This is a genomic window from Azospirillum brasilense, from assembly GCF_001315015.1.
In the GTDB taxonomy this organism is placed as follows: Bacteria; Pseudomonadota; Alphaproteobacteria; order Azospirillales; family Azospirillaceae; genus Azospirillum; species Azospirillum brasilense.
This window is the reverse complement of the sequence record NZ_CP012914.1, coordinates 2,068,086-2,520,602: the sequence shown is the minus strand read 5'-3', so window position 1 is coordinate 2,520,602 and position 452,517 is coordinate 2,068,086. Positions and strand designations below refer to the sequence as shown.

The window sequence follows — 452,517 nt, the reverse complement described above, 5'->3', positions numbered from 1 at the left end:
ATCGGCGAGCAGGGCGGCGGAGCTGCCGGACCACACCAGACGTCCCTTCTCGATGACGTGATGGCGGTCGGCCAGGGCGGCGAGGGCGTGCACGTTCTTGTCCACCACCAGGATCGCCTGCCCCTCGCCCTTCAGTCGGGCGAGGCAGTCCCAGATCTCCTGGCGGACCAGCGGGGCCAGCCCCTCCGTCGCCTCGTCGAGGATCAGCAGCTTGGGGTTGGTCATCAGGGCGCGCCCGACGGCGAGCATCTGCTGCTCCCCGCCCGACAGGTTGCGGGCGAGGTTGCCGGCGCGCTCGGCCAGCCGGGGGAACAGGGCGTGCACCCGCTCCACCGTCCAGGGATCGCGCCGCCCGAAGCGGTTGGCGGCGGTGGCGATCAGGTTCTCGCGCACGGTCAGGGTGGGGAAGACCTGCCGCCCCTCCGGCACCAGGGCGATGCCGGCCCGCGCGATGCGGTGCGGCGGGCGCCCGGCGATCTCCGCCCCCTCGAACGTGATCGAGCCGCCGGTCGGCGCCACGAGGCCCATGATGGCCTTGATGGTCGTGGTCTTGCCCATGCCGTTGCGGCCCATCAGGGTCACCGCCTCTCCGGCGTCGACGGACAGCTCCATGCCGAACAGCGCCTGGCTGGAGCCGTAGGCGGCGGTCAGGTTGGCGACGCGCAGCATCAGGCGACCTCCAGCTCGTCGCCGAGATAGGCCTCGCGCACCGCCGGGTCGTTGCGGATCTGCTCCGGGGTGCCGCTGGCGAGGTCCTTGCCGCGCACCAGCACGGTGATGCGGTCGGCCAGCGCGAAGACGGCGTCCATGTCGTGCTCCACCAGCAGGATCGTCACGCCGCCCTTCAGCTCTTGCAGCAGTTCGACCATGCGGGCGGAGTCCTCCGGCCCCATGCCGGCCATCGGCTCGTCGAGCAGCAGCAGCCGCGGCCCGGTGGCCAGGGCCATCGCCAGTTCGAGCTGCCGCTTCTCGCCGTGGGCCAGAGCGTCGGCGCGGGTGTCGGCCCGCGCGCCCAGCCCGACCCGCTCCAGCACGGCGCGGGCGGGGTCGGCGAGCCGGCGGTCGCGCCCGGCGTCGCGCCAGAAGCGGAAGCTGTGCCCGGCGTGGGCCTGCACCGCCAGCGCCACGTTGTCGAGCGCCGTGAAGCTGGGGAAGATCGAGGTGATCTGGAAGCTGCGGGCCAGCCCGCGCTGCGCCCGCTTGTGCACGGGCAGGCCGGTCACGTCGCGCCCGTCGAACAGGATGGTCCCGGAATCGGGGGTCAGTTCCCCCGACAGTTGGCCGATCAGGGTGGTCTTGCCCGCCCCGTTCGGGCCGATCAGGGCGTGCAGCTCCCCCTCCGCCACGGACAGTGAGAGTCCGTCGGTGGCGGCCAGCCCGCCGAAGCGCTTGACCAGTCCGTTTGTGCTCAGCAGGGGGTCGCTCACGGGCGCCTCCCGGCGACGACGCCCCACAGGCCCTTGCGGGCGTACAGCACCAGCAGGATCAGCACCGGCCCCAGCACGATCTTCCAATGCTCGCCAAGCCCGGCGTGGGCGAGGTCCATCAGCTCCGGCACGAACTCCTCCAGCAGCAGGAGCGCGGCGGCGCCCAGCACCGGGCCGATCAGCGTGCCGATGCCGCCCAGCACGACCATCACGATCAGGTCGCCCGAGCGGCTCCAATGGAGATACTGCGGCCCGACGAACATGGTGGCGTTGGCGAGCAGCGCCCCGGCCAGCCCGGCCAGCGCCCCGGCGATGACGAAGGCGGCGAGCTTGTAGCGGGTGACCGGGTAGCCGAGCGCGGCCATCCGCCGCTCGTTGTCCTTGGCGCCGCGGATCACCCGCCCGAAGCGGGAATTGACCAGCCGCCAGCCCAGCGCCAGCGCCGCCACCAGAAGCCCGAGCACCACGTAATAGAAGGTGGTGTGGTCGGTGATGTTCAGCGGGCCGGGCAGGGTGGAGCGGCTCCACAGCGCGATGCCGTCGTCCCCGCCATAGGCCTTCAGACCGGTCATCAGGTAGAAGAGCATCTGGGCGAAGGCCAGCGTGATCATGATGAAGGGCACGCCGGTGGTGCGCAGCGAGATCGCCCCCACGGGCAGCGCCGCCAGCGCCCCGGCCAGCATGGCCAGCGGCCAGACGATCAGCCCGTTCACCGTGCCGGGAAAGCCGAACAGCGTCGAACCGTCCGACTGGTGGGCGAACAAGATGCCGACGGCATAGCCGCCGATCCCGACGAAGGCGGCGTGGCCGAAGCTGACCATCCCGCCGAAGCCGAGGATCAGGTCGAGGCTGACCGCCGCCAGGGCGAAGACCAGGATGCGCGTCGCCAACCGCACGTAGAAGGGCTCCCCCATCCAGTCGGCGACGGTGGGCAGCGCCAGCGCGACGGCCAGCAGGATCAGCAGGGCGATGCGGGGGCGGGTGAGCAGGGCGGTTCGGGGCGCGGTCGGGGGCATGGAGGGCCGGAAAAGAGGGGCGGTCAACCAGTCGGCAGGCCAATCGGTAGGCCCGTCTTTTCGCACAGATGGGCGGGCTTGAACACAAAAGGTCGTGACCGTCCGCTCATCCCCGCCTCCTCACCCCCAGGGCGTGTCGGGGTGCCGCCGCCGCCGCGACCGCTGGAGGAGCTGGCGCTCGGTGCAGCGCTTCATATGCTCCGGCACCTCCGAATCCTCGCCGATGATCGGGCCGCTCAGATAGGCGGCGCCCGCGGCCTCCGCCGCCTCCAGCTCCACCGGGGTACGAACGCCGTCCACATAGGCGAACATGCCGAACTTGCGCGGCCCGGGGCAGAAAGTCTGGAGCCGCTCCAGGATGTGTGGCTCGTCCTCCCGCCCGTCCAGCCGCAGCCCGACCCCTTTGATGCCGGCGGTGGCGTAGACCGACAGGTCGCCCGCGTCCTCGTGCAGGATGACCATGGCGGCGCGGGCGAAGGGGCGCAGCATCGCCACGATCTCCGCCAGCCGGCCATAGGGAACGCCGGCCGGCAGCCCGTCCAGCTCGAAGGCCAGGAAGGGCATCAGCACGCGGGGGATCATCCGGCAGGCCTGGATGTATTCCCGCCGCCGCCGGCTGGAGGCGAGGGTGCCGAAATGGACGGGGATGGTCTGGGCGTAGCGGAATTTGTTGGCGTACAGCTCGTTGTAGGTGCTGACCGCGAGGCTCAGCGTCTCCATGTCGAGGTCGAAGACGGCCTCCTCGCGCTCCGGGTCGAAGGAGTCCATCAGGTTCAGATAGCGGGCCGTGTCCGCATCGGTGCGGCAGCAGTAGGTCGACACCACCTTGTGCTTCACGTCGAAGACCGGGCGGAACAGCACCTTGGGCCGAAGCTGCGGCGTGATGGTGTCCGCCGGCATCTCGGTCCAGTGCGGGCGCCGCGCCTCCGCCGCCGGTATGGCGCCGTCAGTCGGTGGGGGGGAGGCCGCCGCGATGTCCTCGGGCTTGTGGATGGCGTCTTTGAGCAGGTCGGCCAGCCGCGCGGTGTCCAGGGCGACCCCGCCGCCGATGTCCACCACCGCGGTCTTGACGGTGATGCGCCGGGTGTCGGCGTGGCCAAGCAGCGCCTGATGCAGGCTTTCCATCACCTTGCTGCAGGTCAACTGCGCCGATTTGCGGTCGGCCTGGGCGAAGACGATGATGTAGTGGTTCTCGCCATAGCGGAACCAGACGTCGCGCGGCGACAGCATCTTCTTGAGCATGCGCTCGGTGTAAACGTGCACCCGTTCGTTCACACTTCCCCAGCGGTTGCCCAACTCTTTCTGGATTTCATCAAGACCGATCAGGTGGACGGACCCCGCGGTGACCGTCTGGCCGTGCGCCAGGATCTGCCGGGCGCGCTCCTTGAAGGAGTCGTCGATCGACTGGTTGGGGGACGGACCCAAAGACGGGATGGGGCCGTCGTTCTGTTCCGGTGGGGCATCGTCCGGACCGGAGGGATGGTGTGTGACCATGGTCGAGCTTCCCTTTCCGGCTGTGGGGAGCGCGAACCCAAAGGCAGGGCAGCCGCCTGAAATGGGTGCGAACGCAAATGGATCGACTGCACGAACAGAATGATCCTTTCGCACTTGCTAATGAGTTAACGGTGGCGTCGAACCGGCCCTTGCTCACGGTCTATGCGGAAAGGAGCGCGCCTCTGCCGAACCTGCCTATGCTGACGCCTGCCGTGCCTTAACTCTGGCCCTCATCAGCATTTGCCTTTCGGTGCAGCGCCGCATGTGTTCGGGAACGTCGGAATCCTTGCCGACCACGGCGCCGCCGATATAGGCCGCCCCGGCCTCGATCGCAGCCTGGAATTGTTCGACATTCCGGACACCGTCCAGATAGGAGAACAGGCCGTGTTTGCGCGGCATGGGGCAGAAGGCGTTGATCTTGTCGATGCAGCGCTGGTCGCCATCCCGGAAATCCATGGACAGCCCCACCCCCTTGACGCCGGCGTTGGCATAGACCGCGATGTCGGCGGTGTCCTCCCGCAGGATGACGATGGCGGCGCGGCCGAAGGGGCGCAGCATGGTGACCATCTCGGCCAGCCTCCCGTTGGGAATGCCCTGCGGGAGGCCTTCAAGCTCGAAGGCCAGGAAAGGGATCAAGTAACTGGGGATCATTCGGCACGACTGAAGATACTCCCGCCGCCGTCGCACCGAGGCGAGGGTTTCGAAATGGACGGGAATGGTCTGGGCGTAACGGAATTTGTTTTTATACAACTCATTGTAGGTGCTGATGGCGTGGCACAGGGTTTCCATGTCGTAATCGAAAATGGCTTCTTCCTGAAGCACGTCGTCCAGCGTGATCTGGTTGATATGGCGGCAGGTGTGGAGATCCGGGCGGCAGGTGTAAGTGGAGATCACCTTGTTCTTCACATCGTAGACCGGGCGGAACAGCACCTTCGGCTGCGGCGGCGGTTCTCCGTTGTCGAGGGCGAAACCGACCAGCGAGGGCCGCCGCCGCTCCTCGGCCTGCGGCTGGGAGGCCGGTTGGGCCGTCGGATGAGGGTGGGGTGGCTGAGCGGTCCGTTGGGTGGCCGGGCCGGCGCGGTCCGCCGGGCGCTCCGGCTGGCTGGCGGCGTGGTGGAGCAGATCGTCCAGGCGGGCGCTGCCGATGGCGATGCTGCCGTCGATTTCCATCAGGGCGGTCTTGACGGTGATCCGGCTGGTGTCGCTGTGGCCGAGCAACGCCTGATGCAGGGTTTCGACGATCTTGCCGCAGATCAGCTGGGCCGCCTGTATATCGGCATGGGCGAACACGATGATGAACTGGGCTTCGCCATGCCGGAACCACACATCCTGCGGGGACAGTATCTTTTCGAGCAGGCGGCCTGTGTAGTCTTGGACCCGCTCTTTCACGCTCCCCCACCGTTTGCCCAGCCGGTCCCGGATGTCCTCCAGACCGATCAGATGAACGGCGCCGGCGGTGACGGTCCGGCCGCTGGAAAGAATGTCCCTGGCCTTGTTCCGGAAAGCCGCGTCGTTCAGGTGGCAGGACGACTGGCAATCCGCCGCCTTCATGGCGCCGGTGCAGTGGGTAGTGGGGCCGGAGCAGGCGGATTCGGCGGGCTCATCCTGGGCGGAGGGGGGCGAATGGATTGCATTCACGGCAATAGCTCCCTTGCAACCGGAGCAGGCCTGTGCGCCGGTGTACTTATGCCTTCTGAATGTTCGTCGTCTTAACAACAATGTTACAGGGAAATTGCCGAAGTGTTAACAGCTGTGGGTTTTTTGGTGCGGTGCGGGGCCCCGGCGGCTGATCGCCGTGGGCGGGGGCTGCAAGCGGCCATGGCCGTTGACCCGCCGGCAGGACGGGATTATGCCGGGCCGCCCGGTGGGCATGGGGAAAGGGCAGGGACATGGACGCAAGGAACGCGGTGGTGCTGGTCAGTGGCGGGCTGGATTCCACGACGGTGCTGGCCATTGCCAGAGAGCAGGGCTACCGGCTGAACGCGCTCAGCTTCCGCTACGGCCAGCGCCACGCGGTGGAACTGGAGGCGGCCAAGCGCGTCGCTGCGGCCATGGCGGTGGACCGCCACGTCATCGCCGACATCGACCTGCGGGCCTTCGGCGGCTCGGCCCTGACCGACGCCATCGACGTGCCCAAGCACGCCAGCGCGGCGGATCTGGGGACGGGTATCCCGGTCACCTACGTGCCGGCGCGCAACACGGTGTTCCTGTCCTTCGCGCTGGCCTGGGCGGAGACGCTGCAGGCGTCGGACATCTTCATCGGCGTGAACGCGCTGGATTACTCCGGCTATCCGGACTGCCGCCCCGAATACATCGCCGCCTTCGAGACCATGGCGAACCTTGCCACCAAGGCGGGGGTGGAGGGCACCAGCCGGTTCAAGATCCACGCCCCGCTGATGACGCTCGACAAGGCGGGCATCATCCGCCGCGGGCTGGAGCTTGGGGTGGATTACGGCCTGACCCACTCCTGCTACGATCCGGCGCCGGACGGCGCGGCCTGCGGGTCCTGCGACAGCTGCCTGCTGCGGCTGAAGGGCTTCTCGGAGGCCGGACTGGCCGATCCGGTGGCCTACGGACCGCGGTGAGGGGGTCGGATTCTCGGGGGCAACAGGATTCACACGGATTTCGCGGATTTGGGCACGGATTTCACGGATTTTCTTTTATCCGTCCCAGGTGCAGGCCGTTCCGATTGGCACGCGCCGAGCACGCTCAAAAAGAAATCCGTGAAATCCGTGCCGGAATCCGCGAAATCCGTGAAGACCCTGTTGTCTCCCAAGAAACCCGAACCTCAGTGCGCCGGGAACAGACCCTTGGGTTTGATCGCCAGAACCACCGCCATCAGCACGTAGATCGCCATGGAGGCGAGCGCAGCCCCCGCGGCGCTGGCGTTGGCGGCGTCCATCACCAGCCGGAAGGCCGCGGGCAGCAGGGCGCGGCCCAGCGTGTCCACCATGCCGACCAGCAGGGCGCCGGCCAGCGCCCCGCGGATCGAGCCGATGCCGCCGATCACGATGACCACGAAGGTCAGGATCAGGATTTGCTCGCCCATGCCGACCTGAACGGCCAGCACCGGCCCGGCCATGGCGCCGGCCAGCCCGGCCAGCCCGCAGCCCAGTGCGAAGACCAAACCGAACAGAAGCCGGACGTCCACCCCCAGCGCCATCACCATCTCGCGGTTGGTAGCCCCGGCGCGGATCAGCATGCCGACCCGCGTGCGGGCGATCAGCAGCCACAGGAACACCGCCACGGCGAGGCCCACGGCGAGGATGGCCAGCCGGAAGGCCGGGTATTTCAGCCCGAACAGGTCCACCGTCCCGGCCAGCGCCGCCGGCGGGTTCAGGAAGATGGGGACCGGGCCGAAGACGATTTTCACCAGTTCGTTGAAGAACAGGATCAGCCCGAAGGTCGCCAGCACCTGATCCAGGTGGTCGCGGCGGTAGAGCGTGCGCAGCGCCACCGCCTCCACGACCAGCCCGAGCAGCGCCGTCAGCAGAACCGCCGCCGCCAGCGCCAGCGGGAAGCTGTCGAGCACCGGGACCAGCGCCGCCGTCAGGTAGGCGCCGACCATGTAGAAGGTGCCGTGGGCGAGGTTGATGAGGTCCATGATGCCGAAGACGAGCGTCAGCCCGGCGGCCATCAGGAACAGCATCACACCGAGCTGAAGCCCGTTCAGTCCCTGTTCGACAAGGAGGAGCGCGTCCATTCTCCGGCGTCCTGCCTGCGCCTCACTTCATCGGGCAGTCTTTGACGTAGGCGTCGGCGTGGTTGGTGAAGACCGTGGCGACGGTCTTGTTGGTCACCGCACCGTCGGCACCCTTCACCACCTCGCGCAGATAGATGTTGTGGATCGGGTAGTGGTTGGTGTTGAAGGCCACCTCGCCGCGCAGGCTCTGCAGCTTGGCGGAGGCCAGGGCGGCGCGCAGCGTGTCCTTGTCCTTCAGGTTGCCGCCGACCGCCTTCACCGCCGTGTCGATCAGCAGCGCCGTGTCGTAGCCCTGGGCGGCGTACATGGACGGGATGCGCCCGTACTTGGCCTTGAAGTCGGCGACGAACTTCTTGTTGGCGGCGTTGTCGAGGTCGGGGCTCCACTGCGCCGAGTTCTTGACGCCGAGCGCGGACTCGCCGACCGCCGCCAGGATGTCCTGGTCGAAGGAGAAGCCGGGGCCGAACAGCGGCACCGCACCCTTCAGCCCGGCCTGCTCATACTGCTTGATGAAGTTGATGCCCATGCCGCCGGGGTAGAAGACGTAGACGGCGTCCGGCGCCGCGGCCTTGAGCTGCGCCAGCTCCGCCGCGTAGTCGAGCTGCCCGACCTGGGTGTAGACCTCGCCCGCGACCTCGCCCTTGTAGTAGCGCTTGAAGCCGGCCAGACCGTCCTTGCCCGCCGGGTAGTTGGGGGCCATCAGATAGACCTTCTTGAAGCCCTCGTCCTGGACATGCTTGCCCACGGCCTCGTGGATCTGGTCGTTCTGGTAGGCGGCGTTGAAGAAGTACGGGTTGCACTGCGCGCCCGCCAGCTGCGACGGGCCGGCGTTCGGGCTGATGAAGAAGGTCTGCCCGCCGGCCAGCGTCGGCAGCATGGCCAGCGCGAGGTTCGACCAGACCACGCCGGTCACCATCTGCACGCGGTCGCGCTCGACCATGCGGTTGGCGAGGCCGACGGCGACGTCGGGCTTCTGCTGGTCGTCCGCCTCGATGACCTGGGTGTCCTGCCCGCCCAGCTTGCCGCCCGCATGCTCCACCGCCAGCGCGAAGCCGTCGCGGATGTCGATGCCCAGGCCCGCGCCGGGGCCGGACAGGGTGGTGATCATGCCGATCTTCAGCGTGTCCGCCGCCGCCGGGGTGGCGAGCAGGGCCAGCGCGGAGGCCAGCGTAAGCAGGTTGCGGGTCATGACGGTCCAGCCTCCAGGGGTTTTATGATTGATTTATGGGCAGTGCAAATTTCAGGCAGCCCGCAGCCGTCCGTCTGCCCAGGCGCGCGCCGTGGACGGGCGGCCTTCGGCGTCGATCAGGCCGCGGGTGAAGAGTTCCTCGACATGGCGGATGAAGAAGGCGGCGGTGCTGTCCCGCTCCCAGCGCTCCATCCAGTTCTGCTCCAGGAAGGCGAGGATCGCCGGCTGGCCCAGTTCGGCCTCCCACAGCACGCCGAGCAGTGAGGTCTGCTGCTCCTCGTGCATGCATTCCTCGAAGGTCAGCTTCTGCTGGCTGCGCGCCTCCTTGCGCAGCGTCGTCTCCGGCCCCGGCCCCAGGCCGAAGTCATAGAGCGGACGGCGCTCGGGCGCTGCGACCAGCCAGTGGGCGACCTCATGCACGATGACCGTCGATTCCACGTCGGTGCGGATGACCTCGCCGTCCCACATGAAGGAGGCGTTCGGCGGCTCGTCCAGCGTGCCGATGCCGTGGGCGTGGGCCAGCCGCACCGCTTCGGCGCGCTGCTCCGGCGTGTCGACGCCGCCGGGCACCGGCCATGTCGCGGCGATGCGCCGGAAGGCGGCGAGGGGCAGGGGCTTGCCGGCCAGCAGGCGCTCGAAGGTCGCCAGGGCCTCCGGCATCGTCTCGGCCGGGATCGGGGTCAGGATCATGATGGGGAACGGCAGTCCGGGGTGCGCGATGGCCCCTATTTGCCCAACAGGGCCGGGGCGGCGCAAGAAAAACCCCTCCTCCACCGCAATCGGATGGAGGAGGGGTGAAGAACAGCGGTGTCAGGCCGCCCGCATGTCGGTCAGGAAGCGGGAGACGAAGCCGCGCAGTCCCTCCGCCTCGCCGGTCAGCCCGTCGGCGGCGTCGAGGACCTGGCGGGAGGCGTCGCCGGTGGCTTCCGCCGCCTGGGTCACCCCGGCGATGTTGCCCGACACCTCCTGCGTGCCGCGGGCGGCCTGCTGGACGTTGCGGCTGATCTCCCGGGTGGCGGCACCCTGCTCCTCGACCGCCGCGGCGATGGTGGTGGAGATGTGGCTGATCTCGCCGATCACGCGGCCGATCTCGGCGATCGCCCCGGCGGCCTCGCGGCTGACCTGCTGGATGCCGGCGATCTGGCCGGAGATGTCCTCCGTCGCCTTGGCGGTCTGGTTGGCGAGGCTCTTGACCTCCGACGCCACGACGGCGAAGCCCTTGCCCGCCTCGCCCGCGCGGGCGGCCTCGATGGTGGCGTTCAGGGCGAGCAGGTTGGTCTGGCTGGCGATGTCGTTGATGAGCTGCACCACCTCGCCGATGCGCTGGGCGGCGTCGACCAGACCGCGCACGGTGGCGTCGGTCCGCTCGGCGGTGCTGACCGCCTGCCCGGCGATGCTGTTGCTCTGGGCGACCTGCCGGCTGATCTCCTGGATCGAGCTGGTCAGCTCCTCCGCGGCGGCGGCAACGGTTTCCACGTTGGCGGTGGCCTGGGTGGAGGCGGCGGCGACGGCGCTGGCCTGCCGGGTGGTCTGCTCGGCGGTGGCCGACATGCCCTGGGCCGTGCTGTTGAGCTGCGTCGCGGCGGAGGAGACGCGGGACAGCACCTCCATCACCATGCGGTCGAATTCGCGGGTCAGGGAGTCGATGCGCTCCGACCGCTCGCGGCGGGTCTCATGCTCGACGGCCTGTTCCGCGGCCATGCGGTCAGCCTCGATCAGGCTGTGCTTGAAGACCTCGACGGCCTTGGCCATGCCGCCGATCTCGTCGCCGCGGCCCAGGCCGGGCACGTCCACCCGGCGGTCGCCGCCGGCCAGCCGGGTCATGGTGTCGGTCATCGAGACGATGGGCCGCGACAGGCCGCGCCCGATCAGCAGGGCGGAGATCAGCCCGAGCAGCACGGCGACCAGGGCGGCGGCGGTGGTCGTCGTGCGGGCACGGTCGATGTTCGCCGTGGCGGCGGTGCCGAGCGCCGCCTGCTGGCGGGCGCTGGCGTCGCGCAACTGCTCGACCCGCGCGTTGACGGTCGGGCCGAGCGTCTCCAGCACCTGCGCGACCAGCTCGTCCCGCTTTGTGGTGGCGACGACGACCTTCTCGAACTGGGTGGCGAAGACGCGCTGATAGGCCAGGAAGGACGAGGCGCCGCGGCGGCGCTCCAGCTCGGTCAGCTTGGCGAGCATCGCGTTGCCGCGCTCGCAGGCGCTCTGCAGCTCCTTGCGGAAGATGTCGGCGCTCTCCGCCGAGCCGTCGGTCAGGAAGCGGTTGGCGGTGTTGCGGGCGGCCAGGAAGTGCCGCGACGCCATGCCCGCCTGATAGGCGGCCTCGGTGTCGCCGTCGGTGTAGGCGCTGTCCATGACGCCGCTCAGCGCCTTTTCCATCTTGACCCCGAGGTCCAGAAGCTCCGCCGACGCCTCGTTGCGGGTCGCCTGGAACTCCATGATGCGGGCGAAGGCCTCGCGGTATTGGCCCAGCTCATTGTCCATCTGGGTCACCGTGCGGTTCAACGTCGGCTCGGTGAACAAGGTCTTGGCCTCGTCGATCCGTCCGTCGAGATCGGCGGCCAGCGAGTCCACCGTGTGGGCGGCCTCCTCGCTGCCGGTCAGCAGGAAGGTTTTGGCCTGGAGCTGGACCTCCAGCATCGTCGCCTGGATGCGCCCGACCTCCGTGGTCTGCCGGGCCAGCGTCTGGTAGGTCGCGAAGCCGTCCTTCGCGTCCGTCAAGGCGTAGACCCCGATGCCGCCGATGGCGACCAGGAAGAGAAGAACCCCGGCGTTCGCCGCCGTGATCTTGGTGCCGACCCGAAGATGGTTGAACAGGCTCATGGTCGGGAAAACTCCGGATGAGGCTGAATGGTTTAGGTACAAAACATGGCAGTACCCGCTTACCAATTCATTAAGTGTGCCAACCGGTTTCCGGTCCCCGAAAACGGGCATGGAGTCCCTCCACGCACGCTTGGGGATGCCCTTATCCTTCCGGGTTCTGGCGGTTTCGCGGGGCCTTGGAATATTTGTCGGGACCGTGGCGTTAGCCCACCAGCGACGGACCGTTCCGGCGCCGGTTCCAGCGGCGTGCTGGTCACGGCTTAGGCCGTGGATGGTCACAATAGAGGCGTTTTGCTCATCCACATGTATCGTGCTATATGCCAAAGGGCGAAGCGCCCCGCCGGGGACGCCTGCCTGGACCCCTCCGACCCGGCTCGTGATCATCTGACCCAACGGCCGGCCATGTCCCTGACCGACGCGCCCACGACCGACGCGCCCACCCTGGCGGCTTCCGCCAGCCCCACCCCCAACCCCGCCCCCATCACCGGTGACGCCGCTTCCGCCCCGAAGCCGTCGCGCTCCGCCCGCACGAAGCGGGGGCGCCTGTCGGTGGTGATCCCCTTCTACAACGAAGGCCCCAACATCGCGGCGCTGTTCGAGCGGCTGGTGCCCGTGCTCGATCGGCTGGACGCAGATTGGGAGGTGGTCTGCGTCAACGACGGCAGCCGCGACGATACGCTCGACCGCCTGCTGGACGTCCATGACGCCGACCCGCGGGTCAAGGTGGTCGACCTGTCGCGCAACTTCGGCAAGGAGCTGGCCCTGTCGGCCGGGCTGCGCCACACCACCGGCGACGCCGTGGTGCCGATGGACGCCGACCTCCAGCACCCGCCGGAGCTGCTGCCCCAGTTCCTCGCCAAATGGCGCGAGGGCTACGACGTGGTCGTCGCCGTGCGCCACGCGCGGGTGGGGCAGAGCCTGAAGCACCGGGCGTTCGCCCGCGCCTTCTACTGGATCTTCGACAACCTGTCGGAGGTCAAGCTGCCGCGCGAGGTCGGCGACTTCCGGCTGATGGACCGGCGGGTGGTCGACGTCATCAACCGCATGCCCGAGCGCACGCGCTTCATGAAGGGCATCTTCGCCTGGGTCGGCTTCCGTCAGGCCAGCATCCCCTACCAGCAGGGGGAGCGCGCCGGCGGCGACACCAAATGGGGCTTCCTGAAGCTGCTCAGCCTGTCCTTCGACGGGCTGACCGCCTTCTCCACCTTCCCGCTGCGGGTGTGGAGCTTGGTGGGCATGGCGATCTCCGGCTTCGCCTTCGTCTACATCCTGCTGCGCCTGCTGCGCACCCTGATCTACGGCATCGACGTGCCCGGCTATGAATCGCTGCTGGCCGCGGTGCTGTTCATGGGCGGCATCCAACTCGTCACGCTGGGGGTCATCGGCGACTATCTCGGCCGCGTGTTCAACGAGGTGAAGGGGCGTCCCCTCTACATCGTCCGGTCCGCGCACGGCTTCGCGGATGACTCCGCGGCTGCGACACCAAATCCGGTGGACAATCCGGGCGCTTGGCGCCGGCCGGGAAGCGAGGACCGCCCTTCATGAGCCTGATGCCGCCGCTCGGCCTGAATCCCCTCGGGGCGACGCCCCCGGCGGGCGCCCTGGCGCAACGCCGCGCCGGCGCCCTGTGGGACGACATGGCGCGCGCGCTTCTGCTGTGCCTGATCATCCTCGCCGCGCTGACCTTCCGGAACTACGGGATCAGCACCGACGAGGAGGTGCAGCACATCTACGGCAAGAAGCTGCTGTCCTTCTACCTGTCCGGCTTCACCGACCGCTCGGCCTTCCATTTCAAGGACCTGTACCTGTATGGCGGGCTGTTCGATCTGGTGACCGCCCTGGTGGTCCCGATCTCACCGTTCGAGGAGTATGAGACGCGCCACCTGCTCTGCGCGCTGGTCGGGGTGGTGGGCATCGCGGGCTGCTGGCGTTACGCCCGGCTGCTGGCCGGGCCGCGGGCGGGCTTCCTGGCGGCGGCGCTGCTGGCGCTGTCCGGCGTCTATTACGGCGCCATGTTCAACAACACCAAGGACGTGCCCTTCGCCGCGGGTATGGTGTGGACGCTCTATTTCGCCACCCGCATCATCGGCCAGATGCCGGCCCCGCGGCGCAGCGCCGTGCTGAAGTTCGGGCTGGCGCTGGGCCTGACCCTGTCGATCCGGGTGGGCGGGGTGCTGGCCGGCTTCTACCTCGCGGTGGCGCTGGCGCTCTATGTCGTGCTGGTGGCGTGGCAGGGCGGGCTGCGGCCGGCGTTCGGCGTCGTCCGGCGCTCCGTGCCGCCCCTGCTGCCGGCCATTCCGCTGGCCTACGCGGTGATGGCGCTGTTCTGGCCCTGGGCGGTGCAGAAGCCGCTGAACCCGCTGGAGGCGCTGCGCGTCGTCTCGCACTTCCCCATCGACATCCAGACGCTGTTCATGGGGCAGATGGTCAGCTCCGCCGCCCCGCCGGCGCTCTACCTGCCGGTCTATCTGGGAGTGAAGCTGCCGGAGGCGGTGCTGCTGGGCACCCTGGCCGCGGTGGTGCTGGCCGCCCTGTGGGTGGTGCGCGGCGGCTGGCGGAGCGTGGACGGCGCCTTCGGCGCGGTGCGCTGGGTGCCGCTGGCGCTGGCGGCCTTCCTGCCGGTGATCCTGTTCATGCTGATGCGTCCGTCCGTCTACAACGGCATCCGCCACTTCCTGTTCGTGGCGCCGCCGATGGCGGTGCTGGCCGGCATTGCCTTCGACCGGCTGTGGAGCGGGGCCGAGGCGCTGGGCCGGCGTACGGGGCAGGCGTACGGGGCGGCGGCCATCGCGGTCGCCGTGCTGTACGCGTGGCAGCTCGGCGCCATGCACCCGAACCAGTACGTCTACTACAACCAGTTCGCCGGCGGGCTGAAGGGCGCCGAGGGCCGGTTCGAGCTGGATTACTGGGGCAACTCCCAGCACGAGGCGCTGGCCGAGTTGATCTCCCTGGTGGAGCGCGAGAACGGCGGCAAGGCGCCGCCGCGCCAGTACACCCTGTCGGTCTGCGGCAACACGCTGGCCGTACGCTTCGAGCTGCCGCCCTGGCTGAAGCTGGTCAACGGCACCGGTCTGGACTGGCGCAAGGCCGACTTCTTCATGGCCTTCACCCAGGTCAAGCAGTGTCCCAGCCTGCTGGGCGGCCAGCCGATCATCGAGATCGCTGCCGACGACGTTCCCCTGACCATCGTGAAGGACCGCCGCCCGCCGCTGGCGGAAATCCCGACCGAGTAGACGGACTCTCACCGGTCTAACCCGCCCGGCGCGACCTGCTCCGTTGGCGTGATGTCCGTCCGCGGGCGTACCGGCGGGCGGGACCGCTTCCCACTCTTCCCTAGCGCGTCCATTCCGCGCGCTGGTGACGGAGGCTGGGGATGCGGGGGCCGGTGCTCGGTGTCGTGTCGTTTCTTGCGCTCACCGTCTGGGCGACCACCCCGGCTCCGGCGGACGCGGTGCCCCCGGACCGTCTTCGGGAGGCGGTGACGGCGTTGGCCGATCGCCGTCTTGAGGAGGCGGGGGCGGGCAGCATCGTCGTCGGGGTGATCCGCGACGGGCGCAGCCTCGTCGTCGGGCGCGGCGACAGCGGACGGCCCGACGGCGGACCGCCGGACGGGCGGACCCTGTTCCAGATCGCCTCCCTGACCAAGCCCTTCACCGGCACCATCCTGGCGGAGCTGATCCGCGCCGGGCGCGTCGCCCCGACCGACCCGCTGGCCCGCCATCTGCCCAAGCCGGTCCACGCCCCGGACTTCGACGGCACGCCGATCCGCCTGCTCGACCTCGCCACCCACACGGCGGGGCTGCCCAACGTGCCGGAGACTCCGCGCTTCTCCTGGAGCCGGCTGGAGGACCCGCGCAACCCCTACAAGCCGCTGACGCGGGAAGAGGTGGGGTCGTGGCTGTCCGGCTTCAGCCTGACGGTGCCGCCGGGCACGCGCTTCCGCTACTCCAACGTCGGCATGGCGGTGCTGGGGGAGGCGCTGTCCACCGCCTCTGGCATTCCCTACGAGACGCTGCTGAAACGGGTGATCACCGACCGCTTCAGCATGACCGACACCACGCTGACGCCCACGGCCGGGCAGCGCGCCCGCAAGGCGGTGGGCCACGCCCGCGGGCAGGTCGTGCCCGATTGGGAGGCGCCGGCCATGCAGCCCTCCTTCGGCCTCTATTCCACCGCCGACGACCTGCTGCGCTGGCTGCGCGCCAACATGGGCGACTGCACCGGCCTGGGAAAGGCCGCCTGCGACGGCGAGACCGCCGCGACGCTGGCGCTCGCCCAGTCGGTGCAGGTGGACGGGCGGGCGCTGCGCGATCCGGGAGCGCTGGGGCAGGGGGCGATGGCGTTGGGCTGGTTCGTCGCCTGGGCGGCGGACGGCACGCCGATCCTCTGGCATTCCGGTTCCACCGGCGGCTTCAACGCCTACATCGCCTTCTCACGCGCCCACCGCTGGGCCGCGGTGGCGCTGACCAACAGCGACCCGGAGCGGATCACCGCCGACCGGGTGGTGGGTGATCTGATCTGGCAGTTGGAGAGGGCGGCGGAGCGCCGCTGAGCGCGCGAGGGGGAAAGAGGGGCCGCTCTCAGTGCAGCAGGCCGCCGGGCGGCAGGCGGTCGGGCGGCGTCAGGATCTGCGAAGCGGGTTCGGCGACCGGTCCGGCCTGGTGGTGGGCCAGCCGCCACTCGCCGTCCTCGCGCGCGAACAGGTTGGTCGCGGCCAGAACGGCGTCTCCCACGATCTCCTCGCAGAGGACGACCGCGGTTTCACCGTACAGGCTGACGCGTTCGTTGCGCGCCTGCACCGCCGGGCCGCGGGGGGAACGGAGCACGTCCTGCCAGCTCGACACCACCGCTTCCCGGCCGAACAGGATGGTCCAGCCGGGATGGATGCAGGACACGGGCAGGCGGGAGGCCCACAGCCGGTCCATGGCGGGAAAGTCACGCCCGGTGAAGGCCTGGTAGAAAGCCCGGTTCGCGGCCAGAACGGCGTTGCGGTCGGTCGTGGGGCGATCGGTCATGGGGAAGCGAATCTCCGAAACAGCGAAAGCCGCTTCTATACAGGGAGCCGGCCCGACGGCAAGCGCCGGCCCCCGTTATCACAGATCGCACCCCTTTTGCGGACGCCCCTTCCGGGAAAACGGCCCGCCCGTCCTCACGCCGTGATGTCGACCTTCTGGGCGGTGTCCGCCGCTGCGGCACCCTTGGCGGCGCTGCCGTCGGTCAGGCCGGGGATAGGCTGCGACAGGTCGAGGTTCAGGTGCATCACGCCATCGGCGCTCTTGGTCGGGGTCAGGGCGCCGAGGCCCTTCATCCCGCCCTTCGCGGCTATGCCGTTCAGCTTCTCCAGGACGCCCTTGATCTCGTCGTCGCTGAAGCCGTTGGCGCGGACGATCATGCCGGTGGCCTTGCCGGACACCTTGGTCGTGGCGGCGGAGAACATGGCGCTGCCCGAGCCGTCCCCGTTCAGCGTGGCCGCCAGCCCGCGGTCCTCGCGGGTGAAGTCCAGGGTGGACTTGGCGAAGGAGATGCGCACCGACTTGTCGCCGTCCTGGATGGTCAGTTCCATGCCGCGGGACTCGATGGACCACTGCGAGCGGGCTTCCTGCATGCTCATGCCCATCTGGCTGAAATCCATGGACTTCAGCTTGTCCTTCATGGCGCTGCCGAAATCGCCGACGGCGCCCTTCACGTCGTCGTCCGACATGCCCAGCCCGCCGAGCAGGCTGCCGAGATCGCCGGCCATGTTGTCGATGGCCTTCTCGAACAGGCCGGAGAGGCCCTTGGACTGCTCCAGCGCCTTCTGCATGATCTGCTCGGCCTGCTTGGCCCGGTCGGCCATCGCCTGGGAGCCGGTCTTGCCGCCGGCGGCCGCGTCGCCTGCCGCTCCGGCGTCGGCACCCGCCGCGGCAGGCTTCTTGCCCGACAGGTTGTCGAGCAGATTCTCCATCGACTGGCTGATCGTGTAGGCCGGGCTGGCGCTTTTCGCGGGAGTCGCGGCATCGGCGGTGGTGGCGGCGGCCTTGGCGCCGTCCGCGGCCTTGCTCTCGGTTGCCTTCTTGGCGTTGTTCGCCTGTTGCAGGACCGTGGTGGTCGTTCCTGTCGGTCCGGACATTTCCGAGTAATACATTGCCGCCTCCCGCGCGTGATCGTTTCGCCGTAAGGGTATGATCGAACCGGAGTCCTTTACCACAGGTTAATTCGTCGCAGAGCTCCTGCAACGCCCGGTCGAATCCCTTCGGTTTCGAAGGATTTTATCAGTTTTTGCTTGCGGAGTCCTCCACGGGCGCCAAGGGGTGGGTGGCCGGGCCGTTCAGAACCGTCCCGTCCACCGCGAAGCGGGAGCCGTGGCAGGGGCAGTCCCAGCTCCGCTCGCCGGGATTCCAGCGCACCACGCATTTCAGATGGGGGCAGATGGCGGAGCGGCGGTGCAGCGCCCCCGACTCGTCGCGGAAGACGGCGACGGGCCAGACGCCCGATTTCAGGACCGCGCCCTGTCCGGGCTCGATGCGGTCCTCGCCCTCCAGCTCCGGCCCCTGGACGTAGGGCAGGAAGTGGCGGGCCACGTCCAGGTTTTCCCGCAGATAGGTGCCGAGCTTGCTGGTCATCTTGCGGCCGGGATCGTACAGCGCGGCCCACGGGCTGCCGCTGCCGTGGATCAGCTCGCACAGGACCAGCCCGGCGATGGTGCCGTGGGTCATGCCCATGCCGCTGTCGCCGGTTGCCACGAAGACCCGCCCGCCATAGGCCGGGTCGGGCCCGATGAAGGCCAGCCCGTCGAAGGGCTCCATCACCTGTCCGGACCAGCGGTGCTCGACCGCCCCGGCCTGGGGAAAATGCGCGCGCGTCCAGGACTCAAGCGCGGCCCAGCGCTCGGCCATGTCGCGGGCTTCGCCGGTCTTGTGGTCCTCGCCGCCGACGATCAGCCGGTCGTGGTCGGCCTCCGGCTGGAGCCGCGCATAGTGATAGGTGTCGAGCGTGTCCCAATAGAGGGCGTCGGGCACGCTGCCCTTCGGCACCCGCAGGGAGATGGCGTAGGTGCGGTAGGGCGCCTGCTTGGAATGGATGGCGAAGCGGTCGCTGATCGGGGAGTTGGTGGCGACGACCACCGCGTCGGCCTCGACCAGCGCGTGGTCCGGACCGGCCTCGACGCGCACACGCTCCCCGTCCTGCCGGATCGTGGAGACATGCGCCCCGGTGGACAGAGCGCCGCCGCGCGCCAGGAAGGCGCGGGTCAGCCCGGCCAGATAATCCAGCGCGTGGAGGCGCGCCTGCCGGGGGAAGCGCAGGCAGGGGCCGGGATGCCGGATCGGCGGCGCGTCCAGCCGCTCCACATCGTCCAGCCCGGCGCGGCGGGCGGCGTCGCGCTCGCGGTCCAGCCCGGCGGGGTCCTGCCCCGGCGCCAGCATCAGATAACCGTCGAGGCGGGCGAAGCCGCAGTCGATGCCCTCCTCCTGGGCGATCCGCTCGATGGTGTCGATGGCGGCGCCGTGGCTGTCCGCCGCCATGCGGGCGCCGGACTCGCTGTGCAGCCGTTCGATCTCGGTGAAGCGGTCGTCGATGACGTTGGAGAGATGCGCCGTGGTGCGCCCGGTCTCGCCGCCGCCCGGCGGTCCGTCGTCCAGCAGCAGCACCGACTTGCCGGAGCGCTGGAGCAGATAGGCCGTGGTGACCCCGGCGATGCCCGCCCCGACGACGATCACGTCGGGTCGCAGGGCAGCCAGTCCCGTGGCGGTGGGAGCGACGGTCCCGGTGGGCATCGCCGGTCCGCCGCGGTCCATCCAGACGGAGGTCGTGGCCCCGGAACCTTGCCCGGACTTTTGCATGACCGGTCATCCTTCTATTGGCGTCCTGTCCTTCCGGCAACACAGCGTGTGGTGGGGCGGTTCCGCTGCGGCCGTGCGCCGCTTCCGCCCCCGGCCTCCGGCTGTTACGGTGTCGCCGATCCGCCGCTTCACCGGACGACGCCGCCATGACCGACCGCCTTTCCATCGCGCTGGCCCAGATCAACCCGACCGTCGGCGCCATTGCCGCCAACATCGACCGCATCCGCGACGCGCGGGCGGAGGCCGCCGCGCGCGGCGCCGACCTGATGGTCTGTCCGGAGCTGTCGGTGACCGGCTACCCGCCGGAGGATCTGGTGCTGAAGCCTTTCTTCCTGGACGTGGTGGAGCGGGCGGTGCGTGAACTCGCCGCCGAGACGGCGGACGGCGGCCCAGCCCTTCTGGTCGGCGCGCCCTGGCGCGACGGCGACAAGCGCCACAACGCCGCCCTGCTGCTCGACGGCGGCGCGGTCGCGGCGATCCGCTTCAAGGTGGACCTGCCGAACTACGGCGTCTTCGACGAGAAGCGCCTTTTCGACCCCGGTCCGCTGCCCGGCCCGATCAACGTCCGCGGCGTGCGGCTGGGCGTTCCGATCTGCGAGGACATGTGGTCCGTCGACGTGATCGAGACGCTGGCGGAAAGCGGGGCGGAGATCCTGGTGGTTCCCAACGGCAGCCCGTTCGAGCTGGGCAAGCACGACCAGCGCGTGCAGCTCGCCGTGCGGCGGGTCACCGAGTCGGGCCTGCCGCTGCTCTACGTGAATCAGGTGGGCGGGCAGGACGAGCTGGTCTTCGACGGCGCCAGCTTCGCGCTGGGCGCCGATTGCCGGCTGGTCGCGCAGGCCCCCGCCTTCACCGAGCATCTGCTGATCACCCGCTGGGAGCGCGGCGATGACGATGTCTGGAGCTGCGCCGACACGGAATGCGTCGCCCCGCCGGAGGGTCTGGAGTCGATCTACGCGGCGCTGGTGCTGGCCTTGCGCGACTACGTGACCAAGAACGGTTTCCCCGGCGTCATCCTGGGCCTGTCGGGCGGCATCGACTCGGCGCTGTCGGCGGCCATCGCGGTGGATGCGCTGGGCGCCGACCGGGTGCACGGTGTGATGATGCCGTCACCCCACACCGCGCAGGACAGCCTGGACGACGCCGCGGAATCGGCGGAGCTGCTGGGCTGCAAGCTGGACACCGTTCCTATCGTCCCGGCGATGGAGGCGTTCGAGCGGATGCTCCTGCCGGCCTTCGCGGGGCGCGACCCGGACGCCACGGAGGAGAACATCCAGGCGCGCTCCCGCGGCGTCACGCTGATGGCGCTGTCCAACAAGTTCGGCCCCATGGTGCTGTCCACCGGCAACAAGTCGGAGATGTCGGTCGGCTACGCCACGCTCTACGGCGACATGTGCGGCGGCTACGCCGTGCTGAAGGACGTCTACAAGACGACGGTCTACGCGCTGGCGCGCTGGCGCAACGCGCATCAGACGGAGGGCGCGCTCGGCCCGGCGGGGCGCGTCGTGCCGGAACGGGTCCTGGTCAAGGCCCCGACCGCGGAGCTGAAGCCCGGCCAGACCGACCAGGACACGCTGCCGCCCTACGACGCGCTGGACGACATCCTGCGCTGTCTGGTGGAGAAGGATCTGGGCGTGGCGGAGATCGTCGCCCGCGGCCACGCGCCGGAGGTGGTGGACAAGGTCTGGCGCATGCTGCATCTGGCCGAATACAAGCGCCGCCAGGCGCCTCCCGGCCCGAAGATCACGCCGCGGCTGTTCAACCGCGAGCGGCGCTATCCGATCACCAACGGGTTCGGGGGCATTGCGTGAGGTGTTGAGAGGGTAAAGCGCATTGCCCCCTCCCTAACCCTCCCCTGCGAAGCGGGGGAGGGAAGGGGCCCGCGGCGTCAGCCGTGGGAAGGGTGGGGCAAGACCCGCAGTTCACCCGCGCGTCAGGCGGATGATCGTCACCATCATGCCGACCGCATACAGCTCGGCCAGCGGAACGATCCAGGACGGGTGGAAAATGATCGACAGGGGCATGATCAGCAGAAGGATCAGCGCCGGAAACACGAAGTAAGGCGAATTGCAAAAAGCCGGCAGGCCATGCACCAGGCCCGAGACATCGCGAGACTCTCCGCCAATCAAACGATCCGCATCACCAACAGTTTGGTCAACCATTCTCTAGCACCCACTGTATTTATGGTCTTTTTGTTCTCCATCTCTTTGGGACGGAGCGGCGTCCCTATAACACAGTTTGCCGCGGTGCGGGCACGACTTCGCGCCGTCTTGCCGGATGGCGAAAACGGCGCGGGAAGTCCTGAATTTTATTGTGGCTTTACGCCGCTTCGGTCAGCGCCAGATGCGGGCGGCGGACCATCGACTGGATGGTGAAGGGGGCGCGCACGCCGCCGCTGAACAGCTCGGCGCATTCCAGCGCCTTCAGCACCCGCTCCTCCGCCGGCAGGCCGACCGTGGAGGCGAGCGAGCCCAGCGCGTAGTCGGACCCGCAGCCGATGGCGTGATAGCCGCGCACCGCCTCGCCCACCTGATAGTCGGACTGGATCGAGAAGAGGCGCCCCTCGTAGCCGACCATGAAGGTGCCGCCGGTCTCCACGTCGTTGGAGCGGTGAGCGTAGCCGCCGTCCTTCAGGCAGCCCCGCACGGCGTCCACGAAATCGACCACCATGTAGCGGAAGACGTCGGCCTCGGGGTCGCGGTGCGGCGGCTCCAGCCGGTAATGCAGAAGCTGGCCCATGCGGAAGCTGCTGGTGAAGCCGATCAGCAGGTCGGCGTTGCGGAACACCTTGGTGTCCGCGCGCACGGTGATGTCGAGGCCGTTCACGCCCGCGCTGTCACCGCCCATCCACACACGATCGCCGTCCACCAAGCCAACAATGCAGGTCATCGCCGTCCTCGTCCCTGAATAAATTCTGCCCGAAAGCAAGGACAGGGTGGGCTTTTATGGTTAACGAATTGTTGCGCGGCAGCGGTGCCGAAGGGGGTATTTCGCTTCGGCACCTTGCTCCAAGCGCAAGCGCGACAACGGCTTAGCGGGCCAGCCCGATCGGTGGGAGGCGGACCGTCCGCCTGCGGATGCGCCTCCCCCGACCTTATTCCCGGGGCGCGGCGTGCAGGCGCTTCTGCCCCTGGACGAAGCGGGCCAGCGTGTCGGACAGCACGCCGCGGGGGATCATCGCCTCGATCAGCTGGAAGCGCCCGCGCGTGGCGAAGGCCTTGTCCAGCGCCGCCTTCAGCTCCGCCCGCGTGCGCACACGCACACCGTCGCCGCCCATGCCCGCCGCCATCTCGGCGAAGCGCCAGTCGTCCAGGTCATTGAAGGCGGATTCGGGCTGGAAGGTGCGCAGCATCTCCCAACTGGCGTTGTTGAACAGGATCACGATGGGGTCGATGCCCAGCCGTCGGCAGTTGCCAAGCTCCCACCCGGTCATCTGGAAGGCGCCGTCGCCGACCACCGTCAGGATGCGCTTGCCGCCCGACACGCACTGCGCCCCGATGCCCGCCGGCACGCCGAAGCCCATGCCCGCGTAATAGCCCGGCGCCATCAGCCCGGCGTCGATCATGTCCATGGCGGTGAACAGGCAGTCGCCCATGTCCGCCGCGATCAGCAGCGGCTCCTGCCCGGCGCGCACGCGGTCGTTGACGGCGCGGGCGATGTCCATCGGTGCGATGGGGCCGTCGTCGGCCTGAAGGCCGGTCGGGTAGGCGTGGGGTTCCTTGCCGCGCGTCGTGCGGTCGGACGGCGGCAGCCGCTCCAGCAGCGCGTCCACCAGCCCGTCCAGCGGGATGTCGGCGTAGGTGTGATAGCCCAGCGTCACCGCCCGGTCGAAGGCGTGGATGGTCTTGCGCAGGTCGATCTTGCGCTGGGACACCGCGAAGTTTGTGTCGCTGAGGATGGCGCCGAGCAGGAACAGCCCGTCCGACTCCTCGACCAGCCGGGTGATCTCCGCGTCGCCGGCAACGCCGATGTAGGTGCCGAGCGGCGGGGTCGGCGCGTCGGCCAGCAGGCCGCGCCCCATGAAGGTGGTGACCACCGGCACGCCCAGCCGCTGCGCCAGCTCCGCCACCTTGGCCTCCAGCCCGTAGCGGCGGACCTCGACGCAGACCATCAGCACCGGGGACGTGGCCGAGCGCATGGCCGCCAGCACCTCGTCCGCGCAGGCGGCCAGCGCGTCGCGGTCCACCGGCCAGGCGGGGTCGTCGCCCACCGGCTCGACCTCGGCGTTGACCATGTTGCGGGGGATTTCCAGATAGACCGGGCGCGACAGGGCGCGGGCGGCCCCCAGCACGCGGGCGATCTCCGCCGGGGCCTTGGCCGGGTCGTCCAGCCGGGCCTGGGCCACGGTGATCTCCTTGAACACCTGGAACTGCGTGTCCAGCGTGCGGCCCTGGTGGTGCAGCAGCAGGCCGGCGTTGCCCTCCGTCGTGCCCGGCGCGCCGGAGATGACGACGACCGGCGACTTCTCGGCGTAGGCGCCGGCCACCGCATTCACCATGTTGAAGGCGCCCGCCCCGTAGGTGACCGCCGCCACCCCTAGAGTGGAGCTGTAGCGCGCCGCCGCGTCCGCCGCGAAGCCCACCGCCGGCTCGTGGCTCAGCGTGTGGAGCGGCAGGATCTGCGTTTCCTCCGCCACCTTGAAGAAGGGCAAGGCGAAATCGCCCGGAATCCCGAACATGGCCTGTGCGCCGCGATCCTTCAGCGCGCGCAGCAAGGCTTCGGCCAGCTTCATGGCCGCTCTCCCGTTCCAATAGGTTTCGCGGGCCGAAAACCCGCACAGGGGGACAGCATCGCCTCCGCCACCGCTCCGCGCAAGAATTGTTTCATTCGAAACAATCCATATGCGCCGGAAATTGTGGAGGGGTGGGAGAGCGATCGGGCGCCGAACGCGATAGACCCCGCGGCGCCTGATGGGCGTCTTTCGGACCGGCGCGCGGCGTGCTACGACTGCCGCCCTGTCCCGACTTTCGAATGATGCCCGCATGTCCGTCGCCGTCCGCTTCGCCCCCAGCCCGACCGGTCTCCTCCATGTCGGCAATGTGCGCCTCGCGCTCGTCAACTGGCTGTTCGCGCGCAAGGCGGGCGGCAATTTCCTGCTGCGCCTCGACGACACCGACGAGGAGCGCTCCAAGCCGGAATACGCGGAAGGGATCGAGCGGGACCTGACCTGGCTCGGCCTGACCTGGGACCGCTTCGCGCGGGAAAGCGACCGCTATGGCCGCTACGACGAGGTGGCGGCGGCGCTGAAGGCCAGCGGGCGGCTCTATCCCTGCTACGAGACGCCGGAGGAGTTGAACCTCAAGCGCGCCAGCCTCGTCTCGCAGGGCCGTCCGCCGATCTACGACCGGGCGGCGCTCCGCCTGGGCGACGCCGACCGTGCCCGCCTGGAAGCGGAGGGGCGCAAGCCGCACTGGCGCTTCAAGCTGGAGCACACGCCGGTCGAATGGACCGACCTCGTGCGCGGGCCGGTGCATTTCGAGGGTTCCGCTCTCAGCGATCCCGTGCTGATCCGCGAGGATGGGCGCCCGCTCTACACGCTCACCAGCGTGGTAGACGACGCCGACCTCGCCATCACCCACGTCATCCGCGGCGAGGACCACGTCGCCAACACGGCGGTGCAGATCCAGATCTTCGAGGCGGTTGGTGGGGCTGTTCCGGTCTTCGCCCATCTGCCGCTGCTGACCGACGCGACGGGACAGGGCCTGTCCAAGCGGCTGGGCAGCCTGTCCGTGGCCAGTTTGCGTGAGGAGGAGGGGATCGAGCCGATGGCGCTGGCCAGCCTGCTCGCCAAGCTCGGCACCTCCGACGCCATCGAGCCGCGGCTGACGCTGGACGAGCTGGTGGCCGAGTTCGACATCGCCAAGGTGTCCCGCGCCACCCCGAAATTCGACCCGGAGGAGTTGCTGCGGCTGAACGCCCGCATCCTCCATCTGCTGCCCTTCGAGCGGGTGGCTGGGGAGCTGGCCGCGCTCGGTCTGGATGATGCCGACGCCGCCTTCTGGGAGGCGGTGCGCCCCAACCTGTCGCGCGTCGCGGAGGCCCGCGACTGGTGGGCGGTGACCCACGCCCCGGTCGCCCCGGCGGCCGACGATCCCGCCTTCCTCGCCGAGGCGGCGGCCCTGCTGCCGGAAGAGCCCTGGGACCTCTCCACCTGGGGCACCTGGACGGGTGCGGTGAAGGCGAAGACGGGTCGGAAGGGCAAGGATTTGTTCCTCCCCCTGCGCCGCGCCCTCACCGGGCGGGACCATGGACCGGAATTGAAGAACCTGCTACCCCTGATCGGCCGAACCCGCGCGCAGAAGCGCCTCGCGGGAGAGACCGCGTAAGCTCTCGAAGACCCCTGACAGGAGACATGGCGCCGTGCCGCTGGACCTCTACAACACGCTGACCCGCCGCAAGGAACGCTTCGAGCCGATGACTCCGGACCGGGTGGGCATGTATGTGTGTGGACCCACGGTCTACGACACCGCGCACATCGGCAACGCCCGCCCGGTGGTGGTGTTCGACCTGCTGTTCCGGCTGCTGCGGCGGCTGTACCCGGCGGTGACCTACGTCCGCAACATCACCGACGTGGACGACAAGATCATCGACCGCTCGCGCGACAGCGGGGAGCCGATCGAGGCGCTGACCAAGCGCACCGCGGACCTCTACCACGCCGACATGGACGCGCTGAACGCGCTGCGCCCGACCATCGAGCCGCGCGCCACGCACCACATCTCGCACATGGTCGCGCTGATCGGCCTGCTGATCGAGCGCGGCCACGCCTACGCCGCGGAAGGGCACGTGCTGTTCTCCGTGCCGTCGATGGCGGAGTACGGGCAGCTCTCCCGCCGCTCGCTGGACGAGATGATCGCCGGCGCCCGCGTCGAGGTCGCCCCCTACAAGCGCGATTCCTCCGACTTCGTGCTGTGGAAGCCGAGCACCGACGGCCAACCCGGATGGGACAGCCCGTGGGGCCGCGGCCGGCCGGGCTGGCACATCGAATGCTCGGCCATGGCCAAGGAGCATCTGGGCGTCACCTTCGACATCCACGGCGGCGGGCTGGACCTGATCTTCCCGCACCATGAGAACGAGATCGCCCAGAGCCGCTGCGCCCACGGCGGGGAGCCGCTGGCCCGCTACTGGGTCCACAACGGCTTCGTGACCGTCGAGGGCGAGAAGATGTCCAAGTCGCTGGGCAACTTCTTCACCGTGCACGAGCTGCTGGACGAGTTCCCCGGCGAGGCCATCCGCCTGACGCTGCTGAGCGCCCACTACCGCCAGCCGCTGGACTTCACCCGCGAGGGGCTGAAGCAGTCCAAGGCGACGCTCGACCGCTGGTATCAGGCGCTGCGCGGCGACCCGGCTCCGGCGCAGGCCGAACTGCCGTTCGACGTATTGGCCGCGCTGGAGGACGACCTCAACAGCCCGCTCGCCATCTCGCATCTGCACGAATTGGCGTCCGCGGTGAACAAGGCGACGGGTGAGGCGGAAAAGGCCGCCGCCAAGGGCGCGCTGCGCGCTGCGGGCGAGGCGCTGGGCCTGCTCCAGCAGGACCCGGAGGCGTGGTTCCGCTGGGCGCCGAAGGGGGCCGCCGCCCTGTCCGACGCCGACATCCAGCAGCGCATCGAGGACCGTCTGGCCGCCCGCAAGGCCAAGAACTATGCCGAGGCCGACCGCATCCGCAAGGAGCTGGCCGATCTCGGCATCGTCCTGGAGGACGGCCCGCAGGGCACGACCTGGAAGCGCGCCTGACGCGCTAACCGGTCCGGCGCGCCATCGCCTCGCGGCCGCGCGCCGGACCGCTTTGCTTCTTCGCTTCTCCCGGCGGGACGCCGTTCATCAGGAAGCGCAGAGTCGGCGAGCGGCGGACCAGCCCGTGATGGACCGCCAGCGGCACGAACAGGCCGACCGCGGTGATCGTGGCGAATTCCAGAAGCGGTGGCGCGGTGACCGCCAGCAGGGCGAAGCCGGCGGCCATGACCACCAGATGGTGCAGCAGGTAGATCGTGTAGGAGGCCTGCGACAGCGCCCGCACCCGGCGGCTCTCCGCCGAGAAGAAGGACTGCGTCAGGCCGAGGACGAAGCGGAAGGCCGACCAGGCGGCGACGGCGCGCAACGCCTCGTCGAGGAAGCGCACCGGCATGGGTTTCTCCACGCCGACCATGCCGATGTGGATGGCGAAGCACACCAGATAGGTCAAGGCCACGCCCCAGCTCGCCTTGGCGTAGCGCGCGGCGCCGCCCGGCCAGTGGGCGATCAGCACGCCGACCGCGAAGAAACCCGCCGAGATGACGATGCTCACCGCCGTGGAGTTGGTCGGCACCAGCGGCGTCACCAGCCGATCGGAGATGTTGTCGAAGCCCAGCACCCCCATCATGACGAGGCTGAGCAGAAGGGGCGGCAGCCAGTCCGGCGGATCGGCCAGCCAGCGGGCCAGCCCCGGCGCTCGCTCCGCCATCCGCCGGTGCAGCGCGACCAGCAGCGGGTAGGCGAGGCAGAGCGCCAGCACGCTGATGAACAGTTCGACCAGGAACCACAGGTGATAGACGAGCCCGCCGCTCCAGAAGGCCGCGGGAATGGTCTGGGTGAGGAACTCCCCCGCGGTCAGGCCGGGGTCGATGGCGCGGCTTTCCATCCATAGCTGGGCGACGTTCAGCGTTGCCGCCATGGCGACGAGCGGCACCAGCAGCCGCGAGGCGCGCGAGGTCAGAACCGCCCGCGGCCCGTGGCGGCGCAGGCTGTGGGTGATCAGCAGGCCGGAGATCAGGAAGAAGGCGGGCATGCGGAAGCTGTGGATGAAGTCCGCGAACAGCCCGATCCAGGCGATGCCGTCGGGAGAGTTCATCACCCAGTCGTAACCCGGCGAGTAGATCAGAGCCGCGTGGTAGGGCACGCCGAGGATCATCAGCAGGCTGCGCGCCGCGTCCAGGGAATGATCCCGTGTGCCGCCCATTCCAATTGATACGCCCGCCGCCGCCATCGCCCTCACCTTTCGGGGTCTCTTTCGTTTCGCCTCTCCGAACGAACGCGCCAGGGCATCGTCCGGACGCACTAGGGCCATCGACGCATTCGGGGGACCGAGATGGGGGTAAGACGTTCTTACCCGTTGCGCTCCGTCCGCACCGGCGCGTGCCGAGAGCTCACGACGCAAGGGTTCACGGCGATGACCTGAACCTGTTACAAGACCGCTGCGGAGCGCTCGCATTCACGCGGGTGGCGCCGTCGTTCGCGCCCGTATTTCCGCGGGTGGCTTTTGGAGGATTCCGTCATGCTTTGGCTCGCCGCCTACATTGGCAGCGTACTCGCCATCAACTACGCCTTCAGCCTGGCGCCGCATCTGGATCTGGTGTGGTCCTGCTGGGCCGGGTTGATCTTCATCCTGCGCGACATGGTCCAGGTCCGTTACGGCCACTGGTCGCTGGCCGCCATGCTGGCCGCCACGCTGTTGTCCTTCCTGCTGGCCGACCCCTTCGTCGCGACGGCCAGCGTCACCGCCTTCGCGGTGTCGGAACTGATCGACTGGGGCGTCTTCACCGTCACGCGCCGCCCCCTGCGCGACCGGCTGTGGATCAGCGCCGCCCTGTCGGTGCCGGTGGACACGGCGCTGTTCTTCGGCATGCTCGGCATCTGGGACCCGACGGTCTGGGCGGCCAGCCTCGCGTCCAAGCTGGCCGGCGTATCGGTGGTGTGGATGCTGATGCGCGCCCGGTCGGCGCGGCCGGCAACGGCCTGACGCTGAAGGGTTTGGCAATCGCCGACTCGGCAACCCACGGGTTCCGCCGCGTCTGTTCCCAGCCTTGCCGGGGATACGTGGCGTCGGCGATTGCCAAAAGGACCGCAGGGCGTCAGGCCACGGAGGTCACGATCTCGGTGGTCTGGCGGGGACTGGGCGCCTCGTCGGGAATCTCGACCAGGAAGATGGCGCCGCGGCCGGGACGCGACAGCACCCGCACCCGATAGCCGAGCAGGCGGCTGAGCCGCGCCACGGTGGCGAGGCCGAGGCCGAGGCCCTTGCGCCGGTCGCGCTCGGGATTGCCGATCTGGTAGAAGTCCTCGAAGATCAGATGCAGCCGGTCCTGCGGGATGCCGGGGCCGGTGTCCTGCACCTTGATGGCGGTGAAGCCGCGCGCCTGCCGGCAGGTCACCCGGATGGTGCCGCTGGGCGTGTATTTCAGCGCGTTGCTCAGCAGGTTGCGCACGATCCGCTCCAGCATCGCCGGGTCGGTCGTCACGCGGGCGCCGCCGCAGGTGACGCGGAAGCCCAACCCCTTGCCGGCGGCCTCCAGCCGGCCTTCCTCGCAGATGCGCTCCAGAAAGACGGGCAGGTCCAGTTCGGACAGCTGCGGGCTGATTACGCCGGTTTCCAGCGTGGCGATGTCCATCAGCGAGTTCAGCAGGCGCTGGGTCGCCTCGAACCCGTCGCGGGCGGCGTCCACCAGCTTGCGCAGCCGGGGGCTGTCCGCCTGTTCGCCGATCATGTGCAGATAGATGCCCAGCGTCTGGAGCGGCTGGCGCAGGTCATGGCTGGCCGCGGCGAGGAAGCGCGACTTGGCGGCGTTGGCCTGCTCCGCCTCGGCCCGCGCCAGCGCCAGCGCGTCGTAGCTGCGGCGCAACTCCGCCATGCGGTCGCGGTCCTGGAGCACGGAGTTGACGGTGGCGACCAGAAGCAGGGTGATGATGAGGCCGGCGAACAGCACCGCCCGCGGCGTGGCGCTGGCCACGCTCCCCTCGAACGCATGGGTGCCGGACAGGACCAGCGTCCAGGGGCGCCCGAACACCTCGACGTGGAGAACCTCCTGAAAAGTGGCGTCCCGGGCGGTCGCGGAATCGAACATCAGCGAGTCCGGTGTGGCCTCCGTCCCGTCATGGACGCGGATGTCCAGCAGTTGGGACGCGCCCTGGCCCATGATGCTGCGCATCAGGTCGTGCGCGCGGAAGGGGCTGTAGACGAATCCCAGCAGCGCTTCCCGCCGGTCGGCCGCGGTGGTCAGCGGCAGGGTCTGGTCGTAGACGGGCACATAGATGAGAAAGCCGGGCTGCACGTCCTCCTCGGTTTCCTGGACCAGGCGCAGCCGGGCGGTCGCCGCGGCGGTGCCGGTGCTCCGGGCGCGCTCCATGGCGGCTTGGCGGGTCGGCTCGGCATGCATGTCGAAACCGAAGGCCCGCAGGTTGCGGCTGGCGAAGGGCTCGATGTAGACGATGGGGAAATATTCGGGCCGCTCCCCCTCCGGCGTCACGCGGTAGCTGTAGAAGCCGGCAGCGTGCAGCGCCGCCTCGTGCTGCTCCCGGTCGGGCGCCTTCACGCGCTTGGCGTAGCCGATGCCCTGGATGCCGGGATAGCGGTCCTCCACATGCAGGCCGGTGACGTAGGCCCGCCATTCCGTGCGGCTGACCTGCCCGCCGCCGGCGTCCACCATCGCCACGGCGCCCTGGAGCATCTGCTCGTAGGTGTCGAGCCGCTCCGTGACATCGCCCGCCAGATCGCGGGCCAGCGCACGGAAGCGCGTCTCGGCCAGCCGGTGGTTCTGCTCGGTCAGCAGCCACCAGGCGAGGCCGGTCAGCAGCAGCCCCAGCCCGAAGACCACCCAGCTTTCCCAGGAACGGAACAGCCGTCCGTCGGGAACGGCGGCGCGCTTGCGCTTCGGCCCGCTGTGCTTTGGCCCGCTGTGCTTTGGCTTGAGTGGCGCGGCGGGCGCCGGTGGTAAGGGAACGTCCATGCCGGTCCGGCCCGTCACGCCGTGCCAGCGGACTGTTCGCGCAATACCTTGGTCAAAACTGCCTGGAGATGGGGCGGCAGCACCGGCTTCTGCAGGACGGTCAACCCGCGGGCTCGGGCGTCGCGCAGCCCTTCGGTGGAGGTGTCGCCGGTGATGATGACGCCCGGCACCTCGGCCCCGGCCTCCGCCCGGATGCGGTCGATGGCTTGGACGCCGGTGCGCCCTTCGCGCAGGCGGTAGTCGGCCAGGATGGCGTGCGGCGTTTCCCCGGCGATGGACAGGCGGTCGATGGCCTCGCCCTCGCTTTCGGCGGTGACGACCCGGTACCCCCACATCTCCAGGAGGAGGTTGAGGGCCTGCAGAACCGTCCGCTCGTCGTCGATCACCATGACGAGCTTGTCCTGGTCGTCGTCACCCGCGGGAGTCACTGTGTCCAATCCATCCGTTCACAAGGGGCGTTGATCATACAGTCCAACCGGCATCCGGCCAGAAAAGAGTACCGCACCCGTGAGATGGGCGCCATGCAGAGGGGCGGCTGTGTAGCACAGACGATGGTTTGTTCGGTCAGTACATTTGTCCTATTACCTCCATTGCGTACCTATGGCCGGCGCGGCAAAGCCCCGCATTCCTGGCGGGTTCGATCAAAAGCATTGAGCTGGCGAAGCGCATCGTCCATTCTTCCGGCCCTCCGGACAGTCCCCTCCAGACAGTCCTATGACCTTCCTTCGGGCGACCAATATCTTCGGGCGGCGGCAATGACGGGCGAACGCATCCATCTGTACGACACGACGCTGCGCGACGGGGCGCAGACCCAGGACGTGGATTTCTCCGTCGCCGACAAGATCGCCATCGCCCGCGACCTCGACCGGCTGGGAATCGACTATGTGGAAGGCGGCTGGCCCGGTGCCAACCCGACCGACGACCAGTTCTTCGCCGAGGCGCCGGATCTCGCCCGCTCGACCTTCACCGCCTTCGGCATGACCCGCCGTCCCGGCCGCAGCACCGCGAACGACCCGCAGCTTGCCGCCCTGATCCAGTCCAAGGCGCGCGCCGTCTGCATTGTCGGCAAGACCTGGGATTTCCACGTGGACGTGGCGCTGGCCATCCCGCGCGAGGAAAACATCGAGCTGATCGCCGACAGCATCGCCGCGCTGAAGGCCGCCAAGGGCGAGGCGCTGTTCGACGCCGAGCATTTCTTCGACGGCTACAAGCGCAACCCGGCCTACACCGCCTCCTGCATCAAGGCCGCTTACGAGGCCGGGGCGCGCTGGGTCGTGCTGTGCGACACCAACGGCGGCACGCTGCCCCACGAGATCGACGCGATCGTCCGGCAAGTGATCGATGAGCACGGCATTCCCGGCGACCGGCTGGGCATCCACTGCCACAACGACACCGAAAACGCCGTCGCCAACTCGCTGGCCGCGGTGCGGGCCGGGGTGCGGATGGTGCAGGGGACGATCAACGGGCTGGGCGAGCGCTGCGGCAACGCCAACCTTGTGTCGCTGATCCCGTCGCTGATGCTGAAGATGGGCTATGACGTCGGCATCAAGCCCGCCGACCTGCCGTTGCTGACCGAGATCAGCCGCAAGTTCGACGAGCGGCTGAACCGCGCGCCGAACCGCCACGCCCCCTACGTCGGCGCCAGCGCCTTCGCCCACAAGGGCGGGCTGCACGTCTCCGCCGTGGAGAAGGACCCGTCCTCCTACGAACATGTCGAGCCGGAGGCGGTCGGCAACCGCCGGCAGATCGTCATGTCGGACCAGGCGGGCCGGGCCAACGTCATTGCGCGGCTGCGCGAGATGGGCATGGCCGTGGACCCGAAGGACGAGCGGCTGAACCGCCTGCTCGATGTCGTGAAGCAGCGCGACACCGAGGGCTACGCCTACGACACCGCCGAGGCCAGCTTCGAACTGCTGGTCCGCCGCGAGCTGGGCGAGGTGCCGGACTATTTCACCCTGAAGCGCTTCCACGTCACCGACGAGCGCCGCTACAACGCCAAGGGCGAGCTGGTGGTGGAGTCCGAGGCGGTCGTCCGCGTGAAGATCGGCGGCAAGGAGTATCACGAGGTGGCGTCGGGCAACGGCCCGGTGAACGCCCTGGACACCGCGATGCGCAAGGCGCTGGAGCCGCTGTACCCGCTGCTCGACGGGGTGAAGCTGTCCGACTACCGCGTGCGCATCCTGGCCGCCAAGGACGGCACCGGCGCCATGCCGCGCGTGCTGATCCGCTCGCGCAACGGCGACGGGCAGGAATGGTCGACGCTGGGCGTCTCCACCAACATCATCGAGGCGTCGATGGAGGCGCTGGTGGACAGTTACACATTCAAGCTGTTTAAAGGCGGCGCAACACCGCGAAGCTGAGACCAAAGTTCAGATCATGACCTCCGGCAAAGACCCCAACCGGCCCTCCGTCCTGGGCGGCCCGACCATCATCCTCGTGCAGCCCCAGCTCGGCGAGAACATCGGCGCCTGCGCGCGGGCAATGCTGAATTGCGGCCTGACCGAGCTGCGTCTGGTGAAGCCGCGCGACGGCTGGCCGAACGAGAAGGCGGTGGCCGCGGCGTCGGGCGCCGATCCGGTGCTGGACGGGGCCAAGCTCTACGAAACGACCGCGGAGGCCGTGGCCGACCTGAACGTGGTCTTCGCCACCACCGTCCGCACCCGCGGGATGATCCAGGAGTTCGTCACCCCGCGCGTCGCCGCGACGGAGCTGCGCGCCCATGTCGACTCCGGGCACAAGACCGGCGTGCTGTTCGGGCCGGAGCGCACCGGTCTGGTCAACGACGACCTGACGCTGGCTTCAACGCTGATCACCGTTCCGCTGAACCCGGCCTTCTCCTCGCTCAATCTGGCGCAGGCGGTCCTGCTGATCGGCTACGAGTGGTTCCAGACCGGCGAGACCCCGCCGGACCGCGTTCTGCACACCGGCCAGACCCGCCCGGCGACCAAGGCGGAGCTTGTGAACTTCTTCGAGCATCTGGAAGGCGATCTCGACCGCACCGGCTTCTTCACCTCGCCGGAGAAGCGCCCCTCCATGGTCCGCACGCTGCGCAACGCCCTGGAGCGGATGCAGATGACCGAGCAGGAGGTCCGCACCTTCCACGGCGTCGTCGCGGCGCTGACCGGACGGCGCAAGGGAGAAGCGTAACCCTCTTCCCTAACCTCTTCCCTTCCGGGGCTAATCGCGGCCTATACTGCCCCATGGAATACACCCTCCAGCATATGGACGTTGGCCTCGTCCTGCTCGACGGCGACCGGCGCGTCGTCTCGGTCAACGCCTCCGTGGCGCGGATGCTGGGGCGCGACCGTCCTCTGCTGGGGGCCAGCCTGCACGACCTGCACCCGCCGGGCAGCCGCGCCAAGGTGGAACTGCTGCTGGCCGCGGCGCACGACCCGGACTCCCCGGCGGCGGCCAGCTCCATGATGGTGGCCCTGCCGGGGCGGACCATCGTGGTGAAGGCCACCGCCCTGCCGCCAGGCGGCGCCGCCGCGCTGGCCCTGATGCTGTTCGAGGTGACCGGGAAGGCGCTTCACGAGCCGGTGCCGCCGCCGCCCGCGGACGTGGCGTCCGAACCGGTCACGCCGCTGGTGAAGCTGCCGATCACGACGCGCCAGGGCGTGGTGCTGATCGACCCCGCCGACGCGGTCTATGTGCAGGCCGACGGCCATTACACGCGGGTCCACACGGCGGACGGCGCCTTCTTCTGCTCTCTCTCGCTGTCGGAGCTGGAGGCGCGGCTTGACGTGCGACAGTTCGTGCGGGCGCACCGCCGCTATCTGGTCAATCTGCGCCACGCCCAGGCCATCGACCGCAGCGACGGGCGGGCCGCCTTCGTCATGGCGGCTCCCGGCTCCCCCCGCGTGCCGGTCAGCCGCGGCCGGATCGAGCAGCTGAAGAAGTTGTTGGCCCTCTAGCCTTTCTCCTCACGCGCATCAGGGTTGTTCCCGCCGGCCTGTGACATCCCATGCCGGTTGATCCGCCTCAATCGTCCGGCGCCGCCGCAGGCGTAGAACAAAGCCATGGCCGGCGCCCGCATCGGGTGGGCGCCACGATGACGAGGAGATACGGCCATGGCTTTCCAGGACGACGACCGCGCCTATGTGGACCAGCTCGTGGTGGAGTATTACGGCGACCGTCTGACTGCGCTCTCGCCGGAGCGTCTCGCCGCTCTGCACGCCCTGTTCGGCGAGGTGATGTGGCACGAGGGGATCGAGGCGCTGACCCCGCAGCGGCTGAACACGCTGCTGGACTTCACCGAGGAAGAGCTGTCGCACGCCGCCTGAAGGATGAGAGCGCGAACCGTTCGCGCAGGACTCCCGCCGTTCACGCCGTCCGCCCGCCGTTCGTGCAGCGGGTCTTGTTCCTGGACCCGCCTTCCGCGATGAGGGATGTCAACACAACCCTCTTCCGCAGGACGCACAACCGTGGACGCAACCGACACTCCCGACCGCTACGTCTCCTTCAAGGGCATCGACTGCGAGGGCAACTCCCGCCGCATCATCGAGCGCCTGTACATGCACATCGACGACCCGGCCAAGACCAACGCCTTCTGGGAACGCTTCCGGGCGAAGCTGGCCGTGGCCGACGACCCGTTGAAGCGTCAGGCGGACGGCCTGTGCCTGCTCTGCGCCAACGTCTACTACATCTCCGACCTGTTCGAGGAGTATGAGGACGAGGAAGGTCTGGCCATGCTGCGGCAGTTGGAGGACGAGTGCTGCTGAGGCTTCGTGGTGCGACCCGACTCATGGTTTGAGCCGACTCATGGTTTGACAAGGCGCGCCGAATCCGTATAGTGCGCGCCTTCACTCCTGGGAAAGCGGGCGTGCCTCTTGTTTGCGCCCCGTCCGCGGCCTGTTCCGCGGAACTACCGGGACAAAACCAACTCGTGTTCCATCGAGGATCAAATGGCCAAGCGTCAACAGTCCAAGTACAAGATCGACCGCCGCCTCGGCGTAAACCTCTGGGGCCGTGGCAAGTCGCCGATCAACAAGCGTGAGTATGGCCCCGGCCAGCACGGCCAGCGCCGCAAGAAGCCGTCCGACTACGGCCTGCAGCTCATGGCGAAGCAGAAGCTGAAGGGCTACTACGGCAACATCGGCGAGAAGCAGTTCCGCCGCATCTACGCCGAGGCCGTGCGCCGCAAGGGCGACACCGGCGAGAACCTGGTGGGCCTGCTGGAGCGCCGCCTGGACGCGGTGGTCTACCGCATGAAGTTCGCGCCGACCCCGTTCGCCGCGCGCCAGATCATCAACCACGGCCACATCCTGGTCAACGGCCGCCGCCTGAACATCCCGTCGGCCCAGATCAAGGAAGGCGACACCATCGAGGTGCGCGCCAAGTCCAAGCAGATGGCCCTCATCCTCGAGGCCACCGCCTCGGGTGAGCGCGACACCCCGGACTACCTGGAAGTCGACACGGGCGCCCTGAAGGGCCGCTTCGTCCGCGTCCCGCTGCTGGCCGACATTCCGTACCCGGTCCAGATGGAACCGAACCTGGTCGTCGAGTTCTACTCGCGCTGACCGTTCGGCCCAGCCGACACGCGAAAGGCCGCGCCTTCGGGCGCGGCCTTTTTCGTTTGGGCCTTTTTCGTTTGGGGATGGGCGGTCGGATTGAGTTCCCTCTCCCCTCTGGGGAGAGGGGAGGGTGAGGGGGTTGCGCGACTCCCGAACTTGTCATCAAGCGCAGCCCCCTCACCGGCCCTCCGGGCCACCCTCTCCCCAGAGGGGAGAGGGCTGGAAGGCGTCATTGAGTACTGTGAAATAGGTTGTAAAGGTTCTGAGCGGTGTTCAAGAACCTTTCTCTGTCGCGTTCAGTGTGGCCCGGCATTCGGCCCGCATGGCCTCGGCATCCCACTCTCCGCCGTCTCCTTCGCTCGGTTCCGGATAACAGCCGACTCCCGGAACGGGCAACGTCGGCGCTGGTGGCCCGGTGGAAAGAAACCCGGTGGAAAGAAAAAAGCCGGAACCCTTGCGGGTCCCGGCCTTGAGGTGCGGGGATCGGGGGCAATCCCCGCGGGGGAGAGGGATCAGGCGTCGGCCGTTTCCAGCGCCAGATAGTCGGTGTAGCCGCGGGCGTCGCCGCCGTAGTAGCTGGCCTTGTCCGGTGTGTTCAGCGTCGCGTTGCGGCGGAAGCGCTCCGGCAGGTCCGGGTTGGCGATGAAGGGCTCGCCGAAGCTCACCGCGTCCGCCGCGCCGGCGGCGATGGCCGCCTCGGCCTGCTCCTTGCTGTAGCCGCCGTTGATGATGAGGGGGCCCTTGAAGATCCGGCGCAGTTCCGCCGCAAGGTGCGGGGCGCCCTCCGGCGGGGCCATGTGGTGGCCCGGCTGGCCTTCGATCACGTGCAGGAAGGCGAGGCCGAAGGGATTCAGCGCCTCGGTGACGTGGGTGTAGAGCGCCCGCGGGTCGCTGTCCGCCATGTCGTTGAAGGTGCCGGTGGGCGACAGCCGGACGCCGACCCGGCCGGGACCGACGGCGGTGGTCACCGCGTCCAGGATCTCCAGAAGGAAGCGCGCCCGGTTCTCCACGCCGCCGCCGTAGCGGTCGGTGCGCTTGTTGGTGCGGTCGCGCAGGAACTGGTCGATCAGATAGCCGTTGGCGCCGTGGATCTCCACCCCATCCAGCCCGGCGTCGAACACCGCGCGCTTGGCGGCGTCGGCGAAGGCCTTGACCAGACCGGGAATCTCATCGGTCTCCAGGGCGCGCGGGGTGGGGAAGGGCACCAGACCCTTGCTGGTGTAGGACTCGCCGGCGGCGGCGATCGCCGAGGGGGCGACCGGCAGGGCGCCGTTCGGCTGGAATTCCGCGTGGGAGATGCGGCCGACGTGCCAGAGCTGCGCGGCGATCAGCCCGCCCTTGGCGTGGACCTCCTCCGCGATGCGGCGCCAGGCGAGCGTCTGCGCGTCGGTGTGGAGGCCCGGCGTGCTGGGATAGCCCTGGGCGGTGGCCGAGACCTGCGTCGCCTCGGTGATGATGAGGCCGGCGGAGGCGCGCTGGCTGTAATACTCGGCCATCAGCGGGGTGGGAACGTTGCCCTCGCCCGCACGGCTGCGGGTCATCGGCGCCATGATGACGCGGTTCGGCAGCTCCATGGAGCCAAGACGCAGCGGCGTGAACAGATCGGCGGTGGTCATGATGCGGTTGCCCTCTCGATTCAAAAATCGGGTCCCACGTTGGGGCGTCCCAAGTTGGGCGATCCAAGGCGGGGTCCGGGGTTCCGCGGGTTGGGCGGCGCCCGGTATGTATGTGGGTACATACTTGCCAGCGCCATCCGGGCTTGTCAAGTATGCACGTGCATACCTATTATCATTTCAGCCGCCATACGGATGGGCGGCCAGTGAGAGGGCCTGCATCGTGGACAAGACCGACACCCCGGCCGTTGATGAGGGCTGTTGCGGAACCGGAGCCGACGCTCCCGCGCGCAAGCGCGACCGCGAAGCCACTAAGGGCGTCCTGCTGGACGCGGCGAAGATGGTGTTCGCCGAGCGCGGCTTCGACGCCGCGACCACGCGCGACATCGCCGGCCGCGCCGGTGTGAACGAGCAGCTCATCCAGCGCTATTTCTCGGGCAAGGCGGGCCTGCTGCTGGCCGTCGTGGAGCGCTACGGGCGCGAGGAGGGGAGCGGCTGCGCCATGCCGCCGCCCGGCGACGATCTGGAGGAGGATCTGGCGGCCTTCCTGCTGCACCAGCTCCGCCACGCCTGGAAGTGCCGCGACTTCACGCGGGTGATGCTGGCCCGTGCGCTGGTCGATCCGGACATCGCCAACGAGATGGCCCGCACCCTGTCGGAAAGCCGCATCCCCTGCCTGCTCAGCCGGCTGGAGGTTTTCCGCGAGCGCGGGGCAATCGCGGCGGACGCCGACCTCGCCCACGTTGCGGCGGGCATCGCCACGCTCAGCTTCGGGCTGGGCTTCCTCGATCAGGTGGTGTTCGGGCGCTGCCCGGACCGCGTCAACGAGGTGGTGAAGACGCTCGCCCACACCATGGCCCACGGCCTCGCGCCGCGGGCCTGAGCCACCTCAATCGGCGCGGCAGGCGGCGGCGGCGCGCGCCTGCTCCGCTCGGCTTCGTTCCGCCCGGGCTTCGGCGCGGGCGGCCCGATGGGTGAACAGGGCGTCCGCCGAATAGAGCGCCAGCGCCACCCAGATGCACACGAAGGCCAGCAGGTGGGAGGAGGTGAAGGCCTCCCCATAGACCGCGACGCCGAGCAGCAGCTGCCCGGTCGGGCTGATGTATTGCAGGATGCCGATGGTCGACAGCTTCAGCCGGGCGGCGCCGACCATGAACAGCACCAGCGGGATGGCCGTCACCGGGCCGGTCAGGATGATCAGCAGGTCGGTGCCCAGCCCGTGGACGCCAAAATTCCCCAGCCCGTGGGCGTTGAGCCACAGCAGATAGGCGATGGCCGGCGGCACCAGCAGCACGGTTTCCACCAGCAGCCCGATCACCGGGTCGATGGCCGCCTTCTTGCGGACCAGCGCATACACGCCGAAGGACAGCGCCAGCGACAGCGCCACCCAGGGAACCTCGCCATAGGACAGGACGAGGCTCAGCACGCCCGCCGCCGCGATCACCACCGCGACGCCCTGCCGCTTCGACAGCCGCTCCTGAAGGAAGGCCATGCCCAGCAGCACGTTGATGATCGGGTTGATATAGTAGCCGAGGCTGGACTGCACCAAATGGCCGTTGTTCACGGCCCAGATGAAAATGGTCCAGTTGCTGCCGATCAGCGCCGTCGTCACCAGGAAGATGCCCAGCCGCCGCCAGCTTCCCACCTCGCGCAGAATGCCGGACAGGCCGCGCGTCGGCACCAGCCACAGCCCGACCAGCACCACGGTCCACAGCACCCGGTGAGCGACGACCTCCACCGCTCCGACGTTGCCGAGCTGCTTGAAGAAGATCGGCGCCAGTCCACCCCAGATCAGGAAGGCGGTCAGGGCGGCGGCGAAGCCCAGGGTGGCGGGGTTGCGCCCGTCGGCCTGCGGCAAGGAGGGGGAGGGGGTCTGGGCCATGGCTTCCCTTTACCATGCCCAAGAAATGGGCGATAGGAACGCCCCCTCATGCCCGCACTGCGCGCCGGGAATGCCGTATTTCCCGCGTGGGTTTTCCCGCTCAGCCGCCTCCGCCGCCTGCGGTGCCGCCTCCGCTTCCACTGCCGGTGGGCGCTGCGTTCCGGGGCATCGATCCGGACGACCCCGACGAGCCCCGGCCGATCGGGACGTTGGTGCCGACGCCCTCGTTGCGGACCAGCGCGCGGGCCTCACGCAGCCGGTCCACGCAGCCGTCCGGATCGCCCTTTCCGGCGGCGGATCGCGCCTCGCCCAGCAGGCCGCGCAGCCGGTCCTTCTGCTCACCGGTCAGGGCGGTGTGGTTGCGCCCGCCGGCCACCACCTTGTCGCCGAGAAACAGGTCGGAGAAGCGGGACACCTCGTCCCGGCACGCGGTCAGCCGTTCCTGTTTCGGGACCGTTCCGTCCTGGCCTTGTGCGTGAACGGGAAAAGTCATCAGTGCCAGCAGCGCCGCCGCTGGGAACACGCGCTTGTCCATGACCAGGCCTCCTTTTCCGTGCCGACACCTCCGCGGGTTCGTCGATGGAAAAACAAAGGCGGGCCGGGGCCTGTTCCACAAAAGGAAAAGGGCTCCGCGGTGGCGGAGCCCTTTGTCACATCCCTTCGACGGGTATGGCCGATCAGGCGTTGGCGCCCGTCGCGACGCCCTTGTCGGCCAGCAGCGACTGCAGCTCGCCCGACTCGTACATCTCGCGCACGATGTCGCAGCCGCCGACCAGCTCGCCCTTGACGTAGAGCTGCGGGAAGGTCGGCCAGTTCGAGTAATCCTTCAGCCCCTGGCGCAGGCCCGGGTCCTCCAGGATGTTGATGCCCTTGAACTTCACGCCGACGGTGCTGAGCACCTGGACGACGGCAGCGGAGAAGCCGCACTGCGGGAAGACGGGCGTGCCCTTCATGTACAGCACGACATCGTTGCCCTTGATGTCCTGCTCGATGCGATCCTTGACGTTCTGGTCAACCATGTCTCTCGGCCTTCTTACGATGTGGTCGTGTCTTGCGGGGGTGTCTTGCGGGGACGCCGTCCTACACGCCTTCCGGCACGGCGGTGGTCAGGGCCAGGGCGTGCAGCTCCCCGCCCATCCGGCCCTGGAGGGCGGCGTAGACCATCTGGTGCTGCTGCACGCGCGACTTGCCCTTGAAGGCGGCGGAGGTGACCAGCGCGGCGTAATGGTCGCCGTCGCCGCGCAGGTCGGCGATCTCCACCGTCGCGTCCGGGATGCCTTCCCTGATGAGCTTCTCGATCACCGCGGCTTCCATCGCCATGGCCGTCATCCTGTTCCGTCAAACCCTGCCCATGCGGGCGCTGCCCGTATAATTAGGCGGACCGGCCGGGTTTGTCACCGGAGAAGCGACGACATTCCGCGGTGCGAAGCACTCGCCCCCTCCCTAACCCTCCCCCGCTTCGCAGGGGAGGGGACTGAAACTCCCTCTCCTGCGATAGCGGGGGAGGGAAGGGGCCCGCGGCGCAGCCGTGGGAAGGGTGGGGGCAAGACTCCGCCCCAAAACGAAAAGGCCGGGCGATGGCCCGGCCTTCCGTTCCTCAACCCTCAACCGCGTCCGATCACTCGGCGGCGGCCATGTAGCCGGGCAGCCAGGCCTCGTTGGCCGCCTTCAGGCGGGCGATGGTGATTGCCTCGCCGCCGCGGCCGGTCAGGGCCGTGCCGTTGGTCTTGCCGAGCACGCTCACCGGCACGCCGGCGGCCTTGGCCTTCTCCTGCACCGTGGCGGCCTTGTCGGCGCGGACGGCCAGGACGTAGCGGCCCTGGTCCTCGCCGAACAGGGTGCCGGCGTCCGCACCGTCGAGGCCAGACAGGGTAGCGCCGATGCCGCCGGCCATGGCCATCTCGGCCACGGTGACCAGCAGGCCGCCGTCCTGGATGTCGTGGCTCGACACCACCAGACCCTCGGCGATCAGGCCGCGGACGAACTCGCCGTTGCGGCGCTCCACCGCCAGATCGACCGGCGGCGGCGGGCCGTCCTCGCGGCCCAGGATCTCCCGCAGGTAGAGCGACTGGCCGAGATGGCCGGTGCCCTCGCCGACGAGCAGGATCGTGTCGCCCTCGTTCTTGAAGGCGATGCCGACGGCGATCATGGCGTCCGGCAGCAGGCCGACGGCGCCGATGGCCGGGGTCGGCAGGATCGCCTCGCCGTTGGTCTCGTTGTAGAGCGACACGTTGCCCGACACGACCGGGAAGTCCAGCGCGCGGCAGGCGTCGGCCATGCCCTGGATGGCACCGACGAACTGGCCCATGATCCGCGGCTTCTCGGGGTTGCCGAAGTTCATGTTGTCGGTGACGGCCAGCGGCAGGGCGCCGACGGCGGACAGGTTGCGGTAGGCCTCGGCCACCGCCTGGGCGCCGCCGCGCACCGGGTCGGCGAGGCAGTAGCGCGGGGTGCAGTCGGTGGTGACGGCGATGCCCTTGCTCTGGCCGGGCAACCGCACCACGCCCGCGTCGGCCTGACCGGACATGAAGCGGGTGTCGCCGTTCACGAGGCTGTCATACTGCTCCCAGATCCAGCGCTTGGACGCCTGATCGGGGCAGGACATGATCGTTTCCAGGATGTCGCCCAGCGTCTTGTCCGCCGGCAGTGCGCGCACGGCGTCCTCCAGCTCCGCGGCGGCCGGGGTCGGCTCCCACGGGCGGTCGTAGAGCGGCGAGGCGTTGGACACCGGCGCGATCGGCATGTCGCACCAGGTCTGGCCGTGCATCTTGATGACCAACTTGCCGGTGTCGGTCAGCGTGCCGATCACGGCAAAGTCCAGCTCCCACTTGTCGAAGATCGCCTTGGCGACGTCCTCGCGGCCGGGCTTCAGGATGATCAGCATGCGCTCCTGGCTTTCGGAGAGCATGATCTCGTAGGGGGTCATTCCCTCCTCGCGCATCGGCACGTCGTCGAGCACCAGCTCGATGCCGAGCCCGCCCTTGCCGGCCATCTCGACCGACGAGGAGGTGAGACCGGCCGCACCCATGTCCTGGATGGCGACGATGGCGTCCGTCTCCATCAGCTCCAGGCAGGCCTCGATCAGCAGCTTCTCGGTGAAGGGGTCGCCGACCTGCACGGTCGGGCGCTTCTCCTCCGAATCCTCGCTGAACTCGGCCGACGCCATGGTGGCGCCGTGGATGCCGTCGCGGCCCGTCTTGGAGCCGACATAGACCACCGGGTTGCCGACGCCGGCAGCCGCCGAATAGAAGATCCGGTCGGCCTTGGCGACGCCCACGGTCATCGCGTTGACCAGGATGTTGCCGTTGTAGGCCGGGTGGAAGTTGGTCTCGCCGCCGATCGTCGGCACGCCGACGCAGTTGCCGTAATGGGCGATGCCGGCCACCACGCCCGACACCAGATGGCGGGTCTTGGGATGCTCGGGCGCGCCGAAGCGCAGCGCGTTCATGTTCGCGATGGGCCGGGCGCCCATGGTGAACACGTCGCGCAGGATGCCGCCCACGCCCGTCGCCGCACCCTGGAAGGGCTCGATGTAGGACGGGTGGTTGTGGCTCTCCATCTTGAAGATGATGGCGTCGCCGTCGCCGGCATCGACCACGCCGGCGTTCTCGCCGGGGCCGCAGATGACCTGCGGGCCGGTGGTCGGCAGCGTCATCAGCCACTTCTTCGACGACTTGTAGGAGCAATGCTCCGACCACATCACCGAGATGATGCCCAGCTCCGTGTAGGTCGGCTGGCGCCCCAGGATCTCCAGGGCGTTGTTGTATTCCCCTTCGGACAGGCCGAACTCGCGGGCCATCTCCAGGGAGACTGCGGGCTGCTGCGCGGTGGTCACGACAGGGCCTCCACCAGACCATCGAACATGGGCTTGCCGTCGGTGTTGCCATGGAAGGCGGACACCGCGTCCTCGGGGTGCGGCATCAGGCCGAGCACGGTGCGCTTGGCGTTGAAAATGCCGGCGATGTTGTCCAGCGAACCGTTCGGGTTCCAGTCGTTCCGGTTCCAGCGCGGGGCGGCGTCGCCCTCGTCGCTGACGTAGCGGAAGGCCACCTGGCCCTCGCCGTCCAGCCGCTTCACCGTCTCGGCGTCGGTCCAGTAGTTGCCGTCGCCGTGCGCCACCGGGTAGCGGACGATCTGGCCCTTGCGGTACTTGGCCGTGAAGGGGCTGTCCGTGTTCTCCACCCGCAGATGCACGGTGCGGCAGATGAACTTCAGCTTGGCGTTGCGCATCAGCGCGCCGGGCAGCAGCCCCGCCTCGGTGATGATCTGGAAGCCGTTGCAGATGCCGAGCACCCGCACGCCCTGATCGGCCCGCGCCTTGACCTCGCGCATGATCGGCGAGTGCGCCGCCATGGCGCCGGAGCGCAGATAGTCGCCATAGGAGAAGCCGCCCGGCACGAGGATGAGATCGACCTTGGGCAGTTCGGTGTCGCGGTGCCAGACCAGATGCGGCTTGGTTCCGCTGGCGGCCTCCAGCGCGGCGACGGCGTCGCGTTCGCGGTTGGAGCCGGGGAAAACGATGACGGCGGCCTTCATGGGGCTTGGAAAATCCGGCGTCGTGGGGGGAACGGTTCGAGGCCGGACACTAAAGGCCCCGCCCCGCCAAAGCAAGGGCAAGGACCCCGCCATTCTCCCTTATCGGCCCTGCGTTGACGCGGCGGCGGCCTGTTCGCGCAGCCAATCGGGGAAGGCCGGCGCCTCGGTGTGGCCGCGCTGGCGGCTTTCCAGCAGGTAGTAATGGCCGGACACCACCCCCTCGGCCCCCAGCGGCGCGGTCAGCCGCCCGGTCTCCAGCGGGCGTTCCACGAACAGCCGCGGCACGATGGCGACGCCCAGCCCGTCCTCCGCCGCCTGGATGGCGAAGTAGGTGTGGTCGACCTCCATCCGGCTGCGGAAGGCGTCCAGCTCCAGCCCGTGCGCCGTGCTCCAGGCCGGCAGCAGGTCGGCGCGGGCACGAATGGTGATGACCGTGCGGCGGGTCAGGTCGGCGGGGCTGCGCAGCGTCTCCAGCCCCGGCAGGGAGGGGCTGCACACCGGCACGCAATGCTCGCGCATCAGCGGCAGCGGCTTCAGCCCGGCGAAATGGGCGGGGTCGCGGCGGATGGCGTAGTCGAAGGGACGGCCGATGTCGATCGGGCCGGGGGCGGTGGACAGCGACACCGCCAGCTCCGGGAAGCGCTGCTGGAACAGGGGCAGGCGCGGCAGCAGCCAGTGCATGGCGAAGGTCGGAATGCAGTCCACCCGCAGTGTCCGCCGCCCGTCGCCGTCGAGCAGCGTGTCGGTCGCCTGCTGGATCTCGGTGAACAGGTCGGCGATGCGGGTGAAGTAGCGCGCCCCGGCCTCGGTCAGCCGGACCTGCCGCTGGCTGCGGTCGAACAGCGCGATGCCGAGGAAGAGTTCCAGGCTGCGGATCTGGCGGCTGACCGCGCCGGGGGTGACGTTCAGCTCCTCCGCGGCGAGGCGGAAGCTGGAATGGCGGGCGGCGGCGACGAAGGCGCGCAGGGCGTTCAGCGGGGGAAGACGGGACGGCATCCGTTGAGTTTTTCTCACCGGTTGGCGGAAGACAAGTCGTTTGTCGGTGTCCGAGCGGCTGGCTAGGGTGCCTGCCGCTTTCCGTCGCCTCCTGGCCCGTCATCCCCTGGTCCGTCATGTCGCACATCACCCGCCGGCTGGTCTGGTTCCTCGGCGTCTCGCAGCTCCTGTGCTGGGGCATCTCCTATTACCTGATCGCCATCTTCGGGAACCCCATGGCCGCCGACCTGGGCCTGAGCCTGCCGGTGGCCTTCGGCGGCTTCACGGCGGCGCTGCTGGTCATGGGCGTGGTGTCGGGCAGCGTCGGGCGGGCCATCGACCGCTGGGGCGGGCGCCCGGTGATGGTCATCGGTTCGCTGTTGACGGCGGCGGGGTGCCTGGGGCTGGCCTCCTCCACCGGGCTGGTGAGCTACTACGCGTCCTGGCTGGTGCTGGGTCTGGCGATGCGGGCGAGCCTGTACGAGGCGGCCTTTGCCGCGCTGGCTCGGCTGGGCGGCCCGCTGGCGCGGGTGCCGATCTCGCAGATCACCCTGCTGGGTGGGCTGGCCTCCACCGTGCTTTGGCCGGTGGGGCAGGCGATGGCCGACGCCTGGGGCTGGCGCGGCGCCCTGGTCGCCTACGCGGTGATCGCGCTTCTGACGATCCCGCTGCACGCCGCCATCCCGTCCGACCGCTACGTGCGCCCGCCGGCGCCGGCCGGGACGGAGCCCGCCGGGACGGCGGACCCGCGACGGCGGGCCTGGGTGGCGCCTGTGTTCTACATGGTGATGACCACGGCGGTCGGCGTGCTGACCTCGGCGATGTCGGCGCACATGATCGGTATCCTGGTCGGGCTGGGGGCGGCGCCTGCGGCGGCGGTGTGGATTTCCACGGTGCGCGGCGTCGGTCAGTCCTCGGCCCGGCTGTGCGAGGTGCTGTCCGGTGGGCGCCTGCATCCCACCGTCCTGGCGCTGCTCGCCTGCGGCCTGCTGCTGCCCGGCTTCATCATCGGCTTGTGGAGCGGCGCGGTGCTGGCCGCCGGCGTCGCCTTCTCGCTGCTGTTCGGGGCGGGGGCCGGGCTGGCGACCATCGTGCGCGGCACGCTGCCGCTGGTGCTGTTCGACCCGCAGAGCTACGGCCGGACGGTCGGGCGGCTGCTGGTGCCGAGCTTCTACGCCGCCGCGCTGGCGCCCATGGGCTACGCGGTGATCATCGAGCGGGCGGGGGAGACGGCGGCGCTTCTGCTCTCCGCCGTCCTGGCGCTGGTGGCGGTGGGCGCGGCGGGGGTGCTGTGGGCGACCGCCCGCCGCTGAGGGATCAGTCTCCGCCGTTCAGGCGCTTGCTCCAATCCTCGACGCCCTGGGTCAGCCGGCGCTCGGCCAGCGTGCGCCAGCTCTGGGCCAGCACCGGCAGGGCGGCCATCTCCGCCAGCGCCTCGCGGTTCTGCGTGTCCACATGGAGGACGTGGAGCAGCCGGGCGAGCGTCCAGTGCGGGTAGGGACGCTCGACCAGGGTCAGCCGGTCGCCGGGACCGATCTGCCCGGGTTCCGGCACGCGATAGTACCAGCCGGTGCGCCCGGTGGTCTGGACGCGCTTGGCCATGTCGGGCACGGCGAAGCGGTGGTTCAGCTTCCAGCAGGGCTGGCGGGCCTGGGCGACCTCCAGCAGGGCGGTGCCGGCGCGGAAGCGGTCGCCGACGCAGACGTCGGCCTCGGTCAGCCCCAGCGTCGCGAGGTTCTCACCGAAGGCGCCGGGCTGGCCGAGCAGCGGCACGTCCCCGCCCAGCTCGTCCCGCCACGCCGGGTGGTGGTCCAGCGGGTAGTGGTGGATGGCCTTGTCCGGCCCGCCATGGACGCGGCGGTCGGCCTGCTCGTCATCCAGGAAGCCCTCGGGGCCAACCGCGCGCGGGCCGTCCACCGGGGACTTGGCGATGGCGCTGGTGCGTCCCGGCGGACCGAAGGGAGCGGCCTTGCCGACGAGAACGGCGGTGATGGTGGTCTCGGTCACGGTGTCGTCTTTCCTTTGGGCGTCTTCTTGTTCTTGGCCGTCTTCAGGGCTCTGGCCTGTTCCTGCAAGGCCACGTAATGGTGCCACACCAGCTTGGCGGCGAGGCTGCGGTGCGGGCGCCAGGGCTCGGCGACGGCGAGGAGCTGCGCCTGGGTCGGCTTCTCCGCCCAGCCTTTCAGCCGCTGCACGCCGAGCTGGATGGCGAGGTCGCCGACCGGCCAGATGTCGGGGCGGTCCATCGCCATCATCAGGTAGATTTCGGCGGTCCAGCGCCCGATGCCCTTCAGCGCGATCAGGGCGGCGATGGCCTCCTCGTCGTCCATTTTGTGAATGGCGTCGAAGTCCAGCCGCCCCTCTGCGACGGTCTGGGCCAGCCCGCGGGCGTAGCCGATCTTCTGGCGCGACAGGCCGCAGGCCCGCAGATCCTCGTCGGGCAGGGCCAGGATGGCGTCGGGCGTCACCACCCCGACCATGGCCTGGAGCTTGGCCCACAGCGCCGCGGCAACCGTGGTGGAGAGCTGCTGCTCGATGATCAGGCAGAGCAGGCCGGAGAAGCCGTCCGGGCGGCGGAAGTCGCGCACCGTCGGGCCGCCGACGCGCAGGGACTCGGCGAAGATGGGATCGAGCGTGGAGAGATGGTCGATGGACATGGTGGGCCCCCATTCCCTCTCCCCTCTGGGGAGAGGGTGGCCCGCAGGGCCGGGTGAGGGGGATGTCGGGGGACCGTAGAGCGCGGCAGATGCCGGGCCCCCCTCACCCTAACCCTCTCCCCAGAGGGGAGAGGGAATTGGAAAACTCAGGCCACCAGCTCGATCGCGTAGTCTTCGATCACGGTGTTGGCCAGAAGCTTGCTGCACATGGCCTCGACCTCCTTGCGGGCGGCGGCCTCGTCGGTGCTCTTGAGCTGAAGCTCGATGACCTTGCCGGCGCGGACGTCCTCGACGCCGTCGAAGCCCAGCGTGTGCAGCGCGTGCGCGATGGCCTTGCCCTGGGGGTCGAGAACGCCGCGCTTGAGGGTGACGTGAACCTTCGCCTTCATCGGATGTCCGCTCGCTTGATGGTGCTGATGGGTAAGGGGAAAACTGATTACTGGACCGTCGTTTACTGAACCGTCTTGGGACCCTTGACGTCCACCGGGCCGCCTTCGGGCAGGATGCCGAGGCGCCGGGCGACCTCCTGGTAGGCCTCCTCGACCTGACCGAGGTCCTGGCGGAAGCGGTCCTTGTCCAGCTTCTCGTTGGTCTTGATGTCCCACAGGCGGCAGTTGTCCGGGCTGATCTCGTCGGCCAGGACGATGCGCATCTCCTCGTTCTCCCACAGCCGGCCGAACTCCAGCTTGAAGTCCACCAGCCGCAGGCCGATGCCGAGGAAGAGGCCCGACAGATAGTCGTTCACGCGGAGCGACAGCGCCACCATGTCGTCGAGGTCCTGCGGAGCCGCCCAGCCGAAGGCCGTGATGTGCTCCTCGGTGACCATGGGATTGTTCAGCTCGTCGGACTTGTAATAATACTCGATGATCGAGCGCGGCAGCGGGGTCCCCTCGGGGATGCCGAAGCGCTTGGACAGCGAGCCGGCGGCGGTGTTGCGCACGACCAGCTCGATGGGGATGATCTCGACCTCGCGAACCAGCTGCTCGCGCATGTTCAGGCGGCGCACGAAGTGCGTCGGCACGCCGATTTCCGACAAACGGCTCATCAGGTATTCGGAGATGCGGTTGTTCAGCACCCCCTTGCCGGTGATGATGCCCTTCTTCTGGTTGTTGAAGGCGGTCGCGTCGTCCTTGAAGTACTGCACCAGCGTGCCCGGCTCGGGACCTTCGAACAGGACCTTCGCCTTGCCTTCGTAGATGCGCCGACGTCGTGTCATGAGAGATCGTCCAAAAACGTGTAGCCCGGGCCGATGGGTGACCGGTCCAGGGGATATGCACGAGTGATATAGCAAGCTGGCCCAGGGAACACAATGCGCGGGGTCCGCGGCCACACCTACCCGAAGGAGACGGACTGCCACGGCGCCTCGTGCGGGCGGCCGGCGGCGAAGTGCCAGACCGGGTCGAGGTCCGGGCGCTCGACGGCGGGCAGGGCGATCAGCGCGCTCGACACCGTGCCGAAGCCAGTGGGCAGCAGGAAGTTCATCGCCCCGCGCTCGCCCCGCCCGCCGTCGTCCCAGATGCGGCTCGCCAGCAATTCCGGCCAGCCGCCCCACCGGTCTCCGGCCTCGCCCCGCTCCGGGTCGGGCGGTGCCGCGCGCTGGAAAAGGGGCAGATACTGGGCCTGCCGCGGGTCCTCCGCCACGTCGTCCAGGTCGCTGGCGGTGACCATGTGGACGCCCTCGGGGATCTCGACCACCTCCGGCCGGTTGCGCGGGGAGGGGCCACGATGGACCAGCAGCCGGGCGTCGCGGTTGTCGGCGATCAGCAGGTTGAAGGGGCGGTAAGCCCGCGTGTCGAGCTGCGCCATGGCCTCCGCCGCCTCCGCCGCGTCGGCGAAATCGAGCGCGTCGAGCACCAGCTCCCCGCGCGAGCGCTTGCCGGCCTCCGGCCCCAGCGTGCCCATGCGGTTCAGCACGGCGGCGATGACGCCCTCGTCGTTCATGCCCAGCCAGGAGCCGGCGGCCAGCTCGTCCAGCCCGGCGACGACGTTGGGGCGGTCGGGCCAGTGGCGCGCCGGCGCCTTCCAGGGCCGCCCGGCCATTTCGTCGCGGTTGGCGCCCAGGATCAGGGGCCATGTTGCGTCCGGTCGTCGCAGGAGGATCACGCTGCACATGGGGAATCTTGCCTTCCGCTTCCCTCTTGGGTATGTCGCCGCACGCCGGATTCGCCGATTGGCCGGTGGGTGGGGGCGATGACGACGCCCGTTCCACCGGCTATATAGTCTTGTATCTGGGAGCGCAAAACCAATCCAAGGAGCCGGGTCCCATGACGACCTTCGACGAGCGCGAGAGGGCCTTCGAGAACAAGTTCCAGCATGACCAGGACCTGCTCTTCAGGATTCGCGCGCGCCGCGACCGGCTGGCGGGTCTTTGGGCGGCGGGGCTGCTGGGTCTGACCGGTGGCGAGGCCGACGCCTATGTCCGCCAGATCATCGACGCCGACATCGCGGCCACCGGTCCGCACGACGTCCGCGACCGCCTGGCCGCCGACCTGCACGCCAGGGGCGTCGACATCTCCGACCACCGCGTGGAGAAGGAACTGGCTCGTCTGCTGGACGTCGCGCGCGTGCAGGTGCACGCGGAGTAAGGGGCTCGCCCCCACCCTGACCCTCCCCCGCTTCGCAGGGGAGGGGATAAAAGCTCCCTCTCCTGCGAAGCGGGGGAGGGAAGGGGCCCGCGGCGAAGCCGTGGGAAGGGTGGGGGCTCCGAGCATCAGCGAAGCCCCCGACCGATCACTCGCCGAACACGCGCTTGAACACCATGTCGACGTTCTTCGTGTGGTAGGTCATGTCGAACATCGGGGCCAGCGTCTCGCGGGAGATGTGCTTCGCCACGTCGGCGTCCGACGACAGCAGGTCGAGGAAGTTGCCGCCCTTCTCCCACACCTGCATGGCGTTGCGCTGCACCGCCTTGTAGCTGTCCTCGCGGCTCATCCCGGCCTGGGTCAGGGCCAGCAGGACGCGCTGCGAAAAGACCAGGCCGCCCAGGTCGTCCAGGTTCTTCTGCATGCGCTCCGGATAGACCACCAGCTTGTCCATCATGCCGGTCAGGCGGGCCAGCGCGAAGTCCAGCGTCACCGTGGCGTCGGGGCCGAACATGCGCTCGACCGAGCTGTGGGAGATGTCGCGCTCGTGCCACAGGGCGACGTTCTCCAGCGCCGGGACGACGGCGGCGCGGACGATGCGCGCCAGACCGGTCAGGTTCTCCGACAGCACCGGGTTGCGCTTGTGCGGCATCGCCGAGGAGCCCTTCTGGCCCGGATGGAAATACTCCTCCGCCTCGCGTACCTCGGTACGCTGCAGGTGGCGGATCTCCACGGCCAGATTCTCGATCGACGAGGCGATGACGCCCAGCACCGAGAAGTAGAAGGCGTGGCGGTCGCGCGGAATGACCTGGGTGGACACCGGCTCCGGCGTCAGCCCCATCTTGGCGGCGACGTGCTGCTCGACCCGCGGGTCGATGTTGGCGAAGGTGCCGACGGCACCCGAGATGGCGCAGGTGGCGATGTCGGCGCGCGCCTGGACCAGACGCTCCCGCCCGCGGGCGAAGGCGGCGTAATGGCCGGCCAGCTTCAGGCCGAAGGTCGTCGGCTCGGCGTGGATGCCGTGGCTGCGCCCGATGGTGACGGTGTCCTTGTGCTCGTAGGCGCGGCGCTTCAGCACGGCCAGCAGCTTGTCCATGTCGTCGAGCAGCAGGTCGGCGGCCTGGGTCATCTGCACGGCGAGGCAGGTGTCCAGCACGTCGGACGAGGTCATGCCCTGGTGGACGAAGCGCGCCTCCGGCCCGACATGCTCGGCGAGGTTGGTCAGGAAGGCGATGACGTCGTGGCGGGTCTCCCGCTCGATCTCGTCGATGCGGTCGATCTCCCACTTGCCGCGCTCCCACACGGCGGCGGCGGCCTCCTTCGGGATGACCCCCAGCTCCGCCTGCGCGTCGCAGGCGTGCGCCTCGATCTCGAACCAGATGCGGAACCGGTTCTCCGGCTCCCAGATGCGGGCCATTTCGGGGCGGGTGTAGCGGGGGATCATCGGACTCTCCGGGGGATGGCGGACCTGAACGCTTCGGCGGCGGGCGGGGGATGCATTGGGCCATTGCCATGGCGGAAACCGCCCCCTGTTGCCCGCGCGCGGGACCATAACCGTGCCGGGCGGCGCTGCAAAGCCCCTTCACAGCCCCGGTGAACACGGGATGCGCGTCATAAGGTTTTCGAGGGCAGGCTTGTCTTCCCGGAAAAATCGCAAAGACTGGCGATTCGTCGCGCCGGCTTCCTCACCTTGAACTTGCCGAGTCCCCGCCACGCGCACTAATGATCTACTCTGTTCGCCGCGGACGGGCTAAGCCGGGCGTGGTTCCAGGAGGGCTTTCCTTGTCCGATCCGATCGCCGAGTTGATGCGCGAGCCGTCCCGGACTTCGGACGAAAGGCGCCTTTACCGTCTCCAGTTCCTGGCGTCCCTGTTTCTGATTGCGGCGGTGGTGGGAGGCTTGGGCGCCTACTTCATCTGGCAGCATCGGCTGGATTTCGAAGCCGACCTGAAGCAGACCGAAGCCCGCTACCTGGAAGTGCAGCGCCAGACCCTGCAGGAGGAGCTGGAGAACGCACGCTCCTACCTCGCCTACATGCGGTCGCGCACCGAACCGCTGCTGCGCGCTGAGCTGCGCGCCAAGGTGGATGAGGCCTACGGCATCGCCTGGACCATCTACGAGCGCGAGAAGGAGTATCTGCCGGAGGAGTCGATCCGGCAGTCGATCAAGGAAACCCTGCGGCCCCTGCGCTTCTTCGGCGGGCGCGGCTACTACTTCATCGACGATATGCAGGGCACCTGCGTGCTGCTGCCCACCGACCCGCAGCGGGAGGGCAGCTCGCTGCTCGACAACCGCGACGACCAGGGGCGCCCGATCATGCGCAACCTGATCCGCGCCGTGGACGATCCGGAGATGCAGGGCTTCACCCGCTACCGCTGGTACGCGCCAAGCAACCCGCACAGCATGTCCGACAAGTTCGCCTATGTCCGCCGGTTCGAGCCGTTCAACTGGTTGATCGGCACCGGCGACTATGTCGGGGCGGTGGAAGAGAAGCTTCAGCGCGAGACGTTGGAGCGACTGCGCGCCCGGCGTTTCGGGGATTCGGGTTTCATCGCCGTGATGCGGGAGGATGGCGAGGTGCTGCTATCCCCGACCTCCCCGGCGGCGGAGGGCAAGAACGCCCGCGACCTGCCCTGGGAGACGGAGCGGGATCTGGTCAGCCGCCTGCTGGAGGCCGGGCTTACGGGCGGGGGGGAACTGCGCTTCGACTGGGTGCATCCGGTCACCGGCCGCCCGGCGCCAAAACTGTCCTACGCTACGGCGCCGGACGTCTGGGGGTGGGTGCTGGTCGCCGGCTTCTACAGCGACGACATCGATTCCGTGCTGGCGCAGCGGCGGGCCGAGATCAGCGCTGGCATGAAGAAGCGCATCCTCACCACGCTGGCGGTGCTGGCGCTGGCGCTGGGCGCCTCGGCCTGGGTGTCCTGGCTGGTCACCGGCTGGGTCCGCCGCATCGTCCGCGGCTACCAGTCCAACATGCGGGAGAGCGACAGCATGCTGCGCGAGCGGGCGCGGCAGCTCTACCTCGCCAACTTTTTCGTGGACCATGTGTCCGAGATCGTCGTGCTGGCGGATGCGGAGCTGCGCATCGCCTACGTCAACCCCTTCGGCTGCGACGCGCTGGGCGCGCCGCTGGCCGGGCTGGTCGGTAGCCACGCCGACCTGCTGGAGCGTTTCCGCGACGAGGCGACGGAGGCGTCGGCCCATTACGAGACGCTCTACCGCACCCGCGACGGGCGCGCGCTGGAGCTGGAGGTGACGGCCAGCCGCGTCACCTACGACGGCGACGCCTACTACTGCGCCATCGCCCGCGACATCTCAGAGCGCAAGCGCGCGGAGTGGGAGCTGCGGCTGTCCGCCAAGGTGTTCGACAACGCCGCCGAAGGCATGGTCGTCACCAACGAGAAGAACCGCATCGTCGCGGTCAACGACGCCTTCTGCCGCATCACCGGCTACAGCCGCGAGGAGGTGATCGGTGGCGATCCGGCCATGCTCGCCTCGGGCCGGCAGGACGGCGCCTTCTACGCCGCGATGTGGGTGAAGCTGAAGGAGGAGGGCCACTGGTCCGGCGAGATCTGGAACAAGCGCAAGTCCGGCGAGGTCTATCCGGAGTGGCTCAGCATCCAGATGGTGCGCAACGAGGCGGGGGAGGCCGTCAACTACATCGCCGCCTTCTCCGACATCACCGAGAAGCGCGCCCAGGAGGAGCGCATCCGGCATCTGGCCCAGTATGATTTCCTGACCGACCTGCCCAACCGCTTCCTGCTGCGCGACCGGCTGGAGCGCGCGATGCTCGCTGCCGACCGGCACGGCACGAAGGTGGGGCTGCTGTTCGTCGATCTCGACCGCTTCAAAACCATCAACGACAGCCTGGGGCACGGCGTCGGCGACCGGCTGCTGCGCGCGGTGGGGGCGCGGCTGCTGGGGACGGTGCGGGCCAGCGATACCGTCAGCCGCCAGGGCGGCGACGAGTTCGTCATCCTCGTCAACGACCTGGACGGCCCCGACGCGGCCTGTTCGGTGGCCCGCAAGGTGTTGCGGGCGATGACGGAATCCTTCCCGGTGGACGGGCACGAGCTGCAGATCTCCCCGTCCATCGGCATCGCGCTCTATCCCGACGACGCGACGACCATCGACACGCTTCTGAAATGCGCGGACATGGCGATGTACGCCGCCAAGGAGGCGGGGCGCGCCAACCACCAGTTCTTCACGCCGGAGCTGAACAAGCGGGCGTCGGAGCGGATGTGGCTGGAGAGCAACCTGCGCCACGCCCTGGCCGACAACGAGCTGGAGCTGCATTTCCAGCCGCAGTTCGCGGTGGACGGCCGCCGTCTGGTGGGGGCGGAGGGGCTGCTGCGCTGGCGCCGCCGCGATGGCACGATGATCCCGCCCGGCCAGTTCATCCCGGTGGCCGAGGACACCGGCCTCATCCAGCCGATCGGCGACTGGGTGCTGGGCGAGGCCTGCCGCCGCGCCGCCGACCTGCTCGCCCGCGGCCATCCGCTTCTCGTCGCCATCAACCTGTCGGCGGTGCAACTGCGCCGCCCCGGTCTGGCCGACCGCGTGGCCTTCTGGCTGGACGCCTACAAGGTGCCGGCCCGCTGCCTGGAGCTGGAGGTGACGGAAAGCGTGCTGATGGACGAGTCCGACATGGTGACCAACACCTTCGCCCGGCTGCGCGAGATGGGGGTGGCGCTGGCCATCGACGATTTCGGCACCGGCTATTCCAGCCTCAGCTACCTGAAGCGCTTCCGCGTCGACAAGCTGAAGATCGACCGCTCCTTCGTGACCAGCCTGACCGACGGGTCCGACGGCGGGGCCATCGCCGAGGCGATCATCGGCATGGCGCGCTCGCTGCGCATGCAGACCCTGGCCGAGGGGGTGGAGACGGAGGAGCAGTTCGGCGGGCTGGCCCGGCTGGGCTGCGACCAGATCCAGGGCTATCTGCTGGGCCGCCCCATGCCCTACGACGATTTCGTGGCCTTCATCGCCCGTCACGCCGCCGCCTCTGAGGCGGTCGGCTGACGGGCGATGCGCCGCGAGAGTGGCCTTACGTCCCGAGGACGCTGCGGTCGTTCTTGGCGACCAGCGCCTGGAAGTAGGGACCTAGCTTGGCATCGTCGAGGCCGAAGGCCTGCTGGAAGCGCGCGATCAGGTCACGCTCGCCCTGTTCGGCCTGGCCGTCGGCCATCGCGCTGTCGATCATGTTCAGCAGGATGCACAGCCGCTGCTGCTCGCTCAGGTTTGGCGTGGCGGCGGCCAGGAAGGCGTCGGGCGGGGTGCTGCGCGCGTATTTGAAGCAGCGGTCCAGCTCCTCCCGCGTGGCGCTGCGGCCCATCACCGACAGCAGATGGCCGACCTCCTCCGGGTCCAGCTCCCCGTCCGCGCCCATGCAGTAGATCAGCGAGACGACCAGCGTGCGGCGGGGGGTGAGATCCAGCGGCGCCGATCCCTTGAACATGTCGAAAAGGCCCATGGTGCTACCTCTGTGGTGACGAACGCCGCACATATGGGGGCGCCGGTCCGGCCAACAAGATGGGACTGCAGAACAGGGTTGCGGCTACAGCAAGCCTTGGGCTTTGAAGCTGACGTGCTTGCCCTTGCCGACGATGACATGGTCATGGACGGCGATGCCCAGGCTGTGGGCGGCGCGCAGGATCTCCTTGGTCATCTCCACGTCGGCGCGGCTGGGGGTGGGATCGCCGGAGGGGTGGTTGTGCACCAGGATGATGGCGCTGGCCGACAGCTCCAGCGCCCGCCGCACCACCTCGCGCGGGTAGACCGGAGTATGGTCGACCGTGCCGGTCTGCTGCACCTCGTCGGCGATCAGCTTGTTCTTGCGGTCGAGGAAGAGCAGGCGGAACTGCTCCATCGGCTGGTGGGCCATGGCGGCGGTGCAGTAATCCAGCAGCGACTGCCAGTTCGCCAGCACCGGCCGGTCCATCACCCGCTGCCGCATCCCGCGCAGCGCCGCCGCCCCGACCGCCCGCAGCATTGCGACGGCCTTGTCGGAGGCCAGCGAGACCTCCCCCACGCAATAGCCGCGCAGGCGGGGCGGCGGGGCGTTGACGACGCTCCAGATGTCGCCGAAATCGCGGATCAGCGCCTTGGCCAGCGGTTTCACGTCGCGGCGCGGGTTGACCGCGAACAGGATCATCTCCAGCAGCTCGTAATCCTGCAGAGCATCCGGCCCGCCGTCGAGGAATCGGGTGTAGAGACGCTGGCGGTGGCCCTTGTGATGAGCCTCTTGATGAGCCTCTTGATGGGCCTCCTCCACGGAGACGTCGGGGGGCGGTTCCAGCCCGGGAAGCCCTTGAGCCTCCGCCGCTTCCCCCGACCGCTTCGTGCTCTTCCGTCCCGCCATCCCGACGCCACCATACGGCTGTGTGCGTTGGGACTATACCTCTTCCGCGCGAAAATCACAGCCGCAGGAATATCATACGGCGGCGGTCGCTTCCTCGGCCGGGACGGCGTAGGGGGGCTTGTGGAAGCCGGCAGGGGACAGGGTGAAGATCTCGCAGCCGTCCTTGGTCACGCCGATGGAATGCTCGAACTGGGCGGACAGCGACTTGTCCTTGGTCACCGCGGTCCAGCCATCGCCGAGGATCTTCACGTCGTAGCGCCCGGCGTTGATCATCGGTTCGATGGTGAAGATCATGCCCTCGCGCAGGACGGCGCCGGTGCCGGGGTTGCCGAAATGCAGGACCGACGGCGGCTCGTGGAAGACGCGGCCCAGCCCGTGGCCGCAGAAGTCGCGGACGACCGAATATCGATGGCCTTCCGCGAAGGTCTGGATGGCGTGGCCGACGTCGCCCAGCGTGGCGCCCGGCTTCACCTGGGCAATGCCGATCATCAGCGCGTCGTAGGTGACGTCCACCAGCTTCTTCGCCTTCACGCCGACGTCGCCGCACAGATACATGCGGCTGCTGTCGCCGTACCAGCCGTCGAGGATGGGGGTGACGTCGATGTTCAGGATGTCGCCGTTCTGCAGCCGCTTGTCGCCGGGGATGCCGTGACAGACCACATGGTTGACGGAGATGCAGTTGGCCTTCGGGAAGCCGCGGTAGCCGAGCGGCGCCGGGACGCCGCCATGGTCGCGGATGTATTGCTCCAGCAGCCGGTCCAGCTCGCCGGTGGTGACGCCCGGCTGGACATAGGGCGTGATGAAATCGAGCGTGGCCGCGGCCAGCCGTCCGGCCTTGCGCATGCCCTCGAAATCCTCCGGCCCATGAATCCGGATGCGATGGGAATCGAGGTCGTCGTGGTCCAAGAGAATCGTCCCCTACAGATCAGGTCCCAGGAAAACGCGCCGGCAGGCCCGGCGGTGAAGACGTATCGCGGTCAATCCATGTGGATCGGCAGCGGCCGTTCCAGTTCGATCGCCTGCGGGGTGATCCTACAGGACCAGCACACGGCTTCCACCCCCGATTCGAGCGCGAGGCGCAATCCGGCGGCGTAGGCGGGGTCGATGTCGGCGGCGACTCGGAAGTAGGCGCAGTCGGCGCGCTGCACAAGATAGACCATCACCGCCCGTGCGCCCTGGCGGACCATCTCGGCCATTTCCACCAGATGCTTGGCGCCGCGGGCGGTCACGCAGTCCGGGAACTCCGCGGCCCGCCCGTCGCCCTGCGCGGGACGGCGCAGATGCACGTTCTTGACCTCGACATAGGCCGGCGGCCGGGCCTCGTCCTCCAGCAGGATGTCGATGCGGGAATTGCGTCCGTACTTTACCTCGCGGCGCAGCCGGGCGTAGCCGGCCAGCTCCGGGATGGTGCCGGCGGCGATGGCGGCGGCGACCAGCCCGTTGGGATGCGACGTGTTGACCCCGACGAGGCAGGGCGCCTCCGGGTCGTCCAGCGCCTCGACCAGCTCCAGCGTGTGGGCGAGTTTGCGCTTGGGGTTGTCCGACCGCGACAGCCAGACGGCGGAGCCGGGGGTGTCCACCCCGATCATGCTGCCCGAATTCGGCACATGGGCGGTGATCAGGGCGCCGTCGAGGTCCACGTCGGCGAGGAACCGCTTGTAGCGGCGGACGAGGCGGCCTTGCAGGAGGGGGGTGGGGAAGCGCATCTTGGGCCCCAGGTTAAAGCGCGCCCCCGCCGTCCGGCAAGCCCGCCGGTCCCGCCATCCCCGCCTCAATCGAGAACGGAGCCGACTCCGCATGTCCACATCCCCTGCTTCGCCCAACCCGACCGCCGCCGTCCTCGTCATTGGCAACGAGATCCTGTCGGGCCGCACCAAGGACGCCAACCTGCCGCACATCGCGGAGAAGCTGGCCGGCATCGGCGTCCGCCTGCGCGAGGCCCGCGTCGTCCCGGACATCGAGGAGGAGATCATCGCGGCGCTGGACGCCCTGCGCGGCCGCTACGGCTACGTCTTCACCACGGGCGGCATCGGGCCGACCCACGACGACATCACCTCGGCCTGCGTCGCCAAGGCCTTCGGCGTGCCGTTGGAGCGCAACGCCGAGGCGGTGGCCCGGCTGGAGCGTCATTACGGCGACCCGTCGAAGCTGAACGAGGCGCGGCTGCGCATGGCCAACATCCCGGCGGGGGCGTCGCTGATCGACAACCCGATCAGCGCCGCGCCGGGCTTCCGCATCGGCAACGTCTTCGTCATGGCCGGCGTGCCCAACATCATGCAGGCGATGCTCGACGGCGTCCTGCCGCAGCTGGAGGGTGGGCCGGACCTGCACGCCCGCACGGTGGCCTGCGAACTGGCCGAGGGCCAGATTGCCGCGGACCTCGGCGCCCTGCAGGATCGCTACGCCGACCTGGAGATCGGCAGCTACCCGTACTTCCGCAACGGCTTCTTCGGCGTCAGCCTCGTGCTGCGCGGCACCGACGAGGCCCGCGTGGTGGCGGCGACGGAGGAACTGGCGGGCCTCGTCCTGCGCTTGGGCGGTACGCCGAACGTCACGGTGGGGACCAAAGGCTAGACACGTCTCTAGGACGCCAAGCCGTCCTTGGTCATATTGTCGCCGCCATGGGTAATTCTATGTTGAGGACTGGGACGTGACGGTCATGAAAAGTCGTGCCATGAAACCCTTCGAAAAAGCGGCAATCCTGTTCTTGCTAAAGCATCTGGCATCCGGCGTGGCCGGGGCTGTTGTTCTAGCCACGGGGCTTTTGGTTCTTGACGTCGCCAATCTGGCGACTCTGATGGGAAACAGCGAGCACGGCATTATTGCCGCGATCATGCTGTATGCCAGCCTCATCCTCACCTTCGGCAGCGTGGCGATGGGCATCGGCATCATGACCCTGAACGAGGACACGCGGCCCTGACCGGCGCCGGGCGGCGGTCCGGATTCGGGGCCGTTCAGAACGGCCCGAAGCTGTCGTACGCCCAGACCAGTGCCAGGATGGCGGCGATCCAGACCGCCGCGTAGGGCAGCCAAGTGTTGCGGTTGCGCCGCAAAGCCGCCGGGACGATCAGAACGGCGACCATCAGCACGCTCACGACACCCAGCCAGTTGATCGATTCCAAACTCACCTCCCTTGAACGCCAAGGTTGCGGGGATTTTTGCGTGTCCGGCGCTTTAAACGCGCTCAATCCTTGACCAAACGCCCGCAGATTGTCTAAGTCAATCCAGCGGAACGGCGGGCTGCATACAATGATATGCAACTCCGGCGGGCGGGGGCAACCCGTTCTCCAAGCCGATCCGCGACGGTGCGCGGGCGTGGCGGAATCGGTAGACGCAAAGGACTTAAAATCCTTCGCCAACGGCATGCGGGTTCGAGTCCCGCCGCCCGCACCATAATCCCGGTGATGGATCGCCCCATCGGCGCATGTGCCGATGGCGTCGTCGATGCAAGAGCTGTGAGGCAAACCGTCTCAGATCGAATTCCCCGCTCGCCCAGCCGCTTCCGGTTCCTATACTCGCATCGGTGGTGTCGGGGCGATGCGTGCGCGCCTCTTCGTGGAAAGGGGGGAATAGTGCGTTGGGGCTTGCTTCGCAACATGATGGTGTCCGGCTTGGCGACGCTTGCGGCGTCGTGCCAGACGACGGGTTACAACACGGGGGAGCGGGTACAGCTCGATTGCGAGCGCTCGCCGATCCAGTCCAGCTGGAGCAACGTCTACACGCCGACCCGGACAAAGTGCTTTCGAGCCACGTCGGAAAGCGCAGACCTCATCAGCGTCGTCCATGCCCGGTCCTTCGAAATTCCAGGCGGCTATGCCAACGTCCTTTATCAGGACACGGGGCACAACACGTACATCGTCCAGCAGAGCGTGCAGGATGTTGTCCGCCAGCATGGAGAGATGTTCAAGGGCGCTTCGGGTTGGGGAGAACCGAGAACCGAAAATTTCGCGGGGAAGGACTATCAGATGCAGGACTTTGCCTTGCGTGGCAAGTCCTGCACGGCGTTCCTGTTGGCTGGCCCTTTGGCAGCTTATTTCGCCGGCCATCGGAGCAGAGCGTTCGGATACGCCTGTGCCAACCGGTTGGATCGGGAACTGGTGGAGCGGCTGCTGACGTCTTTCACCTACGATGTTTCCCGTACGGAGAACGCGCCGGTCAAGCCAATGCGATTGGAGAAGAAGAAAGGAACCTGACGCTTTTTTCCCCGCTCGGGTCGGTGGCCCGCTCACAAACGGCCACGATTCGCGGGTGCGGTGTCGCTGGTTGGGTAAAAAAAGAAAATCACCAAGAATTGGCGGTGTGAACCCTCCTCGGAAAGCATGATGACCATATGAATGACAATCCGATGTGAGATTCACTCTCAATGTCATTGGAGGGTTTGGGAAAAACTGATGTGATTGTTCTAGCTGTTGCTTTCCAATCGGTTGCCAAGGCTCCACAAATGGGGCATGGTCATTCCAGAAACGTCGCGATTCGACAAACAAACCGCATGGAGGCAGGACGTGAAGGGCGATCCGCAAGTCATCACCCATTTGAACAAGATCCTGACCAACGAGCTGACGGCGATCAACCAGTACTTCCTGCATGCCCGCATGTTGAAGAACTGGGGCCTGAAGCGCATTGCGCACAAGATCTACGAAGAATCCATCGACGAGATGAAGCACGCCGACAAGATGATCGAGCGCATCCTGTTCCTGGAAGGTCTTCCCAACCTTCAGGACCTGGGCAAGCTGATGATCGGTGAGGACGTGCCGGAAATGCTCGGCAACGATCTGAAGGTGGAGCACAAGGCCCGCACCGACCTGATCGATGCCATTACCCTGTGCGAGCAGGTCCGCGACTACGAGACGCGCGCGCAGCTCACCGAATTGCTGGACGACACCGAGGAGCACATCGACTGGATCGAGACGCAGCTCGATCTGATCCAGCGCGTGGGCATCGTCGCCTACCAGCAGGAGCAGATCTACGGCGAGAGCTGAGCCGCTCGGAGCCGTTCTGGGCCGATCGGAGGGGCGCAGCGGCAAGCTGCGCCTCCCGGCGCCTCCCCCTTTTGCGTTGGGTGGCGGGATGGGGTCGGCAACGCCTTGTTAACCATGCTCTCGTAGCTTGCCGGTTTCCGCTTCTGTTTGTACGGGAACCGCCATCATGCTCCCAAACACGTCCTTGCAGGTTGACGATCTGACACCGGAGGAGACCGCTGTCGTCGCGCACGCCTATCTGGCGGCGCTGGATGAGAGCGACCTGGATCAGGGCGATCATGAAAGCGCCTTCGACCGGGCGCTGGAGACGCTGCGTGGTTGCCGTCCCGGCCTGCCGCTGAACGTCGCCGCGGCGGAGCTGGAATTGCTGCTGGCCTCCCTGCCGGCCGCCGTTTCCACCGTGCAGGAGCCCGCCCTGGCGTGAGACGCGCCCGGCCGTCTGCTCCCCGGTTTATCAAAAAGGCCCGCTCCGGTTTCCCGGGGCGGGCCTTTTCAGTTTCGGGTGTGGGCCATAGGCCCACCGGTTACAGCCCCGTTTGCGGCTTGCCGGTATCGGCCGTCTTGGTCAGGCCGGGATCGATGAGGGGCTGCAGTGCCGGGGCAATGCTCTTCAGCAGCTGGGCGGGCAGGGCGCTGGTGAAGCGGTAGTTGTCGGCTTCCGGCCCATGGACGAAGGCGGTCATGGTGCCGAAGAAGCGGTCGCCGATGTAGAAGGCGAAGGTCGCCGTCCGGTTCACCGCCCGCGATTCGATCAGGTGCCCGCCGGGGCCGTAGCGGTCCAGCCGGTGGTCACCCGTGCCGGTCTTGCCGCCGATCGGGATGACCGCGCCCGAGGAGTCCTTGAAGGAGCCCCAGACGCGCTTGGCCGTGCCGTTCTGCGCCACGTCCATCAGCGCCTTGCGCAGGGTGGCCGCGACCTCCGCCTTCATCACGCGCTGGCCGCGCAACTCGCCCAGGCCGACGACGGCCTCATAGGGCGTGCCGGCGGCGAAATGCAGCTTGCGCACGCGCACGGTCGGCTGGCGCACCCCGTCGTTCTGGATGATGCCGACCAGCTCGGCCAGCGCCGCCGGGCGGTCGGCCGAGCTGCCGATGGCGGTGGCGAAGGACGGCACGAGCGTTTCGAAGGGGTAGCCCAGCTTGCGCCACTGCTCGGTGATGCGCTGGAAGGCTTCCTCCTCCAGCCCGATGCGGATGCGGGTGTTCTGGGCCGACTGGCCCTTCTTGAACAGCCAGCGGTAGCTTTCCTGGCGCTCCTGCACGCTGGCCTCCAGCACCTCCTGCCGCTTGGCGTCGGGGCGCTTCTGCAGATAGGAGACCAGCCACAGCTCCAGCGGATGGACCCGCGCCAGATAGCCGAGGTCGTTCAGCGGGAACTTGCCCGGCCCGTACTTGCCGTAGAGCGAGGCGATGTCGCCGTCGTCCAGCTTGGCGTCCGGCAGGCGGGCGCGCAGGAAGGCGCCGAACTCCTTCACCCCGGCCTGCGGGCGCACGGTGCGGAAGATCACCGACAGGCGGTGCGGCATCGGCCGCGACCGGGCGGCCAGCATGTTCAGCATCGCGTCCGGCGTGTGCTTCCGGTAGCTGTTGTAGAAGCGGTTCAGGAAGTCGCTGCCTTCCTTGTCGGCGAAGCGGGCGAGATAGGCCTGACGGGCGGGGTGGTCGGGGTTGTGCAGGATGTCGGTGCTGTCGTCGCCGCCTTCGGACAGATAGAACTGCACGACGTCGCGCATCATGCGGATGAAGGGCAGGTTGACCGAATTGCGCAGCGACTCGGTCACGGTCAGGATGCTGCCGTTGTCGCGTGGGTTGAAGTTCACGAAGCTGTGCAGCCCGCCGCCGGTGAAGAAGGCCTCGCCGGGGTTCGCCGAATAGCGGCGCTCCATGGCGGCGTCGAGCATGGCGCCCAGCCCGCGGTTGGAAGAGGTCGCCAGCCAGTTGGCGGCCCAGCGCGTCAGGTTGTCGGACGCCTCCTCCTCCACGTCGGCAAGGAAATCCTTGGGCAGGTGGGCGTAGCGGGTGTGCAGCTCCGCCACGATCTCCAGATAGGTCGCCAGCGTGCGCAGCTTCGCCGTGGAGCCGAGGTCGAGCTTGGCGCCCTCGTTGATGTCCAGCGGCTGGTCGAGGTTGTCGGCCTGGACGCGCAGGTAGTTGGCGTCCGGCCCGCGCTCGTAGAGCGTGACCGAGTAGATGATCTTGGACAGGTCGCTGCCCTTGGTGTCGAGCAGACGTTCGCCGGTCAGCCCCATCTGCGCGGCGAAGGCCGGGTCGCCCAGCTTCGCCAGCACCTCCACCACCCGCTGCTGAGCGGGGGCGTCGAGCGTCGATTCGGCGGTCAGGTCGATGCGGTCGAGCTGGTAGAGGCTGGACACGCCGAGCATGGAGAGCAGCCGGGCGCGGATGGCGTTGGGGGCCTTCTGCTCCACGAAATTGGCGGTCTGGGCCTGCGGCGGGTCCTCGCGGAACTTCAGCGTCAGGCCCAGCGCCGCGTCGCGCAGCGCGGTGTCGATCACGCCCGCGCCGTGCAGCACGCGCAGATGGCTGTCGGCCAGCCGCTCCAGCGCTTGCCGGTCCTGGATCAGGTAATAGGAGGGGCGGCGCTGGGCGAGCAGAAGGCTCAGCACCTGCTTGTAGGCCAGCGCCTTCAACTGAAGCGCGCGGGCGTCGGCGGGCTCCTCCGACAGCACCTTCTCGGCCATGGCGAGGTCGGTGCCGAACCAGGCCCACAGCCCGTCTCCCAGCCCGTTCACCTCGCCGAAGCCGGGGCGCCCGGTCAACGGGGTCGAGTTCAGATAGTCGATCAGGATGCGGCGGCGGTGGGCGCCGGTGTCCTCGCCATCCAGATAGGCGCGGGTGCTGGCCGAGATCATCTGGCGCAGCTTCTCCGTGGCGCCGCTGGTCTGGCCGTCGGGGGAGTGGCGGTACTTTTCGATCTGCGTCGCCAGGGTCGAGCCGCCGGGGGAACGCTGGCCGGGCTTGACCCACTGCACCGGCAGCATCGCCACGGCGCCGGCGAAGCGGTCCCACTCGACGGCGGGGTTGCGGCGCGGCTCGTCGGTGTTCAGCAGCTCGCGGTTCTCGATGAACAGCAGCGTGGCGGCGACCAGCGGCGGCACGTCCTCAAACTTGGCGAAGACCCGCTCCGGGTAGCGGGCGGAGAACAGCGCGGTGCCGTTGCGGTCGAGCAGGGTCAGGCCGGCGCGCGTCTTCTCATGGTAGATCGGGAAGCCGCCGGCGGCCATGAACTGGTCGAGCGTCGGCGACAGATGCGCCTGCATCTCCACCGCGTACATGTCCGAGGTCAGCGAGCGCAGATAGCCGGGCAGCCCGACATAGCCCATCCGCTCGTTGTAGGGGCCTTGGGTGGGGTGACGCGCGGCGGGGTTCGGCCCCTCGCCCAGCGTGTAGGTCATGTCCTTGGCGTAGCCGGCGAGCAGGCGGGCCTGCAACCGAGACGTGCGCATCTCCTCCTGCGCCAGGAGGGCGCCGCCGCCCAGCGTCGCCGCCAGCGTCACACCCCAGATCGCGCGTCGCACCCACAACCGTGTCATGTCCGGCTCCAGCCATGACCGCGGGGCAAGACCCGCGAATTGGTTAAAATGCTCGGTAAAATGGCCGAGCGATAGGACCGAAATGTAGAGGCGCCTTGGTTAACAACCGGTGTAATCCCTTGCCCTTCGGGTGTGCGAGTCCGCCCCGAAATCGGTGTAACTCAAATTCGTAGCGGACCGTTGCGGCGGCGCCACGAATGCGCCCATCGGTTGTGGGGTTAAGAAACGTGACCGCGCGCTTCCACGAAATCCGTTAACGCTGCGCGCAGGCGGACGACGACGCCGGACCAATCGCCGGAGCGGTCCTGGCCGAACACGCGCATGGTCGGATACCAGGGATTCGTCTCCCGGTTGCCCAGCCAGCGCCAGCAGGCATCGGCGCGCGACAGCGTCCAGGTCGGCCGCCCCAGCCCGCCCGCGAGGTGGCAGACGGAGGTGTCCACCGTGATGACGAGGTCCAGCGTCTCGGCCAGCGCCGCCGTGTCGGCGAAGTCGCGGACGCCGCCCATGGGGTCCTCGATGTCCATCCCCGCCGGGGCCTCGGCGAGCTGCGCCGCGCCCGGCCCCATCTGGAGGCTGACGAAGCGCACCCCCGCCACATCGGCCAGCGGGGCCAGCGCGGCCAGCGGCAGGCTGCGCCGCCGGTCGATCGGGCTCGCCATCCCGCGCACCGTGCGCGGCGACCCCGCCCAGACCAGCCCGACCCGCGGCCGCCCGTCCATTGGCAGGCGCTCGCGCCACGCCGCGACGTCGGCGGGATCGGCGCGCAGATAGGGCACCGTGGCCGGGATGCTGTGCAAATCCGTCCCGAAGGCGCGGGGCAGGCTCATCATCGGGATGTGGAGGTCGAAGGCCGGAAGCTCGTCACCCCAGGCGATGGCGGCGGTCACGCCGTCCACTCGTGCCATCAGCCGCACCAGGGCGGGGGAGCAGCCGACGATCACCCGTGCCCCCCGCCCGGCCAGCAGCGGCGCGTAGCGAACGAATTGCAAGGTGTCGCCGAGTCCCTGTTCGGCGTAGAGCAGGATGGTCCGGCCCGCCACATCCTCCGCCCCGGTCCATTGCGGCTGGGGGAAGCTCCGGTGCACGGGGTCGAGCTGCCGGGTCTCCCAGCGCCATTCGAACTCCTCCCACCCCTCGCGGAGCTGTCCGGAGGCGAGCAGGGCGACGGCGAGCGCCAGATGGGCCTCCGCGTCGGTGGGGGCGAGGCGGATGGCCTCCCGCCCGGCGGTGACGGCCTCGTCGCGGCGACCCTCGTGCAGCAGAAGGGACAGGCGGTTGCGGTGGAACGCGGCGCGGTCCGGGGCGATGCGCGCCGCGCGCCCGCACTGGCGCAGCGCCTCCGCGACGCGGACGGTCTGCTCCAGCAGCGGGACCATGTTGCCGTAGGCGTCGGCGTTGCCGGGGTCCAGGACCATGGCCCGCCGCCCGGCCCGTTCCGCCTCGTCGAAACGGCCCAGCGTGACCAGGAGATGGAGAAGGTTGGTCTGCGCGTCGGCCAGCGTGGGGTCGAGCCGCAGCGCCTCGTCCAGCGCCGCCACGGCGCCCTCCGGGTCGCCCGTCTGGGCCAGCGCGGCGCCGAGCATGCGGTGCGCCCCGGCGCGCTGCGGGGCGAGGCTGCGCGCCTTGCGGAAGGCGTCGGTGGCGCCTGCCCAGTCGCCGGCGGCGTAGAGCAGCAGGCCGGCCCGCTCGTACGCCTCGGCCAGCGGCTCGCTGCCGGTGGCGGCGCTGGCCGCCAAGGCGCCGGTCAGGGCGCGGTGGGCGGCGGCGCCGTCGCCGGCCTCGATCAGGGCGCCGCCCAGGGCGAACCAGTCGCCGGCGCCGTCGGGTTGCAGGGCAAGGACGCGGCGGAAGGCGGCGGCGGCCCGCGCCGCCCCGTCCGGCGTGCCCAGCGCCATCAGCGCCTTGCCGAGATTGCCGTGGATGTCGGCGGCGAGCGGCAGGAGGGCCGCCGCCTTGCCGATCATCGTCACCCCGTCCGCCAGCGCGCCGGTCTGGGCCGCCAGCAGCCCGGCGAAATGCAGGGCGTGGGGGTTGTCCGGGTCCACCGCCAGGATGCGGCCGTAGAGCTGCCGCGCCTCCTCCAGCCGCCCGGACAGATGATGGTCGAGCGCGAGGTTCAGGGCTTCGGCGACGGTGGCCATGGGCGGGGCTCACTGCGGTGGACGATCCCTCTCCCCTCCGGGGAGAGGGTGGCCCGGAGGGCCGGGTGAGGGGGTTGCGCATGGCGCTGCGTCCGGCACAAGCGCAACCCCCTCACCCTGACCCTCTCCCCAGAGGGGAGAGGGGACTTCAAATGCAATGACCTCGAAATGCAATGACCTCGCCAGAGGCGAGGGGAGGAGGTGGATCAAGCCCCCAGCAGTTCCTTCGCCTTGGCGGCGAGGTCGGCCAGCGGGACTTCGACCTGCTCGCCCTTCACCAGATGCTTCAGCGTCGCCGTGCCGCGGGCCTTCTCGTCGGAGCCCATCAGGACGACCAGCGGAATGCCCGCCTTGTCGGCGTATTTCATCTGCTTGGCGAGCTTGCCGCCGTCGAGCTGGATCTCCGTGTTGATGCCCGCCGCCCGCAGCGCCGTCGCCAGACCGTAATAGTCGGCGGACAGGGCCGGGTCCATCTGCGTCACCAGGACCTGGGCGGTGGCGCCGCCGCCCTTGATGATGCCGGCTTCCATGAGCTGGTAGAACAGCCGCGTCGCGCCGATGGAGATGCCCACACCCGGCAGCTTCGACTTGGTGTAGTGGCTGGCGAGGTTGTCGTAGCGCCCGCCGGAGCACACGCTGCCGATGCCCGGATGGTCGTTCAGGAAGGTCTCGTAGACCGTGCCGGTGTAGTAGTCGAGGCCGCGCGCGATGGCGAGGTTGATGCGCACCACGCCGTCCGGCACCTGGAGGGCCTTCAGCCCCTCGATGACCGTGGTCAGCTCCGCGACGCCCTGGCGGAAGGTCTCGTTCTCGATGCCCAGCGCGCCCAGCGCGGCGAGCGTCTCCTCGTTCGTGCCCTTGGCGTCGATCAGGGACAGGATCTTTTCCGCGGCGGCGTCGGTCATGCCGAGGCCGGTCAGGCTGGCCTGCACCTTGTCGCGGCCGATCTTGTCCAGCTTGTCGATCTCGCGCAGGACCAGGACGCGCTTCTCCGCGTCGTCCACGCCCAGCCCGTCGAGCAAGCCGAGCAGGACCTTGCGGTTGTTCACGTTGATGGTGAAGCCGCCGAAGTCCAGCTCCTTGAAGACGTGGTAGATGACCGCCGGAATCTCCGCGTCGTAATGGGCGGACAGGCTGTCCTTGCCGATCACGTCGATGTCGCACTGGTAGAATTCGCGGAAGCGCCCGCGCTGCGCCCGCTCGCCGCGGTAGACGCGCTGGATCTGGTAGCGGCGGAAGGGGAATGCGAGGTCGCGCTCATGCTCCGCCACGTAGCGGGCGAGCGGCACGGTCAGGTCGAAGCGCAGCGCGATGTCCGGCTTGTTCCCCTGCTGGAGGGCGCCGGTGGACTGCACGAAATAGACCTGCTTCTCGGTCTCGCCGCCGGACTTGGTCAGCAGGGTGTCCACCGTCTCGAACACCGGGGTTTCCACCGGCACGAAGCCGAACCGCTCGTAGCCGCGGCGGATGGTGTCGAGCAGACGCTGGAAGGCCACCTGCTGGCGCGGCAGCAGCTCCATCGTTCCGGGCGGGGTGCGGGGGGTAATGAGGCTCATCGGCGCGGGTCCGGCTTCGAATGTCCCTAGGGATTCGGCTAGGGTTCTAGCGGCTTTCGCCGGTCCCGTCACCATTGCAGTGGCCGGATACCGTTGAGTGGGGGGCCGTAAGGGGCTAGAACTCCGGCAAACTTCCTTCCGCGCCCGGAGCCGCCATGCCCACCGACCGTCTCGTCCTCCGCCGTCCCGACGACTGGCATGTGCACCTGCGCGACGGCGCCATGCTGAAGGCGGTGCTGCCCTTCACCGCCCACCAGTTCGGCCGCGCCATCATCATGCCGAACCTGAAGCCGCCGGTGACCCGCACGGCCGACGCCGTGGCCTACCGGGAGCGCATCCTGGCCGCCCTGCCGGAGGGCCACGCCTTCACGCCGCTGATGACCGCCTATCTGACCGACGGCACCGACGCCGACGATCTGGCCCAGGGCTTCGAGGACGGCGTGTTCGCCGCCGCCAAGCTCTACCCGGCCAACGCCACCACCAACAGCGCCCATGGCGTGACCGACCTCGGCAAGATCGCCCCGGTGCTGGAGCGCATGGCGGAGATCGGCATGCCGCTGCTGATCCATGGCGAGGTGACCGACGCCCATGTCGACATCTTCGACCGCGAGGCGGTGTTCCTGGAGCGCACCCTCGGCCCGCTGCTGGAGCGCTACGCGGCGCTGCGCGTGGTGCTGGAGCACGCGACCACCGCGGAGGCCGTGGCCTTCGTGCGCGAACACGCCGCCTCGGGCCGGGTCGGGGCGACCATCACGGCGCATCACCTGCTGATCAACCGCAGCCACCTGTTCGCCGGCGGCATCCGCCCGCACCTCTACTGCCTGCCCATCGCCAAGCGCGAGACGCACCGCGTGGCTCTGGTCGAGGCGGCGACCTCGGGCGAGGGGCCGTTCTTCCTGGGCACCGACACCGCCCCGCACACGGTGACCGCGAAGGAGAGCGCCTGCGGCTGCGCCGGCTGCTTCACCGCCGCCAACGCCATGGAGCTCTACGCCGAAGCCTTCGAGGAGGCGGGCGCCCTGGACAAGCTGGAGGCCTTCGCCAGCCTGAACGGCCCGCGCTTCTACGGGCTGCCGGCCAACGAGGACAAGGTGGTGCTGGAGCGCACGCCGTCCACGACGCCGGACATCGTGCTGACCGCCGACGGGGAGGCCGTGCTGCCCTTCCGCAGCGGCGAGACGACCCGCTGGACCTTCGCCGGGGCCGCCGCCTGAGGTTGGCTTCCGAGGCCGACCCCGCCGACTCCGACGATCAGTCGCCGGCGTCGGACAGGGCCGGGAGCGGAATCCGGCCCGCAGCCTGGCGCTGGTCGTCCAGCGCCAGGCGCAGCGCGGCGACCTCCGCGCGCAGGCTCCGCAACTCCTCCACCACATGGTGGGATTCGTCGAGGATGGCGTCGCCGACCTCCTTGCTGTCCTGATCCTGAAGGGATTGCAGCGCGTTCACGATCACCGCGACGAACAGGTTCAGCATCGTGAAGGTGGCGGCCAGGATGAAGGGCAGGAAGAAGGCCCAGGCGTAGGGATAGACCTCCATCACCGGGCGCACGATGCCCATCGACCAGCTTTCCAGCGTCATGATCTGGAACAGCGAATAGAGTGACGCGCCCAGCGTGCCGAACCAGTCCGGGAAGTCCGCGCCGAACAGCTTGGTCGCCATCACCCCGGCCACGTAGAACAGCAGGCACTGCAGCAGGACGATCATCGCCAGCCCGGGCAGCGAGGACACCAGGGCGTGGACGATCATCCGCAGCCGCGGCATGACGGTGACGAGGCGGAAGACGCGCAGCACGCGCAGGGTGCGCAGGACCATGATTTCCGGGCCGACCGGGGCCAGCGTGATCGCGACCACCACGAAGTCGAACAGGTTCCAGCCGTCCCGGAAGAAGGCGCGCCCCTGGTGGCCGATGCGCAGGGCCAGTTCCACCGTGAAGGCGATCAGGATCACGCTGTCGAGCGCACTGAGCAACGGCCCGATGGCGTCCGACACGGTGGATGACGTGTCCAGCCCCAGCACGATCGCGTTCAGCAGGATCAGCCCGAAGACGGTCCTCTGTCCCCGCTCGCTGTCGATCCAGGCTCCGGCCCGCGCCAACGGGCCGGTCGAGGCGGCGCGCTGCTCCATGTCCCTTCCCTCCGGTATCGCCGGGCATCGATCCGGCGGCGCACCACTATAAGGGATGGGCGGAGGAGGCTCGCCGTGGAAGTGCCCAGTCCGTCCGGCAGTCCGCTCCAGTCCGGTGCTCCGGAATGGAGCAAATCCGGGGCGGAGCCGATGGATTAGAACAGGCTCCCCTGGGTCGGCGGGCGGTTCGGCTTCTTCGGCTCCGCCTTTGGCCGGGGGCTCCTGGGCTTAGGCTCCGGGGCGGCAGGGGGTGGACCATCGACCCGCGGCCCGCCGTCCACCGTCGCGGCGGCCCGGCCGTCGGCGAAGACCAGCGACACCGCCAGACCCGGCGTGGCCTGGGCGGCGCTGGTCAGCGGCTTGCCGTCGCCGGACTGCACCAGCGCGAAGCCGCGCTCCAGCACGCCCTTGTAGGAGTAGCTTTCCAGAAGTTTCCCAACCGCCGTCAGCCTCGCCGCGCGCTCCTCCACCGCCTTGCCGTAGCTGCGGCCCAGCCGCGGCGTCAGGTCGGACAATCGCCGGCTGCCGTCGCCGAACTTCACCCGGATCGGGCCGAGCGTCAGCCGCCCGGCCACCCGCTCATACTGGCCGCGCGCGGCGACGACGGCGTGGCGCAGCGCGCCGTCGAGCGCGCGGGATTCCGAGGCCAGCCGCTGCCCGGCCTCGGCCAGCTTCTCGCGCGGATGGCGCAGCGCCGCACCCAGCTCGTTCAGGCGGGTGCGGCGGCGGTCGAGGAGCGAGGCGGCGGCCAGCGCCAGCCGCTCCGCCCGGTCGTCCAGCCGCTGGGCGTGGCTTTCCAGCAAGGCACGCGGGTCGCCGAGGCCGCGGGCCAGCCCCTCCACCCGCGTCCGCCGCTCGGCCAGCAGGCGGGTGGCGGCGCCGACCATGCGCCGTTCGTCGTCCAGCACCTGGGCCAGCAACTCCGCCCGCACTGGAACGGCCATCTCCGCCGCCGCCGTGGGGGTGGGGGCGCGGCGGTCGGACGCGAAGTCGATCAGGGTGGTGTCGGTCTCGTGCCCGACCGCCGAGATCAGCGGGATGCGGCTGGCCGCCGCCGCGCGGACGACGTTCTCCTCGTTGAAGGCCATCAGGTCCTCCAGCGAGCCGCCGCCGCGCGCCACGATCAGCAGGTCCGGGCGCGGCACCGGGCCGCCGGGGGGAATGCGGTTGAAGCCCTCGATCGCCGCGGTGACCTCCGCCGCCGCCCGCTCGCCCTGAACGGCGACCGGCCAGAGCAGGACCCGGCGCGGGAAACGGTCGTGCAGCCGGTGCAGGATGTCGCGGATGACCGCTCCGGTGGGGGAGGTGACGACGCCGATCACGTCGGGCAGGAAGGGGATGGGCTTCTTGCGCCCGGCGTCGAACAGCCCTTCCGCCGCGAGGCGCTTCTTGCGCTCCTCCAGCATCTTCAGCAGGGCGCCCTCGCCGGCCAGCTCCATCGACTCGATGATGAGCTGGTATTGCGAGCGGCCGGGGTAGGTCGTCATGCGCCCGGTGACGATGACCTCCAGCCCCTCCGCCGGCTGGACGGCCAGCTTCGAGGCGGTGCCGCGCCAGCACACCGCCTCGATCACCGCCGTGTCGTCCTTCAGGCGGAGGTAGCAGTGGCCGGAGCTGTGGCGCTTGGGCTGGGAGATCTCGCCGCGCACGCGGACGAAGCCGAACTCCTCCTCGATGCTGCGCTTCAGGCGCCGGGCGAGGTCGCCCACCGAGAATTCCGGAAGGTTCGAGCCGGGGCGCGGCTCGGGGGCGATCAGCGGAGAGGTCATATCAAGGTCTTGAGTCATGGCGGCACCATGATACAAGGCGCGGTGTCGGCAACAAGCGTGGAAGGACGAGGTGCCATGAAAGTCCTGGTGGTCGGGTCGGGTGGGCGCGAGCATGCGCTGTGCTGGGCCATTCGGAACTCGCCGCTGTGCGACACGCTCTACTGCGCGCCGGGCAACGCCGGCATCGCGGACGTGGCCGACTGCGTCGCCATCGGCGCCGAGGATGTGGACGCCCTGGTCCGCTTCGCCCAGGACAAGGCCATCGACTTCGTGGTCGTCGGGCCGGAAGGGCCGCTGGTGCTCGGCCTCGTCGACAAGCTGACCGCCATCGGCATCAAGGCCTTCGGCCCCAGCGCCGCGGCGGCGGAGCTTGAAGGCTCCAAGGGTTTCATGAAGGACATCCTGGCCAAGTACGGCGTGCCGACCGCCGCCTATGGCCGCTTCAAGGACGTCGAGGCCGCCAAGGACTTCGTGCGCAAGAACGGCGCCCCCATCGTGGTCAAGGCCGACGGTCTGGCCGCCGGCAAGGGCGTGACCGTCGCCCGCACCCAGGAAGAAGCCTTCGCCGCCATCGACGAGGCCCTGGTCGAGGGCCGCTTCGGCGCCGCCGGGGCCGAGGTGGTGGTCGAGGAGTTCCTGGACGGCGAGGAGGTCAGCTTCTTCGCGCTGTGCGACGGCGAGTCGGCGCTGCCGCTGGCCTCGGCCCAGGACCACAAGGCGGTGGGCGACGGCGACACCGGCCCGAACACCGGCGGCATGGGCGCCTACTCCCCGGCGCCGGCGCTGACCCCGGACCTCCAGGCCCGCGTGATGCGCGAGATCGTCGAGCCGACGGTCAAGGGCATGGCGGCGGAGGGGCGTCCCTTCAAGGGCGTGCTGTTCGCCGGCCTGATGATCGGCAAGGATGCCGCCGGCAACCCGGTGCCGAAGACGCTGGAGTTCAACGTCCGCTTCGGTGACCCGGAATGCCAGACGCTGATGATGCGCCTGAAGTCCGACGTTCTGGCCGCGCTGATCGCGGCGGCGGACGGCCAGTTGAAGAACATCGACCTGCGCTGGCACGACGAGACGGCGCTCTGCGTCGTCATGGCGGCGAACGGCTACCCTGGCGACTACGTGAAGAACACGGAGATCAAGGGCTTCGACGCCGCCAACGCGGTGGAGGGCGTGACCGTCTTCCACGCCGGCACGAAGCTCTCTGAGGGCCGGGTTCTGTCCACTGGCGGGCGCGTCCTGGGCGTGACCGCCAAGGCGCCGACCGTGGCCGAGGCGCAGAAGCGCGCGTATCAGGGTGTCGACGCGCTGGATTGGCCGGACGGCTTCTGCCGCCGCGACATCGGCTGGCGGGCGGTGGGGCGCTGACGGCGCTCCAACTGCCGGCTGGCGTGTCAGCCGAAGACATCAAGGCTCTGGCTTCCCGCTTTGGGGCCGGCAACCTGCGCGTCTTCGGCTCCCGTGCCACGGGGAGGGCGCGGCCCGGCAGCGACCTGGACCTTCTCGTGGAGTTGGAGCCAGGGCGGGATTTGTTCGACCTGATCGAATTGAAGCACGCTTTGGAGGAACGAACCGGCGCTGCCGTTGATGTGGTGACGGAGCGTGGCCTGTCGCCTTACATGCGCGACGGAATTCTTCAGTCGGCGCGATCCTTGTGACCGCAGACCGTGCTTATCTGGAACACATCCGCGAGGCGATCAGCCGTGTGATAGCGGCCATCGTGAACGAGAGTCTGAAAGAGACTAACGCCGCCCCCTGAAGAACTCCCGCAGCATCTCCCCCGCCCGCGTCTCGTCGATGCCGCCGTAGACGTCCGGGGCGTGGTGGCAGGTCGGCTGGTGGTAGAAACGGGGGCCGTGCACCACCCCGCCGCCCTTGGGGTCGTAGGCGCCGAAATAGACCCGCCGCAACCGGGCGAAGCTGATCGCCGCGGCGCACAGCGCGCAGGGCTCCAGCGTCACATAGAGGTCCAGCCCCGGCAGGCGCGGCTCGCCCAAGGCGGCGCAGGCGGCGCGGATCGCCAGCACCTCGGCGTGGGCGGTGGGGTCGTTCAGCTCCTCCGTCCGGTTGCCGGCGCGGGCCAGAACGGCGCCGGTCGCCGGATCGACCAGCACGGCACCCACCGGCACCTCCCCGCGGGATGCGGCGGCTTCGGCCTCGTCGAAGGCGATGTCCATGGGGGAGGGGGGGCGGCTCATGCGGGGCACCCTGCCCGGCGCTCCCTGTTTTCGTCAAGCCGCGGAACGCCCTCCGGCGTTGTTAAGCATCGGACGAAACAGGGAGGACGGTCATGAGCAACCATGTCTACAAGAAGGTGGAAATCGTCGGCACCGCCGAGACCACCATCGACGACGCCATCCGCAACGGCATCGAACGGGCGTCCAAGACGCTGAAGAACGTGGACTGGTTCGAGGTGGGGGAGATCCGCGGCCATGTCAGCGGTGGGAAGGTCGCCCATTTCCAGGTGGTGATGAAGGTCGGCTTCCGCCTCGAAGAATAACGGCGGGGACCCCGTGCCGTGGGTTGCGGGCGGGGCTTGCAAGCCCTATGGTCCGTGCCCATGGACACCCCCGATTTCGAACATTCCAAAGCCATGCCCGGCGCCGCCGATGCGGACGCGGGCGAGCCCGATGCCGGCGAGCGCATCGCCAAGCGGCTGGCGCGCGCGGGCCTGTGCTCGCGCCGCGACGCCGAGCGCTGGATCACCGACGGCCGCGTGGCCGTCAACGGCACGACCCTGGACAGCCCGGCCTGCGTCGTGCGCTCCGGCGACGTCGTGCAGGTGGACGGCAAGGTCATCCCCGAGCCGGAGCCGGCGCGGCTGTGGCGCTATTACAAGCCGTCCGGGCTGGTCACCACCGCCCGCGACGAGAAGGGCCGCACCACCGTCTTCGAACGGCTGCCGCCGGACATGCCGCGCGTCATCTCGGTCGGTCGGCTCGACCTGACGACCGAAGGGCTGCTGCTGCTGACCAACGACGGCGAGCTGGCCCGCTTCCTGGAACTGCCGGCCACCGGCTGGACCCGCCGCTACCGCGTGCGCGTCTTCGGCGAGGTGAACGAGGTGAAGCTGGCCGAGCTGGCGAAGGGACCGACCATCGAGGGGGTGAAGTACGGTCCCATCGAAGCCGTTCTCGACCGCATCCAGGGCCGCAACGCCTGGCTGACCGTCAGCCTGAAGGAAGGCAAGAACCGCGAGATCCGCAAGGTGATGGAGGCGTTGGACCTTCAGGTGAACCGGCTGATCCGCGTCGCCTACGGTCCCTTCCAGCTCGGCAAGCTGGAGGAGAGCGCCGTCGAGGAGGTGCCGAAGCGCGTCGTGCGCGAGCAGGTGTCCCGATTCTTCACCGGCGCCGATCCGGCGGAGGAGGGCAAGGCCAAGGGCAAGACCTCTGCCGCCAAGACCGCCACCAAGAGCGAGAGCGCCGGCGCCGAAGGCGCCAAGGGCCGTTCCGCCGCTCCGGCGAAGGCGGCCAAGCCGCGCGACGCCAAGGCCGGCTGGGCCAAGGCGGAGCCGAAGGCCGCGTCCGACCGGCGCGGCCCGGCCAAGCCGGCCTCGGGCGGCTACGCTTCCGGCAAGCCCGCTTCCAACAAACCGGCCTCCGCCAGGATGGACGGCAAGCCGGCGGGCAAGCCCGGCACGCTGACGCTGAAGGGCGGCAAGCCCGGCGGCGGCGGGAAGCCGGGGCCGAAGCCGCGCGGTGCCGGTGGCGCTGGCGGCGCCTCGGGCGGTGGTGCGTCGGGCGGCCGGGGGCCGGAGCGGACCCGTGCGGATCGTCGGCGGTAAGCACCGCGGGCGGCGGCTGGCCGCCCCGGGGGGCAGCGACACGCGGCCGACCACCGACCGCACCCGCGAATCCCTGTTCAACATCCTGTCCCACGCCGACTGGGGGCCGGACGGCGCCGACCTGCTGGAGGGCGCCGTCGTCGTGGACGCCTTCTGCGGAACCGGCGCCCTGGGGCTGGAGGCGTTGTCCCGCGGGGCCGCCCACGCCAGCTTCCTCGACCTGGGCCGCGCCGCGCTGGACGCCGTGCGGGCCAACGTCGCGGCGCTGGGGGAGGGGGCGAACGCCGCGATCCTGCGCGCCGACGCCACCCGCCCGCCGCCTCCGCCGGGCCGCCCCTGCACGCTGGCCTTCCTCGACCCGCCCTACGGCCAGGATCTGGCGCCGCGGGCGCTGGCCGGGCTGACAAAGGCCGGCTGGCTGGCCCCCGGCGCCGTGCTGGTGGTCGAGGTCGCCGGGCGCGACCCCCTGCCGCTGCCGCCCGGCTTCGCGGAACTGGATGAGCGCCGCTACGGCGACACCCGGGTCCAGTTCCTGCGTTACGGGATGCCTCAGCCGTAGGTGAAGAAGGCCGAGGTGACCTGGTTCGGAGCGATGCCGGCCAGGGTCAGCCGGTCGCCGCCGCCGAAGTCGAGCAGGGCGCTGCCGCTGCCGTCCGATCCCAGCCGGTAGGTCATGTTGGAGGCGATCTGGATGCGGTCGTTCTGCGCGCGGCTGAAATCGGCGATGCGGTCCTGACCGCCGCCGCGCGTGAAGACGAACAGGTCCGCCCCCGAGCCGCCCCACAGCGTGTCGTTGCCGGCATCGCCCCACAGCGTGTCGTTCCCCTCGTCCCCCATCAGCAGATCGGCGCCCGAGCCGCCATGGAGCGCGTCGTTGCCGGCCTGTCCACGCAGCGTGTCGTTTCCGGCGTCGCCCCACAGCAGGTCGTTTCCGGCGCCGCCGAAGAGCTGGTCGTTGCCGCTCAGCCCGCTCAGCGTGTCGTTGCCCGCCCCGCCATAGAGGCTGTCGGCCCATGTGTTGCCGGTCAGCGTCAGGTTCTTTGGCATTTCCACGATCTGGAAGGTCTTGCCGGTGAACTGCTCGGCGTAATAGTCGATGGAGTTCATGTAGTTGGGGCGCAGTGTCGGGGTCAGGTCCGACATGATGGTGCCGGTCGCGGCGAAGTTGCCGTAGGTGGCGCCGCCCGCATACTCGTCGAAGGCGCCGATCATGTGGCCGAACTCGTGGGCCGCCAGCTCGTCCTGGTAATCGGGCCCCCAGTCGGTCTGGGTGCACCAGTTCAGCATGTCGCAGCGCCCGTAGCTGTTGCTGACGTTCACGTTGTAATGCTGGGTCCCGGCCGCCACGAACTGCACGTCGAAGCGGATGGCGTAGCTGTTGGTGCCGTCCGACAGGCTGTACTTGTCGCCCCAGATCCCCTCGATCCCCTGCTCCCAGACCTGCTTCAGCGAACCGGCGTCGTCGCCGGTCAGATGGATGCGGGTCTGCACGGTGAAGGCCGTGCCGTCGAAGCCGAGGTCGTACTTCACGTCCCAGCCGAACCCGCCGTCGGCCCGCGTTTCCGCGTAGTTGATGGTCACCGGAGCGAAGCTGGTGGGAACCGGCGCCGCGGGAGCCGCCGCCAGGGCGCCGGCGTTGTTCCCGTAGGCGTAGCTGACGGCCTGCGTCGTGGTGGTCTGCGTCCCGGAGTTCTGCGGCGCGTTCTGGCGCATGGCACGCTTCATGGCACGATTCCCCTGGTTCTGTGCGTCTTGGGGGACATCATGCGGGCAGGATTGAAGGCTTTCTTGTGACTTTAACTATACATTAACCTTTTTCCTAAGGGCGTAGGACACCCCCTTACGGTTGGCTCGGCGGAGTGGCGGGACCTCGACCGGTCGGCTCTGTTATGGCCTAGGCGGTTTTGAGCGGGGCGGGCCATGATCAAGGATCTCTGGTATAAGAACGCGGTCATCTACAACCTGTCGCTCGGCACCTTCATGGACGCCAACGGCGACGGGATCGGCGATTTCCAAGGGTTGCAGCGCCGGCTGGACTATCTGCAGGGGCTGGGCGTGACCTGCGTCTGGCTGGGACCGTTCCAGCCGTCGCCGATGCGCGACCACGGCTACGACGTGGCCGACTACTACAACGTCGATCCGCGCTACGGCACGCTGGGCGACTTCGTTGAGTTCAGCCACGCCTGCAAGCAGCGCGGCATCCGTCTCATCATCGACCTCGTGGTCAACCACACGTCGGACCAGCACCCCTGGTTCCAGGCGGCGCGAAAGGACCCAGGCTCCCCCTACCGGGACTGGTACGTGTGGTCGGACAAGAAGCCGTCCGACGCCGACCAGGGCGTCGTCTTTCCCGGCGTGCAGAAGACGACCTGGAGCTGGGACAAGGAGGCCCGCGCCTACTACTTCCACCGCTTCTACGAGTTCCAGCCCGACCTGAACACCGCCAACCCGGAGGTGCAGGCCGAGCTGCTGAAGGTGATGGGCTTCTGGATCGAGCTGGGTGTGTCGGGCTTCCGCATGGACGCCGTGCCCTTCGTCATCGCGACCAAGGGGCCGGACGTGAAGAAGCCCAAGCAGCAGTTCGACATGCTGCGCACCTTCCGAGAGTTCGTGCAGTGGCGGTGCGGCGACGCCGTGCTGCTGGCCGAGGCCAACGTGCTGCCGACCGTCGATCAGGAGTATTTCGGCGACGACGGCGACCGCATGCAGATGGTCTTCAATTTCCAGGTCAATCAGACCCTGTTCTACGCGCTGGCGACGGCGGACACGCGGCCGCTGGCCAAGGCGCTGGACGTCACCCGGGTGCCGCGCCCCAGCACCAACCAGTGGGGCCTGTTCCTGCGCAACCACGACGAGCTGGACCTCGGCCGCCTGACCGAGGCGCAGCGCAAGCGCGTGTTCGACGCGTTCGGGCCGGACAAGGACATGCAGCTCTACGACCGCGGCATCCGGCGGCGGCTGGCCCCGATGCTGCGCGGCGACCGGCGCTGGCTGGAACTGGCCTACAGCCTGCTGTTCACGCTGCCCGGCACGCCGGTCCTGCGCTACGGCGACGAGATCGGCATGGGCGACGACCTGTCCCTGCCGGAGCGCGAGTGCGCCCGCACCCCGATGCAGTGGTCGAACGAACCGCAGGGCGGCTTCACCAAGGCGGACGACCCCGTGCACCCGGTCATCAGCGGCGGCGCCTACGGCTATGAGCGGATCAACGCCGCCCACCAGCGCCGCGAGCCGTCGAGCTTGCTGAACTGGACCGAGCGTATCATCCGCATGCGCAAGGAATGCCCGGAGATCGGCTGGGGCGACTTCCAGGTTCTGCCCACCGGATCGAACGCGGTGCTGGCGATCCGCTACGACTGGCGGAACAACTCGGTGCTCGTCGTCCACAACCTTGACGACCGCCCCCACGAGGTCGTGCTGGCGGTCGATGGCGCGGGGAAATCGCCGCGGCTGGTCAATCTGCTGGCCGAGGACCACAACGACCCCGAGGAGGACGGGCGGCACCGCCTGGTGCTGGAGCCCTACGGCTACCGCTGGTACCGGCTGGGCGGGCTGGACTATCTGCTGCGCCGGACGGAGGGGCCGGTCGGTGGGGCGAAGCGGTCTTGACTTTGCCCGGCCCGCTGGGGGACGCTGGCGGTGCCGTCCCCGTCCGGGGGCGGCGCAACAGACGCTTGTTCTCAGGGCAGGGTGAAAATCCCGACCGGCGGTAGCCCCTCGCACGAGGGGGAGCCCGCGAGCGCTCCCGGCCGTCAGGCGGGGAGGTCAGCAGATCCGGTTCAAGGCCGGAGCCGACGGTGACAGTCCGGATGGAAGAGGACGAGCCGGTCATCGACCGTGGTCCGCGCGTCGCGCCTGGCGTGGCGCGTGGGGCGCGTGCGGTGGCCTGCGACGGCGGTCCGCGCGGGGCATCCCGCGCGCCGCCGGATGTCTCTTTGCGCCCTGATTCAGGCTCGCCCCAACCGGAGTGAGAACCGTGAATCAGACCTTTGCCAGCAACCCGCTTTCCTCCACATCCTCCGCCGGCCTTCTCGACCGCTTCGGCACCGCCGAGGAACGGGTGATCCGCGCCGTGGAGGCCATCCGCCAGGGTGGCGGGGTCGTCGTCGTGGATGACGAGGACCGCGAGAACGAGGGCGACGTGATCTACGCCGCCGAAACCATCACCGCCGAGCAGATGGCTCTGCTGATCCGCGAAGGGTCGGGGATCGTCTGCCTGATCCTGACCGACGCCGACGCGCGCCGCCTCGACCTGCCGCCCATGGTTGGCAGCAACACGGCGCGCTTCGGCACCGCCTTCACCGTCTCCATCGAGGCGCGGGAGGGCGTGTCCACCGGCGTGTCGGCGGCGGACCGGGTGACCACCATCCGCACCGCCATCGCCGACGGCTGCCGGCCGGAGGACCTCGCCCGGCCCGGCCACGTCTTCCCGATCCGCGCGCACGCCGGGGGCTTGGCGGCGCGGCGCGGCCACACCGAGGCGACCATCGAGCTGACCACCCTGGCCGGGCGCCGTCCGGCGGGAGTGCTGTGCGAGGTGATGAACCCCGACGGCACCATGGCCCGTCTGCCCGAGCTGGTGGCCTTCGCCGAGCGTCACGGCATGCCGGTGGTGACCATCGAGGATCTGGTCGGGGCGATGCGTTTGCGCGCCGCCGCCTGACCGGTGTGGTGAGTGGGACCGGCTCCCTCCATGGGGGGCCGGTCCCTTCCGCCGTCTCCGATGCGATATCACACCCGTCGGCTCTTTTCCCATTGAGGGCGACCGGATTGCCCTGTACGCGGTGCCCGGCGACAGGCGATGTCGGGATGTGAGCGGAGAGGGTTGATGAGGACGACGGTGCGCGTGTGTTTGGCGGGGGTGGCGCGGTTGCTGGTCGTCGCCTTGATTCTGGCTTCGGCCCCGGCGCGCGCGGAAAACTGGACGGTCGCGTCCGAGGACTATTTCCCGCCGTACAACTTCACCGAGCGCGGCAAACGCACGGGAATGGACACGGAGATCGTCGATGCCATGCTGAAGGACATCGGCGTCTATCCGGTTCATCGCCCCATGGCTTGGCCGGAAGTGGTCCGCGCGCACGACGAGAACGCGGTGGATGTCGCCTTCCAATTCTTCACGTCGCCGCGCCGGTTGGAGCGTGGCCATCTGATCGGACCCTACCGTGTCGGCGCGACCGTGCTCATGGTCCGCAGCAATTCGGAGATCACCTACACAGGCATCGACGATCTGCGTGGTCTGCGGATCGGCGTCGTCGACGGCTTCGAGTACACCCCCGAGTTCGACAAATCGTCCCTGTTCGAGAAGGTCCGCAGCAGCAGCAACGTCGTGTCCTTCCGCCGCCTGCTTCTCGGCCGCGTCGACGCCATCGCCGGCGACTTGCAGGTGCTTCGATACTTGGCCGACAGCGAGGGCCGGACGGGGTCGGTCAAGATCCTGCCCACGCCGCTGGCCATGGTGCCGCGCTACATATCCGTCCCCAAATTGCGGGCGGAAAAGGCCGAGCGGTTGCAGGCGGCCTACGAAAAGCTCAAGCGGGACGGCACCATCGACGCCATCGTCCGCCGGTGGGAGCGGTAGAGCGTACGCTACGCGCGATGCCGCTTCGGCACCGTCGTCCTGGTCGCGAAGGACGGCAGGATCGTTTACCACCGTGCCGCGGGCCATGCCGATCGAGAGGCGGGCACCGAAATGCGCGAGGATGCGATCTTCCGCCTTGCCTCCGTCACCAAGCCGTTCGTGACCGCGGCCGCCATGCGTCTGGCGGAGAACGGGCGGCTGGATCTCGACGCGCCCGTTGCGCGCTGGCTGCCGGACTTTCGCCCGACGTTGCCGGACGGTTCGATCCCGGACATCACCATCCGCCAGTTGCTGACCCATACATCGGGGCTCGGCTATGCCTTCCGCGAACCGGCGGAGGGTCCCTATCACAGGCTGAACGTCTCGGACGGACTTGACCAACCGGGTCTTTCGCTGGAGGAGAGCCTCGCCCGCCTGTCGGCCGCACCGTTGCATTTCGCCCCCGGCACAGGCTGGCGCTACTCGCTCGGCATCGACGACACTGGCTTCCCGGTGCACGCGCCCTCCCGGCTCGCCAAGGCCTATGCGGACGGCAATCCGGAACCGGTGCCGATGACGGACGGGATGGCGGTTCCGCTGATGGGGCTTGCCGCAACCTTCGCGCCGTCGCGAATTTTCGACGCCAGTTCCTATCCATCGGGCGGTGCGGGCATGGCTGGGACGGCTTCGGATGTTCTCCGGTTTCTCGAAGCCATCCGCACCGGGGGTGGGCCGATCCTGAAGCCCGAGACGGTCGGGCTGATGGTCCATGATCAGGTCGGCGCGACGGCGCAAACGCAGGGGCCGGGTTGGGGCTTCGGCTATGGCTGGGCGGTGCTGGACGATCCGGCATTGACGGGCACACCGCAGGCCGCTGGCACGCTGCAATGGGGCGGTGCCTACGGCCATTCCTGGTTCATCGACCGCAAGAACGGCCTCTCGGTGGTTGCCCTGACAAACACCGCGTTCGAAGGCATGGCTGGGGCGTTTCCGACCGATGTCAGAAACGCCGTTTATGAATAGAACCGGCGCGAGGGCAGGACAATCGATCGGGGCTGCGGGATCGGCCCCATGGTGCTGCTCCGTCAAAACTTCGCCGTCAGGGCCATCTCCCAGTGACGAAGCCGCTTATGTCGGGTCACGCTTGGGCAGTCTTTGTTGATGTTCTGAGAAATCAGGGTCCATCCGAACTAGCGTGACTTGGGTTCTATGATAAAGATGGCCCGATTCAAAGCATTCGAAATAGTAATAATCTGTTTCAATCCAGGCCCTCGCACGGAGGGCGACCCGCCGCGCCCGCTCTGACCAAGCGGACGCGGACGGTTTCAATCCACGCCCTCGCACGGAGGGCGACGAGGACGGCTTCAAACCGGCCATCGAGGTCGTCGAGTTTCAATCCACGCCCTCGCACGGAGGGCGACCGCTACTACTGGCTTGAGGCACTGGACGCCAGCGGGTTTCAATCCACGCCCTCGCACGGAGGGCGACCGCATGTCGGCATCGCCGAGCCGGCGGCCTTCGTGCTGTTTCAATCCACGCCCTCGCACGGAGGGCGACCTCAAGCCCGCCCTGGAGCCCATCTTCATGGGGCAGTTTCAATCCACGCCCTCGCACGGAGGGCGACGATCTCGGCCACCCGATTGTCGGCGAGGTCCTGGCGTTTCAATCCACGCCCTCGCACGGAGGGCGACCGTCCGAGTTTGGACTGCGGAACCAGTTTTCGCTGTTTCAATCCACGCCCTCGCACGGAGGGCGACTCCTCATCTTTATGCACTTGTTCAACAACCCATAATCCCCCAACGGGCGCGAACCTCCATCGGGAGCGAATCGAGAAGCGGCCATCTCGATGTCGGAACCGTACAAGTCATTGATGAGAATGATGTGCGAACCCCTCGGGGGTTTCATGTCCGCTTCCGGTTCGCACCGATTTAAAAACCAACGCGTCGCCGAAATCCAGCACCGGTTTGACACCCTGTGCTCGATACGGCAGGCCGCCTCGACACCGATCAGTGTTCCGCCCACCGTTTGCACATCGGCGGGCGCCATGTGCTCCCAGATGGGGAAAGCGGAACCCGTTCCTCAGCCTTGACGATTACGACGATCCTTATCCTCTTCCGACACTCAACCGCACCCCTCTCCCGAACAAAAGTCCTTAACGGGCCGAGCGAACGACCGCCCGAACCGCTGTCCATTCCGTTGGGAGGAGGCCATGCCTCGACTGCCGCTCCGGCCGAGGCAAGCGGACCTTGGCGCACGACGGATTCAAGCCCGTGTGTGCTCGAAGAAGACCTGTGATCGATCTGTCTTTGATCGGATATGTCCGGGCGTAACCGCCTTTAAGGTGACCCAACCGCCGTGGCGTGGCAGCTGGTCATCCCATCCCGAAGTCACGGGCTCGACCGGCTCCCGGAATGGTTCGCAGTGATGCTCATCTGCCGACGGCCCACAGGCGAAGCCCATATTCCGATGGAAAAACTCCCTGGAAGTTTCCTTTTGGTTGATTTAAAGATTATTAAATAAATTACTAGGCTAGTTGACGGGGAGAACATGGCGAAAAACGTGCATGCTCATTCTGTCTTCGGCCAAAGCGAGGATGCCTGGGAACCTCTGGCTGACCATTTGAAGGCCGTCGCCAGCAAAGCCGCCGAATTGGCAGCACCGTTCGGCGGCGGGGGCGTGGCGGAGGCCATGGGCGCTCTGCACGACGCCGGCAAGGCGAACCCGGCGTTTCAAGCCTACATCCGCGGGCTGGGACCCGGCGTCGATCACTCCACCGCCGGGGCGGTGATCGCAGCCGAACGCTATGGCCCGGTTCTCGGGCGCATGATGGCCTTCGGGATCGCGGGGCATCACGCCGGCCTCGCCAACGGGCGCATTCCCGGTGGAGGCCTGTCCTCCCTGAACGATCGGCTGGCCGGGTGCCGTCCGCACCGCCTGGAGCCGGAGCAGGACGTGGCGCCGGCCGGCGCCGACCTGTCCGCTCCCGTCCTGTCGGAAGGGTTCTCGCACAGCTTTTCTCTCCCCTTCCTGATTCGGATGCTGTTCTCCTGCCTGATCGATGCCGACCGCCTGGAAACGGAGCGCTTCTACGCCGAATTCCGGAAGGAGGAGGTCGATCGCGGTTGCCCGCTGACCATCGGGGATTTGCGCGGGCGGCTCGACCGCCACCTGTCCCGATTCGAAGGGGAGAGCGGGCCGGTCAACGCCCTGCGGGCGGAGGTGCTGGCGGCGGCCAGGGCTGGTTCGGAACAGGCGCCCGGCCTGTTCTCCCTCACGGTGCCGACCGGTGGCGGCAAGACGCTGGCCTCGTTGGCCTTCGCGCTGGATCATGCGGAGCGGCACAATCTGCGCCGGGTCATCTACGTCATTCCCTTCACCTCCATCGTCGAGCAGACCGCCGATGTCTTCCGGACGGCGCTGGGCGACCGCGACGCCGTTCAGGAACACCACAGCGGCTTCGATTTCGGCCCGGGACCGGACAAGGGGAAACGCGCCGCGGACGATTCGGAGGAGGAGGGACGCGATGGCATCGCGAAGCTGCGCCGCGCCGCCGAGAACTGGGACCGGCCCATCGTCGTCACCACGGCGGTGCAGTTCTTTGAGAGCCTGTTCTCCAACCGCACCTCGCCCTGCCGCAAACTGCACGCCATCGCCGGGTCGGTGGTGATCCTGGACGAGGCGCAGACCCTTCCCCTGAAGTACCTTCTGCCCTGCCTGGAGGCCTTGCGGGAACTGGCGCGCGGCTACCGGACCTCGGTGGTTCTCTGCACCGCCACCCAGCCGGCGGTGACCGTCGACTCCGGCTTCAAGGGCGGGCTGGAGAGAGTTCGGGAACTGGCGCCCGACCCTCAGGGGCTGTACCGGCGGCTGAAGCGGGTGACGGTCGAGCGCATCAGGGAACCGCTCGGCGACGAGGAACTGGCGGAGCGCCTGCGGGCGGAGCGTCAGGTCCTGTGCATCGTCAACAACCGGCGGCACGCGCGCGATCTGCTGCGTCAGGTCGCCAACGGGCTGAACGAACCCCGAAGCGCCCGCCATTTGTCCACCTGCCTGTGCGCGGCCCATCGCCGGGCGGAACTGGCGGCGATCCGCAAGGACCTGAAGAGCGGAGCGCCGGTGCGTCTGGTCGCCACCTCCCTGGTCGAGGCCGGGGTGGATTTCTCGTTCCCGACCGTCTACCGGGCCTTGGCCGGGCTCGACTCCATCGCCCAGGCGGCGGGCCGCTGCAACCGCAACGGCGAGTTGCCGGAACCGGGCCGGGTCTTCGTCTTCAGCAGCCCCGAGGGCGAGAACCGCAAACCGCCGCCGGAGCTGAGCCAGTTCGCCGAGGTCGCCGCCAGCATCCTGCGCACCCACGACGACCCGCTCGGTCTCGACACCATCCGAGCCTATTTCCAGCGCCTCTACTGGCAGCGCGGGCGGGAGGAGCTGGACGCCGCCCTGGTCGGCGAGGGGGCGGAGCCGATCAAGGGCATCCTGGAGGCGCTGCGCCTGTATCAGCGGGGCCAGGACTACCCCTTCGCCGACATCGCCAAGGCATTCCGCATCATCGAATCGCCCCTGGTGCCGGTGATCGTTCCCTACGGGCCCGCCGACGATCCGGACGCCGTGCCGCGCTTGCTGCGGAACCTGGATCACGTTTCGGCAGAGAAGACGGGCGGCATCGCGCGGGCCTTGCAGCCTTATCTGGTGCAAATCCCGCGCAGCGCCCGCAACGCGCTGATCGCTGCCGGAGCGGCCGAATACGTCCGGAAGGGCGAGTTTGGCGAGCAGTTCGTCCGCTTGGTCAACGACGATCTCTACCACCCCGACGTCGGGCTGGATTGGGATGATCCGACGTTCCGAAATCTGGATTTGTTTTGAGCCGCGCGAGGAATCATTCGGGAATGAAGGGCGGATCGTGCAGATCCGCCCATTCATCGAACAGCCTTATGGGGAGGGCTGGGACATTATATTTCAATCCACGACGCCTGAAGCGCCAACCACCCGAGACTGCCCAAACTCAGCCAAAGCTTCAAGGTCCAATCTATCCTTCATAATCTCCCAAACCTCCCATAGTCTGATCGATTAAAGAAGTTGTTGACGCGCTCAAGCGTCCGCGTAAAGATATTGGCACGCCAGCGGATGCAACGCTGACGTGCCTAAGCCAGCCTCGTACAGTCCCGTGAGAAGAAAGGGGGCGCACGGTGCGATTAGCCTACGCCAGAAGATAAGCTGTTTGCAGCGTGAAGCCAAGAACCTTGGCAATGCGCTGCCACGGCCTTTGTGCTTGCGGTCCCCTCTCCCCTCTGGGGAGAGGGTCAGGGTGAGGGGGATGCGCATGGTGGTGCGCCCGGCAAAAGCACATCCCCCTCACCGGCCCTGCGGGCCACCCTCTCCCCAGAGGGGAGAGGGCTAAAAAGGCCGAATGCGGTCACCCCACAACACTGACGCTAAGGTGCGTCGAATCTGGCTTGCCAGAACAATTACGCCACTTTTGGCATGACGTGTGACGTTGTTATTTGAATTGTACTTAACAAACTAAGGTGGCGTCATGGCCTACGGCGTCAAACTCCACGTCTGGGGGGAGCGGGCGTGCTTCACGCGCCCGGAGATGAAGGTCGAGCGCATGTCCTACGACATCATGACGCCTTCGGCCGCGCGGGGAATACTGGAGGCGATCCACTGGAAGCCGGCCATCCGCTGGGTGATCGACGCCATCCATGTTCTGAAACCCATCCGCTTCCAGTCGATCCGCCGCAATGAGGTGTCGGGGCTCGTCCCGAAAAGCTTCGTCACCGCGGCGATGAAGGCCGGGGCCGTGCACGACCTGCGCATGGACGCTGCGGAGAACCGGCAACAGCGGGCGGCGACCGTTCTGGTCGACGTTGCCTACGTCATCGAGGCCCATTTCGATCTGACCGACCGCGCCGGGGCGGAGGACACGCCGGCCAAGCATCTCTCGATGTTCAACCGCCGCGCAGCGCAGGGGCAGTGCTTCCACCAGCCCTGCTTCGGCACGCGGGAGTTTCCGGCGCATTTCGCCCTGCTGGACGGCGACCTTCCTCCGTCCGCCCTGCCCGACGACCAGCGAAACCGCGATCTCGGCTGGATGCTGCTGGACATGCGGCACGATCGGGACAGCCGGGTCGGCAACCAGCATTGCTGCACGGCGCACTGCACGCCGCTGTTCTTCCACGCGGCCCTGCGCGACGGCGCGGTCGCCGTGCCGCCGCCGGAGTCGGTCGAGGTGCGGTCATGACCCTGTTCGCCGCTCTGAACGGCTACTACGACCGTCTGGCGGAGCGGGGGGACGTGCCGCCGTTCGGCTTTTCGATGGAGCGCATCTCCTACGCCGTCGTCCTGTCGTCCGGCGGCGAGCCGGTCGAGGTGACGGACCTGCGCATCCTGTCGGGCAAGAAGCCGAAACCCCGTCCGCTGATGGTCCCCCAATTCTTCGGGCGGTCCGGGACCAAGCCGCCGCCCTACTTCCTGTGCGATCACACCCGTTTCCTGTTCGGGGTGGGGGCCGACAAGGCCACGGGCGCCCGCGCGGCGTCCCCCGCCTATTTCGCCGCCTTCAAGGAGCGCCATCTCGCCGCCATCGACGGTTCGAACGACGAGGGGCTGGTCGCGCTGCGGAACTTCCTCACGCACTGGACGCCGGACGCCTTCCGGGCCCCGCTGTTCGACGACGCCATGCTCGACCAGTACATGGTGTTCATGCTGGACGGCGACCGCAACGCCGCGGGCCAGCCGCGTTTCCTGCACGACCGCCCGGCCGCCCGGCGCCTGTGGGAGAAGGAGCTTGCCGCGAAGAAGGGCGACGAGGGCTTCTGCCTCGTCACCGGGGAATGGGGGCCGGTCACCGCCCTCCACCCGCTCATCAAAGGCGTGTGGGGCGCGCAGGTCGGCGGTGCCCGCATCGTGTCGTTCAACAGCAATGCCTTCACCTCCTACGCCAAGAGCGACGGCCTCAACGCCCCGGTGTCCGACGCGGTCACCTTCGGTTACGGAACGGCGCTGAACACCCTGCTGAAGGAGGGAAGCGGCAACCGCCTGCAGGTCGGCGACGCCACGGTCGCCTTCTGGGCCGACACCTCGGGCGGCGAGAAGGCGGCCCAGAAGGCGGAGACGCTGTTCTCCGACCTCCTCGATCCGCCGCGCCCCGAGGACGCTGAGGAGGCGCAGAGGATCAAGGACGTCCTCACCCCCGTCAGCCAGGGACGGCCGGTGCGCGAGATCGACCCGATGCTGGACGAGCGGACGCGCTTCTTCATCCTCGGCCTGTCCCCCAACATCGCCCGCCTGTCGGTGCGCTTCTGGCTGGAGGACAGCTTCGGCGCCATCGCCGAGCACATCGGCCGGCATTGGCGCGATCTTGAGATCAAGCCCGATCCCTGGCGCACCGCGCCGTCGGTCTGGGCGCTGCTGCGCGAAACCGCCCTGATGGGCAAATCCGACAACGTCGCCCCGCTGCTGGGCGGCGAGGTGATGCGCGCGGTCCTCACCGGCGGCCGCTATCCGCGCAGCCTGCTGGCGGCGGTCATCACCCGCATCCGGGCCGGCGACGAGATCACCGGCGCCAAGGCGGCCATCTGCAAAGCCTGTCTGAACCGCGACTCCCGCCTGGGATCGACGAAGGAGGAGGAACTTCCCGTGAGCCTGAACCGCGACGAGGCGAACGCCGGCTACCGGCTGGGCCGGTTGTTCGCCGTGCTGGAGAACACCCAGCGGGCCGCCCTGGGCAAGGTCAACGCCAGCATCCGCGACCGCTATTTCGGCGCCGCCTCGGCCACCCCGGCCAGCGTCTTCCCCATGCTGCTGCGCAACAGCACCCACCATCTGGCGGTGCTGCGCAAGGGCGACAAGGCCCGGCTGGGCGGCTGGTTCGAGGGCGAGATCGGCGAAATCCTCGGCGGCCTCGGCGCCTCCTTCCCGCGGTCGCTGCGCATCGAGGACCAGGGGCGCTTCGCCATCGGCTACTACCACCAGCGCTACGCCGGCAAGACCGACGCCGCCATCCCCGCCGCCGACACGACCGATTCCGAGGACTGAGCCATCATGCCCGCCAATCAGAAGAGCCCCATCCAGAACCGGTACGAATTCGTCTATCTGTTCGACGTGACCAACGGCAACCCGAACGGCGATCCCGATGCCGGCAACCTGCCGCGCCTGGACCCGGAAACCAACAAGGGGCTGGTCACCGACGTCTGCCTGAAGCGCAAGATCCGCAACTACGCCGCGCTCAGCCGCGACGGCGAGCCGCGCTACGGCATCTACGTCCAGGAGGGCGCGATCCTCAACGAGAAGCACCGCGCCGCCTACGCGGCCGTCCGCCCCGACGACAAGGACGTCGCCACCGCCAAGAAGCTGTCGCCGAAGGGCGAGGAGGAGACCGCCGTCCGCCGGTTCATGTGCGACAACTTCTTCGACGTGCGCAGCTTCGGCGCGGTGATGAGCACCAGCATCAACTGCGGACAGGTGCGGGGTCCGGTGCAGATGTCCTTCGCGCATTCGGTCGAGCCGATCCTGCCGCTGGAAATCTCGATCACCCGCATGGCCGCGACCTCCGAGAAGGAGTTGAAGGAGCGCAAGGAGGGCGAGGCCGCGGAGGACGAGCGCCGCGAGAACCGCACCATGGGCCGCAAGCACGTCGTGCCCTATGGGCTGTACCGCAGCCACGGCTACATCTCGGCCAGCCTGGCGGGCAGGACCGGCTTCGACGAGGACGATCTCGAGCTGCTGTGGACCGCGCTGGAGCAGATGTTCGACCACGACCGCTCGGCCGCGCGCGGCGAGATGGCCGGGCGCAGGCTGTTCCTGTTCCGCCATGACAGCGTGCTGGGCAACGCCCCGGCGCACCGCCTGTTCGACCTCGTCACCGTCAAGCGCCGCTTCCAGGGCGCGGATTACGACCTGGACGGCGGTGGGCTGGACAATCTGCCGCCGGCCCGCCGCTTCGCCGACTACACGGTTTCGGCGGACACGGCCGGCGTGCCCGCCGGGGTGACGCTGATCGAGAAGTTCTGACGGCCCCGCCCCGATGGATGCGGCCCCGATGGACACGGATGACCTCCTCCCGCTGTCGGCCCTTCAGCATCACCTGTTCTGCCCGCGCCAATGCGCCCTGATCCATGTCGAGCGCCAGTGGCGGGAGAACCGGCTCACGGCGGAGGGCCGCCTGCTCCACGAGTCCGTGGACGCGGGCGGGCGGGAGGTGCGCGGCGGCGTCCGCACGGTGCGGTCGATGCCGCTGCGGTCGCACCGGCTCGGCCTTGCCGGGGTGGCCGATGTGGTGGAACTGCACGGGCCGGAGCGCCGCCCCTTCCCGGTGGAGTACAAGCGCGGCCGCCCCAAGGCCCACCGGGCCGACGAGGTGCAGCTTTGCGCGCAGGCCATCTGCCTGGAGGAGATGTTCGGCACCGCCATCGCCGAGGGCGCCCTGTTCTACGGCGAGACGCGGCGGCGCGTCGCGGTAGCGCTGGACGCCGCCTTGCGCGACCTGACCGAACGGACGGCCGCGGCGGTGCGGGAGATGGTGCGGACCGGCACGACCCCGCCGCCGGTCTATGAGGCCCGCAAGTGCCAGAGCTGTTCCATGCTCGACCTCTGCCGCCCGCGGCGCTTGAGCCACCCGCCCGCCGTCGCCCTCTGGCTGGCCCGGCAGTTGGGCGAGCCGGACCGGCCAGAGGGCGACGGCGAGACGGCCGACACACGGTCTCCCTGAAAACGGCGAGGTTGCAGGTCCCATGCGGCAGCATCTGAACACCTTGTTCATCACGACCGACGGCGCGTGGCTGCGTAAGGATGGCGCCAACATCGTGGTGGAGGTGGAGCGCGCCGAGATCGGCCGGGTCCCCATCCACATGATGGGCGGCATCGTCTGTTTCGGCCGGGTCGGCATGTCGCCGCCATTGATGGGGCATTGCGCGGAGTCCGGGGTGGCGGTTTCCTTTCTCAGCGAGCATGGAAAGTTCATGGCGCGGGTGGAAGGGCCATGCAGCGGCAATGTGCTTTTGCGGCGGCGCCAGTACCGCATCGCGGACGATCCAGCCGCCGGGCTTGTCATCGTCCGCGCCATCGTCGCGGCGAAAGCAGCGAACCAGCGCGCCGTGCTGCGGCGGGCATTGCGGGATCATGGCACCGGACGATCGCAGGACGCCGGCCATGCGCGGCTGGACGATGCCCAGCGCCGCTTGGGCGATGTGGCCCGCCGCGTGGCGGAAGCGCCCGACATCGACGCGGCGCGCGGCCACGAGGGCGATGCCGCGAACGCCTACTTCGGCGTGTTCGATCACCTTGTCCGTCGCACCGACGGCACGTTCCGGTTTGGCGGACGCAGCCGGCGGCCACCGTTGGACCCCTGCAACGCGCTGCTGTCGTTTCTCTACGCCATCCTCGGCCACGATTGCCGCTCCGCGCTGGAAAGCGTGGGGTTGGACCCTCAAGTGGGGTTTCTGCACCGTGACCGCCCCGGTCGAGCCAGCCTCGCCCTCGATTTGATGGAGGAGTTCCGGTCCACTCTCGCCGATCGGGTGGCCCTGACGCTGATCAATCGCCAGCAGCTGGGTGAAAAGGATTTCATCCGCATGGACGGCGGCGCGGTGCTGTTGCGGGACGATTCCCGCAAGGCGGTCCTGACGGCCTACCAGGAGCGGAAGAAGGATGAAATCACGCATCCATTCCTGAACGAAAAGGTGAGCCTCGGGCTGGTTCCCCACATCCAGGCGCAACTTCTCGCACGCCACCTTCGGGGCGACCTGGATGGCTACCCGCCATTTCTATGGAAGTGAATCCCCATGCTGATGCTCATCACCTACGATGTGAACACCCAGGATGCATCCGGGCGCCGCCGGCTGCGCCGGGTTGCCAGAGCCTGTCAGGATTTTGGGCAAAGGGTTCAGTTCTCGGTTTTCGAATGCGACGTCGACCCGGCACAATGGGCCGTTCTGCGTGCCCGTTTGATCGGAGAAATCAATCAAGAGACGGACAGTCTCCGCTTCTATCATCTCGGAGCCAACGCGGCCCGCCGCATCGAGCATGTGGGCGCCAAACCGGTGCTGGATCTCGGTGGCGCATTGATCTTTTGATCGGTGCGAACCGGAAGCGGACACGAAACCCCCGAGGGGTTCGCACGTCATTCTCATCAATGACTTGTGCGGCTCCGACACCGGAATGACTGCTTCCGCGGCCGCTTCCGAAGTAGGTTCGCATCCGTCGGGGGATTGTGGGTTCTTGAACAAGTGCATAAAGATGAGGAGTCGCCCTCTGTGCGAGGGCGTGGATTGAAACCATCCCCTCTCAGTACAAGATCGTCCAGCTCACGGCCGTCGCCCTCTGTGCGAGGGCGTGGATTGAAACAGGAAGGTGTGCACGCTCGCCCCAACGCACGTCACGTCGCCCTCTGTGCGAGGGCGTGGATTGAAACTGCTGCCAGCGTGGGCATGGCACGTTTCGGCGCGGTCGCCCTCTGTGCGAGGGCGTGGATTGAAACTGCTGCCAGCGTGGGCATGGCACGTTTCGGCGCGGTCGCCCTCTGTGCGAGGGCGTGGATTGAAACTGGCGCTCGGTCGATCCATGGCGGTAGACCCGCATGTCGCCCTCTGTGCGAGGGCGTGGATTGAAACTTGCGGCAAATGTCAGCGAGCTTCGTCATGGGCGCGTCGCCCTCTGTGCGAGGGCGTGGATTGAAACGCTAACCACTATCGAAACTCTAGCTTCACGGCGGTCGTCGCCCTCTGTGCGAGGGCGTGGATTGAAACACAAGTCCGGCCTCATGAAGTCCTGGGGCGGCCTGTCGCCCTCTGTGCGAGGGCGTGGATTGAAACCCTCCTCATCTGGCCCCTCAGGCGAGGATGGCGCGGTCGCCCTCTGTGCGAGGGCGTGGATTGAAACACGATCCTGTGGGGGCGGGAGTGGCCGCGGAGTTTCGTCGCCCTCTGTGCGAGGGCGTGGATTGAAACACGCTCCAGGCCGGGGACAGCCTGGGCACCGGACGTCGCCCTCTGTGCGAGGGCGTGGATTGAAACCGGGCTGGCCGGGGCGGCGTGTTGCTCGGCAGCGGTCGCCCTCTGTGCGAGGGCGTGGATTGAAACAGTGCGGTCGCGATGCTCGACGCCACGCCGTTGAGGGTCGCCCTCTGTGCGAGGGCGTGGATTGAAACACCGTCGTGTGGATGGACTTCGACGCCGCCAAGGCGTCGCCCTCCGTGCGAGGGCGTGGATTGAAACACCTTCCACACAGCGGCCTGCTTCCAGGCGTCGTGTCGCCCTCCGTGCGAGGGCGTGGATTGAAACGCCACCTGCACCGGGTCCGTGCTGGACTTCACAACGTCGCCCTCCGTGCGAGGGCGTGGATTGAAACTTGTAGCGGTGGGCCTCGTCGACGAACAGGCAGTAGTCGCCCTTCGTGCGAGGGCTGCTTCCTCAAGCCGAATCGCTCCTGTTGTGAAAATCGGTTCATGACGGCTCGGGGAAATTCAGCGTTCCCAGGGCATCGGCAGGTTCAGTCTATCTGTAACTTGATACGGGTGTATTGAGTCATGGTTGGGCTAAACCTGTTGATGTTTTAAATAGGTTAAGTTGGACCGACTTTTGACGGTACTGTTTCCATAATAAATCTTAAGACAAATGGGCCGTCACTGCTCAATTATTATCACTGCTTCGGGTGAAGGCTCACGATGTGCTGCGGCGGTTTGGTTCTGCCCGGTTTAGGTGTGGGCGGGGCGCCATCCGTCTGCTAAGGAAGAGGGTGCGGCCGCCAGCCGCGGGTGACGAGAATGCGAAGGGCGGGAAGCGCGTGTTCGTTGATAGCTTTATGAATGACCGATGCCTCTCATGCGCTGATGTCCGGTCCGTCCATGGCCGGGCGGCGCAGGCGGAGGAATGATGACGGAATCGTTCCCTGCCGGGGTACGCGCCGGGCGCCCATCCAAGGAGGGCACCGTCGAAACCTCCAACAGGATCATCGACATAACGGCGCAGCTATTCGCGGCCCAGGGCTTTGCGGCGACCTCGATCAAGCAGGTCGCGTCCGCCTGCGGTACGGGGGAGGATGCGATCTATCGGCACTTTCCGTCGAAGGCCGCGCTCTTCGAGGCGGTGGTCGAGCGCATGCGCGTGCGGACCTTGGACGGTCTCGAAACCGAAATCGACTCCGCGGGCGGCGAAGGCGACGCGCTGTCGCGTTTGAAGCGCGTCGCCCGCTGGTTTCTCACCGTCAACCTGGAACCGGACATGGTCGCGCTGAACCGGATCGCCTTGAGCGAAGCGATCCTTCACGGCGAGGATCGGCGGGACGAGGGGGAAAGCGATCCGATCACCGACCGGCTGGTCGCCCTGGTCGCCGCCGCCCAGTGGGACGGTAAGCTGGGTGGCGACGATCCCCGCGTGATCGCCGCGCACCTGCTGCACTCCATCGTGCTCGGACCGTCGAATGACGCCATGCTGGGCCGCGCAACCTACGCGTCCACAGAGGCCCAGGGCCGGTTTTTCGACCAGGCCTGGGCTTTGTTTCTGCGCGGGGCTGGACGATCGCTGCCGGCCGGTGCCCGCTGAACTTGCTCATGGGCCTGCTCCCCGTTCGTTCCGGATCACCGACCTTCTGGTCCGAGAGCGGAACCCGGCGCTCTTTCAAAGCGGTTGCATAGCCAGCGGCTCTCCTTAAAATAGAGCGCCCTGTGGAAAGCTCTTGCTCTGGGAGGATTCGTGAACCATACCGCCGCATTGACGCTGACTGTCATGATCGTCACTGCTAATTTTCCGGCACTGGCCCGCGATGAGCGTCTTATGTTCCCGGTGGAGGCCGCGCTCAGCACAGCCGCAGCTCAAGGTAAGTTGGACAGGGGCGTAAGGCTCTATTTCGGCGACCAAAAGCATCCCAAGACAGTTGCCAACCTCGGCGAGTGGGCGACCAACAAAAAGACCAACGCATTCAACAAATCCGACCGGGAAGCTTGCGAGTGGGTTTTCCTCAGCGCTGTTCTGGAACTTCAGGAACGCGCCCGCAAACAGGGCGGCGATGCCGTGATCAACATAAAAAGCAATTACAAGAACACGGAAACAGTCAGCAGCACAGAGTACATGTGCGGCGCTGGCAGCATCATGGCTGGCGTGGCGCTCAAGGGAACCGTGGTCAAACTGGGCGCCAAGTAGAGCGGCCGTCATGGGCCTTACGGCCGCAGCGATGCCTGGACGGATACGAAAGACGAGGAGCGAGCGATGCGGCGTCGGCTGTTGCTGGCGGCGGCCTTTGCAGCGGCGGCGCTGACCGGCGCCTGCACCGCCGATCCGCCGCCCCCACCGCCGGCCGTGACCGCCACTCCGGTGCTGACGGGCGGGGCGATGATCGCGAATGATGGCGCGCCGATACCGCTTCACACCTGGCCGGCGGAGAGCGCGTTGCGCGCGGTGATCGTCGCCGTCCACGGCATGAACGATTACGGGCTTGCGTTCGACCGTCCGGCGCGGCTGTGGGCGCGGGCGGGGATCGCGACCTACGCCATCGACCAACGCGGCTTCGGAAAGGCCATGGAGCGCGGTCACTGGTACGGCGGAGAACGCATGGCCGACGACGTCGTCGCGCTGTCCAGGCTGGCGCGCGAACGCCATCCCGGCGTGCCCGTCTATCTGCTGGGTGAAAGCATGGGAGGAGCGGTCGTCGTTCTGGCGGCGGCGCGGGCGGAGCGGGGACTGTTGTCCGGCATCGTGCTGTCCGCTCCGGCGGTCTGGGGCACCGGCTTTCGGGCGACGGTGACGCTGGATGCGGCCATGATCCTCGGATCGCTGGTGCCGGACATGACCGTGCCGCCGCTTCGGGTGGCCACTCCCTCCACCGACGATCCCATGGTTCTGCGGCGCATGCGCGAGGACCCTCTGATCATCCATCGGACGCGCTTCCAAACCCTGGCCGGCATCGTGGACCTGATGCATGACGCCCGTTTCGAGGCGCGCAAGGTGGACGTTCCGGTGCTGCTGATGCTGGGCGACCTGGATGTGCATGTGCCGCGCGACGGGGTGGCGGCATTGGCCAAGTCTCTGCCGCCGGACACGCGCATCGCGCTCTATCCGAAAGGGCGGCACCTGCTGATGCGCACGCTGGACGGCGACCGGGTGACGCAGGACGTGGCCGCATGGGTGTCCGACACACGGCGCGCCCTGCCAAGCGGTGCCGACGCGCGTGCCCAGGCATGCCCGGCCCTGATGACCAGACCGCATCGCGGCTGCCCGCCGCCCCGAGCGGCGGCCCCACGCCCTCCCAAGCCGGCCATCGACGGCAAGACCGGCAACCGCCTGCCCACGCCGGCCACCGCACCGCAAAATTGATGAACGCCTCTATCCACAACGTGACCCTGCCATGATAGGGTCCCCACTCGCCCCACATGGCGTCCGGAAACGGCAGGATATGACTTTGAAGACCGGTATCCGCGCGCTTTTCCTAATTCTCGCAACGCTCGCCGTGCTCGGCGGCTGCAACCGTCGGCAACCCATCTACAGGGTAACCGATCAGCCCATCCCGGCGGCATCGCGCGACCTGCCCGCCGCGGCGCTCCAGCGGACGATCATGGAGGCGGCGATCGACCGCGGCTGGTCCGCGGAGTGGAAGGCGCCCGGTGAGATTTTGGCGACGAAGGCGTGGAAGGACCACGAGGCGGTCGTCGAAATCCGCTATTCGCATGAAAGTTACACCATCGATCATGTGTCCACGACCAACCTGCTGGAGCATGGTGAAACCGTTCATCACGCTTACAACAAGTTGGTGCGCGCGTTGGAAGACGAGATCGAACGGCGCCTGCGCCAAGCCAAACACTGAGTCCGGCCCGCACCATGACTGAAACCCTGCGTGTCGCCATCCGCGGCTGGTGTGCCTGGGCACCGGACCGCAGCACCCGGGCCGCGTGGCGGGACTGGGCGGGCGCGCCCGCCATGCCCGACGATGCCCCGCCGCCGGCGCTTCCCATGATGCTGCGCCGTCGCACCTCGCCCATCGGGCAGAAGCTGATCGCCGCCGCGCTGGCCTGCGGCGACGCGGCGCACACGGCGCGTTACGTCCTCGCGTCCGGTCATGGGGAGTTGGCGCGGACCGTCGGCATCATCGATTCGCTGCGGCAGGGCGAGTTGCCGTCGCCGGCCGAGTTCAGCCTGTCCGTGCATCACGGTCTGGCCGGGTTGCTGTCCATCCACACCGGCAATCGCCGCGGCCACACGGCGCTGGCCGCCGGTCCCGACAGCTTCGGCTTCGGACTCCTGGAGGCCGCCGCCAGCGTGGTCGAAACTCCGTCCGAGCCGGTGCTGTTGCTCTACGCCGACGCGCCGATGCCTGACGAGTACGCGCCGTTCCACACCGCAGCCGACGAAGCCCTGCCGCTGGCGGTTGCCCTGGCGCTCGGCCCCGCGGATGGAGAGGGCGAAGGGCTTGCACTGCGGTGCGCGCCAGCGACCGGCGAGCCGCCTGCGGAGTCCACGGCCCTGGATTTCCTGCGCTTCCTTCTGTCGGGAGCGCCCCAGGCGGCCTCGCACGGGGCGCGGATCGACTGGGTATGGCGCCGTGCTGACTAGGTTTCTGGACCGTCTGTGGCGGCGCGCGGCCACCGGCTTCGCCTTCGCCTTCCTGTTCGGCGGCGGCGCGATCCTGGCGCCCACCGTTTTTCCGCTGGTGGCGTTGACCAGCCCGGCGGGCGCGGTGCGGCGCCAGCGTTGCCAACACCTTGTCCATCTCATTTTCCGCTTCTACATCCGGATGCTGCGCGTGCTGCGCGTCATCGACCTGAAGGTCGAGGGCGCCGAACGCCTGCGCGACGGGCGTGGCAAGCTGGTGGTGGCGAACCACCCCTCGCTGCTCGACGTGGTGCTTCTGATGGCGCTGATGCCGCGCGCCCAGTGCATCGTGAAGAAGGAGTTGTGGGAGAGCCGCTGGCTGGGCGGCATGGTGCGCGGCGCCGGCTACATCCGCAACGACCTCGACCCGGAGGCGCTGCTCGACGCCTGCCGCGCCGCGTTGGAGGCTGGGGACGGGCTCATCATCTTCCCCGAAGGCACGCGCACCGTCCCCGGCGAGCCGGTCCGCTTCCGTCGCGGCTTCGCCAATTTGGCGACCCTGCTGGAAGCCGAGGTGCAACCGGTCACGATAACCTGCGATCCGCCCACGCTCATTAAGGGCGAAAAATGGTGGATGATCCCGCCGCGCCGCCCGATTTTTCGCGTCATGGTAGGGGATCGTCTGGACGTTACGGGGTTGCTCGGCTATCAGTACCGCTCGCTGGCGGCCAGAAAGCTGGTGCGCAGCCTGGAAGATTATTTTGCGGAACGGTTGGCCGATGGAAAAGCTTGAACGTGAGTTGAAGACCTTGATTGTTGACGCGCTCAAGCTGGAAGACATTGCCCCAGAAGAGATTGACAGCGAGGAACCGCTCTTCAACGACGGGCTGGGCCTCGATTCCATCGACGCATTGGAATTGGGCGTCGCGCTGCGCAAGGCTTACGGCATCAAGATCGAATCCGTGACCGACGACGTGAAGCAGCACTTCGCCAACGTGCGCTCCCTTGCCCGCTTCATTCAATCCCAGCGTGCGGAGTAAGGGCCATGCTGACGCCGGATGAAATTTACGCGCGCCTCCAAAGCTATCTCGAAGACATGTTCGAAGTGCCGCCCGAGAAGATTTCCCGCGAGGCGCGGCTGTTCGAGGATCTCGACCTCGACAGCATCGACGCGGTCGATCTCGTGGTGAAGCTGCAGGAACTGACCGGCCGCAAGTTCAAGCCCGAGGAGTTCAAGAGCGTCCGCACGGTCGGCGATGTTCTCGACCGCGTGCATGCCCTCCTCCAGGAATAGGCTGCCCCCGTTCGGCGTCGCGGCTCTGGTCGTTGCCGGGGCTCTCTATCCCGTGCTGGTCTACGGCGGGCGGGCTTTGGTCCCGCCGCTGGCCTTCGTGGCCGTGGCCCTGGCGCTGATCGGCGCGCGCTTCGCCATCTGCTCCTCGCCTGCGGCGCGGGTCTGGCGCCTGCCGCTGGCGGCGGCGGCGGTCCTGGTCGGCGTGCTCGCCGCGCTCGATGGCGCGCTGGCGGCCAAGGCCTATCCGGTCGCGCTCAGCCTCGGCACCGCGGCGGTCTTCGGCGCCTCGCTGCTGCGCCCGCCAAGCCTCGTCGAGCGGTTCGCCCGTCTTCAGGAGCCCGACCTGCCGCCGGCGGGTCAGGCCTACTGCCGCACCGTCACCGTGGTGTGGACCGTCTGGCTGGTGGCGAACGCCGCCGTCGCCGGAGCGCTGGCCCTGTGGGGGAGCGACGAGGCGTGGGCGCTGTGGACCGGGCTCATCGCCTACATCGTCATGGGCCTGTTGTTCGGCGGCGAAGTCCTGATCCGCCGCTCCATGCGCCGGAGGCACGCCGGAGCATGACCGCCATTCCGCTCTCCCGTCTGCTCGCCGTGGGGCGGCCGGACGACGCGCCGGTTGCCGACGACGTCACCTTCGCCCGCTTCCGCGCCGACGTGGCCGGCAACGCGGCACGGCTGAAGGGGTGCCGGCGCGGGCTTCTGGTCGCGCCGGACGGTTATTGGGGCGCGGTGGGGTTGTTGGCGCTGCTGCACGCCGGGGCCGAGGTGACGATACCGCCCAACGCCCAGCCGGGAACGCTGGCCGCCCTGACCGCGGATGGGGCCGTGCCGGTCGGCGGCGATCTCGGCGGTAACCTGGGGCCGGGTGGCGAGGGGATGGCGTTGGCCCCGCTCGACCCCGGGACGCCGTTGACCTTCTTCACCTCCGGCTCGACCGGCGAGCCGAAGCGAGTGGTTCGCACCCTCGGCATGCTGGAGGCCGACGCGCTGGCGACCGAGTCCGTGCTCGGACGGCTCGCCGGGCCAAGCGCTCGCGTGCACGCCACGGTCCCCCACCAGCACGTCTACGGTCTGAACTTCCGCCTGCTGTGGCCGCTGGTCACCGGCCGCCCTTTCGCCAGCGCCATGCACGAGCTGTGGGAGACGGCTCTGGCCGCGCTCGACGCGGGGTCCGTGCTGGTCACCAGCCCGGCGCACCTGACCCGGCTGGCGGGCATCGCGCCGCTGCCGCCGTCGCGGCGTCCGGCGCTGGTGCTGTCGGCCGGAGCCCCGCTCCCGGAACCGGCGGCGCGCGAGGCGGCGGCGATCTTCGGCACGCCGGTCACCGAGATCTTCGGCAGCACCGAAACCGGAGCCATCGCCCACCGCCGCCGCGAAGCCGGTGATCCATCCTGGCGCCCGCTGCCCGGCGTCGTCGCCGGACGCACCCCGGACGGTCGCCTGCGGGTCGGCGCGACGCATGTCGAGGGGGGGGAGCATGTCGGCTCCGACCTCGTGGAAATGACCGAGGACGGCGGATTCCGTGTTCTTGGGCGCGCCGACCGGATCGCGAAGGTGGAGGGCAAGCGCGTCAGCCTGCCCGAGGTGGAGGCGCAGCTGCGCCGGTCCCCCCTGGTGGCCGACGCCGCCGCTCTGATGCTGGAGCAGCTCTGCGCCGTCGTGGTGCCGAGCGCCGAGGGCGCGGCGCGCCTGGCGGACCTCGGCGCCTTCCGCTTCGGCCGCCTGCTGCGGCGGGAATTGTCCGCCGTTCAGGAGCCCGCCGGCCTGCCGCGCCGCTGGCGTTTCGTGAGCCGTTTGCCGGATGGCGCGCTGGGCAAGCGTCGGCATGCCGACATCGCCGCCCTGTTCGAGGAGAGCGCCCTGCCTGAGATCGCCCTATCTGAGATCGCCACACATCGGCCGACCGCCCCCGACGTCCGCGCCGTCCGGCCGCTTGCCGACGGGGTCGAACTGGACCTCTTCATTCCCGGCGACCTTGCGCAGCTCGATGGTCATTTCCCCGGCATGCCGATCGTGCCGGGCGTGGCGCAGATCGATTGGGCGGTGACGTTCGCCAACACGCATCTCGGGCTCGGAATCGAGGTGGCGCAGTCGCTCCAGGTGAAGTTTCGGCGCGTCACCGTCCCGGACACGATGGTGACGCTGGCGTTGCGCCACGCCCCGGCACGGCGCCGCCTGACCTTCGAATACCGCTGCGGGGACGAGACGCTGTCCTCCGGCTCCATCGGCGTGGAGGGGATCGCCCCATGATTTCGGCAGAGGTCAGCACCCGCGCGCAGTTCTACGACCTGGACCCCATGCAGGTGGTCTGGCACGGCAACTACGCCCGGTATCTGGAACAGGCGCGCTGCGCGCTGCTCGACCGCATCGGCTACAACTATCCGGAGATGGCGTCGTCGGGATACGTGTTCCCCATCGTCGACCTCCATGTGAAGTACGTGCGGCCGATCCGCTTCGGCCAATCGATCCGGATCACGGCCACGCTGGTCGAGTACGAGAACCGCATCCGCATCGACTACCGCATCCACGACGAGCCGAGCGGCGACTTGCTGACCAAGGCGCGCACCGTGCAACTCGCGGTGAAGGAGGACGGGGCGGAGCTGTGCTTCGAATGCCCCGCGGTGTTCACGGACAAGGTGAGGGCTCTGCTGTGATGCGCGTCGTCGTTTTTCTCCTGACGCTTCTGGCCGCCTTCCCGGCCCTTGTTGCCGAGACGCGGGCCGCCGAGACGTTGAGCGAGGGGCAGGTGCTGCGCGGCGCCTTCGTGCAGGAGCGTTTCCTCAAGGGCTTCCAGGCACCGCTGAAGAGCGAGGGCCGCTTCGCCCTGGCGCCCGGCCGCGGGCTGATCTGGCGCACCGAAACCCCCTTCGCCGTCACCACCGTCATGAGCCCCGCCGGTCTCGTGCAGGAGGTGAAGGGCAACGAGACCATGCGCCTGCCCGCCGCGCGCCTGCCCTTCATGTCGAAGCTCTACACCATGCTGGGCGGCGCGCTGACCGGAGACTGGAAGGCGCTGGAGGACATGTTCGCGGTGGAGCGTGGAGGTGGCGCCGACGCCTGGACCCTCCACCTGACGCCGCGCCGGGCCGACGACCCGACCATGCCGATCCGCGCCATCGACGTGCGCGGCGGGCGGTTCGTGGACGAGGTGGACATCGTCAAGCCCGACGGCGACCGCGACCGCCTGACCTTCCGCGACCAAGTCCTGAAGGCGGAGCCGCCCACAGCGGACGAGGCGGCGCTGCTGGCTTCGGCGGCGCGCCCGTGAGACGTCTGGGGGCGCTGCTCTGGCTCGCGCTCGTCCTGCTGGCCAGCGGCTATCTCGCGCTGCGCCTTCACGACGGGCTGGGCTTCCGCACCGATCTGCTGGCCCTGCTGCCGCGCGAGGAGCAGGACCCCGTCCTGCAGCGCGCCAACGACGCGGTGACCAAGGCGCTGGGTCGCCGGGTGCTGGCGCTGGTCGGGCACGCCGACCGCGAGACCGCCCGCAAGGCGGCGACGACGCTTGGCGACGCCCTTCTGGCCACGGGGCAGGTGGAACGGATCGGCGAGGGCATCGACGTCGACCGGCTGAAGCGGCTGGGGGCTCTCTACTTCCCCCATCGCCAAAGCCTGCTCAGCGATGGCGACCGGGCGCTCCTGACGGCCGGCAAGGGGGAGGAGGTCGCCACCCGCGCGCTGTCCCAAGCGTTCGGCTTCGCCGGGCTCGTGGACGCCGGACTGCTGCGCACCGACCCGTTCCTTCTGCTGCCCTCCTTCCTCACCAACCTGCCTTTCCCGCTGTCGCGCCTCACCCCCGACGAGGGCATGCTCAGCGTTACCGAGGACGGCACGACCTGGGTGCTGGTCAGCGCCGTGCTCGCCGGCGAACCGTTCGAGCTGGATTTGCAGGACCGGCTGGTCGGCGCCTTCGACGACGCCGTTCGGGACATGCCGGGCGTCGCGGTGAAGCGGCTGGGCGCCGTGTTCTTCGCGCACGCCGGCTCCAGGACCGCGATCACCGAGGCGTCCACGCTCGGCACGCTGTCGCTGGTCGGCACCATGCTGCTGGTGGGGCTGGCGTTCCGCCGGCCGGGGCCGCTGCTGCACAATCTGCTGGCCCTGGGCGTCGGGATGACGGTCGGGCTGAGCGGCAGCCTGCTGCTGTTCGGCGAGCTGCATGTGGCGGCGCTGCTGTTCGGGTCCAGCCTGATCGGGGTGGCCGTGGACTACAGTCTGCATTACAGCGCCAGCCTGTTCGACCCCTTGTCGGGAAGTCCGAGCGACCGGCTGCGCCATGTGCTGCCAGGCATCGCGCTGGGGCTGGTCACCACGTTGATCGGCTACGCGGCGCTGATGCTGGCGCCCTTTCCGGGGCTCCGGCAGATCGCCGCCTTCTCGATCATCGGGCTGGTGGGCGCCTTCCTGACGGTGGTGCTGTGGCTGCCGTCGCTCGACCGGGCGCGGCGGCTGACGCACGGCGCCTTGATGCTGCGCGCCGCGGCGGGCCTGTGGAGCTTCTGGGAGGCGCGGCGCTGGCGTGGCGTGCGCCTCGTTCTTGTGCTGGGCTGCGTGCTGGCCGGAGCGGTCGGGCTGGCGCGGCTGTCGGCGGACGACGACGTCCGGCGGTTGCAGGCGGTCTCGGCAGAGCTGAGGCACGAGCAGGACGAGATCCAACGGCTGATCGGCGCCACCACCGCCGCGCAGTTCCTGCTGGTGCAGGCCGCGGACGACGAGGCGGCGCTGCGGCGGCAGGAGGATCTCGCCGCCACGCTGGCCGGGTTGAAGGCGAAGGGAAGCATCGCCGGCTACCAGATGCCGGCCGCCTTCGTGCCGTCCGCCCGGACGCAGCGCGAAAACCGTGCGCTGGTCGCCACGGCGCTCGACGCTCCGCTGCTGGCGGCGCAGCGCGCCAGCCTCGGCCTGCCGCCGGCCGATCCGAATGATAAGGGGCCGAACAGCAAGGCACCGGAGGGGGTGCTGACTTTGGGAGATGCGCTGGCCTCGGACAGCGTGCCGTTCCTGCGCGAGCTCGTGCTCGGGCCGGGACTGCACGTGGTGGCCTTGCAGGGGCTGAGCGATCCGGACGCCGTGCGCGCCGCGGTGGCCGGCACGGCCGGCGTCCGGCTGGTGAATCCGACGGCGGACTTCTCGGCGTTGCTCGCCAAGTACCGGCACCGGGCGCTGCTGCTGACCGGGCTGGCGGGGTTGCTGATGCTGCCCGTGCTGATGTGGCGCTACGGCTGGCGAGGAGGGCTGTGGGCGCTGCTGCCACCCGCGGCGGCGCTCATCCTGGCGCCGGCGGCGGTCGGGCTGATGGGCCAGGACTTCACTTTCTTCCATGCCATGGCACTGGTGCTGATCCTGTCCATCGGCGTGGACTACGCCGTCTTCTGCGCGGAGAGCGGCGTGGAGCAGCAGCCGGTGACCATGCTGGCGGTGTGGCTGGCGACGCTGACGACCCTGCTGTCCTTCGGGCTTCTGGCCTTCAGCGCCGTTCCGGCGGTGCACAGCTTCGGCGTGACCATGCTGGTCGGAATCTCGATTGCCTTTCTTTTCGCACCGCTGGCCGCGCGCGGCACACGCCACAATGAAGCCACAAACAATGCGCGGCTACTCTGATTGGTGTATGCTTTACGTCAGATTCGCTTCTGGGAAATCGCCACACGTCATGACCATGCATAAGGGGTGGGTCGCGCTCCTGTTCCTGCTCGGAGCGTGCGCCTCCGTGCCCGGCGGCGGCCCGGCGAACCCAAGCACGCCGCTGCTTGCCCCCGGCGAGCCGCTGGCCCTGCCGCGCCCGTCCGATCTCGGGCAGAACGTCGAGGCGGCGCAGCTCATCACCGCCAGCCGCGACGGCCAGACCTTCGTCTTCGAGGGCCGGATCAGCGTCACGCCGGAGCGTTTCCTGCTGGTCGGGGTGGACAGCTTGGGCCGCCGCGCCATGACCGTCACCTGGAGCGATGCCGGGCTGGAGGTGGAGACGGCCCCCTGGCTGCCTCCGGCCCTGCGGCCGGGCAGCATGCTGGCCGACATCGTCGTGCTGTACTGGCCCGAAGCGATCGTGCGGCAAGCGCTTGCCCCCGCGGGCGGCACGCTGAGCGCCGATGCGCACCGGCGCAGTGTGCGCATCGGCGGCAAGGAGGTGCTGCACGCCGAACGCAGCTGGGCCGACGGCGCGCCGTGGACCGGCACGCTGCGCTACGCCAACCTCGCCTGGGGCTACGAGATCGAGGTGCAGTCCATGGCGGCATCCACGGCGGCGGCGCCATGAGCCGTCCGCTCGGACTTGCCGCCCTGGGCCTCACCACCCCCGTCGGAACCGGGGCGGGCGCGGTCGCCGACGCCTTGTTTGCCGGCACCCGCGACGGCCTGCGCCCGCACTCCGGCTTCGTCCCCGGCCGCGCCGTGCATGTGGGTTCGGTGGACGCGCTGCTGCCGCCGGTGCCGGCGGGGCTGGAGACCTACGACTGCCGCAACAACCGCCTGCTGCTGCTGGCCCTGGAGCAGATCCGCGACGCCGTCGAAACGGCGGCCGCGCGCCACGGCCGGCACCGGATCGCCGTGATCATCGGCACCAGCACCTCGGGCATGGCCGAGGCGGAGGCCGGCTTCGCGGCCATGCGCCGCGACGGCGCGTGGACGGGTCCGTTCCATTACGACCAGCTCGCCACCGGCGGGCCAGCGGAATTTGCGGCGCGCGCGCTCGACCTGCCGGGGCCGGCCTACACGGTGGCGACGGCCTGCTCCTCCAGCGGCAAGGTGTTCGCATCCGCCCGGCGGCTGATCCGCGCCGGGCTGTGCGACGCCGCTGTCGTCGGTGGGTCCGACACGCTGTGCGGCACCACGCTCGGCGGCTTCAGCGCATTGGAGGCGGTGTCGGCGGGCCTCTGCAATCCCTTCAGCGCCAATCGCGACGGCATCAACATCGGCGAGGCGGCGGCGGTCTTCCTGCTGACCGCGGAGGACGCCCCGGTGCGGCTGCTGGGCGTGGGCGAAAGCTCCGACGCACACCATGTCAGCGCCCCCGACCCGGAGGGCCATGGCGCCCTCGCCGCCATGCGGGCGGCGCTGGACGACGCCGGGCTGACGCCGTCGGACATCGCCTACGTCAACCTGCACGGCACCGCGACGGCGCTGAACGATTCCATGGAGGGCAAGGCGGTGCACGCGCTGTTCGGCGACGCGACCCCGTGCAGTTCCACCAAGGCGATGACCGGCCACACGCTGGGCGCCGCCGGGGCCTGCGAGGCGGCGTTCCTCTGGCTGGCGCTGAATCCGGCCCACAACCCGGACGGCCGGCTGCCCCCACACCTGTGGGACGGTGCGCCCGACCCGGAGATCCCGCCGCTGAACCTGATCGGCCCCGGCGCCACCTTCTCCGGCGGGCTTCCCGCCGGGCCGGCGGCGATGCTCAGCAACTCCTTCGCGTTCGGCGGCAGCAACGTGGCCCTGGTGCTGGGCCGGGGGGAATGGCGATGAGCGCGTGTCCGTGGCCCATCGAGGATCTGCTGCCGCACGCGCGGCCGATGATCCTGCTGGACGAGGCGGTCGGACGGGTGGACGGCCGCTTCGTGTCGGCGCTGACCGTGCGGGAAGGGGCGCCCTTCGTGGTGACGGGGCGGGGCGCCCCGGCCCATGTTGCCGTGGAGTGGATGGCGCAGACCTGCGGCGCTCAGGTCGGGGCCGAGGCCAGGGAGGCCGGCGGCGACGTCCGTCTCGGGCTGCTGCTGGGCACGCGCGACTTCCGCGCCTCCGTTCCCTGGTTCGCCATCGGCGAGCGGCTGGAGGTGTCGGTGGCGCCGGTCTTCCGGGATGAGAACATCGGGTCTTTCGATTGTGTGGTGACGCGCGCGGGCACCGGGGAGGAGCTGGCGAAGGCGCAGCTCACCGTCTACCAGCCCGAGGACACGGTCGCGCTGCTCGCCAGTCAAGGGGTACAGGTCAAACCATGAAGAAGACGATCCTGGTCACCGGCGCCAGCAAGGGCATCGGCCGCGCGGTCGCGGAACGGCTGGCCGCCGATGGCTTCGCGGTGGTGGTGCATTACGGCCGCGACGCGGCCGGCGGCGAGGCGACGCTGGCCGACGTCCGCAAGGCCGGCGGCGAGGGCCGGCTGCTCGCTTTCGACATCGCCGACCGCGCCGCCACCCGCGCCGCGCTGGAGGCCGACATGGAGGCGCACGGCCCTTACTGGGGCGCCGTCCTGAACGCCGGCATCGCCCGCGACGCCGCCTTCCCGGCCATGGCGGACGACGATTGGGATTCAGTCCTCAACACCAACCTCGACGGCTTCTACAACGTGCTGAAGCCGCTGGTGATGCCGATGGTTTCGGCCCGCAGGGGCGGACGGATCGTGACGCTGTCGTCGGTGTCGGGGCTGATCGGCAACCGCGGGCAGGTCAACTACAGCGCCGCCAAGGCCGGCATCATCGGCGCCACCAAGGCGCTGGCGATCGAACTGGCCAAGCGGAACATCACGGTGAATTGCGTGGCCCCCGGCATCATCGAGACGCAGATGACCGACGGGCTGCCCATGGAGGAAGCCTTGAAGCTGGTCCCCATGCGGCGGGCCGGTCAGCCGGAGGAGGTGGCGTCGGTGGTGTCCTTCCTGTGCTCCGACGGGGCGGCGTATGTGACGCGGCAGGTGATCGCGGTGAACGGGGGTATGGTGTGATGCGCAGGGTTGTCGTCACGGGCATGGGCGGGGTGAGCGCGCTGGGCGAGGACTGGCCGACCATCCGCGCCCGCATGGCGAAGGGCGAGACCGCCGTCCGCACCATGGCGGAGTGGGACCGTTTCCACGGGATCAACACGCGCCTCGCCGCCCCGGTGACCGGCTTCTCAGTGGACGACCGCTACCCGCGCAAGAAGACGCGGACCATGGGGCCGGTTTCCCGGATGGCGGTCTACGCCACCGAGAAGGCGCTGAACGACGCGGCCCTGCTGAACGACCCGTTCGTCCGCGGCGGGCGCGTGGGCATCGCCTACGGATCGTCGTTCGGCAGCCCCGCCCCGGTGATCGCCTTCGCCGAGCTGATGACCCAGGGCGCGTCGAAGACGCTCAACGCCACCAGCTACATCCAGATGATGAGCCACACGGCGGCAGTGAACATCGGGCTGTACTACGGCGTGACCGGCCGCATCATCCCGACCAGCAGCGCCTGCACCTCCGGCAGCCAAGCCATCGGCTACGCCTACGAGGCGATCAAGTGGGGCAAGGCCGACGCCATGATCGCCGGCGGCGCCGAGGAGCTGGACGTGACCGAATCGGCGGTGTTCGACACGCTGTTCGCCACCTCCACCCGCAACGACCGCCCGCACACCAGCCCCCGCCCTTACGACCGCGACCGCGACGGGCTGGTGATCGGCGAAGGCGCCACCACCCTGGTCCTGGAGGAACGCGAGCGCGCCCTTGCCCGCGGCGCCAACATCCACGCGGAGATCGTCGGCTTCGCCTGCAACTCCGACGGCAACCACGTCACCCAGCCGCAGGCCGGGACCATGGAGATCGCCCTGCGCCTAGCCCTGGAGGACGCCGGGGTGTCGGCGGACGCCATCGGATTCGTCAACGGCCACGGCACGGCCACCGAATGGGGCGACATCGCCGAGACCGCCGCGACCCACGCCGTCTTCGGCCCGCGCGCGCCCATCCATTCCCTGAAAAGCTATTTCGGCCATTCATTGGGCGCCTGCGGCGCCCTGGAGGCGTGGCTGAGCATCGAAATGATGCGCGAGGGCTGGTTCGCCCCCACCGCCAACCTGGACAATGTGGACGAACGCTGCGCCGAGCTGGACTACATCATGGGCGAGGGCCGGCGGATCGACACCGAATTCCTGATGTCCAACAACTTCGCCTTCGGCGGCATCAACACGTCGCTGGTGTTCCGGCGCGGGTAGGCGGGCAAGCCTACTCCGCCGCCTCGGCCTCCGCCGGGATCCCCGTCGCCAAGTTCGCCGCGCTCACGCCGGAGATCACCACCGCCTCGACGCCGGGACCGCTTTGGCAGCCGGCGCCGACCAGCATGAGCCCCGGCAGCGGCGTCTTGTTCGGCGGGCACCATTGACCGCGGGCGGCGCCGTAGATGGCGCCATTGTCGGCGAGCGCGTAGCGGGTGAAGGTCGTCGGGCTGGCCGTCTGGCGGTAGAGGATGCGCTCCCGCAGCCCGGGAAGCACGCTCTCCGCCGCGGTGACCAGACGGTCGGCGAAGGCTTCCTTGCGCTGGCGGTTGGCGGCCTTTCCGGCGGCGAACCATTCGGCGGCCTCTGGTTCGGGCCGCAGGCAGAGCATGGTGACGGCGGCGTGGCCCTCGGGGGCCAGGGATGGATCGACCGCGCTCGGGTTGCCGATGCCGAAATGCAGGCCGTCCGCCCCGACGAACACGCGGGCCGGCAGGTCCGGAACGCCCTCCACGGCGAGGCTGACCAGCACCGCTGTGGGGCCGCGCTTCAGACCCTTCACCCGCTGGGCGTAGCGCCTGGGCAGCAGCGCCGGGTCCACCAGCCGCGTCAACGTGCCGACCACGTCGGAGTTGGCCAGCACCAGCGGCGCCCGGTGCACCGTTCCGTCGCCGGTGGCGATGCCGACGGCCCGGCCGTCCTCGATCAGGATGCGTTCGGCGCGGGTGCGCAGATGGACAGCGCCGCCCCGCTCCCGCACCACCGCGCACAGCAGCTCCGCCAGCCGCTGAGAGCCGCCGGCCGGGTACCAGCCGCCTTCCAGATAGTAGCCGAACAGCGGGGCCATCTCACGCACGGGCAGCAGCTCGGGGCGGTCGGTGACGTACTCGCTGATGGTGGTCAGCAGGTCCTTCAGCCTTGGGTCGCGCAGATGGGCGTCCAGCATCTCGGCGTAGGGACGGTGCATCCAACGCCACGCATCGGGCCGGCGGGCGGTCCAGGACCGCATCTCCTCCAGCGTGGCGGGCGGCATCGGCACGCCGCCGGTCTCGTCCACATCGGCGTAGAGATCGGCGTAGACGCGCCCCATCTCCGCGAAGAAGGCGGCAATCCCCGGAGCCTCTTGCGGGAACAGCGCCTGGAGGCGCGTCACCAGATCCGCCGGCTGGTCCGGCACATCCAGGCACAGTCCGTCCTGCACATAGCGGTGGCGGACCCGGCGCCAATCCATGCGCTGCGCCACACCCAGGCCGTCCAGCAGCCGCCGCAGCGGGCCGCGCGGGCCCAGCCCGCTGAAATCCTGCACCCCGGCGTCGAAGACGTAGCGCCCCACCGAACCGTCCCGGCCGCGGACCTTGCGCAGCCAGGACGAGCAGTAGCCTCCCGGCCGGTCGTGCGCTTCCACCACCAGCACCTTCAGTCCGCGCGCCGCCAGGGTCGCCGCCGCGGACAACCCGCCGATCCCGGCGCCGACCACCACCGCATGATGCTCATGGTCCCCGGCCGGCCAACCGCCGAACGTCGGCATCGGCCACGCCGAGGACTGAACGGACGAGGGACGATGCGTCATGGACGGAAAGCCGGCCGGTGCAGGACGAGGGGCGCACGCTCTATACGCGTCGTCCCACGCGATGCGATCCCAGGCTGTATCATTGCGTGGAGAGGCCTCACCGCGGTCCGGCCTTCGGGTCGGCCCAGAAGTCGAAGAAGTTGTACCATTGCAGTGGGTCGCGCAAGCAATGGTGTTCCAGCCGCTGCGCGTAGCGTGCGGCGAGCGCGGCCAGCGCGTCGTCCTTCCCGCGCCGCGGCAATTCGATGCGCTCGGCAAAGGGCTCGAAGGTGACGCGGTGGCCCTGTCCCTCGCGCAGGCAGAACAGGAGGTAGACCGGGCAGCCCATCAACGCCGCCAGCACGTAGGGTCCCTGCGAGAAGGCGGCGTCCCGGCCGAGGAACGGAACCCGGCTGACCCGGCCGTTGAACTCCACCGGCGTGCGGTCCCCGGCGATGGCGATCCACTCGCCGCGCTCCACCCTCTCCTTGAGATCGATGGCGGTCTGCGGGCCGATGTCGGTGACCTGTATGGTGTGGTCCGCGGCGTCGGGACGGACGGAGCGGATCAACCTGTTGTAGCGAACGGCGTGCCGCGTGTGCAGCAGCACGTTGACGTCCTTCTCGAACCGGGTCCCCAGGCGGGCCCGCGACAACTCCGCGTTGCCCAGGTGCGAAACGATCAGCAGCGCCCCCCGCCCCTCCGCGGCGAGACGGCTCAGCGCCTCCGCCCCGTCAACGGCGATGGGGCCGGTGCGCTCCGGGGCGGCCCAGGCGATGAAGGTGTCGAGCGCCTTGACGGCGAAGCTCATGTGATGACGCAGCCCGTCCCTCCAGGAAGGGGCGGGAAGGCTTTTCGCCGCGTTGGCCTGCGCCAGGAAATCCAGCGAATGCCGCCGCCCCGCTGCGTTGGTCGCATAGAAGTAGCTGACCACCGGCCACAGGAGCGCGATGCAGCCCGGCCGGCCGAGCAGCCGGTAGACCAGCGTCACCAGCCTCATGCCCCACCAGGCGCCCCGCTCCCCCACGGTCGACCAGTGCGCGTCGGCTCCTCTTCCTGGCGGGCGGTTGCGCAGCACCGAGGGCAGGCGCCGCAGCATGGTCAGCACGAGGCGCGTGTGCATGCGCGTCAGCAGCACATTGTCCCGCAGGAGATTGAAGTTGGAGGTGTTTCCCTCGGGATAGACGACCCGCACGGGGATGTGGATCAGCGGAACGCCGCGCCAGAACAGGCGGACGACGATCTCCGGGTCGAAGTCCATGCGGGTGCCGATCCGCTCGCTGTCCAGCACCGCCATGGTGGGGGCCAGCGGGTAGACGCGGAAGCCGCACATGCTGTCCTTCACCCGCAGCGACAGCGTCTCCACCCAAATCCACACATGGGTGGCCCAGCGCGCGATCAGCCGCGAGCGGGGGACGGAGTGGTCATAGACCGGCCGGCCGCTGACCAGCGCGTCGGGATGCGCCGCCGCGGTGGACAGGAGGTCGGCAACGGCCGCAAGATCATGCTGCCCGTCGGCGTCCACCTGCACCGCGTGGGTGAAACCGCGCTCGTGAGCGTGCCGAAGTCCGGCCATGACGGCGCCGCCCTTGCCCCGGTTCACCTCCAGCCGCAGGACCTCGACCCCGTCCGCAGGGGCGTGCAGCGCCGCGATGGCGGTGCGGGCCGGCTCGCCGCTGCCGTCATCGATCAGGATGACCTCCAGCCCATGCCCCCGCAGCGCCGCGACGATTCCGCCGAGCGCCGTATGGTGGTTGTGGCTGGGGATGATGGCGCAGGTCCGGATGCTCATGCCGTCTCCATGAGGCTTGCCGGTCAGAGAAGCGACCTCCTACCCCTGTTGCGGGAGCAAGGTCAAGCGACCGAACTCAGCGGCGAGTGGCGATCTGGTCCAGCCTGGCCGCAATGTCGCGTTCGAGATTGCCGACCCAGCGGTTGTAAGCCCGCTCCACCCCGTCGTTGCTGCGCTCCATGTTCTTGGCGCTGACGTACTGGATGCGGTAGCTCCGGTTCGAGAACAGCACATCGGCCTCGGCCACCCACGGCCACTTGGTGTAGGTGGCGCGGACCTGCCCATCCGCAATGTGCTGGAAACGCCAACCGCGCCTGGCACCGGCCTCGACGATGGCGAGTTCGATGGCGTTCAACGGCAGCGCCTGCGCCCCAGGGGGCACAGCGTGTTCCTGGGTTGTCGTGATCGGCCGTGTCTGGCAGGCGGCCAGAAAGAGAATGGCGGCAGCCGCCAGGATGTTGCGCACAAGCCGGTCCTTTTTCGATGTCACGCGAGGACGGCATACTTCCCATTTCAATGGTTGCAGTCAATGGCCTGACTTCCATTTTCAGTTCCCCTTTTCCGCACCCATGGGTATGCTCGCCTCGGTGGTTTTTCTGTTCATGGATGCGCATGAGGAGACCGCCTCGCGAACCGAAGGGGAAATTGGAATGCGAAAGGTTGCGCTGTGTGCGCTAATGGCGGCAAGTTTGCTGGGCGCATGCTCGACGCATCAGGTCCCGATGACCTACGACCCCGCCGCCGTGCAAAGACCACCATTGGCGAAGCCGAACGTCGAAGTGCTCGCCGTCACCGATGCGCGCAAGTACACCGGCAAGCATCTGGGCGCGATCCGCGGCGGCTATGGCAACGCCTTGAAGACCATCGAAGCGTCAGGCCCGGTCAAGGACGTGGTGCACAAGGCTTTTGAGGATGCTCTCAACGCGCGCGGCCTTCTCGCCTCGACCGATGGCGGCGGCTACGGCCTGGACATTACGGTTGAGAAGCTCGATTGTAGTCAGCTTATCCGCAAGGAGGCGCATGCGCGGTTCCGTGTAACGGTGTTGGAGAAGGGCACGGGCCAACCGGTCTACAGCAAAGTCGTGGAAGACAACCGTGAGGGTGCGGGAAACCCGTTCATAACTGGTGTCTTCGGTTCGGTTGAGGAACTGAGCAAACTGGCCAACGACAGCATGCAGGCGGCCATTGACCAAGCCATCGACAACCCCGCCTTCCTCACCGTTGTCAGAGCACGCTGAATGATTTTGGAATATGGCCGCCATTATGAATGGCGTGGCCTCAGGCAGCTGACTGTTCTTCAACAACACAGGCTTTCATCTTTATAAAAGACGGCCCCCTGGAATCGTTTGGTTCCGGGGGATGATCTGGTCTGGGACGCGCATCCACCAAGATTTTTTGTTGCACGCAGTGATTTGAGAGAGTGGGTTTGTCGAAAAACGGGCCAAAGAAATACAGGCGTATGTTTATTTCGGCCGAAGGCGTCCATGTTGGAGGTGCGAGACTGGGAAAACGACGACAACCAACTCCACAACTTCATCGCCAGCCGCAATTGGGGCAGCGCCGCTCTGGAGACGGTTCTGGCCGCCCGGACTAGGTCTTCGCTTTATGCGTCAACGTCCAAGGGGGCCGCTGTTGGATGGTTCAATTCAGAGACCGACTGTCCGCGACTTTCGCTCCCTATCGACCGCTGCAATGGCAATGGATTGCTCTGCAACGGTCGGTATGGGGATGGGGGACCGTTCTTTGGCGAGGCCTATGGTGCAGGCGGTGAGGTGGTGCGCGCGGGGCGACCCTCGATGGGGTAGGCAGGGTCGTTGTAGCCTGGAGACGATGGATGTCCAGTCGTCACCAGCCGGTCGATCAACGCCTCGTCCTCTGCGGTGAAGGCGTAATCCAGCGCCCCGAGGTAGGCGCGCCATTGCTCTTCCGTGCGCGGCCCGGCGATCGGAGCGGTCACGAAGCGATTGTTGAGCACCCAGGCGACGGCGAATTGCCCCGGCGTGATCCCGCGCGATTCGGCATGGCTCTTGATCTCCTGGGCGATCTCCAGGCTTTCCGGGCGCCATTCCGTGTTCATCATCCGCCGGTCCTTGCGGCCGGCGCGGGTGTCCGCGGACGGTTCATCACCTGGGAGATATTTGCCGGTGAGCACACCGCGGGCGAGCGGGCTGTAAGGGACGACGCCCAAGCCGTAGTGGCCGCAGGCGGGCAGGATCTCGACCTCGGGCATGCGGTTGAGGGCGTTGTAGTAGGGCTGGCAGGCCACCGGCCGGTCAATGCCCAGGCGGTCGCACAGGCGGCAGATCTCGGCGATGCGCCAGGACCGGAAGTTCGACACGCCGAACGCGCGGATCTTGCCGCTGCGGATCAGGTCGCCCAGCGCAGCGACCGTCTCCTCCAGCGGCGTGTCGGGGTCCTCGCGGTGCAGGTAGTAAAGGTCAATCCAATCCGTGCCCAGGCGCCGAAGGCTCGCGTCGCACGCCACGTTCAGCCGGCGCCGCGAGAGGCCGCGCTGGTTCGGGCCGGGTCCCGTGGGGTTGCCGAGCTTGGTCGCCACCACCCAGCGCTCGCGGTCGCTCCGCACGGCGCGGCCGACGATTTCCTCCGACCGGCCTTCGTTGTAGACGTCGGCGGTGTCGATGAAGTTGATGCCGGCCTCCGCGGCATGGGCGATGATGCGCACCGCCGTCGGCTCGTCGGTGGGACCGCCGAACATCATGGCGCCAAGGCACAGCGGCGACACCTTCACGCCACTGCGGCCGAGCTTGCGGTAGTTCATCCTTGCCACCTTCCCGTTGTGCTGTGTTGGCCGGCTCAGCCTGTCGTCCCGGCTGCGGGTGATGCAAGTTGCCATGGACATGGCGTGCCGAGACGATGACGGAGTCCGATTCCCGCATTTGGTGAGACGATCGTTCCGCGCAAACCACACGCCATTGAGATGTTTCCGGAAAACCCGGTGCGATCCCGCATCAGCCTCCCAAAAGATTGGTGCGGACCTGCAGCAGATGCTCCTGTAGGGCGGCACGGGCCTGATCCCCGTCACGGTCCTTGAGCGCGCCGACGATGCGCCGGTGCTGGTCCTCATAGACGGCGCGCCGCGCCGGCGTGAGGCTGCGCACCTTGAGCCGCGCCCATTCCGGCTGGTTCCGGATGGCGTTGATCGCGTCGTAAACGTCGGACAGCAAGCCGTTCTTGGCCGCTCCGATGATCGCCACGTGCAGCATGCCGTCCCAGTGCTCGAACTCCGGAATGTCCTGGGCGCGCTCGGCATGGGCCAGGCATTCCTCCATCCGGTGGAGATCCGCCGCGGTGGCCCGCCCAGCGGCCAGTTCAGCCGCCTGCGGCTCGACCATCAGGCGCAGTTCCATGACTTCCGCCGGGCTGGCGCCGATGATGCGGCTGGTCAGGCTTTGGTTTTCGGCCATGCTCTTCACCGTCGCCTCCGACGTGACGAACGAGCCGCGACCCACATGGCGGACGATCTTACCTTGCTCCTCAAGCACGCGAAGGCTCTTGCGCAGCGTGTTGCGGGAAACGTTGAAGCGCTTCTCCAACTCACGCTCGGTCGGCAGCTTGGTGCCCGGACCCCAGGTTCCGTCAGCGATGCCTTGTTCGATCAACGCAACAACCGCGCTCGCTCCGGAAGCAGCCCGATCCCTGAGATTCAGCGCGTCCATACTCGTTCCACCGGCATTTTTGCTCCATTCTTCATCCAATATGGCGCGTCCATTGCCACCGTGCAATCTCAATTTTAGGGTTGTCGGCGCACGGGTTCTGGCAACCGGCTTAGAAAAAATGGGCCAGACGCATTTTCTTCTTGACCAATTATGAGCCGTGATCGTCATATTGGATCACTGATGGCGCTGACGGCGCCGCATTGGACCCGATAATGGCTCATAATTGGATCAGCGGAGGCAGCGCATGAAATTCGTCACCTTCCAACATGATGGACGCCGCAAGGTCGGGGTGATCGATCCGGACACGCAGCGGGTTTGGCCGATCGAATCCGTTCTTGGCGGGCCGGTCCGTGACATGCTCGATCTCATCCGCCGTCACGACGCGGCCAAGGGCGAAATGACGCTCGGCTCTGTGGGGATTCCGCTGGCCGATGTCCGTGTCGACGCGCCGATCCCGCGCCCTGACCGCAACATTTTCTGCGTCGGCAAGAACTACCACGACCACGCCCACGAGTTTACCCGCAGCGGTTTCGACGCCGGGTCGAAGGTGGCGGCCGACGCAATCCCGGAAGCGCCGATCTTCTTCACGAAGCCGCCCGAGACGGTGATCGCCAATGGTGATCCAATCCGTTATCCGCACGGGGTCAGCGACAGCCTCGACTATGAGGCCGAACTGGGCGTGGTCATCGGCAAGGGCGGCCGCGGGATCACCAAGGCCGACGCCTACGACCATGTCTTCGGCTACGTCATCATCAACGACATGACGGCGCGTGACTGGCAGTCGCGTCATAAGCAGTGGTTCCTGGGCAAGAGCTTCGACACCTTCTGCCCGATGGGTCCCTGGCTGGCGACGGCCGACGAGGTCGACGCGGCCAACCTGGGGCTGCGCTGCTGGGTGAACGACGAACTGCGCCAGAACGCCAACACGCGCGATCTGATCTTCGACATTCCGACCATGATCGAGACCCTGTCGGCCGGAATCACGCTCTACCCCGGCGACATCATCGCCACCGGCACGCCGGCCGGGGTCGGCATCGGCTTCAACCCGCCGAAGTTCCTGAAGCCAGGCGACCGTGTGACGGTCGAGATCGACGGGCTCGGCCGGCTCAGCAACCTGCTCGACTGAGCACGGGCGGCCATTCTGCAACGGCAACAAGGGAAACACCTTATGGCACAGCATCTGGCTGTCGAGGTTCACGGCGCGGGTGACCCCGTGATCCTGGTTCATGGCCTGGGCGGCACCTCCAACGTGTTCACCCCGCAGGTCGGCGCGTTGTCGCGGTTCTTCCAATGCGTGCGCTTCGACCTTCCCGGTTCCGGGCGAAGCGCCATCACCGGCGACGTGTCGATTTCCGGCTTCGTCGATGCGGTCGTGGCGGTCCTCGACAGCCGCGGCATCGAACGCGCCCATGTGGTCGGCCATTCGCTCGGCACCGTCGTGTGCCAGCATCTCGCCGTCCGTCAGCCGGAGCGGGTGCGCAGCCTGTCGTTGATCGGGCCGCTTCACGCGCCGCCCGAGGCCGCCCGTCCGGCTCTGCGCGACCGTGCCGCCAAGGCGCGCGCCGAAGGCATGGTGGGCATCGCCGATGCGGTCGTTCAGGGCGGCACCTCGGCCGACACCAAGGCCCACCGGCCGGAAGTGGCGGCGTTCGTGCGCGAGATCCTGATGCGCCAGGACCCGGAAGGCTATGCCCGCACCTGCGAGGCCTTGGCCGCCGCCGAGCCCGCCGACGTGGCGCGGATCGCCTGCCCGACGCTGCTCATCACGGGCGACGAGGACGGCACGGCGCCACCCCCGGCCGTGCGGGCCCTGGCGTCGAAGATCCCGGGATCGAACCTGCGCATTCTCGATCGCTGTGGCCATTGGACGACGTTCGAGCGTCCGGCGGCGGTCAACGAAGCGCTGGTCAACTTCCTGTTCTCCGTCACCTGAGCAGCTTGCGGTAAAGCGCACCGCCGTGACGCGTGCCCATCACGGAAACGGCGGTGTCGTTCGGATGGCGGAGCCACGGTCCCGGCAAAGCCCATCCAAAGCACGAACGAGACAATAAGCCGGCAAACCGGCATTCCCGATCGACCGGAGGAAACGATGCAAACGACTCTCTTTACCGACGTGCGCGTCCTCGACAGCACCGGCGAGCAGCCTTTCGCCGGCGAAGTGCTGGTCCAAGGCAACCGCATCGCCGAGATTTCCAGGCAGGAAGGGACGATCTCCCGCGACGCCCACCGCCATGTGAGCGGTGGCGGCGCCACGCTGATGCCGGGCCTCATCGACTCGCACCTGCACCTGTCGTGGAACAACCAGCCCACGCTCGCGGCCATTCAGCAGATGCCGCCGGAAGAGCATGTCCTCTTCGCCGCCGACATGGCCAAGCTGGTGCTGGATGCGGGATTCACGGCCGGCTTCGGCGCCGCCGCCGCCAAGCCGCGCCTGGACGTGGTGATCCGCAACGCGATCAACGCGGGCCAGATCCCCGGGCCGCGGTACCGCGCGGCGGGCCAGGAGATTGCCACGCCCGGCGGGCTTGGCGACACCTCGCCGCCGCACATCGAGCATGAGGGCCTGAATTTCGGCATGATCGTCTCCGGGCCGGAGGAGGTCCGCCGCGCCGTCCGCAAGTTCATCAAATACGGCGTCGACAACATCAAGCTGAACCTGTCGGGTGAGGAGATCACCGGGGTTGGGGCCGAGGTGACCCCGATGGCGCGCGAAGAGATCGCCGTGGCGGTGAGCGAAGCCAAGATGCATGGGAAGACCCTGTGCGCGCACGCCCGCTCCTCCAAATCGGTCAAGCTGTGCGTCGAATTCGGCATCGAAGGCATCTTTCACGCCTCCTACGCGGACGAGGAAGCCCTCGACATGCTGGAAGCGGTGAAGGACCGGCACTTCGTGGCGCCCGGTCTGGCGTGGCTGCTCACCACGGCCCGGGAAGCGGGCGCGTATGGCATCGCCCCCGGGTCGCCGCTGTCGCAGCAGTACGAACGCGAGCTGGAAATCGCGGTCGACAGCATGAGGAAGATGCACAAGCGCGGCATCCGTGTGCTTCCCGGCGGCGACTACGGGTTCGCGTGGCAGCCGCACGGCACGAACGCCCGTGACCTTGAGATCTTCGTGAATCTGCTCGGCTTCACGCCGATGGAGGCGCTGGTCTCCGCGACCCGGTCCGCCGGCCAGATCATGGGTATGGGCGACGAGCTGGGCATGATCCGGGAGGGCTGTCTGGCCGACCTGCTGCTGGTCGACGGCGATCCTCTCGCGGATGTCGCCATCCTGCAGGACCGGAAGCGCCTCCTCGCGATCATGAAGGACGGCGTCTTCCACAAGGCGCCGGAAGCCCTCGCCCCACGCGAGCGCGTCTGAAACCAAACCCGATCCGGCCGTTCCCAGCGCATCGCTCCCGGCGGAGGCTTCGCCTTTTTTCCAGGAGCATGGACGCTCGCAACGGCCGGGTCGCCGCACAGGCCAAGGAAAGGAGGGGGACGCGCGATGGACGATCTCGGCTGGCGCAGCGTGCTGTTTGTTCCGGCATCGCGGCCCGACCGCTTCGACAAGGCGCTCGCCGCCGGCGCCGATGCCGTCTGCGTGGATCTGGAGGACGCCGTGGCGCCGGCTCACAAGCAGGATGCCCGTGCCGCGGCCATGCGCTTCCTGGCGGGTGGCGGCAACGGTGGCAGTGGCGGTCCCGACCGCGTGATACGCATCAACACGCCGCGCAGCGTGGCGGGGATGCGCGATGCGCTCGCCCTCATCGACGCACGCCCGACGGGGGGCACCGTGGTCATCCCCAAGATCGACTCGCCGGAGGAGGTCTGCTGGGTCGATCAGTTGCTGACCGAAGCGGGACTCGATCTTCGCTTGGTGGCTCAGATCGAGACGTTGCGTGGGGTCGATCAGGCCGCCGCCATCACGGCCGCGTCCCGACGGGTGAGCGCCGTCATGTTCGGAGGCTTGGATCTGGCGGCTGAACTCGGCGTCCCGGCGTCCTGGGATGGGCTTCTGCACGGTCGATCGCGGGTCGTTCATGCCGCCGCGCGGGCCGGCATTCCGGCCATCGACATGCCATTCGTCGAGGTCCGCGACGCCGACGGGTGCCGCGCCGAGGCGCTACGCGCCTTGTCTCTGGGCTTCACGGCGAAGATGGCCATCCATCCGGGCCAAGTTCCGACCATCAACGAAGCCTACACACCGACACCGGACGAGGTCGCCGACGCCGAGCGGATCGTCGCGGCCTGGAAGGACGCTCCGGACGGCGTCATTCAGCTCGACGGGAAAATGGTCGAGCGCCCGATTGTGCTCGCCATGCGACGCACGCTGGCCCGCGCGCGGGCTCCCGAACGCGCATCCACACCGACGCGGCATGGCGATGTCGCCTGACGGCCTTGCGGCTGGCGTGGGCCGGCCGGCGAGGGCGGACTTTGAAATCAGAAAGAGGGGGGAAGAGGCAATGCGCAGATCCGCATCATTCCGGACGAGGCTGGCGCTGGGAGCCATCGTGGCGGTGACCGCCAGCGCCGTTCTGGCCTGCCCATCCATGGCGGCGGACGTCCGGACGGGTGCCGGCCCGTCGGGGGGCGACAAGCGTCCCAACATCCTGCTGATCCTTGCCGACGATCTGGGCTATTCGGACATCGGTGCGTTCGGCGGCGAGATCCAGACGCCCAATCTCGACGCCCTGGCGCGCTCCGGTCTCCAACTGACCAACTTCCATGTGTCACCGGCCTGCTCGCCGACGCGGGCCATGCTGATGGCCGGCACCGACAATCATGTGGCCGGGCTGGGGACGATGGCGGAACTGCCGACGCCCGAGCAGAAAGGAAAGGCCGGCTACGAGGGCACCCTCGGCACCAACGTCGTGCCGTTCCCGGAACTGCTGCGCGACGCGGGCTACCACACCTACATGGCCGGGAAGTGGCACCTGGGCATGACGGAAGAGCTCAGCCCTCCGGCGCGCGGCTTCGATCGGTCCTACGCCATGCTCCAGGGCGGGGCGGGTTTCTTCGACCAGACCGGCAACGCGCCGCCGCCCGACGGCAAGGGCACGACCAAGGCGCGCTACCGCGAGAACGGCAAGCCGGTCGAGCTGCCGAAGATCGACTACACCACGAATTTCTACACGGACAAGGTCATCGAATACATCGGCAGCAACAAGGCCGATGGGAAGCCCTTCTTTGCCTATGCGGCCTACACGGCGCCGCACTTTCCCCTGCAGGCGCCCGACCACCTCATCGAGAAGTACAAGGACACCTACAAGGCGGGATACGAGGTCATCCGGAACGAGCGCTTCAAGCGCATGCAGGCTGCGGGGCTGATCCCGGCCACCATGACGCCGTCCGAGCCGCCCGCGCTCTGGCCGAAATGGGAGCAGCTTTCCCAGCAGCAGAAGGATGTCGAAGCGCGCCGTATGGCGGTTTACGCGGCCATGGTCGATGCCCTGGACCAGAACGTCGGCAGGCTGGTGTCCTACCTGAAGGAGATCGGCGAGTTCGACAACACCATCATCGTCTTCCTGTCCGACAATGGCGCCGAGGGGAACGACATTCTGGACCTTGTCCCCGCCGCGTGGGTCGAGAAAACCTTCGACAACAGCCTGGACAACATAGGGCGTCCGGGCTCCTACGTCGGCTATGGGCCGGGCTGGGGCCATGTGAGCGCCGCCCCCTTCCGCCTGTTCAAGGCGTTCCCGACCGAGGGCGGCGTCCGTTCACCGACCATCATTTCGTACCCCAAGCTGGCGCATCGCGGAAAGATCGACGACCAGATCGCCTCGGTGATGGATCTGGCGCCGACCTTTCTTGAGGCCGCCGGGGTCAAGCACCCTGGAAACAGCCACAAGGGGCGCGCCGTTCATCCCATGCAGGGAACCTCTCTCTGGTCCTATCTGAACGGCCGATCCGATCGCGCCCACCCGAAGGATCATGTGTTTGGGATGGAGTTGTTCGGACGGGCCTCCATCAGGAAGGGCGACTGGAAGCTGGTTTGGGTAAACCAGCCCTGGGGAACCGGCGGGTGGGAGCTCTTCAATCTTGCCGATGATCCCGGCGAGACCCGCAACCTCGTCGATGCCCGACCGGAAAAGGCCAAGGAGATGATGACCTCCTGGGATGAGTACCGGGAGAAGAACGGTGTGATCTTCGATGAGAAGATCGCCGGCCAGCTTCAGTACAGCAATGGCACGCGCTACTACCAGGAGCTTGAATGGTAAGCGATGCGACGCCGGCGGCCGGTCATGGAACGGCCGCCGGCCATGACCGGGATGCGGCCGATCGCAAGGAAAGACAGACATGGCCAACAAAAGCGCAGTCTTCATCACGGCACTTATGACGGCCGGGATTGGTGCTGCCGCGGGACTGGCGATGTTCGCCTGGCCTGCTCCGGCCCCAGCCATGCCGAACGTCGCGCAGGACACGCTGTGCGACGGTTCCGCCGCGACCCCCGGCACGAAGGAGGCGCCTCCCGGCATGGTGTGGATTCCGGGGGGCGATACCCGGATTGGTTCCGACCAGCATTACCGCGAGGAAGGACCGGTGACGCGGGTGAGCGTCGATGGCTTCTGGATGGACCGGACCGAAGTCACGAACGCCCAGTTCCGCCGGTTTGTCGAAGCGACGGGGTATGTCACCGAGGCGGAACGCGTCGTGGACGGAACCGGCGCCGGTGCGCGGCAGCCGTCCGGCTCCGTGGTCTTCGTCGATCCGACCTCCCCGGCCGGGAGGAGCGACACGTGGTGGCGACTGGTTCCCGAAGCGAACTGGCGCCATCCGGAGGGCCCTGGCAGCGACATTGGGGGCCGCGAGAACCATCCCGTGGTGCATGTCACGTACAACGATGCCATCGCATATGCGCGGTGGCTTGGTCGGGAACTCCCCACCGAGGCGCAGTGGGAACACGCGGCCCGGGGCGGGCTGGATGGGGCGCCATACGCCTGGGGCGGCGAGTTCACGCCCCAGGGCGTGGCGATGGCCAACACGTGGCAGGGGTTTTTCCCGATCCAGAACACGCGGGGCGACGGCTATCTGGCGACCGCCCCCGTGGGCTGCTTCACGGCGAACGGTTACGGGCTGCGGGACATGATCGGCAATGTCTGGGAATGGACGTCGGATTGGTATCAGCCGCGGCATGACGGTCTGGGCGGTGTCAACCCGACCGGTCCCCGGCAAGAGGACAGTTACGATCCCCGACAGCCAGGGGTCCCCAGCCGGGTGATCAAAGGAGGCTCCTTCCTCTGCGCGCAGAACTTCTGCCAGCGGTACCGGCCGGCGTCACGCCATGCGCAGGAGGTCGGCCTCGGAGCGAGCCATCTGGGGTTCCGGACGGTGCTGGCTGTCCGATAGCGGCGGTCCATGGAGAAAACCGCGCTGAATTCTCAGGGAAGCCCTTCGTGGACACCAACAACGTGGTGAAGCCGCCGCTGCCGTTTGGTGGGGCTTGGCCATGAAGGCGAAATGATCACGGAGTTTGACAGGACGGCCGCCCTGCCGAAACGAAGCCCGGCCGCCTGTTCCGGCCGGGCTTTTTCCTGCTGTCAGTTGGTCTTGTAGGCGAGCTTGCGGTCGGCCGGCGGGGGCAGGAACTGGCGGGTGAAGATCTGCTCCGGCTTGGGCGTGGCGGTCAGCTGATAACCTTCGACCATGATGCCGATCGAGCGCGCGAGGCGGGCGTCGTCCACATCGCCAAGGCCGAGCCTGTCGACTTCGGGCGAAAGGATGAGCTGCTCGTAGGAGAACTTCATGCGGGCGCGTTCAAGCTCTTCCTTGGCCAGATTGTCGTAGGCGAGGACCGCCTTCACCCCGGCCTCGGCATCCAGGCCGATCTCGACGGCCGCCTTGTTCACCGCGCGGACGAGGCCGGCGACGGCGTCCGGATTCTCCTTGATCAGCTTCTGCGAGACCATCATGCCGTTGGAATAGAGGTCGAGGCCGAACTCGCCGAACAGCAGCCAATTATAGTCCTTGGCGGGGTCCTGGCGGTTGTTGATCAGGTTGAACCAGCTGGTGATGTTGAAGACCAGGGCGCCGTCGATATCACCCTTGATCAGCATCGGCTCCTGCAGGTTCGGCCCCATGTTCTCGATGGCGACCTTGCTCATGTCGACTTTGTTGAGCGTGCCGAGCACGGTGACAAGGCGGGTGGTCGGGGTGCCCTGGGCGCCGCCCAGCTTCTTGCCGACGAGATCGGCGGGCTTGGTGATGTTGGTCGTCTTCTTCGAGACGATGGCGAAGGGAGGCTTGTTCCAGAGCTGATAGACCATGATCGGCACCTCGCCGGGGCGGGTCGCTGCGTTCTGGATGATCGCGTTGACGTCGCCGAAGCCGGCGTCATAGGCGCCCGACATGATGCGGGTCACGGTGGCCGCCGACCCTTCGCCCTGGTCGATGGTGACATTCAGCCCTTCGGCCTTGAAGTAGCCCTTCTGCTGCGCCAGCAGGAAGGGAGCGTCGGAGCCCTGGGTCTTCCAGCCGAGCGTGAACTTGATGTTGGTTTCGGCCAACGCCGGCCCGCTCAGGCCCGGCCCACTCAGGCAAAGACCGAGCGCGAGCGTCGAGAGAAGCTTTTTCAACATGGTAGGCTCCGTTTCGGGATGAAGGTTCAGGCGGAAGCAAAGCCCTGGCGACGGGTGGCCCAGCCGGTGACGCGCGCCTCGACCAGCGAGAAGGCGACGTAGAGCAGGATGCCGAGGGCGGCGAGCAGGAAGAGGCCGGCGAAGACCAGCGGCACGTCGAAGTTCGAGGAGGCCGTCATCATCACGTTGCCGATGCCCTTGTTGGAGGCGACGGTTTCGGACAGCACGCTGCCGACGAAGGCGAAGGTGACGGCGATCTTCAGCGAGGCGAAGAAGAAGGGCATGGTGCGGGGCAGCCCGACGTTCCAAAGGATGTCGAGCTTGCTGGCGCCGAGCGACTTCAGGACGTCCTCCAGCTCCGGCTCGGTGGTGGCGAGGCCGGTCGCGATGTTGACGACGATCGGGAAGAAGCACATCGCGAGCGCGGTGAGGATGGCCGGCGTGGCACCCGATCCGAACCACAGCACGAAGATCGGCACCACCGCGACCTTGGGAATCGAGGAGAAGCCGATCAGCAGGGGATAGACCGTGTCGTAGGCGGTGCGGGAAACGCCGATGGCCGCGCCGATGACCACCCCGACGGTGACGCCCAGGACGAAGCCGATCATCGTGGTCCAGAGGGTTTGCAGCACATGGGGCCACAGGATGCCGAGGCGATCGACCAGCGTCGCGAAGACCTGGGTCGGGCGGGGGAGGACCAGATCGGAGACCTGAAGGGCGAGACAGAGGAATTCCCAAGCCGCGAAGAAGCCGAGGATGAGGATGGCGGCCCACAGGCGGCGGCGCAGTTCGTAGCTCATGGCTCAGGCTCCGCGGATGGCGGTGTCGGTGCGCGCGTCGATGATGAGGTCGCGCAGGCGCTGATTGAGGGCGACGAAATCGGCGTCGAAGGTCATCTGGATCGTGCGCGGGCGGGGAAAGTCGACGGCGCTGTCGTTGATGATGCGGCCGGGGCGGGCGCTCATCACGCAGACGCGCGAGGCGAGGAATCCCGCCTCCTTCAGGTCGTGGGTGATGAGCAGGACGGTCGGTTTGCGCTTCAGCCACAGGGATTGCATCGTCCCCCACAGCTCCTCGCGGGTGAACTGGTCGAGCGCGCCGAACGGCTCGTCGAGCAGCAGCAGGCTCGGCTCATGGATGAGGGCGCGGCAGAGGTTCGCGCGCTGCAGCATCCCGCCCGACAGCTGCCAGGGATAATGGCCGGCGAATTTATCGAGCCCGACATCGGCCAGCAGGGCATGCACCCGGTCACGATACTCCGTCTTGCGCTTGGCGCGGTAGTCGGAGCGGAAGGGCCGCACGATCTTCAACGGCAGCATGACGTTCCGCTCGATGGTGAGCCAGGGCAGCATGGTCGGATTCTGGAAGGCCATGCCGATGCGCAGGGCCTTGGCCGCCACCTCGCGCCCGCCGACGAGAACGGCCCCCCGGGTCGGCTGCAGCAAGCCCGCCGTCAGCCGCAGGATCGTCGACTTCCCGCAGCCCGACGGGCCGACCAGAGCGACGAATTCGCCATCGGCAATCCGAAGATTCGTTTCCTGCAGGGCTGCGACCGCCTTGCCCGGCGTGCCGAACGAGACGGCGGCCTGGGACAGCTCGACGGCGATGGAAGAGCGGCCATGCTGGATGGCTTGGGATGGGAACATGCGGCGCACCTCGTGACGGACTGATGAACTGTATGCAACAGGTGCGCCAACGTCCGGAGCGGGCCGCGCTTCATGCCAAGAGCGACGGGCTTTTGGCCGCAGAAGTGTGTACAATCACTGTATGCGCTTGATTTGTGCAGGCGGGCGAGGCTGTTGCATTCAAATGCGGCATTGGGCGACGTTGAATTCGCGCCTGACCTCCCTTATGCAGAGCGGGGCAGGAGTGAGCGGTGATGGCCGAGGAAAAGCGTTCGAGGAAAACCGGGGGCGACCGTGTCGCGGTGATCTGCACGGCCTTGCGGCGCGCGATCATCGAACGGGCGCTCTCACCGGGGGACCGGCTGCCGGAGGATTCGCTGGGCGAACGCTTCGGCGTCAGCCGGACCATCGCCCGCAGTGCGCTCGGGCAGTTGGCGGCGGAAGGCCTTGTCGATCTGCGCCGGAACCGCATCGCCGTGGTCGCCGTGCCGTCCTTCGAGGATGCACGGGACATCTTCGACATCCGGGTCGATCTTGAGCGTCAGGTCGTCCGGCATCTGGCCGGCAAACTGACCGAGGCCCAGGTGAAGCAGTTGAAGGCCATCGTCGAGGCCGAGCATCAGGCCCGGCATGGCGCCGAAGGGATTTCCATCCGCCTGGCGACGGAATTCCATGTCCGGCTGGCGGAAATGACCGGCAAGCCCGTTCTGATCCGCTATGTGACCGAGATCTGCTACCGCGCGGGATTGTCGCTGGCCGTCTTCAGCCGTCCCCACTCGTCCGAATGCGCGGTGAATGAGCATCTGGAACTGATCGAGGCGATCCGGACCGGCCCCGCCGACAAGGCCTGCGCCCTCATGGACGAGCATCTGGAGGCCGTGGCGTCCCGCGCGCTTCTGCAAAACTCAGGCACCAGGAGCCGGGACCTCATGGATATCCTGGCGCCCTACACCGAATAAGGGCGCCAGGCATTCAGGTCAGCGGGCCAGGTCAGCGCGCGCAGGAGGGGTCGAGAATCCACTCGGCGCTGTCGTTCCAGACATCGGTTTCGACGATCAGCCCGTCCCGCACCACGAAGCGGTCGACATAGCGGTTGTTGTCGAAAGGCGTGCCGTCCGGCCAGGCGCCATACAGGTAGCCAAGGCTGTAGACGATGGTTTCCGTCTCGCCCGGCACCACGTCATAGCGTTCGATCCGCTTCTTCACCCACTTGTAGCGGGCGGCGTTGAAGCCGGTCGGCCCGCTCGGCGTGTCGAACACGCGATGCCCGGTGAAGCGGCAGATGAAACCCGGGGCCACATGTTTCGCCGCGCGCACGGGATCGGGAGCCATGGAGGCATCCAGATAATCCTTCACGGCCTGCAGATCGCGTTCGGTCATCTCACTCATTGGGAACTCCGCAAGTGTGGTTGGGCTGGCATTAAAAGTGCATACTGTTTGTGCATGCAAATGTCACGCCGGATCCGAGATGACGCAGAACCACATTTTCGACCTTCTCTTGCGCAACGCCCGCCTGAGGGGAGGGCATGCCCCGCAGGACATCGCGGTCCGGGGGGGACGGATCGTCGCCATCGGCCCTGCCTTGGCCGGTGCCGCCGTCGTTGAGGCCGTCGTCGAGGAGGATGCCGGCGGGCGCCTCGTCCTGCCGGGGCTGGTCGATACGCACATCCATCTCGACAAGTCCTGCCTGCTCTGCCGGTGCCGCGACGCTGGCGGCGGACTCAAGGGGGCGATCGCCGCGGTGTCCGGCCTGAAAAAGGAGTTCACGGTCGAGGATGTCTATGAGCGCGCTGCCCGCACCCTGGAGCGTGCGATCACGCAGGGCACCATGCACATGCGGACGCATGTGGAACTCGACCCGCTGGTCGGCCTGCGCAGCTTCGAGGCCATGAAGCGGCTCAAGCGGGACTATGCCTTCGCCATCGATCTGTCGATCTGCGTCTTCCCGCAGGAGGGGATGACCCACGACCCGGCGGTCGAGCGGCTGCTGACCCAGGCCCTTGCGGAGGGGGCCGATCTCCTGGGCGGCTGTCCTTACACCGATGCCGATCCTTCCCTGCAGATGGAACGGATCTTCGCCTTGGCGGTGGCGCACGACGTCGATCTCGATTTCCATCTGGATTTCGATCTCGATCCCAGCTGGTCCCATCTCGAGGAGATCTGCCGGCGTACGGTGGCGGCGGGCTGGCGGGGGCGGGTCGCCGTCGGCCATGCCACCAAGCTCGCAGCCATCGATGATGCCGCGCTGGGGCGGATGATCGCGCTCCTGGCCGATGCCGGCGTGGGGGTGACGGCCTTGCCCGCGACGGATCTCTATCTCAACGGGCGGGATGCCAACCACCGGGCTCCGCGCGGGGTGGCGCCGGTTCATAAGCTGGCGGAAGGCGGCGTTGCCGTCTCGGTTGCGACCAACAATGTCCTGAATCCCTTCACGCCCTTTGGCGACGGCTCGCTGATCCGGATGGGCAATCTTTATGCGAACCTCATGCATCTGGGGCCTGAAAGCTTCGGCGACTGCCTCGATATGATCTCCAACGGGGCCGCCCGACTGATGCGGGTCGCGGACTATGGCATCGCGGTCGGCGGATGGGCGGACATGATCGTGCTCGACGCCGATGACGAGGCCGACGCCTTCGGGGGAATAGCTGCGCCCCTCATGGGGTTCAAACGCGGCCGGAAGAGTTTTGTTCGACCGGCCGCAACGTTGGTGAGGTGACGGGCACTCCGGCTATCAGCCGTTGGGAATGCGCGTGTGCCGAGTTTCGTTGCGTGGGTAGAAACCTCGGTGATGGCGCGGGCATCACTTCGGTCAAGACTGGATCGGCCGGCAGGATTGTGGCCGCCTTGATGGTGGTGCCGAAGCGGGCCGTCCCCGGGTCAATTCGTGTGTGGTTCAGGGGCAGTCTGTCTGTGGTCCGACAGGTCATGTCAGGCCACAGACAGACTGACCTGTGAAACAGCGCGCGGCCGGGATCCTTCAGTTTCCATTGTCGTCAACGCGTTCCCGTGCCGATTCACAATTTGCAAACCTCGCCGTACAATGCCTTGGGTTCCTCGTCGGATAGCCAGGCCTCCGGTTTCGGCAGCCCATCCTCGGCAAAGGTCGTGTCGGCGGTGACCGGCGCACGGCGACGCTTGGCGCAGTCGACGATGTGCCGGCTCTTGATCGTTTCCGCGTTCGGCTCCACCAACAGAATGGACACCATCGCCAGATCGGGGTGATCGGGATGACGCATGGTTTCCCGCCCATCCAAGACCATCAGGCCACCGACGCGGGGCCGGACGAGCGTCCAGGGCTCCAGCACGCTGCTGTAGGGAACCGTCGCGACGACGCTCAACCCTTCAGGCAGGGACGAGGTGACGCGGTCGGCCCAACTGTGGCGAAGCCATGCGGTGGCGGCCACGATGCCGATGGCCGCCACAATCGGAATCACCGCCTTGGGCAGTCGGACGCGAAGCAGCCGCGACAGGATCAGCACCACGCCGCTCAGGGCGAAGGCCGCGCAGACGACGATGATGATTTCAAAAAGCATGAACCCACCTGAAACAATCAATGGTCTGTAAGGAAAACCAGCCGCTAGAAACGTCCCAGTTGATAGGTCGATGCTATCGCGGCCTGCATTGTCTTGACCACGAAGAAAGCACTTTTCAAATGGCCTTTTTCGAAACCTGACAACTCTACAGGAGAGAGGAAATTGTCCGTCGGCTTGCCCTCGCGAGCCATCCGCGCTTGATGACGCAGACGCGTGATGCCAATGAACTCCAACGCACCCATCAGGTCCACGGCGGTCTTCTGGTTGAGCGCCTGTGCCGCTGCCGCGGCCTGCAACCGGTCAGCGGTGTTGACGGCCGGGCTTCCGGCGGCCAGGGCGTAGAGCCGGGCGATGTCGACGATCGGTACCACGCCGTTGTGCTTCAGGTCGAGTGTCCGGTCGTGTTCGCCGCCATGGATCAGCACGAGGTTGCGGAAGAATCCGATGGGCGGGTGCCGCGAAACCGCGTTTCCCGCCATGTAAGTCTGGAATATCCGGTTGGACTTGGTCTTTTCCAGGACAAAATCATGCAGTTCGTTCAACAATCCCGGATCGCCGTGGACGTGCCGCAGATCAAAGAAGACGCAGGACAGCATCAGCGCTTTGGGCTCCGGCTCCTCGATCCAACGGCGGAAACAGCTCTTCCAGACAGACAGCGGTTTGCGCCACTGCAGGTTCATCGCCATCATCCCGCCCGGGCAGTAAACGTAGCCGCAGGCGTTCAACCCATGGCAGACGGCGTCGGCGAGCGCCTTGAAATAGGCGCCGTGTTCCTGCTCGTGGTAGCTGTCGTGCAGGAGCAGGCAATTGTCCTGGTCGGACAGCGCCGTCTGCTCCTGGCGGGCCTGCGACCCGGCGGCCAGCCAGGCATAGGGGACCGGGGGCGGGCCGAGGCTCTCCTCAGCAAGGCGGAGCAGGCGGACGGTGACGGCGTCGGTCAGCGCCGACACAATGTGCCCGATGCTGTGCGCCGTGGCGCCGGACTCGGTCAACTGATGGACCAACCCCGGCAAGCGCTGCATCGCCTCCTGCACCCGCTGGGGCGATTCGGCGTTGTGGACGTTCCGGGCCAGGAAGACGGGCGAAGCCGTGTGACTCTCGATCACCGACGTCGCGGTCAGACAGCCTGTCACGGCGCCATCCCGCATCACCGGCACATGGTGGATGTTGTGGCGCGACATCAGCATCAGCGCATCGAGCGCATAGTCCGTCACCGATATGCGCAGCGGATCGCGGGTCATCACCCGTTCCACCGTCGCGTCGATGGACAGCCCTTCGGCGACGACGCGGTTCCGAAGATCGCGGTCGGTGAGGATGCCCACCAGCGCCCCGCCGTCGGTGATCATCACACAGGACACCCGCTCGTTGCGCATGGTCAGCGCCGCATCACGGATCGGGGTGTCCGTCGGGACCGTCACCGGACCGCGGATCAGCAGATTCCCGACGCGCTTGTTGAGCAGATCGGACCCCCGCGTCTCCGCAACCACGTTCCCGGCGTCTTGAAAACGACCGCCCTCGAACGCGGCGAAGTGATAGGCGAAGGGAAGGTGGTTGCGGCGCAGCCGGACAAACATCTCCGACGGCATCAGCAGCAGCCGCGTGTCTTCGATGGTCTCGGTGCGGTTGACGGTGATGCCGCCCCGCAGGATCGCGCGCACGCCGAAGCATTCGCCCTCGCCCAGCCGGGCGAGCAAATCGCCGTCCGGGCTGCGGGTTTCCACGGCGCCGAAACAGACGATGTACAGAGTGTTCGCCGGCTCACCCGGCGTCATGACGACGGTGCCGCGCGGGATGTCGCGGACGGTCAGGTTGCCGCTGACCTCGGCCAGGGCGTCGGGCGGCAGCAGGTCGAACGGGTGGTGCCGCCCCAGGAAGTCGTGGAAGTCGGTCGGTTCGGCGTTCACGGCATGGCTCCGCAGCACTGGCGGGATAAAAAGGGGACAGCGGCCCCCGCGCGTGTCGCGGGGGCCGCTGTCCTCACTCGGTCATCCGATCCAGCCGCGTCAGTGGCTGTGAGCGCTTCCGGCGCCAGCCGGCAACCGGATGGTCTCGATCAACTCCTGCACATCGCGCGGCGGGGCCGCCGTCATCTTGCTGACGGCGAAGGCCACCAGGAAGTTCAGAAGCATGCCCACCGAGCCGATGCCCTCCGGGGAGATGCCGAGCATCCAGTTGGCCGGAACGTCGGCGGCGAGCGGCGCGATGAAGATGCCCTTGAAGTACAGGATGTAGCCCATCGTGAAGATGAGGCCGGTCAGCATGCCGGCGATCGCGCCCTCGCGGGTGATCGTCCGCGAGAAGATGCCCATCAGGATCGCCGGGAACAGCGACGCTGCGGCCAGTCCGAAGGCAAAGGCCACCACCTGCGCCACGAAGGCCGGTGGATTCCAGCCGAGGTAGCCGGCGATCAGGATGGCGACCGCCGCGGCCAATCGGCCCGCCGTCAGTTCCTGTTTCTCCGTGATGTTCGGGGTGAGCGCCCCCTTCATCAGGTCGTGCGAGATCGAGGAGGAGATGACGAGCAGCAGCCCTGCGGCTGTGGACAGCGCCGCGGCGATGCCGCCGGCGGCCACGAGCGCGATCACCCAGTTCGGCAGGTTGGCGATCTCCGGGTTGGCGAGCACCATGATGTCGTTGTTGACGGTCAGCTCGTTGCCCTTCCAGCCCCAGGCGGACGCCTTCTCGACGAACTGCGGATTCTTGTCGTTGTAGTACTGGATGCGGCCGTCGCCGTTCTTGTCCTGGAAGGCCAGCAGGCCGGTCTTCTCCCAGCGCTTGAACCACTCGGGGCGCTGCTCGTACTCGAGGTTCGCGGTGGCGACGCCGACGTCGCCGTTCTGGATCGTGGTGGTCAGGTTGTAGCGGGCCATGGCGCCGACCGCCGGGGCGACGGTGTAGAGCAGCGCGATGAAGACCAGAGCCCAGCCGGTCGACGAGCGGGCGTCGCGCACCTTCGGCACGGTGAAGAAACGCACGATCACGTGCGGCAGGCCGGCGGTGCCCGCCATCAGCACCAGCGTGATGCAGAAGATGTCGATGGTCGTCTTGTTGCCGTCGGTGTAGGCCGCGAAGCCCAGATCGGTCACCAGGGTGTTCAATCGGTCGAGCATGTAACCGCCCGAGGTCAGCTCCGAGCCCATCGCGACCTGCGGCACCGGGTTGCCGGTGAGGTTGAAGGCGATGAAGACCGCCGGCACCGTGTAGGCGGAGATCAGAACGACGTACTGGGCCACCTGGGTGTAGGTGATGCCCTTCATGCCGCCCAGCACCGCATAGACGAACACGATGCCCATGCCGACGATCAGGCCGGTCTCGACGCTCACTTCCATGAAGCGCGAGAACACGATGCCGACGCCGCGCATCTGGCCGGCGACGTAGGTGAAGGAGATGAAGATCAAGCAGACCACCGCCACCAGTCGGGCGGCCTTGGAATAGTACCGGTCGCCGATGAACTCGGGCACCGTGAACTTGCCGTACTTGCGCAGGTACGGAGCCAGCAGCATGGCGAGCAGCACGTAGCCGCCGGTCCAGCCCATCAGGTAGACCGAGCCGCCATAACCCAGGAAGGCGATCAGGCCGGCCATGGAGATGAAGGAGGCAGCGCTCATCCAGTCGGCGGCCGTGGCCATGCCGTTGACGACCGGATGCACGCCCTTGCCGGCCACATAGAAGTCGCCCGTGCTGCGCGCCGTGGTGTAGAGGGCGATCCCGAAGTACAGCGCAAAGCTGGCGCCGACGATGAGGTAGGTAAGCGTCTTAAGGTCCATTCCCATTGCCCCCTTCGCTCAGTCTTCGTGAACGCCGTGTTGACGGTCGATGACGTTCATTCGCATCGCATAGAAGAAAATCAGGACGACGAAGACATAGATCGAGCCCTGCTGCGCGAACCAGAAGCCAAGCTTGAAGCCGCCGAGATTGATGGCGTTCATTTGATCGACAAGGAGAATGCCGAATCCATAAGAAACAACGAACCAGATCACCAAGCAGAGCATGATGAGGCGCAGCGATGCCCGCCAATAGCTGTTGCGTTGTGTCGCCCGTGCTGAATCTGCACTATTCACTGTCATGAGTACGATCCCCCTAGATTTTGGTATTTTATGACGCATGGCCGTTCGCGAGGGGCTGGGAGCAGCTTTCCACAATGGGCACTCGCGTGACCTGCTTCCTTGTCGTCATATCGCCTTTTTGCGAGGCGGTCTAGAAAAACGTAAACAACGCCAAACAAATAAGCGATTTTTTTACGACTCACAAGAATTCTATCGCAGTCAATACATCTGTTATTGCGGCAACGAAAGTCACTGTCACATGTCTATCGGCATGCAGAGCGCCTCTCATGGACACCGTTATGCCTCTATGAAGATAGATAAATTGCTCTCAACAGCCTTCTCTTCCCAGTTTAACCTTAGAATACATGAGATAATATGCTGCATTAAGCTGCATACGATTCGCTACAGTGCGAAAATTTATTAACTAAAAAATTGCGTTGACTTACTGATTTACAATAAATACATTTGCCATTGTCGCGTGGCGCTGCCAGAATACCAATGGGAGCGACGTAAGGCTTCGAACGCGCTGGCCAGGATATTTCTCGCCTATAACGGAATTATACGTGAGAAATACTATAAGAAGGCTTGTTCTGTCGGATTATGCTTCCCGTTATTGCTGGCAGGCGCGATGTGGCATTTTTCTTTCTAGTGCGCCAGACTTGATCGGCACCTTGGCTTCGGCTGAGGTGCCGATTCTTCGTGTGACGATGTTGCGCTGTGCGCCGAATTTCGACGCAGCGGGGTTGATGGTTGGTGGCGGCCCGGAGACGCGACAGGGAAAGGCGCGGAATCGTCCGTCCAAGGGGCGCGCCTGTTGCGTCAGCCTCGTTGGGCCGAGCCTTCTGCTAGGCCGCAGAGACCGCGGTTACGCGGCGAAAGAGAGAAGTGTCGGAGGGCGCCAGCAGGGCGTTGCGTCCCCATGGGGATGGCCGCCGTGCTCGAAGAACAGCACGATGGAATCGGCGAAGATCGGGCGTGGCGATGCCACGAGAGGAGCGATCTCGTCGCCGATCTGTTCGGGATCCCCGTTGCTGGTTTCCAGAACGATGATGATGTTGTCCTGCAGGGTGTCGTCAACCCTGGCGGCCGCCGAATCCTCCGCATGCGCGGATGTGACATCGTACTGCACATTCATTGGGATGGGCAGCATCTCGGCATGTGCGCTCTGCGCCGGCATCAACAACGGCACCAACGACAGAAGCAGGGCTATCGCAATGGCCCTGGCTCCGATCAGCAGGTGAGTTGCCACACACATCATACAGTAATTTGTGCGTTGGTCCTGCAAACAAATCAAGTCCTATCTGCAAGCCAAACGGGTGCGCAGAGCGGGTTTGCGTCAGGTCTCGCGGCACAGCGTGCATGACGCCGCCCCGAACTGGAGGGTTTGATTACGCGACGGCGAGCATGTCGCGCAGGGCGGCGACCCTCCGGACATGGGGCGCCTGTCGCCGGGGGGCGGAACATGCCGGTTGCACCGGGGTGCCGGGCGCAGACAGTTGCGCACCTCGTCATGGGCCCGGCAGAAAAGATGGGCGCTGTCTGGGAGCTGGAATCCGCGCATTGGTCGGCACTGTCACACGAACTGAAGCAACGCGCAGATCGCCAGGAGTCGCCGACTGGTTCACGCCGCGGCTATGGCGGTGTGCCACTCGGCCATCGTCCGCGCCCGGAAGATGCGCAGGGTGCGACGGGAGATCAGATGATGCTGAAGATTTAAGGTGTTGTAGGTTGCGGAATGCATGAGGGCGAAGCGCTGGGCGGAGCCGGTGATGTGAAGCGCTGAACTTTCCTTTCGCGTCGACGGACCGGCTGGTGCGAAACCTCGGCCCGCGTGTTCTTGCGCCGGGCTTGCTCGTGGTGGGCTCTCAGGTTCAATTCCCGGAAAGCGGCCCCGTAGGAGCGCAGCCTGTCCGTGGTGACCTGGATAGGAGGAAAGCCATGCTTCTTGAGCAGCTTGCGCATCAGCTTGCAAGCCGCGGCTTTGTCCCTTCGGCGCTGGACGAGCGCCTCTAGCACCTCGCCCTCATCGTCGACGGCGCGCCACAAGTACATCGGCCGGCCGCCAATTTTCACGATCATTTCGTCCAGATGCCAGCGTGGGCTGGGCCTCGGCCGGAGGCGCCTCAGGTTGCTGGCGATGACCGGCCCGAACTTCAACACCCACCGACGCACCGTCTCGTAGGACACGTCGATGCCGCGTTCAGCCAAGCTCCTCGACATCCCGGTAGCTCAAGGTGAACCGCAGATACAGCCGGATCGCATGCTGGATGACGGCAGGCGGGAACTGGTGGCGGGCATACGAGAGCGGAGTCATCGGATCCGCGTAACCTCACCGTCCGGCCGCCGCCAGGCTTGGCGTGACAATGCTGTTCCGCGGCCATCCAATGAGTGCTGGCGCGATGCCGACGCGGGCCGGACCTATTGTGGTTTCAGGGTCAATTCGTGTGTGGTTCAGGGTCAGTCCATCTGTGGTCCGACAAGGTCACCGTCGCCCGAACAGCCGCTCGATGTCGGACAGTTTCAACTCCACGTAGGTGGGGCGGCCGTGATTGCATTGGCCGCTGTGGGGGGTGGCCTCCATCTGGCGCAGCAGGGCGTTCATCTCCTCGACGCTGAGGGATCGCCCGGCGCGGACCGAGCCATGGCAGGCCATGGTCCCGCACACGTCCTCCAGCCGCTCCTTCAAGGACAGCGCGTCGCCCAGTTCCGCCAGCTCCTCGGCGAGGTCGCGGACGAGGCTCTTCACGTCGCTCTGGCCCAGCAGGGCCGGGACCTCGCGCACCAGAACGCAGCCGGGGCCGAAGCCCTCCACCGCCAGACCCAGCTCCGCCAGCTCGGCGGCGCGGCCCAGCAGGCGGTTGGCCGACGGCTCGTCCAGTTCCACCAACTCCGGGATCAGCAGGGCCTGCCGCTTCACGCCGCCCTCCAGAAGCGCGGTCTTCATCCGCTCGTAGACCAGCCGCTCGTGGGCGGCGTGCTGGTCGACGATGACGATCCCCTCGGTGGTCTGGGCGACGATGTAGGTGTTGTGGACCTGGGCGCGGGCCGCCCCCAACGGGTGGCTATCCAGCGGCGGAGCGGCGGCGGCCTGCGCCGAGTAGTCCGGCGGGCGCGCGGCCGGCGCGGCCTGCCAGCCGGCGAGTCGGCCCTGCAGGGGGGGAAGCGACGCCTGATGGGGCGACTGGAAGGCGGTTGCCCGATCGGCCAGCCCGCGCGGCACGACGGAACCGTAGCTGCCACCCCAGGATTGCGCCGGCTGGTGCGCCGGGTTGCGGTAGGGCAGGGGGGAGGGCGGCAGGATGTTTCCGTCCGCGTCGACACCGCTCTCCGGGCGCAGCGCACCCAGCGTCGCCAGCCCCACGGTGGTCGAGGCGCGGTGCCCGGCTTCGGCCAGCGCGTGCTTCAGTGCGCCGACGATCAGCCCGCGCACCAAGCCCTGGTCGCGGAACCGCACCTCCGCCTTGGCGGGATGGACGTTCACGTCCACCTCCTGCGGGTCGAGGTCGAGGAACAGCGCCAGCATGGGATGGCGGTCGCGCGGCAGGAAATCGGCGTAGGCCGCCCGCACCGCGCCGACCATCAGCTTGTCCCGCACCGGGCGGCCGTTGACGAACAAATTCTGGTGGCGGGCCGTGGGGCGGTGCAGGGTGGGCAGGCCGATCCAGCCGGCGAGCGTCACCCCCTCGCGCGCCGCCTGCACCGGCACGGCGTTGTCCTGGAAGTCGCGTCCCATCAGGGCGCCCAGCCGGGTCAGCCGGGCGTCGAGCAGGTCGCCCTGCGCGGCCGACAGGCGCAGCGGGGAGCGGTTGTCGCCGTCCAGTGTGAAGGCCACGCCGGGGTGGGCCATGGCCAGCCGTTCGATGCTGTCGCCGATGTGGTCGAACTCGGTCCGCGCGGCCTTCAGGAACTTCAGGCGGGCGGGCACGGCGGCGAACAGGTCGCGCACCTCGACGCGGGTGCCCTGGGCGAGCGCGGCGGGCTGCGGCGCGCCCTTCAGCCCGGCGTCCACGGTCAGCGCCCAGGCGCTGTCGGCGCCGCGCGGGCGGCTCGTCAGGGTCAGGCGGCTGACCGCCCCGATGGAGGGCAGCGCCTCCCCGCGGAAACCCAGCGAGCGGATGTCCAGAAGGTCGTCGGACGGCAGCTTGGAGGTGGCATGGCGCTCCACGGCGAGCGCCAGTTCGTCCGGCCCCATGCCGCAGCCGTCGTCGGTGATGGTGATGAGCGATTTGCCGCCGTCGCGCACCACCACGTCGATGCGGGTGGCCCCGGCATCGATGGCGTTCTCCACCAGTTCCTTGACGGCGGCGGCGGGCCGCTCGATCACCTCGCCGGCGGCGATTCGGTTGACGAGCGTGTCGGGCAGCATACGGATCGGCATGCGCCAAATATAGTAGGCTCACGCCGGGAATGCCACCACGAGCGGGGCATGCGCGGCGAACGGATGCGGTGGGCCTCAAGTCCCGTCGAACAGCCCCTTCAGCCCTTTCAGCAGGTTGGTGGCCATGCCGGTGGCCACGTCGTCCATGCCGACTGAGCGGACGGAGGCGAGGACCCGGGCATTCGGTCCCCCGTCCCCGTCGGTCACCGCCCACAGGTTGGCGCCCTGGCCCGGCCGGGTGTCGGTGAGGCCTCCCAGAGTTCCTCCCTTGATGGCGCCGAGCAACGCGCCGCCGCGGCCGTTTCCGTCCGTCAGCGCGATCATGCGCAGTGGGTCGTCCGTCTTGGTGGACCGACCGGCGAGGCCGAGCCGGTCGAAGACGACCTGCAACTCCTTGCCGCTGTTGGGCATCCCGACGCCGATTACGCCGGTTTCGGCGTCGGCGTCCTCCGCGAACGGGTCCTTTGCCCCGGCGGCGCGCAGCGCGTCCGGCAACTCGGGTTTGCTGAGGCCGTTCTTCGCCGCCAACCTGTCCAGCAGGCCATGTGCAGCGCCACCCAGGAAGATGGGCTGGTCCTCGGGCAGGTTGAGGGTCTGGCGCAGCATGCCCATCGCCTCCCGCATGTAGTCGGCCTGCTTGAGGTCATAGTCGCGGCGGGCGAGCATGGTCTCCATGCGCGCCGCCACCGGGTCTTTCGCTGCTGCGGCGTCGGCCTTTGGGACAGTGAAGGAGATGGTCCCAGCCTCCATGGCCCGGACTGCGTCGGTGGACAGGCTGACCGTATCCACCGTGCCGTTGCGGCCGCTGTTGGGCGCGGTGGTGCCTAACGTGGCGGCAACGGGTGCCTTTGCCGGACCCGACTTGACGCCTGAGCCGAAAGCGGTGGGCGTGCCGCTGGTGACGTCGATGATGGACATGCGCGCTCCCCCCGCTTTTTCGATGGCGCGGCCTTCGGGATGCATCCCGAGGTGGTGATTGATAATGCCGAGCGCGGGGGCGGTTGTCCATGCGGCGGAACTGTCCGGCCGGATGACAGGCGTCCGGTTCGGTCCTTCTTTCCTCGGCAAGAACAGCCCAATTTCCCCGTCATCGCCATCGGCGTGCCTCGAACCGCCTTCTGTGCGAGGTCCTGGTGGCCACCGGTTCGACCGGCGTCGTCATCCCCGCCGCGCTGCTGATGGCTGACGGTGGCACGTGGAACGGGCTGGACGCGGGTGTGGCGCGCCGGTCACCTTAGCCATAAGCGGCGGCCGTCCTTGCTTGTGGACCGCCCCGCTTTTCCTCATCGGCATGGCATGGCATGGCATGGCATGGCATGGCGGGAAGGGCGGGGCGGTTCCAGTTCGGGGCGGTCACGCCGGACCGGTCTTGTCGGCGGGGTGGCCGTCCTCCTGCGTTTCCGGTTCGCCGGGGGTGGCGGGGCAGCTGGCGCGGGACGGGCCGGTGACAACGTCGAAATCGAAATCGGACATGATGGGACCTCCGGTGGTATGGGAGGCCGCCGTGACCGTCAGGGGGATTTTGCGTGCACCGCGTGCTGAAAACACAAAAGCCGCCTCGGGTCGGGCGGCTTTGGGTGCATCGTGGGTGTGCGATACCTATGCCGCCGGAATGTACCAGCGGTACCAAAATCGCCCCAGAAGGGCGGGAGAGGTGAGGCGCACGGGGTTCATGGCTGCACCCTACGCCGGATCGCCACGCCGCACAAGGGCTTCCTGCGGGAGGCGCCCCGTTGCGCCGGCTCAGCCGCCGTTCCGCCGCATGATCTCGGCCCTATCCGACGCCTGTTGCTGCACCATGTCCGCCACGTTGTCCTCGGCCATGCCGCGGGCGGCGTCCGTGAGGCTGGACAAGGAAACCCCGGCCTCCTTCAGCTTGTTGCTTGCCGCTTCCTCCTCACCGTTGCGGATGAAAAAAGGATCGCCCAACTTCATGTAATAGGGCGAAAAGAGCCGGGTCTGGCGCAAATGTGCGGTCGCCCGGCTGTTGCCATGGGGTTCCGCGCTGGGTTGATCGGTGCCCGCGCCGGGCTCCACTCCGGAAAGGGCGCGCAGGATCTCGCCGTAGTCGGCGGAGCCACCCTGGCCGTTCTTGTCCAATTCTCCCAGCCGCGCAACCAGTTCCTTGCGCCGGGCCAGCGTGTCGTCCGTCGCCTTCAGCATCTCATCCGCGGTGACGGTGGCGGCGCGGGCGAAGAGGCCGCGATTCTGGGATTCGAACATCCGGCCTCCGTTCATGAAGGCCGTGGACCGAGCCATTTTCAGGCTGCCCATCAGCACGTTGTTCACGTCGTCTCCGGTGACCTTGCCGCTGTCCACGAGGCCGCTGAGCAGGGTGCGCTCGTTCTGCTTCAGCTTGTTGAAAAGGTCCAGCGACGGCCCCTTCAGGCTCGCCGCCAGGGGGCTCAAGGACAGCGTGTCCTTTGTGCTCTCGGCGGTCGAGGTGGCTGCGCCGCCAATCTGATTGTTGTCGGCGGTGCGTGGCTGGGTGGTGCCTGTTGCGGAGGAGGCTGATGATGTCGAATATGCACCGGTTAAGGCCAATTGAACATTCATAGCTACGCCCTCCTGATTCCTTTCTCCTTCTATAGTCCATTCTTTCATTTGAAGCAATGGTCACGGCATAAAATTAAAATTAAGATTTTGATTACTTAGGTATCTAAGTAATATCATGGTATGATTTGAGTTCTTGCATATAAAATACATATTTTCTTTATACGGACTCGCGGTAATTGTTTTGTGTGCATTCATTGTGGGTGCACAAAATATAATGTGTGGAGGATGATTGTGGCTTACTATGGCTATGCCCTGACCAATGGAAATGATTTGGCGCCAAGCGGGTCTTGCCCAGGATCCATCACGAATCAATTCTCGATTTACGGCCTGGGCGGCAACGATACAATCGTCGGCGGCTACTAGGCTGATTATCTGGATGGCGGCGACGGCAACGATAGCCTGTTCGGACATGGCGGGTCCGATACGCTTCTGGGCAGTAACGGCGACGATACTCTGAACGGCGACACCGAGGCGGACCTGTTACACGGTGGCAGCGGGTATGACGTGATCTACGGAGGGACGACTTCGGCATCGGGAAACGATACGCTGATCGGGGGAGGCTCTTACTCGTGGGGCGAGCTTTACGGGGGTGCCGGTGACGGCACCTACTTCCACGATCCGTTGCCGGGCGGAAGTATCTACATCTTTGACACTGCCGACAGCAATCCCGGTTCAGCAGATAGGCTTGCCTTCCTCAATGCGACGTTGAGCGATCTTCAAGCGACCTGGGTCAACAACAACGACCTATGGGTTTACTTGAAATCGGATATCAATGATAACGGCCAAGTCGACAACGGCGTTTTGATCGAGAACTTCCGCACGAATTCCAACACTGTGGGAATTTTGACGATCGAGCAGCTTCAGGTTGGTGGTACGGTTTACAATTTCCCCGCGCTTCTGGGCGTTGTCTGATGATGCTGATCGCGCCATAGCGAATCAAGGAGAGGCGGGAAAGCGGCTGTCTGCCACTCTTCCGCCTCTCCTTCGTTCGCCGTAAAGGTCCGCTCAGCGGTGCTTGCGGTACCAGCCGATCAGCCCGTTGGTCGAACTGTCGTGCCCCAGCGCGGCGGTCGGCCCGTTCTGGAGTTCGGGCAGGATCTTCCCGGCCAGCTGCTTGCCCAACTCCACGCCCCATTGGTCGAAGCTGTTGATGGCCCACACGATGCCCTGGACGAACACCTTGTGCTCGTACAGCGCGATCAGGGCGCCCAGCGTGCGCGGGTCCAGCTTCTTGAACAGGATGCTGTTGGACGGCTTGTTGCCTTCGAACACGCGGTGGGGGACCAGCGGCTCGATGGCCTCGGCCGGCTTGCCGGACTTGGCCATCTCGGCGCGCACCTCGTCGGCGGTCTTGCCGCGCATCAGGGCCTCCGGCTGGGCGAAGAAGTTCGACAGCAGGATGCGGTGGTGGTCGCCGACAGGGTTGTGGGTCTCCGCCGGGGCCAGGAAGTCGGCGGGGACCAGCTCCGTCCCCTGGTGGATGAGCTGGTAGAAGGCGTGCTGGCCGTTGGTGCCCGGTTCGCCGAAGACCACAGGGCCGGTGGCGTAGTCCACCCGCGCGCCCTGCCGGTCCACCGTCTTGCCGTTGCTCTCCATGTCCAACTGCTGGAGATAGGCGGAGAAGCGGTGCATGTACTGGTCGTAGGGCAGCACGGCGTGGGACTTGGCGCCCCAGAAATTGACGTACCAGACGCCCAGCATCGCCATCAGCACCGGCATGTTGCGCTCCGGCGGCGCGGTGCGGAAATGCTCGTCCATGGCGTGGGCGCCGTCCAGCAACTCATAGAAGCGGTCCATGCCGATGCCGAGCGCGATGGACAGCCCGATCGCCGACCACAGGGAATAGCGCCCGCCGACCCAGTCCCAGAAGCCGAACATGTTGGCCGGGTCGATGCCGAACTTGCGCACCTCCGCCTCGTTGGTGGAGACGGCGACGAAATGCTTGGCGACATGGGCGGGGTCGCCGGCGCTCTCCAGGAACCAGCGCCGCGCGGTGTGGGCGTTGGCCAGCGTCTCCTGGGTGGTGAAGGTCTTGGACGCGATGACGAACAGGGTCGTCTCCGGGTCCAGCCATTCCAGCGTCTCGCTGATGTGGGTGCCGTCCACGTTGGAGACGAAATGCACACCGATCTGCGGGTGCAGGTAGGGGGTCAGCGCCTCCGTCACCATCACCGGGCCGAGGTCGGACCCGCCGATGCCGATGTTGACGATGTCGGTGATCGGGTGGCCGGTGTAGCCGGTCCAGGCGCCGTCGCGAACCTGCCGGACGAAGCGCTCCATGCGGTGCAGGACGGCGTTCACCTCCGGCATCACGTCCTGGCCGTCCACCATGACCGGACGGTTGGAGCGGTTGCGCAGCGCGGTGTGCAGGACGGCGCGGTCCTCGGTGATGTTGATCCGCTCCCCGGCGAACATGCGGTCACGCCAGCCCTCCACGTCCTGCTGGCGGGCGAGATCGAGCAGCAGGCTGCGCGTCTCCTCGGTGATGCGATTCTTCGAATAATCGAACAGCAGGCCGCAGGCTTCCAGGGAGAAGCGGTTGAAGCGGTCGGCGTCGGCGTCGAACAGGTCGCGCATGTGGAGGGTCGAAACGTCCTGGCGGTGACGGGCCAGGGCTTCCCAGGCGGGCGAACGGGTGAGCGCTGACATTGGGATTTTGCCTCCTTCTCGCGTGCGCGGAGCCTAGCACCGTTCGTTGCGCGCCGGGTACGCGCCAAAGCGGCGCATCCAACGTGCACAAAGGGCTAGGTGAAGCGGACTATGCGGGTCGGTGGATGAAACCGGCAACCGCTGCCCTGTGTTCTTTCGGGGACAGGAGGTGACCATGAGCGATCCGAACAAACCCGAGCGGAATCCGCCGGTTCCGGCGGCCCCGGTTCCAGAAGACGAGGAACGCCGTGAGGACGAGCGGCCCGATCAGGTGGGGATCATCCCCGGCAAAGTGCCGGGCCGCCCCATCGATCCCGGGGATCCGCGCTTTCCGGGGAGCCAGCCGGACTTGGCATGAGCGGCGTGGTCGCGGTGGGGGAAACCACCGCGACCACCCTCCCTTCAGTTTCTGCCGTCAGCTCCCCCCGTCGATTGTCCGCGTCGCGGTCACGCCTTCCGGACGGCCGACCAGCACGGTCAGCAGCCGGTTGGGGTCGAGCAGCCGCTTCGCCACGCGCTGCACGTCGGCCTGGGTGACGCCGTTGATGAAGGCGTCGCGGCGGTCGAGATAGTCGATGCCCAGCTCGTCGCGCTTGACCTGGAGCAGGATGCGCGCGATGGCCTGCGTGCTGCTGAGCTGCAGCGGGAAGCTGCCGGTGAGGTAGGTCTTGGCGTCGGCCAGCTCCTCCTCCGTCACGCCCTCGTCGGCCATGCGCTTCCATTCCTGGCGCATGATGTCCAGCGCCTGACCGGCCTTGGCGTTCACCGTGTTGCCGCCGGCCATCACCAGGGCGGAATGGTCCATCGGAATCAGGTAGCTGTAGACGCCGTAGCTGAGACCGCGCTTCTCCCGCACCTCCTCCATCAGGCGGGAGCCGAAGCCGCCGCCGCCCAGGACGTAGTTCATCACGGTCGCCGCGTACCAGTCGGGGTCGGCGCGCTTGAGCCCGGTCTGGCCCATCAGCATGACGGTCTGCGCGGTCGGACGGGTGGCGACCAGCGTCTCGCCCAGGCCCTTCGGCTCCACGTCGGGGATGGCGGCGTTCGCGGAGGTGGCGGGCAGGCCGCCGAACACGTGGTCAAGCGCGCGGCCCAGATCCTCCGGGCTGATGTCGCCCGCCGCCGCGACGACCAGCCGGTCGCGCCCGAAGCCGGTCTTCACGAAGCCGCGCAGATCGTCCGGGGTGATCGTCGGCAGCGACTCCAGCGTGCCGCGGATCTCGTCGCCATAGGGGTGGCCGGGATAGGCCGTGGAGTAGAACAGCCGCCGTCCGACGTAGTTGGGGTCGGCCTGATCGCGACGCAGGCTGGACAGCACGGCGGCGCGCATGCGCTCCACCGCCTCCGCGTCGAAGCGCGGCTCGGCCAGCGACAGGCGGGTCAGCTCGAACGCCTCGTCGCGGCGGTCGCTCAGCGTGCGCAGACTGCCGCCGAAGCCGTCGCGCCCGGCGTCGTAGCCCAGCGCAATGGCGTTGTCCTGAAGCCGTGCGGCGAAGGTCTGGCTGTCATAGGGGCCGGCGCCCTCGTCCAGCGTGCGTGCGGCGAGGTTGGCGAGGCCATCCTTGCCCTTGGGGTCGGACGCCCCGGCCCCTTCAAAGGCCCATTCCAGGGCGATGATGGGAACCTTGTGATCCTCGACCAGCCATGCCTCGATCCCGCCGGGGCTGACCACCCGCTTGATCTCGATGGCGGCTGCCGGAGTGGAGACGGCGAAGGCGAAAAGAAAAAGGCAGGCGCCGAAGACGCGCTTGGACATGAGGCGCTTGGATAGGACGATCATCTCAGCTTCCCTTGTCCTGGAGCGGCAGCAGAAGGCCGGTGACGTGGTTGGTCTGGCCCAGAACGGCGCGGGCGGCGGCGTTGACCTGATCGGCGGTCACCGCGTCGATGCGCACCGGCCAGTTCTCCACGTCGTCGATGCTCTGGCCGGTGGCGATGGCGGCGCCCAGCGTCTGGGCCGGGCCGGTCAGGCTGTCGCGGGCGTAGGCGGCCTCGGCCAGCATGCGCTTCTTGGCGGTGGCCACCTCCTCCTCCGTCACGCCCTTCTCGACGAGCGTCCGGATGTCGGCCTCCAGCGCCGCTTCCAGCTTCTCCATGGTCACGCCGGGGGCCGGCGAGGCGCCCGCCGCCAGCGAGGTCATGTCCCAGGACGACGGGCTGTAGCCCAGCCAGGCCGAGGTGGCGATGCGCTGCTCGACGACGAGGCTGCGGTAGAGGCGGGAGGTCGGGCCGCCGCTCATGATCTCCGAGAGCACCTGGAGCGGGTAGGCGTAACCCTCCTTGTCGGTGCGGTAGGAGGGGGCGAGCCAGTTGCGCCGGATCGAGGGCTGGCGCACCTCGTCGTCGCGCAGGATGACCCGGCGGGCGGCGCTGATCGGCGGCTCCTGCACGCGGACGCGCTCCGGCACCGGGCGGGCGGCGATGCTGCCGTAGTATTTCTCGGCGAGCGGCTTCAGCTCCTCGGCCGTCACGTCGCCGGACACCACCAGCACGGCGTTGTTGGGCGCGTACCAGCTCTTGTAGAAGGTCTCCGCCTCCTCCCGCGTCAGGGTGGCCATCTCCTGCGGCCAGCCGATGATCGGCGTGCCGTAGGGGTGGTGGACGTAGAGGGTGGCGTTGACCTGCTCGCCGATGCGGTCGGCGGGCTCGTTCTCGATGCGCTGGCGGCGCTCCTCGATGATGACGTCACGCTCCGGATAGACCACCTGATCGGTGAGGCGGAGGTTCGACATGCGGTCGGCCTCCATCTTCATCACCAGCTCCAGCCGGTCGCGCGCCACGTTCTGGAAATAGGCGGTGTAGTCCCAGGAGGTGAAGGCGTTGTCGCGCCCGCCGTTCTTGGCGACGATGCGGGAGAAGGCGCCGGGCGGAACCTCCTCCGTCCCCTTGAACATCAGATGTTCCAGGAAATGGGCGATGCCCGACACGCCGCGCGGCTCGTCCGCAGCACCCACCTTGTACCAGACCATGTGGGTGACCACCGGTACGCGCTGGTTGGTCACCAGCACGACCTGCATGCCGTTGGACAGGGTGAAGGTCTCCGGGAAGAAGACCCCCTTCTCGGCGGCGAAGGCAGGGGCGGCGGCGGGGATGGCGCCGGCCAGGGCGAGCGCCAGGACGCCCGCGGCGGCGAGCCGGCGCCAGGGCCGTTTCCAGGGTGGGGGAGCGGTGGGGCCGTTGGGGAGCATGGGCCTCTCGTTGGGAGCGAAGGGGACGGGAATGCAAAAGGGGGCGCCCCCGTCTGGGAACGCCCCCTAGATACTGGTGCGGCGAAGCGCCCGGAACAATGCCCCGAGTTGGGGCCCTGAACTCGGGCCTTGGAAGCGGCTTAGAACAGCCCTTCCAGCGGCGCCCGGCGCTTGCGTTCGATGGTCGGGACGGTGCCGTCGTTCAGCGCCTTGCCGGTGGCCTGGGCCTCACGCAGACGCTGGTTTTCCTTCTTCGGATCGACGATCTCGTAGGGCTGTTGCTGCGTCTGCCAGAACAGCAGGGAGTCGATCCAGCTCTTGTCGGCGACGACGAGTTGGGTCGTCTCCTGATCGACCTTGTTGCGGATGCCCTGCTCAATGCCGCTCTTGGCGCCGGCCTGGGCAATCAGCGCCGACTCGCCCGCCGTGTGTCCGGCGGCGGTGGCGGCCGTGGCGCGGGAGGAGCCGCCGAAGACCGAGGCGGCGGCCACCGCGGCCGACGTGGCGTCCTGCGGCCGCGCCGCGCCGGGGCGCGGCTCCGGCAGGCGGGCGAGGCTCGGCGGCATGGTCAGCGGCGCGCGGGACACGACCGTAAACTCGTCCGGGCTCGTGCGGTCGAGACCGATGGAGCGGCGGACGTCGGTGCATCCGGTGAGCGCCAGCGCGACGAGCGCCAAGCCCAGCAGCGGGCCCCGCCCCAGGGAACGGGTGGAGCGCCGTGCGATGGAGGAGGCGAAGGAAAGCATGGTCACGTTCGAGTCCCGTCGTCTAGTCGTCAGGCCGCTTGTCGTCGGGCCGCGTCCCTTATAGCGGCTCCGTCGCGTGAACTATTACGACTTTTCGCGGCCGGCGAACAGCCCATCCAGCACGAGAAGCGCCACGCCGACGCTGATTCCGCTGTCCGCCACGTTGAAGGCCCAGAAATGCCACCCCCCGATGTGGAAATCGAGGAAATCGGCGACGGCGCCGTAGAGGAAGCGGTCGATCACATTGCCGATGGCCCCGCCGATGACCATCCCCAGCGCCAGCGCGAGGTAGCGTCGGTCGGCCTGCCGCAGCCAGAGCAGCAGCGCCACCACGATGGCGAAGGCCACCGCGGCCAGGACGTAGGGCATCCAGGCGTGGGAACTGCCGAAGGTGCCGAAGCTGACTCCGGTGTTCCAGGCCAGTACGAGATTGAAGAAAGGCGTGACCTCGACAACCCGTGGGTAGGGCTGCATGACCACGTCGAGGATCCACCATTTGGTGAGCTGGTCGAGGACCACCACCAGCGCGGCGACGGACAGGCCGAAGACCGTGTAGCCGCGGCTGCCGGACGTGGAGAGGCTGCTCATGGAGTGCTCCTGCTCCCTCTCCCCTCTGGGGAGAGGGTCGGGGTGAGGGGGTTGCGCGTTTGCCGGACGCGTCGAGGAGGCGGAACCCCCTCACCCTAACCCTCTCCCCAGAGGGGAGAGGGGATAAGGCGCAGGCTCCGGCAACGCGTATTAGAACGCCGGTTCCGCGTCCACGGCTTCGGCGCAACGGAGGCACAGCGTCGGGTGTGCGGCGTTCGTGCCGACCTCCGGAAGGATCTTCCAGCAGCGCTCGCACTTGCCCCCTTCGGCGAGGCCGGGCACCACCGAGATGCCAGCCACGTCCGGAAGCACGAACGCCCCCTCGGGCGCCGTGCCCTCCGCCACGGTGATCTGCGAGGTGATGCAGATTTCGGCGAAGTCCACGCCGTCGAGCAGGGCCTTGGTCGCCGCGTCCACGAAGACGGTCGGGTTGGCCTGCAGGGACGAGCCGATCCTCTTGTTGGCCCGCTCCAGTTCCAGCGCGCCGGTGACGGTGCGGCGGACGGTGCGGATGGATTCCCACTTGGCGGCGAGCGCGTCGTCGCGCCACTCCGCCGGGATGGCCGGGAAGACGCGCAGATGGACGCTCTCCTCGTTCCAGCCCTCGGTGCCGGTCAGGCCCTCGGGCCGCGCCAGCCACGCCTCTTCCGCGGTGAAGCAGAGGATCGGGGCCAGCCACGCGGTCAGGGTGGAGAGCAGATGCTCCATCACCGTGCGCACCGAGCGGCGGCGGACCGAACCGGCCGCGTCGCAGTAGAGGCTGTCCTTGCGGACGTCGAAGTAGAAGGCCGACAGCTCCACGGCGCAGAAATTGTGGATCGCCACCGACAGGTCGTGGAAGTCGTAGGCCTCGATCTTGGCGCGGACCAGCGCGTCCAGCTCCGACAGGCGGTGCAGGACCCAGCGCTCCAACTCCGGCATCTCGGCGACGGCGATGCGCTCGGCCGGGGTGTAGTCGGCCAGCGCGCCGAGGATGTAGCGCAGCGTGTTGCGCAGGCGACGGTAATGGTCGGCCTGGTACTTGATGATCTCCGGCCCGATGCGCTGGTCCTCGGTGTAGTCGGTGCTGACCACCCAGAGGCGCAGGATGTCGGCGCCGTACTTGTCGCAGACCTCCTGCGGGGCGACCACGTTGCCCAGCGACTTGGACATCTTGCGGCCCTGCTCGTCGAGCGTGAAGCCGTGCGTCAGCACCGCGTCATAGGGCGCCCGGCCGCGCGTGCCGCAGCTTTCCAGCAGGGAGGAGTGGAACCAGCCGCGGTGCTGGTCGGAGCCTTCAAGGTACAGCGAGGCCGGCCACTTCAGCTCCGGCCGCTGCTCCAGGACGAAGGCGTGGGTCGAGCCGGACTCGAACCACACGTCGACGATGTCCCTGACCTGCTCGTAATCGTCGGCGCGGTAGGCGTTGCCGAGGAAGTCCTGCGCCGGGCGGGCGAACCACGCGTCGGAGCCTTCCTTCTCGAAGATGTCGGCGATGCGGTTGAACACCTCGGCGTCGCGCAGGATCGCGCCGTTGTCCTTGCGGACGAACAGGGCGATCGGCACGCCCCAGGCGCGCTGGCGGCTGATGCACCAGTCCGGGCGCTGCTCGATCATCGCGCGGATGCGGTTCTCGCCCTGGGCCGGGAACCACGTCGTGTCGGAGATCGCCTGCAGCGCCGTCTTGCGCAGGTCGTTCGTCTCCATGGAGATGAACCACTGCGGCGTGGTGCGGAAGATCAGCGGGGCCTTCGACCGCCAGCTGTGCGGGTAGCTGTGCTTGACGCGGCCCTTGGCGAGCAGCGCCCCGACCTCCTGGAAGGCCTTCAGCACGGCGCCGTTGGCCTCGCCCGGCTTGCCTTCGGCGGTGTAGACGCGCAGGCCGGCGAACAGCGGGACGTGGTCGTAGTATCGCCCGTCCTCGCCGACCGTCTGCGGCACCTCGATGCCGTTGGCCTGACCGAGGTGGAAGTCGTCCTCGCCGTGGCCCGGCGCGATGTGCACGAAGCCGGTGCCGGCGTCGGTGGTGACGAAGTCGCCGGCCAGCAGCGGCACCTTGAAGTCGTAACCGCTGCGGGTCAGCGGGTGGTGGCAGTAGCCGCCGGCCAGACGCGAGCCGGGGAAGCGGTGCAGCAGCCGCGCGTCGGCGATCTTGGTTTCCTTGAAGACGCTCTCGGCCAGCGCGGTGGCGACGACGAGCCGCTCACCGACCTCGGCGAGGCTGCCCTCCTCGACCGCCAGCACCTTGTAGGTCGCGTATTCGATCTCGTCGCCGAAGGCGATGGCGCGGTTGCCCGGCAGGGTCCAGGGGGTGGTCGTCCAGATGACGATGTTGGCGTCGTCCACCTCCGGCGCCGGCGAGCCCCAGATGGCGAAGCGCGCGAAGACGGTGGTCGAGGTGTGATCGTGGTATTCGATCTCCGCCTCGGCCAGCGCGGTCTTCTCGACCACCGACCACATGACCGGCTTGGCGCCCTTGTAGAGGCCGCCGTTCATGGCGAACTTGTGGATCTCGCGGACGATCTGCGCCTCGGCGGGCAGAGTCATGGTCAGGTACGGGTCGGCCCAGTTGCCCTCGACGCCCAGGCGGCGGAACTCGCCGGCCTGCACGTCCACCCACTTCTGGGCGAACTGGCGGCACTCGGCGCGGAACTGGTTGAGCGGAACCTCGTCCTTGTCCTTGCCCTCGGCGCGGTACTTCTCCTCGATCTTCCACTCGATGGGCAGGCCGTGGCAGTCCCAGCCGGGGACGTAGTTGGCGTCGAAGCCCTGCATCTGGCGCGAGCGGACGATGACGTCCTTCAGCACCTTGTTGACGGCGTGGCCGATGTGGATGTTGCCGTTGGCGTAGGGCGGGCCGTCGTGCAGGACGAACTTCTCACGGCCCTTGGCCGTTTCGCGCAGCCGCTGGAAGAGGCCCATGTCCTCCCAACGCTTCAGCAGCTCCGGCTCCTTGGTGGGCAGGCCGCCGCGCATGGGGAAGTCGGTGCGGGGTAGGAAGACGGTGGACTTGTAGTCGCGGGTCATGTCGGGGATATCCTGAACCTGAAGCAGAACCGTCGGGCGGCAGCGGTCAGGCCCCCGACGCACGCACAAACGAGGCGGTCCCGGCCCCCCTCAGGAGGCCGGGTTGGTAATTCGCGCCATACGCGCCATGACCCACGCCGGATGCAGCATCGCGCGGGATATTAGCGGTGTGGACGGTGCGGTCAAGGCGCGGCGCCTCCGGGCGGCGTCAGTCGAAGCTGGCCTTGCCGCCATGGGCGGCGGACCAGCCGACCGGGTCGTTCAGGAACTTCTCGACCTCCGACAGGGTGTTCTCGTCGAAGTACTGGTTCTCGCGGGCGACCTTCAGCACGTCCCACCAGGTGCACAGCTCGTGCAGGCGGACGCCGATGCGGTCCATGTTGGTCTTCGACTGCGGGAAGATGCCGTAATGGAAGATCACGAAGCTGTCGGTCACCGTGGCGCCGCCGTTGCGCAGCGCCGTGACGAAATTCTCCTTGCTCTTGCCGTCGGTGGCGAGGTCCTCGACCAGGATGACCCGCTGCCCCTCGGTCAGCACGCCCTCGATCTGGGCGTTGCGCCCGAAGCCCTTCGGCTTCTTGCGGACATACTGCATGGGCAGCTCCAGCCGCTCGGCGATCCAGGCGGCGAAGGGGATGCCCGCCGTCTCGCCGCCGGCCACCGCGTCGATGCTCTCGTAGCCGATCTCGCGCTCGATGGTCTGGACGGCGAAGTCCATCAGAGCCTTGCGGGCGCGCGGGAAGGAAACGATGCGCCGGCAGTCGGTGTAGACCGGGCTCGCCCAGCCGGAGGTGAAGATGAAGGGCGTCTCGGCGTTGAAATGCAGCGCCTTGATTTCCAGCAGGATCTTCGCGGCGGTGGCGGCAATCGTCGCCCGGTCGGGCAGGGCAGCGGCGGTGGTCATGGCCTAACGGCTCCCAGGGAGGCTCAAACTGCCCCGTGTGTAGCCCCCCGGCGTGCGAATCGCAATGGGGCGGGCTTGCCCTTTGCCGTCACTTCCCCGGCAGTGCCAGCGCGATGCAGCGGGTCAGCACCGGGTTGCCGGTCATCTCGCGGTAGGCTTGGACGATGGCGGGCTCGGCGGCCTTGCACTGCTCCATCGTCTGGAACTCGATGGTGGTCGGGCCGCCCTGGTTCAGGATGAACAGCAACAGGATGACGCGGTCCATCGCTCAACCCTCCGTCCGCGGTTCCTTGGCCAGAACGGCGCGGGCCGCCGCGGCGTCCTGGACGATCTGGTCCTTCAGCTCGGTGAAGCTGCCGAACTTGCGCTCCGGCCGCAGGAACTCGATGAGCTGGACGCGCAGATGCTGGCCGTAGAGGTCGCCGTCGAAGTCGAGGATGTGGGTCTCCAGCCGCTCCACCGTTCCGCCCACGGTCGGGCGGCGGCCCAGGTTGGCGACGCCGTTGCGCCAGACCGTGCCCGCCCCCTGGTCGACGCCGGTGCGCACCGCGTAGACGCCGAAGGCGGGGCGCAGATAGTCGGCCAGTTCGACGTTGGCGGTGGGGAAGCCGATGGTGCGGCCCTTGTGGTCGCCATGCTCCACGCGCCCCTCGATCTCCCAGGGGGAGCCGAGCAGCCGGGCGGCCTCGCGCGGGTTGCCGGCGACCAGCGCGTCGCGCACGCGGGTGGAGGAATAGACGCCGTCCGCGTCGTCGGACACCGGCCCGACCTCGGTCACGCCGAAGCCGTGGGCCGCGCCGGCCTGGCGCAGCAGGGCGGGGTCGCCGCCGCGGCCATGGCCGAACAGGAAGTCGTAGCCGCAGACGACGTGCCGCACGCCAAGCCCAGCCACCAGATCCTCCTGGATGAAGGCGTCGGCGGTCTTGTGCAGGAAGCTCTCGTCGAAATGGCAGACGAACAGCAGGTCCACCCCCAGCGCCTCGATGTGGCGGGCCTTGACGCGGAAGGGCGACAGGCGGAAGGGGGCGTCGTCGGGGCGGAAGACCGAGCGGGGGTGCGGCTCGAAGGTCATCACCGCCGAGGGCGCGCCGAGATCGCGGGCGATCCGCTGGGCGGTGGCGATCACCGCCTGATGGCCGCGGTGCACCCCGTCGAAGTTGCCAAGGGCGACGACGGCCCCGCGGGCGTCCTCCGGCAGGTCGGCGGTGTGTCGGAACAATCGCATGCGTCACGCCCTGATGGTCTGCGGGCCGCGCACGGCCCCCGGAAACGATGGCGGCCCGCCGGGGCGGGCCATGCCATGGGCGTCTTATATAGACCGGCGCCGGCGCGTGGTCTACGCACCGGCGACCGGCAAGTCATTTCACCTGTTAAAGGCTTGCCCGCCTCAAGGGCTTGGGCGGGATCAGCCGCGCGACGGGACCATCAGCAGGGCCTCACCCTCGATCACCACCGTCTCGCCGACGGTGCAGACCGTGCGGACAACGGCGCGGCGCTTTTCCGGGATGATCTCGGTGACGGTGGCGCGGGCGGTCACCGTGTCGCCGGCGCGCACCGGCGCCTTGAAGCGCACGGTCTGGCTCATGTAGATGGCGCCCGGGCCCGGCAGCTTGGTGCCGAGAACGGCCGAGATGAAACTGACGCTCAGCATGCCGTGGGCGATGCGCCCCTGGAACATGGTGCCGCTGGCGTATTCCTGGTTCAGGTGGACCGGGTTGGTGTCGCCGGAGATGCCGGCGAACAGCACAATGTCCGCCTCGGTAACCGTCTTCGCGAAGGACGCCGTCATGCCGACGGTCAAATCCTCGATGCAGTGGCCCTCGTTGTCCTTCAGGACTTGGCGAACATCATCCATACCGCGGTTCCTTTTCATCAAGCACCGGCCAGAAGCACCGGCCGTGCGGTGCGACAACACGTATGGTGCAATGCGATATATGCACTGCAACCACGTGATGGCAACACGACTCGCCTGAAAAAGTGAAAAAACCGCTAACCTCTTTCGAAAGAGGAGGCAGTCGAGGCGTCCTGCCTATTTCCTCCGGTCCGGCGATTTCAGTTCCGTGACAGTAAAACTCCGAAGCGGCTCCAGTTGATATGTACACTGACAATTCGCCCTGCTGCACCGCGGAATGCGTGCCGACTCGGGGGCGGACGGCTTGACTTCCCGCCGCCGCGGCCAACCGTCACCTCTCATCCCCCGAACCGCGATGGAATCCGAGCCATGACCCACCGCTTCGCGCTGGTCACCGGCGGCACCTCCGGCATCGGCGCCGGCTTCGCCCGTGCCCTGTCCGCCGACACCGGCCTGCTGCTGGCCGCCCGCAACGCCGAGGCCCTCAACACCGCCAAGACGGAGCTGGAGGCCGCCGGGCGTCGGGTGGAAGTGCTGGCCACCGACCTGACCACCGACGCGGGGCGGGACGCCCTGATCCAGAAGGCGGAGACGCTGGAGATCGACCTGCTCATCAACAACGCCGGGTCCGGCGCCTTCGGGCCGGTGCTCGACAACAGCCCGGAGGCGGAGCGGACGACGGTGGAGCTGAACGTGGTGGCGACCACGGTGCTGACCCGCGCGCTGCTGCCCGGCATGATCGAACGCGCGGCCCGCGACGGGCGGCGGGCCGGGCTGATCCTGCTGTCGAGCACGGCGGCTTTCCAGCCGATCCCGTTCCTCGGCACCTACTGCGCCAGCAAGAGCTTCGTCCTGGCCTATGGCGAGGCGCTGGCGACGGAGCTGAAGCGCAAGCCGGTGGATGTGCTGGTGCTGTGCCCCGGCGCCACCCGCACCGCCTTCGGCAAACGGGCGGGCTTCGCCCTGAACGCGCTGCCGGGGGCCGCCGATCCGCTGGACGTGGCGCGGGAGGGGTTGCAGGCGCTGGGACGTCGCACGGTGCATGTGCACGGCTTCGGCACCCGCAACATGCTGCGCCCCTTCCTGTGGTCGCGCCACGCGGCGTCGGACGGGTTGGGCGCGCTGCTGGCCGCCTTCGACCGGGGGCAGCGCGCCGGCAGGTCCGCCCGTCCGCCGCGGGTCTGAGCTTAGCGGTCGGACCCCGACCCGCTTTGCTGATCGGCGCGCGACGAACCGGACCGGGCTGCGCCGTTCCCCTTCTTCTCGGAGGCGGGCTGCTCAGCCACCTGGGTCTTGTCGGCCTTCTCGGCCTTGGCCTCGACCTTCTCCTTCACGGCTTCGGTCGGCTGTTCGGACGGCTTGGCCTCGACGCGCACGGGGGCCACGCCGTCCTCGATCATGTCGAGCTGCTTGGCGGCCTTCTTCGACAGGTCGATGACCCGCCCGTCCACATAGGGGCCGCGGTCGTTGACGATGACGTCGACGCTCTTGCCGTTGTCCTGGTTGGTCACGGTGACCTTGCTGCCCAGCGGCAGTTCGCGCGAGGCGGCGGTCGGTTTGTTCTGGTCGAAGCGCTCGCCGCTGGCCGTCTTCTTGCCGTGGAACGAGCCGCCATAGAAGGACGCCTCACCCTCATGGACGATCACCGGCTCGCCCTCGTCCGTGCGCTCCACGGCGATCGGCGGCACCGACGCGTCCTTTGAGCTTTGCGATTTGGATGAGGGCTGGGCCTGGGCGGCCATGGGGGACAAGGTCAGGGACAGGGCGCAGAGCGCCATGGACAGTGTACGCGCCATGTGCATTCGAATGTACCTCCCATTGGACCTCGACAACACCCGTGGGAGGGCGGGGGTTCCGCCAAATGGCCGCCGGACGCTGGACCCGCCCGGTGCGTTGATGCTTCAATCGTCCCGTCAGCGAGGGAGCGCGCAGGAATGGCCGTGAGCGTGGCGGATCTGGGTGTGGAGCCACGGCTCGGCTGGGTGACGATGGCGGACGGGACCCGGCTGCGCACCGCCCATTGGACGGCCGCCGCCGCCACCCCGCGCGGCACCGCGCTGCTGCTGACCGGCCGGGCGGAGTTCATCGAGAAATACGCCGAGACGGCGGGGGAGATGCTCGCCCGCGGCTTCGAGGTCTTTGCCTTCGACTGGCGCAACCAGGGCCTGTCCGACCGTCCCCTGCCCAATCCCCAGATCCATCACCTGGACAGCTTCGATACGCTGGCCGGCGACCTGCAGGAGGTGGTGGAGCGGCTGGTGAGGCCGCGGCAGCGCGGGCCGCTGCTGCTGGTCGCCCACAGCATGGGCGGGCTGGTCGCCCTGATGGCCCTGCTGCGCAACCCGGCCCTGTGCGATGCGGCGGTGCTGACGGCGCCGATGTTCGACATCTTCACCGGCCCGGTGCCGCGCCGCATGGCGGTCTGGCTGGCCGAACGCCTGTGCGCCCGCGGGCGGGCCGCCGAATACGCCTTCGGCCAGCACGACTACGACCCGGTGGAGGGGCTGTTCACCCCGGTGAACCCGATCACCTCCGATCCCCGCCGCTACGCCACTTACCATGACGCCTTCCGCGACCGGCCCGAGCTGCGGGTGGGCGGGGTCAGCTTCGGCTGGGTGCGGGCGGCCCTGCGCGCCGCCGACCACATCCGTTTCACCGCCCCGCTGGAGCGGGTGACGACCCCCATCCTGCTGCTGAGCGCCCCCGCCGACGCCGTCGTCCGCTCGGAGTCGCACCGGCTGGCCGCCGCCCGGCTGGGCAACGCCGTGCTGAGGGAGCATCCCGACGCCAAGCACGAGCTGCTGATGGAGCGCGACGACATCCGCGACCGGGTGTGGGCGGATATCGACGCTTTCTTAGCCACCGTGCATCTGTAGGCCGGGCCGTGCTAGGTCCTTGGCGCGGGCGCCCGCGCGCCCACATCAGGGGCGTTTCCCGCCTGTCTTTACGCACGCTTCGACATTCAAGGGTCTGCCTTCCATGTCCGATTTCTGGAAAGAGTCCGGTTTCCATCTGCTGACGCGCGACGCCGACGGCTGGCTGGCGGTCACGCCGGACTTCCTGCGCGCCTATCTGATGCGGCCGGAGATGCGCCCGCCCGAGGACGCCTGCGAGACCGAGCATACGCTGTTTGCCGGCCTGCTGGAGGATCCCGCCCGCCCCGTCCCGCCGGGTATGGTGGAGGCGCTGGCCGACGCGGACGCGCGAGAGAACTGGGCGGTCTGGCTGGGCTTCCGCGACCGGCTGCTCGCCGCCGGTACGGTGGAGGCCTGCTACCTCCGCCTGTTCCGCGCGGGCGCGCGGGGCGTGCCGGGGCTGTTCATCGACCAGATGGCCCATGTGATCCTGCGCAACCTGCTGGACGGCACGCCGTCGGGCCTGCGCGCGCGGGCGGGCGAGCTGTTCTTCCGGCCCCAGACCGTGTCGCTGGACGACGGGCGCGTCCGGCTGGCCGACAGCGAGACCGTGGAGATGCTGGCCGCGACCGGCGGCTTCGGCAGCCTGGGCCGGCTGGTGGTGGAGGCGGGGACCGCCCCGCGCTCCGTCGATCTCGACATCCTCGACGAGACCAACCACCCCCGCTATTGGGAGCGCGACTCGCGGCACGACACCGTGCTCGACGTGACCTTCGCCGCGGCCGGGCTGGACGCGCTGTGCCGCGTCCTGGAAGGCTGGGTGACGCATTTCCTGGGGGTGGCGGTGTCGATCCATCCCGTGCAGCGGATCAGCGACGAGCGCTGGGTCTGGCATGTCGGGCTGGACGGCGAGGCCACGGCGATCCTCAACGACCTCTACAACGGCGCCGAGGTGGGGGAGGAGCGGCTGGCCCGCATCCTGTCGCTGTTCCGGCTGGAGTTCGCCGACCCCACGGCCATGCGCGCCGACATCGCCGGGCGGCCCGTCTATCTGGCCCTGGCGATGACCGCCGACCGCAAGCTGCGCCTGAAGCCGCAGAACCTGTTGGTCAATCTGCCTCTGGCGCAGATGAACTGACCGGCAATCCTATAACCGTATTATATATGTGACTATCTGCCGCCCCGGCAACGGGCGGGCGGCGGCTTATAAGGATGTTTCCTGAAGGGGGAAACGTCATGCAATTAAACACCACGCAGCCGAAGACGATGAAGCCGAACCTTGCCGACCCACGCTGGGAAACGATGGCGTGGCAGGACGGCTTCGGCGTCGGGAACGCCGTGATTGACGCCGACCACAAGCGCCTGTTCGAGCTGTTCAACGAGTTCGTCACCGCGGTGAACGAGTTCCGCGCCGACAGCGAGATCCAGGATGTGCTGAGGGAACTGCTCGACTACACCGACACGCATTTCGACCGGGAAGAGACGCTGATGCGCGAGCACGGCTATCCCGATTACACCGCCCACAAGGCGCTGCACGACAGCTTCGTCCGCCAGCTTCACGACGTGAACAGCGCGCTGGACGCGGGTGGGGAAAAAGGCGCCTTCGTGCTGGGCTTTCTCGCCAAATGGCTGTCGGGCCACATCCTGGGCGTGGACACCAAGCTGGGCGCCTATCTGCGCGAGCGCGGGGTGGAGGCGTAGAGCCTAATAGCCCTCTCCCCTCTGGGGAGAGGGTGGCCCGGAGGGCCGGTGAGGGGGACATGCATTTGCCGGACGTACCGCCACGCGCAACCCCCTCACCCTGACCCTCTCCCCAGAGGGGAGAGGGGAAATATTGATGTTCAGCGCGTCACTGCTTGTTCGACTCGCCGCTGTGCTTGGGGCCGCGGTTCAGCGAGGTCATGCTGTCGCTGTACTGGAACTCCGGCATGTCGCGCACGCTCGCCTGGGTGACGTCGCGCAGCGTGATCGGGCCGTTGCCCGGCAGCACGTCGGCCAGCGCGATGTCCGCGGCGATCTCCTTGCCGCCGATGCCGAGGAAGCCGCCGCTCTGGATCACCAGGAGCTGCGCGTTGCCGTCCGGGCCGAGGATCACGTCGGACACCTTGCCGACCTTCTCACCGTCGGCGCCGATCACCGTGCGGCTCATCAGATGCTCGACGCTGGCGCCACCCGTGGCGTTGCTTGCGGCGCCGCTAGCGGGGCCGGCCGGGCGGGCGCCCTGGCCTTGGTCCATGATGACCGAATTCGGGGCCTGGGAACTCGGGGCCTGGGTGGAGCCGCCGGTGCCGGTCTGGGCCGCCGCGGCGCCGGTCATCAGCGCCAGGGCGGACAGGGTCGCGATCACCGTCTTGTGCATGGAAGCTCTCCTCGTTGCACGAAACCGACCCTTCCAACCGGGGAGGGCGGGAAAGGTCACGCGGGGGCTCTTGTGACATCGCGGGGGCGACTCGGGACGCCGTCTGGGCTCCCCATCGCGGGGCCGGTCCAGTGGGCAAAGGTGGGGCCGCGGAGCGGGGGATCGGGAGAAGGGTGTACCGCCGATTCGCCCCCCGTAATTCCTCGGGTCGGAGAGGTCTGCAACCCCGTGAAAGTGACGGATTCCTTACGGAAACCGGGTGCCGGAGGCTCTCTGGCGGGGACTAGATATGGGGGTGGGCGGATTTTTTCCGGGAACCCCCAGCGGCTTGGCCCGTTGACCTGACGCGCCATATCTAGGAGGTAAGCCCGCGTCAAGCACACAATATCTTGGGCCGGGTCTTGCTTGGCCCAAAGCTTGAGGCTAGGATGCGCACCAACATACAGGGTGTTGCGTTCGTCAGCCAGCGCGAGCTGCGCCGCACGGAGCGCGACACCTTTGTTCGCCAGCCAGAGGGAGCACGAGTCACATGCGGGTCCAGCGTCGTTTCACGAAAGAGGGTCAGGATGCTTACGCCGCTCTCGGCTTCCGCCGCACGACGAGCGAGATCCGCAACCCTGACGGCTCTGTGGTCTTCCAGCAGACGGACATCGAGGTTCCCGAGAATTACAGCCAGGTCGCCAGCGACATCCTGGCCCAGAAGTATTTCCGCAAGGCCGGCGTTCCGGTCGCGCTGAAGGCGGTCGAGGAGAACACCGTCCCGTCCTGGCTGTGGCGCAAGACGGCCGACGAGGCGGCGCTGGCGGCCCTGCCGAAGGAGAAGCGCTATTCCGGCGAGAAGTCGGCCAAGCAGGTCTTCGACCGTCTGGCCGGCACCTGGACCTACTGGGGCTGGAAGGGCGGCTATTTCGACACCGAGGCCGACGCCCGCGCCTTCTTCGACGAGATGCGCTTCATGCTGGCCGCCCAGATGGCGGCCCCGAACAGCCCGCAGTGGTTCAACACCGGCCTGCACTGGGCCTACGGCATCGACGGCCCGAGCCAGGGCCACTTCTACGTCGATTTCAAGACCGGCCTGCTGACCTCGTCCGCCTCGGCCTACGAGCACCCGCAGCCGCACGCCTGCTTCATCCAGTCCGTCGCCGACGATCTGGTGAACGAGGGCGGCATCATGGACCTGTGGGTCCGCGAGGCGCGCCTGTTCAAGTACGGCTCGGGCACCGGCTCCAACTTCTCCCGCCTGCGCGGCGAGGGTGAGAAGCTGGCCGGCGGCGGCAAGTCGTCGGGCCTGATGAGCTTCCTGAAGATCGGCGACCGCGCGGCGGGCGCCATCAAGTCGGGCGGCACCACCCGCCGTGCGGCCAAGATGGTCACGGTGGACATGGACCACCCGGACATCGAGGCCTACATCGACTGGAAGGTGACCGAGGAGCAGAAGGTTGCCGCCCTGGTCACCGGCTCCAAGATCTGCCAGCAGCACCTGACCGCCATCATGGCCGCCGCCCAGGACGGCCAGGACCCGAAGGTCAACAAGGAGCTGAAGAAGGCCGTCGTCGCCGCCCGCAAGGCGCAGGTGCCGGAGAACTACGTCCAGCGCGTGATCCAGTTCGCCGCCCAGGGCTTCACCAGCATCGAGTTCAAGACCTACAACACCGATTGGGACTCGGACGCCTACCTGACGGTGGCCGGCCAGAACTCCAACAACTCGGTGCGCATCTCCGACGACTTCATCCAGGCCGTCCTGAACGACGACGAGTGGAAGCTGATCCGCCGCACCGACGGCACGGTCCATCGCACGCTCCGCGCCCGCGACCTGTGGGACAAGGTCGGCTACGCCGCCTGGGCCTGCGCCGATCCGGGCGTGCAGTTCGACACCACGATCAACGACTGGCACACCTGCCCGGCCTCGGGGCGCATCAACGCCTCGAACCCATGCTCGGAGTACATGTTCCTCGACGACACGGCCTGCAACCTCGCCTCGCTGAACCTGATGTCGTTCCGTTTGAAGGACGGGTCCTTCGACGTCGAGGCGTTCGAGCACGCCTGCCGCCTGTGGACCATGGTGCTGGAAATCTCCGTGCTGATGGCGCAGTTCCCGTCCAAGGAGATCGCCCAGCTGTCCTACGAGTTCCGCACGCTGGGCCTGGGCTTCGCCAACCTCGGCGGCCTGCTGATGTCCTCCGGCCTGCCCTACGACTCGGCGGAAGGCCGCGCCTACTGCGCCGCCATTTCGGCGGTGATGACCGGTGTCGCCTACGCCACCTCCGCCGAAATGGCGCAGGAGCTGGGCGCCTTCCCGGCCTATGAGCAGAACCGCGACCACATGCTGCGGGTCATCCGCAACCACCGCCGCGCCGCCTGCGGCGAGATGGAGGGTTACGAGGGCCTGTCGGTCAAGCCGGTGCCCTTCGTCGCCGATGAGTGCCCGGAGCAGGAACTGGCGATGGCCGCCGTCCGCGCCTGGGACATGGCGCTGGAGCTGGGCGAGCAGCACGGCTTCCGCAACGCCCAGGCCACGGTGGTCGCCCCGACCGGCACCATCGGCCTGGTCATGGATTGCGACACTACGGGCATCGAGCCGGACTTCGCGCTGGTGAAGTTCAAGAAGCTGGCCGGCGGCGGCTACTTCAAGATCGTCAACCGTCTGGTGCCGGAGGCCCTGCGCACGCTGGGCTACACCGCCGACGAGATCGCCGCGATCGAGCGCTACGCGGTCGGCCACGGCACGCTGAAGGGCGCGCCGGGCGTCAACCACGAGACCCTGACCGCTAAGGGCTTCCCGGCCGAGGTGCTGGAGAAGCTGGAGGGCAACCTCGCCACCGCCTTCGACATCAAGTTCGCCTTCAACCGCTGGACGGTCGGCGCCGACGTCATCGTCGACACGCTGGGCATCCCCGCCGAGCAGATGGACGCGCCGGGCTTCGACCTGCTGACCGCTCTCGGCTTCACCAAGGCCGAGCTTGAGGCGGCGAACACCTTCTGCTGCGGCGCCATGACGCTGGAAGGCGCGCCGTTCCTGAAGGACGAGCATCTGCCGGTGTTCGACTGCGCCAACCCCTGCGGCCGCATCGGCAAGCGCTTCCTGTCCTGGGAATCGCACATCACCATGATGGCCGCCGCGCAGCCCTTCATCTCCGGCGCGATCTCCAAGACCATCAACATGCCGAACACGGCGACGGTCGAGGAGTGCAAGGACGCCTACCTGCTGTCCTGGCGCCTGGGCATCAAGGCCAACGCGCTGTACCGCGACGGCTCGAAGCTGAGCCAGCCGCTCTCCGCCGCCCTGCTGGACGACGAGGAGGACGCGGTCGAGGAGATCGTCGAGGCGGCGAACGCCACCCGCACCCAGATGGTGTCCGAGCGCATCGTCGAGAAGGTCGTGGAGCGCATCATCGAGCGCAAGCGCACCGAGCGCGAGCGCCTGCCGCACCGCCGCAAGGGCTACACCCAGAAGGCGACCGTCGGCGGCCACAAGATCTACCTGCGCACCGGCGAGTATGAGGACGGCCGCATCGGCGAGATCTTCATCGACATGCATAAGGAGGGCGCCGCCTTCCGCTCGCTGATGAACAACTTCGCCATCGCGGTGTCGATCGGCCTGCAGTACGGCGTGCCGCTGGAAGAGTTCGTGGAGGCCTTCACCTTCACCCGCTTCGAGCCGTCGGGCATGGTGACCGGCAACGACACCATCAAGATGGCGACCTCGGTCATCGACTACATCTTCCGCGAGATCGCCATCTCCTACCTGGGCCGCACCGATCTGGCGCACGCCACGCCGGAGGATCTGGTGCCCTTCACGGTGGGCAGCGGCGACAAGCAGGGCGACCTGCCGGAGACCGGCGCGGTCCAGCCGTCGGACATCGTCCGCAAGGTCGCGTCCACCGGCTACGTCCGCAACAATCTGCGCGTCCTGAACGGCGGGCAGACCCAGCGGGTCTCGGCTGCGGCGGCCCTGGCCGCCACCGGCACCGCGGCCCAGGCCACGGCGTCCGCCGCCCACGCGGCGGTGGCGTCCAGCCCGGCGGTCGGCGCGGCGGTTGTCCATGCCGGCGGCACGGCCCCGGTCGGCGGCACCACCGGCACCGCCTACGGCGGCAGCAACAGCGACCAGCGCTACGACCGCATCCGCGAGGCCCGCGCCCGCGGCTATGAGGGGGATCAGTGCGGGGAGTGCGGCAACATGACGCTTGTCCGCAACGGCACCTGCCTGAAGTGCGACACCTGCGGCTCCACCACGGGCTGCAGCTGAGGCCAGCCGGCTCCATCCCCGGCATGGCGTGGAAAAGGGGAGGTCCTCGGACCTCCCCTTTTTTCATGCGGCCTTTTATGCGGGCTCCGGTGAGCGTGCGCTCCCGCGGGGTCAGACCGGGATGTTGGGGAAGACGCGGCCGGACAGCTGGGCGTCGGCCAGCTCCGCCGGGACGGCGTCGCGCTCCTTCAGCCAGCGGGCGAACTGGCGGTCGGCGGAGTTGATGTGCAGCATCAGCCATTGCGGCAGGAAGGTCGCCAGATACTCGGCGATGTTCTCCTCCGGCACGTTGCCGGTGGTGAAGGCGTGCAACTGCTCCCACGCCAGGGAATGCTGGACCAGATGGTCGGCCAGGAAAGGATAGCCGGCCTCCTCCATGACCTTCTGCTCGCTCGCGAAGTGAATCTCCGTATAGACCACCGCGTCGGCCAATGTCCGATAGACCTCCTCGCGGGACCGGCCTTCGGCGACGGCGACATGGAACGCCTGAACCAGTTCGATCCAATGCTTGTGCTGCTCGTCGATGTCGTCGACGCCCAACGCAAGATCGTCGCTCCAGACGAGATCCTGGAAATTCTCGGCGGGCATGTCCATGATCGCGATAACTCGGCTTAAAGTGGTGGCAGTTTGGGCATCATAAACACGGTCGTATGTGCATCAATGGTTTGAATTGAGATAAATTGTCGCGGTTTTGGCGTGTGGGCTGTGGTGCACGCCGTAGGCGTGTGTCCTTGCCTGACGCCGGTCGCGGGTCAATATGCGGGCCTGTGACGACACAGCCGACGGGATGCGCCATGCGACGTGCCATGAACCGCCGCCTCCGCCTTTTGCCGCTGCTCGCCCTGCTGGTGCTGCCGCCGCTCCAGGTCCCGACCGCCCAAGACGCGGCCGCCCAAGGCGCGAATGCCCAAGACGCGAATGCCCAAGACGCGAATGCCCAAGACGCGAATGCCCAGGACGCGGCGCCTCAAAATGCACCGGCCCAGAACGAGCCGAATCAGAACGCAGCAAAGCCGGGAGATCGGACCGGCGGCGGCTTTGACGCCCAGCGCAGCGAGACCAAGCACCAGTTGCCGTTGCCCTCCGGGCCGCTCGCCTATACGGCGGTGGCGGAGTTCCTGCCCCTGCGCGACGGTCCGCGCGAGGAGGTGGCGGCCCGTGTCTTCACCGTCACCTACACGTTGGATGGCGCGCCGCGCGGCCAACGGCCGGTCGCCTTCGTGTTCAACGGCGGGCCGGGGGCGTCCTCGGCCTATCTGCATCTGGGGGCCTTGGGACCGAAGGTGGTCGGCTTCAACGACGACGGCTCGCTGGTGCGTCCGCCGGCCCCGCTGTTGGACAACCCGGACAGCTGGCTGGCCTTCGCCGATCTGGTCTTCATCGATCCGGTCGGCACCGGCTACAGCCGCGGCGTGCGGCGTGACGGCGGAAAGGAGGAGGGCGCGCGGCGGGACGAGGACCCCGGCAAGCGTTTCTGGTCGGTCGATGCCGACAGCCGGGCCATGGCCGAGATCGTCCGGCTCTGGCTGACCCGCAACGGGCGCTGGGAGTCGCCGAAATTCCTGGTGGGGGAAAGCTATGGTGGCTTTCGCATCGCCAAGATGGCCAACCGGCTGATCGACGACACCGGCATCGCCGTCAACGGGCTGATCATGGTGTCGCCGGTGGTCGATTTCGCCACCATCCGCGGCGGCGGCGGGCTTCTGGTGCCGGCGCTGCGGCTGCCCTCCTACGCCGCCTCCGCCGCCGCCAACGGTCTGGCGTCCGGCACCCCGGAGCAGGCGGCCGCGGCGGCGGAGCGCTACGCCTTCACCGGCTACCTCACCGGGCTGGCCGGGCTGGACTATCGTCGGCCCGGCGCGGCGCGGGACTTTTTCGCCGAGGTGGCGCGGACCACCGGCCTGCCCGAGGAGCTGGTGACCCGCTTCCGCGGCGAGATCCCCACCGACGTCTTCGCCCGCGAACTGCTGCGCGGGCGCGGGCGGGTTGCCAGCGTCTATGACGGAACCTTCACCGCCGCGGACCCCGACCCGTCGGCGGCGCGCCTTCCCTTCGATCCCTTCCTGAAGGGCACGGTGCCGACCTACACCACCGCCTTCGCCGCCTACGCCCGCGAATGGCTGGGCGTGCGGACGGAGGTGCCGTTCGACCTGCTCAGCGACCGGGTGAACCGGGGTTGGGAATGGCCGCGTTCCGGCCAGCCCAGCGCGGTGGACGATCTCCAGGCCGCCCTGACCCTGCAGCCGGCGCTGCGGGTGCTGATCGCCCATGGGCGCACCGACCTCATCACCCCCTACATGGCGTCGCGCTGGGTGGCGTCGCGCCTGGAACTGCCGGACGGGCAGGCCGACCGGGTGGCCGTGACGGTCCATGAGGGCGGTCACATGATGTACACCCGCGCGCCGGAGCGGGCGAAGCTGGCCGCCGACGCGCGGGCCCTGATCGAGGCTGCCCTGCGGTAGGGCGGCCAAAAGAAAACAGGCGCCCCGGTTGGGGGCGCCTGCTGCGCAATGCCTTGCCTCGGCCTGTGGTCGCCGGCTGGACCTTGCCGGTTAGAACAGACGCAGGATCGACTGCTGCGACTGGTTGGCCAGCGAGAGGGCGATGGTGCCGAGCTGCTGACGGGTCTGCAGCATCAGCAGGCTGGCGCCTTCCTCGTTCTGGTCGGCCAGCGTCAGCTTGTTGGCGCCTTCGACCAGCACGTCGCTGAACTCCTTCGTGAAGGTTTCGCGGGTCGTGATGATGTTCAGGTTGGTCGACAGCGTCTGCGAGGCCGAACGCAGGTTCTGCTTCGCATAGTCGATGCTGGCAACCGCCCTGTCGATATCGGCGCGGTCGGTCCAGTCGTTCTGCGCATAGTCCAGACGCAGGCCCTGGCCGCTGGTGGTCAGGTTCTGCGACTTCACCGTGATCGAGTTGGTGTTGCGCTCGTTGAGCTGCACCGTCAGATCGTTGGAGGTGTTGGCGTCGGTCACCTGCACCGAGACCAGGTTGGCCGCCGAGTTGGCCGCCGCCGCCTGCTTGATGGTCTTCTGATCGACGTTGAAGCGCACCGTGCCGGTGTCGAACGCGTAGGCGTTCTCGCCGTCCGACAGCTTGCCCTCGCCGCGCTTGGACATGCCGTCGCGGGTCACCGTGGCGCCGCTCAGGTTGCTGACCTGGATCTGGATGTCGACCTTCTTCTCGATGGTCGAGATGCCGTTGCCGGCGTTGGCGGCCTGCTCCAGCAGCTTGCGGTCCACCACGAAGGACACCACCGTGCCCGACGCGAAGCTCTCGGAGATGCGCTTGGTCAGGGCGTTCTCGGCCGTGGCCTTGACGGTCATCTCGCGGGCGGCGTTGGTCGTCGTCGCACCGGACAGCGTGATCGTTCCGGTCGTGCTGACCGTGACGGTCTGGACGTCCTTGCCGCTGAGGCGGCCGTTGGCGCCCAGCGCGCTGTTGATCGACGCCTTGAGCTGGTTGGCGATGTTGTTGCGGGCGGTCTGGCCCGTCGCCACGTCGCCGGCGGTCGCGGTGTAGGTGAAGGTCTGGTCTTCGACGGTGATGGTGAAGCTGTCGCCGGCTTCGATCGTGCCGCCCAGCGTCACCTGGGTGATCTGCGCGGTGCCCGTCTTGGCCGCCGTCGTCGTGTTGGCGGCCATGGTCTGGCTGTTGTCGAAGTAGGTGATCGTGCGCGACTCGTTGCCGTCCGTGATGATGAAGGACCGCTCGCGGCCCGACGCGCCGCGGACCTCGATCTGCACGTCGGAGAAGCTGCCGAGCGTGGTCGCCATGGTGCCGGACAGCTTCAGGCCGACCAGGCCGTGGGCCATTTCGGCGCTGTTGATCTCGCCGGCGGCGCCTTCGATGGAGCCGTCGCCCTTGATGCGCACCGTGTAGGTGTCGGCCGACACCACGTTGGTGACGCGGGCGTTCTCGATGCCCTGGATCGTGTTGACGGCGCGGCGCGATTCGCTGGTGGAGTCCATGCGCAGGCCGTTGCCGGCCAGCAGGTTCTTGCCGGCATAGCCGCTGTCGCCGGCCAGCTTGTCGATCTGCTCCTTCAGCGCGTTGAACTGCGAGGCCAGCGTCTTGCGGGTGGCGACGGAGCCGGCGTCGGTGCCCAGAGCGGAATAGGCGGCGGTGGTCAGGCCGCGCGCCTGCTCGATCATGCTTTCGATCGCGGTCACGCCCTTGTCGGCGGCCTTGATGGTGCTGATCGACTGACCCATGGCGTCCTTCAACGACGACAGGTCACCGGCGCGCTGGTTCAGGCTCTTCGCTGCGAAGAACGAAGTCGGGCCGTCGAGCGCCGAATTGATCTTGTTGCCGGTCGAGAGGATGTTCTGCTTGACACCGATCTTGTCGTTCACGCTCTGCAGTTGCAGCAGATTCGTGCGCATTGATGCGGTGAGAGTGACGTCGTTGATGGCCATGGTTCCAAGTCTCCTTCTGAGGCTCGCCCCGCGGCTGGTGCTTGAAACCGAAGCGAGGCAACGTGCATTTGCGCGATCCTCCCCTATCAAGACCCGTGCCAATTTGCGGATAGGGTGCTAAATCAATGATTTTAAAAGGTATTTTCAAAATCTGAACGGTAAGCCAGCTTTGGCCGGCGGGATGGTCCTTCCCAGGACGGTGGAAAGTTTTGCCGGGCAGAAAGGGTGTTGCGCCCCAGACTCCGGGACAAAACTTCCCAGTAGGGTCTCCGATTGGACCATGAGCGCGTGGTGCCGGTATGCCCTTGGTGCCGGCCGAGGAGGGAGGTATCGTCGGCGTGTCGCACCCATTGGGGCGCCACCCATCGCGGCGTTTTCGGCGCCCGCAACGAAGACGGAGGGATGAAGCATGGCCGGACGCATCGAGGCGCGGCTGAAGGAGTTGGGGATCGAGCTGCCGCAGGCGGCGGCCCCGGTGGCGGCCTATGTGCCCTACACCCGGTCTGGCAATACGCTCTACGTGTCGGGGCAGGTCACCGTGTGGAACGGCGAGCGCCGCTTCATCGGCAAGCTGGGCCAGGACTTCACGGTGGAGCAGGGCCAGCAGGCGGCGCGGCTGTGCGCTCTGAACATCATCGCCCAGGCGAAGGCAGCCTGCGGCGGCGATCTCGACCGGGTGGTGCGCGTGCTGCGTCTGGGCGGCTTCGTCAACGGCACCCCGGACTTCCACGACCAGCCGCTGGTCATCAACGGCGCGTCGGAGCTGATGATGCAGGTGTTCGGCGACGCCGGAAAGCACGCCCGCGCCGCGGTCGGCGCCCCGTCGCTGCCCGGCAACGTGGCTGTCGAGGTGGACGCCATCCTCGAACTGGCCTGATCCGGGGCTCCGGCCGGGGGAGACGGCGGGCCTCTTGCCGCGGCGCGGCAAAGCGCCCACCTCCCTCGGCGTACCCGTGAAGGAGAGAGCATGCCCGACGGCAAGGACACCGGCCCCGGCGCCGGGGAGGCCATCACCGTCAAGGTCCTGACCGGCATCGGCATGGCCGACCCCAAGGACTGGGACGCCTGCGCCGGGCCGGACAACCCGTTTCTCAGCCACGCCTTCCTGCTGGCGCTGGAGGAATCGGGGTCGGCCATCGGCCGCACCGGCTGGCAGCCCAGCCACCTTGCCGCTCTCGACGGGGCGGGGCGGATCATGGGGGCGGTGCCGCTCTATCTGAAGAACCATTCCTACGGCGAGTATGTCTTCGATCACGCCTGGGCGCACGCCTACGAACGGGCGGGCGGGCAATATTACCCGAAGCTGCAATGCGCGGTGCCCTTCACCCCGGTGCCGGGGCCGCGCCTTCTCGTCCGGCCCGGCGCCTCGGCCCTGGGGATGGAGGCGGTCGCCGGCGCCCTGATCCAGGGGATGGAGGAGGTGGCGCGGCGCTACGGCGTCTCCTCGGTCCATGTCACCTTCCCGGAGGAGGGCGATTGGCGCCGCCTTGGCGAGGCCGGCTGGCTGCTCCGCGAAGGCGTGCAATATCATTGGGAGAACCGTGGCTACGCCAGCTTCGACGATTTCCTGGGCACCTTGAACAGCCGCAAGCGCAAGACCATCCGCAAGGAGCGGCGCGAGGTGACGGAGAGCAGCGTCCGGCTGCACAGCCTGACCGGCGCCGACCTGAAGCCGGAGCATTGGGACGCCTTCCACCGCTTCTATCTGGAGACCGCGGACCGGAAGTGGGGCGGCGGCTATCTGAACCGCGCCTTCTTCCGCCTTCTTGGCGAGACCATGGCCGACCGGGTCATGCTGGTGATGTGCGAGGACAACGGGGAGTGGGTGGCCGGAGCCCTGAACCTGATCGGGGCCGACGCGCTCTATGGCCGCAACTGGGGCTCCGACGGCCGCTACCGCTTTCTGCATTTCGAGGCGTGCTATTACCGCGCCCTGGACTTCGCCATCGAGCGCGGCCTCGGCCGGGTCGAGGCTGGCGCCCAGGGGGAGCACAAGATCCAGCGCGGCTATCTGCCGGTGCCGACATACAGCGCCCACTGGGTGGCCGACCCCGGCTTCCACCGCGCCATCGCCGATTACCTGCGCCGCGAGCGGCCCGGCGTGGCGGCGGAGCGCGAGGCGCTGATGGAGCTGTCACCCTACCGTCGGGACGATCAGTAGACCGGCTCAGTAGGGAACACGGTCGGGGCGGGCGGCCCATTCGTCGAAGACGGCGTGCGCCTCGTCGGCCAGCAGGCGCTGCATGGGGATCGCCCGCTGCTCCAGCGGCAGGGCGATTTCCGTGTAGAGGAAAGCGTCGTCGAAACCGATGGACGCCGCGTCGTCGCGTGCGTTGGCGTAGACGATGCGTTCGATCCGCGCCCAGTAGATCGCCGACAGACACATCGGGCAGGGCTCGCAACTCGTGTAGACGGTCGCTCCGGCGAGGCTGAAGCTGCCGAGGTCGCGGCAGGCGTTGCGGATGGCGACGACCTCGGCGTGCGCCGTCGGGTCGTTGCTGGAGGTCACGCAGTTCCATCCCTCGCCGATGATCCGGCCATCCCGCGCGATGACCGCGCCGAAGGGGCCGCCGGCGTTGCCCTGCATGTGTGTGCGGCTGAGCGCGATGGCGCGGCGCAGGCACTCCGTGTCGAAACTCGTCATGCTTTCCCTCTCCCAAACCCTAACCGCGTTGATGTTCAATCATTTAGTGACCGTTTCACAGCCTTGGTCCGGCATGCGCCCGCGGCATTGCAGGGGTGGCGGACGATTTGGGATTTCTCCTTTACTGCCCCTGCGCAAAGCGTAGTGTGGGCGGGACCAGCCGACCGACGGACCCGCCCGATGACCGATCGCACCATGGAATTCCTGAAGCAGGTGCGGGATCATCTATTCTATCTCAAACTGAGGCCGGGCGGTGTGCGCCTTCAGGCGAAGGCCGTCGATCTGTCGAGGCTGCGGCTGAAGGGCTTCAACCTGCAGACGGCCATCCTCACCCAGGGCAACTTCTCCGATGCCCAGCTTGAGGAGGTTAGCTTCGCCATGTCCGACCTGTTCGGGGCGAATTTCAGCCGGGCGAAGCTGGTGGGCTCCTCCTTCGCGCGGGCGGACCTGCGCGGGGCGAATTTCCTGAAGGCCGACCTGACCCGCACCGACTTCGAAGGGGCCGATCTGCGCCCCGGCCAGATCATGGTCCACCGCGCCGGGCGCGAGGACGAGGAGGAGCGGCGGCCTGCCAACCTGACGGACGCGCGGATGGACGGCGTCAACTTCAAGGGCGCCGACCTCAGCCACGCCGAGCTGGCCAACGCCTCGACGGCCGGCGGCGACTTCAGCAACGCCAATCTGTTTGCCGCCAATCTGGCCGGGGCCGACCTGACCGAGGCGAATTTCAGCGGGGCCAAGATGAAGCGCGCCGTGCTGAACGGCGCCAACCTGACCCGCGCCATCCTGCGCAACGCCGACCTGCGCGAGGCGACCCTGCGCAACGTCGACCTGACCGTGGCGGACACGCAAGGCGCCAACCTGAGCGGTGCCGTCTACATGAAGAACGCCGACGCCCTGCCGGCGCCGGTGCGCAGCGTGCTGGACGCCCACATCCTGTGGATCAACAGCGGCGGCGGGGCCGGGCTGCGGGCGGATTTCACGGGGATGGACCTGCGCGGGCTGGACCTTACGGCCTGCGACCTGTCGGGCGGGGTGTTCCGCAACGCCAACCTGGACGAGGCCCGGCTGTCCAACGCCTCGCTCTCGCTGGCCGATTTCGGCGGGGCCAGCCTGCGCCGGGCGCGGCTGGACCAGGCGGTGCTGACCGGGGCGAACCTGAGCGGGGCCGATCTGACCGGGGTGGATCTCCACGGCGCCGACCTCGGCATGGTGGATTTGCGCAACCCGGACGGCACCCTGACCGGGCGGAGTTGGCCGGCCAACCTGACCGGCGCCACCCTGACCGCCGCCGACCTGCGCGGCGCCCGGCTGACCGGGGCGAGGCTGGCCGGTGCCAGTTTCGAAATGGCCAACCTCGCCTCGGCCGACCTGCGCGGCTGTGACGACGCGGCGGCGAACCTGTCGAAGGCCAGTCTGATGGGCGCCCGCCGTGGCCCGCTGGATGCACGGCCGCCGCGCGACGGCGGTGGGCCCCTCATCGCCCTGTAGCCGCTATTTCCAGGCGGCAAGCACCGCAGCGGCGGTGGACTCGCGCAAGGGGGCGCGCTCGGGCGGAGTGCCGCCATCGACGCGCAGGCCCATCAGGGTCTCCACCAGCGGTTCCGGTCCCGGCGTGACGCGGATCTGGCCGCGGGCGGCGATGTGCGGATGCTCCGGCATCTCCGCCAGCGTCGGCAGCGCCTCGAAGCAGCAGTCCACGGGGTCGAGCAGCGCCTTCCAGTCGGCGAGGCTGCGGCTGGCGAACAGGGCGTCCACCTCCGCGATCAGGGCGGCTTGGGGCAGCGGGTCGGCTTGCCGGGCGATCCAATCGGGGCGCTCCACCGCCTCGCAGAAGCCTTGCCAGAACTTGGCCTCCAGCGCCGAGAGGGTGGCGAAACGGCCATCGGCGGTGCGGTAGATGCGGTAGCAAGCGGCTCCGCCGGACAGCAGCGCCTCGCCGCGGTCAGGAACCTCCCCGCGGGCGTCGGCGGTCAGGTTGAAGCCCTGCCAGCCCAGCACCGTCTCCATGATCGACAGGTCGAGGAAGCAGCCTTCGCCGCTGCGCTGGCGCCCGAACAGGGCGGCGACCACCGCCAGCGCCGCCTGTTGGGCCGACGCGAAGTCGGCGACCGGCGGATGGCTGATCGAGGGGCGGTCCGGCGTACCCGAAGAATCCAGGCCACCGCCGACCGCCATGTAGTTCAGGTCATGGCCCGCCCGCCGGGCGTAGGGGCCGCTGCTGCCCCAGCCCGACAGGCTGGCATGGACAAGCCGCGGGTTCAGCGCACGCAGCCGGGCGTGGCCAACCCCAAGCTTGTCCAGCACGCCGGGGCGATAGCTTTCCACCAGGGCATCGGCCCCGGCGATCAGCGTCTCGAAGGCGCGGCGGTCGCCGTCGTCCTTTAGGTTCAGGCGGATGACGGTCTTGCCGGCGTTCAGCAGCTTGTAGGCGGCGGTCGTGCCGTCGGCGTCCGTGGGGCCCATCTGGCGCAGCGGGTCGCCGCTTGGAGCCTCGACCTTCACCACTTCAGCGCCAAGGTCGGCCAGCATCTGGGCGGCGTAGGGACCCGGCAGATACTGGCCGAGGTCGATGACGCGCAGTCCGCTCAGAAAGGGCAGGGGCATGGTGCGTTTCCTCATTCTTCGTTTCGGCATGCTTCGTTTTGGGGCCGCCTGGAAGGAGTGTCCGTGATGCGGCATCGGGAATGCAACCGTTCACCCTTCACATTCGTGCCGCCTCCGCCGTCCGTATCAGACCAACGGCGAGGAGGAAAACATGTCCACCGGCAAGGCTCCCAAGTACAAGGTCTACAAGGATCACCGCAACGAATGGCGCTGGACCTTCCACGCCGCCAACGGCGAGACCATCGCCGTCAGCAGCGAGGGCTACACGGCCGAGCGCGACTGCCTGCACGGCATCGCCCTGATGAAGAGTTCCGACGACGCGGTCGTCCTGGTCGAGGAATGAGCCGGGCCGGGCGCGCCCCTTTGGCTCCGGACGAAAAGAAGGAGGGCGTTGCGCAGCCTGTGTGAAAACCCCGGCCCGCCTGGGCGGGGGATTCCTTGCTTACAGGAGTGGCTGCGGTCAGTTTGCCCCGGCGAGGCGGCTCGGGATCTCCGGGCGCTGCTTCGGGTGGGCTGCAAGCAGGGCTTTGGCAAAGCCGAGCGCCGCCAGATCCGGCGTGCCGACGACCGCGTCCACCACCCGGACCATCGCATCCGGTGCGTTCAACCCATCCAGTGTCTCGGGGAAAAGCGTCGCCTTATGGCGCGACGTACCGTCAATGTGGCCTGACATGACAATGCCCGCAGCTTGCGCTGCGGGCATTGTCGCTTAACCTTCAGGTGCCGGGAATCGTGTTTCCACACAGGCTGGCGAGGCCCCTCCGTTCGCCGCCTCTGTGTGCGGCGCTTAGAGCTTCGGTGGTTCGCCACCCTCCTGGCCGGGCTTGCTCATGTTCTGCAGCGAGAAGATGACCTGACCGAGAAGCTGCTCGATGCCGGGGGTGCTCTGCGTGTATTCGACGCGGCCGTCCGGCTTGAGCATGTCCTCCTCACCGCCCGGCTCCAGCGACAGGAACTTGCCACCCAGCAGGCTTTCCGAGGCGATGACCGCCGCGGTGTCCTTGGGCAGCTTGATATCGGGGTGGATCGACATGTGGACGACCGCCTGATAGCTCTTCGGGTCGAGCGTCAGTTCGGTGACCGAGCCCACCTTCACGCCGCTGATCCGCACGTCCGCCCCGCTCTGCAGGCCGGAAATGCTGGTGAAATTGGCGGTGAGGGCGTAGCCGTTCACCTTCCGCAAATCGGCACTGGTGTAGGCAAAAGCCAGAAAAAAGCCGGCCACGGCGAGAACAACCCCGCCGAGCACGGTTTCAATCACATTGCGGCGCATGAGGAATTCCTAAGGGACCGCGCGGGCGTCTCAGCCCGGAGTCCAGGGTTCGTAATCGCCGGTGGCGCGCACGCGCTGCCCGCCCGCATATTGGTGCCCGGGCGGCCGGTAGGCCTGGAGCGAGCCGGACAGGTTCGGAAGATGTTCCTTCTGCCACGGCTTGTGGAAGGCGCTGTTGCCTTCCGGCAGCGGCTCCTTGGTGGTGTGATGCAGCCAGGAATGCCATTCCGGCGGCACCTTGGAGGCATCCGGCTCGCCGGCATAGATCACCCAGCGGCGTTCCTTGACGCCGGCGATCGCGCTCGGGGCGCGGTAATAGGTGTTGCCGAAGCGGTCGGTGCCGACCTTGTTGCCCCGGCGCCAGGTGACAAACCGGATGTGGATGTTCGCCATCCAGGTGATCAGGGAGATCTTCTCGCTCATCGTCGCTCGCGGTCGGTAAGCCATTCGGCCGGACGGGCTGGCCGGTTAAACGCGGGCGGCACTATGACACCCCCGGCCACGCTCGTCCACTGACTCCGCAACGTCTTTTCCCGCCTGACGGATTTGCCGTCAGGCGATGCGCCGGTCGGTCAGCAGAAGGCGCAGCGCGAAACCCAGGAAGAGCACCCCCGCGACGCCGTCCAGAACCGCCCGCACCCGCGCGCTCGACAGGGCGCGCCGCGCGGCACCGGCGCTGAGCGCCGCGACCCCCAGCAGATAGAGGCCGCCGATGACGCCGAGGATCGCGCCAAGCAAGAAGATCTGCAGCGCGACGTGGCCGAGCGCCGGTGCGACGAATTGCGGCACGAAGGCGAGATAGAACAGGATGACCTTCGGATTCAGCAGGTTGGTCAGCAACGCCTGGAGGAAGACGCGGTGTGCCGGGGCCGACTCGGGCTTGGTGGTGACCGCCTCTTCGCCGCGGCGGCGGCCAAAGCCGCTCCGCAGGGCGCTCCACAGCGCCCGTCCGCCGATCCAGCCCAGATAGGCGCCGCCGACGTAGCGCAGCACGTCGAACAGGGCTGGCGAGGCGGCGACCAGCGCCGAGATGCCGGCGGCGGCGAGCAGCGCGTGGATCAGGTTGCCCAGCGTGATGCCGGCGGTGGCGACCACCCCGGCGTTGCGGCCGTCCATCACGCTGCGCGACAGGACGAGCAGCGAATCCGGTCCCGGCGCCAGCGTCAGCACCAGCGCCGCGACGAGGTAGAGCTGAAGCAGATGCGGGTCGAGCGGCAGGGGCATGGAAGTCTCCGTCAGTCGGGCCAGCGCCGGTGCAGCCAGAGCCATTCGGCGGGGCGCTCGCGAATCCATTGCTCCAACAGGGCGTTCAGGCGCTCCATCAAAATCCGCACATCAGCGTTGCGGTCGCCGCTGTTTGGTGGCTCCACCGGCGGCAGGACGGTGATGCGGAAGCGCGCGCCATCCAGACGCTCGGTGCGCGCCGGCACCAGCGGGATGCCCAGCCGCAGGGCGAGCTGCGCCGCCGCCGGGGCGGTCATGGCGTCGCGCCCGAAGAAGGGGACGGGCATGCCGTCGTTCATCTTCTGGTCGATCAGCATGCCGACATGCCCGCCCTTGGTCAGCACCCGGATCAGCGTGCGCGCGCCCTCAGGCCCTTTGGGAATGTGCGTGCCGCCGGCAGCCCCCCGCAGTTCGGTCAGCAGCCGGTCGACATAGGGGTTGTTGGGCGCGCGGTAGACCACCGCCAGTTCCAATCCCATCTTGCGGGAGCAGACGGGCTTCACTTCCCAATTGGCGAAATGGCCGGACACCAGGATGCCGGCCTTGCCGTCGTCGCGTAGTGCATCGATGTGCTCGCCGCCGACCACTTCGGTCCGGCCGCCGGGGCCGTACGCGCCGATGGCGTCCAGATGCGGGTACTCGGCGATGACGCGGCCCAGGTTGTCCCACATGCCGAGGATGATCGCGTCGATCTCCGCGGGGGCTTTCTCGGGGAAGGCGCGCTCCAGGTTGCGGCGGGCGGTGCGGGTGCTGCGAAGGCGCGGGCCGACCGTCCGTCCGATCCAGCCGCCGAGCGCCGAGGCGCGGTCGACCGGAAGGGCGCGGAACAGGCCGCAGAAGCCGTGGACGAGAACGGCCTCCAGCGGGTAACCGACCCGGCGGGTCAGCCAGGACACCAGGGGGCCGCGCGGCTTAGCCATTGGGAACTCCAGTCGGAAGCCCGGTCATAAGAGGGGCGAGCAGGCGGTCGAGGGCGGCGGGATCCCGCCAGACGGCGCGCACCGGCACCGCCCGGACCAGGGCGCGCAGAGGTTCCGGCAGGCGGACGGCGTCCTTCACGGTGGTGACCGGCACGGCGCCCAGCGCGGTGGCGCGGTCGACCAGCGCCATCACCTCTTCGGGGCGGTAGGGGTGATGGTCGGCGAAGGCGGCACGCTCCACCACGCGGGCGCCCAGCGCCTCCAGCGTCGCAAAGAACTTTTCGGGTCGACCGATGCCGGCGAAGGCGAGGACCGCCTGCCCGGCCAGCGCGCGGGCGCTCTCCGCCGGTTCCAGGCGGGCGTGCAGGACGGGCAGGGCGCCGGCCACGCGGCATTCCACCCCGGCGCGGTCCTCGCCCAGCACGACCACGGCGCCGGCGCGGGCCAGGCCGCGCGTCACCGGCTCGCGCAGGGGGCCGGCGGGGATGAGATGGCCATTGCCGAAGCCGACCGCCCCGTCCACCACGATCAGCGACAGGTCCTTGGCGAGGCCGGGATTCTGAAAGCCGTCGTCCATCACCAGGACAGCGGCGCCGGCGGCGACCGCCGCCCGCGCTCCGGCGGCGCGGTTGCGCGCCACCCAGCAGGGGCCGTGGGCGGCCAGCAGCAGCGCCTCGTCGCCCACCGCGGCGGAGTCGTGGCTGGCGAGATCGACGGCCAGCGGACCGCCCTCCCGCCCGCCATGACCACGGGTGAGGAAGGCGGGGGCGATGCCGCGGGCGCGCAGGGCCTCGGCGAGCGCGATGCAGACCGGCGTCTTGCCGGCCCCTCCCGCCACCAGATTGCCGACGCAGACCACCGGGGCGGCGGCGCGCTCCGGCTGTCCCGCCGCCATGCGCAGTCGTCCGGCCAGCCCGTAGAGCGCGCCCAGCGGGGCAAGCGCCCAGCCCAACGCCGCTCCGGCGGCTCCGCCGGACCCATACCAGAAGCCGGGCGTCCTCATGCCGCGGGCCGGACGCGTCCGGCGTCGAGGACGGGGGCGAGCGCCGCCAGAGCGCGGTCGACGGTCCGCCGGTTGCCCTCGGTCACCGTCGTCGCGCCGGCGACGACGCGGGCGCGGTCGGCCTCGTCGCTCAGCAGGCGACCGACCGCGTCGGGCAGCGCCTCCGCCCCCGGCACCGGCAGGGCGCCTCCGGCGGCTTCGAGCTGGCGGGTGATCTCCGCGAAGTTCCACATGTGCGGGCCGTAGAGGACGGCGCAGCCGAGCAGGGCCGGCTCCACCGGGTTCTGGCCGCCGTGCGGCACGAAGGAGCCGCCCATGCAGACCACCGGGGCCAGCCGGTAGAACAACCCCATCTCCCCCATCGTGTCGGCGATGTGGACGGCGTCCGCTGCGGCGGGCAGGGCGCCTTCGCCGCGGCGCGAGACGGTCAGGCCGCGCCCGCGCAGCAGCGCCGCGATGTCGGCGCCGCGGTGGGCGTGGCGTGGGATCAGCAGGGTCAACAGGCCGGGCAGGCGCTCGGCCAGCGCCTCATGCACCGTGGCGGCCAGCTCGTCCTCGCCAGGGTGGGTGCTGGCGAGCAGCCAGATGGGGCGCCCGGCGCAAGCCGTGCGCAAGGTTGCCAAGGCTGTCGGGTCGGCGGGCGGTGGCTCGGCGGAGAATTTCAGGTTGCCGACGCTGACGACCCCCGGCGCGCCCAGCCGGCGCAGCCTGTCGGCGTCCTCCTCCGACTGGGCCAGCGTGACCTGGAAGGTGGAAAGCAGCGGCGTGATCAGGCCCGACGCGCAGCGCCAGCGGTTGAAGGAGCGTTCCGACATGCGCGCGTTGACCAGCGCGGCCGGAATGCCGCGCACCCGCACCGCGGCCAGCAGATTGGGCCAGATCTCCGATTCCGTCCACAGCACCAGATCGGGGCGCCAATGGTCGAGGAAACGGTCCACCGCGGCGGGCAGATCCACCGGCACATACTGGTGAAAGGCGCGTTCCGGCAGGCGGCGGCCCATCAGCTCCGCCGAGGTGACCGTTCCCGTGGTCATCAGGATCGTCAGGTCCGGCGTCTCGTCGAGCAGGCGATCGATGAGGACGAGGACGGAGTTCGCCTCCCCCACGCTGGCCGCGTGAATCCAGGCCAGCCGACCCGGCGGGCGCGGGCGTGCGGCCGTGCCGAACCGTTCCCCCCGGCGCGCGGAGTCTTCCTTGCCGGCGGCCAGCCGCCGGTCGAGATACAGACGAACCGCCGGCCCGGCGAGGGTCGTCAAGCCGCGGTAGAGTGATTGAAGCATGCGGGTCGAAACGCCATCCGACAAAACCAACGCGGCCAAGTTTCCCGGCCGCGATCCCCACCACTTTAGCACGGGGGGCTGTGGCGGAGGTAAGGCTTTGCGCTAGCGCCCGCCGGAAGGCTGATGGCCGGATGGGGCCTGTTCGCATACCAGGGTATGACGATTTTGGGACCCATTATGATAATTTTGAAGCAATCCACCGCTATCCTCGTGGCGTAGAAACGTTGGCAGCTTCGAGGAAGGCGGGCAATGCGCCGGCCTTCAACATTTCAGGATGATAACGATCATGGCGGGCGTACAGGAACGTGACGGCCAGGAAAACCGGCTCCGGGCCTTCAGCATCACCGAAGCGGACATCGCGCGTCTGCGTGCCAACCGGGATTTCGCGCAACACCGCCTGCCTCAACTGCTGGAGCAATGGCACAGCGCCTTCGCGGCGTGGCCGGAAATCCGCGACGCCCTGACCGTGCCCGACGTCCACGCCGCGCGTGTCGCCCATTGGACCCGCGTGGTCTCGGGCGACCTCGGTGCGGGCTTCCTGGAGTCCGCCCACCGGCTGGCCAAGGCCTTCTACGACCATGGCGTGCCGGGCTATGCGGTGGCCATCTGCCATCACACGGTGTCCAGCGGCATCGTCCGCGAGTTGGGCCTCGACGCGGCGGCGGGGCAGCGGTCGCTGTTCGGAGCGAAGAAGGCGGCGGAGGCCGCAGCCCTGCGCGACACGCTGGGGCGCGTCGCCTGGCTCGACCTCGAGGTGCTGCTGGAGACCTACGCGGCGGCCGAGCAGGAGAGCAAGCGCGCCATTCTGAACCAGCTCGCCGACAGTCTGGAAAGCAGCGTCCGCGGCATCGCCGCCAACACGGTGGCCGCGTCGGACGAGATGAAGGGCAACGCCCAGCGGATGGCGCAAATCGCCGCCGCCACCAACCGCCAGTCGCTCGCCGTCGCCGCGGCCGCCGAGCAGGCGTCCGCCAACGTGCAGACGGTCGCCGCCGCGTCCGGACAGCTCACCAGTTCCATTGCCGAGATCAGCCGGCAGGTTGCCCAGTCGTCGCAGGTCGCCCGCGGCGCGGTGGCCGAGGCGGAGCGGACCAACGCCACGGTGAATGGGCTGGTCGACGCGGCGCAAAAGATTGGCGCGGTGCTCCAACTCATCAACAGCATCGCCGGGCAGACCAACCTGCTGGCCCTAAACGCGACGATCGAAGCGGCCCGCGCCGGCGAGGCCGGCAAGGGTTTTGCCGTGGTCGCGCAGGAGGTCAAGAACCTCGCCAACCAGACGGCCAAGGCGACCGAGGATATCTCCATCCAGATCGCCAGCATCCAGGAGGTCGCGCGCGGCTCCGCCGAGGCGCTGAGCGGCATCGGCGCCACCATCGGCAGCATCAACGACATCGTCATCACCGTCTCCGCCGCGGTGGAGCAGCAGACCGCCGCCACCCAGGAGATTGTCCGCAACGTTCAGGAGGCCGCCCGCGGAACCCGCAGCGTGACCGACACCATCGGGGCGGTGACCAGGGGGGCGTCGGAAACCGGGAGTCTCGCCGAGGAGGTGCTGGGGTCCGCCGGCAACCTGCACCGTGAGTCCGACCGCCTGCGCGAGAGCGTGGACCTGTTCATGCAGCGCATCCGTGCCGCGTGATCGGAATGGGCGGGGCCGGTCGTGCGCCGGCCCCGCTCCATGTCGTCCTCAGGTGAATGGGCGCAGGTTCGCCAGGAACTGCTCGGCGGAGCACCGCCAGGAGAAGTTCAAGGCATAGTCCCGGCACTGTTCCGGTGGGATGCTCAGGGCGCGCTCGATCGCCCCCTTGAGATCCTCGTCCAGGCAGCCGGCACCGGAGCCGTCGACCACGTCCAGCGGGCCGGGCACCGGATAGGCCGCCACCGGCACGCCCGAGGCCAGCGCCTCCAGCAGCACCAGACCGAAGGTGTCGGTGCGCGACGGGAAGACGAAGACGTCCGCCGCCGCGTAATGCTGGGCCAGCTCCTCGCCATGGCGGGCGCCGGCCCAATGGACGTCCGGGTATTTCTGCTGAAGCTCCGCGCGGGCCGGGCCGTCGCCGACCACCAGCTTGCTGCCCGGCAGGTCGAGCTTCAGGAACGCCTCCAGGTTCTTCTCCACCGCCACGCGCCCGACATAGAGGGCGATGGGGCGGGGCAGCGCCAGGAACTCCTTGGCGCGGGGGCGGAACAGCTCGGTGTCCACGCCGCGCGTCCAGCGCCGGATGTTGGTGAAGCCGCGGGCGGCGAGGTCGCTCTCGATGGAGGGCGTTGCCACCATCACCGCCGAGGACGGCCTGTGGAAGTGGCGCACCACCGCATAGCTGAGGGCCAGCGGCACCGGCGCCCGATCGCGCACATATTCGGGAAAGCGGGTGTGGTAGGCGGTGGTGAAGGGCTTGCCGCGGCCGAGGCAGTAGCGCCGGGCGGCGAAGCCCAGCGGCCCTTCCGTGGCGATGTGGATGCAGTCGGGGCACAGCGCGTCGATCATCGCGGCCAACCGCCGCCCCGCGCCCAGCGCGAACCGGATTTCCGGATAAGTGGGCATGGGCACGGTGCGGAAGCGGTCGGGGCCGATCACCTCGACCCTGTGGCCCATGGCCTCCAGCTCGGCGCGGACGGTGCCGATGGTGCGCACCACGCCGTTGACCTGGGGGAACCAGGCGTCGGAGACGATCAGGATGTTCACGCCGCAACCGACTCCTTGGCCGCCTTCTCCTTCTCCGTCTTCTCCTTGGCCGGGATGCGGGCGGGCAGCGTCGTTGCGGTGCGCCGGCGGATGTCCGCCGCCCAGTCGATGATCTCCAGCCGGCCGCAGGGATGCTCGACCAAGGCGGTGCAGGACTCGACCCAGTCGCCGTCGTTGCAATAGAGGATTCCTTCCATGTCGCGGATTTCCGCGGTGTGGATGTGACCGCAGACGACCCCGTCGACCTTGCGGCGTCGGGCCTCGTCGCCCAGCGCGGTCTCGTAGTTGCCGATGAACTCGACCGCCGTCTTCGTCTTGTGCTTCAGGAAGGCGGACAGCGACCAGTAAGGGAAGCCCAGCTTGCGGCGGACCCAGTTGAACAACGTGTTGGCCTGGAGCAGGACCACGTAGGCGTTGTCGCCGATGAAGGCCAGCCAGCGGGCGTACTTCACCACCACGTCGAAGCGGTCGCCATGGGTGACCAGGAGCCGCCTCCCGTCGGCGGTGACGTGGATCATCTCCTCGACCACCTGGACGCCGCCGAACTGCAGGCCGGCGTAGTCGCGGGCGGCCTCGTCGTGGTTGCCGGGGATGTAATAGACCTGCACGCCCTTGCGCGCCCGGCGCAGGATCTTCTGCACCACGTCATTGTGCGCTTGCGGCCAGTACCACGTCTTGCGCAGACGCCAGCCGTCCACGATGTCGCCGACGAGATAGAGGTGGTCGGACTCGTTGTGTTTCAGGAAATCGAGAAGATACTCCGCCTTGCATCCCCGCGTTCCCAGATGGACGTCGGAGATCCAGATGCTGCGGTACTGCTTGACGTCGCGTGATGCGCTCATACCCCGCTCCATCGCCGTTCCGGCAAGGTTTCGGTGAAACGCTTTCCCTATATCCGCAGGGCATTGTCTTGACAATGATTTCAAGTGCTCGCATCTATTTGGGAAGATGATTTCGGCAAGACTTCTTGTAGACGCAACAAAGGCGCAAAATGACTTTATCAAAACTGAAACAGGATGGTCATATTGGGGGGCAATGTGGCGGATGGAGGCGAGCCGGTGCCTGAGACGTCCGATCCGGCTGCAGCGCCCCGGCGGCGTCTTCTGGTCATCCACAATCCGGTGGCCGGCGCCCGGCGCGCGCGCCGTCTGGGCGCGGCGCTGGAACTGCTGGAGCAGCGCCACGGGGCGGCGGTGACGCTTTGGGCCACCGGCGGGCGTGGCGACGCGGAGGCGATGGCTCGCGCGGTGGCGCCCGGCGCCTTCGACGCGGTGGTCGCGGCGGGTGGCGACGGCACCATCAACGAGGTGGTCAACGGGCTGGGCGCGCGCGGGGGCGGGGAGACGACGATTCCCTTGGGCATCGTGCCGCTGGGCACCGCCAACGTGCTGGCGCATGAACTGGGCCTGCCCCTGGATGCGGCAGGCGTGGCGCGGGTGCTGGCGGAAGGGCGCGCGCTGCCCGTGCATCTGGGTGTGGCGAATGGCCGCGCCTTCGCCATGATGGCCGGCGCCGGACTGGACGCCCGCGTCGTGGAGGGGGTGGACACGCGGCTGAAGCGGCTGATCGGCAAGGGCGCCTACGCGGTGGAAACGCTGGCCCGGATCGCCGCTGGCGGTGGCGGCCCCTACCGCGTGGCGGTGGATGGCGCGGAGCCGGCGGAGGTCGCCTCCGTGATCGTCGCCAAGGGGCATTTCTACGGGGGGCGCTTTGTCTGCGCGCCCGAAGCCAGGCTGACCGACCCGCGGCTGCACGTTTGCCTGTTTCCGCGGGCAGGGCGGGGGAACGCCCTGCGCTATCTTTGGGGAGTCACCGCCGGTCGGCTGCCACATTTTCCCGATTACCGCATCCTGCCGGCCCGGCGTGTGGTCATCGATGGGCCGGCGGAGGAGCCCGTGCAGGGAGACGGCGACGTGATCGCCCGTCTACCGGTGGAGATCGCGCTGGCCCCCTGGGTCTTGCCGGTGCTGGCGCGCTAACACTGTTTTAAGAGTCCGTTAACAGGTCTCCTGGGAAAATTATTTGGGAACATTCAATAATTACTTCGGTCTCTAAGTATTAAGGCCCCGCGGCCCAGGCGGGACCGCAAGGGGGAAGCCATGTCCACGTCGATCAACGCCCTGTTTTCGGCCACCACGGCCAGCACCACCGCGACCGCCACCAAATGGAAGCCCACAGGGGGCGCCGCCGAGGCGGAGGGGACCTGGAAGGCGGCCTCCGACGCCGGGTCCTCCGCAGGCTCCGCGGCCCTGGCCGCCCTGAAGGGCGAGGACAGCGTGGAACTCAGCGGACTGGCGAAGTCGCTGACCGGCGTGGCGGGCAAGGTCTTCGCGTCCATCGGCTCCAAGGGCCGCGCGATGCTGGAAGACTTCGTCAAGTCCGGCAAGATGACCGAGAAGGACGTGGCGCTGGGGCTGCGCCAGATGGCGACCAACGCCGTGAAGGACCGCTTCATCAAGGAGCGGCCCGAGGACGAGGAGGACAAGGAATGGAAGGAGAAGCTCGGGGCGGCTGAAAAGGCCTTCAAGATCAAGACGGAGCGCATGGACAAGGCCATGTCGGCCCTGAACGAGGCGCGGACCGCCGCTTACGACGCCTTCGGAAAGGACGAGGACACCGAGGCGTTCCAAGCGGCGATGGCTCCGGCCAATGCCCTCTTCCGCGCGGAGTCGGCGGACATCGACCGCGAGATTATGGAGACCGTCGGTGGCGACCCGAACAAGATCAAGGGGAATGCCTTCAGGTATTTCGCGACGAAGGGAGAGGAGGCGTTCGAAAAATTGGATTTCGGCGCGGAAGCGGAAGGCGGCGAGGGTGGGCTGCTGTCGCCGGACAACGAAAAGGGAAAGGCCGCCGCCAAGCTGATGTATGACCTGGGCTTCGAGGGGAAGCTCTACGCGAATGGTCTCGCGCAGTACGCCGCGGACGTGAACATTCCCGGTATCGGGCGTGGTGAGGTCGACAAGAGCTTCCCAGGGGGCAAAGACTACGAGCCCTCCGCCAAGGAGGAGGCCGAGGCCGCCGGCCTGCCGCCGCCGCCCACCACGGTGCTGACCACCAGCCAGACTCCGGGTCTCCAGGGCTTTGCGAAGGTCATCCAGGACGCCCGTGACTCGCTGGACGCCACCTACACGGCCATGGCGAAGGAAGGCAAGGGGGTGAACTACTCCGACCCCAATGGGAAGGACGTGGAGCGGCTGTTCGGCGGCTTCGACCGGCGCAGCCTTCACGCCATCGCCAGCAACAAGGACGGGACCTTCTCCAAGAACGAGCAGGAGGCTGCGCAATCCATCATGGCCCGCCAGCAGAAGGAGGCGATGGCCGCCGCCGACCCTCTCGGCACCGACAAGGCCGCCGCCTACCGCGCCGGGGTGAAGTTCCTCGACGAGGCCAGCCAGGAGGAGAAGGAGTCGGTCAACTGGTCGGTCCAGCGGGCCGCGCTCCAGTACAGCTACGAGAAAACGATTCAGGAAACCGGCGGGAAGATGGAGCGGCTGGGCAACGGCAGCGCGCTGGCCTCGGTGCTGAAGGACGCGTTGGAGGCCCAGGGCGCTCAGACCGCCGATGTGATGAAAAGCATCGGTGGAAAGACGATGGGCGGCGAGGGCACGGGCTACGTGACCGACCTGAAGAGCCTGTCACTGTTCCGGGATTTCCTGCCCAACCTGTCGGTGCGCGGCGCCGGCGGCCCGATGAGCGTGACGGTCTGATATCCCGTCCCGGCTTGCAGGCCGGCGGGTTCGGGTGAGGAGCGAGGCGCCGCAAGACGCCTCGCCCGTTGCGGTCACTGGCCCGCGATGGTCAGCCCGTCGATGCGGATGGTCGGGGCGTCCATGCCGAAGCGCAGTTCCAGGTCGCTGGCCGGCTCCAGGTTCAGGAACATCTCCTTCAGGTTGCCGGCGATGGTCAGTTCGGTGACCGGATAGGCGATCTGGCCGTTCTCGATCCAATAGCCGGCCGCACCCCGGCTGTAGTCGCCGGTCACCCCGTTGACGCCCGTCCCCATCAGCTCCGTCACGTAGAAGCCGTTGGGGATCTCGGCCAGCAGCTCGTCGCGGCTCTTGGCGCCCGGGGCCATGTAGACGTTGGCCGGGGCCGGGCCCGGCGGGCCGGAGGTGCCGCGCGCCGCGTGACCGGTCGTCGACAGGCCGAGCTGGCGGGCCGAGCGCAGATCGAGCAGCCAGGTGGTCAGGTGCCCGTCCTCGATCAGGTTGCGGCGGGTGGTGGCGATGCCCTCCGCGTCGAAGGGGCGGGAACGCAGGCCGCGCTTCACATGCGGGTCGTCGACGATGGTGATGCCGGCGGCGAAGATCCGCTGCCCCATCTTGTCCTTGAGGAAACTGGTGCCGCGCGCGATGCTCGGCCCGCTGATCGAGCCGGTCAGATGGCCCAGCAGCCCGCGGGAGACGCGGGGGTCGAACACCACCGGCACCTTGCAGCTCTTGACCCGGCGCGGGTTCAGGCGGCGGATGGCCCGCTCGCCGGCCTCGCGCCCGATCGACGCCGGGTCGCGCAGATCGGAGCCGTAGACCTTGCTGTCGTAATCGTAGTCGCGCTCCATCCCCGTGCCCGTCCCGGCGAGCACCGAGGCGGAGAGCGACTGCCGCGACACCCCGTAACTGCCGGTGAAGCCGTTGGACGCGGCGATGGCGATGGTGGAGCGGCTCCACCCCGCGTCAGCGCCTTCGGAGTTGGTGACGCCCTCGATCGCCAGCGCGGCCTCCTCGGCGATGCGGGCGCGTTCGATCAACAGCTCGGCCGAGGGCTCCGACGGGTCGCACACGTCGAGGTCGGGCAGCGTGGTGTAGATCTGCTCCGGGTCGGCGAGGCCGCAGAAGGGGTCCTCCGGCACCACGCGGGCCATGGCGACGGCGCGCTCCACCAGTTCGTCCAGCGCCTTGGCGCTGCGGTCGGTGGAGGAGACGATGGCCTGCCGCTTGCCGATGAAGACGCGCAGCCCCAGATCGCCCGACTCGGACCGCTCCAGCTTCTCCGTCTTGCCGAAACGCTGGCTCAGCGACAGGGAGGCGCTGTCGAACAGCACGGCGTCGGCGGAGTCGGCCCCGGCGCCCTTCGCCTTGCGGATCAGATCGTCCAGCAGGGTCAGCACGTCAGGTTGCGAGGTGGTCGAAACGGGCATTACGGTCTCCGCTAGGTCTCCGGCTTGTCTAGCAAATGGGAGCCCGGAGAAGAAGAGGAAGGGGCATATCGCCTCAGGTCCGGTCCGCCTGCCACACAAAAGCGGCGGCGCGCTGGGGGCCGGTGCCCGCCCGCGCGCCGCTCGTCAGTATTTGTGCGTCAGTTCCTGTGTTGGAGTCAGGCCAGCCGGCTCTGAAGGGTGTCGCGGCCGGCGGTCGGCAGCTTCAGGGCGAAGGCGCCGTCGCCCAGCAAGGCCTGCACGCCGAGCAGCACCGTCCAGAACACCGGGAACTCCCAGCCGCCGCCCTGGGCCGAGAAGACCCAGCCGTTGCCGGTGTGCTGAAGCGTCGCGCCGATCAGGATCGGCAGCAGGGCCAGCGAAATCCAGCGGGTGAAGACGCCGGCCACCAGCAGCAGGCCGCCGCCGATCTCACCGAGGATGACCAGATAGGCGAAGAGGCCGGGGTAACCCAGGCTCTCGAAGTAGCCGACCGTGCCGGCGATGCCGAAGGTGAAGACCTTCAGGATCAGGCCGTGGGCGATGAACAGAAGGCCCAGGCTGACGCGCAGCAGGAAGGCGGCGTAGGGGGCGGTGCGGTTGTCAATGGCGGCGGTGTTGGCGTTCATGGCGTGGTCTCCTTGTCTCAGCGTGGCGCCCCGCGTCGGGGCCGTTGTCGTCTGAGGCCAAGAATAGCGATGTCCGCGTTTGGGATAATCCGCTTAATGATGCACTGATTGTTGCTGTGGTGAGAACGATAGCTTATGCCCGGAAGGCGTTGGCCGGATCGTAGCGGGAGGGCAGGGCGAACAGGTCGGCGGTGGTCCCGGCGCCGTGGCGGCGCGCTTTGGACGGGCTGTCATAGACCACCAGAAGGGCGGGCGGGGCGCCATCGCGGCGGACGCAGGCGATGCCCTCCGCGTGGTCGTCGCCCTTGCCGTAGGGCAGGTTCAACAGATGGACCAGCCGGTCGCGCGGGATGACGGTTTCGTGGGTGACCGACAGGGCGTCGGTCCAGCGCCACACGGCGACGGGACCGTCGAGGTCCATGGTCGGCCCGGCCAGGATGACCAGATCCTCCCCGTCGAAGGTCAGTTCGCGGATGCCCAGCCCGTCCAGATCGACGAAATGCTTGCGGTACTTCTCGCCGTTCGGCCCGATGGGGCGCAGCCGCAGGCGCTCCTCGACGTCCGGATGGTCCTCCACCACCAGTTCCAGGATGCAGGCCCAGCCGCGCAACACCGGACCGCGCAGCCCCAGCCAGACCCGGTCGCCGTGGGCGGCCATGCCTTCCACGTCGAAGCCGTTCTCCTTGGCGGGCACGGCGACGAAGCGGGCGAGATGCTCGTCCTCCGCCAGCGCCTTGGTCAGCGCGTCGCCGCCCTTGCGGAACTTCAGGCACCCAGCGGTGCGCTTGCCGTCGCGGCGGACCGGGGTGACGCGCCCGTCCGCCTCGGTGACCAGCGGGATGCGGCCGAGCAGGAAGCGGTTGGGGTCGCAGCGCACCTCGGTCAGCCGCTCCAGCGCCTCCGCGGGGCCATGTTCGTCTCGCTTCGGCTTCTTGCGGGCCAGCGCGTGGGAGCCGGTGATCCACAACCAGCCGCCGGCGATGGCCATGCCCTCGATGTCCGCTTCGTCCTCCCCCGGGGCCGTCGCCGGCAGGGCGAAGAACTCCGCCAAGCGATGGACGGCGTCCTGGCGGTAGACGGTGCCGCCGTCTTCGGCGGCCAAATGGACGATCTGCGCACCCTCGTCCGACGCCACGAACAGGTTGTCTCCCGCCCGCTCCGCCACCGACAGGTCTCCGGCGGTCTCGCCGCCGTCGCGGAAGATCAGGCGGACGGTGGCGATGGGGCTGGCGATGTCACTGGGCATGGCGGGGCTTCCGTGGAGGGTGCGAACCGTCCCTTAACGCCTCACTTCCAGATCGGGGTCCCGCTGCCCGGAAGACCGTAGGACGCCCATTTGCGCGACACCTCGTCGACCACACCCTGGTCCATGCGGATCTTCTGGCCCCATTCGCGCTTGGTCTCCGGCGGCCACTTGTTGGTGGCGTCCAGCCCGACCTTGCCGCCCAGGCCCGACTCGGGGCTGGCGAAGTCCAGATAGTCGATGGGGGTGCCCTCGATCACGGTGATGTCGCGCGCCGGGTCCATGCGGGTGCTCATCGCCCACATCACGTCCTTCCAGTTCCGCGCGTCGATGTCGTCGTCCACGACGATCACCCATTTCGTGTACATGAACTGGCGCAGGAAGGACCAGACGCCCATCATCACCCGCTTGGCGTGGCCGGGATAGGCCTTCTTCATGCTGACCACGGCGATCCGGTAGGAGCAGCCCTCCGGCGGCAGCCAGAAATCCACGATCTCCGGGAACTGCTGGGTCAGCAGAGGGATGAAGACCTCGTTCAGCGCCTCGCCCAGCACCGACGGCTCGTCGGGCGGGCGGCCGGTGAAGGTGGAGAGGTAGATCGGGTTGCGTCGCATGGTCATCGCCGTGACGGTGAAGACCGGGAAGGGCTCGACCGAGTTGTAGTAGCCGGTGTGGTCGCCGTAGGGCCCCTCGTCGGCGTATTCGTCCAGGCTGACATGGCCTTCCAGGATGATCTCGGCCTGGGCGGGCACCTTCAGCGGCACCGTCTTGCAGTCCACCAGCTCGACCTTCTTGCCGCGCAGCAGCCCGGCGAACTGGTATTCCGACAGCGTGTCCGGCACCGGCGTGACGGCGGCCAGGATGGTGCCGGGATCGGCGCCAAGGACCACCGCGCAGGGCAGCGGCTCGCGCTTGCCGCTGGCCTGCCAGCGGTGATGGTGCTGCGCGCCGCCGCGGTGCTTCAGCCAGCGCATGATCGTCTTGTTCTTCCCCAGCACCTGCATCCGGTAGATGCCGAGGTTGAAGTCGTCCTCGCGCTTGGCCGTAGGCCCCTTGGTGACGACCAGAGGCCAGGTGATCAGCGGCGCCGGCTCGCCCGGCCAGCAGCTCTGCACCGGCAGGCGGCCGAGGTCGATCTGGTCGCCGGTCAGCACCACCTCCTGGCAGGGGGCGGAGCCGACGGTCTTCGGCTTCATCGACAGCACGGTCTTGGCGAGGGGGATCAACTCCATCGCCTCGCGGAAGCCGCCCGGCGGCTCCGGCTGCTTCAGGAAGGCCAGCGTCTCGCCGACGCCGCGCAGCTCGTGCGGCTCGCGGTCCATGCCCCAGGCGACGCGCTCCACCGTGCCGAACAGGTTGACCAGCACCGGCATCTCCGAGCGGGTGCCGTCGGCCTTGATGACGTTCTCGAACAGCACCGCCGGGCCGCCTTCGGCGAGCAGGCGGGTCTGGATCTCGGTCATCTCCAGCGCCGTGGACACCGGCTCCCGGACCACCACCAGCCGCCCGGCCTTCTCCAGCCGATCGATGAAGTCGCGCAACGAGGTGTAGGGCATGGTCGAGGGTCCGTTCGGATGCGATGGGATCAGATCGAGAGAGGGCGTCTAGCATCGGCCTGAAGGGCGCCGCGTCAAGGGGGCAGGCGCCTCCTCACGCGGGTTCCTTCACGCTGCGCAGGGCGCGGCGGACGATGCGGCGGGTGGCGTCGGGATCGGGGCTGTCCGTCTCCCAGCGGGCGCACAGCGCCTGCACCCAGCCGGGCTGGCTCTTCGCCGCGTCGTTCAGCCAGTTGGCGACCGAATCCTGGACGTAGCGCGCGCCGTCCGCCCGCAGCGGGTCGAGCACCGGCAACCCGCGCGCCGGGTCGGTCTTCAGCGCGCCGATGTGGGCGCACCAGACGCCGCGGGGTCGGGTGGCCTCGCTGGCGAAGCGGCGCAGCCGCTCCGACGGCTCGGCGGTCCAGGGCGTGAGGAGGTCCAGCGCCTCGTCGATGGCGGCGGCGATGTGGGGGCGCAGGGACAGCCACGCCCATTCGCGCACGCCGAAATGCGGGTCGTCGGCCAGCGGGCGGACGCGCTCCAGCCGCTCCGCCAGAGTCAGGCCGGGGGCCGCCGCCAGAGCGTAGCAGGCCCAGCCGCGCACCGTGTCGGACGGGTGGGCGGCCAGCCGCTCCACGGCCCCCGGACCAAGGCGCTCGACGGCCGCGCTCCCCGCCGCCGCCATGCGCCGGGTCACGCCGTCCTTCGGGTCGAAGGACACGGCGCCCGCGGCTTCCGGAACGGCGGCGGCCAGCAGGGCGGTGAAGTCGATGGCGAGGGATTCGGCCAGCGTGGCGGTCTCGCGCCGGCCCGCGTTCAGGTCGGCGAGCACCTCCGGCGGGATGTCGGCCATCCGGGTGGCGCCCTTGCGCGGGGCGCTGGTCGTCATCGTCATATCTTAGGCCTCCGGCAGCAGGCGCCAGATCACCGTTTCGCGCATCTCGCGGTCCTCCAGCTCCAGGGAGGTCGGGACGCTGTACTGCGCGACCCGCTCGATTCCGCTGAGAGGGACATAGGCGCGGCCCGGATCGCCCAGCAGGACCAGCGTGCCGGTTGCGGCGATTCCGCGCAGCCAGGCGGTCACCCGGTCGGCCATCGGCTTCTCGTAGCAGACGTCGCCGGCCAGAACGACGTCGATGCCGGGCAGGGGGCGGTCCACCAGATCGGCGCTGACCGCCTTCACGTCGACCCCGTTGGACTCGGCGTTCAGGGCGATGGCGGACAGGGCAAAACGGTCGATGTCGCAGGACTGAACGCGCGCCGCCCCGGCCATCATCGCGGCGATGCCGACCAGCCCGGTGCCGGCGGCGAAATCCAGCACAGACTTGCCCGCGACCAGTTCCGGCCGGTCGAGGACGAGCCGCGCCACCGCCTGACCGCCCGGCCAAGCAAAGGCCCAATAGGGCGGCGGTACATTGGACTCTTTCAAAGAATCCTCCGTAGCCTCCCACAACGGCGTGATTTCCGTCGCCAGATGCAGCGCGATTTCGGGCAGCAAAGGAGTCCGCGTTACGACCGTGTTGGAGCGGATGAAGTCGATTTGAGAAAAGTTGTTCATAACGGGACTCTCACCGGAGCTGCGCGGGGATGGATGATCTATCCACAACCGGTTTTGGTTACATAATTCAAACGGAGTAGACACACCTGCTGTCCCGTGTTACCCGTTCGAAAGGAGAAAAACAAAGGTCATGGGGCTGATATGCGGTCGAAAGGGATTGCACTCTGCGCATCGTTCGCGGCGTTCATCGCTCTCAGCCCGTTCACCATATCCCAAGCCCAGGCCCAGGACGGCGATTGCGTCCGCACGCTGCGTTCCATATCGGATTTCGAGATCCGGGGCGATGCCTGGACGTGGTGGAACACCGCCGCCAACCAACAGTATGAGCGTGACCAGCGCCCTGCGCTCGGCTCCGTCCTCGTCTTCAAGCGGTCGCAGCGGCTGGGCCGCGGCCACGTTTCCCTGGTCAGCCACATCGTCGACCGCCGCACCATTGAGGTCGATCACTCCTGGCTCGACGGCCGTGGCCTGCGCCGCAACATGCGCGTGGTCGACGTGTCGCCGCGCAACGACTGGTCGGCCGTCCGAGTCTGGCATGAGCCGTCGGACCAGCTCGGCCTGCGCGTCTACACCACCTACGGCTTCATCCTGCCCGACGGCGAGGAGGCGGAGATCCGTCAGGCCGATTCCCGCGGCGCCGGCATCGGCAGCACCTTCGCCGTCGCTCCGCAGGGCCGCTCCACGCCCAAGCCCGCCGCCGGGCCGCGCCTGATGGAAGCCTCCCTGAAGGGCCACGCCGTTGCCGTCGCCGTTCCGGGCCGCAAGCCGCAGGTGCTGACCGCGTCGCTCTCCCTCTCCGGCAAGGGCACGGCCGCGAAGACGGCTCAGCCGGTGATGACGGTCGCCGTGCTGCCGGCGCGCAAGCCGACCCAGCCGGCCGCGCAGAAGGGCGTCGAGATGGTGGCCTCCATCGACGGCATCCGCGCGGTCCTGCCGCCGCGCAAGCCGGGCTCCGGCGACAGCACCGTCGCCGAGTTGACGCGCTGACGTCTTCCCCGCCTTAGAGTTTTCCGGCCAGGAAGGCCGCCAGCACCAGCCAGCCGAACCAGCGGTTCGACTTGAACTTTTTCAGGCAGTCCGTCTGATCGTCGGGGTTCCAGGTCGCCACCTGCCAGGACAGCTGCAGCGCGGCCAGCGACAGCAGCGGCAGGAACAATCCTCCCAGCCCGGCCAGACGCCCGGCGATGCCGATCCCCACGAAGGTCAGGGTGTAGAAGCCGTAGATCCAGATCTTGCTCTGGTCGCCCAGCCGCAGGGCGGTGGACTTCACGCCGATTCGCGCGTCGTCCTCCTTGTCCTGGTGGGCGTAGATGGTGTCGTAGCCCAGCGTCCAGACGATCCCCGCGGCGTAGAGCGCCAGCGCCGGCCATTCCAACTCGCCGCGCACCGCGGTCCAGCCCATCAGGGCACCCCAGTTGAAGGTCAGCCCCAGGAAGGCCTGCGGCCACCAGGTGATGCGCTTCATCAGCGGGTAGGTGAAGACCAGCGCCAGCGACAGCACACCCAGCCCGATGGTCAGCGGGTTGAACTGCATCAGCACCGCCAGCCCGATCAGGAGCTGGAACACGAGGAAGGCCAGCGCCTGTTTCACCGACACCTGTCCGGAGGGGATCGGGCGGGTCCGCGTGCGCTCGACCATGGCGTCGAAGTCGCGGTCGAGGATGTCGTTGACCGTGCAGCCGGCCCCGCGCATCACCACGGCACCGATTGCGAACAGCGCCATCAGCCAGAAGTCGGGAACCGGCCCCGATCCGGCCAGCGCAATGCTCCACCAGCCGGGGAACAGCAGCAGCCATGTGCCGATGGGCCGGTCCAGCCGCGCCAGCCGCAGATAGGGCCGGACCGCCGCCGGGGCGAAGCGGTCGATCCAGTCGCCGCGCCGGATGTCGGTGAAGTCGCCGGGGGCGGGGGAGGCGGGGCTGGTCATGACGGACTCGGGATGGAGAGTGGAAGAAGCCGTGGGCAAGGTAGCGGCGGGGGTGGGTCCCCGCAAGGCTGGGCCGTTTCCGCCCCGCGGCGTTATCGCTATAGTCGGCGCCGCACACCGGAGACCTCGCGCCATGGCAAACCAACCGAAGACCCGCCTCTATGTGGACAGCCCCCTCGGCGAGGGGCAGGCGGTGGGGCTCGACCCCGAGCGGGCGCATTTCCTGCGCCATGTCCTGCGGCTCGACAAGGGCGACGTCGTGGCCGTCTTCAACGGACGCGACGGCGAATGGCTGGCCGCCATCGACGGCTTCGGCAAGGGCTGGTGCTCGCTCACCGTGACGGCGCAACGGCGTCTTCAGGCGGCGGGCCCGGACCTCTGGCTGCTGTTCGCCCCGATCAAGCGCGGGCGCATCGATTTCGTCGCGGAGAAGGCCAGCGAGCTGGGTGTGTCGCGGCTGTGGCCGGTCTTCACCCGCCGCACCGACCCCAACCGCGTCAACACCGACCGGCTGCGCGCCAACGCCATCGAGGCCGCCGAACAGTCGGAGCGGCTGACCGTGCCGGAGATGGTCGATCCGCTGCCGCTGGACAAGGCGCTGGCCGGCTGGCCGGTCGAACGTACGCTGTACCTGTGCGCCGAAGCAGGGAACGTACGCCCCATCGCGGAGGCCGTCCGCGGCCGTCCGCGCGGCCCCGCTGCCTTCCTGATCGGGCCGGAGGGCGGCTTTGCGCAGTCCGAACTTGACGAAATTTGCAAACTCCCCTTTGTTGTTCCCGTCGGTCTGGGGCCCCGCATTCTCCGGGCCGACACGGCGGTGGTCGCGGCGCTCGCCTGCTGGCAGGCCCTTGCGGGGGACTGGACGGCGGATGGCGGCGACACCCGACCGCCCTTCCGCGCGCCGGCTGACCCCACCGTCGGGGAGTAAGGGCCGCTCGACGCGCCGCTGTTCCGAGGCGGGCCGTTTGACACTTTGGCGAATTCAGACTTTTTGAAAGCGGGAGCTTCCATGTCCGCACCTCCGCAGACGCGTGGTGAACCGATCACCGACCGCCGCCAACTGGCGGCCTATCTGGAATCCGGCAACAAGCCCGCCGACCAGTGGCGCATCGGGACCGAACACGAGAAATTCGCCTACCGCGTCTCCGACCACCGGCCGCTGCCCTACGAAGGGCCGGACGGGATCGGCGAACTGCTGACCCGCCTGCAGCGTTTCGGCTGGGACCCGGTGGAGGAGAAGGGCAACCTGATCGCCCTGACCCAGGGCATGGCGAACATCACGCTGGAGCCGGGCGGGCAGGTCGAGCTGTCCGGCGCCCCGCTGGAGACCCTGCACCAGACCTGCGCCGAGGTGCACCGCCACCTCGAGCAGGTGAAGGAGATCGGGGGTGAGCTGGGCATCGCCATGATGGGCCTCGGCTTCCAGCCGAAATGGCGGCGCGACGAGATCCCCTGGATGCCCAAGGGCCGCTACAAGATCATGGGCGACTACATGCCCAAGCGCGGCAATCTCGGCCTGGACATGATGATGCGCACCTGCACCGTGCAGGTGAACCTGGACTTCGCGTCCGAAGCCGACATGGTGAAGAAGTTCCGGGTCAGTCTGGCCCTTCAGCCCATCGCCACGGCGCTGTTCGCCAACTCGCCCTTCACCGAGGGCAAGCCGAACGGCTTCCAGAGCTTCCGCAGCCACATCTGGACCGACACCGACCCCGACCGCACCGGTGATCTGCCCTTCGTGTTCGAGGACGGTTTCGGATTCGAGCGGTACGTGGACTACCTGCTCGACGTGCCGATGTACTTCGTCTACCGCGACGGCGCGTACATCGACGCCTCCGGCCAGTCCTTCCACGACTTCATGCAGGGCCGCCTGCCGGCGCTGCCGGGCGAAGTCCCGCTGATCACCGACTGGGCCGACCACATGACCACCTCCTTCCCCGAGGTGCGTCTGAAGAAGTATCTGGAGATGCGCGGCGCCGACGGCGGCCCGTGGCGCCGCCTGTGCGCCCTGCCGGCCCTGTGGGTCGGGCTGCTCTACGACAGCCAGGCGCTGGACGCCGCCTGGGACCTCGTGAAGGGCTGGACGACGGAGGAGCGCGCCCACCTGCGCGCCGAGGTGCCGCGCCACGCCCTGCGCACCCCCTTCCGCGGACGCACGGTGCGCGAGGTCGCGCTGGAGGTGCTGGAGATCGCCCGCGGCGGTCTGGCCCGGCGCGCCCGCAACGACAACTGGGGCGACGACGAGGCGCATTTCCTGAACACGCTGCTCGACATTGCCGAATCTGGCCAGACTCCCGCCGACGAACTTCTGGCGAAGTTCAACGGTCCCTGGGGCGGCAGCGTCGACCCGGTGTTCAAGGAATACGCGTACTGAGAATGAAGCCCTCTCCCCCCTGGGGAGAGGGTTGGGTGACGGGGCGTTACGCCCGGTAGGGCGGATGACATTCGTTGAACTTGGCGCGTTGAACTTGGCGCGCCTTCGGCGCCCCCTCATCCTAACCTTCTCCCCAGGGGGGAGAAGGGATAGGGCAACGACTCCTTACCTCTTCCAGGCGATCAGCCGCCGCGCCGCCTCGGCGATGGTCTCCTCCGAACCGGCGAAGCTGAAGCGCACGAAGCGGAGGCCGCGGGCCGGGTCGAAGTCGACGCCGGGGGTGCAGGCGATGCCGGTCTCGGCCAGGATGCGCTTGCAGAAGGCCTCGCTGTCGTCGGTCATCTCCGTCACATCGGCGTAGATGTAGAAGGCGCCGTCGGCCGGAGCCAGCTTGTCGAAGCCGGCCTTCGGCAGCTCCCTCAGCAGAAGCTCGCGGTTGCGGGCGTAGCGGGCGACGTGGCCGTCCAGCTCCTCGGTGCAGCTGAAGGCGGCGACCGCGGCGGCCTGCGACAGGCTGGGGGCGGAGATGAACAGGTTCTGGGCGAGGCATTCAACCGAGCGGATCAGGTCGTCCGGAACGATCATCCAGCCGAGCCGCCAGCCGGTCATCGAGAAGTATTTGGAGAAGCTGTTCACCACCAGCGCGCTTTCGCTGACCTCGGCGGCGGTGACGGCCTCCGGCCCGTAGGTCAGGCCGTGGTAGATCTCGTCGGAGACGAGGCGCACGCCCTTGGCGTCGCACCAGTTGGCGAGCGCGGTCAACTCCTCCCGGCTCAGCATCGTGCCGGTCGGGTTGGCCGGGCTGGCGACGATCAGCCCCTGAATGGGCGGATCGAGCTGCTCCAGAAGCTCGATGGTCGGCTGGAAGCGGTGCTCCGGCCCGGTCGGCAGTTCCACCGGCTCGACCCCGATGGCGGTCAGCGTGTGGCGGTAGGCCGGGTAGCTGGGCGAGGCCATGGCCACCCGGTCGCCCGGATCGAAAGCCGCCAGGAAGCCGAGCTGGAAGGCCCCCGAGGAGCCGGTGGTGACCACCACGCGCCGCTCCGGCACATCGATCCCGTAGCGGTCGCGGTACCAGCCGGCGATGGCCGCACGCAGCGCCGGGATGCCCAGGGCCCCGGTGTAGCCCAGCACGTCGGCGTCGAGCATGCGGTGGGCGGCCTCCAGCACGCCCTTCGGCGCGCCGGTCGAGGGCTGCCCGACTTCCATGTGCAGGACCTCAAGGCCGGCGGCCTCGCGCTCGGCGGCGGCGCGCATCACTTCCATGACGAAGAAGGGCGGAATGGCGCCTCGTTTGGAGACTTTGGGTGCTTTGCTCATGATTCCAGACTTCTGAACTTCAACGCTCGGTTTCGACCAGCATGCCCAGGGCGTGGGCGCGTGGGTCGGCGGCAATCTGGCATTCCTTCCAGCCGCTCTCCATCGAGGTCTGGCAGGTGACGAAGGTGGCCCGGCCCGGCCCGCTCAAGGCGCGGCTGACGCGGATGGCGGCGCCCGGCTCCTTGTCGAGCGCGGCGGGCAGGGCGGCGGTCAGCAGGGCGGCGGGAGCGGCGGCGGGGCCGTCGTTGCCGGCGGCGCTGGCCGCCCCGGCGAACTGGGTGCGGCCGACGATGGCGTTGGTGAGCAGGCCGGGCGCCCCGAAGCCGGCACCGTCCACCCCGCGGGCGGCCAGCAGGCCGGTGCCCGGCACCATGCGGCCGCTGCCAAAGGGCGCCCCCATGGTGAAGGAGCAGGCGACCCCATTCTCCTCATGGTCGATCACCACGAGGCCGGCGCCGGGCGCGGAGGCGCCGCTGCCGGTGGCGCCCAGCGCCTGGGCGACGCGGGCGGCGCGCTGGTCCGACGGCAGGTCGGCGGCGGCGTTCCAGGCGGCGGTCAGGGCGGCGCCGTTGTTGGTTTCGGGAAGCTGGGCGAAATGCATCGACACGATGCCCAGCGGGATTGCCGCGGTGCCGGTCCAGCGCGGCTGGAAGCCGCGGACCGCGGCGGGGTCGATGGCGGCGGCCTGCGCCACCGCACCGCCCAGCGGCCCGCCATACATCGCGGCGATGCCGCTGCGCCGCACCTGCGATAGGGTGCCGGCAAGCTCCGGCTGGCTCAGCGGCGCGCCCTCGGCCAGCGGCGCGCCGGTCGGCAGGAAGACGCGGCGGGCCTCCGGATCGGCGGACAGACGGGACGCGGAGTTGGCGAGGTCGCGGGCCAGCGCCCGGCTGACCGGGGTGGAGCGGGCGAGCTGCTCCGCCGGCACCACAGCCTGCTCCCAGCGCATCGCCCCTGTGGAGGCCTGCAGCGCGTAGACGCCGCGCAGGAAGCCGGGCAGGGCGGCCCCGCCGGCACCGGCGGGCCGGGGGAGGAAGTCGAGCGTGCGGGTTTCCTTCTTCGCGGCGTCGAACACCACGCAGACGCCGCCGCCGGTCATCCCGACGCGCGAGGGCAGGGTGACGGCCATCGCCATCGCCATGGCGGTGGCGGCGTCGCCGGCCTTGCCGCCCTGGGCGATGATGTCGCGCCCGATCTCCGCCGCGCGCGGCTCGTCGGCCGCGACGAAGCTCTGGGACGGGGCGCCGGTGCGGTATTTCGTGTTGACGCAGCCGCCCACCAGCGATGCGGCTATGGCAATCGCGCCCAACCCTTGCCAGATTCGGCGGGTGGAATGGGGCGCCCGGACCGGCATCTTGACCGGCTGCCCGGTGCCCCGGTGTGCGGAGGAAGTAACGGTGCGCAAGCCCAGCAGGCTGGTTTCGGTCATCGCCATGGTTGCCGTGATGGTTCTGTCGTGGTCGCCGCCCGCGGGCGCGCAGCGGCGCCAGGAGATGCAATTCCTGAGCGACGCCGAGACGGAACATATCATCCGCGACATGGCGCGGCCAATCTTCCAGGCCGCCGGCATCGATCCGGACGCCGTGAACATCGTCCTGGTCAACGACAACACGATGAACGCCTTCGTCGCCGGCGGCCAGAACATCTTCCTGCACACCGGCCTGCTGCTGGGGCTGGAGGACGCCGGGCAGCTGATCGGCGTCATCGCCCACGAGACCGGCCACATCGCTGGCGGCCATCTGGTCCGTGGGTCGGAGGCGATGGAAAACGCCTTCCTGTCCTCGCTGATCGGCATGGGCATCGGCATCGTCGGCGGCATCGCCGCGGGCAACGCCGGGGCCGGAGCGGCGGGCGTCATGCTGGGCCAGCATCTGGCGGAGCGCAACTTCCTGTCCTTCTCGCGCAGCCAGGAATCCTCGGCCGATCAGGCCGGCCTGTCCTACATGGAGCAGTCCGGCATCTCGGCGGAGGGGCTGGTCACCTTCCTGGAGAAGCTGGGCGCCGCCGACGATCCGCTGCTGGTGGACCGCGACGCCGGCTACCGCCGCACCCACCCGCTGACCCGCGAGCGCATCGAGACGGTGCGCAATTTCGTGGAGCGCTCGCGCGCCGGCAGGAAGCCGGTTCCGGCGCAATGGAACGAGGAGTTCCACCGCATCCAGGCCAAGCTCTACGCCTATCTCGACCCCAACGGGGCGTTGCGCCGTTACAAGGCGAACGACCCGTCCTTCGTGGCGCGCTACGGCCGGGCCTACGCCTATTTCCGGCGCGGCGAGGTCCGGCAGGCGCTGCCGCTGGTCGACGGGCTGATCGCCCAGGAGCCGAAGAACGCCTTCCTCTACGAGATGAAGGGTGACTTGATGCTGCAGAACGGGCGGGCGGTGGACGCCGCCGCCCCTTACCGCAAGGCGATCGAGCTGGAGCCGGACGCCGGCAGCATCCGCGTCTCGCTGGCCCATTCGCTGATGGAGCAGAACGACAGCCGGCTGGCCGACGAGGCGTTGCGCAACCTTCAGGTGGCGTCCAAGACGCAGGCCCAGTCCGCCTTCCTGTGGCGGCTGATGGCCCAGGCCTGGAGCATGAAGGGCAACGCCGGCATGGTCGCCTACGCCACCGCCGAGGAGGCCTTCGCCCGCGGTGACAAGCCGATGGCCCGCTTCCAGGCGGAGCGGGCGGAGAAGCTGCTGCCCGCCGGTTCTCCCGGCTGGCTGCGCGCCCAGGACATCCGCGGGCAGGCGGGCGGCAAGTGAGCCTGAGCCTCCTCCCTTTGGGCGGCGCACAGCCGTCTTGCCTGACCCCGCCGTCCCGGTCCACAGTATCGCCCCGATTCGCGCCGTTTTGGCTCCCCACGAGAGAGTTCGACATGACCCGCTTCCGCCCCGCCGCCCTGGCGCTCGCCGCCGCGCTGGCCCTTCCGACGGGGCTGCTGGCCCCCGCCCTCCAGGCGCAGAGCCCGATGGACGACGCCCAGCGCAAGGCCGTCGAGGAGGTCGTGCGCGACTACATCCTGAAGAACCCGGAAATCATCCTGGAGGCCGTGGACTCGCTCCAGAAGCGCCAGAAGATGGCCGAGGAGCAGAAGGCCAAGACGGCGCTGGCCGAGAACAAGGCGGCGCTGTTCCAGAACCCCGCCGATCCGGTCGCCGGCAACCCCAAGGGCGACGTGACGGTGGTCGAGTTCTTCGACTACCAGTGCGGCTATTGCAAGGCCGTGCAGGCCGACACCGAGCGGCTGATCAAGGACGACGGCAAGCTGCGCTTCGTCTTCAAGGAGTTCCCGATCCTCAGCCCGGCCTCGCTGACCGCGGCCAAGGCGGCCCTGGCGTCGCGCGGGCAGGGCAAGTATCTGGAATTCCACAATGCCCTGATGGCCCACCGCGGCCAGCTCGACGACGACGTGATCCAGCGGCTGGCCAAGTCGGTCGGGCTGGACACCGACAAGCTGAAGAAGGACATGAACAGCCCCGAGGTGCTGAAGGTCATCGCCGCCAACCAGGCGCTGGCCGAGGAGCTGGGCATCCGCGGCACCCCGGCCTTCATCATCGGCGACGAGCTGGTCCCCGGCGCGATCAAGCTGGACCAGATGAAGGACCTCGTCGCCGCGGCCCGCAAGGGCTGAGGCCGGGACGGGAATTGACGATGACCAAGCCGACCACCGTCGTCTTCGACATCGGGCAGGTGCTCATCGAATGGGACCCGCGGCATCTCTACCGCGAGCTGTTCGACGGGTACGAGGACCTGATGGAGGACTTCCTCGACACCGTCTGCACCCCCGCCTGGAACCTGGAGCAGGACCGCGGCCGCCCGTGGGACGAGGCGGTCGCCACGCTGGCCGCCGAGTTTCCCGACTGCCGCGAGCTGATCCGCGCCTATCACGAGCGGTGGGAGGAGATGGTCCCCGGCCCGATGGCCGGGACGCCGGAGATCCTGATGGAGCTGAAGCAGCGCGGGACGCCGCTCTACTCCATCACCAACTTCTCGTCGGAGAAGCTCGCGTTGACCCGCAGGCGCTTCGATTTCCTGAACGTCTTCGACGGGATCATCGTGTCCGGCGATGAAAGGCTGGTGAAGCCGGACCCGGCGATCTTCCAGCTCCTGCTCGACCGCTACCGCTTGGCGGCGGCGGATTGCGTCTTCATTGACGACAGCCCGGCCAACGTCGAGGCCGCCCGCGTCCTCGGCATGACGGCGCACCGTTTCTCCGGCGCCGCCGGCCTGCGCGCCGAACTGGAGGAGCTGGGGCTTCTGTAGCCCCAGTCTTCTTTATGCTTCGTCGCCCGGATAGCGGATGGCGACGACCTCGATCTGCTCCAGCCCGGCGGGGGTGCGCAGGTCCACCACGTCGCCCTCCTGCGCCTTCAGCAAGGCGCGGGCGATGGGTGAAATCCAGCTCACATGGGCGCGGTCCATGTCCACCTCGTCGGCGCCGACGATGGTGATGGTGTTCTCCGTCCCATCCTCCCGCGCGTAGGTGACGGTGGCGCCGAAGTACACGCGGTCGCGGTTCTTCTGGAGCGTGGGATCGACCACCTCCGCCGATTCCAGGCGCTTGGTCAGGAAGCGGATGCGCCGGTCAATCTCACGCAGGCGCTTCTTGCCGTAGATGTAGTCGCCGTTTTCCGAACGGTCGCCGTTGCCGGCGGCCCAGGACACCACCTCGACCACCTTTGGACGCTCGACGCGCAGCAGCGAGCGCAACTCCTCCTGCATGCGCTGGAAGCCTTCGGGCGTCATGTAGTTCTTCACGCCCTTGGGCAAGGGTTTGGGATCGTCGGCCTCGTCGTCGTCGGGGGCGGAGTCGTTCTCCCGGGTGAAGGCCTTGCTCATGGTCGGGACCCTTCGCGGTTCTCAGGAAAAGGAAAAGGCGCCGCGAGGCGCCTTTTCCAGTCTTTACGGCGATGAAGCGCGCTTAGCGGCTCCACCAACCCCGGCGCGGCTTGGCCTCCGGAGCGGCGCTGGCCGGCTCATTGGACGGGGCCGGGGCCGCCGGCGCCTCGCTGACCGCCGGAGCGGGCGCCGCCTCGGCGGGAGCGTCCGCCGCGGTCTTGCGCTTGCGCGCCGGGCGCTTCTTCGGCTCCTCGGCGACCGGAGCCGCAACCGGGGCCGGAGCAGGCGCCGCCTCGGCGGGAGCGTCCGCCGCGGTCTTGCGCTTGCGCGCCGGGCGCTTCTTCGGCTCCTCGGCGACCGGGGCCGCAACCGGCGCCGGGGCAGGGGCAGGGGCGGCCTCGGCGGCTGCGGTCTTCGCCTTGCGGCTGCGCGACGGCTTGGCCGGCGGCGGAGCGGTTTCCTCCGGAGCGGCGGCCTTCGCAGCGGCCTTGGCATCCTTGGCGGCGCCCTTCGCGGCGCGCTTCGGCTTGGCGGGGGCCGCTTCCGGTTCCGCCGTTACCGCTTGGGCCGTCACCGCTTCGGCGGCCTCGGCGGCGATTGCCTTGGCGCGGCCACGGCGCGGCTTGCGGGCCGGAGCCTCCTCGACCACCGGGGCGGCTTCCTCGGCGGGACCCTCCGCGGCGGTGTCCGCGGCGGTTTCCGGAGCAGCCTCGGCGGCCACGGCGCTGGTCAGGACCCAGTCGAACTCGACCGGTTCCATGTCCGCCGGCAGTTCCGGCGGGTTGACGGCGCGGCCGGCCTCGACGGCGGTCGGGAAGGACTCGGCTTCCGCCTCGCCCTCGGTGCCGTCGGTGGGCAGACCCTCGCCGGACTCCAGGCCCTCGCGCTGGCGGGACCGCCGGCGACCACCGCGCTTGCCGCGGCGGCGCTTCTTGCGCTCGCCGTTGCCGTCGCCGTCGCCGTTCGTCTCGAAGGCGTCGGCGCCGTCTTCCGCCTCGGACGCGGCCAGGTCGGCCTCCTCATCCTCGTCGTCCTCGATGTGGGCGGGGCCGACATCGACGTCGTTGATGACGAACTCCGGAGCGTCGATCTGGGCGCGCTCGATGGCTTCCTCGTCGACCGCCGTCTCGTCGTCGGCGTCGGCAGCCTCCGCTTCGACCTCGTCGCCCTCGGTCGCCTCGTCGGACACTTCGGCGGACTCGCCGAACGGCGCGCGGCCATCCTCGCGGTCACGCCCGCGGCCACGGCGGCGGCGGCGGCGGCGGCGGCGGTCGCCCTCGCTCTCCCCGGCGGCGTCGGCGCGTTCCGCCACCTCGGCCCCGGCGACCTCGGCGGCCTCGACGACGGGCGCCTCTTCCTCGGCCTCCTCGGCCTCGGCGGCCAGGATGCGGTCGGTCTCGGCCAGGACGCGCTCGGCGCTGACCAGCGGCACGTCGTCCTCCGGCGTGCGGGCCTTCACGCGCTCAAGCCGCAGGTCCGGCGCGATCAGCGTGTCGTCGGCCTGGACCATGACGCGGAACCGGTAGCGGTCCTCGATCTTGGTCAGCTCCCCGCGCTTCTGGTTGAGGATGTAGAGGGCGATGCGGGTCGGCACGAAGACGGTGATCTCCGACGACCGCTTGCGGATGCCCTCCTCCTCGATGGCGCGCAGCACGTGCAGCGAGGCGGACTCCACCGAGCGGATGACGCCGGTGCCGGAGCAGTGCGGGCAGCGCTCGAAGTTGGTTTCCAGCAGGGACGGGCGCAGGCGCTGGCGCGACAGTTCCAGCAGGCCGAAGGCGGAGATGCGGCCGAGCTGGATGCGCGCCCGGTCGTTCTTCATCGCCTCCTTCAGGCGGCGCTCCACCGCGGCGTTGTTGCGGGGCTCCTCCATGTCGATGAAATCGATCACGATGAGGCCCGCAAGGTCACGCAGGCGGAGCTGGCGCGCCACCTCGTCGGCGGCTTCGAGGTTGGTCTTGTAGGCCGTTTCCTCGATGTTGCGCTCTCGCGTCGACTTGCCCGAGTTGACGTCGATGGAAACCAGCGCCTCGGTCGGGTTGATGACGATGTAGCCGCCGGAGCGGAGCTGCACGACCGGGCTGTGGATCGCGTCGATCTGCGTTTCCACCTGATAGCGGTGGAACAGCGGGATCGTGTCGTCCTGATACTGCATGACGCGCTTGGTGTGGCTCGGCATCATCATGCGCATGAAGTCGCGCGCGGTGTTGAAGCCGGCGCTGCCCTCCACCCAGATCTCGTCGATGTCATCGGTGTAGAGATCGCGGATCGAGCGCTTGATGAGGTTCGCCTCCTCATAGATGAGGCAGGGCGCGGAGGACTTCAGCGTCTGGACGCGGATGTCGTCCCACAGGCGCAGCAGATATTCGAGGTCGCGCTTGATTTCCTGCTTAGAGCGCTCCAGCCCCGCGGTGCGCAGGATGACCGCCATGCCTTCCGGAATGTCGAGATCGGACAGGATCTCCTTCAGGCGCTTGCGGTCGGCCGGGTTGGTGATCTTGCGGGAAATCCCGCCGCCGCGGCCCGTGTTGGGCATCAGCACGCAGTAGCGGCCGGGCAGCGACAGGTAGGTGGTCAGCGCCGCACCCTTGTTGCCGCGCTCCTCCTTGGTCACCTGGACCAGCATGACCTGCCGGCGCTTGATGACCTCCTGGATCTTGTAGCTGCGCAGCGGGCGGGCGCGGCGGCGGTGGGCCTCCTCGACCTCGTCCCCGCCGATGACGTCCGGGCTCTCGGCCGGAGCGGCGCCTTCCGGAGCCTCGTCCGAGTCCGCGGCCTCGTCCGAACCACCGTCCGAACCGGCGTCGGTGGCGAAGGCCGGGATGTCGCCTTCGAACCCGTCGCCCTCGGTCTCGGCGTAGGAGCCGGGCATCGGGGAATTTTCCTCGACCACCACATCCGGGCGGATCGGCTCGGCCATCACCGCGCCATCGGCGGCGGCCTCGGCGCGGGCCTCGGCCTGCTCCTCGAGCCGGCGCTCCTCGGCCAGCAGGGCCTCACGGTCGGCGATCGGGATGCGGTAGTAGTCGGGGTGGATTTCCGAGAAGGCGAGGAAGCCGTGGCGGTTCCCGCCATATTCCACGAAGGCCGCCTGGAGCGACGGCTCGACCCGGGTCACCTTGGCAAGGTAGATGTTGCCCTTGAGTTGCTTCCGGGTGGCGATTTCGAAGTCGAGGTCTTCGAGTCTGTTCCCATTGACCACGGCAACCCGGGTTTCCTCCGGGTGCGTGGCGTCCACCAGCATGCGCTTGGCCATACAAGATCCCCATGACGCCCCAGGCCGCCCGCGCGACGGTCAAGCCGCCGGGGCGCGTCATCGTTGTGAGCGAAGCCTGCGGAACCGGCCCCTAACCCGTCGAACGGCGCTGACGAAGCAGCCAGGACGGGTCGGGCTTCGGCCTCCGGGTAACGGCCTTGCGGCCGGCACCAGCTTCGAGGTTTCGTCCCAATCCACCGGCAACCCAGAAGCGTCACGCCCCGGACCGCGCCCGATGATGTAAATTTCGGCCGTGGGGGTCCGCGGGCGACGCCCACAGCCACTCCAAAGAGAAACCTCCCGGAAGAGTGGGCTGGTGGGTCGCGGTATGTCGCAGAGCTACCATAGACAAGCACGAAACCATGCACAACGTGGAATTCGGCGAAAGTTGCGGTCCACCGCATCCGGTTCGGCGGCATTCCGCCGGGATGGGGGCGAAGCAGGGCACTGTTGCACGAACGGCACCCTCGCCGACAATTCCGCCACGGCCCCGGAAACCACCGTTGAGCGCCTTGATTTCGCTGCGCTATAGCTGACCGCTGGCTTTGCCGGTTTGTGGTTTCTGATGGAACGGATGCCCCGATTGCTCGCGATTGTCGCTGCGCTGGGCGCCCTTCTGGGGGCGGTCGCCCTGCCGTGCGCTCCGGCGCAGGCCCAGACCACCGCGGCGCTGCCCTTTCCGCCGCCGGTGCAGGAGCGGGTGTCCGTCCTGAACGCGCGGCTCGGCCTGCATCCCGACAAGACGCGGCTGGTTCTGGAACTCACCGACTCGGTGCCCTTCACCGTGTCGGTGCACGGCTCGCCCTACCGCGTCGTGGTCGATCTGCCGGACGTGAGCTGGCCGGGCGGCAACACGGTGATGGCGGGCAAGGGCGTGGTCGCCCGCTACCGCTTCGAAGGACGCGACGGCGGCGCCTCCCGCCTCGTGGTGGAGACCGACGGCCCGGCGCGGGTGGTCGAATCCTACCTCATCCCGCCGCGCGACGGCTTCAAGCCGCGCTTCGTCCTCGACATCGCCCGCACCACCCCGGCGCAATTCGCCGCCTCCGCCCCGGTCGCCGCGACCACCAGCACCGCGTCGGTGAGCCGCGAGGCGGCGCGCCCGCCGGCGAAGAGGGACCCCATCGTGCCGGTCGCCGCGGCCCTGCCGCCGCCGGTCCCGCCACGGGCGGCGCCGGTGCCGGAAAAGCCGATGGTCGTGGTCGATCCCGGCCATGGCGGAGTCGATCCCGGCGCGGTCGGGGTCGGCGGAGTCTATGAGAAGGACATCACGCTGGCGATGGCGCGCGAGCTGAAGCGCCAGCTGGAGGGCAGCGGCCGCTACCGGGTGCGGCTGACCCGCGACAAGGATGTGTTCATCCGCCTGCGCGACCGCGTGGCCATCGCGCGGGAGGCCAACGCCGACCTGTTCCTGTCGCTGCACGCCGACAGCATCGGCTCCGCCAACATGCGCGGCCTGTCCATCTACACCCTGTCCGACCGGGCGTCCGACCGCGAGGCGGAGATGCTGGCCGCCAAGGAGAACCGGGCCGACGCGCTGGCCGGCATGGACCTGTCCTCCGAGAACGATCTGGTGGCCTCGATTCTCATCGACCTCGCCCAGCGCGACACGATGAACCACTCCAAGCGCTTCGCCAACATGGCGCTGGAGCATCTCGGCCGCGAGGTCAAGCTGATCCCCAACAAGCCGCACCGTCAGGCCGGCTTCGCCGTGCTGACCGCGCCGGACATGCCGTCCGCGCTGGTCGAGATGGGCTACCTGTCGAGCCCCCAGGACGTCAGCCTGCTGAGCAAGTCGGCCCACCGCGAGAAGCTGGGCCGCGGCATGGTCCGCACCATCGACGCCTATTTCAAATGGCTGACCGGGGCGCAGAAGAGCTGAGAGGCGCCCCGCCGGGCACCGCCGCCCGGCGCCAGCCATGCGGGCGGGGGCGGGCGGGCATACGCTTTACCCGCTCACCACTTTCTTGCATGCGCCTTGTGGCCGTCACATTTTCCTGACATGGCTGCGAGGGAGTCGGACTGCCGCCCCTCGCGGTGTAGGATGCCGCCCATCGGATGGTTCCGCGTCTTCCCGGTCTCTGTCCCGGATGAAGGCGGCGGTGCCGCCGCCATGCCTGTCTGGGAACCGTCATGCGCTTTATTCTGTCCGCCCTGATGGCCGTCGTGATCCTCGCCCTGGCCGGGGCGGGGGGGCTGGTCTACATGCTGGACCATTACGATCACGAACTGCCGGACTACACCAAGCTCGCCAACTACGAACCGCCGGTGACCACCCGCGTCCATGCGGGCGACGGACGCCTGTTGGCGGAGTTCGCGTCGGAAAAGCGCGTGTTCGTCCCCATCGACGCCATGCCGAAGCGCGTGACCAACGCCTTCCTGTCCGCCGAGGACAAGAACTTCTACGACCACAAGGGCATCGACCCCGTCGGCATCGCCCGTGCCATCCTGACCAACGTGGAGAATCTCGGCCGCGACCGCCGGCCGATGGGCGCCTCGACGATCACGCAGCAGGTCGCCAAGAACATGCTGCTGACCAACGAGGTGTCCTTCTCGCGCAAGATCAAGGAGGCGATCCTGGCGGTCCGCATCGAGCGGGCCTTCAGCAAGGACCGCATCCTTGAGCTGTACCTGAACGAGATCTTCCTGGGGTACCGCTCCTACGGCGTGGCGGCGGCGGCGCTGAACTACTTCAACAAGGCGCTGGACGAGCTGGACATCGAGGAGGCGGCCTATCTGGCGGCCCTGCCCAAGGCGCCCAGCAACTACCACCCGGAACGCCAGCGCGACGCCGCCATCGCGCGGCGCAACTGGGTGATCGGGCGCATGGCCGAGGACGGGCACATCACCCCGGAAGAGGCCAAAATCGCCCAGTCCAAGCCCCTGGTCGTGCGCAAGCGCGACGAGCAGGAGTATGTGACGTCGGAGTATTTCGCCGAGGAGGTCCGGCGCGAGCTGGTGAAGCTCTACGGCGAGCAGGCGCTCTACGAGGGCGGCCTGTCGGTCCGCGCCTCGATGGACCCGGTGCTCCAGCAGGCGGCGACGAAGGCGCTGCGCACCGGGCTGGTGCAGTACGACCGCCGCCACGGCTACCGCGGGCCGGTCGGCAAGATGGAGAATTTCGACAACTGGGCGAAGAAGCTCGCCTCCATGGCGCCGCCTTCCGGCTCCGAGGGCTGGCATCTGGCGGTGGTGCTGAAGGACGACGAGGCGGCGGCGCTCGACATCGGCCTGCCGGACGGCTCGCGCGGCCGCGTGCCGCTGGCCGAACTGCGCTGGGCGCGGGCGCAGCGCGACGACAACCGGCTCGGCCCGGAAATCCGCCGCCCCTCCGACGTCGCCAAGCTGGGCGACCTGATCCTGGTCGAGGCCGCCGGCAAGGACGAAAAGGGCAAGGAGCCGCCGGCGGGCACCTACGCGCTGCGGCAGGTCCCGGCGGTGCAGGGCGGTCTGGTCGCGCTCGACCCGCACACCGGCCGTGTGCTCGCCATGGTCGGCGGCTTCTCGCCGCACATGAGCTCCTTCAACCGCGCCACCCAGGCGATGCGGCAGCCGGGCTCCTCCTTCAAGCCCTTCGTCTATCTGACGGCGCTGAACCAAGGCTTCACCCCGTCCTCGCTGGTGATGGACGCGCCGTTCGAATACGACCCCGGCCACGGCCAGCCGATCTGGCGGCCGGAGAATTACAGCCACGAGTTCTACGGTCCGACGCCGCTGCGCGCCGGCATCGAAAAGTCGCGGAACGTCATGACTGTCCGTCTGGCCCAGGCCGTCGGTATGGACAAGGTGAAGGCGGTGGCCGAGAATTTCGGCATCACCGACAACCTCCAGCCCTACCTGCCGATGTCGCTCGGTGCCGGCGAGACGACGGTGCTGCGCCTTGCCACCGCCTACGCCATGCTGGCCAACGGCGGCAAGCGGGTCAGCCCGACCTTCATCGACCGGGTGCAGGACCGCAACGGCAAGACCGTCTTCCGCCACGACACGCGCCCCTGCGCCTCGTGCAACCAGGTGGCCTGGAACGACGGGCTGACCGTTCCCGCCGTCGCCGACACGCGGGAGCAGGTGAACGACCCGCGCACCGTCTACCAGATGGTCTCCATGCTGGAGGGCGTCGTCCAGCGCGGCACGGCGACGAAGCTGCTGTCGCTGGGCAAGCCGCTGGCCGGCAAGACCGGTACGACCAACGACAGCCACGACGCGTGGTTCATGGGCTTCTCGCCTGACCTCGTCGTCGGCACCTACATCGGCTTCGACCAGCCGCGCTCGCTGGGTGCCCGCGAAACCGGCGGCTCGGCGGCGGTGCCGGTGTTCAAGGACGTGATGGAGGTGGCGCTGAAGGACCAGCCGGCGACGCCGTTCCGCGTGCCGCGCGGCCTGCGCCTCGTCCGCGTCAACCCGGAGAACGGCCGCCTCGCCCAGCCGGGCGAGCGCAAGGCGATTTGGGAGGCCTTCATCCCCGGCACCGAGCCGAACCCCGACCAGCCGCAGATGGTGCTGGATGGCTCGGCTCACGCCGCGGACGGGGGCTGGACCGGCGGGGTGCCGGGCGGCGATCCGGCGGTCCAGCAGCCGCCGGGCGGCTGGGGCGCTCCGGCGGCCCCGCCCTCCGCGGCGACGGTGGGGACCGGCGGTCTCTACTGACCGGGCCGGTTCGACAGGACGGGTTCGACAAAGAAAAGCCCCGCTTCCCGGTTCGGGAGGCGGGGCTTTTCTTTTGGGCGGTGGTTCAGGGCCGCGCGGCGGTATGGGTGTCCGGGCGGAGCTGGGCGATGGCGTCGGCAGGCGCCGTGTCGGTGGGGCAGTCGGCCAGCGGGCGCAGCCGGTCCTCCATCCGCGCCAACATCAGGCGGACCCCCTCCTGGTTGATGTGCAGGGCGTCCACGAAATGGGCCTCGTCCTCGACCTCGCGGCGGGTGTCGATCACCGGCACGTCGGGCGGCAGGCGGGCCTTCAGATCCTCGAAGAAGGCGTCGAAGTTGGTCACCTTCGCGATGTAGCCGGGGAAGAAGGGCGTGATGACCACAGCGACCCGCGTGCCCTTCTCCCGCGCCGTGCCGATGATGCGGTCCAGCGCGTCCCAATTCGGCTGGAAACCCTCCATCCGCTCCGTCGGCGCCTTTTCGAGCTGGGCCTTGAGGAAGGGCGACATGGTGCCGCTCAGCGTCCGGTCGCCGGTCGGGTGCAGCCCGTCGAAGGCCAGCCGGATCGTCTGGTTGTTGTTGAAGATCAGCGTGTTGAACAGCTTGTTGGAGGCCCACATGGTGGCGTCGACCTGCCGGATGAAGCCGTCCACCCGCTCCGAATAGTAGGCCAGCAGCGGCAGGTCGGCGAGCGCCCTGGGATCGTCGACCACGCTCGTCGGTTCGACCAGCAGCAGGCGGGGGGCGCCGTGCCGGTCGAGATAATCCTCCCACAGCAGGTCGCCGACCGTGGTGGGGGCGCCGCCCATGCCCAGGTTCAGCACCCGGCCGCAGGTCAGCGCCTGCACCTCCTCCACCGGGAAGTGGTTGTCGGCGCGGGAGTTGCCCAGGATCACCACGTCGGCGGGCGGCCCGTCGCGGTAGACGGTCATGAAGCGGTCCGACGACTGGAGGAGCGTGTCGCCCATCCAGGACGCCACCGCGCGGTCCATGGCGACCACCATGCCCAGGATCAGTCCGACGACGGCCAAAAGGCGGATCATGGTACAGGCTCCCTCAGAACTGGAAATAGATGAAGGATCGGTTGGCGAAATTGCCGAAGAGCAGGAGCATCAGGATCAGCGTGGCGCAGCCGGCGGAGCGGACCACGACGTTGACCCCGGCGTAGCGGCGGCCGGCGCCGAACTCGATCATCGCGTCGATCATCAGCACGACGAGGCCGAACAGGGCGACGCGGACCAGATAGCTCATCTGCTGCATGCCGCGCGGCAGGCTGAAATCGCCCTCGGCGATGATGCCCAGGATGGTCCGCACCGTGTGCATGTCGTCGGCGCGGAAGGGCAGCCAGGTCAGCGTGATCAGCAGGAAGACCAGACCGACCGTCAGCAGCTTGCCGGCCATCAGCGGCGCGCCGCTCAGCCGCAGCGGCCTGCGCTTGGCCAGCCAGCGCAGGCCGTCCTCCGCCGCCATCAGGGTGGCGTGCATGGCGCCCCACAGGACGAAGGTCCAGGCGGCGCCGTGCCACAGGCCGGACACCAGCATCACGATGGTCAGGTTGCGGATGCGCAGCCAATGGGTGCGCCCGCCGCCCATCGGGATGTAGACGTAGTCGCGGAACCATGTGGACAGCGAGATGTGCCAGCGCCGCCAGAAATCCTTCACGCCCAAGGCGAAGTAGGGGCGGGCGAAGTTCTGGCAGAGCGTGTAGCCGAAGATCTGCGCCAGGCCGATGGCGATCAGCGAGTAGCCGGCGAAGTCGCCGTAGATCTGCAGCGAGAAGCAGATCAGGCCGATGACGTGGTTCAGCGCGTTGAAGAACTCCGGCTGGGCGAAGCGCGCGTCGACCACGGCGGCGGCGTTGTCGGCCAGACCGAGCTTGAGGAAATAGCCCCAGATGATCTTCTCCAGCCCGGCGAAGCGGAAGGCGAAGCTGACGTCGTGGCGCGGGCCGTTCTGGATCTGGGGCAGCAGGTCGCGCGCCCGGACGATCGGCCCGGCGACGAGCTGCGGGAAGAAGGCGACGAAGGTCGCGTAACGCAGCAGCGACCGCTCCGGCTTCTCCAGATGGCCGAGATAGAGGTCCAGCGTGTAGCTGAGATTCTGGAAGGTGTAGAAGGAAATGCCGACGGGCAGGATGATGGACAGCGTGCGGTGCCCGACATCGAGGCCGAGCGAGGCCAGCGCCACCTGCGCGCTGTCGATGAAGAAGTTGAAGTATTTGAAAAAGAACAGGATCGCCAGATTGGTGGCGAGGCTGAGCTGCATGAAGATGCGGGCGGTGGCCCGGTTCGGCGCGTCGGCGATGCGCAGGCCGCAATAGAAGTCGAGCAGCGTCGTGCCGGCGAGCAGCAGACAGAATCGGTAATCCCAGAAGCCGTAGAAGATGTAGCTGGACACCAGCAGCAGCGGCGTGAAGAGCCGCGTCCTGGCGAGCATCATGAAGCCCGCCGTGAAGGCCGTGATGAACAGCAGGAACCCCAGGCTGGTGAAGTTCATCGGGGGGCCGCTCTTGTTGTTGGGAAAATGGGGGCGCCGACAGCCCGCGCCCGCCGGATGACGGGCACGAACGTTGGTGACGCTATCACGGGGGGCTGCCCCTTAATCGCGCCGCGAAAGTGGTTTTGCGGTGCGAAAACGGTTTCATCCGAGTGGGTTGGCCGGGCGCTCCGGTGACGGAGTGGTGCTCCGGCGGGTTACCGTTCCGGTCTGGTCCAGCGTCGCGGAAGCCGGCGAGGCTGTGGAATAAGAGGGTGCAACGCCGCGTCCAACCCGCTACATAAGGGCCAAGACACTGGTTCAACTCTGGCTGACGAGGAGGCACTGCGATGCGGGCCGAGATCGAAGCGGCCGCCGGCGAGATTAGAGAATCGCTGGCGCTGCTGAGGAGGCATCTTTGACTGGGATAACGCGCTGCGTCGTCTCGACGAACTGAACGCCCACGCCGAAGACCCCAAGCTGTGGGACGACCCGTCCCGCGCGCAGACCATCATGCGCGAGCGCACCCAGCTCGAAACCTCGGTGAACGGCTATCGTGCGCTTGAGCGGGACCTGTCCGACAGCCTGGAGCTGATCGAGATGGGCGAGGCCGAGGGCGACGCGACCGTGGTCGCCGACGCCGAGGCCCAGCTCTACGCGCTGCGCGACCGCGCCGCCAAGCTCCAGATCGAGAGCCTGCTCTCGGGCGAGGCGGACGCCAACGACTGCTTCATCGAGGTGAACGCCGGCGCCGGCGGCACGGAGGCCCAGGATTGGGCGCTGATGCTGATGCGCATGTATCTCCGCTGGGCGGAACAGCACGGCTACAAGACGCAGTGGCTGGAAGAGAGCCCCGGCGAAGAGGCCGGCATCAAGTCCGCCACCGCGCAGATCAGCGGCCACAACGCCTATGGCTGGCTGAAGACCGAGGCCGGCGTGCACCGTCTGGTGCGCATCAGCCCGTTCGACAGCCAGGCGCGCCGCCAGACCAGCTTCGCCGCCGTCTCGGTGTCTCCGGTGATCGATGACAAGATCAACATCGAGATCAACGAGAAGGACTGCCGCATCGACACCTTCCGGGCGTCAGGCGCCGGCGGCCAGCACGTCAACAAGACGGACTCGGCGATCCGCATCACCCACCTGCCCACCGGCATCGTGGTGGCCTGCCAGCAGGAGCGCTCGCAGCACAAGAACCGCGCCAAGGCGTGGGACATGCTGCGCGCCCGCCTGTACGAGCGGGAGCTGAAGATCCGCGAGGACGCCGCCGCCGCGCTCGAGGCGACCAAGAGCGACATCGGCTGGGGTCACCAGATCCGCTCCTACGTCCTGCACCCCTACCAGATGGTGAAGGACCTGCGGACCGAGGTGGAGACCTCGCAGAGCCAGGCGGTGCTGGACGGCGACCTGGACATGTTCCTGGAAGCGGCGCTGGCCGCGCGCCTGAAGGGGCAGAGCGACGACGCCGCGGCGTGAGGTTGCGTTTGCCCCCTCCCTAACCCTCCCCCGCCGTCGGCGAGGGAGGGAATCAATCGCCCTCTCCCGCGCCCGCGGGGGAGGGCCGGGGAGGGGGCAAACGCCTCCCCCTAATTTTATCCCTTGGGAAGAAACGCGGGCTCTGCGTTGTTGATCTCCGCAACAAGAAACGGAGAGAGACCATGAACCGCAGCCTGTTCGCCGCCTTCCTGGCCGCCACGGCCTTCGCGTCCCCGGCCTACGCCGCCTGTCCGACGGACAGCATGACGCCGGACATGTACTTCGCCTATGTCGAAGGCATCCAGAAGACCCTGACCGAGCAGGGCTTCCGTCCCGGCGTGATCGACGGAAAGATCGGCCCGAACACCCGCTCCGCCATCCGCGCCTACCAGAAGGCCGCGAAGCTCCCGGTGGACGGCTGTCCGACCCAGGAGCTTCTCGACCACATCAACTTCTCCCAGCCGAAGGTCTACGGGCCGGGCAAGCGGTAAAGCGCAGGATCACTTCACGGCAGAATCACTTCACGAAGGTCAGGTCCATGACCGACTTGGCGTCCAGCGCCTTGTCCACCTGACCTTCGGACTGCCAGAACTTCACCTGATTGACGACGTCGTCCACCAGCAGCTTGCCCTTCGGCTCGACATAGGGCAGGCCGGCGGCGACGACCTCGGGCTTTTGCTTCGTCGCCTCGGCGATGATCGCCAGAAGCTCGTCGTAGCCGGGACCTTTCACCACGGCGCCCGACGCGTCCTTGGCGTTGAAGGCAGCGTGGTATTCGGCCAGCGCGGTCAGGTAGGCGCTGACGAACTTTTCGGCCAGCGGGCGGCGCTGGGCGACGGTCTTCGGGCTGGTGAAGAGGGCGCCGAGCTGCCACGGCGTCTCGTCGCCGACCCAGCCCAGGATGGTGCCGGAGCCTTCGGCGGCGAGCTGGCGGGCCACCGTCACCGGGGCGATCACCGCGTCCACCTGACCGCCCTTGAAGGCGGCGACCATCTTCGGCACGTCCTGCATCGCCACCATGGTCACGTCCTTGACCGTGAAGCCGTGCTTCTGGCCGAGCAGGCCGACCATGTAATGGAAGGTCGAGCCCACCGTGGTGATGGCGATGCGCTTGCCCTTGAGGTCGGCCGGCTTGGTCAGCCCGGCGTCGTGCGCCGCCTTGGTCGCCACATAGGCGCTGAGCTGGAAGCCCGGCTCGTCGCGGCTCTGCGCCGCGATCATCGTGACGGCACCCTTGGATGCCAGGTTGTAGAAGCCCGCCGTCAGGCCGGTGACGCCGAAATCGACGTCGCCCGAGGCCACCGCCACCGGCACCTGCTGGGCCGAGGTGAACATCTTCAGATCGACGTCCAGCCCTTCCTTCTCGAAGTAGCCCTTGGACTTGGCGATGAAGATCGGGCCGGAGGAGGCCAGCGCCAGCACGCCGATGGAGGTCTTTTCCAACCCCTGCGCCTCGGCGGCGGGCGTTCCGGCCAGCGCCAGGGCCGCGGCACCCATTGCACCCAGAACCAAACGGCGGCTCCAACGCACGACGGTCATTCTCAGTCTCCCTTTCTCAATCATCGTTTTTCTCACCGCCATTTCAGCAGGCGGCGTTCCAGGATGGACAGCACGGTCCCGATGCTCAGGCCGAGCAGCGAGAGAACCAGCACGCCGGCCAGAAGCTGGTCGGTCAGCATCAGGTTGCCGGCGGTCAGGACGAAGGCGCCGATGCCGTATTCCGCCCCGATCATCTCCGCCGCGACCACCAGGATCAGCGCGATGGAGGCGGTGATGCGGAAGCCGGCGAGGATGCCGGGCAGGGCGCCGGGAAGCACGATCTTGCGCAGGATCGACGCCCAGGGCAGGCCGAAGCTCTGCGCCATGCGGATCAGGTTGCGCGGCACCGAATCGATGGCGCTGTAGGTGGCGATCACGGTCGGGAAGAAGACGCCGAAGCCGATTGTGGCGAACTTCGACGGCTCGCCGATGCCGAACCACAGGATGAACAGCGGCAGCAGCGCGATCTTCGGGATCGGGAAGAAGGCGGAGACCAGGGGCACGCCGACCGCCCGCGCCACCGACCCGATGCCCATGGCGAAGCCCACGGCCATGCCGGCCACCGTGCCCATGACCCAGCCGACGCCGATGCGCATCAGCGACGCCTTCAGGTGCTGCCACAGCGACCCGTCCTGTGCCATGGCGGCCAGCGCCGAGGCGACCGCGCTCGGCGGCGGCAGGAACAGGTCGCTGACGAGGCCGAAGCGGTTGGTGGACTCCCACACCGCGATCAGCACCACGAAGGCGAGCAGCGCCGCCCAGCGGTGCCCTTTGACCGTGAAGCCGCCGCCGCGGAAGCGGACGGGCTGGGAGGGGGAGCGGTCCTGAAGCGGGAGAGTGGTGTCAGGCATCGGCGATCTCCCGGTCGGCCAGTTGGGCCTCGGCCCGGATCAAGTGCCACAGCCGGTCGCGCACCTCCGCCAGATGGGCCTGGGCGGAGGGCTCCAGCCGCTGGTCGCGCGGCTCCTCGATGGTCACGATCTCGCGCAGGCGGCCCGGACGGCGGCTGAGCACGACGACCCGGTCGGCCAGCCGCAGCGCCTCGTCCAGATTGTGGGTGACGTAGAGGGCGGTCGTCCGCTCGCGCTGCCAAAGCGACAGGAAATCCTCCATCAGCAGCTCGCGCGTCTGGGCGTCGAGCGCCGACAGCGGCTCGTCCAGCAGCAGCATGGCCGGGCGCACGGCCAGCGCGCGGGCAATGCCGACGCGCTGGCGCATGCCGCCGGACAACTGCTTGGGCAGCGCCTTGCGGAAGTCCCACAGACCCATGCGGCGCAGGCCGGACTCGATGCGCTCCCGCCGCTCGGCCGCCGACAGCGGGTGGTGTTCGAGGACGAGCGACAGGTTGTCCTCGACGCTGCGCCAGGGCAGCAGGGCGAAGTCCTGGAAGATGAAGGTGATCGGGTTCAGGCAGCCGTCCGGCACCGCGCCCGCCACCGCGATGGTGCCGGAGCTGGGCGCCACGATGCCGCCGGCGATACCGAGCAGGGTGGACTTGCCGCAGCCCGACGGGCCGATGACGGCCAGAACCTCCCCCTCCTGCACCGTCAGGTCGATGCCGTCCAGCACTACGAGGTCGTCGTAGCGGTGGCACAGATCCTTGATGATAAGCCTCATTGTCCCTTTCCTGTTGCCGACCCCGCCCAGGCGATCAGCAGTTCGTCGCGCGAGGTCAGGCCCGCTTCCGGCAGCGCGTGGTTCACGACGGCCTTGGCGGCGCCGCCGGTCGCTTCCGGCAGGCGGTTCTCCCACATGGCCTGATGGAGCGTGGGCAGCTCGTCCCAGTTCCCGAGGTATGTCGTTGGCACACGGACCGCCCCCGACGCAATGACGCGGTTCAGCCCTGCGATTTCCGCAGCGTTCGAAAGATGCGTGCCGACGATGGTTGCCGATGGCATCAGGATGCGGCGCTGGCGCATCCACACCTGGGGCGCGTAGAAGCTGTAGCGCCGACCACTTCCGTCGGGGGCCATGTCGCCGCAATAGACGACGCGCCCCGTGTGCGGCTTCACGAGCATGGTCGAGACGGCCAGCGTGTCGCGCCGCGCCCGCTCCACCACCACGTCCGGCATGCCGCGCGGGTTGTCGGCGGCGCGCAGGATGCGGCCCACCGCCTGGCCCAGCGGCTTGAAGGTGTCCTCGGTGAACAGGCGCACGGCCTCCTTGAAGGCGGCGGTCTCCCGCTGCGGGTCGGGCAGGTCCGGCATGGTGTCGGGCCAGTCGAAATGCGGGACGCGGCGCGTGATCTCGGCCAGCGACACGGCGCCGGCCAGCGCCTCGCCATAGCCCAGCGACAGCACGAAGTCGCGTTCGGAATCCCGGTCGGTGACGACGCAGACGCGGGCGCCGGACTCGCGGGCCGCCTCGATGGCCGACAGCGCCATGTCGTCGCGCAGCCCCACCGCCCCGGCGCCGTAGAAGACCAGCACGGCCTCGCCGGGGCGCAGGCGGGCGCGGCGCAGCATCTCGGCGGGCTCGGCGGCGCCGGGCTTGCCGAGGAAGGTCATGTGGTAGCCGCTGGAGGCGCCGAAGAAGGTCAGCGCGCCGCCCTCGGCCAGAGACTGGAAGGTGCGCGGGAAGGTCGTCTCGCCGGCGTGGCTGACCGCGTAGTCCACGAGGTTGCCGCCGTTGGCCGCGCGGAGCGCGTCGAGGTAGGGGCGCCCGGCCTCCTCCCACGCCGCCCAGTGCGCCGGGTCGGCGGGGATGCGGGTGAAGGCGGCCTCGGCGACGGAGCGGTCCACCGCCCCCGCCCCGCGGGCGCGGATCGCGGCGGCGCGGCGTTCCGACGACACCATGCCGGTCACCTTCATGCGCCGGGCCAGCGCCAGTTCCACCGTCCAGGCGCCGGTGCCGCCCGCCGCCCCCTCGACCAGCAGGCGCTTGCCGGGCTGCACGTCGAGCGCGGTGAACAGTGCGCGGTAGCCGGTGCCGGCGGCGAGCATGTAGCTTCCCGCCTCCTCCAGCGCGAGGCCGGGCGGCAGGGGGAAGAGCTGCGGTCCGTCGGCCAGCATGAACTGCTGGTGGCTGCCGTCCGGCGACTGGTAGCCCTGGATGTGGAAGTCGGTGAACATCGGGTCGGCGCCGGCCTCCGGGTCCAGCAGGTCGGAGACTCCGGAATAGACGGCGACCAGATCGCCGACCGCCAGCCGCCCCTGCGCCTGCAACGCCTCGCCCATGCGCACGACCATGCCGACGCCGCCGGAGCCGGTGACGTGCACGTCCTCGTCATGCTCGTCGAACAGCGAGATGGGGATGCCGGTCAGCGCCCAGACGTCGTTGTAGTTGACCTCGGAGGCGAGGACATAGACCAGCGCCTGGTTGGGGCCGGGCTCGGGGACGGGGATGACGACCTCCGTTTCGGCCTGCGCCGGGTCGCCGTGGGCGGCGGCTCCCGTCTCCAGATCGCGGACGACGGCCTGGGCGAGCTGCCAGCGGGGCAGGGGTGTGGCGCCGGGGACGAAGGGGCTGCCGATCGGCAGCACGCCGTCGCGGCTGTCGCGCCGCGGGCGGGCGGGCAGGGGAGGGGACTTCTTCTCCAGGAACAGGGCGATGCCCTTCTTGGCGCCGTTGGCGGGGTCGAGGAGGAAGCGGGCGAAGGCGGCGATTTCGGAGGCTGACCCGGCGTCGAAGCCGTCGCTGAGGCCGGTGTCGACCAGTTGGACAATGGTGTCGGCGACGGGGCCGCGGCCGACGCTGTGGGCTTGGCGGAGGAGGCGCTTTACACCCTCTCCCCCCTGGGGAGAGGGTTGGGGTGAGGGGGTTGCGCTTGGCGGCACGTTCGGCACACGCGCAACCCCCTCACCCTCCCCTCTCCCCAGGGGGGAGAGGGTCTTGGAGTGCAGCGCGGCCTCCCGCGCCAACGCCTTCGCCAGCGTCAGCGCATCGTCCGCCCCGCGCGCCACCACATCCACCAGCCCAAACTCCAGCGCCGTCTCCGCGTCGATCTGGCGACCGGACAGCAGGATCTCCAGCGCCCGCCCGTACCCCCGCTCCGGGTCCTTGCGCAGGAGCAGGCGCGGCAGGCGCTGCGTCCCGCCATAGCCGGGCGACAGGAACAGGTTGATCTCCGGCTGGCCCAACCGGGCGCGGGGATCGGCCACCCGGACATGGCAGGCCATCGCCAGCTCGCAGCCGCCGCCGAGCGCCACGCCGCGGATGGCGGCATAGACCGGCTTGTCCAGCGCCGCGATGGCGCGGAAGACGGCGTGGGCCTTGGCGGGCAGGGCGCGGGCCTCGCTCTCGTCCTGCACCTCGTCGAGAAGCTGGCGGATGTCGGCGCCGGCCACGAAGTTGCGCCCCGTGCCAGTGATTACCACGGCGCGCACGTCCGTCCGGCGGGCGAGATGGGCGACCAGAGTGTCCAACTCGTCGAGCAGACGGTCGGACAGGGCATTGACCGGGGGATTGTCGATGGTGACGGTCGCCATCCGCACCCCGTCGGCCAGACGGTCGTACTGCACGGAGAGGAAGCGCTGCCGTTCGATGAGGGTCTGTTCCTCCGCCCGCTGTTGACCGCGCGTCCAGGCGGCGATGCGCGCCTCCAGGTCGGTCAGGCATTCCGGGTTGCGCAGGGTGGAGGTGTCGCCCAGCGGCTCCCCGTTCATCATCGCCGTCAGGAAGCGGCGCATGTATTTGCCGGAGCGCGTCTCGGGAAAGGCCGGAACAGACAAAATGTCGGAGGGGACGGCGACGGCGCCCTTCTCCTGCCGCACCAGATCCTTCAGCCGGCGCTCGTCGTCCGCCGTCAGGTCGTGGCCCTTGGCGGGCAGGACGAAGGCGACGGGGGTCAGGCCCTTCTCGCGGTGGGGGGCGCCGACCACGATGACGTTGCCGACCGGGCTGTCGGGGTTGATCTGCTTGTCGCGCAGGATCGCGCCCTCGATCTCCTCCGTTCCCATGCGGTGGCCGGACACGTTGATGACGTCGTCGGACCGGCCGTGCAGGCTGAAGCTGCCGTCGTCGTAGCGCCGGGCGAAGTCGCCTTGCAGATAGGCCCAGACCGGATTGCCGTCGGCGTCCCGGAAGCGCCCGAAATAGGTCGCCACAAAGCGCTCGAAGTCACCCTTCCAGCCGGGTTGGCCGACATTCTCCGCGTCGCCCCAGATGGTCCGGGTCAGGTAGGGATAGGGGGCGGTGACGACGATCTCGCCCTTCTCCTCCGCTTCGGCGGGGCGGAAGGCTACGCGGCCCGCGGTGTCCGGCTCGCTCTCGGGAACCCAGACGTCGCCCAGCACCCAGGGCAGCGGGTAGGTGTGGGCGTCGGCGCGCAGCGGCTGGTCGGGGTTGCCGTAGGGGTGGGTCCAGACGATGCCGCCATGCTCCGTCGCCCAATAGCTGTTGATGTATTGCGGCGTCATCACCGCCATGCCGAAGGCCTGGACGGCGGGGCTGGTCGGCTCCGCGCAGAAGGTGGCGACCCGCAGGGAGGAGCGGTCGTAGCGCTCGACGTCGGCGCGGTTTTCCGGGTGGGTCATGACCGTCTTCAGGAAGGTCACGCCCGCCTTGAAGATGGTCACCTTGTGCCGCTCGATGATCGAGGCGAATCGCCCGGCGTTGGGGAAGACCGGCGCCCCCTCGGTCACGATGCCGGGGATGCGGGCGGCGAGGCTGGCGGTGATGAGGTAGCTCTGGCCGGTGATCCAGCCGGGATCGGCGACGACGTAGATCGCGTCGCGGCCCGGCAGGGCGTCGAAGCTGACCTTCATGGTGTGGGCGAGGCCGGCGACGTAACCGCCATGGACATGCACCACGCCCTTCGGCTTCCCGGTGGAGCCGGAGGTGTAGATGATGAACAGCGGATAGTCGGCGTCCACCGGCACACAGGGCACGGCCTTCGCCACGGCGGCGTAGAGCGCCCGGTCGTCCAGCGCGCGCAGCGCCTCCATGCCGGCCAAGCCGGCGGCGGCGCACAGCTCCGCCTCGGCCTTCGCCAGCAGTTCGTGCGCCCAGACGTCGCGGCCCTCGGTCCAGGGAATGTCGGGAAGCCCGGCATGGCGGACGACGATCACCGCCTCGACCCGCGGCGGGGCGGCGGCCAGCGCCTCGGCGACGCTGGCGCGCAGGTCGGCCACGGTGGCGGCGTCGAGCGTCCCGGCGCGGTCCAGCGCCCGGCCCAGTTCCCGCATCACGTCGGCGGGGGCGACGGTGATCTCGCCCGCCAGCCCGCGGCGCACCGGCTCCATCAGGGCGTCGTCTCCCAGCTTGGCGCGCAAAACCTCCTCGGTGATGCGCAGCGCCGTGGGCAGGGCGACGAAGCGGTCGAGCGCCGGATCGCTGTAGGCTTCCTTGAAGGGGGCCATCTCGGCGTTGCGGCTGGCGCCGTCGGCGGTGATGACGACGCGGGCGCCGGCATTCTCGATGCGGTCGGACAGCGTCTTGTCGGAGAAGCCGCCGAACACCGCGGTGTAGATGACGCCGAGGCGCTTCGCCCCCTCCGTCCAGACGATCTGGTCGAGGATGTTGGGCATGTTCAGCGCGATGCGGTCGCCCTGCCTCAACCCCAGCCCGCGCAGCGCCAGCGCGGCCAGCGCGGAGCGGATCAGCAACTCGCGCCGGCTCAGCGTGACGTGATGGACCGGGCCGCCGCGCCCGCCGTTGGCGGCGGCGTCCCAGCGGTCGCCCTCGTACCAGTAGGCGGTCTCCGCTCCGTGACCGGACAGGACGTGGCGGTCCACCTCGTTGAAGGCGGCGTTGGTCAGCCCGCCGGCGAACCAGCGGTAGAAGGGCGCCTCCGACCCGTCGAAGGCCTGCGTCCAGGGGGACCAGTCCACCCGCTCCGCAGCCTCGCCCGCCGGTTCGCCCGTGGCGGCGTCCCAGCCGCGCCAGACGCCGTCGGCCTCGCGCATCAGCCAGTGCGCGCCGTCGAACCAATGGATCGTCTCCGCGGCGATGGCGCCGTGGAAGGCGCCGGGATCGGCCGCGCAGGCGTCGCGCTGGCTGTGCCAGTCCGTGGCGGAGCGGATGGGGTTGACGGCGACGTCCTGCGGCAGCGGCGGTTGTCCGGCGGACTCCGCGACGGCGTGATCCATGCTTTCCTCCCGATCGGGCATTTCTTCCTTGGCGGCCACGTCTTGTGCGCGGCGGGCATCACTATAGCGCGGCGCCCTGCATGGGCCGCAATGGCGCCGTGCGCGGCGGGGGTATGCCGTATACGCGGCTTTCGGTCATACTCGGTGCAATCAATGACGATGGGAGGAAACGGTATGTCCGAAAACGACGCGCCTGCGAACGATTCGGTGACCTTTGCGGTCAGTCATCCCGATCCGGCGGACTTCAAGCGCGACGGGCTGCGACCCTTCTTCGAATACCGCGACCTGGGCATCCGCGCCGCCACGGCGGGCAAGGCGAACGCCCACGTCATCCGCGCCCGTCCCGGCGAGCCGTCGCACGGCGGCTGGCACCGGCACGCGCTGGATTTCCAGATGGTCTACGTGCTGAAGGGCTGGGTGAAGTTCGCTTACGAAGGCGTGGGGGAGGTGCTGTTGCAGGCCGGCTCCTGCGTGCACCAGCCGCCGGGCATCCGGCATGTGGAGATCGCGCATTCCGACGATCTGGAGATGCTGGAGATCACCCTTCCCGCCGACTTCCCGACCGAAGGGGCCGAGCCGCCCACCGGGAACTGACTTCCTCCAAAAAAGTGCCGGTCGCACCCGTCGTGGAAACGACGGTGCGGCCGGCCAGATGCTTTGGAGGAATCGCCGCCATGGCCACAGGGAACGACGCGGCCACGGGACGCTTCGTTGCAAAGGAAAGCAATGCCCATGCCAGCGCTTGGGCGGGCTCCCGGAGCCGGTTTTCCGTGCTTTCGGGAGGGGCCTCCGGACCGCACCTGTCTGGAAGACTGGACAGGTGACCGGATCGCTGGACAGGCGGGCGGGCGCCGCTGTTCTGGCATGTTGGGCGCGTCGAGGGTATTAGGACGGCGTGTGGCGGCGTGATGAGGATGCGGACGGGATGCCCGAGGTCGAGATCTCCCGCGAGGACAAGGGGCAGGCGACGGTGTTCGAGGCGTCGCCGTCCAGCGTACCGCCCCAGCGTTACGCCCATCTCCTCTACGCTGCCCTGCTGCTGGCCGGTTTCGTCGTGGTGGCCGAACTGACCCTGGAGCCGACGGCCTCGATGCTGCGCTGGCTGGGCGTCCTGTGCGCGGTGCCGCTTCTGCTGATGTGGGTGATTACGCTGCTGCGGGCGGCGCGGCGCAGCGCCGTGCGTCTGGTCGTGGCGCCGGAAGGACTGACCGCACATGGACAGCTTGTCCCCCACAACACGATCCGCGGGGTGGCGCTCTATCCGCCGCAGGGCAAACGCCCACTCTTCGTGGCCCGCATCCAGACGATGACCCTGCAGCAGCACGAACGGGAACTGGAGTTGGCCGGCGGGGAGGTGGATGTGGAGGAGGATGGAAAACCGGGGAAGGGGCGTCGGCGGCGCGCCGGCTACCGGCTGCTTCTGCTGCGCCGGAACCATCTGCCGGCGCTCGTCCTGGTGCGTGGCCTCACCCTGTCGGGCGGCGAGACGCTGATGGCCGGGCTGGCCGCGGAACTGCGCCGCCACAGCCGGCCGGGCTGACAATCATTCCGAATTCTGTCGGCGGGTTCCAACGGCGTGCGGGCAAGCGCCCCTCCCGCCGCGGGGGCGGGAGAGGACCGCGCTGGAAGGACGCCCGAAGGACGTGACTCAGCGACGGGCCGTAGGGGCTGCCGGCAGGTCTTCTTCCAGGATGACGACGTGCAGGGCGTAGGAGACCTCACCCTCGTCCACGTCGCGGTGCAGGGTGCCGACGAACTCGTCGCCCAGCATGACTTCTGCGGACTGGCCGGCCTTCTCGGGCGGCTGGATGATGATCTTGTCGTTGCCGAGCGTCTTGCGCAGATAGCTCTGCACACGGGCGATTTCGGTTTCGGTCATCTTGGCGACCGTCGGCTTGGCGGGCGGCATGGCATGATCCCTGTGTTGTCGAAGGGGTCATATAGAAACCTTTCGGGCAAAGGGAAAGCACAACATCGCCCTGGATCGCCCCGGATCGCGCATTCGCCGCGCCGCCCGCGGCCAACCCCGTCTTTCTTGCGGGGGACCATGCCCCCGCCTGTGGAGAGCTGTTAGCCGGTTTTGTCCTCTTGTTCCGGGGGGCGCGGCCAAATACTGGACGTGTTGGACTGTGGGGGCGTCCGCGCCCCGCCGTCCGGTGACCATGGCATGGGGTGACCATGGCTGCACGCTTTCGCCGTTTCGTCTCGTGCCGCATCCTTCTGGCGCTGACCGCTGGCCTGCTGCTGGCCATGGCGGCGTGGGCCGTGCCCGGTCTGGCCGCCACCGCGCCGGAGCAGCGCATCGCGCTGGTCATCGGCGTCGGCGCCTACCGCCACGCCACCGAACTGCCCAACCCGCGCAACGACGCCCACGCCATGTCGGCGGCCCTGCGCAAGCTGGGCTTTACGGTCGACGAGCGCTACGACCTCGACAACCGCGGCATGGCCGAGGCGCTGCGCGGCTTCGGCATCCAGGCGGCGCAGGCCGACGTGGCGCTGCTTTATTTCGCCGGCCACGGCATGCAGGTCGGCGGCACCAACTTCCTGATCCCCGCGGACGCCCGGCTGGAGCGCGAGCGCGATCTGGTCTACGAGGCGCTGCCGCTGAACCTGCCGATGGGCGAACTGGCCCAGGCGCGCAAGCTGGGCATCCTGATCCTGGACGCCTGCCGCAACAACCCCTTCGCCGACCGTCTGGTCCGGTCCGGCACCAAGAAGACGGAGGTCCATTCCGGCTTCGCCCGCGTCGACGACACGCCGACCGACACGCTGGTCGCCATGGCCACCCGCGCCGACGCGGTGGCCGAGGACGGGCAGGGCGACCACAGCCCCTACACCGCCTCGCTGCTGAAGAACTTCGACGTGCCGGGGCTGGAGCTGAGCCTGTTCTTCCGCCGTGTGCGCGACGACGTCATGCAGGTCACCCAGGGCCGGCAGGAGCCGTTCCTCTACGGTTCGCTGGGGGCCGCGCCCTTCTATTTCAACCCGTTGCCGGAGAACCGGCCGCCGCAACTCGCCGCCTTCAAGACGCTGGAGGTGTTCGACCGCGGCGGGACGGAGGGGCTGGACATCGCGCGGCCCAGCGATCCCGACAACGACCAGCTCTTCGCCCAGGTGACCGGCCTGCCGCGCGGCGGCGGGGTGCGCATCGGCGACCGGGTGGTGCTGATCGGCGACTATCTGACGCTCGACCAGCTCACCGCCGCGACCTTCCGGGCCGACGCCACCCACCTCGGCGACGCCGGCAGCTTCGAGTTCGCGGTGATGGACGGGCGCGGCGGGGTGGCGCGGGGCGCGGTGCCGATCCTCATCAAGCCGAGCAACCGCCCGCCGGTCGCCGTCGCCGAGCGCAGCGTGCGCGCCGTGGTCAACAGCCTGCGGCTGGAGGTGCCGACCGACCCGGACGGCGACCCGCTGACCTTCACCGTCAGCACCGTGCCGGAGCGGGGCAAGGTGCGCGACGGCACCACGCCGCTGAAGCCCGGCGACAAGCTGGCGCCGGAGCGGCTGACCGCGCTGACCTTCGACCCGGAACGCGCGCCCGCGGGACGCGCCGGGGTGTTCAGCGTGCTGGTCGAGGACGGGCGCGGCGGGCGCACGACGATGAGCGCGCTTCTGGAGGTCGAAGAGGCCGGTGCCGCCCCGCCTCAGGCCGATCTGGAGGAGTCGCTGTGGCGCCGCGTGCGCGACAGCCGCGACGCCGACGCGCTGGACGCTTTCCTGCGGCTGTTCGGCACCGGCCCCTTCGCCGCCCCGGCGCGCGACCGGCTGAACCGGCTGCGCGCCGAATCAGCAAAGGTCGCCGCGGTCACCTCAGGGGGAGGGGCGGGGAGCAGCGGATCGTCGGCCAATGGGGCGGGCAACGGGGCCTCCAGCGGCAAGGCGTCTCCGCCGCCGGAACTCCAGCTCGACACCGCCGGGGAAGGAATGTACGTGGCCGTCTCCGACGCCGATCTGCGCGCCGGGCCGGACGCACGGTCGGAGCGGGTCGGCGCCCTCGCCAAGGACGGCCCGGTGCGGGTGCTGGGCCGGGTGGCCGACGCCGACTGGTACCGGGTGGCCTTGGACGATGGCACCCAGGGCGGCGTGCAGGGCTTCGTCCGCGGTCCCGCGCTGCGCCCCGCCGGGCCGGAGGACCGCCAGCGGCTGGCGCTCGCCGCGCCGGCCCAGCCGGGGGGCTCGCAGGGGCGGGCGCAGGGCAACGGCAGCAGCTTCCAGGATTGCCCGGCCTGCCCGCCGATGATGCGCATTCCCGCCGGCAGCTTCGTCATGGGCAGCGAGCGCGGCGACGCCAGCCAGCGCCCGCCCCACCGCATCACCTTCGCCAAGCCCTTCGCCATCGGGGTCTACGAGGTGACGGTCGCCAACTGGCGCGCCTGCGTGGAGGGCGGCGGCTGCGCGGCCATGCCGCGGATGCGCAACCCCTCCGACGACACGCCGGTCCACAACATCCATGTCGAGGACGCGCTGGCCTACACCGAGTGGCTCAGCCGCAAGACCGGCCAGCGCTACCGCCTCCCCAGCGAGGCCGAGTGGGAGTACGCGGCGCGTGGCGGCAGTGCGGCGCGCTTCGCTTGGGGAGACAGCCTGACGCCGGGGGCGCGGCTGGCCAACTGCCGCGACTGCGGCGGGGCCGCCGACCGCTCCCTGCCGGCGCCCGTCGGCAGCTTCCAGCCAAATGCCTTCGGCCTCTACGACACCAGCGGCGGGGTGGCGGAGTGGGTCGCCGACTGCTGGAATCCCGGCTACAAGGGCGCCCCGACGGACGGCAGCGCCTGGACGGAGGGCGACTGCCGCAAGCGGGTGCTGCGCGGCGGCTCCTGGCGGGATGGGCAGGACGCCATCGCCGTTACCGCCCGCATCGGCTACGACGCCGACGTGCGCTATTTCGCCGACGGGTTGCGGGTGGCCCGCGATCTGAACTGACTCCGCCCGCGTTCGTTGGTGGGACGCACCGTCTGCGGATGGGACCACGCCGCCCCCGAAATTGCAGAAATTGGTGTTGGGGCAATGAGCTAGACTTGGCCGTTCATGGCTTGGCGATCCGCAAACCGGTTGCGAACCGGAAGACCCGACAACGGGAGGCCGACGGCGGCTTCGACCAAAATCGTTACAGCCGGCGTGGCCCGCGACTCCCTAAAGGGGTGGTCAAAGAAAGATCAGGTGGAGGGTATCGACGTGTTGCGCTGGCCCCGGAGCGCCGTTTGGACTGTTGCGCTGGTCCTGGTGACGGCGAACACCGCCTTTGCTCCCCAGGCGCTTGCCGACGACAAGCGCGTTGCGCTGGTGATCGGCAACGCGCAGTACCAGGAGGGCGGTCCGGCCGCCGGGGTGGGCGCCAACGCGGCCGTTGTCGCCGACGCGCTGCGCCGCGCCGGCTTCACCGTCACCGCCGCCGAGAACCTCGACCACCGCGGCATGGTCGCGGCGCTGACCCGCTTCCAGGACGCGCTGGGACAGGCCGACCTGGGCTTCCTCTATTACTCCGGCGTGGCGCTGAGCCTGTCGGCCAAGGGCTTCCTGGTGCCGGTGGACGCCAAGCCCGGCTCCGAATACGACGTGATCTTCGACACCATCGAACTGGACTACGCGCTGAAGGAGATCCAGCGCAGCGGGCGCAAGGCCGTCGCCGTGTTCGACCCGGTGCCCGCCCACCCGTTGGCCGACCGGCTGGCGTCGGCGATGGGCGAGGAGGGGCGGTCCGTCAAGCCGGCGCTGGCGGCCCCGGCGGCGCTCGACAACCTGTTCGTCGTCTATTCGCACCGGCCCGGCACGCCGCCCGCCTCGCCGCCGGGCAAGGGAGCGGATGTTTTCTCCACCGCCCTGGCGCAGGAGATGGTCAAGCCGGGCGTGCCGCTGCGCGACGCGCTGGCCGAGGTCGCCCGCACCGTCGTCGGACGCACCCGCGGGACGCAGCACCCCTGGCTCCAGGACCGGCTGGGCGCCGATCTCGTGCTGGTGCCCGGCCCGCGCGCGCCGTCCGCCCCCGTCGTTGCCCGGACGGAGGAGGCGCCACCCGCCGTGGAGGCGACGGTCCCCGAACCGAAGCCGGCCGAATCCAAGCCAATCGAACCCAAGCCGTTGCCGCAGAGGACGGAGGAGAAGCCGACGGCCCCGGCGGTCGCCGAGGTCGAGGTGGACCCGCTGAACGAGAAGCGGGTGGTGACGCGCGACACCAACCTGCGCGCCGGTCCCGACACCAAGGCGGCGGTCGTCGGCACGCTGCGCCACGACAGCGAGGTCACGGTCACCGGGCGGACCCGGCGCAACGGCGGCTGGCTGCGCGTCGAGCAGGACGGCAAGACCGGTTTCGCCTTCTCCAGCAACCTCGCCAAGCCGGAGGAGGTGCCGGTCGCCTCCGCCCAGCAACCTTCCCAGGCCCAGCAACCGCCGCAGTCCCAGCCAGCGGCCCTGACGCCCGGCGTCTACACGGTGGCGCGCGACGCCAACCTGTTCGCCCGCCCGGTGCTGGGCGCCCGCAGCCTGCGCGATCTGGAGCAGGGGCAGCGGGTGACGCTGCTCCAGGCGGCGCCCGACTCCGGCTGGGTGCTGGTGCGGGATTCGTCGGGGCAGGAGGGCTATGTCACCACCGGGACACTGGCCGGCCGGGCGGGTGAGGCTGTGTCCATGGGTGGTGCGGCGCCCAGCGCCTTCCCGCCGCCCACGGTGGTTCGCAACGACGTCGATCCGGTGGCCGGCGCGCTGTCCGGCACGACCGGCCCGACGCGGCTGGCCGCCCTTCCCGACAGTGGCGGGGAAAGCGCCGCGGGGCGCTCGACCTCCGGCGCGGACCCGGTCATCGCCGGGCTGGCCGAACCCTACCGCGACGCCGTGCAGGCGGGCCGCAACGCCGCCGCCCGCGCAGCCCGTTCCGCCACCGCCGGGCGCGGGGCGGAGTCGAAGGCGCGCGAGGCCCAGGCCGCCGCCCGCCGCGCTGCCGGTCAGGCCCGCGGCGGGGAGTCGGGCTACGGGGTGCACCGCTTCCCCAACGGCGACGTCTATGAGGGGGCATGGAACCGCGGGCTGGGCAACTTCTCCCTTCAGGGCACGATCAGCCGCAACGGCGTCGGCGTCTACCGCTTCGCCAACGGTCAGGTCTATGAGGGGGAGTGGAAGGACGACCAGATGTCCGGCTACGGCGTCCTGGGCTTCCCATCCGGCGACCGCTTCGAGGGGACCTTCGTGAACGCCGTGCCGAACGGGCCGGGCGTCTACCGCTTCGCCAACGGCGATTCCTACGCCGGCGAGGTCCGCCAGGGCCGTGTGGACGGCCATGGCGAGCTGGCCTTCACCAACGGCGAGCGGTTCAACGGCGTGGTGGTGGACCGTCTCCCGGCGGGGCCGGGCGAGTTGTCGATGCGCGGCGGCACCCGCCATGTCGGGCAGTTCCGCGGCGGCATCCAGGACGGCCCGGGCGCGGCCATCGACTCCACCGGCGCGATGCAGCCCGGCATCTGGCGCGGCGCGACGCTCTTGAGTCGGTAACGCCGCTTCGTCTTTCCGTTTCGGCTGATATGCTCCACATTGGAACGCATTGCGGCTCGCCCTCCAGCCGCGTCATGCGAGGACCGGCCTGGATGGACACGCTGACCGACCCGAAAATGACCGCTTCCACAGCCAAGCCGGCCAAACCCGCGAAGGTCACCCGGGACCCGGAGGGCACCCGCGCGCGCATCCTCGCCGCCGCAACGGAGGAGTTTGCGCGCTACGGTCTGGGTGGCGCCCGCGTGGAGCGGATCGCCGAGGTCGCCGGCACCAACAAGCGCATGCTCTACTACCATGTCGGCAACAAGGAGAGCCTGTATCTGGCCGTGCTGGAGGGTGCCTACGCGCACATCCGCGCCACCGAACGCACGCTGAGCCTGGAGACCCTGGACCCGCCCGCCGCCATCGCCCGGCTGATCCACTTCACCTGGCAGTATTTCCTCGACCATCCCGAATTCATGGCGCTGCTGAACATCGAGAACCTGCACCGGGCGGAGCTGCTGAAGACCTCCGACAAGGTGCACGCCATGCATTCGCCCTTCGTGCAGATGATCGCCGACGTGCTGGAGCGCGGCGTCGCCACCGGGATCTTCCGGACGGGGGTGGACCCGGTGCAGCTCTACATCTCCATCGCCGGGCAGTCCTACTTCTACCTGTCCAACGTCCACACCCTGTCGGTCATCTTCGGTCGCGACCTGCTGGCCGAGGAGGCCAAGGCGGAGCGGCTGGACCATATGGTGGAGCTGATCCTGTCATCTCTGCGGGCCTGAGCCGCCGGTGGTTTCATCATGAATAATCCGCATACCTGACCATCCGTCCTACCTCTTTGGCAGGGTTGACCGCTTTGCCGCGCCGGGCTTACTTTTAACCAGCCGGTTAAAAGAGCGCCTCACGTCGGCGCCGCAACGACCGGGGGAGGAGGAGCGATGGCTGTCGATGCGGCGGCTCACGGGAATACATCCCGTGGCGGTCCCGCTTCGGGAACGGCGGCGCGACGGGGCGGGGCGGGTGCCACGCTGCTGCGTCTGCTCAATTCCGGCTGGTTCCGGCCGGTGCTGTTCCTGGTGGTCCTGACCGTCCTGTGGGACCTGTCGGTGCGGATCTTCGCGATCCCGCCCTATCTGATACCGAAACCCGGCGACGTGGCCTTAGCCCTCGCCGCGGACTGGGACCAGCTCCTGGCGGCGTCGGTGCCGACCACGCTGGCGACCTTGGGCGGCTTCGCCCTGTCGGTGCTGTTCGGCATTCCCATCGCCATGCTGATCGCCGGGTCGAAGACGGTGGAATCCTACGTCTACCCGCTGCTGGTCTTCTCGCAGTCGATCCCGAAGGTCGCCATCGCGCCGCTGTTCGTGGTGTGGTTCGGCTTCGGGCTGCTGCCCAAGGTGATCTCCGCCTTCCTGCTGGCTTTCTTCCCCATCGTCGTGTCGGCGGTGCAGGGCTTCAAGTCGGTGGACGGCGACATGATGGACCTCGCCAAGTCCATGAAGGCGACGCGCCTTCAGACCTTCCGCATGGTCAGCCTGCCGCACGCCCTGCCGGCCATCTTCGCCGGTCTGAAGGTGTCGATCACGCTGGCCGTGGTGGGCGCCGTGGTGGGCGAGTTCGTGGGAGCGAATTCCGGCATCGGCTTCGTCCTGCAACGCTCCATCGGGAATTTCGAACTTCCCCTGATGTTCGCGGCCCTGGTGGTGCTGGCGCTGATCGGGGTGGTGCTTTTCTGGGTCATCGACGTGATCGAGCGGCTCGCCATCCCCTGGCACGCGAGCCAACGCCACAACTACATCCCGACGTCGTAACGCCGACAAGAAAACCAACAGCGACGCCGGACACCCTTCGGGAGGAGACGAGATGAAACGGACGCTCTTCGCGGCGCTCTGCGCCCTCACGGCCACGACGCTTCCGGCCCAAGCCGCGGACAAGGTCGTGCTGATGCTGAACTGGTACGTGTATGGCGAGCACGCCCCCTTCTACTACGGCAAGGACAAGGGCCTGTACGAGGCCGAGGGCATCGACCTGGAGATCCAGGAGGGCCGCGGGTCGGCGGTGACGACCCAGGCGGTGGCCGCGAAGACCGTCGATTTCGGCTACGTCGACGTGCCGACCATGATGAAGGCGGCGGTGAAGGGCGCCCCGGTGACCTCGCCCGGCGTGTTGCTCCAGACCAGCCCGATGTCGGCCATGGGCTTCACCGACAAGAACATCCGCAAGCCCGAGGACATCAAGGGCAAGACCGTCGCCATGACGCCGGGCGACAGCATGTCCCAGATCTGGCCGCTGTTCCTGAAGAAGACCGGCCTGAAGGACAGCGATTTCCGCGTCGTGTCGGGCGACGCCCAGACCAAGCTGAACGCCGTCATCAACGGGCAGGCGGACCTGCTGCTGGGCTACGTCATGGACCAGAGCATGAAGATCAAGGACGCCACCGGCAAGTCGGTGACGCCGATCCGCTTCGCCGACTACGGCGTCAATATGGTCTCCTCCGGCATCATCGCCCACACCGAGACGCTGAAGGACAAGCCCGACCTCGTGAAGCGCTTCATGGCCGCCACGACCAAGGCGGTCGAAGGGGCGGAGAAGAACCCCAAGGAGGCGGTGGCCGCCATCCTCAAGGCCAACCCGAAGGGCGGCCAGGAAGCCACCCTGCTGGAGGGCTTCGAGCTGACCACGCCGCTCTACCGCACGGCGGAGACCAAGGGGCAGCGGCCCTTCCGCGTCACCGACGCCAACATGGCCGAGACCGTGGACCTGCTGGTCGAATACGGCGGCCTGGACGCCGCGGCGAAGAAGAACCCGAAGGCCTTCTACACCCGCGACTTCCTCCCCGATCCCGCCGCGGCGGGCCAGTGAGGCCGGACGGACAGGAGAGCAGGGACATGGCTCAGCCCCAGTTGAAAGTCGTCGGATCGGCCGAAACGGCCCGCCTGTCGCAAAAGACCCTGATCCAGATCGACGGCGTGACCAAGACCTACCGCAGCCGCGACGGGGAGGTGCCGTCCCTGCGCCCGATCACCTTCGACGTGCGGGACGGCGAGTTCCTGGTGGTGGTCGGCCCGTCCGGCTGCGGCAAGTCCACGCTGCTGAAGCTGGTCGCCGGGCTGCTGCCCGTCAGCGAGGGCGCCATCACCATCGAAGGCACCACGGTGACCGAGCCGCACGACGACGTGGGCATCGTGTTCCAGAGCCCGGTGCTGCTCGCCTGGCGGACGGTGCTGCGCAACATCATGATGCCGGTGGAGGTCCGCGGCCTGCCGCGGGACAAATACCTGGAGCGCGCCCGCGCGCTGATCCGCATGACCGGGCTGGAGGGGTTCGAGAACAAGTACCCCTGGCAGCTCTCCGGCGGCATGCAGCAGCGCGCCTCGCTCTGCCGGGCGCTGGTCCACGACCCGAAGATCCTGCTGATGGATGAGCCGTTCGGCGCGCTCGACGCCATGACGCGGGAGAAGATGAACGTCGAGCTGCAGCGCATCCAGCACGAGACGGGCAAGACGGTGCTGCTGATCACCCACTCGATCCCCGAGGCGGTGTTCCTGGCCGACCGGGTGATGGTGATGTCGGAGCGTCCCGGCGCCATCGCCGCGACCTACGAGGTGCCGCTGCCCCGCCCGCGCTCGCTGGATGTCATGGGGCACCCCGTCTTCATCGAGCTGACCCAGCGCATCCGGGCGCATTTCAACGCCCAAGGGCATCTGGACTGAGGGGGCGTGTGGTGATGGACGAGTCTTGCCCCCTCCCTGACCCTCCCCCGCTCCGCAGGGGAGGGGAATCACCTCCCTCCCCTGCGTCAGCGGGGGAGGGAAGGGGCCCACGGCAGAGCCGTGGGAAGGGTGGGGGCACCGCACCCGCACCCCTCCTCACCATCCGCGCCATCGACCTCTATGAACGCCCCGTCCGCTTCGTGAAGCCCTTCCGCTTCGGCAGCGTGACGGTGGAGGCGGCCCCTCAGGCCTTCGTCCGCGCTTTGGTCCATGTGGACGGCGTCGGGGAGGCGTGGGGCGGCACCGCCGAGATGATGATGCCGAAGTGGTTCGACAAACGCCCGGACCGCAGCCCGGACGAGACGGTGGACGGCCTGCGCCGCTCCCTGCGCCTCGCCCGCGACGCCTACGGGACGGACCGTGCCGACACCGCCTTCGGGCACCACGCGGCGGCTTATGAAATCCAGCGGGCGGCCTGCCGCGCCGCCGGGCTACCCGACCTGACCGCCGCCTACGGGCCGGCGCTGATCGACAAGGCGATGCTGGACGGGCTGCTGCGGGCTCTGGACACCGACTTCTTCACCGGCATGCGGACGAACCGCGCCGGGATCGACGCGCGGCTGACGCCGGATCTGGCGGGCTTCGACCTGGACGGCTTCCTCGTCGGGCTGGAGCCGCGGGCCTCCGTGGCGCTCCGCCACACGGTCGGGCTGCTCGACCAGCCGGAGGCCCTGCGCGCCCTGCTGGCGCGGGAGCGGCTGGGCCGCTTCAAGATCAAGCTGGGCGGCGATCCGTCCGCCGATCTCGCGCGCCTGGCGGTGATCGCCGGCGTGCTCGACGCGGCGGCGGGCGACTACCGCGCCACGCTGGACGGCAACGAGCAATACGCGGACATGGCGGCCCTTGACGCCTTCGTGGACGGGCTGGAGCGCGATCCGGCGCTGACGGGCTTCCGCGGGCGCCTGCTCTACATCGAGCAGCCGGTGGCGCGGGAGCGCGCGCTGGAGGCGCCGTTGGGCGCGGTGGCGGAGCGCATCCCCTTCATCATCGACGAGTCCGACGACGGCTACGACGCCTTCCCGCGCGCCCGCGCCGCCGGTTACCGCGGCGTGTCGTCCAAGTCCTGCAAGGGTCTCTACAAGGCCGTCCTCAACCGGGCGCGCTGCGAAGCCTGGGGCGCGCCGCACTTCGTGGCGGCTGAGGACCTGACCTGTCAGGCCGGGCTGGCGGTGCAGCAGGACACGGCCCTGGTCGCGCTGCTCGGCATCGCCGACGCGGAGCGCAACGGGCACCAGTACGGAAACGGCTTCGACGGAGCGCCGGAGGCCGACGCCTTCCTCGACGCGCATCCCAGCTTCTACACCCAGCGGGACGGCACCGTCCGTCTCGCCACGGCGGGCGGCAGCCTGCCGACCGAAACCCTGGCCGTCCCCGGCTTCGCCAGCGCGGCGCAGCCCCGGTGGGACCGCCTGTCCCCTCTGAAAAACGAATAATCCCCTAGGGAGTCCTCGACATGAGCACGAAGCGCCTTGGTATCATCATGCATGGCGTGACCGGCCGCATGGGCATGAACCAGCACCTGATCCGGTCGATCCTCGCCATCCGGGCGCAAGGCGGCGTCACGCTGTCCGACGGGTCCCGCGTCATGCCGGACCCCATCCTGGTCGGGCGCAACGCCGAGAAGATCCGCGAGCTGGCCCAGCGCCACGGCGTGGAGCGCTGGACCGACAATCTGGACGCGGCCCTGGCGAACCCGGACGACACGATCTTCTTCGACGCCGGCACCACCCAGATGCGCCCGACGCTGCTGGAGGCGGCGATCCGCGCCGGCAAGCACGTCTATTGCGAGAAGCCCATCGCCACCAACCTGGAGGAGGCGCTGCGCGTCGTCCGGCTGGCCGAGGAGGCCGGGGTGAAGAACGGCACCGTGCAGGACAAGTTGTTTCTGCCCGGCCTGCAGAAGCTGAAGATGCTGCGCGACAGCGGCTTCTTCGGGAAGATCCTCTCGGTGCGCGGCGAGTTCGGCTATTGGGTGTTCGAGGGCGACTGGCAGCCGGCCCAACGCCCCTCCTGGAACTACCGGGAGGAGGATGGCGGCGGCATCATCCTCGACATGGTCTGCCACTGGCGCTACGTGCTCGACAACCTTTTCGGGCAGGTCAAGAGCGTCTCCTGCCTGGGCGCCATCCACATCCCGGAGCGCTGGGACGAGCAGGGCAAGCGCTATCAGGCCACCGCCGACGACGCGGCCTACGCCACCTTCGAGCTGGAGGGCGGAGTCATCGCCCACATCAACTCCTCCTGGGCGACGCGGGTGTACCGCGACGATCTGGTGACCTTCCAGGTGGACGGCACCCACGGCTCGGCGGTCGCGGGCCTGAGCGACTGCGTGATCCAGCCGCGCCAGGGCACGCCGCGCCCGGTGTGGAACCCGGACCAGAAGCAGACCATGGACTTCTACGCGACGTGGCAGCCGGTGCCCGACAACCAGCCGACCGACAACGGCTTCAAGACGCAGTGGGAGTCCTTCATCCGCCACGTCGTCGAGGACGCCCCCTTCAATCACGGGCTGATCGAGGGCGCCAAGGGCGTGCAACTCGTCGAAGCCGCGCTGAAGAGCTGGAAGGAGCGCCGCTGGGTCGACGTTCCCTCGCTGACCGCCTGACCGGAGGGCCTTGTCCATGGCACTGACCATCAAGCTGCCGCGCGCCGACCGGTCGCTGGAAAGCTACGAGGTCGCCCCCGCGCGCGGCTTCCCCGCCCGCACTGACCGGCCGCTGAACCGCGTGGCCTACGCCGCCGCCCACATGGTGGCCGACCCGCTGGCCGACAACGACCCCTGGCTGACCCCGGCCATCGACTGGGACCGCACCATCGCCTTCCGCGAGCATCTGTGGGACCTCGGATTCGGCGTGGCCGAGGCGATGGACACCGCGCAGCGCGGCATGGGGCTGGACTGGAACGCCTCGCTGGAGCTGATCCGGCGCTCCCTGACCGCGGCGAAGGCGCGCGGCAACGCGCTGATCGCCTGCGGGGCGGGCACCGACCATCTGGCGCCGGAGGACGCCCGCTCCCTCGACGACGTGATCCGCGCCTACGAGACGCAGGTCGCCGCGGTCGAGGATCTCGGCGGGCGGGTGATCCTGATGGCGTCGCGCGCGCTCGCCCGCGTGGCCAAGGGGCCGGACGACTACGTCCGCGTCTACAGCCGCATCCTCTCCCAGGTGCGCAGCCCGGTGATCATCCACTGGCTGGGCGACATGTTCGACCCGGCGCTGGCCGGTTACTGGGGAACCAACGACTTCCCGGTGGCGCTCGACACCGCGGTCGGCATCATCAACGACTTCGCGGCCAAGGTCGACGGGGTGAAGATCTCCCTGCTCGACAAGGACAAGGAGATCGTCATGCGCCGCCGTCTGGCCCCCGGCGTGCGCATGTACACCGGCGACGACTTCAACTACGCGGAGCTGATCGCCGGCGACGCGGAGGGGCATTCCGACGCTCTGCTGGGCATCTTCGACGCCATCGCCCCGGCGGCCGCGGCGGCCTTGGCCGAGCTGGCGGCGGGCGAGGAGGGACGCTTCCACGAGATTCTGGAGCCGACCGTTCCGCTGTCCCGCCACATCTTCAAGGCGCCGACCCGTTTCTACAAGACCGGGGTGGTCTTCATGGCCTATCTGAACGGCCACCAGGACCATTTCACGATGATCGGCGGGCAGGAGGGCACGCGCTCCACCCTGCATCTGGCGGAGATTTTCCGGCTGGCCGACAAGGCCGGGCTGCTGCGCGACCCGGAGGAAGCGGTGTGGCGCATGGCCGACGTCCTGGCCGTCCGCGGCATCGAGGCGGTGTGAGGGGATAAGCCCCTCTCCCCTCTGGGGAGAGGGGGGCGCCGAAGGCGCCGGGTGAGGGGGTTCTCGGGGGACCGTACGCTCAGGCATCGCGGGACCCCCTCACCCCAGCCCTCTCCCCAGAGGGGAGAGGGGGCGAGAACGAAAAGGACCACGATCATGCGCGACTTCTCTGGCGATCATCGCTGGCTGTCCATCAACACGGCCACGGTGCGCAAGCAGGGCGACCTGCTGCAGATCTTCGACGCCTGTGCCCGCCACGGAATCCGCGCCGTCTCGCCCTGGCGGGATCAGGTGGCCGCGGTGGGGCTGGACCGTGCCGTCCGGTCCGTGAAGGAACTGGGGCTGGAGCTGTCCGGCTACTGCCGCGGCGGCATGTTCCCCGCCGATCCCGACCGCCGGGCCGAGGTGCGCGACGACAACCGCCGCGCCGTGGACGAGGCGGTGGCCCTGGGCGCCCCCTGCCTCGTGCTGGTGGTCGGCGGGCTGCCGCAATTCTCCCGCCCCGGCTCCCCGCCGTCCAAGGACATCGCGCTGGCCCGCGCCCAGGTGGAGGACGGCATCGCCGAGCTGCTTGAGCACGCCCGCGGCGCCGGAATGCCGCTCGCCATCGAGCCGCTGCACCCGATGTACGCCGCCGATCGCGCCTGCGTGAACACGATGGGCCACGCGCTCGATCTCTGCGACCGGCTGGACCCGGAGGGAACTGGAGCGCTGGGCGTGGCGTTGGACGTCTATCATGTCTGGTGGGACCCGGAACTGGAGGCGCAGATCCGCCGGGCGGGCCGGAATCGCCTGTGTGCCTTCCATGTGTGCGATTGGCTGGTGCCGACCGCCGATCTGCTGGAGGACCGGGGCATGATGGGCGATGGAATGATCGATATTCCAATGATCCGTGGCTGGGTGGAAGCCGTTGGATTCAAAGGCTATTCCGAGGTTGAAATATTCTCGCGCCAGTGGTGGGCACGACCTTTGGATGAGGTGCTGTCGGTCTGTGTCGAACGGCATCGGTCTTCGGTGTGAAGCAACGCCTAAAAAGAAGTCATTTCAGCGGAAATGAGCAAAATTTGAGCATAAAACGGAAGCGTGCATAATTCGTAAGCGAATGTTGGGCTGTGGATCGCTGCGGATTCCCTGAACCGCCTTCCTGAAAACCGGCTGTGGCATCACATTTGCGAAGGATACCCCTGGGCGCCTGAGGCGGGCGCCAGACCAAAGAACGGGGGGTATTCACAATGTTCAAGACGGGGTTCCAGTCGGGCTTCAAGACCGGTCGCACCCTTGCGGCGGCCGCCGGCCTTGCCGTCACGTTCGCCGCGGGCTTCGCCGCCCCGGCGTCGGCCCAGGACACCATCAAGGTCGGCATCCTCCATTCCCTGTCGGGCACCATGGCGATCAGCGAGACCACGCTGAAGGACGTCATGCTGATGCTCATCGAAGAGCAGAACAAGAAGGGCGGCGTTCTCGGCAAGAAGCTGGAGCCGGTCGTCGTCGATCCCGCCTCCAACTGGCCCCTGTTCGCCGAAAAAGCGCGCGAGCTGGTCAGCAAGGACAAGGTGGCCGCGGTGTTCGGCTGCTGGACCTCGGTCAGCCGCAAGTCCGTCCTGCCGGTGTTCGAGGAGCTGAACAGCATCCTGTTCTACCCGGTGCAGTATGAAGGCGAGGAGTCCTCGCGCAACGTCTTCTACACCGGCGCCGCCCCGAACCAGCAGGCGATCCCCGCCGTCGACTATCTGGCGGAAAAGGAAGGCGTGCAGCGCTGGGTGCTGGCCGGCACCGACTACGTCTATCCGCGCACGACCAACAAGATCCTGGAAACCTACCTGAAGTCCAAGGGCGTGAAGTCCGAGGACATCATGATCAACTACACCCCGTTCGGCCATTCCGACTGGCAGAACATCGTCGCCGACATCAAGAAATTCGGCTCCGCCGGCAAGAAGACCGCGGTCGTCTCGACCATCAACGGCGACGCCAACGTCCCCTTCTACAAGGAGCTGGGCAACCAGGGCGTCAAGGCGCAGGACATCCCCGTCGTCGCCTTCTCCGTGGGTGAGGAGGAGCTGGCCGGCATCGACACCAAGCCGCTGGTCGGGCATCTCGCCGCCTGGAACTACTTCATGTCGGTGGACACGCCGGAGAACAGCGACTTCATCAAGAAGTGGCAGGCCTTCACCAAGAACGACAAGCGCGTCACCAACGACCCGATGGAAGCCCACTACATCGGCTTCAACATGTGGGTGAAGGCGGTCGAGAAGGCCGGCACCACCGACAGCAACGCGGTGATCGACAGCCTCGTCGGCGTCGCTGTGCCGAACCTGACCGGCGGCTACTCGGCCATGCTGCCGAACCACCACATCACCAAGCCGGTGCTGATCGGCGAAGTGCAGGAGAACGGCCAGTTCGAGACCGTCTCCAAGACGCCGGGCCTCGTGGCCGGCGACGAGTGGTCGGACTTCCTGCCGGACAGCAAGGATCTGATCTCCGATTGGCGCGCCCCGATGTCCTGCGGCAACTTCAACGTGAAGACCGGCAAGTGCGGCGGCAAGGGGTCGTGAGGACCGTCTGAACGCCTTTCGGTAACTGTCCTGCGTGATGCCCCCTCCCTAACCCTCCCCCGCTGTCGCAGGGGAGGGGACCATGCTCCCTCCCTTGCGAAGCGGGGGAGGGCCGGGGTGGGGGCAACGCCCTCTTTTAGAAAAACGACTTCCGACACATCACAGGAACCGCGATGCACCGCGCATTCTGCTGGCTGCTGGCCGCGTTTCTGGCGCTGGCCGCACCGTCCGCCTTCGCCGCCGATCTGGCACCGCTGGTCCGCGGCCTGGGTGCCGGCAGCTACGCCGAGACCGAAAAGGCCCTCGCCGGGCTGGCCGAGACGGGCGATCCCGCCGTCGTGCCGGTGATCGAGGCCCTTCAGGCCGGCGACCTGCACGTCCGCAAGGTGGACGGCGCCGTGGTCGTCGCCAAGCGCGCCGGCAATGGCTACGCCCTGACCGACCCGGTGACCGGCGCCGCCATCGGCGAAGCGGACCGCAACGCGGTCGAGAAAATCCGCATCAACAACGCTTTGCGCCGCACGATCAGCGCGACGCTCGGCGCTCTCACCCTGATGAGCCCCGACGCCAACACGCGCCGGCAGGCGGCCGAGGCGGTGTTCAAGAGCCGCGACGCCAACGCGCTGGACGCGCTCAACACGGCGCTGGCCAAGGAATCCGACGAGCGCGTCCGCCGCGCGATGACCCAGGCGCGGGCCTCCGTCCTGCTGACCGGGGACGCGCCCGACGCCGACAAGATCGCCGCCGTCGCGGTGCTTCAGGAGCGCGGCGACCAGGACGCGCTGGCCCTGCTGAACGGCGCTGCCAACACCGGCAGCGACGCGGTGAAGGACGCCGCGACGAAGGCCATCGCGTCCGTCGAGCAGCGGCTCGCCCTGTGGGGTGCCGCGCAAAATCTGTGGTACGGCCTGTCGCTCGGCTCGGTGCTGCTGCTGGCGGCGATCGGGCTGGCCGTCACCTTCGGCGTCATGGGCGTCATCAACATGGCGCATGGCGAGATGGTGATGATCGGCGCCTACGCCACCTTCCTGGTGCAGGAGGCCTTCCGCCAGTGGGCGCCGGGCCTGTTCGATTTCTCCATCCTGGTGGCTCTGCCCGTCGCCTTCCTGGTTTCCGGCGCGGTCGGCGTCGCCATCGAGCGCAGCGTGATCCGCTGGCTCTATGGGCGTCCGCTGGAAACGCTGCTGGCGACCTGGGGCCTGTCGCTGGCGCTGCAGCAGGCGGTGCGCTCCATCTTCGGGCCGACGAACCGCGAGGTCGGCGCCCCGTCCTGGATGTCCGGCGCCTTTGAACTCGGCGGGCTGACCATCACCTACGGGCGGCTGTGGATCGTCGTCTTCGCCTTTCTCGTCTTCGGCGCGCTGCTGGTGGCGCTGCGCAAGACGTGGTTCGGGCTGAGCATCCGCGCCGTCACCCAGAACCGCAGCATGGCCAACGCCATGGGCATCCGCACGGCGCGGGTGGACGCGCTGACCTTCGGGCTCGGCTCCGGCATCGCTGGTCTGGCCGGGGTGGCGCTGAGCCAGATCGACAACGTCAGCCCCAACCTGGGCCAGGGCTACATCATCGACAGCTTCATGGTCGTGGTGTTCGGTGGCGTCGGCAACCTGTGGGGCACGCTGGTCGGCGCGCTGGCGCTCGGCGGCGTCAACAAGTTCCTGGAGCCCTACGCGGGCGCGGTGCTGGGCAAGATCCTGGTGCTGATCTTCATCATCCTGTTCATCCAACGGCGTCCGCGCGGCCTGTTCGCGCTGAAGGGCCGGGCGGTGGAGGCCTGATCCGATGCTGACCCATTTCTTCCTGATGGGCCTCGACAAGAAGGCCGGCGTGCTGCTGACCGTCCTGGCGGTGCTGGCCGTGGCGGTGCCGGTCATGGCGCTGGGCACCGCCCCGGACTCGCCGTGGCACCTGTCCACCCACACGGTGGCGCTGCTCGGCAAATATCTGTGCTTCGCCCTGCTGGCGCTGTCGCTCGACCTCGTCTGGGGCTTCGTCGGCATCCTGTCGCTGGGCCACGCTGCTTTCTTCACGCTCGGCGGCTACGCCATGGGCATGTACCTGATGCGGCAGATCGGCTCGCGCGGCGTCTACGGCAACGCCGATCTGCCGGACTTCATGGTCTTCCTGAACTGGACGGAGCTGCCCTGGTACTGGCACGGCTTCGACCAGTTCTGGTTCGCCGCGATCATGGTGATGCTGGTGCCGGGCCTGCTCGCCTTCGCCTTCGGCTGGTTCGCCTTCCGCTCGCGCGTCACCGGCGTCTACCTGTCGATCATCACGCAGGCGATGACCTTCGCCCTGATGCTGGCCTTCTTCCGCAACGACATGGGGCTGGGCGGCAACAACGGCCTGACCGACTTCAAGGAGATCCTGGGCTTCGATGTCCAGGCCGCCTCGACCCGCGTCGGGCTGTTCGTGGCGACGGTGGTGGCGCTGGCGGCCGGCTACATTCTGGCCTCGGCCGTGGTGGCGTCCAAGCTGGGCAAGGTGCTGATCGCCGTGCGCGACGCGGAGAGCCGGGTGCGTTTCCTGGGCTACGAGACCGACCGCTACAAGCTGTTCGCCTGGACGCTGTCGGCCTGCATGGCCGGCGTGGCGGGCGCGCTCTACGTGCCGCAGGTGGGCATCATCAACCCGTCGGAATTCTCCCCCGCCAGCAGCATCGAGGCGGTGATCTGGGTCGCCGTCGGCGGGCGCGGCACGCTGGCCGGGCCGGTGCTGGGTGCGGTGCTGGTGAATTTCGGCAAAAGCTACTTCACAGCGGCGCTGCCGGAGCTGTGGCTGTTCGCGCTCGGCGGCCTGTTCGTGCTGGTCACGCTGTTCCTGCCCAAGGGCATCCTCGGTCTGGCGGCGCAGCTCCGCGACCGGCTGCCGGCGCGCGCCACGGTCACCGCCAAGCCGGCGGACCAGAAGGGAGTCTGAGAGAGATGAGCACCGAGGACACCCTGCTGTATCTGGACGGCGTGTCGGTCAGCTTCGACGGGTTCCGGGCGCTGAACAGCCTGTCTCTGGTCATCGAGCCGGGCGAGATGCGGGCGATCATCGGGCCGAACGGCGCCGGCAAGACGACCATGATGGACGTCATCACCGGCAAGACCCGCCCCGACACCGGCACCATCCTGTTCGAGGGCCGCACCGACCTGACCAGCCTGCGCGAGCCGGCCATCGCCAACCTGGGCATCGGCCGCAAGTTCCAGCGCCCCACCGTGTTCGAGATGCACACGGTCTGGGACAATCTGGAACTGTCGCTGAAGGCGCCGCGCCGCCCGCTGAAGACGCTGACCTACTCGGCCACGCGGGAGGACCGGGCGCGGATCGAGGAGATCCTCGACATCACCCGCCTGTCGCCGCGGCGCGACCGCCCGGCGGGCAGCCTGTCGCACGGCGAGAAGCAGTGGCTGGAGATCGGCATGCTGCTGGCCCAGGACCCGAAGCTGCTGCTGGTCGACGAACCGGTGGCCGGCATGACCGACGCTGAGACGGAACAGACCGCCCATCTGCTGAAGGACATCGCCGGCAAGCATTCGGTGATCGTCGTGGAGCATGACATGGTCTTCGTCCGCGAACTGGGCGTGAAGGTCACGGTGCTGCACGAGGGCTCGGTACTGGCCGAAGGTTCGCTCGATACGGTGAGCGCCAACAAGCAGGTCATCGACGTCTATCTGGGCCGGTGACGCAAATGTATTTCCCTCTCCCCTCTGGGGAGAGGGTCAGGGTGAGGGGGCGCCCGAAGGGCGGAAACGCAGCCTCATTGCAGAGCTTTTCCGGCCTGCGGCCGCCCCCTCATCCTAACCTTCTCCCCAGAGGGGAGAAGGGATTCAGGAGAAAGCAAGCATGCTCGACGTACGGTCTGTCGATCTCCATTACGGCGCGGCTCAGGCGCTGCGCGGCGTGTCGCTGACGGCGGAGGTGGGAAAGGTTACCTGCCTGCTGGGGCGCAACGGCGTCGGCAAGTCCTCGCTGCTGCGCGCCATCGTCGGGCTGAAGCCGGTGACCGGCGGGACCATCGCCTGGGACGGCGGCGACATCACCAGGCTCGCCCCGTCGGAGCGGGCGCGGCGCGGCATCGCCTATGTCCCGCAGGGGCGCGAGATCTTCCCGCTGCTGACGGTGCGGGAAAACCTGCTGACCGGTTACGCGCCGCTGAAGCGCGCCGACCGCTCCATCCCCGACGAGGTGTTCGAGCTGTTCCCGGTGCTGAAGTCCATGCTGGACCGCCGCGGCGGCGACCTGTCGGGCGGGCAGCAGCAGCAGCTCGCCATCGGGCGGGCGCTGGTGACGCGGCCTCGGCTGCTGGTGCTGGACGAGCCGACCGAGGGCATCCAGCCCAGCATCATCAAGGACATCGGACGGGCCATTTCATACCTGCGCGACAAGGGCACCATGGCGATCCTGCTGGTCGAGCAGTATTTCGAGTTCGCCCGCGATCTGGCCGACGACTGGGCGGTGATGGAGCGCGGCGAGGTCATGCTGGCAGGCAGCCGCGACGGGCTGGAGGAGAGCGAGGTCCGGCGGTACCTGACCGTCTGACGCGCCTGCGTCCAGGGCATCCTCGCGAAGGCGGAGCCGCGGTCCCGCCATCCTGTGCTTCCCGTGGCGGGAACCGGGAACGCCGCCGTCGCGAGGATGGCACCCCTGCGCTTTGTGGAGCTTGGCGCGGAACCGCGATGCGCTACCATCGCTGCCATCATCCACACCGAAGGCAGTTCCGAATGTCGAGCGTCCTGTCAGCCGACCCCGTTCTCCAGCAGGTTGACCGCGGTTTCGAAGACTCCCTGGGCCGTCTCTGCGACCTGCTGCGCATCCCCAGCGTCAGCACCGACCCGGCTTACAAGGGCGACGTGCGCCGTGCCGCGGACTGGCTGGTGCGCGAGCTGAGCGGGCTGGGCTTCGACGCCTCCGTGCGCGAGACGGCCGGCCATCCCGCGGTCGTCGCCCATCATCCGGGGCCGGGCGGTCAGGATGTGCCGCACATCCTCTATTACGGCCATTACGACGTGCAGCCGGCGGAGCCGCTGGAGCTGTGGAACAGCCCGCCCTTCGAGCCGGCCATCGTCGAGGCCGAGCATGGCCGCCGCATCGTCGCCCGCGGCGCCGTGGACGACAAGGGTCAGGTGATGACCTTCATCGAGGCGTTCCGCGCCTGGCACGCCGTGCACGGCACCCTGCCCATCCGCGTGACCGTCCTGCTGGAGGGCGAGGAGGAGACCGGCAGCCCGAACCTGCTGCCCTTTTTGAAGGCCAACGCGGAGGAGCTGAAGGCTGACGTCTGCGTCATCACCGACACCAACGCCTGGAACATCGACACCCCGGCGATCACCACGCGGCTGCGCGGCCTGCTCTACGTCGAGGCGACGCTGCATGGGCCGAGCCACGACCTGCATTCCGGTATGTTCGGCGGCGCGGTGCTGAACCCGATCAACGCGCTGACCCGCATCCTCGGCCAGATCCATGACGAGGACGGGCGCGTCCGCTTCCCCGGCTTCTACGACGATGTGGCCGAGCCCACGGACGAGGAAAAGGCGATGTGGCGCGACCTCGGCTTCGACGAGAGCGCCTTCCTGGCCGGCGTCGGGCTGAAGACCCCGGTGGGCGAGGCCGGGCGCAGCGCGCTGGAGCGGCTGTGGTCGCGCCCGACCTGCGACATCAACGGCATCTGGGGCGGCTACACCGGCGAAGGCTCCAAGACCGTCATCGCCTCCAAGGCGTCGGCAAAGCTGTCCTGCCGCCTCGTGCCGGCGCAGGACCCGGAGAAGATCCTGGCCGGGATCAAGAGCTTCCTGGAGGAGCGCACGCCGGCGGACGGGCGGTGGGAGTTCACGGTGTTCGGCCGCTCGCCGGGCGTCCAGGTGCCGACCGACAGCCCCTATCTGCGCGCCGCCATGGCGGGGCTGGGCGACGTCTTCGCCAACAAGCCGGCACTGGTCGGCAGCGGTGGCTCGATCCCGGTCGGCGGCTACATCCGGCAGGCGCTGGGCTTCGATTCGATCTTCGTCGGCTTCGGGCTTGAGGATGACCGCATCCATTCGCCCAACGAGAAGTTCGAGGTGAAGTGCCTGCACAACGGCATCCGCTCGCACGCGGCCATGCTGGCGCGCTTCGCCGCTCTCTGATCCGTACCGGTCCGCAAGTTTTTGTGGTTCAGCCCGCGGCTGCGCATCACGCGCCCGCGGGCTTTTTTTGCGCCTTTGGCATCCACTGGCGATCCGTGACGCCTCCGGCGAAACAAACGTTTCTCAAGTGAGTAACTTTACAAAATCATCAATGTAATAAATAAAAAGAAAAAAGTTTTCAGCATTTCATAATGCTTTAATAGTTAGTTTACTTATGATGTGAGATAAACAGTGCGTCGAGTGCAGTGCTGGTTGGCATCGGTACGCAGAGCGGAATGTCAAAAGGCTCTGCGGCATAGATTAAAAGAAATCACGAACCCATCGTCGACGCCAATCGTGTGAGAATTGCGCTCCCGCGTTGGGGAAACTCTCGCGTAATCTGTAAGTCTGTCGGCATAGAGCCTGTCGTGGTCGGTGAATCCCTTGGAAACACGTTGCAGACAATAAAAAATTGAAGCTCTGCACAAGGTAGCGCGCTGGTTTTCTCGGGAATTCGTGGAGGGAATGTCGCATGTCTGTTCTATCGAACATCACGATAAAAGCGAAGATCGTGTCTTCGTTTTCCATACTCGTCATGTTCATCATCGCATTGGGTCTTTTCAGCATAGACCGCATTTCGACGGTGAATGACGCGGGGAAGGACATCCGCGACAACTGGCTGCCGAGCGTCGGCGAGATTGCCCGGATGACCGATTATTTCGAGTTCTACCGGATTCTGGAGTCCGCACACATTCTATCCACCGAGCCTGCCCAGCAGGCCGAGGAGGAGAAGACCATGGCGGCGACTCTGGAGAACTTCCAGGACGCGGTTCGCAAATATGAATCCATGCTGACCCCCGGCTACGAGACCGAAACGTTCCAGAAGCTCATGGGCCATTGGGAGCGTTACCAGGAACTGAGCCACCGAAAATTGCTTCCGTTGTCCCGGGACGATCGCAACAACGAGGCGACCGCACTCTACAAAGGCGAATCGCGCGTCGAGTTCCGCAAGGCCCAGGGGCTCATGCGCGACCTCATCCAATTCAACATCCGCAACGGTCGCATTGCCGCCGACCAGGGCGAGGCGACCTATGGGTCGAGCAAAACCCTGCTCATCGTCGCGATCTCCGTCGTGACCCTCCTCGGCGCGATGATGGGGCTGGCGATCATCGCCGGCGTGTCCAAGCCGATCCAGCAGCTCACTGGGGTGATGAACCGGCTGGCGGGGCGCGAGCTGACGGTCACCGTGGACGGTGCGCAGCGCAAGGACGAGCTGGGCGCCATGGCCCGCGCGGTGCAAGTCTTCAAGGACGGCCTGATCGAGGCGGACCGGCTGGCCGCCGTCCAGGCGGAGGAACAGGCGACCAAGCAGCGCCGGTCGGAAGCCGTGGAGCGTCTGGTGAACCGCTTCGGGGACTCCTCCGCGGCCTCCCTGCGCACGGTGGCCGCCGCAGCCTCGGAGCTGGACGCCACCGCCCACAGCATGACCTCCATGGCCGAGCGGACCAACATCCAGGCGACCACCGTCCAGGCGGCGGCGGAGCAGACCAGCGCCAACGTCCAGACCGTCGCGTCGGCTACGGAGGAGATGGCGAGCTCCATCCGCGAGATCGCGACGCAGGTGTCGCGCTCCTCGCAGATCGCCGGGCAGGCGGTCGAGCAGGCGACCCGCACCAACGAGACGGTGCGCGGTCTGGTCGAGGCCGCGCAGAAGATCGGCGAGGTGGTCAGCCTCATCACCAACATCGCCAGCCAGACGAACCTGCTGGCGCTGAACGCGACCATCGAGGCCGCCCGGGCGGGCGAGGCCGGCAAGGGCTTCGCCGTCGTCGCCGGCGAGGTGAAGCATCTCGCCTCCCAGACCGCCAAGGCGACCGACGAGATCGCCGCCCAGATCGCCGCCATCCAGGGCGCGACCGACGGCGCGGTGCGCGACATCTCCGCCATCGGCGGCATCATCGGCCAGATCAACGACATCTCGACCGCCATCGCCGCCGCCATCGAGGAGCAGGGCGCCGCGACCAACGAGATCTCCCGCAATGTCCAGGAGGCCGCGACGGGCACCCACCAAGTCTCCGGCAGCATCACCGAGGTCACGCTGGCCGCGGGTGAGACGGGTGCGGCGGCCGGTCAGGTGATGAGCGCGTCGGGCGAACTGGCCCGCCAGTCGGAAACGCTGCGCAAGGAGATCGAGAGCTTCCTGGCGGAGATCAAAGCCGCCTGATTGGGCAACGGCTCGGAGATGGGTTCGGCAGGATCGACATGCGAAAACGGCGGGCATCCCTGGGGCGCCCGCCGTTTTTTGCTTGGCTTGCCGGTCAGTGCGGCTTCAGCGCCTCGACCACCTGCATGTGGCCCTGCAGCGCGCCGAGGGTGAGGGCGGAGTTGCCGGCGGTGTCCATGCGGAACGGGTTGGCGCCGCGCTCCACCAGCATCCGGGCCACGCGGTCGTGGCCGTTGTTGGCGGCGTACATCAAGGCCGACCAGCCGTGGCTGGCCACCCGGTCCACCGACACGCCACGGTCGACCAGGATCTTTACGACTCCGTCATGGCCGCGGGCCGCGGCGGCCATCAGCGCGGTCTTGCCGTCGTCGTTGGTGGCGTCAAGTTCGGCCCCGGCGGCGGCCAGGGCGTGGATCACCGCCTCGTGCCCGCCCCAGGCGGCGTACATCACCGCGGTGGCGCCATCAGCGGTGCGCAGCTCCGTCTTGGCCCGGCGGTCGATCAGCAGCCGCACCGCGTCGGTCAGCCCCTGTTCGGAGGCCAGCATCAGCAGGGTCTTGCCGTTGTCCACCCGCTTGTTCGGATCGGCGCCGCCGTCCAGCGCGCGCTTCAACTCGTCAGTCCGGCGCATCAGGGCAATGGCGCCGTCACGGCTGTCCAGGCCGGGCCGCACCTCGGCGGTGGCCGCCGGCGCCGACGGGGTGCCGGGTGCCGCCGAGGCCGTGGGCATGGCGGGAAGCACGCGCCCTTCGCCGGCCGCCTTGATGCGGTCGCGCAGGTCGCCGGTGTTGGGGGCGACGATCAGAGCGCGCTCGTAGAAGCGCCGCGCCTCGTCCCAATTGCCGTCGCGCTCCGCCAGCGAGGCCCAGCGGCGGTAGGTCTCCTCCATGGTCGTCAGAAGTTCCTGGATCTCCGGCGTCGCCGGGGCGATCTCGCGCAGGCGCGACACCGTCTCGTAGGCGTTGTTGTTCGGCGGCGTGGTCAGCAGCTTGGCGGCGATCTGCCGGCGGGCCTGATCGACCAGGGTGCGGACGCGTGGGTTCAGGCCGTTGTCGCTGGCCGAGAAGGGCGTGGACGCCGTGGGGGTCGCGGGCTGGGGCATCGCCGGGGCGGCCATCTGGGGCGCCGGCTCATCGACCAGCGGCGGCAGGGTGGCGGAACCGGTCGGGCCTTCGCTCTGCTCCGTGCGGTACTCGGTCGCCCGCGGCTTGGGCGGTTGGGTGTGCTCCGCGGCCAGCGGATCGGCCGCCGGCACCGGCGGTTTCGGCATCTGGGCCGACGGAGCGACGGACGGCTGCTCCGGCCTCGCCGGCGGCGCCGGGTCGAGCTTCGCGACGGTCGTTGGCGAGGGCACCGCCGGGGTGGCCGTCGTCTGGGGAGTCGTCTGGGCGGCTGGCGGGCTCGCGGTGCGGACGGCGGGCGGCGGGGCGTCGGCCCTGATGGGCGCAGGACCGGCGACCGGCACCCCGGCCTCCGCGGGGAGGGAAGCGAGATAGGGGTTCTGCGGCCGGGCGAGCGCCAGCGTGTCAGGGCCGCGGCTGCCCAGGCTGGGCTCATCGGCGAAAGGATTGTGCACCCGCTCCGTGACGAAACCGCGGAGGTCCTGCCAGCTTTGCCGGGCGTAATCGAGCGCCCGTTCGGGCGTGGCGCCCGGGACCGCCAGAGTTACGCCGGCCCCGGCGGCACCCAGCAGGATCAGGGTGGTGATCGCCGCTCCGGCCAGCGCGGCGCGGCGGCGCGGGCGCTTGACGGGCAGATCGGCGACCGGGGCACCGGCTTCCGGGATCGTCCAGCCGTCCGGAGCGTCCCAGTCGTTGGCCGGCCAGTCGTTGGCGTCGCGTTCCGCCCCCCGTCGCGGCGGCGGCGGCGGCGGCGCGGCGCGCGGCGGGGCGAGCGCCGGCCCGACGGAGAGGCCGGCAGAAGGAATGGCGGCGGCGGGCGCGACGGACGGGCCGGCGCCGGGCGTCATGCGGTAGATCACGCCAAGCTCGCGCACCGCCTCGGCCAGCCCGGGACGGGCCAGGGTCCGCTCCATCTCCGGCGTGCCGCAGAGAAGGACCTGGAGGAAACGCCCGCTCGGCGTTTCGGACCGGGTGAGGTCGATCAGGTCGGCCAGCGCCGGAGCGGCCAGGACACCGGCGTTCTCCACCGCCAGCAGCCCGGTGCCGGCGAGGTCGAGCCGCTCCTCCAACTCCTCGATCAGCGTGTCGAAATCGCGGTCGTCGCTGTCCGACGGCAGGGCGGCGTCACCAGCGGCGGACACCAGATCCTCCACCTGCGCTCCGGCGCTGGCGGCGACCGGAAGCACCAGCGCCCCGTCGGAGCCGACCTGCTCGACGAGCTGGTGGAAGACCGCGGCCCGTCCGGACCCGGCCTCGCCGACCAGCACCAGCAGCCGTTTGCGCGCCAGCAGAGCCAGGAGAAGGCCGTCGAAGACCTCCGTCTGGTCGGGGCGCAGGCCGGCGGCCTGGGGTTGGGGCTTCGCCTTCGCCGCAGAGCGATTCGAGGATGGCGTGGCTTTCGGAGCGGAACGGTCCATGGGGGCGCGCGCAATCCAATTGATGGGACGTGACACTCCTGACTCTAGTGGTCCGCCGTCGTCCTGCGACGGTGCAAAGGGACGGGACCGCCACCTCTTATGGAGGAGGCGCGCGTCGGGATGGCTGATTCGGGCGGAGCGCTGCGCTATAGGGGGAGCTGCTTTTTTCACCTCCTTCACTGTCCACCCGCGCTGGGAGTCCGTCATGGGCATGGGTCCGATGCGAATCGGCGTCGATCTGGGCGGCACCAAGATCGCCGCCACCCTCCTGGCTCCGGACGGGACGGAGCGGGCGCGGTACCGCGCCGACACGCCGCGCGGCTATGCGGAGACACTGGAGGCGCTGGCCGGCGCCGTGGCGGCGCTGGAGGAGCGGGCGGGCTGCCGGGACGCCACGGTCGGCCTGTGCCTGCCCGGCATTGTCGACGCTGCCGCGGGAACCGTGCGCGCGGTCAATCTGCCCTGGCTGGACGGCCGGCCCTTTGCGGCCGATCTGGCGCGGGCGCTGGACCGCCCGGTGCGCATCGCCAACGACGCCAACGCCTTCGTCCTGTCGGAGGCGGTGGACGGTGCCGCCGCCGGGGCGCCGCTGGTCTTCGGGATCATCCTGGGCACCGGGGTCGGAGGCGGGATCGTCGCCGACCGGCGCATCCTGGCCGGCGCCAACGCGCTCGCCGGAGAGTGGGGGCATAACCCGCTGCCTTGGCGGACGGCGGAGGACGGCCCGCCGTTGCCCTGCGGCTGCGGGCGGGAAGGCTGCATCGAGACGCTGCTGTGCGGAGCCGGTCTGGCCCGCCTGCACCATCGGCGTACGGGAGAGTCGCTGGCCCCGCCGGAGATCGCCGCCCGCGCGGCGGCCGGCGACGCGGCGGCGCGGGCGACGCTGGACCGTCATGCCGATGCGCTGGCCCGTGCGCTGGCCGCCGTCATCAATCTGCTCGACCCTGACGCGGTGGTGGTCGGCGGCGGCCTGTCGGACTTGCCGGGGCTGTACGAGGCCGTGCCGGTCCTATGGGGGCGCTGGGCGCTGAGTCCGGCTCCCCGCACCCGCTTCCTTCGGGCGCGCCATGGCGCCGAAAGCGGTATGCGCGGCGCGGCGTGGCTTTGGCCCAAGGCGTGATCCCTTCGGCCGATGTTTCGAAATTGGCGCGGCTTTTGCTCTATACCCTCCGACACGGAAGGGAGAGGGCCCATGTTCGGCTTCATCACGGGGTTTCAGAAGGGGCAGCGCGGGTCTTCGCTGCAAACTGCAAATCAAAATGCCTATCGCAATATGCAGAAGGCGGCGCCGTCGCATCCTGCAAACGGCCTAACGGCCAAACGTCAGTTGGAGGAGGCCTGCGTCCTTCTGCAGGACGCCGCCGACGACCTGGAATCGGTCCTGTCGGGAATGCCTACGCCCGCCGGCCGGGCCGATCTGAACGAGGCGATCGGAACGATCATGGAGACGTTGAGGCTGGTTGCCTCCGCCCATACGCGGCTGGAGCACCCGCAGATCCATGGCGGCGCACTGGCCGACTGAGGGCTCCGCCCGGCAGCCGAATTGATGGGTCCGAAACGCGAAAGGGCGGCCCCACCAGGGAGCCGCCCTTTCGCTTGTCCGGATGCCCGGACCCCGATCACTCGGAAACGGTCTGCCAGAAGAAGAACACGACGGCCAGAACCATCAGGGCGATGTCCATGGGTAAATCTCCTCGATTCTGCGTATGAGGGTCAAAATTCTGCGGCCTCTATACGACAGATTTGCGCGCGTGCAGGGGGTGTTTCACGGAACGGCCATTTTGCCGCTGATCCAGGTCGTCCGCACCCGCAACCGCTCGTCGAGATGCACGAGGTCGGCGGCCAGGCCGGGCCGAAGGCGGCCGCGCCGTCCCGCCATTCCCATGAAATCGGCCGGGTAGGCGGAGGCCATGCGCAATGCCTCGTCCAGCGGGATGCCGACCCGTTCCACGGCGTTGCGCACCGCCGTCGCCATGTCCAGGGCGGAACCGGCCAGCGTGCCGTCGGCGGTGACGCAACGCCCGTCCTTCACCCGGATCTCCTCGCCGTAGAGCTGGAAACCGCCGGCTGGGTGATCCTCGGAAGCGCCGACCGGGGGCATCGCGTCGGTCACCAGGAACAGCCGGCCCGGGGCCTTCGCCTTCCAGGCCAGACGGACGGAGGCGTCGTGGACATGGTGCCCGTCGACGATGATGCCGCACCAGACCGTGTCGTCCTCCAGCGCGGCCCCGACCATGCCGGGCTCGCGGGAGCCGAGCGGGCTCATGGCGTTGAACAGGTGGGTCACCCCGGTGATGCCGGCGGCGAAGCCGGCCTTGGCCTGCGCCCAGGTAGCGGTGCTGTGGCCGGCGGCGATGCGCAGCCCGGCGGCGGCGAGCCGGCGAACCGGCTCCGGCGGAACCGCCTCCGGCGCCAGCGTGACCAGGGCCGGCAGGCCGGACAGGCCGCCGAGCAGGGCGAGGTCGTCGGCGTCGGGGGGGGCGATGAAGCGCGCGTCATGGACGCCGCGGCGTGCCGGCGCGATGTGCGGACCTTCCAGATGGATGCCGAGCACACCGGGCATCCCCTCCGCCACGGCGGCGCGCACCGCGGCCACGGCGGCGGCGCGCTTTTCAGCCGAGTCGGTGATGAGGGTGGGCAGCAGGCCGGTGGTGCCGAAGCGGCGGTGCGCCTCGGCGATGCGGCGCAACGTCGGCAGGTCGGGCGTGTCGTTGAACAGCGCGCCGCCGCCGCCATTCACCTGAAGGTCGATGAAGCCGGGGGCGAGGATGCCGCCGCCGAGATCGATCACCTCGGCCTCCCGCGGGATCGCTTCGGGCGCGACGATGGCGGCGATGGCCGGGCCGTCGATCAGCAGGGCGGCACCCGCCAGCACCGCATCCCCGGTGTGGAGCGTGGCGTTGACGAGCGCCGTCAGCGGCCGGTCGGCAGCGGGGCTGTGTGCATGGCTCAATTCGGCACCCGATGGGCTGCGGCGGGGGGCGGCGGTGAGCCGACAGGAAAACCCGGCGGGGCCTGTGGTGCAAGAGCGCGTCGTGGGGAATAAAACCCTTCAATCTGTGCGGATTATGCCGCTGGATTTGTTGGGGTATGGTGATTGTTAGGGATTGCCAGAAGGGACAGGTTTCTGGCAGAAAAAAGGCCGCTGACGAACAGCGGCCTGAGTTTAGGGAGGAAACGCCCAAGAAGGGCGAAGCAGCAATCTCTTGCTGCGCTGCAAAATTAACAAAGATCTCAGGTGGGTGAAAACCCCGCAGCAATGGCCCCATGCGGGGCCGTTGCTTTTTCCGGGGCCGCTGTGACCGGAGAGTCACAATCGTATCGGGTGCGATAACATCACTGGTTAACGCGCCCGTCCCGTTATCCGGACCCGGCATCTGGACCTGATGGCGCGCTTTCCCGTTGTTCCGATCGTGCGCCGGCGCGACTGCGCCCATTGCGATGCCCCGGACAACAAAGGAGAGCCGCCCGTGACCGACCAGCCGTCCCCCGCTTCCACCGAAGGCAAACCGTCGGCGCTTGTCCGGTTCGACGCCTTCGCGGCGATGCTGGGCGACCGGCGGCCCGCCGTCTTCCTCGATTATGACGGGACTCTGACGCCCATCGTGGAGCGGCCCGATCTGGCGATCCTCAACGACTCCGTGCGCGCGGTGATCCGGCGGCTGGCCGGCCTGTGCCCGGTGGCGGTGGTCAGCGGGCGCGACCTGGAGGATGTGGCCCGCCATGTCGGGATCGACGATCTGATCTACGCCGGCAGCCACGGCTTCGACATCCGCGGCCCCGGTCTGCGCACCCAGATCGGCGAGGAGTATCTGGGCGACCTCGACGCGGCCGAAGCGGAGCTGTTGCGGCGCCTGCACGGTGTCGAGGGCGCGCTGGTCGAGCGCAAGCGCTTCGCCATCGCCATCCACACCCGGCGGGTGGTCCCGGACCGCAAGGCGTCGGTTGGCGACGCGGTGCGGGACGTCGCGGCGGCCTTTCCGAACCTGCGCGTCACCGGCGGCAAGGAGATCCACGAGTTGCGGCCCAACGTCCCTTGGGACAAGGGCAAGGCGGTCCTGTCGCTGCTCGATACCCTTGGGCTGGCGGGGCCGGAGACGCTGCCGCTCTACCTCGGCGATGACGAGACGGACGAGGACGCCTTCCGTGCCCTGGCGGCGCGTGGCGAGGGGCGGGGAGTCGGCATCCGCGTCATGGACCCGCCGGCCCCCAGCGCCGCCGGATGGAGCCTGAAGGCTCCCGCGGAAGCCGGCGCCTTTCTCGACCGCTTGGCCGTTTGGTTGGCGGAGGGCTGAACCAGCCCGCCGGTCCCCATAGGCGAGTCCCCATCGCTTTTCCGCCGAAAAAGGGGTAGGGTGGTCGCCGGTCAATCGAGGGGTTCCACCATGGACATCGGCGCGCTCGGCGCACCGCGGATGCCGTCCCTGCAAGACGCCCAGGCCTCGGCCCTGGCGGGGCTTCAGGGCGCCCAGTCCCGCGCCGACGAGGCGGGGGCGCAGCTCGCCGCCGGCAACCTCGATCCGGCGGTGGTGGTCAGCCTCTCCTCGGCCCAGACCGACTTCGCCGCCAACGTCAAGGTCATGCAGGCCGCGCAGGACAACACCAAGCGTGTCCTCGACATGCTGGTGTGAGTCTTCAGACCGCCAGCCCTCACACCGCCAGATAGGCCCGGCGCACCGTTTCATCCTCCAGCAGAGTCCGCATCGGGCCTTCGAAGCGGATCTGCCCCTTCTCGATGACGCTCGCGCGGTCGGCGACCGCGGCGGCGAAGGCGAGATTCTGTTCGGACACCAGGATCGACAGCCCCTCGGCCTTCAGCGCGCGCAAGGCGTCGGCCATTTGCTGCACGATGCGCGGGGCCAGACCCTCCGACGGCTCGTCGAGCAGCAGGAGCGACGGGTTGCCCATGAGCGTACGGGCAAGCGTCAACATCTGTTGCTCGCCGCCGCTCATCCGCCCGCCGCGGCGGCCCCGCATCTCGGCGAGGTTGGGGAAGAGGGCGTAGAGCCGCTCCGGCGTCCAATGCGGGGCGCCGTCGCGGGGCGGCTGGCGGCCGACCTCCAGATTCTCCTCCACCGTCAGGTCGGTGAAGACGCGGCGGTCCTCCGGCACGTAGCCGAGGCCGCGCCGCGCGATGCGGTGCGGCGGCAGGGCGGAGACGTCGCGCCCGTCGAAGGCCACCGTGCCGGAACGCCGGTCGAGCAGGCCCATGATCGCCTTCATCGTCGTGGTCTTGCCGGCGCCGTTGCGGCCCATCAGGGCGACCACCTCGCCCCGGTCCACCGTCAGATCGACTCCGGTCAGGATGTGGGCGCGCCCGTACCAGGCCTGAAGCCCGCGGACGCTCAGAAGGGGTTCCGCGGTCATGCGGCACCTCCCAGATAGACGGCCTGCACCTTCGGGTCGGCGCGCACGGCGTCGGGCGTGCCCTCGGCGATCAGCTGGCCGCGGTCGAGCACGATGATGCGGGTGGCGTGGCCGAACACGACGTCCATGTCATGCTCCGTGAACAGAACGGCGAGGCCGCGCTCGCGGACGAGGGAGGAGGTCAGCGCCATCAGCTCCTGCCGCTCGCCGGGGGCCATGCCGGCGGTCGGTTCGTCCATCAGCAGGATTTTCGGGTCGCCGGCCAGCGCCATGGCGAGTTCGACGCGCTTGAGGTCGCCGTAGGCCAGCACGCCGCAGGGCCGCTCCGCCTGGGCGCCCATGCCGACGCGCTCCAGCAGGGCCATCGCCTCGTCACGGAACCCGGAGGCCGCCGGGGTCCACAGACCGAACAGGCGCCGGTGGACCGAGAGCAGGACCATCTGCACATTCTCGCGCACCGTCATCGAGGCGAAGGTGGCGGTGATCTGGAAGGTGCGGCCGACGCCCATCCGCCAGATGCGGCGCGGCGGCAGGCCGACGATGTCCACCCCGTCCAGCCGCACCGTGCCCGCGTCGGGCCGCAGCTGGCCGTTCAGCAGGTTGAAACAGGTGGTCTTGCCGGCGCCGTTCGGGCCGATCAGCGCCAGCACCTCCCCGGCGTCCAGGGCGAAGGACACACCGCGCACGGCCTGCACCCCGCCGAAGGCGCGCTGGAGATTCTCGACGGCGAGGCGGCGGTTCATGAGTCCCTCCCGCGGGTCCACAGGTCGCGGACGAAGCCGGCGACGCCCTTGGGGAAGGCCAGAACCAGAACCAGGATGACGGCGCCCAGGACCAGCCGCCACCAGTCGGTCCGGCTCATCGCCTCGGTCTCCAGAAGGTGGAACAGGGCGGCGCCCACGACCGGGCCGCTCAGGGTCTGGATGCCGCCCATCAGCACCATGACCAGAGCGTCCACCGACACCGGCACGGCCATCAGGGTGGGAAAGACGCTGCCCTTGGAAAAGGCGTAGAGACCGCCGGCCAGCCCGGCGGCGGACCCGGCCAGGGCGAAACTCAGCCACTGGTGCCGGCGCACATCGATGCCCACCGATTCGGCGCGCAGCGCGGAATCGCGCCCGGCGCGCAGCGTGTAGCCGAAGGGCGAGAAAGCGGCGCGGCGCAGCAGCAGCAGCGCCCCGCCGGCCAGCGCCAGGGTCAGCCAGAAATAGGCCGCCTTGCCCGCCGCCCAGTCGGGCGGCCAGACGCCGAGGATGCCGTTGTCGCCGCCGGTGACGCCGTACCATTGGAAGGTCACCGACCAGACGATCTGCGCGAAGGCCAGCGTCAGCATGGCGAAGTAGAGGCCCGACCGCCGCACGCAGAACCAGCCGGCGGCCAGGGCGCCCAGCCCGGCGACCAGCGGCGCGGCGGCCAGCGCCAGCGGCATGGGGGCGGCCAGATGCTTGACCAGCAGGGCCGCGCCGTAGGCGCCCAGCCCGAAATAAGCGGCGTGCCCGAAGGAGACGAGGCCGCCCAGCCCGATCAGCAGATGCAGGCTGGCCGCCAGCAGCGCCAGGATCACCACCTCGGTCAGCACGATCAGCGCGTAGTCGCCGGCGACCAGCGGCACCGCGGCCAGCAGGGCGAGCAGCAGGGCGGGCGCCCAGCGCGCCGCGCCGGCCGCGGCGATCAGCGGCGGGCCGGGGCTGGCGGCGGTGGGCGGCGCGTCCTCGGCGCGGCCGAGCAGCCCGTAGGGGCGGATGACCAGAACCACCGCCATGAACAGGAAGACCAGGACCAGCGTGATCTGCGGGAAAACCAGGATGCCGAAGGCCTGCAACTGCCCGATCAGCAGCGAGGCGACGAAGGCGCCGGTCAGGCTGCCCATGCCGCCGACCACGACGACGACGAAGGCCTCGACCACGATGGCCATGTCCATGTGCAGGTTCACCGCCTCGCGCGGGACCTGGAGCGCGCCGCCCAGCCCGGCGAGCGCCGACCCCAGGAACAGCACCCCGGTGAACAGCCGCGCCGGATCGACGCCGAGCGCCGAGGCCATGTCGCGGTCCTGAGTCGCCGCGCGGACCAGCGTGCCCCAGCGCGTGCGGTTGAAGAGCAGCCAGAGCAGGCCCAGCACCAGCGGCCCCAGCCCGATCAGCACGAGGTCGTAGAGGGGGAAGGGCTGGTCGAGGATGTCCACGGAGCCGCGCAGCCCCGGCGCCCGCCGGCCGAGCAGATCCTCCGACCCCCAGATCCACGAGGCGGCGTCCTGCACGACCAGCACCACGCCGAAGGTGGCGAGAAGCTGGAACAGCTCAGGCGAGCGGTAAAGGCGGCGCAGCAGCCCGACCTCCATCAGCGCGCCGAGCAGGCCGACCGCCAGCGAGGCCGCGGCCACCGCGCCCCAGAAGCCCAGCGGCGTGCTCCCTAAGCGCTCCACCAGCGTCCAGCCGAGATAGGCGCCCAGCATGTAGAAGGAGCCGTGCGCGAAATTCACGATCCGCGTCACGCCGAACACGATGGTCAGCCCGGACGACACCAGGAACAGCGTCGCCGCCGTGGCGAGGCCGCTGAGGAATTGCACGAGGTAGAAGGACATCGGCTCTTTCGGCAGGGTCGGCGGGAGAGTGGCCTTTTTGCCCCCTCCCTAACCCTCCCCCGCTGCGCGGTGGAGGGGATCAATCTCCCTCTCCTGCGGAGCGGGGGAGGGAAGGGTGGGGGCAAGAACGCCGCCCCCTTACTCCGGGCGCATCTTGCGGACGGCCTCGTCGGACGGCAGATAGTCCGCCCCGTCGGCGTAGCGCCAGCCGGTCATCACGCCCTGGCCGTCCTTCACCGTGGTCTTGCCGACATAGGCGCCCATCGTCGCCTGATGGTCGAGCGCGCGGAAGGTGATCGGGCCGAAGGGGCTGGACAGCTCCAGGCCGGACAGTGCGTCGACGACCTTCTCCGCATCGGTGGAGCCGGCTTTCTCCACCGCGGCGGCGATGGCCTTGAAGGTGGCGTAGCCGACGACCGAGCCCTGGCGCGGCGGCTCGTTGAAGCGCTTCGCATAGGCCTCGCGGAAGGCCTTGTGCTCCGGCGTGTCGATCTGCTCCTGCGGGTAGCCGGTGACGATCCAGCCTTCCGGCGCCTCGTCCTTCATCGGGTCGAGATACTCCGGCTCGCCGGTCAGCAGGCTGACGACGGTGCGGTTGCGGAACAGGCCGCGCCCCTCGCCCTCGCGCACGAACTTGGCGAGGTCGGCGCCGAAGGTGACGTTGAAGATGGCGTCGGGCTTGGCCGCGGCCAGCGCCTGCACGGTCGGCCCCGCCTCCAGCTTGCCCTGGGCCGGCCACTGCTCGGCGACGAACTCGACGTCCGGCCGCTTCTCCGACAGGAGTTGGCGGAACCACTGCACCGCCGACTGGCCGTATTCGTAGTTGGGGGCGACGGTGGCCCAGCGCTTGGCTGGCAGCTTCGCCGCCTCCTCAACCAGCATGGCCGCCTGCATGTAGGTGCTGGGGCGCAGGCGGAAGGTGTAGCGGTTGCCCTTGGTCCAGGTGATGGCGTCGGTCAGCGGCTCCGCCGCCACGAAGGGAAGCTTGTTGCGCGCGGCGAAGTCCGCCACGGCCAGCCCGACGTGGGAGAAGTAGGTGCCGGCCAGCAACTCGACCTTCTCGTTCGACAGCAACTCCTGCGCGACGCGCACGGCGTCGTCCGGCTTGCCGGCGTCGTCGCGGGAGATGACCTCCAGCTTGCGACCGCCGAGCAGGCCACCCGCCGCGTTCACCTCCTCTACCGCGAGCTGCCAGCCCTGGCGGTAGGGGATCGTGAAGGCCGGCAGGCCGGTGTAGCTGTTGATCTCGCCGACGCGAATCGGCTGGCCGCCCGATTGGGCCTGGGCGGCAGGCATCGGCGCGGCGAAGCAAAGGGCGGTGGCGAGGGCGGCAGCACCCGGCGCAAGCAGGAGATGGCGGCGGTTCATGGTCAGCGGTATCCCGGCGCGGTTGGCGGCTGCGTGAACGCATGGAACGGCAGCGTGAACGCAATGTCTGCGTTCATAGCAAACCCACCGCAAAAGTCACCGTTCCGTTGCGCCGCATCATGCCGGTTTTCACCAAGCCGGTTTTCCCCGTGCCGGTGCCGGTGCGGGTGACACCAGCCTCACATCAGGCGCGAGAGAAGCAGGAGGAAGGTCGCCTGCTCCTCCGGGGTCAGCGGGTCAAGCGTGCGGTGATGCGCCCTCGTGGCATTCTCCAGCAGGGTGCTGACCAGCGACTGGCCGGCGCGGGTCAGGCTGACGCTGGTGCGACGCCGGTCCTGCGGGTCCGGCTGGCGCTCCACCAGGTTGCGCTCGACAAGGCGCAGGATCACCCCCTGGGTGGTCGCCGGGTCCATGAAGGTCAGCCGTCCGAGCTGGTTCTGCGACAGCGACCTTTCGGTCCGCAGCGTGACCAGGGCACCCCACTGGGTTGGGGTGAGCTGGGAGTCGCCGATCATGTCCATGAAGATGGAGGACGCGCGCTGGTGGGCCCGGCGGAGGCGATAGTGCACCTGCCCGGTCAGCAGGTAATCGTCGGTCGGAGGATGGGCAATCTGATCCATGGGCGCACACGAGCGTTGCGGAGCCGGACCGTTTCCGGTTGCGGCGGGTGTCGGCGGAACACCGTGCGACAGGTTCGGCGCCGATCCTGGGAATGTTCCCAGGCTTGCGCCAAATGCAGCAGGCTTCGCCTTGAAGCCTAGGGGTGGAAGTCGCAATAGGCAACGCTCGTCGCTGCGGCATAGAGCCACAGTCTAGGCCCTTTGACTATTTAAAGTGTAAAGCACTCGCGAACGAAGATGAGTCGTGCGTTTCAATAATCTTTCCGATGGACTGGCGGGCAATCTGCATATGCGGGTGTGTTTTGGTCATGCCAAACGGTTGTCCGTATTTCAATTATGGATTTTGTTTCGGTGGATAAGTGTTCGGCGGCGGAGTCCTTTCGCGGTCGGACTTTGGAAGGTCGCCGTCCGGCGGTGGGACACTCCCCGGTGTGTAGGGGGGCATCACAACATCGTCACCAGGATGGCGGGGTGATTTGGGCGGCGGGGGAGTGGTCAGGGGTCTGGTCATGCTCGGCGCTTCCTCATCGCTTCAAGGCGCGGCTCTAGACCGCATTTGCGTGAACGGGTGTTGCCGAAGGGTGGTTCCCGAGGAGGCGGACGTGTGGTTTCGTGGTCGTATGACCTTAGCTCTAATGGTGCGGGCGTATGGCAATAGAGCGCGCGTCTGACGCAAGTCTTGTTGCGCCAACAACACAGGCGCGGGCAAAAACCACGGCTGAACGGCTTCACTGTTGCACGGACATCACGCCATGAGTTGTCTTTGCAGCGACTGTCCGCTTCTGCCGGAGCGGCGATTGCACATTCCAAGGCCATTCGGCCGCCCGATACGAGCCACTGATTTCAGCCTTGCGCGGTGACCCATGAAGCCCAGCTCCCTGTCCCTTCTCGCCCTCGCGCTCGCGTCCACCGTGCTGACGGCGCTGCCCGCGGCCACGCCGGTGAGCGCCCAGGAACTGCAGCCCGGTGAAACCGTGCTGGAGCGCCGCCGTCCGGAGGTCGAACAGCTCGGCATCCGCGCCGGATCGTTCCGTATCCTGCCGCGCATCGAAACCGGCCTGACCTATGAAAGCAACGTCTTCGCGACCGAGAACGACACCCGCGACGACTTCATCTGGGTCACCCAGCCGCGCGTCGATGTGCGTTCGGATTTCAACAACCACGCCCTGAACTTCTCGGCCTCCGGCAACATCGGGCGCTTCTTCGACTACTCGTCGGAGAACTACGCCGATTACCGGGCGCAGGTGGACGGCCGCTACGACATCACCCGCGACAGCTCGGTCAGCGGCCTGCTGTTCAGCCGCCGCGACCATGAGGGGCGGTCCGACCCGAACTTCGACGTGTCGCTGGCCACCGGCACCGTGGTGCCGCGCTTCGCGGAGCCGGTGAACTACTTCACCCATGGCGGCGAGGCATCGTTCAACCAGCGCTTCAACCGCCTGCGCGTCCGCCTGACCGGTGGGGCCCAGTACACCTCCTATCAGGACGCCGAGTTGACCAACGGGCGGACGGAGTCGCAGGAGGACCGCGACCGCTGGAGCTACACGGGCACCGCCCGTGCCGGCTACGAGTTCATCCAGGGCTACGAAGCCTTCATCCAGGGCTCCTACAACTGGACCCGGTACCGGCTGACCCCGGATTTCGGCGGCGTCAACCGCGACTCGGACGGCTATGAGGTCGTCGGCGGCCTGTCCACCGACCTGACCGGCCTCATCAACGGCGAGATCTATGCCGGTTATCTGAGCCGGACCTACGATGATCCGACGCTGAAGGATTTCGGTGGTCTGGCCTTGGGCGGCCGCCTGAACTGGTCGGTGACCCAGCTCACCTCGGTCACCGGCTCGCTCAGCCGTCAGGTTCGCGAATCGACCTACGCCCGCGGCAGCCAGATCGCGTCGAGCTACAACCGCACCGTCGCCGCGGTCGGCGTGGATCACGAGCTTCTGCGCACCCTGCTGCTGAACGCCCGCGTCCAGTGGCGCCAGGACGACTTCAACGGCGTGGACCGCACCGACGACGTCTACACACTGGGGGCCGGTGCCAGCTACCAGCTCAGCCGCTACGTCTTCGTGAATGGCGGCTATACTTACGAAAAGCGTAACTCGAACCTCAGTGGTTTCGATTACTCCGACAATCTGGTCTATCTGCGCGTCGGCGCTCAGATGTAATCAGTTCGTCTAGTCCATGCACAGAGGGGCGCTCATCTGCCGATGGGCGCCCCTTTTGCATTTCCGCCTATACGGTGATGCGAATCCTTTTCCTCCGTTGGCGTTACTTCCTCTCCACTTTTTCCCAAGCGCGTGCGAGTTGCTAGTCTCCCTCCGTGACCGCTCAGGGTTCGGCCGCTCCGTCCGCGGGCGCCTGGACCCGATGTCCTCACGAGCTATGGAGAAGGGTTAGGGATGAATCGACGTAACGTGTTCCGCGCGCTCGGAATGACCGTGGTCGCCGCCGCGATGGTCGGCTGCGCCGGTGGCCAGGATGCCCCTCTCGAACCGCCCGGCGTCGCCCAGATGACGGACTACCGCCTGGGGGCCGGCGACGCGCTGCGCGTCATCGTCTTCGGCGAGGAGCAGCTCTCCGGCGAGTTCCGCGTCGACGGGTCGGGCAAGGTCGCCATGCCGCTGATCGGCGAGGTGTCGGCCCGCGGCCACACCCCGCGCGAGTTGGAGACCGACATCGCCAAGCGCCTGTCGCAGGGCTACGTCCGCGATGCCAAGGTCAGCGTCGAGGTGCTGAACCACCGGCCCTTCTTCATCCTGGGCGAGGTCCGTAACCCCGGCCAGTACCAGTATGTCAACGGCATGACCGCCCTGTCGGCGGTGGCGATGGCTGGCGGCTACACCTACCGCGCCAAGGAGGACTACGTGCTGATCACACGCGGGGCCGACCCCAAGAAGGAGTTGCGCCGCGCCCCGATCACCACGCCGGTGATGCCCGACGACGTGCTGCGCGTGCCGGAGCGCTATTTCTGATCGGCAACCGGTTCCGGAAACTCGCCAGACGGCCCATTTGTTTCGGAAAACTGGGGCAGGCGCCCCGCCACCATTCGACGCCATGACAATGTCCCTCTTCCCATTCGGAAGAGGGACATTTTTTTGCGCAACAGTCCGCCTCGTGGCGGCGGTCATCCATCGTCGCGGGTGCCCTCGCCGTAGGGAAGGTCGCCTTTGCGGAAGGCGTCGGCGCCCTTGGAGTGGCCCGAGGGCGCGCGGGCGTCGGAAGGGGCAGGATCGTGAGTGCTGGCGGCCGGAGGCGGTCGGACGCCCGCGGCCTCGTCGTCGGTGCCCAGCGGGGCCGCAGCAGGGTCAGACGCGGGGATCTTGTCGCCGGTCAGGCCCTTGTCGATGGCGTCGCGCAGGCGCTGCGCCCCGGCGTTGGGAGTGTCGGATTTTTCCATGAAGGAGCCTGGGTCGGTTGCTGGAAGGGATCGTCCCCTCTCCAACCGCTGCCTGGAGGCCCGGTTCCCCGGTTGGGGCGTCATGGCCGTCTCAGGAGCGCAAGGCGTCCCGATCAGCCTCGTCCAGGCCGTCGAGCCATTCGTCCATGGAGATCATGGGCGGCTCGTCGCCGGCGCGCCGGGCGGCCTCCACCAGTTCGGTGTCGGCGGTGTTGGAGTGGACGATGAACCATAGCATCAGCCGGTTCGCGTCGTCGCTGGTCACCGGGGCGCCGCGCTCAGCGGTACCCACCAGAGCGTCGATGCTGGCCAAGTAGCTACGATGGGCCTGCTCGTGCCGCTCCCGCCGGTCCGTGGCCAGAACGGCCATCTCCACCGTTTCCGTGGCGAAATGCTCCGCCACCTCGTGCGAAAGCGCGGTCAGCTCCGCCAGCCCGACCGGACCGCCCGCGGTCATCGCCGACAGGAGGTCGAGAATGGAACTGTGCTCCGCGTCGATGACGCCGGAGCCGGTCGGGATCAGGGAGCCGCCTTCGGTGGCGTGCGTCATGGGCAGGACGTCGGTCTGGCGGTCAAAAAAAGGTGGTGCCGGTTGCAGGGCTCGAACCCGCGACCTTCGGTTTACAAAACCGCTGCTCTACCAACTGAGCTAAACCGGCATGCCGCCCGGCCAGACGGCGGCGGGCGCTTACACTAGCGTCCCCCGCGGTCCGCAGCAAGCCTCACCTGTGCGGCGCGTTTGGCGACGCGTCAGCGCAGCCGGGCGACCTCGTAGAGGGCGACCGCGGCGGCATTGGACACGTTCAGGCTGCCCACCGGTCCCTGGGTCGGCAGGCGCGCGACGATGTCGCAACGCTCCATGGTCAGGCGGCGCAGCCCGGCCCCCTCCGCCCCCAGCACCAGCGCGGTGCGGCCCGTCAGGTTGCACTGGGCCAGCGTGCTCGTCCCCGACTCGGCGAGACCGACCGTCCAGAAGCCGGCCTGCTGAAGATCGGCGAGCGCCCGGGCGAGGTTGGTGACTCGCACCAGCGGAACCGACTCCAGTGCTCCCGAGGCGCTCTTGGCGAGGACGCCGGTGGTCTCCGGCGCGTTGCGCTCCGTCACCACCACCGCCTTGGCCCCGAAGGCCGAAGCAGAGCGCAGGATCGCGCCGACGTTGTGCGGGTCGGTCACCTGATCGAGGACGACGACGAGCGCCGACGGATCCGAATCGGCCTCCACGCAGAGGTCCTCGATCCCGATCTCGTCCAAGGGGGCGACGTCTGCTGCCACGCCCTGGTGTACGGCGCCCGGCGGCAACATGCGGTCCAGGTCGTTGCGGTCGGCCGGCATAAGGCCGGGCCGTTGCAGCCCGCGCGCCTTGGCCTGGGCCAGCACCGGCTCCAACGCGGCGCGGCCCGCTTCCGTCGCGATCAGACGGTGGATGCGCCGCTCCGGGTTCAGCCAGGCCGCAGACACCGGGTGCAGGCCGTAGAGCAGGACGCCCTGCGCGCCGCGCCCTGGGGAGGTGCGGTCGCCGCGCGACTCGCGGTGGGATGGGGAGTGGTTCTTGGCCGGGGCAGGGGGCTGGCCGTGGGGCGCGGATGGCTTCTTCGAACGGGTCATGGTGTCCGACTGGAGGGGGCGGGGCTAAGCCCGCCGCGGTTATTCACAGTTTTCTGGTTTGGACTGCTTCAGACGTGTTGACAAGGCCTGAAAAATTCTCATAGTGCCGAACTCCGCGGCGGGCATGTCCCGCAGCGGGCCTGAGGAAGGGTGGCCGAGTGGTTAAAGGCAGCAGACTGTAAATCTGCCCGCGTAAGCGTACGCTGGTTCAAATCCAGCCCCTTCCACCACTACATTCCACGGCTTGTCCGTGATCGCGTTTCCCGGTCGATAGCGCCGGGCGGGGCATGGCAGGCGGGTGTAGCTCAATGGTAGAGCAGAAGCCTTCCAAGCTTACGACGGGGGTTCGATTCCCCTCACCCGCTCCAATCCCCCCGCGCTAAGGGAAATGTCGGTCTCGGCCGGGCCATTGTGTGCGTCCGGAACGTCGGGAACGAAAGACCAAAGCGATGGCGAAGGCAAAGTTTGAGCGGAACAAGCCGCACTGCAACATTGGCACGATCGGCCACGTCGACCACGGCAAGACGTCGCTGACCGCGGCGATCACGAAGGTGCTGGCCGAGAGCGGCGGCGCGACCTTCACCGCCTACGACCAGATCGACAAGGCGCCGGAAGAGAAGGCGCGTGGCATCACGATCTCGACCGCCCACGTCGAGTACGAGACGACCAACCGCCACTACGCCCACGTCGATTGCCCGGGCCACGCCGACTACGTGAAGAACATGATCACGGGCGCCGCGCAGATGGACGGCGCGATCCTGGTCGTGTCGGCCGCCGACGGCCCGATGCCGCAGACCCGCGAGCACATCCTGCTGGCCCGCCAGGTCGGCGTGCCGGCGCTGGTGGTGTTCATGAACAAGGTCGACATGGTCGACGATCCGGAGCTGCTCGAGCTGGTCGAGATGGAGGTGCGCGAGCTGCTGTCCTCCTACCAGTTCCCGGGCGACGACATTCCGATCGTCAAGGGCTCGGCGCTGTGCGCGCTGGAGGACCGTTCGCCGGAGATCGGCCGTGACGCGATCCTCAAGCTGATGGCCGAGGTCGACCAGTACATCCCGCAGCCGGAGCGTCCGAAGGACCGTCCGTTCCTGATGCCGATCGAGGACGTGTTCTCGATCTCGGGCCGCGGCACCGTGGTGACCGGCCGCGTCGAGCGCGGCATCGTCAAGGTTGGCGAGGAAGTCGAGATCGTCGGTCTGAAGGCCACGGTCAAGACCACCGTGACCGGTGTGGAGATGTTCCGCAAGCTGCTCGACTCGGGTGAGGCTGGCGACAACATCGGCGCGCTGCTGCGCGGCACGAAGCGTGAGGACGTCGAGCGCGGCCAGGTTCTGGCCAAGCCGGGCAGCATCACGCCGCACACCACCTTCAAGGCCGAGGCCTACATCCTGACGAAGGAAGAGGGTGGCCGTCACACGCCGTTCTTCACCAACTACCGTCCGCAGTTCTACTTCCGCACGACCGACGTGACGGGCATGGTGAAGCTGCCGGAAGGCACCGAGATGGTGATGCCGGGCGACAACATCTCCATGGAAGTCGAGCTGATCGCTCCGATCGCCATGGACGAGGGCCTGCGCTTCGCCATCCGCGAGGGTGGTCGTACGGTCGGCGCCGGCGTCGTCGCCTCGATCATCAAGTAAGTTAAAGGTGTCGATCCCGCCGTCGTTCCCCATGGTTCGGCGGCGGGATTGATCCCTGTCGTTTTCGGCATGCCGGCCGATAAAAAGGCTAGCAAGCCACGCGGCTATGCGCTATAAGCTCCGCTCCCCGCCGGGGGTAGAGCCTGCGGCGATAGGAGTGTAGCTCAATTGGTAGAGCACCGGTCTCCAAAACCGGGGGCTGGGGGTTCGAGCCCCTCCACTCCTGCCACGCCGTACCGAACAAGAACGGGTCGCTGACCGCGCCCTACACGTCGCACCGGAGCCCGCACGGTCTACGATGGCTAAAGTGAACCCCGCAGAATTCGCGCGCGACGTCCGCCGCGAGGTGGCCAAGGTCACCTGGCCGACCCGCAAGGAAACCGGCGTGACGACCGCCATGGTGTTCGTCATGGTGGTGCTGGCTTCGCTGTTCTTCCTCGTCGTGGATCAGGTGCTGGCCTTCGCCGTCCGTATGATCCTTGGGCTGGGAGCCTGATCGCCATGGCCGCGCGCTGGTACGTCGTTCACGTCTATTCGGGCTTCGAGAAGAAGGTTTCCCAGGCCATCCGCGAGAAGGCGGCTCAGAAGGGTCTGGAAGACAAATTCGAAGAGATCCTGGTGCCGACCGAGGAAGTGGTCGAGGTGCGCCGGGGTTCCAAGATCAACACCGAGCGGAAGTTCTTCCCCGGCTACGTCCTCATCAAGATGGATTTGACGGACGAGTCCTGGCATCTCGTGAAGAACACGCCGAAGGTCACCGGGTTCCTGGGTGGTGGCGGCAAGCCGCAGCCGATCAGCCAGCGCGAAGCCGAGCGGATCATCCATCAGGTGCAGGAAGGCTTTGAGCGCCCCAAGCCCTCGATCACCTTCGAGGTGGGCGAGCAGGTTCGTGTGAGCGACGGCCCCTTCACCTCTTTCAACGGCACCGTCGAGGAAGTCGACGAGGAGAAGGCCCGCCTCAAGGTGGCGGTGTCGATCTTCGGCCGCTCCACGCCGGTCGAGCTGGAATACACCCAGGTCGAAAAGGTCTGAGACCAACCGTTTTCCCGGGGCACGTGATGAACAGTCACGTGCTCCTTTCTGCTGCGGAAGGCCCGCCATAGCCGCACCGCAAAGCCCCGCGACGCCGGACAGCGTATCGAGGCGTCGTATCTGGAGGTTGTGACATGGCAAAGAAAATCGTTGGCTTCATCAAGCTGCAGGTTCCGGCCGGCAAGGCGAATCCGTCGCCGCCCATCGGCCCGGCGCTCGGTCAGCGCGGCCTGAACATCATGGAGTTCTGCAAGGCGTTCAACGCCAAGACGCAGGACCTGGAAGTCGGCATGCCGATCCCGGTGGTCATCACCGCCTACGGCGACCGTACCTTCACCTTCGTCACGAAGACCCCGCCGGTCAGCTACTTCCTGAAGAAGGCCGCTGGCATCGACAAGGGTTCGCAGACCACCGGCAAGGGCGCTTTCGCCGGCAAGATCACGAAGACCCAGATTCGTGACATCGCCGAAAAGAAGATGAAGGACCTGAACGCCCACGACGTCGAGGCGGCCGCGAGCATGATCGCTGGTTCCGCCCGCTCGATGGGCCTCGAAGTGGTGGAGGGCTGATCCCATGGCGAAGCTCGGCAAGCGACTGACCGATTCCTACAAGAAGGTCGACCGCGAGGCGCTCTACTCGCTGGAAGGCGCCGTCTCCCTGATCAAGGGCCTGCCCAAGGCGAAGTTCGATGAGACCATCGAAATCGCCATGAACCTGGGCATCGATCCGCGTCACGCCGACCAGATGGTCCGCGGTGTGGTGAACCTGCCGAACGGCACCGGCAAGACCGTGCGCGTCGCCGTGTTCGCCAAGGGCACCAAGGCGGATGACGCCCTGGCCGCCGGCGCGGACATCGTTGGCGCCGACGATCTGGCCGAGAAGATCCTGGCCGGCAACATTGACTTCGACCGCTGCATCGCGTCCCCGGACATGATGGGCGTCGTCGGCAAGCTCGGTAAGGTCCTCGGCCCGCGCGGCCTGATGCCGAACCCGAAGCTCGGCACCGTGACCCCCGACGTGGCCGGCGCCGTCAAGGCCGCCAAGGCCGGCGCCGTGGAGTTCCGCGCCGAGAAGACCGGCATCGTGCATGCCGGCGTCGGCAAGGCCAGCTTCTCGGAAGAGGCCCTGGTGCAGAACATCCGCGCCTTCGTGGATGCCATCACCCGCGCCAAGCCGACCGGTGCCAAGGGTCAGTACCTGCTGAAGGTCTCGCTGTCCTCGACGATGGGCCCGGGCCTGAAGCTCGATCTGTCCACTCTGGCCGCCACGGCCTGAGTGATCTGAGTTTCGCCGCCGGCTCCTTCGGGAACCGGCGGCGATCGGGTGTCCCTGCGGGGATGCCCACCCTGTCCAAGACCGCTGGTGCCCGCGTCTCTCCGGAGGCAAGGGCTTAAACCTGCCAGAGCAGACAGGAGTTGAACCGTTAACCACGCGGGCTTGCCCGCGGTTCAGGAACGGCTCGAACTTCTGGGACAGGTTCGCCGGGGCTCCCCACCGAAAGGGAAGGGGTCCCTTGTAAACCTCTGTGCAAGGAGGCGATCCGTGGATCGTACACAAAAAGAAGCGACGATCGCGGACCTGCAGTCGAAGCTCCAGGAAACGGGCCTGGTGGTGGTCACCCACCATCTCGGCCTGACGGTGGCGGAAGTCACCGACCTGCGTGGCAAGATTCGGGCCGCGGGCGCGAGCTTCAAGGTGACGAAGAACCGGCTCGCCCGCCGCGCCCTTCAGGGCACGCAGTTTGAAGGTCTGGACGGTCTCTTCAAGGGACCGACCGCGATCGCCTACTCGAAGGATCCCGTCGCGGCCGCCAAGGTGGTGGCCGACTACGCGAAGACCAACGAGAAGCTGAAGATCGTCGGTGCCGCTCTCGGCGACCAGATCCTCGACGCGGAGGGAGTGAAGGCTCTCGCCACGCTCCCGTCGCTGGACGAACTGCGCGCCAAGCTCGTGGGCATGATCCAGACTCCGGCGACCCGTATCGCCGGCGTTCTCCAGGCTCCGGGCGGCCAGGTCGCCCGCGTGCTGGCGGCCTACGCGAAGAAGGACGAGGCGGCCTGAGCCGCACCCGTCTAGCTGTCTACCCATCCCAGAACATCGAGTTGTTGGAGCATTAAAATGGCTGATCTGCAGAAGCTGGTCGACGATCTCTCGGCCCTGACCGTCATCGAGGCCGCCGAGCTGTCGAAGCTGCTGGAAGAGAAGTGGGGCGTCTCCGCCGCCGCTCCGGTGGCCGTTGCCGCCGCCGGTCCGGCCGCCGCCGCCGCCCCGGTCGAAGAGCAGACCGAGTTCAACGTGATCCTCGCCGACGCCGGCGACAAGAAGATCAACGTGATCAAGGAAGTCCGCGCCATCACCGGCCTGGGCCTCAAGGAAGCCAAGGACCTGGTCGAAGGCGCCCCGAAGCCGGTCAAGGAGGCCGTGTCGAAGGACGAGGCCGCCAAGATCAAGAAGCAGCTTGAAGAGGCCGGCGCCAAGGTCGATATTAAGTAAGACCCGTCTTGCTGCGACGGATAAGACATATCCACGCCGGACGGCGGCCGGTCCCCGAGGGGGCCTGCCGCCGCACGGCGTTTTCTGCCTTCCACCGGACCGGGTTTCTCGGTCCGGCTCTTTCCGTCCCTGCATAAGGGGCGGGCCGCGCGATCATCGCCGCGTCGCGGCGAGCACCCTGGTTCGCGTGCTTCTGGTCGAGCGTACTCACGATTCTGACGTTTGGGGACATCCATGGCCAAATCCTTTACGGGTCGAAAGCGTGTTCGGAAGAGCTTCGGGCGCATCCCGGAAGTCACCCAGATGCCCAACCTCATCGAGGTGCAGCGCAGCTCCTACGACCACTTCCTGCAAATGGACGTCCCGCCGGAGAAGCGGGCCAACCTGGGTCTGCAGGAGGTGTTCCGGTCGGTGTTCCCGATCAAGGACTTCTCCGACCGCGCCGTCCTCGACTTCGTGAAGTACGAGCTTGAGCAGCCGAAGTATGACGTCGAGGAGTGCCAGCAGCGCGGCATGACCTTCGCCGCCCCGCTGAAGGTGACCCTGCGCCTCTCCGTCTTCGACGTGGAAGAGGACACGGGCCTGCGCTCGATCCGCGACATCAAGGAGCAGGACGTCTACATGGGCGACATGCCCCTGATGACGGCCAACGGCACCTTCATCATCAACGGCACCGAGCGCGTCATCGTCTCGCAGATGCACCGCAGCCCGGGTGTCTTCTTCGACCATGACAAGGGCAAGACCCATTCGTCGGGCAAGTATCTCTTCGCCGCCCGCGTGATCCCGTACCGCGGCTCCTGGCTGGACTTCGAGTTCGACGCCAAGGACCTCGTCTACGTGCGCATCGACCGCCGCCGCAAGCTGCCGGCCACCACGCTGCTGTTCGCTCTGGACGGCGCGGAGACCGAGGCGCTGCGCGCCGAGCGGAAGGCCCAGAAGAAGGACCTGCTGCCCTACGAGGCGCAGGGCATGGCGAAGGAAGAAATCCTCAATTTCTTCTACGACACCATCACCTACACCCGCGCGTCGGGCGGCTGGAAGACCCCCTTCAACGCCGACCGCATGAAGGGCGTGAAGGTCGCCTCCGACCTCGTGGACGCGGCCTCCGGCCAGGTCGTCGCCGAGGCCGGCACCAAGATGACGCCGCGCCTGATCAAGAAGCTGGTCGAGGGCGGCCTCGCCGAGCAGCTCGTCTCCACCGAGGAACTGACCGGCCGCTACCTCGCCGTCGACATCATCAACGAGCGGACCGGCGAAGTCCTGTTCGAAGCCGGTGACGAACTGTCGGCCAGCGACCTCGACAAGCTGGAGAAGGCTGGCGTCGACGAGCTGCCGGTGCTGGCGATCGACCACCTGAACGTCGGCGCCTACATCCGCAACACGATGGCCGCCGACCGCAACGCGTCCCGCGAGGACGCGCTGATCGACATCTACCGCGTCATGCGCCCGGGCGAGCCGCCGACCCTGGAATCGGCCGAGGCGCTGTTCGCCGGCCTGTTCTTCGACAGCGAGCGCTACGACCTGTCGGCGGTGGGCCGCGTCAAGATGAACGCGCGCCTGAACTTCCAGACCGAGGACAGCGTCCGCGTCCTGCGCAAGCAGGACATCATGTCGATCCTCAAGGTCCTGGTGAACCTGAAGGACGGCCGCGGCGAGATCGACGACATCGACCATCTCGGCAACCGCCGCGTCCGCTCGGTCGGCGAGCTGATGGAGAACCAGTACCGCGTCGGCCTGCTGCGCATGGAGCGCGCGATCCGCGAGCGCATGAGCTCGGTCGAGATCGACACGGTCATGCCGCACGACCTGATCAACGCCAAGCCGGCGGCCGCCGCCGTGCGCGAGTTCTTCGGCTCGTCGCAGCTCTCGCAGTTCATGGACCAGACCAACCCGCTGTCCGAGATCACGCACAAGCGTCGTCTCTCGGCCCTCGGCCCGGGCGGTCTGACCCGCGAGCGCGCCGGCTTCGAGGTGCGCGACGTGCACCCGACGCACTACGGCCGCATCTGCCCGATTGAGACGCCCGAAGGTCCGAACATCGGTCTGATCAACTCGCTGGCGACCTACGCCCGCGTGAACCAGTACGGCTTCATCGAGAGCCCGTACCGCAAGGTGCGCGACAGCATCGTCACCGACGAGGTGGTCTACCTCTCCGCCATGGAGGAGGGCCGCTACGTCGTCGCCCAGGCCAACGCCGAGCTGGACGCGAACAACCGCTTCGCCGCCGACCTCGTGTCGTGCCGGCAGGGCGGTGAGTACCTGATGTTCCGCCCGGAGGCCATCGATCTGATCGACGTGTCGCCGAAGCAGCTCGTCTCCGTCGCCGCGGCGCTGATCCCGTTCCTCGAGAACGACGACGCGAACCGCGCGCTGATGGGCTCGAACATGCAGCGTCAGGCGGTGCCGCTGGTCAAGGCCGACGCGCCGCTGGTCGGCACGGGCATGGAGGCCACGGTGGCCCGCGACAGCGGTGTGACCATCGTCGCCAAGCGCAAGGGCATCGTCGACCAGATCGACGCGACCCGCATCGTGGTCCGGGCGACCGACTCGTCCGACGCCACGGCGCCGGGCGTGGACATCTACAACCTGCTGAAGTTCCAGCGTTCCAACCAGAACACCTGCATCACCCAGCGTCCGCTGGTGAAGGTGGGCGACCGCGTGGCGGCCGGCGACATCATCGCCGACGGCCCCTCGACGGAGCTGGGCGAACTGGCGCTGGGCCGCAACGTGCTCGTCGCCTTCATGCCGTGGAACGGCTACAACTTCGAGGACTCGATCCTCATCAACGAGCGCATCGTCAAGGACGACGTCTTCACCTCGATCCACATCGAGGAGTTCGAGGTCATGGCCCGCGACACCAAGCTGGGCCAGGAGGAAATCACCCGCGACATTCCGAACGTCGGTGAGGAAGCCCTCAAGAACCTCGACGAGGCCGGCATCGTCTACATCGGCGCCGAAGTCCGTCCGGGCGACATCCTGGTCGGCAAGGTGACGCCGAAGGGCGAAAGCCCGATGACCCCGGAAGAGAAGCTGCTGCGCGCCATCTTCGGCGAGAAGGCGTCCGACGTCCGCGACACCTCGCTGCGTCTGCCGCCGGGCGTCGCCGGCACGATTGTCGAGGTCCGCGTCTTCAGCCGCCGCGGCGTCGACAAGGACGAGCGCGCCCTGGCGATCGAGCGCGCCGAGATCGAGAAGCTGGCCAAGGACCGCGACGACGAGCGCGCGATCCTGGAGCGCAGCTTCTACACCCGCCTGAAGGAGGTCATCCTCGGCCAGACCGCCCAGTCCGGTCCGAAGGGCATGCGCGCCGGCACGGTCCTGACCGACGCCGAACTGGCGAACCTGACCAAGGGCCAGTGGCGCCAGATCTCCATCGCCGACGAGCAGGTGATGGAGACGGTGGAAAGCCTGGGCAAGGTCTTCGACGACTCGATCCAGGCGCTGCAGAACCGCTTCGAGAACAAGGTCGAGAAGCTGCAGCGCGGCGACGAGCTGCCGCCGGGCGTGATGAAGATGGTCAAGGTCTTCGTCGCGGTGAAGCGCAAGCTGCAGCCGGGCGACAAGATGGCCGGCCGCCATGGCAACAAGGGTGTGGTCTCCCGCATCCTGCCGCAGGAGGACATGCCGTACCTGGAGGATGGCCAGCCGGTCGATCTGGTGCTGAACCCGCTGGGCGTGCCGTCGCGCATGAACATCGGTCAGATCCTGGAGACCCATCTGGGCTGGGCCTCGGCCGGCCTCGGCAAGCAGATCGGCCGCGCCATCGACCAGTACCGCCTCGCCATGAAGGGCCGCGGCGACGCCGCCCAGACCATGGACGGGCTGCGCATCACGCTGAAGGAAGCCTACGGCGAGAAGGTCTACGACGACCAGATTGCCGACATGACCGAAGGCGAACTGCTGGAGCTGGGCGGCAACCTGCGCAAGGGCGTTCCCTTCGCCACGCCGGTCTTCGACGGCGCGCGCGAGGAGGACATTTGCCAGCAGCTGGAGAAGGCGGGCCTGGACCGCTCCGGTCAGGTCACCCTGATCGACGGGCGCACCGGCGAGGCCTTCGACCGCAAGGTGACCGTCGGCTACATCTACATGCTGAAGCTGCACCACCTCGTGGACGACAAGATCCACGCGCGCTCGATCGGTCCCTACTCGCTGGTCACCCAGCAGCCGCTTGGCGGTAAGGCCCAGTTCGGCGGACAGCGCTTCGGTGAAATGGAAGTGTGGGCGCTCGAAGCCTACGGCGCCGCCTACACGCTGCAGGAAATGCTCACGGTCAAGTCGGACGACGTGTCCGGCCGCACCAAGGTCTACGAGGCGATCGTCCGCGGCGACGACAACTTCGAGGCGGGCATCCCTGAGTCCTTCAACGTTCTGGTCAAGGAGCTGCGCTCCCTGGGCCTGAACGTCGAGCTGAACCAGCGGTCGTACTGAGCCCAAGAGACTTGAACCCGCCGGAGGAGGGGCCATGTTGGCCCCTTCCGGCGGGAACTGCCCTTAACCGACAACGCGGCGCTGCCAGCGGGAGACGGTCATGAACGAGTTGATGAACATTTTCGGCCAGGTCCAGGGTCCCCAGAGCTTCGATCAGATCCGCATCCAGATCGCGAGCCCCGAGCGCATCCGGTCCTGGTCGTTCGGCGAGATCAAGAAGCCGGAAACCATCAACTATCGCACTTTCAAGCCTGAGCGCGACGGCCTGTTCTGCGCCCGCATCTTCGGCCCGATCAAGGACTACGAGTGCTTGTGCGGCAAGTACAAGCGCATGAAGTACCGTGGCATCATCTGCGAGAAGTGCGGCGTCGAGGTGACGCTGTCGAAGGTCCGGCGCGAGCGCATGGGCCACATCGAGCTGGCTTCGCCGGTCGCTCACATCTGGTTCCTGAAGTCCCTGCCGAGCCGCATCGGTCTGCTGCTCGACATGACGCTGAAGGATCTGGAGCGTATCCTCTATTTCGAGAACTACGTCGTCATCGAGCCGGGCCTGACCCCGCTGAAGCTGCACCAGCTTCTCAGCGAGGAGGAGTTCGTCTCCGCCCAAGACGAGTATGGCGAGGACGCCTTCACCGCCTCCATCGGTGCCGAAGCGCTGCGCATCATGCTGTCGGCGCTCGACATGGAGGAGGAGAAGAAGACCTGCCGCGAGGAGCTGCGGGACACCTCGTCCGAGGCCAAGCGCAAGAAGCTCGTGAAGCGGCTGAAGCTGATCGACGCCTTCCTGTCGTCGCAGTCGCGTCCGGAATGGATGATCCTGGAGGTCATTCCGGTGATCCCGCCGGAGCTGCGCCCGCTCGTCCCGCTGGACGGCGGCCGCTTCGCCACGTCCGACCTGAACGACCTGTACCGCCGCGTCATCAACCGCAACAACCGCCTGAAGCGGCTGATCGAGCTGAAGGCGCCGGACATCATCGTCCGCAACGAGAAGCGCATGCTGCAGGAGGCCGTCGACGCGCTGTTCGACAACGGCCGCCGCGGCCGCGTCATCACCGGCGCCAACAAGCGTCCGCTGAAGTCGCTGTCCGACATGCTGAAGGGCAAGCAGGGCCGCTTCCGTCAGAACCTGCTCGGCAAGCGCGTCGACTACTCGGGCCGTTCGGTCATCGTGGTCGGCCCGGAGCTGAAGCTGCACCAGTGCGGCCTGCCGAAGAAGATGGCGCTGGAGCTGTTCAAGCCCTTCATCTACGCGAAGCTGGAGCTGTACGGCCTCGCCTCGACCATCAAGGCCGCCAAGCGGATGGTCGAGAAGGAGCGCCCCGAGGTGTGGGACATCCTGGAGGAGGTCATCCGCGAGCATCCGGTGATGCTGAACCGCGCACCGACGCTGCACCGTCTGGGCATCCAAGCCTTCGAGCCGACGCTGATCGAAGGCAAGGCGATCCAGCTCCACCCGCTGGTCTGCACCGCCTTCAACGCGGACTTCGACGGTGACCAGATGGCCGTGCACGTCCCGCTGAGCCTCGAGGCCCAGCTGGAAGCGCGCGTCCTGATGATGTCGACCAACAACATCCTGTCGCCCGCCAACGGCAAGCCGATCATCGTGCCGTCGCAGGACATCGTGCTGGGTCTCTACTACATCACGATGGACCGGCCGGGCGAGGTGGGTGAGGGCATGACCTTCGCCAACGTCGGCGAGATCGAGCAGGCGCTGGACGCCAAGGTCGTGACGCTGCACGCCAAGGTGAAGGCGCGCTACAAGGGTGTGGACGAGAACGGCGACGAGAAGATCTCCATCGTGGAGACGACTCCGGGCCGCATGCTCCTGTCCGAGATCCTGCCGCGCAACCCGGCGGTGCCCTTCGCGCTGATCAACCGCCTGCTGACCAAGAAGGACGTCGGCAACGTCATCGACGCCGTCTACCGCCATTGCGGTCAGAAGGAGACGGTGATCTTCGCCGACCGCCTGATGAAGCTCGGCTTCGGCCACGCCTGCCGCGCCGGCATCTCCTTCGGCAAGGATGACATGGTCATCCCCGAGGCGAAGAAGAAGCTGGTCAACGACAGCAAGGAGCGGGTCAAGGAGTTCGAGCAGCAGTATCTCGACGGCCTGATCACCCAGGGCGAAAAGTACAACAAGGTCGTCGACGTCTGGTCGGAATGCACCGAGAAGGTGGCGACGGAGATGATGAAGGTCATTTCCGACACCGCCCCCGGCAAGCCGGTGAATTCGGTCTACATGATGGCCCACTCCGGTGCGCGTGGCTCGGCCGCCCAGATCCGCCAGCTGGCGGGCATGCGCGGCCTGATGGCCAAGCCGTCGGGCGAGATCATCGAGACGCCGATCATCTCGAACTTCAAGGAAGGCCTCACCGTGCTGGAGTACTTCAACTCCACCCACGGCGCCCGCAAGGGGCTGGCCGACACCGCCTTGAAGACGGCGAACTCCGGTTACCTGACCCGTCGTCTCGTCGACGTGGCTCAGGACGCCATCATCGTCGAGACGGATTGCGGCACCGACAAGGGCATCACCGTCAAGGCCGTCATCGACGGCGGCGAGGTCATCTCCCCGCTGGGCGACCGCATCCTCGGCCGCACGGTGGTCGGCGACCTGATCGACCCGCTGAACGGCGAGCTGATCGTGCCGAACGCCGGCCTGATCGACGAGCCCACGGTGGACCGCATCGAGCGTTCGGGCATCGACAGCGTCATGATCCGTTCGGTCCTGACCTGCGAGACCAAGGACGGCGTCTGCGCCAAGTGCTACGGCCGCGATCTGGCCCGCGGCACGCTGGTGAACGTCGGCGAGGCGGTGGGCGTCATCGCCGCCCAGTCGATCGGCGAGCCGGGCACGCAGCTGACCATGCGCACGTTCCACATCGGTGGCGCGGCGCAGCGCGGTGCGGAGCAGAGCCAGGTGGAGGCGGCGTTCGATGCCACGGTGCGGATCAACAACCGCAACGTCGTCATCAACTCGTCCAACATCCCGGTGGTCATGGGCCGCAGCACCGAGGTGATCCTGCTCGACGAGCAGGGCCGCGAGCGGGCGCGGCACCGCGTTCCGTACGGTGCGAAGCTGCTGGCCGACGAGGGCGTGAAAGTCGAGCGCGGCCAGAAGCTGGCCGAGTGGGACCCCTACACCCTGCCGATCATCACCGAGCGCGAGGGTACCGCCCACTACGTCGACCTCGTGGAAGGCATCTCCATGCGCGAGGTGATGGACGAGGCGACCGGCATCTCGTCCAAGGTCGTGGTCGACTGGCGCCAGCAGCCGCGCGGTGCGGATCTGAAGCCGCGCATCACGCTGCGCGACGAGCGCGGCGAGATCATCACGCTGGCCAACGGCCTGGAGGCCCGCTACTTCATGTCGGTGGACGCCATCCTCTCGGTCGAGAACGGCGCCCACGTCCGGGCCGGCGACGTGCTGGCGCGTATCCCGCGCGAGTCGTCCAAGACCCGCGACATCACGGGCGGTCTGCCGCGCGTGGCCGAGCTGTTCGAGGCGCGCCGTCCGAAGGACTTCGCGATCATCTCGGACCTCGACGGCCGCGTGGAGTTCGGCAAGGACTACAAGACCAAGCGCCGCATCGTCGTCCGCAACGACGAGACGGGGGACGAGCGCGAGTATCTGATCCCGAAGGGCAAGCACATCTCCGTGCAGGAGGGTGACTATGTCGAGCGCGGCGACCTGCTGATGGACGGCAACCCGGTGCCGCACGACATCCTGTCGGTGATGGGTGTGGAGGCTTTGGCCAACTACCTCATCAACGAGATCCAGGACGTCTATCGGCTGCAGGGCGTGAAGATCAACGACAAGCACATCGAGGTGATCGTCCGCCAGATGCTGCAGAAGGTCGAGATCACCGACGCCGGCGAGACCACCTTCCTGGTGGGCGAACAGGTCGACCGTCAGGAGTTCGACGAGGAGAACGAGAAGACCGTCGGCGAGGGGCTGAAGCCGGCCGCCGGCCACCCGGTCCTGCAGGGCATCACCAAGGCGTCGCTGCAGACCCGGTCCTTCATCTCCGCCGCGTCGTTCCAGGAAACCACCCGCGTCCTCACCGAGGCGGCGGTGTCGGGCAAGACCGACAACCTGGAAGGCCTGAAGGAGAACGTGATCGTCGGCCGACTGATCCCGGCGGGCACGGGCTCCGTCGTCAACCGCCTGAAGCAGATCGCCGCCGAGCGGGATCGCGCCCTGGCGGAAGGCGAGGGCGGGGAGGGCGAGGCTCCGGCCCTGCCGCATCCGGGCGAAAGCACCGCGGCCTGAGGTTCAGAAGTCTGGGGCTTCGGCGCATAGGGTAGGGCAAGGGGTGCGTTCCGCAGGGGACGCGCCCCTTTCTCATTTGTTCAGGTGGGTTTAGAATCGTCGGCTCCACGCATCGGAGCGTCCGCGATGACCGAGAAAGCGCCCAGTTTCGGCCTTCTACTGTTTCCCGACGTCACGCAGCTCGACCTCACCGGTCCCTATGAGGTGCTGGCGCGCGTGCCCGGCGCCCAGGTCCATCTGCTGTGGAAGACGCTCGATCCGGTGCGCTCGGACACCGGCCTGACCATCCTTCCCACCGCCACTCTCGCGGAGGCACCGCCGCTTGATCTGATCCTGGTGCCGGGTGGCGGCGGCATCAACGCGCTGCTGACCGACGAGGAGGTTTTGGCCTTCCTGGCGGAACGGGCGTTGGGCACCCGCTATCTCTCCGGGATCTGCACCGGCTCCCTGGTGCTCGGCGCGGCCGGGCTGCTGGAGGGCAAGCGGGCCGGCACCCATTGGGCGTCCCGCGACTTCCTCGCTGCGTTCGGCGCCACGCCGGTGGCGGAGCGTGTGGTGGTGGACGGCACGCTCTTCACCGGCGGCGGCGTGACCGCGGGAATCGACGTGGCGCTGCGCATCGTCGGCGCGCTGTTCGGCGAGCAAGCTGCGAAGCTCGTCCAGCTCTCCATCGAGTACGACCCGAAGCCCCCCTTCGACGCCGGATCCCCGGAGGGGGCGGGGGAGGCGGTGACGACCGATCTCCTCGCGCGGATGCGCCCGATGATCGAGGCGCGGGCCGCCGCGGTGGCGAAGAGCGCGGAGGCCTTGCGGCGGCGCCGGTCGGCGCGCGCCGGCTGACGCCGGACTGTCATCGAAGCGCATGACGAACGGTCATCTGCGCGCTTGACGGGTCCCCGGCGGACCCATATAGTCCGCGAACTTCAAAAGGAGCCTCGGGAAGGTCTTTCGTCCATTCCGACCGGCATCCGGTTGAACCCAAGCGACATAGCTGAACGACCGGGTCCTCGCGGACCGCTCCGACAGCAATTGATCATTGGGCCCGCTCGAAGCCCCACAGGCTTCGCAGGCGGGCTTTTGCATCGTCCGGTGCCGCCGGGCGATTTTCCAATCGGTCCGGCTCCGCCGGTCGATCGACCTGAAGGGATGAAGGGCAGATATGCCGACGATCAACCAGTTGATCCGTAAGCCGCGCGAGCCCTTGGCCGCGCGCAATAAGGTTCCCGCGATGGAGGCGTGCCCGCAGAAGCGTGGCGTCTGCACCCGCGTCTACACGACCACGCCGAAGAAGCCGAACTCGGCTCTGCGTAAGGTCGCCCGCGTTCGCCTGACGAACGGCTTCGAAGTGACCTCCTACATCCCCGGTGAAGGCCATAACCTCCAGGAACACTCGGTGGTTATGATCCGCGGCGGCCGTGTGAAGGATCTTCCCGGCGTTCGCTACCACATCATCCGCGGCACGCTCGATACCCAGGGCGTGAAGGACCGTAAGCAGCGTCGTTCGAAGTACGGCGCGAAGCGTCCGAAGTAAGGAGTATTCACGATGTCCCGTCGTCGTCGCGCCGAGAAGCGTGAGGTCCTGCCGGACGCCAAGTATGGCGACCGCGTCCTGACCAAGTTCATGAACTGCCTGATGCTGGACGGCAAGAAGTCCGCCGCCGAGCGCATCGTCTACGGCGCGCTCAGCCGCATCGAGGCCAAGACCAAGAACGAGCCGGTTCAGGTCTTCCACGACGCCCTGCTGAACGTGAAGCCGCACCTCGAAGTGCGCTCGCGTCGCGTCGGTGGCGCCACCTACCAGGTTCCGGTCGAGGTCCGTACGGACCGCGCCCAGGCCCTGGCCATCCGTTGGCTCATCGGCGCCGCCCGCGCCCGTTCGGAAAACACCATGACCGAGCGTCTGTCGGGTGAGCTGCTGGATGCCGCCAACCAGCGTGGCACCGCCGTGAAGAAGCGCGAAGACACCCATCGTATGGCGGAAGCCAACAAGGCCTTCTCGCACTACCGCTGGTAAGGCACCCACCGGCCCAGGTGCTTGTCATGCCCCGTTCCCATCCCCTGAACCGTTACCGCAACATCGGCATCATGGCTCACATCGATGCCGGGAAGACCACGACCACCGAGCGGATTTTGTACTACACTGGAAAGTCGTACAAAATCGGCGAGGTGCACGAGGGCACCGCGGTGATGGATTGGATGGAGCAGGAACAGGAACGGGGCATCACCATCACCTCCGCGGCCACGACCTGCTTCTGGCGCGATCACCGCATCAACATCATCGACACGCCTGGCCACGTCGACTTCACCATTGAAGTCGAACGGTCCTTGCGCGTGCTCGACGGTGCGGTTGCGGTGTTCGACTCCGTTGCGGGGGTGGAGCCTCAGTCCGAGACCGTGTGGCGGCAGGCCGACAAGTACGGCGTGCCCCGCATGTGTTTCGTCAACAAGCTGGATCGCACCGGCGCGGACTTCTTCCGCTGCGTCGCCATGATGAAGGAACGGCTCGGCGCCTTTCCGCTCGTCCTCCAGCTTCCGATCGGGTCCGAGGCCGGCTTCGTCGGCGTCGTCGATCTCGTCGCCATGCGCGCCATCGTCTGGAAAGAAGAGACGCTGGGCGCCGAATTCTATCACACCGACATTCCCGACGCCCTGAAGGACTCGGCGGCGCGCCACCGTCAGGCGCTGCTCGACGCCGTCCTCGAACTCGACGACGCGGCCATGGAGGCCTATCTCGAGTCCGGGCAGGAGCCATCCGCGGACACGCTCAAGGCTTGCATCCGCAAGGGCACCATCGGCCTGCGCTTCGTGCCGGTCCTCTGCGGCTCGGCCTTCAAGAACAAGGGCATCCAGCCGATGCTGGACGCCGTGGTGGACTATCTGCCGGCCCCCGTGGACGTCGGGGCGGTCAAAGGACACCGTGTCGGCGGCCCCGAGACGGACGAGCGCGCACCGGACGACGCCGCTCCCTTCTCCGCGCTCGCCTTCAAGATCATGAACGACCCCTTTGTCGGGGCGCTGACCTTCGTTCGCGTCTATTCGGGCACCGTCGCCTCCGGCACCGCCGTGCTGAATGCCGGCAAGGATGAGAAGGAGCGCATCGGCCGCATGCTGCTGATGCACGCCAACAGCCGCGAGGACATTGACGAGGCCCACGCCGGCGACATCGTCGCTTTCACCGCGCTGAAGAGCACGACGACCGGCGACACGCTGTGCGATCCCGCCAATCCCATCGTCCTGGAACGGATGGAGTTTCCGGAACCGGTCATCGAGGTGGCCGTCGAGCCGAGATCCAAGGCCGACCAGGAAAAGATGAGCATGGCGCTGTCCCGCCTCGCCCAGGAGGACCCGTCCTTCCGCGTGGCCGTCGACCATGAGAGCGGTCAGACGATCATCAAGGGCATGGGCGAACTGCATCTCGAGATCATCGTCGACCGCATGAAGCGGGAGTTCAAGGTGGATGCCGACGTCGGCGCGCCGCAGGTGGCGTACCGCGAGACCATCACCAGGCCCGCCGAGATCGATTACACCCACAAGAAGCAGACCGGGGGCACCGGCCAGTACGCCCGCGTCACGCTGGTCTTCGAACCGTTGCCTGCCGGCAGCGGCTTCGTCTTCCGGAACAAGGTTGTCGGCGGCGCCGTGCCCAAGGAGTTCATTCCGGGCGTGCAGAAGGGGCTGGAGGCCTCCCTGCACAGCGGCGTGGTCGCCGGCTTCCCGGTGATCGACCTCGAGGTGGCGCTGGTCGACGGCGCCTTCCACGACGTCGATTCCTCGGTGCTCGCTTTCGAGATCGCCACCCGCGCGGCCTTCCGCGAGGGCATGCCGAAGGCCGGCCCGATGCTTCTGGAGCCGATCATGAGGGTTGAGGTGGTGACGCCCGAAGACTACATGGGCGACATCATCGGGGACCTGAACAGCCGCCGCGGCCAGATCACCGCCATGGACCAGCGGGGAAACGCCCGCTCGATCCTGGCGATGGTTCCGTTGGCGTCGATGTTCGGTTATGTGAACACCCTGCGCTCGATGAGCCAGGGGCGCGCGCAGTACACGATGCAGTTCGACCACCACGAGCCGGTGCCGCAGACCATTGCGGAGACCATCCGCGCCAGGATGGCCTGAAACCGCTGGAACGACAAAGAGACGGAGAGCACACACCATGGCGAAGGCAAAGTTCGAGCGGAACAAGCCGCACTGCAACATCGGCACGATCGGCCACGTCGACCACGGCAAGACGTCGCTGACCGCGGCGATCACGAAGGTGCTGGCCGAGAGCGGCGGCGCGACCTTCACCGCCTACGACCAGATCGACAAGGCGCCGGAAGAGAAGGCGCGTGGCATCACGATCTCGACCGCCCACGTCGAGTACGAGACGACCAACCGCCACTACGCCCACGTCGATTGCCCGGGCCACGCCGACTACGTGAAGAACATGATCACGGGCGCCGCGCAGATGGACGGCGCGATCCTGGTCGTGTCGGCCGCCGACGGCCCGATGCCGCAGACCCGCGAGCACATCCTGCTGGCCCGCCAGGTCGGCGTGCCGGCGCTGGTGGTGTTCATGAACAAGGTCGACATGGTCGACGATCCGGAGCTGCTCGAGCTGGTCGAGATGGAGGTGCGCGAGCTGCTGTCCTCCTACCAGTTCCCGGGCGACGACATTCCGATCGTCAAGGGCTCGGCGCTGTGCGCGCTGGAGGACCGTTCGCCGGAGATCGGCCGTGACGCGATCCTCAAGCTGATGGCCGAGGTCGACCAGTACATCCCGCAGCCGGAGCGTCCGAAGGACCGTCCGTTCCTGATGCCGATCGAGGACGTGTTCTCGATCTCGGGCCGCGGCACCGTGGTGACCGGCCGCGTCGAGCGCGGCATCGTCAAGGTTGGCGAGGAAGTCGAGATCGTCGGTCTGAAGGCCACGGTCAAGACCACCGTGACCGGTGTGGAGATGTTCCGCAAGCTGCTCGACTCGGGTGAGGCTGGCGACAACATCGGCGCGCTGCTGCGCGGCACGAAGCGTGAGGACGTCGAGCGCGGCCAGGTTCTGGCCAAGCCGGGCAGCATCACGCCGCACACCACCTTCAAGGCCGAGGCCTACATCCTGACGAAGGAAGAGGGTGGCCGTCACACGCCGTTCTTCACCAACTACCGTCCGCAGTTCTACTTCCGCACGACCGACGTGACGGGCATGGTGAAGCTGCCGGAAGGCACCGAGATGGTGATGCCGGGCGACAACATCTCCATGGAAGTCGAGCTGATCGCCCCGATCGCCATGGACGAGGGCCTGCGCTTCGCCATCCGCGAGGGTGGTCGTACGGTCGGCGCCGGCGTCGTCGCCTCGATCATCAAGTAAGCTTCTGTGCTGCGAACGGGGGCCGGCCTGCGGGCCGGCCCCTTTTTGCATGGCCGATCCGCGATAATGTGGCGTGACGCGCCGAACCGGGCCGATCCCGTCACCCTCCTGTCACAGGTGGGAAAATGTGGGTTGACACCAGGGCGCCCAGGGCATACACGTTACGCCCTCTGGAATTTGGGTTGGTAGTAGGCACGTCCGGCCTAGACGCAGCCCGATCACGAACGGCACCGCAAGCTCCACTTGCACCGGTTGCTGCCAGGAACATCCATCCGCATTGCGATGCGGGGGATGTTCTTTTTCGTATCGGCCGTCAGATCGGACAGACGAACCGCCGCCCACCGCTTCGGTGAGCCGGCGCAGGTTCGCCTGCCGCCGCGGGTCCCCGGGGGACAGATTTTGGGGTGCCGGTGACGCAGTCGCGTCATCGAAACGAGGTGCAAGGGACGTTTGGACATGGACAGCCAGAACATCCGCATCCGCTTGAAGGCGTTCGATCATCGCGTGCTCGACCAGTCGACCAGCGAGATCGTCAACACCGCCAAGCGGACCGGTGCTCGGGTGCGGGGCCCGATCCCGCTGCCGACGCAGATCGAGAAGTTTACGGTGAACCGTTCGCCGCACGTCGACAAGAAGTCGCGCGAGCAGTTCGAAATCCGCACGCACAAGCGTCTGCTCGACATCGTCGATCCGACGCCGCAGACGGTGGACGCGCTGATGAAGCTCGACCTCGCTGCCGGTGTGGACGTCGAGATCAAGCTCTAATTCGTTGCTGTTGAGGGACCTCTCCCTCTGAGGATGTCCCTGGTCAGGAGATAAAGAACAATGCGATCCGGTTTGATCGCGCAGAAAGTCGGCATGACCCGCGTCTTCACGGACGACGGGCAGCACGTGCCGGTGACTGTGCTGAAAGTCGACAGCTGCCAGGTCGTCGCCGTCCGCACCGAGGACAAGGATGGCTACACCGCCGTCCAGCTCGGCGCAGGCGCCATCAAGGTGAAGAACGTCACGAAGCCGCAGCGCGGGCATTTCGCCAAGGCGCGCGTCGAGCCCAAGCGCAAGCTGGTCGAGTTCCGCGTCGATGCCGACGCGCTGATCGAGGTCGGCGCCGAGCTCTCGGCTGCGCATTTCCTCCCGGGCCAGTTCGTCGACGTCACCGGCACTTCCATCGGTAAGGGTTTCGCCGGTCCGATGAAGCGCTGGAACTTCGGTGGTCTGCGCGCGACGCACGGCGTGTCGGTGTCGCACCGCTCGCACGGTTCGACGGGTAACCGCCAGGACCCCGGCAAGGTCTTCAAGAACAAGAAGATGGCCGGTCATCTCGGCGACGAGAAGGTCACGGTTCTGAACCTGAAGGTCGTGTCGGTCGATGAGGACCGCGGTCTGATCTTCCTCAAGGGTGCCGTTCCGGGCGCCGAGGGGGCTTGGCTCCGCATCCGCGACGCGGTGAAGAAGAAGGCTCCGGAAGGTCTGCCGTTCCCCGCCGGGATCAAGGCTGCGCCGGCCGCTGAAGCCGCCGCCGAGCCGCAGGAGTGATGGCCATGAAGGCGACCATTAAGAACCTGAACAACGAGACCGTCGGCGAGATCGAGCTGGCTGACGAGATCTTCGGCCTTCCGTCCCGCACGGACATCCTGGCCCGCATGGTCAACTGGCAGCTGGCCAAGCGCCGCGCCGGCAACCACAAGACCAAGACGGTCAGCGAGATCTCCGGCACCGGCAAGAAGCCGTACCGCCAGAAGGGCACTGGCCGCGCCCGTCAGGGCTCCATGCGCTCCGCCCAGTTCCGTGGCGGCGCGACCATCTTCGGCCCGGTCGTCCGCTCGCACGAGCACGACCTGACCAAGAAGGTCCGCAAGCTGGCCCTGAAGACCGCGCTGTCCACCAAGGCCGCGGAAGGCAAGCTCCTGGTCCTCGACGCCGCTTCGGCCGAGAGCCACAAGACCAAGGAACTGGCTGTCCGTCTCGCTTCGCTCGGCCTGACCTCGGCTCTGATCATCGATGGCGCCAACCTGAACGAGAATTTCGCTCGGGCCTCGCGCAACATCCCGCTGATCGACGTGCTGCCGGAGCAGGGCGCCAACGTCTACGACATTCTTCGCCGCGATACGCTGGTCCTGACCCGCAACGCGGTCGAGCAGCTGGAGGCTCGCCTGAAATGAGCAAGCAGTCGAAACCTGCGGTGAGCCAGGAGCGGATGTACGACCTCATCCTGGCTCCGGTGATCACCGAGAAGTCGACGATGGCGTCGGAGCACAATCAGGTGACGTTCCGCGTGCCGCTGTCGGCGACCAAGCCGGAGATCAAGTCGGCGGTCGAGGGGCTGTTCAACGTGAAGGTGACGGCGGTCAACACCCTGGTTACCAAGGGCAAGACCAAGCGCTTCCGCGGCACCATCGGTCGTCGCTCGGACTTCAAGAAGGCCGTCGTGACCCTCGCCGAGGGGAACAAGATCGACGTGACCACGGGCATCTGAGCGGGAGTGTGATCCGATGGCTCTGAAGCAATATCGCCCAATTACGCCGTCGCTCCGCCAGCTGGTCATCGTCGACCGCTCGGAGCTGTGGAAGGGCAAGCCGGTCAAGACCCTCACCGAGGGTCTGACCAAGTCCGGCGGCCGCAACAACACCGGCCGCATCACCGCGCGCCGGATGGGTGGCGGTCACAAGCGCGTCTACCGTCTGGTGGACTTCAAGCGCCGCAAGTTCAACGTCCCGGCGACTGTTGAGCGCCTGGAGTACGATCCGAACCGCACGGCCTTCATCGCCCTCATCAAGTATGAGGACGGCACCATGTCCTACATTCTGGCGCCGCAGCGCCTGAAGGTGGGCGACACGGTGATCGCCGGCGAGAAGGTGGATGTGAAGCCCGGCAACGCCATGCCGCTGAAGAACATCCCGGTCGGTTCGGTGCTGCACAACGTCGAGCTGAAGCCTGGCAAGGGTGGTCAGCTGGCCCGTTCGGCCGGCACCTACCTGCAGCTGGTCGGCCGCGACGGCGGGTACGCCCAGCTGAAGCTGCCCTCGGGCGAGCTTCGCGTGGTCCGCGGCGACTGCATGGCCACCCTGGGCGCCGTGTCGAACCCGGACAACATGAACACCAACAAGGGCAAGGCCGGTCGCAGCCGTTGGCTGGGTATCCGTCCGTCCGTCCGCGGTGTCGCCATGAACCCGATCGACCACCCGCACGGTGGTGGTGAAGGCCGCACCTCGGGTGGCCGTCATCCGGTCACGCCGTGGGGCAAGCCGACCAAGGGCAAGAAGACTCGTCACAACAAGAAGACGGATGGCCTGATCCTGCGCCGCCGTCATTCGAAGTAAGGAGGGCGGACGATGGCACGCTCCGTTTGGAAGGGCCCGTTCGTCGACGGCTACCTGCTCAAGAAGGCGGACAAGTCGCGGGCCTCGGGCCGCAACGAGATCATCAAGATCTGGTCGCGTCGCTCGACGATCCTGCCGCAGTTCGTGGGTCTCACGTTCGGCGTGTACAATGGCCACAAGTTCCTGCCGGTTCTGGTGACCGAGAACATGATCGGCCACAAGTTCGGTGAGTTCGCTCCGACGCGCACCTTCTACGGGCACGCGGCGGACAAGAAGGCGAAGAGGAAGTAAGCCATGGGCAAGCCCTCCAACCCCAGCCGTATCGCGGAGAACGAGGCCATCGCCTCCAATCCGATGATCCGCACCAGCCCGCGCAAGCTGAACCTCGTCGCCCAGCTCATCCGGAACAAGGATGCCAGCAGCGCCGTGGCCGAGCTGACCTTCTCCAAGCGCCGCATCGCCGGCGAGGTGAAGAAGGTCCTCCAGGCCGCGATCGCCAACGCCGAGAACAACCATCAGCTCGATGTGGACCGCCTGTACGTCTCCTCGGCGACGGTCGGCCGCGCCCTGGTGATGAAGCGCTTCCACGCCCGTGCCCGTGGGCGCGGCGCGCGGGTCGAGAAGCTGTTCTCCAACCTGACGATCATCGTGCGTGAGCGCGAAGCCGCCGCTGCCGAAGGGGCCGAGTAAGATGGGTCAGAAAGTCAATCCGATCGGGCTGCGCCTCGGCATCAACCGGACCTGGGACAGCCGTTGGTTCGCCAAGCGCGACTACGCCAACCTGCTGCACCAGGACCTGAAGCTGCGGGGCTATCTGCAGGGCCGCCTGCAGCAGGCCGGCTGTTCGCGCGTCATCATCGAGCGTCCGGCCAAGAAGGCCCGCGTCACCATCCACTCGGCCCGTCCGGGCGTGGTGATCGGCAAGAAGGGCGCGGACATCGAGAAGCTGCGCACCGAGCTGTCGAAGATGGCCGGCGGCGAGGTGAGCCTGAACATCATCGAGATCCGCAAGCCGGAGATCGATGCCAAGCTCATCGCCGAGAACATCTCCAACCAGCTTGAGCGCCGTGTCGCCTTCCGCCGCGCCATGAAGCGTGCGGTCCAGTCGGCCATGCGTCTGGGCGCCCAGGGCATCCGGATCAACTGCTCCGGTCGTCTTGGCGGTGCCGAGATCGCCCGCCTGGAGTGGTACCGCGAGGGCCGCGTTCCGCTGCACACCCTGCGTGCGGACATCGACTACGGCACCGCGACCGCGAAGACCACCTACGGCACCTGCGGTGTCAAGGTGTGGGTCTTCAAGGGCGAGATCATGGCGCACGACCCGATGGCGCAGGACAAGCGCATGGGCACCGAGCCGGTGTCGACCGATGGCGAGCCGCGGCGCGAGCGTCGCGAGCGTGGTGACCGTGAGGAGCGTGGGGGCCGTGGTCGCGGCGACCGTGACCGCTCCGAGCGGGCTGACCGCTAGTAAGGGGCACGAGCGATGCTTTCTCCGAAGCGTACCAAGTACCGCAAGGCCCACAAGGGCCGCATCCACGGCAACGCGAAGGGCGGCACCCAGCTGAACTTCGGCTCCTTCGGCCTCAAGGCCCTGGAGCCGGAGCGCATCACGGCCCGCCAGATCGAGGCGGCCCGCCGCGCGATCACCCGCGCCATGAAGCGTCAGGGCCGCGTGTGGATCCGCGTGTTCCCGGATCTGCCGGTCTCCACCAAGCCCGCCGAAGTCCGCATGGGTTCCGGTAAGGGCACGCCCGAGTACTGGGCGGCCCGCGTTCATCCCGGCCGCATCCTGTTTGAGCTGGACGGCGTGCCCGCGGATGTGGCAAAGCAAGCGTTCGCCCTGGCGGCCGCCAAGCTGCCGATCAAGACCAAGCTGGTGACCCGCCTCGGCGGTGAGGAGGTGGCGGCATGAAGTCCGTCGACGTGCGTGCGAAGAGCAGCGAGGAGTTGAACGAGCAGCTCCTCCAGCTCAAGAAGGAACAGTTCAACCTGCGTTTCCAGCGGGCCTCCGGCCAGCTGGAGAACACCGCGCGGGTGCGAGTGGTGCGTCGCGACATCGCGCGCATCAAGACGATCCTCGGCGAGCGCACGCGCTCGGCCGAAGCCGGCAAGTAAGGAGGGCTACCTATGCCTCGCCGCGTTCTGCAGGGCACGGTGGTCAGCGACAAGGGCGACAAGACGGTTATCGTCCTGGTCGAGCGCCGCGTCATGCACCCCGTGTACAAGAAGTTCATTCGTCAGTCGAAGAAGTACGCCGCCCACGACGAGGGCAACCAGTTCAAGGTCGGCGATACCGTTTCGATCATCGAATGCCGCCCGATCTCCAAGCGCAAGCGCTGGACGGTCGTGCTTGAGTCCGCCGCCGTTAGCGGCGCCGCGTAAACGGAAGGGTACAAACCATGATCCAGATGCAAACCAACCTGGAAGTCGCCGACAATAGCGGGGCGCGCCGGGTGCAGTGCATCAAGGTGCTTGGCGGGTCCAAGCGGAAGGTGGCCACCGTCGGCGACGTCATCGTCGTCTCCGTCAAGGAGGCCATTCCGAAGGGTCGCGTCAAGAAGGGCGACGTGCATCGCGCCGTCATCGTCCGCACCGCGAAGGAACTGCGCCGGGAGGACGGGTCCGCGATCCGTTTCGACCGCAATGCCGCCGTGCTGATCAACAAGCAGGGCGAGCCGATCGGCACGCGTATCTTCGGGCCGGTCACTCGTGAGCTTCGCGGCAAGAAGTTCATGAAGATCATCTCGCTGGCGCCGGAGGTGCTGTGATGGCCGCGAAGATCAAGACCAAGGACAAGGTCGTCATCCTTGCCGGCAAGGACAAGGGGAAGACCGGTGAGGTCCTCAAGGTCATCCCGGCGGAAAACCGTGTCGTCGTGCAGGGCGTGAACGTGGTGAAGAAGCACCAGCGTCCGAGCGCCACCTCGCAGGGCGGCATCGTTGAGTTCGAGGCGCCGATCAACGTCTCGAATGTTGCTCATGTCGACCCCAAGGACGGCAAGCCGACCCGCGTCGGTTTCAAGGTCCTTGAGGATGGCCGCAAGGTGCGTGTCGCCAAGCGGTCCGGCGAAGTCATCGACGTGTGAGGACCGGACCAATGGCTGCACGTTTGAAGGAAGTGTACGACTCCAAGATCCGCGCCGCGCTCAAGGCTGAGTTCGGCTATGCGAACGACATGGAAGTTCCGCGGATCGAGAAGATCGTCATCAACATGGGTGTCGGCGAGGCTGTCGGCGACTCCAAGAAGATCCAGAATGCGGTGAGCGAACTGACGGCGATTAGCGGCCAGAAGCCGATCGTCACGAAGTCCCGCAAGTCGATCGCGCAGTTCAAGCTGCGTGAGGGCATGGCGATCGGGTGCAAGGTCACGCTCCGTCGTGAGCGGATGTACGAGTTCCTGGATCGCCTGGTCACGATCGCGTTGCCGCGTGTCCGCGACTTCCGCGGCATTCCCGGCAACAGCTTCGACGGCCGTGGCAACTATGCCATGGGCGTGAAGGAGCAGATCATTTTCCCGGAGATCGACTACGACAAGATCGATCAGATCCGCGGCATGGACATCATTTTCGTCACCTCGGCGAAGACCGACAAGGAGGCCAAGGCTCTCCTGAAGGCCTTCGACATGCCGTTTGTGGCCTGATTGGCTGGAGCACGACCCCATGGCTAAGACCAGTGCCATCGAGAAGAACAAGCGTCGCACCAAGCTGGTGAAGCAGTTCGCCAACAAGCGTGCCCGCCTGAAGGCCATCGCCTCCGATCGCTCCCTCCCGCCGGAAGAGCAGTTCGCCGCCCGCCTCAAGCTGGCCGAAATGCCGCGCAACTCGTCGAAGGTGCGCATCCGCAACCGCTGTGAAATGACCGGCCGTCCGCGGGCGTTCTATCGCAAGTTTAAGCTGTCCCGCGTCACCCTCCGTGAACTGGCCTCGACTGGCCAGATCCCGGGGATGGTGAAGTCGAGCTGGTAAGGAGGGTCGGAGAATGTCTTTGAGCGATCCGCTCGGCGATATGCTGACCCGCATTCGCAACGGTCAGCACGCCCGTATGTCTGTTGTGCAGAGCCCGGCGTCGAAGCTGCGCAGCAACGTGCTTGAGGTTCTCAAGCGCGAGGGTTACATCCGCGGCTACTCCGAGGAGGAGCTGCGCCCCGGCATCAAGAACCTGAAGATCGAGCTGAAGTATCACGAAGGCGAGCCTGTGATTAAGCAGATCGCCCGTGTGTCGAAGCCCGGCCGCCGCGTCTATTCGAAGATCACCGATCTGCCCCGCGTCTTCAACGGCCTCGGCATCGCGATCCTCTCCACGCCGCGCGGCGTGATGTCGGACAATGAGGCCCGCGCCGCCAACGTCGGCGGTGAAGTCCTCTGCCGCGTGTTCTAAGGGGGACCCTTCGATGTCGCGCATTGGAAAGCATTCCGTGCCGGTTCCCGCTGGTGTTGACGTCGCCGTCAACGGCCAGTTGGTGACGGCCAAGGGCAAGCTGGGTTCGCTCAGCCTGACCCTCATCGATGACATCACGGCCAAGCTGGAAGACGGCAAGGTCGTGGTGGCCCCGGCGAACGACAGCAAGCGCGCCCGCGTCATGTGGGCAACCTCGCGCACCCTGATCAACAACATGGTCACGGGCGTCAACCAGGGCTTCACCATCAACCTCGAGATCAACGGCGTCGGTTACCGTGCCGCCGTGCAGGGCAAGGAGCTGGTCATGCAGCTCGGCTACTCGCACGACGTCAAGTACCCGATCCCGGAGGGCATCACCATCAAGTGTGACAAGCCCACCGCGATCTCGGTGTCGGGCTTCGACAAGCAGAAGGTCGGTCAGGTGGCCGCGGAGATCCGCGGTTGGAAGAAGCCGGAGCCCTATAAGGGCAAGGGCATCAAGTACGACACCGAGACGATCATCCGCAAGGAAGGCAAGAAGAAGTAAGGTCCGCCATGCTCAAGCCAAAGCAACTCCACGAGCGCCGCAAGCAGCGCGTGCGCGCGCAGATTGCCAAGAAGGCCGGCGGGCGGGCTCGCCTCTCGGTTTTCCGGTCCAATCTGCACATCTACGCCCAGATCATCGACGACGAGAACGGCCGCACGGTCGCCTCGGCCTCGTCCGTGGAAAAGGAGCTGCGCGAGCAGCTCAAGCACGGTGGGAACGTCGAAGCCGCCCAGAAGATCGGCTCGCTCATCGCCGAGCGCGCCAAGGCGGCGGGCGTCACCGAGGTCGTGTTCGACCGTGGTGGCTACATTTACCACGGCCGGGTCAAGGCCCTGGCTGACGCCGCCCGCGAGGGCGGGCTGTCGTTCTAAGGAGGCTCCGAAATGGCACGTGAAAGAGGCGAGCGGAGCGACCGTGATCGGCAGCCGCGCGATCGCGACCGGGAAGAGAGCGAGCTGATCGAAAAGCTCGTTGGTATCAACCGCGTCGCCAAGGTTGTGAAGGGTGGCCGTCGCTTCGGCTTCGCCGCCCTGGTGGTGGTCGGTGACGGCAAGGGCCGCGTCGGCGTCGGATCGGGCAAGGCCCGTGAAGTGCCGGAGGCGATCCGCAAGGCGACCGACCAGGCGAAGCGCGGCATGATCCGCGTTCCGCTCCGCGAAGGCCGCACGCTGCATCATGACTCCAACGGTCACTTCGGTGCCGGCAAGGTTGTGCTGCGCACCGCCCCGGCCGGTACCGGCATCATCGCCGGCGGCCCGATGCGTGCGATCTTCGAGGCCCTGGGTGTGCAGGATGTGGTGACGAAGTCCATCGGCACCTCCAACCCGCACAACATGATCAAGGCGACCTTCGACGCGCTGTCGCAGGTTTCCAGCCCGCGCAGCGTCGCCGCCCGCCGCGGCCGTCGCGTGAGCGACATCCTCGGCAAGCGTGAAACCGGCGCCGCCGGTGCGCAGGAGGCTTGATCATGGCCGAGAAGAAGACCGTCATCGTCACCCAGACCGGCAGCCCGATCGGTCGTAAGCACGACCAGCGCGAGACGCTGGTCGGTCTGGGTCTCAACAAGCTGCACCGGACCCGCGAGCTGGAGGACACTCCGGCCGTGCGGGGCATGATCGCCAAGGTCGCGCACCTGGTCCGCGTCGAGAACGAGGGCTGAACCCATGACGAAGCTGAACGATCTCCGGGACAACCCCGGTGCCCGTAAGGAGCGCATGCGCGTCGGCCGCGGTATCGGTTCGGGCAAGGGCAAGACCGGCGGCCGTGGCGTCAAGGGTCAGACCTCGCGCACCGGCGTGGCCATCAACGGCTTTGAAGGTGGCCAGATGCCCCTTCACCGCCGCCTTCCGAAGCGCGGTTTCCGCAACATCTTCGCGAAGGAATACTCGGTCGTGAACCTGGGCCTGGTCCAGAAGTTCATCGACGCCGGGAAGCTCGACGCCAGCCAGACCATCGATGCGGTGGCCCTGGAAGCGGCGGGCGTCACCGGCAAGGTGAAGAAGGACGGCATCCGTCTGCTGGGCAAGGGCGCCCTGACGACGAAGGCCAGCTTCACCGTGGCCGGCGCCTCCAAGTCGGCTGTGGAAGCGGTCGAGAAGGCGGGTGGCAGCGTCACGCTGACCGCGTCCGCCGCCGAAGCCGCCGAGTGATCGGAAGCCCGCGCTTGCGCGCGGGCCTCTTCCGGCACTAAATGAAGCGAAGTTGCGAGGGGCGGCCTGCATCCTGCAGGACCGCCCCGTTCGTGCATTAGGGACAGGGATACGACCCATGGCATCAGCGGCCGAGCAGCTTGCCGCGAACATTAATTTCGGGGCCTTCTCCAAGGCGACCGAGCTGAAGAAGCGGATCTGGTTCACCCTTGGTGCCTTGATCATCTACCGCCTGGGCACCTACATCCCGATTCCGGGCGTCAACCCGCAGATCCTGGCCGATATTTTTCGGCAGCAGGGCGGGGGCATCCTGGGCATGTTCGACATGCTGGCCGGCGGCGCGTTGCACCGCATGACGATCTTCGCGCTCAACATCATGCCGTACATTTCGGCCTCCATCATCGTGCAGCTTCTGACCGCGGTGTCGCCGCAGATGGAAGCGCTGAAGAAGGAAGGCGAGTCGGGCCGCAAGAAGCTGAACCAGTACACCCGCTACGGCACCGTCCTTCTGGCGACCGTGCAGGCCTGGGGCTTGGCGGTGGGGCTTGAGGCGATGACCGGCGCATCCGGCGCCGCGGTTCCGGAACCGGGGCTGTTCTTCAAGATCGCCACGGTCATCACGCTGGTCGGCGGCACGATGTTCCTGATGTGGCTGGGCGAGCAGATCACCGCCCGCGGCATCGGCAACGGCATCTCCCTCATCATTTTCGCCGGCATCGTTGCCGAGCTGCCGCGCGCGCTCGTCAGCACGCTGGAGCTGGGCCGCACCGGCGCGCTGTCCACGCTGTTCATCGTCTTCCTGCTGCTGATGGCGGTGGGCGTCGTGTTCTTCATCGTGTTCATGGAGCGCGCGCAGCGCCGGCTGCTGATCCAGTATCCGAAGCGTCAGATGGGCAACCGCGTGTTCGGCGGCGAAGCGTCGCACCTGCCGCTGAAGCTGAACACCTCGGGCGTCATCCCGCCGATCTTCGCGTCGTCGCTGCTGCTGTTGCCGCTGACCGCGGTCGGCTTTGCCGGCGGCGAGGGTCCGGAGTGGCTGCAGACCGTCACGCGCTATCTCGCGCACGGCACGCCGCTCTACATGATCCTGTATTCGGCGCTGATCATCTTCTTCTGCTTCTTCTACACGGCCATCGTCTTCAACCCCGCGGACACGGCCGAGAACCTGCGTAAGTATGGCGGCTTCATTCCCGGCATCCGTCCGGGCAAGAACACCGCGGACTACATCGACTACGTGCTGACCCGGTTGACGGTGATCGGTTCGGCCTACCTTGTGGCGGTTTGTCTCCTCCCCGAAATCCTGATTTCCCAGCATTCGGTTCCGTTCTATTTTGGCGGCACCAGCCTGCTGATCGTGGTCACGGTGACGATGGACACGGTTGCGCAGATTCATTCCCATCTGCTGGCCCACCAGTATGAGGGGCTGATTAAAAAAGCGAAGCTTCGGGGGAGAAAGTAATGAATCTCATTCTGCTCGGACCGCCGGGCGCCGGGAAGGGGACCCAGGCGCGGCGTCTCGAAGACACGCGCGGGCTCGTCCAGCTTTCTACGGGCGATATGCTCCGCGCGATGGTCGCCGAGGGTGGTCCGCTTGGGCAGCAGGCGAAGGACATCATGTCCGCCGGCAAATTGATGCCGGACGAGCTGATGGTCAAAATCATCGCTGAGCGCATTTCCAAGCCGGATGTGGCCAACGGCTTCATCCTCGATGGTTTTCCGCGCACGGTCGCCCAGGCCGAGGCGCTGGACACCATGCTGTCGGACAAGGGCCTGAAGCTCGACCACGTGATCGAGATGAAGGTCGTGGACGACGTCCTGGTGGAGCGCATCACCGGCCGTTACACCTGCGCCAAGTGCGGCAAGGGCTATCACGACGTCTTCGAAAAGCCGAAGGTCGAGGGCGTCTGCGATGTCTGCGGCAGCACGGAGTTCAAGCGCCGGGCCGATGACAACGCGGACACGGTGAAGACCCGTCTCGCCCAGTATCACGAGCAGACCGCGCCGATTCTGCCGTATTATCAGAGCCGTGGGGTTCTGAAGACGGTGGACGGCATGGCCGAGATCGACGACGTGACGAAGCAGATCGAGGGCATCCTGGCGTCCTGAGCGGGCCGCCTGACCAGGATTGTCCTGATCGGCTGAAAGGAAAAGCCGCGAGGATCTTCGGACCCTTGCGGCTTTTTCTATGTCGTGACGACGAGGCGGGGAGGGTGATGCTCCCCAAAGACGCCGCCTCTCTTTACGAAGCGGCGTCGGTGTCGGGGCGTGAGAGGTCTTCCGCCTTCCGGCTCAGATCGTTGTAGCGGTCGAGCACCCAGCCGAGGTGATCGGTGGCCGCAACGGCGGCGGCATCGGCGTCGCGGCGCCGGATGGCGTCGTAGATGGCGCGGTGATGGTCGATCATCAGCGCCTCGCGGCCCAGCGCGAAGGGCTCGGTGTGGTGATACTCCATCATCTGGCCGAGGATGTCGCGGATGGTCGCCAGCAGGTGCAGATAGACCGGGCTTCCCGCCGCTTGTGCGACGGCGAGATGGAAGTCCATGTCGTCGGCGGCCTGCTTGCCGTCGCGACCCGTCTCGCCCATCGCGGCGAGGACCCGCCCGATGTGGTCGATCTGCTCTTGGGTCGCGCGCTCGGTGGCGCGCCGGGCCGCCCAGCTTTCCAGGGCCTGCCGGATCTCCACGAGGTCGCAGAGGTTGGCGTGCTTCACGCGGACCATCTCGGTCAGAGCGCCGTCCATGGCGCCTGCAGAGGATACCACGCGTGTCCCGCCGCCCTGGACGGCGGTCAGGAAGCCCTGCGTCTTCAGCTTCTGCAGGGCCGCGCGCACCGAGACCCGGCTGACGTGGAGCTGCTCCGCGAGCTGGCGCTCGCCGGGCAGGCGCTCTCCCGGAACGAGTTCGCCACGGGCGATCCGTTCGAGAATCCGCTCCGCCACCCATTCGGAAATGCGCTGGGAGGAGGCCGGTACGTGGTGGGGTTCTTCGGTGTCGGACACGGTGTCATGCCCTTTCATCAGCAATCGGTCATAGGTCGTACCCGAGTCGGGCAAATCACGTCAACTCGCATCCAGACGGCGGCGTATGGGTCGCATCACCGGCGGCGTTTCATCGGCTCCCACGGCGGGCCATCAGAATGCCTGCCAAAACCACGGCGCCGCCCACCGCCTGGAGAATCCCGAGCGGTTCGGCGAGCAGCGCCCAAGCCAGCACCGCCGCGGCTGCCGGCTGGAGCAGCAGGCTGACGGAGGAGAAGGCTGCGGGCAGATGAGCCAGCGCATAGGCGATCAGGCTCTGGCCACCGGCGTGGCTGACCAGGGCGAGCCCCAGCAGCACAGCCCATCCACCAAGCGATCCGGCGATCAGGCTCTCCCCCGACAGCAGGGCAATGGGCAGCAGGGCGAGGCCGGTGACGACTCCGCTCCAGGTCATGATGGTGGCCGTGGAGAACTCCGCCCGCAGCCGGCCCACCGCCAGGATGTAGCCGCCGTAGAAGACCGCGGTCAGCAGCCCGAGGGCGTCGCCGAACAGGTGGTCCGGGCTCAGCTTCAGACTCTGCCCCATCAGCACGACGGCCCCGCACAGCGCCAGCCCGAGGCCCATCAGGAAGGTCCGGCTGAACCGCTCCTTGAACACCAGCCAGGACACCAACGTCACGAAAATCGGCGCGAAGTTCGCGAGCAGCGTGGAGTTGGCGACGGAGGTGTAGCGAATCGACCAGTGCCAGATGGCGAGATCCCCGGCGAAGAACAGGCCCGCCGCGGTCAGCCGGGCGTAATCGGACAGCGACGAGGGCTTGCGCGACCGCGCGCCTCCCTTCGGTTCCACAGCCATCCAGACCCACAGGGCCGGGATCGCGAAGGCAAGCCGCCAGAAGGCGGTGGCGCTCGGTCCCAATTCGGAGAGGCGCACGAAGATCGGTGCGAAGGCGATTCCCAGCGCCCCGATCAGAAGGGCAATCAGCGCGATCCGTTGCGCGGAGTCGGCGCGCGCGACGGGGGCGAGGGTGCTGGCGTCCGGCATGGCGTCCGTTATAACGGACGCAACCTGCGGACGCCACGTCCCCCCGCCGCATGGCTCGTCTGCGGAAGTCTTGGATTGTGGGACATCGTCCCGCCGGTGGGATCATCCTCGCGTCCGGACCGTTGCCTTGGGGACCAGCCGGCGGAAACTTCCGCTGCGACCGAGACCCTGCAATACTGTGCCATCATGACGCAGCGATCCCCCTGCAAGCCCGCCGAACACCCCCGACCGGTGACCCTGCCGTCGCCGCCTCGCGCCGCGCCGGCCGTACCGTTGCTGGGTCCCGACGATCCGCCGCCGGTGACCGTGCTGCGCCCGGAGTCGGACAGCCCGGTCCTGCTGCTGTGCGATCACGCCTCGCGGGCCATTCCGAAGGCTCTGGGGACGCTGGGGCTGGACGAGGCGAATCTGTGCCGGCACATCGCTTACGACATCGGTGCGGCGGAGGTGACGCGGCGGCTGTCGGAGCGGTTCGGCGCGGCGGCGGTGCTGTCCGGCTACTCGCGGCTGGTCATTGATCCGAACCGCGCGCTGGACGATCCCACGGCGATCCCGGTGGTCAGCGACGATGTGGTCATCCCCGGCAACCGCGCCTTGGACCGGGCGGAGGAGGAGCGTCGCGTCGACGCCATCTTCCGGCCCTATCACGAGGCCGTCGCCGCCGAGGTCGCCCGGCGGCGGGAGCGCGGGCAGGTGCCGGTGCTGCTGTCGATCCACAGCTTCACGCCCGCCATGCGCGGCGTCGCCCGGCCGTGGCACGTCGGCATCCTGTGGGACCACGACCCGCGCATCCCGATCCCGATGATCGCGCGGCTGCGCGCTGACGGGCGCTGGTGCGTCGGCGACAATGAGCCCTACTCGGGGCGGACCACCCTGGGCGGCACGGTGGAAAGCCACGCGACCCCCGCCGGGCTGCCCAACGTCCTGGTCGAGGTGCGCCAGGACCTGATCGCCACGCCGGAGGGGGCGGCGCTGTGGGCGACGGTGCTGGGCGACGCGCTTGAGCCGATCCTGGCCGACCCCGATCTCTACCAGATCAAACTGTTCCCGCGGGAGTGAGCGTTCATGGAGCCGGCCTTCACGCTGGGGCTTGAGGAAGAGTATCTGCTGGTCGACCGCAGTTCGCGGGACATCGCGCGCAACCCGCCGGACGAGATGCTGGAGGCCTGCCAGGAGCAGGCGCCGGGCCAGATCCATCCGGAATTCCTGCGCTGCCAGATCGAGGTCGGCACGCCGGTCTGCGCCACCCTTGCGGAGGCGCGGGCGGAGTTGGCGCGGCTGCGCGCCACGGTGGCCGGGGTGGCGCGCGCCCATAATCTGGCGCCCATTGCTGCCTCCACCCATCCCTTCGCCGCCTGGGAGCCGCAGAAGCACACCAACCGCGACCGCTACAACATGCTGGCCCGCGACCTGGGCGCTCCGGCGCGGCGGCTGATGATCTGTGGCATGCACGTCCATGTCGGGATCGAGGACGACGACCTGCGCATCGACCTGATGAATCAGGTCCGCTACTTCCTGCCGCATCTGCTGGCGCTGTCCACCTCCTCGCCCTTCTGGCGGGGGCAGGACATGCAGCGCAAATCCTACCGGCTGGCGGTGTGGAACGAGCTGCCGCGCACCGGCATGCCCGACAGCTTCCAGAGCTTCGGCGAGTATCAGCAGCAGGTGAACGTCCTGGTCAACGCCGGCATCATCGAAGACGCGAGCAAGCTGTGGTGGGACATCCGTCCGTCCCAGCGCTTCCCGACCTTGGAGATGCGGATCACCGACGTCTGCACCCGGCTCGACGACGCCGTGACGGTGGCGGCGCTGTTCCGTTGCCTGCTGCGGATGCTGTGGCGGTTGCGGCTGACGAACGTGACGTGGCGGCCCTACAAGAACCTGCTGATCGGCGAGAACCGCTGGCGCGCCCAGCGCTACGGCCTCGACGAGGGGCTGGTCGATTTCGGGCGCGGCACCATCGTTCCCTACGCCGACCTGATGGAGGAGCTGATTGAGCTGACCCGCGAGGACGCCGAGCGATTCGATTGCGTGGCGGAGGTCGCCAACGCCCGCGACATCATCCGCCGCGGCACCAGCGCCCACCGTCAGGTGGCCATCTACCGCGAGGCGCTGGAGCAGGGCGCCACCGGCTGGGAGGCTCTGGCCCAGGTGGTCGATTGGCTGGCCGAGGAGACCATGGTCGGGGTGGAATGAATTGCTTCGAAATCGGAGGCAACTTTCGGAAACCCACTACTTGACCTTTGCGTCATCCAGCCATACCCTCCCCGCAAATCAGCTCACCGAGTTGAGCAGGGCAGGCAATAAAAACGAAGCAGTGAGGGCCGCTCGCACCACGGGCGGCCCTTACCTTTTTCAGGGGGAAGGGAATGGCCGACGCCAAGTTCCTCAAGTTCGATACGCTGAGCCTGCACGCCGGCCAGCGGCCCGACCCGGCCACCGGGGCGCGGGCGGTGCCGATCTACCAATCCACGTCCTACGTCTTCGAAGACACCGACCACGCCGCCTCGCTGTTCAACCTGGAACGGCCGGGGCACATCTATTCCCGCATCTCCAACCCCACGGTGGCGGTGCTGGAGGAGCGGCTGGCGGCCCTGGACGGCGGCGTCGGCGCGGTCTGCACGGCCAGCGGTCAGGCGGCCCTGACGCTCGCCATCATGACGCTGATGGACGCCGGCGGGCACATCGTCGCCTCCTCGTCGATCTACGGCGGCAGCCGCAACCTGCTGGCCTACACGCTGCCGCGATTCGGCATCACCACGACCTTCGTGAATCCGCGCGACCTCGACGGCTTCCGTGCGGCCATCCGGCCGGAGACGCGGCTGCTGTTCGGCGAGGTGCTGGGCAATCCGGGGCTGGAGGTGCTCGATATCCTCCGCCTGTCGGCGATTGCGCATGAGGCGGGTCTGCCGCTGATGGTCGATGCGACCTTCGTCACGCCCTATCTGTGCAAGCCGCTGAGTTTCGGCGCCGATCTGGTCATGCATTCCTGCACCAAATGGCTGGCCGGACACGGTGTCGCCATCGGCGGGGTGGTGATCGACGGCGGCACCTTCGACTGGGAGGCGTCCGGCAAGTTCCCGACCCTGACCGAACCCTACGCCGGCTATCACGGCATCGACTTCGCGGAGGAGTACGGGCCGGCGGCCTTCATCATGCGCGCCCGCGCAGAGGGGCTGCGCGACTTCGGCGCCTGCATGAGCCCGATGAACGCCTTCCAGATCCTCCAGGGCGTGGAAACCCTGCCGCTGCGCATGAAGGGCCACATCCACAACACCCGCAAGGTGCTGGGCTTCCTCGAGTCGGAGGCCTACGCGGAGAACGGCAGCGTCGCCTGGGTCACCCATCCCGAACTGCCTGACCATCCCGACCACCGGCTGCGCGCCCAGCTCCTGCCGCAAGGCGCCGGCTCCATCATCTCCTTCGGGATCAAGGGCGGGCGGGAGGCCGGACGGCGCTTCATCGAGAAGCTGGCGCTGTTCTCCCACCTCGCCAACGTCGGCGACGCCAAGTCACTGGTCATCCATCCCGCCAGCACCACCCACGCCCAGCTCGACGCCGAGGCGCTTGTCGCCGCCGGGGTGGGGGAGGACATGATCCGCCTGTCCATCGGGCTGGAGGATTGCGACGACCTGATCGACGATCTGCGCCAGGCGCTGCGCGCCGCGACGAAGGCGTGAGGAGATTGCCATGGACCTGACTGTCAACGGCCAGACCGTCTACGCCCACACCGGCGGGCGGCCGTTCGATCCGGCCCGGCCGGCGCTGGTGCTGATCCACGGCGCGGGCATGGACCACACGGTGTGGAGCCTGCAAAGCCGCTACCTCGCCCATCACGGGCGGTCGGTCCTGGCGGTGGACCTGCCGGGCCATGGCCGCTCCGGCGGGGCGCCGCTGCCGTCCATCGAGGAATTGGCGGGCTGGGTCGCGGCGTTGCTGGACGCGGTGGGCGTGGCGAAGGCGGCGCTCGCCGGCCACTCCATGGGCGCCCTGGTGGCCCTGGAAACCGCGGCGCGGCATGGTGACCGCATCGAATCGCTGGCCCTGCTGGGAGTGGCGGAGACGATGCCGGTCCATCCCGACCTGCTCGCCGCCGCGGCGCTGAACGACCCGTCCGCCATCGAGCTGGTCATCGGTTGGGGGCATGGGCCGCGGGGGCATGTCGGCGGCGCGGCGGCCCCCGGACTGTCGCTGCTCCCCGGCGGGCGGCGATTGATGCAGCGCGCCCGCCCCGGCGTGCTGGGCGTCGATCTGGGCGCCTGCAATGCCTATGTCCGCGGCGGCGCAGCGGCGGCGGCAGTGTCTTGCCCGGCATTGTTCCTGCTGGGTGGAGTCGACCGTATGACCCCTGCGAAATCCGGCAAGGCTCTCGCCGCTCAGGTTAGGCATTCGAAAGTCATCCAGCTGTCCGGCATAGGCCATATGGTTATGACGGAAGCACCGGACGCAACCACAGATGCCTTTTCGACGCAATTCTCCACGCGCTAAGCCTGCTGTTTCTTCGTTGATTACAAGGACGTCATGAATCGTTAACGGATTGGCGTCTTACTGTTCTGCACTGGAGTGGCGATGCGGAATGGTGTTCTGTGCGGAGTCTTGAGCGGTATGTTCATGCCCTGATGGCCGGCGCCGGCGACATCGTCGCCGTGCTGTCGTCGGACGGTCGGTTCATTGATGTGGGAAGCGCGTGCCTTGGCGTGCTGGGCATCCCGCCGGAAGCCCTGCTGGGGACACCCGTGCTGGAACGCGTGCATCCGGACGACCGGGATGAGGCTGTCCGACGTCTTGCCGGCTGCGGCCATGGGACATCCGTCGAGAATGGCGGCCCGTTCCTTTGCCGGGTGCGCCACGCCGCAGGCGGGTGGCGCCATATGGAGACGACGGCGTTCAACCGGCCGGACGATCCCAAAATCCGGGGAATCGTTATCCACGCCCGTGACGTGACCGACCGGGTGGAGACCGAACAGCGGCTGCGGGCGAGTGAAGCGCTCTACCAGACGCTGGCCCGCTCCGCTCCAGTCGGCATTTTCCAGACGGATCGGGACGGCGGCATTGTCTTCGCCAACCCACGTTTTGCCGCCATTGCCGGGTTGTCTTCCGATGCCCTGTCCGGCCATGCCTGGCGGGCGTCTCTGCATCCGGAAGACCGCACACGGTTGGAGGCGGATTGGGCGCAGGCCGTGGCAGCGGGGCTGCCGGTTCTGCTGAATCTGCGGTTCTGCGCGACCGATGGCACGATCACCTTCGCCCTGTGTCAGGGCTCACCGCTGACCGATGCGGACGGGCGGGTGCAGGGCTGGGTCGGCACGTTGACCGACATGACCGAGTATGTGCGGACCGCCGATGCTCTGCTGATGGCGGAGGCCCGGACCAACGCCATCGTCGACGCCGCCGCCGACGCCATCGTCACCATGGACGGGGAGGGCATCGTCCACAGCTTCAACCCGGCGGCGGAGGCAATGTTCGGCATTCCGGCCGCCGATATGCTGTGGAGCCGGATCGACCGGCTGATCCCGGACATCGGCGCGCTGCTGCAGGATGGTGGGTTGGCCGTCTACCAGCCGGGCGGCGAGGCCCACGGTGCCGGGGCCGTGCGGGAGGCCGTGGCGGTGCGTGGCGGCGACCGCTTTCCCATCGAACTGTCGGTGAGCGCGGTCGAGACGGGAGGGCGCCGCGTTTTCACCGGCATCATCCGCGACATCACCGCGCGCAAACGGAGCGAAGGCGACCTGATCGCGGCGAAGGAAGCCGCCGAGTCGGCGGACCGCGCCAAGTCGACCTTTCTCCAGGTCATGAGCCACGAACTGCGGACCCCGCTGAACGCGGTCATCGGCTTCGCCCAGGTGATCGAGATGCGGCTGCTCGGCGTGGGGGAGGTCGACCGCTACATCGATTACGCCGGGTCGATCCGCCAGTCGGGCGAGCATCTGCTGGCGATCATTGACGACATCCTGGACATCACGACCATCGAGGCGGGTGGGCTGCGGCTGAATGAATGCATCGTCGATCCGTCCGACTTGGTTGGGGAGGCGCTGAACCTCGTCGCCATCCAGGCGGGCAAGCGCGGCGTGCCGATCCGTATCGACCTTGAGGATGGGTTGCCGATGCTGTTCGGCGACGCGCTTCGCCTGCGGCAGGTGCTGGTGAACCTGCTGTCGAACGCCGTGAAATTCTCCAATCCCGGTGAAACCGCCGTCGTCCGTGCGCGCCGCAGGAGTGATGGCGGGGTGGAACTGTCGGTGACGGACACCGGCATCGGCATCGCGGCGGAGGATCTGCCGACGGCGATGACGCCCTTCGCCCAGGTCGATCAGTCGATGGCGCGGCGCTACGAGGGAATGGGCCTTGGTCTGTCCATCTCGAAGCGGCTGGTCGAGGCGCATGGCGGCACGCTGCGCATCGACAGCGTACCGGGGCAAGGGACCACGGTGACCGTGGCCTTGCCGCCGAGCAGGAGGCTGGCCGACGCATGACGGGAGCGGCGACGATTCGCCGCGAACGCAAAAACGGCGCCCCGGTTTGCCGGGGCGCCTTGTCGACGCGTGATGCGCTGGTGCGTGGTGCCTTGCGGTTACGCAGCCTGCTGGGTCAGCGCGGGTTTCGCCGTACCGGTGGTGCCGATCTGAATGGTCCGCGGCTTCATCGTTTCAGGCACCTCGCGCACCAGATCGATATGGAGCAGCCCGTTCAGCAGATTGGCGTTGCCCACCTTGATGAAGTCGGCAAGCTGAAAGCGGCGCTCGAAAGCGCGGCCGGCAATACCCCGGTAGAGGAATTGGCCGGTCTCCTGTTCCTTCTTAGCTTTCCCTGTGACCACCAAAGAGTTCTGCTGAGCGGTGATCTCCAGATCCTCCGGGCCAAAGCCGGCGACGGCCATGGTGATCCGGTAAGCATCGTCGCCCGTCTTCTCGATGTTGTAGGGCGGGTAGGACGCGGCGGCCTCGTCGCCGGTCATCGCGTTCTCCAGGAGACGCGAGAGGCGGTCGAACCCGACGGTCGAACGGAACAGGGGCGAAAGGTCGTAGGAGCGCATGACATATCCTCCAAAAGAGCGATACAGCGATCGGGGACCACGATCATCGTCGGTCCCTCGGCTTGCGGATCCGGCGAACCCCAACTGGGCGTCCGCCGATACCGCGACAGATAAGCGAGCGTCCTTTCCGTTCAAGAGCGCGCTTTTCGAAATTCACCGGACCGTGCCGTCCCCGGCCACAGGGCGGAAGGCGGGGGTCCACATTCACAAACCGATTGTTAATCAGTTGCGGCGAGGCTCGGAATCGGGCCATCCGGCCGCGGGAGGGGTACGGCCGTGATGGAAGCACCGACCTTCTTCAACGGGACTTATGATGAGACGATGGCGCTGCTGATCGAGGCGCGCAATTACATCGCCTATCATGACGCCGCCAGCCATCGGGCGCTGCCGCCCCATGTCCGGCTTCAGATCTCGTACGAATCGATGCGGGTGACCAGCCGGCTGACCCAGGTCATGGCTTGGCTGCTGGCGCAGAAGGCCGTTCATGCCGGGGAAATGACCCGTGAGCAGGCGGCGAGCGACGATTTTGCCCTGTCGGGCGGGGACATCTGCACGGATCCCTCCGGCCCCGACAACGAGCAGCTTCCGGAAGGCCTGCGCAGCCTTCTGGAGCGCAGCCACCGGCTCTACATGCGCGTCGCCCGGCTGGACGAGCGCGCCCGCGACGCGGTGGCTCTGGCCGGCTGACGGCCGGCGTTTTCAAAAGCCGCAAACGCGAAAAGGGCGCCCGGCGGACCGGACGCCCCTTTTCGTTTTGCGGACGAAGAAGATTACTTCTTCAGGCCGAAGCTCGCGAAGCGCTTGTTGAACTTGGCGATCTGGCCGCCCGTGTCCAGCAGCTTCTGCACGCCGGTCCAAGCCGGGTGCGACTTCGGGTCGATGTCGAGGCGCAGCGTATCGCCCGGCTTGCCCATCGTGGAGCGGGTCTTGAACGTGCTGCCGTCGGTCATCACCACGTTGATCTCGTGGTAGTCGGGATGGATATCAGTCTTCATGGCCGGGGTTCCTGCAAAGCGAGCGCGGTCTATAGCAAAGCATGCGGCATGATGCAACCGCGTTCCTGCGCCGGAAAGGCGGGTGGTTCCGAACCACCGCCGCTTCGCTGTGCCCCCCCCATCCTTCACCACGGAGACACCGGAGCACAGAGGATTCGAGCGCTTTCGCAACGCGGCGGCCGCGGCAGGATCTCCACGTCTTCGTGACTATGGTTCAATCGGGTGGCCACACCATACCTTGTTCATAGGCCCACCCCTTGCTATATGCCGTGTTTGCCCCCGTGCACCGCCTGCACATCGTCCTGCCGCCCGTCCTGCCGCTGGGGAGCCCCGGTGTCCCGTCATTCGTCGAAATCCGATCCGGTGTCCGAAGGGGCGCCTTCCTCCGCGTCGCGCCGCCGCAACCTGTCGCCGCTGCGCCGGCTGTTTCCTTTTTTGTGGCCGTATCGGCTGCAAATCCTGGGTGCCATGCTGGCCCTGACCGTGGCCGCCGGGACCGTGCTGGGGCTGGGGCAGGGGATGCGCGTCCTGGTGGACCAGGGGTTCGTTGCGGGCGATTCGGCGCTGCTCGACCGGGCGTTGCTGGTTTTGCTGGTGGTCATCGTGTTGATGGCAGCCTCGACCTTCGGCCGCTTCTATCTGGTTAGCTGGATCGGCGAGCGGGTGGTGGCCGACATCCGCCGCGCCGTCTACAACCATGTGGTGAAGCTCTCCCCCGGCTTCTTCGAAACCACCAAGACCGGCGAGATCCTGACGCGCCTGACCACCGACACCGAGGTGCTTCAAGTCGTGGTCGGTTCCTCCGTCTCCATCGCGCTGCGCAACACGCTGATGTTCGTGGGCGGCACGGCGATGCTGCTGGTGACCTCGCCGAAGCTGGCGGGGTTGGTGTTCCTGGGCGTGCCGGTGGTCATCCTGCCGATCATCATCCTGGGGCGGCGGGTGCGCGCCCTGTCGCGGGCCAGCCAGGACAAGATCGCCGACCTCGGCTCCTTCGTCGAGGAGACGCTGGGCGCCATCCGCACGATGCAGGCCTACACGCACGAGACCATCGACCGCAGCCTGTTCGGCGGGCGGGTCGAGGACGCCTTCGCCACCGCCCGGCGGCGGGTGACGGTGCGCGCCATCATGACGATGATCGTCATCGTGCTGGTGTTCGGCTCCGTCGGCCTCATCCTGTGGATCGGCGGGCATGACGTGCTGGCCGGTCGGCTGACGGTGGGGCAGCTCTCGGCCTTCGTCATCTATTCGGTGGTCGTCGCCGGTTCGGTCGGGGCGATCAGCGAGGTGGCCGGCGACCTTCAGCGCGCCGCCGGCGCCACGGAGCGGCTGTTCGACCTGCTGGACACCGAACCGGAAATCCGCGCCCCGGCCAATCCGCGCGCCCTGCCGGAACCGGCGCAGGGGGCACTGTCGTTCCGCGATGTGCGCTTCCATTACCCGTCGCGCCCGGACTGGGCGGCATTGAAGGAATTCTCCCTGGAGATCGAGCCGGGGGAAACGGTGGCCCTGGTCGGCCCGTCGGGCTCCGGCAAATCCACGGTGTTCCAGCTTCTGCTGCGCTTCTACGATCCGCAGGCCGGAGCGGTCAAACTGGACGGGGTGGACGTCCGCGACGCCGACCCGGTGGAGGTGCGGCGGCGGCTCGGCCTCGTGGCGCAGGACCCCGTGGTCTTCTCCGCCAATGCCTGGGAGAACATCCGCTACGGGCGTCCGGAGGCCACCGACGCCGAGGTGCTCGCCGCCGCCGAGGCCGCCCACGCGCTGGAATTCCTGCAGGCCTTGCCGGAAGGGCTGGACACCTTCCTGGGCGAGAAGGGCGTGCGCCTGTCCGGCGGCCAGCGCCAGCGCCTGTCCATCGCGCGGGCCATCCTGCGCGACCCGCCGGTGCTGCTGCTCGACGAGGCGACCAGCGCGCTCGACGCGGAGAGCGAGCGCATGGTGCAGGACGCGCTGGACAAGCTGATGACCCGGCGCACCACGATCATCATCGCCCACCGGCTGGCGACCGTGCTGAATGCCGACCGGATCGTGGTGATGGAGCAGGGACGCGTCGTCGCCACCGGGCGCCACGCCGACCTCGTCCGCGAGGGCGGCCTCTACGCCCGCCTTGCGGCGCTCCAGTTCGACCGCGCAGCGGACGAGGCCGGGCTGGTCGGGAGCTGAGGAGCCCCCCGCCGTCAGGAAACCAGATCCGGAACCCGCCTGCGCCCGCGGCGGTTGTCGGGCCATGTCCACCGACACGACTCATCTTCCTTCACCGGCACGGGCGGCAACGGGGCTCCCCTGGGCGGGATACCTGCTGGGTTTTGCGCTGGGCGGCTTTTTCGACGGAATCCTGCTGCATCAGGTGTTGCAGTGGCATCACCTGCTGTCGGCGGTCGAGTCCTCCGCCGTTCGGGACATCCGCGTCCAGATTCTGGCGGACGGCCTGTTCCACGCCGCGATGTACGTCGTCGCGGCGGTCGGCCTGTGGCTGCTGTGGCGGAGCCGGCGCCGCTTCGCCGAACCGCGGGCGGACCGTCTCCTCTTCGCCAACGCGCTGATCGGGTTCGGCGTCTGGCATATCCTTGACGGTGTTCTCTCCCATTGGCTCCTCGGCATCCACCGCATCCGCATGGATTCGGCCAATCCACTCCTCTGGGACCTGTTGTGGTTCGTCGTCTTCGGCGTTGCCGTCGTTGCGGCGGGCTGGCGGTTGCGGAGCGGTGGGGGAACGGACGGCGGTGGCCGCGCCGCGCCGGTTGCGCTGACGCTGGCGGTCCTGATCGCCGGACCGGTCGCCGCTCTGCCGCCGCCGGGCGTGACCACGGTCATGGTGCTGTTCACGCCCGGCACGACGGCGCCGGACGTCTTCGCCGCCGTGGCGGCGGTGGACGGGAGGACAGTCTGGCAGGACCCCTCCGGCCAGCTCTGGGCCATCGACCTGGGAGAGGACGGCAACCCGACGGCCCTGTACCGGCACGGCGCCCTGCTGGTCAGCAACACGCTGCTGCCGACCGGCTGCCTCGATTGGTTCCGGACCTGACGCGGCGCTTTTCGGTCACGCCACCCCAAGGCGGCGCAGCGTCGGCAGGCGCAGGCGGGTGAAGCGGTCGAACCGGGCGCGCAGTTCCGCCACGTTCGCCTCCTCCCCGTCGAGCCGGGTTCCATCGCGCGACAGGGCGAGCCCATCCTCCGACAGCGCTTCCCAGGCGGTCGCCGCGGGATCGGTGCCGTTGCGTCGGGCCAGCAGGAACAGTGCCTCCAGCCGCGACACCGCAACGCCGGAACCGAGGACGGGCGACGCCAGCGTGTCCAGCGTGTCGTCGCGGCGGTTGCGCTCCAAGATGGCGGCGTTGAAGCGGTCGGCCTTGAGCGTGCGGGCCGCCTGACCGGCCTCGGGCAGGGCGGGCGCCGCCAGCGCCAGGCTGGTCAGGATCATCAGCGCGCGCAGCACGGCCTCCTCGCCATGGCGGGCGAGGGCGGGTAGGGCCGACAATTCAGCCAGAGTCGGCGTGCCGGCGGCCAGCGCCTCGGCCAGCGGGCCGTGGAGATCCTGCGGCAGGGGCACGCGCCCGACCGGAGCCAGCACGACTTCCGGCAGATCGCCGGGCGGCACCAGAAGGGCGAAGCGGGTGGCGCGCAGCCGGTCCCGCCGCTCCGCCGGGGTCAGCCGCTCGGCACCCTTCACGAACAGGTCGCGGCGGAAGGCGCGGTTGGTCAGCAGGTCGCGCAAGGTCTCGCGGTAGGCCGGGTCGCGTGCCTCGGCCAGCAGGGGCAGGGCGTCCGGCGGCAGGGACAGCTCGTCCATCTGCTCCATCGGGACGGCGGGGCCGGCGAAGTCCAGCTTGGCCGCGGCCAGCTCCCGTGCCACGTCGGCGTGGTAGAAGGCGGTCCAGTCGCGGTTCAGATATTCATGGGCGATGTAGTTGGGGGACTTACGCTTCAGCGAGTCCAGCCGCGCCGGCAGCGCGTCGGCTTGGGCGAACCAGCCGGCGTTGAGGGCGGTCAGGCGGCTGGCGAAGGCCACGGCCTCCTCGATACGCTCCGGCAGGGGGCCGGTGCGGTCGGCGCAATGCTCGACCAGGACGCGGCGCAGCGGCATGTAGGCGAGCGTGCCGGGCAGGGCATTGTAGCTGACGAAGACCAGCCCGCCGGGCTTCAGCCGCCGCTTCAGCAGGTCCACCAGGATCGCCCGGTTCTCCGCGCTGACCCAGGACCAGACGCCGTGCAGCGTCACGATGTCCAGATCCTTGGCCCCGCCTTGGGCGTACTCGGCGAAACTCTCCTCCCGGAAGGCGGCGTTGCCCAGCCCGGCCTCGGCGGCGAGGCGCTGGGCGCCGGCGATGTGGCCGGGGTTGAAGTCCACTGCCTCGAACCGGGCGTCGGGATGGCAGCCGGCCAGGACGGCGCTGCTCACCCCGTGGCCGCAGCCGATCTCCGCGCAGGCGAAGGTGCCGTCGGAGTCCATCGGAGGCCGCCAGCCGCGCAGGGTAAGCGCGAAGGACAACAGCGCCGGTGACAGTTCCCGGTAGAAGGCGTGGATGTAGCCGATCCCGCCCACATAGCCCTCGGTCCAGCCCTGCATCGTCTCCACTCCTTCCATCCGCTGGGCAAGGGTGATAGCGCCGGGCTTGGCAGGCTGTCAAAGAAGGCGGCCAAAGAGGGCAGTTTTAAGGGGTGAATGCGGAGCCGGAACGAGCCCCGCAAAAAAATTCGATCCTATCCATTTTGGTATCGACAAGCCTCGGACCCTTCGTTATAAACCGCGCCACACCGGCCGGGACGACGGCTTGGCCGGACAGGAACCCTAGTCGATACGGTCAGGCACCCCCTGACGCAGAGACGAAGGCTCCGGTGCCGGTGTGAACGAGAAGTGATGGGCGCATAGCTCAGTTGGTAGAGCAGCTGACTCTTAATCAGCGGGTCCAAGGTTCGAGTCCTTGTGCGCCCACCATCACTTTCCGGACCGAAAGGGATCGCTCCCAGAACCCCTTTCACGCCGCCGGGTGTTTCGGTGCCCGGATGGGAATGGGCGCATAGCTCAGTTGGTAGAGCAGCTGACTCTTAATCAGCGGGTCCAAGGTTCGAGTCCTTGTGCGCCCACCATTCCCAAGACAACGGCATGACAGCGACGCACACAAAAGGGCTGCCCTTGGGCGGCCCTTTGTGCGTTTGGAACTCTGTTTATGCCATCAGCCCTTATCGGTGGCGGGCCGGCGGGGGACGAGCAGGTTCGCGGTCATCTGCTGCACGGTCTCGCCGTTCTGGTTGAGGGTGGTGGTGCGCACGCGGGCGATGCCGCGGTCGGGGCGCTTGCCCGACACGCGGACCTCCAGGATCTCGCTCTCGATGCGCAGCGTGTCGCCGGGGCGGGTGGGCTTGGGCCAGCGAATGTCCTCCACCCCCATCCCCACGAAGCCGCCCGCCAGGGCGCCGTCCCCCGTGACGATCATCCGCATGGTCAGCCCGGCGGTGTGCCAGCCGCTCGCCGCCAACCCGCCGAAGACGCTGTCCTGCGCCGCCTCGGGGTCGAGGTGGAAGGGCTGCGGGTCGAACTGCCGCGCGAAGGCGACAATGTCCTCCTCCGTCACGGTCACCGGGCCGCCGGTGAAGCGGTCGCCGGGGGTCAGGTCGTCAAGATAGCGCATCGGTCGGTGAACTCCCGTGGCCGTTTGCCTCGTTGCTTTGCGTTAACTTTTGTGGGGCGGGAACGAAAGCGATACCTGCCACGTAAAAATTGCAAAGCAGCCGGGACGCATAATGTCGGAGCACAAAATGCCCGTCTGGAAACCGCCCGCCGGCAAAGCGCCGGGACACAAACAACGACGCCGCAGGGCGGGCCTGCGGCGGTCTGGTCCGGTCGGACAGCGAACGGGAATCGCTTATTCGGCGGCGGTGCTGGCCATGCGACTGCGCACGGACAGCGGCGGCTGGTTCCCACGATAGTCCTGCAGCCGCGTGGCGCGCAGGCCCCGCATGCCATGGCTGTCGATCAGCCGCTGCCAGGACAGGAACTCTTCCACGGACAGGGTGTAGCGACGGCACGCTTCCTCAAGGCTTATAAGCCCCGAACGCACGCCGGCTACGACCTCCGCCTTGCGCCGCATGACCCAGCGCTTGGTGTCCGGAGGGGGAAGATCATTTTCTGTCATCGGCCGTCCTGCTGGACCGATGACCGACGCTCCACTGGAGCCATCGTCGCTCATTTCAAGCTCGCGAGATGACATGCGCGGACGCTCCACCATCAGCAGTGTATTCCACGATTTGGTGGTAACCTACCCCTTCTCCGCTTAACAAAAGCCTAAACGATAGGGTTAATGTTTTAAGCATAAAAGGCATGGCGCATAGGCCCATCCGGACCCATGCCCATGCCTTTGACCATGCGTTCAGACGACGCCTATGAGGGTGAGGGCGAGGCCTTCAATACACTTTGGAGAGCTTGGACAGCGGAACCTCGACGCTGCCCACGGAGACCACCGTTTCGCCGTCCTTGTTGGACCCGATGCCGTTGACTGTGCCGAAGGTGAAGGGCGTCGCCTTGATGATGTCGTCCTTCTTCTCGGACACCGGGGCGATGTTCAGACGGTACTGGCCCGGCTGGACGGCGTTGCCGCCATCGTCCTTGAAGTCCCAGTTCACGACATGCTTGGTGCCGGCGGTGGTTTCGCCGGTCATCGACCGGACGACGCGGTTCTTGCTGTCCAGGATGTCGACGCGCACCGACTTGGCGGACTTCTCCAGCTCGTAGGCCAGCGGAGCCGCCGTCATGCCCTGGGTGTAGTCGAAGCTGTCGCCCTCGAAGGTGACGGTGCGGCCCAGATAGGCGAGGTTGGTCGAGTTGGTCGAGGCGTTCTGCAGCTTCAGCAGCTTGTCCAGGCGGCTGTTGGTCCCGATGTTCTGCTCCACGTTCGCGAAATCGACCAGCTGCTTGGTCATGTCGTTCGTGTCCATGGGCTTCAGCGGGTCCTGGTTCTGCATCTGCGTGGTCAGCAGCTTCAGGAAGTGCTCGAAATTGTCACCCAGCCCCTTTACCGCGGTGTCGAGTTTCTGCTCGTCGGCGGTCTTGGTGGTCTTGGTGGTGGTGTCGGTCTTCGTCTTGGTCTGGTTCAGGTTCCAGCTGCTGCCGTAGTCGGTGTTGGTGGTGGCCATGGTCGTGGTCCTTCGCTGGAATGGCTGCGGCTGGTCTGAATCAGGCCTGGATGTCGACGCGGCCCGGGGCCAGCGTCAGGGTGTAGGCGGCCTGCGCATCCTCCACATCACCCGCGCCGCCGCCGAAGCCGCGGCCCCGCCGGCCCGAGCCGCCCTGCCGTCCCGAGTCCTGGAACGACTGGCCGCCTTCACCGCGCAGGCTGAAGTTGAGGCTGTTGCTGTCCGCCTTCAGTCCAGCGTCCTGCAAGGCGCGTTCCAGATTGCGGCTGTCGCGTTGCAGCAGTTCGAGGGTCTGGGCTTTCTCCACGGCGACCGACGCGGTGACCCGCCCGTCCTGGCCGATTTCCAGCTTGATGTCGATGCGGCCCAGTTCGGCGGGGCGCAGGTTGATGGTGAACTGGTCGTTGCCGTCCGACATGTTCTTGCTGATGTGGACGGCCACCTGCTCCTGCACGCCCATCGGCAGTCCGGCGGACCCGCGGGATGGGCGAAGCTGGGCGGTGGTCAGCCCCGCCTCCACGCCGCTCGCCGTGTGCACGCCCTCGATCCCGGCAAAGATCGGGTGCGTGGGGGTGGTGGGGTGAGTCGCGCCGTCGGTCGGCGGGGCGGCGTCCGTGGCGGCCGCCGCAGCCGCAGCGGTCAGGAGCGCGCTTTGCCCGGCAGGCTTTGCCGGGTCGGCAACCGGTGCCTGGGGCGCCGGCGGTTGCGCCAGGGCGGCGTTGCCGTTCGGGTCCGGGTTGCCACGGTGGCCGGCGTTGGCTCCGGCATCGCCGTCCGCCCCGGTCCGGGTCGCGCCCTTGGCCTTGGCCGCGGCGAGATCGGTCAGGGATTGCGGCAGCGGCGCGCTGTCGTCGTTCGGCAGGTCGGCGAGGGGCAGGGCACCGGGGGACAGCGAGTCGGCGGCCTTCGCCGGCTTGCCCTCGACGGCGGCGTCCTTGGCCTCGGCGTGGAGTGCGGGGATCTCGCTTTGCGGACTGCCCATCGGGACGGCCGGCGCCGGCATGGTATCCGCTGTCGGAGGCGCTTCCACGCCCGGCTTGGCCGCCGCGGCGGCCTTTATGGATTCATCGGAGGCGTACTTGGCCTTGCCATCCTGGTGAGGGGCGGCGGCGGTTGCCAAGGCGGCGGCCAAAGCCGCATCGGCGGCGGTAGGAGTGTCCGCATTGTCCGGAGTCGGAGCGTCGGGTGGTGCGGCTTCGACCGGGGCTGCCTCCCCGACCGCACCGTCTTCCGTCGTCTTGTTCGCCTCTTCGTCATCCGGCGTGCCGATGGCCAGCGGGGCGACGGCCAGAGACAGGGCGGCCTCGATGTCGGTCAGGGTGGTGGACTGGTCGGCGGTCACCAGCTCCACGGTGGTCTCGGTCACGGTGACGGTCAGATCGAGGATCGCAGCCTCGCCGTTCCCGTCCTCCGCGGGCTGATTGCCGGCATCATCCTGTGTGGCGCCGTCATCCATCGCGCCGTCGGTCTGATCCGGTGGAACCTCCTCCGCCGTGTCGGTCTGAACGGTGGAATCGGCGAGCGCCGGCTGCGCGGCGGTGTCGTCCCGCGCCGTCTTGGCGCCGGCCGCCTTCACATCCTTTGTCGCCTCCTTCGCCGCGGCGTGGTTCGCGGCGGCAGCCTCGCGCCGTTCGGTGCGCGCCGCGTGTGCGTCATCGCCGGCCTTGGCCGCGTCGGACGCGCGGGCGTCCCTGCGTTCGGCGGCGCGCTGTGCTGCGGCCTGGGTGGTGGCTTCGGAGGACTGGCGCGGCTTGGCGGGCTCCGCGCGGATGGGTTCGGAGCGGGGCGGCGGGCTGCGCTCCGCGGCCTTGCTGCGATCAGCGGCCCGATCGGCGGCCGCCTGGTCGGCCGCGCTTGCCGCGGCGTTGCGCCGATCCTGGGCCGCCGCTTCCGCTTGCGCCTGATCGCGTTTACGGGTTGCGGCCTCGCTGATCAGCCGGTCCATCATGGAGGCGAACTTGTCACTCCGCGGGGCCGTGTTCTGGCTGGAGGAGGTCTGGCCCTTGACCAGGCTTTCGAACGCGGAGGGCGCGATGTTCGTTTGGATGGCCATGGAACGGGTTCCCCGAAGCGGACAGGTGCACCCCATCCGGAAGCAACTAATGGGCCAGTTTCAGGCCGGCGCCGACGCGTCCGCCCGCGATCCCGCGCCCGGCAGTTCCGTCCGCCGGGCGGCAAATTCCGCCGGGTGACCGGCGCTTATTGCCGGACCCGGCAACGCCGAAGGGCCGCCCGGTCGGACGGCCCTTGCTGCGGATGGCGGCGCTGGCGGAGGCGTCAGAGCCGGGTGTTCAGGGTGGCGGAGGTGGACGGCCCGTGGCTCGGCGTGACGTAGGTCGCGCGGGGCGGAACCGGGGCGGTTCCGTAGGCGGGGGTGGTGGTCTGCCGGGCGCGGTTGATGGCGCCGACCACGGTGTCCACCAGGATCTTCTGCGCCGCGCTGTTGCGGCGGAGCGCGTCGGCGTTGGCGGCGGACGCCTCGTACAGGCCGCGCGTGGCCTCGCGCAGCTGGGCCTTGGCCTCGTCGGGCAGGGCGGCCATGCCCTCGCGGTCCACGCGCAGCAGGCGCGACACCTCCTCGTAGACCAGCATCATCGGCTGCTTCTCGCGTCCCAGCCGGGCCAGTTCGGCGCTGGTGCAGTGCCGCATCACGGCTTCGGTCTCACGCGCCAGATGAGCGCTCAACCGGTTCATCAGCTCGACCAGAGCGGCGGCGCGCTCCTCCGCGTTCTTGGGCAGATTGGCGGCGGGAGCCTTGGACGGCTGCGGGAAACGGACGTCGACCTTATCCATGGTTGCCCTCCTGTGCGCGCAGAAGCTCGCGGTAAACCTGATCGGCAATGCCGAACCCGCCGCTGCGGGACACCTGCTTGCCGTACTCGTTGGTCAGCATGGAGCGGAACATCTCCTCGGCATGGCCGCCGCCGAAGTTCTGGTCCACTTCGATCCCGTCGAACATGTGGCCCAGCATCTGGGAGACGAAGACGCTCTCGAACTCGTTCGCGGACTGGCGGATCTTGGCGCGGATCGCCGGGTCCACCTTGCTCTCCGCGCTTTTGGGATCGACCAGATCGGTGCGCACCGCCGTCCGGAAGCTCGCCTGGGCGCCGGGCTGCGCACCGTTCTGGGCGCGCTCGGCGGCCGCGGGCAGGCGTGGGGGCGGAAGGCCGGGAAGGGAAAGCGTCGTATCCATCAGATCACCTCGATCTCCGCCTGCAGGGCTCCGGCGGCCTTGATCGACTGAAGGATGGCGATCATGTCCCGGGGACCTACGCCAAGCGCATTCAAGGATTGTACCAACTCCTGGAGCGTCACCCCGGAATTCATCACGGCGAGGCGGTTGTTGGACTGGTCGTCCACCTGGATGTCGGTGCGCGGCACCACGGCGGTCTGGCCCTGGCTGAAGGGACCGGGCTGGCTGACCTGCGGCGTCTCGGTGACGCGGATCGTCAGGTTGCCTTGGGCGATGGCGACGGTGGAGATGCGGACGTTCTCGCCCATCACGATCACGCCGGACTTCTCGTCCACCACCACGCGGGCGATCTGATCGGGGGTGACGCGGAGCTGCTCGATCTCGGTGATCAGGCCGACGATGTCGCCGCGCCGGGCCTCCGGCACGCTCAGCAGAACCGAGGAGGGGTCGGTGGCCTGCGCCCGATTGCCGCGGAGCTGGATGTTGATGGCGGTCGCCACGCGCTGGGCGGTGGTGAAGTCCGGGTTGCGCAGCGACAGGCGCAACACCGGCAGTTCGGCCAGCGAGAACTGAATCTCGCGCTCGACGATGGCGCCCGAAGAGATGCGGCCCGAAGTGGGGACGCCGCGGGTCACGCTGGCCCCCTGGCCCTGGGCGGAGAAGCCCGACACCGCGATCGGCCCCTGGGCCACGGCGTAGACCTCGCCGTCGGCGCCCAACAGTGGCGTGACCAGCAACGTGCCGCCGAGCAGGCTCTTCGAATCGCCCATCGCCGACACGGTGGCGTCGATGCGCGTGCCCTGGGCGGAGTAGGGCGGCAGGGTCGCCGTCACCATCACCGCCGCCACGTTCTTGGTGCGCAGGTTGGTGCCGCGGGTGTTGACGCCCATCCGCTCCAGCATGCCGACCAGGCTCTGCTCGGTGAAGGGCGAGTTGTTGAGGCTGTCGCCCGTGCCGTTCAGGCCGACCACCAGGCCGTAGCCGATCAGCATGTTGTCGCGCACGCCCTCGACGTCCACCACGTCCTTGATCCGCGCCGAGGAGGCCGAGGCCGGCGCCGACAGCGCGAGCAGCGCCGCGGCCAGCGCGGCCAGCATCGCGACCGCGCGCAGCAGGACGGCAGCGCGGGGCATGACGGCACGGCGCAGGGCGGCATGACGCAGTGCGGCACGGGGCAGGGCGGTGGCGGTCATGACGGGGACACTCCTCAACGGCTGTCCCTTCCTATACAAACGGCGTGCCAGAGCCGCGGATGGCAGGCAAAGCGCAGGATCGGCAAGGGTAAGCGGCGGCGCCGGATGAAAAGGCCGGAAATTGGCACCGCGTCCGACCGCTTTATGTCACGGAAGCGGGGCAATTTTTGCCCGATTGCGGCAAACCTTGACCGGATGTTAAGGTGCTTCCATCTAGAGTATCTCGCTTTTCCGAAACCGGTTGCACGGAACATGAAAGTCGAAGGCCCCGGAAAACTTCGCGGCAGCAGCTCGGTCCGGCGCACGGGGAAAGCCGAAGGCTCGTCCGGTGCGTCCTTTTCCAAGCAGCTCGTCGGCGAGACCAACACCGCGCAGGGCGTCCACGCCGCGGCGCCGCTGGCCGGCATCGCCAGCGTGCTGGCGTTGCAGGAGGTGGACGACGCCACGGCCCGCGCCTCGCGCGGCAAGATGCGCGCCGAGGAGATGCTCGACAAGCTGGAGGAGATCCAGCACGGGCTGCTCGCCGGCACGCTTCCGGCGCAGAAGCTGATGGACCTCGTGAAGGTGGTGCAGTCGCGCCGCGTCCATGTGGACGATCCGCGGTTGGCCGACATTCTTGACCAGATCGATCTGCGCGCCCAGGTCGAGCTTGCGAAGCTCACCCCCTGAGCGCGGTTTCCGGCCATAGGACCGGCTTTTCGGCATCGGCCGTACGGCCATCGCCGAACCTTTCACAAAACTTTGCTTCTCCAAGGGCTTGTTCGCGCTTCGATAGGCGAAGCGCAGGGTTGCGGTTGCCGATGCGCCTACCTATACTCCGCGCCGCCCGGATCACCCTTTTGCGTTGGATGCTCTCGGATGTCGTCTCCGCTTCTGCCTAAGAACTACACCCCGTCGGAAGACGAGGAGTTCATGAATCCCGTGATGCGGGAATATTTCCGCCAGAAGCTGCTGCGCTGGCGCGCGGAGCTGCTGGCCGAATCCAGCGAGACCCTGAGCAGCCTTCAGGAAGGCGGCATCCAGGAACCGGACATCGCCGACCGCGCGTCGGCCGAGACCGACCGGGCGCTGGAGCTCCGCACCCGTGACCGCGAGCGCAAGCTGATCTCCAAGATCGACGCGGCGCTGGAGCGGTTGCAGGATGGGTCCTACGGCTATTGCGAGGAAACGGGGGAGCCCATCTCCGTCCGCCGCCTCGACGCCCGCCCCATCGCGACGCTGAGCCTGGAAGCCCAGGAGCGGCACGAGCGCATGGAGCGCACCCAGCGCGACGACTGACGCGGCGGCGATCCTCGCTGTGCCGGGCAAGCCCCCACCGATCCCGGCGGGGGCTTTCGTCCGTCAGGGGTTGCCGTTGCGGTGGTGGATCACCGCCAGACCGGCCATGCGCTCCGCCCCGACCAGTTCGCTGAGGCTGTCGTACAGCTCCACGCGGCCCATCGCCGATTCGAGGGCGCGGCACTCCGCCGCCGCGATGTGCGGGCTGTCGATCCGCCCGTTTTCCATGAATCCGCGCAGGACATCGAGCGTGAGACGATCCCCCGGACGTTCGACGTCCGCGGGCTGCCAGTTCAGATCCTCGATGACGTAAACCCCGCCGGGGCGCAACCGGCCGAAGAGGGCGGCCAGCGTCATCTGCTGGTGGCGCGAGGCGTGGGAGCCGTCATCGATGATGATGTCGAAGGGTCCGTCCTCCCCGGCCAGACGCTGCAGGCCATCGGCGTCGCCCTGGTCGACGCGCCGGGTCGTCACCCGCCCGCCGTCGAAGGCCGAGAAATCCTCGATGTCCGCGCCGACGAGGACGGCGTTTGGGAAATAGCGCTCCCACATGCGCAGGCTGGGCACGTCGTCCTGCTTCCAGCCCTCCACCCGGCCGCGGCACAGGCCGATCTCCAGGATGCGCAGTGCTTCGAACCGCCGCGGTGCGAACAGCGCGTCATAGACCCGTGTGTAGTGATGCCCCAACCGCTCGGTGCCCAGGCGGGGGCCCTTGTCGGAATGGAAGCGGATGGCGAGGGCCGACAGGGAGGCATCCACATCGTGCAGGGCGGCCAGCCGGCCCAGCACCGACTCCGCGTCGGCGCCCTCCGCCGGCGGACCGCCGGGACCCCACATGCCGTTCCACAAATGCACGCCGGCGACCCGCTCGTCCGACAACAGGGCCAGCGCCCGCCCACCGGGTTCGGCCAGCCAGGAATGCTCCGTCCAATCGACAGCGTTGAAGACCGTCGGGGGTAGCACGCGGTCCAGCAGCTCCCGGCCCGGTCCGGTCAGCACGTAGCGGCTGAGCAGCAGCGGCCCGACCGCGCCGAAGCGGCGGTCGCTGCCGTTCATCAGGATGCGCATCGACTCCTCGAACAGCCGGCGCATGTGGACCGAGCCCCGCGGCGCGCGGATGGCGTCGCCGACCAGGGCGTGGCCGGCGTCCAGGCCGTGCCATTGCGAGCAGAACAGGTGGCCGGTGCCGAAGCTCAAAGGCTTCAGCAGGACGACGTCGGTGTCCAGCCACCAGCCGCCGAAGGCGTGCAGGGCGGCGTAGCGGAAGATGTCGCTGAAATAGCGGATCTCGGCGCTGCGGACGCACAGGTCGTAGACATGGTGCGGCACCACCGTTCCGGCGTCCTCCACCCGCACGCCATCCGGCACCCGGCCGAGCAGGGCGGGGTCGCCATAGCTGAACAGATGCACCGGGTGCCCCTGCGCCACCATGGAGCGCAGCGCCAGCCGTGCCCCGGCGTTCAGCGGCGCACCCGACCAGAAGGTGGTGATGCGGTCACGGGTCTCGGTGTCATGATGGCGGACACGCAGATGCGGGTTGAAACCCCGTGCCGCGGCGTTCCGCCGCTCAGGATGGGAGGCTTCGGCCAGGAAGGGCATGACCTCGGCGGTCGCCCGGATCAGCGCGTCCAGATCGTCGTCGCCGGACGGCGCGGAGCCGTTCGCCAAGCGGCGCATCCGGCGGTGCAGATGGCCGGCGGCGAACGGGTCGCCCCGCCGGCTCCGCAGGATCGACAGGGTGGCCAGCGCGCCCTCCGCCGCCGGGTCGAGCGCGAGAGCGCGCCGGCCGTCGGCTTCGGCCGACTCCGAGCCACCGGCGTCCATCCGGCAGACCGCCCTCGCGCTCCAGCCCGCGGAGTCGGCGGGAACGCGCTCCAGGTGGGCGGTGTACAGCGCGTCGGCCTCTGCAAGGCGTCCTTGACGCAGGCGGGTGGCGGCGAGGTTGCACAGCGGCTCGGGGCGCTGCGGTTCGAGCGCCCGCGCCCAGCCCAGCCGCCGGGCCGCTTCGGCGGGATCGTCCCCGCTGTCCGGCGCGCGGGCCAGGATGCCGAAGAAGGCTGGGGCCAGCGCCAGAGCGCGGCGTCGTGCGGCTTCGGCCCCGCGGGCGTCTCCGGACCGTGCGCGGGCGTCCGCCAGATGGTACCAGGATTCCAACGCGGTGGAGTCGGCCCGGACCGCGCCTTCCAGGACGATCGCCGCTTCCGCCGCGTCGCCGCCGGCCAGCAGCAACCGGCCGAGATGGGTGGCGGCGCGGGGGGCGCCGCTATCGGATGCGCCGTCCGACGTCAGGGCCGTCCGGTAGGCCTCCCGCGCCTCCGCGTGGCGTCCAAGCCGCTCCAGCAGGATTCCGGCGTTGAGCGCGGCGTCGGTCAGTGCTGGGGCCAGTCGCGCGGCCTCGCGGTAGTCGGCGACCGCACCCTCCAGGTCGCCGGCTTCCTGACGGGCCATGGCGCGGTGCCGGTGCAGGTCGGCTCCCGGCGCGCGGGCCAGCGCCTCGCCGAGCAGGGCCGCGGCTTCGTCGAAGAGTCCGGCCTGTGCGTGAATGATGCCCAGCAAATGCCAGGCGGTGGCCTGATCCGGGTCTGCATCGAGGATGCGCCGGCACAGAATCTCCGCCTCCGCCGGGCGTCCGGCCTGGTGGTGGTCGAGCGCGATGGTCAGCGCTTGTTGAATGGTTGCCATGAGGCCAGTGGTCTTCAACCGCATGGCCTTGTCAACAGGAGAGTGCCGGGGACGGAGGGAACGTTCGGAGTCCGTGAAACCCTGACCATGAGATGAAGATTGGGCGGCCTGCCCCTCTGTCGGAGCTTGGTTCGCTCGGGCCGGCCGCGAGCCCGCTGCAAGGAACCGTCAACCTACCGGCCCCGGCCGGTTCCGGCCAGCTGGGGAAACGGGCTGCCACTCCCTGTCACTGCCCCTATCGAACGAAGGACGTCGTCCGATGGCCGTCTCGCCCTTCGGCGTGGCACTTGATTCGCCGCGCAGCCTTGTCGGCCGCCCGTGCGGCCCGTCGGTGCGGGTTGGCAGAATCGCCTGTTGGGGGGTGAAATGGAACTTCTGAAGCGGATCGAGACGTTGCAGGCCCTGGTCCGTGAGACGCAGATACGAAGAAGCGTCTGCTGGACCGGTCCGACAAACGTCTGCGGTCTGCCGAGAAGGCGTTGGAAGGGTCTTACCGCCTGTTGAATGGGAAGCCCCGTGACCCATGCGCATCATCCGGTGAACCGCGCTGAGGCAAAGGATGCCGACGCGGAGGATTGGCGGCGGTGCAGCGAGGCGCAGCGCCAAATTGTGGAGGAGATGCGGGACACCATCCGGCGTTACGAGGCGCTTCTGGCTCGGAACGTGTGACGGGGCGAATGAGTGACCGGCAGGAGGCAGGAGGGGATCGGCAGATCCAGCCGGGCGGCAGAAACTTCCCGTCCAAACACGTGCAGGCCGGCTGCGCCTTTCCGCGACCGGCCCGAAGGGGGCCGGTGCCCCCTTCTTCTGTTTTGGTCGCTGGTGCTTCTCGGTTGTGGTCCCCGAAACGTCCTTAGAAGGGCATGATGATGTCGAACAGCTGCTGGCCGTAGCGGGGCTGCTGCACGTCGGTGATCTGGCCGCGTCCGCCGTAGGAGATGCGGGCCTCGGCAACCTTTTCGTAGCTGATGGTGTTCTGTGCGGTGATGTCCTCGGGCCGGATCACGCCGGTGATGATCAGGTCGCGCACCTCGTAGTTCACGCGGACCTCCTGACGACCCTGAATGACCATGTTGCCGTTGGGCAGGGACTGGGTGACCAGGGCGGCCACCTTCAGGGTGATCTGCTCCTTGCGGTTGATGGCGCCCTTGCCGTCGTTGGATGTCGAACTGGAAAGATCCACCAGGCTGCCGGCGTTCACCCCGTCGGGCAGCGCACGCTGCAGCGCCTTGCCTTCGAAGCCGAAGATGCTCGGCATGCCGGCCTTCTCACTGTTGCCGCGGGTGCGGGTGGTCTGGTTGTTCATCTGGGCCTGATCGTTGATCTGAATGTCGACGGTCAGCAGATCACCGACCTTGGCCGCGCGCTGGTCCTTGAAGAAGGCTTTGGCGCCGGTCCGCCACAGCGAGTTCGGATTGCGCTCCGTCGGCAGCGGGGTGGGCATCGGCAGGCTGACCGGCTGGTAGCCGGGCTGGGCCTGGGGGTCCTTGATCTTGGTGAGTTCCGGAGCGGAGCCGATGTCCGCCACGCGCGACATGGCGTTGCAGGCGGGGAGGCCGGCGGCGACGGCGGCGAGCAGCGCGAAGCGGAACGCCGTGCGGGCGGTGTTCTTGCGGGCAGGCATGGGAGCTTTCTCCTTACTTCGCGATGAAGCCGGGCTTTGCCACGGCGACGATGTTGGGGCCGGCGACGGTCGCTTCGAGGATGCGGTTCGATTGGGTGTTGATGACGCGGATCACGTCGCCCCGGCCGCCGTCCTGCAGGGCCTTGCCCTGGGCCGACAGGGTCAGGTTCTCGGTGGCCAGCGTGATGGTGACGAGCGAGCCCTTGTCCACGACCCGCGGCGACTGGAGGTCGCGCAGCCGCACGGGCTGGTTGATGGGAACGCCGCGCCGCGGCGTCAGGCCGATGAGCTGGGCGTCGGTGGCGGCGATGTCGCTGCCGGCGAGGTCGGCGCGCACGTCCTGCCAATCCACGTCGCCGGGGCCGATCACATCGCCGAGCGCGATGCGCCGCGACAGCACCGGCACCTGCACCACGCCGTAGGCGCGGCCCGACACCGGAAGGCGCACGACCGGGCGGGTGTCGGCCACGATCATCTCCGCGGCGAAGCGGCCCTGCACCGGGTTGTAGTAGAGGTTCTCCACCGTCAGGCTGCCGGCGCCCGCCGGGGCGCGCAGTTCCACCGCCCGGTTGTCCAGCTCCATTTGCAGGCGGCCCGTGGTGATCTGGCGGGACAGCGCGTCGGACAGCGCCGCCTCGACATGGGCCGGGCTGTAGACGACCGCCTGTGCCGCCACCCCGATTGCGCCGTCGTCCATCGCCTGGGCGAGGGCCGTCTGGGCAAGGACCGTCGGGCCGCCGGCAAGGGCGGCGGCGAGGAGGGCGGTGCCGAGGATGCGGAGGGCGGGGCGGGGCATGGCGGGAGTTCCTTGCAAAAACGGGCCTTACGACGGTGCCGACATCAGCGGAGCTGCGAGGCCTGCTGCATCATCTCGTCGGTGGTCTTGATGACCTTGGAGTTCATCTCGTAGGCGCGCTGGGCGGAGATCAGGGTGGTGATCTCCTGCACGATGTTGACGTTGGAGGTCTCCAGCGCGCCCTGCACCACGCGGCCGAAGCCGGGAGCGCCGGGGTTGCCGCCGACCGCCTCGCCCGACGCGCCGGTCTGAAGGAACAGGTTGTCGCCGACGGCTTCCAGGCCGGCCGCGTTGGCGAAGGTGGCGAGCTGGAGCTGGCCGACATTCTGCTGGGCCACCTGGCCGTCCAGCTTCACCATCACCTCGCCCGAGGCGTTGATGGCGACGTCCACGGCTTCCGCCGGGATGGTGATCGCCGGCTGCACCGGATAGCCGTCGGCGGTGACGATGATGCCCTCCGGCGACAGCTTGAAATTGCCGGCGCGGGTGTAGGCGGTGTCGCCGCTGGGCAGCTGCACCTGGAAATAGCCGGAGCCGTTGATGGCGACGTCCAGCTTGTTGTCGGTGACGGTCAGGTTGCCCTGCTCCAGCACGCGGGCCACCGCGGCGACGCGCACGCCCGCACCCACCTGCACGCCGGTCGGCACGATGGTGCCGGCGTCCGACGAGGTGGAGCCGATGCGGCGGAAGTTCTGGTACAGCAGGTCCTGGAATTCGGCCCGTTGCTTCTTGAAACCGGTCGTCGTCGCGTTGGCGATGTTGTTCGAGATGGTTTCGACGTTCAGCTGCTGGGCGATCATGCCGGTGGCGCCGATGGCGAGGCTGCGCATGGTTTCTTACTCCTTGTACGCGGTCGATCAGGCCGTGCGGCCCAGCTTCTGGACGGCGCTGCGGATGCGCTCGTGCTCGCTCTCGATCAGCTTCTGGTTGGACTGGTATTGGCGCTGGATCTCGATCAGCGCCGTCATTTCCACCACCGGCTTCACGTTCGAATTCTCTAGCATTCCCTGTGCCACCTTCGTCTCGGCGGGGGCCGCCTGCGGCTCCTCGTCGCTGACGTAGAGGCCGGCTCCGACCTCGGTCATCAGCTGCTCGTTGCGGAAGGTGACGATGTTCAGCCGGCCCACTTGGCCCAGCTCGGTGGAGACGGTGCCGTCGCCGGACACCATGATGTCCTTGGTGCCGTTCGGGACGGCGAGGGGCTGGCCGTTGTCGCCGAGGACCGGCAGGCCGCCGCCGTCCACGATCTGGCGCTGGTCGTTGAGGCGGAAGTTGCCCGCGCGGGTGTAGCGCGGGCCGCTTGCCGTATCGACCGTGAAGTAGCCATGCCCGGTCAGCGCCAGATCCAGCGAATTGCCGGTCTGCATCATCCCGCCGGCCGAGAGGTCGCGCACCACGGCGCGGTCCTGCACGAAGCTGACCTGCTCGTGCATGCCCGGACGCTCCAGGAACTCCGTGAACAGCATGCGCTGCTGCTTGAAGCCCGTGGTGTTCATGTTCGCGATGTTGTTCGAGATCACGTCCAACTGGCGGCGCAGGGTGAGCTGGCGCGACAGGGACACGTAGATCGGGTTTTCCATCGGCGACCTCTTTCCATTCGGGCCGGGGGATCGTCCCGACCGGCGCGGAAAGCAATGCACAGCGCGTGCCAGCGCTGGAAAGAGCCGTGGAAACCGCAATGGCGGTGGACGCCGCCGCCGGGGAAGCGCCTGCCGGGCAAGAACTGCCGGTGGGATGGCAAGGGCTGCCGCCCGCCGCCGGGCAAAAGCGTCCCGTTGCCGCGGCGCTGACGGCGCGCGGGTTCATGGGGGCCTCGTCCGCCGGAAGCGGGCGGACTGGCGGCGGCAGACGGGGTGGAGCAGGGTGGTGCGGGCGTGGTTCGGGCGTTCGCTCCTCGGCTGAGAGGGATTTCCGGCAAAGCCCTAATCAAGAACCGTGCCGCGGCCTGAGGTTGCGCTTCTGTCACAGCCTCGGACCATGCCTGAAAGGCTTTGTTAACTATCCGAAAGATAGGGTTGCTGGGCTGGTAAGGCCACGCTCCGCCACCGCTCGCGCTTAGGATTCCATGACCGCGCACGCTGAAGACGACGTTCCGACCGATGGCCTGCCGCGCAAGAAATTCAGCGGCAAGAAGCTGGTCCTGTTCGTCATCCTGCCGCTGGTGCTGCTGATCGGCGCCGGAGCGGGCGTCTACTTCAGCGGCCTGCTCGACTCGCTGCTCGGCAAGAAGGAGGAGCACGCGGAGGTGCCGGCGGAGCCGGCGCAGCCCGATCCCCACGCGGCCCCGGTCTTCTACGACCTGCCGGACATGCTGGTGAACCTGAACAGCAGCGGCAAGCGTCCGGCCTTCCTGAAGATCAAGATCTCGATCCAGCTCGCCAAGGGCGAGGACATACCGGCGATCGAGCATGTGCTGCCGCGCATCATCGACAACTTCCAGGTCTATCTGCGCGAATTGCGGCTGGAGGACCTGAAGGGGTCGGCGGGCATGTACCGCCTGCGCCAGGAACTGCTGATGCGGATCACCGCGTCCGCCCATCCGGTGAAGGTCAAGGACGTTCTGTTCAAGGAAATGCTGGTCCAGTAGGGGCGGCGGAAACGGGCCATGAGCAACACCGAGGAACTGAGCGAAGAAGAACGCCTTGCCGCCGAATGGGCCGCCCTCGCCGAAGACGGCGGCGACATGGGCGACATGGCGGACATGGGCGGCGGCGGTTCGACCCGCGTCCTCAATCAGGACGAGATCGACAGCCTGCTCGGCTTCGACCAGGGCGGGGCCGGGGACGGCGACAATTCCGGCATCATGGCGCTGGTCAATTCGGCGCTCGTCAACTACGAACGCCTGCCCATGCTGGAGGTGGTCTTCGACCGCCTCGTCCGCATGATGTCCACCAGCTTGCGCAACTTCACCTCCGACAACGTCGAGGTCAGCCTCGACCAGATCTCCTCGGTGCGCTTCGGCGACTATCTGAACTCGATCCCGCTGCCGGCCATGCTGTCCGTCTTCAAGGCGGAGGAGTGGGACAACTACGGCCTGATGGTCGTGGACTCGGCGCTGATCTACTCCATCGTGGACGTGCTGCTGGGCGGACGGCGCGGCACGGCGGCGATGCGCATCGAAGGCCGACCCTACACGACCATCGAGCGCAACCTCGTGGAGCGCATGGTCCATGTGGTGCTGTCCGACCTGTCCGCCGCCTTCGACCCGCTGTCGCCCGTCACCTTCCGCTTCGACCGGCTGGAGACCAACCCGCGCTTCGCGACCATCGCGCGCCCGGCCAACGCGGCGGTGCTGGTCAAGCTGCGCATCGACATGGAGGATCGCGGCGGCCGCCTGGAGCTGATGATCCCCTATGCGACTCTGGAGCCGGTGCGCGAGCTTCTGCTCCAGATGTTCATGGGTGAGAAGTTCGGCCGCGACTCGATTTGGGAAACCCACCTCGCCTCGGAACTGCTGGTCACCGACGTGGACATCTCCGCGGTGCTGGACGAGGTGACGATGACCCTGCACGACGTGCTGAACTGGCGCGTTGGCACGCGAATCCTTCTGAACGCCACGCCGGACGGCACCATCGAGCTGCGTTGCGGCGACGTTTCCATGTTCCAAGGCCGCATGGGCCGTAAGGGCGGGCACATCGCCGTGCGGATCGAGCGGGAGCTGCCCAAGCAGGAGGTCATGCGGCTATGAGCCCGACCCTCACGCTCGTCCTCGATCTGGTGATGGTGGGGCTGCTCGCCGCGACCATCGCCTACGCGATCATCCTCAACCGGCAGATCATTAAGCTGCGCGAGAGCCGCGGCGAGATGGCCGAGCTGGTGCGCGGCCTGAACGAGGCCATGTCGCGCGCCGAAACCGGCGTGCGCGGTCTGAAGAAGACGGCCCACGACACCGGCGACGACCTGCAGCGCACGGTCGCCAAGGCGCAGACCCTGCGCGACGAGCTGGAATTCATGATCGAGGCTGCCGACGCCATGGCGAACCGGCTGGGCAATGTCGGCGGGGAGCGGCCGAAGCCCGGTCCGGCAGCCCGTTCGGCGGCACGCCCCGGCCTGTCCGCCCGTCCGCCCGTCGCGTCGCGCCCGGCCGTCGCCCCGCGTCCGATCGTCGAGGACGATCTCGGTCACGATGACCACGATCTCCACGATCACGGGCACGACGACCATGATCTTCACGATCATGGCCACCTCGACCACGACGATCACGACGACTTGCCGCCGTTGCGCTCCGCCGCGTTCCGCAGCGAGCCGCTGCGCGCCGATCCGTCGCGGGCCGAGTCCCTGGCGCGCCGCCCCGCTCCGGCGCCCGATCCCATCCTGCGCGAGGGCGAGAGTCTGTCCCGCGCCGAGCGTGAACTTCTGCAAGCCATCGAGAACGCCGGCAAGGGGGTCGGATGAGCGACGCCACCAGCACGAAAGGCGCATCCTCCGCCCTTGGCGGGGAGCCCAAGGTCGTGATCCGCCCGGCCGGTGCCACCCCGACCGGCGTTCGCACCAGCCCGAGCGTGGCCGGCCAGCCGCCGGCTCCGGGCGCCGCGCAGGCCGCGGCCCAAGCCGCCGCCCAAGCCGCTGCCAGGGCGAAGCCGAAGGCCAAGCTGAAGGCGAAGACCAAACGCAAGCCCGCCGTCCCACGCCGCCCGCTGGCGGAGCGAATGCGCGAGAAGATGAAGGCGTGGCGGTTCCGCATCCTGCCGCTGACCATCTTCGTCGCCGTCCTGATGCTGGGGGTGCGCGTTGGCGACCTGTGGCGGATCACCACGCGCGACGCCCGCCTGCCGGATTTCCCGGCGACGCTGGCCCAGGGGCAGAGCGCCGTTACGGCGCCGCCGATGCAGCTTGCCGCCAACGGCGCCAAGCCTTCGCCCGAACCGGCCCAGGGCGGGTCGAGCAACGGCGCGCCGCCCAATCCGACGCCGCCGGATAACGCCGCCCTCGGCCCGGTCAAGAATGAGGAGCTTCTCCAGCATTTCGCCGAGCGCCGCGCCGAGATCGAGCGCCGCACCAAGGAGCTGGAGCAGCGCGAGGCCCTGCTGACCGCCGCCGAGAAGCGCATCGACCAGAAGGTGCAGGAGATGGAGAAGGTCCGCACCGACATCCAGAAGCTGATGCGCCAGGGCGACGAGAAGCAGACCGCTCAGCTCGAAAGCCTCGTAAAGATCTACGAGACGATGAAGCCCAAGGAAGCCGCCCGCATCTTCGAGGAGCTGGACATGCCCGTCCTGCTTGGGGTGGTGGAGAAGATGAAGGAAACCAAGACGGCGCCGATCCTGGCCGCGATGGACCCGCTGAAGGCCAAGGAGCTGACCTCCGCGCTCATCGAGCGGCGCGGCGTGCCCGCGGCGCCGAAGAACTGAATACGTCCTTTCGTTGAGTTTCTGGCGAGGCCGGTATGACCGTGCGGTTGGATATACCCGACGCCGCCGGCGCACCTACTGAATATAAGTACACGTACTGTCAGGATGGTAGACGGCCCGCGACGGTCGGCTTCGGTTCATGTTGGCTCCGGCGTGTTCGGGCAGCGCAAGTTTGCCCAACAGCAAGAAGGAAGGAGACAAGATGAACGACCAGAACCAGGGCCGTAGCTCGGGCGGTCAGCACTCCGGCGGCAACTTCAAGAATGATCCGGAGCGTGCGTCGGAAGCCGGCCACAAGGGCGGCCAGGTTTCCGGCGGCAACTTCAAGAACGATCCGGAGCGTGCGTCGGAAGCCGGTCACAAGGGTGGGCAGGCGTCCGGCGGCAACTTCAAGAACGATCCGGAGCGTGCGTCGGAAGCCGGTCACAAGGGTGGTCAGGCGTCCGGCGGCAATTTCAAGAACGACCCGGAACGCGCATCGGAAGCGGGCCGCAAGGGCGGCGAACACAGCCATGGCGGCGGGCGGAGCAGCGGGAGCTGACTGCCGGGACCCTGTCATCCCTGACGGACTCACCGCCGGCTTAGCCTAACGGAACAGTTGGCCTGCGCCACGGTGAAGAAGGGCCGCCTCCCAAGGCGGCCCTTTGTCCATTTGTGGGCTCGGATTGAAACAAATTGCCGCATCTCTCTTTAAAGTTCGACAATGGCGAGCTCTGGTTGGAAGCGTGCGGGCACAGAACAACGCTTCCGCATTCCTTCCAGTTGGGCGATTCCGTCCAATCTTTGCGTTGCGACGTTACAGGCGCTTAACGGCGTGTTAACCGAGCGAATTTAGGGTTGGAAAGGCTGACGAGGCTCCGAGTCGGCGGCGGCCGTGCGAGGGCGCGAGGTTTGGGTCGAACCCGCTTCGGGCGCCTGCGTCCGGGCTGGCCGACGCACCCGATCGCACGCAGGCCGGACAAGACCACGGAACGCTCACATCGGAACGCACATGGCCCCGCCCGTTTCCTCCTCGCTCGCCGATCAGAAGCTCCTGCGCCAGCAGCTCGACGCCGCCCATGCCGAAGCGGCCCAGCCGCTGAGCCGCGAGGAGGTGACGGACATCGTCCGCTCCATCCTCGGCAGCATGGACGGCGACATCTCCGCCACCGACCTGCGCCTCTACAAGGAGGTGGTCGACCTCGCCCGCTTCATCGAGAGCGCCAAGCAGGAGTTGGCGGCGCTCCAGCCCGCGGAAATCCGCGACCAGCACATCCCGAACGCCACGGATGAGCTGGACGCGGTCGTCGGCGCGACGGAGCAGGCCACCTTCGCCATCTTCGACGCCTGCGACGTCATCACCGGCATCTCCGGCCAGATCGATCCGGAAAACTCCGCGAAGCTGACCGAGCAGGTGACCAAGATCTTCGAGGCCTGCAACTTCCAGGACATCACCGGCCAGCGTATTTCCAAGGTCGTGCGCACGCTCAAGCACATCGAATCGAAGGTGGACATGATCGTCGCGGCCTTCGGCGACGAGGTGCGGCAGAACCACACCCGCCCCGCCGCCGCGGCCGCTGCGGCGGAGATCCACACCGATCCGTCGCCAAACTTCGCCACCGACCGCCCGGCGGACGACCCGGAGGCCGGGCTTCTGCACGGGCCGCAGATGACCAGCGCCGCCATGGACCAGGACGAGATCGACCGCCTGCTGGCGAGCTTCGACTAACCCCATGGCTGCACCCGGCCACAGGAAGCCGGACCTGTCGGGCAGCCGGCCGAACCCGAACAACGGAAGCATCGTGCTTCTGCTGTCGCTGTTCCTGCTGCTGCTCGTCTTCTTCATTGTTCTGAACGCCCAGTCCGTGCAGACCGCCCAGCGGGTGCGTACGGTTCTGGTCTCGCTGGAGCGCAGCTTTCCGGCCTTCTACATCGACCCCCGCCTGCGCGAGCCGGCCGACCCGCTGGCTTCGCGCGCCGGCACCGTCTTCGCCGTGCAGCGGCTGGACGGGCTGGGGAACCTGTTCGCCACCGCCATCGCCGTGGCGAAGGTGGACAGCGTCACCCCGGGCCGCCTTCTGGAGGTGCGCCTGCCCGCCGACGAGCTGTTCCTGCCCGGCACGGCCGACCTGCGCCCGGACCGCATCGGCCTGATCGACCGGGTGGCCGACGCGCTGTTGCAAAACCGTCCCGGCGAGCGGATCGAACTGGACGCGCTGCTGTCCATCGGCCCGGCGGGCGGCCCCAGCCAGCCGCCCGGCCCGGTGGTGCGGGCGGGCGCGTTGGCCCGGCTGCTGATCGCCGACGGAGCGCCGGCGGACGCGGTGACGGTGGGTATCGAGCGCGGCGCGCCGGGCGCCGTCCGCCTGCTGTTCAGCCTGCGCGCCATGGATGATGTGCCGGGGGGAGGGCGCCGATGATCCGCCTCCCCAAATTGCCCAAGGCCGAGGACAAGAGCGGCGGCCACAACCGGACGATCTGGCTCATCAGCTTCACCGACCTGATGTCGCTGCTGCTCGCCTTCTTCGTCCTGATGTATTCGATGAGCGAGCCGGAGGCGCAGCGCTGGACCGGGCTGGTCAAGTCGCTGTCGTCGGCCCGCTCCACCGCGGTGACGCCCTCCGCGACGCCGCCCGAGCCGAAGGCCGCTTTCAACGCCGCCACGGTGGAGTCATATTCGGCGATCAATCTGGATTATCTCAGCGCCCTGCTTCGTACCCAGACCGCGGCCAACGAGGATCTGGCGGCGGTGGAGGTGCGGCGGGAGGACGATCGCGTGGTGATTGGCCTGCCGGCTCATGTGATGTTCGATCCGACCGGCGGCAGCTTCACCGACCAGGGGCGGCGGGTGTTGTATCTGCTGGGCGCGGCGGTGGGCCGGATCGGCAACCGGATCGAGGTGGTTGGCCACGCCGAGCGGGAGGACCAGTCCGCGGGGCTGGCCTGGGAACGCGCCCTGACGCGCGCGGTTGCCGTTGCGGCGCTGCTGCGCGAAACAGGCTACAAGCGCGACCTCGTGGCGCGCAGCCTGATGAGCGAAGCGCCCGGCATCGATCCGGTGCCCGGCGGGGCGCGGGTGGATGTGGTGGTGCGTGAGGAAACGGCGGGGCCGCCGGTGTCCGGGGCGGCCACCGATGCGGAGCCGGAGGAGTGAAACGGATGGGGCGGGGAAGGGCATACCGGCGCTGGCTGAGTGGCTTCGTGGCCGCCACGGCTCTGCTCGCCGCCCAGATCTCCGTCACCCCGGCTGCCTGGGCCGTCGATGTGCCGGTGCGCGCCGCCACCCACAAGACCTTCGGGCGCATGGTCTTCGACTGGCCGCGCCAGACCGGCTACAGCGCGTCGGTGGAGGGCAACACGCTGGTCGTCCGCTTTGACGAGCCGATCAACGCCGCGCTGGATCGCACCGTGGCGGCCTTGCCCGGCTATCTGTCCGGAGTGCGGATCGGCGGCGACGGCAAGACGGTGACCTTCGATCTGAAGCGGCCGGTGACGCTGAAGAGCTTCCGCAACGGCAACGCCGTGGCGCTCGACCTGACTCCCGCCGCGGAGGCGCCGGCCCAGAGCCAGACGCCTGTCCAGGCTCCCGCTTCAACGGCCAAGGCCGAGACACCGGCCGCACCCGCTCCGGCGCGCTCCGCGGGGCGGGTGACGGTCAGCGCGGCCGACACGCCGGAGCAGAGCCGCCTGTCCTTCACCTGGCCGGAGGGCGCAAACTACACGCTGCGCCGCGACGGCGCGTCGGCCACGCTGCTGTTCGACCGCAACGGCAATGCCGATCTGGCGCCGGTGGCCAGGACGGGGCTGCGCAACATCCAGAACGTGGAGCAGTTCCGGCAGGCCAACGGCGCGCTGGCCGTCACCTTCGCCGTGCCGCAGGACGCCGAGATCAAGGACAGCAAGTCGGGCCGGTCCGTGGTGATCGACGTGCAGAATCCGGGAACGCGCGCCGGTCTGCCGACGAGCGACGCGGCGAGTGCGGCCCCGCCCGGCGCCACCACGACCACCGTGCGCCCGCCCTCGGCCGAAGCCGCAGCGCCATCGCCTGCGGTTACACCCCCCGCTCCGGCCAGACCGGCGGCGGCGCCTCCTCCGCCGAAGGAGGTCGCGGCGGCCCCCGCGCCCGCAAAGCCCGAAGCCGCCAAAACCGATCCGGCGAAAACCGAGCCGCAGGGGCCGACGCTGGTGTTCGACGCCGGGGGGCCGGCATCCATCGCCGTCTACCCGCGCGCCGGCCATCTCTACATCGTGTTCGACAAGCCCCTGCCCATCGGCGCCGGCAAGGCCGTCGGGGCTGGTGCCAGCACGGTCGGAGCGATCGAGCCGGTGCCGGCGACCGGGGGCAGTGCGTTCCGCACCCGGATCGGGCCGCTGGTCTGGCCGAAGATCGAACGGCAGGGGACGAGCTGGAAGATCACGCCGACCAGCCGCCTGACCGGCACGCCGCCCTTCGAACTGAAGATCGACCCGGAGCCGGATTTCCTGCTGGGCGCCCGTCTGCTGGTGCGCGCCGCGGATGCGGCGACCGTGGTGACGCTGTCCGACCCCGACGTCGGCGACCGTCTCCAGGTCGTGCCGCTGCCGGTTCCCGGCAACGCCATTCCCGAATCGCACCGTTACGCCGATCTTGAGCTGCTGCCCAGCTACCAGGGCGTTGTCGTGCGGCCCATCGCCGACGCCATCACCGTGCGCCCGGTCAAGGAGGGGGTGGAGGTGACCGCGGCGGGCGGCCTGCACCTGTCGCCCATGGCCGATGCCGGAAACCGCCCGGCCGTGTCGCAGACGGCGTCGCTGCCACCGCGGCCGTCGCCCGGCGGCGCCTCGAACACGTTGACTCCGCCCACCGACCCGAAGCCGGTGCCCTCCGGGCGCCGCCTGTTCGACCTGCCGGCCTGGAAGAAGGGCGACCTCGACCATTACACCGAGGCGCGGCAGAATCTTCAGCTCAACATCGTCAACGCGCCGGATTCCGAACGCCCCCGTGCCCAGCTCGACCTCGCCCGCTTCTATCTGGCGAACGGCTTCGGGCAGGAGGCCATCGGCATGATGGATGTGCTGCAGGAGGCCCAGCCCGACCTGGAAGGCTGGCCGGAATTCCGCGCCCTGCGCGGGGCCGCGCGCTTCCTGGCGGGAAACACCGACGCCGCGGCGGAGGATTTCGCCCATCCGAACCTCGCCAACAACGGCGAGGCCGCGCTGTGGCGCGCCGCCATCGCGGCGGACCGCAACGACTGGCCGGCGGCCCAGGCCGGCTTCAAGGCGGCGGCGCCGATCCTGAACTCCTACCCCGACCCGATCCTGACCAAGTTGGCGACCCGCGCCGCCGAGGCCGCGCTGAAGACCGGCGATGCGCCCTTCGCCAAGCGGCTGCTCGACCGCATCGCCGAGCGCGGCGGCACGGACGCCGAGGAGCGGCCCGACGTCCAGTATCTCCGCGGCCTCTACTACGCCCAGACCAACGAGCCGGAGCGGGCGCTGGAGCAGCTGACCGCCTCCTACAACAGCCTCGACCGCTATTACCGGGCCAAGGCCGGGCTGGCGCTGGTGAACCTGCAACTGGCGGAAGGCCGCATGTCGCCGCCCGCCGCGGCGGAGCGGCTGGCCGGGCTGACCTTCACGTGGCGCGGCGACGAGCTGGAGATGCAGATCCGCCAGCGCATGGGCGAGGTGCTGATCGCCGCCGGCCAGTACGCCGACGGCTTCAACGCCATGAAGGAGACCGCCGCCCTGGTCGCCGATACGCCGCGGGCGGAGGAGATCACCCGCGAGATGTCGCGCATCTTCGCCGACCTCTACAAGGACGGGGCGCAGAAGCTGCCGACCATCGAGGCGCTCCAGCTCTACGACCAGTTCCGCGAGCTGACCCCGGTCGGGGAAGCGGGTGACGAGGTGATCCGGCAGCTCGCCGAGCGGCTGATCTCGGTGGACCTGCTGAACCGCGCCGCCGACCTGCTGCAGCATCAGGTGGAATACCGCCTGTCCGGCGAGGACAAGGCGAGGGTCGGCACGCGGCTCGCCTCCGTCCGCCTGCTCGACAACAAGCCGGAGGACGCGCTGCGCGCTCTGGAGCTGTCCAACGTGCCGAACCTGCCGGCGGATCTGATTGGCGAGCGCCGCCTGATGCAGGCCAAGGCGCTGGCCGAACTGGGCCGCGGCGACGAGGCGCTGCTGCTGCTCTCCGAGGACGACAGCAAGCCGGCCAACTCGCTGCGGGTGGACATCGCGTGGCGCGCCCAGAAATGGGAGGCCGCGGCCTTCGCCCTGAACAAGCTGATCGGCGCGCCTCCGCCGCCGACCCAGCCGATCAACCCGGCGACCTCGCAGCTCGTCCTGAACCGGGCGGTGGCGCTGGCGCTGGCCGGGGACGGCACGAACCTGAACCTGCTGCGCAAGGAGTTCGGCTCGGCGATGACCAACGGTCCCGACGCCGACGCCTTCCGCGTGCTGACCCGGCCGGAGCAGGCGCTGGGCCTGATCGACGTCAACACCGTCCGCTCCCGCGTCGCCGAGGTGGACGTGTTCCAGAAGTTCCTGAAGAACTACCGCGGCAAGCAGAGCGCGGCGATCAACTGAACCCGTTTCCGGATTGGCGTCCTCAACCAAAAAGCCCCTCTCCGATGGAGAGGGGCTTTTTGGTGTGCGCGGCGTCGGACCTCAGAGCTGAACCTGGGTGCCCAGCTCGACCACGCGGTTCGGCGGGATCTTGAAGAAGTCGGTGGCGCTGACCGCGGTGCGCGACATCACGACGAACAGCTTCTCCCGCCACTGGGCCATCTGCGGGTTGATGCGGGGGATCAGCGTCTCGCGGCCGAGGAAGAAGGAGGTCGTCATCACGTCGAACTCCAGCCCGAACGCCTTGCACAGCCGCAGCGCCTTGGGGATGTTCGGCTCCTGCGAGAAGCCGTAGCGCACCGTCAGGCGGTAGAAGCCGTCGGCCAGCCCTTCCAGGACGACGCGCTCCTTGGCCGGGACGCGGGGCACGTCCTCGACCATCACGGTCAGGAAGACGATGCGCTCGTGCATCACCTGATTGTGCTTGAGGTTGTGCAGCAGGGCGATCGGCACCGTGTCGGCGCTGGAGGTCAGGAAGATCGCCGTGCCCTTCACCCGCTGGATGTCGGAGGACTTGGCGTGCCGTTTGACGAAGCCGTCCAGCGGCAGGGAATCTTCGGCCAGCCGGCGGTTCAGGACGGCGCGGCCACGGCGCCACGTCGACATCAGCCCCAGCGTCACCGCGGCGATGACCAGCGGCACCCAGCCGCCGTGCGGGATCTTCACCGCGTTGGCGAGGAACAGCGCCAGATCGACGCTGAGGAACAGCGCGCCCAGCGCCAGACAGGCCGGCAGGCTCCAGCCCCAGCGGCGGTGTGCCACGACCAGCGCCAGGATGGTGGTGATGACCATGTCGCCGGTCACCGCGATGCCGTAGGCGGTCGCCAGCCGGCTGGAGGACTCGAACCACAGGACCAGCCCGATCACCGCGAACAGCAGGCCCCAGTTGGCGCGCGGGATGTAGATCTGCCCGCCTTCCTCCTGCGAGGTGTGGCGGATGTCCAGCCGCGGGCACAGGCCGAGCTGCACCGCCTGCCGGGTCAGCGAGAAGACGCCGGAGATCACCGCCTGGCTGGCGATCACCGCCGCGCAGGTCGACAGCAGGATCATCGGGTAGAGGCCCCATTCCGGCACCAGCAGGTAGAAGGGGCTGCGCACCGCCGTGGGGTCGCTCAGCAGCAGGGCGCACTGGCCGAGGTAGTTCAGCAGCAGCGCGGGCAGCACCACGGCCAGCCACGCCACCTTGATGGGGCGGCGGCCGAAATGGCCCATGTCGGCGTAGAGCGCCTCGCCCCCGGTGACGGCCAGAACGACGGCGCCCAGCACCAGGAAGCCGATCCAGCCGTTCGAGGCGAAGAAATGAACGGCGTGCCGCGGGTCGAGCGCGGCCAGGACCTGCGGTTCCTTGACCAGCTCGATCAGGCCGAGCAGACCCAGCGTGGCGAACCAGGCGACCATGATCGGACCGAACAGCCGGCCGACCTTCTCGGTGCCGCGGCTCTGGATCCCGAACAGGGCGATCAGGATGCCCACGGTCACCGGCACGACGACCCGCTCCAGCGCCGGCTGCGCCACCTCCAGTCCCTCCACCGCAGAGAGGACGGAGATGGCCGGGGTGATCATGCCGTCGCCATAGAACAGGGCGGCGCCGAACAGGCCCATCGCCATCAGGCCGGACAGCCGTCCGGTGGAATCGGGCCGGCTGTTGGTGGCCAGCGCCAGCAGGGCCAGGATGCCGCCCTCGCCCTTGTTGTCGGCGCGCATGACGAACAGCACGTATTTCACCGTGACCACGAGCACCAGCGCCCAGAAGACCATGGACATGATGCCCAGGATGTTCTGCGGCGTGAGGGCGAGCCCATGCTCCGGCGAAAAGCATTCGCGCAGGGTGTAGAGCGGGCTGGTGCCGATGTCGCCGTAAACGACGCCAAGCGCACCGAGGGTGAGCGCGGCCAGCCTGCCCTTGTCGGGTGCCGCGGCTTTCAGGGTCGTGTCTGACATGTGGGACGTGGAGGGGGTCCGTTGGGAGTCCGAGCGGGGGACGAAAAAGCCACAAGCTGCGGGTACGGCGGCGGTCGGTGCGCTCGCGCGGGCCGATCCTCTTACGCTCTTCCCTGGTGCAATACTAGCGCAAGCCGATGTGCCCGTCCGCAGGCCGTTTCACCTGCGACGATCTGTGCCGGACGTCACCATCTTCCTTTGGACGATGCGTCTACAGCGTGCCGAAGCTGCGGGCCAGCGATCCGGCGATCAGGTACCAGCCGTCCACCAGCACGAAGAAGATGATCTTGAACGGAATCGCCACCATGGTCGGCGGCAGCATCATCATGCCCATCGACATCAGGATCGACGACACCACCATGTCGATGATCAGGAAGGGCAGGAACAGCAGGAAGCCGATTTCGAAGGCCCGCTTGATCTCCGAGATCATGAAGGCGGGAACCAGGACGTGCAGCGGGGTCTGCTCGGCCTCCGTCACGTTCTCGATGCGCGCCATGTCCATGAACAGGCGCAGGTCCTTCTCGCTGGTGTGCTTCAGCATGAACTCGCGCAATGGTGCGACCGTGCGGCGGAACGCCTCCGTCTCGTCGATGTCCTGGTTGATCAGTGGCTGGATGCCCTGGTTGTAGGACCGCTCGAACACCGGCGCCATGACGAAGAAGGTCAGGAAGACCGCCAGCGACATCAGCACCGTATTCGGCGGCACCTGCTGGATGCCCAGCGCCGAGCGCAGGAAGGACAGAACGATGACGATGCGCGTGAAGGCCGTCATCATGATCAGGATCGACGGCGCCAGCGACAGCACCGTGATGAGCGCAACCATCTGGACGATGCGCCCGGTGGTCGATCCCCCGGCGTCGCCCAGGTCGAAGGTCATGCTCTGCGCCAGCGCCGGCCCGGCGGCCAGCGCGCCGGCCACCCCGAGCGCCAGCGCCAGCAGGCCGGCGAACGCCAGCCGTCTTGCCATGCCCGTGCCGGTCCTCATGACCGGTCCCCGGTGCGAGGCGGGGCGGCGGGCGGTTGAGCGGAGGCTTCGGCCATCGCGCCCTGGAAGCCGCCGCGCGGCGTCTGATCGACCACCTGGTCGCCGAAGGCGCTCAGCAGCAGCAGATGCTCGCGGTCGTCGCGGCGGACCAGCACCAGCCGGCGCTTGCCGTCGAGCGGCAGCACCTCGACGACGCCCAGTCGGCGCTGGCGCCCCGACGTGGCGGTCATGCCGCCGAAGCCGATGCGGCGCATCACCCAGGCCACCAGCACGATCAGCGCGATGACGAAGGCGAGAGCGAGAACGAATTGGATGTACTGGTCGAGGCCCATGGATCAGGTCAGCTCTGTCGGGACGGCGTGGCCGGCGGGTCGGGCGGAGGATCGCCGGGCGCGGCGGAGGCGCCGCGGCCATAGGCGGCGCTGGCGCGCTGGCGTGCGGTGTGGGGGTCGTGGCGCCCCTCGGCGGCCGCGGCCAGCGTCTCTCTCTGGCGGGTCAGCGCGGCTGCGACGGCGTCCAGGGTCGGCAGCAGGCGTTCCAGGGCGGCGGCCAGCTCGGCGTCGCCGCGGGCGGACTGCGCCTCGGCGCACAGGGTGGCGACACGGGAGTCGAGCCCGGTCAGGTCGGCGGCCAGTCCGGCCTCCATCTGGGCGCGGGTCTCCTCCAGCGCGGCGGTCAGCGCCTGGATGTCGCGGCGGAGCGTCGCGGCGTCTGTCACGGAGCCTCTCCGGTGGCCGGTTCCGCAGAAGGCGGCAGCGTGCCGTTGGCGCGGTAGACGTAGGCGAGGATCTCGGCCACGGCGGCGATGGCCTCGATGGGGATTTCCGAGTCGATGTCCACCGCCGACAGGATCTGCACGAGGTCGGCATCCTCGCGCACCTTCACGCCGTTGGCGAAGGCCAGCTCCAGGATCTGTTCGGCCACATGGCCCTTGCCGGTGGCGACCACGCGGGGCAGGGACTGGTCGCCCAGCTCATACTTCAGCGCGACCGCGACGGGCCGGTTGGGGAGAGGGCGGTGGTTGGGAGTCGGCTCGGACAAGGGGCTCCTGCCGGATGGCCTGTGTCGATGGGCGTATCCTGGCGGAACATGCTTAACGAAGCATGAAGCTCAAGCGTGGCAGGGAAGGGCGGAGGGATGCCGTGGGCGGGATTCATCTTTGATTAACTGAAACGGCGGAAGATCGGAATGCTGTGATGCATCCCGCCCGCCTTGCTGCGCGCCTTCGCGCGTCCGGGCGGCAGGCCCTCAGACCGGAACCCGGCGATGAATCTCGAAAACCTCGGCCTCTTCAAGCTGATGTCGCGCAAGATGGGCTGGCTGACCGAACGCCAGAACGTGATCGCGGCGAACATCGCGAACGCCGACACGCCGGATTACAAGGGCCGGGACCTGAAGCCCTTCACCTTCCGCGACGCCCTGTCCGACAGCCGGCGCCTCCAGCCCGCCGCGACCAACGCCTCGCACCTCCAGGGGACGCGCGGCACGGGCGGGCTGAACCAGGAGCAGCGCCAGCGCAATCCCTACGAGACGGCGCCGGACGGCAACAACGTGGTCCTGGAAGAGCAGATGCTGAAGCAGGGCCAGACCGGCATGGATTACCAGACGATCACGAACCTCTACAAGAAGCAGGTCAACCTGATCCGCTCCTCCATCCGCAGCGGCGGCTAAGGGGCGGCGGGATTCGGGCGAAGGAGGCGGAACATGGATCTCTACACGTCGATGGCGGTGTCCGCGTCCGGCATGAAGGCGCAGGGCACCCGTCTGAAGACCATCGCGGAAAATCTGGCCAACGCCAACACCACGGCGGAAACGCCGGGCGATCTGCCCTACCGGCGCAAGGTCGTGATGTTCCAGAACGCCCTGGACCGCCAGATGGGGGTCGATCTCGTCCGCGTCGCCAAGATCGACGTCGACAAGAAGGATTTCGAGCGGCGCTACGACCCCTCGCACCCCTCCGCGGACGCCGACGGCTACGTGCTGCTGCCCAACGTCAATTCGGTGGTCGAGGCGATGGACATGCGCGAGGCGCAGCGTTCCTACGAGGCCAACCTGTCGGCGGTGGACAGTGCCCGCCAGATGCTGATGCGCACCATCGACATCCTCCGCACCTGACGCGGCGACGCTTTTAAAGGAAGGACATTCGTCCCATGGTCAACCCGATCAACGCCGCCGCGGCCTACGCGAACACGGCCGCCTCCACGACCGGGCCGGGTATGGCCCCGCGCAACGGCGTCAGCTTCGGCGATGTTCTGGAGCAGACCGCCAAGGAGGTCATCGGCGACCTGAAGCAGGGCGAGACGATGACCGCCAAGGCCGCCGTCGGGCAGGCCGACCTGACCGACGTCGTCCAGGCCGTCACCAACGCCGAGGTGACGCTGCAGACCGTCACCGCCGTGCGCGACAAGGTGCTGTCGGCCTACCAGGAAATCCTGCGCATGCCGATCTGACGACGGCTTGCGGATTCCTGAGAAGAAGCGCCCCGAGCGAAGCATCATGAGCGAAACCGACGTCATCGAGATCTGCCGCACCTCCATCGTCACGCTGGTGTTCGTGGTGGCGCCTGTGCTGGTCGCCATGATGGTGGTCGGCACGGTGATCTCGGTGTTCCAGGCGGTCACCCAGATCAGCGAGCAGACTCTGGCCATGGTGCCGAAGGTCCTTCTGGTCTTCGGCCTGTCGATCCTGCTGATGCCCTTCATGCTGGGCGAACTGCGGTCCTTCTTCGAGCATGAGGTCGCCGACCGCATCGTCGCCATCGGCACCGGTGTGAACACGGTCCCCAACGCCGGAAACCTGCCCGGCGGCGGCGGATGAACCTGCTTCAGCAGTTTCTGGGCGACCAGATTTTCGTCTGGTTGCTGGTCTTCGCGCGCGTCGGGACCGCCTTCAGCATCATGCCGACCATCGGCGACGCCTTCGTCTCCGCCCGCACGCGCCTTCTCTTTTCCGTCGCGGTCAGCGTTCTGGTGGCACCGGTGCTCGGCGACCGCATGCCGCCGATGCCCGACAACATCTTCCGCCTGTTCGTCCTGATCGCCGGGGAGGTGACCGTCGGCATTTTCATGGGCACCGTCGCGCGCCTGCTGATGGGCGCGCTGGAGGTGGCCGGGACGATCATCGCGCTTCAGTCCGGCCTGTCGAACGCCCAGATGTTCAACCCGGCCATGGCGTCGCAGGGATCGCTGCCCGGCGCCCTGCTGGGGTGGCTGGGTCTGCTGCTGATCTTCATCACCAACCTGCACCATCTGCTGATCATGGCGGTGGTGGACAGCTATTCCACCTTCGCGCCGGGGGCGGCGATCCCCATCGACGACATGGCGAACGTGGTCGGGCAACTGGTCGGCAAGTCCTTCATGCTGGGCGTGCAGATGGCGGCGCCCTTCCTGATCTCGGGCATGCTGTTCGCGCTGGCGCTGGGGCTGCTGAACAAGCTGGCGCCGCAGATCCAGGTGTTCTTCCTGTTCACCTCGCTCCAGGTTGCGTTGGGGCTGTTCATGTTCGCCCTGACGCTGGCCGCGATGATGATGTTCTGGCTGACCCATTTCGAGGCGGCCTTCGTCGATTTCCTGAGACCGGGCTGAGCGGGGAGAGAGCCGGTGTCCGAAGACGCGGATGAATCATCCAAAACAGAAGAGCCGACGCAAAAGAAGCTCGACGAGGCCCACAAGCAGGGCCAGTACGCGATGACCCAGGAAATCGGCAATTGGCTGATGATCGCCGCGGCGTTGGTGATCCTGATCACGATCCTGCCCGGAACGCTGAAGGGCATGGTGCCCCGCCTGAACTTTTTCTTCGAGAACCTGGACCAGATCCCCATGGACCAGGGCGGGGTCGGCGCGGTGCTGATGCGGGTGATGAAGGACATCCTGTGGGCGCTGTGGCTGCCCATCCTATTCCTGCTGTTCGCCGGGGTGATCGGCACCATTGGGCAGAAGGGCTTCAACGTTTCCTGGGAGCTGATTGCGCCGAAATTCAGCAAGCTGAATCCGATCTCCGGCGTCGCCAACCTGTTCAGCGCCCAGAAGGGCGTCGATCTGCTGAAGAGCCTGGCCAAGGTCGCGGTGGTCGGCGTCGTCGCCTACATCGCGCTCCAGCCGATGATGCTCACCATCGGCCATTTTATCGGCATCGACATGATGCTGCTGCTCCGCGAGATGGACGGCCTGACCTTCCGGCTGCTGGCCGGCGTCCTGGCCATCCTGACCCTGATCGCCGGGGCCGATCTGTTCTGGCAGCGCCACAGCTTCGACAAGAAGATGCGCATGACCAAGCAGGAGGTGAAGGACGAGCACAAGCAGGCCGAAGGCGATCCGCACGTGAAGGGACGCATCCGCCAGCTGCGCTTCGAGCGGGCGCGCAAGCGCATGATGGCGGCAGTGCCCAGCGCCGACGTGGTGGTGACCAACCCGACCCACTTCGCCGTCGCGCTGAAATACGACTCCTCCACCATGGGTGCTCCGATGGTGGTGGCGAAGGGCGCCGACGCCGTCGCCTTCAAGATCCGCGAGATCGCCGAGGAGAACGGCGTGCCGGTGATGGAGAATCCGCCCCTCGCCCGTGCGCTCTATGCCGCATGCGATATCGACGAGGAGGTTCCGTCCGAGCACTATCGCGCGGTGGCGGAAGTCATTACCTATGTCTTCAAGCTGAAAGGACGCGCGGTGCGGAACTGAGGACCGTTCCCGGACCTTTCCTTGCGGCGAACGGCTGACCTGGAGTTCCGGTGGACGACACGACCTCTTCCTTTGCCGACAGCGCTCCCGCCGGCCATCGCAGCGATGGTGCCGCAGGGGTGGGGGAACGGCCCGGTGGCGGCGTCGCCACTGGGGTGCTTGCGGTGCTTCTCGTGGCCGGGCTGGTCGCAGCGGGAACCGGGGTGGTCCTGGACCGCGACCCGCTGGCCTGGGCCGGCCTGACCACCGCCGGCGCAGGGGCCTTGGCACTGGCGATCCGCATGGTCCGTGCGCGGCGGCGGGTGGCCCGCGTCGGCTCCCTGCTGGGCAGCGCGCTGGAGGGGCTGCCGTCCGGTCAACTCGTCTGCGACGGAGCGGGGCATGTGGTCTTCGTCAACAGCACCTTCCGCTCGCTGACCGGGTGGAGCGAGAGGGAACCGCCGCTGCGTGCGCTCGAACGTCAGTTCGCCGACGATGCGGACAGCGCCGACGCCTTCCGCCGCCTGTGCGAGCGGGTGAAGGGCGGCTACTCCGGCTCCATCGAGCTGGCGGTCCGCCAGCAGGGGCGCGCCGCCGAATGGCGCCGCATCCAGGGCCAGCCCATCGACGGGCACGCCGGGGCGGTGATGTGGCGCGTCGAGGACATCACCGCCCGGCGCGAGCTGGAACAGGTGACCCGGCGCGAGCAGACCCAGCTCGTCGATTTCATGGACCATGCGCCGGTCGGCTTCTTCTCGGTGGACCAGGACGGGCATTTCCAGTTCGTGAACGCGACCCTGGCGAAGTGGCTGGGCTGCGCGCCGGAGGATCTGGTCGAGGGCGGGCGCCGTCTTCACGATGTGCTGGCCCATCCGCCCACCGCCTCCGCCCCCTATGACTTCTTGGACGGCGGCGGGGTGGAGCAGCGCGGCGAAATCGCCATGCACGGACTCCAGGGCCGCCGCTTCCAGGCCTATGTCGCGCAGAGCGTGGTGAGGGGCGAGGACGGGCGGATCTCGCACACCCGCTCCGTCGTGCGCGACCTGACGCCGGAACGCGAGTGGCAGGAGGCACTGCGGCTGTCCGAACAGCGCTTCCAGCGCTTCTTCGAGGACGCGCCCATCGGAATCGCTCTGGTGGACGAGGGCGGGCGGCTGGCCGAATGCAACCAGGCCTTCCTGGCGTTGATCGGCAGCGAGGCCGGCAACGTCCTCGGGCGGACCATGGCCGACCTGATCGTCCCGGCGGAGCGCGCCATGGTGACCGAGCGGCTGAGCGCCGTGCAGGGCGGCTCCGATCCCGCCGCCCCGTTGGAGGTGCGGCTGACCGGTGGGCGCGAACTGGTGGCCCAGCTCTACGCGCGGCGGCTCGGCGGGGTGGGGCCGGAGGGGGCGGTGGGGCTGATCCTGCATTTCATCGACATGACCGAGCGCAAGGGGCTGGAGGCCCAGTTCGCCCAGTCGCAGAAGATGCAGGCGGTCGGCCAGCTGGCCGGCGGCGTCGCCCACGACTTCAACAACCTGCTGACCGCGATGATCGGCTTCTGCGATCTGCTGCTGCTGCGCCACAAGCCGGGCGACCAGTCCTTCAGCGACATCATGCAGATCAAGCAGAACGCCAACCGCGCGGCCAACCTCGTGCGCCAGCTTCTGGCCTTCTCGCGCCAGCAGACGCTCCAGCCGCGCATCCTGAGCGTGACCGACGTGCTGGCCGAGCTTGGCAACCTGATGCGCCGGCTGATCGGCGAGAACATCGAGCTGAAGATGCTCCACGGCCGCGATATCGGCTACGTCAAGGTGGACCAGAACCAGCTGGAGCAGGTCATCATCAACCTCGTGGTCAACGCGCGCGACGCCATGGCCGGTGGCGGGCGGCTGACCATCGTCACCTCCAACCATCTGGTCGAGCAGGCCCAGCGCCGCGAGCACGAAACGATTCCGTCCGGCGAGTATGTGTCCATTGAGGTGATCGACACCGGCTGCGGCATCCCCAAGGAAAATCTCCAGCGCATTTTTGAACCCTTCTTCACGACCAAGGGCGTGGGGTCGGGCACCGGGCTGGGGCTGTCCACCGTCTACGGCATCGTCCGCCAGACCGGCGGCTTCGTGCTGGTCGAGTCGGAGAAGGGAGAGGGGACGACCTTCACCATCCTGCTGCCCCGCCACAAGGGCGAGGCCCGTCCCGACCAGGGCGAGCCGCGCGAGCGGCGCGGCAGCGACCTGACCGGCTCCGGCACCATCATGCTGGTCGAGGACGAGGACGCCGTGCGCGTCTTCTCCGCCCGCGCGCTGCGCAACAAGGGCTATCAGGTGCTGGAGGCCAAGAACGGCGAGGCGGCGCTGCAGCAGATCGGCACGGACGGCAACCGCATCGATCTGCTGATCACCGATGTGGTGATGCCGCAAATGGACGGCCCGACCCTGGCCCGCCATGTCCGACAGCTGCGGCCCGACATGCGCGTCATCTTCATCTCCGGCTACGCCGAAGACCGGCTGGGCGAGATTGACGGGGTCGAGGTCGCCCATTTCCTGCCCAAGCCCTTCTCCCTGAAGCAGTTGGCTTCCAAGGTGAAGGAGGTCATCCGGGACGGCAAATAGCGGCGTGGGGAGCGGCGGAGCCTATCCGACGCGCCAGCCGCGATAGGACCAGCGTTCCGTTCCCGGAACGTCGAGAGTTTCCCAGCGGCGACGCTCCGCGCCGATCGGGCGGTCCGACAGGACGAGGGCACCCGGCGCCAGGAAGGGTTCGATCAACTCGCCGATCCAGTGGCGGATGCCATCCTCATCGTCCTCCCGCGCGCTGCCGATGTCGGCATGGGCCAGCCGCACCGCACCGCGGAAGGGCTCCGTCGCGGCGGGCAGCGTGTCCCGGAAATCGCCAAGGAACAGCCGGTCCTCGTCCGGACGCAGGGAGGCGGGAACCCGCGCCCACATATCGAACACCAGGATGTCGCGTGGCGGGAACAGGCTGCGCAGATGGTCGTAGGTGCGGCCCTTCCCCAGACCGATCTCCATCACCAGACCGGGCGTTCCCGCGACGCAGCCAGCGGCCCAGCCGAGCACGACGCGCTGGGTGGTGAGGCGGTCGATCATGCGGTCGAGCGTGGAGTGGACGGACGCCATGCGCGGCTTTTCAGGGTGTCGTTGGAGGGATGTCTCCTGTTGAACGCAGCCGATGGAATTCCGTTGCATGGCGCCGGATCGTTCCTAACGTACGATGAGAACATTCGCGGAACTTAGAGCTTTGCGCAGAGGAACAAAGCTGGTACATTCCCTCTCACCGAATGACCGTTGGTGAGATCGTTGGCCCTGGGGCCGCGGATGTGATCTAACAAGGGGAGACGGGCATGTCGTCCGCACAGCTTCGTTTGGTCGAGAAGGATTCCATGGATAAGCAGAAGGCCCTGGATGCCGCTCTGGCGCAGATCGAGCGCGCCTTTGGCAAGGGCTCGATCATGAAGCTCGGCGCCCGCGAGAACACGGTCGAGACGGAGGTCGTTTCCACCGGCTCGCTCGGCCTCGACATCGCGCTGGGCATCGGCGGCCTGCCGCGCGGCCGCATCATCGAGATTTACGGGCCGGAAAGCTCGGGCAAGACGACGCTGGCGCTGCACGCCATCGCCCAGGCCCAGAAGGGCGGCGGCACCTGCGCCTTCGTGGACGCGGAGCACGCCCTGGACCCGTCCTACGCCCGCAAGCTGGGCGTGAATGTGGATGAACTGCTGATCTCCCAGCCCGACGCCGGCGAGCAGGCGCTGGAGATCGCCGACACGCTGGTGCGCTCCGGCGCCGTCGACGTGCTGGTGGTCGACTCGGTGGCGGCCCTGGTGCCGCGCGCCGAGCTGGAAGGCGAGATGGGCGACAGCCACGTCGGCCTGCACGCCCGCCTGATGAGCCAGGCGCTGCGCAAGCTGACCGGCTCCATCGCCAAGTCGAACTGCCTGGTGATCTTCATCAACCAGATCCGCCTGAAGATCGGCGTGATGTTCGGCAACCCGGAGACGACGACCGGCGGCAACGCGCTGAAGTTCTACGCCTCCGTCCGTCTGGACATCCGCCGCATCGGCGCGATCAAGGACCGCGAGACGGTGGTGGGCAACCAGACCCGCGTCAAGGTGGTGAAGAACAAGATGGCCCCGCCGTTCCGCGTGGTCGAGTTCGACATCATGTACGGCGAGGGTGTGTCGAAGGTGGGTGAGCTTCTCGACCTCGGCATCCAGGCCGGCGTGGTGGAGAAGTCGGGCGCGTGGTTCAGCTACGACGGTACCCGCATCGGCCAGGGCCGCGAGAACGCCAAGAACTACCTGCGCAACAACCCGGCCACGGCCGACGCCATCGAGGCGAAGATCCGCGGCAACGCCGGTCTCGTCGCCGACGCCATGATGGGCACCCCGGAGGCCGACGGCGAGGCCGCCACGCCGGAGTGATCCCGGGCGGCAAGCCGGTTTCTCTGTGCGAAAGCCCCTCTCCGGTCCGCCGGGGAGGGGCTTTTCGCCGTCTTGCCGGACGGCTGGAAAGACCTTACATTCAGGCTGGGCGGACGGGTGTTCCAGCACCCGTCCGCCGGCCCGGTCCTAGCGGTTCAGGATCTCAAGCAGCAGCTTGAGCGCCCGCAACAGCAGGATCAGGAGTTCGAGGATTTTCCGCATCCTCTCATCTCCTTCTGAGCGGCGGGGCGGTGGTGATCCACCGCCCGTCCGCGCCGATGATCATGCAAATGTGTGGCGCTCCGTCCACGCGGCCTGTCGCCGCGCAGGGGAGTGGCGGGCACTCGGTGGACAGCCACCGCAAGTCACGTTAAAAGCACGGTTCGGCCGCGAACAAGGCCGCGCCGCCGATTGTAGCCGACCGTAGCCGGAGCCTGGACAGCTTATGAAGACCGCCAACGACATCCGCCGCACGTTCCTGGACTTTTTCGCGAAGAACGGCCACCAGATCGTGGAGTCGTCGCCGCTGGTTCCGCGCAACGACCCGACGCTGATGTTCACGAACGCCGGCATGGTGCAGTTCAAGAACGTCTTCACCGGGGCGGAGCAGCGGCCCTATTCGCGCGCCACCACCTCGCAGAAGTGCGTGCGCGCGGGCGGCAAGCACAACGACCTGGACAATGTCGGCTACACGGCGCGGCACCACACCTTCTTCGAGATGCTGGGCAACTTCTCGTTCGGCGACTACTTCAAGGACGACGCGATCGCCTTCGCCTGGAACCTCGTGACGAAGGAGTTCGGGCTGCCGGCGGACAAGCTGCTGGTCACCGTCCACAGCTCCGACGAGGACGCGGCGGGCATCTGGCGCAAGGTCGCCGGCCTGCCGGACGACCGCATCATCCGCATCCCGACCGACGACAATTTCTGGCGCATGGGCGACACCGGCCCCTGTGGTCCGTGCTCGGAGATCTTCTTCGACCATGGCCCGCACATCGCCGGTGGTCCTCCGGGCTCGCCCGACCAGGACGGCGACCGCTTCATCGAGATCTGGAACCTCGTGTTCATGCAGTATGAGCAGCGCGGTCCCGACGATCTGATCGCCTTGCCGAAGCCGTCCATCGACACCGGCATGGGGCTGGAGCGTCTGGCCGCGGTGCTCCAGGGCAAGCACGACAATTACGACATCGACCTGATGCGGGCGTTGATCGTGGCCTCCGCCGAGGCGACGAAGACCGCGCCGGACGGCGCGCACGCCGTCTCGCACCGCGTCATCGCCGACCATCTGCGCTCCTGCTGCTTCCTGATCGCCGACGGCGTGCTGCCGTCGAACGAGGGCCGCGGCTATGTGCTGCGCCGCATCATGCGCCGCGCCATGCGCCACGCCCACATGATCGGCGCCCGCGAGCCGCTGATGCACCGCCTCGTCCCGGCACTGATCCAGCAGATGGGCGACGCCTATCCGGAGCTGAACCGCGCCCGCGCCCTGATCGTCGAGACGCTGAAGCTGGAGGAGACCCGCTTCAAGCAGACGCTGGAGCGCGGCCTGCGCCTGCTGGAGGACGAGGTCGGCCGCCTGGGCGAGGGGCAGCCGCTGCCCGGCGACGTCGCCTTCAAGCTGTACGACACCTACGGCTTCCCGCTCGACCTGACCCAGGACGTGCTGCGCACCCAAGGCCGCCCGGTCGACGAAAGCGGCTTCAAGGCCGCCATGGACGAGCAGCGCCGCAAGGCCCGCGAGTCCTGGGCCGGCTCGGGCGAGGCGACGACCGAGAAGCTGTGGTACGAGCTGAAGGACGAGCTGGGCGCCACGGAGTTCTTCGGCTACGACACCGAGGTCGCCGAGGGCAAGGTGACCGCCATCGTCAAGGGCGACGCCCGCGTCGAGCAGGCCGCCGCCGGGGACGAGGTGCTGGTCATCGTGAACCAGACGCCCTTCTACGGTGAGTCGGGCGGTCAGGTCGGCGACGCCGGCGTGATCTTCTCCGCCGAGGGCACCGAGGTCGCCGTCTCCGACACCCAGAAGAAGCTGGGCGCCGTCTGGGCCCATGTCGGCACGGTCACCAAGGGCACGCTGAAGGTCGGCGACGTGGTGGAACTGCGCGTCGACACGGAGCGCCGCTCGGCCATCCGCGCCAACCATTCGGCCACCCACCTGCTGCACGAGGCGCTGCGCCGCCGCCTGGGCGAGCATGTCACCCAGAAGGGCTCGCTGGTCGCCCAGGAGCGCCTGCGCTTCGACATCAGCCAGCCGACCGGCCTGACCCCGGCGGACATTGCCGCGGTCGAGGACGAGGTGAACCGCCGCATCCTCGGCAACAGCGAGGTCGTCACCCGCCTGATGTCCCCGGACGAGGCCCGCGCGTCGGGCGCCATGGCCCTGTTCGGCGAGAAGTACGGCGACGAGGTGCGCGTCGTCTCCATGGGCGGTCCGCACGGCGAGCTGGACCGCGACTACTCGATCGAGCTGTGCGGCGGCACCCACGTCCGCCGCACCGGCGACATCGGCCTGTTCACCATCGTCGCCGAGGGCGCCGTCGCCGCTGGCGTGCGCCGCATCGAGGCGCTGACCGGCACCGGCGCCAAGGCGTGGCTGTCGGAGCGCGACCATCTGCTGACCGAGGCCGCGTCCGTCCTGAAGGTCCGTCCGGAGGACGTTCCGTCGCGCCTCGCCGCTCTGGTCGACGAGCGCAAGAAGATGGAGCGCGAACTGGCCGAACTCCGCCGTCAGGTGGCGATGGGCGGCGGCGCCAAGGCCGAGGGCGGCAACGAGGCCAAGGACGTCGCGGGCGTGAAGTTCGCCGCCCGCGTGGTCGAGGGCCTGCCGGCCAAGGACCTGAAGCCGATGGCCGACGAGCTGAAGAAGCAGGTCGGTTCCGGCGTCGTCGTTCTGATCGCCTCCAACGAGGGCAAGGCATCCATCGTGGTCGGCGTCACCGACGACTTGACGGCCAAGATCAGCGCCGTCGATCTGGTGCGCGTGGGCGCCGAGGCTCTGGGTGGGAAGGGCGGCGGCGGCCGCCCGGACATGGCGCAGGCCGGCGGTCCGGACGCCGCGCTGGCGCCCGCCGCCGTCGAGGCCATCGAGAAGGCGGTGGCGGCGAAGGCCGCCTCCTAACCGCGTTTCTCGTCCGAGGGCGCCGGCTCCAATGCGGGTGCCCTCGGCGGGTGACGGCGGATGACAAGGCCGGGGCGGTCGGGAATGCCGTAGCGCCGGTATTCCCGCGCCAGTTGGCCGGTGATGGCCAGCCCGGCCATGCGCACGTCCGCGGCCAGCGAGGCCAGCGGCGCATCCAGCGTCTTGGGGCGGTTGCGCTCCACCAGGAAATGGCCCAGCCACGCCGCGCCGTAGCCGACCAGCGGCGCCGCCACGAGCGCCCGCCAGTCGCGGCGGGCCAGCCCCACCCCAAGCAGGGCCGCCGCCGACAGAGTGCCGGCGACGTGCAGCGCCCGGTTCGTCGGGTCGCGGTGCTGTTCCAGATACTCGGGCCAGAAATTGGGATCGGTCGAATTCGGATCGGTCGCCATGGCGTACTCCTTCCGCGGAGGAACGCCGGGCGGCCTACGGCGGTTCCGTCTTGCATGACGCCCGTCGTGCTGGAAGGATGCGCGGGTCAACGAACGATACCGTGGAACCGACTGGCATGCGCTTCACCGGCACCGACTCCTACGTCGCCACCGACGACCTGATGGTGGCCGTCAATGCGGCCATCACGCTTGAGCGCCCGCTGCTGGTGAAGGGGGAGCCGGGCACCGGCAAGACCGTGCTGGCCCAGGAAGTCGCCCGCGCCCTGAACAAGCCGCTGCTCGCCTGGCACATCAAGTCCACCACCAAGGCGCAGCAGGGCCTCTACGAGTACGACGCGGTCAGCCGCCTGCGCGACAGCCAGCTCGGCGAGGAGCGGGTGCACGACATCGGCAACTACATCGTGCGCGGCAAGCTGTGGGAGGCGTTCGAGGCGCCGGATCCCCCCGTGCTGCTGATCGACGAGATCGACAAGGCCGACATCGAGTTTCCCAACGACCTGCTGCTCGAACTCGACCGCATGGAGTTCCACGTCTACGAGACGCGGCAGACGGTCAAGGCGGCCCGGCGCCCCCTCGTCATCATCACCTCCAACAACGAGAAGGAACTGCCGGACGCCTTCCTGCGCCGCTGCTTCTTCCACTACATCCGCTTTCCCGACCGCGACACCATGGAGCGGATCGTGGACGTCCATTATCCCGGCCTGAAGCAGGACCTGCTGCGCGAGGCGATGTCGCTGTTCTACAGCCTGCGCGAGGTGCCGGGCCTGAAGAAGAAGCCCTCCACGTCGGAGCTTCTCGATTGGATCAAACTGCTGATGGTCGAGGATGTGGACCCTGAGACCCTGCGCGCCAAGGACGCCCGCAGCCTGATCCCGCCGCTGTGCGGCGCGCTTTTGAAGAACGAGCAGGACGTGCATCTGTTGGAACGGCTGGCTTTTCTCGCCAAGCGGGAAGGGCGCTAGGAAGCGCTTGACCGCAGCCGGCCTTCTGGGGCAGCCTGAACCCATGCAATCGACCCCGCACCTGAACCGAATGCGAATTACCGCCCCGGCGCTCTGACAGAGGGCGCCGGACCGCGAGCGTTCGTTTTCGCAATCTGGTGTGGAGTGTGGCGTGTCCGTGCGCCCTGGGTCTTCCGGAACCCGCAATCCGGTTCATCACCATCCCCTGACCCGCTGTTTTACGCGTGCGTTGCGCCATCCGGCGGAGCGAATGCGGGGCTCCGCGCGAATTATCGTCCCGGTCCGCTGACGCGGGCCGGGTTTCGCGCCTTCCTTTTTCCGCCCCCCTTCGTTCCCTCCGCCCGAGGACTCCCGCGATGCCGTCCGCGCACGCCACCCGTCTGCCTGCCGTTTCCTTTCGCCGCGACACCGAAGACCGTTTGCCGCCCTGGCTCCCCCTCTCCGCCATCGAGGACGCCGCCGAGCGTTTGAATGGGCGGATCGTCCGCACGCCCCTTCTGTCCGCGCCGGTGCTGGGGCGTGACGTCTGGCTGAAGGCGGAGACCTTCCAGGCGACCGGCGCCTTCAAGGAGCGCGGCGCCCTGAACCGCCTGCTGCGCTTGACGGCGCTGGAGCGCGCGGCGGGTGTCGTCGCCATGTCGGCGGGCAACCACGCCGCCGGACTGGCGCTGCACGCCCAGCGGCTCGGGGTGGCGGCGACCATCGTCATGCCGGTCACCGCGCCGCGCTGCAAGGTGGAGCGGACGGAAGCGCTGGGTGCCGAGGTGGTGCTGTCCGGGGCCAATGTGGGAGAGGCGAAGTCCCGCGCGCTGCAACTGGCGGCGGAACGGCGGCTGACCTTCGTTCATCCCTACGACGACCCGGACGTGATCGCCGGGCAGGGCACGGTGGGGCTGGAGGTGCTGGCCGACCGCCCGGACCTCGACAGGCTGGTGGTACCGGTGGGGGGCGGCGGTTTGCTGGCCGGGATGGCGGCGGCGGTGAAAGCGCGCAAGCCCTCCGTCACCGTGGTCGGGGTGCGGCTGGCGCGGCGGCGGGGGCCGACCTTGGCCGACGGGATCGCGGTGGACGCGCTGGGCAAGCTGCCGCAGGCGCTGCTGGCCGGCTTCGTGGATGCCCTGGTCGAGGTGGAGGAGGCGGAGGTCGCGGCGGCGATGCGGACCCTGCACGGCTCCTTCGGTATGGTGGCGGAAGGCGCCGGGGCCGCCGCGGTGGCGGCGCTGCTGGCCGGTAAGGTGCCGGCGGAAGGGCGGACCGTGGCCGTGCTGTCCGGCCGCAACGTGGATTCCGACACGCTGGTGCGGACGCTCGCCGCCGCTTGATCGACATCAAAGACCGCAGGGCCGGGACAGGCCCAGGATCATCCTGCAGGCGCGCCGTCCGGAAGACGGTGGCCTTGCAGGCAAAAGGCCGGTCGTCCCCGTGACACGTCTGGTGTCCCTCCTCGCGCTTGTGGTTCTGGCCATCGGGCTTCTCGGCGGTGCCGCACCCATGCGCATGGCGGACCTCCCGGCGCCGCACTGCGAGTCCACCGCGGCGCAGGACGCCGCGGACTGCGACATCCACCATCCGATGGACAGCCCGGTTCCGGGAAAGACCCACGCGCACGGCACCGCCGGGTGCCTCTGCCAGAGCGGGGCCTGCGATCTGGCCGGCCTGCCGGCCCGGATCGGCGTGCCTTTCGGCCATCGCCTCGCGACCCTGCTTCCCGGTACGGACACCGAACCCGCCGCCACCGCCCACGCGCCGCCGCTGCCACCGCCGCGCGCCTGACTCCCGCCGTTCCGTCGCCTTTTCCCCGACCTGCGGACGCGCCCGGTCTTACGCCGATCGCGGCACCGGCGCGCCCGCCGAACACGCGCGAGTCATCCCATGACCATGACCCACTACATGGAACTGTTGGCCGTCAACCAGCCCTGGAACCTTCTGATTTTCATGGCGGTCCCCGTCATCCTGGCCGAGACGGTGGCGATCAGCGAGCTGTACCTGCTCTACACCCGCGACTATGACGGCCCGGTGCGGTGGCTGAACCGCTGGGCCGGCATCACCGTCGGCGTCTATTTCACGGGCGTCTTCATCCATCTGATGCAGAACGCGGTCGTTCCGCTGACCGCGTCCGGCGGCTGGCGCGGGCCGGCCGATGTGCTGGCGGTGGGCTTCTACCTCGCCGGTATCGTCCCGCTCGGCGGCATCGCGCTCCTGGACCTCGGACTGATCGGCCGGGGCCGCGGCGAGCATGGCCGCATGGCGATCCACGCGGCCTTGGTCGGGTTGTTCCTGATCGTCGCCCACATCGCCATGATCTTCGGCATGCTGGACCCGACGCTCCTTTCCGGCGCCGTCGCGGCCGGCGGGCACGCCATGCACTGAACGGATGCGGACTGTCCCTCTCCCGCCCCGGGAGAGGGACGCTCAGGGCGCCATGAACACGCTGCGGTGCCGGCCGATCTCGCCGCTGGTCAGGTCACGGGCCAGCACCGTGACGTCGCTGGACCCCGACGTCGCAGCGCCCCGCGGGACGCGGACGAAGATGCGGTAGGTCGCCACCGAATCCGCTTCCGCTGTCAGCGTCAGCGAACTCCCCGACTGGGCGTCCACGCTGGCGACCGACAGGTCGGCGTTTGCCAAACCCTCCACCGACAGGCGGTAGGTCCGCGCCTCGTGGGTCTTGTTGAGGATTTTGATGGTGTAGGCGTTCTGCACGTCGCCGTTCGACTGCTGCACATAGAGCGGCGCCCGGTCGCGCAGCACGCTGACGTCCAGCGTCGGGCGCAGCGCCAGCGAGACGGCCATCGCGCCGGCGACCACCAGGATGATGAGGGCGTAGATCACCGTGCGCGGGCGCAGCAGCCGCACCGGGGCGGCCTGACCGTCGGCCCTGGCGACCTGGTTGGAGCGGGTGTCGAACAGGATCAGGTCGCCGGGGCGCCCGACCTGGGCCATCACGTCGTTGCAGGCGTCCACGCACAGGCCGCAGCCGATGCAGGAGATCTGCTGGCCCTTGCGGATGTCGGTGCCGGTCGGGCAGACATGGACGCACAGCTTGCAATCGATGCAATCGCCCAACCCCTCCGCCGTCCGCTCCTCCCAGCTCTGCGACTTGCGCAGCGGCGCGCGCCCTTCGCCGCGCCAGTCCTGGTAGGTGACGACGTAGGTGTCCTCGTCGACCATTGCCGCCTGAAAGCTGCGCCACGGGCAGACGTAGATGCAGATCTGCTCGCGCGCCCAGCCGGCGAAGAAGTAAGTGGTGCCGGCGAACAGCCCGGCAAAGGCCAGGACCTTCCACGACACCTCGCCGGTTACGATCTCGCGCAGCAGGGTCGGGGCGTCGTTGAAGTAGAAGATCCAGGCGCCGCCGGTGACCAGGGAAATCGCCAGCCAGATGACGTGCTTGGACGCCTTGAGGCTCAGCTTGCGCGCCGAAAGCGGCGCCTTGTCGAGCCGGATGCGCTCGGTGCGGGGGCCTTCCAGCTTGCGCTCCACCCACATGAACAGGTCGCTCCAGACCGTCTGCGGGCAGGCGTAGCCGCACCAGATGCGGCCGAGCAGGGTGGTGGCGAAGAAGATGCCGAAGGCGCCGATGATGAGCAGGCCGGTCAGGTAATAGACCTCCTGCGGCCAGATCTCGATCCAGAAGAAGTAGGCGCGCCGGCCCACCATATCGACAAGAACCGCCTGATCGGGAATGCCCGGCCCGCGATCCCAGCGCAGCCAGGGCGTGACGTAATAGACGCCGAGCAGGACCGCCAGCGCCAGCCATTTCAGTCGGCGGAAGCGGCCGTGGACATCGGCGGCGTAGACCTTGGGGCGATGCACGAACCAGCGCTCGCGCGGCTGGTCGGCGTCGTGGGCGGCCGGGGTTTGGGCGGCGGGGGCCGGAGAGGTGAGGGACATGGCGTGCGACCTTGCTTTGACGCGGCGGTCAACCTAGCCCCTCCTTTATAAGCCTTCCGTGATGTAGTCACACTGCGGTAAATCAGCCGCCATGGTGGCGAAATGGGTCTAGACCGCCTCGCCGCGCAACTCGGCCAAGCCGTCCTCATAGGCACGGTCAAACAGCGATTCCAGCCGCGCGTCAGTGCCGCGCAGGCCGGCGACGACCGCGTGCGCCCATTCGAAATACTCGATCTTGCGCTCCAGCGGCCAATCCGCGGGCGGGCTGTGCGCCATGGACCGCAGGTTGGACACCTTGTCGGCCAGCTTCACCAGCTTGGCGCGCGAGGAGGCGGTGGGGGCGGCGTCAATCTGCCGCTGTTTGCGCTCCGCCTTGCGCAGGCGCTTGTCGTCGGTGGTTTCGGCCACGACGCCCGCGACCTCCGCCCCGAAATGCTGCTCGATCTCCTCGTAGGAGGCGTCGGTGTCCTCCAGCGTGTCGTGCAGCAGCGCGGCGATGACCACAACCGGGTCCTTGCCCGCCGTCGCCTCGGCGCAGAGGAACGCCACCTCTGAGAGATGGTTGAGATAGGGCTCGGCGCGCACGCCCTTGCGGCGCTGGTCGATGTGTTTGTGCGCGGCGAACTCCAGCGCGCGGGCGAAGTCGAGAAGGGCTGTCATGGCGTTCCTGACGGGTCGGCGCTACGATGAGGGCGGATGGGGACGAAACCCCACGGGGGGAAGCGGCATGTTCACGGGTTTCTTCTTCGAACTGCGCAAGGCGGGCGTGCCGGTCTCGCTGAACGAGTACCTGACGCTCATGGAGGCCATGAAGCGCGGTGTCGCCGACTTCCGCGTCGAAGACTTCTATTACCTCAGCCGGGCCTGTCTGGTGAAGGACGAGCGCAATCTCGACCGCTTCGATCGCGTGTTCGGGCAGGTCTTCAAGGGACTGGAAGGGGCGCCGGGCGCCGCGGGCGACGAGATTCCGATGGTCGACCTGCCGGAGGAATGGCTGCGCAAGCTGGCCGAACGCTTCCTGACCGACGAGGAGAAGGCGCAGATACAAGCCCTGGGCGGCTGGCAGAAACTGATGGAGACGCTGGCCGAGCGGCTGGCCGAACAGAAGGGGCGGCACCAGGGCGGCTCCAAATGGATCGGCACTGCCGGAACCTCGCCCTTCGGCGCCTACGGCTACAACCCGGAGGGCGTGCGCATCGGCCAGCCGGAATCCCGCCACCGCCGAGCCGTGAAGGTGTGGGACAAGCGGGAGTTCAAAAATCTGGACGATCAGGTCGAGATCGGCACCCGCAACATCAAGGTGGCGCTGCGCCGCCTGCGCAAGTTCGCCCGCACCGGGGCGGCCAGCGAACTGGACCTGCCGGGTACCATCCGCGCCACCGCCAGCAACGCCGGCTGGCTGGACCTGAAAATGGTTCCGGAGCGGCACAACACGGTGAAGGTGCTGCTGTTCCTCGACATCGGCGGCTCGATGGACGACCACATCCGCCTGGTCGAGGAGCTGTTCTCCGCCGCGCGGGGCGAGTTCAAGCATCTGGAGCACTTCTACTTCCACAACTGCGTCTACGAGAGCGTGTGGCGCGACAACAAGCGCCGCCACGACGAACGCACCCCGACCTGGGACGTGCTGCACACCTATCCCGCTGACTACAAGCTGGTCTTCGTCGGCGACGCGGCGATGAGCCCCTACGAGATCGCCTATGCCGGTGGCAGCGTCGAGCATTGGAACGAGGAGCCGGGGCAGGTCTGGCTGCAGCGGATGCTGTCCGTTTACAGCCGCGCCGTCTGGCTCAATCCCACGCCGGAAGCGCGCTGGGGCTACACCGAGAGCACCCGCATGCTGCAGAGGCTTTTGGGCGGGCGCATGTACCCTCTGACCTTGCAGGGCCTGGACGCCGCGATGCGTGAACTGGTGCGCTAGCATCTCCGGACAACCGCGCGCCTTCAAAATTCAGTCCAGCAACACGGATTTTCAATCAGTCGGCGTGCGTCGAAATGGATGGCGTGTGTTGATGATTAAGAATAGAGTGGATTATCAATCGCTGGCTGAGAAATGTTTGCCAGTGTTTGTGCAATCGAACTGATTTGCTTCGGAAACGGAATGAATTTACGGTTCTCGCAGATCAAAGAATCCGAGTCGTAAAGTTAAGTATCTGAACATTGATCGAGCTTGTATTACTATATGATACAATCGGGGTCCGATTTTCCTTCGTTTTAAACATTGATCGTCATTTCTGCGACTTCCAGGCAACATTCGTGGACAAAGGATTGCTGAGAATCGTTCTGCCTTGAACGCATACGATTGCATTACGAAGCATGAGGCTTCCTGTTCACAGCATGCAGTCGATGAGGGTCAGGGAAAATGGAGGGTGTTCTTGCGCGCATCAGCATCAGCGGCAAAATCTACAGCGTTGTCGCGATCCTGGGTGTGGTGGCTGCTATCATTGGTGGCGTCGGCTCGTTTGGAATGCAGGCCTACGATGACAAGTTCGACCAGATTCAGAACTGGTCCCGGCGTTCCCTGATCAACGAGCAGATCAACAGCCTGATTTACAAGGTCGTCATGGACAGCCGCGGCATCTACGCCGCAGACGGAACGGCCGACGCCACGCCCTACGCCAAGAACATCCTCGGCGCCACCAGTGAGCTGGAAAAGCTCATGGGCAAGCTGGAGGATATGCAGCCGCCGGAAAATAAGGCGGCCTTTGGCGAAGTCCAGCAGACGGCGCGCGCGTTCGTCCTGCACCGCAACGAGGTCGCCCGCCTCGGGATGGAGGCCAGCCCGGACAAGGCGCGCGAGCACGGCGACACCACCGAGGGCCGCGGCATCCGCACGAAGCTGGGCCAGTACATGGAGAAGGCCTCCGAACGCAACATGCAGGGCATCGCCCAGGCCAATGATGAACTGAGCGCCGTGAACAGCTTGATGACGACGCTCATGATGGTCGTCGGCATCGGCGGTGGACTCGGCGCGCTGGCGTTGAGCGTCCTGGTCGCGCGCATCGGCATCTCCCGCCCGATCGCCGGGATCACCGACGTCATGGCCCGTCTGGCGACCGGCGACACCTCGGTGACGGTGCCGGGCCTCGGCCGTGGCGACGAGATCGGCGGCATGGCCAAGGCGGTGGCGGTCTTCAAGGACAACGCCGTCGACCGCGAGCGCATGAGGGTCGCCGAGGAGGCGGAGCGCCGGGCCAAGGAGCGGCGCACCCATGCCGTCGAGGAGCTGGTGCAGTCCTTCGACCGGAACGTTTCCGGCATCCTGCGCACCGTCGCCTCCGCGGCAACCGAGCTGGAGGCCACGGCGCAGAGCATGCTGACGACCGCCGACCAGACCAAGGGGCAGGCGGCCAGCACGGCGGCCGCGGCCGAGCAGGCGTCGGTCAACGTGCAGACCGTCGCCGCTGCGACCAACGAGCTGAGCGCGTCGATCAACGAGATCAGCGGTCAGGTGACGCGCTCCACCAACATCGCCAGCCACGCGGTGGGCGAGGCGCAGCAGACCAACGAGCGTGTCCAGGGCCTCGTCGCACAGGCGCAGCGGATCGGCGACGTGGTGAAGCTCATCACCGACATCGCCAGCCAGACCAACCTGCTGGCGCTCAACGCGACGATCGAGGCGGCGCGCGCGGGCGAGGCCGGCAAGGGCTTCGCCGTTGTGGCGTCGGAGGTGAAGAACCTCGCCAACCAGACCGCCAAGGCGACGGAGGAGATCGCCTCCCAGATCGCCTCCATGCAGGAGGCCACCGGCGGGGCGGCGGCGGCCATCAACGGGATCGGCGACACCATCGGCACGATCAGCGAGATCGCCACGATCATCGCCTCGGCGGTGGAGGAGCAGGGGTCGGCGACCGGCGAGATCGCCCGCAACGTGCAGCAGGCCGCACAGGGCACTCATCTGGTGACCACCAACATCACCGAGGTCAGCGACGGCGCCACCCAGACCGGCTCCGCCGCCACCCAGGTGCTGGGCGCAGCCGGCGAGTTGTCCCGCCAGTCAGAGGTGCTGCGGACGGAGGTGGAGCGCTTCCTGGCCGGCATCCGCGCCGCGTAAGGAGGGTTCGGGGGTGTGCGAGGAAGCGCACCCCCGCCCATTCTCATCCTGAACGGACCGAACGGCGTTTGCCGGACCGAAATCCCGTTTTTATCGTCACAGCCATTCGCGTTCGAATGGAGGGGTACCGTGGCGAAATCCTATCTGGCGTCCTGGAAGAAGGCGAAGGACCGCTTCGAGAAGACGACGGGCAAGAAGAAGCCCGATCCCAAGAGCCGTTTCGGCAAGCTGTTCAGCAAGATCAGCTCGACCGGCCTGGAAGGCGCGCTGAAGAGCTACGACGCCGCGACGACCGTGCAGGATGCGCAAAAGCACGCCCGTGCCTTCCAATCCGCGGCAGGCAGCTACATCCCCACGCTCGACGCGGCGGGCAAGGCGGCCAAGCAGGACGGCGACGCGGTCTACGCCGAAGCTTGCGCCGACATGGTGGCGTCGTTGAACAAGATCGCCGGCAGCGTCGTGACGGATCTGGAACGGTTCGACGGCCTGCCGAAGACCATCGACGGCTATTTCAAGTCGCCATACTGGTTCAAGCTTCTGCACAAGGTCGCCAAGCAGGAAATGTCGCTCGAAAATGTCGAGCTGTACGACAAGATCCTGAAAGGCAAGCTGTCGAAGGCGGGACCTGCGGAAGAGGCATACAAGGAGTACGTGGCCGTCCGCTCCCCCAAGGAAGTGAACATCGGGTCGGGAACCCGGAGCGCCTGCAAGAAGTGCGCGGATCAGGGTGCTTGGACCGACATGCCTTGGGACAAGGTGGCGAAGGATTTGGGCGTCAACTTGGCCGACACCATCGGACGCCTGCACAGCGCGCTCGCCAAGGGCGAGATCTGACGGCCGGGGGGCGGTTGACGCGGTCAGGTTGACGGGGCGGGCCTCCGCCGTCACTTTGAGGATCGGCCCTTCAGGGACGGCCCCTGAAGGACGGCCCCTGAAGGACGGCCCTTCAAAAATGGTCTTGGGAGGCTCCGCCATGTACATCGCCATGAACCGTTTCCGCGTGCGTCTGGACTCGGAGCAGGACTTCGAGGAGGTCTGGCTGAACCGCGAGGTCCATCTGAACACGGTTCCGGGCTTTGTGGAGTTCCACATGCTGCGCGGCCCGCGGTACGAGGACCACCGCCTCTATTCCTCCCACACCGTCTGGGAGTCGGAGGCGCATTTCCAGGCCTGGACCCGCTCGGAGGAGTTCCGCGCCGCCCATCGCGGGGCGGGCGACCGCAAGCCGCTGTATCTCGGCCCGCCGCAGTTCGAGGGGTTCGAGGTTATCCAGACCGTGGTGGGGCAGACCGTGGGGCGCGAGGGCTGAGTCGCCGGGTGCGCTCAGCCTTTCAAAGCGTCCTCGTCGCCGATCAGGCGGTGGGCGATGGCGACGGTGATGAGGCCGGCGAGCAGAAGGCCGTACTGCCACAGGCTGGACCAGTCGCCCGTCTGCACGTCGCCCGCCACCGCCTGGACCGGGCGCACGATCAGCTGCCGCAGCAGCGTGATCATCGCCACCTCCAGGAAGACCCGCAGGTGGAAGCGGTTGGTCCGAACATAGTCGACCTCCGCGGAGATCAGCGCGGACAGCGTCCAGACGATGAACAGCACGCCGAGCGCGTGCAGGAAGCCGTGCGCCAGCTGGTCCTTCTGGAAGGCCGCCCAGGCCTCCACGAAAAATTCCCAGACCACCATGGCGCTCGCCGCGACCAGAGCGATCGCCAAGACGACGTGCAGCAGCCCGTTGAAGGACTTCAGGGCGCGGATCAGCCCCTGTTCGAGAAGCGAATTGGACGGGGCGCGGGGGAGCGATTGCAGCATCGGGGCGGGTCGCAAGGTCGAAGGGTGCGGGAAGATAGAAGCCCAACCCGACGGACACCCCCGCCGATTTGCCATTGCCGCCATGGGGAAAACGCAAGCATTGCAGATCAGCGTCAAGTCGCCGCATCAATGGTCCCGGCTTTGCAGGTGGAAAAAGGCGCCGGCCATTGAACTCCGGGCCTGATTTCGTCTAGGGTCGCCGCGGTCCCTCCGGCTTCGTTCCTTCGAGGGCTCCCCCAGGAGTGAATGGATGCGCGAAACCACCCCCATCACGGTCGCCCGCGGCGACGGCATCGGTCCGGAGATCACCGACGCGGTGCTTCACGTGATGGAGGCCGCCGGCGCCCGCCTGAAGGTGGAGGAGGTGCCGGCGGGCGAGCAGGTCTACCGCCGCGGCCATCTGGGCGGGCTGGACGCCGCCGGCTGGGGCTCGATCCGCCGCACACGGGTTTTCCTGAAGGGGCCGATCACCACGCCCCAGGGCTACGGCAACAAGTCGCTGAACGTCACCGCGCGGACCACGCTGGGGCTGTTCGCCAACGTGCGGCCCTGCGTGTCGCACCATCCCTACGTCCGCACGCGGCACCCGCGCATGGACGTGGTCATCATCCGCGAGAACGAGGAGGACCTCTACGCCGGGATCGAGCACCGCCAGACCGACGACGTGATCCAGTCGGTCAAGCTGATCTCCCGGCCGGGGTCGGAGCGCATCGTGCGCTACGCCTTCGACTACGCCCGCGCCAACCACCGGCGCAAGGTGACGGCCTTCGTCAAGGACAACGTCATGAAGATGACGGACGGGCTGTTCCTGAAGATCTTCAACGAGATCGCCGCCGAATATCCGGAGATCAAGGCCGATCATCTGATCGTCGACATCGGCGCCGCCCGTCTGGCCGACCAGCCGGAGCGGTTCGACGTGATCGTGACGCTGAACCTGTACGGCGACATCGTGTCGGACATCGCCGCCCAGATCACCGGCTCGGTCGGGCTGGCCGGCTCCGCCAACATCGGCGACGCCTGCGCCATGTTCGAGGCGATCCACGGCTCGGCGCCGATGATCGCGGGGCAGGGGATCGCCAACCCGTCGGGCCTGCTGATGGCCGCGGTGATGATGCTGGTCCACATCGGACAGGGCGACGTGGCGGCGCGCATCCACAACGCCTGGCTCAAGACCATCGAGGACGGCGTCCACACCGTGGACATCTTCAACCGCGGGGTCAGCCGCCAGCGCGTCGGCACCCACGCCTTCGCTGACGCGGTGGTGGAGCGGCTGGGCCAGATGCCGGTGACCCTGCCCACCGTCGGCTACGCCGTCACCGCGCGGCCCGCCTATGAGTCCGGGGTCAGGCTGTCCCCCCGCCGCAAGGCGGTGAAGGAACTGGTGGGGGTGGACGTGTTCCTGCATTGGCCGGGCGGCAACCCGGACGAGCTGGCCGGGCTGGTCCTGCCGGTGGCGACCCCGGCGCTGCGGCTGTCCAGCATCTCCAACCGCTCGCAGAAGGTCTGGCCGGAGGGCAACATCGGCGTCTTCTGCACCGACCACTGGCGCTGCCGCTTCCTGGCGCCGGAGGGCGTGGCGGTCGGCCACCCCGACATCGTCGAGCTGCTGTCGGGTCTGGCCCGCGCCGGGCTGGACTTCACCCAGACCGAAAACCTGTGCAACTTCGACGGCAAGTCCGGCTTCTCGGCCACGTGACGCGCGAAGCGGTGGAATAATCCGCCGCGGCCGGGCGTCCAGACGGGCAGGACATCCTTCCAAGGGGAGCGCCGCCGCATGCCTCTGCCAAAGCCGCCTCCCGACCCTCCTCCAGCGAATGGCGCCCCAGCCAATGGCCCGGTGGACGAGCGGGCCATCGCCGCGCAGGTGCCGCGGCTGCGCCGCTACGCCGCCGCGCTGGCCGGCAACCTGTCCGACGCCGACGACCTCGTGCAGGACTGCATCGAGAAGGCGCTGGCCAACCGGCACACGCTGCGGGACGTCACCCGGCTCGGCGGCTGGCTGCTGTCGATCCTGCACAACCTCCACGTCTCCGGCCTGCGCTGGCGCCGCCGCCGCGGGCCGGAGGTGCCGGTGGAGGATCTTGCCAACGATCTGGCGCTCAGCGCCGCCCCCGCCGACCGGGCGGAGGTGCGGGATTTCGTGCGCGCCTTCAACCAGCTGTCGGAGGAGCACCGGGCCGTGCTTCTGCTGACCGGGCTGGAAGGGCTGTCCTACCGCGAGGCGGCGGAGGTTCTGGGGGTTCCGGTGGGAACCGTCATGTCGCGGCTGGCCCGCGCCCGGGAACGGCTGCGCGTCCTGCTGGACGGCGGGACGGAGCAGGCGGTGAGGAGGATCAAGTGATGGACACCGAACCGGACGCCCCGGTGACCGAAGCCGACCTGCACGCCTGGATGGACGGCGAGTTGCCGGAGGAACGGCGCGGCGAGGTCGAGCGCCATCTGGCGGGCAACCCCGATCTGGCCCGCCGTTTCGACCGCTATCGCGCCCAGCGGGCGATGCTTCAGGACACCTTCGGCCCGCTGATCGACCGCCCCTTGCCGGCGGCCCTGGTGCCGCCCTACGCCCGCACCGCCGGCCGGCCGGCGGTGCGCCCGCGGCGCTGGCTTCCGGCGCTGGCCGGCGCGGCGGTGCTGCTGGTCTTCGTCGCCGGCGGGGCAGGGGGCTGGTGGCTGCGCGGCTGGTCGGGCGGGGTGGGTGGCGGTGGCGCGGCCTTCGTCGCCGACGCGGTGGCGGCGCACCGGGTCTTCGCGGTGGAGGTCCGCCATCCCGTCGAGGTCGGCGCCGACCAGGAAACGCATCTCGTGGGCTGGCTGTCCAAACGCCTGGGCAAGCCCCTGCGGGCGCCGCGGCTGGCCGGGAAGGGCTACGATCTGGTGGGCGGGAGGCTGCTGTCCGACGCGCAAGGACCGGCGGCCCAGCTCATGTACCAGGATGCGGCCGGTCGCCGCATCACCCTCTACATCCGTCCGGCCTCCGGCGCGCCGGACACGTCCTTCCGTTTCGCGCAGGACGGCAACGTCCAGGCTTTCTACTGGCGGGACAACGGTTTGGCGTGGGCGGTAACGGGTGACCTCGACCGAGTGACCCTTTCGGCCATAGCCGAGGAGGTGTACGGCGCGTTGAACTCATAACACCCACAGACTTATGCACAGGAATGTTGTTCGAGCCCCCTATCCCTCCATCCGGCCATCTGGTAGGTTGGCCGGCGTTGGGCACAAAATATTGCGCCTTATGGAAAACGGCCGTCTGGTCGGAAGGTATATTGGTTAACCAAGTCACCGGTTACCGGACCACGGGAGACAGGGGATGAGTTGGACGGACGAACGGGTTCAGCAGCTTAAGGACCTCTGGGCCCAGGGGCTGAGCGCGAGTGAAATCGCGGACATCCTGGGCGACATCACCCGCAACGCGGTGATCGGAAAGGCGCACCGCCTCGGCTTGTCGGGACGCCCGTCGCCGATCAAGAAGAAGCCGACCCGCGGTGCGACGATCCTCGCCCTGACCGAGCGCATGTGCAAATGGCCGGTCGGCGATCCGAAGCACCAGGACTTCCATTTCTGCGGCAAGCCCTCGCTGCCGGGCCTGCCGTACTGCGCCGAGCACGCGGCGGTGGCCTACCAGCCGGCGTCCTCCGGCAAGAAGCGCGACGAGGACCGCAACACCGGTGAGCGCAACGTCGGCGCCGCCTAGACCCTGTCGGATTCCTCCGCCGGATTTCCGGATTTCGGGCGCTCTTCACGCGGGCGCCCGCCCGATGCGACCACCGGGGCGACCGCTTCTAGATCGGCGCCGAGGTGATCGCCCACCAGCTTCCGGCGACCAGCATCGCCGAGACACCCGTCGCCGCCACACCCAGCCCCAGACCGGCGGCGACCGCCAGACCGTCCTTCACGATCAGCCCCAGCGCGATCACCAGCACCGCCAGACCGGGCAAGGTGTTGCCGAACGGGATGGGCAGGGCGATCAGAACGCCCATCACCAGCACGAAAAGGCCCAGCGGCCGCAGCACGCCCCGGTGAGTCAGCGACGGCCAGCGCGTGCGCAGCCGGGCCTCCAGCCGCTCGACCAGCGGCGTTCCCTTCTCGACGATCTTTTCCAGGGTGGTGCGCGCCACGCGGCGGCGTCCGATCCAGCCGGGCACCTCCAGCCGGTCCCGGCCGACGATCATCTGGATCGCCACCAGCGCCAGCACCGTGCCGAAGATCATGCCCGCCGGCAGCCCTGGCGTCGGCACCACGGCGGGGATCGCCAGCGCCAGCAGCAAGAAACCCGGCGCCCGGTCGCCGAGATGGCCCAGCACCTCTCCCAGCGTCGGCTTGTCGCCGGTCATGCGCCCGTGCAGCCGCTTCAGCAGCGCGGACGCCCGTGCCGGGTCCTTCGTGTCCATGACCTGTCCCAACTCCCCGTTCCATCACCGTCGCGTGGATGTGGTGGCGCGGCGGCTCACAGGAAAGGGGGGTGGGAGAGGGCGTGAGCGTCAGTACTCCTCGACCTCGTGCTTCAACTGCACCAGACGGCCGCTCAGCAGCGACAGCATGAGCTGCACCACCATCTCGTGGACGATCAGCGTGTGACTGTTGCCGCTGTCCTGCATGTGCTGGCGCAGCGCCTCGCGCACCTTCGGCACGCCGGTCACGTCGATCAGCACGTCCACCGCCTCGCCGAGCCGGGCGAGGTCCATGAAATCGGTCGTGGTGGCGACGCCGCGCTCACGGGCGAGCCGCATGCCGGGCGCCTCGGCGTCCAGGTCGGCGACGCCGAGGATCTCGACGAAGGGAGCGTCCAGAAGCTGCGTCAGCAGAGGCGTTCCGGTTTCGCCGGCGCCGATCACGGCGATGCGGAAGATGTCCTTGGCCATGGGAAAAGTCTCGAATTCCGGTTTGTCAGGTCCACGTCGCCATCAAGGCCGCGCGGGCAAGAAAAAAGCGGGGAGCCGAAACTCCCCGCCGCAACCTTACATCGACCCGGCGTCCCGTTTGACCGGGACGCGTCGTCGCACCTGACGCGGAATGCGCGTTACGCTCAGGCGGCCATCTTCTTCTGCAGGTTCTCGTCCAGCTTGTCGAGGAACTGCTTGGTGGTCAGCCACGGCTGATCCGGACCGATGAGGATCGCGAGATCCTTGGTCATGAAGCCCGACTCGACGGTCTCGACGCAGACGCGCTCCAGCGTCTCGGCGAACTTCACGACGTCCGGCGTGTTGTCGAACTTGCCGCGGTAGGCGAGGCCCTGCGTCCAGGCGTAGATCGAGGCGATCGGGTTGGTGGAGGTCTCCTTGCCCTTCTGGTGCTCGCGGTAGTGGCGGGTCACCGTGCCGTGGGCGGCCTCCGCCTCGACGGTCTTGCCGTCCGGCGTGATCAGCACCGAGGTCATCAGGCCCAGCGAGCCGAAGCCCTGCGCCACGATGTCCGACTGCACGTCGCCGTCGTAGTTCTTGCAGGCCCACACGAAGCCGCCTTCCCACTTCAGGGCCGAGGCGACCATGTCGTCGATCAGGCGGTGCTCGTAGACGAGGCCCTTGGCCTTGAACTGGGCGGCGTAATGCTCGTCGAACACCTTCTGGAAGATGTCCTTGAAGCGCCCGTCATAGGCCTTGAGGATCGTGTTCTTGGTGGACAGGTAGACCGGGTAGCCGCGCTCCAGGCCGTACATGAAGCTGGAGTGGGCAAAGCCCTCGATCGACTCGTCCAGGTTGTACATGCCCATGGCGACGCCGGAGGCGGGGAAGTCGTACACCTCGTGCTCGATCGGCTCGCCGCCGCCTTCCGGCACCCACCGGATGCTCAGCTTGCCCTTGCCGGGAACGACGAAGTCGGTGGCCTTGTACTGGTCGCCGAAGGCATGACGGCCGATGATGATCGGCTTGGTCCAGCCCGGAACGTAGCGCGGAACGTTGGAGCAGACGATCGGCTCGCGGAAGACGGTGCCGCCCAGGATGTTGCGGATCGTGCCGTTCGGCGACTTCCACATCTTCTTGAGATTGAACTCCGTCACCCGCGCCTCGTCCGGGGTGATGGTCGCGCACTTGACGCCGACGCCGTACTGCTTGATCGCGTTGGCCGACTCGACCGTCACCCGGTCGTCCGTCTTGTCGCGGTTCTCGACGCTGAGATCGTAGTATTTCAGGTCGATGTCGAGATACGGCAGGATCAGCTTGTCCTTGATGAACTGCCAGATGATGCGCGTCATCTCGTCGCCGTCGAGTTCGACGACCGGATTGGCTACCTTGATCTTCGTCATGGGTGCGAGTTCTCCCCGAACGGGTAGGGGTTGTCTTATGCTTGGACGCCGGGCGCGCTGTGCGAGGGCACGGGCCGGGGCGTCCATCCGAAGACGGGCCCCGGTTCCCCGGACGGAAACGGATGGCGGTTATATAGCACCGGGGCACTGCCGAAAGAAAGGACCGCGGGGCATCAAAACAGACGATATCGCGCTGAAAACGGCGCAATTTGCGCGATCTGGTCCTACCACTTGGCCTTTTCAGAGCTTTTGTGTGGGAATCTTCAGCGTGGGCTCCGGTTCATAGGCCAGCGCGGCAAACACGTCGTCCACGTCATCGACGACGGTGTACAGCGCGCGGTGTGCCGGCTGGGTAAAACCCTGCGCCACCGTGTGCTCGATCAGGCCGAGCAGGGGGCGCCAGTAGCCGTCCACATCCGCGATCACCACCGGCTTGTCGTGCAGGCCGAGCTGTTTCCAGGTGAGGATCTCGAACGCCTCGTCGAGTGTGCCGAGGCCGCCCGGCAGCACCACGAAGGCGTCGGCCCGGTCCACCATCATCCGCTTGCGGGTGTGCATGCTGTCGACGACGTGCAGTTCGGTCAGGCCGGTGTGCTCGATCTCGGCGGACTGGATGTGTTCCGGGATGATGCCGACGACCTGCCCCCCGGCGGCGAGCGCGGCGTCGGCGGCGATTCCCATCAGCCCGACCCGCCCGCCGCCGTAGACGAGCTGGATGCCCCGCCGGGCGAGTCCGTCGCCCAACATATGGGCGGCCTCCTTGTGGACAGCGGCGACGCGGCTGGATGAGCCGCAATAGACGCAGACGGAATTCAGGGCTTTCATCGCTCACCCTTTCTCGCCGGTTGGGTACACGTTCCGGTGACTGTTCCGGTGCGTCCGGCGGGGTCACCTAAAGCAAGGGAATAGCAAAGCCGGGGCGGCGTCTACCCGGACATCGGACTTCAGCCCATCGGGAGGGATCATTATGGATTCGCGCGTCGTCAACGCTCTGGCCGCCATTTCGGTGGCCACGTTTCTGTTCCTCGGTTTCGGTGGCGGGATCGGCTTCCTGACCGGCGGGGGCAAGGCGAACGCGGGCGGCGCCACGGCGGTTCGGGCTACGGAAACCAGTGTCTCCGCGGCCGACATGTCCTCGGGCGACCTGTCCTCCGGCCGCCATTCCGAGACGGTCGCCAAGTTGGAGAAGTGAGCGGGGAAAACTCCCTTCCGGCGGCGCGAAGGCGGTGGGCCGGTCCCGATGCGGCTATGCGTCTGCTCCATCGGCGGTGTTCAGTTCCACCGCCGCAATCTGCTATCCTGCCGCAAGCCGGCGTGTCCGCCGGCAATGATGCGGCGGTGCTCCGGTGAAGCAAGCTCTCCTGTTCGGCGGTGCGGCGGCGGTGATCGCCGCTGCCGCTGTCGCGTATGTGGTCATCGATCCGGCGTCCACGCCGGGCACCCGCGCCGGAACGGTCGGGTCCGGAACAACCGTCGCGCTGGGCAGCGTGACCCCGGCCAAGCCGCCGGCCACCGCGCCCGCCCCGACGAAGTCGGCGGAGGAGCCCGCCGGCCCGCGCTTCGACATCGTGCGCGTCGCGCCGGACGGCGCCACCGTGATGGCCGGCCGCGCCACACCGGGCTCGTCGGTGACCGTCCATGACGGGGAACGCGCGCTCGGCTCCGTCAACGCCGACGCGCGCGGCGAATGGGTCCTCCTTCCCGACCAGCCCCTGGCTCCCGGCGCCCGCGAACTGAGCCTGTCGGAAAAGGCGACCCCCGCCGCCGAGCCGACGCCGTCGGAGCGCGTCGTGGTGGTCGTGGTGCCCGATCCGCCGCCGGCCACCGGTGGGGCGTCTTCGGAAGCGCCCACCGGTCCGCTGGCCGGCCCTCTGGCCGTCGCCATGCCGCGCGATGGGCTGGGGAGCACGATCCTGCAGGCTCCGAAGGGGCCGCCGGCCGCCGCGACCCGCGGCGTGGCGGCCCCGCCGCCGCCGGGCGGGGTGTCGCTGGAAAGCATGGATTACGACGCCTCGGGGCAGGTCGCCATGGGCGGCCGGGCGCAGCCGGGAAGCGCCGTGCAGCTCTATCTCGACAATCTTCTGGTCGGCAGCGCCCACACCGACCCGAACGGCCAATGGCGCCTTCGCCCGGAGCGCGCCGTGCCGCCGGGCGTCTACACGCTGCGCGCCGATCAGGTGACCGACTCGGGCAAGGTCACTGCCCGCGTCGAGCTGCCGGTTCAGGTGTCGGAGGTTCCGGCCAACCTGCCGGACGGCCGGTCGATGGTCGTCCAGCCCGGCAACAGCCTGTGGCGGATCGCCCGCTCCACCTACGGGCACGGCGTGCAGTACACGCTGATCTACGAGGCCAACCGCGGCCAGATCCGCGACCCGGACCTGATTTATCCCGGTCAGATCTTCGCCCTGCCGGTCTCAAATTAGGCCGGTCTCGAACTGACTTTACAGGTAAGGAGCGAGCAGGCGCAGGAAGGGGCGCGCCTGCTGGAGCGCGACCACCGTCTGGTGGATCAGATCCTCCGGCGTCGCCTGCCCCTCGAACTCCGCCTCGGAGAACAGCAGGATCTTCTGGCCCTCCTGGACGAGGAAGCGGGTGCCCCGGCGGTCCTGGATGCCGCGCAGGATCGCCAGGAGCTGGCGCCGCCGCTCCGGCGACTGGGCGGTGTAGGGGATGTGGCCGATCTCCGCCCACACCTGCGAGCGCGACTTTTCCCCGTCGAACCCCACGGCGATGCTGAAGGGCAGTCCGTCGGCCATGAAGTGCAGCCGCGCCGGTCGCGGCGGCTGGGCGATGCCCAGCACGCCTTCGGGAGTCATCACGAAGGTGTCGGGGCTGAAGGGCAGGGCGGTCTGCGAGACCTGCGCGAGCGACGGCATGGCCTGAAGGCGGGCGGCGGGAACGGACACGGGGGCTCGCTCATTCCTGTGGTGTCGGTGGCGTCACTCTCCACCTTCCCTGCTAAAATTCTGTAAAGGGCGGGGGATGCTGTCTAGAATGCGCCGCTCCAACGATCCGAGGCTGAAGTAACCGGCGATGTCCGCCCTCAATACCGTAGTCGTTCCGATCCACCGCGCCGGCTGGCCCTTCATTGCCGCCTTCGCCGTGGTCTCCCTGATTCTCGGGCTTGCCGTGGCGAAGCCGCTGGGCTGGCTGGGTCTCGTGCTCACCCTGTGGTGCGTGTATTTCTTCCGCGATCCCGATCGCGTGACGCCGACGCGCCCCGGCCTGCTGGTCAGCCCCGCCGACGGGCGCGTGACCATGATCGTTCCCGCGGTTCCGCCGCCGGAGCTGGGCATGGGCGACAAGCCGCTGACCCGCGTCAGCATCTTCCTCAACGTCTTCAACGTGCACGTCAACCGCGTGCCGGCGGACGGCACGGTGGTCGCGGCGGAGTATCACAAGGGCACCTTCGTGAACGCCGCGCTGGACAAGGCCAGCGAGGAGAACGAGCGCGCCGCCTTCCGCCACCGTCTTCCCGACGGGCGCGAGATTGCCTATGTGCAGATCGCCGGCCTCGTCGCCCGCCGCATCCTCTACTGGGTGAAGGCCGGCCAGGAGGTCAAGGCGGGCGAGCGGTTCGGCCTGATCCGATTCGGCAGCCGCACCGACGTCTATCTGCCGGACGGCGTGGTTCCGCTGGTCTGCGTCGGGCAGACGGCGATCGGCGGCGAGACCGTGCTGGCCGACCTGACCGCCACCGAACCGCAACGGCAGGGGGATGTCCGCCGATGAAGCGACCGGTCTTCAAGCCGGCAGTGTTCCGCAAGCGCCGGGCGCGCCGTCCGCATCCGCGGCTGAAGGGGTTGTCGATCAACCATCTTCTGCCCAACGTGCTGACGGTGCTGGCGCTGTGCTCCGGCCTGACGGCCATCCGCTTCGCCATGCACGAGCGGTGGGAGCAGGCGGTCGTCTGCATCGTCATCGCGGCGATCTTCGACGCGCTGGACGGGCGGATCGCCCGTCTGCTGAACGGGCAGAGCAAGTTCGGCGCGGAGCTGGACAGCCTGTCCGACGTCATCAGCTTCGGTGTGGCCCCCGCCTTCATGATGTATCTGTGGGCGCTGAACGGCGCCGGCAGCCTGGGCTGGATCGCCGCCATGGCCTACGCGGTCTGCGCGGCGCTGCGGCTGGCCCGCTTCAACTCCCGCCTGGACGTCGACCTGCCGCCCTGGGCCTTCAACTACTTCACCGGCGTTCCCGCTCCGGCGGGCGCCGGCCTGGCCATCCTTCCCATGGTCATCGGCTTCGAAGCCGGGCCGGACATCGCCGGCCACCCGGCCGTCGTCGTGCCCTGGACGCTGGCGATGGGCGGGCTGATGGTCAGCACGCTGCCCACCTTCTCCTTCAAGGGCATGCGGGTGCCGACCCAGTATGTGGTGCCGGGTCTGGTCGGCGTCGGCCTGCTCGCCGCCTCGCTGGTCAGCCAGCCCTGGTGGACGCTGGCCTTCCTCGGGCTGGCCTATCTGGCGAGCCTGCCCTTCTCGGTGGCGCAGTTCCGCAAGCTGCAACAGGCCGCCCTGCTGATGAAGGAGACGGAGGAGACGCCGGCGGAGGAGACGGTCGTCCCCGCTTCGGACGTGCCGTCCTCGTCGCAAACCGCGAAGACGGCCGACGTCACGAAGACGGCCAACGACTGAATGGCAGGCCTGCCGTCGCCGTCACTCGGCGGCGGCGGGCAGGTCGAGCGGCAGGGTCCGTTCGGTCACGGCGACCGCCAGGACCATCGGGATCTGGCGCAGGCAGTTGCCGACATGGTTCGACTCCGCGGCGACCATGCCGGTCATTTCGACCTCCATGGTCAGCGTCTCGCCCAGCAGGCGGCTGTTCAGCGACAGCGGGACGAGGCCGCGCTTGGCGAACAGCTCCAGCACGCGGGGCAGGGTGCCGGGATCGGCATCGGCCTGCACGGCGAAGCGGACGAGACGGTTCGGATCGGTCGGACGGGATTCGGCGGCGGGCGCCGCCAGCGTGACGGTGGACAACGTGACGGTGGACATGGGTCGCTCTTACCTTGGTCTTGAGTCGATGAGTGCAGGGTCAGACCTGCAGACGTGCGAAAACCCCGGCTCTCACGCGAGAACCGGGCTGCTAATTCGCAGACCCAGGGTAAGGTAACGGTCCATCATGGGTGTCAGGATAGGGCGATGGGCGACCACGGTCAATGGAGTCGGGACATTCCCTCTCCTGCCCTTGGAGAGGGGAATCACGCTTTCAACAGGACACGCGAAGCCATGAACGACAACGGCATCCACATCCGCCCGGCCGAGCCGGACGACGCGCCGGATTTGGCGCGGCTCATCGACATGGCCGGCGGCGGCATCTACGAGTTCCTGCTCGACGGGCTGGTGCCCGGCCAGACGGCGGCGGAGATGCTGGTGCCGGGGCTCGTGGGCACGTCGGGCTCCTTTTCCCACCGCCATTCGGGCGTGGCGGAGGTGGCGGGGCGCATCGTCGGAGTCGCCCACGCCTACCCCGTGGATTGGATCAAGACCCAGGATTACAGCGGGCTGCCCCCCGACCGGCTGGCCCACATGGAAGATTTCAACCGAGTGCACGACTGGGGCAGCTACTTCCTGTCGGCGCTGGCCATCGATCCGGCGTGGCGCCGCCGCGGCATCGCCTCCCAGCTTCTCGCCTGGGTCTATGAACGGGCGCGCCGCGGCCGGTTCGACCGGGTGACTCTGCATGTCTGGGCCGACAACGCCGACGCCCGCCAACTCTATGCCAAAGAGGGCTTCGCCGAGATCGGTCGCGCCGACATCCCCTGGCACGAGCGGTTGCCGCACCAGGGGGGAAGCGTGCTGCTCCGGCGCCCGGTCTGAGCCCGGTCTGATCGGCGGTCCGGTTACTTGCCCGGCTTCAGCTGGTCGCGGGTCAGCCAGAAGACCTCGCCGAAGCTGTTGGCGGTCTCGACCCAGAAGAAGTCGAGGTCCGGATATTCGGCCTCCAGGATCTCGCGGCCCGTGCCGAACTCGCAGAGCAGGCCGCCTTCCGGCGTCAGGTGCTTGGGCGCCTCCTTGAGGATGCGGCGCACGATGTCCAGCCCGTCCTCGCCCGACGCCAGGGCCATCTGCGGCTCGTGGCGGAACTCCGGCGGCAGGGCGGCCATCGCCTCGGCGTCCACATAGGGCGGGTTGGTGATGATGACGTCGTACTTGCGGTTCTTCAGCGGTGCGAACAGGTCGCCGTGGTGCAGGGTGATGCGGTCCTCGAACCCGCTGTCGGCGACGTTGCGCTTGGCCACCTCCAGCGCGTCGGCGGACAGGTCCACCGCGTCCACCTGGGCCTCCGGGAAAATCTGCGCGGCCAGGATGGCGAGGCAGCCCGAGCCGGTGCACAGGTCGAGAACCCGCTCGACCTCCGTCGGGTCCTCCACCAGCGTGAAGTCGTCGCCGCCGATCAGGTCGGAGAACAGGATTTCTCCGATGTAGGAGCGCGGGACGATCACCCGCTCGTCCACATAGAAGGGGATGCCCTGGATGTAGGCCTTGTTCAGCAGGTAGGAGGCCGGCTTGCGCGTCTCCACGCGGGCGTGCAGCAGGTCGGCGACCTTGCGGCGCTCCGCCAGGGTCAGCCGGGCGTCCACATAGGGGTCGAGCTGGTCGATGGGCAGGCTCAGCCCTTCCAGCACCATGAACACCGCCTCGTCATGGGCGTTGGTGGTGCCGTGGCCGTAATCCAGGTCGGCCTCGTTGAAGCGGCTGACGCCGTAGCGGATCAGGTCGCGGACGGTGCGCAGCTCGGTCGCCGCGTCGGCGGGGGTGAGGTCCAGGGAGGGCTTGGTCACTTACAGGATCTCCAGAACGCTTTCCGGCGGACGGCCCACGCGGGCCTTGTCGCCCGTGACGACGATGGGCCGCTCGATGGCGGCGGGGTTGGCGGACAATGCGTCGATCAGGGCGTCGTCGTCGAGATCCTTGGCGATCCCGGCCTCCGCCGCCTCCTTGGCGCGCAGGATGTCGCGCGGGCCCTTGCCCAGCTTGGCCAGGATGGCCTTCAGCTCGGCCGGGCCGGGCGGGGTCTTCAGATACTCCACGATGGTGGGCTCGACGCCCCTGGACCTCAGAAGCTCCAGCGTCTGGCGCGACTTGGTGCAGCGCGGGTTGTGGTAGATGGTGACGTCGCTCATCCCGGTGTTTCCCTCGCTCTTCCCAGCCATGGCCTTGCCTGCGGCAGGAATACACCCGCTCCGCGTGCGGCGCCAACCCGCCATGCGGAATGGCGACGGCAGCGCAACATCCCTCGCGTGACAAGGCCTGCGCTTGGCATTACCTTGCGCGCTCGCATTATTGGCGGCCCGCCGCGTGCGGGGCCATTCATTTCGACGGATTCCGGCCGTGACGAAGCTCTCGCTCTCCAAGGACAAGATCAACATCCTGCTGCTCGAAGGCGTTCACGACAACGCCATCAACGAGTTGGCGCATGGCGGCTACGCCACCGTGGAGCGTCTGCCGCACGCGCTGGACGAATCGGAGCTGCTGGAGCGCATCGGGTCCGTCCATATGCTGGGCATCCGCTCGCGCACCCATCTGACCGCCAAGGTGCTGGAGGCCGCGAGCCGCCTGTTCAGCGTCGGCTGCTTCTGCATCGGCACGAATCAGGTCGATCTGAAGGCCGCGCGCCGACTCGGCATCCCGGTGTTCAACGCGCCCTATTCGAACACCCGGTCGGTGGCAGAGCTGGTGATCGGCGAGGTCATCATGCTGATGCGCGGCATCTTCTCGAAGTCGACCCTCGTTCATGGCGGCGGCTGGATGAAGTCGGCCAAGGATTCTTACGAGATCCGCGGCAAGACGCTGGGCATCGTCGGCTACGGCCACATCGGCACCCAGGTGTCGATCATGGCCGAATCGATGGGCATGAAGGTCCGCTACTACGACGTCGTGAACAAGCTGGCGCTCGGCAACGCCCAGCCCTGCCACTCGCTGGAGGAACTGCTGGCGGTCTCCGACGTGGTGACGCTGCACGTCCCCGACACCGCGCAGACCCGTGACATGATCGGCGAGGCGCAGATCCGCGCCATGAAGAAGGGCGCCCACCTGATCAACGCCGCCCGCGGCAAGGTCGTGGTGATCGAGGCGCTGGCCGCCGCCCTGAAGGACAAGCATCTGCTGGGTGCGGCCATCGACGTGTTCCCCAAGGAGCCGGGCGGCGACAAGGAGGTGTTCGAGAGCGCGCTGCGCGGGCTCGACAACGTCATCCTGACCCCGCACATCGGCGGCTCGACGATGGAGGCGCAGGCCAACATCGGCACCGAGGTGTCGCAGAAGCTGATCGAGTATTCGGACAACGGCTCGACCATGGGCGCCGTGAACTTCCCGCAGGTCGGCCTGCCGGTCGTCCATGCCGGCTGCACCCGCTTCCTGCACGTCCACGAGAACCGTCCGGGCGTGCTGCGCAAGATCAACGAGGTCTTCTCGGGCCGCAACCTGAACATCGCCGCGCAGTATCTCCAGACCGATCCGGAGCTGGGCTACGTCGTGGTGGATGTCGACGGCGACGTGGAGGAGAACGAGGTGGCGAGCGACCTGCGCGCCATCGAGGGCACGCTGAAGGCCCGCTTCCTCTATCCGGGCAAGCGCTGAGGTCCGGCGACGCGGCCCTTGCCGTCGGCGGGGGCCGCACCGACATAGGCGGAATGATCCTCCGCCCGTTTCGACCGCGTCTGTGCATCGGCCTCCTGACGCTCCTGTGCCTGGGTGGGGGAGGGCTCGGCTTTTCGGCGCCCGCAGCCGCCCAGACCGGAGTTGCCGCCTGTCCGGACTTCGCGCCGGCCCGCGTGGTCCTCGATCTGCAGATCGCCCCGTTGCGCACCGATTACAGCCAGTCGATCCGCCAGCTGGCCCAGAAGCCGGGGCGGCGGCCCATCGCGGGGCGGACCGCCAACTCCCACACGCTCGGGCTGGCGGCCATTCAATACAATCAGCAATGGCAGGCCGGCGTCATGACGGCGTCGCTGGGGCAGGGCCGCTACTGCGGCGCGGCCCAAACGTTGACCGTCACCTTCGGCTATGACGAGCGGACCGTCTATGTGGCCCGCGAGCTGCCGCAGGGCAGCTGCATCCACGGCGAGGTGCTGGCCCACGAGATGCGCCACGTCACGGTGGACGAGCAGCTTCTGCGCGAGTATGTGCCGGTCCTGAAGCGCCGGCTGGAGGATGTGGTCGGCCGCGCCCGCCCGGCCCAGGGCCGCTCCGAGCGGCAGGTCATGGCGGCGATCGAGCAGCCGATCAAGGCGGCGATGCGCCAGCTGATGGAAGAGTTCGGACGCGAGCGCAACGCGCGTCAGGCCCGCATCGACACCCCCGCCGAGTACGAGCGCATCAGCCAGTCCTGCAACGGCGAGATCAACCGCTACCTCGGGCGTGTCTGATCCCGCGTCTGACCCATTGGCGGCCGCGTCACCGCCGGCGTCCGCGTCCGGAGGCGTGGCGGTCGATGAATTCCGGCGGCTTGCGGGACACCCAGCGCAGGAAGGCGGCGATGTCCGGGTGGGCGCGCAGGCTGGCGATGGTGTTGTAATGGTCGCGCAGTTCCGCCTCGCTCAGCACCGCGTGGATCTTGGCGTGGCAGATGCGGTGCATGGTCACCGTGTCCCGTCCGCCGTAGGTGCGCGGGATCAGGTGGTGCTCGTTCAGGCTGGGGCCGGGCACCATCGGACGTCCGCAGAGCGGGCAAGACGGATGGAACGAGGGCGGATGCGACGGGGCGGGCGGCGGCATGGCGTCCGGTCGGGCGGCGGCCGTCAGGCAGGAGGCGCCGCGGGCAATGCGGCGCGGATGCGCGCGACCAGCTCGTTGGCCTGATAGGGCTTCTGCAGGATGGGCAGCCCGTCCAGCGCCGAGGCCCGCTGGATCTCCGCATAGCCGGTGACCATCAGGACCGGCAGGCCGGGGCGCCGGGCGCGCAGCTCCCGCACCAGCTCCAGCCCCGTCATGCCGGGCATCGCGTAATCGGTCAGCACGAGGTCCACCTCCGGGTCGCGGGCGAAGACGTCCAGCGCGTCGGGGCCACTGGACGCCTCCATGATGCGGAAACCGGACTGCTCGAGAACCGTCGCGGTCGCCATGCGGACCAGCGCCTCGTCCTCCACCAGCAGGATGGTGGCGGGGCGGGGCGGGGCCTGGTCGGCCGGGGGCGCCTCGGCGTCCGGACCCGCCTCTTCCTCGGGCTCGGCCCGCGGCAGGTAGAGCGTCACCGTCGTGCCGGCGCCCAGCCGGGTCGTCAGGACCACCGTTCCCCCGGACTGCGCGGCCAGCCCATGCACCATCGACAGGCCCAGGCCGGTGCCGTGCCCGACGCCTTTCGTCGTGAAGAAGGGCTCGAAGGCGCGGGCCGCCGTTTCCTCGCTCATCCCGCTGCCGTTGTCGGCGACGGCGATGGACACGCAGTCCCCGGCGGCGAGGTCGAGCGGCCGTCCCTCCATGTCGTCCGGGCAATTGCCGGTGCGGATGGTCAGGGTGCCGCCCGCCGTCATGGCGTCCCGCGCGTTGATGGCGAGGTTGAGGATGGCCATTTCGAGCTGGTTCGGGTCGACCCGCGCCGGCCACAGGCTGGGGTCCGTCTCCGTCACGATGCGGGTGGTGCCGCCCAGCGTGCGCTCCAGCAGCCCGCCCATGCCGGTGACCAGGGCGCCGACATCGACCGTCTTCGGCTCAAGCCGCTGCCGGCGGGAGAAGGCCAGGAGATGCTGGGTCAGGGTGGCGCCGCGCTCCACCGCCTTCTCCGCCATGTCGAGGGCCTGGGGGTGGCTGGCCCCGCCGCCGCCTTCACCACCGGTGGCGGCGGCGCGCAGCAGGTAGAGCGACGTGCCGATGGCCTGGAGCAGGTTGTTGAAGTCGTGGGCGATACCGCCGGTGAGCTGGCCGATGGCCTCCATCTTGCGGGCCTGGTGCAGCGTCTCCTCGATCTCGCGCAGGGCCTGCCCGGTGCGCTCCCGCTCCTCGACGTCGCGGGCGACGTGATAGGCGCCGATGCGTCGCCCGCTGGAATCCAGGATGGTGCCGAAGGCCAGCTCGTAGCGCTTGCGCTGCAGGGTGGGGTCGCCCAGCTCCTCAACGATGGTGAAGCGCTCCCCGCCGAGCGCACGGCTCCACAGGGACTCCGCGGTGACCTGCGCGGTGGGCAGATGCTGCATCATCTCCAGCAAACGCTGGCCGATGGCCGGGCGGTGGCCGTAGAGCGCCTCGACCTCCCGCTGGTAGGCGCCGTTGAAGAGGATGTAGCGGCACTCCTGGTCCACCGCGACGATCAGGTCGGTGGAACTCTCGATGATCGCAGCGAACAGCCGGCGGTCGGAGGCGTGGCGGTCCACCAGCTCGCCCAGCTGCATCTCGTGGGCGCGCCGCCGCTCGGTCACGTCCTCCAGGATGCCGACGGCGCGGGTGGTGCCGTCCGGGTCGGTCAGGCAGGACCCGCGCATGGCCAGCCAGCGGACCTGCCCGTCGGGTGACCCGACGGGGAATTCCGCCTCCAGCTCGCCCTTCGACGGGGCGTCGCGGAAAAGGGCGGCGCGGATGGCGTTGCGGTGGTCCGCCGCGACGTTGCGGATCCAGGATTCGACCGAGGCGCCGTCGAGCACCGGCACGCCCAGGAGGGCGGCGGTGCGGTCCGACCCGTGGAAGCGGCGGCTGCGCGCGTCGAAGCGCCAGACGCCGAGCCCGACGACCTCCATGACCAGCCGCTGCCGCGCCTCGCTGTCGCGCAGGCGGCGGGCCGCCCGGTTCAGCGCGCCGGCCACCGCGTTGACCTCGCGGATCGGCGCGGGGGCGGTCATCGTCAGCGCGGCTTGCGGGCCGTCGCGCCCCAGCGCCAGGGCGGAGCCGGCGAGCGCCGCGACCGGATCGGCGATGCGCCGCCCGACCGCCAGCGCCATCGCCAGGCTGAGCAGCAGCAGCACCCCGCCGCCGCACAGCACCAGAATGACCGACCGGCGCAACGGCTCGGCGATCAGGGCCTGCGGGACGCCGACGGAGACGGTCCAGCCCGACAGCTCCGACCGGGCGAAGGCGTTGAACAGCGGCGTGCCGTCCCGCGCCACGATGTCGAAGGAGCCGAAACTGGTCGAGGCGGTGCGGCGGAACACGTCCGCCGAGATCGGCGTGCCGGTGAAGGTGTCGTGCGAGGCGGTGCGGGTGATGACGACGCCCTGACGGTCCCACAGCGCGGCGATCCAACCTTCAGGGAGGCCCTGCTGGCGCAGCACCTCGATGAACATCTCGGTCGGGATGCTCATGGTCAGCACACGCTCCGAAGGTCCGTTCCGCGTGATCGGCAGCGCGACGGCGACCAGGGGGCGCTGGGCGACGGCGCCCATGAAGATTTCGGAGATCTGGGTTTGGCCGCTGTCCGCCGTCCGCCGGATCAGGCCGGTCACCGCGGCGCGGGGAAGCGGTTCGCCGAACGGGCGGCGCGTGTTGATCAGTTGTTGGCCCTGGGCGTTGCTCAGCACGATGTGGACGCCCTCGCGCCGGCTGCCCTTGTGCTGAAGCACCTCGGTCGCCTGCCGGTGGAAGGCGGCGAGATCGCCCTTTTCCAGGTGGGGGGAGGTGGTCAGAACCTGAAGCGCCGTTTCCATCGCCATGAGTTCGCGGTCCACGGCGACGGCCAGCGTCCGCGCCAGATCCCGGCCGGATCGCTCGATCGCGGCGCTCTGCGTCTCGGCCATGCGGAAGACCGTCCAGCCGGCGAAGCCCAGCATCGGCAGCAGCGCCGCCATGACCAGCAGCACCAGCCCGGTGCGGAGCGACAGGCCGCTGGCTTGGGGCTGGTCATCGCCCGCCACGCCGTCGTTCACTGCGGGTGCGTTGTCATCCTGAGCGTGCACAGGCAAGGGATGTCATGCTCCGATATGCATAGCGATGGACGCGCCCGTAACCATCGCAGAGTCCGGCAGCAAAGGACACAGCTTTGACGGAGCAGGGTTTTTATCGAAAGGGGTGGAAATCCGGCTAACTCATTCGATCGATTGGGACTGGCGCTGGCGAAAGTGGCAGGGAGGGCGAAAGTCCCGCGTGGATGACGTGCATGAAAAGAAAAAGGAGCCGCAAGCGGCTCCCTTCTCGTCATCGGCGGGTGTGTTCACCGGGGATCAGGCCGGCTGCTTGCCGTCCATCAGCGCCACGAAGCGGTCGAACAGATAATGGCTGTCCTGCGGGCCGGGCGAGGCCTCGGGGTGGTACTGAACCGAGAAGACCGGCTTGTTCTTCAGCCGGATGCCCTCGTTGGTGCCGTCGAACAGGCTGACGTGGGTCACCTCGGCGTCGGCGGGCAGGGTCTCCTCCATCACCACGAAGCCATGGTTCTGGCTGGTGATCTCCACCCGGCCGGAGGCCAGATCCTTCACCGGATGGTTGGCGCCGCGGTGGCCCAGCGGCATCTTCTTCGTCTTGGCGCCCAGCGCCAGCGACAGCATCTGGTGGCCCAGGCAGATGCCGAACATCGGCAGGCCGGTGTCCAGCAGGCCCTTGATCGTCGGCACGGCGTATTCGCCGGTGGCCGCGGGGTCGCCGGGGCCGTTGGACAGGAAGACGCCGTCCGGCTTGTGGCGCATCACGTCCTCGACGGTGGCGGTGCCCGGAACCACGGTCACCTTGCAGCCGGCCGCGGCGAGGCAGCGCAGGATGTTGCGCTTGGCGCCGAAATCGATCGCCACGACGTGGAAACGCGGGCTCTCCTGCGTGGCGTAGCCGGCACCGAGCGTCCAGGCGCCCTCATCCCAGCCGTAGGTCTGGCGGCAGGAGACGTCCTTGGCGAGGTCCATGCCCTCCAGCCCCGGCCAGCCCTTGGCCTTGGCGACCAGCGCGTCGAGGTCGAACTTGCCGTCCGGCGCGTGGGCGACGACGCCGTTCGGCGCGCCCAGATCGCGGATGCGGCGGGTCAGGCGGCGGGTGTCCACCCCGGCCAGACCGACCAGCCCGTAGCTCTTCAGCCAGTCGTCGAGGTGGCGGGTGGCGCGCCAGTTCGACGGGTCGGTGACGTCGGCGCGCAGGATCAGGCCGCGCGCGGCGGGGGTCACCGTCTCGATGTCCTCCGGGTTGGCGCCGGTGTTGCCGATGTGCGGGAAGGTGAAGGTGATGATCTGCCCGGCGTAGCTGGGGTCGGTCAGGATTTCCTGATAGCCGGTCATCGAGGTGTTGAAGCACACCTCGCCCACCGAATCCCCCACCGCACCGATGCCTCGGCCCTTGAAGACGGTGCCGTCGGCCAGAACCAGGACACCGGTGTAAGCGCCGGCATCGCCCGCCGGGAGAGTCGATTGAGCCATCCTTCAGACCTTATCAAGAGCCGCCGCGGGCCACATATTCCTGCTTCGCGGAACGTCGGCGCCGCGTCCCGCCCCGCTGGGCGCACGCGTCGTCGTCGGTCCGTGCCCCGCCATCCCGTTTCCTTGCGGTTCGGGTGTCTGAGCCTGGATCGATTAGTCGGGACGGGTGAGCCGGTCAACCGTATATGACGATTGGTACCCCGATTTCCAGCGGCGCGTTTGCATAATCGCCGTGCTTCACCGGTGGGGCTTGGCCGCTGGAGGGATGGTTGGGGGCTGTTGGAGGGCGGGAGGCGGCCCTTCGGAATTGACGTGGCAATCCGGCGCAAATTTAGGAATATTGCCGGTTCGCGCCGCGTCTCCCGCGCCATCCCACGGATGGGGACGGTGCGGATGCTGCCGAGCGGCCGTTGATCGTTTCGACCTGACGAACACACCTGACGAACACGAAGGACACACGCATATGCTGCGCACGCGCCTGAACGAGGCTTTGAAGCAGGCGATGCTCGCCAAGAACCAGCGCGCCGTCTCGACCGTGCGCCTGATCCTGGCCGCGCTGAAGGACCGGGACATCGCGGCGCGCTCGCGCGGTGTCACCGACGGCATCGACGAGGCTGAGATCCTTTCCATGCTGCAGACGATGATCAAGCAGCGCGGCGAGTCGATCAAGCTGTACGAGCAGGGCGGCCGCCTGGAGCTGGCCGAGCAGGAGCGCGAGGAGATCACCATCATCGAGGGCTTCCTGCCCAAGCAGATGTCGGACGAAGAGGTGGCCGCCGCCGTGAAGACGGTGGTGGACGAGATCGGCGCCACCTGCATCAAGGACATGGGAAAGGTCATGGCGGAGCTGAAGGCCCGCTACGCCGGTCAGATGGACTTCGCCAAGGTCAGCGGCACCGTGAAGCAGCAGCTCTCGGCCTGCTGAGCGTGCGGTTTCCGATCTAGCACGGGGGCCGCCCGCCCATGGCCTTTCCGCCCCAATTCCTGGAGGAGCTTCGCACCCGTCTCGCTCTGTCGGACGTGGTGGGCAAACGCCTGCGCCTGATCCGCGCCGGCCGCGAGTACAAGGCGCCGTGCCCCTTCCACAACGAGAAGTCGCCCTCCTTCTACGTCAACGACCAGAAGGGCTTCTTCCATTGCTTCGGCTGCGGGGCGCACGGCGACATCATCGGCTTCGTCATGCGCCACGACAATCTCGCCTTCCCGGAGGCGGTGGAGGCGCTGGCCGGCGAGGCGGGGCTGCCGGTCCCCCGCGCCACCGAGGAGGACAAGCAGCGCTACGAGCGGCGCAAGACGCTGCACGATCTGGTGGAGCAGGCTGCCCGCTGGTTCGAGCAGCAGCTCTACGCCCCCGCGGGGCGCGCCGGGCTGGAGTATTTCCAGCGCCGCGGGCTGGACACCGACGGCATGGCGCGCTTCCGCCTGGGCTTCGCCCCCGGCGATTCCGGCGCGCTGCGCAGCCAGCTTCTGAAGCAGGGCTTCTCGGAAGAGGACATGGTGACCGCCGGCCTGCTCAAGCGGCCGGAGGACGGGCGCACGCCCTACAGCTTCTTCCGCAACCGGGTGATCTTCCCGGTGACCGACCGGCGCGGCCGGGTGGTCGCCTTCGGCGGGCGCATCCTGGAGGGTGACGGTCCGAAATACGTCAACACCGCCGACACGCCTCTGTTCCACAAGGGAACGCTGTTGTATGGGCTGTCGCGGGCGCGGCAGGCGGCGGCGGACGGCAAGCCGGTGATCGTCGCCGAAGGCTACATGGACGTCATCGCGCTGGTCCGCGCCGGCTTCGAGGGCGCGGTGGCCCCGCTCGGCACCGCCCTGACCGAGACGCAGGTCCAGGAGCTGTGGAAGCTGATCCCCGACGCGGAGAAAGTGCCATTCCTTTGCTTCGACGGCGACAACGCGGGACGGCGGGCGGCGTGGCGCGCGGTGGAGCGCATCCTGCCGCACCTTGCCCCTGGCCATTCCGCCCGCGTCGCCTTCCTGCCGGAGGGGGAGGACCCCGACAGCCTGATCCGCCTGCACGGTCCCCGCGCCATGCAGGAGCTGCTCAGCGAGGCCATTCCGCTGTCCGAGGCGGTCTGGCGCATGGAGACCGAGGGCAAGCCCACCGGCACCCCGGAGTCGAAGGCGGCGGTGAAAGCCGCCCTGGACGCGCGGGTCGGACAGATCGCGGACCGCGACGTGCAATCTTTCTACCGCACGGAGATGCGCCGCCGCGTCGACGAGGCCTTCGCCCCGCCGCCGCGCCAGCGCAACGAGCGCGGTCCCTGGGTTCCGGGGGGCTCCTGGCAAGGCGGGGGGCAGGGGGGCGGGCGTTTCGGCCAGCAAACGCGCCGGCACACGCCGGGCCTGCCGGGCCTGCGCACCGCGCCGCCGCCCGGCCACCGCCGCCGCAACCCCGGCAACCTCGCCGCTGCGCGGGAGCGCGTTCTGCTCGCCGTGATCATCAATCATCCCGAGTTGTTTGATGAGTTGGGCGAATCGCTGGGCATGCTGCCGTTTCCCGACCGGGAATTGGAGGAATTGCGCCAAGCGGTCATTGGATTGCTTGCCGAACGGCGGGAAAACGACTCGGGACTTGACGCCGCATCGCTTTGTCGCCACTTGTCTTCCGCCGGCTATGATACCATTGTCCGCTCTCTGCTCAGCGAGTCGACCTATGTCCATGCCGGCTTTGCACGCCCGGATGCGTCCTCCTTGGACGCGAAACGGGGGTGGTGGCCGACATGGCATCACCTGCATCACAGGCAGGTGATGGCCGATTTGAGAGAAGCGGAGGCGGCTTTGGCCCGTGACAACAGCGAGGCGAACTTCGCGCGGGTCGTGGCCCTTCAACAGGAGGTCATCAGGTCCGGAATGGGTATGACGGATGACGAGGATCTCGACGATGCCTAGCGGCCGGCGCCGCCGGGCGTGGTGCGGAAGGGAAGGGCCGGAGGGAATGAGACCTGGAGGGGTCTGGCCGGACACGGTCCGGAACGGTTCACAACCGGTTTAAGCAGGTGCGGATCGACAGCGGGGGGCCGCTGCGATGCGTGCTATGGGTTTTTATAATGGGGTAATGCGGGGGCATCGATCGCATGGCCACGAAAGCTGCGAACAGCGTTGAAGTTTCCGAAGCCCGGGACGAGGCCGGCGACGGCCCGCTCATGGACGGCATGGGACTTGCCGTCAAGAAGATGATCGCCCGCGGCAAGGAGCGTGGCTACGTCACCTATGACGAGCTGAACGCTGCCCTGCCGCAGGATACGTCGTCTTCCGAGCAGATCGAAGACACGATGGCCATGCTCTCCGAGATGGGCATCAACATCGTCGAATCGGAAGAGCAGGACTCGGAAGGCAACGCCAACGCCGACGGCGAGGGCGAAGGCCGGTCCGCCGGCAATCTGGACGATGACGACATCGGCCGTACCGACGACCCCGTGCGCATGTATCTGCGCGAGATGGGCTCGGTCGAGCTGCTGTCCCGCGAGGGCGAAATCGCCATCGCCAAGCGCATCGAGGCCGGGCGCGAGATGATGATCGGGGCGATCTGCGAATCGCCGCTGACCATCCGCGCCATCCTCGAGTGGCACGACGCCCTCATGGAAGGGAAGATGCTGCTGCGCGACATCATCGACCTGGACGCCACCTATGGCGGCGGCCCGGACGGTGAGGAGATTCCCGAAGGTCTGGCCGAGCCGGTGGAAGCCGCCCCGGAGGAGACCGAGGAGGAGCGTCCGCCGCGTCCCGAGGGCGAAAGCGAGGAGGAAGGCGACGAGGACGGCGAGAACAGCCTGTCCCTGTCGGCCATGGAAGCCGCGCTGAAGCCGCAGGTCATCGAGACCTTCGAGAAGATCAAGACCACCTACGACAAGCTGCACAAGCTGCACGAAGGCCGCATCGCGGCCATCCAGCGCGGCGAAGACGTGGCCAAGCAGTCGGACAAGAAGTACGACAAGCTCAAGACCGAGATGGTCGAGCTGATGAACACGGTGCGCCTGAACAACCAGCGCATCGAGCAGCTTGTCGAACAGCTCTATGCCCTGAACCGCAAGCTGACCGGCTTCGAGGGCAAGCTGCTGCGCATGGCGACCGACTGCCGCGTGAAGCGCGAGGACTTCCTGAACCACTATTTCGGGCACGAACTCGACCCGAACTGGCTGGAGCGCATCCGTGGCCTGAACCCCAAGACCTGGGGCAAGTTCTACGACAAGTACGAGGCCGACATCCGCAAGACGCGCGACGGCGTGTCGAGCATCTCGGATGAGGCCAAGCTGCCGATCAGCGAGTTCCGCCGCATCGTCTCCACCGTCCAGAAGGGCGAGAAGGAAGCGAGCCGCGCGAAGAAGGAGATGGTCGAGGCCAACCTGCGCCTCGTGATCTCCATCGCGAAGAAGTACACGAACCGCGGCCTGCAGTTCCTGGACCTGATCCAGGAGGGCAACATCGGCCTGATGAAGGCGGTGGACAAGTTCGAGTACCGGCGCGGCTACAAGTTCTCGACCTACGCGACGTGGTGGATCCGTCAGGCGATCACCCGCTCGATCGCCGACCAGGCGCGGACCATCCGCATCCCGGTCCACATGATCGAGACGATCAACAAGCTGGTCCGCACCAGCCGCCAGATGCTGCACGAGATCGGCCGCGAGCCGACCCCGGAGGAACTGGCGGAACGCCTGATGATGCCGCTGGAGAAGGTCCGCAAGGTCCTGAAGATCGCCAAGGAGCCGATCTCCCTCGAAACGCCGATCGGCGACGAGGAGGATTCGCATCTCGGCGATTTCATCGAGGACAAGAACGCGGTGCTGCCGCTCGATGCCGCCATTCAGGCGAACCTGCGCGAGACGACGACCCGCGTCCTGGCCTCGCTGACGCCGCGCGAGGAACGCGTGCTGCGCATGCGCTTCGGCATCGGCATGAACACCGACCACACGCTGGAAGAGGTCGGCCAGCAGTTCAACGTGACGCGCGAGCGCATCCGTCAGATCGAGGCGAAGGCCCTGCGCAAGCTGAAGCACCCGTCGCGGTCGCGCAAGCTGCGCAGCTTCCTGGACACCTGAGGGTTCCGGGAGCGCACGCTCCACACGGAATGCGGTCGTAAGGAAAGCGGGGGACCTTCGGGTCCCCTGTTTTCATTTTGGGCTTTGGACGGCATCAAACGGGGTTGCATAAGCTCCCTGTTCTGGGCACATTCGGCATCCCTCGGTGGGGGCCTGTAGTTCAGCGGTTAGAACGCGCCGCTCATAACGGTGTTGTCGTCGGTTCGAATCCGGCCGGGCCCACCATTCCCTTACATGCAGCGCTGATCGCCCATTCCCGCCGCAGGCGAGGTGAGGTCGCGGCGCAGGCAGGCGGCGCTGCCGGGGCACAGCCTGGCGAATTGCGCGCTGGCGCGGATGGCTGGCGGCGCGTCGCCGCGCTCCGCGCGCGTGAAGCCGATGCGTTCGAAGAAGCCGGCGGCCCCTGTGGTCAGCAGCCACAACCGGTCCAGACCGAGCGCCACGGCCTCTCGGCAAATCGCCTCCGCCACCCGGCGCCCGTCGCCCCTGCGGCGCCGCTCCGGCAGAACGACGACCGAGCGGAGCAGCCCGTCGCGTTCATAAAGCTCCAGACCGCCATAGCCCACATGCCCGTCGGGATCGTCCAGGCGCCAGAAGCGCCGCCCCGCGGTGGCGACGTCCTCGTTCGGCAACCCTTCGGAGGCGAGAAGGGTGACGAGCGCCGGCAACTCGTCTTCCGTCAGCGATGTGGCTGTGACTGGTCCCGTCATGACCGTTCCCTTCGGTTCAGCGCACACGCTGGAAACGGCGAAAGCGCCGTCGGACCAAATGATCCAACCGCGTTCAGCAGAACTTTCTGGGGAGGGTTTTGCAAGCTTTTGCAAGAAGAGGAGAGTGGCGCGCCCGAAGAGATTCGAACTCCTGACCCCCAGATTCGTAGTCTGGTGCTCTATCCAGCTGAGCTACGGGCGCTTCTCTCTGCCGCGGCGGCGGCGAGGCCGTCGTCTGCGGTGGCGCGGTTTTTAATCGGGCCGTGACCGGAAGGCAACCAAAATCGTCCGGCCCGTGAAATTTTTCCGGCAAGGGGAGGTCAGCCCTTTGACGGACTACAGAATGGCGGCGGTTGGGCTTACCTTGGCGTGGAGAGCGACCAGCCAGAAGGGCATTCGAGAACAGCTATGGGCATGACGTTTCTGAGCCGCGCCGTTATGGGGCCGGTGGGGTTGCTGACGGCGCTTTCCGTGACGGCAACGATCGGGGCGGTGGCAATCGCGACGGCACAGGCGGCGGACGACCGGTCCGGCGCCGCGGTCCTGGTGTCCGCGGCCATCGGCAACGAGGTCGTCCAGATGGTCGAACTCGGCCCGAAGGTCATCCAGGTGACTGTCAACGACCGCGTCGTCTACGAGGACCGCGAGGGGCGCACCCTGTCCTTCGTGAACGCCTACAACATGGAAGGGCGCTGGCTGGTGCTGCTTCAGGAGAGCGTGGACGGCAAATGCGCCGCGCGCTTCCGTGTGCTCGACCTCGGCGGGACCAAGGCCTCCGTCTCGCTGCCGTTCGGGACCTGCAGCGACGCGCCGAAGGTGGAGCAGGCCGACCGCACGCTGACCGTCTCGCTGCCCGCGACCGACGGAAAGAGCACGGCGGCCTGGAACTACCGGGACGGAATGCTCGTTCGCATGCGCTGAACGGAAAGGGAGCGGCGAGGACCGTGGGACATCTGAACCTCTGGCACGTCAACAAGGCGATCTCGCTTCTCGGCAGCACGTCCTTCGTGCTGCCGGTGGCGGGCATCCTGATCGTGATGCTGTGGCGCCGCCATTCGGCGGTCTCGGCGGCGCGCTGGCTGGCCGTGCTGGCCATGCTGATGGGCTCGGTGGCGCTTCTGAAGATCCTGGGCCACGCCTGCGGCATCCGCCTGTTCGACGACCGGCTGACCAGCCCCAGCGGCCATGCCGCCCTCGCCGCCGCCGTCTACGGGGCGGTCGGGGTGATGGCGGCGCGTTCGCTGGACGGCTGGCGGCGCGGCGTGGTGGTCCTCGGCGCCCTCGGGCTGGTGGTGGGCGTGGCGGCCTCGCGCATCCTGCTGCGCTACCATTCGGTGACGGAGGTGGTGGTCGGCCTCGTCCTCGGCGGGCTGGCGGTGGCGGCCTTCGCGCAGAGCTTCAACCGGATGACTCCGTCGCGCCTGAACCTCAGCCCGCTGGTCCTCGCCCTGGTCGTTCTGTTCGGCGTTGCCACCTACGCGCTCGGCGACCGCACCAACGCCGAACCGATGCTGAAGCATTTCGCCTATCTGCTCCGTGAGGAATCTCCGGTCTGCGGTCCGATGCCGCCGCTGAACAGTTTCCTTGAGCGGCTTTAAGGTGCGTTTTCCTTGCCGGATGCAACGAGCGTCCAGGGTTGGTCTTCCCTGGACTTGGCAACCGGAATGTTTGCCTTGGGGCGTCGGTTGAGGGTTGAGAGCGGGCTTGCGACGGGGCATGGTGTGGGCTTATACCGACGCCCCCGTTCCTGACCCGTTCTGCTTTCTCGGTATCCCTTCCGGCCCATGTCGCTGTTCGGTTCCCTTCCACGCGCCGCCGCAACCGCCAGCGCGACGGTCTCCTTTTCGCAGGAGGATCTGGCGCGCGTCTTCGATGCGAAGACGCTGCAGCGCGGTCGCACGCTCATCCTGACCGGGGCGGTGACGCTGCTGGAGGCGGAGGCGCGGATCGCCGCCACGGTGACCGACCTCGGCCGCACCCTGTCGGTGACGGTCGTCCCGGTGCGCGGGCGCAGCCGGGTGGTCTTCGACAAGAGCTGCACCTGCGGGCGCAACGCCTGCGCCCACATGGCCGCGGCGGCGCTGATGACGCTCGATGCCCGTCCCGAAGGGCGGCAGATGTCCCTGTTCGACGCGCCTCCGGCCGCGGAGCCGCCGGCGCTCCAGGCAGTTCCCGACGCGACCCTCGCGCCGCCGGCGGTTCCGGAGCCTTCCCCGCCACCACCGCCACCACCACCCGATCCGGTGCTCAGCGTCCGCTGGACCCTGGAGCCGGGCAAGGACGAAGCGGCCATGTTCGTCTCCGCCGTGATAGCGGTGGAAGGGGCGGGGGAGGGCGATGACGTGTCCACCCCGGCCAGCCCGCGCGACGTGCTGGCCCGCGCGCCGCGCAGCCTGGACGGCGACGTGGACCGCGCCATCGCCCGGCTGCTCGGCGGCGGCGGGGTGGTGCGCACGCCGGTCGCCAAGAGCCGCGGCGACGTGGTGGACCGCATCCTGCGCCGGCTGCTCGGCTGCGGGCGGCTGCGCTGGCGCGGCGGCACGGTGCTGGCGGAGGGGGCGGGGATGACCATCCGCGCCTTCCGCGACCCGGCGACGCGCAAGCTGCGTCCGACCGGCCTGCCGCCCGGCGCCGCGCTGATCAAGGGGTTGGGCTACTGGTGCGTCGATCCGAAGGCCGGCACCGTCTGTCCCGTCGAGTTGCAGGTTGTCGAGGTGCCGAAGCCCAAGGCCGCGGTTCCCCCGTCCGCCGCCAAGGCGGCGCCCACGAAGGCAGTCCTCTCGAAAACGGTTCCCCTGAAGGCCACCGCCCGGCCGGCAGCGGCCCGCTCCGCGCCGGAGCGCCCGGACTTCCCGGCGGCCTCCGCCTTCGCCGCGGGCATGCCCGGCGGCGTGCGCATGGGGTCCGACCCCGCCGCAACCATTGTCGAGCGCGACCCGCGCGTCGTCGCCCGGCTGGGCCGGGTGGTGTCGCCGGACGGCGGTTTGGTGGACGTGCTGCGGCTGGCCTTCGACTACGGCGAGGAGGATTCGCCGTCGGAGATCGAGCCCGACGACCAGCGCCAGTTCGCCCGCGTCGAGGAGCCCGCCGGGGCGGTCTTCGTCCGCCGCGACAAGGCGCTGGAGCAGGGGGCGCTGGAAAGGCTGGCCGCCTTCGGCTTCGCCCAGGCGCGCATCGAGCCGCCCAAGGGTCAGTTGAACGCCCGCGGCACCCGCGTCCACTGGCTGACCGGCAAGGACGCCGAGGAGCGCTGGGCGGCCTTTCTGAAGACCGAGGTGCCGGCCCTGCGCAAGGACGGCTGGACCGTCGAAATCGGCGCCGACTTCGGCACCCGCGTCGTCGAGGCGAACGAGGAGGTGGCGGTCGCCGTGCGCGATTCCGGCGACGGCTGGTTCGACCTCGACGTCGGCGTGGAGATCGACGGGGAGCGCCGCGCCCTGTTGCCCATCCTGGCGACGCTGATCGAGCGCGGCGGCATGGAGGCGACGCGCGTCATCGACGGGCGCGCCCACTTGGTGCTGGACGACGGCAATGTGCTGGCCCTGCCGGCGGAGCGGGTCGAGCGGCTGATGAGCGTCCTGGAGTCCATGCTCGACAGCGGGCGGCGGCTGGACGACACGCTGAAGGTGCCGCTGACCGAGGCCGACGGGCTGCTGGACATCGACGATCTGATCGCGCGGCGCACCGAGGACACCAGCCAGATCGACCGCTACCTGCGCACCATCCAGGAGCAGGAGATGCCGGCGGAGATGGACCCGCCGCCGGGCTTCCAGGGCACGCTGCGCGACTATCAGCGCGTCGGCCTCGCCTGGATGCAGGGGCTGCGGGCCAACCGGGTGGCCGGCATCCTGGCCGACGACATGGGCCTCGGCAAGACGGCGCAGACGCTGGCCCACATCGCCATGGAGGAGAAGGAGGGCCGCCTGACCGACCCCTGCCTCGTCGTCGTTCCGACCAGCCTCGTCCCCAACTGGGTGGCCGAGGCGCAACGCTTTACGCCGCATCTGCGCGTGGTCGTGCTGCACGGTCTGGACCGGCACGAGAAGCTGGGCGACCTCGACCGCGCCCACATCGTGGTGACCACCTACGGCGTGGTCGGCCGCGACGTCGAGGTGCTGAAGCGCCGGGACTGGCACATGCTGATCCTCGACGAGGCGCAGGCCATCAAGAACCCGGACAGCAAGGCGACCCGCGCCGTCTGCGCGCTGAACGCCCGCAACCGGCTCTGCCTGTCCGGCACGCCGGTGGAGAACAATCTCGGCGAGCTGTGGAGCCAGTTCGCCTTCCTGATGCCCGGCCTGCTGGGCGACCGCAAGGAGTTCGGGCGCCGCTACCGCACGCCCATCGAGAAGCGCGCCGACGGCACCCGCGCCAAGCAGCTGATGCGCCGCATCCGCCCCTTCCTGCTGCGCCGCACCAAGGAGGCCGTAGCCAAGGAGCTGCCGCCGAAGACCGAGGTGGTGGTCCGCATCGACCTGGAACCGGCGCAGCGCGACCTCTACGAGACCATCCGCCTGTCGGTGAACGAGACGGTGCGGGCGGCGCTGGCGGTCAGCGGGGTGTCGCGCAACGCCATCACCATCATCGACGCGCTCCTCAAGCTGCGGCAGGTCTGCTGCGACCCGCGTCTGGTCAAGATCCCCGCCGCCGGCAAGGTGAAGGAGACCGCCAAGCTCGACGCCCTGACCGACATGGTGCTGGAGATGGTGCCGGAAGGCCGGCGCATCCTGATCTTCTCGCAGTTCACCTCCATGCTCGATCTCATCAAGCTGCGGCTGGAGGAGGCGAAGATCGGCTATGTCGAGCTGACCGGGCGCACGCTGGACCGCGCCGAGCCGGTGAACCGCTTCCAGAACCGCGAGGTGCCGGTCTTCCTCATCAGCCTGAAGGCGGGCGGGCGTGGCCTGAACCTGACGGCGGCGGACACGGTGATCCACTACGATCCGTGGTGGAACCCGGCGGCGGAGGATCAGGCGACCGACCGCGCCTACCGAATCGGGCAGGACAAGCCGGTCTTCGTCTACAAGCTGATCGCCGCCGACACGGTGGAGGAGCGCATCCTCGACTTGCAACGGCGCAAAGGCAACTTGTCCGACGCAACCATCGAGGGCACCGGTCTCATCAGTGCACTTGAAGGCGGGGACATCGACTATCTGCTGGGTAGGGCGGCGGACTGACCGCACCCTCGGGATTACCGCCCTTCCCGGTCTGGCCTTTGCGGCACCATGGCATAGATCCTTGACGACGAAAGCATTGCGTTCGTTTCCCTTGCAACGGGGAGGGCCATGGCATCGACGAAGCGGGACACCGCACCCGATCCGGAACGGCTCATCGGCGCGTGGCGCGACGCCGCCGCGGACGCCCGCCGTTGGCGCGACGATCCGGACCGCGTGGCCGCCCTGAAGGCGGCGCGCACCCGGCTGCACCAGCCGCCACCACCGCCGCCGCGCCCGCCCCAACGGGTGCTGGCCGACGAACTGCACGCCGCCCGCGCCGCCTGGGGGGAGGGGCAGGGGCTGGACGGCTCCGCCCGCGCCCTGGCCTACGCCAACCTGAAGCGCTGGGAGCCCGGCCTGTTCGGCTACAGCGAAACGCAACGCTCCACCGCCGGCAAGATCGCCGCGTCGGAAGCGGCGGAGTCGCGGCGCGACGCGCAGGAGCGGGCGGAGGCTCAGGCCCTGCTCCGCGCCTTCCGTCGGGTCCAGGAGCGCGCCCGCAGCACTGCCCGCGCCGTGCAGGCCGACCCCCGCGCCCGGGCCATGGCGGCGGACGAGGGGCTGATGCTGCCGGAGGGCGGCCGATCCGGCGGTGTGACGGCCCCGTGAAGCGCCGTCTCAAGGCCAACGACGATCAGGCGTCCTTTGCCCTGTCGCCCGCGGCTTTGCCCGATGAGAAGCTGTTGGAGATCCACCGCCGGCTCTGCCTGATCTTCGGCTGCCCGATCACCTATTTCCGCGCGCTCGACCCGCTCAGCGAGCTGGTGTCCTCGCTGTTGTCGCACCGCACGCGCAACGCGGCCTCGGGGGCGGCCTTCCGCGCCTTGCGGGCGCGTTGGGGAGAGGATTGGGCCGCCGTCCGCGACGCCGACCCGGCGGAGGTCGAGGCAACCATTGCCGGTGTGACGTGGCCGGAGCAGAAGGCGCCCCGCATCCAAGCGATCCTGCGGCGGATCACCGAGCTGCGCGGCGAGCTTTCCCTGGATTTTCTGGCGGAGATGACCGTGCCGGAGGCGCGGGCCTGGCTGCAGGCGCTTCCCGGGGTCGGCCCGAAGACCAGCGCCGCGGTGATGAGCTTCAGCAGCCTGCGCCGTCCCGCTTTGCCGGTGGACAGCCACCATCACCGCGTCGCGGTGCGCACCGGGCTGATCCCGCCCAGCGTGGCGGTCGGCCCGTCGCACACCATCCTGGAGGCGCGGCTTCCCCCGGAGTGGACGGCCCAGCAGATCTACGACCATCACGAGGTGATGATGCTGCACGGGCAGCGGGTCTGCTTTTACCGCAACCCGGCCTGTGAACGGTGTGTCCTGCTGGAGCTGTGCCCGGAGGGGCAGGGGCGGATGGCGGGTGGGGCGTCGGCTGAGCAAAAGTCGGTCGAAGGAAAATAGGCGACCTCTGCCCCCTCCCTAACCCTCCCCCTCTGCGAGGTGGAGGGGATTGCCGCCGCTTCGCGGAAGGCACCCTCTCCCGCAGAGCGGGGGAGGGTCGGGGAGGGGGCCAAGGTTTCCAGTACGTTCAATTCACCAGCGGCGGGCGGCGCATGCCCGGCAGGGGAGAGGGGTTGCTGCGCTGTGGCCGTTCGCCGCTGGCGGCCGCCTGTTCGGCGGCGTCAAGCATGGCTTCGGCCTGCTTCTGCACGGCGGCGGCGCGGGCTTGGTCCATGGGGTCGCTGCTTTCCTTGCGGACATAGCCGGCGGCCTGCTCGGCGAGGTCGAGGGTTTCGACCACCTCGTCCATCGTTTCCTCCAGCGCGGTCACATCGACCTTTTTGCCGGTCATTTCGTCGTCTCCCGTCGTTGCGGTTGGAGATGCCAACAGGAGCGGGACGGCGGCCGTTCCCAATTCGGTAATCCCTGCAGCCACCCGAAAAAAATCGGGAAAGGCGTGGGAATAGTTTTTTGCAGCGCACGTTCGTCTGTGTGTCCGGTGGCGCCCGCCACCCATCCTACCCAGGCTTGCGAAATCCCCACATGAGCAACCCGAAGCGTTCGATCCGGTCTGCGGCCTTGGCCGCGGCGATGCTCGCCGTGACTGCCGGCCACGCGTCCTTCTGGTCCTGGCGCAACGCGCCCACTCCTGTGGACGCCGTGCCGGGTCGCATCGAATCCGTCTCCTACTCCCCGTCGGGCCGCAGCTATGACCCGAACCACCAGCCGGTGGTCGATGCGGTGGAACTGGACCGCGACATGACCGCCATCGCCGGCTTCGCCGACGGTGTCCGCACCTACTCAACGCTGGGCTCCCAGGGTGACGTGCCGGCCATCGCGGCCAAGCATGGCCTGGACGTCACGCTGGGCGTCTGGCTCAGCGACGACAAGGCCCGCAACGAGCGTGAGGTCGCCCGCGCCATCGTCCTGTCCCGCACTGTGCGCGGCATCGAGCGCGTCGTGGTCGGCAACGAGACGCTGCTGCGCGCCGAGCTGACCGACGCGGAGCTGGCCTCCTACATCCGCCGCGTCCGCGCCGGCGTGCCGAAGCACATCAAGGTCGGCACCGCCGACGTGTGGTCGGAGATTGTCAAGGCCAAGGAAACCATCGCGGCGTCCGACTACATGGGCGTCCACGTCCTGCCCTACTGGGAAGGCGTGCCCGTGGAGAGCGCGCTGACCTGGATCCGCGACCGGCTGGACACCGTGCGCAAGGCGCATCCGGGCAAGCCGCTGTTCGTGGGTGAGGTGGGCTGGCCGTCGGGCGGCGAGAATTTCCACGACGCCTACCCGACGCCGCAGGCCCAGGCTTTCGTCGTCCGCAACTTCGCCGCCGAGGCGGGGATGCTCGGCATCGACTACAACGTGGTCGAGGCGTTCGACGGCGTGTGGAAGTCCAGCATCGAAGGCTCGCCCGGCCCGACCTGGGGCGTGCTCGACGCCGACCGCGCGCCGAAATGGCCGCTGGCCGGCGACGTCCCGGCCCCCTGGGGTGACCGTGCCGGCGCCGCCGTTGCGCTGGCCCTCGGCCTCGCCCTGTCGGCCTTCGCCGCCTTCCGCCGCCGCACCAACATGACCTACGCGCTGGCCGCGTCGGTGGGCGCCAACATCGTCGGCTTCGGCGTCGGCTCGGCCGTCGCCGGCGCCTACGCCGAATACTTCACCTTCGGCGCCGCGACCACCTGGGGCTCCGCCTTCCTGCTGGGCGCGCTGATGATGTCGGTGGCCTTCGCCGACCTGACCGAGGTGGCCCGCCGCCTGTTCACCGGCCGCGCCCCGGCCCTGCTGCCGCGGGTTCCCGCGGTGCCGGAGCACAAGCCGATGGTGTCGGTGCACATCGCCGCCTGCCGCGAGCAGCCGGACGTGCTGGCCGCCACGCTGACCTCGCTGGCCCGCGTCGATTACCCGGACTACGAGGTCGTCGTCCTCATCAACAACACCGAGGACGAGGCGCTGGTCCGCCCGGTCGAGGAGCTGTGCGCCGAGCTGGGTCCGAAGTTCAAGTTCCACTGGTACAAGAAGATTTCCGGCTTCAAGGCCGGCGCGCTGAACGCCGCGCTGCGCCACACCGACCCGCGCGCCGAGATCGTCGCCGTGCTCGACGCCGACTACACGGTGGAGCCGGACTGGCTGAACAAGCTGGCCCCGACCTTCGCCGACCCGCAGGTCGGCATCGTCCAGGCGCCGCAGGAGCACCGCGACGGCCATGAGACGCCGCTGAAGGCCGCCATGACCGCCGAGTACCGCCCCTTCTTCGACGTCGGCATGCAGGAGGGTCTGACCTCCCAGGCCTTCGTCTGCCACGGCACGATGATCATGCTGCGCCGCTCCGCCATGGAACAGGTCGGCGGCTGGTCGGAAGAGGGCATCTGCGAGGACACCGAGCTGGGCATCCGCATCCTGTCGGCCGGCTACCGCGCCGCCTACACGGACGAGCGTCTCGGCCAGGGCCTCGCCCCCGACAACTTCATGCAGTTCCGCAAGCAGCGCGACCGCTGGGTCTTCGGCTCCACGCAGATCCTGCGCGCCCACTGGCGCAAGTTCCTGCCCGGCGCCACGGAGCTGACGCTCGGCCAGAAGATCGGCTACCTGACCAACTGGGCGCGCTGGTGGTCTGATGCGGTGGGCGTCCTGGCCGCCGGTGCGGCGGTCACCTGGACCTTCGCCTCGCTGGTCCTGCCGCTGCACCTGCCGCCGGTCCAGGCCACCGCCGCGGTGCTGGGCGCCCTGGTCCTGCGCGCCGGGTCGAGCCTGCTGGCCTCGCGCTACGCCTCCGGCAACTCGTGGAAGGAGAGCTTCGGGGCCTGCGCCGTCGGCATGGCGCTGTCCACCACGGTGGCGCTCGCCGCGCTCCGCGGTGTGGTCCGCAAGCGCGACGCCTTCCGCGTCACCGCCAAGGGCGGCAAGCGGACGCAGGGGGCCTTCTGCGCCAAGCCGGAAGCCTGGCTGTCGGGTGCGCTGCTGGCCTCCGCGGTGACCGCGTGGTTCGCCAACCCGCTGGGCACCCTGTCGCTGGAGCTGTGGGCGATCCTGCTGACCGCGATGGCCGTGCCCAACCTGATGGCCGTGGGCCTCGCGATCGGCGACATGCTGCCCGCCGGCACCCCGCGCCCGGCGCCGCTGCCCGCCCCGCAGGGCGTGGTCCAGCCCGCCGCCACTCAGGCCAAGGGCGCCAACGAGCCGGTCGCCGCGTAACCGCGCAACTCCAAACGGAGAAAGCCCCCTTGCCGCCGGCAAGGGGGCTTTTTCGTGCCTTGGGAAAGGGCTCAGTGCTTGCCCTTCTTCCCCTGGATGCTGGTGATCTGCTGCGAGGCAAAGTTGCCCTGGCCCATGGCGGCGTTGAAGGCGGTGCCGACGTTGTTGAACTGGATGCCGCCGCTGGCCAGCGCCGCGGGCAGATGCGGCAGCGGGCCGAAGTTGCTCATCACCGGGTCGAAGAAGCCCTCGGGCGGCGGGCCGCCGTTGCCGGTGGTCACGCCCGGCTGGGGCTTCGGGGCCGGAGCCTTGACCGGCACCGGGGCCGGAGCCTGAGCTTGAGCCGGTACCGGAGCGGTCGCCGGTCCGGTGGGACCGGCTGCCGGCTCCGCGCCGCCACCGCCGGCGGACCCGTCGCCGCCCTGGATGACGTACTGCTCGGTCACGTTGCTGTCGCCAAAGGACAGGGCCAGCGAGCTGTCGAAGTTGTTCACGATGAAGGGCGCGTCGATGAAGGTGAAGTTCGGCACGATGGGTTCCGGCGGCGGCTGGCGGCTGGCGGCCAGCGCCTGGCCCTTGTTGAAGCCGCCCAGGAAGCCGGCGTCGCCGCGGATCTTGGCGATGGCCTGCTGGTGGGTGGCCTGCCGGCTGACGTTGGGGTTGGTCACCGTCGCCCCCGGAGGCGCGCCGCGCCGGGCGGCGTTGACGAAGACGGGCTGGCGCGGCAGCAGCGGCGGCATCCCCATGCCCATCCCCATCGACATGCCGACCGCCGCGCCGAGCTGAGGGTTGACGGAGAAGCCGCCGGCATCCTGGGCGGCGGCGGTTCCACCCAGCAGCGCCAGGGCGGCGAGGCCGGACAGCAGCGGCGCGAAGCGGCGGATGCGGATCATGGCGGGGCTCCTCTGTTCGGCGGTGTGCGCTGATCCTAGGGCGGCCGACCGGGGAGCCGCTGTGAGGCGGACCACAGCTGGGGCGCTTTACGCCTCTTCCTCAAAAGGGAAGTTTTTGCCGAAGGGGTGATCGGGCATCGGGGCGGCCTGCGGGGGCATCGGCGGCATCGGCATCGGCTTGAGGTCCGGCTGCGACGGACCGCGGCGGCAGGCGGTGTGGCCGTTGACGGTCTCGCAGGTCAGCGCGCCCGGCCCGGTCACGCAGGTCGTCCGGTCGTTGACCGTCTGGCACGACAGCGAGCCCGAACCGCGGCTGCACACCGTTTTCCCGTTGACCGTCTGGCAGGCGAGGTTTTCGGCGGCGGCGGTGTGCGGAGTTCCGGCCAGGGTCAGGATGGCGGCGAGCGCACCGAAGACCGGCAGGGCGAAGCGGAGCATGGCGGCAGTCCTCCAATGAGGAATCCGGAAAGGGGCGCCGCCGCGTGGGGCGGCGGCGCCGGATGGGTGGATCACTGGGCCTTGAGACCAAACAGATTCTGCCCGGCGGCGTTGCCGATGCCGGCGGCGACATTGGTCGTCACCCCGACGTTGGTGTCCAGCAGGCCGCCCTTGCCGAAGCCGAAGGTGACGCCGGTGACGTTCTGCTTCGCCTTGTTGCCGATGCCGGCGGCGACGTTGGTGGCGACGCCGACGTTGGTGTTCACCAGCGACCCGCCGGTGCCCTGCTGCATGGTGAAGACGTTCTGCTTGGCCTTGTTGCCGATCCCCGCCGCGAGGTTCGTCGCGACACCGACGTTGGTGCTGGAGAGGGAGGGCGCCGCGGCGAAGGGGCTGCCGAAGCCCGGCTGCATCATCATCGGGTTGACCGGCATGCCGCCGGTCTTGAGATCGTTGGCGAAGGCGTGGGGGGCGGCGAGCAGCGTGGTGGCGGCGACGGCGATCAGGGTCAGGCGGCGCATGGGCTGGGTCTCCTCCGGGGTGTGGGGCCGTGTGTGGCTCGATGTCCGTGGAGGAGAGGGTAGGCGGATGCCGCCCCCGCCGCTGTGGCCTGGGCCACAGTCGGACGGTGATTCGGGCGGTTTGTGGGAAGTATTGCCCCCTCCCTAACCCTCCCCCGCTGTCGCAGGGGAGGGGACAAATCTCCCTCTCCTGCGAAGCGGGGGAGGGCCGGGGAGGGGGCAATCCGGCGCTCAGCGCGCGTGCTGGTCCAGGAACTGGCGGCAGGAATCGAAGTCCTGGAGCACCGTGTTCGGCAGTTCGACGCCCTTGCGGTCGGCGAGGCTGCGGGCGAAGGCGACCATCTTGTCGGTCGGAGCCTTGCGCCGCGTGCTGCTCGACGGTGCGGTGGGGGCCGGCGGGACAGCGTCGGCGACCGGACTCATCGAGTCGGGGACCTCCGGCGTGGCCTTCGCCTTGCGGCTGCGCCGCGGCTTCTTCGGCGCTTCGCCGTCCACGCCGACGGCGGCGACCGCCACCTTGCGCGTGCGTGGCCGCGGCGTCGTTCCAGCGGCGCGCGGGCTCGTGGAGCGACGGCGCCCGGCGCCCCGTCCGGCGCGGATTGGACCGCCGCGCACGCCGAGGTCCACCGCCGGCCCCCGGTTGCCGACCAGAACGCCGATCAGCCGCCCGGCCTCGTCGGCGATGCCGTCGATGACGGTGCGGAAGTCGGCGCGTCCGACCACCACCTCGTCCAGCCGCATCTCCCACAGGGCGGTGGTGCCGGGATCGACCAACGTGGGGGCGGCGCCGCGCAGAGTCTCGAACAGTTGCAGCCCGGCGGGGGTGGGCACCAGCCACTTGCCGTCGGCGCCCAGCAGGTTCTGCCGCCGCAGGCCCTTGATGATCTCGGCGCGGGTGGCCGGGGTGCCGATGCCCTTGGCCTCCTTCAGCCGGTCACGCAGCGCCGGGTCCTCGACGAAGCGCCAGGCATTCTGCATGGCGTCGACCAGCGTGCCCTCGTTGTAGCGCGGTGGCGCCTGGGTCCGCTTGGCTTCGACCCGAGAGTCGGACAGGCGGGCGGGCTCGCCATCGGCCAGCGGAGGGAGGGTCTGCTCCTCCTCCTTCTCGTCGGGCTTGCCGTCCGTCTCGGCGGAGCCGAAGGCCGCTTTCCAGCCCAGCTTCAGGGGGATGCGCCCGACCGCCCGGAAGACCACCGGCTTGCCGTCGACCGGCACGTCCATCAGGACGGTGGTCTGCCGGTACTCGTAGTCGGGCATGACGGCGGCGAGGTAGGAGCGGCAGATCAGCGCGTAGAGCCGCTTCTCATCGTCGGTCAGGCGGTTCAGCCGGCTTTCCAGATCGTCGAGCACGTTGACGTTGGGCACGATGGCGTGGTGCGACACGCCCTCCAGCGCCTTGTCGCAGAAGTGGCCGGACTTGCCGCGGCGGATGACCGGGCGGGAAATGTCCAGATGGGCGAAGCCGCGCAGCCGGGTCAGCGCCCCGGTGATCGCCGGAACGTCGGCGATCTGGTTCTCCGAGAGGTAGCGCGCCTCGGCACGCGGGTAGGTGATGAGCTTCTTGCCCTCGCCGTCGTAAAGCTCCTGCGCGACCTCCAGCGTGCGGTCGGCGGTCCAGCCCCAGCGCTGGCCGCAGGTCTTCTGCAGCGCGGGCAGGTCGTAGAGCTTCGGCGGGGCCTGCCGCCGATCCTCCACCGTCACCGACAGAGGGCCGCCATGGCCGTCCGCGGCACGGGCGATGGCCTCGGCGCGGGCGCGGTCCTTGATGCGGTCCTTCGGCGGCGGAGCGTGGCGCATCAGGAAGGAGCCGCCCGCGGCGGTGGCTGTCGCCACGACCTCGAAATAATCCTCGGGCTTGAAGTTGCGGATCTCCAGCTCGCGCAGGCAGACGATGGACAGGGTTGGCGTCTTCACCCGCCCGATGCCGATCACGCCGCGCGTCCCCGGTGCCAGCAGCGTCTTGGTCGCCGTGCGGGTCAGGGACAGATTGAAGATCTGGTCGGCCTGCTGGCGCGCCACCGCCGCCTCGTAGAGCGGGCGAAGCTCGTTGTTCGGCTTCAGCTTGGCGAAGGCGTCGCGGATCGTCTTGGGATCCTGGGCGGTGAACAGGGCGCGCTGCACCCGCCCGCGGAAGCCCAGATGCTCCAGGATTTCCTGCCCGATCAATTGCCCCTCGCGGTCGCAGTCGGTGGCGAGGATGACCTGGTCGCAGCCCTTCAGCGCCGCCTTGATCGCCGCCAGCTTCGCCGTTTTGTTACCGCCGCTGTCCGGCTTGGTCGGGTAGAGTCCGTCCGGCTTCAGCAGGGTGGGCGCCCAGCGCTTCCAGTCCGGGTTGACCTCGTCCGGTTCGGCCAGTCGCAGCAGATGCCCCTCGGCCGGCAGGATGCGCCCGTAGCGATCCCCCAGCGCGGCGCGCAGGTCCTTTGCCTGACTGGATTTTTCCGTGATGATGAGCGTGGCCATGGCCGCCATGGTAAGACGAATATGAAAACGTATCAAGAACACTTGAAGGCCGTTCGGAGCGGATTTCTGATCGCGCTGCCGCTTGTCCTGGCCGCCTTTCCGGCGATGGCGCAGAACCCTCTGCTGCCGGGGATCGGGGCGAAGGACCGGCGGGTGGTGGTCGACGCCACGCACGCGCCGTGGAACAGCCTCGTCAAGGTGCAGAGCAATCTCGGCGCGCGCTGCACCGGCGTGCTGGTGGGGCCGCGCCGGGTGGTCACTGCGGCCCACTGCCTGCTGAACCGGGCGCAGCGCTTCCTCCCGGCCTCCTCCCTGCACGTCCTGTTCGGCTATGAGCGCGGGGAGTACCGGCAGCACCGCGCCGTCGCCGCGCTGGAGACCGGCGGCCCCTATGACACGGAGCGGCGGCTCGACGGACTCGTCGGTGACTGGGCGGTGCTGACGCTGGACGGCGACGCGCCGGAGGGGATGCCGCCGCTGCCGCTCGCCCGAGTCCCGCCGGACGTCGGCACGCCGCTGATGCTGGGCGGCTACAGCCAGGACCGGGCGCACCTCGTCACCGCCGACACCGCCTGCGCGGCGCGCGGCATCAACGACACCGACCGCGGGCCGCTGCTGGTCCATGATTGCGATGGGACGCGCGGGGTAAGCGGGGCGGCGCTGCTGGTGCGCACGCCCGGCACGGACGGGGCGGGGGAGGGCTGGGCGGTCGCCGGCATCGCGGTGGCCGCGGTCAGCGGCCCCAATCCCCGCAACATCGCCGTGCCGAGCGCCGCTTTCGTGGCCGCGGTGGAGGGAAATACGCCTTCTTTGCGGTGATGCACGGGCGCGGGGCAGCTTTGAGCGGTGGCGCCTCATTTTTTGCTAGGCCCTTGGGCGTGAATCGCATAGACGTACGCGCGTTCAAGACCCCGTAACCGGAGCCGTACCGATGTCGATCCAGCGCTTCCATTCCGGACCGCGCATGAGCCAGATGGTCATCCACAAGGACACGGTCTATCTGGCCGGCCAGGTGGCCAACGATCCGACTCCGGACGTGGAGACGCAGACCCGCCAGATCCTGGGCCAGATCGACGCCCTGCTGGCCGAGGGCGGCTCCGACAAGAGCAAGCTGCTGTCCGCCACCATCTATCTGACGGACATGTCCACCTTCGGCGCGATGAACAAGGCGTGGGAAGCCTGGGTCGATACGGCCAACCCGCCCGCCCGCGCCACCGTGGAAGCGAAGCTCGCCGCGCCGGAGTATCTCGTTGAAATTCAGGTGACGGCGGCCAAATAAGCTGCGTGACGGGGCGACCCGGCTCCCTCGGTTGGGGTTTGCCGGCGTGGCCCACCAGACTGTGAGGGCCGCGTGCTTCGAAAAAATCCGGAAGGCTTGACCTTCCGGATTTACAGAACGTTAATCACGCCTTAACAGATCATCCGTAAAACCCCGACCAACCTCTGCCGCCGGAGCGGACGACCGTCGTTGCGCTTCGATAGCTGCGTTACAGTAATGGATTCGCAACATGCCGCGCCAAACGCCTCTTTCTGACATCCGGAACATCGGCATCATCGCCCACGTCGATGCCGGCAAGACGACGACCACCGAGCGCATCCTGTACTACACCGGTCGTAAGCACACGATCATCGACGTGCACGAGACGAAGGACCTGAAGTCCTCGACCACGACCGACTACATGGAGCAGGAGCAGAAGCGCGGCATCACGATTCAGTCGGCTGCCGTCTCGACCTTCTGGCGCGGCAAGAAGATCAACGTCATCGACACCCCGGGCCACGTGGACTTCACCATCGAGGTGAACCGTTCGCTCCGCGTGCTCGACGGCGCGGTCGTCGTGTTCGACGGCGTGGCCGGCGTTGAGCCGCAGTCCGAGACCAACTGGCGCCTCGCGGACAACTACAACGTCCCGCGCATCTGCTACGTCAACAAGATGGATCGTTCGGGTGCGAACTTCCAGCGTTGCGTCGGCATGATCAAGAGCCGCCTGAACGCCCGCCCGGTCTGCATCCAGGTTCCGCTGGGCTCGGAAGACAACTTCCGCGGCATGGTCGACCTGATCGAGATGAAGGCGTACGTCTGGTTCTCGGACGACAAGGACGCCAAGTGGGAAATCTGGGACATCACCGACGATCTGGCCAGCAAGCTCAACCTGACCGTCAAGGAAGACCTGGACAACATCGACCTCATCCCGTCGCTGCGCACCGAATTGGTGGACACCGCGCTGGAAATGGACGAGGTGGCGATGGAAGCCTACCTGGAGTCGGGTGAGGAGCCGTCGCCGGACGTGCTGCGCGCCTGCCTGCGCAAGGGCACCATCACCAGCACCTTCACCCCGGTCCTCTGCGGCTCGTCCTACAAGAACAAGGGCGTCTGCCAGGTTCTGGACGCGGTCGTCGATCTGCTGCCGGCCCCGACCGACGTCGAGGCCATCAAGACGGTGGACGAGGACGGCAACCCGAACGGCGAGCGTCTCAGCTCCGACGACGCGCCCTTCGCGGCGCTGGCCTTCAAGGTGCTGAACGACACCTATGGCTCGCTGACCTTCGTGCGCGTCTATTCGGGCGTGCTGACCAAGGGCATGTCGGTCCTGAACACCACCCGCGGCAAGCGCGAGAAGATCGGCCGCATGGTCGAGATGTTCGCCGCCCAGGCCAACCCGATCGAGGAAGCCCGCGCCGGCGACATCATCGCGCTCGTCTCCCTGCAGGAGACGGACACCGGTGACACGCTCTGCGACGCCGCCCACCCGGTGATCCTGGAGCGCATGCGCTTCCCCGACCCCGTCATCAGCGTCTCGGTCGAGCCGAAGACCAAGGGCGAGCAGGAGAAGTTCTCCATCGCGCTGGGCAAGATGGTTCGCGCGGACCCGTCGCTGCGTCTGGAGACCGACCGTGAAACCGGCCAGACCATCCTGCGCGGCATGGGCGAGCTGCACCTGGAAGTGACGCTGGACCGTCTGCGCACGGAGTTCGGCGTGGAAGGCAACATGGGCAAGCCCCAGGTCGCCTACCGCGAGACGATCACCAAGCCGGTCGAGTACACCTACACCCACAAGAAGCAGACCGGTGGTTCGGGCCAGTTCGCCGAAGTCAAGATCGTCTTCGAGCCGCTGGAGCGTGGCGAGGGCTTCGTGTTCAAGGACGAGACGGTCGGTGGCACGGTGCCGCGCGAATACGTCCCGTCGGTCGCGAAGGGCCTGGAAATGCAGAAGGAAGAGGGCGTGCTCGCCTCCTATCCGACTGTGGACTTCCGCGCCCGTCTGGTGGACGGCAAGTACCACGACGTCGACTCGAACGCCCTGACGTTCGAAATCGCCGCCAAGGCCTGCTTCCGCGAAGCCCTCAAGCAGGCCGGCCCGATCCTGCTCGAGCCGGTCATGAAGGTCGAGGTCGTCACCCCGGATGATTACCTGGGCGACGTCATCGGCGACGTGAACCGCCGCCGCGGCACGGTGCTGGGCCAGCTCGAGCGTGGCACCAACATCGCCGTCGAGGCCCATGTGCCGCTGAACGAGATGTTCGGCTACATCGGCCAGCTCCGCGGCATGACCTCGGGCCGCGCGTCCTACTCGATGGAGTTCAGCCACTACGAGCCGGTGCCGCGCAACGTCACCGACGAGATCGTGGCGGGCCGCAGCAACAAGGCCGCCTGATAACGGGCTGCTGCTTTGAAGGGAAGGGGCCGGCGAAGCGATTCGCCGGCCCTTTTTCTTTGTCCGGCGGGAACTTTGCCGGGACCACCCCGGCGGGATGAGGGATTCTTCTTGCGGCGATACCACTTTCGGATCAGTGTTGCTGGTAAGTGACGCATCCCAGTTTTTGGGAATGACCCAGCGAATCTTCTTGCCCGTGGCCTTCCTGGCCCTTCTGCTCCTCGGCGCTTCCGGCCCCGGTTCGCGGGCCTGGGCAGGGCAAGAGGATGCGCGACTCGGCGGCTTGTTCCAGGACCTGCAGACCGCCGGCGACGCGGTCGCGGCGGAGGCGGTCGAGGACCGCATCTGGGGCGTCTGGCTGGAGCATCCCAACGACGACTTGATCGTGCTGATGCATCATGGCGTGCAGAGCCTGAACGCCGACCGCTACGCCGACGCGCTGGTCGCCTTCGACCAAGTGGTCGCCGCCGACCCGACCTACGCCGAGGGTTGGAACAAGCGGGCCAACGCCGAATACATGCTGGGTGATTACGACGCTGCGGTGCGCGACATCCGCCGGGTGCTGGCGCTGGAGCCGCGGCATTTCGGGGCTCTGGCCGGGCTGGGGCTGGTCTACCTCGCCATCGATCAGCCGGCGGGCGCGCTGCGCGCCTTCGACGCGGCGCTGACCATCAACCCGCACCTCGACCGCGTCCGCCAGCAGGCCGCGGCCATCCGCCTGCGGATCGCCGGCTCGGCGCTGTAGGCCTCGCGCCGTTCTATTCCCTCCCTGAAAAACTTTTAATCCGCCTGCAAGCCCCCCGTGACTCGGCACCCGCTACGTTCAGGACAACGAACAACGCATGCCAGTCACGGAGAGCAACCGATGTCCACCCCCGCCAACGCCGGACGCGCCCCGCGGTCGAGCCGGGTGCGGCGTACCATCGCCGCCGTCCTCCTCGGCACCACGGTGCTGACCGGTCCGTTCCTGATCGCCAACCAGTCCACCGCCGCGGCCGCCGAAAGCGCCCTGACGCAGACCATGCCGGGCAGCTTCGCCGATCTGGCGGCCAAGGTGTCGCCCGCCGTGGTGAACGTCTCCACCACCCAGCAGGCCAAGGCCGAGCGCGGCAACCCACGCATGCCCGGCTTCCCGCCGGGCTCGCCCTTCGAAGAGTTCTTCCGCCAGTTCCAGGACCAGTTCGGCCAAAACGGCGGCCCCGGCGGCGACGACCAGTCCGAGGGTCCCTCCGAGGGCCAGCCGCGCGGCAAGGTCGGCTCGCTCGGCTCCGGCTTCATCATCGACGCGGCCGGCTATGTGGTGACCAACAACCACGTCATCGACGGTGCGGACGAGATCAAGGTCACGCTCCAGGACGGCACGGAGCTTCCCGCCACGCTGGTCGGGCGCGACGCCAAGACCGACATCGCCCTGCTGAAGGTGAAGTCCGACAAGGCGCTGCCCGCGCTGGACTGGGGCGACAGCGATGCCGCCCGCGTCGGCGACTGGGTGATGGCCGTCGGCAACCCCTTCGGGCTGGGCGGAACGGTGACCAAGGGCATCATCTCGGCCCGCGGTCGCGACATCCACAGCGGTCCGTATGACGACTACCTGCAGCTCGACGCCGCCATCAACCGCGGCAACTCGGGCGGCCCGACCTTCACGCTGGATGGCCGGGTGATCGGTATCAACACCGCCATCTATTCGCCCAACGGCGGCTCGGTCGGCATCGGCTTCGCCATCCCGTCGAACATCGCCAAGCAGGTCGTCGCCCAGCTCAAGGAGAACGGCCATGTCGAGCGCGGCTGGCTGGGCGTGAAGATCCAGGAGATCTCGCCGGAGATCGCCGAGTCGGTCGGCCTGTCCCAGACCAAGGGCGCCCTGGTCGCCGAGGTGACTCCGGACAGCCCAGCCGCCAAGGCCGGCGTGCGCCAGGGCGACGTGATCCTGGCCTATGGCGGCAAGCCGGTGAACACGCTGCGCGACCTGACCCGCCGGGTGGCCGACACCAAGGCCGGCGACACGGTGGACATGACCGTGGTGCGCAAGGGCAAGGAGACGACCCTGACCGCCCACATCGCGCCGCTGCCCGCCGAACAGCGCATGGCCGCCGCCGAGGGGACCGGTCCCGCCGCCGAGAGCGCGATGGAAACCGTCAATGGGCTGAAGCTGGCCCCGCTGGACGGCGCCACCCGCAGCCGCCTCGGCCTGGGCGAGGGCGTCAAGGGTGTGGTCGTCACCTCGGTGTCGCCGCAGGCCGGTGATCTGCCCGTCCGTCCGGGCGACGTGATCGTCAAGGTCGGCGACCACAGCGTGACCTCCCCCGCGGAGGTGACCAAGAGCCTGCACGAGGCCGAGAAGGATGGCCGAAAGGCGGTCCTGCTGCTGGTCAACCGCGGCGGCAACGAGAGTTTCGTCCCGCTGAAGCTCGTCAAGGCGTGACGCAGGGTAACACCGGCGATCCTCCCGTCTCCGGTGTGATGGGGTGGAGGATGTCCGTGGTGCGAACCCCCGCCGCGCGGACGTCCTCCCCCTTCGTGTCGTTTGGCCCTCTCCCCTCCCTGGAGGGGCGGGGGCATTCACCTTTGGACTCGCGGAAGGATGCGGTAGACTCATGCTCATGAAAGTCCTCGTCATCGAAGACGACCAGCAGGCCGCCTCCTATCTGGCCAAGGGGCTGAAAGAGGCCGGGCATGTCGTGGACGCCGCCAACGACGGCAAGGAGGGGCTGTTCCTGGCCGGCTCCGAGCATTACGACGTTATGATCGTGGACCGCATGCTGCCGGGCCGCGACGGACTGTCGCTGGTCGAGATCCTGCGCGCCACCGGCAACGATACGCCGGTGCTGTTCCTGTCCGCGCTCGGCAGCGTCGACGACCGGGTGAAGGGGCTGAAGGCCGGCGGCGACGACTACCTGACCAAGCCCTTCGCCTTCTCCGAGCTGCTCGCCCGGATCGAGGTGCTGGTGCGCCGCCGCAGCGCCGCCCAGCCGCAGACCCGTCTGGCGGTCGCCGACCTGGAGCTGGACCTGCTGTCGCGCACCGTCCGGCGGGCCGGCAAGTCCATCGACCTGCTGCCGCGGGAATTCGCTCTGCTGGAGTATCTGATGCGCAACGCCGGCAGCGTGGTGACCCGCACCATGATGCTGGAGAATGTGTGGGACTATCACTTCGACCCACAGACCAACGTCATCGATGTGCACATCGCCCGCCTGCGCCAGAAGATCGACAAGGATTTCCCGACGCCGCTGATCCACACGGTGCGCGGCGCCGGCTACAGCCTGCGGGCGCCGCAATAATGATGGCGGCGGCTATGGTGGCGGACCGGGACGCGTGAAGGCGGTTCTTCCCACCCTGCGCCTTCTGCGCACGACGCCGTTCCGGCTGGCCTTGCTGTATCTCGGCCTGTTCGTCATCTCGGTCGGGGTGATCCTGGGGGTCGTCTACCGCTCCACCGCGGGCTTTCTGGAGGAGGAGATCGGCGCCACCATCGCGCTGGAGGTCGCCGGGCTTCAGGACCAGTACCGCAGCGCCGGCCTGCGCGGGCTGGTCGATTCCGTGCGCGAGCGCAGCGGCTACTCCCACACCAACTCCATCTATCTGCTGACCACGCCGGGCGGCGTCATCCTGGCCGGCAACCTGTCGGGCTGGCCCGACGCCACGGCGGGGCCGGGCGGCTGGACCCATTTCAAGATTTCCGACTATGGCGGGGTGAACAACCGGCCCTCCACCGCGATGGCGGTCAGCTTCGTCTTGCCCGGCCAGTTCCGCCTGCTGGTGGGCCGTGACATGAGCGAGCTGGACCAGCTCCGCGGCCGCATGGTCGTGTCGCTGCGCTGGGTCTTCCTGGTGACGGTGGTGCTGGGGCTCGGCGGCGGCCTTCTGCTGGCGCGCGGCGCCATGCACCGGATCGAGGCGATCAACCGCACCACCCACCGCATCATGGCCGGCGACCTGTCGGGCCGCGTCCCGCGCGGCGGCGGCGGTGACGAGATCGACCGGCTGGCCGGCAACCTGAACGCCATGCTCGACCAGATCGAGCGGCTGATGACCGGCATGCGGCAGGTCACAGAGAGCGTGGCCCACGACCTGCGAACGCCCCTGTCGCGCCTGCGCGCCCGCGTCGAGCTGGCGCTGATCCGCGAGACCGACGACCCGGAGGTCTATCGCGCCGTGCTTCAGGACACGATCCTTGAGGCCGACCGGCTGCTCGCCACCTTCACCGCGCTGCTGTCCATCGCCGAGGCCGAATCCGGCGCCAACCGCAAGGGACTGGAGCCGGTGCGGCTGGCCGACGTGGTGCGGCTGGCCGCCGACCTCTACGAACCGGTGGCCGAGGAGAAGGGCCTGACCCTGATCACCGACATCCGGGCCGAGCCGACCGTGCGCGGCAACGAGCAGCTGTTGGCGCAGGCGGTATCGAACCTGCTGGACAACGCCATCAAATACACGCCGGAGGGCGGGCGCATCACTCTGCTGCTGGAGGGCGTCGGGCCGGGGCAGTCCGCCCGCATCACCGTGGCGGACAACGGTCCCGGCATTCCCGCCGACATGCGCGAGAAGGTTCTGGAGCGCTTCGTCCGGCTGGACGCTGCGCGGGCCTCGCCGGGAAACGGGCTGGGCCTCAGCCTCGTGGAGGCGGTGGCGCGGCTGCACGACGCGTCGCTGCGGCTGGAGGACAACGAACCGGGTCTGAAGGTCGGCATCGTCTTCCCGCCGGACGCCGGCTGACGCTCTCCATAACAGACGCTCCCCACAAGAAAAGAGCCCGCCGTTTCCGGCGGGCTTTTGAGGTGACATCAGCGAGAATGACTCCTTGGCGTCAGACATTATATGGGGCGCCAACCGTCCGCGCGCATTCGGATAAGCGTATTAGCACGAAGGTGCTAGCGGGCTGACGGTGCAACACTTCCCTGCGGGCGGCGTTTGTCCATCGGACCGGCATGCCGGTGGCAACACGGCGGGAAGAAACGATGGACGCGACCAGACAGGCTCCCCTTCATGCCTCTGCGCAAGCTGGGGAGCCGGCAACCGCCGGGCGGAACACCGCGACCGAACTGAAGCTGTTCACCTGGAAGGTGCTGATCGCCGCCGGCGTGCTGGGCACGCTGTTCCTGGCCTGGCAGGTGGCGGATGCGCTCTTGCTGGTCTTCGCCGGCGTGCTTCTGGCGATCCTGTTCCAGCGCATCGCCGGGCTGGTGCGGCGCTACACGGGGCTTGCGCAGGGCTGGTCGCTTGGCGTCGTGCTGCTGCTCCTGGCGGTGCTTCTGATCGGCGGCGGCGTGCTGATGGGCCAGTCGGTGGTCAGTCAGTTCGACCAGCTCTCCCAGCAGATCAGCGGGGCCGTGCAGCAGCTTCCCGGTTCGCTGCGCGACCAGATCATGAAGCAGGGGCAGGACGCCTCCTCCTGGCTGAACCGGCTGCAGACGGTGGCATCGAGCGTGATGTTCTTCCTGGGCGATCTGGTGGTGGTGATGTTCACGGCCATCTACCTCGCCGCTTCGCCCGGCGTCTACCGGCGCGGCGTCATCCTGCTGGTGCCGCCGCGCGGCCACGAGCGGGCGCGGGAGGTGATGGACGTGATGGGGGACTCGCTGTGGAAGTGGCTGATCGGGCAGCTTTCGGCCATGGCCATCGTCGGCGTTCTGACCACCGCGGGCCTGCTGCTGCTGGGCATCCCGAGCGCCCCGGCTCTGGGCCTGCTGGCGGCGCTCCTGGAATTCGTTCCGCTGATCGGCCCGTTCCTGGCGGCGGTCCCGGCGATCCTCATCGCCTTTGCCCAATCACCGCAGGAGGCGCTGTGGGTGGCGTTGCTCTACCTGGCGATCCAGCAGGTCGAGGGCAACGTCGTCATGCCGCTGATGCAGAAGAAGGTGGTGGACCTGCCTCCGGTCATCACCATCGCGGCCATCGCGGCCGGGGGCGTGCTGTTCGGGCTGATGGGCATGTTCCTGGCGACGCCCTTCGCGGTGGTGATGCTGGTGCTGGTCAACATGCTCTACATCGAGGACAAGCTGGGGGAGGGGCGGCACTTCCCCAGCGAGGACAAGGCGTAGGCGACCCCCACAACCCTTAGGCCACCTCCGCCCCGGCTTTGGCGGCGTCGGCGGCGGAGCGCAGGGGAAGCTCCTTCAGGAACAGGGTCAGCACGAAGGACACCACGGCCAGCCCGGCGGCCAGCAGGAACAGCGTGGAGAAGCCGTGCTCGAACACCGACTGGGCGGTGGAACGGGCGGCGGGGGCCAGATTGGCCAGGGCGGACGGGCCGCGCTCCATCACCTCGCGCCCGCTGATGCCGGGCAGGCCGGCGGCGTTCAGCCGGGCCTCGACGTCGGCGGCGAAGACCGCGCCGAAGACCGCCACGCCGACCGACCCGCCGAGCGAGCGGAAGAAGCCGACCGAGGCCGTGGCCGCGCCGAGGTCGCGCCGGTCCACCGCGTTCTGCACGGCGACCGTCATCACCGGCATGACCAGACCCAGCCCGATGCCCAGCGGCACCAGGATCAGCGTGGACCACAGCCCGCTCTCCGAAACCGTCGGCGACAGGCCGAGCGCCAGATACATCACCGCCGCCAGCGCCAGCCCGGCCAGCGGGAAGACCTTGTAGCGGCCGGATTTGGAAATCAGCCGACCGCCGCCCCCGGCGCCCAGCACCATGCCCAGAACCATCGGCAGCAGCAGGAAGCCCGACGTCGTGGCGCTGGTCCCGGCGACGAGCTGCGAGCGCAGCGGCAGATAGACGATGCCGGCGAACAGCACCATGGCCGACACCGCCACCACCGGGTTGGCGACCGCCACCACCGGCTCCCGGAACAGGTGGAGCGGCAGGATCGGTTCCTCCACCCGCCGCTCGTGCCACAGGAAGACCCCGAGCATCATGAGGCCCAGCACGCACAGGCCGAGGATCGTCGGGGAGGTCCAGGGCAGGGCGACGCCGGCGCGCGACACCACGAACAGCAGCGAGGTCACCGTGCCCATCAGCAGCGCCGCCCCGAGATAGTCGATGGTCGGCTTCGCCCGTCCCGCCGGCAGGCGGTCGAGCGCCCGGCTGGTCATCAGCAGCGCCGCCGCCCCCAGCGGCAGGTTGATGAGGAAGATCCAGTGCCAGCTCAGCCGCTCCGTGAAGATGCCGCCCAGCAGCGGCCCGGCCACGCTGGACAGGGCGAAGATGCCGCCGATGTAACCCTGGTAGCGCCCGCGCTCCCGCGGGGCCACCACGTCGCCGATGATGGTGAAGGCCAGCGCCATCAGGCCGCCGCCGCCCAGCCCCTGGATGCCGCGGAACAGGATGAGCTGCCCCATGCTCTGCGCCAGCGCGCACAGCACCGACCCGACCAGGAACAGGAAGATCGCCACCTGGAGCACCCGCTTGCGCCCGTAGAGGTCGCTCAGCTTGCCGTAGATCGGCGTGGTCGAGGTCGAGGCCAGCAGATAGGCGGTGACCACCCAGGGCAGGTTCTCCAGGCTTCCCAGGTCGTGGGCCATGGTCGGCAGGGCCGTCGCGACGATGGTCTGGTCCATCGCCGCCATCAGCATGGCGAGCGCCACCCCGCTGAACACCCGCATGATTTCGCGGTGGGTGAAGACGGCGTGGTCGTTGGAGGCGTCGGTCATGGTCTCGGTTCAGGCCGGAATGAGCGGTGGGGCGTACCATAGCCCCCGAGACGTTCCGCGCAAGGACTCCGCCATGAATGGCTGGTAATCTCCCCTTCCACCTTCCGGAATAGTCGCCGTACCCCGCCATGCTGAGCGTGCGCAACCTGTCCACGACCGTGCTGAAGCCCGCCAGTTTCCAGGTGGAGGCCGGCGAGTGCGTCGCCGTTCAGGGGAAATCCGGCTCGGGGAAATCCGTGCTGTTGCGCGCCGTGGCCGACCTCGACCCGTCGACCGGGGAGGTGCGGCTGAACGGCGATCTTCGGGAAGGCATGCCCGCGCCGCTCTGGCGCCGCCGGGTGACCTACGTTGCCGCCGAGTCGGGCTGGTGGGAGGATCGGGTGAGCGCCCACTTCTCCCAGCCGGACCGCGCCGCGGCGCTCGCCGGGGCGCTGGGCCTGCCGGAAGAGGTGATGAACTGGCCGGTCGCCCGCCTGTCCACGGGGGAGCGGCAACGGCTGGCGCTGGTCCGCGCGCTGGTTCAGGGGCCGGAGGTGCTTCTGCTCGACGAGCCGACCGGACCGCTGGACGCCGAGGCGACGGAGCGGGTGGAGGGGCTGCTGCGCGCCGAGTTGGCCCGCGGGGCCGGGCTGCTGATCGTCACCCACGCGCCGGAGCAGGCCGCCCGGATGGCCCGGCGGCACCTGCACGTTGCGGATGGCGTGGTGACGGAGGGGTAGGGCGATGCTGGTGACCCTGCATTACACCGACCTCGCCGTGGCGGCGTTGCTCCTGCTGGTCAACGGCGGACTGTCCATGGCGCTGGACCTGGGGCTGGCGCGGCCGCTGCTGGTGGCGGCACTGCGGATGGTGGTCCAGCTGTCCTTGGTCGGGCTGGTGCTGACCCGGCTGTTCGCCCTGGAGTCGCCCTGGCTGACCCTGGGGGCGGCGCTGGTCATGCTGCTGTTCGCCGGCCAGGAGACGATGGCCCGGCAGGAGCGGCGGCTGACCGGCTGGTGGTCCTACGGCATTGGCACCGGGGCGATGGGGACGGCGGCGGGGATCGTCCTGCTGCTCGGCCTGTCCACCGCGGTGCGGCCCGATCCATGGTGGGACGCGCGCTACGCCATTCCGATGCTGGGCATGGTGCTGGGCAACGCGATGAGCGGGGTCGGGCTGGCCCTCCACACGCTGACCGCGACGGCGGCGCGGGAGCGGGCGGCCATCGAGGCGCAGCTCGCGCTCGGCCATACCCGTTGGACGGCCCTGCGGCCCATCCTGCGCCATGCGCTGCGCACCGCGCTGATGCCGACGATCAACAGCATGGCGGCCATGGGGGTTGTGGCCCTGCCCGGCATGATGACCGGCCAGATTCTTTCCGGCGTCGATCCGGGGGAGGCGGTGAAGTACCAGATCCTCATCATGTTCCTGATCTCCGGCGCGACCGGGCTGGGCGTGCTGGCGGCCTCGCTGGCGACGGTGCGGCGGCTCAGCGACCGGCGGCACCGGCTGCGGCTCGACCGGCTGGTGCGGCGGAAGCAAGCGTAAGGAACCCGGACGGGACCGCCGCCGTTGAACACCGATGGTGTTCACCAACGACGGTGGGGGAGCGGGTCATGGCGCACATCGTGGAAATCCGGAACGGCGCGATCATCGGCAACGACGAGGCCACCGACGAGTATCTGCCCGTCGGAACCCACATCGCCCAGGCCGATGGTTTCTATGTGAGCTTCGGCATGGATGTGGAGGGCCCCTACGCCCGCAACGAGGCCGAGGAGCGGCTGAACCACCTGAAGCGCGCCACCCAGGCCGATCTGGAGCGTCCGTAAAGCTGTTGACGTTGCCCCCTCCCTAACCCTCCCCCTCTTCGAGGTGGAGGGGACCGATCTCCCTCCCCTGCGTCAGCGGGGGAGGGCCGGGGAGGGGGCAAGGGGCAGCGACTACGTCGTTTCCGTCTCCACGTCACGGTGTTCCAGGCTGGCGCGCACGGTGCGGCGCAGGTCGTCGGGCTGAATGGGCTTGTGCAGCAGGGCGCATTGCGCACCGGCGGCCTCGCGCAGCCGTTCGGAGGAGGTGTCGCCGGTCAGCAGCACTCCCGGCAGGTCGGGTCCGAAGCGGCGGCGCAGCGTGTCCATCAGCATCAGCCCGGTGTCGCCGTCCGGCAGGCGGTAGTCGGTGAGCACCAGATCGGGCATCAGCGCGCCGTCCACCAGCTCCAGAGCTTCCGCCACCGAACCGGCCTCGGTCACCCGGTAGCCCCAGCCGTCCAGCATCAGGGCCAGCGCCATGCGGATCACCGCGTCGTCCTCGACCAGCAGGACGGAGGCGTCGCCGTCCGCCTCGCCAATTCTCGCGGCGGAGTCGTCCGGTGAATCGCCGCAGTGCCGCTGGTCGAGAATCGCCGCCTGCGGCAGGGTGACGGCGAAACAGGAGCCTTTGCCCGATGTCGAGGTCACTTCGATGGTGCCGCCCAGCATGTGGACGAGGCGCCGCGCGATGCTGAGCCCCATGCCCAGCCCCTCCCGCCGGTCGCGGGCGGCGTTGCCGATCTGGTAGAAGTCCTGGAAGATGCGGTCGAGCTGGTTTTCCGGAATGCCGATGCCGGTGTCCCACACCTCGAACCGCAGGGCTCCGTTGCGCCGCCGCGCCCCGAACAGAACCCGGCCCTGCCGCGTGTAGCGGATGGCGTTGGTCAGCAGGTTGCGCAGCACCCGCTCCAGCAGGCCGCCGTCGGTGCAGACGCCCAGCCGCACCGGCACGGTGCGCAGCGCCAGCCCGGAGGAGGCGGCGACCGCCCGGAACTCCCCGTGGAGCCGCTCCATGATCGTTCCCACCTCGACCGGAGCGCTGTGCGGGGTGACGAGGCCGGCCTCCAGCTTGGAAATGTCCAGCAGGCAGTCGAGCAGCCCGCCAAGCGAGGCCACGGTGTCGCGGAGTTGGGTGGCGATGCGCCGCGCGTCCTCGGGGATCGGTTCCTTCAGCAGCAGGCCGGACAGCAGGGTCAGAGCCTGGGCCGGCTGGCGCAGGTCGTGGCTGGCCGCCGCCATGAAGCGTTCCTTGGCGTCCAGCGCAACGTTCAGATCGCGCTCCATCGACTTGATGGCGGAGATGTCGGTGACGCTGGACACCACCGCCTCGGGCCGTCCGTCGGCGCCCGGCACCGGGTGGCTGGAGACGCGCAGCCAGCGGGTGGGGGCCGCCGCCTCGTCGCCCTCGGCGATGCCGACGATTTGCTCGACCACCGGCTTCCCGCTGTCCACCGCCTTGGCGGCGGGTGGCAGTCCGGTCAGCCGGGCGCCGTCGGCGCCGATGAAGCGCCGCCGCGCCGCCCGGCCCGTCCGATCGCCCGGCTTGCGGCTTTCAAGCGGGTGGGCGCAGGGATCGAGCAGCACGCCCGTCGGCCCGGTCATCAACCGTTCCGCCATGGCGTTGGCGACCATCACCGTGCCGTCCACCGAGCGCATCACCAGCCCTTCGGACAGGGATTGGACCAGCGTGCGGTGCCGCCGCTCGCTCTCCGCCAGCGCCTGTTCCGCGGCGCGGCGGGCGGTCACGTCGCGGAAGGCCACCACCGCCCCGGTGATCGCCCCGTTCTGGAGAATCGGAGAGACGGTCAACTCGGCCACGAAATCGACGGCGCCCTGGCGCCGCAAACGCCCGTTCGACACCTGCCGGACCAGCCCGTCGGCCAGCGACAGCGTCAAGGCGCGCCGGCTCTCCTCCTCCGCGTCGCCGCCGATCAGCGCGGTGAAGGAGCGGCCGACCAGCTCGCTGGCGCCGAAACCGGTCATCGACTGTGCCGCGGCGTTCACGAAGGTCACGGCGCCGCGCGCGTCCAGGCCGCAGATCCCGTCGGCCACCGCCTGAAGGATGTGGTGGTAGGCGGCGCGGGTGCGCTCCGCCTCGTCGCGGGCGTTCTGAAGCTCGCCGACCCAGGCGTTGCGCTCCGTCACGTCGGTGATGGTCAGCAGGACGTCGCCCTTGTCGACACCGTCCGGTCCGGCCTCCAGCTCGATGACCCGGGCGTCCGTCAGCCCGTCGATGGCGCTGTGGGCACCGACGAAGGCGTATTCCTGGCGCGTCCATTGCCCGGAGTCGCGCAGCCGGGCCAGCGCCGTGAACAGGCGGCCATGGTCCAGCGACTCCACCATCAGCGTGAGCGGGCGACCCTTCAGCCGGCGGAGCGGCAGGCCGAACTGCCGCTCCGCGGCGACGTTGGCCTCGCAGATGATGCCCGCCGCGTTGATGGTGAAGCAGGCCAGCGGCACCGACTGGAAGAGTTGGAGATACTGGATGCGCGAGGCTTCCAGCGCCTGCTGGGCGGTGCGCAGTTCCTCGTTCTGGATTTCCAGCTCGGCCTGATGGACGTACAGCTCGTGCAAGACTTCCTTGAGCGTGGTCGCCGAGACCTCCGCCCCTTCGAAGCCGCCCGAATTGAGGGCCTGTTCCGCGCGCTTGCGAAGCCGTTCGTTGCGGAATCCGTTCACGCCGCGCCTCCGGCCGCCGGGTCCTTGGCAATGAATGGTCCGGATTTCTTCAGGCCGTTCCGCCGTCCGCTCGCGCGCAGTTCCATCAGTTTCCGGTTGGTGATGTCGATGTGGCTGACCACCGCTCCCCCTGACAATCCGGCCAGACGGCAGGCGTGCATCATGAACCAGCGCTCCTCCGTGTCGGAATGACAAGGGTATTCGATGGTGAACTGCTCGATGTCGCCGGACAGGATCCGGCGCAGCCCGTCGTTCACGGCACGGGCGATGTCCTCGCCTTCGGTTCCGTCCTCGGCGCTGCAGACATCAAGATAATTGGTTCCCGGCCCGCAGCGGTCCAGCGCAGGGGCGCCGTTCTTCTCGCCGAACATGCGCCAGGCGTGGTTGACCATGGTGATGGCGCCATTGGAATCGATGACCGCCACATGCTCGGGCAGGCTGTCCAGGACCGTCTGGAGCCTGTGCTCCGCGGCCTTGGCGGCGGTGACGTCCACGAAGGTGACGACCACACCGGCCACATGGTTCTTCTCGGTCAGGTACGGAAGGATCCGCGTCTGGATCCAGCGGTCGCCGCGCACCGGGACGTGGCGTTCCACCGGATTGTGGTTGTGGAAGACCCGTTCGATGTCCTTGAGGAAATCCGGATACTCGATGTTGGTCGACAGGTGCGAGATCGAGCGCCCGACGTCGCGCGGGATGATGTTGATGAAGCGCGCCGCCGCCGGGGTGAAGCGCCGGATCACCATGCCGCTGTCCAGGAACACCGTGCCGATTTCGGTCGAGCGCAGCAGGTTGTCCAGGTCGTTGGTGACCTCCGTCAGCTCCTCCACCTTCGCCTGATACTCGGCGTTGACGGAGTACAACTCCTCATTGACGGACTGCAACTCTTCGTTGGTGCTTTGCAACTCTTCGTTGGAGGCAAGAAGCTCCTCGTTGGTCGCCTGGAGTTCCTCGTTGGCGGTCTCCAGCTCCTCGATGGTGGCCTGGAGATTCTCGCCGCGGGAAACCAGCTCCTGCTCCAGCCCGCGGATGCGCTCCGCGGTGTCGGTGTCGAAGTCGAAATCGCTGTCCGGCAAGGCCAGCGCCGGGGCGCTGGGGTCGAGCACGATCAGCGCGAAGCGCCGGCCGGTCTTGCGGGCGACGAAGGGTTTCACGCGCAGGCTGACGGCGGGCAAACCCTCGCGGTCCTTCACCGGGATGTTCGACAGGGCGAATTCCTCGCCGGAGCGGAAGGCCCGCGTCAGCGCGGTCCCCACCACCATGGAGACCGAGGAGGGCAGCAGCTTCAGCACGTTCAGCGTCGCCTCGCCCGGCGGCACCTTCAGGATGGCCGACGCCTCGCCGAACACGTGCATGATGTTCATCTGCTCGTTGACCAGCAGGCTGGGCGGCACATAGGCCCGCATCAGGGTCGAGATCGCCTCGTCGATAGCGGCCCCTTCCTCCTGCGCCTGCGACATGGTCTCGTCGCCGTGGCGGTGCACCGGCGAAGCGACGGTGGGGACGAGCAACCGCGACAGCCGGTGGGTCCCGGTGCGCAGGCTCTGGAACAGCTTGTTCCGGCTGTCCAGGACGTGGAATTCCGCCGACAGGTCGCCCAGCGTCTCGCTGGTGCCCAGGAACAGGAAGCCGCTTTGCCGCAGCGCGTACTGGAACAGGCTGAGCACCTTCCGCTGCAGCGGCGAGTCCATGTAGATCAGCAGGTTCCGGCAGCTCACCAGATCGATCTTGGTGAAGGGCGGATCGCGCATGATGTTGTGGGCGGCGAAGACCACCATGCGGCGGATGTCGCGCGACACCAGATAATGGTCGCCGCGGGCGGAGAAGTAGCGGGTCAGCCGGTCGTGCGACACGTCCTCCGCGATGGAGCGCGGGTATTCGCCCAGGCTGGCGATTTCGATGCTGTCCTGGTCGATGTCGGTGGCGAAGATCTTGACGTCAAAGGACCGTCCCATCCGTTCCTGCGCCTCGGCGAAGAGGATGGCGATGGAATAGGCCTCCTCGCCCGTGGCGCAGCCGCAGACCCAGACGCGCACCATGTCGGTGGGGCTGCGCTTGGCCAGCAGGGTTGGGATCACCTTGTCGGCAAGCGACGCGAAGGCGCCCTCGTCGCGGAAGAATCGCGTAACGCCGATCAGCATCTCCTTGTAGAGGCTGACCGTCTCGGCGCTGTTGCGGCGGAGCAGGGCGGCGTAGTCGCTCATCGAATCGAGGCCGGCGGTGTGCATCCGCCGCTCGATCCGGCGCAGCAGGGTCGCCAGCTTGTAGTGCGAGAAATCCACCCCGGTGACCGAGCGGATGGCCGCAACGATCTGCGCCAGAGGGTCGTTGTCACGCTCCTGCGGCTTGGCCGGGACGGGCAGGTTGCGGGACAGCACCCGGCCGGCGTGTTCGATCAGGCAGCCCGGCAGCTTGTCCGCCGTCTTCACGACGTCCACCTGCCCGGTGGCGATCGCGCTGCGCGGCATGCCGTCGAACTGCGCCGATTCAGGGTCCTGCGCGGCGGCGAAGCCGCCCGCCGATTTGATCGCCAGCAGGCCGCGTGTGCCGTCCGAGCCGGTGCCGGACAGCACCACGCCCAGCGCCCGCGGCCCCTGGTCCTTGGCGAGAGCGGTGAAGAAGATGTCGATGGGCAGGCTCATGCCCCCGGCGGCGTCCTTGGCCGTCAGGATCAACCGTCCGTCCTCGATGGACAGATGCTTCGCGGGCGGGAGCAGATAGACGGTGTTGCGCTCCACCGCCATGCCGTCCGCGGCCTGCACCACCGACATGGCGGTGTGCTTGGCCAGAAGATCGACCATCAGGCTCTTGTGAACCGGCGACAGGTGCTGGACCACGACATAGGCGAGGTCGCTCTCACCGGGCACATTGTCGAAGAAGCGTTGGAGCGCTTCCAACCCGCCGGCGGAGGCGCCGATGCCGACGATGCAACAGACCCGATCCCGGCCTTCCGGATAGGGACCATAGACGGACACCGTTTCCTCACCCTCGTCGGGCGTCGTGGTGGCGTCGGCAATGGGGTGATCGTTGTCTTCTGGTTCCACGGAGCACTTCAGGTCTGCGGGAGTAAAAGGACGGCCTACTGAATTATTTGCCGTCTGACCGTGACATTCAAACCCTCGCTCGCACGGTGCCTTTCCTTTTCCGTGCGCGCCGGCGGTTTTGAAACGGCGAATGGTTTAGGGGCTATATAGGAAGCACCCATGCCAGTCAATCCGGACAATCCATCCCTTGAGGAGCTGCATCGCACCGGCATTCGCAAGATCAGGCGTGGAGCGGGGTGTGTTCTGTCCTTGACGTTACGCATATGACCAATGGATTTTTGATGATGCGCTTAATAATTTTCGATTTCAGCTTCGGTGGATCGCTCAATCGAGACTTTCGAATGTGCAGTGATTTTCCATATCCATTTCCTTTCAATGTCCTGAGTGGGATTGCGTGAATTCAATGTGTCCTGGTGTCTCATTCCTTTCTCCGAACGCCGCGCTTCATGACGGGGGCGAAAGATAAAAATCGATGGGATTTGCTACCAGCGCACAGCTTACCCAGAACGTATGATGTGATACGGGCACAACACTGTGCAGGATCTGTTGCCTCGTTTGCTTATGTCGCTTTACGCGATTGGCGCTTTGCGCAATCTTTAATCCGTAGCCACTAATCATGAGAAACGTAGGAAAGGAGTGCGCCAGATGGAGCGCGAGGACGAATGTGCTCTCGACCGATATATCGCGGCGATTCCGCTTAACCTGAGAGTAGTGGCCAGGGCTGCTTACGAGGAGCTGTCGAACAATCCCTTCCTGCCGGTCTTTTCAAAGGACGAAATCGCGCGGCTGGTTTGCTCGCCGGGATTTCAGAGTTACTTGGAAAGTGAAAACAGGACCAGCGCAGGTCCGTTGATGATGCTCTGCTCGGTGGGGCTTGCGACGCGCCATTGACGACGCCCCTTCGTCACGACGCAACGCAGCCACTCTTCTGCAGGCCGGCGGTCGTTCCGCCGGCCTGGATTTTATCCGAGTACTCTACCGTTCGAGGCCCAGCGGCGGCATCCGCGCCTCCACCGCGCCGTTGCGGGCCGCCTTGACCAGCGGGGCCAGTTCGGCCAGCGCCGGGCGCAGCCCAGCCAGCACCGCCACGGCCTCCACCAGATCGCCCTTGCCCGAGGCGATGTCGAGGATTTCTCGAATCAGCGGCTTTGGGCGCGGATAGCCGGTCACGGTAACCGGATCGTCCGGCGCCAGCTTCGCCGCCTGCTTGGCGAGCGTCAGCGCGGTGGCGACCCCGCCCAACTCGTCGATCAGCCCAAGGTTCTTGGCCTGGGCGCCTGTCCACACGCGGCCCTTGGCGGCGTCCCGCGCCTGTTCCGGGGTGAGGTGCCGCGCCTCCGCGACGCGGGACAGGAAGGTGGAATAGCTGCTGTCGATGATGGCGTTCAGCCGCTCCTCCCCGGCGGGGCCGAAGGGGCGGAAGGGCGACCACAGGCCGGCGTTTGGCGCGGTGTCGAGGACGCCCCAATGCACGCCCAGCCGCTCCGACAGGCCGGCGACCGACATCTTGCCGGCGACCACGCCGATGGAGCCGGTCACGGTGGCGGGGGAGGCGACGATCCGGTCGGCGGCCAGCGCGATCCAATAGCCGCCGGACGCCGCCGTGCCGCCCATGGTGGCGATCACCGGCTTGCCCGACTGGCGGGCCTTGACCAGGGCGCGGCGGATCGTTTCGGACGCGGTCACGCTGCCGCCGCCGCTGTCGATGCGGAACAGGATGGCCTTGACGTCGGGATCGTCCACCGCGTCCTCGATGGCCGACACGATCGTCTCCGATCCGGCGGTGACCTCGCCCAAGCCGGGCTTGCCGCTGTCGCCGCCGGTGATGGTGCCGGTGGCATGGATCAGCGCGATGGTCGGGCCGCTGCGGTTGGGCGGGCCGGCGATTCCCAGATAGTCCGCCGCCTCCATGGTGTCGGCGCCGGGCGCCGCCCCGGCGCGGCGCAGCGCCTCCTCCCGCGCCTCGTCGGCGTAGCCCAGACGGTCGACCAGCTTGGCGTCCACCGCCTCGCGGTCGATCAGGGGGGCGCGGTCCATCGCCGCCTTGACGGCGGCGGGGGGGAGGCGACGGCTCACCGCCACCCCGTCGACGATCTGGTTGGTCAGGTCGCCGAGCAGCGACTCCATCATCTCGCGGTGGGCGGGCGTGAAGTCCGTCCGCATGACGCTGTCGGCGAGGCTCTTGTACTCCTCGCGCTGGAAGACCTGCGGCTGGATGTCCAGCTTGTCCAGCGCGCCGCGGGCGAAGGGGATCTGGGCGGACAGGCCGGTCAGGCCGAGCAGCCCCAACGGCTGCATCCACACCTCGTCGAAGGCGCTGGCCAGCAGGTAGGAGCGGTTGCCTGCCCCGGTGTCGCCGTAGGATTCGGCGAAGGCGATGGCGAAGCGGCCCGACGCGCGGAACCGCTCCACCGCCGCCCGCAGTTCCTGCACCTGGGCGAAGCTGGCGCCGTCGCCGCCGAAGCGGGCGAGCACGCCCTTCACCCGCGGGTCGGTGCGCCCACGCTCCAGCGCGTCGAGCACCTCCTGGAAGGTCGTCTCGTGGCCGAGGAAGCTGCCCAGCCGGTCCACGCTCCCTTCCGCCAGCGGGTCGCGGAGGTCCAACTCCAGCACCACGGTCTCAGGCAGGGAGGGCTCGTGCCGGACCGCCAGCACGACCCCGGTGACCACGGCGGCCACCACGAGGAAGCCGATGAGGGCGAACAGGCGGACAAAGAACCTCAGCATCCGGGCGGCTCCAGTGGTTGCACGGCGTCAGCGGTCCAGCGTATGGCGGTCCAGCGTTTAGCGGTCCTGCTTGTGGTAGTCGCGGTTCGGCATCATGTCCACCGCCGAGGCGACGCGGTTCGACATGTTGTAGAAGGCGGCGGTGTCGGCGATGTCGAAGATGTCCTCTTCGCCGAAGCCGGCGTCGCGCAGCCCCTGCCGGTCCGGCTCGCCCATGGTCCAGGGCTCCTTGGTCAGCTTCCACGCGAAATCGAGCATGGCGCGCTGGCGCGGCTCCAGCTTAGCGGCCCGATAGTTGAAGGCGAGCATCTCGCCCAGCTCCGGATCGCCGGACAGCTTGCGCACAGCCTGCCCGTGGGCGACGAGGCAGTAATAGCAATGGTTGGCCGAGGACACGACCACGGCGATCATCTCGCGCTCCAGCTTGGACAGGCCGCTCTCGCCGACCATCAGTTCGTTGTAGAGCTGGGCGAAGGTGCGCAGCTTCTTCGGGCGCAGGCTGTAGGCGCGCAGCACGTTGGGGACGAAGCCCAGCTTCTCCTCGCACTTGGCGAAGAGCGCGGCCATGTCCGGGTCGAGGTCGGGCGTCTCGGGAACGGGCAGGGCCATGACGTGATCGGGCTGCGGCATCGCGGTGCTCTCCTCCGGTGTGTTGGCGTCGTTGTGGTCGATGCTGTTTTGACCGACAGGGTAGCCGGGCGGCGGCGCTTCGCAAAGCCCCACCTCCGGTCAGGGCGGCAGGGCGCTTCGCCGGGGAGTTGCAACCCAGCCTTTCCCAAGTTGTGTCTCGCCAAGCGGCCATTGCCCGTGCGAAGACTGCATCCCTTTGCAATGCAGTGGTTCCGTCGATGAACGATCCGGGTGGCAAAGGCGCGCCCAAGCTCGGCCTCCTCTCGGTTCTGGTGGTCGAGGACAGCGCCTTCATCCGCAACGTGCTGACCGCGACCCTGCGCACCATCGGGGTTGGCGCGGTGCATGCCGAGGCCGGAGGCGCGGAAGCCATCCGCTTCCTGGAGGAGCGGCGGGCCGCCCTGCCGCCCGGCACGGCGCCGGTGGACGTCATCATCACCGATCTGGTGATGCCGGAGGTGGACGGGCTGATGCTGTTGCGCTGGCTGCGCTGCAGCCCGAAATCGCCGGACCGCTTCCTGCCCGTGCTGATGCTGTCCGGCGCCGCCGACCGCCATTATGTGGAGCAGGCGCGCGACCTGGGCGCCACCGACTTCATCGCCAAGCCCTTTTCGGCGGCCATCATCGCCAGCCGCCTGCTGGCAGCCATCGCCCGGCCGCGGCGCTTCGTGCTCGCCAAGGGGTACTTCGGACCGGACCGGCGGCGGACGCAACGCCCGGTGGCGATGGATTGCCGGATGACCGGCCCCAGGGAAATCCTGGTGGTGCACAGTGCCTCCAAGACGGCGGGCATCGACCGCTTTCCGGTCGTCCATTTCGATCTGCCCAACCGGCTGGGCGCCAAGATGGGCATCGCGCCGAAGGACCCGGTGCCGACGCTGTCCGACGAGGTGCTGGCGGCGGCGGAGGCGGAGATCCAGAACCGGGCGGGCGATTACACGACCTGGATCGCCGGAGAGGTGGACGAGTTGGCCCGCCGCGTCGATCGGCTGGGCGGGGACTCCGCTGCGGTCCCGGCGCTGATGGCGCAGATCAACCGCTCCGCCCACGAGATGCGCGGGCAGGGCGGCATCTTCGGCTATCCGCTGATCACCCGCATCGCCAAGTCGCTCTACGAGGCGACGCAGGGCGGCTTCCCGGCCGTCACCGGCAACGAGCGCCTGCTGCTGAAGGCCCATGTGGACGCCATCAAGGCGGTGATGGCCGGGCGGATCAGCGGCGACGGCGGGGCGATGGGCCAGCAGCTTCTCGCCTCGCTGGACCGTGCCAAGAGAAAGTACGCCAAGCCGGAGAGCGAGGGCGACCCGGCCTGAGCGCCGCCGTTATTTCCAGCGTATGCCCGCCTCGCGGCGGATCTCCTCCATGCGCTCCAGCGCCGTCTTGAAGCCGGTCAGGGAGAAGCGCACCTCCGCCTTGCCGCCCGCCGGGGCGGAGCCGACGGCGGAAACCTCCTTGCCGGGAGTCAGCCGCTCGACCAGCTTGGCGTTGGTCTCCGGATCGACCACCGCGCAGGTGTTGGTTTCCCATTCGAAGCGTTCGCACGGGTATTCGGGACGGAACAGCGCCCGGTCCACCCAGACGCGGACGATCTTCGACAGGTCCATCGTCTGCTCGTCCAGCCGGAAGCGCATCCCCTCCAGCCAGCGCTCGCTGGAACGCAGCCAGACGAGGCGCGACCGCCGGTCGCTGCCGGGGCGGGAAAGCAGTTCGCATTCGACGCGCCGCGGTTCGCTCCAGATCTGGCAGTAGAGGCGCCAGTCCTTGAAGGTCTCCGCATGCTCGCGGTAGGCCGGGGTCTGGGATTGGGCCTGGGTGGCGGCGGGAAGGGCGGCGACCAGCAGAAAGCCCGCCATCACGCCGCCACGCCACGCCGCCGTCCTGCGTCCCCGCATCGGGCTCAGCCCCGCGCGTAGGCGCGGTGGCGCAGCAGATGGTCGGCCAGAACGCAGGCCATCATCGCCTCGCCGACCGGGACCGCGCGGATGCCGACGCAGGGGTCGTGGCGGCCCTTGGTCAGGATGTCGGTGTCCTTGCCCTGCAGATCGACCGTCTGGCGCGGGGTGAGGATGGAACTGGTCGGCTTCACGGCGAAGCGCACCACGACGTCCTGTCCGGTGGAGATGCCGCCCAGGATGCCGCCGGCGAGGTTGGAGCGGAACTCCGGTTCGCCGTCGGGTCCGGCGCGCATCTCGTCGGCGTTCTGCTCGCCGGTCAGGGTGGCGGCCTCGAAGCCGTTGCCGATCTCCACGCCCTTGACGGCGTTGATGGTCATCATGGCGCGGGCGAGATCGCCGTCCAGCTTGTCGTAGAGCGGGTCGCCGAGCCCGGCGGGCAGGCCGGAGGCCACGACCTCGACCACCGCGCCGATCGACGAGCCGCTCTTGCGGATGCCGTCCAGATAATCGGCCCATTCGGCGGCGGCCTGCGGGTCGGGGCAGAAGAAGGGATTGTTGTCGACCTCCGCCCAATCCCAGCGGCTGCGATCCACCTTGTGCGGACCCATCTGCACCAGCGCGCCGCGGACGGTCACGCCATCGCCCAGCACCTTGCGCGCCACGGCACCCGCCGCCACACGGCAGGCCGTCTCGCGCGCCGAGGAGCGCCCGCCGCCGCGGTAATCGCGGATGCCGTACTTCTTCCAATAGGTGTAGTCGGCGTGGCCGGGCCGGAACTTGGCGGCGATCTCGCTGTAGTCCTTGGACCGCTGGTCGGTGTTCTCGATCATCAGCGAGACCGGCGTGCCGGTGGTCTGCCCTTCGAACACGCCCGACAGGATCCTGACCTGATCCGGCTCCTGCCGCTGGGTGGTGTAGCGCGACTGGCCGGGGCGGCGCTTGTCGAGCCAGGGCTGGATGTCCGCCTCGGTCAGGGAGAGCAGCGACGGGCAGCCGTCCACCACCACGCCGATCGCCGGCCCATGGCTCTCACCCCAGGTGGTGAAGCGGAAAAGCGTTCCGAAGCTGTTGCCGGCCATGGCGAGGACTCCCGATGCGACACGATGTTACCGCAGGTTTTGCGGTCGAGCGCGTTTCTTGCGGCGTTTCGGCCGGTACGTCAAGCGCAAGGGGGCTTAGAACGCTCCCTTCTGCTCACGCCGGCGGTCGAGCGCGACCTCGAACTGGCGCAGCAGCTTGTGCGTGGCTTCGAAGTAGAGCTTGCGCTGCGGGTTGTTCTTCATGCAGCGGGCGTCCAGGTGGGACACGCTGGTCAAGGCGGAGACGCAGTAGCCGAGCAGCCAGTAATGGGAGCGGATCTTGCGCAGATAGTCGCGGAAGGGTTCCGGCTGGCCGGCCATGAAGGCGGAAAAGCTCGTCTCGTAATCCGCGAGGATCCGCCGGATGTCCAGCAGCGTGGTTTCCAGCAGCTTGCCCACCTTTTCGATGTGCATCAGAAGCTGGGTCTCATAGGGCTTGTGCATGCGGATATCGACCGGGATGCACTCCCGCGACTTTAGCCAGTTCAGGATGATCCGCGCCCGCGGCGCGATGCGGCGGAGCTGGTACTCGTAGAAGGTCGTGCCCTTCCAGGCGCTGAAGATCTGGTCCGCTTCGCTGCGGTCGATGCCGAAGGCCGAGACGAACAGACCGGCCTCCTCAAGTTCGGGATTCCAGATCGCCTCCAGGAAGCGTTCGATGCTCTGGGCGCCGTTGCCGCCGCCGTCGATGGCCTTGCGCACGATGGGTTCGATGCGCGCCCGGATCAGGCGGCGGAGCTGCTGGTCCTCGGTATCGCTGATCGCCCAGTGGCGCTTGTCCACCGGAACCTTTTCGCCTTCGAAACAGGCCTTCAGCAGGAAGGCGTCCAGTGAGGGCACGCTGTCGATCAGGGTGAGGGTGCGCAGGTCCGCGGCCGCGGCTTCGCTGTTGGCCTCGCCGATGCCGAACTGTTCCGCCAGCAGGAGGTTGCTGTTGCGGGCGCGCAGATAGATGGCAAGGCCGCCCGCTTCGGTGTGTTCGACGCTGTGCGGAATGTAGATGCCGGTTTCGACCGGGCGCGACGCGGCGTCGCCATCCTCGTCCTCGTCGGCGATGGGATTGGCGTAGTCGTCGGCGTCTTCGTCGAAATTCGGATACTTGAACAGGATGGCCTTGTTCAACCCACGGGCACGGAACAGGCGGTTCTCTTCGGGGATGTCACGGGTGATGGTGATCAAATTCATCGAGACGCTGGAGCCGCCGTAGAGAATTTGCTCCAGAATCGGGGACACCGAATCCGATTGCCGCCGTGCACGCATCCGACCGTCACCTTCCGCAACCTTCCGTAGGCGTGAAGAATAGCGGTCTGCTGCGGTGCGCAAAAGTAGGTAATACGATGGTCGGTAAAAAATGTCTCAAATGGGGTAAGGGCGTTTCCGGCGGGCGTTCCGGAACGAACCGGACGCGCCCGCCGTTGACTTTCAGGCTTGGGATCAGGCGGGCTTGGCCGCGCCGCCCAGCGACCCGAGGAGCTGCGACACCTCGGCGGCGGCGTCCACCGCCACCATGCCGACCGTGTGATAGCCGGAGTCGACATGCATCACCTCGCCGGTCACGCCGGTACCGAGGTCGCTCAGCAGGAACAGGCCGGCGCCGCCGACCTCGCCGATGGTGACGTTGCGCTTCAGCGGGGCGTTCAGCTCGTTCCACTTCAGAATGTAGCGGAAGTCGCCGATGCCGCTGGCGGCCAGCGTCTTGATGGGACCGGCGGAGATGGCATTGACGCGGATGTCCCGACCGCCCAAATCGACCGCCAGGTAACGCACGCTCGCCTCCAGCGCGGCCTTGGCGACACCCATCACGTTGTAGTGGGGCATCACGCGCTCGGCGCCGTAGTAGGAGAGGGTGAGGAGGCTGCCGCCGTCCTTCATCAGCGGGACGGCGCGCTGGGCCACCGCGGTGAAGGAGTAGCAGGAGATGTCCATCGTGCGCAGGAAGTTGGCCCGCGTCGTGTCGAGATAGAGGCCGTCCAGCTCGTTCTTGTCGGAAAAAGCGATCGCATGAACCAGGAAGTCCAGCTTGCCCCATTCCTTCTCGATGGCGGCGAAGGTCGCGTCGACGCTGGCCTCGTCGGTGACGTCGCAGGGCAGCAGCAGCGGGGCGTTGACCTGCTCGGCCAGCGGCTTCACACGCTTCAGCAGCGCGTCACCCTGATAGGTGAAGGCCAGCTCGGCGCCATGCTGCGCCAACGTGGAGGCAATTCCCCAGGCGATCGACCGATCGTTCGCCACGCCCATGATCAGGCCGCGCTTGCCGTCCATGAGCGGCTTCGGGTTGGACATCCGTACCTCGTGCATCCAGAGTATGCTTTGAAAAGTGGGCCGCATCCTACACGAAAGACCGGCCCGGTCAAACCAAGGCGGGAGGCGTCCTGTGGCTGAAACCGAAGGCACGTCGAAAGGGGCGTGGAACCCCTTTGTGCGCGTTCGGGAAATCGGCGGCTTCATCGCCTATTCCTCCATGCGCTTCTACAACGACAATTGCTTCCAGACGGCGGCCTCGCTGACCTACACTTCGCTGCTGGCGCTGGTGCCGCTGATGACCATCGGCTTCGCGATCTTTTCCGCCTTTCCCGCCTTCAATGCTCTGCAGTCGCGCATCCAGACGCTGCTGTTCAAAAATCTCGTGCCGGAGAACAGCGACGCCATTCTCCAGTACTTGGCGGCCTTCATGGCCAACGCCGGGCAGATGCCGGTGTTCGGCATCATCGGGCTGGCGATGTCCGCCGTTCTGCTGATCTGGACCATCGAAGGGTCCTTCGCCACCGTCTGGCGGGTGCGGGAGCCGCGCTCCTACGTTACCCGCATCCTGTCCTTCTGGGCGGTGGTGTCTCTGAGCCCGCTGTTCGCCGGCGCCAGCCTGTCGCTGTCCAGCACGCTGTGGGCGGTGCTGCAGTTCGCCCATCTGGAGGGCTTCGCCGACCCGCTGGTGGGGATCGGGGCGATCCTGCCCTTCATGCTGCAGCTGGTCGGCTGCACGCTGCTCTACGTCATCATCCCGAACCGGGACGTCGGCTGGATGGACGCCGCCTGCGGCGGGGCGGTCGCCTCGCTGCTGCTGGAGACGTCCAAGGCGGGCTTCGCCATGTACATGAAGGAGTTCCCCGCCTACCAGACCATCTACGGCGCGCTGGCGACCGTGCCGATCTTCCTCTTCTGGCTCTACATCGCCTGGTCCACCGTGCTGTTCGGCGCGGTCATCACCGCCTCGCTGCCCGAATGGCGGGCCGGCAAGATCACCCGCGGCGGGCCGGAGGGGCTGCTGCCCGCCCAGCGGCTGGGGCTGGCGCTGGCCGTCCTGCACGAGCTTCTTGAGGGTTCGCGGCTCGGCGTCGGCCTGCGGCGGCGGACGCTGGTCGGACGCGTGCCGGTTGGCACGGTGCTGATCGACGGCATCCTGGAGCAGCTTCGCGACGCCCATTGGGTGGCCCACACCACGCACAACGCCTGGGTCGTCACCCGCGACCTCAGCGAGGCCACGCTGTTCGACCTGATGAAGGCGCTGGGCATCGGCCTGCGTGGTTCCGTGCGCGGGCTGGGCGGGCTGGAGCTGCCCTGGCAGGACCGCACGGCCCAGCTGCTGGAGCAGGCGGAACGGAACCAGGAGGAAATGCTCGGTGTGCCGATCAAGGATCTGCTGTCCGACCGGCCCCTGGAGGTGGGAGCGCTCGAAACGGCCCCTCGGGAAGCGGATTCTCAGGACTCCGGGACGGTGACGAGGGAAGGCTCCGGCGCGGTACCGCTGCGCGCGAAGCGCTGGCCCTGAGGCGGGCCTTTGCGGGCGCTCAAGCCCGGTATTTGGCGATGAGGTCCGCGGCGAAGCCGTCCAGATTGTTGTCGGCGGGCAGGGTCTGGACGTAGGAGCAGCCGCGGCAGGCTTCGATCTCGTCGCGCCGGCCTTCCAGATGCTTCAGCCGGAAATCGCGCAGCCGCTCGCCGTTCCAGATGTCGCGCAGCGACTCCTCGGCGACGTTGCCGACGATGGTCCCCATGCGCCAGTCGGCGCAGCACACCGACACTTCGCCGTTGAAGTTGATGGCCAGCTTCAGGAAGGGCTCGGAGCACACCTTGCGGGCCGTGTCGGGGGCGGCGGCGAAGGCGCTCTCCTCGGCCAGCGCTTCGCCATGCAGGGGATGGACGAACAGGCTGTCGGCGATCGGCGTGAAAGTGTCGATGAAGCTCTGCCGCTCCTCCTCCGTCAACTCCACGTTGATGATCTTGCAGTGGAGATGGAAATCGCGGCCCAGCTCGGTCTTGCGGCGGTAAAGATAGGCCACGTTGTCCACGATGGTCCGGAAGCGGTCGAAGCGCCGGGTTACCCGCTTGTACATGGCGTCGCTGGCCCCGTAGACGGAGACGCGCATGGCGTCCAGCCCGGCGGCCAGGAGGGCGTCCGCCCGCTCCGGCGTCAGCAGGGAGCCGTTGCTGGTCATCTCGACATGGCGGGCAAGGCCCTGCGACTTCAGACGATGGACCATGTGTTCGATCCGCGTGTTCACCAGCGGCTCGCCGTCCTTGTAGAGGTGGACGGATTTGATCGGCGCGTCGAATTCGGCGATGTCGTCGGCGATCTTGCGGAACAGGTCGAACTTCATGGCGCCGCGCGGCCGGCCGATTTCCTTCAGCAGGTCGGGGTTGCCGGTGGCGCAAAAGACGCAGCGGAAGTTGCAGCCATTCGACGGATCGATCAGCAGCGAGAAGGGCGTGGTCAGCGGCAGCACCCGCGACAGGTCGTTGCGGTCGCGGTGGCGGCCGTAGGGGATGTTCGCGGTGGCGGCCGTTTCGGTGCTCACGTCGGTCATGACCTTCGCCGGACAGGGCTGCGGAAAGCGGTGTGACTACCAAGGGATCACGCTCACCGTAAAGGAATCCTTCATTCCGGCAACCGGACATTGGCTGCGCGCCCCCAATGCCGTGGGCGCAAGGTGGATTCCAGGGGCATGCTCGACAGTCTTTCCCATCGCATCGTCTACAGCGACCGGCGCTTCTACGCGTCCTTCCCGTCCGCGGCGACGTTGGCCGATGGGCGGGTGCTGGTGGCCTTCCGGCGCGCCCGCGACCATCGTTGGCTGCACGGGGAGACGGCGGAGGGCAGCGGCGACTTCACCAGCGTCGACCATGTGGACTCGCGCTCCCACCTCGTGATCCAGCGCTTCACCCCGGATTTCGAGCCTGAGGGCGCGCCGCAGCCGCTGCCCACCGATCCGGAGGCCGGCGACCAGGACCCCAGCCTGCTGGCCCTGCGTTCGGGGCGGATCGTCCTGGGCAGCTTCGGCTGGTACCCGATGTCGGCGCGCCACGGCCTGCGGCTGCGCGAGAAGGGCGTCCACCTGCTGGGCAACGCCGAAACGTCGGGCACCTTCTTCCTGTTCTGGGGCGGCAGCACCCGGGTCAGCGACGACGGCGGGCGGCGCTGGTCGGACCACCGCTACCTGCCGGAATTGCCGGACCAGGGCCCGATCCTGCCCGGCCTGCGCCCGATGCTGGGCGGGGCCGTGCGCGGGCGGGCGGTGGAGGCACCGGACGGCACGCTGCTGATGGCGACCTACACCGGCGGCCCCTACACCAGCTACCTGTTCGCCTCGCGTGATTGCGGGGAAAGCTGGGCTCTGCGCAGCACCATCGCGCGCGACCCCGCGGGGCGGGCCGGTTTCTGCGAGACCGCCCTGCACCTGACCGCGGACGGACAGTTGGTCGCCTTCCATCGCACCACCGGGTTGGGCGACCGCCTCGCCACCTCGGTTTCCCGCGATCTCGGGGAAAGCTGGGCACCGTGGATCGAGAGCGCGGTCATCGGGCATCCCTACGACGCCTGTCCGCTGCCGGACGGGCGGCTGCTCGTCGTCTACGGTTACCGCCACCAGCCCTACGGCGTGCGCGCCCGCGTCTGGGACAGCCGGCGGGAGACGCTGGAAAGCGCACCGGAAGTGGTGATCCGCGACGACGCCCCGTCGCCCGACGTCGGCTATCCCTGGGCGACCGTGCTGGCGGACGGGCGGGTGGCGGTCTGCTATTACATCTGCGACGCGGCGGGCATCCGCCACATCCAGGCGACGCTGCTGCGCGTGAGCGGCTGATTGACGGGCCTCCGTGCACCTCCTATCGTCCCCGGCCATACCGCAATCCCATGTTTCGGGGAGTAGAGTGTCCATGAAGCCCGCCCGCCGGCCGTCGAACCCGCTGTTTTCCTCCGGCCCCTGCGCCAAGCGGCCCGGCTGGTCGCTGGACGCCCTGGACGGCGCGCTGCTCGGCCGCTCCCACCGCTCGAAGCCGGGCAAGGCGAAGCTGAAGGAGGTCATCGACCTCACCCGCGCCGTGCTGGCGATTCCCGGCGACTACCGCATCGGCATCGTTCCGGCCTCCGACACCGGGGCGGTGGAGATGGCGCTGTGGAACCTGCTGGGTGAGCGCGGCGTCGACATGATGGCCTGGGAGAGCTTCGGCAAGGAGTGGGTGACCGACGTCACCAAGCAGCTCCGCCTGTCCGATGTGCGGACCATCCAGGCCCCCTACGGCGAACTGCCGGACCTGTCGCAGGCCGATTTCAGCCGCGACGTGGTGTTCACCTGGAACGGCACGACGTCGGGCGTGCGGGTGCCGGACGGCGACTGGATTCCGGCGGACCGCCAGGGCTTGTCGATCTGCGACGCGACCTCCGCCGCCTTCGCCATGGACATTCCCTGGAGCAAGATCGACGTCGCCACCTGGTCCTGGCAGAAGGTGCTGGGCGGCGAGGCCGCGCATGGCATGCTGGTGCTCAGCCCGCGCGCCGTGGCGCGGCTGGAGAGCTTCCAGCCCGACCGCCCGCTGCCCAAGATTTTCCGCCTGACCAGTGGCGGCAAGCTGATCGAGGGCATCTTCGTCGGTGACACCATCAACACGCCGTCCATGCTCTGTGTGGAGGACGCCATCGACGGGCTGCGCTGGTCGCTGTCGGTCGGCGGGCTGACCCAGCTCATCCGCCGGTCGGAGCAGAACCTGCGCATCGTCTCGGAGTGGGTGGCGGCCTCGACCTGGGCCGGCTTCCTGGGGGACGATCCGGCGACGCGCTCCTGCACCTCGATCTGCCTGCGCTTCACCGACCCCGAGGTGACCGCCCTGACGCCGGAGGCCCAGGCGGACTTCGCCAAGAAGCTCTCAGCACTTCTGGAGCAGGAAGAGGCCGCCTTCGACGCCGGTTCCTACCGCGACGCCCCTCCGGGCCTGCGCCTGTGGGGCGGCGCCACGGTGGAGAACGAGGATATGGAGGCGGTCCTGCCCTGGCTCGACTGGGCCTTCGCCACGGTCAAGGCGGAGACCTTCGGGCGCTGATTCATACAAGGCCGCAAAAGGAAGGCCGCGCCACTTCGGCGCGGCCTTTTTCATGGCCCGCTCAATCCCGCCAGAAGCTCGGCAGGATCAGCACCAGCACGGTGAAGACCTCCAGCCGGCCCAGCAGCATGGCGAAGCTCAGCACCCATTTCGCGGCGTCGGGCAGGGGGGCCATGGTGCCCGCCGGGCCGACCACCGGCCCCAGCCCCGGTCCGGCGTTGGCCAGTGCCGAGGCGACGGCGCTGGCCGCGCTCAGATAGTCAACGCCCATCGCGGCGACCAGGAGCGACAGGATGCCGAAGGCCGCCATGAAGGCGAAGGCGAGGTTGATGACGGAGCCGACCACATCCTCGTCCAGCACCTTGCCCTGATAGAGCGGGACCAGCACGCGGTTCGGCTTCAGCATCCGCTGCATCTGGTTCAGCATCGACAGCGCCAGCACCTGCCAGCGGAAGACCTTGATCGACCCCGCCGTCGATCCGGTGCAGCCGCCGATGAAGTAGAAGAAGAAAAAGGCGACGACGGCGAAGCTGCCCCAGGTCGAATAGTCGGTGGAGACGAATCCGGTCCCGGTGATGATCGAGGTGACGTTCACCGCCGAATGGCTGAGCGCATCCGGGAAGGGCAGGCCGACCACGGTGAAGGCCCACAGGGTCATGGCGACGCCGGCCACCAGCAGGATCGCCAGCAGCGCGTTCACCTGGCTGTCGCCGGAGAGCGGCGCGTTGCGCTGGCCGCGCAGCAGGCGGATGTACCAGGTCAGCGGCAAGGCCCCGCAGATCATCGAAAAGGTCGCCACCCACAGCACCGCGTGGGAATCGAACCAGCCGAGCGAGGCGTCCTTGGTCGAGAAGCCGCCGGTGGCGACGGACGCCATGGCGTGGTTGATCGCGTCGAACCACGTCATGCCGGCCAGATGATAGGCCACGGCCGACAGGACGGTCAGCGCCAGATAGATCATGGCGATGGCGCCGGCGGTGTCCTGCACCGTGGCGAAGGGCTTGTCGCCCTTGTCGGAGGACTCGGTGCGGAACAATTGCATGCCGCCGACCCGCAGGATGGGCAGCACCGCGATGGCCATGACGATGATGCCGACCCCGCCGAACCAGTTGAGCAAGGACCGCCACAGCAGGACCCCCGGCGGGGCGTCGTCCAGCCCGACGATCACCGTTCCGCCGGTGGTGGAAAGGCCCGACATCGCCTCGTAATAGGCGTCGGTGAAGGGCAGGCGGGCGGCCGAGATCATGAAGGGCAGGGCGCCGAAGGCGGCCAGGACGCACCAGGACAGCGTGGTCAGCAGGAAATGCTGCTTTACGGTGAAGCGTGTGTGCTCCTTGCTCGACGTCGCCAGGACCATGCCGCCGCTGACCGCCAGCGTCGCCGCGCTGGAGCCGACAAAGGCCATCCAGTCGCGGTTGCCCACGGCGGCATCGGCCAAGGCCGGCACCAGCATGCCGAGCCCGAGGATGGTCAAAAGAATCCCGATGATGTGGAAGACCGGTCCCAGCGCAATTCCATTGCCGACGCCATTGCCCAAGGCTGTGCCCTTCGTCGCCGCGGGGGCCGATGGCGGCGCCCCGTCTTGTCCCGATGTGATGCGCTGATTATCCAAAGGGGCGGGTGCTGTCCATCCGCTTCCAAGCGGCGGTTCACACGAAGCCGGCGTCTCCCAACATGCGGTAGAACTCCCTTAGGGCGCGCTGCTGCTGCGCCGCGTCGGGCAGATCCTCCACGTATTTCCGGTCGAACTGCGGTTGGCGGAGATGCTCGACCACGCGGCGCCGGACCATCTCCAGGGCCCGCCGGCTGCGCAGGATGCCCGGCGCGCAGACCTGCAGCAGACGGTTCGCGCGCAGCCGCAGGGAATCGCCAGGATCGTCCAGCCGCTCGACCACCCGCTCCTCGGTGATGTAGGCCACCAGAAGCGCGTCGAGGTCACCGGTCAGGCGGGTTCGCGCCTCCTCCGGAAGCGCCGAGTCGGCGGCTTGGCAGTAGAGCAGGGTCAGCGTTTCCAGATTGTCGCGGGGCGGCAGGCGGGGGTGGATGAAGCGGCCATAGCCCGCCGGGGTGCCAGTCAGCGCGTGCAGCAGCCGGGCGATGTCCCCGGCATGCCCATGGCCGAGGTCGGAGTCGGCCAGCGCGAGCAGGAAGCGCACCCGGTCCCGCGCGTCGGGGATGCGGCTGGCCACCTCCGTGATGGCCTGCTTGCGGCCCGGCGCCCCGCCGCCCTCCAGGAAGCGCAGGTAGCGCAGGACCAGCGCCTCCGCCATCGGGCCGCCCCCGGCCGGCCCGTCGGGGCCGAGCGTGCGCTTCAGGATCTCCTGGAAGGCCTCCATCTCCAACGACGGGTCGGAGCGATAGAGCGGCTGCGTGCCCTTCAACTGCCGGCGCACCAGATCCAGGATGACCAGCCGCGTCTGGTCGAGGTCATGGAAGGCGAGAAGCTCGTTGAGCTGGACGGCGCGGTCGCCCTCCGCCCGCTTGGCCGGGGACAGGCGGCCCCGCGACAGGTCGATCAGATTGCACAGCGCCTCCGCCAGGCTGCCCTGGGCGCCGAGAAGCTCCTGCGCGACGGAGGGGGCGCCCAGAACGTCGGCAATCACGCCGTCGAGCAGAACCAGCGGCCGGTCAACCGCACCTCCGTCCTCCCGAGCCAGCTCCCCCAGGAAGTCCAGCTTGGCCAGCCAGTTGCGCATCTGCACCAGCTCGCGCGACAGCACGACGCGGGCGAGGAAGTCGCGCTCCTCCGCCGGCAGGCTCGAATCCAGCCGGTCGAACATGGGGCGGAAGCCGGTGGCGGCGATGGGCGGCAGGTCCTTGCGCGCGGCGGCGGCGCGCGCCCGGTCGGTCAGTTCGTGCATCAGCCGGTTCAGCGCGTCGCGCCGCCCGCGCCCGTCCGTCCCGGCCTTCTCCGCCTGGAGTGCGGCGACCCGCCCGACCGCGGTGGGCACGAGGTTGTCGGTGTTTAGAAGCCGGGCCAGTTCCGCGTGGTTGTGCAGCACCTCGGTCGGGGTAACCACCGCGCGCTCCACGTAATTGCGCAGCACGCGGTTCATCGCCATGCGGCTCTGCACGCCGTAGCAGTGGTCGAGCGTGAGGCAGAGCGCCGGCGTCTCGTCGATGGGGGAGGCGGCCACCATGCGGGAGACCTGACGGAACTCCACATGGACTTCCGTCTCGACGTGGCGTCCGTCCGGGCGCCGCCAGTCGCGCACCACCCGCATGCCCTCGATCCTGCCGCCGGACAGCGTCTTGCGGCCGAAGACCAGCGCCTCCGCCTCGGTGTCGAAGCGGCCCTCCAGGACCCAGTGGTCCTGGGCGTAGATCTGCACTTCGTAACTGGCGGACGGGCGTGCCATGGCGTCGTTCCCCCGCTGCTGCCGGCACGGTTCGTACACAGGATGCCGGAGGTTTCGCATCAAACTCAACAAAGATTCGATTGGAATGCATTCATGTTTCGAATCATGCCGGACGGGCGCCTGTCGTCGGCGCAGGGGAGACGGGCATGGGCCGCGGGGCTTTTCCGTTTGCATGAGGAAGGGGGGTGGGGTATTGACCCGCTCCGTATGCCCGAGCACCGCATGCCCACAGGACGTGCGGGCTCTCGCCATGCCGACGGTTTGCCACCCATTCGACGAGACGACGCAGGCCATGCCCGCTGATTCCCTGAGCTCCGCCCTGTTGCCCGCCGGCCTGCACGACGTGCTGCCGCCCGAAGCGGCGCACGAAGCGGCGGCGGTGGCGCGCCTGCTGGCGGACTTCACCGCCCACGGCTACGAGCGCGTCGAGCCGCCGCTCGTCGAGTTCGAGGACAATCTGCTGTCCGGCTCCGGCGCCGCCATGGCGAAGCAGACCTTCCGGCTGATGGACCCGCTGTCGCAGCGCATGATGGCCGTGCGCGCCGACATCACCCCGCAGATCGTGCGCATCGCCACCACCCGCCTGAAGAACGGCGCCCGCCCGGTGCGGCTGTGCTACGCCGGGCCGGTGCTGCGCGTGAAGGGCTCGCAGCTCCGTCCCGAGCGGCAGATCACCCAGGTCGGCGTCGAGCTGATCGGCCCGCTGGAGGCCGAGGCGGACGCCGAGGTGATCCTGCTCGCCGCCCACGCCCTGGAAGGGGTGGGGGTGCGGCACCTGTCGGTGGACCTCTGCGTGCCGACCATGGTGGCGCGGGTCTGCCGCGGCCTGGGTCTCGGCGAGGAGGAAACGGCCCGCCTGCGCGAGGCGCTGGACAAGAAGGACGCCGCGGCGGTGAGCGCGGTCGGCGGTCCGGCGGCCTCGCTGCTGCAAACGCTGATGGCGGCTTCCGGCCCGGCGGAGCGCGCCATGGAGGTGCTGTCGGCGCTGCCGCTGCCGGAAACGGCGGAAAAGGACCGGCGCCGCCTGACCGACGCCCTGCGTCTGCTGCGCGCCGCGCGCCCCGATCTGACGATCACCGTCGATCTGGTGGAGCACCGCGGCTTCGAATACCAGACCGGCCTCAGCTTCACCCTGTTCGCGCGCGACGTGCGCGGCGAGCTGGGGGCGGGGGGCCGCTACCGCGCCGGGGTGCGTCCGGGCGTGGAGGAGGAGGGCGAGCCGGGGACCGGCTTCACCCTCTACATGGACACGCTCCTGCGCGCCGTTCCGGCGCCGGAGCCGGCCAAGCGCGTTTATGTGCCGCATGGCACCTCCTGGGCCGCGGCGGGCAAGCTGCGCGCCGAGGGTTGGGTCACCGTGGCGGGGCTGGCCCCCGTGGCGGACGCGGCGGCGGAGGCCCGGCGGCTGGACTGCGGTCACCGTCTGGACGGCGGCACGGTCACGCCGCTGACTTGAGACTTCACGATGGGGCGTCCCCCGCGCCGCGGGGGCGCCTTTGCATGGGCAACGTTTTCTTTCTGCCTTCTTTTTTTGCGGAGACACACATGGCCAACGTGGCGGTGGTCGGCGCCCAGTGGGGCGACGAGGGCAAGGGCAAGATCGTCGACTGGCTGTCCAGCCGGGCCGACGTGGTGGTGCGCTTCCAGGGCGGTCACAACGCCGGCCACACGCTGGTGATCAACGGCGTGACGTACAAGCTGAGCCTGCTGCCTTCGGGCGTGGTTCGGCCGAACAAGCTGTCGATCATCGGCAACGGCGTCGTCTTCGACCCCTGGGCCTTCATCCGCGAAGTGACGGCGATCAAGAGCCAGGGCGTGGACGTGTCCCCCGCCACGCTCCAGGTCGCCGAGAACGTTCCGCTGATCCTTCCGGTCCACAGCGCGCTCGACAAGGCGCGCGAGGAGGCCCGCGGCGCCGGCAAGATCGGCACGACCGGCCGCGGCATCGGCCCGGCCTATGAGGACAAGGTGGCCCGCCGGGCCATCCGCCTGTGCGACCTCGGCGACGAGGCGGTGCTGAAGGAGAAGGTGGACGCCCTGCTGGCCCACCACAACCTGCTGCTCCGCGGCCTGGGCGCACCGGAGATGACCCCGGCCGACATCCTGGACCCGCTGCGCGAGATCACCCCGCAGGTGCTGCCCTACGCGTCGGTCGTCTGGAAGACGCTGGACGAGCTGCGCCGCGCGGGCAAGCGCATCCTGTTCGAAGGCGCGCAGGGCCAGATGCTCGACATCGACCACGGCACCTATCCGTACGTCACCTCCTCCAACACGGTGGCCGGCAACGCCGCCGCCGGCAGCGGCATGGGCCCGCGCGCCGTCGGCTATGTGCTGGGCATCTGCAAGGCCTACACGACGCGCGTCGGCTCCGGCCCGTTCCCGACCGAGCTGTTCGACGACGTCGGCGAGCTGATCGGCCAGCGCGGCAAGGAGTTCGGCGTGGTCACCGGGCGCAAGCGCCGCTGCGGCTGGTTCGACGCCGTGATGGTGCGCCAGGCTGTGAAGACCGGCGGCATCGACGGCATCGCCATGACCAAGCTGGACGTGCTGGACGGCTTCGACGAGATCAAGGTGTGCGTCGGCTACCGTCTGGACGGGCAGGAGCTGGATTACTTCCCGGCCAACGCCGGCGCCCAGGCCCGCGTCGAGCCGATCTACGAGACCTTCGAGGGTTGGAAGGACAGCACCCAGGGCGCCCGCTCCTGGGCGGAGCTGCCGGCCCAGGCGGTGAAGTACGTCCGTCATGTGGAAGAGCTGATCCAGGCTCCGGTGGCCCTGCTGTCCACCAGCCCGGAACGCGACGACACCATCCTGATGAACGACCCGTTCCAGGATTGATGTGAAGGTTTAGGCCCCGGGCCCCCTCCCTAACCCTCCCCCACCTTCGGTGGGAGAGAGGACTGATCTCCCTCTCCCGCGTCAGCGGGGGAGGGCCGGGGAGGGGGCCCGATGCGACCACTTTCCCCGCGTTAACAATTTGTTTGCCCTTTTCGAGCGACTAAGGCTGGCACACGCTCGCAGGCTCCGGGGATTCGAACGCCATGCCATCCGATGCCATGACCGCAGCCGCCGCGGATCGGATGATGGCGAACGCCGAGCCGGTCAAGCTGGCCGAGCGGTACGAAATCCACCCCAGCGCGCCGCTCGCCGCGCTCAACGCCATCGGCGGCAACGCCTACACGGCCAAGCCGCTGCGTGACAAGCGGTCCGAAGCCTTCGCCATCATCGGCCACGGCGCCACGCTGGCCCGCACCGACATCGCCGCGACCATCGCCAGCCTCGACAACCAGGCCCACATGCGCCTCCTCGACTGGGGGATGGTGGATTGGCCGGCGAGCCAGGGGCGCCGCCTCTGCATGATCTTCGAGCGTCCGGCGGGCAAGCGGCTGATGAACAGCCTGACCGAGGCCGCGGACCCGATCCCCGAAGACCATCTGACCCGCCAGATCATCCATCCGCTGGTCGCGGCGCTGAAGGAGCTGTCGAGCCGCGGCGTGGTCCATGGCGCGATCCGCCCGACCAACCTCTACTACCGCGATCTGGCCTCCAGCAGCCTGATGCTGGGCGAATGCCTGTCCACCCCGCCCGGCTACGGCCAGTCGGTCCTGCTGGAGACGGTGGAACGCGGCATGGCCTCGCCCGCCGGGCGCGGCACCGGCACCATGGCCGACGACCTCTACTCGCTGGGCGTCACGCTGCTGCTCCTGCTGCTGGGACGCAACCCGGTGGGGGCGGCGGAGGACGAGGCGATCCTCCAGGCCAAGATCGAGCGCGGGTCCTACCCGGCGCTGGTCGGCCAGATGCGCCTGCCGCTGGCCATCAGCGAGGTGATCCGCGGCCTGCTGGTGGACGATCCCAAGCAGCGCTGGACGCTTCAGGACCTCGACCTCTGGGTCGCCGGGCGGCGTCTCAGCCCGAAGCAGCCGCAGGTGCCGCGCCGCGCCGCCCGACCGCTGGAGTTCCAGGGGCAGGATTACTGGCATTGCCGCACGCTGGCCCGCGCCTTCGCCCGCCATGTGGCGCCGGCGGCCACGGTCATCGAGGGCGGCGAGCTGGACAAGTGGCTGCGCCGCTCCATGGGCGACGACGCGCGGGCGGAGGCGGTGGCGAACGCGGTGCAGACCGCCTCGACCACCGGCAAGGGCGGCAGCATGGCCGAACGGCTGGTCGCCCGCGTCTGCATGGCGCTGGACCCCGGCGCGCCCATCCGCTACCGCGGCAAGGCGATGATGCCCGACGGCATCGGCACCATGCTGGCCGACGCCTTCCTGCGCGGCGAGTCGCCGCAGCCGTCGGCGGAAGTCCTGGCCAACCAGCTTCCCATGTTCTGGGTGAGCGTGCAGAGCGACTTCAAGCCGGAGTTCGTGCCGATGGTGCAGAACTTTGATCAGGTCCGCGGTTTGCTGGACCGCACGGGCCACGGTCTGGGGGTGGAGCGCGTCCTGTACGAGATGAACCCGACCATGCCCTGCATCAGCCCGCTCGTCGCCAAGCAGATGCCGACCACCCCGGCGGAACTGCTGCGCGCGCTCGACTGGACGGGGGCGGGCAGCGAGCGGCACAAGGACCCCATCGACCGCCACATCGCCGCCTTCCTGGCGGTGCGGCACCGGCGGACCGACGAGATGCTCTACACCCAGCTCGGCTCCAGCATCGAGCCGATGCGCCGGGTGATCGCCATGCTGACCATCCTGGCCGACGTCCAGGCGCGCACCGGCACCGACTCGCTGTCGCACCTCGCCGCCTGGGTGGTGTCGCTGCTCGACCCGGCCTTCCGCCGCTTTCACAGCCGGCCGCACCAGGACAACGTGCGCAAGCAGGCCGACTCCGCGGCCCACAACGGGCGCCTCGGCGATCTGCTGAAGATCGTCGACGATCCGGAGGCGTTGCGCCGCGACAAGCTGGAGTTCGAGGCCGGCCAGATCGCCTACCGCGAGGCCGACGCCGAGATCAACAAGCTGCGGCAGAGCATCGGCGACCGGAACAGCATCATCGAATCCTCCGGACGGCAGGTGGCGGCCATCGTGTCGAGCCTGCTGTCCACGATTCTGGTCGGCGGCATCATCCTCTTCTTCGCCTTCTGACGGCGGCCTTCAAACCAAGGATCGGGTGCACCCATGGCGCGCGGCGGCAAGAGCGGCGGGAAGAAAAAGAAGCGCAAGGGCAGCATGCTGACGCTGATCCTGCTGATCATCCCGGCGGGTCTGGTGGTGCTGGCCACCTCGATCCTGTTCGGCATCGGCATGATCCCGACCATCGTCGCCTACGTCACCGACCGCGACCCGGAGAAATCGGCGCCGATCACCGTCGGCGGGCTGAATTTCTGCGGCTGCATGCCCTACGCCATCGAGCTGTGGAAGCACAACCACACCATCGGCGCCGTGGGGAAGATCTTCATGGACCCGCTGGCCTGGCTGATCATGTACGGGTCGGCGGCGATCGGCTGGGCGCTTTATTTCGGGATCCCGCCAATGGTGGCGAATTTCGAGGTGATGCGCGCCGAGAAGCGGGTCAGCGCGCTGAAGGACGTGAAGGTCGGGCTGGTCCAGGAATGGGGGCCGGAGGTCGCCGGCGACCTGTTCGACGAGGCCGGCGGCCTGTCGCCGGACGAGCACGACCAGCTGGCCGAGCCCGCGGGGGTGTGAGGGCGGCGACTTCATACAATGTCCCCTCTCCCCTCCGGGGAGAGGGTTAGGGTGAGGGGGATGTGCTTGTGCCGGACGTACCGCCACGCCCATCCCCCTCACCGGCCCTTCGGGCCACCCTCTCCCCAGAGGGGAGAGGGTTAATCACCCAGCCAGCTTCTGCTCCACCGCGGCGTTGCGGATGGCCTTCTGGAGCTTTTCAAAGGCGCGCACTTCGATCTGGCGGACGCGCTCGCGGCTGATGCCGTACTTCTGCGACAGATCCTCCAGCGTGGTCGGGTTGTCGCGCAGGCGGCGCTCCACCAGGATGTCGCGTTCGCGCTCGTTCAGGTTCTCCATGGCGGCGGTCAGCAGCTTGCGCCGCTTGCCCAGCTCCTCGTTCTCGGCGAGGGAGATTTCCTGGTTCGCCGTCTCGTCGACCAGCCAGTCCTGCCACTCGCCTTCGCTGTCGGCGCGCAGCGGCGCGTTCAGCGAATGGTCGGGCGCGCTGAGGCGGCGGTTCATGTTGACGACGTCCTGCTCCGGCACGTCGAGGGTCGTGGCGACGTGGCGCACCTGCTCGGGCGACATGTCGCCCTCCTCGATGGCCTGCATCTGGCCCTTCAGGCGGCGCAGGTTGAAGAACAGCTTCTTCTGGGCCGCCGTGGTGCCCATCTTCACCAGCGACCAGCTGTGCAGGATGTATTCCTGGATGGCGGCGCGAATCCACCACATGGCGTAGGTCGCCAGCCGGAAGCCGCGGTCGGGGTCGAAGCGCTTCACCGCCTGCATCATGCCGACGTTGCCCTCGGAGATCAGCTCCGACAGCGGCAGGCCGTAGCCGCGGTAGCCCATGGCGATCTTCGCAACGAGCCGCAGATGGCTGGTCACCAGCTTGTGCGCGGCGTCCGAATCCTCGATCTCCTGCCAGCGCTTGGCCAGCATGTACTCCTCCTCCGCCGCGAGCATGGGGAACTTGCGGATTTCCTGGAGATAGCGCGAGAGGTTGCTTTCGGAACTGATGACCGGAACGCTGGATATCGTCGCCATGTTGGACCCTCTCCGACGGCTGTTCTTCGTGCCTTCTCACGGGCACACGGCCGTTCACTGTTCTGCGCCGCCTCGCCGTCCGCTTGCCCGTTCGATCCGCCGGGGATGGTCCCGGATGCAAGCGTGAGCGCTGGTGGCTGTTGACGCGAAGAATAACCGACTTCTGCGCGCGGGTATAGTGGATTACAGGGATTCTAAGAAATCTGACAAATCTTTAATATCCGTGGGTAGAGGCGCCTGGAAGCGCACCGTCTCCCCTGTTGCGGGATGGCGGAAGGTCAATCCCACGGCGTGCAACGCCTGCCGTGGAAAGCCAACAAACCGCTCGCGATGGGGTTCCGGCAGGGCTGAGGCGTGCTTGCCGCCGGCGCGGCCGGCACGCCCCTTGCCGTAGAGCGGGTCGCCCACGATGGGGTGGCCGATATGCGCCATGTGGACGCGGATCTGGTGGGTGCGCCCGGTTTCCAGGGTGCATTCGACCAGCGCCAGCGCGGCGCCGAAGGAGCGGACGACGCGGTAGCGGGTGGCCGCGTGCTTCCCGCCGCCGGTGACCACGGCCATCTTCTTGCGGTCGGTGCTGCTGCGCCCGATGTTGCCCTCGATCCGCCCCTCGCGGGGGGAGGGGACGCCCCAGACGAGCGCCTGATAGGTGCGGCTGAGCGTGCGGCCGGAGAACTGCTCGGTCAGCGCGTGGTGCGCGCGGTCGTTCTTGGCGACGACCATCAGGCCGCTGGTGTCCTTGTCGAGCCGGTGGACGATGCCCGGACGCCGCACGCCGCCGATCCCCGACAGGCTGTCGCCGCAATGGGCGAGCAGGGCGTTGACCAGTGTGCCGTCCGGATTGCCGGCGGCGGGGTGGACCACCATGCCCGCGGGCTTGTCGATCACCAACACGTCCTCATCCTCATAGACCACGTCCAGGGGTATGTCCTGGGCCTCGGGCTGTGCAGGTTCAGCTTCGGGGATGAAAACGTCGAAAGTTTGTCCGGGCTTGACCTTCACCGACGGGTCCGTGACCGTCCGTCCATTGCCGTCCTGCACGCAGCCCTGGTCCAGCAACGCCTGCACGCGCGACCGCGACAGGCCGGGAAGCCCCGTCGCCAGGGCCTTGTCGAGCCGCTGGCCGCCGGCACCGTCCGGAACGGTCCAGCGCTGCCGCGCGCCTTCGCCGGTTTCGCCGTCCTGCGTTCCGGTGTATTCGTCCTCATCGTCGTCGATTTCGGTGCGTTCGGGCATCGTTCGGCAAAACTCCTCACATTCGCGCGAGAGTGGACCCCAAACCGTGCAGTTCCTCAAGGCACTCATCGTCATCATGGGCGTGATGATCATCGCCGGCTTCGCGTTCCTCGGCGTCGAACTCTACAAGCGCATCAGCGATCCGGAGCGCCGGGCCGCCATGGATGCCGAGCGGGCAACCGCCGCCGCCGGCCGGACGGAGGAGGTTGCGCTGGGCCTGCCGGCGGGCGCGCGCCTGGGCGACCCGGTGGCGGTGGGCAACCGCGTCGTCTTCCGCGTCACCATACCGGACGCCGCGGACCGCCTCTATGTGATGGACCCGCGCACCGGCGCCGTCGCCGTGACCGTCACCGCCGGAGCCGCCGCGCCATGACCGACGCCATCCTGACCACCCCCGTCCTGTACGATTTCCGCAGCGACAATGTGGCCGGCGCGGCGCCGGAGGTGGTCAACGCCCTGGCCGCGGCCGCGATCGGGTCCGCCGATCCCTATGGGCAGGACCCGCTGACCGCCGGCGTCACCCGCCGCCTGTCGGCGCTCTTCGAGGCCGAGGTGACGGTGTTTCCGGTCGCCACCGGGACGGCGGCCAACGCGCTGGCCCTGTCGGCCCTGGTCCCGCCCTACGGCGCGGTCTACTGCCATCAGGAAAGCCACATCCACGTCGACGAGTGCGGCGCCCCGGAGATGGCCACCGGTGGGGCCAAGCTGGTGCCGTTGGCCGGGGAGTGCGGCAAACTGACCCCCGCCGCCCTGACCGCGGCGCTGGCCGGAGCGGGCATCGGCGTGGTGCATCGGGTGCAGCCTGCCGCTCTCAGCCTGACCCAGGCGACGGAGGCCGGCACGGTCTACCGCCCGCAGGAGGTGGCGGCCCTGACCGACGTCGCCCACGCCCACGGCATGGCGGTGCACATGGACGGCGCCCGCTTCGTCAACGCGCTGGCCCGGCTGGGCTGCGCCCCGGCGGAAGTGACCTGGAAGGCCGGGGTGGATGTGCTGTCGCTCGGCGGAACCAAGGGCGGCTGCCTCGCCGCGGAGGCGGTGGTGTTCTTCAACCCGGCGCTGGCCGAGGATTTCGGCTTCCTGCGCAAGCGGGCGGGGCATCTGGTCTCCAAGGGCCGCTTCCTGTCGGCGCAGCTCGACGCTTGGCTGGCCGACGATCTGTGGCTGCGGCTGGCCCGCCACGCCAACGCCATGGCCGACCGGCTGTCGCAGGGCCTCGCAGCCCTGCCGGGGGCGGAATTGGCCCATCCGGTGGAGGCCAACGAGATCTTCGTGCGCCTGCCCGCCGCGGTGGCCGACGGGCTGGAGGCGGCGGGTTACCGCTTCTACCGTTGGGAGGGCGATCTGCTGCGTCTGGTCACGGCCTTCGACACGCCGCAGGCCGTCGTGAACTCTTTTCTGAAAATCGCCAAAGATCTGTCAGAAAAGGCTTGATCGGGCAGGGTGGGTTCGCTAAAAACCCGCCACGCCGACGACGCCACGTCGTCAGACGACGAAAGACTGTCCCCTTCGTCTAGAGGCCTAGGACACCGCCCTCTCACGGCGGTAACAGGGGTTCGAATCCCCTAGGGGACGCCACTTTCGTTCGGCTGGCAACCGAGCATCGCCCGATGAAGGTCCCCTTCGTCTAGAGGCCTAGGACACCGCCCTCTCACGGCGGTAACAGGGGTTCGAATCCCCTAGGGGACGCCATCCTTTCCGGCATCAACGATCCACGGTCCGCCTTTTGGCGGGCCGTCGTCGTTTCGGCGCCTTGCACCGGCGGCCTCCCGTCAGATCTTGCGGATCAGGAAGGACATGGAGTCCGCCGTCTCGTAGAGCGCAACGCCGCAGCGGCAGCGCATCGCCGCGTAGTCGTAATCGTTGCCGCCGCATTTGTAGCAGCGCAGGGGCAGCCGGGTGCGCCGGTACAACTCGATCCCGGCGATGTCCGCGTGCAGCGCCTTCACCTCCGCCGCCGTGAAGAAATCCTTCGACGCCAAGCCATCGGCCAGCGCCTCGGTGAAGGGAACCCCCGTCGCCCGGATGTGCTGGAGGGCGAGAAGCACTTGGAGGCTGGTGGCCGGAGGCTGGGCGTAATCGGTGCAATAAGCCCGGTACAGGCTGTGCTCCGGGTGGGAGGTGTGGATGTCCTCCAGGATGTACAGGCCGCCGCTGCGCAGGTGGGGCAGGGACTGGGTCAGGCACCACGCCTGATGCTGGGGAATGTGGCTGCCGTCCTCGATGATGAGGTCGAACAGGATGTTGTTGGCCCGCAGGCTGCGCCCGATGTGGTCGGGGTCGTTCTGGTCGAACCGCACATACTGGATGCGCTCATCCTGCGGCCAGTCCGGCTGCGGCTCCAGGATGTCGGCGCCGATGATGAAGGCGTCCGGGAACTGGGAGCGCAGCCAGCGGATCGAATCGCCGTGGAACACCCCGTATTCCAGGATGATCCGCACCGGACCCAGCGTCTGGAAGGCCTGACGGTAGCTGTCGACGTAGTGGTGCCAGTAATGCTTGTCGGAGTTTGTCCCGTCCGCGCTGCTCATCGGTGGTCCCCGCTGTCGGCAATGGCCGATCATACGGGAAATCGCCGGGCGGGGCCGCCGAATTGAGCGCGGAAGACGGTCGGTGTCAGCGTTTCGAGGCGCCGCCGGAGCGCGAGACGCTCAGCTCGGCGACCTCTTCCTGCTTGGCGGCGGGCAGACCGGCGGAGCGCACCACGCTGGAATCGTGGGGGTGGACGCGGCGCGGGTAGACGCTGTGCACCTTGACCACATAGTCCTGCGTCTCGCGGTAGGGCGGAACGCCCTTGTACTGGACCACCGCCCCTTCGCCCGCGTTGTAGCCGGCCAGCGCCAGCGTCACGTTGCCGTCGAAATAGGCCAGCAGCCAGCGCAGATATTTCATGCCGCCGCGCAGGTTCTGCTCGGGGTCGAAGGGCTTGGTCACGCCGAAGCGCTCCGCCGTCTCCGGGATGAGCTGCATCAGCCCCATGGCGTTCTTTTCCGACACCACGTCCACACGGTAACCGGACTCCACGGCGATCACCGCCAGCACCAGATCGGGGTCGAGCCCGTAGCTGGGGGCCATCTTGGTGACCATGGCGCGGATTTCCTTGGGCGGCATGCGGATCACGCCCCAGCGCACGCTCGGCGGTTCGCAGCGGTCGGGCGCCTTGCCCGCCGTGCTCTTGCCTGAGGCGCTGGCCGGCTTGACCATCTGCGCGGCGTCCTCGTTGCCCAGCTGGGCGGCGCGGCGCAGCCAGGAGCGGCCGAGTTCCTCGTCCTTCGACACCGCGCCACGCCCGGCCATGTGCATGCGCCCGGCGCGGTAGGCCGCCTCGGCGTAGTCCTGGCGGGCCGCCCGGCAATAGAGGGAGAGGGCCATCCGCTCGTCCCGGTTCACGCCTTTGCCGACCTCGTAGCGCATGGCCAGCTCGTACTGGGCCCGGGCGCTGCCCTTGCCGGCAAGCGCCTCCAGTGCGCGGATCGTGCGCTCGCCCGAGCTCTGGAAGACGGGGGGTGGGGCCGCTGCCGTCTGCACGGCCGGCTGGACGGACGGCTCCTGGGCTGCCGCCGGCAGCGCCGTCAGAAAGGACGCGATGAGCCCGCCGGCAGCCAGCGCCACCGCGCTTTTCGCCGCCTTGAAGCGCCTTCCACCGATTGGTGAATCCGATTGGTCTTTCGGCGTATGCGGGAAGATCGCTGCGTTAGCGCCAACGTCCGGCTGTCCACGAAAGACGTAATGCGATATGGTTCCGGCCAAGAGAGGAAGCGGAACCCAATGAAATAAGACTTCCGCAAAGGGACGGAAACGCCGCCTATACAGAGAAGAAGAACCGCTGGCAGCGGACCTGCGGATGGATGAATGAGCGAATTCATCGTTGGCCATAGACATGGCTATCCCGCAAAGGAGATTTGAGGTCGGTTGGTGAAAGCCAGCCGGCCTTTTCCTTTTAAGCAAAGTCATGAAGCCTCCCGTATGTCCGGCGACGATACCTCATCCCCGGGCGAATGCTACGGGAGCAATCGGGCGATCCATGGCATTTAGGGGTAATCTCGCCAAATTGTTAAGGGGCTTAGCCTTTTTCCCAACTGGCAGCCCCTGTGGCGCGCCATTACGTACTGATGGACCGACGATTGTCGTTGGAGAATCCGGTTACGCCCCGCGCGCATTCGGCGCAAGGCGGGGGCCGGAGCGATGGTTCGGGCGTTCTCAGACGCGCCCGGAATGATCGGGACATC

General features: G+C 68.2%; 405 protein-coding genes, 11 tRNA genes, 2 pseudogenes, 2 CRISPR repeat arrays and 1 riboswitch (1 of these 421 cut by a window edge). Of the genes and pseudogenes, 241 read left to right on the top strand and 177 right to left on the bottom strand.

What is annotated here, in order from left to right; translation table 11 throughout:
* The 5 genes from AMK58_RS11650 to AMK58_RS11630 all read right to left on the bottom strand — a co-directional run.
* Positions 1–669, bottom strand: the 5' portion of a protein-coding gene (locus AMK58_RS11650; protein ID WP_035681368.1) for an ABC transporter ATP-binding protein. 33 nt of this gene lie to the left of the window's left edge; only the first 669 of its 702 coding nucleotides appear in the window; it begins with the start codon at positions 667–669; its stop codon lies beyond the left edge, outside the window.
* A complete protein-coding gene (locus tag AMK58_RS11645) occupies positions 669–1,427 on the bottom strand; it encodes an ABC transporter ATP-binding protein (RefSeq protein ID WP_059398913.1) in 759 nt (252 codons plus the stop codon). The genes AMK58_RS11650 and AMK58_RS11645 overlap by 1 nt, the downstream gene beginning before the upstream one ends.
* Positions 1,424–2,443, bottom strand: a complete 1,020-nt coding sequence (locus AMK58_RS11640) for a branched-chain amino acid ABC transporter permease (protein ID WP_051140094.1) — start codon at positions 2,441–2,443, stop codon at positions 1,424–1,426. The genes AMK58_RS11645 and AMK58_RS11640 overlap by 4 nt, the downstream gene beginning before the upstream one ends.
* A gap of 120 nt (positions 2,444–2,563) precedes the next feature.
* Positions 2,564–3,937, bottom strand: a complete 1,374-nt coding sequence (locus AMK58_RS11635; RefSeq protein ID WP_051140095.1) for a nucleotidyl cyclase domain-containing protein — start codon at positions 3,935–3,937, stop codon at positions 2,564–2,566.
* 195 nt (positions 3,938–4,132) lie between these two features.
* On the bottom strand, positions 4,133–5,653 hold the full coding sequence (locus tag AMK58_RS11630; protein WP_236778118.1) for a nucleotidyl cyclase domain-containing protein: 1,521 nt from the start codon (positions 5,651–5,653) through the stop codon (positions 4,133–4,135).
* A gap of 173 nt (positions 5,654–5,826) precedes the next feature.
* Between AMK58_RS11630 and queC the strand changes: the two genes are divergently transcribed.
* Entirely contained in the window at positions 5,827–6,522 is a 696-nt protein-coding gene (gene queC, locus AMK58_RS11625; RefSeq protein WP_035671504.1) for a 7-cyano-7-deazaguanine synthase QueC, read from the top strand.
* A 203-nt stretch (positions 6,523–6,725) separates the two neighbouring features.
* On the opposite strand, the gene AMK58_RS11620 is transcribed toward queC, so the two are convergent.
* The 4 genes from AMK58_RS11620 to AMK58_RS11605 all read right to left on the bottom strand — a co-directional run bounded on the left by AMK58_RS11620 (position 6,726) and on the right by AMK58_RS11605 (position 11,649).
* Positions 6,726–7,640 (bottom strand): branched-chain amino acid ABC transporter permease, encoded by a 915-nt coding sequence (locus tag AMK58_RS11620; protein ID WP_059398911.1) that lies wholly within the window; start codon positions 7,638–7,640, stop codon positions 6,726–6,728.
* 22 nt (positions 7,641–7,662) lie between these two features.
* Positions 7,663–8,829, bottom strand: coding sequence for an ABC transporter substrate-binding protein (locus AMK58_RS11615; RefSeq protein WP_035671511.1), 1,167 nt, complete (start codon positions 8,827–8,829; stop codon positions 7,663–7,665).
* A gap of 51 nt (positions 8,830–8,880) precedes the next feature.
* Entirely contained in the window at positions 8,881–9,519 is a 639-nt protein-coding gene (locus tag AMK58_RS11610) for an elongation factor P hydroxylase (RefSeq protein ID WP_035671513.1), read from the bottom strand.
* 120 nt (positions 9,520–9,639) lie between these two features.
* A complete protein-coding gene (locus AMK58_RS11605; protein ID WP_035671516.1) occupies positions 9,640–11,649 on the bottom strand; it encodes a HAMP domain-containing methyl-accepting chemotaxis protein in 2,010 nt (669 codons plus the stop codon).
* A gap of 402 nt (positions 11,650–12,051) precedes the next feature.
* On the opposite strand from AMK58_RS11605, the gene AMK58_RS11600 reads away from it, so the two are divergent.
* The 3 genes from AMK58_RS11600 (at position 12,052) to AMK58_RS11590 (ending at position 16,201) form a co-directional block, all read left to right on the top strand.
* A complete protein-coding gene (locus tag AMK58_RS11600) occupies positions 12,052–13,194 on the top strand; it encodes a glycosyltransferase family 2 protein (protein WP_035671518.1) in 1,143 nt (380 codons plus the stop codon).
* Positions 13,191–14,882, top strand: a complete 1,692-nt coding sequence (locus tag AMK58_RS11595; RefSeq protein WP_051140096.1) for a glycosyltransferase family 39 protein — start codon at positions 13,191–13,193, stop codon at positions 14,880–14,882. Before AMK58_RS11600 ends, AMK58_RS11595 begins: the two co-directional genes overlap by 4 nt.
* Positions 14,883–15,046: 164 nt before the next feature.
* The gene (locus AMK58_RS11590; RefSeq protein ID WP_236778117.1) at positions 15,047–16,201 is read left to right on the top strand and encodes a serine hydrolase; all 1,155 of its coding nucleotides are present in this window, start codon (positions 15,047–15,049) and stop codon (positions 16,199–16,201) included.
* A 28-nt stretch (positions 16,202–16,229) separates the two neighbouring features.
* Here AMK58_RS11590 and AMK58_RS11585 read toward each other — a convergent pair whose 3' ends face one another.
* The 3 genes from AMK58_RS11585 to AMK58_RS11575 form a co-directional block, all read right to left on the bottom strand.
* Positions 16,230–16,664, bottom strand: coding sequence for a nuclear transport factor 2 family protein (locus AMK58_RS11585; RefSeq protein WP_035671524.1), 435 nt, complete (start codon positions 16,662–16,664; stop codon positions 16,230–16,232).
* 134 nt (positions 16,665–16,798) lie between these two features.
* A complete protein-coding gene (locus AMK58_RS11580; protein ID WP_236778116.1) occupies positions 16,799–17,758 on the bottom strand; it encodes a hypothetical protein in 960 nt (319 codons plus the stop codon).
* A 142-nt stretch (positions 17,759–17,900) separates the two neighbouring features.
* Positions 17,901–19,469, bottom strand: a complete 1,569-nt coding sequence (locus tag AMK58_RS11575) for an FAD-dependent oxidoreductase (protein ID WP_059398910.1) — start codon at positions 19,467–19,469, stop codon at positions 17,901–17,903.
* A 146-nt stretch (positions 19,470–19,615) separates the two neighbouring features.
* Between AMK58_RS11575 and AMK58_RS11570 the strand changes: the two genes are divergently transcribed.
* Positions 19,616–21,280 (top strand): NAD+ synthase, encoded by a 1,665-nt coding sequence (locus AMK58_RS11570; RefSeq protein ID WP_059398909.1) that lies wholly within the window; start codon positions 19,616–19,618, stop codon positions 21,278–21,280.
* A gap of 111 nt (positions 21,281–21,391) precedes the next feature.
* Here the strand turns inward: AMK58_RS11570 and AMK58_RS30370 are convergent, their stop codons facing one another.
* The 3 genes from AMK58_RS30370 to ipdC form a co-directional block, all read right to left on the bottom strand.
* Entirely contained in the window at positions 21,392–21,631 is a 240-nt protein-coding gene (locus AMK58_RS30370; protein ID WP_137165121.1) for a hypothetical protein, read from the bottom strand.
* A 157-nt stretch (positions 21,632–21,788) separates the two neighbouring features.
* The gene (locus tag AMK58_RS11565) at positions 21,789–22,358 is read right to left on the bottom strand and encodes a hypothetical protein (RefSeq protein ID WP_014239485.1); all 570 of its coding nucleotides are present in this window, start codon (positions 22,356–22,358) and stop codon (positions 21,789–21,791) included.
* Between the two features lie 205 nt (positions 22,359–22,563).
* Entirely contained in the window at positions 22,564–24,201 is a 1,638-nt protein-coding gene (gene ipdC, locus AMK58_RS11560; protein WP_035671558.1) for an indolepyruvate/phenylpyruvate decarboxylase, read from the bottom strand.
* A 250-nt stretch (positions 24,202–24,451) separates the two neighbouring features.
* Here ipdC and gltX point away from each other — a divergent pair, with 250 nt between their 5' ends.
* Positions 24,452–25,795, top strand: a complete 1,344-nt coding sequence (gene gltX, locus AMK58_RS11555) for a glutamate--tRNA ligase (protein ID WP_035671560.1) — start codon at positions 24,452–24,454, stop codon at positions 25,793–25,795.
* Between the two features lie 34 nt (positions 25,796–25,829).
* Positions 25,830–27,203 carry a cysteine--tRNA ligase gene (gene cysS, locus AMK58_RS11550; RefSeq protein WP_035671562.1) on the top strand — a complete coding sequence of 458 codons (1,374 nt, stop codon included), beginning with the start codon at positions 25,830–25,832 and terminating at the stop codon, positions 27,201–27,203.
* Positions 27,204–27,207: 4 nt separating this feature from the next.
* On the opposite strand, the gene AMK58_RS11545 is transcribed toward cysS, so the two are convergent.
* On the bottom strand, positions 27,208–28,404 hold the full coding sequence (locus AMK58_RS11545) for an acyltransferase family protein (RefSeq protein ID WP_035671564.1): 1,197 nt from the start codon (positions 28,402–28,404) through the stop codon (positions 27,208–27,210).
* Between the two features lie 315 nt (positions 28,405–28,719).
* Between AMK58_RS11545 and AMK58_RS11540 the strand changes: the two genes are divergently transcribed.
* Complete coding sequence (locus tag AMK58_RS11540) at positions 28,720–29,184, top strand: preQ0 transporter (RefSeq protein ID WP_035671566.1); 465 nt, start codon at positions 28,720–28,722, stop codon at positions 29,182–29,184.
* A gap of 112 nt (positions 29,185–29,296) precedes the next feature.
* On the opposite strand, the gene AMK58_RS11535 is transcribed toward AMK58_RS11540, so the two are convergent.
* Together AMK58_RS11535 and AMK58_RS11530 are read right to left on the bottom strand one after the other, a co-directional pair.
* A complete protein-coding gene (locus AMK58_RS11535) occupies positions 29,297–31,168 on the bottom strand; it encodes a CHASE domain-containing protein (RefSeq protein ID WP_051140099.1) in 1,872 nt (623 codons plus the stop codon).
* Between the two features lie 14 nt (positions 31,169–31,182).
* Positions 31,183–31,596 carry a response regulator gene (locus AMK58_RS11530; protein ID WP_051140100.1) on the bottom strand — a complete coding sequence of 138 codons (414 nt, stop codon included), beginning with the start codon at positions 31,594–31,596 and terminating at the stop codon, positions 31,183–31,185.
* Positions 31,597–31,923: 327 nt separating this feature from the next.
* Between AMK58_RS11530 and cimA the strand changes: the two genes are divergently transcribed.
* The 6 genes from cimA (at position 31,924) to rpsD (ending at position 36,687) form a co-directional block, all read left to right on the top strand.
* Positions 31,924–33,528 carry a citramalate synthase gene (cimA, locus tag AMK58_RS11525; RefSeq protein ID WP_035671570.1) on the top strand — a complete coding sequence of 535 codons (1,605 nt, stop codon included), beginning with the start codon at positions 31,924–31,926 and terminating at the stop codon, positions 33,526–33,528.
* 16 nt (positions 33,529–33,544) lie between these two features.
* Positions 33,545–34,315, top strand: a complete 771-nt coding sequence (locus AMK58_RS11520; protein WP_035671571.1) for an RNA methyltransferase — start codon at positions 33,545–33,547, stop codon at positions 34,313–34,315.
* A 53-nt stretch (positions 34,316–34,368) separates the two neighbouring features.
* On the top strand, positions 34,369–35,082 hold the full coding sequence (locus AMK58_RS11515; protein WP_035671572.1) for a PAS domain-containing transcriptional regulator: 714 nt from the start codon (positions 34,369–34,371) through the stop codon (positions 35,080–35,082).
* A gap of 156 nt (positions 35,083–35,238) precedes the next feature.
* Positions 35,239–35,451 carry a hypothetical protein gene (locus tag AMK58_RS11510; protein WP_035671574.1) on the top strand — a complete coding sequence of 71 codons (213 nt, stop codon included), beginning with the start codon at positions 35,239–35,241 and terminating at the stop codon, positions 35,449–35,451.
* A gap of 141 nt (positions 35,452–35,592) precedes the next feature.
* Positions 35,593–35,889, top strand: a complete 297-nt coding sequence (gene cowN, locus AMK58_RS11505; RefSeq protein ID WP_014239500.1) for a N(2)-fixation sustaining protein CowN — start codon at positions 35,593–35,595, stop codon at positions 35,887–35,889.
* 183 nt (positions 35,890–36,072) lie between these two features.
* Positions 36,073–36,687: a 30S ribosomal protein S4 gene (gene rpsD / locus AMK58_RS11500; RefSeq protein ID WP_014239501.1), complete on the top strand. Its 615-nt coding sequence runs from the start codon at positions 36,073–36,075 to the stop codon at positions 36,685–36,687.
* Between the two features lie 506 nt (positions 36,688–37,193).
* On the opposite strand, the gene AMK58_RS11495 is transcribed toward rpsD, so the two are convergent.
* Positions 37,194–38,297, bottom strand: coding sequence for an alkene reductase (locus tag AMK58_RS11495; protein WP_035671577.1), 1,104 nt, complete (start codon positions 38,295–38,297; stop codon positions 37,194–37,196).
* A gap of 220 nt (positions 38,298–38,517) precedes the next feature.
* Here AMK58_RS11495 and AMK58_RS11490 point away from each other — a divergent pair, with 220 nt between their 5' ends.
* Positions 38,518–39,177 carry a TetR/AcrR family transcriptional regulator gene (locus AMK58_RS11490; RefSeq protein WP_035671582.1) on the top strand — a complete coding sequence of 220 codons (660 nt, stop codon included), beginning with the start codon at positions 38,518–38,520 and terminating at the stop codon, positions 39,175–39,177.
* 6 nt (positions 39,178–39,183) lie between these two features.
* Here the strand turns inward: AMK58_RS11490 and rarD are convergent, their stop codons facing one another.
* From rarD to AMK58_RS11455, 7 genes are all read right to left on the bottom strand, one after another.
* On the bottom strand, positions 39,184–40,176 hold the full coding sequence (rarD, locus tag AMK58_RS11485) for an EamA family transporter RarD (protein ID WP_059398907.1): 993 nt from the start codon (positions 40,174–40,176) through the stop codon (positions 39,184–39,186).
* A gap of 100 nt (positions 40,177–40,276) precedes the next feature.
* Positions 40,277–40,711 carry a hypothetical protein gene (locus tag AMK58_RS11480; protein WP_035671585.1) on the bottom strand — a complete coding sequence of 145 codons (435 nt, stop codon included), beginning with the start codon at positions 40,709–40,711 and terminating at the stop codon, positions 40,277–40,279.
* A gap of 142 nt (positions 40,712–40,853) precedes the next feature.
* On the bottom strand, positions 40,854–41,195 hold the full coding sequence (gene grxD, locus AMK58_RS11475; RefSeq protein ID WP_014239508.1) for a Grx4 family monothiol glutaredoxin: 342 nt from the start codon (positions 41,193–41,195) through the stop codon (positions 40,854–40,856).
* 61 nt (positions 41,196–41,256) lie between these two features.
* Positions 41,257–41,496 carry a BolA family protein gene (locus AMK58_RS11470; RefSeq protein WP_035671673.1) on the bottom strand — a complete coding sequence of 80 codons (240 nt, stop codon included), beginning with the start codon at positions 41,494–41,496 and terminating at the stop codon, positions 41,257–41,259.
* 298 nt (positions 41,497–41,794) lie between these two features.
* Positions 41,795–43,975 (bottom strand): phosphoribosylformylglycinamidine synthase subunit PurL, encoded by a 2,181-nt coding sequence (gene purL, locus AMK58_RS11465; RefSeq protein ID WP_051140106.1) that lies wholly within the window; start codon positions 43,973–43,975, stop codon positions 41,795–41,797.
* A gap of 32 nt (positions 43,976–44,007) precedes the next feature.
* Positions 44,008–44,712, bottom strand: coding sequence for a phosphoribosylformylglycinamidine synthase subunit PurQ (gene purQ / locus AMK58_RS11460; RefSeq protein WP_014239512.1), 705 nt, complete (start codon positions 44,710–44,712; stop codon positions 44,008–44,010).
* Between the two features lie 99 nt (positions 44,713–44,811).
* Entirely contained in the window at positions 44,812–45,708 is an 897-nt protein-coding gene (locus tag AMK58_RS11455; RefSeq protein ID WP_035671591.1) for a LysR substrate-binding domain-containing protein, read from the bottom strand.
* A gap of 116 nt (positions 45,709–45,824) precedes the next feature.
* Between AMK58_RS11455 and AMK58_RS11450 the strand changes: the two genes are divergently transcribed.
* Positions 45,825–47,000, top strand: coding sequence for an MFS transporter (locus AMK58_RS11450; RefSeq protein WP_035671593.1), 1,176 nt, complete (start codon positions 45,825–45,827; stop codon positions 46,998–47,000).
* Positions 47,001–47,004: 4 nt separating this feature from the next.
* On the opposite strand, the gene AMK58_RS11445 is transcribed toward AMK58_RS11450, so the two are convergent.
* The 5 genes from AMK58_RS11445 to AMK58_RS11425 all read right to left on the bottom strand — a co-directional run bounded on the left by AMK58_RS11445 (position 47,005) and on the right by AMK58_RS11425 (position 50,456).
* Complete coding sequence (locus tag AMK58_RS11445) at positions 47,005–47,694, bottom strand: MOSC domain-containing protein (RefSeq protein ID WP_051140102.1); 690 nt, start codon at positions 47,692–47,694, stop codon at positions 47,005–47,007.
* Positions 47,691–48,344, bottom strand: a complete 654-nt coding sequence (locus AMK58_RS11440; RefSeq protein ID WP_051140103.1) for a DNA-3-methyladenine glycosylase family protein — start codon at positions 48,342–48,344, stop codon at positions 47,691–47,693. Before AMK58_RS11440 ends, AMK58_RS11445 begins: the two co-directional genes overlap by 4 nt.
* Before the next feature lie 146 nt (positions 48,345–48,490).
* Positions 48,491–48,733: a phosphoribosylformylglycinamidine synthase subunit PurS gene (gene purS / locus AMK58_RS11435; protein ID WP_014239518.1), complete on the bottom strand. Its 243-nt coding sequence runs from the start codon at positions 48,731–48,733 to the stop codon at positions 48,491–48,493.
* 62 nt (positions 48,734–48,795) lie between these two features.
* A complete protein-coding gene (gene purC / locus AMK58_RS11430; RefSeq protein WP_014239519.1) occupies positions 48,796–49,560 on the bottom strand; it encodes a phosphoribosylaminoimidazolesuccinocarboxamide synthase in 765 nt (254 codons plus the stop codon).
* Positions 49,561–49,676: 116 nt separating this feature from the next.
* Positions 49,677–50,456 (bottom strand): NRDE family protein, encoded by a 780-nt coding sequence (locus AMK58_RS11425; RefSeq protein ID WP_035671602.1) that lies wholly within the window; start codon positions 50,454–50,456, stop codon positions 49,677–49,679.
* A gap of 152 nt (positions 50,457–50,608) precedes the next feature.
* Here AMK58_RS11425 and AMK58_RS11420 point away from each other — a divergent pair, with 152 nt between their 5' ends.
* Positions 50,609–50,929: a DUF1476 domain-containing protein gene (locus tag AMK58_RS11420; RefSeq protein ID WP_035671608.1), complete on the top strand. Its 321-nt coding sequence runs from the start codon at positions 50,609–50,611 to the stop codon at positions 50,927–50,929.
* A 145-nt stretch (positions 50,930–51,074) separates the two neighbouring features.
* On the opposite strand, the gene purB is transcribed toward AMK58_RS11420, so the two are convergent.
* The gene (gene purB, locus AMK58_RS11415; protein ID WP_035671612.1) at positions 51,075–52,370 is read right to left on the bottom strand and encodes an adenylosuccinate lyase; all 1,296 of its coding nucleotides are present in this window, start codon (positions 52,368–52,370) and stop codon (positions 51,075–51,077) included.
* A 338-nt stretch (positions 52,371–52,708) separates the two neighbouring features.
* On the opposite strand from purB, the gene AMK58_RS11410 reads away from it, so the two are divergent.
* Positions 52,709–55,951 (top strand): bifunctional diguanylate cyclase/phosphodiesterase, encoded by a 3,243-nt coding sequence (locus AMK58_RS11410; RefSeq protein ID WP_051140104.1) that lies wholly within the window; start codon positions 52,709–52,711, stop codon positions 55,949–55,951.
* A 25-nt stretch (positions 55,952–55,976) separates the two neighbouring features.
* On the opposite strand, the gene AMK58_RS11405 is transcribed toward AMK58_RS11410, so the two are convergent.
* The 4 genes from AMK58_RS11405 to sfsA all read right to left on the bottom strand — a co-directional run bounded on the left by AMK58_RS11405 (position 55,977) and on the right by sfsA (position 58,996).
* A complete protein-coding gene (locus AMK58_RS11405; protein ID WP_035671615.1) occupies positions 55,977–56,402 on the bottom strand; it encodes a tellurite resistance TerB family protein in 426 nt (141 codons plus the stop codon).
* Between the two features lie 84 nt (positions 56,403–56,486).
* Positions 56,487–57,290 carry a RadC family protein gene (gene radC, locus AMK58_RS11400; RefSeq protein ID WP_035671618.1) on the bottom strand — a complete coding sequence of 268 codons (804 nt, stop codon included), beginning with the start codon at positions 57,288–57,290 and terminating at the stop codon, positions 56,487–56,489.
* 72 nt (positions 57,291–57,362) lie between these two features.
* Complete coding sequence (gene map / locus AMK58_RS11395) at positions 57,363–58,133, bottom strand: type I methionyl aminopeptidase (protein WP_372441643.1); 771 nt, start codon at positions 58,131–58,133, stop codon at positions 57,363–57,365.
* Positions 58,134–58,267: 134 nt separating this feature from the next.
* Positions 58,268–58,996, bottom strand: coding sequence for a DNA/RNA nuclease SfsA (sfsA, locus tag AMK58_RS11390; protein WP_035671626.1), 729 nt, complete (start codon positions 58,994–58,996; stop codon positions 58,268–58,270).
* Positions 58,997–59,087: 91 nt separating this feature from the next.
* Here sfsA and AMK58_RS11385 point away from each other — a divergent pair, with 91 nt between their 5' ends.
* Together AMK58_RS11385 and AMK58_RS11380 are read left to right on the top strand one after the other, a co-directional pair.
* A complete protein-coding gene (locus AMK58_RS11385; protein ID WP_035671629.1) occupies positions 59,088–59,864 on the top strand; it encodes a competence/damage-inducible protein A in 777 nt (258 codons plus the stop codon).
* Positions 59,865–59,949: 85 nt separating this feature from the next.
* A complete protein-coding gene (locus tag AMK58_RS11380; RefSeq protein WP_236778207.1) occupies positions 59,950–60,210 on the top strand; it encodes a hypothetical protein in 261 nt (86 codons plus the stop codon).
* A 34-nt stretch (positions 60,211–60,244) separates the two neighbouring features.
* Here AMK58_RS11380 and AMK58_RS30860 read toward each other — a convergent pair whose 3' ends face one another.
* Positions 60,245–60,412 (bottom strand): hypothetical protein, encoded by a 168-nt coding sequence (locus AMK58_RS30860; RefSeq protein WP_167555891.1) that lies wholly within the window; start codon positions 60,410–60,412, stop codon positions 60,245–60,247.
* Between the two features lie 187 nt (positions 60,413–60,599).
* On the opposite strand from AMK58_RS30860, the gene AMK58_RS11375 reads away from it, so the two are divergent.
* From AMK58_RS11375 to AMK58_RS11360, 4 genes are all read left to right on the top strand, one after another.
* Positions 60,600–60,683, top strand: a tRNA-Leu gene (locus AMK58_RS11375).
* A 218-nt stretch (positions 60,684–60,901) separates the two neighbouring features.
* Entirely contained in the window at positions 60,902–61,483 is a 582-nt protein-coding gene (locus tag AMK58_RS11370) for a hypothetical protein (protein WP_143265675.1), read from the top strand.
* 309 nt (positions 61,484–61,792) lie between these two features.
* Complete coding sequence (gene bfr / locus AMK58_RS11365) at positions 61,793–62,269, top strand: bacterioferritin (RefSeq protein ID WP_035671636.1); 477 nt, start codon at positions 61,793–61,795, stop codon at positions 62,267–62,269.
* 166 nt (positions 62,270–62,435) lie between these two features.
* Entirely contained in the window at positions 62,436–62,693 is a 258-nt protein-coding gene (locus AMK58_RS11360) for a hypothetical protein (RefSeq protein ID WP_035671638.1), read from the top strand.
* A 100-nt stretch (positions 62,694–62,793) separates the two neighbouring features.
* Here AMK58_RS11360 and AMK58_RS11355 read toward each other — a convergent pair whose 3' ends face one another.
* From AMK58_RS11355 to hisS, 3 genes are all read right to left on the bottom strand, one after another.
* Positions 62,794–65,820 carry a transglycosylase domain-containing protein gene (locus AMK58_RS11355; protein WP_035671641.1) on the bottom strand — a complete coding sequence of 1,009 codons (3,027 nt, stop codon included), beginning with the start codon at positions 65,818–65,820 and terminating at the stop codon, positions 62,794–62,796.
* Positions 65,821–66,038: 218 nt separating this feature from the next.
* Positions 66,039–67,964, bottom strand: a complete 1,926-nt coding sequence (locus AMK58_RS11350; protein WP_059398906.1) for a tetratricopeptide repeat protein — start codon at positions 67,962–67,964, stop codon at positions 66,039–66,041.
* A 206-nt stretch (positions 67,965–68,170) separates the two neighbouring features.
* Complete coding sequence (gene hisS / locus AMK58_RS11345) at positions 68,171–69,520, bottom strand: histidine--tRNA ligase (protein WP_035671699.1); 1,350 nt, start codon at positions 69,518–69,520, stop codon at positions 68,171–68,173.
* A 155-nt stretch (positions 69,521–69,675) separates the two neighbouring features.
* On the opposite strand from hisS, the gene pyrC reads away from it, so the two are divergent.
* Positions 69,676–70,734 (top strand): dihydroorotase, encoded by a 1,059-nt coding sequence (gene pyrC, locus AMK58_RS11340; RefSeq protein WP_035671702.1) that lies wholly within the window; start codon positions 69,676–69,678, stop codon positions 70,732–70,734.
* 37 nt (positions 70,735–70,771) lie between these two features.
* On the opposite strand, the gene AMK58_RS11335 is transcribed toward pyrC, so the two are convergent.
* Together AMK58_RS11335 and xseA are read right to left on the bottom strand one after the other, a co-directional pair.
* Positions 70,772–71,644, bottom strand: a complete 873-nt coding sequence (locus tag AMK58_RS11335; RefSeq protein WP_051140107.1) for an ion transporter — start codon at positions 71,642–71,644, stop codon at positions 70,772–70,774.
* 155 nt (positions 71,645–71,799) lie between these two features.
* On the bottom strand, positions 71,800–73,413 hold the full coding sequence (gene xseA / locus AMK58_RS11330) for an exodeoxyribonuclease VII large subunit (protein ID WP_079285541.1): 1,614 nt from the start codon (positions 73,411–73,413) through the stop codon (positions 71,800–71,802).
* Positions 73,414–73,488: 75 nt separating this feature from the next.
* On the opposite strand from xseA, the gene purD reads away from it, so the two are divergent.
* Complete coding sequence (gene purD, locus AMK58_RS11325) at positions 73,489–74,775, top strand: phosphoribosylamine--glycine ligase (RefSeq protein WP_035671711.1); 1,287 nt, start codon at positions 73,489–73,491, stop codon at positions 74,773–74,775.
* Positions 74,776–74,798: 23 nt separating this feature from the next.
* On the top strand, positions 74,799–75,065 hold the full coding sequence (locus AMK58_RS11320) for a nucleotidyltransferase family protein (RefSeq protein ID WP_236778115.1): 267 nt from the start codon (positions 74,799–74,801) through the stop codon (positions 75,063–75,065).
* 84 nt (positions 75,066–75,149) lie between these two features.
* Here AMK58_RS11320 and AMK58_RS11315 read toward each other — a convergent pair whose 3' ends face one another.
* Positions 75,150–75,584 carry a nucleoside deaminase gene (locus AMK58_RS11315; protein ID WP_174436487.1) on the bottom strand — a complete coding sequence of 145 codons (435 nt, stop codon included), beginning with the start codon at positions 75,582–75,584 and terminating at the stop codon, positions 75,150–75,152.
* Positions 75,585–75,697: 113 nt separating this feature from the next.
* Here AMK58_RS11315 and AMK58_RS11310 point away from each other — a divergent pair, with 113 nt between their 5' ends.
* Genes AMK58_RS11310 through rsmD form a run of 3 tightly spaced genes read left to right on the top strand, consistent with a single transcriptional unit; the run spans position 75,698 to position 77,753 of the window.
* Positions 75,698–75,907 carry a dodecin gene (locus AMK58_RS11310; RefSeq protein ID WP_014239544.1) on the top strand — a complete coding sequence of 70 codons (210 nt, stop codon included), beginning with the start codon at positions 75,698–75,700 and terminating at the stop codon, positions 75,905–75,907.
* 60 nt (positions 75,908–75,967) lie between these two features.
* Positions 75,968–77,194, top strand: coding sequence for a pseudouridine synthase (locus tag AMK58_RS11305; protein ID WP_059398904.1), 1,227 nt, complete (start codon positions 75,968–75,970; stop codon positions 77,192–77,194).
* Complete coding sequence (gene rsmD, locus AMK58_RS11300; RefSeq protein WP_059398903.1) at positions 77,175–77,753, top strand: 16S rRNA (guanine(966)-N(2))-methyltransferase RsmD; 579 nt, start codon at positions 77,175–77,177, stop codon at positions 77,751–77,753. The genes AMK58_RS11305 and rsmD overlap by 20 nt, the downstream gene beginning before the upstream one ends.
* Here rsmD and AMK58_RS11295 read toward each other — a convergent pair.
* A complete protein-coding gene (locus AMK58_RS11295) occupies positions 77,744–78,919 on the bottom strand; it encodes a calcium-binding protein (protein WP_059398902.1) in 1,176 nt (391 codons plus the stop codon). The genes rsmD and AMK58_RS11295 overlap by 10 nt on opposite strands.
* 195 nt (positions 78,920–79,114) lie before the next feature.
* Here AMK58_RS11295 and AMK58_RS11290 point away from each other — a divergent pair, with 195 nt between their 5' ends.
* The 29 genes and pseudogenes from AMK58_RS11290 (at position 79,115) to AMK58_RS11150 (ending at position 110,441) form a co-directional block, all read left to right on the top strand.
* Positions 79,115–80,803: an alpha-amylase family protein gene (locus tag AMK58_RS11290; RefSeq protein ID WP_035671720.1), complete on the top strand. Its 1,689-nt coding sequence runs from the start codon at positions 79,115–79,117 to the stop codon at positions 80,801–80,803.
* 63 nt (positions 80,804–80,866) lie between these two features.
* Positions 80,867–81,019, top strand: a riboswitch (FMN riboswitch).
* A gap of 151 nt (positions 81,020–81,170) precedes the next feature.
* Positions 81,171–81,857, top strand: coding sequence for a 3,4-dihydroxy-2-butanone-4-phosphate synthase (gene ribB / locus AMK58_RS11285; RefSeq protein ID WP_035671722.1), 687 nt, complete (start codon positions 81,171–81,173; stop codon positions 81,855–81,857).
* A gap of 165 nt (positions 81,858–82,022) precedes the next feature.
* Positions 82,023–82,772 (top strand): substrate-binding periplasmic protein, encoded by a 750-nt coding sequence (locus AMK58_RS11280; RefSeq protein WP_079285540.1) that lies wholly within the window; start codon positions 82,023–82,025, stop codon positions 82,770–82,772.
* Between the two features lie 36 nt (positions 82,773–82,808).
* Positions 82,809–83,774, top strand: a pseudogene (locus AMK58_RS11275) (serine hydrolase domain-containing protein); the annotation flags it as partial.
* A gap of 232 nt (positions 83,775–84,006) precedes the next feature.
* A CRISPR array of direct repeats spans positions 84,007–84,508; the repeat unit is 32 nt; unit sequence GTTTCAATCCACGCCCTCGCACGGAGGGCGAC.
* Positions 84,509–85,310: 802 nt separating this feature from the next.
* Complete coding sequence (locus tag AMK58_RS11270) at positions 85,311–87,614, top strand: CRISPR-associated endonuclease Cas3'' (protein ID WP_236778114.1); 2,304 nt, start codon at positions 85,311–85,313, stop codon at positions 87,612–87,614.
* Between the two features lie 670 nt (positions 87,615–88,284).
* Positions 88,285–88,992 (top strand): type I-C CRISPR-associated protein Cas5c, encoded by a 708-nt coding sequence (cas5c, locus tag AMK58_RS11265; protein ID WP_035671731.1) that lies wholly within the window; start codon positions 88,285–88,287, stop codon positions 88,990–88,992.
* Positions 88,989–90,788, top strand: coding sequence for a type I-C CRISPR-associated protein Cas8c/Csd1 (gene cas8c / locus AMK58_RS11260; RefSeq protein ID WP_035671734.1), 1,800 nt, complete (start codon positions 88,989–88,991; stop codon positions 90,786–90,788). Before cas5c ends, cas8c begins: the two co-directional genes overlap by 4 nt.
* 6 nt (positions 90,789–90,794) lie before the next feature.
* A complete protein-coding gene (gene cas7c / locus AMK58_RS11255; RefSeq protein WP_035671737.1) occupies positions 90,795–91,763 on the top strand; it encodes a type I-C CRISPR-associated protein Cas7/Csd2 in 969 nt (322 codons plus the stop codon).
* A 28-nt stretch (positions 91,764–91,791) separates the two neighbouring features.
* A complete protein-coding gene (gene cas4, locus AMK58_RS11250) occupies positions 91,792–92,460 on the top strand; it encodes a CRISPR-associated protein Cas4 (RefSeq protein ID WP_175424469.1) in 669 nt (222 codons plus the stop codon).
* Positions 92,461–92,482: 22 nt separating this feature from the next.
* Positions 92,483–93,526 (top strand): type I-C CRISPR-associated endonuclease Cas1c, encoded by a 1,044-nt coding sequence (cas1c, locus tag AMK58_RS11245; RefSeq protein WP_035671740.1) that lies wholly within the window; start codon positions 92,483–92,485, stop codon positions 93,524–93,526.
* Between the two features lie 6 nt (positions 93,527–93,532).
* Complete coding sequence (cas2, locus tag AMK58_RS11240) at positions 93,533–93,823, top strand: CRISPR-associated endonuclease Cas2 (protein WP_035671741.1); 291 nt, start codon at positions 93,533–93,535, stop codon at positions 93,821–93,823.
* Between the two features lie 170 nt (positions 93,824–93,993).
* Positions 93,994–95,096: a CRISPR direct-repeat array (repeat unit 32 nt; unit sequence GTCGCCCTCCGTGCGAGGGCGTGGATTGAAAC).
* 521 nt (positions 95,097–95,617) lie between these two features.
* On the top strand, positions 95,618–96,289 hold the full coding sequence (locus tag AMK58_RS11235) for a TetR/AcrR family transcriptional regulator (RefSeq protein WP_035671743.1): 672 nt from the start codon (positions 95,618–95,620) through the stop codon (positions 96,287–96,289).
* Between the two features lie 150 nt (positions 96,290–96,439).
* On the top strand, positions 96,440–96,886 hold the full coding sequence (locus AMK58_RS11230; protein ID WP_236778113.1) for an excinuclease ABC subunit A: 447 nt from the start codon (positions 96,440–96,442) through the stop codon (positions 96,884–96,886).
* A gap of 66 nt (positions 96,887–96,952) precedes the next feature.
* Positions 96,953–98,056, top strand: coding sequence for an alpha/beta fold hydrolase (locus AMK58_RS11225; protein WP_051140111.1), 1,104 nt, complete (start codon positions 96,953–96,955; stop codon positions 98,054–98,056).
* 79 nt (positions 98,057–98,135) lie between these two features.
* Positions 98,136–98,543, top strand: a complete 408-nt coding sequence (locus tag AMK58_RS11220) for a hypothetical protein (protein ID WP_035671746.1) — start codon at positions 98,136–98,138, stop codon at positions 98,541–98,543.
* 14 nt (positions 98,544–98,557) lie between these two features.
* A complete protein-coding gene (locus tag AMK58_RS11215) occupies positions 98,558–99,289 on the top strand; it encodes a beta-ketoacyl synthase chain length factor (RefSeq protein WP_059398899.1) in 732 nt (243 codons plus the stop codon).
* The gene (locus tag AMK58_RS11210) at positions 99,279–100,061 is read left to right on the top strand and encodes a lysophospholipid acyltransferase family protein (RefSeq protein ID WP_035671771.1); all 783 of its coding nucleotides are present in this window, start codon (positions 99,279–99,281) and stop codon (positions 100,059–100,061) included. Before AMK58_RS11215 ends, AMK58_RS11210 begins: the two co-directional genes overlap by 11 nt.
* A complete protein-coding gene (locus AMK58_RS11205; protein WP_014239598.1) occupies positions 100,048–100,308 on the top strand; it encodes a phosphopantetheine-binding protein in 261 nt (86 codons plus the stop codon). The genes AMK58_RS11210 and AMK58_RS11205 overlap by 14 nt, the downstream gene beginning before the upstream one ends.
* Before the next feature lie 5 nt (positions 100,309–100,313).
* On the top strand, positions 100,314–100,562 hold the full coding sequence (locus tag AMK58_RS11200) for an acyl carrier protein (RefSeq protein ID WP_104675341.1): 249 nt from the start codon (positions 100,314–100,316) through the stop codon (positions 100,560–100,562).
* Positions 100,543–101,124, top strand: coding sequence for a COG4648 family protein (locus tag AMK58_RS11195; RefSeq protein ID WP_035671748.1), 582 nt, complete (start codon positions 100,543–100,545; stop codon positions 101,122–101,124). Before AMK58_RS11200 ends, AMK58_RS11195 begins: the two co-directional genes overlap by 20 nt.
* Entirely contained in the window at positions 101,121–102,812 is a 1,692-nt protein-coding gene (locus AMK58_RS11190) for an ApeI family dehydratase (protein ID WP_059398898.1), read from the top strand. Before AMK58_RS11195 ends, AMK58_RS11190 begins: the two co-directional genes overlap by 4 nt.
* Complete coding sequence (locus AMK58_RS11185) at positions 102,809–103,216, top strand: acyl-CoA thioesterase (RefSeq protein WP_035671868.1); 408 nt, start codon at positions 102,809–102,811, stop codon at positions 103,214–103,216. The genes AMK58_RS11190 and AMK58_RS11185 overlap by 4 nt, the downstream gene beginning before the upstream one ends.
* Entirely contained in the window at positions 103,216–103,830 is a 615-nt protein-coding gene (locus AMK58_RS11180) for a LolA family protein (protein ID WP_035671865.1), read from the top strand. Before AMK58_RS11185 ends, AMK58_RS11180 begins: the two co-directional genes overlap by 1 nt.
* The gene (locus AMK58_RS11175; RefSeq protein ID WP_059398897.1) at positions 103,827–106,163 is read left to right on the top strand and encodes an MMPL family transporter; all 2,337 of its coding nucleotides are present in this window, start codon (positions 103,827–103,829) and stop codon (positions 106,161–106,163) included. The genes AMK58_RS11180 and AMK58_RS11175 overlap by 4 nt, the downstream gene beginning before the upstream one ends.
* A gap of 49 nt (positions 106,164–106,212) precedes the next feature.
* Positions 106,213–106,815: a DUF3261 domain-containing protein gene (locus tag AMK58_RS11170; protein WP_035671860.1), complete on the top strand. Its 603-nt coding sequence runs from the start codon at positions 106,213–106,215 to the stop codon at positions 106,813–106,815.
* Positions 106,812–108,023: a beta-ketoacyl-[acyl-carrier-protein] synthase family protein gene (locus tag AMK58_RS11165; RefSeq protein WP_035671857.1), complete on the top strand. Its 1,212-nt coding sequence runs from the start codon at positions 106,812–106,814 to the stop codon at positions 108,021–108,023. Before AMK58_RS11170 ends, AMK58_RS11165 begins: the two co-directional genes overlap by 4 nt.
* Entirely contained in the window at positions 108,020–108,496 is a 477-nt protein-coding gene (locus AMK58_RS11160) for a hotdog family protein (RefSeq protein ID WP_035671854.1), read from the top strand. The genes AMK58_RS11165 and AMK58_RS11160 overlap by 4 nt, the downstream gene beginning before the upstream one ends.
* The gene (locus AMK58_RS11155; protein ID WP_035671851.1) at positions 108,493–109,218 is read left to right on the top strand and encodes a 3-ketoacyl-ACP reductase FabG2; all 726 of its coding nucleotides are present in this window, start codon (positions 108,493–108,495) and stop codon (positions 109,216–109,218) included. Before AMK58_RS11160 ends, AMK58_RS11155 begins: the two co-directional genes overlap by 4 nt.
* The gene (locus AMK58_RS11150; protein WP_035671846.1) at positions 109,218–110,441 is read left to right on the top strand and encodes a beta-ketoacyl-ACP synthase; all 1,224 of its coding nucleotides are present in this window, start codon (positions 109,218–109,220) and stop codon (positions 110,439–110,441) included. Before AMK58_RS11155 ends, AMK58_RS11150 begins: the two co-directional genes overlap by 1 nt.
* 10 nt (positions 110,442–110,451) lie before the next feature.
* Here AMK58_RS11150 and AMK58_RS11145 read toward each other — a convergent pair whose 3' ends face one another.
* The 3 genes from AMK58_RS11145 to AMK58_RS11135 all read right to left on the bottom strand — a co-directional run bounded on the left by AMK58_RS11145 (position 110,452) and on the right by AMK58_RS11135 (position 114,164).
* Positions 110,452–111,969, bottom strand: a complete 1,518-nt coding sequence (locus AMK58_RS11145) for a phytoene desaturase family protein (RefSeq protein WP_059398895.1) — start codon at positions 111,967–111,969, stop codon at positions 110,452–110,454.
* Positions 111,970–112,108: 139 nt separating this feature from the next.
* Positions 112,109–113,782, bottom strand: a complete 1,674-nt coding sequence (locus tag AMK58_RS11140; RefSeq protein WP_035671842.1) for a glycosyltransferase family 2 protein — start codon at positions 113,780–113,782, stop codon at positions 112,109–112,111.
* A gap of 76 nt (positions 113,783–113,858) precedes the next feature.
* The gene (locus AMK58_RS11135) at positions 113,859–114,164 is read right to left on the bottom strand and encodes a hypothetical protein (protein ID WP_147394555.1); all 306 of its coding nucleotides are present in this window, start codon (positions 114,162–114,164) and stop codon (positions 113,859–113,861) included.
* 55 nt (positions 114,165–114,219) lie between these two features.
* Here AMK58_RS11135 and AMK58_RS11130 point away from each other — a divergent pair, with 55 nt between their 5' ends.
* Positions 114,220–115,020 carry a YajG family lipoprotein gene (locus tag AMK58_RS11130; protein WP_155903406.1) on the top strand — a complete coding sequence of 267 codons (801 nt, stop codon included), beginning with the start codon at positions 114,220–114,222 and terminating at the stop codon, positions 115,018–115,020.
* 515 nt (positions 115,021–115,535) lie between these two features.
* Here the strand turns inward: AMK58_RS11130 and AMK58_RS11125 are convergent.
* Both AMK58_RS11125 and AMK58_RS11120 read right to left on the bottom strand, forming a co-directional pair.
* Complete coding sequence (locus tag AMK58_RS11125) at positions 115,536–116,561, bottom strand: aldo/keto reductase (RefSeq protein ID WP_035671834.1); 1,026 nt, start codon at positions 116,559–116,561, stop codon at positions 115,536–115,538.
* A gap of 190 nt (positions 116,562–116,751) precedes the next feature.
* Entirely contained in the window at positions 116,752–117,459 is a 708-nt protein-coding gene (locus AMK58_RS11120) for a FadR/GntR family transcriptional regulator (protein WP_035671831.1), read from the bottom strand.
* A 244-nt stretch (positions 117,460–117,703) separates the two neighbouring features.
* Between AMK58_RS11120 and AMK58_RS11115 the strand changes: the two genes are divergently transcribed.
* From AMK58_RS11115 to AMK58_RS11090, 6 genes are all read left to right on the top strand, one after another.
* The gene (locus AMK58_RS11115) at positions 117,704–118,585 is read left to right on the top strand and encodes a fumarylacetoacetate hydrolase family protein (protein ID WP_035671828.1); all 882 of its coding nucleotides are present in this window, start codon (positions 117,704–117,706) and stop codon (positions 118,583–118,585) included.
* 42 nt (positions 118,586–118,627) lie between these two features.
* Entirely contained in the window at positions 118,628–119,392 is a 765-nt protein-coding gene (locus AMK58_RS11110) for an alpha/beta fold hydrolase (protein ID WP_035671825.1), read from the top strand.
* Between the two features lie 180 nt (positions 119,393–119,572).
* Positions 119,573–120,820: a metal-dependent hydrolase family protein gene (locus AMK58_RS11105; protein WP_236778112.1), complete on the top strand. Its 1,248-nt coding sequence runs from the start codon at positions 119,573–119,575 to the stop codon at positions 120,818–120,820.
* Positions 120,821–120,946: 126 nt separating this feature from the next.
* Positions 120,947–121,834: an HpcH/HpaI aldolase/citrate lyase family protein gene (locus tag AMK58_RS11100; protein ID WP_051140120.1), complete on the top strand. Its 888-nt coding sequence runs from the start codon at positions 120,947–120,949 to the stop codon at positions 121,832–121,834.
* A 70-nt stretch (positions 121,835–121,904) separates the two neighbouring features.
* On the top strand, positions 121,905–123,662 hold the full coding sequence (locus AMK58_RS11095; RefSeq protein WP_079285072.1) for an arylsulfatase: 1,758 nt from the start codon (positions 121,905–121,907) through the stop codon (positions 123,660–123,662).
* A 79-nt stretch (positions 123,663–123,741) separates the two neighbouring features.
* Positions 123,742–124,791, top strand: a complete 1,050-nt coding sequence (locus AMK58_RS11090; RefSeq protein ID WP_079285073.1) for a formylglycine-generating enzyme family protein — start codon at positions 123,742–123,744, stop codon at positions 124,789–124,791.
* Positions 124,792–124,982: 191 nt separating this feature from the next.
* Here AMK58_RS11090 and AMK58_RS11085 read toward each other — a convergent pair whose 3' ends face one another.
* Genes AMK58_RS11085 through AMK58_RS11075 form a run of 3 tightly spaced genes read right to left on the bottom strand, consistent with a single transcriptional unit; the run spans position 124,983 to position 127,666 of the window.
* Positions 124,983–126,020: an ABC transporter substrate-binding protein gene (locus AMK58_RS11085; RefSeq protein ID WP_035671822.1), complete on the bottom strand. Its 1,038-nt coding sequence runs from the start codon at positions 126,018–126,020 to the stop codon at positions 124,983–124,985.
* 26 nt (positions 126,021–126,046) lie between these two features.
* On the bottom strand, positions 126,047–126,820 hold the full coding sequence (locus AMK58_RS11080) for an ABC transporter permease (RefSeq protein ID WP_035671819.1): 774 nt from the start codon (positions 126,818–126,820) through the stop codon (positions 126,047–126,049).
* A gap of 3 nt (positions 126,821–126,823) precedes the next feature.
* Complete coding sequence (locus AMK58_RS11075; protein WP_059398894.1) at positions 126,824–127,666, bottom strand: ABC transporter ATP-binding protein; 843 nt, start codon at positions 127,664–127,666, stop codon at positions 126,824–126,826.
* A gap of 233 nt (positions 127,667–127,899) precedes the next feature.
* Between AMK58_RS11075 and AMK58_RS11070 the strand changes: the two genes are divergently transcribed.
* Entirely contained in the window at positions 127,900–128,604 is a 705-nt protein-coding gene (locus AMK58_RS11070; protein WP_035671816.1) for a GntR family transcriptional regulator, read from the top strand.
* A gap of 31 nt (positions 128,605–128,635) precedes the next feature.
* Here AMK58_RS11070 and AMK58_RS11065 read toward each other — a convergent pair whose 3' ends face one another.
* A complete protein-coding gene (locus AMK58_RS11065) occupies positions 128,636–129,034 on the bottom strand; it encodes a nuclear transport factor 2-like protein (protein WP_014198525.1) in 399 nt (132 codons plus the stop codon).
* Positions 129,035–129,113: 79 nt separating this feature from the next.
* Here AMK58_RS11065 and AMK58_RS11060 point away from each other — a divergent pair, with 79 nt between their 5' ends.
* Complete coding sequence (locus AMK58_RS11060) at positions 129,114–130,361, top strand: amidohydrolase family protein (RefSeq protein ID WP_035671812.1); 1,248 nt, start codon at positions 129,114–129,116, stop codon at positions 130,359–130,361.
* Positions 130,362–130,659: 298 nt separating this feature from the next.
* Here the strand turns inward: AMK58_RS11060 and AMK58_RS11055 are convergent, their stop codons facing one another.
* From AMK58_RS11055 to AMK58_RS11015, 9 genes and pseudogenes are all read right to left on the bottom strand, one after another.
* On the bottom strand, positions 130,660–131,178 hold the full coding sequence (locus tag AMK58_RS11055) for a hypothetical protein (protein ID WP_035671809.1): 519 nt from the start codon (positions 131,176–131,178) through the stop codon (positions 130,660–130,662).
* Between the two features lie 44 nt (positions 131,179–131,222).
* The gene (locus AMK58_RS11050; RefSeq protein ID WP_035671807.1) at positions 131,223–133,082 is read right to left on the bottom strand and encodes a DUF294 nucleotidyltransferase-like domain-containing protein; all 1,860 of its coding nucleotides are present in this window, start codon (positions 133,080–133,082) and stop codon (positions 131,223–131,225) included.
* Positions 133,083–133,181: 99 nt separating this feature from the next.
* Entirely contained in the window at positions 133,182–134,945 is a 1,764-nt protein-coding gene (locus AMK58_RS11045; protein WP_035671874.1) for a sodium:solute symporter family protein, read from the bottom strand.
* 18 nt (positions 134,946–134,963) lie between these two features.
* Positions 134,964–135,245 (bottom strand): DUF4212 domain-containing protein, encoded by a 282-nt coding sequence (locus AMK58_RS11040; protein WP_051140119.1) that lies wholly within the window; start codon positions 135,243–135,245, stop codon positions 134,964–134,966.
* Between the two features lie 844 nt (positions 135,246–136,089).
* The gene (locus AMK58_RS11035) at positions 136,090–136,509 is read right to left on the bottom strand and encodes a hypothetical protein (protein WP_137165116.1); all 420 of its coding nucleotides are present in this window, start codon (positions 136,507–136,509) and stop codon (positions 136,090–136,092) included.
* 336 nt (positions 136,510–136,845) lie between these two features.
* Positions 136,846–137,538 (bottom strand): annotated as a pseudogene (locus tag AMK58_RS11030) (IS6 family transposase).
* A 168-nt stretch (positions 137,539–137,706) separates the two neighbouring features.
* Positions 137,707–139,602, bottom strand: coding sequence for a DNA mismatch repair endonuclease MutL (gene mutL / locus AMK58_RS11025; protein ID WP_059398893.1), 1,896 nt, complete (start codon positions 139,600–139,602; stop codon positions 137,707–137,709).
* A gap of 75 nt (positions 139,603–139,677) precedes the next feature.
* Positions 139,678–140,520 carry a hypothetical protein gene (locus AMK58_RS11020; protein ID WP_035671938.1) on the bottom strand — a complete coding sequence of 281 codons (843 nt, stop codon included), beginning with the start codon at positions 140,518–140,520 and terminating at the stop codon, positions 139,678–139,680.
* A gap of 825 nt (positions 140,521–141,345) precedes the next feature.
* Positions 141,346–142,206, bottom strand: a complete 861-nt coding sequence (locus AMK58_RS11015) for a hypothetical protein (protein WP_137165115.1) — start codon at positions 142,204–142,206, stop codon at positions 141,346–141,348.
* Between the two features lie 324 nt (positions 142,207–142,530).
* Between AMK58_RS11015 and AMK58_RS11010 the strand changes: the two genes are divergently transcribed.
* Positions 142,531–143,070: a calcium-binding protein gene (locus AMK58_RS11010; RefSeq protein WP_107685975.1), complete on the top strand. Its 540-nt coding sequence runs from the start codon at positions 142,531–142,533 to the stop codon at positions 143,068–143,070.
* Positions 143,071–143,163: 93 nt separating this feature from the next.
* On the opposite strand, the gene pgi is transcribed toward AMK58_RS11010, so the two are convergent.
* Complete coding sequence (gene pgi, locus AMK58_RS11005) at positions 143,164–144,807, bottom strand: glucose-6-phosphate isomerase (RefSeq protein ID WP_035671945.1); 1,644 nt, start codon at positions 144,805–144,807, stop codon at positions 143,164–143,166.
* Between the two features lie 175 nt (positions 144,808–144,982).
* Between pgi and AMK58_RS11000 the strand changes: the two genes are divergently transcribed.
* Entirely contained in the window at positions 144,983–145,165 is a 183-nt protein-coding gene (locus tag AMK58_RS11000; protein WP_035671948.1) for a hypothetical protein, read from the top strand.
* Between the two features lie 57 nt (positions 145,166–145,222).
* Here AMK58_RS11000 and AMK58_RS10995 read toward each other — a convergent pair whose 3' ends face one another.
* From AMK58_RS10995 to AMK58_RS10960, 9 genes are all read right to left on the bottom strand, one after another.
* Complete coding sequence (locus AMK58_RS10995) at positions 145,223–146,587, bottom strand: M16 family metallopeptidase (RefSeq protein ID WP_079285076.1); 1,365 nt, start codon at positions 146,585–146,587, stop codon at positions 145,223–145,225.
* Between the two features lies 1 nt (position 146,588).
* A complete protein-coding gene (locus AMK58_RS10990; protein WP_035671954.1) occupies positions 146,589–147,995 on the bottom strand; it encodes a M16 family metallopeptidase in 1,407 nt (468 codons plus the stop codon).
* 140 nt (positions 147,996–148,135) lie between these two features.
* Entirely contained in the window at positions 148,136–148,741 is a 606-nt protein-coding gene (locus AMK58_RS10985; protein ID WP_059398892.1) for a DUF3035 domain-containing protein, read from the bottom strand.
* 84 nt (positions 148,742–148,825) lie between these two features.
* Positions 148,826–149,329, bottom strand: coding sequence for a signal peptidase II (lspA, locus tag AMK58_RS10980; protein ID WP_035671957.1), 504 nt, complete (start codon positions 149,327–149,329; stop codon positions 148,826–148,828).
* Between the two features lie 150 nt (positions 149,330–149,479).
* Entirely contained in the window at positions 149,480–152,335 is a 2,856-nt protein-coding gene (ileS, locus tag AMK58_RS10975; protein ID WP_035671961.1) for an isoleucine--tRNA ligase, read from the bottom strand.
* 208 nt (positions 152,336–152,543) lie between these two features.
* Positions 152,544–153,239, bottom strand: coding sequence for an orotate phosphoribosyltransferase (locus tag AMK58_RS10970; protein WP_035671964.1), 696 nt, complete (start codon positions 153,237–153,239; stop codon positions 152,544–152,546).
* A gap of 88 nt (positions 153,240–153,327) precedes the next feature.
* Positions 153,328–153,504, bottom strand: a complete 177-nt coding sequence (locus AMK58_RS30855; protein WP_014239676.1) for a hypothetical protein — start codon at positions 153,502–153,504, stop codon at positions 153,328–153,330.
* Between the two features lie 3 nt (positions 153,505–153,507).
* Positions 153,508–154,464, bottom strand: a complete 957-nt coding sequence (locus AMK58_RS10965; RefSeq protein WP_035671966.1) for a bifunctional riboflavin kinase/FAD synthetase — start codon at positions 154,462–154,464, stop codon at positions 153,508–153,510.
* Between the two features lie 180 nt (positions 154,465–154,644).
* The gene (locus tag AMK58_RS10960) at positions 154,645–155,094 is read right to left on the bottom strand and encodes a MaoC family dehydratase (RefSeq protein WP_014239679.1); all 450 of its coding nucleotides are present in this window, start codon (positions 155,092–155,094) and stop codon (positions 154,645–154,647) included.
* Positions 155,095–155,460: 366 nt separating this feature from the next.
* Between AMK58_RS10960 and AMK58_RS10955 the strand changes: the two genes are divergently transcribed.
* Positions 155,461–156,276 carry an SDR family NAD(P)-dependent oxidoreductase gene (locus tag AMK58_RS10955; RefSeq protein WP_059398891.1) on the top strand — a complete coding sequence of 272 codons (816 nt, stop codon included), beginning with the start codon at positions 155,461–155,463 and terminating at the stop codon, positions 156,274–156,276.
* A gap of 2 nt (positions 156,277–156,278) precedes the next feature.
* Here the strand turns inward: AMK58_RS10955 and AMK58_RS10950 are convergent, their stop codons facing one another.
* A complete protein-coding gene (locus AMK58_RS10950) occupies positions 156,279–156,893 on the bottom strand; it encodes a septal ring lytic transglycosylase RlpA family protein (RefSeq protein ID WP_059398890.1) in 615 nt (204 codons plus the stop codon).
* Positions 156,894–157,025: 132 nt separating this feature from the next.
* Here AMK58_RS10950 and AMK58_RS10945 point away from each other — a divergent pair, with 132 nt between their 5' ends.
* The 3 genes from AMK58_RS10945 (at position 157,026) to AMK58_RS10935 (ending at position 159,647) form a co-directional block, all read left to right on the top strand.
* The gene (locus tag AMK58_RS10945; protein ID WP_035671969.1) at positions 157,026–157,967 is read left to right on the top strand and encodes an alpha/beta fold hydrolase; all 942 of its coding nucleotides are present in this window, start codon (positions 157,026–157,028) and stop codon (positions 157,965–157,967) included.
* A gap of 103 nt (positions 157,968–158,070) precedes the next feature.
* Positions 158,071–159,084, top strand: coding sequence for a DUF6352 family protein (locus AMK58_RS10940; RefSeq protein ID WP_035671971.1), 1,014 nt, complete (start codon positions 158,071–158,073; stop codon positions 159,082–159,084).
* Positions 159,085–159,182: 98 nt separating this feature from the next.
* The gene (locus AMK58_RS10935) at positions 159,183–159,647 is read left to right on the top strand and encodes a bacteriohemerythrin (protein ID WP_051140126.1); all 465 of its coding nucleotides are present in this window, start codon (positions 159,183–159,185) and stop codon (positions 159,645–159,647) included.
* 148 nt (positions 159,648–159,795) lie between these two features.
* Here the strand turns inward: AMK58_RS10935 and AMK58_RS10930 are convergent, their stop codons facing one another.
* The gene (locus AMK58_RS10930; RefSeq protein ID WP_051140127.1) at positions 159,796–160,305 is read right to left on the bottom strand and encodes a PRC-barrel domain-containing protein; all 510 of its coding nucleotides are present in this window, start codon (positions 160,303–160,305) and stop codon (positions 159,796–159,798) included.
* 529 nt (positions 160,306–160,834) lie between these two features.
* Between AMK58_RS10930 and AMK58_RS10925 the strand changes: the two genes are divergently transcribed.
* Complete coding sequence (locus AMK58_RS10925; RefSeq protein ID WP_059398888.1) at positions 160,835–164,554, top strand: vitamin B12-dependent ribonucleotide reductase; 3,720 nt, start codon at positions 160,835–160,837, stop codon at positions 164,552–164,554.
* Positions 164,555–164,665: 111 nt separating this feature from the next.
* On the opposite strand, the gene AMK58_RS10920 is transcribed toward AMK58_RS10925, so the two are convergent.
* On the bottom strand, positions 164,666–165,148 hold the full coding sequence (locus tag AMK58_RS10920) for a bacteriohemerythrin (RefSeq protein ID WP_035671977.1): 483 nt from the start codon (positions 165,146–165,148) through the stop codon (positions 164,666–164,668).
* 476 nt (positions 165,149–165,624) lie between these two features.
* Here AMK58_RS10920 and AMK58_RS10915 point away from each other — a divergent pair, with 476 nt between their 5' ends.
* Positions 165,625–167,016, top strand: coding sequence for a S10 family peptidase (locus AMK58_RS10915; RefSeq protein WP_236778111.1), 1,392 nt, complete (start codon positions 165,625–165,627; stop codon positions 167,014–167,016).
* Positions 167,017–167,106: 90 nt separating this feature from the next.
* On the opposite strand, the gene AMK58_RS10910 is transcribed toward AMK58_RS10915, so the two are convergent.
* A complete protein-coding gene (locus AMK58_RS10910; RefSeq protein WP_059398886.1) occupies positions 167,107–168,972 on the bottom strand; it encodes a flagellin N-terminal helical domain-containing protein in 1,866 nt (621 codons plus the stop codon).
* 409 nt (positions 168,973–169,381) lie between these two features.
* Here AMK58_RS10910 and AMK58_RS10905 point away from each other — a divergent pair, with 409 nt between their 5' ends.
* Positions 169,382–169,849: a RidA family protein gene (locus tag AMK58_RS10905; RefSeq protein WP_035671998.1), complete on the top strand. Its 468-nt coding sequence runs from the start codon at positions 169,382–169,384 to the stop codon at positions 169,847–169,849.
* Positions 169,850–169,939: 90 nt separating this feature from the next.
* The gene (locus tag AMK58_RS10900; RefSeq protein ID WP_059398885.1) at positions 169,940–171,133 is read left to right on the top strand and encodes a GNAT family N-acetyltransferase; all 1,194 of its coding nucleotides are present in this window, start codon (positions 169,940–169,942) and stop codon (positions 171,131–171,133) included.
* A 6-nt stretch (positions 171,134–171,139) separates the two neighbouring features.
* On the opposite strand, the gene AMK58_RS10895 is transcribed toward AMK58_RS10900, so the two are convergent.
* Positions 171,140–171,616, bottom strand: a complete 477-nt coding sequence (locus AMK58_RS10895; RefSeq protein ID WP_035672003.1) for a nucleoside deaminase — start codon at positions 171,614–171,616, stop codon at positions 171,140–171,142.
* A 180-nt stretch (positions 171,617–171,796) separates the two neighbouring features.
* On the opposite strand from AMK58_RS10895, the gene AMK58_RS10890 reads away from it, so the two are divergent.
* Positions 171,797–173,107, top strand: coding sequence for a pentapeptide repeat-containing protein (locus AMK58_RS10890; protein ID WP_051140130.1), 1,311 nt, complete (start codon positions 171,797–171,799; stop codon positions 173,105–173,107).
* A gap of 3 nt (positions 173,108–173,110) precedes the next feature.
* Here the strand turns inward: AMK58_RS10890 and AMK58_RS10885 are convergent, their stop codons facing one another.
* Positions 173,111–174,223, bottom strand: a complete 1,113-nt coding sequence (locus AMK58_RS10885; RefSeq protein WP_035672005.1) for a CaiB/BaiF CoA transferase family protein — start codon at positions 174,221–174,223, stop codon at positions 173,111–173,113.
* Between the two features lie 151 nt (positions 174,224–174,374).
* On the opposite strand from AMK58_RS10885, the gene AMK58_RS10880 reads away from it, so the two are divergent.
* Positions 174,375–174,566, top strand: a complete 192-nt coding sequence (locus AMK58_RS10880; protein WP_035672008.1) for a YegP family protein — start codon at positions 174,375–174,377, stop codon at positions 174,564–174,566.
* A gap of 117 nt (positions 174,567–174,683) precedes the next feature.
* Here the strand turns inward: AMK58_RS10880 and AMK58_RS10875 are convergent, their stop codons facing one another.
* From AMK58_RS10875 to AMK58_RS10845, 7 genes are all read right to left on the bottom strand, one after another.
* A complete protein-coding gene (locus AMK58_RS10875) occupies positions 174,684–174,926 on the bottom strand; it encodes a hypothetical protein (RefSeq protein WP_059398884.1) in 243 nt (80 codons plus the stop codon).
* 84 nt (positions 174,927–175,010) lie between these two features.
* A complete protein-coding gene (gene mlaD / locus AMK58_RS10870) occupies positions 175,011–175,496 on the bottom strand; it encodes an outer membrane lipid asymmetry maintenance protein MlaD (RefSeq protein WP_014241151.1) in 486 nt (161 codons plus the stop codon).
* Positions 175,497–175,526: 30 nt separating this feature from the next.
* Positions 175,527–175,919: an NADH:ubiquinone oxidoreductase subunit NDUFA12 gene (locus tag AMK58_RS10865; RefSeq protein WP_014241150.1), complete on the bottom strand. Its 393-nt coding sequence runs from the start codon at positions 175,917–175,919 to the stop codon at positions 175,527–175,529.
* Between the two features lie 129 nt (positions 175,920–176,048).
* Positions 176,049–176,720, bottom strand: a complete 672-nt coding sequence (locus AMK58_RS10860; protein ID WP_035672012.1) for a LysE family translocator — start codon at positions 176,718–176,720, stop codon at positions 176,049–176,051.
* Between the two features lie 11 nt (positions 176,721–176,731).
* Complete coding sequence (locus tag AMK58_RS10855; protein ID WP_035672014.1) at positions 176,732–177,640, bottom strand: lipid A biosynthesis lauroyl acyltransferase; 909 nt, start codon at positions 177,638–177,640, stop codon at positions 176,732–176,734.
* Positions 177,633–178,643: a tetraacyldisaccharide 4'-kinase gene (lpxK, locus tag AMK58_RS10850; protein ID WP_059398883.1), complete on the bottom strand. Its 1,011-nt coding sequence runs from the start codon at positions 178,641–178,643 to the stop codon at positions 177,633–177,635. The genes AMK58_RS10855 and lpxK overlap by 8 nt, the downstream gene beginning before the upstream one ends.
* Positions 178,640–179,923 carry a 3-deoxy-D-manno-octulosonic acid transferase gene (locus tag AMK58_RS10845; protein WP_059398882.1) on the bottom strand — a complete coding sequence of 428 codons (1,284 nt, stop codon included), beginning with the start codon at positions 179,921–179,923 and terminating at the stop codon, positions 178,640–178,642. Before AMK58_RS10845 ends, lpxK begins: the two co-directional genes overlap by 4 nt.
* A 286-nt stretch (positions 179,924–180,209) precedes the next feature.
* Between AMK58_RS10845 and AMK58_RS10840 the strand changes: the two genes are divergently transcribed.
* Positions 180,210–181,565, top strand: a complete 1,356-nt coding sequence (locus AMK58_RS10840; protein WP_035675236.1) for a globin-coupled sensor protein — start codon at positions 180,210–180,212, stop codon at positions 181,563–181,565.
* Between the two features lie 48 nt (positions 181,566–181,613).
* Here AMK58_RS10840 and AMK58_RS10835 read toward each other — a convergent pair whose 3' ends face one another.
* Positions 181,614–182,612 (bottom strand): glycosyltransferase family 4 protein, encoded by a 999-nt coding sequence (locus tag AMK58_RS10835; protein ID WP_035675234.1) that lies wholly within the window; start codon positions 182,610–182,612, stop codon positions 181,614–181,616.
* Positions 182,609–183,454, bottom strand: a complete 846-nt coding sequence (locus AMK58_RS10830; protein WP_035675232.1) for a UDP-2,3-diacylglucosamine diphosphatase — start codon at positions 183,452–183,454, stop codon at positions 182,609–182,611. The genes AMK58_RS10835 and AMK58_RS10830 overlap by 4 nt, the downstream gene beginning before the upstream one ends.
* A gap of 216 nt (positions 183,455–183,670) precedes the next feature.
* Between AMK58_RS10830 and AMK58_RS10825 the strand changes: the two genes are divergently transcribed.
* Complete coding sequence (locus AMK58_RS10825; protein WP_236778110.1) at positions 183,671–184,591, top strand: diacylglycerol/lipid kinase family protein; 921 nt, start codon at positions 183,671–183,673, stop codon at positions 184,589–184,591.
* Between the two features lie 120 nt (positions 184,592–184,711).
* Complete coding sequence (locus AMK58_RS10820) at positions 184,712–186,322, top strand: hypothetical protein (protein WP_051140324.1); 1,611 nt, start codon at positions 184,712–184,714, stop codon at positions 186,320–186,322.
* A gap of 74 nt (positions 186,323–186,396) precedes the next feature.
* Here the strand turns inward: AMK58_RS10820 and AMK58_RS10815 are convergent, their stop codons facing one another.
* From AMK58_RS10815 to AMK58_RS10790, 6 genes are all read right to left on the bottom strand, one after another.
* On the bottom strand, positions 186,397–187,752 hold the full coding sequence (locus tag AMK58_RS10815; protein WP_035675229.1) for a TldD/PmbA family protein: 1,356 nt from the start codon (positions 187,750–187,752) through the stop codon (positions 186,397–186,399).
* Between the two features lie 176 nt (positions 187,753–187,928).
* Positions 187,929–188,378 carry a DoxX family protein gene (locus tag AMK58_RS10810; protein ID WP_035675228.1) on the bottom strand — a complete coding sequence of 150 codons (450 nt, stop codon included), beginning with the start codon at positions 188,376–188,378 and terminating at the stop codon, positions 187,929–187,931.
* Positions 188,379–188,511: 133 nt separating this feature from the next.
* A complete protein-coding gene (locus AMK58_RS10805) occupies positions 188,512–189,624 on the bottom strand; it encodes a DUF3616 domain-containing protein (RefSeq protein WP_051140323.1) in 1,113 nt (370 codons plus the stop codon).
* Positions 189,625–189,665: 41 nt separating this feature from the next.
* A complete protein-coding gene (locus AMK58_RS10800; RefSeq protein WP_035675227.1) occupies positions 189,666–191,177 on the bottom strand; it encodes a UbiD family decarboxylase in 1,512 nt (503 codons plus the stop codon).
* 94 nt (positions 191,178–191,271) lie between these two features.
* Positions 191,272–192,054: a HEAT repeat domain-containing protein gene (locus AMK58_RS10795; RefSeq protein WP_236778109.1), complete on the bottom strand. Its 783-nt coding sequence runs from the start codon at positions 192,052–192,054 to the stop codon at positions 191,272–191,274.
* 3 nt (positions 192,055–192,057) lie between these two features.
* Positions 192,058–192,717, bottom strand: coding sequence for a class I SAM-dependent methyltransferase (locus AMK58_RS10790; RefSeq protein ID WP_035675222.1), 660 nt, complete (start codon positions 192,715–192,717; stop codon positions 192,058–192,060).
* 141 nt (positions 192,718–192,858) lie between these two features.
* Between AMK58_RS10790 and AMK58_RS10785 the strand changes: the two genes are divergently transcribed.
* A complete protein-coding gene (locus tag AMK58_RS10785; RefSeq protein WP_059398881.1) occupies positions 192,859–193,704 on the top strand; it encodes a CHAP domain-containing protein in 846 nt (281 codons plus the stop codon).
* 13 nt (positions 193,705–193,717) lie between these two features.
* Here the strand turns inward: AMK58_RS10785 and ubiA are convergent, their stop codons facing one another.
* Positions 193,718–194,644 (bottom strand): 4-hydroxybenzoate octaprenyltransferase, encoded by a 927-nt coding sequence (gene ubiA, locus AMK58_RS10780; RefSeq protein WP_035675219.1) that lies wholly within the window; start codon positions 194,642–194,644, stop codon positions 193,718–193,720.
* Between the two features lie 133 nt (positions 194,645–194,777).
* Between ubiA and AMK58_RS10775 the strand changes: the two genes are divergently transcribed.
* Together AMK58_RS10775 and AMK58_RS10770 are read left to right on the top strand one after the other, a co-directional pair.
* Positions 194,778–195,572: a 16S rRNA (uracil(1498)-N(3))-methyltransferase gene (locus AMK58_RS10775; protein ID WP_035675218.1), complete on the top strand. Its 795-nt coding sequence runs from the start codon at positions 194,778–194,780 to the stop codon at positions 195,570–195,572.
* 81 nt (positions 195,573–195,653) lie between these two features.
* The gene (locus tag AMK58_RS10770) at positions 195,654–197,018 is read left to right on the top strand and encodes a glutamate--cysteine ligase (RefSeq protein WP_035675217.1); all 1,365 of its coding nucleotides are present in this window, start codon (positions 195,654–195,656) and stop codon (positions 197,016–197,018) included.
* Between the two features lie 165 nt (positions 197,019–197,183).
* On the opposite strand, the gene AMK58_RS10765 is transcribed toward AMK58_RS10770, so the two are convergent.
* Positions 197,184–198,338, bottom strand: a complete 1,155-nt coding sequence (locus tag AMK58_RS10765) for a pyridoxal phosphate-dependent aminotransferase (protein ID WP_035675215.1) — start codon at positions 198,336–198,338, stop codon at positions 197,184–197,186.
* 19 nt (positions 198,339–198,357) lie between these two features.
* A complete protein-coding gene (locus AMK58_RS10760; RefSeq protein WP_236778108.1) occupies positions 198,358–199,767 on the bottom strand; it encodes a gamma-glutamyltransferase in 1,410 nt (469 codons plus the stop codon).
* Here AMK58_RS10760 and AMK58_RS10755 point away from each other — a divergent pair.
* The 3 genes from AMK58_RS10755 to AMK58_RS10745 all read left to right on the top strand — a co-directional run bounded on the left by AMK58_RS10755 (position 199,736) and on the right by AMK58_RS10745 (position 202,589).
* Positions 199,736–201,088, top strand: coding sequence for a M48 family metalloprotease (locus AMK58_RS10755; protein ID WP_236778107.1), 1,353 nt, complete (start codon positions 199,736–199,738; stop codon positions 201,086–201,088). The genes AMK58_RS10760 and AMK58_RS10755 overlap by 32 nt on opposite strands.
* Before the next feature lie 113 nt (positions 201,089–201,201).
* A complete protein-coding gene (locus AMK58_RS10750) occupies positions 201,202–201,957 on the top strand; it encodes a DsbA family protein (protein ID WP_035675211.1) in 756 nt (251 codons plus the stop codon).
* A 20-nt stretch (positions 201,958–201,977) separates the two neighbouring features.
* On the top strand, positions 201,978–202,589 hold the full coding sequence (locus AMK58_RS10745) for an HAD family hydrolase (RefSeq protein WP_035675209.1): 612 nt from the start codon (positions 201,978–201,980) through the stop codon (positions 202,587–202,589).
* 12 nt (positions 202,590–202,601) lie between these two features.
* Here AMK58_RS10745 and greB read toward each other — a convergent pair whose 3' ends face one another.
* Positions 202,602–203,165 carry a transcription elongation factor GreB gene (gene greB / locus AMK58_RS10740; protein ID WP_035675207.1) on the bottom strand — a complete coding sequence of 188 codons (564 nt, stop codon included), beginning with the start codon at positions 203,163–203,165 and terminating at the stop codon, positions 202,602–202,604.
* 82 nt (positions 203,166–203,247) lie between these two features.
* Positions 203,248–206,421: an Rne/Rng family ribonuclease gene (locus AMK58_RS10735; RefSeq protein WP_059398879.1), complete on the bottom strand. Its 3,174-nt coding sequence runs from the start codon at positions 206,419–206,421 to the stop codon at positions 203,248–203,250.
* A 583-nt stretch (positions 206,422–207,004) separates the two neighbouring features.
* Here AMK58_RS10735 and AMK58_RS10730 point away from each other — a divergent pair.
* Both AMK58_RS10730 and AMK58_RS10725 read left to right on the top strand, forming a co-directional pair.
* The gene (locus AMK58_RS10730; protein WP_059398878.1) at positions 207,005–208,303 is read left to right on the top strand and encodes an N-acetylmuramoyl-L-alanine amidase; all 1,299 of its coding nucleotides are present in this window, start codon (positions 207,005–207,007) and stop codon (positions 208,301–208,303) included.
* Between the two features lie 251 nt (positions 208,304–208,554).
* Entirely contained in the window at positions 208,555–211,065 is a 2,511-nt protein-coding gene (locus AMK58_RS10725) for a penicillin-binding protein 1A (protein WP_059398877.1), read from the top strand.
* A gap of 85 nt (positions 211,066–211,150) precedes the next feature.
* On the opposite strand, the gene AMK58_RS10720 is transcribed toward AMK58_RS10725, so the two are convergent.
* Entirely contained in the window at positions 211,151–212,107 is a 957-nt protein-coding gene (locus tag AMK58_RS10720; protein ID WP_035675197.1) for an SGNH/GDSL hydrolase family protein, read from the bottom strand.
* Positions 212,108–212,120: 13 nt separating this feature from the next.
* A complete protein-coding gene (locus AMK58_RS10715) occupies positions 212,121–213,560 on the bottom strand; it encodes an MBOAT family O-acyltransferase (protein WP_035675194.1) in 1,440 nt (479 codons plus the stop codon).
* Positions 213,561–213,889: 329 nt separating this feature from the next.
* On the opposite strand from AMK58_RS10715, the gene prfB reads away from it, so the two are divergent.
* Both prfB and AMK58_RS10705 read left to right on the top strand, forming a co-directional pair.
* Positions 213,890–215,012 (top strand): peptide chain release factor 2 gene (prfB, locus tag AMK58_RS10710; RefSeq protein ID WP_104675338.1). Its coding sequence is split into 2 segments (ribosomal slippage): positions 213,890–213,958 and positions 213,960–215,012, totalling 1,122 coding nucleotides; the frame shifts between segments, so codons are not numbered across the junction.
* A 182-nt stretch (positions 215,013–215,194) separates the two neighbouring features.
* Positions 215,195–215,503 carry a peptidoglycan-binding domain-containing protein gene (locus AMK58_RS10705; RefSeq protein WP_035675189.1) on the top strand — a complete coding sequence of 103 codons (309 nt, stop codon included), beginning with the start codon at positions 215,195–215,197 and terminating at the stop codon, positions 215,501–215,503.
* A 25-nt stretch (positions 215,504–215,528) separates the two neighbouring features.
* Here the strand turns inward: AMK58_RS10705 and AMK58_RS10700 are convergent, their stop codons facing one another.
* From AMK58_RS10700 to AMK58_RS10685, 4 genes are read right to left on the bottom strand one after another with little or no spacing between them, the layout of a single operon-like run.
* Positions 215,529–216,551 (bottom strand): ABC transporter substrate-binding protein, encoded by a 1,023-nt coding sequence (locus AMK58_RS10700; protein WP_051140322.1) that lies wholly within the window; start codon positions 216,549–216,551, stop codon positions 215,529–215,531.
* 32 nt (positions 216,552–216,583) lie between these two features.
* Positions 216,584–217,402: an ABC transporter permease gene (locus AMK58_RS10695; RefSeq protein ID WP_035675180.1), complete on the bottom strand. Its 819-nt coding sequence runs from the start codon at positions 217,400–217,402 to the stop codon at positions 216,584–216,586.
* On the bottom strand, positions 217,395–218,168 hold the full coding sequence (locus AMK58_RS10690) for an ABC transporter ATP-binding protein (RefSeq protein WP_059398876.1): 774 nt from the start codon (positions 218,166–218,168) through the stop codon (positions 217,395–217,397). The genes AMK58_RS10695 and AMK58_RS10690 overlap by 8 nt, the downstream gene beginning before the upstream one ends.
* Positions 218,165–223,579, bottom strand: a complete 5,415-nt coding sequence (locus tag AMK58_RS10685; protein WP_059399054.1) for an AMP-binding protein — start codon at positions 223,577–223,579, stop codon at positions 218,165–218,167. The genes AMK58_RS10690 and AMK58_RS10685 overlap by 4 nt, the downstream gene beginning before the upstream one ends.
* A gap of 174 nt (positions 223,580–223,753) precedes the next feature.
* Here AMK58_RS10685 and AMK58_RS10680 point away from each other — a divergent pair, with 174 nt between their 5' ends.
* Both AMK58_RS10680 and AMK58_RS10675 read left to right on the top strand, forming a co-directional pair.
* Positions 223,754–224,173 (top strand): cupin domain-containing protein, encoded by a 420-nt coding sequence (locus AMK58_RS10680; protein ID WP_035674214.1) that lies wholly within the window; start codon positions 223,754–223,756, stop codon positions 224,171–224,173.
* 331 nt (positions 224,174–224,504) lie between these two features.
* Positions 224,505–225,119, top strand: a complete 615-nt coding sequence (locus AMK58_RS10675) for a hypothetical protein (protein WP_035674217.1) — start codon at positions 224,505–224,507, stop codon at positions 225,117–225,119.
* A 108-nt stretch (positions 225,120–225,227) separates the two neighbouring features.
* On the opposite strand, the gene AMK58_RS10670 is transcribed toward AMK58_RS10675, so the two are convergent.
* Positions 225,228–225,488: a DUF3126 family protein gene (locus AMK58_RS10670; protein WP_014241108.1), complete on the bottom strand. Its 261-nt coding sequence runs from the start codon at positions 225,486–225,488 to the stop codon at positions 225,228–225,230.
* Between the two features lie 269 nt (positions 225,489–225,757).
* Between AMK58_RS10670 and AMK58_RS10665 the strand changes: the two genes are divergently transcribed.
* From AMK58_RS10665 to AMK58_RS10585, 17 genes are all read left to right on the top strand, one after another.
* Entirely contained in the window at positions 225,758–228,505 is a 2,748-nt protein-coding gene (locus AMK58_RS10665) for an SUMF1/EgtB/PvdO family nonheme iron enzyme (protein ID WP_059398875.1), read from the top strand.
* 252 nt (positions 228,506–228,757) lie between these two features.
* Entirely contained in the window at positions 228,758–231,064 is a 2,307-nt protein-coding gene (locus tag AMK58_RS31770) for an SH3 domain-containing protein (RefSeq protein WP_158283133.1), read from the top strand.
* Positions 231,065–231,156: 92 nt separating this feature from the next.
* Positions 231,157–231,834 carry a TetR/AcrR family transcriptional regulator gene (locus AMK58_RS10655; protein ID WP_051140318.1) on the top strand — a complete coding sequence of 226 codons (678 nt, stop codon included), beginning with the start codon at positions 231,157–231,159 and terminating at the stop codon, positions 231,832–231,834.
* Between the two features lie 156 nt (positions 231,835–231,990).
* Positions 231,991–232,863 (top strand): ABC transporter permease, encoded by an 873-nt coding sequence (locus AMK58_RS10650; RefSeq protein WP_196813136.1) that lies wholly within the window; start codon positions 231,991–231,993, stop codon positions 232,861–232,863.
* Between the two features lie 52 nt (positions 232,864–232,915).
* Positions 232,916–233,914 (top strand): ABC transporter substrate-binding protein, encoded by a 999-nt coding sequence (locus AMK58_RS10645; RefSeq protein WP_035675146.1) that lies wholly within the window; start codon positions 232,916–232,918, stop codon positions 233,912–233,914.
* A gap of 26 nt (positions 233,915–233,940) precedes the next feature.
* A complete protein-coding gene (locus AMK58_RS10640) occupies positions 233,941–234,765 on the top strand; it encodes an ABC transporter ATP-binding protein (protein WP_035675144.1) in 825 nt (274 codons plus the stop codon).
* Between the two features lie 200 nt (positions 234,766–234,965).
* Positions 234,966–236,258: an enolase-like domain-containing protein gene (locus AMK58_RS10635; protein ID WP_079285083.1), complete on the top strand. Its 1,293-nt coding sequence runs from the start codon at positions 234,966–234,968 to the stop codon at positions 236,256–236,258.
* A 20-nt stretch (positions 236,259–236,278) separates the two neighbouring features.
* Positions 236,279–237,430, top strand: coding sequence for a Gfo/Idh/MocA family protein (locus tag AMK58_RS10630; RefSeq protein WP_035675142.1), 1,152 nt, complete (start codon positions 236,279–236,281; stop codon positions 237,428–237,430).
* Positions 237,431–237,446: 16 nt separating this feature from the next.
* Positions 237,447–238,619: a dihydrodipicolinate synthase family protein gene (locus tag AMK58_RS10625; RefSeq protein WP_035675139.1), complete on the top strand. Its 1,173-nt coding sequence runs from the start codon at positions 237,447–237,449 to the stop codon at positions 238,617–238,619.
* Between the two features lie 156 nt (positions 238,620–238,775).
* Positions 238,776–239,639: a sugar phosphate isomerase/epimerase family protein gene (locus tag AMK58_RS10620; RefSeq protein WP_035675137.1), complete on the top strand. Its 864-nt coding sequence runs from the start codon at positions 238,776–238,778 to the stop codon at positions 239,637–239,639.
* A 212-nt stretch (positions 239,640–239,851) separates the two neighbouring features.
* On the top strand, positions 239,852–241,171 hold the full coding sequence (urtA, locus tag AMK58_RS10615) for an urea ABC transporter substrate-binding protein (RefSeq protein ID WP_035675136.1): 1,320 nt from the start codon (positions 239,852–239,854) through the stop codon (positions 241,169–241,171).
* A gap of 173 nt (positions 241,172–241,344) precedes the next feature.
* Complete coding sequence (urtB, locus tag AMK58_RS10610; RefSeq protein WP_035675135.1) at positions 241,345–242,949, top strand: urea ABC transporter permease subunit UrtB; 1,605 nt, start codon at positions 241,345–241,347, stop codon at positions 242,947–242,949.
* Positions 242,950–242,953: 4 nt separating this feature from the next.
* Positions 242,954–244,093, top strand: coding sequence for an urea ABC transporter permease subunit UrtC (urtC, locus tag AMK58_RS10605; protein WP_035675134.1), 1,140 nt, complete (start codon positions 242,954–242,956; stop codon positions 244,091–244,093).
* A gap of 5 nt (positions 244,094–244,098) precedes the next feature.
* Positions 244,099–244,845 (top strand): urea ABC transporter ATP-binding protein UrtD, encoded by a 747-nt coding sequence (gene urtD, locus AMK58_RS10600; protein ID WP_035675131.1) that lies wholly within the window; start codon positions 244,099–244,101, stop codon positions 244,843–244,845.
* A 160-nt stretch (positions 244,846–245,005) separates the two neighbouring features.
* Positions 245,006–245,701: an urea ABC transporter ATP-binding subunit UrtE gene (gene urtE / locus AMK58_RS10595; RefSeq protein WP_035675129.1), complete on the top strand. Its 696-nt coding sequence runs from the start codon at positions 245,006–245,008 to the stop codon at positions 245,699–245,701.
* Between the two features lie 182 nt (positions 245,702–245,883).
* Positions 245,884–247,284: a dipeptidase gene (locus AMK58_RS10590; RefSeq protein ID WP_035675128.1), complete on the top strand. Its 1,401-nt coding sequence runs from the start codon at positions 245,884–245,886 to the stop codon at positions 247,282–247,284.
* 511 nt (positions 247,285–247,795) lie between these two features.
* Positions 247,796–249,487, top strand: coding sequence for a methyl-accepting chemotaxis protein (locus AMK58_RS10585; RefSeq protein WP_059398873.1), 1,692 nt, complete (start codon positions 247,796–247,798; stop codon positions 249,485–249,487).
* 94 nt (positions 249,488–249,581) lie between these two features.
* Here the strand turns inward: AMK58_RS10585 and AMK58_RS10580 are convergent, their stop codons facing one another.
* Entirely contained in the window at positions 249,582–252,026 is a 2,445-nt protein-coding gene (locus tag AMK58_RS10580) for an ankyrin repeat domain-containing protein (protein ID WP_059398872.1), read from the bottom strand.
* Positions 252,027–252,231: 205 nt separating this feature from the next.
* Between AMK58_RS10580 and AMK58_RS10575 the strand changes: the two genes are divergently transcribed.
* Both AMK58_RS10575 and AMK58_RS10570 read left to right on the top strand, forming a co-directional pair.
* Positions 252,232–253,146 carry an ROK family protein gene (locus AMK58_RS10575; protein WP_079292132.1) on the top strand — a complete coding sequence of 305 codons (915 nt, stop codon included), beginning with the start codon at positions 252,232–252,234 and terminating at the stop codon, positions 253,144–253,146.
* A gap of 72 nt (positions 253,147–253,218) precedes the next feature.
* Positions 253,219–253,548, top strand: a complete 330-nt coding sequence (locus tag AMK58_RS10570) for a hypothetical protein (RefSeq protein ID WP_051140317.1) — start codon at positions 253,219–253,221, stop codon at positions 253,546–253,548.
* A gap of 243 nt (positions 253,549–253,791) precedes the next feature.
* Here the strand turns inward: AMK58_RS10570 and nagA are convergent, their stop codons facing one another.
* Entirely contained in the window at positions 253,792–254,979 is a 1,188-nt protein-coding gene (gene nagA / locus AMK58_RS10565; protein WP_079285775.1) for an N-acetylglucosamine-6-phosphate deacetylase, read from the bottom strand.
* A 517-nt stretch (positions 254,980–255,496) separates the two neighbouring features.
* Here nagA and otsB point away from each other — a divergent pair.
* Positions 255,497–256,321 carry a trehalose-phosphatase gene (gene otsB / locus AMK58_RS10560; RefSeq protein ID WP_035675109.1) on the top strand — a complete coding sequence of 275 codons (825 nt, stop codon included), beginning with the start codon at positions 255,497–255,499 and terminating at the stop codon, positions 256,319–256,321.
* 90 nt (positions 256,322–256,411) lie between these two features.
* Positions 256,412–256,657: a hypothetical protein gene (locus AMK58_RS10555; RefSeq protein ID WP_035675101.1), complete on the top strand. Its 246-nt coding sequence runs from the start codon at positions 256,412–256,414 to the stop codon at positions 256,655–256,657.
* A 19-nt stretch (positions 256,658–256,676) separates the two neighbouring features.
* Here the strand turns inward: AMK58_RS10555 and AMK58_RS10550 are convergent, their stop codons facing one another.
* From AMK58_RS10550 to AMK58_RS10530, 5 genes are all read right to left on the bottom strand, one after another.
* Entirely contained in the window at positions 256,677–257,393 is a 717-nt protein-coding gene (locus AMK58_RS10550) for an ABC transporter ATP-binding protein (RefSeq protein WP_035675098.1), read from the bottom strand.
* Positions 257,390–258,136, bottom strand: coding sequence for an ABC transporter ATP-binding protein (locus AMK58_RS10545; RefSeq protein ID WP_035675095.1), 747 nt, complete (start codon positions 258,134–258,136; stop codon positions 257,390–257,392). The genes AMK58_RS10550 and AMK58_RS10545 overlap by 4 nt, the downstream gene beginning before the upstream one ends.
* On the bottom strand, positions 258,133–259,974 hold the full coding sequence (locus tag AMK58_RS10540; protein ID WP_059398871.1) for an ABC transporter permease: 1,842 nt from the start codon (positions 259,972–259,974) through the stop codon (positions 258,133–258,135). The genes AMK58_RS10545 and AMK58_RS10540 overlap by 4 nt, the downstream gene beginning before the upstream one ends.
* Before the next feature lie 138 nt (positions 259,975–260,112).
* The gene (locus AMK58_RS10535) at positions 260,113–261,342 is read right to left on the bottom strand and encodes an ABC transporter substrate-binding protein (RefSeq protein ID WP_035675087.1); all 1,230 of its coding nucleotides are present in this window, start codon (positions 261,340–261,342) and stop codon (positions 260,113–260,115) included.
* A 179-nt stretch (positions 261,343–261,521) separates the two neighbouring features.
* Positions 261,522–261,962 (bottom strand): MarR family winged helix-turn-helix transcriptional regulator, encoded by a 441-nt coding sequence (locus AMK58_RS10530; protein WP_035675085.1) that lies wholly within the window; start codon positions 261,960–261,962, stop codon positions 261,522–261,524.
* A gap of 863 nt (positions 261,963–262,825) precedes the next feature.
* On the opposite strand from AMK58_RS10530, the gene AMK58_RS10525 reads away from it, so the two are divergent.
* Together AMK58_RS10525 and AMK58_RS10520 are read left to right on the top strand one after the other, a co-directional pair.
* Positions 262,826–264,130, top strand: a complete 1,305-nt coding sequence (locus tag AMK58_RS10525) for an outer membrane beta-barrel protein (RefSeq protein ID WP_035675083.1) — start codon at positions 262,826–262,828, stop codon at positions 264,128–264,130.
* Between the two features lie 234 nt (positions 264,131–264,364).
* On the top strand, positions 264,365–264,937 hold the full coding sequence (locus tag AMK58_RS10520) for a polysaccharide biosynthesis/export family protein (RefSeq protein ID WP_035675081.1): 573 nt from the start codon (positions 264,365–264,367) through the stop codon (positions 264,935–264,937).
* A 152-nt stretch (positions 264,938–265,089) separates the two neighbouring features.
* Here the strand turns inward: AMK58_RS10520 and AMK58_RS10515 are convergent, their stop codons facing one another.
* From AMK58_RS10515 to rlmB, 4 genes are all read right to left on the bottom strand, one after another.
* Complete coding sequence (locus AMK58_RS10515) at positions 265,090–265,362, bottom strand: hypothetical protein (protein WP_035675079.1); 273 nt, start codon at positions 265,360–265,362, stop codon at positions 265,090–265,092.
* A gap of 91 nt (positions 265,363–265,453) precedes the next feature.
* Entirely contained in the window at positions 265,454–265,912 is a 459-nt protein-coding gene (locus AMK58_RS10510) for a hemerythrin domain-containing protein (RefSeq protein ID WP_035675078.1), read from the bottom strand.
* Positions 265,913–265,945: 33 nt separating this feature from the next.
* Positions 265,946–266,021, bottom strand: a tRNA-Thr gene (locus tag AMK58_RS10505).
* Between the two features lie 91 nt (positions 266,022–266,112).
* Complete coding sequence (gene rlmB, locus AMK58_RS10500) at positions 266,113–266,967, bottom strand: 23S rRNA (guanosine(2251)-2'-O)-methyltransferase RlmB (RefSeq protein ID WP_035675077.1); 855 nt, start codon at positions 266,965–266,967, stop codon at positions 266,113–266,115.
* Positions 266,968–267,111: 144 nt separating this feature from the next.
* Between rlmB and AMK58_RS10495 the strand changes: the two genes are divergently transcribed.
* The 40 genes from AMK58_RS10495 to AMK58_RS10300 all read left to right on the top strand — a co-directional run bounded on the left by AMK58_RS10495 (position 267,112) and on the right by AMK58_RS10300 (position 298,175).
* A tRNA-Tyr gene (locus AMK58_RS10495) sits at positions 267,112–267,197 on the top strand.
* 64 nt (positions 267,198–267,261) lie between these two features.
* Positions 267,262–267,335, top strand: a tRNA-Gly gene (locus tag AMK58_RS10490).
* A gap of 81 nt (positions 267,336–267,416) precedes the next feature.
* Positions 267,417–268,607, top strand: coding sequence for an elongation factor Tu (gene tuf, locus AMK58_RS10485; RefSeq protein ID WP_035675071.1), 1,191 nt, complete (start codon positions 267,417–267,419; stop codon positions 268,605–268,607).
* A gap of 153 nt (positions 268,608–268,760) precedes the next feature.
* Positions 268,761–268,836, top strand: a tRNA-Trp gene (locus tag AMK58_RS10480).
* Positions 268,837–268,905: 69 nt separating this feature from the next.
* Positions 268,906–269,103, top strand: a complete 198-nt coding sequence (gene secE, locus AMK58_RS10475) for a preprotein translocase subunit SecE (RefSeq protein ID WP_035675069.1) — start codon at positions 268,906–268,908, stop codon at positions 269,101–269,103.
* 5 nt (positions 269,104–269,108) lie between these two features.
* The gene (gene nusG, locus AMK58_RS10470; protein ID WP_014241052.1) at positions 269,109–269,639 is read left to right on the top strand and encodes a transcription termination/antitermination protein NusG; all 531 of its coding nucleotides are present in this window, start codon (positions 269,109–269,111) and stop codon (positions 269,637–269,639) included.
* Positions 269,640–269,773: 134 nt separating this feature from the next.
* Positions 269,774–270,208, top strand: a complete 435-nt coding sequence (gene rplK / locus AMK58_RS10465; protein WP_014241051.1) for a 50S ribosomal protein L11 — start codon at positions 269,774–269,776, stop codon at positions 270,206–270,208.
* A gap of 4 nt (positions 270,209–270,212) precedes the next feature.
* Positions 270,213–270,914, top strand: a complete 702-nt coding sequence (gene rplA, locus AMK58_RS10460; protein ID WP_035675066.1) for a 50S ribosomal protein L1 — start codon at positions 270,213–270,215, stop codon at positions 270,912–270,914.
* A gap of 267 nt (positions 270,915–271,181) precedes the next feature.
* Positions 271,182–271,700, top strand: a complete 519-nt coding sequence (rplJ, locus tag AMK58_RS10455) for a 50S ribosomal protein L10 (protein WP_014241049.1) — start codon at positions 271,182–271,184, stop codon at positions 271,698–271,700.
* A gap of 57 nt (positions 271,701–271,757) precedes the next feature.
* The gene (gene rplL / locus AMK58_RS10450) at positions 271,758–272,132 is read left to right on the top strand and encodes a 50S ribosomal protein L7/L12 (RefSeq protein WP_035675064.1); all 375 of its coding nucleotides are present in this window, start codon (positions 271,758–271,760) and stop codon (positions 272,130–272,132) included.
* Positions 272,133–272,366: 234 nt separating this feature from the next.
* The gene (rpoB, locus tag AMK58_RS10445) at positions 272,367–276,560 is read left to right on the top strand and encodes a DNA-directed RNA polymerase subunit beta (protein ID WP_059398870.1); all 4,194 of its coding nucleotides are present in this window, start codon (positions 272,367–272,369) and stop codon (positions 276,558–276,560) included.
* Positions 276,561–276,660: 100 nt separating this feature from the next.
* A complete protein-coding gene (rpoC, locus tag AMK58_RS10440; RefSeq protein WP_059398869.1) occupies positions 276,661–280,830 on the top strand; it encodes a DNA-directed RNA polymerase subunit beta' in 4,170 nt (1,389 codons plus the stop codon).
* Between the two features lie 126 nt (positions 280,831–280,956).
* A complete protein-coding gene (locus tag AMK58_RS10435) occupies positions 280,957–281,670 on the top strand; it encodes a DJ-1/PfpI family protein (protein ID WP_059398868.1) in 714 nt (237 codons plus the stop codon).
* A 319-nt stretch (positions 281,671–281,989) separates the two neighbouring features.
* Positions 281,990–282,361 carry a 30S ribosomal protein S12 gene (rpsL, locus tag AMK58_RS10430; RefSeq protein ID WP_012973201.1) on the top strand — a complete coding sequence of 124 codons (372 nt, stop codon included), beginning with the start codon at positions 281,990–281,992 and terminating at the stop codon, positions 282,359–282,361.
* Between the two features lie 12 nt (positions 282,362–282,373).
* Positions 282,374–282,844: a 30S ribosomal protein S7 gene (gene rpsG, locus AMK58_RS10425; RefSeq protein WP_014241043.1), complete on the top strand. Its 471-nt coding sequence runs from the start codon at positions 282,374–282,376 to the stop codon at positions 282,842–282,844.
* Positions 282,845–282,870: 26 nt separating this feature from the next.
* The gene (gene fusA / locus AMK58_RS10420) at positions 282,871–284,949 is read left to right on the top strand and encodes an elongation factor G (protein WP_035675072.1); all 2,079 of its coding nucleotides are present in this window, start codon (positions 282,871–282,873) and stop codon (positions 284,947–284,949) included.
* A gap of 37 nt (positions 284,950–284,986) precedes the next feature.
* Entirely contained in the window at positions 284,987–286,177 is a 1,191-nt protein-coding gene (gene tuf / locus AMK58_RS10415; RefSeq protein ID WP_035675071.1) for an elongation factor Tu, read from the top strand.
* A 456-nt stretch (positions 286,178–286,633) separates the two neighbouring features.
* Positions 286,634–286,942: a 30S ribosomal protein S10 gene (rpsJ, locus tag AMK58_RS10410; RefSeq protein ID WP_014241039.1), complete on the top strand. Its 309-nt coding sequence runs from the start codon at positions 286,634–286,636 to the stop codon at positions 286,940–286,942.
* 60 nt (positions 286,943–287,002) lie between these two features.
* A complete protein-coding gene (rplC, locus tag AMK58_RS10405) occupies positions 287,003–287,713 on the top strand; it encodes a 50S ribosomal protein L3 (protein WP_035675049.1) in 711 nt (236 codons plus the stop codon).
* A gap of 5 nt (positions 287,714–287,718) precedes the next feature.
* The gene (gene rplD, locus AMK58_RS10400) at positions 287,719–288,339 is read left to right on the top strand and encodes a 50S ribosomal protein L4 (protein WP_035675055.1); all 621 of its coding nucleotides are present in this window, start codon (positions 287,719–287,721) and stop codon (positions 288,337–288,339) included.
* Positions 288,336–288,653: a 50S ribosomal protein L23 gene (locus AMK58_RS10395; RefSeq protein WP_035675048.1), complete on the top strand. Its 318-nt coding sequence runs from the start codon at positions 288,336–288,338 to the stop codon at positions 288,651–288,653. The genes rplD and AMK58_RS10395 overlap by 4 nt, the downstream gene beginning before the upstream one ends.
* Before the next feature lie 16 nt (positions 288,654–288,669).
* The gene (gene rplB, locus AMK58_RS10390) at positions 288,670–289,497 is read left to right on the top strand and encodes a 50S ribosomal protein L2 (RefSeq protein ID WP_014241035.1); all 828 of its coding nucleotides are present in this window, start codon (positions 288,670–288,672) and stop codon (positions 289,495–289,497) included.
* Between the two features lie 12 nt (positions 289,498–289,509).
* A complete protein-coding gene (gene rpsS, locus AMK58_RS10385) occupies positions 289,510–289,788 on the top strand; it encodes a 30S ribosomal protein S19 (protein ID WP_014241034.1) in 279 nt (92 codons plus the stop codon).
* Between the two features lie 3 nt (positions 289,789–289,791).
* The gene (gene rplV, locus AMK58_RS10380) at positions 289,792–290,187 is read left to right on the top strand and encodes a 50S ribosomal protein L22 (RefSeq protein ID WP_035675046.1); all 396 of its coding nucleotides are present in this window, start codon (positions 289,792–289,794) and stop codon (positions 290,185–290,187) included.
* A 1-nt stretch (position 290,188) separates the two neighbouring features.
* Positions 290,189–290,965, top strand: a complete 777-nt coding sequence (gene rpsC, locus AMK58_RS10375; protein WP_014241032.1) for a 30S ribosomal protein S3 — start codon at positions 290,189–290,191, stop codon at positions 290,963–290,965.
* Between the two features lie 15 nt (positions 290,966–290,980).
* Complete coding sequence (rplP, locus tag AMK58_RS10370) at positions 290,981–291,409, top strand: 50S ribosomal protein L16 (RefSeq protein ID WP_035675044.1); 429 nt, start codon at positions 290,981–290,983, stop codon at positions 291,407–291,409.
* Positions 291,406–291,612, top strand: a complete 207-nt coding sequence (gene rpmC / locus AMK58_RS10365; protein WP_035675043.1) for a 50S ribosomal protein L29 — start codon at positions 291,406–291,408, stop codon at positions 291,610–291,612. The genes rplP and rpmC overlap by 4 nt, the downstream gene beginning before the upstream one ends.
* 12 nt (positions 291,613–291,624) lie before the next feature.
* Positions 291,625–291,879 (top strand): 30S ribosomal protein S17, encoded by a 255-nt coding sequence (gene rpsQ, locus AMK58_RS10360; RefSeq protein ID WP_014241029.1) that lies wholly within the window; start codon positions 291,625–291,627, stop codon positions 291,877–291,879.
* A gap of 17 nt (positions 291,880–291,896) precedes the next feature.
* Complete coding sequence (rplN, locus tag AMK58_RS10355) at positions 291,897–292,265, top strand: 50S ribosomal protein L14 (RefSeq protein ID WP_012973215.1); 369 nt, start codon at positions 291,897–291,899, stop codon at positions 292,263–292,265.
* Entirely contained in the window at positions 292,262–292,582 is a 321-nt protein-coding gene (gene rplX, locus AMK58_RS10350) for a 50S ribosomal protein L24 (protein ID WP_088123921.1), read from the top strand. Before rplN ends, rplX begins: the two co-directional genes overlap by 4 nt.
* Positions 292,583–292,593: 11 nt before the next feature.
* A complete protein-coding gene (rplE, locus tag AMK58_RS10345) occupies positions 292,594–293,136 on the top strand; it encodes a 50S ribosomal protein L5 (protein ID WP_035675042.1) in 543 nt (180 codons plus the stop codon).
* Positions 293,137–293,155: 19 nt separating this feature from the next.
* Positions 293,156–293,461 (top strand): 30S ribosomal protein S14, encoded by a 306-nt coding sequence (gene rpsN, locus AMK58_RS10340; protein ID WP_014241026.1) that lies wholly within the window; start codon positions 293,156–293,158, stop codon positions 293,459–293,461.
* A 13-nt stretch (positions 293,462–293,474) separates the two neighbouring features.
* A complete protein-coding gene (gene rpsH / locus AMK58_RS10335) occupies positions 293,475–293,873 on the top strand; it encodes a 30S ribosomal protein S8 (RefSeq protein ID WP_035675041.1) in 399 nt (132 codons plus the stop codon).
* A 13-nt stretch (positions 293,874–293,886) separates the two neighbouring features.
* Positions 293,887–294,420 (top strand): 50S ribosomal protein L6, encoded by a 534-nt coding sequence (gene rplF / locus AMK58_RS10330; RefSeq protein ID WP_035675040.1) that lies wholly within the window; start codon positions 293,887–293,889, stop codon positions 294,418–294,420.
* Between the two features lie 8 nt (positions 294,421–294,428).
* Positions 294,429–294,791 (top strand): 50S ribosomal protein L18, encoded by a 363-nt coding sequence (gene rplR / locus AMK58_RS10325; RefSeq protein WP_035675039.1) that lies wholly within the window; start codon positions 294,429–294,431, stop codon positions 294,789–294,791.
* 12 nt (positions 294,792–294,803) lie between these two features.
* Entirely contained in the window at positions 294,804–295,385 is a 582-nt protein-coding gene (gene rpsE, locus AMK58_RS10320; protein ID WP_035675037.1) for a 30S ribosomal protein S5, read from the top strand.
* A gap of 2 nt (positions 295,386–295,387) precedes the next feature.
* Entirely contained in the window at positions 295,388–295,579 is a 192-nt protein-coding gene (rpmD, locus tag AMK58_RS10315) for a 50S ribosomal protein L30 (RefSeq protein ID WP_014241022.1), read from the top strand.
* A gap of 4 nt (positions 295,580–295,583) precedes the next feature.
* Positions 295,584–296,069 (top strand): 50S ribosomal protein L15, encoded by a 486-nt coding sequence (gene rplO, locus AMK58_RS10310; protein ID WP_014241021.1) that lies wholly within the window; start codon positions 295,584–295,586, stop codon positions 296,067–296,069.
* A 118-nt stretch (positions 296,070–296,187) separates the two neighbouring features.
* On the top strand, positions 296,188–297,528 hold the full coding sequence (gene secY / locus AMK58_RS10305) for a preprotein translocase subunit SecY (protein ID WP_014241020.1): 1,341 nt from the start codon (positions 296,188–296,190) through the stop codon (positions 297,526–297,528).
* Entirely contained in the window at positions 297,528–298,175 is a 648-nt protein-coding gene (locus AMK58_RS10300) for an adenylate kinase (RefSeq protein ID WP_035675035.1), read from the top strand. Before secY ends, AMK58_RS10300 begins: the two co-directional genes overlap by 1 nt.
* Before the next feature lie 133 nt (positions 298,176–298,308).
* Here AMK58_RS10300 and AMK58_RS10295 read toward each other — a convergent pair whose 3' ends face one another.
* Both AMK58_RS10295 and AMK58_RS10290 read right to left on the bottom strand, forming a co-directional pair.
* Positions 298,309–299,067, bottom strand: a complete 759-nt coding sequence (locus AMK58_RS10295) for a FadR/GntR family transcriptional regulator (protein ID WP_236778106.1) — start codon at positions 299,065–299,067, stop codon at positions 298,309–298,311.
* 109 nt (positions 299,068–299,176) lie between these two features.
* On the bottom strand, positions 299,177–300,091 hold the full coding sequence (locus AMK58_RS10290; protein ID WP_079285022.1) for a DMT family transporter: 915 nt from the start codon (positions 300,089–300,091) through the stop codon (positions 299,177–299,179).
* 186 nt (positions 300,092–300,277) lie between these two features.
* Here AMK58_RS10290 and AMK58_RS10285 point away from each other — a divergent pair, with 186 nt between their 5' ends.
* From AMK58_RS10285 to AMK58_RS10265, 5 genes are all read left to right on the top strand, one after another.
* Positions 300,278–301,150, top strand: a complete 873-nt coding sequence (locus AMK58_RS10285) for an N-formylglutamate amidohydrolase (protein ID WP_051140315.1) — start codon at positions 300,278–300,280, stop codon at positions 301,148–301,150.
* Between the two features lie 6 nt (positions 301,151–301,156).
* Positions 301,157–302,287: a carboxylate-amine ligase gene (locus AMK58_RS10280; RefSeq protein WP_035675029.1), complete on the top strand. Its 1,131-nt coding sequence runs from the start codon at positions 301,157–301,159 to the stop codon at positions 302,285–302,287.
* 173 nt (positions 302,288–302,460) lie between these two features.
* A complete protein-coding gene (locus AMK58_RS10275) occupies positions 302,461–303,771 on the top strand; it encodes an O-acetylhomoserine aminocarboxypropyltransferase (RefSeq protein WP_035675027.1) in 1,311 nt (436 codons plus the stop codon).
* A gap of 10 nt (positions 303,772–303,781) precedes the next feature.
* The gene (locus AMK58_RS10270; protein WP_059398867.1) at positions 303,782–304,579 is read left to right on the top strand and encodes an alpha/beta fold hydrolase; all 798 of its coding nucleotides are present in this window, start codon (positions 303,782–303,784) and stop codon (positions 304,577–304,579) included.
* A 131-nt stretch (positions 304,580–304,710) separates the two neighbouring features.
* Positions 304,711–306,564: a sensor histidine kinase gene (locus tag AMK58_RS10265; RefSeq protein ID WP_035675023.1), complete on the top strand. Its 1,854-nt coding sequence runs from the start codon at positions 304,711–304,713 to the stop codon at positions 306,562–306,564.
* 98 nt (positions 306,565–306,662) lie between these two features.
* Here the strand turns inward: AMK58_RS10265 and AMK58_RS10260 are convergent, their stop codons facing one another.
* On the bottom strand, positions 306,663–307,124 hold the full coding sequence (locus AMK58_RS10260; RefSeq protein WP_014241011.1) for an Hsp20 family protein: 462 nt from the start codon (positions 307,122–307,124) through the stop codon (positions 306,663–306,665).
* A 279-nt stretch (positions 307,125–307,403) separates the two neighbouring features.
* Here AMK58_RS10260 and AMK58_RS10255 point away from each other — a divergent pair, with 279 nt between their 5' ends.
* The gene (locus tag AMK58_RS10255; RefSeq protein WP_035675022.1) at positions 307,404–307,811 is read left to right on the top strand and encodes a DUF1465 family protein; all 408 of its coding nucleotides are present in this window, start codon (positions 307,404–307,406) and stop codon (positions 307,809–307,811) included.
* Positions 307,812–307,894: 83 nt separating this feature from the next.
* Here the strand turns inward: AMK58_RS10255 and rpmE are convergent, their stop codons facing one another.
* Complete coding sequence (rpmE, locus tag AMK58_RS10250; RefSeq protein WP_014241009.1) at positions 307,895–308,119, bottom strand: 50S ribosomal protein L31; 225 nt, start codon at positions 308,117–308,119, stop codon at positions 307,895–307,897.
* Between the two features lie 333 nt (positions 308,120–308,452).
* Between rpmE and AMK58_RS10245 the strand changes: the two genes are divergently transcribed.
* Both AMK58_RS10245 and AMK58_RS10240 read left to right on the top strand, forming a co-directional pair.
* Positions 308,453–310,285 carry an ABC transporter transmembrane domain-containing protein gene (locus tag AMK58_RS10245; protein ID WP_236778105.1) on the top strand — a complete coding sequence of 611 codons (1,833 nt, stop codon included), beginning with the start codon at positions 308,453–308,455 and terminating at the stop codon, positions 310,283–310,285.
* Between the two features lie 64 nt (positions 310,286–310,349).
* Positions 310,350–311,147 carry a DUF2243 domain-containing protein gene (locus tag AMK58_RS10240; RefSeq protein ID WP_059398866.1) on the top strand — a complete coding sequence of 266 codons (798 nt, stop codon included), beginning with the start codon at positions 310,350–310,352 and terminating at the stop codon, positions 311,145–311,147.
* Positions 311,148–311,162: 15 nt separating this feature from the next.
* Here AMK58_RS10240 and AMK58_RS10235 read toward each other — a convergent pair whose 3' ends face one another.
* Positions 311,163–312,689 carry a class I SAM-dependent methyltransferase gene (locus AMK58_RS10235; RefSeq protein WP_059398865.1) on the bottom strand — a complete coding sequence of 509 codons (1,527 nt, stop codon included), beginning with the start codon at positions 312,687–312,689 and terminating at the stop codon, positions 311,163–311,165.
* 293 nt (positions 312,690–312,982) lie between these two features.
* Between AMK58_RS10235 and AMK58_RS10230 the strand changes: the two genes are divergently transcribed.
* A tRNA-Lys gene (locus tag AMK58_RS10230) sits at positions 312,983–313,058 on the top strand.
* A 76-nt stretch (positions 313,059–313,134) separates the two neighbouring features.
* Positions 313,135–313,210, top strand: a tRNA-Lys gene (locus tag AMK58_RS10225).
* An 86-nt stretch (positions 313,211–313,296) separates the two neighbouring features.
* Here AMK58_RS10225 and AMK58_RS10220 read toward each other — a convergent pair.
* The 7 genes from AMK58_RS10220 to AMK58_RS10190 all read right to left on the bottom strand — a co-directional run bounded on the left by AMK58_RS10220 (position 313,297) and on the right by AMK58_RS10190 (position 319,579).
* Positions 313,297–313,752, bottom strand: coding sequence for a MaoC family dehydratase (locus tag AMK58_RS10220; protein WP_035672470.1), 456 nt, complete (start codon positions 313,750–313,752; stop codon positions 313,297–313,299).
* Positions 313,753–313,986: 234 nt separating this feature from the next.
* Entirely contained in the window at positions 313,987–314,331 is a 345-nt protein-coding gene (gene sciP, locus AMK58_RS10215; protein WP_035672515.1) for a CtrA inhibitor SciP, read from the bottom strand.
* 193 nt (positions 314,332–314,524) lie between these two features.
* The gene (locus AMK58_RS10210; protein WP_035672467.1) at positions 314,525–315,253 is read right to left on the bottom strand and encodes a flagellar hook assembly protein FlgD; all 729 of its coding nucleotides are present in this window, start codon (positions 315,251–315,253) and stop codon (positions 314,525–314,527) included.
* Between the two features lie 40 nt (positions 315,254–315,293).
* Entirely contained in the window at positions 315,294–317,306 is a 2,013-nt protein-coding gene (locus AMK58_RS10205) for a flagellar hook-length control protein FliK (protein WP_059398864.1), read from the bottom strand.
* A gap of 224 nt (positions 317,307–317,530) precedes the next feature.
* Entirely contained in the window at positions 317,531–318,046 is a 516-nt protein-coding gene (locus tag AMK58_RS10200; RefSeq protein WP_035675012.1) for a hypothetical protein, read from the bottom strand.
* Positions 318,039–318,446 carry a rod-binding protein gene (locus AMK58_RS10195; RefSeq protein ID WP_079285025.1) on the bottom strand — a complete coding sequence of 136 codons (408 nt, stop codon included), beginning with the start codon at positions 318,444–318,446 and terminating at the stop codon, positions 318,039–318,041. Before AMK58_RS10195 ends, AMK58_RS10200 begins: the two co-directional genes overlap by 8 nt.
* Positions 318,446–319,579 carry a flagellar basal body P-ring protein FlgI gene (locus AMK58_RS10190; RefSeq protein ID WP_035675018.1) on the bottom strand — a complete coding sequence of 378 codons (1,134 nt, stop codon included), beginning with the start codon at positions 319,577–319,579 and terminating at the stop codon, positions 318,446–318,448. The genes AMK58_RS10195 and AMK58_RS10190 overlap by 1 nt, the downstream gene beginning before the upstream one ends.
* A 312-nt stretch (positions 319,580–319,891) precedes the next feature.
* Here AMK58_RS10190 and AMK58_RS10185 point away from each other — a divergent pair, with 312 nt between their 5' ends.
* Together AMK58_RS10185 and dksA are read left to right on the top strand one after the other, a co-directional pair.
* Positions 319,892–320,308, top strand: a complete 417-nt coding sequence (locus AMK58_RS10185; RefSeq protein WP_014240995.1) for a flagellar assembly protein FliX — start codon at positions 319,892–319,894, stop codon at positions 320,306–320,308.
* A 189-nt stretch (positions 320,309–320,497) separates the two neighbouring features.
* A complete protein-coding gene (gene dksA / locus AMK58_RS10180; RefSeq protein WP_035675009.1) occupies positions 320,498–320,917 on the top strand; it encodes an RNA polymerase-binding protein DksA in 420 nt (139 codons plus the stop codon).
* A 63-nt stretch (positions 320,918–320,980) separates the two neighbouring features.
* On the opposite strand, the gene AMK58_RS10175 is transcribed toward dksA, so the two are convergent.
* The 5 genes from AMK58_RS10175 to flgF all read right to left on the bottom strand — a co-directional run bounded on the left by AMK58_RS10175 (position 320,981) and on the right by flgF (position 327,599).
* Entirely contained in the window at positions 320,981–323,599 is a 2,619-nt protein-coding gene (locus AMK58_RS10175) for a tetratricopeptide repeat protein (protein ID WP_059398863.1), read from the bottom strand.
* A gap of 853 nt (positions 323,600–324,452) precedes the next feature.
* Positions 324,453–325,223: a flagellar basal body L-ring protein FlgH gene (gene flgH / locus AMK58_RS10170; RefSeq protein ID WP_035675005.1), complete on the bottom strand. Its 771-nt coding sequence runs from the start codon at positions 325,221–325,223 to the stop codon at positions 324,453–324,455.
* A gap of 13 nt (positions 325,224–325,236) precedes the next feature.
* Positions 325,237–326,019 carry a flagellar basal body P-ring formation chaperone FlgA gene (flgA, locus tag AMK58_RS10165; RefSeq protein WP_059398862.1) on the bottom strand — a complete coding sequence of 261 codons (783 nt, stop codon included), beginning with the start codon at positions 326,017–326,019 and terminating at the stop codon, positions 325,237–325,239.
* A 44-nt stretch (positions 326,020–326,063) separates the two neighbouring features.
* On the bottom strand, positions 326,064–326,849 hold the full coding sequence (flgG, locus tag AMK58_RS10160; protein WP_035675001.1) for a flagellar basal-body rod protein FlgG: 786 nt from the start codon (positions 326,847–326,849) through the stop codon (positions 326,064–326,066).
* A 27-nt stretch (positions 326,850–326,876) separates the two neighbouring features.
* Complete coding sequence (flgF, locus tag AMK58_RS10155) at positions 326,877–327,599, bottom strand: flagellar basal-body rod protein FlgF (RefSeq protein WP_035674999.1); 723 nt, start codon at positions 327,597–327,599, stop codon at positions 326,877–326,879.
* A gap of 485 nt (positions 327,600–328,084) precedes the next feature.
* Between flgF and AMK58_RS10150 the strand changes: the two genes are divergently transcribed.
* From AMK58_RS10150 to AMK58_RS10110, 9 genes are all read left to right on the top strand, one after another.
* A complete protein-coding gene (locus AMK58_RS10150) occupies positions 328,085–328,606 on the top strand; it encodes a flagellar basal body-associated FliL family protein (RefSeq protein ID WP_035674997.1) in 522 nt (173 codons plus the stop codon).
* Between the two features lie 18 nt (positions 328,607–328,624).
* Positions 328,625–329,707, top strand: coding sequence for a flagellar motor switch protein FliM (gene fliM / locus AMK58_RS10145; protein WP_035674995.1), 1,083 nt, complete (start codon positions 328,625–328,627; stop codon positions 329,705–329,707).
* Complete coding sequence (locus AMK58_RS10140) at positions 329,704–330,414, top strand: DUF6468 domain-containing protein (RefSeq protein ID WP_059398861.1); 711 nt, start codon at positions 329,704–329,706, stop codon at positions 330,412–330,414. Before fliM ends, AMK58_RS10140 begins: the two co-directional genes overlap by 4 nt.
* Positions 330,411–331,370 (top strand): MotE family protein, encoded by a 960-nt coding sequence (locus AMK58_RS10135; RefSeq protein WP_059398860.1) that lies wholly within the window; start codon positions 330,411–330,413, stop codon positions 331,368–331,370. The genes AMK58_RS10140 and AMK58_RS10135 overlap by 4 nt, the downstream gene beginning before the upstream one ends.
* Before the next feature lie 202 nt (positions 331,371–331,572).
* Complete coding sequence (locus tag AMK58_RS32055) at positions 331,573–331,911, top strand: con-10 family general stress protein (protein ID WP_035674988.1); 339 nt, start codon at positions 331,573–331,575, stop codon at positions 331,909–331,911.
* A gap of 450 nt (positions 331,912–332,361) precedes the next feature.
* A complete protein-coding gene (locus AMK58_RS10125) occupies positions 332,362–333,078 on the top strand; it encodes a protein phosphatase CheZ (RefSeq protein WP_035674986.1) in 717 nt (238 codons plus the stop codon).
* 4 nt (positions 333,079–333,082) lie between these two features.
* Positions 333,083–333,769 carry a hypothetical protein gene (locus AMK58_RS10120; RefSeq protein ID WP_236778104.1) on the top strand — a complete coding sequence of 229 codons (687 nt, stop codon included), beginning with the start codon at positions 333,083–333,085 and terminating at the stop codon, positions 333,767–333,769.
* Positions 333,766–334,503, top strand: coding sequence for a flagellar motor protein MotB (locus AMK58_RS10115; protein ID WP_035674985.1), 738 nt, complete (start codon positions 333,766–333,768; stop codon positions 334,501–334,503). The genes AMK58_RS10120 and AMK58_RS10115 overlap by 4 nt, the downstream gene beginning before the upstream one ends.
* A 47-nt stretch (positions 334,504–334,550) precedes the next feature.
* Positions 334,551–337,922, top strand: a complete 3,372-nt coding sequence (locus AMK58_RS10110; protein ID WP_236778103.1) for a tetratricopeptide repeat protein — start codon at positions 334,551–334,553, stop codon at positions 337,920–337,922.
* Positions 337,923–338,003: 81 nt separating this feature from the next.
* Here AMK58_RS10110 and AMK58_RS10105 read toward each other — a convergent pair whose 3' ends face one another.
* The 5 genes from AMK58_RS10105 to AMK58_RS10085 form a co-directional block, all read right to left on the bottom strand.
* The gene (locus AMK58_RS10105; RefSeq protein WP_035674983.1) at positions 338,004–339,902 is read right to left on the bottom strand and encodes a potassium transporter Kup; all 1,899 of its coding nucleotides are present in this window, start codon (positions 339,900–339,902) and stop codon (positions 338,004–338,006) included.
* A 211-nt stretch (positions 339,903–340,113) separates the two neighbouring features.
* Positions 340,114–340,887, bottom strand: coding sequence for a flagellar type III secretion system pore protein FliP (fliP, locus tag AMK58_RS10100; RefSeq protein WP_079285028.1), 774 nt, complete (start codon positions 340,885–340,887; stop codon positions 340,114–340,116).
* Positions 340,884–341,219 (bottom strand): FliO/MopB family protein, encoded by a 336-nt coding sequence (locus tag AMK58_RS10095; protein WP_059398858.1) that lies wholly within the window; start codon positions 341,217–341,219, stop codon positions 340,884–340,886. Before AMK58_RS10095 ends, fliP begins: the two co-directional genes overlap by 4 nt.
* A gap of 8 nt (positions 341,220–341,227) precedes the next feature.
* Entirely contained in the window at positions 341,228–341,605 is a 378-nt protein-coding gene (locus AMK58_RS10090) for a hypothetical protein (protein WP_059398857.1), read from the bottom strand.
* The gene (locus AMK58_RS10085; RefSeq protein ID WP_014240972.1) at positions 341,602–341,928 is read right to left on the bottom strand and encodes an EscU/YscU/HrcU family type III secretion system export apparatus switch protein; all 327 of its coding nucleotides are present in this window, start codon (positions 341,926–341,928) and stop codon (positions 341,602–341,604) included. The genes AMK58_RS10090 and AMK58_RS10085 overlap by 4 nt, the downstream gene beginning before the upstream one ends.
* 225 nt (positions 341,929–342,153) lie before the next feature.
* Between AMK58_RS10085 and flgB the strand changes: the two genes are divergently transcribed.
* Genes flgB through AMK58_RS10050 form a run of 7 tightly spaced genes read left to right on the top strand, consistent with a single transcriptional unit; the run spans position 342,154 to position 348,139 of the window.
* Positions 342,154–342,558: a flagellar basal body rod protein FlgB gene (gene flgB / locus AMK58_RS10080; RefSeq protein WP_035674977.1), complete on the top strand. Its 405-nt coding sequence runs from the start codon at positions 342,154–342,156 to the stop codon at positions 342,556–342,558.
* Between the two features lie 33 nt (positions 342,559–342,591).
* On the top strand, positions 342,592–343,002 hold the full coding sequence (flgC, locus tag AMK58_RS10075) for a flagellar basal body rod protein FlgC (protein ID WP_035674975.1): 411 nt from the start codon (positions 342,592–342,594) through the stop codon (positions 343,000–343,002).
* A 35-nt stretch (positions 343,003–343,037) separates the two neighbouring features.
* Entirely contained in the window at positions 343,038–343,337 is a 300-nt protein-coding gene (fliE, locus tag AMK58_RS10070) for a flagellar hook-basal body complex protein FliE (protein ID WP_014240969.1), read from the top strand.
* A 46-nt stretch (positions 343,338–343,383) separates the two neighbouring features.
* Complete coding sequence (locus tag AMK58_RS10065) at positions 343,384–343,704, top strand: flagellar biosynthetic protein FliQ (RefSeq protein WP_035674973.1); 321 nt, start codon at positions 343,384–343,386, stop codon at positions 343,702–343,704.
* The gene (fliR, locus tag AMK58_RS10060) at positions 343,701–344,471 is read left to right on the top strand and encodes a flagellar biosynthetic protein FliR (RefSeq protein WP_035674971.1); all 771 of its coding nucleotides are present in this window, start codon (positions 343,701–343,703) and stop codon (positions 344,469–344,471) included. The genes AMK58_RS10065 and fliR overlap by 4 nt, the downstream gene beginning before the upstream one ends.
* Before the next feature lie 15 nt (positions 344,472–344,486).
* Entirely contained in the window at positions 344,487–345,563 is a 1,077-nt protein-coding gene (flhB, locus tag AMK58_RS10055) for a flagellar biosynthesis protein FlhB (protein WP_035674969.1), read from the top strand.
* Positions 345,564–345,613: 50 nt separating this feature from the next.
* Positions 345,614–348,139, top strand: coding sequence for a hybrid sensor histidine kinase/response regulator (locus AMK58_RS10050; RefSeq protein WP_035674968.1), 2,526 nt, complete (start codon positions 345,614–345,616; stop codon positions 348,137–348,139).
* Between the two features lie 21 nt (positions 348,140–348,160).
* Here the strand turns inward: AMK58_RS10050 and AMK58_RS10045 are convergent, their stop codons facing one another.
* The gene (locus AMK58_RS10045; RefSeq protein ID WP_035674966.1) at positions 348,161–348,664 is read right to left on the bottom strand and encodes a class I SAM-dependent methyltransferase; all 504 of its coding nucleotides are present in this window, start codon (positions 348,662–348,664) and stop codon (positions 348,161–348,163) included.
* A 224-nt stretch (positions 348,665–348,888) separates the two neighbouring features.
* Between AMK58_RS10045 and recA the strand changes: the two genes are divergently transcribed.
* Positions 348,889–349,968 (top strand): recombinase RecA, encoded by a 1,080-nt coding sequence (gene recA / locus AMK58_RS10040; protein WP_014240962.1) that lies wholly within the window; start codon positions 348,889–348,891, stop codon positions 349,966–349,968.
* Between the two features lie 445 nt (positions 349,969–350,413).
* Entirely contained in the window at positions 350,414–353,083 is a 2,670-nt protein-coding gene (alaS, locus tag AMK58_RS10035; RefSeq protein WP_059398856.1) for an alanine--tRNA ligase, read from the top strand.
* Here the strand turns inward: alaS and AMK58_RS10030 are convergent.
* Positions 353,080–353,493, bottom strand: a complete 414-nt coding sequence (locus AMK58_RS10030) for an Mpo1-like protein (protein WP_079285030.1) — start codon at positions 353,491–353,493, stop codon at positions 353,080–353,082. The two genes, alaS and AMK58_RS10030, sit on opposite strands and share 4 nt — an antisense overlap.
* A gap of 116 nt (positions 353,494–353,609) precedes the next feature.
* Here AMK58_RS10030 and AMK58_RS10025 point away from each other — a divergent pair, with 116 nt between their 5' ends.
* The 4 genes from AMK58_RS10025 (at position 353,610) to AMK58_RS10010 (ending at position 356,825) form a co-directional block, all read left to right on the top strand.
* Positions 353,610–354,455 (top strand): AAA family ATPase, encoded by an 846-nt coding sequence (locus tag AMK58_RS10025; protein ID WP_035674954.1) that lies wholly within the window; start codon positions 353,610–353,612, stop codon positions 354,453–354,455.
* 356 nt (positions 354,456–354,811) lie between these two features.
* Positions 354,812–355,777 (top strand): pyridoxal-phosphate dependent enzyme, encoded by a 966-nt coding sequence (locus AMK58_RS10020; protein WP_059398855.1) that lies wholly within the window; start codon positions 354,812–354,814, stop codon positions 355,775–355,777.
* A gap of 112 nt (positions 355,778–355,889) precedes the next feature.
* A complete protein-coding gene (locus tag AMK58_RS10015) occupies positions 355,890–356,228 on the top strand; it encodes a hypothetical protein (protein ID WP_149150323.1) in 339 nt (112 codons plus the stop codon).
* Positions 356,229–356,327: 99 nt separating this feature from the next.
* Complete coding sequence (locus AMK58_RS10010) at positions 356,328–356,825, top strand: DUF6803 family protein (RefSeq protein WP_035674953.1); 498 nt, start codon at positions 356,328–356,330, stop codon at positions 356,823–356,825.
* A 42-nt stretch (positions 356,826–356,867) separates the two neighbouring features.
* On the opposite strand, the gene ccoG is transcribed toward AMK58_RS10010, so the two are convergent.
* Together ccoG and AMK58_RS10000 are read right to left on the bottom strand one after the other, a co-directional pair.
* Positions 356,868–358,349: a cytochrome c oxidase accessory protein CcoG gene (ccoG, locus tag AMK58_RS10005; RefSeq protein ID WP_059398854.1), complete on the bottom strand. Its 1,482-nt coding sequence runs from the start codon at positions 358,347–358,349 to the stop codon at positions 356,868–356,870.
* A 108-nt stretch (positions 358,350–358,457) separates the two neighbouring features.
* Positions 358,458–359,009 carry an HD domain-containing protein gene (locus AMK58_RS10000; protein ID WP_035674952.1) on the bottom strand — a complete coding sequence of 184 codons (552 nt, stop codon included), beginning with the start codon at positions 359,007–359,009 and terminating at the stop codon, positions 358,458–358,460.
* A 67-nt stretch (positions 359,010–359,076) separates the two neighbouring features.
* On the opposite strand from AMK58_RS10000, the gene AMK58_RS09995 reads away from it, so the two are divergent.
* From AMK58_RS09995 to hmuQ, 4 genes are all read left to right on the top strand, one after another.
* Positions 359,077–360,270 carry a vWA domain-containing protein gene (locus tag AMK58_RS09995; RefSeq protein ID WP_035674951.1) on the top strand — a complete coding sequence of 398 codons (1,194 nt, stop codon included), beginning with the start codon at positions 359,077–359,079 and terminating at the stop codon, positions 360,268–360,270.
* Between the two features lie 441 nt (positions 360,271–360,711).
* Positions 360,712–362,403 carry a methyl-accepting chemotaxis protein gene (locus AMK58_RS09990; protein WP_035674949.1) on the top strand — a complete coding sequence of 564 codons (1,692 nt, stop codon included), beginning with the start codon at positions 360,712–360,714 and terminating at the stop codon, positions 362,401–362,403.
* A 129-nt stretch (positions 362,404–362,532) separates the two neighbouring features.
* Positions 362,533–363,237, top strand: a complete 705-nt coding sequence (locus AMK58_RS09985) for a regulator of G-protein signaling domain-containing protein (protein ID WP_035674948.1) — start codon at positions 362,533–362,535, stop codon at positions 363,235–363,237.
* Between the two features lie 139 nt (positions 363,238–363,376).
* Positions 363,377–363,712 (top strand): heme-degrading protein HmuQ, encoded by a 336-nt coding sequence (gene hmuQ, locus AMK58_RS09980; RefSeq protein ID WP_035674946.1) that lies wholly within the window; start codon positions 363,377–363,379, stop codon positions 363,710–363,712.
* Between the two features lie 14 nt (positions 363,713–363,726).
* On the opposite strand, the gene AMK58_RS09975 is transcribed toward hmuQ, so the two are convergent.
* Positions 363,727–364,206: a phosphate-starvation-inducible PsiE family protein gene (locus AMK58_RS09975; RefSeq protein ID WP_014240946.1), complete on the bottom strand. Its 480-nt coding sequence runs from the start codon at positions 364,204–364,206 to the stop codon at positions 363,727–363,729.
* A 250-nt stretch (positions 364,207–364,456) separates the two neighbouring features.
* On the opposite strand from AMK58_RS09975, the gene AMK58_RS09970 reads away from it, so the two are divergent.
* The 4 genes from AMK58_RS09970 (at position 364,457) to AMK58_RS09955 (ending at position 367,897) form a co-directional block, all read left to right on the top strand.
* Positions 364,457–365,902 carry an NADP-dependent isocitrate dehydrogenase gene (locus tag AMK58_RS09970; protein ID WP_014240945.1) on the top strand — a complete coding sequence of 482 codons (1,446 nt, stop codon included), beginning with the start codon at positions 364,457–364,459 and terminating at the stop codon, positions 365,900–365,902.
* A 78-nt stretch (positions 365,903–365,980) separates the two neighbouring features.
* Positions 365,981–366,547, top strand: coding sequence for an RNA polymerase sigma factor (locus AMK58_RS09965; RefSeq protein WP_079285031.1), 567 nt, complete (start codon positions 365,981–365,983; stop codon positions 366,545–366,547).
* On the top strand, positions 366,547–367,338 hold the full coding sequence (locus AMK58_RS09960) for an anti-sigma factor family protein (RefSeq protein WP_059398853.1): 792 nt from the start codon (positions 366,547–366,549) through the stop codon (positions 367,336–367,338). The genes AMK58_RS09965 and AMK58_RS09960 overlap by 1 nt, the downstream gene beginning before the upstream one ends.
* A 175-nt stretch (positions 367,339–367,513) precedes the next feature.
* Positions 367,514–367,897 (top strand): GcrA family cell cycle regulator, encoded by a 384-nt coding sequence (locus AMK58_RS09955; protein ID WP_014240942.1) that lies wholly within the window; start codon positions 367,514–367,516, stop codon positions 367,895–367,897.
* 88 nt (positions 367,898–367,985) lie between these two features.
* Here AMK58_RS09955 and AMK58_RS09950 read toward each other — a convergent pair whose 3' ends face one another.
* The 4 genes from AMK58_RS09950 to AMK58_RS09935 all read right to left on the bottom strand — a co-directional run bounded on the left by AMK58_RS09950 (position 367,986) and on the right by AMK58_RS09935 (position 371,272).
* Complete coding sequence (locus AMK58_RS09950) at positions 367,986–368,594, bottom strand: exopolysaccharide biosynthesis protein (RefSeq protein WP_051140310.1); 609 nt, start codon at positions 368,592–368,594, stop codon at positions 367,986–367,988.
* Between the two features lie 90 nt (positions 368,595–368,684).
* Positions 368,685–369,065, bottom strand: a complete 381-nt coding sequence (locus AMK58_RS09945) for an oxidoreductase (protein ID WP_035674937.1) — start codon at positions 369,063–369,065, stop codon at positions 368,685–368,687.
* A gap of 164 nt (positions 369,066–369,229) precedes the next feature.
* The gene (locus AMK58_RS09940; protein ID WP_059398852.1) at positions 369,230–370,447 is read right to left on the bottom strand and encodes an NADP-dependent isocitrate dehydrogenase; all 1,218 of its coding nucleotides are present in this window, start codon (positions 370,445–370,447) and stop codon (positions 369,230–369,232) included.
* Positions 370,448–370,687: 240 nt separating this feature from the next.
* Positions 370,688–371,272, bottom strand: coding sequence for an LOG family protein (locus AMK58_RS09935; RefSeq protein WP_035674933.1), 585 nt, complete (start codon positions 371,270–371,272; stop codon positions 370,688–370,690).
* A 142-nt stretch (positions 371,273–371,414) separates the two neighbouring features.
* On the opposite strand from AMK58_RS09935, the gene AMK58_RS09930 reads away from it, so the two are divergent.
* Both AMK58_RS09930 and AMK58_RS09925 read left to right on the top strand, forming a co-directional pair.
* The gene (locus AMK58_RS09930) at positions 371,415–371,639 is read left to right on the top strand and encodes a hypothetical protein (protein ID WP_035674931.1); all 225 of its coding nucleotides are present in this window, start codon (positions 371,415–371,417) and stop codon (positions 371,637–371,639) included.
* Positions 371,640–371,793: 154 nt separating this feature from the next.
* Positions 371,794–372,870, top strand: coding sequence for a LysM peptidoglycan-binding domain-containing protein (locus AMK58_RS09925; RefSeq protein WP_059398851.1), 1,077 nt, complete (start codon positions 371,794–371,796; stop codon positions 372,868–372,870).
* An 18-nt stretch (positions 372,871–372,888) separates the two neighbouring features.
* Here the strand turns inward: AMK58_RS09925 and AMK58_RS09920 are convergent, their stop codons facing one another.
* Complete coding sequence (locus tag AMK58_RS09920) at positions 372,889–373,353, bottom strand: hypothetical protein (protein WP_014240935.1); 465 nt, start codon at positions 373,351–373,353, stop codon at positions 372,889–372,891.
* A gap of 127 nt (positions 373,354–373,480) precedes the next feature.
* Between AMK58_RS09920 and AMK58_RS09915 the strand changes: the two genes are divergently transcribed.
* Together AMK58_RS09915 and pssA are read left to right on the top strand one after the other, a co-directional pair.
* The gene (locus tag AMK58_RS09915) at positions 373,481–374,179 is read left to right on the top strand and encodes a phosphatidylserine decarboxylase (protein WP_014240934.1); all 699 of its coding nucleotides are present in this window, start codon (positions 373,481–373,483) and stop codon (positions 374,177–374,179) included.
* Positions 374,176–375,084 (top strand): CDP-diacylglycerol--serine O-phosphatidyltransferase, encoded by a 909-nt coding sequence (gene pssA, locus AMK58_RS09910; protein ID WP_051140309.1) that lies wholly within the window; start codon positions 374,176–374,178, stop codon positions 375,082–375,084. Before AMK58_RS09915 ends, pssA begins: the two co-directional genes overlap by 4 nt.
* 21 nt (positions 375,085–375,105) lie before the next feature.
* On the opposite strand, the gene AMK58_RS09905 is transcribed toward pssA, so the two are convergent.
* Positions 375,106–375,444: a hypothetical protein gene (locus AMK58_RS09905; RefSeq protein WP_035674923.1), complete on the bottom strand. Its 339-nt coding sequence runs from the start codon at positions 375,442–375,444 to the stop codon at positions 375,106–375,108.
* 234 nt (positions 375,445–375,678) lie between these two features.
* On the opposite strand from AMK58_RS09905, the gene AMK58_RS09900 reads away from it, so the two are divergent.
* Complete coding sequence (locus AMK58_RS09900) at positions 375,679–376,269, top strand: GNAT family N-acetyltransferase (protein ID WP_035674921.1); 591 nt, start codon at positions 375,679–375,681, stop codon at positions 376,267–376,269.
* A 23-nt stretch (positions 376,270–376,292) separates the two neighbouring features.
* On the opposite strand, the gene prmB is transcribed toward AMK58_RS09900, so the two are convergent.
* Both prmB and arsC read right to left on the bottom strand, forming a co-directional pair.
* Entirely contained in the window at positions 376,293–377,234 is a 942-nt protein-coding gene (gene prmB / locus AMK58_RS09895) for a 50S ribosomal protein L3 N(5)-glutamine methyltransferase (RefSeq protein ID WP_051140308.1), read from the bottom strand.
* Positions 377,235–377,576 (bottom strand): arsenate reductase (glutaredoxin), encoded by a 342-nt coding sequence (gene arsC / locus AMK58_RS09890; RefSeq protein ID WP_035674920.1) that lies wholly within the window; start codon positions 377,574–377,576, stop codon positions 377,235–377,237.
* A 208-nt stretch (positions 377,577–377,784) separates the two neighbouring features.
* On the opposite strand from arsC, the gene serA reads away from it, so the two are divergent.
* Complete coding sequence (serA, locus tag AMK58_RS09885) at positions 377,785–379,032, top strand: phosphoglycerate dehydrogenase (RefSeq protein ID WP_035674918.1); 1,248 nt, start codon at positions 377,785–377,787, stop codon at positions 379,030–379,032.
* Between the two features lie 53 nt (positions 379,033–379,085).
* Positions 379,086–379,820 (top strand): hypothetical protein, encoded by a 735-nt coding sequence (locus AMK58_RS09880; RefSeq protein ID WP_051140307.1) that lies wholly within the window; start codon positions 379,086–379,088, stop codon positions 379,818–379,820.
* A gap of 28 nt (positions 379,821–379,848) precedes the next feature.
* Here the strand turns inward: AMK58_RS09880 and AMK58_RS09875 are convergent, their stop codons facing one another.
* The 3 genes from AMK58_RS09875 to carA all read right to left on the bottom strand — a co-directional run bounded on the left by AMK58_RS09875 (position 379,849) and on the right by carA (position 384,713).
* Entirely contained in the window at positions 379,849–380,103 is a 255-nt protein-coding gene (locus tag AMK58_RS09875) for a restriction endonuclease (RefSeq protein WP_035674916.1), read from the bottom strand.
* 89 nt (positions 380,104–380,192) lie between these two features.
* Complete coding sequence (locus AMK58_RS09870) at positions 380,193–383,231, bottom strand: response regulator (RefSeq protein ID WP_137165107.1); 3,039 nt, start codon at positions 383,229–383,231, stop codon at positions 380,193–380,195.
* Between the two features lie 306 nt (positions 383,232–383,537).
* Positions 383,538–384,713 (bottom strand): glutamine-hydrolyzing carbamoyl-phosphate synthase small subunit, encoded by a 1,176-nt coding sequence (gene carA, locus AMK58_RS09865; protein WP_014240921.1) that lies wholly within the window; start codon positions 384,711–384,713, stop codon positions 383,538–383,540.
* A gap of 463 nt (positions 384,714–385,176) precedes the next feature.
* Here carA and AMK58_RS09860 point away from each other — a divergent pair, with 463 nt between their 5' ends.
* The 4 genes from AMK58_RS09860 (at position 385,177) to AMK58_RS09845 (ending at position 389,983) form a co-directional block, all read left to right on the top strand.
* Positions 385,177–385,638 (top strand): GatB/YqeY domain-containing protein, encoded by a 462-nt coding sequence (locus AMK58_RS09860; RefSeq protein WP_035674908.1) that lies wholly within the window; start codon positions 385,177–385,179, stop codon positions 385,636–385,638.
* Between the two features lie 38 nt (positions 385,639–385,676).
* Positions 385,677–387,611 (top strand): DNA primase, encoded by a 1,935-nt coding sequence (gene dnaG / locus AMK58_RS09855; protein ID WP_059398848.1) that lies wholly within the window; start codon positions 385,677–385,679, stop codon positions 387,609–387,611.
* 185 nt (positions 387,612–387,796) lie between these two features.
* Positions 387,797–389,758 carry an RNA polymerase sigma factor RpoD gene (gene rpoD, locus AMK58_RS09850; protein ID WP_035674906.1) on the top strand — a complete coding sequence of 654 codons (1,962 nt, stop codon included), beginning with the start codon at positions 387,797–387,799 and terminating at the stop codon, positions 389,756–389,758.
* 149 nt (positions 389,759–389,907) lie between these two features.
* Positions 389,908–389,983: transfer RNA gene (locus tag AMK58_RS09845), tRNA-Ile, on the top strand.
* A 5-nt stretch (positions 389,984–389,988) separates the two neighbouring features.
* Here the strand turns inward: AMK58_RS09845 and arsN2 are convergent.
* Both arsN2 and AMK58_RS09835 read right to left on the bottom strand, forming a co-directional pair.
* Positions 389,989–390,468 (bottom strand): arsenic resistance N-acetyltransferase ArsN2, encoded by a 480-nt coding sequence (gene arsN2 / locus AMK58_RS09840; RefSeq protein ID WP_051140305.1) that lies wholly within the window; start codon positions 390,466–390,468, stop codon positions 389,989–389,991.
* Positions 390,469–390,593: 125 nt separating this feature from the next.
* A tRNA-Arg gene (locus AMK58_RS09835) sits at positions 390,594–390,670 on the bottom strand.
* Between the two features lie 212 nt (positions 390,671–390,882).
* Between AMK58_RS09835 and AMK58_RS30850 the strand changes: the two genes are divergently transcribed.
* From AMK58_RS30850 to AMK58_RS09810, 5 genes are all read left to right on the top strand, one after another.
* Positions 390,883–391,389, top strand: coding sequence for a hypothetical protein (locus tag AMK58_RS30850; protein WP_158283127.1), 507 nt, complete (start codon positions 390,883–390,885; stop codon positions 391,387–391,389).
* 23 nt (positions 391,390–391,412) lie between these two features.
* The gene (locus AMK58_RS09825) at positions 391,413–392,066 is read left to right on the top strand and encodes a phosphatase PAP2 family protein (RefSeq protein ID WP_051140303.1); all 654 of its coding nucleotides are present in this window, start codon (positions 391,413–391,415) and stop codon (positions 392,064–392,066) included.
* Positions 392,067–392,252: 186 nt separating this feature from the next.
* The gene (locus AMK58_RS09820; protein ID WP_059398847.1) at positions 392,253–395,645 is read left to right on the top strand and encodes a DEAD/DEAH box helicase; all 3,393 of its coding nucleotides are present in this window, start codon (positions 392,253–392,255) and stop codon (positions 395,643–395,645) included.
* 108 nt (positions 395,646–395,753) lie between these two features.
* Positions 395,754–396,293, top strand: coding sequence for a hypothetical protein (locus tag AMK58_RS09815; RefSeq protein ID WP_059398846.1), 540 nt, complete (start codon positions 395,754–395,756; stop codon positions 396,291–396,293).
* Positions 396,290–397,072, top strand: coding sequence for an endonuclease III domain-containing protein (locus AMK58_RS09810; protein ID WP_051140301.1), 783 nt, complete (start codon positions 396,290–396,292; stop codon positions 397,070–397,072). Before AMK58_RS09815 ends, AMK58_RS09810 begins: the two co-directional genes overlap by 4 nt.
* Positions 397,073–397,199: 127 nt before the next feature.
* Here the strand turns inward: AMK58_RS09810 and AMK58_RS09805 are convergent, their stop codons facing one another.
* Positions 397,200–397,463: a hypothetical protein gene (locus AMK58_RS09805; RefSeq protein WP_035674896.1), complete on the bottom strand. Its 264-nt coding sequence runs from the start codon at positions 397,461–397,463 to the stop codon at positions 397,200–397,202.
* A 191-nt stretch (positions 397,464–397,654) separates the two neighbouring features.
* Between AMK58_RS09805 and AMK58_RS09800 the strand changes: the two genes are divergently transcribed.
* Positions 397,655–400,306 (top strand): glycosyltransferase, encoded by a 2,652-nt coding sequence (locus tag AMK58_RS09800; RefSeq protein ID WP_059398845.1) that lies wholly within the window; start codon positions 397,655–397,657, stop codon positions 400,304–400,306.
* Positions 400,307–400,377: 71 nt separating this feature from the next.
* Here AMK58_RS09800 and AMK58_RS09795 read toward each other — a convergent pair whose 3' ends face one another.
* The 4 genes from AMK58_RS09795 to AMK58_RS09780 form a co-directional block, all read right to left on the bottom strand.
* Entirely contained in the window at positions 400,378–401,199 is an 822-nt protein-coding gene (locus tag AMK58_RS09795) for a hypothetical protein (protein ID WP_059398844.1), read from the bottom strand.
* Positions 401,200–401,286: 87 nt separating this feature from the next.
* Entirely contained in the window at positions 401,287–401,637 is a 351-nt protein-coding gene (locus AMK58_RS09790; RefSeq protein WP_059398843.1) for a hypothetical protein, read from the bottom strand.
* 71 nt (positions 401,638–401,708) lie between these two features.
* Positions 401,709–402,158: a hypothetical protein gene (locus AMK58_RS09785; protein ID WP_014240906.1), complete on the bottom strand. Its 450-nt coding sequence runs from the start codon at positions 402,156–402,158 to the stop codon at positions 401,709–401,711.
* A gap of 231 nt (positions 402,159–402,389) precedes the next feature.
* Positions 402,390–404,621, bottom strand: coding sequence for a type IA DNA topoisomerase (locus AMK58_RS09780; RefSeq protein WP_059399051.1), 2,232 nt, complete (start codon positions 404,619–404,621; stop codon positions 402,390–402,392).
* A gap of 42 nt (positions 404,622–404,663) precedes the next feature.
* Between AMK58_RS09780 and AMK58_RS09775 the strand changes: the two genes are divergently transcribed.
* The 8 genes from AMK58_RS09775 (at position 404,664) to AMK58_RS09740 (ending at position 414,309) form a co-directional block, all read left to right on the top strand.
* Positions 404,664–405,440, top strand: a complete 777-nt coding sequence (locus tag AMK58_RS09775; protein WP_236778102.1) for a trypsin-like serine peptidase — start codon at positions 404,664–404,666, stop codon at positions 405,438–405,440.
* Between the two features lie 112 nt (positions 405,441–405,552).
* On the top strand, positions 405,553–405,900 hold the full coding sequence (locus tag AMK58_RS09770; protein ID WP_014240903.1) for a RidA family protein: 348 nt from the start codon (positions 405,553–405,555) through the stop codon (positions 405,898–405,900).
* Positions 405,901–406,129: 229 nt separating this feature from the next.
* Positions 406,130–408,274, top strand: a complete 2,145-nt coding sequence (fusA, locus tag AMK58_RS09765; RefSeq protein WP_035674875.1) for an elongation factor G — start codon at positions 406,130–406,132, stop codon at positions 408,272–408,274.
* 283 nt (positions 408,275–408,557) lie between these two features.
* On the top strand, positions 408,558–409,019 hold the full coding sequence (locus tag AMK58_RS09760) for a tetratricopeptide repeat protein (protein WP_236778101.1): 462 nt from the start codon (positions 408,558–408,560) through the stop codon (positions 409,017–409,019).
* Between the two features lie 120 nt (positions 409,020–409,139).
* Positions 409,140–410,696: a DegQ family serine endoprotease gene (locus tag AMK58_RS09755; protein ID WP_035674872.1), complete on the top strand. Its 1,557-nt coding sequence runs from the start codon at positions 409,140–409,142 to the stop codon at positions 410,694–410,696.
* Between the two features lie 178 nt (positions 410,697–410,874).
* On the top strand, positions 410,875–411,552 hold the full coding sequence (locus tag AMK58_RS09750) for a winged helix-turn-helix domain-containing protein (RefSeq protein ID WP_035674886.1): 678 nt from the start codon (positions 410,875–410,877) through the stop codon (positions 411,550–411,552).
* A 34-nt stretch (positions 411,553–411,586) separates the two neighbouring features.
* Complete coding sequence (locus tag AMK58_RS09745; RefSeq protein WP_035674871.1) at positions 411,587–412,984, top strand: sensor histidine kinase; 1,398 nt, start codon at positions 411,587–411,589, stop codon at positions 412,982–412,984.
* Positions 412,985–413,226: 242 nt separating this feature from the next.
* Positions 413,227–414,309 (top strand): AI-2E family transporter, encoded by a 1,083-nt coding sequence (locus AMK58_RS09740; RefSeq protein WP_059398842.1) that lies wholly within the window; start codon positions 413,227–413,229, stop codon positions 414,307–414,309.
* Between the two features lie 16 nt (positions 414,310–414,325).
* On the opposite strand, the gene AMK58_RS09735 is transcribed toward AMK58_RS09740, so the two are convergent.
* On the bottom strand, positions 414,326–415,867 hold the full coding sequence (locus tag AMK58_RS09735) for an MDR family MFS transporter (protein ID WP_035674869.1): 1,542 nt from the start codon (positions 415,865–415,867) through the stop codon (positions 414,326–414,328).
* 128 nt (positions 415,868–415,995) lie between these two features.
* On the opposite strand from AMK58_RS09735, the gene AMK58_RS09730 reads away from it, so the two are divergent.
* From AMK58_RS09730 to AMK58_RS09720, 3 genes are all read left to right on the top strand, one after another.
* Positions 415,996–416,586: an ABC transporter ATP-binding protein gene (locus AMK58_RS09730; protein ID WP_035674867.1), complete on the top strand. Its 591-nt coding sequence runs from the start codon at positions 415,996–415,998 to the stop codon at positions 416,584–416,586.
* 4 nt (positions 416,587–416,590) lie between these two features.
* Positions 416,591–417,394 carry an ABC transporter permease gene (locus AMK58_RS09725; protein ID WP_035674865.1) on the top strand — a complete coding sequence of 268 codons (804 nt, stop codon included), beginning with the start codon at positions 416,591–416,593 and terminating at the stop codon, positions 417,392–417,394.
* 68 nt (positions 417,395–417,462) lie between these two features.
* Positions 417,463–417,675 carry a hypothetical protein gene (locus AMK58_RS09720; protein ID WP_014240891.1) on the top strand — a complete coding sequence of 71 codons (213 nt, stop codon included), beginning with the start codon at positions 417,463–417,465 and terminating at the stop codon, positions 417,673–417,675.
* A gap of 111 nt (positions 417,676–417,786) precedes the next feature.
* Here the strand turns inward: AMK58_RS09720 and AMK58_RS09715 are convergent, their stop codons facing one another.
* Together AMK58_RS09715 and AMK58_RS09710 are read right to left on the bottom strand one after the other, a co-directional pair.
* The gene (locus tag AMK58_RS09715; protein WP_035674863.1) at positions 417,787–420,333 is read right to left on the bottom strand and encodes a hybrid sensor histidine kinase/response regulator; all 2,547 of its coding nucleotides are present in this window, start codon (positions 420,331–420,333) and stop codon (positions 417,787–417,789) included.
* On the bottom strand, positions 420,330–423,377 hold the full coding sequence (locus AMK58_RS09710; protein ID WP_035674862.1) for a chemotaxis protein CheB: 3,048 nt from the start codon (positions 423,375–423,377) through the stop codon (positions 420,330–420,332). The genes AMK58_RS09715 and AMK58_RS09710 overlap by 4 nt, the downstream gene beginning before the upstream one ends.
* 645 nt (positions 423,378–424,022) lie before the next feature.
* Here AMK58_RS09710 and AMK58_RS09705 point away from each other — a divergent pair.
* The gene (locus AMK58_RS09705; protein ID WP_051140297.1) at positions 424,023–424,268 is read left to right on the top strand and encodes a hypothetical protein; all 246 of its coding nucleotides are present in this window, start codon (positions 424,023–424,025) and stop codon (positions 424,266–424,268) included.
* Between the two features lie 84 nt (positions 424,269–424,352).
* On the opposite strand, the gene sppA is transcribed toward AMK58_RS09705, so the two are convergent.
* Together sppA and AMK58_RS09695 are read right to left on the bottom strand one after the other, a co-directional pair.
* On the bottom strand, positions 424,353–426,104 hold the full coding sequence (gene sppA / locus AMK58_RS09700) for a signal peptide peptidase SppA (protein WP_035674861.1): 1,752 nt from the start codon (positions 426,102–426,104) through the stop codon (positions 424,353–424,355).
* 57 nt (positions 426,105–426,161) lie between these two features.
* Positions 426,162–426,734, bottom strand: a complete 573-nt coding sequence (locus AMK58_RS09695; RefSeq protein WP_035674883.1) for a peroxidase-related enzyme — start codon at positions 426,732–426,734, stop codon at positions 426,162–426,164.
* 218 nt (positions 426,735–426,952) lie between these two features.
* On the opposite strand from AMK58_RS09695, the gene AMK58_RS09690 reads away from it, so the two are divergent.
* Positions 426,953–428,047 (top strand): response regulator, encoded by a 1,095-nt coding sequence (locus AMK58_RS09690; RefSeq protein WP_059398841.1) that lies wholly within the window; start codon positions 426,953–426,955, stop codon positions 428,045–428,047.
* A 9-nt stretch (positions 428,048–428,056) separates the two neighbouring features.
* On the opposite strand, the gene AMK58_RS09685 is transcribed toward AMK58_RS09690, so the two are convergent.
* From AMK58_RS09685 to fabI, 4 genes are all read right to left on the bottom strand, one after another.
* Complete coding sequence (locus AMK58_RS09685) at positions 428,057–428,626, bottom strand: invasion associated locus B family protein (RefSeq protein WP_035674835.1); 570 nt, start codon at positions 428,624–428,626, stop codon at positions 428,057–428,059.
* Positions 428,627–428,631: 5 nt separating this feature from the next.
* A complete protein-coding gene (gene aroC / locus AMK58_RS09680) occupies positions 428,632–429,708 on the bottom strand; it encodes a chorismate synthase (protein ID WP_035674834.1) in 1,077 nt (358 codons plus the stop codon).
* A gap of 96 nt (positions 429,709–429,804) precedes the next feature.
* Complete coding sequence (locus AMK58_RS09675) at positions 429,805–430,941, bottom strand: hypothetical protein (protein WP_236778100.1); 1,137 nt, start codon at positions 430,939–430,941, stop codon at positions 429,805–429,807.
* 201 nt (positions 430,942–431,142) lie between these two features.
* Positions 431,143–431,991: an enoyl-ACP reductase FabI gene (gene fabI, locus AMK58_RS09670; RefSeq protein ID WP_035674831.1), complete on the bottom strand. Its 849-nt coding sequence runs from the start codon at positions 431,989–431,991 to the stop codon at positions 431,143–431,145.
* A 91-nt stretch (positions 431,992–432,082) separates the two neighbouring features.
* On the opposite strand from fabI, the gene AMK58_RS09665 reads away from it, so the two are divergent.
* Complete coding sequence (locus tag AMK58_RS09665) at positions 432,083–433,474, top strand: YihY family inner membrane protein (RefSeq protein ID WP_236778099.1); 1,392 nt, start codon at positions 432,083–432,085, stop codon at positions 433,472–433,474.
* Positions 433,475–433,493: 19 nt separating this feature from the next.
* Here the strand turns inward: AMK58_RS09665 and AMK58_RS09660 are convergent, their stop codons facing one another.
* Positions 433,494–434,510, bottom strand: coding sequence for a radical SAM/SPASM domain-containing protein (locus AMK58_RS09660; RefSeq protein ID WP_035674827.1), 1,017 nt, complete (start codon positions 434,508–434,510; stop codon positions 433,494–433,496).
* Between the two features lie 138 nt (positions 434,511–434,648).
* Between AMK58_RS09660 and AMK58_RS09655 the strand changes: the two genes are divergently transcribed.
* Both AMK58_RS09655 and AMK58_RS09650 read left to right on the top strand, forming a co-directional pair.
* Positions 434,649–435,785, top strand: coding sequence for a sialidase family protein (locus AMK58_RS09655; protein WP_035674825.1), 1,137 nt, complete (start codon positions 434,649–434,651; stop codon positions 435,783–435,785).
* A gap of 73 nt (positions 435,786–435,858) precedes the next feature.
* Positions 435,859–437,019, top strand: coding sequence for a phosphoserine transaminase (locus AMK58_RS09650; protein ID WP_035674823.1), 1,161 nt, complete (start codon positions 435,859–435,861; stop codon positions 437,017–437,019).
* 61 nt (positions 437,020–437,080) lie between these two features.
* Here the strand turns inward: AMK58_RS09650 and AMK58_RS09645 are convergent, their stop codons facing one another.
* Both AMK58_RS09645 and AMK58_RS09640 read right to left on the bottom strand, forming a co-directional pair.
* Positions 437,081–438,556 carry a TrkH family potassium uptake protein gene (locus AMK58_RS09645; protein ID WP_167555890.1) on the bottom strand — a complete coding sequence of 492 codons (1,476 nt, stop codon included), beginning with the start codon at positions 438,554–438,556 and terminating at the stop codon, positions 437,081–437,083.
* Between the two features lie 112 nt (positions 438,557–438,668).
* The gene (locus AMK58_RS09640; RefSeq protein WP_035674820.1) at positions 438,669–440,378 is read right to left on the bottom strand and encodes a hypothetical protein; all 1,710 of its coding nucleotides are present in this window, start codon (positions 440,376–440,378) and stop codon (positions 438,669–438,671) included.
* Between the two features lie 292 nt (positions 440,379–440,670).
* Between AMK58_RS09640 and AMK58_RS09635 the strand changes: the two genes are divergently transcribed.
* The 4 genes from AMK58_RS09635 to AMK58_RS09620 all read left to right on the top strand — a co-directional run bounded on the left by AMK58_RS09635 (position 440,671) and on the right by AMK58_RS09620 (position 446,023).
* Positions 440,671–441,834, top strand: coding sequence for an ATP phosphoribosyltransferase regulatory subunit (locus tag AMK58_RS09635; protein ID WP_035674841.1), 1,164 nt, complete (start codon positions 440,671–440,673; stop codon positions 441,832–441,834).
* An 89-nt stretch (positions 441,835–441,923) separates the two neighbouring features.
* Positions 441,924–443,216 carry an adenylosuccinate synthase gene (locus AMK58_RS09630; RefSeq protein WP_035674818.1) on the top strand — a complete coding sequence of 431 codons (1,293 nt, stop codon included), beginning with the start codon at positions 441,924–441,926 and terminating at the stop codon, positions 443,214–443,216.
* A gap of 203 nt (positions 443,217–443,419) precedes the next feature.
* Positions 443,420–445,462: a serine/threonine-protein kinase gene (locus tag AMK58_RS09625; protein ID WP_079285322.1), complete on the top strand. Its 2,043-nt coding sequence runs from the start codon at positions 443,420–443,422 to the stop codon at positions 445,460–445,462.
* 33 nt (positions 445,463–445,495) lie between these two features.
* The gene (locus AMK58_RS09620) at positions 445,496–446,023 is read left to right on the top strand and encodes a hypothetical protein (protein WP_035674817.1); all 528 of its coding nucleotides are present in this window, start codon (positions 445,496–445,498) and stop codon (positions 446,021–446,023) included.
* Positions 446,024–446,167: 144 nt separating this feature from the next.
* Here the strand turns inward: AMK58_RS09620 and rpoH are convergent, their stop codons facing one another.
* Together rpoH and AMK58_RS09610 are read right to left on the bottom strand one after the other, a co-directional pair.
* Positions 446,168–447,052, bottom strand: a complete 885-nt coding sequence (rpoH, locus tag AMK58_RS09615; RefSeq protein ID WP_014240868.1) for an RNA polymerase sigma factor RpoH — start codon at positions 447,050–447,052, stop codon at positions 446,168–446,170.
* A 183-nt stretch (positions 447,053–447,235) separates the two neighbouring features.
* A complete protein-coding gene (locus tag AMK58_RS09610) occupies positions 447,236–448,288 on the bottom strand; it encodes an RluA family pseudouridine synthase (protein WP_035674816.1) in 1,053 nt (350 codons plus the stop codon).
* Positions 448,289–448,334: 46 nt separating this feature from the next.
* On the opposite strand from AMK58_RS09610, the gene AMK58_RS09605 reads away from it, so the two are divergent.
* From AMK58_RS09605 to AMK58_RS09590, 4 genes are all read left to right on the top strand, one after another.
* Entirely contained in the window at positions 448,335–448,661 is a 327-nt protein-coding gene (locus AMK58_RS09605; RefSeq protein WP_035674814.1) for a hypothetical protein, read from the top strand.
* Positions 448,658–449,722, top strand: a complete 1,065-nt coding sequence (locus AMK58_RS09600; RefSeq protein ID WP_051140292.1) for a threonine aldolase family protein — start codon at positions 448,658–448,660, stop codon at positions 449,720–449,722. Before AMK58_RS09605 ends, AMK58_RS09600 begins: the two co-directional genes overlap by 4 nt.
* A 68-nt stretch (positions 449,723–449,790) precedes the next feature.
* Positions 449,791–449,866 (top strand) — tRNA-Glu (locus AMK58_RS09595).
* 38 nt (positions 449,867–449,904) lie between these two features.
* Positions 449,905–449,980 (top strand) — tRNA-Glu (locus AMK58_RS09590).
* A gap of 80 nt (positions 449,981–450,060) precedes the next feature.
* Here AMK58_RS09590 and AMK58_RS09585 read toward each other — a convergent pair.
* Both AMK58_RS09585 and AMK58_RS09580 read right to left on the bottom strand, forming a co-directional pair.
* On the bottom strand, positions 450,061–450,819 hold the full coding sequence (locus tag AMK58_RS09585) for a class I SAM-dependent methyltransferase (RefSeq protein ID WP_035674812.1): 759 nt from the start codon (positions 450,817–450,819) through the stop codon (positions 450,061–450,063).
* An 85-nt stretch (positions 450,820–450,904) separates the two neighbouring features.
* Positions 450,905–451,900 (bottom strand): transglycosylase SLT domain-containing protein, encoded by a 996-nt coding sequence (locus AMK58_RS09580; protein ID WP_035674811.1) that lies wholly within the window; start codon positions 451,898–451,900, stop codon positions 450,905–450,907.
* Positions 451,901–452,517 lie beyond the last annotated feature (617 nt).

Bases quoted from the DNA above. Each gene is read 5' to 3' on its own strand.
- AMK58_RS10790 (WP_035675222.1), bottom strand. From the start codon at position 192,717: ATGAACAACTTTTCTCAAATCGACTTCATCCGCTCCAACACGGTCGTA.
- AMK58_RS09815 (WP_059398846.1), top strand. From the start codon at position 395,754: ATGGCATCGACGAAGCGGGACACCGCACCCGATCCGGAACGGCTCATC.
- AMK58_RS11220 (WP_035671746.1), top strand. From the start codon at position 98,136: ATGACTTTGAAGACCGGTATCCGCGCGCTTTTCCTAATTCTCGCAACG.
- AMK58_RS11455 (WP_035671591.1), bottom strand. From the start codon at position 45,708: ATGCCGTCCCGTCTTCCCCCGCTGAACGCCCTGCGCGCCTTCGTCGCC.
- AMK58_RS10265 (WP_035675023.1), top strand. From the start codon at position 304,711: ATGGCCGGCGCCGGCGACATCGTCGCCGTGCTGTCGTCGGACGGTCGG.
- AMK58_RS10840 (WP_035675236.1), top strand. From the start codon at position 180,210: ATGGCGGGCGTACAGGAACGTGACGGCCAGGAAAACCGGCTCCGGGCC.
- AMK58_RS09875 (WP_035674916.1), bottom strand. From the start codon at position 380,103: ATGGTGCCCGGCCCCAGCCTGAACGAGCACCACCTGATCCCGCGCACC.
- cas8c (WP_035671734.1), top strand. From the start codon at position 88,989: ATGACCCTGTTCGCCGCTCTGAACGGCTACTACGACCGTCTGGCGGAG.
- rpsS (WP_014241034.1), top strand. From the start codon at position 289,510: ATGGCACGCTCCGTTTGGAAGGGCCCGTTCGTCGACGGCTACCTGCTC.
- AMK58_RS09755 (WP_035674872.1), top strand. From the start codon at position 409,140: ATGTCCACCCCCGCCAACGCCGGACGCGCCCCGCGGTCGAGCCGGGTG.
- AMK58_RS10805 (WP_051140323.1), bottom strand. From the start codon at position 189,624: ATGCCCAGTGACATCGCCAGCCCCATCGCCACCGTCCGCCTGATCTTC.
- AMK58_RS11020 (WP_035671938.1), bottom strand. From the start codon at position 140,520: ATGTCCATCATCGACGTCACCAGCGGCACGCCCACCGCTTTCGGCTCA.
- AMK58_RS09770 (WP_014240903.1), top strand. From the start codon at position 405,553: ATGTCGATCCAGCGCTTCCATTCCGGACCGCGCATGAGCCAGATGGTC.
- AMK58_RS11205 (WP_014239598.1), top strand. From the start codon at position 100,048: ATGGAAAAGCTTGAACGTGAGTTGAAGACCTTGATTGTTGACGCGCTC.
- tuf (WP_035675071.1), top strand. From the start codon at position 267,417: ATGGCGAAGGCAAAGTTTGAGCGGAACAAGCCGCACTGCAACATTGGC.
- rplE (WP_035675042.1), top strand. From the start codon at position 292,594: ATGGCTGCACGTTTGAAGGAAGTGTACGACTCCAAGATCCGCGCCGCG.
- AMK58_RS11510 (WP_035671574.1), top strand. From the start codon at position 35,239: ATGGCTTTCCAGGACGACGACCGCGCCTATGTGGACCAGCTCGTGGTG.
- AMK58_RS10025 (WP_035674954.1), top strand. From the start codon at position 353,610: ATGCGCTTCACCGGCACCGACTCCTACGTCGCCACCGACGACCTGATG.
- AMK58_RS09935 (WP_035674933.1), bottom strand. From the start codon at position 371,272: ATGAAAGCCCTGAATTCCGTCTGCGTCTATTGCGGCTCATCCAGCCGC.
- xseA (WP_079285541.1), bottom strand. From the start codon at position 73,413: ATGACCTCTCCGCTGATCGCCCCCGAGCCGCGCCCCGGCTCGAACCTT.
- AMK58_RS09805 (WP_035674896.1), bottom strand. From the start codon at position 397,463: ATGACCGGCAAAAAGGTCGATGTGACCGCGCTGGAGGAAACGATGGAC.
- AMK58_RS10900 (WP_059398885.1), top strand. From the start codon at position 169,940: ATGCCCGACGGCAAGGACACCGGCCCCGGCGCCGGGGAGGCCATCACC.
- AMK58_RS10875 (WP_059398884.1), bottom strand. From the start codon at position 174,926: ATGCCCGCAGCGCAAGCTGCGGGCATTGTCATGTCAGGCCACATTGAC.
- AMK58_RS32055 (WP_035674988.1), top strand. From the start codon at position 331,573: ATGAACGACCAGAACCAGGGCCGTAGCTCGGGCGGTCAGCACTCCGGC.
- pyrC (WP_035671702.1), top strand. From the start codon at position 69,676: ATGCCCACCGACCGTCTCGTCCTCCGCCGTCCCGACGACTGGCATGTG.
- rplP (WP_035675044.1), top strand. From the start codon at position 290,981: ATGCTTTCTCCGAAGCGTACCAAGTACCGCAAGGCCCACAAGGGCCGC.
- AMK58_RS11095 (WP_079285072.1), top strand. From the start codon at position 121,905: ATGCGCAGATCCGCATCATTCCGGACGAGGCTGGCGCTGGGAGCCATC.
- AMK58_RS10270 (WP_059398867.1), top strand. From the start codon at position 303,782: ATGGACCTGACTGTCAACGGCCAGACCGTCTACGCCCACACCGGCGGG.
- rplB (WP_014241035.1), top strand. From the start codon at position 288,670: ATGGCTCTGAAGCAATATCGCCCAATTACGCCGTCGCTCCGCCAGCTG.
- AMK58_RS09685 (WP_035674835.1), bottom strand. From the start codon at position 428,626: ATGCGGGGACGCAGGACGGCGGCGTGGCGTGGCGGCGTGATGGCGGGC.
- AMK58_RS30370 (WP_137165121.1), bottom strand. From the start codon at position 21,631: ATGGTTGACCAAACTGTTGGTGATGCGGATCGTTTGATTGGCGGAGAG.
- AMK58_RS10775 (WP_035675218.1), top strand. From the start codon at position 194,778: ATGGCAAACCAACCGAAGACCCGCCTCTATGTGGACAGCCCCCTCGGC.
- AMK58_RS10725 (WP_059398877.1), top strand. From the start codon at position 208,555: ATGCGCTTTATTCTGTCCGCCCTGATGGCCGTCGTGATCCTCGCCCTG.
- AMK58_RS10030 (WP_079285030.1), bottom strand. From the start codon at position 353,493: ATGGCGACCGATCCGAATTCGACCGATCCCAATTTCTGGCCCGAGTAT.
- lpxK (WP_059398883.1), bottom strand. From the start codon at position 178,643: ATGAGGACGCCCGGCTTCTGGTATGGGTCCGGCGGAGCCGCCGGAGCG.
- AMK58_RS10580 (WP_059398872.1), bottom strand. From the start codon at position 252,026: ATGGACCGTTCCGCTCCGAAAGCCACGCCATCCTCGAATCGCTCTGCG.
- AMK58_RS10105 (WP_035674983.1), bottom strand. From the start codon at position 339,902: ATGTCAGACACGACCCTGAAAGCCGCGGCACCCGACAAGGGCAGGCTG.
- rplA (WP_035675066.1), top strand. From the start codon at position 270,213: ATGGCGAAGCTCGGCAAGCGACTGACCGATTCCTACAAGAAGGTCGAC.
- AMK58_RS10625 (WP_035675139.1), top strand. From the start codon at position 237,447: ATGGCACTGACCATCAAGCTGCCGCGCGCCGACCGGTCGCTGGAAAGC.
- AMK58_RS09950 (WP_051140310.1), bottom strand. From the start codon at position 368,594: ATGGACACGAAGGACCCGGCACGGGCGTCCGCGCTGCTGAAGCGGCTG.
- hmuQ (WP_035674946.1), top strand. From the start codon at position 363,377: ATGTACATCGCCATGAACCGTTTCCGCGTGCGTCTGGACTCGGAGCAG.
- AMK58_RS11090 (WP_079285073.1), top strand. From the start codon at position 123,742: ATGGCCAACAAAAGCGCAGTCTTCATCACGGCACTTATGACGGCCGGG.
- AMK58_RS10630 (WP_035675142.1), top strand. From the start codon at position 236,279: ATGAGCACGAAGCGCCTTGGTATCATCATGCATGGCGTGACCGGCCGC.
- AMK58_RS10545 (WP_035675095.1), bottom strand. From the start codon at position 258,136: ATGAACCGCCGCCTCGCCGTCGAGAATCTCCAGCGCGCCTTCGGCGGG.
- AMK58_RS10995 (WP_079285076.1), bottom strand. From the start codon at position 146,587: ATGATCGTCCTATCCAAGCGCCTCATGTCCAAGCGCGTCTTCGGCGCC.
- fliM (WP_035674995.1), top strand. From the start codon at position 328,625: ATGAGCAACACCGAGGAACTGAGCGAAGAAGAACGCCTTGCCGCCGAA.
- AMK58_RS10140 (WP_059398861.1), top strand. From the start codon at position 329,704: ATGAGCCCGACCCTCACGCTCGTCCTCGATCTGGTGATGGTGGGGCTG.
- AMK58_RS09930 (WP_035674931.1), top strand. From the start codon at position 371,415: ATGGATTCGCGCGTCGTCAACGCTCTGGCCGCCATTTCGGTGGCCACG.
- AMK58_RS10930 (WP_051140127.1), bottom strand. From the start codon at position 160,305: ATGCACAAGACGGTGATCGCGACCCTGTCCGCCCTGGCGCTGATGACC.
- queC (WP_035671504.1), top strand. From the start codon at position 5,827: ATGGACGCAAGGAACGCGGTGGTGCTGGTCAGTGGCGGGCTGGATTCC.
- flgG (WP_035675001.1), bottom strand. From the start codon at position 326,849: ATGCGCAGCCTCGCCATCGGCGCCACCGGCATGATCGCCCAGCAGCTG.
- AMK58_RS09705 (WP_051140297.1), top strand. From the start codon at position 424,023: ATGGAGCGCGAGGACGAATGTGCTCTCGACCGATATATCGCGGCGATT.
- AMK58_RS11545 (WP_035671564.1), bottom strand. From the start codon at position 28,404: ATGGGCGGCACACGGGATCATTCCCTGGACGCGGCGCGCAGCCTGCTG.
- AMK58_RS11595 (WP_051140096.1), top strand. From the start codon at position 13,191: ATGAGCCTGATGCCGCCGCTCGGCCTGAATCCCCTCGGGGCGACGCCC.
- cas1c (WP_035671740.1), top strand. From the start codon at position 92,483: ATGCGGCAGCATCTGAACACCTTGTTCATCACGACCGACGGCGCGTGG.
- AMK58_RS30855 (WP_014239676.1), bottom strand. From the start codon at position 153,504: ATGGACCGCGTCATCCTGTTGCTGTTCATCCTGAACCAGGGCGGCCCG.
- AMK58_RS10765 (WP_035675215.1), bottom strand. From the start codon at position 198,338: ATGAGCAAAGCACCCAAAGTCTCCAAACGAGGCGCCATTCCGCCCTTC.
- AMK58_RS10885 (WP_035672005.1), bottom strand. From the start codon at position 174,223: ATGCCCCTGCCCTTTCTGAGCGGACTGCGCGTCATCGACCTCGGCCAG.
- AMK58_RS11405 (WP_035671615.1), bottom strand. From the start codon at position 56,402: ATGGGCCTTTTCGACATGTTCAAGGGATCGGCGCCGCTGGATCTCACC.
- fliR (WP_035674971.1), top strand. From the start codon at position 343,701: ATGAACCTGCTTCAGCAGTTTCTGGGCGACCAGATTTTCGTCTGGTTG.
- AMK58_RS11495 (WP_035671577.1), bottom strand. From the start codon at position 38,297: ATGACCACCGCCGATCTGTTCACGCCGCTGCGTCTTGGCTCCATGGAG.
- AMK58_RS09635 (WP_035674841.1), top strand. From the start codon at position 440,671: ATGCCCGCTGATTCCCTGAGCTCCGCCCTGTTGCCCGCCGGCCTGCAC.
- AMK58_RS10785 (WP_059398881.1), top strand. From the start codon at position 192,859: ATGCGGTCGAAAGGGATTGCACTCTGCGCATCGTTCGCGGCGTTCATC.
- AMK58_RS11605 (WP_035671516.1), bottom strand. From the start codon at position 11,649: ATGAGCCTGTTCAACCATCTTCGGGTCGGCACCAAGATCACGGCGGCG.
- AMK58_RS09630 (WP_035674818.1), top strand. From the start codon at position 441,924: ATGGCCAACGTGGCGGTGGTCGGCGCCCAGTGGGGCGACGAGGGCAAG.
- AMK58_RS10120 (WP_236778104.1), top strand. From the start codon at position 333,083: ATGGCTGCACCCGGCCACAGGAAGCCGGACCTGTCGGGCAGCCGGCCG.
- AMK58_RS11150 (WP_035671846.1), top strand. From the start codon at position 109,218: ATGCGCAGGGTTGTCGTCACGGGCATGGGCGGGGTGAGCGCGCTGGGC.
- greB (WP_035675207.1), bottom strand. From the start codon at position 203,165: ATGAGCAAGGCCTTCACCCGGGAGAACGACTCCGCCCCCGACGACGAC.
- AMK58_RS11310 (WP_014239544.1), top strand. From the start codon at position 75,698: ATGAGCAACCATGTCTACAAGAAGGTGGAAATCGTCGGCACCGCCGAG.
- urtE (WP_035675129.1), top strand. From the start codon at position 245,006: ATGCTCGACGTACGGTCTGTCGATCTCCATTACGGCGCGGCTCAGGCG.
- AMK58_RS10760 (WP_236778108.1), bottom strand. From the start codon at position 199,767: ATGACCGAAACCAGCCTGCTGGGCTTGCGCACCGTTACTTCCTCCGCA.
- sfsA (WP_035671626.1), bottom strand. From the start codon at position 58,996: ATGCGCTTCCCCACCCCCCTCCTGCAAGGCCGCCTCGTCCGCCGCTAC.
- AMK58_RS10010 (WP_035674953.1), top strand. From the start codon at position 356,328: ATGACCATGACCCACTACATGGAACTGTTGGCCGTCAACCAGCCCTGG.
- AMK58_RS11120 (WP_035671831.1), bottom strand. From the start codon at position 117,459: ATGGACGCGCTGAATCTCAGGGATCGGGCTGCTTCCGGAGCGAGCGCG.
- AMK58_RS10300 (WP_035675035.1), top strand. From the start codon at position 297,528: ATGAATCTCATTCTGCTCGGACCGCCGGGCGCCGGGAAGGGGACCCAG.
- nusG (WP_014241052.1), top strand. From the start codon at position 269,109: ATGGCCGCGCGCTGGTACGTCGTTCACGTCTATTCGGGCTTCGAGAAG.
- AMK58_RS10720 (WP_035675197.1), bottom strand. From the start codon at position 212,107: ATGATCCGCCTTTTGGCCGTCGTCGGACTGATCCTGGGCATGGTGGTC.
- AMK58_RS10540 (WP_059398871.1), bottom strand. From the start codon at position 259,974: ATGTCCTTCTACCTCGTGCAATTCCTCAGCGGCCTCGCCACGGCGGCG.
- rpmD (WP_014241022.1), top strand. From the start codon at position 295,388: ATGGCCGAGAAGAAGACCGTCATCGTCACCCAGACCGGCAGCCCGATC.
- AMK58_RS10285 (WP_051140315.1), top strand. From the start codon at position 300,278: ATGACGCAGCGATCCCCCTGCAAGCCCGCCGAACACCCCCGACCGGTG.
- AMK58_RS11420 (WP_035671608.1), top strand. From the start codon at position 50,609: ATGACGACCTTCGACGAGCGCGAGAGGGCCTTCGAGAACAAGTTCCAG.
- AMK58_RS11040 (WP_051140119.1), bottom strand. From the start codon at position 135,245: ATGACAGTGAATAGTGCAGATTCAGCACGGGCGACACAACGCAACAGC.
- urtC (WP_035675134.1), top strand. From the start codon at position 242,954: ATGCTGACCCATTTCTTCCTGATGGGCCTCGACAAGAAGGCCGGCGTG.
- AMK58_RS11100 (WP_051140120.1), top strand. From the start codon at position 120,947: ATGGACGATCTCGGCTGGCGCAGCGTGCTGTTTGTTCCGGCATCGCGG.
- AMK58_RS10715 (WP_035675194.1), bottom strand. From the start codon at position 213,560: ATGAACTTCACCAGCCTGGGGTTCCTGCTGTTCATCACGGCCTTCACG.
- AMK58_RS10210 (WP_035672467.1), bottom strand. From the start codon at position 315,253: ATGGCCACCACCAACACCGACTACGGCAGCAGCTGGAACCTGAACCAG.
- ubiA (WP_035675219.1), bottom strand. From the start codon at position 194,644: ATGACCAGCCCCGCCTCCCCCGCCCCCGGCGACTTCACCGACATCCGG.
- AMK58_RS10745 (WP_035675209.1), top strand. From the start codon at position 201,978: ATGACCAAGCCGACCACCGTCGTCTTCGACATCGGGCAGGTGCTCATC.
- AMK58_RS10550 (WP_035675098.1), bottom strand. From the start codon at position 257,393: ATGACCGCGGAACCCCTTCTGAGCGTCCGCGGGCTTCAGGCCTGGTAC.
- AMK58_RS11200 (WP_104675341.1), top strand. From the start codon at position 100,314: ATGCTGACGCCGGATGAAATTTACGCGCGCCTCCAAAGCTATCTCGAA.
- pgi (WP_035671945.1), bottom strand. From the start codon at position 144,807: ATGTCAGCGCTCACCCGTTCGCCCGCCTGGGAAGCCCTGGCCCGTCAC.
- AMK58_RS10185 (WP_014240995.1), top strand. From the start codon at position 319,892: ATGAAAGTCGAAGGCCCCGGAAAACTTCGCGGCAGCAGCTCGGTCCGG.
- AMK58_RS10585 (WP_059398873.1), top strand. From the start codon at position 247,796: ATGTCTGTTCTATCGAACATCACGATAAAAGCGAAGATCGTGTCTTCG.
- rpsD (WP_014239501.1), top strand. From the start codon at position 36,073: ATGGCCAAGCGTCAACAGTCCAAGTACAAGATCGACCGCCGCCTCGGC.
- AMK58_RS10830 (WP_035675232.1), bottom strand. From the start codon at position 183,454: ATGAGCGCATCACGCGACGTCAAGCAGTACCGCAGCATCTGGATCTCC.
- AMK58_RS10940 (WP_035671971.1), top strand. From the start codon at position 158,071: ATGTCCGATTTCTGGAAAGAGTCCGGTTTCCATCTGCTGACGCGCGAC.
- AMK58_RS11060 (WP_035671812.1), top strand. From the start codon at position 129,114: ATGACGCAGAACCACATTTTCGACCTTCTCTTGCGCAACGCCCGCCTG.
- AMK58_RS11140 (WP_035671842.1), bottom strand. From the start codon at position 113,782: ATGAGCATCCGGACCTGCGCCATCATCCCCAGCCACAACCACCATACG.
- rpsQ (WP_014241029.1), top strand. From the start codon at position 291,625: ATGCCTCGCCGCGTTCTGCAGGGCACGGTGGTCAGCGACAAGGGCGAC.
- AMK58_RS10280 (WP_035675029.1), top strand. From the start codon at position 301,157: ATGGAGCCGGCCTTCACGCTGGGGCTTGAGGAAGAGTATCTGCTGGTC.
- AMK58_RS10065 (WP_035674973.1), top strand. From the start codon at position 343,384: ATGAGCGAAACCGACGTCATCGAGATCTGCCGCACCTCCATCGTCACG.
- AMK58_RS09990 (WP_035674949.1), top strand. From the start codon at position 360,712: ATGGAGGGTGTTCTTGCGCGCATCAGCATCAGCGGCAAAATCTACAGC.
- AMK58_RS10435 (WP_059398868.1), top strand. From the start codon at position 280,957: ATGACCGAGAAAGCGCCCAGTTTCGGCCTTCTACTGTTTCCCGACGTC.
- purQ (WP_014239512.1), bottom strand. From the start codon at position 44,712: ATGAAGGCCGCCGTCATCGTTTTCCCCGGCTCCAACCGCGAACGCGAC.
- AMK58_RS09725 (WP_035674865.1), top strand. From the start codon at position 416,591: ATGCTGGTGACCCTGCATTACACCGACCTCGCCGTGGCGGCGTTGCTC.
- sciP (WP_035672515.1), bottom strand. From the start codon at position 314,331: ATGTCATCTCGCGAGCTTGAAATGAGCGACGATGGCTCCAGTGGAGCG.
- AMK58_RS10950 (WP_059398890.1), bottom strand. From the start codon at position 156,893: ATGCACATGGCGCGTACACTGTCCATGGCGCTCTGCGCCCTGTCCCTG.
- AMK58_RS10920 (WP_035671977.1), bottom strand. From the start codon at position 165,148: ATGGACATGCCCGCCGAGAATTTCCAGGATCTCGTCTGGAGCGACGAT.
- rpsH (WP_035675041.1), top strand. From the start codon at position 293,475: ATGTCTTTGAGCGATCCGCTCGGCGATATGCTGACCCGCATTCGCAAC.
- AMK58_RS09625 (WP_079285322.1), top strand. From the start codon at position 443,420: ATGCCATCCGATGCCATGACCGCAGCCGCCGCGGATCGGATGATGGCG.
- AMK58_RS11290 (WP_035671720.1), top strand. From the start codon at position 79,115: ATGATCAAGGATCTCTGGTATAAGAACGCGGTCATCTACAACCTGTCG.
- AMK58_RS09730 (WP_035674867.1), top strand. From the start codon at position 415,996: ATGCTGAGCGTGCGCAACCTGTCCACGACCGTGCTGAAGCCCGCCAGT.
- fabI (WP_035674831.1), bottom strand. From the start codon at position 431,991: ATGTCCAACCCGAAGCCGCTCATGGACGGCAAGCGCGGCCTGATCATG.
- AMK58_RS10955 (WP_059398891.1), top strand. From the start codon at position 155,461: ATGACCCACCGCTTCGCGCTGGTCACCGGCGGCACCTCCGGCATCGGC.
- urtD (WP_035675131.1), top strand. From the start codon at position 244,099: ATGAGCACCGAGGACACCCTGCTGTATCTGGACGGCGTGTCGGTCAGC.
- AMK58_RS11385 (WP_035671629.1), top strand. From the start codon at position 59,088: ATGTCCACATCCCCTGCTTCGCCCAACCCGACCGCCGCCGTCCTCGTC.
- AMK58_RS09650 (WP_035674823.1), top strand. From the start codon at position 435,859: ATGAAGCCCGCCCGCCGGCCGTCGAACCCGCTGTTTTCCTCCGGCCCC.
- rpmE (WP_014241009.1), bottom strand. From the start codon at position 308,119: ATGAAGACTGATATCCATCCCGACTACCACGAGATCAACGTGGTGATG.
- AMK58_RS09945 (WP_035674937.1), bottom strand. From the start codon at position 369,065: ATGGCCAAGGACATCTTCCGCATCGCCGTGATCGGCGCCGGCGAAACC.
- AMK58_RS11125 (WP_035671834.1), bottom strand. From the start codon at position 116,561: ATGAACTACCGCAAGCTCGGCCGCAGTGGCGTGAAGGTGTCGCCGCTG.
- secY (WP_014241020.1), top strand. From the start codon at position 296,188: ATGGCATCAGCGGCCGAGCAGCTTGCCGCGAACATTAATTTCGGGGCC.
- AMK58_RS10750 (WP_035675211.1), top strand. From the start codon at position 201,202: ATGACCCGCTTCCGCCCCGCCGCCCTGGCGCTCGCCGCCGCGCTGGCC.
- rplV (WP_035675046.1), top strand. From the start codon at position 289,792: ATGGGCAAGCCCTCCAACCCCAGCCGTATCGCGGAGAACGAGGCCATC.
- AMK58_RS09940 (WP_059398852.1), bottom strand. From the start codon at position 370,447: ATGACGAAGATCAAGGTAGCCAATCCGGTCGTCGAACTCGACGGCGAC.
- AMK58_RS11470 (WP_035671673.1), bottom strand. From the start codon at position 41,496: ATGGCGATGGAAGCCGCGGTGATCGAGAAGCTCATCAGGGAAGGCATC.
- AMK58_RS11380 (WP_236778207.1), top strand. From the start codon at position 59,950: ATGAAAAGTCGTGCCATGAAACCCTTCGAAAAAGCGGCAATCCTGTTC.
- fusA (WP_035674875.1), top strand. From the start codon at position 406,130: ATGCCGCGCCAAACGCCTCTTTCTGACATCCGGAACATCGGCATCATC.
- AMK58_RS11055 (WP_035671809.1), bottom strand. From the start codon at position 131,178: ATGCTTTTTGAAATCATCATCGTCGTCTGCGCGGCCTTCGCCCTGAGC.
- AMK58_RS09965 (WP_079285031.1), top strand. From the start codon at position 365,981: ATGCCTCTGCCAAAGCCGCCTCCCGACCCTCCTCCAGCGAATGGCGCC.
- AMK58_RS11180 (WP_035671865.1), top strand. From the start codon at position 103,216: ATGCGCGTCGTCGTTTTTCTCCTGACGCTTCTGGCCGCCTTCCCGGCC.
- AMK58_RS10135 (WP_059398860.1), top strand. From the start codon at position 330,411: ATGAGCGACGCCACCAGCACGAAAGGCGCATCCTCCGCCCTTGGCGGG.
- AMK58_RS11065 (WP_014198525.1), bottom strand. From the start codon at position 129,034: ATGAGTGAGATGACCGAACGCGATCTGCAGGCCGTGAAGGATTATCTG.
- hisS (WP_035671699.1), bottom strand. From the start codon at position 69,520: ATGAGCCTCATTACCCCCCGCACCCCGCCCGGAACGATGGAGCTGCTG.
- rplO (WP_014241021.1), top strand. From the start codon at position 295,584: ATGACGAAGCTGAACGATCTCCGGGACAACCCCGGTGCCCGTAAGGAG.
- gltX (WP_035671560.1), top strand. From the start codon at position 24,452: ATGTCCGTCGCCGTCCGCTTCGCCCCCAGCCCGACCGGTCTCCTCCAT.
- AMK58_RS10670 (WP_014241108.1), bottom strand. From the start codon at position 225,488: ATGCCGCCCGCCAAGCCGACGGTCGCCAAGATGACCGAAACCGAAATC.
- arsC (WP_035674920.1), bottom strand. From the start codon at position 377,576: ATGAGCGACGTCACCATCTACCACAACCCGCGCTGCACCAAGTCGCGC.
- ipdC (WP_035671558.1), bottom strand. From the start codon at position 24,201: ATGAAGCTGGCCGAAGCCTTGCTGCGCGCGCTGAAGGATCGCGGCGCA.
- AMK58_RS11185 (WP_035671868.1), top strand. From the start codon at position 102,809: ATGATTTCGGCAGAGGTCAGCACCCGCGCGCAGTTCTACGACCTGGAC.
- AMK58_RS10510 (WP_035675078.1), bottom strand. From the start codon at position 265,912: ATGACGCACGCCACCGAAGGCGGCTCCCTGATCCCGACCGGCTCCGGC.
- AMK58_RS10655 (WP_051140318.1), top strand. From the start codon at position 231,157: ATGGACACGCTGACCGACCCGAAAATGACCGCTTCCACAGCCAAGCCG.
- AMK58_RS10925 (WP_059398888.1), top strand. From the start codon at position 160,835: ATGCGGGTCCAGCGTCGTTTCACGAAAGAGGGTCAGGATGCTTACGCC.
- AMK58_RS10845 (WP_059398882.1), bottom strand. From the start codon at position 179,923: ATGCTTCAATCACTCTACCGCGGCTTGACGACCCTCGCCGGGCCGGCG.
- AMK58_RS10640 (WP_035675144.1), top strand. From the start codon at position 233,941: ATGGCTCAGCCCCAGTTGAAAGTCGTCGGATCGGCCGAAACGGCCCGC.
- AMK58_RS11165 (WP_035671857.1), top strand. From the start codon at position 106,812: ATGAGCCGTCCGCTCGGACTTGCCGCCCTGGGCCTCACCACCCCCGTC.
- AMK58_RS09975 (WP_014240946.1), bottom strand. From the start codon at position 364,206: ATGCTGCAATCGCTCCCCCGCGCCCCGTCCAATTCGCTTCTCGAACAG.
- urtB (WP_035675135.1), top strand. From the start codon at position 241,345: ATGCACCGCGCATTCTGCTGGCTGCTGGCCGCGTTTCTGGCGCTGGCC.
- AMK58_RS11360 (WP_035671638.1), top strand. From the start codon at position 62,436: ATGCTCCCAAACACGTCCTTGCAGGTTGACGATCTGACACCGGAGGAG.
- AMK58_RS10000 (WP_035674952.1), bottom strand. From the start codon at position 359,009: ATGACAGCCCTTCTCGACTTCGCCCGCGCGCTGGAGTTCGCCGCGCAC.
- AMK58_RS10645 (WP_035675146.1), top strand. From the start codon at position 232,916: ATGAAACGGACGCTCTTCGCGGCGCTCTGCGCCCTCACGGCCACGACG.
- AMK58_RS11235 (WP_035671743.1), top strand. From the start codon at position 95,618: ATGATGACGGAATCGTTCCCTGCCGGGGTACGCGCCGGGCGCCCATCC.
- mlaD (WP_014241151.1), bottom strand. From the start codon at position 175,496: ATGCGCCGCAATGTGATTGAAACCGTGCTCGGCGGGGTTGTTCTCGCC.
- AMK58_RS10800 (WP_035675227.1), bottom strand. From the start codon at position 191,177: ATGCCCTACACCTCGTTGCGCGACTTCATCGATCGGCTGGAGAAGGCC.
- AMK58_RS10685 (WP_059399054.1), bottom strand. From the start codon at position 223,579: ATGGATCACGCCGTCGCGGAGTCCGCCGGACAACCGCCGCTGCCGCAG.
- rpsN (WP_014241026.1), top strand. From the start codon at position 293,156: ATGGCTAAGACCAGTGCCATCGAGAAGAACAAGCGTCGCACCAAGCTG.
- AMK58_RS10705 (WP_035675189.1), top strand. From the start codon at position 215,195: ATGAACCGCAGCCTGTTCGCCGCCTTCCTGGCCGCCACGGCCTTCGCG.
- AMK58_RS10665 (WP_059398875.1), top strand. From the start codon at position 225,758: ATGGCTGCACGCTTTCGCCGTTTCGTCTCGTGCCGCATCCTTCTGGCG.
- rplF (WP_035675040.1), top strand. From the start codon at position 293,887: ATGTCGCGCATTGGAAAGCATTCCGTGCCGGTTCCCGCTGGTGTTGAC.
- rpoH (WP_014240868.1), bottom strand. From the start codon at position 447,052: ATGGCGACGATATCCAGCGTTCCGGTCATCAGTTCCGAAAGCAACCTC.
- dksA (WP_035675009.1), top strand. From the start codon at position 320,498: ATGTCGTCTCCGCTTCTGCCTAAGAACTACACCCCGTCGGAAGACGAG.
- AMK58_RS11195 (WP_035671748.1), top strand. From the start codon at position 100,543: ATGCCCTCCTCCAGGAATAGGCTGCCCCCGTTCGGCGTCGCGGCTCTG.
- fliP (WP_079285028.1), bottom strand. From the start codon at position 340,887: ATGAGGACCGGCACGGGCATGGCAAGACGGCTGGCGTTCGCCGGCCTG.
- radC (WP_035671618.1), bottom strand. From the start codon at position 57,290: ATGGCGGGACGGAAGAGCACGAAGCGGTCGGGGGAAGCGGCGGAGGCT.
- mutL (WP_059398893.1), bottom strand. From the start codon at position 139,602: ATGCCGATCCGTATGCTGCCCGACACGCTCGTCAACCGAATCGCCGCC.
- AMK58_RS11480 (WP_035671585.1), bottom strand. From the start codon at position 40,711: ATGGACAAGCGCGTGTTCCCAGCGGCGGCGCTGCTGGCACTGATGACT.
- cas7c (WP_035671737.1), top strand. From the start codon at position 90,795: ATGCCCGCCAATCAGAAGAGCCCCATCCAGAACCGGTACGAATTCGTC.
- AMK58_RS09740 (WP_059398842.1), top strand. From the start codon at position 413,227: ATGGACGCGACCAGACAGGCTCCCCTTCATGCCTCTGCGCAAGCTGGG.
- AMK58_RS11535 (WP_051140099.1), bottom strand. From the start codon at position 31,168: ATGGACGTTCCCTTACCACCGGCGCCCGCCGCGCCACTCAAGCCAAAG.
- AMK58_RS11515 (WP_035671572.1), top strand. From the start codon at position 34,369: ATGGAATACACCCTCCAGCATATGGACGTTGGCCTCGTCCTGCTCGAC.
- AMK58_RS09820 (WP_059398847.1), top strand. From the start codon at position 392,253: ATGTCGCTGTTCGGTTCCCTTCCACGCGCCGCCGCAACCGCCAGCGCG.
- flgH (WP_035675005.1), bottom strand. From the start codon at position 325,223: ATGCCTGCCCGCAAGAACACCGCCCGCACGGCGTTCCGCTTCGCGCTG.
- AMK58_RS09955 (WP_014240942.1), top strand. From the start codon at position 367,514: ATGAGTTGGACGGACGAACGGGTTCAGCAGCTTAAGGACCTCTGGGCC.
- AMK58_RS10970 (WP_035671964.1), bottom strand. From the start codon at position 153,239: ATGACCACCGCCGCTGCCCTGCCCGACCGGGCGACGATTGCCGCCACC.
- rpoC (WP_059398869.1), top strand. From the start codon at position 276,661: ATGAACGAGTTGATGAACATTTTCGGCCAGGTCCAGGGTCCCCAGAGC.
- AMK58_RS11280 (WP_079285540.1), top strand. From the start codon at position 82,023: ATGAGGACGACGGTGCGCGTGTGTTTGGCGGGGGTGGCGCGGTTGCTG.
- AMK58_RS10905 (WP_035671998.1), top strand. From the start codon at position 169,382: ATGGCCGGACGCATCGAGGCGCGGCTGAAGGAGTTGGGGATCGAGCTG.
- AMK58_RS11155 (WP_035671851.1), top strand. From the start codon at position 108,493: ATGAAGAAGACGATCCTGGTCACCGGCGCCAGCAAGGGCATCGGCCGC.
- rarD (WP_059398907.1), bottom strand. From the start codon at position 40,176: ATGGCCCAGACCCCCTCCCCCTCCTTGCCGCAGGCCGACGGGCGCAAC.
- rpsG (WP_014241043.1), top strand. From the start codon at position 282,374: ATGTCCCGTCGTCGTCGCGCCGAGAAGCGTGAGGTCCTGCCGGACGCC.
- AMK58_RS11565 (WP_014239485.1), bottom strand. From the start codon at position 22,358: ATGACCTGCATTGTTGGCTTGGTGGACGGCGATCGTGTGTGGATGGGC.
- AMK58_RS11450 (WP_035671593.1), top strand. From the start codon at position 45,825: ATGTCGCACATCACCCGCCGGCTGGTCTGGTTCCTCGGCGTCTCGCAG.
- AMK58_RS11305 (WP_059398904.1), top strand. From the start codon at position 75,968: ATGGACACCCCCGATTTCGAACATTCCAAAGCCATGCCCGGCGCCGCC.
- AMK58_RS09750 (WP_035674886.1), top strand. From the start codon at position 410,875: ATGAAAGTCCTCGTCATCGAAGACGACCAGCAGGCCGCCTCCTATCTG.
- AMK58_RS11015 (WP_137165115.1), bottom strand. From the start codon at position 142,206: ATGAAAGAATGGACTATAGAAGGAGAAAGGAATCAGGAGGGCGTAGCT.
- AMK58_RS09915 (WP_014240934.1), top strand. From the start codon at position 373,481: ATGTCCGCCCTCAATACCGTAGTCGTTCCGATCCACCGCGCCGGCTGG.
- AMK58_RS10555 (WP_035675101.1), top strand. From the start codon at position 256,412: ATGGACATCGGCGCGCTCGGCGCACCGCGGATGCCGTCCCTGCAAGAC.
- AMK58_RS10690 (WP_059398876.1), bottom strand. From the start codon at position 218,168: ATGAGGCTTATCATCAAGGATCTGTGCCACCGCTACGACGACCTCGTA.
- grxD (WP_014239508.1), bottom strand. From the start codon at position 41,195: ATGGTTGACCAGAACGTCAAGGATCGCATCGAGCAGGACATCAAGGGC.
- AMK58_RS09900 (WP_035674921.1), top strand. From the start codon at position 375,679: ATGAACGACAACGGCATCCACATCCGCCCGGCCGAGCCGGACGACGCG.
- AMK58_RS11110 (WP_035671825.1), top strand. From the start codon at position 118,628: ATGGCACAGCATCTGGCTGTCGAGGTTCACGGCGCGGGTGACCCCGTG.
- rpoD (WP_035674906.1), top strand. From the start codon at position 387,797: ATGGCCACGAAAGCTGCGAACAGCGTTGAAGTTTCCGAAGCCCGGGAC.
- cas4 (WP_175424469.1), top strand. From the start codon at position 91,792: ATGGACACGGATGACCTCCTCCCGCTGTCGGCCCTTCAGCATCACCTG.
- AMK58_RS10095 (WP_059398858.1), bottom strand. From the start codon at position 341,219: ATGGGCCTCGACCAGTACATCCAATTCGTTCTCGCTCTCGCCTTCGTC.
- AMK58_RS11080 (WP_035671819.1), bottom strand. From the start codon at position 126,820: ATGAGCTACGAACTGCGCCGCCGCCTGTGGGCCGCCATCCTCATCCTC.
- AMK58_RS10935 (WP_051140126.1), top strand. From the start codon at position 159,183: ATGCAATTAAACACCACGCAGCCGAAGACGATGAAGCCGAACCTTGCC.
- AMK58_RS11160 (WP_035671854.1), top strand. From the start codon at position 108,020: ATGAGCGCGTGTCCGTGGCCCATCGAGGATCTGCTGCCGCACGCGCGG.
- AMK58_RS09720 (WP_014240891.1), top strand. From the start codon at position 417,463: ATGGCGCACATCGTGGAAATCCGGAACGGCGCGATCATCGGCAACGAC.
- AMK58_RS11000 (WP_035671948.1), top strand. From the start codon at position 144,983: ATGAGCGATCCGAACAAACCCGAGCGGAATCCGCCGGTTCCGGCGGCC.
- AMK58_RS10045 (WP_035674966.1), bottom strand. From the start codon at position 348,664: ATGGCGTCCGTCCACTCCACGCTCGACCGCATGATCGACCGCCTCACC.
- AMK58_RS11610 (WP_035671513.1), bottom strand. From the start codon at position 9,519: ATGATCCTGACCCCGATCCCGGCCGAGACGATGCCGGAGGCCCTGGCG.
- AMK58_RS09780 (WP_059399051.1), bottom strand. From the start codon at position 404,621: ATGGCCACGCTCATCATCACGGAAAAATCCAGTCAGGCAAAGGACCTG.
- AMK58_RS09610 (WP_035674816.1), bottom strand. From the start codon at position 448,288: ATGCCCGAACGCACCGAAATCGACGACGATGAGGACGAATACACCGGA.
- AMK58_RS09960 (WP_059398853.1), top strand. From the start codon at position 366,547: ATGGACACCGAACCGGACGCCCCGGTGACCGAAGCCGACCTGCACGCC.
- rpsL (WP_012973201.1), top strand. From the start codon at position 281,990: ATGCCGACGATCAACCAGTTGATCCGTAAGCCGCGCGAGCCCTTGGCC.
- purC (WP_014239519.1), bottom strand. From the start codon at position 49,560: ATGACACGACGTCGGCGCATCTACGAAGGCAAGGCGAAGGTCCTGTTC.
- flgB (WP_035674977.1), top strand. From the start codon at position 342,154: ATGAATCTCGAAAACCTCGGCCTCTTCAAGCTGATGTCGCGCAAGATG.
- rpsJ (WP_014241039.1), top strand. From the start codon at position 286,634: ATGGACAGCCAGAACATCCGCATCCGCTTGAAGGCGTTCGATCATCGC.
- fusA (WP_035675072.1), top strand. From the start codon at position 282,871: ATGCCCCGTTCCCATCCCCTGAACCGTTACCGCAACATCGGCATCATG.
- rlmB (WP_035675077.1), bottom strand. From the start codon at position 266,967: ATGACCCGTTCGAAGAAGCCATCCGCGCCCCACGGCCAGCCCCCTGCC.
- AMK58_RS09655 (WP_035674825.1), top strand. From the start codon at position 434,649: ATGCTCGACAGTCTTTCCCATCGCATCGTCTACAGCGACCGGCGCTTC.
- purL (WP_051140106.1), bottom strand. From the start codon at position 43,975: ATGGCCCGCGAGTTCGGCCTGTCCGAAGGGGAATACAACAACGCCCTG.
- rplL (WP_035675064.1), top strand. From the start codon at position 271,758: ATGGCTGATCTGCAGAAGCTGGTCGACGATCTCTCGGCCCTGACCGTC.
- AMK58_RS11225 (WP_051140111.1), top strand. From the start codon at position 96,953: ATGCGGCGTCGGCTGTTGCTGGCGGCGGCCTTTGCAGCGGCGGCGCTG.
- AMK58_RS10810 (WP_035675228.1), bottom strand. From the start codon at position 188,378: ATGAACGCCAACACCGCCGCCATTGACAACCGCACCGCCCCCTACGCC.
- AMK58_RS10815 (WP_035675229.1), bottom strand. From the start codon at position 187,752: ATGCCCGTTTCGACCACCTCGCAACCTGACGTGCTGACCCTGCTGGAC.
- AMK58_RS11190 (WP_059398898.1), top strand. From the start codon at position 101,121: ATGACCGCCATTCCGCTCTCCCGTCTGCTCGCCGTGGGGCGGCCGGAC.
- AMK58_RS11145 (WP_059398895.1), bottom strand. From the start codon at position 111,969: ATGCCGACGTTCGGCGGTTGGCCGGCCGGGGACCATGAGCATCATGCG.
- carA (WP_014240921.1), bottom strand. From the start codon at position 384,713: ATGGCTCAATCGACTCTCCCGGCGGGCGATGCCGGCGCTTACACCGGT.
- AMK58_RS10590 (WP_035675128.1), top strand. From the start codon at position 245,884: ATGTCGAGCGTCCTGTCAGCCGACCCCGTTCTCCAGCAGGTTGACCGC.
- AMK58_RS10575 (WP_079292132.1), top strand. From the start codon at position 252,232: ATGGGCATGGGTCCGATGCGAATCGGCGTCGATCTGGGCGGCACCAAG.
- AMK58_RS11045 (WP_035671874.1), bottom strand. From the start codon at position 134,945: ATGGACCTTAAGACGCTTACCTACCTCATCGTCGGCGCCAGCTTTGCG.
- AMK58_RS10190 (WP_035675018.1), bottom strand. From the start codon at position 319,579: ATGCCCCGCGCTGCCGTCCTGCTGCGCGCGGTCGCGATGCTGGCCGCG.
- AMK58_RS11615 (WP_035671511.1), bottom strand. From the start codon at position 8,829: ATGACCCGCAACCTGCTTACGCTGGCCTCCGCGCTGGCCCTGCTCGCC.
- purS (WP_014239518.1), bottom strand. From the start codon at position 48,733: ATGAAGGCGAAGGTTCACGTCACCCTCAAGCGCGGCGTTCTCGACCCC.
- AMK58_RS10570 (WP_051140317.1), top strand. From the start codon at position 253,219: ATGTTCGGCTTCATCACGGGGTTTCAGAAGGGGCAGCGCGGGTCTTCG.
- fliE (WP_014240969.1), top strand. From the start codon at position 343,038: ATGGTCAACCCGATCAACGCCGCCGCGGCCTACGCGAACACGGCCGCC.
- AMK58_RS09585 (WP_035674812.1), bottom strand. From the start codon at position 450,819: ATGAGCAGCGCGGACGGGACAAACTCCGACAAGCATTACTGGCACCAC.
- AMK58_RS10985 (WP_059398892.1), bottom strand. From the start codon at position 148,741: ATGCTTTCCTTCGCCTCCTCCATCGCACGGCGCTCCACCCGTTCCCTG.
- AMK58_RS11315 (WP_174436487.1), bottom strand. From the start codon at position 75,584: ATGGACATCGCCTTCGACGAGGCCGAAGCCGCCGCATCCCGCGGGGAG.
- AMK58_RS10895 (WP_035672003.1), bottom strand. From the start codon at position 171,616: ATGACGAGTTTCGACACGGAGTGCCTGCGCCGCGCCATCGCGCTCAGC.
- flgC (WP_035674975.1), top strand. From the start codon at position 342,592: ATGGATCTCTACACGTCGATGGCGGTGTCCGCGTCCGGCATGAAGGCG.
- AMK58_RS11425 (WP_035671602.1), bottom strand. From the start codon at position 50,456: ATGTGCAGCGTGATCCTCCTGCGACGACCGGACGCAACATGGCCCCTG.
- AMK58_RS11130 (WP_155903406.1), top strand. From the start codon at position 114,220: ATGGCGGCAGCCGCCAGGATGTTGCGCACAAGCCGGTCCTTTTTCGAT.
- AMK58_RS09995 (WP_035674951.1), top strand. From the start codon at position 359,077: ATGTTCACGGGTTTCTTCTTCGAACTGCGCAAGGCGGGCGTGCCGGTC.
- flgA (WP_059398862.1), bottom strand. From the start codon at position 326,019: ATGCCCCGCCCCGCCCTCCGCATCCTCGGCACCGCCCTCCTCGCCGCC.
- AMK58_RS11335 (WP_051140107.1), bottom strand. From the start codon at position 71,644: ATGGAGCAGCGCGCCGCCTCGACCGGCCCGTTGGCGCGGGCCGGAGCC.
- AMK58_RS11070 (WP_035671816.1), top strand. From the start codon at position 127,900: ATGGCCGAGGAAAAGCGTTCGAGGAAAACCGGGGGCGACCGTGTCGCG.
- AMK58_RS09695 (WP_035674883.1), bottom strand. From the start codon at position 426,734: ATGCCGCAGCCCGATCACGTCATGGCCCTGCCCGTTCCCGAGACGCCC.
- AMK58_RS11620 (WP_059398911.1), bottom strand. From the start codon at position 7,640: ATGGACGCGCTCCTCCTTGTCGAACAGGGACTGAACGGGCTTCAGCTC.
- AMK58_RS10275 (WP_035675027.1), top strand. From the start codon at position 302,461: ATGGCCGACGCCAAGTTCCTCAAGTTCGATACGCTGAGCCTGCACGCC.
- AMK58_RS10650 (WP_196813136.1), top strand. From the start codon at position 231,991: ATGGCTGTCGATGCGGCGGCTCACGGGAATACATCCCGTGGCGGTCCC.
- rpsC (WP_014241032.1), top strand. From the start codon at position 290,189: ATGGGTCAGAAAGTCAATCCGATCGGGCTGCGCCTCGGCATCAACCGG.
- aroC (WP_035674834.1), bottom strand. From the start codon at position 429,708: ATGGCCGGCAACAGCTTCGGAACGCTTTTCCGCTTCACCACCTGGGGT.
- AMK58_RS11575 (WP_059398910.1), bottom strand. From the start codon at position 19,469: ATGCAAAAGTCCGGGCAAGGTTCCGGGGCCACGACCTCCGTCTGGATG.
- AMK58_RS10395 (WP_035675048.1), top strand. From the start codon at position 288,336: ATGAGCAAGCAGTCGAAACCTGCGGTGAGCCAGGAGCGGATGTACGAC.
- AMK58_RS09620 (WP_035674817.1), top strand. From the start codon at position 445,496: ATGGCGCGCGGCGGCAAGAGCGGCGGGAAGAAAAAGAAGCGCAAGGGC.
- recA (WP_014240962.1), top strand. From the start codon at position 348,889: ATGTCGTCCGCACAGCTTCGTTTGGTCGAGAAGGATTCCATGGATAAG.
- AMK58_RS10255 (WP_035675022.1), top strand. From the start codon at position 307,404: ATGGAAGCACCGACCTTCTTCAACGGGACTTATGATGAGACGATGGCG.
- dnaG (WP_059398848.1), top strand. From the start codon at position 385,677: ATGGCCTTTCCGCCCCAATTCCTGGAGGAGCTTCGCACCCGTCTCGCT.
- AMK58_RS10240 (WP_059398866.1), top strand. From the start codon at position 310,350: ATGTCCACCGACACGACTCATCTTCCTTCACCGGCACGGGCGGCAACG.
- rplN (WP_012973215.1), top strand. From the start codon at position 291,897: ATGATCCAGATGCAAACCAACCTGGAAGTCGCCGACAATAGCGGGGCG.
- AMK58_RS10260 (WP_014241011.1), bottom strand. From the start codon at position 307,124: ATGCGCTCCTACGACCTTTCGCCCCTGTTCCGTTCGACCGTCGGGTTC.
- AMK58_RS10205 (WP_059398864.1), bottom strand. From the start codon at position 317,306: ATGGCCATCCAAACGAACATCGCGCCCTCCGCGTTCGAAAGCCTGGTC.
- AMK58_RS09880 (WP_051140307.1), top strand. From the start codon at position 379,086: ATGATCCTCCGCCCGTTTCGACCGCGTCTGTGCATCGGCCTCCTGACG.
- AMK58_RS10795 (WP_236778109.1), bottom strand. From the start codon at position 192,054: ATGACGATGACGACCAGCGCCCCGCGCAAGGGCGCCACCCGGATGGCC.
- AMK58_RS10175 (WP_059398863.1), bottom strand. From the start codon at position 323,599: ATGGCAACCATTCAACAAGCGCTGACCATCGCGCTCGACCACCACCAG.
- AMK58_RS11170 (WP_035671860.1), top strand. From the start codon at position 106,213: ATGACCATGCATAAGGGGTGGGTCGCGCTCCTGTTCCTGCTCGGAGCG.
- AMK58_RS09690 (WP_059398841.1), top strand. From the start codon at position 426,953: ATGAACGATCCGGGTGGCAAAGGCGCGCCCAAGCTCGGCCTCCTCTCG.
- tuf (WP_035675071.1), top strand. From the start codon at position 284,987: ATGGCGAAGGCAAAGTTCGAGCGGAACAAGCCGCACTGCAACATCGGC.
- AMK58_RS09800 (WP_059398845.1), top strand. From the start codon at position 397,655: ATGAGCAACCCGAAGCGTTCGATCCGGTCTGCGGCCTTGGCCGCGGCG.
- AMK58_RS10855 (WP_035672014.1), bottom strand. From the start codon at position 177,640: ATGGCTAAGCCGCGCGGCCCCCTGGTGTCCTGGCTGACCCGCCGGGTC.
- AMK58_RS10530 (WP_035675085.1), bottom strand. From the start codon at position 261,962: ATGGATCAGATTGCCCATCCTCCGACCGACGATTACCTGCTGACCGGG.
- AMK58_RS10960 (WP_014239679.1), bottom strand. From the start codon at position 155,094: ATGGATGATGTTCGCCAAGTCCTGAAGGACAACGAGGGCCACTGCATC.
- AMK58_RS10195 (WP_079285025.1), bottom strand. From the start codon at position 318,446: ATGGATACGACGCTTTCCCTTCCCGGCCTTCCGCCCCCACGCCTGCCC.
- AMK58_RS09735 (WP_035674869.1), bottom strand. From the start codon at position 415,867: ATGACCGACGCCTCCAACGACCACGCCGTCTTCACCCACCGCGAAATC.
- AMK58_RS11215 (WP_059398899.1), top strand. From the start codon at position 98,558: ATGACTGAAACCCTGCGTGTCGCCATCCGCGGCTGGTGTGCCTGGGCA.
- flgF (WP_035674999.1), bottom strand. From the start codon at position 327,599: ATGGAAAACCCGATCTACGTGTCCCTGTCGCGCCAGCTCACCCTGCGC.
- AMK58_RS10865 (WP_014241150.1), bottom strand. From the start codon at position 175,919: ATGAGCGAGAAGATCTCCCTGATCACCTGGATGGCGAACATCCACATC.
- pssA (WP_051140309.1), top strand. From the start codon at position 374,176: ATGAAGCGACCGGTCTTCAAGCCGGCAGTGTTCCGCAAGCGCCGGGCG.
- purD (WP_035671711.1), top strand. From the start codon at position 73,489: ATGAAAGTCCTGGTGGTCGGGTCGGGTGGGCGCGAGCATGCGCTGTGC.
- arsN2 (WP_051140305.1), bottom strand. From the start codon at position 390,468: ATGACGGGACCAGTCACAGCCACATCGCTGACGGAAGACGAGTTGCCG.
- AMK58_RS11355 (WP_035671641.1), bottom strand. From the start codon at position 65,820: ATGACACGGTTGTGGGTGCGACGCGCGATCTGGGGTGTGACGCTGGCG.
- AMK58_RS10880 (WP_035672008.1), top strand. From the start codon at position 174,375: ATGTCCACCGGCAAGGCTCCCAAGTACAAGGTCTACAAGGATCACCGC.
- AMK58_RS10695 (WP_035675180.1), bottom strand. From the start codon at position 217,402: ATGCCTGACACCACTCTCCCGCTTCAGGACCGCTCCCCCTCCCAGCCC.
- AMK58_RS10535 (WP_035675087.1), bottom strand. From the start codon at position 261,342: ATGAACCGCCGCCATCTCCTGCTTGCGCCGGGTGCTGCCGCCCTCGCC.
- AMK58_RS09795 (WP_059398844.1), bottom strand. From the start codon at position 401,199: ATGATCCGCATCCGCCGCTTCGCGCCGCTGCTGTCCGGCCTCGCCGCC.
- AMK58_RS09790 (WP_059398843.1), bottom strand. From the start codon at position 401,637: ATGCTCCGCTTCGCCCTGCCGGTCTTCGGTGCGCTCGCCGCCATCCTG.
- AMK58_RS11440 (WP_051140103.1), bottom strand. From the start codon at position 48,344: ATGTCCATCGACCATCTCTCCACGCTCGATCCCATCTTCGCCGAGTCC.
- AMK58_RS10910 (WP_059398886.1), bottom strand. From the start codon at position 168,972: ATGGCCATCAACGACGTCACTCTCACCGCATCAATGCGCACGAATCTG.
- AMK58_RS10735 (WP_059398879.1), bottom strand. From the start codon at position 206,421: ATGGCCAAGCGCATGCTGGTGGACGCCACGCACCCGGAGGAAACCCGG.
- AMK58_RS10115 (WP_035674985.1), top strand. From the start codon at position 333,766: ATGATCCGCCTCCCCAAATTGCCCAAGGCCGAGGACAAGAGCGGCGGC.
- AMK58_RS10290 (WP_079285022.1), bottom strand. From the start codon at position 300,091: ATGCCGGACGCCAGCACCCTCGCCCCCGTCGCGCGCGCCGACTCCGCG.
- AMK58_RS10515 (WP_035675079.1), bottom strand. From the start codon at position 265,362: ATGGAAAAATCCGACACTCCCAACGCCGGGGCGCAGCGCCTGCGCGAC.
- rpsE (WP_035675037.1), top strand. From the start codon at position 294,804: ATGGCACGTGAAAGAGGCGAGCGGAGCGACCGTGATCGGCAGCCGCGC.
- AMK58_RS10200 (WP_035675012.1), bottom strand. From the start codon at position 318,046: ATGGATAAGGTCGACGTCCGTTTCCCGCAGCCGTCCAAGGCTCCCGCC.
- AMK58_RS09905 (WP_035674923.1), bottom strand. From the start codon at position 375,444: ATGTCCACCGTCACGTTGTCCACCGTCACGCTGGCGGCGCCCGCCGCC.
- alaS (WP_059398856.1), top strand. From the start codon at position 350,414: ATGAAGACCGCCAACGACATCCGCCGCACGTTCCTGGACTTTTTCGCG.
- AMK58_RS09660 (WP_035674827.1), bottom strand. From the start codon at position 434,510: ATGACCGACGTGAGCACCGAAACGGCCGCCACCGCGAACATCCCCTAC.
- AMK58_RS10150 (WP_035674997.1), top strand. From the start codon at position 328,085: ATGACCGCGCACGCTGAAGACGACGTTCCGACCGATGGCCTGCCGCGC.
- AMK58_RS11585 (WP_035671524.1), bottom strand. From the start codon at position 16,664: ATGACCGATCGCCCCACGACCGACCGCAACGCCGTTCTGGCCGCGAAC.
- AMK58_RS10675 (WP_035674217.1), top strand. From the start codon at position 224,505: ATGCCCGAGGTCGAGATCTCCCGCGAGGACAAGGGGCAGGCGACGGTG.
- rplD (WP_035675055.1), top strand. From the start codon at position 287,719: ATGAAGGCGACCATTAAGAACCTGAACAACGAGACCGTCGGCGAGATC.
- rpmC (WP_035675043.1), top strand. From the start codon at position 291,406: ATGAAGTCCGTCGACGTGCGTGCGAAGAGCAGCGAGGAGTTGAACGAG.
- AMK58_RS11540 (WP_035671566.1), top strand. From the start codon at position 28,720: ATGCTTTGGCTCGCCGCCTACATTGGCAGCGTACTCGCCATCAACTAC.
- rplK (WP_014241051.1), top strand. From the start codon at position 269,774: ATGGCAAAGAAAATCGTTGGCTTCATCAAGCTGCAGGTTCCGGCCGGC.
- AMK58_RS10125 (WP_035674986.1), top strand. From the start codon at position 332,362: ATGGCCCCGCCCGTTTCCTCCTCGCTCGCCGATCAGAAGCTCCTGCGC.
- cimA (WP_035671570.1), top strand. From the start codon at position 31,924: ATGACGGGCGAACGCATCCATCTGTACGACACGACGCTGCGCGACGGG.
- AMK58_RS11580 (WP_236778116.1), bottom strand. From the start codon at position 17,758: ATGTCCGGACCGACAGGAACGACCACCACGGTCCTGCAACAGGCGAAC.
- AMK58_RS10680 (WP_035674214.1), top strand. From the start codon at position 223,754: ATGTCCGAAAACGACGCGCCTGCGAACGATTCGGTGACCTTTGCGGTC.
- AMK58_RS10860 (WP_035672012.1), bottom strand. From the start codon at position 176,720: ATGCCCCTGCCGCTCGACCCGCATCTGCTTCAGCTCTACCTCGTCGCG.
- AMK58_RS10700 (WP_051140322.1), bottom strand. From the start codon at position 216,551: ATGACCGTCGTGCGTTGGAGCCGCCGTTTGGTTCTGGGTGCAATGGGT.
- AMK58_RS11640 (WP_051140094.1), bottom strand. From the start codon at position 2,443: ATGCCCCCGACCGCGCCCCGAACCGCCCTGCTCACCCGCCCCCGCATC.
- AMK58_RS10820 (WP_051140324.1), top strand. From the start codon at position 184,712: ATGTCCACGTCGATCAACGCCCTGTTTTCGGCCACCACGGCCAGCACC.
- AMK58_RS10965 (WP_035671966.1), bottom strand. From the start codon at position 154,464: ATGCGATTGTTCCGACACACCGCCGACCTGCCGGAGGACGCCCGCGGG.
- AMK58_RS11350 (WP_059398906.1), bottom strand. From the start codon at position 67,964: ATGGCCACCGTCGCCGAAGCCCTGAACCTCGCGCTCGACCATCATCTG.
- AMK58_RS11115 (WP_035671828.1), top strand. From the start codon at position 117,704: ATGAAATTCGTCACCTTCCAACATGATGGACGCCGCAAGGTCGGGGTG.
- AMK58_RS10520 (WP_035675081.1), top strand. From the start codon at position 264,365: ATGAATCGACGTAACGTGTTCCGCGCGCTCGGAATGACCGTGGTCGCC.
- AMK58_RS11600 (WP_035671518.1), top strand. From the start codon at position 12,052: ATGTCCCTGACCGACGCGCCCACGACCGACGCGCCCACCCTGGCGGCT.
- urtA (WP_035675136.1), top strand. From the start codon at position 239,852: ATGTTCAAGACGGGGTTCCAGTCGGGCTTCAAGACCGGTCGCACCCTT.
- AMK58_RS09970 (WP_014240945.1), top strand. From the start codon at position 364,457: ATGCGCGAAACCACCCCCATCACGGTCGCCCGCGGCGACGGCATCGGT.
- AMK58_RS09640 (WP_035674820.1), bottom strand. From the start codon at position 440,378: ATGGCACGCCCGTCCGCCAGTTACGAAGTGCAGATCTACGCCCAGGAC.
- AMK58_RS09600 (WP_051140292.1), top strand. From the start codon at position 448,658: ATGACCGACGCCATCCTGACCACCCCCGTCCTGTACGATTTCCGCAGC.
- AMK58_RS11295 (WP_059398902.1), bottom strand. From the start codon at position 78,919: ATGAAGCGTGCCATGCGCCAGAACGCGCCGCAGAACTCCGGGACGCAG.
- AMK58_RS09785 (WP_014240906.1), bottom strand. From the start codon at position 402,158: ATGCGCCGCCTGACCCTGATCGCCGTCGCCGCCACCACGCTGCTCGCC.
- ileS (WP_035671961.1), bottom strand. From the start codon at position 152,335: ATGACCCGCGACTACAAGTCCACCGTCTTCCTACCCCGCACCGACTTC.
- AMK58_RS10620 (WP_035675137.1), top strand. From the start codon at position 238,776: ATGCGCGACTTCTCTGGCGATCATCGCTGGCTGTCCATCAACACGGCC.
- AMK58_RS10020 (WP_059398855.1), top strand. From the start codon at position 354,812: ATGCCGTCCGCGCACGCCACCCGTCTGCCTGCCGTTTCCTTTCGCCGC.
- AMK58_RS11570 (WP_059398909.1), top strand. From the start codon at position 19,616: ATGACCGACCGCCTTTCCATCGCGCTGGCCCAGATCAACCCGACCGTC.
- AMK58_RS10890 (WP_051140130.1), top strand. From the start codon at position 171,797: ATGACCGATCGCACCATGGAATTCCTGAAGCAGGTGCGGGATCATCTA.
- lspA (WP_035671957.1), bottom strand. From the start codon at position 149,329: ATGAGCAGCCTCTCCACGTCCGGCAGCCGCGGCTACACGGTCTTCGGC.
- rplR (WP_035675039.1), top strand. From the start codon at position 294,429: ATGCTCAAGCCAAAGCAACTCCACGAGCGCCGCAAGCAGCGCGTGCGC.
- AMK58_RS11520 (WP_035671571.1), top strand. From the start codon at position 33,545: ATGACCTCCGGCAAAGACCCCAACCGGCCCTCCGTCCTGGGCGGCCCG.
- secE (WP_035675069.1), top strand. From the start codon at position 268,906: ATGGCTAAAGTGAACCCCGCAGAATTCGCGCGCGACGTCCGCCGCGAG.
- AMK58_RS11075 (WP_059398894.1), bottom strand. From the start codon at position 127,666: ATGTTCCCATCCCAAGCCATCCAGCATGGCCGCTCTTCCATCGCCGTC.
- ccoG (WP_059398854.1), bottom strand. From the start codon at position 358,349: ATGTCCCTCACCTCTCCGGCCCCCGCCGCCCAAACCCCGGCCGCCCAC.
- AMK58_RS10220 (WP_035672470.1), bottom strand. From the start codon at position 313,752: ATGCGCTATCTTGACGACCTGACCCCCGGCGACCGCTTCACCGGCGGC.
- rpoB (WP_059398870.1), top strand. From the start codon at position 272,367: ATGGCCAAATCCTTTACGGGTCGAAAGCGTGTTCGGAAGAGCTTCGGG.
- AMK58_RS10990 (WP_035671954.1), bottom strand. From the start codon at position 147,995: ATGCTCCCCAACGGCCCCACCGCTCCCCCACCCTGGAAACGGCCCTGG.
- AMK58_RS10945 (WP_035671969.1), top strand. From the start codon at position 157,026: ATGGCCGTGAGCGTGGCGGATCTGGGTGTGGAGCCACGGCTCGGCTGG.
- sppA (WP_035674861.1), bottom strand. From the start codon at position 426,104: ATGCTGAGGTTCTTTGTCCGCCTGTTCGCCCTCATCGGCTTCCTCGTG.
- cas2 (WP_035671741.1), top strand. From the start codon at position 93,533: ATGCTGATGCTCATCACCTACGATGTGAACACCCAGGATGCATCCGGG.
- AMK58_RS10235 (WP_059398865.1), bottom strand. From the start codon at position 312,689: ATGCAGGGCTGGACCGAGGGCTATGTGGGCGGGATCGGCTACATCCAC.
- AMK58_RS10525 (WP_035675083.1), top strand. From the start codon at position 262,826: ATGAAGCCCAGCTCCCTGTCCCTTCTCGCCCTCGCGCTCGCGTCCACC.
- rplC (WP_035675049.1), top strand. From the start codon at position 287,003: ATGCGATCCGGTTTGATCGCGCAGAAAGTCGGCATGACCCGCGTCTTC.
- AMK58_RS11085 (WP_035671822.1), bottom strand. From the start codon at position 126,020: ATGTTGAAAAAGCTTCTCTCGACGCTCGCGCTCGGTCTTTGCCTGAGT.
- AMK58_RS30850 (WP_158283127.1), top strand. From the start codon at position 390,883: ATGACGTTTCTGAGCCGCGCCGTTATGGGGCCGGTGGGGTTGCTGACG.
- map (WP_372441643.1), bottom strand. From the start codon at position 58,133: ATGCGCAAGGCCGGACGGCTGGCCGCGGCCACGCTCGATTTCATCACG.
- purB (WP_035671612.1), bottom strand. From the start codon at position 52,370: ATGATCCCCCGCTACACCCGCCCCGAAATGGCCCGCATCTGGGAGCCG.
- AMK58_RS09860 (WP_035674908.1), top strand. From the start codon at position 385,177: ATGCTGCGCACGCGCCTGAACGAGGCTTTGAAGCAGGCGATGCTCGCC.
- cas5c (WP_035671731.1), top strand. From the start codon at position 88,285: ATGGCCTACGGCGTCAAACTCCACGTCTGGGGGGAGCGGGCGTGCTTC.
- AMK58_RS11635 (WP_051140095.1), bottom strand. From the start codon at position 3,937: ATGGTCACACACCATCCCTCCGGTCCGGACGATGCCCCACCGGAACAG.
- AMK58_RS10770 (WP_035675217.1), top strand. From the start codon at position 195,654: ATGTCCGCACCTCCGCAGACGCGTGGTGAACCGATCACCGACCGCCGC.